This window comes from Cupriavidus sp. 94F1, assembly GCF_057798875.1.
The window spans coordinates 1-455,216 of record NZ_JBYOJT010000005.1 but is presented as its reverse complement, the minus strand read 5'-3'; the positions used below and the strand labels follow the sequence as shown (position 1 = coordinate 455,216).

At 66.6% G+C, this 455,216-nt stretch carries 396 protein-coding genes, 2 tRNA genes and 1 pseudogene (1 of these 399 running past the window's edge); 219 read left to right on the top strand and 180 right to left on the bottom strand.

Annotated elements, in window-relative coordinates; translation table 11 throughout:
* Window positions 1-180, top strand: the end of a protein-coding gene (locus AC3FJ6_RS15675) for a c-type cytochrome (protein ID WP_153949257.1). It extends 198 nt beyond the left edge of the window; only the last 180 of its 378 coding nucleotides appear in the window; its start codon lies beyond the left edge, outside the window; its stop codon occupies window positions 178-180.
* A 21-nt stretch (window positions 181-201) separates the two neighbouring features.
* Here the strand turns inward: AC3FJ6_RS15675 and AC3FJ6_RS15670 are convergent, their stop codons facing one another.
* Window positions 202-1,092 carry a LysR family transcriptional regulator gene (locus AC3FJ6_RS15670; protein ID WP_488772753.1) on the bottom strand — a complete coding sequence of 297 codons (891 nt, stop codon included), beginning with the start codon at window positions 1,090-1,092 and terminating at the stop codon, window positions 202-204.
* 115 nt (window positions 1,093-1,207) lie between these two features.
* On the opposite strand from AC3FJ6_RS15670, the gene AC3FJ6_RS15665 reads away from it, so the two are divergent.
* Genes AC3FJ6_RS15665 through AC3FJ6_RS15655 form a run of 3 tightly spaced genes read left to right on the top strand, consistent with a single transcriptional unit; the run spans window position 1,208 to window position 5,016 of the window.
* A complete protein-coding gene (locus AC3FJ6_RS15665; protein WP_488772752.1) occupies window positions 1,208-2,779 on the top strand; it encodes an AMP-binding protein in 1,572 nt (523 codons plus the stop codon).
* 16 nt (window positions 2,780-2,795) lie between these two features.
* On the top strand, window positions 2,796-3,971 hold the full coding sequence (locus tag AC3FJ6_RS15660) for an acyl-CoA dehydrogenase family protein (protein ID WP_488772751.1): 1,176 nt from the start codon (window positions 2,796-2,798) through the stop codon (window positions 3,969-3,971).
* Window positions 3,972-4,017: 46 nt separating this feature from the next.
* Window positions 4,018-5,016, top strand: coding sequence for a tripartite tricarboxylate transporter substrate-binding protein (locus tag AC3FJ6_RS15655; protein ID WP_488772750.1), 999 nt, complete (start codon window positions 4,018-4,020; stop codon window positions 5,014-5,016).
* Between the two features lie 73 nt (window positions 5,017-5,089).
* Here the strand turns inward: AC3FJ6_RS15655 and AC3FJ6_RS15650 are convergent, their stop codons facing one another.
* The 3 genes from AC3FJ6_RS15650 to AC3FJ6_RS15640 all read right to left on the bottom strand — a co-directional run bounded on the left by AC3FJ6_RS15650 (window position 5,090) and on the right by AC3FJ6_RS15640 (window position 7,320).
* On the bottom strand, window positions 5,090-5,599 hold the full coding sequence (locus AC3FJ6_RS15650) for a pilin (protein ID WP_488772749.1): 510 nt from the start codon (window positions 5,597-5,599) through the stop codon (window positions 5,090-5,092).
* Window positions 5,600-5,836: 237 nt separating this feature from the next.
* Window positions 5,837-6,154, bottom strand: coding sequence for a YnfA family protein (locus AC3FJ6_RS15645; RefSeq protein ID WP_488772748.1), 318 nt, complete (start codon window positions 6,152-6,154; stop codon window positions 5,837-5,839).
* A gap of 224 nt (window positions 6,155-6,378) precedes the next feature.
* Window positions 6,379-7,320: a LysR family transcriptional regulator gene (locus AC3FJ6_RS15640; RefSeq protein ID WP_488772747.1), complete on the bottom strand. Its 942-nt coding sequence runs from the start codon at window positions 7,318-7,320 to the stop codon at window positions 6,379-6,381.
* Window positions 7,321-7,452: 132 nt separating this feature from the next.
* Here AC3FJ6_RS15640 and AC3FJ6_RS15635 point away from each other — a divergent pair, with 132 nt between their 5' ends.
* The 3 genes from AC3FJ6_RS15635 to AC3FJ6_RS15625 are packed head-to-tail and all read left to right on the top strand — an operon-like array spanning window position 7,453 to window position 10,817.
* Complete coding sequence (locus AC3FJ6_RS15635; RefSeq protein ID WP_488772745.1) at window positions 7,453-9,282, top strand: gamma-glutamyltransferase family protein; 1,830 nt, start codon at window positions 7,453-7,455, stop codon at window positions 9,280-9,282.
* Between the two features lie 45 nt (window positions 9,283-9,327).
* Window positions 9,328-10,305 (top strand): Bug family tripartite tricarboxylate transporter substrate binding protein, encoded by a 978-nt coding sequence (locus AC3FJ6_RS15630; RefSeq protein WP_488772743.1) that lies wholly within the window; start codon window positions 9,328-9,330, stop codon window positions 10,303-10,305.
* Between the two features lie 2 nt (window positions 10,306-10,307).
* Window positions 10,308-10,817, top strand: coding sequence for a GAF domain-containing protein (locus tag AC3FJ6_RS15625; RefSeq protein WP_488772742.1), 510 nt, complete (start codon window positions 10,308-10,310; stop codon window positions 10,815-10,817).
* A 273-nt stretch (window positions 10,818-11,090) separates the two neighbouring features.
* On the opposite strand, the gene AC3FJ6_RS15620 is transcribed toward AC3FJ6_RS15625, so the two are convergent.
* The 6 genes from AC3FJ6_RS15620 to AC3FJ6_RS15595 all read right to left on the bottom strand — a co-directional run bounded on the left by AC3FJ6_RS15620 (window position 11,091) and on the right by AC3FJ6_RS15595 (window position 16,175).
* A complete protein-coding gene (locus AC3FJ6_RS15620) occupies window positions 11,091-11,813 on the bottom strand; it encodes an MgtC/SapB family protein (protein ID WP_488772741.1) in 723 nt (240 codons plus the stop codon).
* 72 nt (window positions 11,814-11,885) lie between these two features.
* Complete coding sequence (locus tag AC3FJ6_RS15615; RefSeq protein ID WP_488772740.1) at window positions 11,886-12,875, bottom strand: flavin-nucleotide-binding protein; 990 nt, start codon at window positions 12,873-12,875, stop codon at window positions 11,886-11,888.
* A 55-nt stretch (window positions 12,876-12,930) separates the two neighbouring features.
* On the bottom strand, window positions 12,931-13,542 hold the full coding sequence (locus tag AC3FJ6_RS15610) for a glutathione S-transferase family protein (RefSeq protein ID WP_488772738.1): 612 nt from the start codon (window positions 13,540-13,542) through the stop codon (window positions 12,931-12,933).
* 126 nt (window positions 13,543-13,668) lie between these two features.
* Window positions 13,669-14,592, bottom strand: coding sequence for a LysR family transcriptional regulator (locus AC3FJ6_RS15605; RefSeq protein ID WP_488772737.1), 924 nt, complete (start codon window positions 14,590-14,592; stop codon window positions 13,669-13,671).
* 20 nt (window positions 14,593-14,612) lie between these two features.
* Entirely contained in the window at window positions 14,613-15,671 is a 1,059-nt protein-coding gene (locus AC3FJ6_RS15600; protein ID WP_488772736.1) for an AI-2E family transporter, read from the bottom strand.
* A gap of 81 nt (window positions 15,672-15,752) precedes the next feature.
* On the bottom strand, window positions 15,753-16,175 hold the full coding sequence (locus AC3FJ6_RS15595) for a LysR family transcriptional regulator (RefSeq protein ID WP_488772735.1): 423 nt from the start codon (window positions 16,173-16,175) through the stop codon (window positions 15,753-15,755).
* A 634-nt stretch (window positions 16,176-16,809) separates the two neighbouring features.
* On the opposite strand from AC3FJ6_RS15595, the pseudogene AC3FJ6_RS15590 reads away from it, so the two are divergent.
* A pseudogene (locus AC3FJ6_RS15590) lies at window positions 16,810-17,160 on the top strand (ShlB/FhaC/HecB family hemolysin secretion/activation protein); the annotation flags it as partial.
* A gap of 33 nt (window positions 17,161-17,193) precedes the next feature.
* Here the strand turns inward: AC3FJ6_RS15590 and AC3FJ6_RS15585 are convergent.
* Entirely contained in the window at window positions 17,194-18,114 is a 921-nt protein-coding gene (locus AC3FJ6_RS15585; protein ID WP_488772734.1) for a LysR family transcriptional regulator, read from the bottom strand.
* A 122-nt stretch (window positions 18,115-18,236) separates the two neighbouring features.
* On the opposite strand from AC3FJ6_RS15585, the gene AC3FJ6_RS15580 reads away from it, so the two are divergent.
* The 5 genes from AC3FJ6_RS15580 (at window position 18,237) to AC3FJ6_RS15560 (ending at window position 23,232) form a co-directional block, all read left to right on the top strand.
* Entirely contained in the window at window positions 18,237-19,406 is a 1,170-nt protein-coding gene (locus AC3FJ6_RS15580; RefSeq protein WP_488772733.1) for a CaiB/BaiF CoA transferase family protein, read from the top strand.
* Between the two features lie 39 nt (window positions 19,407-19,445).
* The gene (locus AC3FJ6_RS15575; RefSeq protein ID WP_488772732.1) at window positions 19,446-19,913 is read left to right on the top strand and encodes a MaoC family dehydratase; all 468 of its coding nucleotides are present in this window, start codon (window positions 19,446-19,448) and stop codon (window positions 19,911-19,913) included.
* A gap of 115 nt (window positions 19,914-20,028) precedes the next feature.
* Complete coding sequence (locus tag AC3FJ6_RS15570; protein WP_488772731.1) at window positions 20,029-21,048, top strand: Bug family tripartite tricarboxylate transporter substrate binding protein; 1,020 nt, start codon at window positions 20,029-20,031, stop codon at window positions 21,046-21,048.
* Between the two features lie 37 nt (window positions 21,049-21,085).
* Complete coding sequence (locus AC3FJ6_RS15565) at window positions 21,086-22,246, top strand: acyl-CoA dehydrogenase family protein (protein WP_488772730.1); 1,161 nt, start codon at window positions 21,086-21,088, stop codon at window positions 22,244-22,246.
* Between the two features lie 14 nt (window positions 22,247-22,260).
* Window positions 22,261-23,232 (top strand): acyl-CoA dehydrogenase family protein, encoded by a 972-nt coding sequence (locus AC3FJ6_RS15560; RefSeq protein ID WP_488772729.1) that lies wholly within the window; start codon window positions 22,261-22,263, stop codon window positions 23,230-23,232.
* 18 nt (window positions 23,233-23,250) lie between these two features.
* Here the strand turns inward: AC3FJ6_RS15560 and AC3FJ6_RS15555 are convergent, their stop codons facing one another.
* The 5 genes from AC3FJ6_RS15555 to AC3FJ6_RS15535 form a co-directional block, all read right to left on the bottom strand.
* Window positions 23,251-24,246, bottom strand: a complete 996-nt coding sequence (locus tag AC3FJ6_RS15555; protein ID WP_488772728.1) for a FecR domain-containing protein — start codon at window positions 24,244-24,246, stop codon at window positions 23,251-23,253.
* Window positions 24,243-24,752: a sigma-70 family RNA polymerase sigma factor gene (locus tag AC3FJ6_RS15550; RefSeq protein WP_488772727.1), complete on the bottom strand. Its 510-nt coding sequence runs from the start codon at window positions 24,750-24,752 to the stop codon at window positions 24,243-24,245. The genes AC3FJ6_RS15555 and AC3FJ6_RS15550 overlap by 4 nt, the downstream gene beginning before the upstream one ends.
* Window positions 24,753-24,920: 168 nt before the next feature.
* Window positions 24,921-25,580: an MliC family protein gene (locus tag AC3FJ6_RS15545; RefSeq protein ID WP_488772726.1), complete on the bottom strand. Its 660-nt coding sequence runs from the start codon at window positions 25,578-25,580 to the stop codon at window positions 24,921-24,923.
* 22 nt (window positions 25,581-25,602) lie between these two features.
* Window positions 25,603-25,989 (bottom strand): cupin domain-containing protein, encoded by a 387-nt coding sequence (locus tag AC3FJ6_RS15540; protein ID WP_153949383.1) that lies wholly within the window; start codon window positions 25,987-25,989, stop codon window positions 25,603-25,605.
* Between the two features lie 104 nt (window positions 25,990-26,093).
* Complete coding sequence (locus tag AC3FJ6_RS15535) at window positions 26,094-26,936, bottom strand: LysR family transcriptional regulator (protein ID WP_488772725.1); 843 nt, start codon at window positions 26,934-26,936, stop codon at window positions 26,094-26,096.
* A gap of 140 nt (window positions 26,937-27,076) precedes the next feature.
* On the opposite strand from AC3FJ6_RS15535, the gene AC3FJ6_RS15530 reads away from it, so the two are divergent.
* Both AC3FJ6_RS15530 and AC3FJ6_RS15525 read left to right on the top strand, forming a co-directional pair.
* Window positions 27,077-28,288, top strand: coding sequence for a CaiB/BaiF CoA transferase family protein (locus AC3FJ6_RS15530; protein WP_488772724.1), 1,212 nt, complete (start codon window positions 27,077-27,079; stop codon window positions 28,286-28,288).
* A gap of 34 nt (window positions 28,289-28,322) precedes the next feature.
* On the top strand, window positions 28,323-29,321 hold the full coding sequence (locus tag AC3FJ6_RS15525) for a tripartite tricarboxylate transporter substrate binding protein (RefSeq protein ID WP_488772723.1): 999 nt from the start codon (window positions 28,323-28,325) through the stop codon (window positions 29,319-29,321).
* Here AC3FJ6_RS15525 and AC3FJ6_RS15520 read toward each other — a convergent pair.
* The 7 genes from AC3FJ6_RS15520 to AC3FJ6_RS15490 all read right to left on the bottom strand — a co-directional run bounded on the left by AC3FJ6_RS15520 (window position 29,308) and on the right by AC3FJ6_RS15490 (window position 36,581).
* Window positions 29,308-29,811, bottom strand: a complete 504-nt coding sequence (locus tag AC3FJ6_RS15520) for a type II toxin-antitoxin system VapC family toxin (RefSeq protein ID WP_488772722.1) — start codon at window positions 29,809-29,811, stop codon at window positions 29,308-29,310. The two genes, AC3FJ6_RS15525 and AC3FJ6_RS15520, sit on opposite strands and share 14 nt — an antisense overlap.
* Before the next feature lie 15 nt (window positions 29,812-29,826).
* Window positions 29,827-30,027, bottom strand: a complete 201-nt coding sequence (locus AC3FJ6_RS15515; protein WP_488772721.1) for a hypothetical protein — start codon at window positions 30,025-30,027, stop codon at window positions 29,827-29,829.
* 414 nt (window positions 30,028-30,441) lie between these two features.
* Window positions 30,442-32,253 (bottom strand): alpha,alpha-trehalase TreF, encoded by a 1,812-nt coding sequence (treF, locus tag AC3FJ6_RS15510; protein ID WP_488772720.1) that lies wholly within the window; start codon window positions 32,251-32,253, stop codon window positions 30,442-30,444.
* Window positions 32,240-33,016, bottom strand: a complete 777-nt coding sequence (locus AC3FJ6_RS15505; protein ID WP_488772719.1) for an SDR family NAD(P)-dependent oxidoreductase — start codon at window positions 33,014-33,016, stop codon at window positions 32,240-32,242. Before AC3FJ6_RS15505 ends, treF begins: the two co-directional genes overlap by 14 nt.
* A 147-nt stretch (window positions 33,017-33,163) precedes the next feature.
* Complete coding sequence (locus AC3FJ6_RS15500; protein ID WP_488772835.1) at window positions 33,164-33,730, bottom strand: shikimate kinase; 567 nt, start codon at window positions 33,728-33,730, stop codon at window positions 33,164-33,166.
* Window positions 33,731-33,906: 176 nt separating this feature from the next.
* Window positions 33,907-35,292, bottom strand: a complete 1,386-nt coding sequence (locus AC3FJ6_RS15495) for an aromatic acid/H+ symport family MFS transporter (protein WP_488772718.1) — start codon at window positions 35,290-35,292, stop codon at window positions 33,907-33,909.
* Between the two features lie 335 nt (window positions 35,293-35,627).
* Window positions 35,628-36,581, bottom strand: a complete 954-nt coding sequence (locus tag AC3FJ6_RS15490) for a LysR substrate-binding domain-containing protein (RefSeq protein WP_488772717.1) — start codon at window positions 36,579-36,581, stop codon at window positions 35,628-35,630.
* A gap of 101 nt (window positions 36,582-36,682) precedes the next feature.
* Here AC3FJ6_RS15490 and pcaH point away from each other — a divergent pair, with 101 nt between their 5' ends.
* The 4 genes from pcaH (at window position 36,683) to pcaDC (ending at window position 40,676) form a co-directional block, all read left to right on the top strand.
* Window positions 36,683-37,396, top strand: coding sequence for a protocatechuate 3,4-dioxygenase subunit beta (gene pcaH, locus AC3FJ6_RS15485; protein WP_488772716.1), 714 nt, complete (start codon window positions 36,683-36,685; stop codon window positions 37,394-37,396).
* A 4-nt stretch (window positions 37,397-37,400) separates the two neighbouring features.
* Window positions 37,401-37,970 (top strand): protocatechuate 3,4-dioxygenase subunit alpha, encoded by a 570-nt coding sequence (gene pcaG / locus AC3FJ6_RS15480; protein WP_488772715.1) that lies wholly within the window; start codon window positions 37,401-37,403, stop codon window positions 37,968-37,970.
* A gap of 120 nt (window positions 37,971-38,090) precedes the next feature.
* Window positions 38,091-39,485 (top strand): 3-carboxy-cis,cis-muconate cycloisomerase, encoded by a 1,395-nt coding sequence (locus tag AC3FJ6_RS15475; RefSeq protein WP_488772714.1) that lies wholly within the window; start codon window positions 38,091-38,093, stop codon window positions 39,483-39,485.
* Window positions 39,486-39,497: 12 nt separating this feature from the next.
* On the top strand, window positions 39,498-40,676 hold the full coding sequence (pcaDC, locus tag AC3FJ6_RS15470) for a bifunctional 3-oxoadipate enol-lactonase/4-carboxymuconolactone decarboxylase PcaDC (RefSeq protein WP_488772713.1): 1,179 nt from the start codon (window positions 39,498-39,500) through the stop codon (window positions 40,674-40,676).
* Window positions 40,677-40,700: 24 nt separating this feature from the next.
* Here pcaDC and AC3FJ6_RS15465 read toward each other — a convergent pair whose 3' ends face one another.
* Window positions 40,701-41,594, bottom strand: a complete 894-nt coding sequence (locus AC3FJ6_RS15465; protein WP_488772712.1) for a helix-turn-helix domain-containing protein — start codon at window positions 41,592-41,594, stop codon at window positions 40,701-40,703.
* Window positions 41,595-41,723: 129 nt separating this feature from the next.
* Here AC3FJ6_RS15465 and pobA point away from each other — a divergent pair, with 129 nt between their 5' ends.
* Together pobA and AC3FJ6_RS15455 are read left to right on the top strand one after the other, a co-directional pair.
* The gene (pobA, locus tag AC3FJ6_RS15460; RefSeq protein WP_488772711.1) at window positions 41,724-42,920 is read left to right on the top strand and encodes a 4-hydroxybenzoate 3-monooxygenase; all 1,197 of its coding nucleotides are present in this window, start codon (window positions 41,724-41,726) and stop codon (window positions 42,918-42,920) included.
* Window positions 42,921-43,049: 129 nt separating this feature from the next.
* Window positions 43,050-45,731 carry a tannase/feruloyl esterase family alpha/beta hydrolase gene (locus AC3FJ6_RS15455; RefSeq protein ID WP_488772710.1) on the top strand — a complete coding sequence of 894 codons (2,682 nt, stop codon included), beginning with the start codon at window positions 43,050-43,052 and terminating at the stop codon, window positions 45,729-45,731.
* Between the two features lie 67 nt (window positions 45,732-45,798).
* On the opposite strand, the gene AC3FJ6_RS15450 is transcribed toward AC3FJ6_RS15455, so the two are convergent.
* Window positions 45,799-46,746, bottom strand: coding sequence for a LysR family transcriptional regulator (locus tag AC3FJ6_RS15450; protein WP_488772709.1), 948 nt, complete (start codon window positions 46,744-46,746; stop codon window positions 45,799-45,801).
* Window positions 46,747-46,871: 125 nt separating this feature from the next.
* Between AC3FJ6_RS15450 and AC3FJ6_RS15445 the strand changes: the two genes are divergently transcribed.
* The gene (locus tag AC3FJ6_RS15445; protein WP_488772708.1) at window positions 46,872-47,999 is read left to right on the top strand and encodes an alpha/beta fold hydrolase; all 1,128 of its coding nucleotides are present in this window, start codon (window positions 46,872-46,874) and stop codon (window positions 47,997-47,999) included.
* 112 nt (window positions 48,000-48,111) lie between these two features.
* Window positions 48,112-49,116: a tripartite tricarboxylate transporter substrate binding protein gene (locus tag AC3FJ6_RS15440; protein ID WP_488772707.1), complete on the top strand. Its 1,005-nt coding sequence runs from the start codon at window positions 48,112-48,114 to the stop codon at window positions 49,114-49,116.
* Between the two features lie 192 nt (window positions 49,117-49,308).
* On the opposite strand, the gene AC3FJ6_RS15435 is transcribed toward AC3FJ6_RS15440, so the two are convergent.
* On the bottom strand, window positions 49,309-49,560 hold the full coding sequence (locus AC3FJ6_RS15435) for a hypothetical protein (RefSeq protein ID WP_092597492.1): 252 nt from the start codon (window positions 49,558-49,560) through the stop codon (window positions 49,309-49,311).
* 418 nt (window positions 49,561-49,978) lie between these two features.
* Between AC3FJ6_RS15435 and AC3FJ6_RS15430 the strand changes: the two genes are divergently transcribed.
* Window positions 49,979-50,443 carry a BON domain-containing protein gene (locus AC3FJ6_RS15430; protein WP_488772706.1) on the top strand — a complete coding sequence of 155 codons (465 nt, stop codon included), beginning with the start codon at window positions 49,979-49,981 and terminating at the stop codon, window positions 50,441-50,443.
* Window positions 50,444-50,605: 162 nt separating this feature from the next.
* Here the strand turns inward: AC3FJ6_RS15430 and ku are convergent, their stop codons facing one another.
* From ku to ligD, 5 genes are all read right to left on the bottom strand, one after another.
* A complete protein-coding gene (ku, locus tag AC3FJ6_RS15425) occupies window positions 50,606-51,712 on the bottom strand; it encodes a non-homologous end joining protein Ku (RefSeq protein WP_488772705.1) in 1,107 nt (368 codons plus the stop codon).
* A gap of 6 nt (window positions 51,713-51,718) precedes the next feature.
* Window positions 51,719-51,886, bottom strand: coding sequence for a hypothetical protein (locus AC3FJ6_RS15420; RefSeq protein ID WP_488772704.1), 168 nt, complete (start codon window positions 51,884-51,886; stop codon window positions 51,719-51,721).
* 27 nt (window positions 51,887-51,913) lie between these two features.
* Complete coding sequence (locus AC3FJ6_RS15415; protein ID WP_488772703.1) at window positions 51,914-53,977, bottom strand: hybrid sensor histidine kinase/response regulator; 2,064 nt, start codon at window positions 53,975-53,977, stop codon at window positions 51,914-51,916.
* A 197-nt stretch (window positions 53,978-54,174) separates the two neighbouring features.
* On the bottom strand, window positions 54,175-54,327 hold the full coding sequence (locus AC3FJ6_RS15410; RefSeq protein WP_153949406.1) for a hypothetical protein: 153 nt from the start codon (window positions 54,325-54,327) through the stop codon (window positions 54,175-54,177).
* Window positions 54,328-54,470: 143 nt separating this feature from the next.
* On the bottom strand, window positions 54,471-57,188 hold the full coding sequence (ligD, locus tag AC3FJ6_RS15405; RefSeq protein ID WP_488772702.1) for a DNA ligase D: 2,718 nt from the start codon (window positions 57,186-57,188) through the stop codon (window positions 54,471-54,473).
* Between the two features lie 243 nt (window positions 57,189-57,431).
* Here ligD and AC3FJ6_RS15400 point away from each other — a divergent pair, with 243 nt between their 5' ends.
* Complete coding sequence (locus tag AC3FJ6_RS15400) at window positions 57,432-58,433, top strand: SDR family oxidoreductase (RefSeq protein WP_488772701.1); 1,002 nt, start codon at window positions 57,432-57,434, stop codon at window positions 58,431-58,433.
* A 22-nt stretch (window positions 58,434-58,455) separates the two neighbouring features.
* Here the strand turns inward: AC3FJ6_RS15400 and AC3FJ6_RS15395 are convergent, their stop codons facing one another.
* The 3 genes from AC3FJ6_RS15395 to AC3FJ6_RS15385 form a co-directional block, all read right to left on the bottom strand.
* The gene (locus AC3FJ6_RS15395) at window positions 58,456-59,250 is read right to left on the bottom strand and encodes an SDR family NAD(P)-dependent oxidoreductase (protein WP_488772700.1); all 795 of its coding nucleotides are present in this window, start codon (window positions 59,248-59,250) and stop codon (window positions 58,456-58,458) included.
* Between the two features lie 160 nt (window positions 59,251-59,410).
* Window positions 59,411-59,548, bottom strand: coding sequence for an MFS transporter small subunit (locus AC3FJ6_RS15390; protein WP_488772699.1), 138 nt, complete (start codon window positions 59,546-59,548; stop codon window positions 59,411-59,413).
* A 9-nt stretch (window positions 59,549-59,557) separates the two neighbouring features.
* Complete coding sequence (locus tag AC3FJ6_RS15385) at window positions 59,558-60,985, bottom strand: L-lactate MFS transporter (protein WP_488772698.1); 1,428 nt, start codon at window positions 60,983-60,985, stop codon at window positions 59,558-59,560.
* A 955-nt stretch (window positions 60,986-61,940) separates the two neighbouring features.
* Here AC3FJ6_RS15385 and AC3FJ6_RS15380 point away from each other — a divergent pair.
* Entirely contained in the window at window positions 61,941-63,926 is a 1,986-nt protein-coding gene (locus AC3FJ6_RS15380; RefSeq protein ID WP_488772697.1) for a PhoX family protein, read from the top strand.
* 82 nt (window positions 63,927-64,008) lie between these two features.
* Here AC3FJ6_RS15380 and AC3FJ6_RS15375 read toward each other — a convergent pair whose 3' ends face one another.
* The 10 genes from AC3FJ6_RS15375 to AC3FJ6_RS15330 all read right to left on the bottom strand — a co-directional run bounded on the left by AC3FJ6_RS15375 (window position 64,009) and on the right by AC3FJ6_RS15330 (window position 73,652).
* Window positions 64,009-65,193, bottom strand: a complete 1,185-nt coding sequence (locus AC3FJ6_RS15375; RefSeq protein ID WP_488772696.1) for a BamA/TamA family outer membrane protein — start codon at window positions 65,191-65,193, stop codon at window positions 64,009-64,011.
* Between the two features lie 5 nt (window positions 65,194-65,198).
* Window positions 65,199-66,275 carry a hypothetical protein gene (locus AC3FJ6_RS15370; protein ID WP_488772695.1) on the bottom strand — a complete coding sequence of 359 codons (1,077 nt, stop codon included), beginning with the start codon at window positions 66,273-66,275 and terminating at the stop codon, window positions 65,199-65,201.
* Window positions 66,276-66,468: 193 nt separating this feature from the next.
* Window positions 66,469-66,714, bottom strand: coding sequence for a hypothetical protein (locus tag AC3FJ6_RS15365; RefSeq protein ID WP_488772694.1), 246 nt, complete (start codon window positions 66,712-66,714; stop codon window positions 66,469-66,471).
* Window positions 66,715-66,790: 76 nt separating this feature from the next.
* Window positions 66,791-67,438 carry an AraC family transcriptional regulator gene (locus tag AC3FJ6_RS15360; RefSeq protein WP_488772693.1) on the bottom strand — a complete coding sequence of 216 codons (648 nt, stop codon included), beginning with the start codon at window positions 67,436-67,438 and terminating at the stop codon, window positions 66,791-66,793.
* Window positions 67,439-67,450: 12 nt separating this feature from the next.
* The gene (locus AC3FJ6_RS15355) at window positions 67,451-68,743 is read right to left on the bottom strand and encodes a CaiB/BaiF CoA transferase family protein (protein ID WP_488772692.1); all 1,293 of its coding nucleotides are present in this window, start codon (window positions 68,741-68,743) and stop codon (window positions 67,451-67,453) included.
* A gap of 35 nt (window positions 68,744-68,778) precedes the next feature.
* Complete coding sequence (locus tag AC3FJ6_RS15350; RefSeq protein ID WP_488772691.1) at window positions 68,779-69,672, bottom strand: MaoC family dehydratase; 894 nt, start codon at window positions 69,670-69,672, stop codon at window positions 68,779-68,781.
* A gap of 12 nt (window positions 69,673-69,684) precedes the next feature.
* The gene (locus AC3FJ6_RS15345; RefSeq protein WP_153949418.1) at window positions 69,685-70,092 is read right to left on the bottom strand and encodes a Zn-ribbon domain-containing OB-fold protein; all 408 of its coding nucleotides are present in this window, start codon (window positions 70,090-70,092) and stop codon (window positions 69,685-69,687) included.
* A gap of 14 nt (window positions 70,093-70,106) precedes the next feature.
* Window positions 70,107-71,273 carry a thiolase domain-containing protein gene (locus AC3FJ6_RS15340; protein ID WP_153949419.1) on the bottom strand — a complete coding sequence of 389 codons (1,167 nt, stop codon included), beginning with the start codon at window positions 71,271-71,273 and terminating at the stop codon, window positions 70,107-70,109.
* A gap of 34 nt (window positions 71,274-71,307) precedes the next feature.
* The gene (locus tag AC3FJ6_RS15335; protein ID WP_488772690.1) at window positions 71,308-72,441 is read right to left on the bottom strand and encodes an acyl-CoA dehydrogenase family protein; all 1,134 of its coding nucleotides are present in this window, start codon (window positions 72,439-72,441) and stop codon (window positions 71,308-71,310) included.
* Window positions 72,442-72,458: 17 nt separating this feature from the next.
* The gene (locus AC3FJ6_RS15330; protein ID WP_488772689.1) at window positions 72,459-73,652 is read right to left on the bottom strand and encodes an acyl-CoA dehydrogenase family protein; all 1,194 of its coding nucleotides are present in this window, start codon (window positions 73,650-73,652) and stop codon (window positions 72,459-72,461) included.
* A gap of 222 nt (window positions 73,653-73,874) precedes the next feature.
* Here AC3FJ6_RS15330 and AC3FJ6_RS15325 point away from each other — a divergent pair, with 222 nt between their 5' ends.
* Window positions 73,875-75,404 carry a class I adenylate-forming enzyme family protein gene (locus AC3FJ6_RS15325; protein WP_488772688.1) on the top strand — a complete coding sequence of 510 codons (1,530 nt, stop codon included), beginning with the start codon at window positions 73,875-73,877 and terminating at the stop codon, window positions 75,402-75,404.
* On the top strand, window positions 75,401-76,384 hold the full coding sequence (locus AC3FJ6_RS15320; protein WP_488772687.1) for a tripartite tricarboxylate transporter substrate binding protein: 984 nt from the start codon (window positions 75,401-75,403) through the stop codon (window positions 76,382-76,384). The genes AC3FJ6_RS15325 and AC3FJ6_RS15320 overlap by 4 nt, the downstream gene beginning before the upstream one ends.
* A gap of 92 nt (window positions 76,385-76,476) precedes the next feature.
* Here AC3FJ6_RS15320 and AC3FJ6_RS15315 read toward each other — a convergent pair whose 3' ends face one another.
* Window positions 76,477-77,271, bottom strand: a complete 795-nt coding sequence (locus AC3FJ6_RS15315) for an enoyl-CoA hydratase/isomerase family protein (protein ID WP_488772686.1) — start codon at window positions 77,269-77,271, stop codon at window positions 76,477-76,479.
* A gap of 172 nt (window positions 77,272-77,443) precedes the next feature.
* Between AC3FJ6_RS15315 and AC3FJ6_RS15310 the strand changes: the two genes are divergently transcribed.
* Window positions 77,444-78,346, top strand: a complete 903-nt coding sequence (locus tag AC3FJ6_RS15310; RefSeq protein ID WP_153949424.1) for a LysR family transcriptional regulator — start codon at window positions 77,444-77,446, stop codon at window positions 78,344-78,346.
* Between the two features lie 41 nt (window positions 78,347-78,387).
* Here the strand turns inward: AC3FJ6_RS15310 and AC3FJ6_RS15305 are convergent, their stop codons facing one another.
* The 4 genes from AC3FJ6_RS15305 to AC3FJ6_RS15290 all read right to left on the bottom strand — a co-directional run bounded on the left by AC3FJ6_RS15305 (window position 78,388) and on the right by AC3FJ6_RS15290 (window position 83,393).
* Entirely contained in the window at window positions 78,388-79,920 is a 1,533-nt protein-coding gene (locus AC3FJ6_RS15305) for a class I adenylate-forming enzyme family protein (protein WP_488772685.1), read from the bottom strand.
* Window positions 79,921-80,087: 167 nt separating this feature from the next.
* Window positions 80,088-81,050 (bottom strand): Bug family tripartite tricarboxylate transporter substrate binding protein, encoded by a 963-nt coding sequence (locus AC3FJ6_RS15300; RefSeq protein WP_153949426.1) that lies wholly within the window; start codon window positions 81,048-81,050, stop codon window positions 80,088-80,090.
* Between the two features lie 145 nt (window positions 81,051-81,195).
* Window positions 81,196-82,182 (bottom strand): tripartite tricarboxylate transporter substrate binding protein, encoded by a 987-nt coding sequence (locus tag AC3FJ6_RS15295; RefSeq protein ID WP_488772684.1) that lies wholly within the window; start codon window positions 82,180-82,182, stop codon window positions 81,196-81,198.
* Between the two features lie 23 nt (window positions 82,183-82,205).
* Complete coding sequence (locus tag AC3FJ6_RS15290; RefSeq protein WP_488772683.1) at window positions 82,206-83,393, bottom strand: CaiB/BaiF CoA transferase family protein; 1,188 nt, start codon at window positions 83,391-83,393, stop codon at window positions 82,206-82,208.
* A gap of 211 nt (window positions 83,394-83,604) precedes the next feature.
* On the opposite strand from AC3FJ6_RS15290, the gene AC3FJ6_RS15285 reads away from it, so the two are divergent.
* The 6 genes from AC3FJ6_RS15285 to AC3FJ6_RS15260 all read left to right on the top strand — a co-directional run bounded on the left by AC3FJ6_RS15285 (window position 83,605) and on the right by AC3FJ6_RS15260 (window position 89,332).
* Window positions 83,605-85,164 (top strand): long-chain-fatty-acid--CoA ligase, encoded by a 1,560-nt coding sequence (locus AC3FJ6_RS15285; protein ID WP_488772682.1) that lies wholly within the window; start codon window positions 83,605-83,607, stop codon window positions 85,162-85,164.
* A gap of 75 nt (window positions 85,165-85,239) precedes the next feature.
* Window positions 85,240-86,424 carry a lipid-transfer protein gene (locus tag AC3FJ6_RS15280; protein ID WP_488772681.1) on the top strand — a complete coding sequence of 395 codons (1,185 nt, stop codon included), beginning with the start codon at window positions 85,240-85,242 and terminating at the stop codon, window positions 86,422-86,424.
* Between the two features lie 11 nt (window positions 86,425-86,435).
* Window positions 86,436-86,891, top strand: coding sequence for a MaoC family dehydratase N-terminal domain-containing protein (locus AC3FJ6_RS15275; RefSeq protein WP_488772680.1), 456 nt, complete (start codon window positions 86,436-86,438; stop codon window positions 86,889-86,891).
* Window positions 86,888-87,304, top strand: coding sequence for a MaoC family dehydratase (locus AC3FJ6_RS15270; protein ID WP_488772679.1), 417 nt, complete (start codon window positions 86,888-86,890; stop codon window positions 87,302-87,304). The genes AC3FJ6_RS15275 and AC3FJ6_RS15270 overlap by 4 nt, the downstream gene beginning before the upstream one ends.
* A gap of 20 nt (window positions 87,305-87,324) precedes the next feature.
* Entirely contained in the window at window positions 87,325-88,155 is an 831-nt protein-coding gene (locus AC3FJ6_RS15265; RefSeq protein WP_153949432.1) for an SDR family NAD(P)-dependent oxidoreductase, read from the top strand.
* Between the two features lie 28 nt (window positions 88,156-88,183).
* A complete protein-coding gene (locus AC3FJ6_RS15260; RefSeq protein ID WP_488772678.1) occupies window positions 88,184-89,332 on the top strand; it encodes an acyl-CoA dehydrogenase family protein in 1,149 nt (382 codons plus the stop codon).
* A 56-nt stretch (window positions 89,333-89,388) separates the two neighbouring features.
* On the opposite strand, the gene AC3FJ6_RS15255 is transcribed toward AC3FJ6_RS15260, so the two are convergent.
* Complete coding sequence (locus AC3FJ6_RS15255) at window positions 89,389-92,160, bottom strand: winged helix-turn-helix domain-containing protein (RefSeq protein WP_488772677.1); 2,772 nt, start codon at window positions 92,158-92,160, stop codon at window positions 89,389-89,391.
* A gap of 204 nt (window positions 92,161-92,364) precedes the next feature.
* Between AC3FJ6_RS15255 and AC3FJ6_RS15250 the strand changes: the two genes are divergently transcribed.
* From AC3FJ6_RS15250 to AC3FJ6_RS15210, 9 genes are all read left to right on the top strand, one after another.
* On the top strand, window positions 92,365-94,044 hold the full coding sequence (locus AC3FJ6_RS15250) for a long-chain fatty acid--CoA ligase (RefSeq protein WP_488772834.1): 1,680 nt from the start codon (window positions 92,365-92,367) through the stop codon (window positions 94,042-94,044).
* Window positions 94,045-94,170: 126 nt separating this feature from the next.
* A complete protein-coding gene (dkgB, locus tag AC3FJ6_RS15245; RefSeq protein WP_488772676.1) occupies window positions 94,171-94,974 on the top strand; it encodes a 2,5-didehydrogluconate reductase DkgB in 804 nt (267 codons plus the stop codon).
* A 52-nt stretch (window positions 94,975-95,026) separates the two neighbouring features.
* Window positions 95,027-96,139 carry an alkene reductase gene (locus tag AC3FJ6_RS15240; protein ID WP_488772833.1) on the top strand — a complete coding sequence of 371 codons (1,113 nt, stop codon included), beginning with the start codon at window positions 95,027-95,029 and terminating at the stop codon, window positions 96,137-96,139.
* A gap of 151 nt (window positions 96,140-96,290) precedes the next feature.
* Window positions 96,291-96,731: an auxiliary protein of the heavy metal cation-transporting efflux system HmyCBA gene (locus AC3FJ6_RS15235; protein WP_488772674.1), complete on the top strand. Its 441-nt coding sequence runs from the start codon at window positions 96,291-96,293 to the stop codon at window positions 96,729-96,731.
* 194 nt (window positions 96,732-96,925) lie between these two features.
* A complete protein-coding gene (locus tag AC3FJ6_RS15230) occupies window positions 96,926-98,371 on the top strand; it encodes a TolC family protein (protein WP_488772673.1) in 1,446 nt (481 codons plus the stop codon).
* A 2-nt stretch (window positions 98,372-98,373) separates the two neighbouring features.
* Window positions 98,374-99,531: an efflux RND transporter periplasmic adaptor subunit gene (locus AC3FJ6_RS15225; protein ID WP_488772672.1), complete on the top strand. Its 1,158-nt coding sequence runs from the start codon at window positions 98,374-98,376 to the stop codon at window positions 99,529-99,531.
* Window positions 99,532-99,537: 6 nt separating this feature from the next.
* Complete coding sequence (locus tag AC3FJ6_RS15220) at window positions 99,538-102,654, top strand: efflux RND transporter permease subunit (RefSeq protein WP_488772670.1); 3,117 nt, start codon at window positions 99,538-99,540, stop codon at window positions 102,652-102,654.
* 105 nt (window positions 102,655-102,759) lie between these two features.
* Window positions 102,760-103,125, top strand: a complete 366-nt coding sequence (locus AC3FJ6_RS15215) for a DUF2880 domain-containing protein (RefSeq protein WP_488772669.1) — start codon at window positions 102,760-102,762, stop codon at window positions 103,123-103,125.
* A gap of 221 nt (window positions 103,126-103,346) precedes the next feature.
* Window positions 103,347-103,844 carry a DUF1579 domain-containing protein gene (locus AC3FJ6_RS15210; RefSeq protein ID WP_488772668.1) on the top strand — a complete coding sequence of 166 codons (498 nt, stop codon included), beginning with the start codon at window positions 103,347-103,349 and terminating at the stop codon, window positions 103,842-103,844.
* A gap of 52 nt (window positions 103,845-103,896) precedes the next feature.
* Here AC3FJ6_RS15210 and AC3FJ6_RS15205 read toward each other — a convergent pair whose 3' ends face one another.
* Window positions 103,897-104,220, bottom strand: a complete 324-nt coding sequence (locus AC3FJ6_RS15205; RefSeq protein WP_400392838.1) for a hypothetical protein — start codon at window positions 104,218-104,220, stop codon at window positions 103,897-103,899.
* Window positions 104,221-104,443: 223 nt separating this feature from the next.
* On the opposite strand from AC3FJ6_RS15205, the gene imuA reads away from it, so the two are divergent.
* The 10 genes from imuA to AC3FJ6_RS15155 all read left to right on the top strand — a co-directional run bounded on the left by imuA (window position 104,444) and on the right by AC3FJ6_RS15155 (window position 122,454).
* Window positions 104,444-105,328 (top strand): translesion DNA synthesis-associated protein ImuA, encoded by an 885-nt coding sequence (gene imuA / locus AC3FJ6_RS15200; RefSeq protein WP_488772667.1) that lies wholly within the window; start codon window positions 104,444-104,446, stop codon window positions 105,326-105,328.
* Window positions 105,261-106,832 (top strand): Y-family DNA polymerase, encoded by a 1,572-nt coding sequence (locus tag AC3FJ6_RS15195; protein ID WP_488772665.1) that lies wholly within the window; start codon window positions 105,261-105,263, stop codon window positions 106,830-106,832. Before imuA ends, AC3FJ6_RS15195 begins: the two co-directional genes overlap by 68 nt.
* Window positions 106,833-106,850: 18 nt before the next feature.
* Window positions 106,851-110,282, top strand: coding sequence for an error-prone DNA polymerase (locus AC3FJ6_RS15190; protein ID WP_488772664.1), 3,432 nt, complete (start codon window positions 106,851-106,853; stop codon window positions 110,280-110,282).
* 226 nt (window positions 110,283-110,508) lie between these two features.
* Window positions 110,509-113,004, top strand: coding sequence for a type VI secretion system Vgr family protein (locus AC3FJ6_RS15185; RefSeq protein ID WP_488772663.1), 2,496 nt, complete (start codon window positions 110,509-110,511; stop codon window positions 113,002-113,004).
* 38 nt (window positions 113,005-113,042) lie between these two features.
* On the top strand, window positions 113,043-114,941 hold the full coding sequence (locus tag AC3FJ6_RS15180) for an esterase/lipase family protein (RefSeq protein ID WP_488772662.1): 1,899 nt from the start codon (window positions 113,043-113,045) through the stop codon (window positions 114,939-114,941).
* Between the two features lie 98 nt (window positions 114,942-115,039).
* On the top strand, window positions 115,040-116,038 hold the full coding sequence (locus AC3FJ6_RS15175; RefSeq protein ID WP_488772661.1) for a T6SS immunity protein Tli4 family protein: 999 nt from the start codon (window positions 115,040-115,042) through the stop codon (window positions 116,036-116,038).
* Window positions 116,039-116,225: 187 nt separating this feature from the next.
* Window positions 116,226-117,224 (top strand): T6SS immunity protein Tli4 family protein, encoded by a 999-nt coding sequence (locus AC3FJ6_RS15170; RefSeq protein ID WP_488772660.1) that lies wholly within the window; start codon window positions 116,226-116,228, stop codon window positions 117,222-117,224.
* Window positions 117,225-117,335: 111 nt separating this feature from the next.
* Window positions 117,336-118,643, top strand: a complete 1,308-nt coding sequence (locus AC3FJ6_RS15165; protein WP_488772659.1) for a hypothetical protein — start codon at window positions 117,336-117,338, stop codon at window positions 118,641-118,643.
* Window positions 118,588-118,917, top strand: a complete 330-nt coding sequence (locus AC3FJ6_RS15160; protein ID WP_488772658.1) for a PAAR domain-containing protein — start codon at window positions 118,588-118,590, stop codon at window positions 118,915-118,917. The genes AC3FJ6_RS15165 and AC3FJ6_RS15160 overlap by 56 nt, the downstream gene beginning before the upstream one ends.
* Window positions 118,918-118,986: 69 nt before the next feature.
* Window positions 118,987-122,454, top strand: coding sequence for an ImcF-related family protein (locus AC3FJ6_RS15155; protein WP_488772657.1), 3,468 nt, complete (start codon window positions 118,987-118,989; stop codon window positions 122,452-122,454).
* 28 nt (window positions 122,455-122,482) lie between these two features.
* Here AC3FJ6_RS15155 and AC3FJ6_RS15150 read toward each other — a convergent pair whose 3' ends face one another.
* From AC3FJ6_RS15150 to AC3FJ6_RS15140, 3 genes are read right to left on the bottom strand one after another with little or no spacing between them, the layout of a single operon-like run.
* Complete coding sequence (locus tag AC3FJ6_RS15150) at window positions 122,483-123,334, bottom strand: citryl-CoA lyase (RefSeq protein WP_487522848.1); 852 nt, start codon at window positions 123,332-123,334, stop codon at window positions 122,483-122,485.
* Entirely contained in the window at window positions 123,331-124,530 is a 1,200-nt protein-coding gene (locus AC3FJ6_RS15145; RefSeq protein ID WP_488772656.1) for a CaiB/BaiF CoA transferase family protein, read from the bottom strand. The genes AC3FJ6_RS15150 and AC3FJ6_RS15145 overlap by 4 nt, the downstream gene beginning before the upstream one ends.
* A gap of 34 nt (window positions 124,531-124,564) precedes the next feature.
* A complete protein-coding gene (locus AC3FJ6_RS15140; RefSeq protein ID WP_488772655.1) occupies window positions 124,565-125,554 on the bottom strand; it encodes a Bug family tripartite tricarboxylate transporter substrate binding protein in 990 nt (329 codons plus the stop codon).
* A gap of 241 nt (window positions 125,555-125,795) precedes the next feature.
* Here AC3FJ6_RS15140 and AC3FJ6_RS15135 point away from each other — a divergent pair, with 241 nt between their 5' ends.
* Complete coding sequence (locus AC3FJ6_RS15135) at window positions 125,796-126,461, top strand: hypothetical protein (protein WP_488772654.1); 666 nt, start codon at window positions 125,796-125,798, stop codon at window positions 126,459-126,461.
* Between the two features lie 87 nt (window positions 126,462-126,548).
* Here the strand turns inward: AC3FJ6_RS15135 and AC3FJ6_RS15130 are convergent, their stop codons facing one another.
* The 5 genes from AC3FJ6_RS15130 to AC3FJ6_RS15110 form a co-directional block, all read right to left on the bottom strand.
* Window positions 126,549-127,235, bottom strand: coding sequence for a phosphorylase (locus AC3FJ6_RS15130; protein WP_488772653.1), 687 nt, complete (start codon window positions 127,233-127,235; stop codon window positions 126,549-126,551).
* Between the two features lie 5 nt (window positions 127,236-127,240).
* Complete coding sequence (gene shc / locus AC3FJ6_RS15125) at window positions 127,241-129,241, bottom strand: squalene--hopene cyclase (protein WP_488772652.1); 2,001 nt, start codon at window positions 129,239-129,241, stop codon at window positions 127,241-127,243.
* Between the two features lie 74 nt (window positions 129,242-129,315).
* The gene (hpnD, locus tag AC3FJ6_RS15120) at window positions 129,316-130,164 is read right to left on the bottom strand and encodes a presqualene diphosphate synthase HpnD (protein WP_488772651.1); all 849 of its coding nucleotides are present in this window, start codon (window positions 130,162-130,164) and stop codon (window positions 129,316-129,318) included.
* Between the two features lie 85 nt (window positions 130,165-130,249).
* Window positions 130,250-130,789: a BON domain-containing protein gene (locus tag AC3FJ6_RS15115; RefSeq protein ID WP_488772649.1), complete on the bottom strand. Its 540-nt coding sequence runs from the start codon at window positions 130,787-130,789 to the stop codon at window positions 130,250-130,252.
* Window positions 130,790-130,913: 124 nt separating this feature from the next.
* Window positions 130,914-131,117, bottom strand: a complete 204-nt coding sequence (locus AC3FJ6_RS15110; protein ID WP_008650922.1) for a cold-shock protein — start codon at window positions 131,115-131,117, stop codon at window positions 130,914-130,916.
* Window positions 131,118-132,060: 943 nt separating this feature from the next.
* On the opposite strand from AC3FJ6_RS15110, the gene AC3FJ6_RS15105 reads away from it, so the two are divergent.
* The 9 genes from AC3FJ6_RS15105 to AC3FJ6_RS15065 all read left to right on the top strand — a co-directional run bounded on the left by AC3FJ6_RS15105 (window position 132,061) and on the right by AC3FJ6_RS15065 (window position 148,682).
* Window positions 132,061-134,982 carry a bifunctional glycoside hydrolase/polysaccharide deacetylase family protein gene (locus tag AC3FJ6_RS15105; RefSeq protein WP_488772648.1) on the top strand — a complete coding sequence of 974 codons (2,922 nt, stop codon included), beginning with the start codon at window positions 132,061-132,063 and terminating at the stop codon, window positions 134,980-134,982.
* Window positions 134,945-139,129 (top strand): tetratricopeptide repeat protein, encoded by a 4,185-nt coding sequence (locus tag AC3FJ6_RS15100; RefSeq protein ID WP_488772647.1) that lies wholly within the window; start codon window positions 134,945-134,947, stop codon window positions 139,127-139,129. Before AC3FJ6_RS15105 ends, AC3FJ6_RS15100 begins: the two co-directional genes overlap by 38 nt.
* Before the next feature lie 42 nt (window positions 139,130-139,171).
* A complete protein-coding gene (locus tag AC3FJ6_RS15095; protein WP_488772646.1) occupies window positions 139,172-139,720 on the top strand; it encodes a penicillin-binding protein activator LpoB in 549 nt (182 codons plus the stop codon).
* A 26-nt stretch (window positions 139,721-139,746) separates the two neighbouring features.
* The gene (locus AC3FJ6_RS15090; RefSeq protein ID WP_488772645.1) at window positions 139,747-141,258 is read left to right on the top strand and encodes a PelD GGDEF domain-containing protein; all 1,512 of its coding nucleotides are present in this window, start codon (window positions 139,747-139,749) and stop codon (window positions 141,256-141,258) included.
* Window positions 141,259-141,261: 3 nt separating this feature from the next.
* On the top strand, window positions 141,262-142,248 hold the full coding sequence (locus tag AC3FJ6_RS15085; protein ID WP_400393885.1) for a tetratricopeptide repeat protein: 987 nt from the start codon (window positions 141,262-141,264) through the stop codon (window positions 142,246-142,248).
* A complete protein-coding gene (gene pelF / locus AC3FJ6_RS15080) occupies window positions 142,245-143,846 on the top strand; it encodes a GT4 family glycosyltransferase PelF (protein WP_488772644.1) in 1,602 nt (533 codons plus the stop codon). Before AC3FJ6_RS15085 ends, pelF begins: the two co-directional genes overlap by 4 nt.
* A 1-nt stretch (window position 143,847) precedes the next feature.
* Window positions 143,848-145,218, top strand: a complete 1,371-nt coding sequence (pelG, locus tag AC3FJ6_RS15075) for an exopolysaccharide Pel transporter PelG (RefSeq protein ID WP_092597606.1) — start codon at window positions 143,848-143,850, stop codon at window positions 145,216-145,218.
* 240 nt (window positions 145,219-145,458) lie between these two features.
* Entirely contained in the window at window positions 145,459-146,160 is a 702-nt protein-coding gene (locus tag AC3FJ6_RS15070; RefSeq protein WP_488772643.1) for a response regulator transcription factor, read from the top strand.
* A gap of 86 nt (window positions 146,161-146,246) precedes the next feature.
* Entirely contained in the window at window positions 146,247-148,682 is a 2,436-nt protein-coding gene (locus tag AC3FJ6_RS15065) for a CHASE2 domain-containing protein (protein ID WP_488772642.1), read from the top strand.
* Window positions 148,683-148,842: 160 nt separating this feature from the next.
* Here AC3FJ6_RS15065 and AC3FJ6_RS15060 read toward each other — a convergent pair whose 3' ends face one another.
* Complete coding sequence (locus tag AC3FJ6_RS15060; protein WP_488772641.1) at window positions 148,843-149,721, bottom strand: MlaA family lipoprotein; 879 nt, start codon at window positions 149,719-149,721, stop codon at window positions 148,843-148,845.
* Between the two features lie 95 nt (window positions 149,722-149,816).
* On the bottom strand, window positions 149,817-152,543 hold the full coding sequence (gene hpnN / locus AC3FJ6_RS15055; RefSeq protein ID WP_488772639.1) for a hopanoid transporter HpnN: 2,727 nt from the start codon (window positions 152,541-152,543) through the stop codon (window positions 149,817-149,819).
* A gap of 176 nt (window positions 152,544-152,719) precedes the next feature.
* On the opposite strand from hpnN, the gene AC3FJ6_RS15050 reads away from it, so the two are divergent.
* On the top strand, window positions 152,720-153,349 hold the full coding sequence (locus tag AC3FJ6_RS15050) for an MlaC/ttg2D family ABC transporter substrate-binding protein (protein ID WP_488772638.1): 630 nt from the start codon (window positions 152,720-152,722) through the stop codon (window positions 153,347-153,349).
* Between the two features lie 109 nt (window positions 153,350-153,458).
* On the opposite strand, the gene hpnH is transcribed toward AC3FJ6_RS15050, so the two are convergent.
* Both hpnH and ispH read right to left on the bottom strand, forming a co-directional pair.
* A complete protein-coding gene (gene hpnH, locus AC3FJ6_RS15045) occupies window positions 153,459-154,625 on the bottom strand; it encodes an adenosyl-hopene transferase HpnH (protein ID WP_092597627.1) in 1,167 nt (388 codons plus the stop codon).
* 33 nt (window positions 154,626-154,658) lie between these two features.
* Window positions 154,659-155,657, bottom strand: coding sequence for a 4-hydroxy-3-methylbut-2-enyl diphosphate reductase (gene ispH / locus AC3FJ6_RS15040; RefSeq protein ID WP_488772637.1), 999 nt, complete (start codon window positions 155,655-155,657; stop codon window positions 154,659-154,661).
* A gap of 238 nt (window positions 155,658-155,895) precedes the next feature.
* Here ispH and hpnA point away from each other — a divergent pair, with 238 nt between their 5' ends.
* The gene (gene hpnA, locus AC3FJ6_RS15035; protein ID WP_488772832.1) at window positions 155,896-156,876 is read left to right on the top strand and encodes a hopanoid-associated sugar epimerase; all 981 of its coding nucleotides are present in this window, start codon (window positions 155,896-155,898) and stop codon (window positions 156,874-156,876) included.
* Window positions 156,877-156,906: 30 nt separating this feature from the next.
* Here the strand turns inward: hpnA and AC3FJ6_RS15030 are convergent, their stop codons facing one another.
* From AC3FJ6_RS15030 to AC3FJ6_RS15015, 4 genes are all read right to left on the bottom strand, one after another.
* Entirely contained in the window at window positions 156,907-158,052 is a 1,146-nt protein-coding gene (locus tag AC3FJ6_RS15030; protein ID WP_488772636.1) for a glycosyltransferase, read from the bottom strand.
* Window positions 158,053-158,057: 5 nt separating this feature from the next.
* Complete coding sequence (locus AC3FJ6_RS15025) at window positions 158,058-158,918, bottom strand: ferritin-like domain-containing protein (protein ID WP_194946577.1); 861 nt, start codon at window positions 158,916-158,918, stop codon at window positions 158,058-158,060.
* Between the two features lie 320 nt (window positions 158,919-159,238).
* Complete coding sequence (locus tag AC3FJ6_RS15020) at window positions 159,239-159,514, bottom strand: hypothetical protein (protein WP_488772635.1); 276 nt, start codon at window positions 159,512-159,514, stop codon at window positions 159,239-159,241.
* A gap of 140 nt (window positions 159,515-159,654) precedes the next feature.
* Window positions 159,655-159,909 carry a hypothetical protein gene (locus AC3FJ6_RS15015; RefSeq protein ID WP_488772634.1) on the bottom strand — a complete coding sequence of 85 codons (255 nt, stop codon included), beginning with the start codon at window positions 159,907-159,909 and terminating at the stop codon, window positions 159,655-159,657.
* Window positions 159,910-160,108: 199 nt separating this feature from the next.
* Here AC3FJ6_RS15015 and AC3FJ6_RS15010 point away from each other — a divergent pair, with 199 nt between their 5' ends.
* Entirely contained in the window at window positions 160,109-161,230 is a 1,122-nt protein-coding gene (locus AC3FJ6_RS15010) for an AGE family epimerase/isomerase (RefSeq protein WP_488772633.1), read from the top strand.
* A gap of 57 nt (window positions 161,231-161,287) precedes the next feature.
* Here AC3FJ6_RS15010 and AC3FJ6_RS15005 read toward each other — a convergent pair whose 3' ends face one another.
* A complete protein-coding gene (locus tag AC3FJ6_RS15005) occupies window positions 161,288-162,142 on the bottom strand; it encodes a LysR family transcriptional regulator (protein WP_488772632.1) in 855 nt (284 codons plus the stop codon).
* 131 nt (window positions 162,143-162,273) lie between these two features.
* On the opposite strand from AC3FJ6_RS15005, the gene mdtD reads away from it, so the two are divergent.
* The gene (gene mdtD, locus AC3FJ6_RS15000) at window positions 162,274-163,686 is read left to right on the top strand and encodes a multidrug transporter subunit MdtD (RefSeq protein WP_488772631.1); all 1,413 of its coding nucleotides are present in this window, start codon (window positions 162,274-162,276) and stop codon (window positions 163,684-163,686) included.
* Between the two features lie 16 nt (window positions 163,687-163,702).
* Here mdtD and AC3FJ6_RS14995 read toward each other — a convergent pair whose 3' ends face one another.
* The 4 genes from AC3FJ6_RS14995 to AC3FJ6_RS14980 form a co-directional block, all read right to left on the bottom strand.
* Window positions 163,703-164,869, bottom strand: coding sequence for an AAA family ATPase (locus tag AC3FJ6_RS14995; protein ID WP_488772630.1), 1,167 nt, complete (start codon window positions 164,867-164,869; stop codon window positions 163,703-163,705).
* Window positions 164,870-164,970: 101 nt separating this feature from the next.
* Complete coding sequence (locus tag AC3FJ6_RS14990; RefSeq protein WP_153949304.1) at window positions 164,971-165,342, bottom strand: hypothetical protein; 372 nt, start codon at window positions 165,340-165,342, stop codon at window positions 164,971-164,973.
* Window positions 165,343-165,448: 106 nt separating this feature from the next.
* Complete coding sequence (locus AC3FJ6_RS14985) at window positions 165,449-166,120, bottom strand: alpha/beta hydrolase (protein ID WP_488772629.1); 672 nt, start codon at window positions 166,118-166,120, stop codon at window positions 165,449-165,451.
* A gap of 87 nt (window positions 166,121-166,207) precedes the next feature.
* Window positions 166,208-166,510, bottom strand: coding sequence for a hypothetical protein (locus tag AC3FJ6_RS14980; RefSeq protein ID WP_400397355.1), 303 nt, complete (start codon window positions 166,508-166,510; stop codon window positions 166,208-166,210).
* A gap of 492 nt (window positions 166,511-167,002) precedes the next feature.
* On the opposite strand from AC3FJ6_RS14980, the gene AC3FJ6_RS14975 reads away from it, so the two are divergent.
* The 6 genes from AC3FJ6_RS14975 (at window position 167,003) to AC3FJ6_RS14950 (ending at window position 179,029) form a co-directional block, all read left to right on the top strand.
* On the top strand, window positions 167,003-171,001 hold the full coding sequence (locus AC3FJ6_RS14975) for a cobaltochelatase subunit CobN (protein ID WP_488772627.1): 3,999 nt from the start codon (window positions 167,003-167,005) through the stop codon (window positions 170,999-171,001).
* Window positions 171,002-171,271: 270 nt separating this feature from the next.
* Window positions 171,272-172,336, top strand: coding sequence for a cobalamin biosynthesis protein CobW (cobW, locus tag AC3FJ6_RS14970; protein ID WP_488772626.1), 1,065 nt, complete (start codon window positions 171,272-171,274; stop codon window positions 172,334-172,336).
* Between the two features lie 29 nt (window positions 172,337-172,365).
* Entirely contained in the window at window positions 172,366-176,148 is a 3,783-nt protein-coding gene (gene cobN, locus AC3FJ6_RS14965) for a cobaltochelatase subunit CobN (protein WP_488772625.1), read from the top strand.
* Window positions 176,145-177,176, top strand: coding sequence for a magnesium chelatase ATPase subunit I (locus tag AC3FJ6_RS14960; protein ID WP_488772623.1), 1,032 nt, complete (start codon window positions 176,145-176,147; stop codon window positions 177,174-177,176). The genes cobN and AC3FJ6_RS14960 overlap by 4 nt, the downstream gene beginning before the upstream one ends.
* 146 nt (window positions 177,177-177,322) lie before the next feature.
* Complete coding sequence (locus AC3FJ6_RS14955) at window positions 177,323-177,856, top strand: vWA domain-containing protein (RefSeq protein ID WP_488772622.1); 534 nt, start codon at window positions 177,323-177,325, stop codon at window positions 177,854-177,856.
* A gap of 99 nt (window positions 177,857-177,955) precedes the next feature.
* Window positions 177,956-179,029, top strand: coding sequence for a methyl-accepting chemotaxis protein (locus AC3FJ6_RS14950; protein ID WP_488772831.1), 1,074 nt, complete (start codon window positions 177,956-177,958; stop codon window positions 179,027-179,029).
* A 4-nt stretch (window positions 179,030-179,033) separates the two neighbouring features.
* On the opposite strand, the gene AC3FJ6_RS14945 is transcribed toward AC3FJ6_RS14950, so the two are convergent.
* Entirely contained in the window at window positions 179,034-179,918 is an 885-nt protein-coding gene (locus AC3FJ6_RS14945) for an alpha/beta hydrolase (protein WP_488772621.1), read from the bottom strand.
* Window positions 179,919-180,381: 463 nt separating this feature from the next.
* Here AC3FJ6_RS14945 and AC3FJ6_RS14940 point away from each other — a divergent pair, with 463 nt between their 5' ends.
* Both AC3FJ6_RS14940 and AC3FJ6_RS14935 read left to right on the top strand, forming a co-directional pair.
* The gene (locus AC3FJ6_RS14940) at window positions 180,382-180,885 is read left to right on the top strand and encodes a copper resistance protein CopQ (RefSeq protein WP_488772620.1); all 504 of its coding nucleotides are present in this window, start codon (window positions 180,382-180,384) and stop codon (window positions 180,883-180,885) included.
* 270 nt (window positions 180,886-181,155) lie between these two features.
* Window positions 181,156-181,770: a TetR/AcrR family transcriptional regulator gene (locus AC3FJ6_RS14935; RefSeq protein ID WP_487522862.1), complete on the top strand. Its 615-nt coding sequence runs from the start codon at window positions 181,156-181,158 to the stop codon at window positions 181,768-181,770.
* Between the two features lie 116 nt (window positions 181,771-181,886).
* Here the strand turns inward: AC3FJ6_RS14935 and AC3FJ6_RS14930 are convergent, their stop codons facing one another.
* The 5 genes from AC3FJ6_RS14930 to AC3FJ6_RS14910 all read right to left on the bottom strand — a co-directional run bounded on the left by AC3FJ6_RS14930 (window position 181,887) and on the right by AC3FJ6_RS14910 (window position 187,739).
* Window positions 181,887-182,819 (bottom strand): MBL fold metallo-hydrolase, encoded by a 933-nt coding sequence (locus tag AC3FJ6_RS14930; protein ID WP_488772619.1) that lies wholly within the window; start codon window positions 182,817-182,819, stop codon window positions 181,887-181,889.
* A gap of 327 nt (window positions 182,820-183,146) precedes the next feature.
* Window positions 183,147-184,727 (bottom strand): isocitrate lyase, encoded by a 1,581-nt coding sequence (locus tag AC3FJ6_RS14925; RefSeq protein ID WP_488772618.1) that lies wholly within the window; start codon window positions 184,725-184,727, stop codon window positions 183,147-183,149.
* 295 nt (window positions 184,728-185,022) lie between these two features.
* Window positions 185,023-185,772 carry an alpha/beta fold hydrolase gene (locus AC3FJ6_RS14920; RefSeq protein ID WP_488772617.1) on the bottom strand — a complete coding sequence of 250 codons (750 nt, stop codon included), beginning with the start codon at window positions 185,770-185,772 and terminating at the stop codon, window positions 185,023-185,025.
* Entirely contained in the window at window positions 185,769-186,800 is a 1,032-nt protein-coding gene (locus AC3FJ6_RS14915) for a M14 family zinc carboxypeptidase (RefSeq protein ID WP_488772615.1), read from the bottom strand. Before AC3FJ6_RS14915 ends, AC3FJ6_RS14920 begins: the two co-directional genes overlap by 4 nt.
* Before the next feature lie 24 nt (window positions 186,801-186,824).
* Window positions 186,825-187,739, bottom strand: coding sequence for a LysR substrate-binding domain-containing protein (locus AC3FJ6_RS14910; protein WP_488772614.1), 915 nt, complete (start codon window positions 187,737-187,739; stop codon window positions 186,825-186,827).
* A 193-nt stretch (window positions 187,740-187,932) separates the two neighbouring features.
* Here AC3FJ6_RS14910 and AC3FJ6_RS14905 point away from each other — a divergent pair, with 193 nt between their 5' ends.
* Window positions 187,933-189,192, top strand: coding sequence for a glutamate carboxypeptidase (locus AC3FJ6_RS14905; RefSeq protein WP_488772613.1), 1,260 nt, complete (start codon window positions 187,933-187,935; stop codon window positions 189,190-189,192).
* A 2-nt stretch (window positions 189,193-189,194) separates the two neighbouring features.
* Here the strand turns inward: AC3FJ6_RS14905 and AC3FJ6_RS14900 are convergent, their stop codons facing one another.
* On the bottom strand, window positions 189,195-191,345 hold the full coding sequence (locus AC3FJ6_RS14900) for a phosphocholine-specific phospholipase C (RefSeq protein ID WP_488772612.1): 2,151 nt from the start codon (window positions 191,343-191,345) through the stop codon (window positions 189,195-189,197).
* Between the two features lie 64 nt (window positions 191,346-191,409).
* Window positions 191,410-191,592, bottom strand: coding sequence for a hypothetical protein (locus AC3FJ6_RS14895; protein WP_488772611.1), 183 nt, complete (start codon window positions 191,590-191,592; stop codon window positions 191,410-191,412).
* A 470-nt stretch (window positions 191,593-192,062) separates the two neighbouring features.
* On the opposite strand from AC3FJ6_RS14895, the gene AC3FJ6_RS14890 reads away from it, so the two are divergent.
* Complete coding sequence (locus AC3FJ6_RS14890) at window positions 192,063-192,545, top strand: hypothetical protein (RefSeq protein ID WP_343655674.1); 483 nt, start codon at window positions 192,063-192,065, stop codon at window positions 192,543-192,545.
* A 17-nt stretch (window positions 192,546-192,562) separates the two neighbouring features.
* Here AC3FJ6_RS14890 and AC3FJ6_RS14885 read toward each other — a convergent pair whose 3' ends face one another.
* A complete protein-coding gene (locus AC3FJ6_RS14885) occupies window positions 192,563-193,711 on the bottom strand; it encodes a DSD1 family PLP-dependent enzyme (protein WP_488772610.1) in 1,149 nt (382 codons plus the stop codon).
* Window positions 193,712-193,876: 165 nt separating this feature from the next.
* Between AC3FJ6_RS14885 and AC3FJ6_RS14880 the strand changes: the two genes are divergently transcribed.
* From AC3FJ6_RS14880 to AC3FJ6_RS14870, 3 genes are all read left to right on the top strand, one after another.
* Complete coding sequence (locus tag AC3FJ6_RS14880) at window positions 193,877-194,251, top strand: DUF6152 family protein (RefSeq protein WP_488772609.1); 375 nt, start codon at window positions 193,877-193,879, stop codon at window positions 194,249-194,251.
* Between the two features lie 3 nt (window positions 194,252-194,254).
* Window positions 194,255-194,755: a DUF6644 family protein gene (locus AC3FJ6_RS14875; RefSeq protein ID WP_488772608.1), complete on the top strand. Its 501-nt coding sequence runs from the start codon at window positions 194,255-194,257 to the stop codon at window positions 194,753-194,755.
* Between the two features lie 148 nt (window positions 194,756-194,903).
* Window positions 194,904-196,448 carry a methyl-accepting chemotaxis protein gene (locus tag AC3FJ6_RS14870; protein WP_488772607.1) on the top strand — a complete coding sequence of 515 codons (1,545 nt, stop codon included), beginning with the start codon at window positions 194,904-194,906 and terminating at the stop codon, window positions 196,446-196,448.
* 45 nt (window positions 196,449-196,493) lie between these two features.
* On the opposite strand, the gene AC3FJ6_RS14865 is transcribed toward AC3FJ6_RS14870, so the two are convergent.
* Window positions 196,494-197,087 (bottom strand): 2-hydroxychromene-2-carboxylate isomerase, encoded by a 594-nt coding sequence (locus AC3FJ6_RS14865; protein ID WP_488772606.1) that lies wholly within the window; start codon window positions 197,085-197,087, stop codon window positions 196,494-196,496.
* Between the two features lie 167 nt (window positions 197,088-197,254).
* Here AC3FJ6_RS14865 and AC3FJ6_RS14860 point away from each other — a divergent pair, with 167 nt between their 5' ends.
* From AC3FJ6_RS14860 to AC3FJ6_RS14835, 6 genes are all read left to right on the top strand, one after another.
* Window positions 197,255-197,962 (top strand): PadR family transcriptional regulator, encoded by a 708-nt coding sequence (locus tag AC3FJ6_RS14860; RefSeq protein ID WP_488772605.1) that lies wholly within the window; start codon window positions 197,255-197,257, stop codon window positions 197,960-197,962.
* Between the two features lie 2 nt (window positions 197,963-197,964).
* Window positions 197,965-198,801 carry a siderophore-interacting protein gene (locus AC3FJ6_RS14855; protein ID WP_488772604.1) on the top strand — a complete coding sequence of 279 codons (837 nt, stop codon included), beginning with the start codon at window positions 197,965-197,967 and terminating at the stop codon, window positions 198,799-198,801.
* 71 nt (window positions 198,802-198,872) lie between these two features.
* Window positions 198,873-199,262: a hypothetical protein gene (locus AC3FJ6_RS14850; protein ID WP_488772603.1), complete on the top strand. Its 390-nt coding sequence runs from the start codon at window positions 198,873-198,875 to the stop codon at window positions 199,260-199,262.
* Between the two features lie 121 nt (window positions 199,263-199,383).
* Window positions 199,384-200,601, top strand: a complete 1,218-nt coding sequence (alaC, locus tag AC3FJ6_RS14845; RefSeq protein WP_400396295.1) for an alanine transaminase — start codon at window positions 199,384-199,386, stop codon at window positions 200,599-200,601.
* 101 nt (window positions 200,602-200,702) lie between these two features.
* Window positions 200,703-201,644 (top strand): LysR family transcriptional regulator, encoded by a 942-nt coding sequence (locus AC3FJ6_RS14840; RefSeq protein WP_153949329.1) that lies wholly within the window; start codon window positions 200,703-200,705, stop codon window positions 201,642-201,644.
* Between the two features lie 229 nt (window positions 201,645-201,873).
* Window positions 201,874-203,481: a methyl-accepting chemotaxis protein gene (locus tag AC3FJ6_RS14835; RefSeq protein WP_488772602.1), complete on the top strand. Its 1,608-nt coding sequence runs from the start codon at window positions 201,874-201,876 to the stop codon at window positions 203,479-203,481.
* 138 nt (window positions 203,482-203,619) lie between these two features.
* On the opposite strand, the gene AC3FJ6_RS14830 is transcribed toward AC3FJ6_RS14835, so the two are convergent.
* Window positions 203,620-203,757 carry a hypothetical protein gene (locus AC3FJ6_RS14830; protein WP_153949331.1) on the bottom strand — a complete coding sequence of 46 codons (138 nt, stop codon included), beginning with the start codon at window positions 203,755-203,757 and terminating at the stop codon, window positions 203,620-203,622.
* Window positions 203,758-203,953: 196 nt separating this feature from the next.
* Between AC3FJ6_RS14830 and AC3FJ6_RS14825 the strand changes: the two genes are divergently transcribed.
* On the top strand, window positions 203,954-205,759 hold the full coding sequence (locus AC3FJ6_RS14825; RefSeq protein WP_488772601.1) for an ATP-binding cassette domain-containing protein: 1,806 nt from the start codon (window positions 203,954-203,956) through the stop codon (window positions 205,757-205,759).
* 41 nt (window positions 205,760-205,800) lie between these two features.
* Here the strand turns inward: AC3FJ6_RS14825 and ggt are convergent, their stop codons facing one another.
* Both ggt and AC3FJ6_RS14815 read right to left on the bottom strand, forming a co-directional pair.
* Window positions 205,801-207,426 carry a gamma-glutamyltransferase gene (ggt, locus tag AC3FJ6_RS14820; protein ID WP_488772600.1) on the bottom strand — a complete coding sequence of 542 codons (1,626 nt, stop codon included), beginning with the start codon at window positions 207,424-207,426 and terminating at the stop codon, window positions 205,801-205,803.
* A 10-nt stretch (window positions 207,427-207,436) separates the two neighbouring features.
* Window positions 207,437-208,420 (bottom strand): Bug family tripartite tricarboxylate transporter substrate binding protein, encoded by a 984-nt coding sequence (locus tag AC3FJ6_RS14815; RefSeq protein WP_488772599.1) that lies wholly within the window; start codon window positions 208,418-208,420, stop codon window positions 207,437-207,439.
* Between the two features lie 121 nt (window positions 208,421-208,541).
* Here AC3FJ6_RS14815 and AC3FJ6_RS14810 point away from each other — a divergent pair, with 121 nt between their 5' ends.
* Window positions 208,542-209,480: a LysR family transcriptional regulator gene (locus tag AC3FJ6_RS14810; protein ID WP_488772598.1), complete on the top strand. Its 939-nt coding sequence runs from the start codon at window positions 208,542-208,544 to the stop codon at window positions 209,478-209,480.
* On the opposite strand, the gene AC3FJ6_RS14805 is transcribed toward AC3FJ6_RS14810, so the two are convergent.
* Together AC3FJ6_RS14805 and AC3FJ6_RS14800 are read right to left on the bottom strand one after the other, a co-directional pair.
* On the bottom strand, window positions 209,442-210,455 hold the full coding sequence (locus AC3FJ6_RS14805; protein WP_488772597.1) for a LysR substrate-binding domain-containing protein: 1,014 nt from the start codon (window positions 210,453-210,455) through the stop codon (window positions 209,442-209,444). The two genes, AC3FJ6_RS14810 and AC3FJ6_RS14805, sit on opposite strands and share 39 nt — an antisense overlap.
* A gap of 39 nt (window positions 210,456-210,494) precedes the next feature.
* The gene (locus AC3FJ6_RS14800; RefSeq protein WP_488772596.1) at window positions 210,495-212,339 is read right to left on the bottom strand and encodes a CocE/NonD family hydrolase; all 1,845 of its coding nucleotides are present in this window, start codon (window positions 212,337-212,339) and stop codon (window positions 210,495-210,497) included.
* A gap of 359 nt (window positions 212,340-212,698) precedes the next feature.
* On the opposite strand from AC3FJ6_RS14800, the gene AC3FJ6_RS14795 reads away from it, so the two are divergent.
* Window positions 212,699-213,673, top strand: a complete 975-nt coding sequence (locus AC3FJ6_RS14795; RefSeq protein ID WP_488772595.1) for a Bug family tripartite tricarboxylate transporter substrate binding protein — start codon at window positions 212,699-212,701, stop codon at window positions 213,671-213,673.
* Between the two features lie 37 nt (window positions 213,674-213,710).
* Here the strand turns inward: AC3FJ6_RS14795 and aspT are convergent, their stop codons facing one another.
* Both aspT and AC3FJ6_RS14785 read right to left on the bottom strand, forming a co-directional pair.
* Window positions 213,711-215,399: an aspartate-alanine antiporter gene (gene aspT, locus AC3FJ6_RS14790; RefSeq protein WP_488772594.1), complete on the bottom strand. Its 1,689-nt coding sequence runs from the start codon at window positions 215,397-215,399 to the stop codon at window positions 213,711-213,713.
* A gap of 63 nt (window positions 215,400-215,462) precedes the next feature.
* Window positions 215,463-217,082, bottom strand: coding sequence for a bifunctional aspartate transaminase/aspartate 4-decarboxylase (locus AC3FJ6_RS14785; protein ID WP_488772830.1), 1,620 nt, complete (start codon window positions 217,080-217,082; stop codon window positions 215,463-215,465).
* A gap of 281 nt (window positions 217,083-217,363) precedes the next feature.
* On the opposite strand from AC3FJ6_RS14785, the gene AC3FJ6_RS14780 reads away from it, so the two are divergent.
* Both AC3FJ6_RS14780 and AC3FJ6_RS14775 read left to right on the top strand, forming a co-directional pair.
* On the top strand, window positions 217,364-217,489 hold the full coding sequence (locus tag AC3FJ6_RS14780; RefSeq protein WP_488772593.1) for a hypothetical protein: 126 nt from the start codon (window positions 217,364-217,366) through the stop codon (window positions 217,487-217,489).
* A 111-nt stretch (window positions 217,490-217,600) separates the two neighbouring features.
* Window positions 217,601-217,834: a hypothetical protein gene (locus tag AC3FJ6_RS14775; RefSeq protein WP_488772592.1), complete on the top strand. Its 234-nt coding sequence runs from the start codon at window positions 217,601-217,603 to the stop codon at window positions 217,832-217,834.
* A gap of 44 nt (window positions 217,835-217,878) precedes the next feature.
* On the opposite strand, the gene AC3FJ6_RS14770 is transcribed toward AC3FJ6_RS14775, so the two are convergent.
* Window positions 217,879-218,787, bottom strand: a complete 909-nt coding sequence (locus tag AC3FJ6_RS14770) for an ATP-dependent Clp protease proteolytic subunit (protein ID WP_488772591.1) — start codon at window positions 218,785-218,787, stop codon at window positions 217,879-217,881.
* A gap of 33 nt (window positions 218,788-218,820) precedes the next feature.
* Here AC3FJ6_RS14770 and AC3FJ6_RS14765 point away from each other — a divergent pair, with 33 nt between their 5' ends.
* Both AC3FJ6_RS14765 and AC3FJ6_RS14760 read left to right on the top strand, forming a co-directional pair.
* A complete protein-coding gene (locus tag AC3FJ6_RS14765) occupies window positions 218,821-219,684 on the top strand; it encodes a hypothetical protein (RefSeq protein WP_488772589.1) in 864 nt (287 codons plus the stop codon).
* Window positions 219,685-219,839: 155 nt separating this feature from the next.
* Window positions 219,840-221,567 (top strand): cation:proton antiporter domain-containing protein, encoded by a 1,728-nt coding sequence (locus tag AC3FJ6_RS14760; RefSeq protein ID WP_488772588.1) that lies wholly within the window; start codon window positions 219,840-219,842, stop codon window positions 221,565-221,567.
* A 19-nt stretch (window positions 221,568-221,586) separates the two neighbouring features.
* Here AC3FJ6_RS14760 and AC3FJ6_RS14755 read toward each other — a convergent pair whose 3' ends face one another.
* Both AC3FJ6_RS14755 and pdxR read right to left on the bottom strand, forming a co-directional pair.
* Window positions 221,587-222,606 carry a hypothetical protein gene (locus tag AC3FJ6_RS14755; RefSeq protein ID WP_488772586.1) on the bottom strand — a complete coding sequence of 340 codons (1,020 nt, stop codon included), beginning with the start codon at window positions 222,604-222,606 and terminating at the stop codon, window positions 221,587-221,589.
* Window positions 222,607-222,700: 94 nt separating this feature from the next.
* Window positions 222,701-224,224 carry a MocR-like pyridoxine biosynthesis transcription factor PdxR gene (gene pdxR / locus AC3FJ6_RS14750; RefSeq protein ID WP_488772585.1) on the bottom strand — a complete coding sequence of 508 codons (1,524 nt, stop codon included), beginning with the start codon at window positions 224,222-224,224 and terminating at the stop codon, window positions 222,701-222,703.
* A gap of 140 nt (window positions 224,225-224,364) precedes the next feature.
* On the opposite strand from pdxR, the gene AC3FJ6_RS14745 reads away from it, so the two are divergent.
* The 9 genes from AC3FJ6_RS14745 to AC3FJ6_RS14705 all read left to right on the top strand — a co-directional run bounded on the left by AC3FJ6_RS14745 (window position 224,365) and on the right by AC3FJ6_RS14705 (window position 234,994).
* Entirely contained in the window at window positions 224,365-225,630 is a 1,266-nt protein-coding gene (locus AC3FJ6_RS14745; protein WP_488772583.1) for a 4-aminobutyrate--2-oxoglutarate transaminase, read from the top strand.
* Between the two features lie 301 nt (window positions 225,631-225,931).
* On the top strand, window positions 225,932-226,909 hold the full coding sequence (locus AC3FJ6_RS14740) for a Bug family tripartite tricarboxylate transporter substrate binding protein (RefSeq protein WP_488772582.1): 978 nt from the start codon (window positions 225,932-225,934) through the stop codon (window positions 226,907-226,909).
* Window positions 226,910-226,980: 71 nt separating this feature from the next.
* Complete coding sequence (locus tag AC3FJ6_RS14735) at window positions 226,981-228,570, top strand: gamma-glutamyltransferase family protein (protein WP_488772581.1); 1,590 nt, start codon at window positions 226,981-226,983, stop codon at window positions 228,568-228,570.
* Between the two features lie 201 nt (window positions 228,571-228,771).
* Window positions 228,772-230,211 (top strand): FAD-dependent tricarballylate dehydrogenase TcuA, encoded by a 1,440-nt coding sequence (tcuA, locus tag AC3FJ6_RS14730; protein ID WP_488772580.1) that lies wholly within the window; start codon window positions 228,772-228,774, stop codon window positions 230,209-230,211.
* Window positions 230,198-231,370, top strand: coding sequence for a tricarballylate utilization 4Fe-4S protein TcuB (tcuB, locus tag AC3FJ6_RS14725; protein WP_488772579.1), 1,173 nt, complete (start codon window positions 230,198-230,200; stop codon window positions 231,368-231,370). The genes tcuA and tcuB overlap by 14 nt, the downstream gene beginning before the upstream one ends.
* Window positions 231,371-231,417: 47 nt before the next feature.
* A complete protein-coding gene (locus AC3FJ6_RS14720; protein WP_488772578.1) occupies window positions 231,418-232,206 on the top strand; it encodes a class II aldolase/adducin family protein in 789 nt (262 codons plus the stop codon).
* Between the two features lie 236 nt (window positions 232,207-232,442).
* Window positions 232,443-233,441, top strand: a complete 999-nt coding sequence (locus tag AC3FJ6_RS14715) for a Bug family tripartite tricarboxylate transporter substrate binding protein (protein WP_488772577.1) — start codon at window positions 232,443-232,445, stop codon at window positions 233,439-233,441.
* An 8-nt stretch (window positions 233,442-233,449) separates the two neighbouring features.
* A complete protein-coding gene (locus AC3FJ6_RS14710) occupies window positions 233,450-234,454 on the top strand; it encodes a D-2-hydroxyacid dehydrogenase (protein ID WP_488772576.1) in 1,005 nt (334 codons plus the stop codon).
* Between the two features lie 159 nt (window positions 234,455-234,613).
* Window positions 234,614-234,994: a response regulator gene (locus AC3FJ6_RS14705; protein WP_488772575.1), complete on the top strand. Its 381-nt coding sequence runs from the start codon at window positions 234,614-234,616 to the stop codon at window positions 234,992-234,994.
* A gap of 23 nt (window positions 234,995-235,017) precedes the next feature.
* Here AC3FJ6_RS14705 and AC3FJ6_RS14700 read toward each other — a convergent pair whose 3' ends face one another.
* Window positions 235,018-235,659, bottom strand: a complete 642-nt coding sequence (locus AC3FJ6_RS14700) for an HD domain-containing protein (protein ID WP_488772574.1) — start codon at window positions 235,657-235,659, stop codon at window positions 235,018-235,020.
* A gap of 176 nt (window positions 235,660-235,835) precedes the next feature.
* Between AC3FJ6_RS14700 and AC3FJ6_RS14695 the strand changes: the two genes are divergently transcribed.
* The 5 genes from AC3FJ6_RS14695 (at window position 235,836) to AC3FJ6_RS14675 (ending at window position 239,875) form a co-directional block, all read left to right on the top strand.
* Complete coding sequence (locus tag AC3FJ6_RS14695; protein ID WP_488772573.1) at window positions 235,836-236,822, top strand: GlxA family transcriptional regulator; 987 nt, start codon at window positions 235,836-235,838, stop codon at window positions 236,820-236,822.
* A 120-nt stretch (window positions 236,823-236,942) separates the two neighbouring features.
* On the top strand, window positions 236,943-237,539 hold the full coding sequence (locus AC3FJ6_RS14690; protein WP_488772572.1) for a PAAR domain-containing protein: 597 nt from the start codon (window positions 236,943-236,945) through the stop codon (window positions 237,537-237,539).
* A gap of 1 nt (window position 237,540) precedes the next feature.
* Window positions 237,541-238,419, top strand: a complete 879-nt coding sequence (locus AC3FJ6_RS14685) for a glycine zipper family protein (protein WP_488772571.1) — start codon at window positions 237,541-237,543, stop codon at window positions 238,417-238,419.
* Window positions 238,416-239,138 carry a hypothetical protein gene (locus AC3FJ6_RS14680; protein WP_488772570.1) on the top strand — a complete coding sequence of 241 codons (723 nt, stop codon included), beginning with the start codon at window positions 238,416-238,418 and terminating at the stop codon, window positions 239,136-239,138. Before AC3FJ6_RS14685 ends, AC3FJ6_RS14680 begins: the two co-directional genes overlap by 4 nt.
* A 14-nt stretch (window positions 239,139-239,152) precedes the next feature.
* Complete coding sequence (locus tag AC3FJ6_RS14675; protein ID WP_488772569.1) at window positions 239,153-239,875, top strand: hypothetical protein; 723 nt, start codon at window positions 239,153-239,155, stop codon at window positions 239,873-239,875.
* 75 nt (window positions 239,876-239,950) lie between these two features.
* Here the strand turns inward: AC3FJ6_RS14675 and lpdA are convergent, their stop codons facing one another.
* The 5 genes from lpdA to AC3FJ6_RS14650 form a co-directional block, all read right to left on the bottom strand.
* A complete protein-coding gene (lpdA, locus tag AC3FJ6_RS14670) occupies window positions 239,951-241,762 on the bottom strand; it encodes a dihydrolipoyl dehydrogenase (RefSeq protein WP_488772568.1) in 1,812 nt (603 codons plus the stop codon).
* A gap of 168 nt (window positions 241,763-241,930) precedes the next feature.
* Window positions 241,931-242,659, bottom strand: a complete 729-nt coding sequence (locus AC3FJ6_RS14665; protein WP_153948598.1) for an SDR family NAD(P)-dependent oxidoreductase — start codon at window positions 242,657-242,659, stop codon at window positions 241,931-241,933.
* A 285-nt stretch (window positions 242,660-242,944) separates the two neighbouring features.
* Window positions 242,945-244,117 carry a YbfB/YjiJ family MFS transporter gene (locus tag AC3FJ6_RS14660; protein WP_488772567.1) on the bottom strand — a complete coding sequence of 391 codons (1,173 nt, stop codon included), beginning with the start codon at window positions 244,115-244,117 and terminating at the stop codon, window positions 242,945-242,947.
* A 147-nt stretch (window positions 244,118-244,264) separates the two neighbouring features.
* Window positions 244,265-245,176: a substrate binding domain-containing protein gene (locus AC3FJ6_RS14655; protein WP_488772565.1), complete on the bottom strand. Its 912-nt coding sequence runs from the start codon at window positions 245,174-245,176 to the stop codon at window positions 244,265-244,267.
* 146 nt (window positions 245,177-245,322) lie between these two features.
* On the bottom strand, window positions 245,323-245,787 hold the full coding sequence (locus AC3FJ6_RS14650) for a Fur family transcriptional regulator (RefSeq protein WP_488772564.1): 465 nt from the start codon (window positions 245,785-245,787) through the stop codon (window positions 245,323-245,325).
* Window positions 245,788-246,007: 220 nt separating this feature from the next.
* Here AC3FJ6_RS14650 and AC3FJ6_RS14645 point away from each other — a divergent pair, with 220 nt between their 5' ends.
* The 5 genes from AC3FJ6_RS14645 to AC3FJ6_RS14625 all read left to right on the top strand — a co-directional run bounded on the left by AC3FJ6_RS14645 (window position 246,008) and on the right by AC3FJ6_RS14625 (window position 252,036).
* Window positions 246,008-246,742 carry a response regulator gene (locus tag AC3FJ6_RS14645; RefSeq protein WP_488772563.1) on the top strand — a complete coding sequence of 245 codons (735 nt, stop codon included), beginning with the start codon at window positions 246,008-246,010 and terminating at the stop codon, window positions 246,740-246,742.
* On the top strand, window positions 246,742-248,121 hold the full coding sequence (locus AC3FJ6_RS14640; RefSeq protein WP_488772562.1) for an ATP-binding protein: 1,380 nt from the start codon (window positions 246,742-246,744) through the stop codon (window positions 248,119-248,121). The genes AC3FJ6_RS14645 and AC3FJ6_RS14640 overlap by 1 nt, the downstream gene beginning before the upstream one ends.
* Before the next feature lie 230 nt (window positions 248,122-248,351).
* Window positions 248,352-250,601: a TonB-dependent receptor gene (locus AC3FJ6_RS14635; protein ID WP_488772560.1), complete on the top strand. Its 2,250-nt coding sequence runs from the start codon at window positions 248,352-248,354 to the stop codon at window positions 250,599-250,601.
* Between the two features lie 75 nt (window positions 250,602-250,676).
* Window positions 250,677-251,363, top strand: a complete 687-nt coding sequence (locus AC3FJ6_RS14630) for a Fe2+-dependent dioxygenase (RefSeq protein WP_488772559.1) — start codon at window positions 250,677-250,679, stop codon at window positions 251,361-251,363.
* A gap of 193 nt (window positions 251,364-251,556) precedes the next feature.
* On the top strand, window positions 251,557-252,036 hold the full coding sequence (locus tag AC3FJ6_RS14625; protein WP_488772558.1) for a RidA family protein: 480 nt from the start codon (window positions 251,557-251,559) through the stop codon (window positions 252,034-252,036).
* Window positions 252,037-252,167: 131 nt separating this feature from the next.
* On the opposite strand, the gene AC3FJ6_RS14620 is transcribed toward AC3FJ6_RS14625, so the two are convergent.
* The 4 genes from AC3FJ6_RS14620 to AC3FJ6_RS14605 all read right to left on the bottom strand — a co-directional run bounded on the left by AC3FJ6_RS14620 (window position 252,168) and on the right by AC3FJ6_RS14605 (window position 256,361).
* Window positions 252,168-252,935 carry an SDR family oxidoreductase gene (locus AC3FJ6_RS14620; protein WP_488772557.1) on the bottom strand — a complete coding sequence of 256 codons (768 nt, stop codon included), beginning with the start codon at window positions 252,933-252,935 and terminating at the stop codon, window positions 252,168-252,170.
* A 65-nt stretch (window positions 252,936-253,000) separates the two neighbouring features.
* Complete coding sequence (locus tag AC3FJ6_RS14615) at window positions 253,001-254,539, bottom strand: DHA2 family efflux MFS transporter permease subunit (RefSeq protein WP_488772829.1); 1,539 nt, start codon at window positions 254,537-254,539, stop codon at window positions 253,001-253,003.
* Window positions 254,540-254,637: 98 nt separating this feature from the next.
* Window positions 254,638-255,792, bottom strand: a complete 1,155-nt coding sequence (locus AC3FJ6_RS14610) for an HlyD family secretion protein (RefSeq protein ID WP_488772556.1) — start codon at window positions 255,790-255,792, stop codon at window positions 254,638-254,640.
* Window positions 255,789-256,361: a winged helix-turn-helix transcriptional regulator gene (locus AC3FJ6_RS14605; RefSeq protein ID WP_488772555.1), complete on the bottom strand. Its 573-nt coding sequence runs from the start codon at window positions 256,359-256,361 to the stop codon at window positions 255,789-255,791. The genes AC3FJ6_RS14610 and AC3FJ6_RS14605 overlap by 4 nt, the downstream gene beginning before the upstream one ends.
* Before the next feature lie 110 nt (window positions 256,362-256,471).
* Between AC3FJ6_RS14605 and AC3FJ6_RS14600 the strand changes: the two genes are divergently transcribed.
* Window positions 256,472-257,935, top strand: coding sequence for an efflux transporter outer membrane subunit (locus tag AC3FJ6_RS14600; RefSeq protein ID WP_488772554.1), 1,464 nt, complete (start codon window positions 256,472-256,474; stop codon window positions 257,933-257,935).
* A gap of 60 nt (window positions 257,936-257,995) precedes the next feature.
* Here the strand turns inward: AC3FJ6_RS14600 and AC3FJ6_RS14595 are convergent, their stop codons facing one another.
* The 13 genes from AC3FJ6_RS14595 to AC3FJ6_RS14535 form a co-directional block, all read right to left on the bottom strand.
* Window positions 257,996-259,810 carry a thiamine pyrophosphate-requiring protein gene (locus AC3FJ6_RS14595; protein ID WP_488772553.1) on the bottom strand — a complete coding sequence of 605 codons (1,815 nt, stop codon included), beginning with the start codon at window positions 259,808-259,810 and terminating at the stop codon, window positions 257,996-257,998.
* A 153-nt stretch (window positions 259,811-259,963) separates the two neighbouring features.
* A complete protein-coding gene (locus AC3FJ6_RS14590) occupies window positions 259,964-260,278 on the bottom strand; it encodes a cytochrome C oxidase subunit IV family protein (protein ID WP_488772552.1) in 315 nt (104 codons plus the stop codon).
* Window positions 260,275-260,904, bottom strand: coding sequence for a cytochrome c oxidase subunit 3 family protein (locus AC3FJ6_RS14585; RefSeq protein ID WP_488772551.1), 630 nt, complete (start codon window positions 260,902-260,904; stop codon window positions 260,275-260,277). Before AC3FJ6_RS14585 ends, AC3FJ6_RS14590 begins: the two co-directional genes overlap by 4 nt.
* Window positions 260,901-262,565, bottom strand: a complete 1,665-nt coding sequence (ctaD, locus tag AC3FJ6_RS14580; protein WP_488772550.1) for a cytochrome c oxidase subunit I — start codon at window positions 262,563-262,565, stop codon at window positions 260,901-260,903. Before ctaD ends, AC3FJ6_RS14585 begins: the two co-directional genes overlap by 4 nt.
* A complete protein-coding gene (gene coxB / locus AC3FJ6_RS14575; RefSeq protein WP_488772549.1) occupies window positions 262,546-263,508 on the bottom strand; it encodes a cytochrome c oxidase subunit II in 963 nt (320 codons plus the stop codon). The genes ctaD and coxB overlap by 20 nt, the downstream gene beginning before the upstream one ends.
* Window positions 263,505-264,290, bottom strand: coding sequence for an SCO family protein (locus AC3FJ6_RS14570; protein ID WP_488772548.1), 786 nt, complete (start codon window positions 264,288-264,290; stop codon window positions 263,505-263,507). The genes coxB and AC3FJ6_RS14570 overlap by 4 nt, the downstream gene beginning before the upstream one ends.
* Window positions 264,287-264,640: a hypothetical protein gene (locus AC3FJ6_RS14565; RefSeq protein WP_488772547.1), complete on the bottom strand. Its 354-nt coding sequence runs from the start codon at window positions 264,638-264,640 to the stop codon at window positions 264,287-264,289. Before AC3FJ6_RS14565 ends, AC3FJ6_RS14570 begins: the two co-directional genes overlap by 4 nt.
* The gene (locus AC3FJ6_RS14560) at window positions 264,637-265,545 is read right to left on the bottom strand and encodes a hypothetical protein (protein WP_488772546.1); all 909 of its coding nucleotides are present in this window, start codon (window positions 265,543-265,545) and stop codon (window positions 264,637-264,639) included. The genes AC3FJ6_RS14565 and AC3FJ6_RS14560 overlap by 4 nt, the downstream gene beginning before the upstream one ends.
* Window positions 265,542-266,153, bottom strand: coding sequence for a c-type cytochrome (locus tag AC3FJ6_RS14555; RefSeq protein WP_488772545.1), 612 nt, complete (start codon window positions 266,151-266,153; stop codon window positions 265,542-265,544). The genes AC3FJ6_RS14560 and AC3FJ6_RS14555 overlap by 4 nt, the downstream gene beginning before the upstream one ends.
* The gene (locus AC3FJ6_RS14550; RefSeq protein ID WP_488772544.1) at window positions 266,150-266,680 is read right to left on the bottom strand and encodes a DUF3341 domain-containing protein; all 531 of its coding nucleotides are present in this window, start codon (window positions 266,678-266,680) and stop codon (window positions 266,150-266,152) included. Before AC3FJ6_RS14550 ends, AC3FJ6_RS14555 begins: the two co-directional genes overlap by 4 nt.
* Window positions 266,677-268,062, bottom strand: a complete 1,386-nt coding sequence (gene nrfD / locus AC3FJ6_RS14545) for an NrfD/PsrC family molybdoenzyme membrane anchor subunit (RefSeq protein WP_488772543.1) — start codon at window positions 268,060-268,062, stop codon at window positions 266,677-266,679. Before nrfD ends, AC3FJ6_RS14550 begins: the two co-directional genes overlap by 4 nt.
* 2 nt (window positions 268,063-268,064) lie before the next feature.
* Entirely contained in the window at window positions 268,065-270,941 is a 2,877-nt protein-coding gene (locus AC3FJ6_RS14540; RefSeq protein WP_488772542.1) for a 4Fe-4S dicluster domain-containing protein, read from the bottom strand.
* Entirely contained in the window at window positions 270,938-271,588 is a 651-nt protein-coding gene (locus AC3FJ6_RS14535; RefSeq protein WP_488772540.1) for a cytochrome c3 family protein, read from the bottom strand. The genes AC3FJ6_RS14540 and AC3FJ6_RS14535 overlap by 4 nt, the downstream gene beginning before the upstream one ends.
* Before the next feature lie 259 nt (window positions 271,589-271,847).
* On the opposite strand from AC3FJ6_RS14535, the gene AC3FJ6_RS14530 reads away from it, so the two are divergent.
* The gene (locus tag AC3FJ6_RS14530; RefSeq protein WP_487522917.1) at window positions 271,848-272,327 is read left to right on the top strand and encodes a VOC family protein; all 480 of its coding nucleotides are present in this window, start codon (window positions 271,848-271,850) and stop codon (window positions 272,325-272,327) included.
* 51 nt (window positions 272,328-272,378) lie between these two features.
* Window positions 272,379-272,948 carry a cysteine hydrolase family protein gene (locus AC3FJ6_RS14525; RefSeq protein ID WP_488772539.1) on the top strand — a complete coding sequence of 190 codons (570 nt, stop codon included), beginning with the start codon at window positions 272,379-272,381 and terminating at the stop codon, window positions 272,946-272,948.
* 5 nt (window positions 272,949-272,953) lie between these two features.
* Here the strand turns inward: AC3FJ6_RS14525 and AC3FJ6_RS14520 are convergent, their stop codons facing one another.
* The 3 genes from AC3FJ6_RS14520 to AC3FJ6_RS14510 form a co-directional block, all read right to left on the bottom strand.
* Entirely contained in the window at window positions 272,954-273,673 is a 720-nt protein-coding gene (locus AC3FJ6_RS14520; protein WP_488772538.1) for a hypothetical protein, read from the bottom strand.
* Between the two features lie 2 nt (window positions 273,674-273,675).
* Window positions 273,676-276,150 (bottom strand): TonB-dependent siderophore receptor, encoded by a 2,475-nt coding sequence (locus AC3FJ6_RS14515; protein WP_488772536.1) that lies wholly within the window; start codon window positions 276,148-276,150, stop codon window positions 273,676-273,678.
* 133 nt (window positions 276,151-276,283) lie between these two features.
* Window positions 276,284-277,189 carry a LysR substrate-binding domain-containing protein gene (locus tag AC3FJ6_RS14510; protein ID WP_488772535.1) on the bottom strand — a complete coding sequence of 302 codons (906 nt, stop codon included), beginning with the start codon at window positions 277,187-277,189 and terminating at the stop codon, window positions 276,284-276,286.
* Between the two features lie 162 nt (window positions 277,190-277,351).
* Here AC3FJ6_RS14510 and AC3FJ6_RS14505 point away from each other — a divergent pair, with 162 nt between their 5' ends.
* The 5 genes from AC3FJ6_RS14505 (at window position 277,352) to AC3FJ6_RS14485 (ending at window position 281,809) form a co-directional block, all read left to right on the top strand.
* Window positions 277,352-278,194 carry an EamA family transporter gene (locus AC3FJ6_RS14505; RefSeq protein ID WP_488772534.1) on the top strand — a complete coding sequence of 281 codons (843 nt, stop codon included), beginning with the start codon at window positions 277,352-277,354 and terminating at the stop codon, window positions 278,192-278,194.
* 21 nt (window positions 278,195-278,215) lie between these two features.
* Window positions 278,216-278,659, top strand: coding sequence for a GFA family protein (locus tag AC3FJ6_RS14500; RefSeq protein ID WP_488772533.1), 444 nt, complete (start codon window positions 278,216-278,218; stop codon window positions 278,657-278,659).
* A gap of 269 nt (window positions 278,660-278,928) precedes the next feature.
* Window positions 278,929-279,885, top strand: coding sequence for a Dyp-type peroxidase (locus tag AC3FJ6_RS14495; RefSeq protein ID WP_488772532.1), 957 nt, complete (start codon window positions 278,929-278,931; stop codon window positions 279,883-279,885).
* Between the two features lie 196 nt (window positions 279,886-280,081).
* Entirely contained in the window at window positions 280,082-281,467 is a 1,386-nt protein-coding gene (locus AC3FJ6_RS14490; protein ID WP_488772531.1) for a carbohydrate porin, read from the top strand.
* A gap of 111 nt (window positions 281,468-281,578) precedes the next feature.
* Window positions 281,579-281,809, top strand: coding sequence for a hypothetical protein (locus tag AC3FJ6_RS14485; protein WP_488772530.1), 231 nt, complete (start codon window positions 281,579-281,581; stop codon window positions 281,807-281,809).
* 508 nt (window positions 281,810-282,317) lie between these two features.
* Here the strand turns inward: AC3FJ6_RS14485 and AC3FJ6_RS14480 are convergent.
* Window positions 282,318-282,542, bottom strand: coding sequence for a hypothetical protein (locus AC3FJ6_RS14480; RefSeq protein ID WP_488772529.1), 225 nt, complete (start codon window positions 282,540-282,542; stop codon window positions 282,318-282,320).
* Between the two features lie 202 nt (window positions 282,543-282,744).
* Between AC3FJ6_RS14480 and AC3FJ6_RS14475 the strand changes: the two genes are divergently transcribed.
* The 3 genes from AC3FJ6_RS14475 (at window position 282,745) to AC3FJ6_RS14465 (ending at window position 286,917) form a co-directional block, all read left to right on the top strand.
* Entirely contained in the window at window positions 282,745-285,168 is a 2,424-nt protein-coding gene (locus AC3FJ6_RS14475; RefSeq protein WP_488772828.1) for a glucose/quinate/shikimate family membrane-bound PQQ-dependent dehydrogenase, read from the top strand.
* Window positions 285,169-285,237: 69 nt separating this feature from the next.
* Window positions 285,238-286,530, top strand: a complete 1,293-nt coding sequence (locus AC3FJ6_RS14470; RefSeq protein WP_488772528.1) for a carbohydrate porin — start codon at window positions 285,238-285,240, stop codon at window positions 286,528-286,530.
* A 201-nt stretch (window positions 286,531-286,731) separates the two neighbouring features.
* Entirely contained in the window at window positions 286,732-286,917 is a 186-nt protein-coding gene (locus AC3FJ6_RS14465) for a hypothetical protein (protein ID WP_488772527.1), read from the top strand.
* A 172-nt stretch (window positions 286,918-287,089) separates the two neighbouring features.
* On the opposite strand, the gene AC3FJ6_RS14460 is transcribed toward AC3FJ6_RS14465, so the two are convergent.
* Window positions 287,090-288,754 (bottom strand): ABC-F family ATP-binding cassette domain-containing protein, encoded by a 1,665-nt coding sequence (locus tag AC3FJ6_RS14460; protein ID WP_488772827.1) that lies wholly within the window; start codon window positions 288,752-288,754, stop codon window positions 287,090-287,092.
* A gap of 113 nt (window positions 288,755-288,867) precedes the next feature.
* Window positions 288,868-289,212 carry a hypothetical protein gene (locus AC3FJ6_RS14455; RefSeq protein ID WP_488772526.1) on the bottom strand — a complete coding sequence of 115 codons (345 nt, stop codon included), beginning with the start codon at window positions 289,210-289,212 and terminating at the stop codon, window positions 288,868-288,870.
* A gap of 298 nt (window positions 289,213-289,510) precedes the next feature.
* Between AC3FJ6_RS14455 and AC3FJ6_RS14450 the strand changes: the two genes are divergently transcribed.
* The 4 genes from AC3FJ6_RS14450 to AC3FJ6_RS14435 all read left to right on the top strand — a co-directional run bounded on the left by AC3FJ6_RS14450 (window position 289,511) and on the right by AC3FJ6_RS14435 (window position 291,184).
* Window positions 289,511-289,951: an Hsp20/alpha crystallin family protein gene (locus tag AC3FJ6_RS14450; RefSeq protein ID WP_487522930.1), complete on the top strand. Its 441-nt coding sequence runs from the start codon at window positions 289,511-289,513 to the stop codon at window positions 289,949-289,951.
* 16 nt (window positions 289,952-289,967) lie between these two features.
* Entirely contained in the window at window positions 289,968-290,375 is a 408-nt protein-coding gene (locus AC3FJ6_RS14445; protein WP_488772525.1) for an Hsp20/alpha crystallin family protein, read from the top strand.
* A gap of 132 nt (window positions 290,376-290,507) precedes the next feature.
* Window positions 290,508-290,891 carry a hypothetical protein gene (locus AC3FJ6_RS14440; RefSeq protein ID WP_487522932.1) on the top strand — a complete coding sequence of 128 codons (384 nt, stop codon included), beginning with the start codon at window positions 290,508-290,510 and terminating at the stop codon, window positions 290,889-290,891.
* A gap of 107 nt (window positions 290,892-290,998) precedes the next feature.
* Entirely contained in the window at window positions 290,999-291,184 is a 186-nt protein-coding gene (locus tag AC3FJ6_RS14435) for a hypothetical protein (protein ID WP_488772524.1), read from the top strand.
* Window positions 291,185-291,395: 211 nt separating this feature from the next.
* Here AC3FJ6_RS14435 and AC3FJ6_RS14430 read toward each other — a convergent pair whose 3' ends face one another.
* The 3 genes from AC3FJ6_RS14430 to AC3FJ6_RS14420 all read right to left on the bottom strand — a co-directional run bounded on the left by AC3FJ6_RS14430 (window position 291,396) and on the right by AC3FJ6_RS14420 (window position 293,338).
* Entirely contained in the window at window positions 291,396-291,773 is a 378-nt protein-coding gene (locus AC3FJ6_RS14430) for a DUF427 domain-containing protein (RefSeq protein WP_488772523.1), read from the bottom strand.
* Between the two features lie 300 nt (window positions 291,774-292,073).
* A complete protein-coding gene (locus tag AC3FJ6_RS14425; protein ID WP_029051113.1) occupies window positions 292,074-292,763 on the bottom strand; it encodes a GntR family transcriptional regulator in 690 nt (229 codons plus the stop codon).
* 62 nt (window positions 292,764-292,825) lie between these two features.
* Window positions 292,826-293,338 (bottom strand): Lrp/AsnC family transcriptional regulator, encoded by a 513-nt coding sequence (locus AC3FJ6_RS14420; protein WP_488772826.1) that lies wholly within the window; start codon window positions 293,336-293,338, stop codon window positions 292,826-292,828.
* A gap of 170 nt (window positions 293,339-293,508) precedes the next feature.
* Between AC3FJ6_RS14420 and AC3FJ6_RS14415 the strand changes: the two genes are divergently transcribed.
* Entirely contained in the window at window positions 293,509-294,525 is a 1,017-nt protein-coding gene (locus tag AC3FJ6_RS14415) for a 1-aminocyclopropane-1-carboxylate deaminase (protein WP_488772522.1), read from the top strand.
* Window positions 294,526-294,535: 10 nt separating this feature from the next.
* Here the strand turns inward: AC3FJ6_RS14415 and AC3FJ6_RS14410 are convergent, their stop codons facing one another.
* Window positions 294,536-295,468 (bottom strand): LysR family transcriptional regulator, encoded by a 933-nt coding sequence (locus tag AC3FJ6_RS14410; protein WP_488772521.1) that lies wholly within the window; start codon window positions 295,466-295,468, stop codon window positions 294,536-294,538.
* A gap of 101 nt (window positions 295,469-295,569) precedes the next feature.
* Here AC3FJ6_RS14410 and AC3FJ6_RS14405 point away from each other — a divergent pair, with 101 nt between their 5' ends.
* Together AC3FJ6_RS14405 and AC3FJ6_RS14400 are read left to right on the top strand one after the other, a co-directional pair.
* The gene (locus AC3FJ6_RS14405) at window positions 295,570-296,757 is read left to right on the top strand and encodes a pyridoxal-phosphate dependent enzyme (protein WP_488772520.1); all 1,188 of its coding nucleotides are present in this window, start codon (window positions 295,570-295,572) and stop codon (window positions 296,755-296,757) included.
* A gap of 16 nt (window positions 296,758-296,773) precedes the next feature.
* Entirely contained in the window at window positions 296,774-297,748 is a 975-nt protein-coding gene (locus tag AC3FJ6_RS14400) for a tripartite tricarboxylate transporter substrate binding protein (RefSeq protein WP_488772519.1), read from the top strand.
* Window positions 297,749-297,757: 9 nt separating this feature from the next.
* On the opposite strand, the gene AC3FJ6_RS14395 is transcribed toward AC3FJ6_RS14400, so the two are convergent.
* The 3 genes from AC3FJ6_RS14395 to AC3FJ6_RS14385 all read right to left on the bottom strand — a co-directional run bounded on the left by AC3FJ6_RS14395 (window position 297,758) and on the right by AC3FJ6_RS14385 (window position 301,300).
* Window positions 297,758-298,441, bottom strand: a complete 684-nt coding sequence (locus AC3FJ6_RS14395) for a GntR family transcriptional regulator (protein WP_488772518.1) — start codon at window positions 298,439-298,441, stop codon at window positions 297,758-297,760.
* Window positions 298,442-298,545: 104 nt separating this feature from the next.
* Window positions 298,546-300,330 carry an IlvD/Edd family dehydratase gene (locus tag AC3FJ6_RS14390; protein ID WP_488772517.1) on the bottom strand — a complete coding sequence of 595 codons (1,785 nt, stop codon included), beginning with the start codon at window positions 300,328-300,330 and terminating at the stop codon, window positions 298,546-298,548.
* A gap of 154 nt (window positions 300,331-300,484) precedes the next feature.
* Window positions 300,485-301,300 carry a sulfite exporter TauE/SafE family protein gene (locus AC3FJ6_RS14385; protein WP_488772516.1) on the bottom strand — a complete coding sequence of 272 codons (816 nt, stop codon included), beginning with the start codon at window positions 301,298-301,300 and terminating at the stop codon, window positions 300,485-300,487.
* Window positions 301,301-301,437: 137 nt separating this feature from the next.
* On the opposite strand from AC3FJ6_RS14385, the gene AC3FJ6_RS14380 reads away from it, so the two are divergent.
* Window positions 301,438-302,208 (top strand): AraC family transcriptional regulator, encoded by a 771-nt coding sequence (locus tag AC3FJ6_RS14380; RefSeq protein WP_488772825.1) that lies wholly within the window; start codon window positions 301,438-301,440, stop codon window positions 302,206-302,208.
* 55 nt (window positions 302,209-302,263) lie between these two features.
* On the opposite strand, the gene ycaC is transcribed toward AC3FJ6_RS14380, so the two are convergent.
* Window positions 302,264-302,887 carry an isochorismate family cysteine hydrolase YcaC gene (ycaC, locus tag AC3FJ6_RS14375; RefSeq protein ID WP_066741837.1) on the bottom strand — a complete coding sequence of 208 codons (624 nt, stop codon included), beginning with the start codon at window positions 302,885-302,887 and terminating at the stop codon, window positions 302,264-302,266.
* 173 nt (window positions 302,888-303,060) lie between these two features.
* Here ycaC and AC3FJ6_RS14370 point away from each other — a divergent pair, with 173 nt between their 5' ends.
* Window positions 303,061-303,954 (top strand): LysR substrate-binding domain-containing protein, encoded by an 894-nt coding sequence (locus AC3FJ6_RS14370; protein WP_488772515.1) that lies wholly within the window; start codon window positions 303,061-303,063, stop codon window positions 303,952-303,954.
* 27 nt (window positions 303,955-303,981) lie between these two features.
* Here the strand turns inward: AC3FJ6_RS14370 and AC3FJ6_RS14365 are convergent, their stop codons facing one another.
* Together AC3FJ6_RS14365 and AC3FJ6_RS14360 are read right to left on the bottom strand one after the other, a co-directional pair.
* A complete protein-coding gene (locus tag AC3FJ6_RS14365; protein ID WP_488772514.1) occupies window positions 303,982-305,298 on the bottom strand; it encodes an MFS transporter in 1,317 nt (438 codons plus the stop codon).
* A gap of 128 nt (window positions 305,299-305,426) precedes the next feature.
* Window positions 305,427-306,188 carry a TerC family protein gene (locus AC3FJ6_RS14360; RefSeq protein WP_488772513.1) on the bottom strand — a complete coding sequence of 254 codons (762 nt, stop codon included), beginning with the start codon at window positions 306,186-306,188 and terminating at the stop codon, window positions 305,427-305,429.
* A gap of 234 nt (window positions 306,189-306,422) precedes the next feature.
* Here AC3FJ6_RS14360 and AC3FJ6_RS14355 point away from each other — a divergent pair, with 234 nt between their 5' ends.
* The 7 genes from AC3FJ6_RS14355 (at window position 306,423) to AC3FJ6_RS14325 (ending at window position 314,866) form a co-directional block, all read left to right on the top strand.
* Entirely contained in the window at window positions 306,423-307,439 is a 1,017-nt protein-coding gene (locus tag AC3FJ6_RS14355; protein ID WP_488772512.1) for a 2-dehydropantoate 2-reductase, read from the top strand.
* Window positions 307,440-307,665: 226 nt separating this feature from the next.
* Complete coding sequence (locus AC3FJ6_RS14350; protein WP_400396074.1) at window positions 307,666-308,385, top strand: GntR family transcriptional regulator; 720 nt, start codon at window positions 307,666-307,668, stop codon at window positions 308,383-308,385.
* 337 nt (window positions 308,386-308,722) lie between these two features.
* Entirely contained in the window at window positions 308,723-309,970 is a 1,248-nt protein-coding gene (gene frc, locus AC3FJ6_RS14345) for a formyl-CoA transferase (RefSeq protein WP_153948532.1), read from the top strand.
* A 110-nt stretch (window positions 309,971-310,080) separates the two neighbouring features.
* A complete protein-coding gene (locus AC3FJ6_RS14340; RefSeq protein ID WP_488772511.1) occupies window positions 310,081-310,863 on the top strand; it encodes a fumarylacetoacetate hydrolase family protein in 783 nt (260 codons plus the stop codon).
* Between the two features lie 331 nt (window positions 310,864-311,194).
* The gene (gene oxc / locus AC3FJ6_RS14335; RefSeq protein ID WP_488772510.1) at window positions 311,195-312,928 is read left to right on the top strand and encodes an oxalyl-CoA decarboxylase; all 1,734 of its coding nucleotides are present in this window, start codon (window positions 311,195-311,197) and stop codon (window positions 312,926-312,928) included.
* Window positions 312,929-312,976: 48 nt separating this feature from the next.
* Entirely contained in the window at window positions 312,977-314,227 is a 1,251-nt protein-coding gene (gene frc, locus AC3FJ6_RS14330; RefSeq protein WP_249640928.1) for a formyl-CoA transferase, read from the top strand.
* A 192-nt stretch (window positions 314,228-314,419) separates the two neighbouring features.
* Window positions 314,420-314,866 carry a PAS domain-containing protein gene (locus AC3FJ6_RS14325; protein ID WP_488772509.1) on the top strand — a complete coding sequence of 149 codons (447 nt, stop codon included), beginning with the start codon at window positions 314,420-314,422 and terminating at the stop codon, window positions 314,864-314,866.
* A 25-nt stretch (window positions 314,867-314,891) separates the two neighbouring features.
* Here the strand turns inward: AC3FJ6_RS14325 and sucD are convergent, their stop codons facing one another.
* Both sucD and sucC read right to left on the bottom strand, forming a co-directional pair.
* Window positions 314,892-315,797: a succinate--CoA ligase subunit alpha gene (gene sucD, locus AC3FJ6_RS14320; protein WP_488772508.1), complete on the bottom strand. Its 906-nt coding sequence runs from the start codon at window positions 315,795-315,797 to the stop codon at window positions 314,892-314,894.
* Window position 315,798: 1 nt separating this feature from the next.
* Window positions 315,799-317,022 carry an ADP-forming succinate--CoA ligase subunit beta gene (sucC, locus tag AC3FJ6_RS14315; RefSeq protein ID WP_488772507.1) on the bottom strand — a complete coding sequence of 408 codons (1,224 nt, stop codon included), beginning with the start codon at window positions 317,020-317,022 and terminating at the stop codon, window positions 315,799-315,801.
* 354 nt (window positions 317,023-317,376) lie between these two features.
* Between sucC and frc (AC3FJ6_RS14310) the strand changes: the two genes are divergently transcribed.
* Window positions 317,377-318,609 carry a formyl-CoA transferase gene (gene frc, locus AC3FJ6_RS14310; RefSeq protein WP_488772506.1) on the top strand — a complete coding sequence of 411 codons (1,233 nt, stop codon included), beginning with the start codon at window positions 317,377-317,379 and terminating at the stop codon, window positions 318,607-318,609.
* Window positions 318,610-318,697: 88 nt separating this feature from the next.
* Here frc (AC3FJ6_RS14310) and AC3FJ6_RS14305 read toward each other — a convergent pair whose 3' ends face one another.
* Together AC3FJ6_RS14305 and AC3FJ6_RS14300 are read right to left on the bottom strand one after the other, a co-directional pair.
* On the bottom strand, window positions 318,698-319,015 hold the full coding sequence (locus AC3FJ6_RS14305; RefSeq protein ID WP_488772505.1) for a LysR family transcriptional regulator: 318 nt from the start codon (window positions 319,013-319,015) through the stop codon (window positions 318,698-318,700).
* Window positions 319,016-319,143: 128 nt separating this feature from the next.
* Window positions 319,144-320,088, bottom strand: coding sequence for a LysR family transcriptional regulator (locus AC3FJ6_RS14300; RefSeq protein ID WP_153948525.1), 945 nt, complete (start codon window positions 320,086-320,088; stop codon window positions 319,144-319,146).
* Between the two features lie 214 nt (window positions 320,089-320,302).
* Between AC3FJ6_RS14300 and oxlT (AC3FJ6_RS14295) the strand changes: the two genes are divergently transcribed.
* From oxlT (AC3FJ6_RS14295) to AC3FJ6_RS14275, 5 genes are all read left to right on the top strand, one after another.
* On the top strand, window positions 320,303-321,652 hold the full coding sequence (gene oxlT / locus AC3FJ6_RS14295) for an oxalate/formate MFS antiporter (RefSeq protein WP_488772504.1): 1,350 nt from the start codon (window positions 320,303-320,305) through the stop codon (window positions 321,650-321,652).
* A gap of 46 nt (window positions 321,653-321,698) precedes the next feature.
* On the top strand, window positions 321,699-322,610 hold the full coding sequence (locus AC3FJ6_RS14290; protein WP_488772503.1) for a LysR family transcriptional regulator: 912 nt from the start codon (window positions 321,699-321,701) through the stop codon (window positions 322,608-322,610).
* Between the two features lie 247 nt (window positions 322,611-322,857).
* Window positions 322,858-323,073 carry a hypothetical protein gene (locus AC3FJ6_RS14285; RefSeq protein WP_153948522.1) on the top strand — a complete coding sequence of 72 codons (216 nt, stop codon included), beginning with the start codon at window positions 322,858-322,860 and terminating at the stop codon, window positions 323,071-323,073.
* A gap of 675 nt (window positions 323,074-323,748) precedes the next feature.
* The gene (gene oxlT / locus AC3FJ6_RS14280) at window positions 323,749-325,074 is read left to right on the top strand and encodes an oxalate/formate MFS antiporter (protein ID WP_488772501.1); all 1,326 of its coding nucleotides are present in this window, start codon (window positions 323,749-323,751) and stop codon (window positions 325,072-325,074) included.
* Between the two features lie 187 nt (window positions 325,075-325,261).
* The gene (locus tag AC3FJ6_RS14275; RefSeq protein WP_488772500.1) at window positions 325,262-326,278 is read left to right on the top strand and encodes a zinc-binding alcohol dehydrogenase family protein; all 1,017 of its coding nucleotides are present in this window, start codon (window positions 325,262-325,264) and stop codon (window positions 326,276-326,278) included.
* Here the strand turns inward: AC3FJ6_RS14275 and AC3FJ6_RS14270 are convergent, their stop codons facing one another.
* The gene (locus tag AC3FJ6_RS14270) at window positions 326,279-327,178 is read right to left on the bottom strand and encodes an alpha/beta fold hydrolase (RefSeq protein WP_488772824.1); all 900 of its coding nucleotides are present in this window, start codon (window positions 327,176-327,178) and stop codon (window positions 326,279-326,281) included. It abuts the gene before it with no gap.
* A 330-nt stretch (window positions 327,179-327,508) separates the two neighbouring features.
* Window positions 327,509-328,129 carry a TetR/AcrR family transcriptional regulator gene (locus AC3FJ6_RS14265; RefSeq protein WP_488772499.1) on the bottom strand — a complete coding sequence of 207 codons (621 nt, stop codon included), beginning with the start codon at window positions 328,127-328,129 and terminating at the stop codon, window positions 327,509-327,511.
* 283 nt (window positions 328,130-328,412) lie between these two features.
* Here AC3FJ6_RS14265 and AC3FJ6_RS14260 point away from each other — a divergent pair, with 283 nt between their 5' ends.
* The 21 genes from AC3FJ6_RS14260 to AC3FJ6_RS14160 all read left to right on the top strand — a co-directional run bounded on the left by AC3FJ6_RS14260 (window position 328,413) and on the right by AC3FJ6_RS14160 (window position 348,296).
* Window positions 328,413-328,799 carry a helix-turn-helix domain-containing protein gene (locus AC3FJ6_RS14260; RefSeq protein ID WP_153948518.1) on the top strand — a complete coding sequence of 129 codons (387 nt, stop codon included), beginning with the start codon at window positions 328,413-328,415 and terminating at the stop codon, window positions 328,797-328,799.
* Between the two features lie 426 nt (window positions 328,800-329,225).
* Window positions 329,226-330,554, top strand: a complete 1,329-nt coding sequence (gene hmgA / locus AC3FJ6_RS14255) for a homogentisate 1,2-dioxygenase (RefSeq protein ID WP_488772498.1) — start codon at window positions 329,226-329,228, stop codon at window positions 330,552-330,554.
* A gap of 19 nt (window positions 330,555-330,573) precedes the next feature.
* Window positions 330,574-331,836, top strand: coding sequence for a fumarylacetoacetase (fahA, locus tag AC3FJ6_RS14250; RefSeq protein WP_488772497.1), 1,263 nt, complete (start codon window positions 330,574-330,576; stop codon window positions 331,834-331,836).
* A gap of 476 nt (window positions 331,837-332,312) precedes the next feature.
* Window positions 332,313-333,074: a beta-ketoacyl synthase chain length factor gene (locus AC3FJ6_RS14245; RefSeq protein WP_488772496.1), complete on the top strand. Its 762-nt coding sequence runs from the start codon at window positions 332,313-332,315 to the stop codon at window positions 333,072-333,074.
* Window positions 333,067-333,843 (top strand): lysophospholipid acyltransferase family protein, encoded by a 777-nt coding sequence (locus AC3FJ6_RS14240; protein WP_153948514.1) that lies wholly within the window; start codon window positions 333,067-333,069, stop codon window positions 333,841-333,843. Before AC3FJ6_RS14245 ends, AC3FJ6_RS14240 begins: the two co-directional genes overlap by 8 nt.
* Window positions 333,830-334,099, top strand: coding sequence for a phosphopantetheine-binding protein (locus tag AC3FJ6_RS14235; RefSeq protein WP_249640927.1), 270 nt, complete (start codon window positions 333,830-333,832; stop codon window positions 334,097-334,099). Before AC3FJ6_RS14240 ends, AC3FJ6_RS14235 begins: the two co-directional genes overlap by 14 nt.
* A gap of 49 nt (window positions 334,100-334,148) precedes the next feature.
* Complete coding sequence (locus AC3FJ6_RS14230; protein ID WP_029050926.1) at window positions 334,149-334,406, top strand: acyl carrier protein; 258 nt, start codon at window positions 334,149-334,151, stop codon at window positions 334,404-334,406.
* 7 nt (window positions 334,407-334,413) lie between these two features.
* Window positions 334,414-334,971, top strand: coding sequence for a COG4648 family protein (locus AC3FJ6_RS14225; RefSeq protein ID WP_488772494.1), 558 nt, complete (start codon window positions 334,414-334,416; stop codon window positions 334,969-334,971).
* Window positions 334,964-336,721: an ApeI family dehydratase gene (locus AC3FJ6_RS14220; RefSeq protein ID WP_488772492.1), complete on the top strand. Its 1,758-nt coding sequence runs from the start codon at window positions 334,964-334,966 to the stop codon at window positions 336,719-336,721. Before AC3FJ6_RS14225 ends, AC3FJ6_RS14220 begins: the two co-directional genes overlap by 8 nt.
* Entirely contained in the window at window positions 336,721-337,470 is a 750-nt protein-coding gene (locus AC3FJ6_RS14215) for a glycosyltransferase family 2 protein (RefSeq protein ID WP_488772491.1), read from the top strand. The genes AC3FJ6_RS14220 and AC3FJ6_RS14215 overlap by 1 nt, the downstream gene beginning before the upstream one ends.
* Entirely contained in the window at window positions 337,467-338,465 is a 999-nt protein-coding gene (locus tag AC3FJ6_RS14210) for a lysophospholipid acyltransferase family protein (protein ID WP_488772490.1), read from the top strand. The genes AC3FJ6_RS14215 and AC3FJ6_RS14210 overlap by 4 nt, the downstream gene beginning before the upstream one ends.
* 31 nt (window positions 338,466-338,496) lie before the next feature.
* Window positions 338,497-338,913 (top strand): acyl-CoA thioesterase, encoded by a 417-nt coding sequence (locus AC3FJ6_RS14205; protein WP_400397366.1) that lies wholly within the window; start codon window positions 338,497-338,499, stop codon window positions 338,911-338,913.
* Window positions 338,910-339,542 carry a LolA family protein gene (locus tag AC3FJ6_RS14200; RefSeq protein WP_488772488.1) on the top strand — a complete coding sequence of 211 codons (633 nt, stop codon included), beginning with the start codon at window positions 338,910-338,912 and terminating at the stop codon, window positions 339,540-339,542. Before AC3FJ6_RS14205 ends, AC3FJ6_RS14200 begins: the two co-directional genes overlap by 4 nt.
* A 1-nt stretch (window position 339,543) precedes the next feature.
* Window positions 339,544-341,895: an MMPL family transporter gene (locus AC3FJ6_RS14195; protein ID WP_488772823.1), complete on the top strand. Its 2,352-nt coding sequence runs from the start codon at window positions 339,544-339,546 to the stop codon at window positions 341,893-341,895.
* Between the two features lie 15 nt (window positions 341,896-341,910).
* Window positions 341,911-343,140 carry an NAD(P)/FAD-dependent oxidoreductase gene (locus AC3FJ6_RS14190; RefSeq protein WP_488772487.1) on the top strand — a complete coding sequence of 410 codons (1,230 nt, stop codon included), beginning with the start codon at window positions 341,911-341,913 and terminating at the stop codon, window positions 343,138-343,140.
* The gene (locus tag AC3FJ6_RS14185) at window positions 343,137-343,766 is read left to right on the top strand and encodes a DUF3261 domain-containing protein (RefSeq protein ID WP_488772486.1); all 630 of its coding nucleotides are present in this window, start codon (window positions 343,137-343,139) and stop codon (window positions 343,764-343,766) included. Before AC3FJ6_RS14190 ends, AC3FJ6_RS14185 begins: the two co-directional genes overlap by 4 nt.
* Window positions 343,763-344,953: a beta-ketoacyl-ACP synthase gene (locus AC3FJ6_RS14180; RefSeq protein WP_488772485.1), complete on the top strand. Its 1,191-nt coding sequence runs from the start codon at window positions 343,763-343,765 to the stop codon at window positions 344,951-344,953. Before AC3FJ6_RS14185 ends, AC3FJ6_RS14180 begins: the two co-directional genes overlap by 4 nt.
* 2 nt (window positions 344,954-344,955) lie before the next feature.
* Window positions 344,956-345,438: a hotdog family protein gene (locus AC3FJ6_RS14175; protein ID WP_488772484.1), complete on the top strand. Its 483-nt coding sequence runs from the start codon at window positions 344,956-344,958 to the stop codon at window positions 345,436-345,438.
* A complete protein-coding gene (fabG, locus tag AC3FJ6_RS14170) occupies window positions 345,435-346,166 on the top strand; it encodes a 3-oxoacyl-ACP reductase FabG (RefSeq protein WP_488772483.1) in 732 nt (243 codons plus the stop codon). The genes AC3FJ6_RS14175 and fabG overlap by 4 nt, the downstream gene beginning before the upstream one ends.
* Window positions 346,163-347,392 (top strand): beta-ketoacyl-ACP synthase, encoded by a 1,230-nt coding sequence (locus tag AC3FJ6_RS14165; protein WP_488772482.1) that lies wholly within the window; start codon window positions 346,163-346,165, stop codon window positions 347,390-347,392. Before fabG ends, AC3FJ6_RS14165 begins: the two co-directional genes overlap by 4 nt.
* 208 nt (window positions 347,393-347,600) lie before the next feature.
* The gene (locus AC3FJ6_RS14160) at window positions 347,601-348,296 is read left to right on the top strand and encodes a 4'-phosphopantetheinyl transferase family protein (RefSeq protein WP_488772481.1); all 696 of its coding nucleotides are present in this window, start codon (window positions 347,601-347,603) and stop codon (window positions 348,294-348,296) included.
* 15 nt (window positions 348,297-348,311) lie between these two features.
* Here the strand turns inward: AC3FJ6_RS14160 and AC3FJ6_RS14155 are convergent, their stop codons facing one another.
* The gene (locus AC3FJ6_RS14155) at window positions 348,312-349,046 is read right to left on the bottom strand and encodes an IclR family transcriptional regulator (RefSeq protein WP_488772480.1); all 735 of its coding nucleotides are present in this window, start codon (window positions 349,044-349,046) and stop codon (window positions 348,312-348,314) included.
* Between the two features lie 331 nt (window positions 349,047-349,377).
* Between AC3FJ6_RS14155 and AC3FJ6_RS14150 the strand changes: the two genes are divergently transcribed.
* From AC3FJ6_RS14150 to dbpA, 6 genes are all read left to right on the top strand, one after another.
* A complete protein-coding gene (locus AC3FJ6_RS14150) occupies window positions 349,378-349,776 on the top strand; it encodes a helix-turn-helix domain-containing protein (RefSeq protein ID WP_488772479.1) in 399 nt (132 codons plus the stop codon).
* The gene (locus tag AC3FJ6_RS14145) at window positions 349,776-351,098 is read left to right on the top strand and encodes a type II toxin-antitoxin system HipA family toxin (protein ID WP_488772478.1); all 1,323 of its coding nucleotides are present in this window, start codon (window positions 349,776-349,778) and stop codon (window positions 351,096-351,098) included. Before AC3FJ6_RS14150 ends, AC3FJ6_RS14145 begins: the two co-directional genes overlap by 1 nt.
* Before the next feature lie 178 nt (window positions 351,099-351,276).
* A complete protein-coding gene (locus tag AC3FJ6_RS14140) occupies window positions 351,277-351,447 on the top strand; it encodes a hypothetical protein (RefSeq protein WP_488772477.1) in 171 nt (56 codons plus the stop codon).
* 28 nt (window positions 351,448-351,475) lie between these two features.
* The gene (locus AC3FJ6_RS14135) at window positions 351,476-352,285 is read left to right on the top strand and encodes an alpha/beta fold hydrolase (protein WP_488772476.1); all 810 of its coding nucleotides are present in this window, start codon (window positions 351,476-351,478) and stop codon (window positions 352,283-352,285) included.
* Window positions 352,286-353,087: 802 nt separating this feature from the next.
* The gene (oxlT, locus tag AC3FJ6_RS14130; protein ID WP_488772475.1) at window positions 353,088-354,404 is read left to right on the top strand and encodes an oxalate/formate MFS antiporter; all 1,317 of its coding nucleotides are present in this window, start codon (window positions 353,088-353,090) and stop codon (window positions 354,402-354,404) included.
* A 164-nt stretch (window positions 354,405-354,568) separates the two neighbouring features.
* Entirely contained in the window at window positions 354,569-355,972 is a 1,404-nt protein-coding gene (gene dbpA, locus AC3FJ6_RS14125) for an ATP-dependent RNA helicase DbpA (RefSeq protein WP_488772474.1), read from the top strand.
* Between the two features lie 85 nt (window positions 355,973-356,057).
* On the opposite strand, the gene shc (AC3FJ6_RS14120) is transcribed toward dbpA, so the two are convergent.
* Both shc (AC3FJ6_RS14120) and AC3FJ6_RS14115 read right to left on the bottom strand, forming a co-directional pair.
* Window positions 356,058-358,037: a squalene--hopene cyclase gene (shc, locus tag AC3FJ6_RS14120; protein WP_488772473.1), complete on the bottom strand. Its 1,980-nt coding sequence runs from the start codon at window positions 358,035-358,037 to the stop codon at window positions 356,058-356,060.
* Complete coding sequence (locus tag AC3FJ6_RS14115; protein WP_488772472.1) at window positions 358,034-358,621, bottom strand: TetR/AcrR family transcriptional regulator; 588 nt, start codon at window positions 358,619-358,621, stop codon at window positions 358,034-358,036. Before AC3FJ6_RS14115 ends, shc (AC3FJ6_RS14120) begins: the two co-directional genes overlap by 4 nt.
* 169 nt (window positions 358,622-358,790) lie before the next feature.
* Here AC3FJ6_RS14115 and AC3FJ6_RS14110 point away from each other — a divergent pair, with 169 nt between their 5' ends.
* Window positions 358,791-360,344: a methyl-accepting chemotaxis protein gene (locus tag AC3FJ6_RS14110; RefSeq protein WP_488772471.1), complete on the top strand. Its 1,554-nt coding sequence runs from the start codon at window positions 358,791-358,793 to the stop codon at window positions 360,342-360,344.
* A gap of 23 nt (window positions 360,345-360,367) precedes the next feature.
* On the opposite strand, the gene AC3FJ6_RS14105 is transcribed toward AC3FJ6_RS14110, so the two are convergent.
* The 3 genes from AC3FJ6_RS14105 to AC3FJ6_RS14095 form a co-directional block, all read right to left on the bottom strand.
* Complete coding sequence (locus AC3FJ6_RS14105) at window positions 360,368-360,631, bottom strand: DUF1653 domain-containing protein (protein ID WP_400397528.1); 264 nt, start codon at window positions 360,629-360,631, stop codon at window positions 360,368-360,370.
* A gap of 147 nt (window positions 360,632-360,778) precedes the next feature.
* Window positions 360,779-361,852, bottom strand: a complete 1,074-nt coding sequence (locus tag AC3FJ6_RS14100; protein ID WP_488772470.1) for an NAD(P)-dependent alcohol dehydrogenase — start codon at window positions 361,850-361,852, stop codon at window positions 360,779-360,781.
* A 156-nt stretch (window positions 361,853-362,008) separates the two neighbouring features.
* Entirely contained in the window at window positions 362,009-363,757 is a 1,749-nt protein-coding gene (locus AC3FJ6_RS14095; RefSeq protein WP_488772469.1) for a sigma-54 interaction domain-containing protein, read from the bottom strand.
* Window positions 363,758-363,933: 176 nt separating this feature from the next.
* On the opposite strand from AC3FJ6_RS14095, the gene AC3FJ6_RS14090 reads away from it, so the two are divergent.
* From AC3FJ6_RS14090 to AC3FJ6_RS14060, 7 genes are all read left to right on the top strand, one after another.
* Entirely contained in the window at window positions 363,934-365,481 is a 1,548-nt protein-coding gene (locus AC3FJ6_RS14090) for an acyl-CoA carboxylase subunit beta (RefSeq protein ID WP_488772468.1), read from the top strand.
* A gap of 54 nt (window positions 365,482-365,535) precedes the next feature.
* On the top strand, window positions 365,536-368,853 hold the full coding sequence (locus AC3FJ6_RS14085) for an acetyl-CoA carboxylase family protein (protein WP_488772467.1): 3,318 nt from the start codon (window positions 365,536-365,538) through the stop codon (window positions 368,851-368,853).
* 43 nt (window positions 368,854-368,896) lie between these two features.
* Complete coding sequence (locus AC3FJ6_RS14080; protein WP_488772466.1) at window positions 368,897-371,362, top strand: CaiB/BaiF CoA-transferase family protein; 2,466 nt, start codon at window positions 368,897-368,899, stop codon at window positions 371,360-371,362.
* A gap of 57 nt (window positions 371,363-371,419) precedes the next feature.
* A complete protein-coding gene (locus AC3FJ6_RS14075) occupies window positions 371,420-372,418 on the top strand; it encodes a Bug family tripartite tricarboxylate transporter substrate binding protein (protein WP_488772465.1) in 999 nt (332 codons plus the stop codon).
* A gap of 199 nt (window positions 372,419-372,617) precedes the next feature.
* On the top strand, window positions 372,618-373,028 hold the full coding sequence (locus AC3FJ6_RS14070) for a cupin domain-containing protein (RefSeq protein WP_488772463.1): 411 nt from the start codon (window positions 372,618-372,620) through the stop codon (window positions 373,026-373,028).
* Window positions 373,029-373,091: 63 nt separating this feature from the next.
* Window positions 373,092-374,075, top strand: a complete 984-nt coding sequence (locus tag AC3FJ6_RS14065; protein ID WP_488772462.1) for a Bug family tripartite tricarboxylate transporter substrate binding protein — start codon at window positions 373,092-373,094, stop codon at window positions 374,073-374,075.
* A gap of 10 nt (window positions 374,076-374,085) precedes the next feature.
* Complete coding sequence (locus AC3FJ6_RS14060) at window positions 374,086-375,258, top strand: acyl-CoA dehydrogenase family protein (RefSeq protein WP_488772461.1); 1,173 nt, start codon at window positions 374,086-374,088, stop codon at window positions 375,256-375,258.
* 283 nt (window positions 375,259-375,541) lie between these two features.
* Here the strand turns inward: AC3FJ6_RS14060 and AC3FJ6_RS14055 are convergent, their stop codons facing one another.
* Window positions 375,542-375,724 (bottom strand): glycine zipper 2TM domain-containing protein, encoded by a 183-nt coding sequence (locus AC3FJ6_RS14055; protein ID WP_488772459.1) that lies wholly within the window; start codon window positions 375,722-375,724, stop codon window positions 375,542-375,544.
* A 359-nt stretch (window positions 375,725-376,083) separates the two neighbouring features.
* Here AC3FJ6_RS14055 and AC3FJ6_RS14050 point away from each other — a divergent pair, with 359 nt between their 5' ends.
* Complete coding sequence (locus AC3FJ6_RS14050) at window positions 376,084-378,150, top strand: putative bifunctional diguanylate cyclase/phosphodiesterase (protein ID WP_488772458.1); 2,067 nt, start codon at window positions 376,084-376,086, stop codon at window positions 378,148-378,150.
* Window positions 378,151-378,215: 65 nt separating this feature from the next.
* Here AC3FJ6_RS14050 and AC3FJ6_RS14045 read toward each other — a convergent pair whose 3' ends face one another.
* Window positions 378,216-378,476: a copper resistance protein CopQ gene (locus AC3FJ6_RS14045; protein WP_153948481.1), complete on the bottom strand. Its 261-nt coding sequence runs from the start codon at window positions 378,474-378,476 to the stop codon at window positions 378,216-378,218.
* Between the two features lie 337 nt (window positions 378,477-378,813).
* Between AC3FJ6_RS14045 and AC3FJ6_RS14040 the strand changes: the two genes are divergently transcribed.
* Window positions 378,814-379,119, top strand: a complete 306-nt coding sequence (locus AC3FJ6_RS14040; protein WP_488772456.1) for an H-NS family nucleoid-associated regulatory protein — start codon at window positions 378,814-378,816, stop codon at window positions 379,117-379,119.
* A gap of 28 nt (window positions 379,120-379,147) precedes the next feature.
* Here the strand turns inward: AC3FJ6_RS14040 and AC3FJ6_RS14035 are convergent, their stop codons facing one another.
* From AC3FJ6_RS14035 to AC3FJ6_RS14015, 5 genes are all read right to left on the bottom strand, one after another.
* Window positions 379,148-379,492, bottom strand: coding sequence for a copper-binding protein (locus tag AC3FJ6_RS14035; protein ID WP_488772455.1), 345 nt, complete (start codon window positions 379,490-379,492; stop codon window positions 379,148-379,150).
* A 42-nt stretch (window positions 379,493-379,534) separates the two neighbouring features.
* On the bottom strand, window positions 379,535-380,848 hold the full coding sequence (locus AC3FJ6_RS14030) for a multicopper oxidase family protein (protein WP_488772454.1): 1,314 nt from the start codon (window positions 380,846-380,848) through the stop codon (window positions 379,535-379,537).
* Window positions 380,849-380,850: 2 nt separating this feature from the next.
* Window positions 380,851-382,299, bottom strand: a complete 1,449-nt coding sequence (locus AC3FJ6_RS14025) for a TolC family protein (protein WP_488772453.1) — start codon at window positions 382,297-382,299, stop codon at window positions 380,851-380,853.
* A gap of 12 nt (window positions 382,300-382,311) precedes the next feature.
* Window positions 382,312-382,677 (bottom strand): hypothetical protein, encoded by a 366-nt coding sequence (locus AC3FJ6_RS14020; RefSeq protein WP_488772452.1) that lies wholly within the window; start codon window positions 382,675-382,677, stop codon window positions 382,312-382,314.
* 152 nt (window positions 382,678-382,829) lie between these two features.
* Window positions 382,830-383,321 (bottom strand): hypothetical protein, encoded by a 492-nt coding sequence (locus AC3FJ6_RS14015; RefSeq protein WP_488772451.1) that lies wholly within the window; start codon window positions 383,319-383,321, stop codon window positions 382,830-382,832.
* Window positions 383,322-383,537: 216 nt separating this feature from the next.
* Between AC3FJ6_RS14015 and AC3FJ6_RS14010 the strand changes: the two genes are divergently transcribed.
* The 3 genes from AC3FJ6_RS14010 to AC3FJ6_RS14000 are packed head-to-tail and all read left to right on the top strand — an operon-like array spanning window position 383,538 to window position 386,137.
* Window positions 383,538-384,215 carry a heavy metal response regulator transcription factor gene (locus AC3FJ6_RS14010; protein WP_092598032.1) on the top strand — a complete coding sequence of 226 codons (678 nt, stop codon included), beginning with the start codon at window positions 383,538-383,540 and terminating at the stop codon, window positions 384,213-384,215.
* 10 nt (window positions 384,216-384,225) lie between these two features.
* The gene (locus AC3FJ6_RS14005) at window positions 384,226-385,680 is read left to right on the top strand and encodes a heavy metal sensor histidine kinase (protein ID WP_488772449.1); all 1,455 of its coding nucleotides are present in this window, start codon (window positions 384,226-384,228) and stop codon (window positions 385,678-385,680) included.
* 46 nt (window positions 385,681-385,726) lie between these two features.
* Window positions 385,727-386,137 carry a VOC family protein gene (locus AC3FJ6_RS14000; RefSeq protein WP_092598035.1) on the top strand — a complete coding sequence of 137 codons (411 nt, stop codon included), beginning with the start codon at window positions 385,727-385,729 and terminating at the stop codon, window positions 386,135-386,137.
* A gap of 42 nt (window positions 386,138-386,179) precedes the next feature.
* Here AC3FJ6_RS14000 and AC3FJ6_RS13995 read toward each other — a convergent pair whose 3' ends face one another.
* From AC3FJ6_RS13995 to czcI, 4 genes are all read right to left on the bottom strand, one after another.
* Entirely contained in the window at window positions 386,180-389,341 is a 3,162-nt protein-coding gene (locus AC3FJ6_RS13995; protein ID WP_488772447.1) for a CusA/CzcA family heavy metal efflux RND transporter, read from the bottom strand.
* A 12-nt stretch (window positions 389,342-389,353) separates the two neighbouring features.
* Window positions 389,354-390,586, bottom strand: coding sequence for an efflux RND transporter periplasmic adaptor subunit (locus AC3FJ6_RS13990; RefSeq protein ID WP_488772446.1), 1,233 nt, complete (start codon window positions 390,584-390,586; stop codon window positions 389,354-389,356).
* Window positions 390,587-390,610: 24 nt separating this feature from the next.
* A complete protein-coding gene (locus tag AC3FJ6_RS13985) occupies window positions 390,611-391,864 on the bottom strand; it encodes a TolC family protein (RefSeq protein ID WP_488772445.1) in 1,254 nt (417 codons plus the stop codon).
* Window positions 391,865-391,959: 95 nt separating this feature from the next.
* Window positions 391,960-392,340 carry a cation efflux protein, CzcI family gene (gene czcI, locus AC3FJ6_RS13980; RefSeq protein ID WP_488772444.1) on the bottom strand — a complete coding sequence of 127 codons (381 nt, stop codon included), beginning with the start codon at window positions 392,338-392,340 and terminating at the stop codon, window positions 391,960-391,962.
* A 138-nt stretch (window positions 392,341-392,478) separates the two neighbouring features.
* On the opposite strand from czcI, the gene AC3FJ6_RS13975 reads away from it, so the two are divergent.
* Window positions 392,479-394,854, top strand: a complete 2,376-nt coding sequence (locus tag AC3FJ6_RS13975; protein WP_488772442.1) for a heavy metal translocating P-type ATPase — start codon at window positions 392,479-392,481, stop codon at window positions 394,852-394,854.
* A 32-nt stretch (window positions 394,855-394,886) separates the two neighbouring features.
* Here AC3FJ6_RS13975 and AC3FJ6_RS13970 read toward each other — a convergent pair whose 3' ends face one another.
* Genes AC3FJ6_RS13970 through AC3FJ6_RS13940 form a run of 7 tightly spaced genes read right to left on the bottom strand, consistent with a single transcriptional unit; the run spans window position 394,887 to window position 401,998 of the window.
* Window positions 394,887-395,777 (bottom strand): polysaccharide deacetylase family protein, encoded by an 891-nt coding sequence (locus AC3FJ6_RS13970; RefSeq protein ID WP_488772441.1) that lies wholly within the window; start codon window positions 395,775-395,777, stop codon window positions 394,887-394,889.
* A 7-nt stretch (window positions 395,778-395,784) separates the two neighbouring features.
* Window positions 395,785-396,837 (bottom strand): bifunctional UDP-4-keto-pentose/UDP-xylose synthase, encoded by a 1,053-nt coding sequence (locus AC3FJ6_RS13965; protein WP_488772440.1) that lies wholly within the window; start codon window positions 396,835-396,837, stop codon window positions 395,785-395,787.
* Window positions 396,838-396,847: 10 nt separating this feature from the next.
* Entirely contained in the window at window positions 396,848-397,774 is a 927-nt protein-coding gene (locus AC3FJ6_RS13960) for a formyltransferase (RefSeq protein ID WP_488772438.1), read from the bottom strand.
* Window positions 397,762-398,754, bottom strand: coding sequence for a glycosyltransferase (locus tag AC3FJ6_RS13955; protein ID WP_488772437.1), 993 nt, complete (start codon window positions 398,752-398,754; stop codon window positions 397,762-397,764). The genes AC3FJ6_RS13960 and AC3FJ6_RS13955 overlap by 13 nt, the downstream gene beginning before the upstream one ends.
* Window positions 398,733-399,908: a DegT/DnrJ/EryC1/StrS family aminotransferase gene (locus tag AC3FJ6_RS13950; RefSeq protein WP_488772436.1), complete on the bottom strand. Its 1,176-nt coding sequence runs from the start codon at window positions 399,906-399,908 to the stop codon at window positions 398,733-398,735. The genes AC3FJ6_RS13955 and AC3FJ6_RS13950 overlap by 22 nt, the downstream gene beginning before the upstream one ends.
* Window positions 399,909-399,914: 6 nt before the next feature.
* Window positions 399,915-400,286, bottom strand: coding sequence for a DMT family transporter (locus AC3FJ6_RS13945; RefSeq protein WP_066739936.1), 372 nt, complete (start codon window positions 400,284-400,286; stop codon window positions 399,915-399,917).
* Window positions 400,283-401,998, bottom strand: coding sequence for a glycosyltransferase family 39 protein (locus AC3FJ6_RS13940; protein WP_488772435.1), 1,716 nt, complete (start codon window positions 401,996-401,998; stop codon window positions 400,283-400,285). Before AC3FJ6_RS13940 ends, AC3FJ6_RS13945 begins: the two co-directional genes overlap by 4 nt.
* A gap of 398 nt (window positions 401,999-402,396) precedes the next feature.
* Between AC3FJ6_RS13940 and AC3FJ6_RS13935 the strand changes: the two genes are divergently transcribed.
* Window positions 402,397-403,212 (top strand): hypothetical protein, encoded by an 816-nt coding sequence (locus AC3FJ6_RS13935; protein WP_488772434.1) that lies wholly within the window; start codon window positions 402,397-402,399, stop codon window positions 403,210-403,212.
* Window positions 403,213-403,291: 79 nt separating this feature from the next.
* On the opposite strand, the gene AC3FJ6_RS13930 is transcribed toward AC3FJ6_RS13935, so the two are convergent.
* Complete coding sequence (locus AC3FJ6_RS13930) at window positions 403,292-403,576, bottom strand: amino acid ABC transporter permease (RefSeq protein WP_488772433.1); 285 nt, start codon at window positions 403,574-403,576, stop codon at window positions 403,292-403,294.
* Window positions 403,577-403,734: 158 nt separating this feature from the next.
* Entirely contained in the window at window positions 403,735-404,646 is a 912-nt protein-coding gene (locus AC3FJ6_RS13925) for an amino acid ABC transporter substrate-binding protein (protein ID WP_488772432.1), read from the bottom strand.
* A 232-nt stretch (window positions 404,647-404,878) separates the two neighbouring features.
* Here AC3FJ6_RS13925 and AC3FJ6_RS13920 point away from each other — a divergent pair, with 232 nt between their 5' ends.
* The 14 genes from AC3FJ6_RS13920 to AC3FJ6_RS13855 all read left to right on the top strand — a co-directional run bounded on the left by AC3FJ6_RS13920 (window position 404,879) and on the right by AC3FJ6_RS13855 (window position 419,891).
* Window positions 404,879-405,982 carry an acyltransferase family protein gene (locus AC3FJ6_RS13920; RefSeq protein ID WP_488772431.1) on the top strand — a complete coding sequence of 368 codons (1,104 nt, stop codon included), beginning with the start codon at window positions 404,879-404,881 and terminating at the stop codon, window positions 405,980-405,982.
* A gap of 286 nt (window positions 405,983-406,268) precedes the next feature.
* The gene (locus AC3FJ6_RS13915; protein ID WP_488772430.1) at window positions 406,269-407,507 is read left to right on the top strand and encodes a GTP cyclohydrolase II; all 1,239 of its coding nucleotides are present in this window, start codon (window positions 406,269-406,271) and stop codon (window positions 407,505-407,507) included.
* Window positions 407,504-408,811 (top strand): URC4/urg3 family protein, encoded by a 1,308-nt coding sequence (locus tag AC3FJ6_RS13910; protein ID WP_400393806.1) that lies wholly within the window; start codon window positions 407,504-407,506, stop codon window positions 408,809-408,811. Before AC3FJ6_RS13915 ends, AC3FJ6_RS13910 begins: the two co-directional genes overlap by 4 nt.
* 110 nt (window positions 408,812-408,921) lie before the next feature.
* Window positions 408,922-409,614 (top strand): uracil phosphoribosyltransferase, encoded by a 693-nt coding sequence (upp, locus tag AC3FJ6_RS13905; RefSeq protein WP_488772428.1) that lies wholly within the window; start codon window positions 408,922-408,924, stop codon window positions 409,612-409,614.
* Window positions 409,614-410,309 carry a TetR family transcriptional regulator C-terminal domain-containing protein gene (locus tag AC3FJ6_RS13900; RefSeq protein WP_488772427.1) on the top strand — a complete coding sequence of 232 codons (696 nt, stop codon included), beginning with the start codon at window positions 409,614-409,616 and terminating at the stop codon, window positions 410,307-410,309. The genes upp and AC3FJ6_RS13900 overlap by 1 nt, the downstream gene beginning before the upstream one ends.
* A gap of 145 nt (window positions 410,310-410,454) precedes the next feature.
* Window positions 410,455-411,396, top strand: a complete 942-nt coding sequence (locus AC3FJ6_RS13895; protein WP_488772822.1) for a BMP family protein — start codon at window positions 410,455-410,457, stop codon at window positions 411,394-411,396.
* 81 nt (window positions 411,397-411,477) lie between these two features.
* Entirely contained in the window at window positions 411,478-413,037 is a 1,560-nt protein-coding gene (locus tag AC3FJ6_RS13890) for an ABC transporter ATP-binding protein (protein ID WP_488772426.1), read from the top strand.
* On the top strand, window positions 413,027-414,118 hold the full coding sequence (locus AC3FJ6_RS13885) for an ABC transporter permease (RefSeq protein WP_488772425.1): 1,092 nt from the start codon (window positions 413,027-413,029) through the stop codon (window positions 414,116-414,118). Before AC3FJ6_RS13890 ends, AC3FJ6_RS13885 begins: the two co-directional genes overlap by 11 nt.
* A complete protein-coding gene (locus AC3FJ6_RS13880) occupies window positions 414,115-415,068 on the top strand; it encodes an ABC transporter permease (protein ID WP_488772821.1) in 954 nt (317 codons plus the stop codon). Before AC3FJ6_RS13885 ends, AC3FJ6_RS13880 begins: the two co-directional genes overlap by 4 nt.
* A gap of 21 nt (window positions 415,069-415,089) precedes the next feature.
* Window positions 415,090-416,379 (top strand): amidohydrolase family protein, encoded by a 1,290-nt coding sequence (locus AC3FJ6_RS13875; protein WP_488772424.1) that lies wholly within the window; start codon window positions 415,090-415,092, stop codon window positions 416,377-416,379.
* An 87-nt stretch (window positions 416,380-416,466) separates the two neighbouring features.
* Window positions 416,467-416,553 (top strand) — tRNA-Leu (locus tag AC3FJ6_RS13870).
* A 685-nt stretch (window positions 416,554-417,238) separates the two neighbouring features.
* Window positions 417,239-417,976 carry a hypothetical protein gene (locus AC3FJ6_RS13865; RefSeq protein WP_488772423.1) on the top strand — a complete coding sequence of 246 codons (738 nt, stop codon included), beginning with the start codon at window positions 417,239-417,241 and terminating at the stop codon, window positions 417,974-417,976.
* A gap of 92 nt (window positions 417,977-418,068) precedes the next feature.
* A tRNA-Arg gene (locus tag AC3FJ6_RS13860) sits at window positions 418,069-418,145 on the top strand.
* 333 nt (window positions 418,146-418,478) lie between these two features.
* Entirely contained in the window at window positions 418,479-419,891 is a 1,413-nt protein-coding gene (locus AC3FJ6_RS13855; protein WP_488772422.1) for a DUF1254 domain-containing protein, read from the top strand.
* 85 nt (window positions 419,892-419,976) lie between these two features.
* Here the strand turns inward: AC3FJ6_RS13855 and AC3FJ6_RS13850 are convergent, their stop codons facing one another.
* Both AC3FJ6_RS13850 and metE read right to left on the bottom strand, forming a co-directional pair.
* On the bottom strand, window positions 419,977-422,082 hold the full coding sequence (locus AC3FJ6_RS13850) for a TonB-dependent receptor family protein (RefSeq protein WP_488772421.1): 2,106 nt from the start codon (window positions 422,080-422,082) through the stop codon (window positions 419,977-419,979).
* 157 nt (window positions 422,083-422,239) lie between these two features.
* Window positions 422,240-424,624 carry a 5-methyltetrahydropteroyltriglutamate--homocysteine S-methyltransferase gene (gene metE, locus AC3FJ6_RS13845; RefSeq protein ID WP_488772420.1) on the bottom strand — a complete coding sequence of 795 codons (2,385 nt, stop codon included), beginning with the start codon at window positions 424,622-424,624 and terminating at the stop codon, window positions 422,240-422,242.
* Window positions 424,625-424,762: 138 nt separating this feature from the next.
* Between metE and AC3FJ6_RS13840 the strand changes: the two genes are divergently transcribed.
* The gene (locus tag AC3FJ6_RS13840; protein WP_488772419.1) at window positions 424,763-425,695 is read left to right on the top strand and encodes a LysR family transcriptional regulator; all 933 of its coding nucleotides are present in this window, start codon (window positions 424,763-424,765) and stop codon (window positions 425,693-425,695) included.
* Here the strand turns inward: AC3FJ6_RS13840 and AC3FJ6_RS13835 are convergent, their stop codons facing one another.
* Window positions 425,696-425,986 carry an AsnC family transcriptional regulator gene (locus tag AC3FJ6_RS13835; RefSeq protein ID WP_488772418.1) on the bottom strand — a complete coding sequence of 97 codons (291 nt, stop codon included), beginning with the start codon at window positions 425,984-425,986 and terminating at the stop codon, window positions 425,696-425,698.
* Window positions 425,987-426,163: 177 nt separating this feature from the next.
* Between AC3FJ6_RS13835 and AC3FJ6_RS13830 the strand changes: the two genes are divergently transcribed.
* On the top strand, window positions 426,164-426,634 hold the full coding sequence (locus AC3FJ6_RS13830) for an Lrp/AsnC family transcriptional regulator (RefSeq protein ID WP_066740198.1): 471 nt from the start codon (window positions 426,164-426,166) through the stop codon (window positions 426,632-426,634).
* Between the two features lie 21 nt (window positions 426,635-426,655).
* Here the strand turns inward: AC3FJ6_RS13830 and AC3FJ6_RS13825 are convergent, their stop codons facing one another.
* Window positions 426,656-427,591 carry a DMT family transporter gene (locus AC3FJ6_RS13825; RefSeq protein ID WP_488772416.1) on the bottom strand — a complete coding sequence of 312 codons (936 nt, stop codon included), beginning with the start codon at window positions 427,589-427,591 and terminating at the stop codon, window positions 426,656-426,658.
* Window positions 427,592-427,751: 160 nt separating this feature from the next.
* Between AC3FJ6_RS13825 and AC3FJ6_RS13820 the strand changes: the two genes are divergently transcribed.
* A complete protein-coding gene (locus AC3FJ6_RS13820; RefSeq protein WP_066739987.1) occupies window positions 427,752-428,222 on the top strand; it encodes an Lrp/AsnC family transcriptional regulator in 471 nt (156 codons plus the stop codon).
* Between the two features lie 83 nt (window positions 428,223-428,305).
* A complete protein-coding gene (locus AC3FJ6_RS13815; RefSeq protein ID WP_488772415.1) occupies window positions 428,306-429,535 on the top strand; it encodes a cation:proton antiporter in 1,230 nt (409 codons plus the stop codon).
* Window positions 429,536-429,539: 4 nt separating this feature from the next.
* Here AC3FJ6_RS13815 and AC3FJ6_RS13810 read toward each other — a convergent pair whose 3' ends face one another.
* Window positions 429,540-430,154, bottom strand: a complete 615-nt coding sequence (locus tag AC3FJ6_RS13810; protein ID WP_488772413.1) for a uracil-DNA glycosylase family protein — start codon at window positions 430,152-430,154, stop codon at window positions 429,540-429,542.
* A gap of 69 nt (window positions 430,155-430,223) precedes the next feature.
* Between AC3FJ6_RS13810 and msrA the strand changes: the two genes are divergently transcribed.
* Entirely contained in the window at window positions 430,224-430,730 is a 507-nt protein-coding gene (gene msrA / locus AC3FJ6_RS13805; protein ID WP_092600811.1) for a peptide-methionine (S)-S-oxide reductase MsrA, read from the top strand.
* 15 nt (window positions 430,731-430,745) lie between these two features.
* Here msrA and AC3FJ6_RS13800 read toward each other — a convergent pair whose 3' ends face one another.
* Together AC3FJ6_RS13800 and AC3FJ6_RS13795 are read right to left on the bottom strand one after the other, a co-directional pair.
* Entirely contained in the window at window positions 430,746-431,126 is a 381-nt protein-coding gene (locus AC3FJ6_RS13800; protein ID WP_488772412.1) for a helix-turn-helix domain-containing protein, read from the bottom strand.
* A complete protein-coding gene (locus tag AC3FJ6_RS13795; RefSeq protein WP_153949507.1) occupies window positions 431,123-431,383 on the bottom strand; it encodes a type II toxin-antitoxin system RelE family toxin in 261 nt (86 codons plus the stop codon). The genes AC3FJ6_RS13800 and AC3FJ6_RS13795 overlap by 4 nt, the downstream gene beginning before the upstream one ends.
* Before the next feature lie 258 nt (window positions 431,384-431,641).
* On the opposite strand from AC3FJ6_RS13795, the gene uvrA reads away from it, so the two are divergent.
* Complete coding sequence (uvrA, locus tag AC3FJ6_RS13790) at window positions 431,642-437,503, top strand: excinuclease ABC subunit UvrA (RefSeq protein WP_488772410.1); 5,862 nt, start codon at window positions 431,642-431,644, stop codon at window positions 437,501-437,503.
* Here the strand turns inward: uvrA and AC3FJ6_RS13785 are convergent, their stop codons facing one another.
* The gene (locus AC3FJ6_RS13785; RefSeq protein WP_488772409.1) at window positions 437,504-438,385 is read right to left on the bottom strand and encodes a TetR/AcrR family transcriptional regulator; all 882 of its coding nucleotides are present in this window, start codon (window positions 438,383-438,385) and stop codon (window positions 437,504-437,506) included.
* 287 nt (window positions 438,386-438,672) lie between these two features.
* On the opposite strand from AC3FJ6_RS13785, the gene AC3FJ6_RS13780 reads away from it, so the two are divergent.
* The 5 genes from AC3FJ6_RS13780 (at window position 438,673) to AC3FJ6_RS13760 (ending at window position 443,821) form a co-directional block, all read left to right on the top strand.
* Window positions 438,673-439,830, top strand: a complete 1,158-nt coding sequence (locus AC3FJ6_RS13780; protein ID WP_488772408.1) for a porin — start codon at window positions 438,673-438,675, stop codon at window positions 439,828-439,830.
* 207 nt (window positions 439,831-440,037) lie between these two features.
* Window positions 440,038-440,571 carry a winged helix-turn-helix transcriptional regulator gene (locus AC3FJ6_RS13775; RefSeq protein ID WP_488772407.1) on the top strand — a complete coding sequence of 178 codons (534 nt, stop codon included), beginning with the start codon at window positions 440,038-440,040 and terminating at the stop codon, window positions 440,569-440,571.
* Window positions 440,572-440,672: 101 nt separating this feature from the next.
* The gene (locus AC3FJ6_RS13770; RefSeq protein WP_488772406.1) at window positions 440,673-441,092 is read left to right on the top strand and encodes a short-chain fatty acid transporter; all 420 of its coding nucleotides are present in this window, start codon (window positions 440,673-440,675) and stop codon (window positions 441,090-441,092) included.
* Window positions 441,093-441,441: 349 nt separating this feature from the next.
* Entirely contained in the window at window positions 441,442-442,815 is a 1,374-nt protein-coding gene (locus tag AC3FJ6_RS13765) for an MFS transporter (RefSeq protein ID WP_488772405.1), read from the top strand.
* 148 nt (window positions 442,816-442,963) lie between these two features.
* On the top strand, window positions 442,964-443,821 hold the full coding sequence (locus AC3FJ6_RS13760) for a BON domain-containing protein (protein ID WP_488772404.1): 858 nt from the start codon (window positions 442,964-442,966) through the stop codon (window positions 443,819-443,821).
* A gap of 103 nt (window positions 443,822-443,924) precedes the next feature.
* Here AC3FJ6_RS13760 and AC3FJ6_RS13755 read toward each other — a convergent pair whose 3' ends face one another.
* Window positions 443,925-444,236, bottom strand: a complete 312-nt coding sequence (locus AC3FJ6_RS13755) for a hypothetical protein (RefSeq protein WP_153949499.1) — start codon at window positions 444,234-444,236, stop codon at window positions 443,925-443,927.
* Between the two features lie 225 nt (window positions 444,237-444,461).
* On the opposite strand from AC3FJ6_RS13755, the gene AC3FJ6_RS13750 reads away from it, so the two are divergent.
* Complete coding sequence (locus tag AC3FJ6_RS13750) at window positions 444,462-445,001, top strand: malto-oligosyltrehalose synthase (protein ID WP_488772403.1); 540 nt, start codon at window positions 444,462-444,464, stop codon at window positions 444,999-445,001.
* Between the two features lie 60 nt (window positions 445,002-445,061).
* Here the strand turns inward: AC3FJ6_RS13750 and AC3FJ6_RS13745 are convergent, their stop codons facing one another.
* A complete protein-coding gene (locus AC3FJ6_RS13745; protein ID WP_488772402.1) occupies window positions 445,062-445,541 on the bottom strand; it encodes a hypothetical protein in 480 nt (159 codons plus the stop codon).
* 259 nt (window positions 445,542-445,800) lie between these two features.
* A complete protein-coding gene (locus tag AC3FJ6_RS13740) occupies window positions 445,801-446,157 on the bottom strand; it encodes a hypothetical protein (protein WP_488772401.1) in 357 nt (118 codons plus the stop codon).
* 287 nt (window positions 446,158-446,444) lie between these two features.
* Here AC3FJ6_RS13740 and AC3FJ6_RS13735 point away from each other — a divergent pair, with 287 nt between their 5' ends.
* From AC3FJ6_RS13735 to AC3FJ6_RS13725, 3 genes are all read left to right on the top strand, one after another.
* Window positions 446,445-448,028, top strand: a complete 1,584-nt coding sequence (locus tag AC3FJ6_RS13735) for a BON domain-containing protein (RefSeq protein WP_488772400.1) — start codon at window positions 446,445-446,447, stop codon at window positions 448,026-448,028.
* Between the two features lie 102 nt (window positions 448,029-448,130).
* Window positions 448,131-448,460, top strand: coding sequence for a hypothetical protein (locus AC3FJ6_RS13730; RefSeq protein WP_488772399.1), 330 nt, complete (start codon window positions 448,131-448,133; stop codon window positions 448,458-448,460).
* Between the two features lie 29 nt (window positions 448,461-448,489).
* The gene (locus AC3FJ6_RS13725) at window positions 448,490-448,786 is read left to right on the top strand and encodes a hypothetical protein (protein ID WP_488772398.1); all 297 of its coding nucleotides are present in this window, start codon (window positions 448,490-448,492) and stop codon (window positions 448,784-448,786) included.
* Between the two features lie 28 nt (window positions 448,787-448,814).
* Here AC3FJ6_RS13725 and AC3FJ6_RS13720 read toward each other — a convergent pair whose 3' ends face one another.
* The gene (locus tag AC3FJ6_RS13720) at window positions 448,815-449,549 is read right to left on the bottom strand and encodes a PIG-L deacetylase family protein (protein ID WP_488772397.1); all 735 of its coding nucleotides are present in this window, start codon (window positions 449,547-449,549) and stop codon (window positions 448,815-448,817) included.
* A 129-nt stretch (window positions 449,550-449,678) separates the two neighbouring features.
* Window positions 449,679-450,107 (bottom strand): RidA family protein, encoded by a 429-nt coding sequence (locus tag AC3FJ6_RS13715; RefSeq protein ID WP_488772396.1) that lies wholly within the window; start codon window positions 450,105-450,107, stop codon window positions 449,679-449,681.
* Window positions 450,108-450,231: 124 nt separating this feature from the next.
* Here AC3FJ6_RS13715 and soxR point away from each other — a divergent pair, with 124 nt between their 5' ends.
* Window positions 450,232-450,768: a redox-sensitive transcriptional activator SoxR gene (gene soxR / locus AC3FJ6_RS13710; protein WP_488772395.1), complete on the top strand. Its 537-nt coding sequence runs from the start codon at window positions 450,232-450,234 to the stop codon at window positions 450,766-450,768.
* A gap of 129 nt (window positions 450,769-450,897) precedes the next feature.
* Entirely contained in the window at window positions 450,898-451,218 is a 321-nt protein-coding gene (locus AC3FJ6_RS13705) for a DUF4148 domain-containing protein (protein ID WP_488772820.1), read from the top strand.
* Window positions 451,219-451,322: 104 nt separating this feature from the next.
* Here the strand turns inward: AC3FJ6_RS13705 and AC3FJ6_RS13700 are convergent, their stop codons facing one another.
* From AC3FJ6_RS13700 to AC3FJ6_RS13685, 4 genes are all read right to left on the bottom strand, one after another.
* Window positions 451,323-452,747 carry a hypothetical protein gene (locus AC3FJ6_RS13700; RefSeq protein ID WP_488772394.1) on the bottom strand — a complete coding sequence of 475 codons (1,425 nt, stop codon included), beginning with the start codon at window positions 452,745-452,747 and terminating at the stop codon, window positions 451,323-451,325.
* Window positions 452,744-453,001, bottom strand: coding sequence for a PAAR domain-containing protein (locus AC3FJ6_RS13695; protein WP_488772393.1), 258 nt, complete (start codon window positions 452,999-453,001; stop codon window positions 452,744-452,746). Before AC3FJ6_RS13695 ends, AC3FJ6_RS13700 begins: the two co-directional genes overlap by 4 nt.
* Window positions 452,998-453,705: a T6SS immunity protein Tli3 family protein gene (locus tag AC3FJ6_RS13690; protein ID WP_488772392.1), complete on the bottom strand. Its 708-nt coding sequence runs from the start codon at window positions 453,703-453,705 to the stop codon at window positions 452,998-453,000. Before AC3FJ6_RS13690 ends, AC3FJ6_RS13695 begins: the two co-directional genes overlap by 4 nt.
* A 14-nt stretch (window positions 453,706-453,719) precedes the next feature.
* Window positions 453,720-455,216 (bottom strand): T6SS effector phospholipase Tle3 domain-containing protein (locus AC3FJ6_RS13685; protein WP_488772391.1); only part of this gene is annotated, 1,497 nt, incomplete at its 5' end.

Below are 455,216 nucleotides of genomic sequence, written 5' to 3'. Positions count from 1 at the left end.
CGTTATTCCGATGCGATGAAGGCGTCTCCGGTGGTCTGGGGCGACGATACGCTGCGCGCGTTCCTGCAATCGCCGGCCAAGGTCGTGCCCGGTACGAAGATGCGCTTCTGGGGCATGAGCAACGCGCGCCAGCTGGACGACCTGCTGGCCTACCTGCGCACGTTCCCGCCGCAGCCATAGCGGCAGCCATAGCCCCAGCCGTCATGCCACGTGGGCTTCCAGGATGTCGATCATCCGCTGCGCCAGCGGTGACAGGTAGGCCCCTGCGCGCGTGATCACGCCCACGCGGCGCCCCAGGTCCAGCGCATCGGCACGCAAGGCAATGGGCCGCAGGCCCAGGCGCCTGCTGTTGGTCGTCGATCCGGCAATGCACAGCATCTCGGTGCCGCGCACCAGGTCGAATAGCGTGGCGCTGCCGAAATCGGTCTCCACGCGCAGCGTGGGCGCCGGCAGGCCGATGCTGGCAAAGGCGCTGTCGATCTGCTGGCGGATCAGTACGTGCCCGGTCGGCAGCAGCCAGTGCTGGCCCACCAGATCGGCCAGCGTCAGGTCGCGCCGGCGCTGCAGCGGATGGTTTTCGTCGGCCACCACGGCCAGGCGGTCGGTAAACAGTTCTCGCGTGGCCAGCGCGGGGTTGGCCTGGCGCGGCAGCGGGGCCACGGCCAGGTCCAGCTCGCCGGCCTGCACCTGATCCATCAGCTCGCGCGCCACGCGCATGCTCAGGCGCAGCCGCGCCACGGGCCGTTCGCGCAGCAACTGCTGGCAGGCGCCCAGCACCAGCGCGTTGGGCATCGAAGGCGAATAGCCCAGCCGCAGCAGGCCCTGTTCGCCGGTCTGGATGCCGCGCATCTCCTTGATGGCATCGTCGTATTCGAGCCGGATGCGCCGTGCCCGCTCCAGGAATACCGTGCCGGCTTGCGTCACGCGCATGCCCAGCGTGGTGCGCTCGAACAGCGGTACGCCAAGTTGCGCCTCGACTCGCTGGATCGCCTTGGTCAGCGCGGGCTGGGTCATCCCAAGGGCCTCCGCCGCGCGCCCAATGCCGCCGTGCGCGCCCACCGCCAGCACATAGTCCAGATCACGTGTCTCCATCGTGTCTTGTGTTCCTCATTCCCATTGTTTATGACTTGATGCCAGTCGCGACATTGTGGTGATGTCCGCCATCTTACAGACTTGGCTCACCACAACATTCAAATGGGAGACCACGATGACGTTCGCCTACTTCCTCCGGCGTGCGGCGCTCTACTGGGGCGACAACCCCGCCGTGCTGTACCGGGACCGCGTGCTGACGTACCGCCAGCTGGACGAACGCTCGACCCGGCTGGCCAACGCGCTGCTGGCGCTGGGTTTGCGGAAGGGGGACCGCGTGGCGATCCAGTCGCGCAACTGCCCGCAGATCGTCGAGATCGAATGTGCGCTGTATAAGGCAGGGCTGGTCAAGGCGGCGCTGAACCCGCGTTTTACGGCCAACGAGGCATCGGACGTGGTCGAGAACTGCACCCCGCGCGTGATGATCGCGGGGCCCGGCTATACCGGCTATACCCGAGACACACGCGGGTTTGGCTGCGTCGAGCATTTCATTGCCATCGCGGGCGCCGAAGTGGCCGAAGGGGCGGATGGGGCCTATGCCACCTACGAATCCCTGATCGAGCGTGGCGCGAATTCGTCGATCGACTATGTTCCGCGGCCCGACGACCTGGCCGTGCTGCATTTTTCATCCGGTTCGACGGGCAAGATCAAGGCGGCCATGCAGAGCTACGGCAACCGGCTGGCGTCGATGCGCAAGATGATCCTGACCATGGACCGCCCGGCGCGCCCTGGCGACCGGCTGGCGCTGATCGGCCCGGTCACGCATGCGTCGGGCATGCTGATGCAACCCTATCTGTTCCTGGGCGCCACGCTGGTGCTGTTCGAGAAATTCGAGCCCGCCGGCTTCCTGGCCGATGTGGCGCGCCTGAAGCTGACCCACGTCTTTATGGTGCCGGCCATGATCAACATGCTGCTGGCCGAGCCGGCACTGGCCACGGCCAACCTGAGCAGCCTCAAGACGCTGGCCTACGGCGCCGCGCCGATGGCGCCGGCACGCATTCGCGAGGCCTGGGAACGCATCGGCCCAGTGCTGTCGCAGGGCTACGGCGCCAGTGAATCGACCTCGGGCGTGACGCGCCTGTCCACGGCCGACCATGCGCTGGCGATCGAAAGCAAGCCCGAGCGGCTGGCATCGTGCGGCCGCGCGCTGGGCGAAACCGAAGTGCGCGTGGTCAACGAGCGTGGCGAGGAAGTCAGCGGCGATGAAATTGGCGAACTTGTGATCCGTGGCGAGGATGTATTCCAGGGCTACTGGGGCGAGCCCGACCTGACGCGCGAGGTGCTGGTCGACGGCTGGCTGCATACCGGCGACCTGGCGCGTGTGGATGCCGATGGCTACCTGTACCTGGTGGACCGCAAGAAGGACATGATCATCTCGGGCGGCTTCAACGTCTATCCGACCGAGGTGGAGGCCACGCTGTACCAGCATCCCGACGTGATGGAAGCCTGCGTGATCAGCGTGCCCGACGACACCTGGGGCGAAAGCGTCAAGGCCGTGGTGGCGCTGTGGCCCGGCCGGCAGGCCAGCGCCGCGGAGTTGATCGGGCACTGCCGCGCGCGCATTGCCGACTACAAGTCGCCGCGTTCGGTGGACTTCGTCGCCGAACTGCCCAAGAACGCCAGCGGCAAGCTGGCACGCAAGCTGGTGCGTGAGCAGTACTGGCTCGGCGCCAGCCGACGCGTGAACTGATCCACGGAGAAAAGACATGTTCGACCATCTGACCAATCCCGTGCTGATCGAAACGCGCGCGGCGGTGCAGCGGTTCATCAACGAGGAACTGCTGCCGCTGGAACGCCAACTGGGCCTGGGCACCGAAGACCCGTGGCCGCGTGAGGTGCTGCGCAACGTCTGGCGCCGCTCCAGCGAACTGGGGCTGTACGCGGCCTGCCTGCCGGCGGAACTGGGCGGCAAGGGCCTCAATATCTCGGAACAGTGCGCGCTGAAGGCCGATCTGGCCGCCAGCGGCGCGGTGCTGGCGCCGCACGTGCTGGGCGACCTGGGCGGGCCGCCGCGCGTGGGCAATATGCTCAAGTACGCCACGCCCGATCAGGTGGCGCGCTATTTCGAGCCGGTGATCCGGGGCCAGAAATCCACCTGCTTCGCGCTGACCGAGCCGCATTCGGGTTCCGATGCGCAGAGCATCCGCACCAGCGCGGTGGTGGACGGCGACGAACTGGTCATCAACGGCGAGAAGCACTACATCAGCGGCGCGCCGTTTGCGGACTTCGCCATCGTGATGTGCGTGACCGATGCCACCACCACGCCGCCGTCGATCACGGCCGTGCTGGTCGATCTGGACCTGCCCGGCGTGACCGTCAGCACCGAGTACGTGCCGATGTCGGGCCAGCATATCGACGCCGACATCCGCTTCGAGAACGTGCGCGTGCCGCGCGCCAACATCTTTGGCGGCGAAGGGCGGGGGTTCAAGCTGGGCATGTCGCGCATCAACGTGAACCGGCTGCTGCATTGCCCTTCGATGCTGGGGCTGGCCGCGCGCGCCTACGAGGCATCGGTGGCGTACGCGGGCCAGCGCCGCCAGTTTGGCGGGCCGATTGCGCGCTTCCAGGCCATCCAGCATATGCTGGCCGACATGGCGGCGGCGCTGTGGGCGTGCGAGAGCATGATCGCGCAGACCGCGCTGCTGGCCGATGCCGGTGCCGACCTGCGCATGAAGGCGGCCGCGTGCAAGCTGTTCGTGTCGGAACGCTGCTTCGAGGTGGCCGACAAGGCCGTGCAGATCCACGGCAACCTGGGCGTCACGCGCGGGCATCCGGTGGAGCAGACCTGGCGCAAGCTGCGCATGTTCCGCATCTTCACGGGCACCAGCGAGATCCAGCGCAACACCATCGCCAAGGCCATCCTGGACCCGGCGGGGGCCTGACTGCGCGCCACACACAGGCCGCACATCAAAAAACACAGGAGACAACATGAATCGTCGTCAATGGCTGGGTACGGCAGGCGCCGCAGCCGGTGCCGCCGCACTGGGGGGCGTGATGAGCCGCGTGGCCGTGGCCGCCGCGCCGTATCCGTCGCGCCCGATCCGGCTGATCGTGCCGTTCATCGCGGGCACCGCGCCCGATTCCATCGCCCGCACCATCTCGGCGGAACTGTCGCCGGTGCTGGGGCAGCCGCTGGTGGTGGAGAACATCGGCGGGGCCGGCGGCATCATCGGCGCCCGGGCGCTGAAGCGCGCCGAGCCCGATGGCTACACGCTGGGTATCCTGGCCAACCAGCACGTGATCAACGTCCATCTGTACAAGGACCAGCCCTACGACGCCGCCCGCGACTTCACGGCGATCTCGGCGCTGTCGGGCGGCCCGGTGGTGCTGGCGGTGCCGGCGTCGTCGCCCTTCAGGACGGCGCGCGAGCTGATCGACGCGATGAAGCAGAAGCCCGGCGCGCTGAACTACGGCTCGGGCGGCAAGGGCAGCGTCTCGCATCTGGCCGTGGAATCGCTGCTGCACCAGCACCATGTCGAGGCCGTGCATATCCCGTACAAGGGCGCCAGCGAGATATTGACGTCGATGCTGAGCGGCCAGACGCAGTTCGGCATGCCGGTGATGTCCACGGCGGCGCCGTTCCTGCGCAACGGCCAGATCCGCGCGCTGGCGGTGTCATCGGCCGCGCGGACCAGCTACTTCCCGAACGTGCCGACGCTGGCCGATTCGCTGCCGCCGGGCTTCGTACTCGATAACTGGAGCGGCCTGTTCGCCCCGGCCGGCCTGCCGGCGCCCATGGCGAAACGGCTATTCGATGCGGTGGCGGCGCTGCAGGGGAGCGGAAAGCTAGACGCGACGATGAAGGCCAATGCGGGGGAACTTCGGAAGAGCGATTCACCGGCCCAGTTCACGCGGATGGTGGCAGCGGACAACGCGCGGTATGGGAAGCTGATCGGGGAGATTGGGATGCGGGGGGAGGCGGGGTGACTTCATCGCCGGCCAGAAATGAAAAAAGCCCCGGGGAAAGTCCGGGGCTTTTTCAGATGTGGCCTATTTCTACTTAACCACCTGCCGGAGCAACGATCGGGCAGCTTGCCGGAGCGTAATTTGCGCTCCAGCTCGACGACGTGCCAGCGGTCATGCTGCAGCTCCAGCTGCCGGTGTTTGCCACACGGTTCCACGTAATGACGGCGCCAGAGACTGCAGCCGATGCCGTATTGCCCAATGTGGCCGAGATGGTCATCGGGTCAGTCGTCAGCACGACGACAGGAATGCCGCCAGCGTTAGTTAGCAAGGTCGATACGGTGCGGCCAGGATTGCACTCCGTCGCGCCCGGGTTTGCCGACGTCACAACAGTCGTGCGACCTTCATTCAGGCAGGTTTCGACAGCCGTGCGCAGCGCCGACGTTTCACCGATCACGCGATTGATCTGCGACTTCGCGACATACGATTGATATTGCGGAATCGCAATCGCAGCCAGGATACCGATGATCGCGACCACGATCATCAGTTCGATCAGCGTGAAACCCTTCTGGACCCGTTGGTGGATTCCCATCCGTGCTTTTTTCATGGAATTGACCCCTTTGAATTAGTTGAGAACAGCAGCTGCTGTCGGGGTCCTATAGAGCAACAGGTGTGCCAGGTCACATTTCGGCTAGAAATCGTTGAAATGTGAGATTTCTTGTCACCTGTAACCAGATGTGTCTGCCAAATCCTGTCACCCCACTCTGGTAGGGTGTGGCTCAAGATGCATAAAGTGACGGATTTTGTCAGAAAAAGTGGCGCTTAATTCGCCCTTAATCTGAGTTCAGCGCGGCTGAAACACGATTACCGCCATGCCGGCGACGGCGATTGTGACACCTGTCATATCCCAGATGCTGGGCCGCACGCCGTCCACCAGCCAGAGCCAGACGATGGCCACTGCTATATAGATACCGCCGTAGGCGGCATAGACCCGGCCCGAGGCGTCGGGGTGCAAGGTCAGCAGCCAGGCAAAGACCGCCAGCGAAGCCGCGCCGGGCAGCAGCACCCAGGGGCTGGCGTTCTGGCGCAGCCAAAGGTAGGGCAGGTAGCAGCCGAGGATTTCGGCCAGGGCGGTCAGGACGTAGAGCACAACGGTCTTCATTGGATTGTTTGTCTTGGTTGATGGAAGGTGCTGGCGGTTCAAATTGCCATATGCCGGCAAGCTGAACCTCGATGCCCTCTCCCCCGGCCCCTCTCCCGCCGGCGTGAGAGGGGAGCAAAACGCAAGCCTTTGAAGGCCTCGTGGTGTTCTCCCCTCTCCCATGAAATGGGAGAGGGGTTGGGGGAGAGGGCAAGCCCATCCCCATCCACCGCCCCCAAATCCCACTACCCCACCGCCGCCTTCAACGCCGCCACCAGCGGCTTCACCAGATCGTTCTCCTCTGACTCCCGCCGCCACATCACGCCCACAGGCGGCAAATCCCAACTCAGGGAAAACGGCAGCGTCGCCGCGTCGCCCAGTTCGATCAGTTCGGCGGCCACGGCACGCGGCACGATGGTGATGGCGTCGGGCTGGCTGCGCAGCAGCGTGGCCATCGGCTTGATCGAGTAGGTTTCGACGATCGGCAGCGGCGGCGCCACGCCGGCCACCGCGAACATCGTATTGATCGTACGGCGTACCGGCGTATGCGGCGGCGGCAGAATCCAGTCGAGTTCGGCCAGCCGCTTCCAGTCGAGGTCGCCGCGCGACAGCCGCGCCCTGGCCCGCGAAGGTACCACGAGCACTGGCTCTTCCCGGTACAGCGGCTCCTGCACGATGTCTTCCCCCGCCAGGTAGAACGAGCGCGCAATCGCGCAGTCCAGTTCGTGCTGGCGCAGCGCGCCGACCAGTTCGTCGGTGGTGCCCTCGCGCACGACCACCGAGAGGCGTGGCTGCTGGTTGAGCCCGTACGCCAGCGCGGCGTCCAGCACCGCGCGGGCCGTGTAGGGGATCACGCCCAGCCGCAGCCGGCCACGCCGGCCGGCCTCGATCACCGCCAGTTGCCGGCCCAGCGCCTCGGCATCGGCCAGCGTCATGCGCGCGTGGCTCAGCACGGCAGCGCCGGTGGCGGTGGGCTCCAGGCCGTTGCGCGTGCGCGTGAACAGCGGCGTCATGAAGATGTCCTCGATCTCGCGCAGGGCCTTGGTCACGGCCGGCTGGGACAGGTTCATCTCGGCCGCCACGCGCGACACGGATCGCTGCCGCTCCAGCGCCAGCAGCAGCGGCAAATGGCGCAGACGCAGGCGCGACACGATCTGATGCAGCAACTTGTCGGTGGCAATCGGCATGGCGGGGCGAGAAGGCGGCGAATGGGTATAACCGAATGGTAATGCAACGATAAGTTATTCGACGTTGGCAGTTATTTCGGCTGCCTATACTCGAACCACAAATCAAATGCATCAAACAGGAGTCATTTGCCCATGTTCACGACACGCCCCGAGATCGTCGGCACGTTCGGCGTCGCTGCTTCCACCCACTGGCTGGCCACCCAGACGGCCATGGGCGTGCTGGAGCGCGGCGGCAATGCGTTCGATGCAGCCGTGGCGGCGGGCTTCGTGCTGCAGGTGGTGGAACCGCACCTGAACGGCCCCGGCGGCGAGGTGCCGATCCTGTTCTGGAGCGAAAAGGACCGCGCGGTGCGCTCGGTCTGCGGCCAGGGCCCGGCCCCGGCGCTGGCCGACCCGGAGGCGCTGCGCAAGCAGGGCATGGAACTGATGCCCGGTATCGGCCTGATGCCCGCCACGGTGCCCGGCGCGTTCGGCGCGTGGCTGACCATGCTGCGCGACCATGGCACGTGGTCGCTGGCCGACGTGCTGGCGCCGGCCATCGGTTACGCACGCAACGGCTTCCCGCTGGTGCCGCGCATCTCGCAGGCCATCCTGGCCGTGCAGCAGCTGTTCCGTGACGAATGGCACAGTTCGGCCGATACCTGGCTGCCCGATGGCCGCGTGCCGCGTCCCGGCGCACTACATACGCTGCCCGTGCTGGCCGATACCTACACACGCATCGTCGAGACGGCCGTGAGCCGGAGCGACAGCCGCGAAGGCCAGATCGACGCGGCGATGCACTGCTGGTATCGCGGCTTCGTGGCCGAGGCCATCGACGCATACTGCCGCACCACCCCCGTGCGCGACACCACCGGCGAGAAGCACACCGGCCTGCTGCGCTACGACGACCTGGCCGGCTGGAAGCCCACCGTGGAAGCGCCGGTCTCGCTCGACTTCGGCCGCTATGCGGTGGCCAAGTGCGATATCTGGAGCCAGGGCCCGATGTTCCTGCAGCAGCTTGGCATGCTGCGCCACGCCAATCTGGATGCCCACGCGCCGACCTCGCCCGAATTTGTCCACACCATTGCCGAGGCCGCCAAGCTGGCGATGGCCGACCGCACGGCCTGGTACGGCGATCCGTTGTTCGAGGACAGTCCGCTCTGTGCGCTGCTCAATCCGCATTACCTGGCCGCGCGGGCCGCGCTGATCGGCGACCGCGCGTCGCTGACGATGCAGCCGGGCGCGCTCAAGGGCCGCGCGCCGCGTATGCCGGACCTGACCGTGGCCGACCGCACGCTAGCCGCGGCAGATACGCGCTTCGGCATCGGCGAGCCCACGTTCGCGGCGCTGCCGCCGGTCAGCGAATGGGCCGAGCGCGAAGTGTTCGTCGGCGATACCTGCCATATCGACGTGATTGACCGCCACGGCAACATGGTGGCGGCTACGCCGTCGGGCGGCTGGCTGTCGTCGAGCCCCACCATTCCGGCGCTGGGCTTTGCGCTGAACACGCGCCTGCAGATGACGTGGCTGGAGCCGGGCCTGCCCAATACGCTGGCACCGGGCAAGCGCCCATGCACCACGTTGTCGCCGTCGCTGTGCCTGCGCGATGGGGAACCGTATATGGTCTTCGGCACGCCCGGCGGCGACCAGCAGGACCAATGGTCGCTGGCCTTCTTCATGCGCCATGCGGTGCACGGCATGAACCTGCAGGAAGCGATCGACGCGCCGGCCTGGCATATCGACCATTTCCCGCAATCGTTCTGGCCGCGCCAGACCACGCTGAACCGCATCACCGTCGAGTCGCGCTTCCCGGCCACCACCATCGAAGCCCTGCGCGCCCGCGGGCACGAAGTTCGCGTAGGGGAAGACTGGTCCGAAGGCCGCATGTCGGCGTGCACGCGCGAGCGCGACGGCAAGGGTCGCCTGGTGCTGCGCGCGGGCGCCAATGCGCGCGGCATGCAGGGTTATGCCGTGGGCCGCTGAATCGCATCACATCAGACAGTTCGAAGACAGAAGGGGAGTTGCATCATGAGGTCCGTATTGAAAAGCCTGCTGTGCGGTGCCGCCGCGCTGGCCATGTCGTTCGCCGGCCACGCCGGGGCCGCCGACACCTATCCCGCCAAGCCGGTCACGCTGATCGTGCCCTGGGCCGCCGGCGGTTCCACCGACATCCTGGCGCGCGTGCTGTCCGAGCACCTGACAAAGTCGCTGGGCCAGCCGGTGATCGTCGACAACAAGCCCGGTGCGTCGGGCAACATCGGCTCGGCGATGGTGGCGCGTGCCCAGCCCGACGGCTACACGCTGCTGATCGGCTCGATGAGCACGCACGCCATGAACCCGGCGCTGATGGCCAACATGCCGTTCAAGGGCGTGGAGGATTTCACGCCGCTGGGCCTGCTGGCCTACGTGACCAACACGATGGTCGTGCATCCGTCGGTGCCGGCCAATAACGTCAAGGAACTGGTCGCCTACGCCCGCGCCAATCCCGGCAAGCTGGCCTACGCCAGCGCCGGGCCCGGCTCGACCAACCACCTGAGCGCCGTGCTGTTCGAGAAGATGGCGGGCATCCAGATGCTGCACGTGCCGTACAAGGGCGGTGCGCCGGCCGTGGTGGATACCGTGGCGGGTCAGACCCAGCTGCTGTTCTCGGCCGGCACGCAGACGCTGCCCCACGTGAAGGCCGGCAAGCTCAAGCTGCTGGCGGTGACAGAGGCCAGGCGGTCGCCGCTGCTGCCCAATGTGCCGACCGTGGGCGAGACCATCCCCGGGTATGAACTGTCGGTGTGGTACGGCGCGTTCGGTCCGAAAAACATGCCGCCCGCGCTGGTGGCCAGGCTGAACACCGAAATCAACCGCGTGATGTCGCTGCCAGAGGTCAAGGCCAAGATGGACGCGATCGGCGTGGAAACGGCCACCTCGACGCCGCAGGAGTTTGCCAAGATCCTGCGCCGCGATGCCGACCGCTACGGCAAGCTGATCAAGGACCTGGGCATCCACGGAGAGTGACGATGGCAAGCGTCGATACGCTGGGCCACTGGCAAACGCACCTGCATCCGCTGTTCGACCGCCTGCGCGCCGCCGCCACGCCGCAGGCTGTCATGGACGCCGTTGGCGCAGCCACGCTCGATATCGTCGGGCCGGGTTTGCTGACGATCAACGCCTGGCACGTGGAAAGCCGCGAAATCCGCCGGCTCTGGTCGTCGGACCCGGTGGCCTATCCGCCCGGCGGCAAGAAGGTCAAGGGCGATACGGGCTGGACACGCCAGCTGCTGGACCGTGGCGAAGTCTTCGTGGGCGAAGGCGACGCGGCGCTGGCCGCCGTATTCGACGACATCGCCACGATCCGCGCGCTGGGCCTGAACGGCGTGGTCAACGTGCCGCTGTGCCACGGCGGGCGGGTAATCGGCACGTTCAACTACCTGGCCGGCGTGGAATCGTGGACCGCTGAGGACATCACGGCGCTGCGGATATTGGGGCAGTTTGCGGTGGGGGCTGTCTGCGAGGCAAGCGTGGACTGATTGTTGTCTCCCTCTTCAGCAGTGCGGGAGAGGGAGCAAGCCGACGGAGGTTGAATGGCGTGCGGTGTTCTCCCTCTCCCGCCTTGCGGGAGAGGGGCGGGGGAGAGGGTCGGCCGTTCAATCTGCGACAAGTCGGCAAGCAGAGCCGCCGTTGCCCTCTCCCCCAACCCCTCTCCCGCCTTGCGGGATAGGGGAGCAAGCCGACGGAGGTTGAATGGCGGGCGGTGTTGTCCGTCTCCCGCAGCGGGAGCAAACAGCCCGGCAAGCGGCCGCCTACTCCGTCGTACTCGCGCTCCAGAACGCCTGGCTGACCACGCTGGTGCCGCCCAGGCGGGTCACGATCTGGTCGAGCACATCGCCATCGACCGATGTGGCTGCCAGCGCCGCCTCGATTTCCACATCCTGTTCGCCGAACGCGCGCACTTCGAGGTCGCGCGTCGGATACTGGGCCGCCTCCAGCGCCTCTTCCAGCAGGCGCATCGCCGTTTTCTGGTAGTCGCGGGCCGTGATCACATGCACGGTGTGCGTGACCTCCACGGCCGTGGTGTCCAGCGGCTGGCGGTTGATCCGGTCAACCACCGGGCGCAGCAGCGTGTTGGCGGCCAGGATGAACAGCGCGGCAATCCCGGCTTCCGCAATCATGTCGGCGCCGGCGCAGGCGCCCACCGCCGCCGAGCACCACAGCGTGGCGGCGGTATTGAGCCCGCGCACGTTGCCTTCCTCGCGCATGATCACGCCCGCGCCCAGGAAGCCGATGCCCGAGACCACGTACGCAATCACGCGCACCGCGCCGTCATGCCCCGCGATATGGTTGGCCAGGTCGACGAAGATGGCCGCGCCCACCGCCACCAGCACATTGGTGCGCAGGCCGGCCGTGCGTTGGCGGTACTGTCGCTCAAAGCCGATCATGCCGCCCAGGATGAAGGCGGCGGCCAGGCTGATGGCGGTATCGAGCAGCGATTGCGGATTGATGTTCTGCAGGGCTTCCAGGGACATGGGCGGCATCCGGTCGGGCCAAAAACTGGCGCGATTGTGGCACAGCTGCCGCCGTTCCCTGAAACTTCCTGTTCAGCGCCAGCTGCCGGTGGCCAGCGCCTGCGGCGACGCGCCATCGGGATCGATGTCCCAGCGCAGCGGCAGGGCGCGGTCGCGCCGCACGATCTGCTCGGGCGTGAATCGCCACAGCCGTTGGGCACCGTCGAAGGTGGCAATTTCTGGCGAATCGATGATGACTTCGGTGCGGCCGCTCAGTTGCAGCAGGTCGCCCGTGGCATAGCTCACGAACACCAGGCCGGCCACCGGATTGACCATCATGTTGCCGAGCGTGTTGAAGAACGTGTTGCCCTGGAAGTCTGGAATCGTCAGGGTGCCATCGTCATCGACGCGCACAAAGCCGGGCTTGCCGCCGCGATGCGAGACATCCACCTGGCGCAGCCCGCCGGGCAGGTCCACATAGGTCGCCACGAAAAACGAATCGGCATGGCGGATCAGCGTCCGCGCGCGGGCATCCAGCGCATCGAGCATCTCGGGCGGCTCGCTGGCCGGCGTGGCCGGGTCGCGGGTCATCACGGGCGCGCGCTTCTGGATGTACTGCGGGCAGTTGCCGAAACTCTGGCCCACCGCCACCTGAAAGCCCTGGGCGCCCGTCGTGGCATCGCGATGGATCGTGCCGTTCATCCGGTTGCGGCGCCGGGTATGCGGCTGGATGCCCAGCAGCCCGATGGCGTTGCCGTCCTCCATGCCCGCGTCGGCCGGATCAGCGGCGTCGCGCACCATCGCCACGTCGAGCTGGCGCGGATCGGGCGAATGCAGGAAGCCCGGCTGACCGCCGCGCACCGTTGCCCAGGGCCGCCCATCCGGTGCCACCGTGCCAATCACGACCGACGGCAACATGGCGAAGAAGTCGCGATGCTGGTCCGGCATGTAGTCGCGCACCACGCGCGAGCCCACTTCGGCCAGGCGTTCCTCGGCGCCGATGCTGGCTTGCAGCTGGCGCTCGCCGGTATGCCAGGGCGTGCCGGGCAGGATTTCCACGTGCGGAACCGGATGCGGGGTCATGACGGACTCCTGAAGTTATGCGGGATGCCGGAACGGCGGGAAGCGCGGGCGGGGTTCAGGCGGCCAGGCCGACTGGCGTGGTCTGGAACGGGATGAAGCCGGGCAACGCTTCCACGCGCGCCAGCCACTGGCGCACATTCGCGTAGTCCTTCAGGTCGACAAAGCCCTCGGGCGCGCGCGCCGTGTAGCTGTACAGCGCCACGTCGGCAATGGTCGGATGATCGGCGGCAAGCCAGGCGCGGCCCGCCAGCGCGTCGTCCATGCGCTTGAGCACCACGTGTGCGCGTTCGATCGCGTCCTTGCTGTCGTACGGGGCCTTGAAGACAGTGATGATGCGGGCGCGGGCGGGGCCAAATGCGATGTCGCCCGCGGCCACAGACAGCCAGCGTTGCACAGCGGCGGCCTCGGCGGGGGCTTCGGGCAGCCAGTCGGTACGGCCCAGCTTCTTGCTCAGGTAGACCAGGATCGCGTTCGAATCGCTGATCACCGTATCGCCATCGACCAGCACGGGCACCTGGCCGAACGGGTTCATGGCCAGGAATTCCGGCGTCTTGTGGGCGCGCGCCAGCAAGTCCACATCGATCCACTCGGCAGGCTGGCCCAGCAGCGACAGAAAGAGCCAGGCGCGGTGCGAATGTCCGGAAAGCGGGTGGCCGTACAGTTTCATGATGGATGTCCTTGGTCGATTATTGTGGTATCGGGCGCAAACGCTGCGTACGGATCGACTATAGACACCCGGCTGGGCGGGAAAAACCGGTGAAGCCCGAAGGGACTCTTGTGAAATCCAGAAGAATCAGCGGGTTCGGGCGCTGTCGGGAATGTTCAGCGAGGCCTGGCCGCGCAGTTGCGCCACGGCCAGGTCGATAAACGCGCGCACCTTGTGCATGGCGTGCCGGCCCTCGCGGTGGATGACGTGGATCGGCAACGGGTCGGGCTCGTAGTCTTCCAGCACGATCCGCAGCCTGCCGTCGCGCAGTTCGTCGGCAATCTGGTAAGACAGTACGCGCGTCAGGCCGAAACCGGCCACGGCGGCGGCAATCGCGGAATCGTTGGTGGTGGTGGCCAGGCGTGGGGTCAGCCGCACGGGCAGCGGCTCGCCGTTGCGCATGAAGCGCCATTCGGGCGCGGTGGAGATGCCCGTGGTCTGGATCACCGCATGGCGCGCCAGGTCGTCGGGCGACGCCGGTGTGCCGTGTTGCGCCAGGTAGTCCGGCGCGGCACAGACCACGCGCCGCACGTGGCCCACCGGGATGGCCTGCAGCGAAGAACTCGGCAGCGGGCCGATGCGAACGCCAACGTCGATGCCCTCGTCGATGAAATTCACCACGCGGTCGACGAACATGCAATCGACATCGACCTCCGGATAGCGGCGCAGGTACTCGACCACCACCGGCGTGACAAAGCGCCGGCCAAACAGCACCGACGCGGTGATCGACAGCCGGCCGCGCGGCGCCTCGTGCGCGCCGGCGGCGGCCAGTTCGGCGTCGTCGATCTCGGCCAGGATGCGGCGGCAGTTCTCGTAGTAGGCGGTGCCGGTGGGGGTGGGGCGCACCACGCGCGTGGTGCGCGTGAGCAGGCGTACGCCCAGATGCGTTTCCAGGTCGGTCACGATTCGACTGACCACGCTCAGCGACGCGTCGAGCTTGCGCGCCGCGGGCGTGAAGCCGCCGCATTCCACGACGGCCACGTAGGTCTTCATTGCTTGCAGTCGGTCCACGGCGTCTTTCGCGATTGGCGTCAGTGAGCCGCCGGGTCTTCGGCGTTGTTCAGGTCCCAGCAGGCGATGAACAGCGCGGCGATCAGCGGCCCGATCACAAAGCCGTTCAGCCCGAACAGCGCCATGCCGCCCAGCGTGGAGATCAGCACCACGTAGTCGGGCATCTGGGTGTCCTTGCCCACCAGGATCGGGCGCAGCACGTTGTCGACCAGGCCGATGACCACCAGGCCAAAGCCGATCAGCACGCAGCCCTTGAGCACCGAGCCGGTCAGCAGGAAGTAGACCGCCACCGGCGCCCAGATCAGGCCCGCACCCACGGCTGGCAGCAGCGACAGGAAGGCCATCACCACGCCCCACAGCAGCGACCCCTGGATGCCCAGCACCGCGAAGATGCCACCGCCCAGCACACCTTGCGCCGCCGCCACGGCGATATTGCCCTTGACCGTCGCGCGCACGACCGTGGTGAACTTCTGGATCAGGTGCTGCTTGTGGGCCGCGCTCAGCGGCACGGCCAGCCGTATCCGGCGCGACAGCTGCGGGCCATCGCGCAGCAGGAAGAACAGCAGGTACAGCATGATGCCGAAGCCGATCATGAACTGCGCCGTGTTCTGGCCGATGCTCAGCGCGCGCGTGGCCAGCATCTGGCTGGCGGACAGCGCGCTGGCGCTGAGCTTGTCCTTGAGGTCGGAAATGCTGGCCAGGTCGGCGCGCGCCAGCATGTCGCGCACGAAAGGCGGCAGCGCATCGGCGGCGGACTGGAAGTAGTGGCCGAAGTTGATCCGGCCGGAGCGGATGTTGTCGTAGAGGTTCACGCCCTCCTGGATCAGCGACATCGTGATCACGATCATCGGCAGGATCACCAGCAGCAGCACCAGCAGCAGCGTCAGCAACGCCGCGATGTTGTTGCGGCCGCGCAGCGCCGACACCAGCCGCCGCTGCAGCGGCGCAAAGATGATGGCCAGCACCGCGCCCCAGAACACCGCGCCGTAGAAGGGCAGAAGAATCCAGAAAAATGCGATGGTGACTATCGCCAGCAACAGCAGGAACGTCTTGTGATGCAGACCGTCGGGGTCGGCCATGGGTCGAGCCTCAGTTTGCGAGCCAGTGGCCATTCTACGATGTTTGCCGAATGGCGCCGTGGCGGTCGGCCTGCCGGGCGTTCACTCCGCGCCGGGGCCGCCCGTGGTGGGCGGGTCGCCGGCACCCGTGGATTCCGCCACGAGGCTGTCCCACATCGACAGCAGCCGGACGGCACATGGATAGAGCCGGCGCGCGGCGGCCGTGGGGTGCATCGACGCGGCCTCGCGCGAGAACAGCGTGGTGCCGAGCCGATCCTCCAGCCGGCGGATCGCATAGTGGATGCAGGCGGCGCGGATGCCGGTGTGGCGCTCCGCCGCGATGGCCGATTCGTGCTGCATCAGCATGACGAAGCGGCGCAGTTGGGTCGTGTTGATGTGTCGGACGGGCAGGGGCGCATGCAGGCTGTCCGGCGGGCGGACCGGCAGGGAGCGCGCCAGACGCGGGCGGCGCGGTGCGCTGCCGGGAAGTGCGGCGTCCGGCTTTGCTTTGTCAATGTCCCACATTCTCGTGCTGCCCAAGGCGGTATTGCAATGAGGCCGGATTGTGCAGCGATTCGCTGCGCAGGCACTTGTCCCCCGACAAGTTGCGCAGCGTGCGACGGCAAAGAAGCCCCGCAGGCCCGCGCGGCACCGCGCATCGACATCGGAATTCTCCGAATCCACGCGATGTCGCGGATCGCAATTCGACGATTTTTCCCGCATACACACGGAATCAATGCGGAGCGGCGGAGCATCGCAGTTGGAGGTCTTTCTTCTTCGCATTGGCCCGTTCTGCCTCAGCACAAACCTGGTACGCCTGTCGCCAAATCATTGCACTCCGTTGTGTCGATACGCCACTGAAGTCAGATGTAAAGAAGTCTCAGATCGGCCGTTTTCACCTACGGATTCTGGCGATTTTTCGAAACTGTCTCTTCGGCTTCTTCGGCCGGCGGGCGCGCCCGCTCGCGCCGTTGCACCCGTGATAAACGTGTGACCAAAAATGAACGGACGTTCACAAATAGAGGGTCTTTCGGTACTTCGTCCCCTCCAGTAACCTGCGCGCCGTTTCGATTTACTTTTCCGGTTGAAACGGTAAAGCGCGCGACAGGCAGGTTCTCCGGTCCGAATGACCCGGTGTTGCCTTGAAGATCCGCATTACGTGGATGACTTGACGATTGGCAGCCGATATACCGTACGGGGTTTCGATGGCGAGAGCCAGCTTGCCGGCGAGCGTGGATTCTATTGGCGCAACGAACTGCAGGCGCCCCTGGGAGCCAGCGGCCAGGCGCTTTACGTCGGTCTCGATTATGGCCGCGTGTACGGACCATCGACCCAGGCACTGGTGGGCACACAACTGGCCGGCGCGGTGATCGGCATGCGCGGCGGCGTGGGCTCGCAACGGTTCGGCGGCGTGTCGTATGACGTGTTCCTGGGCACGCCCGTGTACAAGCCGGAGCCATTCAATACCGCCGGGGTGACGGCGGGGATGCAGGTGGTTTATCAGTATTAGTCCATGAGCAATCGCCAACGGCCGCGCGGAACGCTAATCGCTGCCTGACTCCTGCCATGGCTCTCCCTCCGCAATCCTTTGCGCCACTGACACAAACCGTTGCACATGCCGGTCGTCGGTGTCCTGCTGCGTGGCCAGTGCGATGCCGATGCGGTTGGTCGGGCGCGGGCTCGACAGGCGCAGAAAGCGCACGCGCCGGTTGGTGTAGCGCGCGGTCACGCCCGGCACCAGGGCCACGCCCAATCCGCTTTCCACCAGGCTGACGATGGTCTGCACCTGCACGGCTTCCTGCGTGATGCGCGGCACGAAGCCGGCCTGCTGGCATAGCAGCATCGCCACGGCTTGCAGGTTCGGCACGTCGGCGCTGGGATGCATGATGAACGGTTCGTCGGCCAGCGCCTTCAGCGCGATGCTGTCCTGGCTGGCGAAGCGGCTGTCGGCGGGGACGGCGGCCATGAACGAATCGGACTCCAGGGGCAGCAGCTGAAACGGCCCGCTGCTCAGGATCGGAAAACGCACCAGGCCGGCGTCGAGCTGGCCGCGCTCGATGCGGTCCAGGATCGCCGCCGACGTTGATTCATGCAGGATCAGCTCGATGCCGGGGTGTTCGCCACGAAACGCCGGGATCAGCCGGGGCAGCAGCGCATAGGTTGCCGATCCGACAAATCCCACGCGCAGCGCGCCGCGCTCGCCATGGGCGGCCGATTGGGCGGCGGCGCGGGCCTGCTCCGCATGGAACAGCGCACGCCGCGCATCGTTCAGGGCGGCCTCGCCGGCCTGGGTCAGGCGCACGCCACGGGTGGTGCGCACGAACAGCGGCGTGCCTAGCGACGCTTCCAGCTTGCGGATCGAGATGGACAGCGGCGGCTGCGCCATATGCAGGCGCTCGGCGGCACGGTGGAAGTTGCCGGTCTCGGCAAGCACGACAAACTGCTGAAGCTGGCGCAGGTCCATGGCGATATACGGGCGATATACAGGTGATATCAGTTCCTAAATATCTAATATTAGACGCAAGCGTCCGACTGGACTACGCTAGGCCCCCATCAGTTCCATAAAAGCCATAAGGAGACACCGCGATGCTGCCCTTGTCAGGTATCCGTGTCATCGACCTGTCGACAGTCGTGATGGGCCCCTACGCCAGCCAGTGGCTGGCCGACCTGGGCGCCGAAGTGATCAAGGTGGAAACGCCCGACGGCGATTCCACGCGCCGCACCGGCCCGGCCACCGAAGATGGCATGTCCGCCATTTTTTTGGGCGTGAACCGCAGCAAGAAGAGCGTGGTGCTGAACCTGAAGCAGCCGGCCGCGCAGGCGGCGCTGCACAAGCTGCTGGCCACGGCCGATGTGTTCCTGCACAGCATGCGCCCGCAGAAGCTGGGCAAGCTGGACCTGGACCCGGCCAGCGTCATGGCGCGCCATCCGCAACTGGTCTACGTGAGCCTGCTGGGATTTGCCGAGGATGGCCCCTATGGCGGCCGCCCGGCCTACGACGACATCATCCAGGGGCTGTGCGGCAATGCCGCGCTGATGGCCGCGCAGACCGGCACCGTGCGCTACTTCCCGACCATCTCGGCGGACAAGACCAGCGGCCTGGTGGCCGCGCTGTCGATTTCCGCCGCGCTGGCCGGCCGTGCGCGCAACGGCGGCAAGGGCGGGCTGGTCGAAGTGCCGATGTTCGAATCGATGGTGGCGTTCAACCTGGTCGAGCATCTGTACGGTCAGCATTTCGAGCCGCCGCGGGCCACGGCCGGCTATCCGCGCGTGCTGGCGCCGTTGCGCAGGCCTTACCAGACGGCCGACGGCTACGTCTGCATGATGCCGTACACCGACGCCCACTGGCGCGACTTCTTCCGGGCCGCCGGCCGCGACGACCTGGCTGCCGATGCACGCTTCACCGACATCGCGGCGCGCACGCGCCATATCGAGACGCTTTACGAAATGACCGGCGAACTGGTGCGCGAGCGCAGCACCGACGACTGGCTGGCGCTGTGCGAAACGCTGCAGATTCCGGTGGCCCGCGTGAATGACCTGGATGAGCTGGTGGATGACCCGCACCTGCGGGCCACGGGCTTCTTCGATCAGGTGCACGACCCGGCCATGGGCACGCTGCGCTTTCCGGGCGCGCCGGTGCGCTTCGACGGCGAGCGCGCGCATGCCGCCGTACCGCCGCGCCTGGGCGAGCACACGCGCGAGGTGCTGGGCAGCCTGGGCCTGAGCGACGCCGAGATTGCCGCGCTGGGCGATTGAGCCGCGAACACCCCCATCGACACACGACACGGAGACCACATGACCGCAGCACAGCCGCAACGCCTGGGACAGGGCTTCTACTGGCAGGACATCCGGGAAGGGCAGGTATTCGAAACCTTCCGCCGCACCGTGACCGAGACCGACCTGGTCAACTTCATCTCGGTCACCGGCATGCTGGAGGCCATTTTTATCGAGGAAGGCTACGAGGCCGGCGCGATCAAGGGCCGTCCCGTGCCGGCCGCGCTGACCTATGCGCTGATCGAGGGCTTCATCCTGCAGACGATGATCCAGGGCACGGGCCTGGCCATGCTGGAGCTGACCCAGAAGATCCACGGCCCGGTACTGGTGGGCGACACGATCCACGCGCGCATCACCGTGACCGGCGTGCGGCCGACGTCGAAGAGCGGCCGCGCCGTGGTGGATTCGTTGATCGAGGTGTTCAACCAGCGCCAGGCGCTGGTCATGACCTATACCGCGCGGCGGCTGCTGGCCGGACGCGAGGCCTGACACGGGCCGACGGCCCCACGGCGTGACGGCGTGACGCGCCGGTTGCGCCGGTCGCCCGCTGCTGCGCTTCCTGACGGGGCGGGGCAGGACACGGTTTTTACCGGAGGAGACAACCATGCCCATACAGAGCAGAATTGCCAGGCATTGCTTCAATATTTCCACGCGCCGCGCATGGCTGCTGGCACTGACGGGGTGCGCGCTGGCCGTCGCCGCGCTGCCTGGCGCGGTGCTGGCCGCCACCTATCCCGACCGGCCGATCCGGCTGGTGGTGCCGTTCCCGCCCGGCGGTCCCACCGACCTGGTGTCGCGCGTGATCGCCCGCAAGATGTCGGACGAACTGGGCCAGCAAGTGCTGGTCGACAACCGGCCGGGCGCCAACGGCAATATCGGCAACGAGATCGTCGCCAAGGCGCCCGCCGATGGCTACACGGTGCTGTACAACACGTCGTCGATTGCCCTGAGCCAGGCGCTGTACAAGAAGCTGCCTTACGACGTGAAGCGCGACCTGCTGCCCGTGGCGATGACGGCCAATGTGCCGTTGGTGCTGGAAGTCAACGCGCAGGTGCCGGCGAACACGGTGCCTGAATTCGTGGCGTGGCTCAAGTCGCATCCCGGCAAGATGACGTATGGATCGGCCGGAAACGGCAATGTCACGCATCTGGCCGCGTTCCTGTTCCTGCAGGCCAACGGACTGGACGCGGTGCATGCGCCGTACAAGGGCAGCGCGCCCGCACTGACCGATCTGGCCAGCGGCCAGGTGCAGTTCATGACCGATACGATCAATTCGTCGCTGCCGTTTATCCGCGACAAGCGCATGAAGGCGCTGGCCGTGACCAGCGCCGCGCGCAGTGCGCAGTTGCCGGATGTGCCCACGCTGGCGGAATCGGGCATGCAGGGGTTCGAGGTCGGTGCCTGGCAGGGCATGATGGTGCCGGCGAAAACGCCACCCGACATCGTGCGCAAGCTCAACGCCGCCGCGCTGAAGGCGCTGGGCTCGGCCGACGTGCGCGCCAGCCTGGCCGCGCAGGGCGCCGAAGCGCGCGGCTCCAGCCCCGATGCCTACGCGAAATACCTGACGCAGGAAATCGACCGCTGGCAGAAGGTGGTCAAGGACACCGGCGTCACGCTGGACTGACCGGCAGCCGGCGAATGGATCGGTAAAGGAGTCGACATTGCATCCGTTGTTTGGCACGTTCGCGCTGACCGCCTTGCCTGCCGGCGCCGCCGCGTTCCGGCAGGAAGTGAAGGCCTTCCTGCGGGATCACCTGCCCGCGCTGCCGCCCGATGTACGGGCACGCTCGTGGATGGGTTTCGATGCCGGCTTCAGCCGCGCGCTGGCCCGGCGCGGATGGGTCGGTATCACGCTGCCCGCGCAGTACGGCGGGGCCGGTCTCGACGCGTTCTCGCGCTTTGTGCTGGTGGAGGAACTGCTGGCCTGCGGCGCGCCGGTTTCGGCGCACTGGATTGCCGACCGTCAGAGCGGCCCGCTGATCCTGCGCTACGGCAGCGACGCACAACGGGCGTTCTACCTGCCGCGCATCTGCCGCGGCGAGGCGTTCTTCTGCATCGGCATGAGCGAGCCCAATTCGGGCTCCGACCTGGCCAGCGTGGCCACGCGTGCGGTGCCGCTGCCCGATGGCAGGTGGCGCCTGAACGGCCGCAAGATCTGGACGACCAATGCCGACCGCTGCCACTTCATGCTGGCGCTGGTGCGGACGTCGGGCGAGACCGGAGACCGGCGGCAGGGGTTGTCGCAGGTGATCGTCGACCTGTCGCTGCCGGGCGTGACCGTGCGGCCGATCCACGACCTGGCCGGCGACGCGCATTTCTCGGAAGTCAGCTTTGAAGACGTGCAGTTGCCCGCCGACGCGCTGGTCGGGCAGGAGGGCGCCGGCTGGGAGCAGGTCAACGCGGAACTGGCTTTCGAGCGCAGCGGGCCCGAACGGCTGTATTCGAGCGTGGTGCTGCTCGATGCATGGATGGCCGCCCTGCGTCGGCAGCCGGCGGTGCAGCGCGATCTGGTGACTGTCGGGCGGATCATGGGGCAACTGGCCACGCTGCGCGCCATGTCCCTGGCCGTGACCGCAAGGCTTGCAGCCGGCGAAAGCCCGCTGGTCGAGGCCGCGCTGGTCAAGGACCTGGGCACCGGGCTGGAACAGTCGATCGGCGCACTGGCCGAGGCGGCATTGGGCGCCGATGCCGACCTGGCCGCCGATGCCGACCTGTATCGCACGGCGGCCTATGTGAGCCAGATCTCGCCGACCTATTCGCTGCGGGGCGGCACGCGCGAGATCCTGCGCGGGATGATCGCGCGCGGCCTGGGACTACGCTGACACGGAGAGAGGGCATGGACGACATCTACGCCAATGCGCTGGAAACGGTGCTGCGCGATCACTGCACGCCAGCCGTGGTGCGGGCCATCGAGGCGGGTTCCGGGTCCGCGGCATCTGCGCTCTGGACGCAGCTCGATGCCACCGGCTTCGCGGACAGCCTGCTGCCCGACGCCGGCCTCGCGCTGCGCAACCTGTTGCCGATGCTGTGGGTCACCGGCCGGTACGCGACCCCGCTGCCGCTGGGCCAGACGATGTTTGCGCGCGCGCTGCTGCACGCGGCCGGCGTCGCGATACCGGACGGCCCCGTCGCACTGGCCAGTTTCGGCGTGCAAGCGCGGACCCTGATTGCCGATGGCGCCACGGCAAGCTGGTTCCTGGCGCAGCAGGCCGACCGCGCCTGGCTACTGCCGCGCGACGCCGCCGATGTGGCGCCGACCGGGGTGCACGGCGACCTCGCCGTCAGCATCGCCGGCGCGCCGGCGTCAGACTTTGCCTTGCCGTCGGGCACGCTGCGCACGATAGGCGCCGCACTGCATGCCGCGCAGATGGCCGGGGCCATCGCCCGTGTGTTCGATCTGACCCTGCAGTACGCCAACGACCGCGTGCAGTTTGGCCGGCCCGTGGGCAAGTTCCAGGCGATCCAGCACCAGATCAGCGTGATGGCCGAGCAGGTGGCGGCCACCCGCATGGCCGCGCAGATCGCATTTTCCGGCGATGGGGCGACCCCGCATCGCATGCACGCGGCCATCGCCAAGCTCGGGGCCAGCGAAGCCGTTGCGCCGGTCACGTCGATGGCGCACGCCGTGCACGGGGCCATCGGCGTGACCGCCGAATACGACCTGCAGCTTTACACGCGACGGCTGCACGCCTGGCGCGTGGCCGACGGGTCGGAACGATACTGGGCCCGCGAGATCGGCCAGGCGGTCTGCGAGGCGAACGGTGGTGCGGTGGACATCATCCGTGCCTGGAGCGGCGAGGCCGCGTAAGGGCGCGGGGAACGACGATCAGGCCGGCAGTACCGTGGTCCAGTAGCGCGTCATGAAATGGATACGCACGGGCAGCATGCCGCGCAGTGCGTCGAGGATACGGTCTGTGTCGGCAACGGGGAACGTGCCCGACACGCGCAAATCCGCGACGGCCGGATCGCAGCGCAGATGGCCCGGGCGGTAGCGGTCGACATCGGCCAGGAACGCATCGAGCCGCATGTCGGCCGCCACCAGCATGCCGTCGGTCCAGGCGGTGGCAGCGTCGGACAGCGGGGCGGGTGCCTCCACGCGCCGTGCCGTGAACTGCGCGGCCTGGCCGGCCATGACGATGCGTTCGGCGGCCCCGGTCTCGGCGGGGCTTACCGATACGGCGCCTTCGGTCACACCAATCCAGTCCGCATCGGTGAGATGCCGTACCGCGAAGCGCGTACCCAGCGGCCGCAGCGTGGCGGCTTGCGTGGCGACGACGAACGGGCGCGGCGTGGGCGCGGTATCGCGCGCAGTTTCGATCTCGATTTCGCCACGCTTCAGGACCACGCGGCGCTCGGTTGCCGAAAAGGCGATGTCGATGGCGGTATCGGTATTGAGCCGCAGGTGCGTGCCGTCGTCGAGCGTGAGCCGGCGCTGCTCGCCCACGGCGGTGGCGGCATCGGCCAGCCATCCCTGCAGCGGCGTGTGTTCGCGGGTCATCCACGCCACCCCGCCGCCCACGAACAACGTGGCGAGCGCGCGCACGGCCTGGCGGCGCCCGGCTGACCGGGGTGGCGTCAGCGCGGCGCTGGCCACGGTGCTGGCCAGCGGCGATGCCACGCCGCGCAGCCGCGCCAGCCGGGCATTGACGGCTTCGATATGCGCCCATGCGCGGGCGTGTTCCGGATGCTGATCGAGCCAGCGGCGCCACGCCGCACGGGTGGCGTCATCGGCGTCGCTGCCTTGCAGCGTGACCAGCCATTCCACAGCGGCATGCGCCACGTCGGACCTGACGGCAACGGTCGAGGCGGTTGCGCGGGTCATGACGCGGCCATCGCGAAATAGCACTGCGTGCCGGCGCGGACCAGATAGCGTTTGACGGTGGTGACGGAGATCCTCAGCGCAGCCGCGATGTCGGACTGGCTCAGGCCATCCAGTTGCGCCATCAGGAAGGCGCGCTGCACCGGCACGGGCAGGCCATCCAGCAGTTCGGCGATTTCCTGCAGCGTTTCGAGCAGGATGGCGCGTTCCTCGACCGAGGGCACCAGCGACGGCGCCTGGTGCGCCAGTGCTTCCAGATACGCTTGTTCGAGCTTGTCGCGGCGCCACTGATTGGCCATCACGCGTTGTGCGACGGTGGTCAAAAAGGCGCGCGGCTCAAGGATGGAAGGCGATTCCTCGCGGGCCAGCAGGCGCATGAACGTGTCCTGCGCCAGGTCCGCCGAACGGTGCCAGCAGCCCACCTTGCGGTGCAGCCAACCCAGCAGCCAGCGGTGGTGGTTGCTGTATAGCGCGTGAATGTCCTGATGTGGACCGGCGTCGGCGGCCATTGTCCTTTCCTTGTTGCCGCGGCGGGCCTGCTGAGGTACGAATACCGTGGAAATGAGAATCGTTATTATATGGAGGCATGCGGCAGCGGGCAAATGGAACTTCGGGGGCACGTGGAGAACGTCGTGCCGGTGCCACGCTTGGGGCGTGGGGCCGTCCTCAGTGGGCGGTCAGTGGGCGGTCATTTCCACGCGGCAGTCCATTTCGGGTTTGCCGGGCAGGACCAGCCGGGCATTCGGGCCTTTGTCCCAGAACTGGGCCTCGCCGTCCTTGAGCGTGGCGGCATAGCGCGCGCCAGAGGCGGCGGGGGCTTGCTGGAGCACGATTTGCTGATCGAGCCATCGCAGATAGGCGTAGCCGGGGTCGGTCTGCACGAAGGTGCCGGCGATCACCGCCTCCACGCCGGGGCAACGGATATTGAACGGGCCCCGGCTGATGCCGCGGTCGTCCTGGGTGCGGGCGCCTGCGTAGCCGTGGCGCAGGTCGAAAATGCGCTGCAGGTAGGTGGTGGCGGTGCAGGCGTGCACGTCGTCGGCCTTCCAGCAGTCGTTGCGGCCCTTGATCCAGCCCCGTTGCTCGGCGATCAGCGATTTCTTCTGCGCGGTCGGCAGCGACCGGGCATCGAGCGCCAGGCCGTAGAGCCGGGTAGTTTCGCGATCCAGCCGCGCCAGGGCGGCGTCCTTGCACACCAGCTGTTCGATCTGGCCCTCTGCCTTCTTGCAGTCGAAGCTCGGCGTGGCCGCGGTCTGTGCGGCGTGTGCCGGGCTGGCGAGAACCAGAATGGCCAGGAGCAGGGTCGGGACGTTCGGCAGGGCGCGGTGGCTGGGCATGGCAGGAACTCCTGCGGGCCGCTCAGCCCGCGTTGCGATCGATCACGACGAAATGCTTGCGCACCGGTTCGATGACTTCGAAGACGCCTTCAAAGCCCGCGGGGATCACGCAGGCATCGCCCGGGCCGAACTCCCGTGCGCTACCAGTATGGCTGGTGATGCGCAGCCGGCCACTGATCACGCAGAAGAATTCTTCCTTGCCGGCCGGAAAGGCGATGCGCCACGCGCCCGGCTGGCACGCCCAGATGCCACAGTCGAAATCGCCCTGCTCGGCGCTGTAGTGCGTCCAGGTGGTGCGATCCGGATTGCCGGCCACCAGGCGGTCGGGACGTGGATTGTCATGGGCAGGCGCCGGTTCGGCACGGAAATCGACCAGGGAGACGGGCGCGGGGGACGTGGGATGCGACATGGATGGCAACCCGGCGAGAGCCGGGCCAGGCAGGGTGTAAAGCCGTAAGTGTAGCCGCCGGTGGCAGGCCTGCCCGGGCGCCGGCCGGGCTCGGCGGGCATCGGTCAGCGGCCGGCCGCCTTGTCGCGCAGGAAGGCAACCAGCGTCGTGACGGCACGCGTCTGGTAGCGGGCCGGCATGTACAACAGGTACATGGTCGTGCGCAGGAACGCCAGATCCTGGGGCGGCAGCGGCAATTGCAGCAAGGTGCCGGCGGCCAGGTCCCCATCGACCATGTAGTGGGGCACCAACCCCACGCCCAGCCCTTTCAGGATGGCGTCGCGAAGGAAGAAAAAGTTTGCCGACATCAGTCGGGGGCGGATATTGGGCACCCCGCCCGCCGCGCCCGCCCGGCCCGCCGCATGCAGTTTCTGGCCGGTCAGTTCCGACGTGATCAGCGGCAGGTCCCGAAACTGGTCGAGCGTGCGCGGCATGCCGTATTGGCGCACGAGCTGTGGGGTGGCGCAGGCGACATATTCGACATCGCCCAGGCTGTGCGCCACCGCATTGGTTGGCGCTTCTGCCATGACGCGGATGGAGAAGTCCACCGCCCCCTTGAACATCGTCATGAATTCGATGAACCACGCCGACATGGTGTGCTGGCCGAACCCGCTCGGCACGCTGAGCCGCACCGTGCCGCTCAGACGCTTGCCCAGGCTCTGCACCGATTCCTGGGCGGCCATCAGTTCCTGGCGGATGGCGCGGCCATGTTCGTAGAGTTGCCATCCCAGTTCGGTGGGTTCGAGCTGCCGGGTGCTCCGCCTGAGGAGTTCGGCACCCAGCTGCCGCTCGAAATGATTGAGCCGCTTGCTCACATTGGCGCGGCTCATGCCAAGCTGGCTCGCGGCGCGGCTCAGGTTTCCGGCGTCGATGATATCGACCAGCAATGCGAGCGCGTTCAGGTCCATTGTCAACCTTGAGTATGCAGATATGTTGAAAACCGGTTGCAATTGTCAAGGATTAGGAACATATGGACAATGCTTCCTCGTAAAGACAACCGGACCTCCCTGTCAGGAACCGATCCGGGACGCGGGGAGACGCATCAAAAATGAATCAGGAAAACATGGCATCGCTGCCGCTGGCCGGCGTGCGGGTGCTGGACCTGTCACGTGTGCTGGCAGGGCCGATGTGCGCGATGGCGCTGGCCGACCTCGGTGCGGACGTCATCAAGGTGGAACATCCCGCCCGGGGTGACGACACCCGCGACTGGGGCGTGCGCATCGGCACGCGCAATACCTCCTACTTCAATAGCGCCAACCGCAACAAGCGTTCGGTGACGCTGGACCTGCAAAGCGAAGCGGGCCTGGTGCTGGCGCAGCAACTCGCCGCGCAGTGCGACGTGGTGATCCAGAACTTCAAGGTGGGCGGCGCCGAGAAACTCGGCCTCGGCTACGAACAGCTCAGCGAGATCAATCCGCGCCTGGTCTACTGCTCGATTTCCGGCTATGCGCGGTTCACCCCGGAAGCCGAACGCCCGGGCTACGACCTGGTGGTGCAGGGCGAGTCCGGCGTGATGGCGACCAACGGCGAGGCCGGCCAAGGCCCGCTGAAGTTCGGCGTGGCGGCCGTGGACATGTTCACGGGCATGTATTCCGCCCAGGCCATCCTGGCGGCGCTTTTCGCGCGCCACACCACCGGCCGCGGCCGCCACGTGCAAATGGCGCTCTACGACTGCGGCGTGATGATCACGTCCTATTACGGCATGGAGGCCTTGCTCAAGGCCGGCGATCCGCCCAAGTTCGGCAATGCGCATCCGTCCATCGTGCCCTATGGCGTGTTCGAAGCGGCCGACGGCCCGCTGGTCATCACGGTCGGCAACAACGGACAGTTCCAGCGATTCTGCCGCGAGGTCATCGGCTGCCCGGAATGGGCGGACGATGAACGGTTTGCCACCAACACCGCCCGCTCCGCGCATCGTGACGTGCTGCTTGCGCAGGTCCGCGAACGGCTCCGACGCTTCACGCGTGCCGATCTGCTGCAGCGCCTGACGGCTGCCCAAATCCCGTGCGGCGAGGTGCTGGGCATGCTTGACGCCCTGCAATCCGAACGTACCGCGCAGGCGGGCCTGCTGCATCGCTTCGAAGACAGCGAGGCCGGCACGCAGGCCGTGTTGGCGCCGCCGTATGCGCTCGATGGCCAGCGTCTGCCGGTGCGCATGCCGCCTCCCCACATGGGCCAGCACACGCACGAGGTGTTCAAGGAATTGCTGAAGCTCGACGACGACGCCATCGCGGATCTGCAATCCCGCGGCGTGATCTGACACCCCGAATTTTCGATCGACAGGAGACAAGACAATGACCAAGCTGCTACTGAGCCGCCGCCAGGTACTGAAGGCGGGTGCCGCCGCGTCGATGGCCGCGGTGATGCCCTCGGTGCTGGCCAAGACCGGCTGGCCCGACAAGTTCATCAAGATGGTGGTGGCATTCCCCGCTGGCGGCCCCACCGATACCGCCGCGCGCATCGTGGCGCAGAAGCTGTCGGAACGGCTCGGGCAGCAGGTCATCATCGAAAACAAGCCCGGTGCCTCGGGGTCGATCGGCACGGCGAGTTTCATCCGCAGCCCGGCCGATGGCTACAACCTGTCGATGTTCGGCATGCCGGCCCTGCTGGCGCCGCTGATGTACAAGACCAACGCCTACGACGTCAAGAAGGACTTCCTGTCCGTGGCCACGGTCTATGTGCTGCCGATGGCCATCGTCATCAACCCGGCCGTGGTGCCGCATGTCGAGACGCTGGCGGACCTGATCCGCTTTGCCAAGGCCAGCAAGACCCCGTTGAGCTATACCAGTTCGGGCACCGGCAGCTTTGGTCACCTGGCCATGGTACAGCTCAAGGACCTGGGCGGCTTCGACGTGCTGCACGTGCCCTACCGTGGCAGCGCCCCGGCCGTGGCCGACCTGCTGGGCGGCCAGGTGGGCATCATGTTTGCCGACGTGGTCGCCGCGTTGCCCCATATCCGCGCCGGCAAGCTCAAGACCATCGCGCTGAGCTCACCCAACGCCCGGGTGCTGCTGCCAGGCGTGAAGACCGTCTCGGAGCAGGGCTTCCCGGGCTTTGATTTCGATTCCTGGGGCGGCCTGATCGCGCCGTTGGACACCCCGCAGCCTATCGTCGATCGCATCGCCAGCGAAACGCGCGACATCCTCGGCAAGGACACGGAATTGCAGCAGAAGCTGGTCAGCGCTGGCGCCATCGCGTCGTTCCAGGACGGCAGGCAGATGCAGGCGCGGCTCAACAAGGACTACGACCGCTGGAGCGCCATCGTCAAGGCAAAGGGCATCAGTGCAAGCTGAGGCGGGTCGCCGCCGGCAGTCGTCCGGCACGTGAATGCGGCAAGCGGGCTGGCATGCGTGGCCCTGGCGGCCCTCTGCCGAAAGGATCGATCAGCCGTACGCCGGTCTGGGCGAAGTCCCGCACATTGCGCGTGACGACGGCCAGCCCGTGAATCATGGCGGTGGCCGCGATCATCTTGTCCAGCGGGTTCTCCGGATGGGGCACCCGCAGGTGGCCCCATAGCTCGACCACGCGGCCGTCCACGCCAAGGATGTTGTGTGCGTAGCGACGTTGGACCGCCAGCAGCCATTCATCGAGCGCCTGGCATTGCTGCCGGTCGCCCCGGAAGCGTTTCAGTTCCACGCCCCGCCGCAGTTCTCCCATGGTCACCACCGACACGAACAGGGCGTGGCCATCGGCCTCGGCATCGTCAAAGAAGGCCCGCACGCCGGGATCGGCCCGGCGCCCCTTGCGGCTTTCGCTGATGACATCGGTATCGATCAGGTACATGTGCCGGCCCTCCCGTCAGTGAATCCGTGCGAAGTCCTGGTCGTCGTACGCGTCGCCAGGCGGAATCGTCTTGAGGAACGCCGCGAACGTCGGCTTGCGGGCGGATCTGGCGCGGCTCGTACGCGATGTGCCGCCGCCGCGTGACGGATCGCCCGCGTCGGGGCCGGCCGTGCCTTCATCGAGACCACCGGCATTGGATTTGTCGTGCTGTTTCATGCTGGACCTCCGTCATGAGTGAATGAACGAGGCGCCATCTTGCATGCGGAAAGGCCCGAAATTTGTGTCCGGATGTGACGGGTGATCGACTGTTGATCCAGCGCAATGTGGTGCCTGGCGCGGGCTCGGAGGCCAAGTCGGCGCCCCAAAAGAAAATACCCCGACGCGCGGGATCGTCGGGGTAGTAAGAGTTGCCAAGTCGTTTGGAGTCGTGTCGAAATGACCCCGCATCAGTGTGACGTTCCCGGCCAGCTACGCCAATAACTCACATGAGTTATTGGCGTATGCGGAACAATCCCTGGGAAACGCCCTATTGCGTCGCGGAATTCTGAACAAAGGAACGAAATTCCGATTGGGAGCCGTGGCATGCCCCGCCAGCCGTTGTTTCATCGCGACCCGCGCCGCGCCAAACCATCATTCGCCGGTGTCCGGCCGGCCCGCCTTGCTGCGTTGCGCCGGGTGCCACGGATACAGTGCCAGTAGGGCGCTGACCACGCCGTTGGTCCAGCCGAAGCCGTCCTGAAGCGGGTACTCGCCCCCGCCGCCGCCCTCGGCGCCCCCGGTGCGGCGTCGCTGCAGCCGGTATTTCTCCACCAGCTTGTATTCCGAGACATAGAGGCTGGCCACCGTCTGGAGCCAGCGGTGCGCAATGTCGTCGGCCAGCGCGTCGCAGCCATAGCGCCGCAGGCCCATGATGCCGATCCACTGCAGCGGCGCCCAGCCGTTGGGCCGGTCCCATTGCTCGCCGGAATCGATCTCCGTGGTGGCCAGGCCGCCTTCCTCGACCAGCCGGGCGGCCACCACGCCGGCCACCTGCGCGGCTTGTTCCTTGGTGGCCAGGCCCAGGAACAGCGGCATCAGGGTGGCTGCGCTCAGGCACGGACGCGGCGTGCCGCGATGCCAGTCGAAGTCGACGAACGCGCCCGTGCCGGCGTCCCACATGATCGTGGCGATGGCCAGCCGGCGACGGTCCGCGGCTTCGCGATAGCGCGTGGCGCGGTCGATGTGGCCGGCGCGCTCGCACAGTTCGCCCAGGCGGCACTCGGTATGCCAGAGCAGGGCGTTCAGGTCGATGGGCAGGATCGCCGTGGTGCGGATGGTGGCCAGGTCGCAGGTTGGCTGACCGCCGGCCGGCGCGGGGTCGCACCAGCGCGAACTGAAGTCCCAGCCCGATTCCGCCGCGGCGCGCAGGTCGCGGAATACCAGGTGCGCGGGCCGGTCGGCGCGCCGGGCCGTGGCCACGTCTTCCAGGTACGCTTCCTCGCGCGGATGGGCGCGGTCGTCCCAGTAACGGTTGAGCAATGCGCCGCCGGGCAGGCGCACCAGGCGCCGGTGGGCGGTGCCGGGGGCCAGGTGGACGGCGCCGTCCATCCAGAACGCATATTCGCGCTCGAGCTGGGGCAGGTAGCGTACCGCCGCATCGACGCCCTGGTCTTCGAACAGGTCGGTCATCAGCGCGAATACGGGGGGCTGCGAACGGCTCAGGTAATACGACCGCGTGCCGTTGGGCACCAGCCCGTAGGTATCCAGCAGGTAGGCGAAGTTGTCGGCCATGGCGCGCAGCAGATCCTGCCGGCCGCTGGCTGACAGGCCGAGCATGGTGAAGTACGAATCCCAGTAGTACAGCTCTCGGAAGCGCCCGCCAGGTACGACATAGGGCTGGGGCAGCGGCAGCAGCGAGCATCGCGGCGGATGTTCGGCCGGTTCGCGTGTGAGGACGGGCCACAGCCCGTCGATGTGCTCGCGCAGCGAATTGTCCGGATCGGACTGGTAGTGATCGTCCGGAACCGTCTCGCGCGCGAAATAGTGGCGCACGAAGGCTTCGAGCGAAAAGTCGGGCGCATCGCGCTCGGCGCGGTAGCGCGACAGGATGGCCTCGGGTGCTTCGAGCGGAATGCAGTCGGGAAAGGTCTTGCTGTCCGCGAACATGCCGCTGGCCTGTACGGCGACGAACAGCTCGGCATAGCGTTCGGCCGGCGACATGGTGTCGGCGTCCGCGCACCCTGGCAGCGTGCACGGCGCGGGGGTGGGCAAATGGGTGATCGCAGGCGCGTGCCCGTGGCAATGCGGCGGCAACGGTGGCTGGCCCGGTCCCGACGCTGCGGCCGTAACAGCCGGCGCAGAAACCGGGGCCGCGGGATGCGGCGCGGCATCCGCCCTAGCGGGCTCGGTTCGCGCGGGAACGTGCGGCGTGCCGCCGGCCGACTCAACGTTATTGTTCCGCATAGTTCCAGAGGAGTCCGCCATCGATCACGAGCGTGGCGCCGGTGATGTAGTCGGCATCGGCGCTTGCCAGGTAGGCCACCAGTCCGGCGACTTCGTCGGGCTGGCCCAGCCGCCCCAGCGGGATGTTGGCCAGCAACGCCTGCAGTTCGGCGCGGTCGGCCATCAGCTTGCGGTTGATGGGCGTCTGGATGGCACCCGGTGCGATGTTGTTGACCGTGATGCCGGCCGGTGCCAGTTCGATGGCCAGGTTGCGCATCATCATGCGCAGGCCGCCCTTGCTGGCGCAGTAGCTCGTGAAATGGGGAAAAGGCAGGTCTTCGTGCACGGAGCTGATGTTGATGACCTTGCCCCCCAGCTTGCGCGCCAGCCGGTGCTTCACGAACTGCTGCGTGAGAAAGAACGGCCCCTTGAGATTGGTATCGAGCACGCGGTCGTAGTCGGCCTCGGTCACCTCGGCAAACGGTGCCCGCACTTCGACGCCGGCGTTGTTGACCAGGATATCGAGGCTGCCGGACGGCGCGACGGCCGCCACCGCCTGGTCGACGATGGCGAAGGCCTGCGCCACATTGCCGATATCGCCCGCCACCACATGGGCGCGGCGGCCTGCGGCGCGCACGCCATCGGCCGTCTCTGCGGACTCGGCGTCGAGCTTGTGCACCGCAACAACGATATCGGCGCCTTCCTGGGCCAGGCGCAACGCGATGGCGCGGCCGATGCCACCCGCGCCACCCGTGACCAGAGCCGTCTTGCCTTGCAGCCGCATGGGGAACCTCCTGCATTCACGGTGGTGTCACCGTCAGAGCCACGCGCCGGGCGCGAAGTTCAAACGTCGCCCCGACATGCTCCGACGTTGCCATGTCCGATGGCGGGCCGCTGTCGGCGCAGTCCGAATCCGGTGTCGGCCGGAGGCTCAATCGTGCGTGGCGGGGTCAGGGGCGGCGGTCTGGCCGCCAGGTTCGGAAGGTTCGCCAGCTTCGGAAGGATCGGCGGGGTCGATCGACAGGCCCAGCTGGGCCAGCACGCTGGCGGCGGCCTGTGCCACGGTGCCCGCATGGGCCGGCATGATCAGGTGGGCGATTTCGCGGTAGAGCGGATCACGCTCGCAGAACAGGGCTTCGAGCCGGGCGCGCGGGTTGTCCACCTGCAGCAACGGGCGGTTGCGGTTGCGTCGCACGCGGCGCCACAGTTCGGGCAGCGCCGCGTCCAGATAGATCACGTGGCCGCGCGCGCGCAGCATTTCGCGGTTTTCGGGCCGCAGCACGATGCCACCGCCGGTGGCCAGCACAATGCCGCTGCGCTGGGTCAGTTCGTCGAGGATGCGGGTTTCACGGCGGCGGAAACCTTCTTCGCCTTCCAGCTCGAAGATGGTGGTGATGCGCACCCCGCAGCGCGATTCGATCTCGTGGTCGGTATCGAAAAACGGACGGCCAAGCCGACGCGCGACGGTTCGCCCGATCGTCGTCTTGCCGGCCCCCATGAAGCCGATGAAAAAGAGGTTGTCTGACGCGGATCGGGGTTCCAAAAGTGTGCGCCGTAGCGTGCCGTCCCATTCTTCGCAACGGTAGCACGTAATGGCGTTTTCGCCATAGCGCAGCCGATTTACGGGACGAAGCGGGATCGGCGCGCTTCGCCTCGCCGTGCTGCCGCCGCCTCTCAGTGCCCGGCCACGGTCTGGCCGGCCGGTTCGCCGCCGTCCACTGCGGCACCCGCCCCGGAGAACTGCTTGACCACCAGTGCCCCTGCGGCGATGAACGCCGGCACCGTCAGCAGCGTGAAGATCGCGTCGAAACCGAGGTGCATGCGCAGCAGTTCGGCGCCCAGCAGCGCACCGGCAATGCCGCCGAAGCGGCCGATGCCGAGCATCCAGGCCACGCCGGTGGCGCGGCCCTGCGTGGGGTAGAAGCTCGCTGCCAGCGTGGGCATCGACGACTGCGCGCCATTCATGGCCGTGCCGGCCAGGAAGATCAGCAGGCCGAGTACGAACTGGTCGCCGCCCGCGCCATGGCCCACCGTGTAGATCAGGACGCCGGTTAGCGCATAGGTGAACGCAATCACCTTGTTCGGGTTGAAGCGGTCCATGAACCAGCCGGCGGCAATCGTGCCGATGCCACCGCCGAGCGGGAACAGCGCGGTCAGCAGCGAGGCGCGCTGCAGCGTGAATCCGGCGTCCTTCATCAGCGTCGGCATCCAGCTGGTCAGCAGGTAGAAGATCACCAGGCCCATGAAGTACGTGAGCCAGAGCATGGCCGATCCCACGCGATAGCGGGGCGCCAGCACCGTGCCCACGGCCGACCTGGCTGCCGGCGCCGCCTCGTGGATCGTGAACACCTGTGCGGCGCCCAGCGCGGCGCCGGTCACGCGTGCCAGCACCTTGCGGATCTGGTCGGCGGGGTACTGGCGCACCACCATGTAGCGGATCGACTCCGGCAGGGCGGCCACCAGCACCACGGCCAGCACCAGCGGCACGATGCCGCCGAAGACCAGCACGCTGTGCCAGCCGAAATGCGGAATGATGGCTGCCGCGAAGAAGCCGCCACCAGCCGACCCCAGCGGGAAGCCGCAGAACATCGTGTTCACCAGGATCGCGCGGCGGCGGGCCGGTGCGTACTCGGACATCAGCGTCACCGCATTGGGCATCGCGGCGCCAAGCCCGACGCCCGTCAGGAATCGCAGCACGGTCAGCCACGTCACAGACGGCGCGAAGGCCGTGGCCAGGCTGCACGCGCCGAAGAAGAACACCGACAGCACCAGCACGCGCTTGCGGCCCACGCGGTCGGCCATCGGGCCGGCGAAGATCGCGCCAAAGGCCAGCCCGAACAGGGCGGCGCTCATGACGGGCCCAAGCGACGATTTTTCAATGCCCCACTCCTGGACAAGGGCCGGGGCGATATAGCCCATGGCCGCCGTATCGAAGCCGTCAATCGCGACGATGAGGAAACATAGAATCAGGATGAGCCACTGATACGCGGAGAAGCGGTGGCTGTCGATCAATGACTGCACGTCGAGCGTGCCAGTCGCGGGGCGCGGGGGCTGGGACATGGGGTCTCCGTTCTTCGGATCGTTTCAGGCCCGATCAGGCGGTCTGTCGGGCGTTTCTTGTTCGCGATTCGCCTTGTTTGTTCTAAAGGCGAACTCATGTTCTCGATAGGAACGGATCATACGCAGCGTTTTTCCAGGCGAAATATCGGCGTTAACCCGCAAGCGGGGTGGCGGCCGACCGGGGCCGAAGCGCGCTGGCCCGCGCGCCCAAAGGGCTGGCGGCGGGATGGAAGGGGTCCCAAGATTTTTTCGGCGCAGGCGGGACGAACGGCAAAAGTGCCGCGCGGGGATCAGGCCGGCGGCTCGATGACGGCTGAACGGCGGCCGGGATTGGCTCAGCCGGGCTGGGCCGCGATGCGCCGGATGGTTTCCGCAAACGCCTCGGCCACCGGGCCCAGCGTGCGGTCGCTTCGGCGTAGCAGGCCGATCGGTTCCTCGGTGCCTTGCGTATCGACCGGCAGCAGCACCATTTCGCCGGCCGCCACCGCCCGGCGCGTGGCCGACAACGGCGCGGCCCACACGCTGTCGCCCTGCTGCGTGAGCAGGCGGCCCAGGTAGGCGTCGGCGGTTTCCAGGCAGCCTTCGGGCAGCGCAAAGCCGTGGCGGGCCAGCAGGCTTTCGGTGCTGTGGCGCGGGATGGAGCCGACGGCCGGCACCACCATCGGCCACGCCACCACGTCGCGCAGGGTCGGGCGCGGCTGGGCCGCCAGCGGGTGTCCGGCACGCACGGCCAGTACCAGCGGCTCTGCCGCCAGCGATTCGAACCACAGGCCTTCCATGGCCGCCGGGTCGTCCATGCGGCCGATCACGACGTCGAGCACGTCGGCCTTGAGTAGGTCGATCAGCGTGCGGTTCATGCCGCTCTGCACGGCCAGCGCCACCTCGGGATGCGTGGTGCGGAACGCGGTCACGGCATCGAGCAGCAGCGCGGGCACGATGCTGGGCAGGGCGCCCACGCGGATGCGCTCGTGGCGCGTGGCGTCGGTGGCTGCGAGGCTGTCGGCGGCGGCGTCGATGTCCTCGATGATCCGCAGCGCATGGCGCAGGAACCGCATGCCGGCCGCCGTCAGGTTGGTGCCGGCCCGCTGGCGCACCAGCAGCCGGGCGCCGACCAGTTCCTCCAGTTCGGTCAGCGTCTTCGACACCGCCGGCTGCGTCAGGCCGAGCTGCTCGCCGGCCCGCCCCAGATGCTGCGCCTGGGCCACGGCTACGAAGCAGTGCAAGTGCCGCAGCCGGATGCGGCTGCGAAAGGCGTCAACGCCGGGGTGGGGTGCGGGAGGGCGTTCCATTATAAAAATTCATCGTAATTACGCCAAATCTCAATTTACATGACTTCTGACGTTGCATACAGTCCATCCCATCGATTCACACCAACAACGGAGACAGCGCGATGCCCCACCGCTCCGATCGCCCCGCCCAGTACCGCCGGCCGTACTGGGACACCCAGCCCGAATACCGTTTCGACCCCTATGCCTCGACGCAGCTGCGCTCGCCGGCCCAGCCGCTGATCGCGCTGCCGCAGTCGCTGTCCGAAGTCACGGGGCCGACGTTCGGTCCCGAGTTCGTCCGCGAGGGCGACAACGACCTGACCGTCGGCAACGGCGGCGAGCCGATTGGCGAGCGCATGCTGGTCACGGGCCGCGTGCTGGACGAAAACGGGCGCCCGGTTCCCAACGCGCTGATCGAGGTCTGGCAGGCCAACGCCGCGGGCCGCTACACGCACAAGCGCGACCAGCACGACGCGCCGCTGGACCCGCACTTTTCCGGCGAAGGCCGCACCATCACCGACGCCAACGGCCAGTACCAGTTCAAGACGATCAAGCCGGGCGCCTACCCCTGGCGTAACCACCACAACGCCTGGCGGCCGCAGCACATCCATTTTTCGCTGTTCGGCAACGCCTACGCCACGCGTCTGGTCACGCAGATGTATTTTCCGGGCGATCCGCTGCTGGCGTACGACCCGATCTTCCAGTGCGTGCCCGACGAGAAGGCGCGCAATCGCCTGATCGCCACGTTCGACTGGGAAACCACGGCACCCGAGTACGCGCTTGGCTACCGTTTCGATATCGTGCTGCGTGGCCGCGATGCCACGCCGATGGAGTAAGGCCATGCTGTACGCCACCGCATCCCAGACCGTAGGTCCGTACCTGCATATCGGCCTGACCGGCCTGAACTGCGCCGACCTGACCGCCGACGCGCCCGACCTGGCCGCGCAACGCATCGTGATCGAAGGCCGTGTGGTCGATGGTCGCGGCGAACCCGTGCCCGACGGCATGGTCGAGATCTGGCAGGCCAACCCTGCCGGCCGTTACCGTCATCCCGAAGATGCCCGCGAACTGCCGCTGGTGCCGGGCTTCACCGGCTTTGGCCGTGTGCCCACCGAGGCCGATGGCTCGTTCCGCTTCACCACGGTCAAGCCCGGCACCGTGCCCGATGGCGATGGGCGTCCGCAGGCGCCGCACATCATGGTGTCGGTCTTCACGCGGGGACTGGTCAAGCATGTGGCCACGCGCATGTACTTTCCCGAGGACACGGCCGCGCACGGCGCCGATGCGGTGCTGTCGCTGGTGCCCGCCGAGCGGCGCGACACGCTGATCGCCAGGGCCGAGGGCCAGAACCGCTACCGCTGGGACGTCGTGCTGCAGGGTCCGGGCGAAACGGTGTTCTTCGATATCTGATACGTCGCCATCGTTGCCCGCCTGGCATGAACGCGGCGCCGGCTCACACCGGTGCCGCGTTTTGCATCACAATCGGCGCATTCCTTGCCGGCAACTCAAACGGTTCGCCCCCAACCGACCATGCCAACGTTTTCCCGCCTGACCGATCCGATGTTCGGCAGCCCCGCCGTGCTCGATATCTTTTCCGACACCGGCACGGTGCGCCGCATGCTGGATGTGGAAGCCGCGCTGGCGCGCGCCGAGGCGCGCTGCGGCGTCATTCCCGAAGCGGCCGCCCAGATCATCGAACAGGTCTGTGCCGGCGACCCGGCCCAGGTCATCGACTTCGACGCGCTTGCGCAGGCCGCCGCCTCGGCTGGCAACCTGGCGATTCCGTTCGTCAAGCAGCTGACCGCCGCCGTGACGCAGCGCGATGCCGAGGCCGGCCGCTACGTGCACTGGGGCGCCACGAGCCAGGACATCATCGATACGGCATTGGTGCTGCAGCTTGCCGACGCCTTGCACGACATCGATGCCGGCCTGCTGGCGCTTGGCGATGCCTGTGCGGCGCAGGCCGCGGCCCATCGCGCCACGTCGATGGTGGCGCGCACCTGGCTGCAGCACGCGCTGCCCACCACGTTTGGCCTGAAGGCCGCCGGCTGGCTCGATGCCTTGCGCCGCGATCTGGCCCGACTCGACCTGGCGCGCACGCATGGGCGGGCGTTGCAGTTCGGCGGCGCGGCCGGCACGCTGGCCAGCCTGGGCGGCGATGCGCCGGCGGTGGCTGCGCAGCTTGCGCAGGGGCTGCAACTCGATCTCCCCGCGCTGCCGTGGCATGCGCACCGCGACCGCATGGTCGAAGTGGCCACCACGCTTGGCATGCTGACCGGCACGCTCGGAAAGATGGCGCGCGATATCTCGCTGCTGATGCAGACCGAAGTGGCCGAGGTGGCGGAACCATCGGGGCCGGGCCGGGGCGGCTCCAGCACGATGCCGCACAAGCGCAACCCGGTGGGCTGCGCGGCGGTGCTGACCGCGGCCGTGCGAATGCCGCCCCTGGTTGCCACGATGCTGGCCGGCATGACGCAGGAGCACGAGCGCGCGCTGGGCGGCTGGCAGGCCGAGTGGGACACGTTGCCGCAGATCGTCACGCTGGCAGCCGGCGCGCTGCGCCAGATGACCGACGTGGTGGCCGGCCTGCAGGTTGACGCTGCCCGCATGCGCCAGAACCTGGATATCACGCATGGCCTGATCCTTGGCGAAGCGGCCATGCTCGAGCTTGGCCGGCGCATCGGCCGGCTGCCCGCCCATCATCTGGTGGAGCAGGCGTCGCGTCGCACCGTGGCCGACGGTACGACGCTGCGCGACGCGCTGGCGCGCACGCTGGCCGACGATCCATCGCACCGGGGCCTGCTCGACGACGCCACGCTCGACCGGCTCAGCGACCCCGCGCAGTACGCGGGCCAATCCACAAGCTTCGCCGATGCCGCCGTGCAAGCCTGGCGGCACGCGCGGGCGCACCGCAACCACGCCTGACTGGAGACGACCTTGCCTTACCTCGATCACGCCGGTGCCCGGCTGTTCTATACCGTAGACGGCCCCGACACCGCGCCCGTCATCATCTTCTCGAACTCGATGGGTACCGACCACACCATGTGGAAGCCGCAGGCCGATGCGCTGGCCGGCCGCTTCCGCGTGGTGCGCCACGACATGCGCGGACACGGCCGATCATCGACCGATGCGTCCGAGGCAACGGTCGACGTGCTGGGTCGCGACGTCCTGGCGATCCTGGACGCACTGCAGGTGGACCAGGCCGTGTTCTGCGGCCTGTCGATCGGTGGCCTGATTGGCCAATGGCTGGCCGTGAATGCCCCCGGGCGGTTCTCGAAAGTCATCGTCGCGAATACGGCGCCGAAGATCGGCACGGCGGACGCGTGGCGCGCGCGCATCGACGGCGTGTTGCGCGACGGCATGGCGCCGCTGGTCGATGCCTCGCTGGGCCGCTGGTTCACCGAGAACTTCCGCAGCACCGCGGGCGGCGCGCTGGACGACCTGCGCGCGGTGCTGCAGGGTCTGGACCCGCGCGGCTACGCGCTGGGCTGCACGGCGCTGCGCGACGCCGACCTGCGCGAGGCCGTGAAGACGATCGCGGTGCCGGTGCTGGTGATTGCCGGCAGCGACGATCCATCGACCACCGCCGCCGAGGGCAGGGCGCTGGCCGATGCCATCCCCGGCGCACGCTATGTCGAGCTGCCGGCCGCGCATCTTTCCAACCGGGAGCAGCCCGGGCGATTCACGGCGGCGTTGCTGGACTTCATCCATGGCCGCTTGCCCGTGACCGATGACCACGCGCGCTACGAGGCAGGGCTGTCGGTGCGCCGCGCGGTGCTGGGCAGCGCCCACGTGGACCGTTCACTGCAGAAGCTGACGCCGCTGAACGAGGAGTTCCAGAACCTGATCACGCGCTATGCGTGGGGCGAGATCTGGACACGCGAAGGCCTGCCGCGCCATACGCGCAGCCTGGTGACCATCGCGATGATGGTGGCGCTGAACCGTTCGGAGGAGCTGAAGCTGCATCTGCGCGCGGCGGCCAACAACGGGGTGACACGCGACGAGATCAAGGAGGTACTGCTGCAGACCGCGATCTACTGCGGCGTGCCGGCCGCCAATTCGGCCTTCCATATGGCCGAGGAAATCTTCGCGGAGGTTGACAAGGCGCGCGCCTGACGCGCGCGGCAGCGGCATCGGGGCTCAGCCCTCCCGCGTGGCGAATGCGGGAAGGCGCGCACGCCCCGATTCGCGGAACGCGGTGGGCGTCTGGCCCGCCAGCCGCGCAAAGAAGCGCGAGAAGTAGCCCGCATCCGAAAACCCCAGCGTCATGGCGATCTGCTTGATATCGAGATCGCTGAACAGCAGGTCGCGCTGGGCTTCCGCCAGCACGCGGGCGTGAATCAGCTGCAGCGCGCTCTGTCCGGCCAGCTGGCGGCAGATGCGGTTGAGCTGGGTCGGCGTGATGCCGATCGTGTCGGCGTAGTACGCCATCTCCTTCTGCTGGCGATAGTCGGTTTCCAGCAGCTGCTGGAACTGCTGGAAATGGCGCGCGGGCCGGCTGCTGGCACGCGTGGCGGCAGGTGCCGATGCCTCGGCAATGCGCGCGATGCCCACCAGTACCAGCGTGAGCAGCGCCGACAGCGCGGCGCCGCGCCAAGGGGCCACCGAGGCCATCTCCATCCTGAACATCGCCAGCGCACTGGCCAGCGGGTGCTTGCGCGCCACGCGCTCGTGGCGCGGATGCTCGAACAGCGGCAGCGTGCCCGGCACGCCGGCCAGCAGCGTGCGCAGGTAGCTGTCGGTCATCGTCACGATGATGCCGTCCACGTCCGGCGAGAACACGAACCCATGCACATGGTGGGGCGGCACGCAGATCAGCGATCCGCTGGCCAGGCGCTCGCGCCGGCCGTCGAGCAGCGCCTCGCCGCTGCCGCTGTGGATGTACAGAATTTGAAGGAATCGCTCGTGCCGGTGGGGTTTGATCTCCCACGCGTAGAGCTGGCTGCGCGACGCGATCGATTCGAAATGGAGCTGGTCCAGCAACGGCTCGGCGGAATTGACGCCGTAGAGCGAGTAGGTGGGGACGGTTCTCATGGGGGCGCGCTGCATGCTTCCGGGAATGTTCGAATTTTCACGTTCTTGGTTCGATCTGTCCATTCCGGCCAGGCACGCGAGGCTCTATCGTTGAGCCCAATAACCACATTCCAGATCAGGAGACACGCCATGGCCCCCAATGGCTCGCCGCATTCCCGTTCCACCCGCGTCGCCATCGTCGGCGCCGGCCCTGCCGGCCTGCTGCTCGGCCAGTTGCTGACCGTGGCCGGCATCGACAATATCGTTATCGAACAGCGCAGCCCCGAGTACGTGCTGGGCCGCATTCGCGCGGGCATTCTCGAATGCGTGACCGTGGAGGCGCTGCGGCGCGCGGGGGTCGATGGGCGCCTGCGCGAGGAAGGATTGGTGCACCACGGCATCGAAGTGTCGTTCGGTGGCGCGCGGCACCGGATCGACTTTCACGCGCTGATTGGCCGCGACGTGACCGTGTACGGCCAGACAGAGGTCACGCGCGATCTGATGGCGGCGCGCCAGGCGGCCGGCGTGCCAACCGTCTACGAGGCGCAGGACGTTGCACTGCACGATTTCGATGGCGGACGCCCGCGCGTGTCGTATCGCAAGGACGGCGTCGAGCACGAGGTGGTCTGCGACTTCATCGCCGGCTGCGACGGGTTCCACGGTGTCAGCCGGGCCAGCGTGCCCGCCCCATCGAAGCGGATCTTCGAACGGGTGTATCCGTTTGGCTGGCTGGGCATCCTTTCGGACACGCCGCCCGTGGCCGACGAGCTGATCTACGCCAGTCACGAACGCGGATTTGCGCTGTGCAGCATGCGCTCGAAGACGCGCAGCCGGTATTACGTGCAGGTGCCGTCGACCGAAAAGCCGCAGGACTGGTCCGACGCACGTTTCTGGGACGAACTGCGCAGCCGGCTGGACCCGCAGGCGGCGGAATCGCTGGTCACGGGGCCGAGCATCGAAAAGAGCATTGCGCCGCTGCGCAGCTTTGTGTGCGAGCCGATGCGTTACGGACAGTTGTTCCTGGCCGGTGACGCCGCGCATATCGTGCCGCCGACCGGTGCCAAGGGCCTGAACCTGGCCGCCAGCGACGTGCTCTACCTGGCTGACGGCTTTATCGCGCACTACCTGCACGATGATTCGCACGAGCTGGATCGCTATTCCGCGAAGTGCCTGGGCCGGGTGTGGAAGGCCGAGCGGTTCTCGTGGTGGATGACATCGCTGCTGCACCGCTTTCCGGATGCCGACGACTTTGCACACCGCATCCACCAGGCCGAGCTTGAGTATCTGGTCAGCTCCGAGGCTGCATGCCGGTCACTGGCGGAAAACTATGTCGGGTTGCCACGCTGAAGGGGCGTATCCATATGCCGAGAATATGAATAGATAGGTTGGCATATATTTTACGTGGCATCACCCCGGTGATACCGTCTCGCTCCAGCATGCCGGCACAAGTACCGGCTGTACTGGAGGAGACGAACGATGACAACCGGATACATGGGCAGCCACCCTGCGTTGCGGCTGGCCGCTGCATTGTCAGTGGCACTGCTGGTGTCCGCCTGCGGCGGCGGCGAGGATGCCCCCGCCACGGCCAGCCCAGGCAACACGGGCAACACCGGGGCCGGCAGTGATGCGGGACCGGCACCGACCGCGCCGGCGCTCAGTGCGCTGGAGGCCTGCAACGCGCTCAATGGCGCGAGCCTGCCGGCGTCGAGCCTGGCCTTGGCTTCGGGCGGCGCCATCGTCAGCAAGGCCACGCTGATCGCGGCCGATGCCCCCGGCAACACGCTGGGCGAGTACTGCCAGGTGCGCGGCGCGATTGCCCCGGTCGATGCGTCGGCGTCCAGCATTCAGTTCGCCGTCAATCTGCCCACGCAGTGGAATGGCAAAGGCATCCAGTTCGGTGGTGGCGGTTTTGACGGCACGCTGATCGACGGCACCGAGACCGTGCGCTTTGCCTTGCCCGGCGACCCCGCACCGCTGTCGCGTGGCTACGCCACGTGGGGCGACGACTCGGGTCACCAGAGTTCCAGCATCACCGATGGCCGCTTTGCCACCAATGACGAGCAACTGGCCAACTATGGCGGCGACACGCTCAAGAAGACGCACGATGTGGCGATCGCGCTGATCACGCAACGCTATGGCAAGGCGCCGGTGCGCGCGTATTTCCTCGGCACCTCGACGGGCGGCCGCGATGCGCTGCGCTATATCCAGCGATGGCCGGCGGACTACGCCGGCGTGATCGCCAACGAGCCCGCGCTCAACTACACGGGTACGCGGCTGTCGAACGTGGCCGTGGGCCGGGCGCTGTACCTCAATGGCGGTGCAGGCTGGCTCAATATCAACAAGACGCTGATGGTGCAGAAGGCGGCCATGGACGCGTGCGACACGCTCGACGGCGTGGCCGACAAGGTCGTCAGTAACGTGGAGGGCTGCCGCGTCGGCGCCATGCAGGTGCTGGCCAGCCTGCGTTGCGCGGGGGGCGCCGATACCGGCGACACCTGCCTGTCCGATGCGCAGATCGCCACGGTCAAGACCATCGAGCAGCCGCTGCAGCTCGGCTATCCGCTGGCCAATGGCGTGACGGTTGCCGGCGGCTACAACCTCATGGAAGGCGCGCTGGTGGCGGGGCCATTCACCACGCGCGACCTCGGTACGCGTGCGGTGCCCGGCAATCCGGCCACCACGGCAGACGCCAACATGTACGTGACCGGCGACCAGTGGGTGAAATACTTCGTCACCCGCAACGCCACGTTCGACGCGCTGACCTTCGATCCGGCCAGCCCGGGCAGCTGGACGTCGCGCGTGCAGGCCGTGTCGGCGCTGACCGACGCCACGAATCCCGACCTGTCAGCCTTTCTGGCCAGGGGTGGCCGCCTGATCATGCTGCACGGTCTGGCCGACGAAGTCATCAGCCCCAATTCCACCATCGCGTGGTACAAGGCCGTCATTTCGCAGGTGGGGCAGGCGGCGGTGGACCAGGGCATCCGGTTCTATACCGTGCCCGGCATGGGCCACGGTACGGGCAGCTTCCTGCCGGCGTGGAATTCGCTGACCGCACTCGAAAACTGGGTCGAGATGGGCGCGGCGCCGGGCACCCGTGAAGTGATGGACACCAACGTGGGCACCTACGGCCGCACCCGGCCGCTGTGCCAGTATCCGTCGTGGCCCAGGTACAAGGGCACCGGCAACGCGGACGCCGCCGTCAACTACACGTGCGAAGGGGCTTCGGGCATCGTGCAGTCCTGTCTGAACCTGCCGTCGGTGGCCACCACCTGGAAGGGCGGCAACACCAATGGCGAGGAACTGTCGGTCCGCATCGACCCCGCCACGCTCAAGTACACCGTGACGATCGATGCCAGCGCCCAGCGTGCGGCCAGCACCGTGCTGAGCGGACAGCTCGTCTCGCTGGGTGGCTGCACGTACGCCAGCGATGAAAACGGCGCGCAGTTCTCGTTGACCGGCGGCGGTGTGCTGGCGGGCGGCGTCAAGCCGGTATCGGGGGGCGGGTTCCTGCCGCTGGTGGCGTTCCAGAACGTCTCTGCCGACTACAAGGCGGTGGCCGATATCTACAACGTCAACGGCATCCAGACCGCCGTCGCCGACGGATCGGTCACGGTGCGCAACGGCTCGGCGCGGCTGCGGTCGTCGGCGGCCACCTGGCAGACGTGCGCGGCCACGGCCAGCGGCGGCTATATCGTCTATGACGCCGCGTGTACGAACACGACCAAGGGCTACATCGTCTGGAACGCTGCCCGCAACGCGTTCGATTACTTCGTGGGCGGCACCATCGCGGCCGGTGATGGCGTGCTGAGCGGGTCGCTGATCAGCGGCATGGTCAATGGGGCGCCGGTACCGGTGGTCCTGACGCGCTCGGCCACGGCGTACGGCATGAACATTTACGCGCAGCAATCGACGGCCGGCCTGGCGGCCGGCGCCGCCGATGGCGCCTATCGCGTGATGGCCACCACAGGCGAGCAGGTCAATGCCGACCTGAACGGCACGCGCATCGTGCGTAACGGGGCGTCGGGCACGCTGGCCTATAACAGTCCGGTGCCGGGCGTGATCGGTGCAACGGGTGGGGTGGTCGCGTCCTACCTGTACAACAGCGGCCTGCTGATCGGCACGGCCGCCGGGCGCTTCGAGGTTGGGCTGCTGCACTGACGCCCGCCGCGTTGCCAGGGGATCGCCCCCGTGCTCGCGGGAGCGTTGCGGCGATCCCGGCTGGCAGCTATTCGTCTTCCTGCGCTGTCTTGCGGTGGCGTGTGGCGATGCGGTGGGTCAGCGCCACCAGTGCCGTCAGCGCGGCGTCATCCTGGCCCTCGCGGTAGCCGAGCGTCAGCGGTGCGCGCAGCCGGTCGGCCTCGACCATCCGGCAGTAGGCCACGCCGTGACGGTTCAGGCCGGCCATCGATGCCGGTACCACACTCACGCCGGCGCCGGCCGCGACGAGATTCAGGTTGGTCAGCATCCGTTCGACTTCGGCGCCGATGCGTGGCGTGAAGCCAAGCGCCTCGCATTCGCGCAGCAGGTCGCCGTACATGCCCGGCGCGCCCGGTCGCCGTACCAGGATGAACGGGTCGGATGCCAGCTCGCTCAGCGACACAGGCGCCCCAGCGTTCTGGCCGCGCAAGGCACGGCGCCGCAGCAGGGCGTGATCGAGCGGCAAGGCAATCACCATTTCCTCTTCCAGCAGCAGGTCGAAGCGCACGCCCTCGGGATGCGATACCGGTGCGCGCAGCAGGGCGGCGTTCAGCGTGCCGTCGGCCAGCCGTTCGATCGCTTCCGCGGCGTTGCATTCGGTCAGGGACAGCGCCACGCGCGGAAAGTGCCGGCGGCAGGCGCGCAGTACCTCGGGCGTGAGCTTGTGGGCGGCGGCGGAACTGGTGAAGCCGATGGCCAGCGCCCCTTCGTCGCCCCGCGCCATGCGCTGCATGCGTGCGCGCATCTGCTCGACCCGGGCGAACAGGTCCACCGCATCGGCATGCAGCGCCGTGCCGGCAGGCGTGAGCGCCACGCCGCGCGGCAGCCGTTCGAACAGGGTCACGCCAAGTTCGGCTTCCAGTGCCTTGAGTTGCTGCGAAAGCGGAGGTTGCTGAATGCCAAGCTGTTCGGCGGCGCGCGTGACGGACCGGGTTTCCGCCACGGCCAGGAAGTAACGCAGGTGTCTCAGTTCCATGGATCTATATCCAGAACATATGGAATTCTTGTGAGGCATATATTTTACGTGCGGCCGGCGTGGCCGTAGTATTGGCGTTTCGCCCGATGCGCGCGGGCGGCCAGAACATCAAAGGAGACAGCTTCATGCGCCGCATTACGCAATATTTGGCCGTCACCGCCTTGGTCGCGGCGGTCTCGGTGCTGGCCGGTTGTGCCGGCCAGACCGGCACAACGGCTGCCATGGCTGCCACACCCGGCGCGCCCGGCGCACCGGCAGTCAAGCCCCAGTGGCAGCGCGTGCACCTGGGCAATGGGGCCGGCTATGACTTCCCGGTCTATGCCAATCACGCGCTGAACGGCGACCTGCGCGGTATCCGCGAAGTGGTGTTCGTCCAGCATGGCTTGCAGCGCAATGGCGACGACTACTACGACGCGGGCGCGGCCTTGTTGAAGGCCAGCGGCCGGAACCCCGACGAGGTGCTGCTGGTGGCGCCCAATTTCCCGGGCACGCCCGACGCCGCCAAGCATTTCGACAACATGCCGGTGTGGACGGTGCAGGGCTGGATCGGCGGCGAAGACGCGGTGTCCGGCCCCGGCGCCGGCGTCAGTTCTCTGCAGGTGATCGACGATCTGCTGGCCTACGTCACCGACAGGCAGCGCCTGCCGATGGTGCGCAAGGTCACCGTGGCCGGCCATTCGGGCGGGGCGCAGATCGTGCATCGGTACGCCGTGCTGAACAACGTGGACGAGACGGTGCGGGCGTCCGGCATCGACCTGCGCTACGTGGTGGCCAATCCGTCGTCCTATCTGTACTTCACGCCGGACCGTCCGGTGGCGCCGGATTACCGCCGCTTCGCGCCATACAGCACCAGTACCTGTGCCGATTACGACAAATACCGCTATGGCATGCGCGACATGGTGGCTTACGCGCGCGGCGCCGATGGCATGACGCTCTATCGGCGCTACATGCAGCGCCAGGTCACCTACATGGTGGGCAGCGAAGACAACGATCCGAACCATCGGGTTCTGGACAAGGCTTGCGGCGCCGAAGCCGAAGGTCCCACGCGCCTGCAGCGGGCACGCGCTTACTGGCGCTATGAGCAGGTGCTGGCCACGCCGGGGCAGCCCAGCGCGCACCGGTCGTTCGAGGTGGTGGGCGTGGGGCATGACCAGGCCCGCATGTTCGGTTCGCAGTGCGGCGCGCAGGCGGTCTTCGGCATGGACCCCGCCGCCAACCGCAACGGGGCGGCCTGTCGCGCCCCGCAGCAATGAGATGACGGGCGCCTGGACACGTTGATATCCGTCCGGCGGGTTTGCCCGGGCGGCAGACGTTGGCGCGCGGTGCTACGATGCCGCAGTTTTCCCGACACATGCCGCCGCCTTCATGTCAGTTCGTGCTCGCCGGCGCGTCATTGCGGCATTGCTGGCCATGCCGTTCGCGCGTCCCTGGCGGCCTGCCGCCGCTGCCCCGTTTCCGTCTGAGGCTCCGCCCCTGCATCTATTGGTGGGCTATGCCGCCGGTGGCGGCGCGGACCATGTCGCGCGCATCGTGGCGGACGGTCTTGGCGCCGACGGCGAACCCACGGTCGTCGACAATCGACCGGGTGCCTCTGGCCAGATTGCGATGCATGAAGCCGCACGCGCCGGCGCCGACCGCCAGACACTGCTACTTGGCACGGTCGGCTCGGTCAGCATCGGGCCGCTGCTGGCCAGCAGCCCCGAGGCGCCGGCGCGCCAGCTGCATCCGCTGGCGATCGTTGCCAGCACGCCCCACGTGCTGCTGATGGCGGGCGACGGCACGCGCTCGCAGCCGGAACAGGCTCGCGCCACGCTGCAACGCCTGCTCGACGATGCCCGGCAACGTCCCGGGGACATCGCCTATGCCTCGCTTGGCATGCACTCCAGCGCCCATCTGGTGGGTGAACTGATGTGCCGGCAGGCCGGCGTCTTCATGGCCCATGTTCCGTATCCCGGCAGCGCGCGTGCGCTGGTGGACTTGCAGGGCGGGCACGTGGCAGTGCTCGTCAGTACCTTGCAGGCCGCGTTGCCATTGATGCGGCAAGGCCGCGTGCGTGCCCTGGCGGTGACGGGCCGGGCGCGTAGTCCGTTGGCGCCGGCGGTGCCGACATTCGCCGAAGCGGGCATTGCCGGCATGCAGCAAGACGCCTGGTATGGCGTGCTGGCGTCCCCTGGCGTGCCAGAGGTACGCCGCATCGCGTTGTCCGCGCGACTGGCCCGGCTCCTGCGCGAGCCATCGCTGCGGCAGCGCCTGGCGCAGGACGGCGCCGAGCCGCTGAGCCTGACCGGCCGGCAGGCCATCGACTATCTCGAACAGCAGCGTGAAGTGTGGCGGCAGGCGTTGGCGGTGGTGTCGGGCCGGCTGGGCTGAGCAGGGGATTGCAAGCCGGAGCAAATAAGCAAGATACGCCTGCCCGACTAGAACGAAAGACGCCGGAACATCCATGGCGGATGTTCCGGCGCGGGGTCCCGCTTCCATGAGGCCGCGTCCTGACTTCAGACGTGGTGTGACAACCGTGGAGATGTCACTGCGGGGCCCGGAAAGGAGAGGAAGTCGGCAGGATTACTGCTGACGGTTCTTCTGCTGCTGGGAGCCTTGCTGCGATCCCTGCTGGCTGCCTGTGCCGCTTTGCTGCTGGTGCTGGCCGGAGCTCTTGTCCTGGTTGCCCATCTGACCACCACCTTGCTGGCGTTGCTGATCCTGGCTACCTTGCTGCTGGTTGCCGCGCTGGCCGCCTTGCTGCTCCTGCTGCCTTTGTCCCGATTGGGATTGGCCACCTTGCTGTCCGGATTGGCTACCTTGCTGCTGTCCCATTGCTGTCTCCAAGTCCAAGTCGCGGCGGGCTGCCGCATTGGATAGCGCAGCAATCCGCGTGCCAAACGCCAAAGTCGGGGGTATGGCATCTGGCAGACATGCAGGTAACCCATGCGAGACATGCGCTTTGCCCCGATTTACAACGCATGCATGCTTTTCACGCGGGAAGGGCCGCAGGGCATGCGAGCCTGCCTGCCGACGTGGGCGCATGCTCTCGGGCATCGGCCTGCCGTACGGACCTCGGCACACCACGTGTCGTCCTTGAAGGGCTTTGGAACGCTATTTGCAGCGTCATGGGCAAGCTGCCGGTGACCGTGCAAGCCGTACAGGCCATACAAGCCGTACGCGCGCCAGGCGCGCTGCCCATGGTTCCGGCAATCATCCATCTGCGAATCCAACGCAAACAAGGAGAGCGCCCATGAAAATCGTACCCAAGCTTCGCATTGCCCTGACGGTTGCCGCGCTGGCTGCCGCCGGCGGCGCCCACGCACTCGACAATGGCGGCTTCATGAAGATTGCCGACAAGAGCACGACCAGCGGATCGGCAATGCACCCGGCCCCTGCCAACAATGCGGCGGGCACGTCCGGCCGTACCGACGGTGACCGCACGACCGGGGCTACCACTGAATCCAGGACGGATGCTGGCGCGGACAATGCCAAGCAGGCCGTGACGGACGGGGCCCTCACAACCAAGATCAAGACCAAGCTGCTGGCGACCAAGGATCTGAAGTCCACCGGCATCCACGTCAAGACCAAGGATCGGGTGGTGGACCTGAGCGGTTCGGTGCCGAGCGCCGAACAGAAGCAGATGGCCGTGGACACGGTGAAGTCGGTGGAAGGGGTGGATTCCGTGAAGGACAACCTGAAGGTGTCATCACGCTGAGGCAGGAAGGTGTTGCCGTCCGAGATTGGTAGTAACGGTTGATGATGCGCGGCGACCCAGGTCGCCACTGCGCTGAGCCGCGACTCTCCCACGTGTCGCGGCTCTTTTTCGTGTGCGTCGGGCGGGGGGCGTGGGGGCGACCTGCATCACGGACGCCCGGGCTCAGGCGGCCTTGCGGGCGGTGGTGCGGGCGGTGGTGCGTGCGGTGGCCTTGACTGTTTTCTTCGCGGTCGCTTTGCGCGCGGGGGCTTTCTTTGCGGTGCTCGCGGCGGTCCGGGCGTTGCGCTTGGCGGTGGCAGACGCGGTGGCAGACGACTTCGGCGAGGCCTTCGTGCCTGCTGGCCGCCCGGTGGTGCCCGGTTTGCGGTTGCCCGCCGCACCGCGTCGGACGGTTTTCTTGCGCGCTGTGGTGGCTGCTTCCGCGGGCTCGCCATCGTTGGCTGACGTCTCTCCAGCGGCTGCGCCACGCTTGTCCCGTTGTCCCAGGCTCTGCTTGAGCAGCGCCATCATGTCGATCACCTTGGCACCCTTGCGCGCGGGCGCGGTGGCCTCGTCGGCGGCAGGCGTCAGCAGATGCGTCTTGCCGGCCTTGACCCGGGCGTGAATGCGGGCCAGCAAGTCCTCGCGATAGGTGTCGTGGTATTGCTCGGGGTGGAAGTCCTCGCTCATGTCTTCCACGAGCCTGGTGGCCATCTGTACCTCGCGGGCGCTGGCGGCGTGCTTCTTGCCGCCGGGCAGGCTCAGGTCGGCCACCGGCACCACTTCGTCGGCGAAGCGCATCGTGTTGAGGACCAGCGCCTTGCCGGCGACCAGCAACGCCGCCAGATGCTGGCGGTTGCGCAGCACCACCAGCGCCAGGGCGGCGCGTCCGGTCTTGCGCATGGTTTCGTGCAGCAGTGCATAGCCGCGTTCGCCGCGCTTGTCCGGCTCCAGGTAGTAAGGGGTGTCGAAGAAATAGGGCGGAATCGCGGCGGCGTCCACGAAGCTGACGATATCCACGGTCTGGGTGGCTTCCACGTTGGCCTGCCGGAAGTCCTCGTCAGTCAGGACGACGTACTCGTCCTTTTCGTACTCGTAGCCCTTGACGATATCGTCGCGCTCCACCGGCTTGCCGGTGTGCTTGTTGATGCGCTGATACCCCACCGGCGCCATGTCGCGCTTGTCCAGCAAGTCGAGATCGAGCGACTGCGTGCGTGACGCAGGCTTGACCGATATGGGGATGTTCACCAGCCCGAAGCTGATGGCGCCTTTCCAGATTGCGCGCGACATGGTCGGTCAGCCGATCACGCCGCGCGGGGCCGCCAGGCCCGCGCGCTGCGGCGGTGGTGGGGGCAGGTCGCCGGGAGGCGGATCGTTGACCGGTTCCGGCGTCGTGTCAGGCGGCTCCGGCGGCGGCGTTTCCGGCTTCGGTGGTGTGATATCCGGTTCGGGTGTGATATGCATTGCGTTCCTTGTGCGGGCGCTTGCTCCTCAGGCGTCCAGTTCCTCGAGCAGGCGCGTCAGTGCGTTGAGATCCGCTGGCTTCACCAGATGCATGTCGAAGCCGGCGGCGCGGGTACGGCGCCGGTCGTCGGGCTGGCCGAATCCGGTCAGCGCCACCAGCCGGGCATTGCGCAGTTCGGGAATCTCGCGCAGCCGCCGGGCGGTTTCGAAGCCGTCCATGGTCGGCATGCCCAGATCCAGCAGGACGACGTCCGGTCGCACGCTGGCGGCGCACGCGATGGCGCTCTGGCCATCGGGCGCGGTCACCACGGTGTGCCCCAGCGTCTCCAGTGTCATCGTCATGGCCTCCAGGGCGTCGATGTTGTCATCCACGAGCATGATCGTGTGCGCGGCCGTGGAGGCCACGCGGGTCTTGCCGCTCGTCGGATGCCAGGTCTGCCAGGGCTCCACTGGCAGTTCGACGATGAAGGTACTGCCAAGGTTCCGGCCCGGGCTTTCGGCGCTGATGCGTCCGCCGTGCAGGGTCACCAGTTTCTGGACCAGCGTCAGGCCGATGCCGGCGCCTTCACGCGCGGCAAAGGCATCGGGGTCCGTGATGCCCGCCTGCGGGTCTTCGGCCTGGGCCTGCTGCGATGGCTGAGCGGGCTGCTGCGCCGCGCGTTCGGCAGCCAGCCGGTCATCGTGTTCGCCGGCGCCGTGTGCGTCCGCGTCGCCGCCGCCCGCTGCAGGCGCCAGCGGGTCAAAGAGTTGCCGCTGCATGTCTGTCGACAGCCCGTTGCCGTTGTCGCGCACGCGCACCACGACCTTGCCATCGGAGGCCGTGGCCTCGACGGCGATCTGGCCGCCTTCGGGCGTGAACTTGGCCGCGTTGTGCAGCAGGTTGGCAAAGATCTGCGTGAGCCGCACCATATCGCCCCGCACCGGCAGCGGCTGCTCCGGCAGCGCCAGGCGCAGCGTGTGGCGGCGCGATTCCAGCAGCGGCCGCACGGTTTCCACCGCCGTGTTCAGGGCGCCGCGCAGTTCCACCAGGTCGCGGCGCAGGGTGATCTTGCCCTGGTTGAAGCGAGACACATCGAGCAGTTCGTCCACCAGGCGGGTGAGGTGATGCAGCTGGCGGCTGATGATGTCGCGCGCGCGGAACATGTCTTCGCGGCTTGGCGAAAACTGCTGAAGCAGGTCCACGGCGCTGCGCATCGGCGCCAGCGGATTGCGCAGTTCGTGCGCCAGCATGGCCAGGAATTCGTCCTTGCGGCGCTCTTCGTTATGCAGGGTGCGCTCGGCGCGGTTGTGGCGCGTAACGTCCTGGCAGATGCCGGCCACGCGCAGGCATCGCCCATCGGCGCCGCGTACCGGGAACGCCCGCATATGCACTTCGCGGATCTCGCCGTTCGGGCGTTCGAGCTGGAATTCCGAATCCAGGCGGCCGTCGCGCAGCATGCTCTGCCATTCGGCTTCCAGGCGCGCGCGATCGTCCGATGTCACCCACTTCAGCCAGCAGGTGGGATCGTGCTTGACCGAATCGGCCGGGCGGCCCCACAAGGCCTCGAAGGAGGGACTCATGAACAGGAAGCGGTTGGCCGCGGGATCGATGATCCAGACCACATCGGCGAAGGCCTCGGCCAGTTGGCGGAACAGGTCTTCGTTCTCGTGCAGCGCCTGCGAGGTGCGCCGGTAGGCGTCCTCGGCGCCCCGCATGCGCAGCAGCGCGTTGATGTTCGACACCAGTTCCTCGGGCTCCACCGGTTCCACCAGAAAACTGTCCGCGCCGCCGTCCAGCGCCTGCACGCGGCGATGCGAGTCCGTCACGCCGGGCGAGGTCAGCAGCACCATGGTCCGGGCAGTCTGCGGATCGCTCTTGATCAGGCGGCAGACGTCCAGGCCATCGATGTCGGAAAGCGGGCCCGCCAGCAGCACCAAGTCTGGCGCGTGCTGACGAACCAGCGACAGCGCGGCCTGGCCGTCGGATGCCTCTAGCACGGCGAAGTCCGCGCGGTTCAGGATACGGCTCTTGACGTAGCGCGGCCCCTCGCGGCCCTCGACATTGAGGACGAGCGGTCGACGCGTCGGGTGGTGGGCAGGCGTGGCATTCATGGCTGACGGGCGGCAGACAACGCCGCTTTGGCTTTGATCATGGCAAAGTCGGGCGAGCGCAGGGCACCAACCGGCGCGACGCGGCCCGAAGCGGCGTCCCGAGGTGGCGCCGACCTATCCTGAATTGTAGTTTTTACCTTCATTCCGCCCATATCGATTGTATTTATGACATTGGTGCGTTGCGCGGCCGGCAAACGTCAGCCGCCCGGGGCGTAGACGTGCAGCCGCATACCTGCGGCGCGTGCGTCCGCCGGGGAAGCCAGCAGATAAGCCAGTGCGAGCATCAGCACGCCGATCAGGGCGCGCTGCCAGAATTCGCTCGAGTACCAGGGATCGGGGTCTTGTTTCATCGTTTCCAGTCCAACCGGGGCGGCGACAGGCCCGGGTTCTGGGTGCAGTGTGGCAAGAACCGTGCCGCACATGGCGCGATGGCTGACAGACGGACGCCGACAGGGGACGGGCGTTGTGGCGTGGGGGAGGCGTGCGCCGCGCTTCAGGCGGCGACGAGCTGCCTGCGGGCCTGGGTCAGCGTCTGGCGAACCTTGTCGTGGCCAGCCCAGGGGTCGTGGCGCGCCAGTTCGTCCAGGCGGCTCGCCACGTTGGCGATCGTCCATTGCGCGGCGCCCGTCAGGTCATCCAGTTCATCCCAGCTGACAGGAATCGACACGCCGAGGCCGGGACGCGCCCGCGCCGAGAAGGCGGCCGCCGTGGTAGCGCCGACACCATTGCGCAGGTAATCAATGAAAATCTTGCCAACCCGGTTGCGCGGACCGCTCTTTGACACAAAGCGTTCGGGGATCGTGCGGGCCATGTGCGTCACCGCGTCCTGCGCGAAGTCGCGCACGGCATCCCAGCCCGCGCGCGCGGCCAGCGGCACCACCACATGCAGCCCCTTGCCGCCGCTGGTTTTCAGGAAGCTCTGCAGCGACAGTGCGTCGAGCAGCGCCTTGACCAGGCTGGCCGCCTCCTGGATCTCGCGCCAGCTGACGCCTTCGCCCGGGTCGATGTCGAAGACGATCTGGTCGGGCTTGTCGATGTTGCGCGCCCTGGCATTCCAGGTGTGGAATTCCACGACGTTCAGCTGCGCCGCTTCCACGATGGCGGCGGCCGAGGTGATCTCCAGCAGGGGCGGATGGCCGGGCCAGAGTTCGGGGTCCAGGGCGTTGACGCCCTTCAGGTGCAGCGTGTCGCCATGGCGCTGGAAGAACTGCTCGCCGTCGATGCCGGAGGGCGCGCGAACCAGCGCCAGCGGGCGCCCGCGCAGGAACGGCAGCATCAGATCGGAGGCGTGGGCGTAGTAGCCGACCAGATCGCCCTTGGTCAGCCCGGTGGACTTGTCGATCACGCGGTCGGCATGGCTGACCACGACATTGCCGATGGCGGCCTTGGCGCCTTTTCGCGCGGGCGCACTTGCGGTGGTCTTGGTGGCGGCGCTGGTGGCGGCCTTGGTGGCAGTCTTGGTAGCAGTCTTCGTGGCGGCTTTCATGGCGGTCTTTCCCGAGGGCGTGCGGCCCGGCGCGTCCGCCTTGGCGGGCACCTCCAGCGTGACCGAGGCCGCCGGCTTGTCGGTGCGCAGGGCGTGGAACACGGAATGGCGAATGCGCCCTTCGCGGGTCCAGGCGCCGAAGGTCACCTCGGCCACCAGCCTGGGCTTGACCCAATGGCCCTTGATGCCGCGCGGCAGCGGGTCGAACGGCGTGTCGTCGGTGCGCAGCGGTTCGAGCTGCTTGCGCAGCGCATCGAGCATGGCCGTGTCGAAGCCGGTGCCGACATTGCCGACATAGCGCAGTTTGCCGTCGGCATCATGCACGCCCAGCAGCAGCGATCCGAGCCCGCTGCGGCTGCCCTTGGGGTCGGTGTAGCCGCCGATCACGAATTCCTGCCGGTTCTGGCACTTGAGCTTGATCCATGACGGCGCGCGCGAACTGACGTAGGGCGCATCCACGCGCTTGCCGATGATGCCTTCGAGCTTCATGCGGCACGCTGCATCGAGCATGTCGGCCGGGGCGCCTTCGAAGTTGTCGCTGAAGCGCACGCGGCCCGACGTGTGACTGGCCAGCAGCCCGCGCAGCAGGGCCCGTCGCTCGGCCAGCGGCACCGCGCGCAGGTCATGCCCGGCAAACCAGGGCAAGTCAAACACGTAGAACTGGATCGATTCGGCATGCGCGGTTTCGAAGGCATTCTGCAGCGCCTGGAAGTCGGTGATGCCGTCCTTGTCCACCACGACGATTTCGCCGTCGAGCCAGCCGTCGGGCCAGCCCAGCGCGGCGATCTCGGCCGCGAGCGCGCGCAGCTTCGTGGTCCAGTCGTTGCCATTGCGGGTGAACAGCCGTACATCGGCGCCGTCGATGCGCGCCACGATGCGGTAGCCGTCGAACTTGATCTCGAATTGCCATTGGCTGGGGTCGGCGGGCGGCTTGTCGACCAGCGTGGCCAGCTGCGGCGCCAGCGCCAGGGGCAGGGCGGCCTTTTTGGCGCCGGCTGGCAGCGCGGGCATCTTGCTGTCGGCCTTGTCGCCTTGGCTGCCCGTCTTCGACGTCTTTTTCGAGGCTGGCTTGTCCTTCCCGGTCGCGGCCTTTTTCGTCGGCGCCTTGGCCGTGCCGGCCAGCACGCTGTCGGGCATGGCCTCCACCACGTCGAACTCCGACGCGGGCCGCGCGTATTCGTCGCGCTCCTTGATCAGCAGCCATGCGTTGTCGTCGCGCGCCTTCTTGCCGCCCATGCGTACCAGCGTCCAGTGGCCCTGCAGCTTTTCACCGCGCAGTTCGAACTTGAGCTTGCCGTCCCGATAGCCGGCCTCGGGGTCCGTATCGGGAATCCATTCGCCGCGATCCCAGACGATCACCGTGCCCGCACCGTAGTGGCCGGCGGGGATGACCCCCTCGAAATCGGCGTAATCGAGCGGATGGTCTTCCACGTGCACGGCCATGCGCTTGTCTGCCGGATCGTAGCTGGGACCCTTCGGCACGGCCCAGCTCTTGAGCGTGCCGTCCAGTTCCAGCCGGAAGTCGTAATGCAGCCGGCGCGCCGCGTGCTTCTGGATGACGAACGGGTGGGCGCCGTTGCCGGCGGCGGCCTTGCCCTTGCCGGCCTTCGCGGTCCGAGGGACCTGCTTGCCGCTCGGTTCCGGCGTGGCCGCAAAGTCGCGCTTGCGCTGGTACTTGCCCAGCGGGGCGTCTGTCGAGTCGGAGGCTGCAGCGGACTTGGCCATGGGACGGGGTCTGAGGCGGTGGAGTCATTTCAGCTTAGGCAGCGCCCCCCACGTGCGAAAGCGGGGGCCGTCCTACAACGGGGGGGCGGATTTTTCCCGGGTTTGTTTCCGGGTTTGTAATTCCTGACCGGACTTGCTGCGGTGCACATCGGCGCACGCGGCTGCCCCGTGCGGGCACGGGATGTGCGATTGGCAGCAACGGGCTTGGGCCCAATCCTTTCCATCCCCAGCTAGAGAGGCAACATGAAGACGCTGAAGAAGATTGGCTCGCAGGTCATCGTGCTGACGGGCGCCACGAGCGGCGTGGGACTTATCACCGCCCGCAAGGCTGCCGCGCTGGGCGCCAGGCTGGTGCTGGTGGCGCGCGGCGAGGATGCCTTGCAGAAACTGGCCGAGGAACTTCGTGAACACGGCACCGAAGTCATCACCGTCGCGGCCGATGTCGGCAAGCACGAGGACGTGGCCGCGGTCGCGCAGGCGGCGATTGACCGTTTTGGCGGATTCGATACCTGGATCAACAACGCCGGCGTGACGATCTTCGGTCGCCACGACGATGTGCCGCTCGAAGATCATCGGCGGCTGTTCGAAACGAACTACTGGGGCGTCGTGCACGGATCGCTGGCCGCCGTGGCGCACCTGCGCCAGAACGGCGGCGCCATCATCAACATGGGAAGCGAGTCCTGCGACTGTCCGTTGCCGCTGCAAAGCGCGTATGTGGCGTCGCAGCATGCGATCAAGGGCTTTACCGACACGCTGCGGCTGGAGCTCGAGCAGGAAAAGGCGCCGGTGTCGGTCACGCTGATCAAGGCGGCGGGGATGGATACGCCCATCGTCACCCACGCGAAGAACTTCCTCCACGTGGAGCCGAGGCAGGCGTCGCCGCTCTACGACCCATCGATGGCCGCCGAGGCGATCCTGTTTGCCGCGGAACACCCGCGCCGCGACATGTTCGTGGGGGCATCCGCCAAGGCGTATTCGGCAGCGGCATACTACGCGCCGCACGCGTTCGACCGCTTCATGCGGCGCTTTATGGGCCGCGCCCAGCAGACCGCCATGCCGGCGGGGCCGCGCGACGACAACGCGCTGCACGCCGCCGGCAACAGTCTGATAGAGCGGACCGGAGATCGCCGGACCATGAAATCGTGTCCCTATACGGCCTCCACCCGCCATCCGATCCTGACGACGGCGCTGGTGGTGGGCGCCTCGGCCGCCATGGCCGCGCTGGTACGCCACCGGCGCGGGTAGGCGGACGGACCAGGTCTGCCGTTCAGAGGATCGTATCGACCACACCCCCATCCACGCGCAGCGCGGCGCCCGTGGTGGCCGACGCCTGCGTGGAGCACGCGTAGACGATCATGTTGGCCACCTCGTCGACCGTGGCCGCACGCTGGATCAGCGACGTGCTGCGGTGCGCCTTGACGAAATCGGCGGCCACCTCTTCGGCCGATTTGCCGGTCTTCGCGATGTCGTCCTTGAGCATGGCTTCGACGCCCTCGGACAGCGTGGGGCCGGGCAGCACCGAATTGACCGTCACGCCGGTGCCGGCCAGCCGCTTGGCCAGCCCGCGCGACACCGCCAGCTGGGCGGTCTTGGTGAACCCGTAGTGGATCATCTCCACCGGGATGTTGACCCCTGACTCCGAGGCCACGAACACGATGCGGCCCCACTTGCGCTGGACCATGCCCGGCGCATAGGCACGCGACAGCCGCACCCCGGTCAGCACGTTGACTTCGAAGAAGCGCGACCATTCGCTGTCCGGAATCTCGAAGAAGTCCTGCGGCTGGAAGATGCCAAGGTTGTTCACCAGGATGTCGATGTCGGGATGGGTCTTGACCAGCGTGTCGCAGACGGCGGCATCGACCAGGTCGCCGGCAAAGCCGGCCACGTCGGCACCGGGCACGGCGGCGTTCAGCGCCGCGATGGCCTTGTCGACACTGGCCTGGCTGCGGCCGTTGAGAATCACGCGTGCGCCCGAGCCGGCCAGGCCGCGCGCCGTGGCAAAGCCGATGCCGGCGGTGGATCCGGTTACCAGGGCGGTCTTGCCCGACAGGTCGATCTTCATGTGAACTCCAGGGTAGGTAGGCCCGTCAAGTGTATGAAGCCGGCGGCAATGTGCAAGGCCGGCGTGCGGAATGCAGCATTCCTGCCGTGCGATGCCGCAAAAAAGAAAAAAGGCCGCAATCGCTTGCGGCCTTTGGTGCTTGCCCAGGGCGGGCAGGCGCTTACTGGAACAGCTTCATCGCCTGGGTGATGGTGTTCGACACACCCCACACCAGCGGGACCAGCACGTAGAGCCAGAAGGCCGCCAGCAGGGCCTTGTTGGTCGGTTGTGCGTTAAGGTTCTGGTTTTCCATTTGCATGACTCCTGATCAGTGGGCCGCGCCGGCACTGGCGCCCAGCCTGGCGACGTCGGCATCGCTCATGTGGTGCTTCGCGTTGACGCGCGACACCAGCAGGTTGCAGATGAAACCCACCACCAGCAGGGCGGCCATGATGTGCAGCGTCATGGCATAGGCCTGGGCGCCGGTCACGCCGTGCGCCACCTGGTATTCGCGGATGTAGTTCACCAGCACCGGGCCGGCAATGCCTGCAGCCGCCCAGGCGGTCAGCAGACGGCCGTGGATGCCGCCCACGAAGGCGGTACCGAACATGTCGGCCAGGTAGGCCGGGATGGTGGCGAAACCGCCGCCGTACATCGACATGATCACGCAGTAGCCCAGCACGAACAGCGCGATATTGCCGCTGGCGCCCAGTTGCGGCACCAGCCAGTACAGCACGGCGCCCAGCGCGAAGAACACGAAGTAGGTGTTCTTGCGGCCGATCCAGTCCGACGACGAGGCCCAGAAGAAGCGGCCACCCATGTTGAACAGCGACAGCAGGCCCACGAAGCCGGCGGCGGCCGCGGCGGTCACGCTGCCCTTGAAGCTTTCCTGGATCAGCAGCGACGCCTGGCCGAGCACGCCGATACCGGCCGTCACGTTCAGGAACAGCACCAGCCACAGCAGGTAGAACTGCGGCGTCTTCAGTGCCTCGTCGATATGCACGTGGTTACGCGTGATCATCTTGTTCTCGACCACGGGCGGGGTCCAGCCTTCCGGCTTCCAGCCCGGCGGCGGGACGCGGATCGCCAGCGAGCCGATGGTCATCGAGATGAAGTAGCCCACGCCCATGACCAGGAAGGTCTGGGTCACGCCCACCGAGGTGGCGCTCTTGAAGTAGTTCATCAGCGCCACGGACAGCGGCGCGGCAATCATCGCGCCGCCGCCGAAGCCCATGATGGCCATGCCGGTAGCCATGCCGCGGCGGTCCGGGAACCAGCGGATCAGCGTCGACACCGGCGACACATAGCCAAGGCCCAGCCCGATGCCGCCCAGCACGCCGTAGCCCAGGTAAAGCAGGACGATCTGGTGGGTATAGACGCCCAGCGCCGAAATCAGGAAGCCGCCGCCAAAGCAGCAGGCCGCCGTGAACATCGTGCGGCGGGGGCCGACGCGCTCCAGCCATTTGCCGGCAAATGCGGCCGAAATGCCCAGGAAGAAAATCGCCAGCGAGAAAATCCAGCCCAGCGTGGTCAGCTTCCAGTCGTCAGCTGCGGATTCGGTAATGCCGATCACCTTGGAAAGGGGGGCATTGAATACCGAGAATGCATAGGCCTGGCCGATACAGAGATGTACCGCCAGCGCGGCGGGCGGCACCATCCAGCGGGAAAATCCCGGCTTGGCGTAGGTCGCTTCCTTCGAGAAGAACGGCGCCGGCCCTTGGGACGCCATGCCGCCTTCATTCATAACACTGCTCATTGGATGTTCTCCAGTCGTGGATCCTCGGTAATCCGTCCGTGCAGTCTGGCGCGTCCGCCGGGTCTGGCTGGCCCGTCGGTTGACCCCGTCACACCCTCGGTGCGGATGACCTCCAGAGGTTGTCGCCGTGCCGGGCTTTCAGAGACGTTTTGGCCCGGAAATGGCGACGGTTGCTACGGGTTGCTACAAAACGGATAAACGGAACCGGGCACGCGAACGCGCGCCGGCATGGCCCGAAGGGGCCGGGAATGAGGGCGGCTGGAGACGCTGGGTGCGTCCCGTCATGGAATGGATCATTGTTTTTCCGGCTGGGGCGAACAATATATGCACGGAGTTGCATATATTGCCGTGGAAAATATTATGCGCAGAACCATATCCCCCCGGATTGATCACTTCAATAGGCTAAAGATGACATATTCCGCAAATACCTGAATTTCTGGTGCTCATGAGAAAAAATCGGCAGTGGTTTCCTGTATCCGTTTGATTTTCACAACACTGTGTCAGCCATTCGACGGCCCCGCTTGCCCCTTGGCCCGCAAACATCAGCCATGGATTGGCCTGGTCATATGTCAGGACACGTTGTCATGCGGCTGACATGGATCGCCACTACGATCCGTCCCGGTGGCGGTTTTCCTCTGCCATGAAAGGACAAGCCGGTCGAACCAGAAATGGGGTGCAACGGGCGACATAGTGGGTGTCGCGCGGACCGGCGAATTGACACGCTGCGGCCAGATTCGGGCTGCGGCGTTTTTTTTGCCTGCGATTTGTACCGCCCCCTCGGCGGGACATGCAACAGGGTGTTGGATGTATGAGTCATTCACGTCGGGTTCAACTTGTTGTCATAAACGGTCCATAGGATGCGTTGCGGCGCGGTCTTGTGCCGCCGACCTCACAAGCGCGAATGGCCGGCCATGGGCATGGCGCGTTCGATAACAACCAGACGGGAACCATACAGATGTTCGAAAAACCTGACGCTTCGCGCCGCAAGGCCCTGAAACTCCTGGCCGGCGCGCCGATGCTGCCGCTGGGCCTGGCTTCCACCTCGCTGCTGGCGGGTTGCGGCGGCGGCGACGATGCGCCTGCCGTGACCCCGGGCGCCACCACGCCCCCGGGCACCGTCACGCCGAGCTTCGTTTCGGCCGAGTTCACGGGCATGGCCGCGCCTTCGCTGAGCAAACCGGCTGCCATGGCCACGACCACGGTCGGCTCGAGCCTGTCTGTGAAGCTGAGCGACGGCAGCACGCAGACCTACAAGCTGGCGTACCAGCCGTTCTTCATGACCGGCGACATGGTGCCGGACGGCAACGGCGGCCAGATCCTGGCCGGCGGCTACTTCAACATCAACAACAGCCCGATCATCGATCCGTCGGTGAGCGGCAACAAGCAGTTTTTCTCCGATTCGCCGGACGGGACGTCGCTGCTGAAGATCGACGGCGCCAAGGTGGCCGGCGTGAAGGGCAACACGGTCTTCGCCGTGGTGCAGTTCGAATACACGACGTGGGACCAGGCCAAGGCCAAGGACATGTACGGCCGCCTGCCGTCCCCGATCGCCGTGCTGACGCTGGACCAGGACCCCGCCACGGGCAAGCTGACGCTGGTGAAGTACCACAACGTGGACACGTCGGGCGCCAACGGCCTGTGGATTACCTGCGGCGCCAGCCTGTCGCCGTGGAACACCCACCTGTCGAGCGAAGAGTACGAGCCGGACGCGCGCACTGCCGACACGAACCAGCAGTGCATCGACTATGCGCTGAACCTGTACGGCACCTCGACGATCAAGTTCAACCCCTACCTGTACGGCCACCTGCCGGAAGTCACGGTCAACCCCGACGGCACGGGCTCGATCAAGAAGCACTACTGCGTGGGCCGTATCTCGCACGAACTGGTGCAGGTGATGCCTGACAACCGCACCGTGCTGATGGGCGACGACGCCACCAACAGCGGCCTGTTCGTGTTCGTCGCGGACCAGGAAAAGGACCTGTCCGCCGGTACGCTCTACGTGGCCAAGGTTGGTTCGGGCTTCTCGGTGGACCCCGCCGCACCCGGTGCCGACCTTGCCTGGATCAGGCTGGGCCATGCCACGAGCGCGCAGGTGGAAGCCTGGGCCAAGTCGCACACGTTCGCCGACATCATGGATTACTCGGCTACCGATCCGTCGGACAGCACGTACACGAAGATCATGCTCAGCGGTGCGGCGCAGTGGGTCCGCGTCAAGCCGGGCAAGGAACTGGTCGCCGCATTCCTGGAAACCCACCGCTACGCAGCGCTGAAGGGCGGCAGCATGGGCTTCACCAAGATGGAAGGCACCACGGTCAACATCAAGGACAAGATCGCCTACTCCGCGCTGCAGAACATCGTCGATTCGATGGTGGCCAACAACACGGCCAAGGGCTGGTACGCCGAGAGCGGTATCAGCGTGCCGGCTGCCATCAACTCCGGCGGCGTACTGCAGCACAAGCTGGCCGGCGGCCAGAAGGACACGGCCGGCGCCCCCATCAACAGCGAATGGATGCCGGTGCATACCCAGGCGCTGATCGTCGGCAAGGACATCACGGCTGACGCGCTGGGCAATACGGCGGACCCGGAAACCATCGGCAACCCGGACAACCTGAAGTTCTCGGAAAAGCTGCGCACGCTGTTCATCGGCGAGGACAGCAGCCGCCACACCAACAACTTCCTGTGGGCGTACAACGTCGACACGAAGAAGCTGTCGCGCCTGATGTCGGTGCCGGCCGGTGCGGAATCCACGGGTCTGCACGCCGTGGACGAGATCAACGGCTGGACCTACATCATGAGCAACTTCCAGCACGCTGGCGACGGCATCAAGGCGCAGGTCAAGGCGCAGGTGGAGCCGCTGGTGTTCGCCAACTACAAGAACGGCCTGGGCGCCTCGGTCGGTTACCTGACGGCCAACGCCACGAGCATGAAGCTGGGCAAGTAATTCCGGCTGCCGTCAGGCATCACGGCGCCGCGGGCCGAAGGGTCCGCGGCGTTTTTCATGGGCCTCGAAGATCCCGGGGTGTTCAGAACGCCTCGTTGATCTGGAAGTAGACGCCCTTGGTGCTGCGGCCGACGCCGACGTCGAACCGCACGTTCACGCGTGGCTTGAACTCGAAGCGGTAGCCCACGCCCGCGTTCGGCAGCCAGTGGGCCGACGTCAGGGCGCCGGGGTTGCCGGCGATGGCGCCGGTGGCGGCCCAGAACACCATGCCCTGGCGCCCGGCGATATGCCAGCGGTATTCCACCTGCGCGGTCAGCATGGCCTTGTCGCGATACTGGCCCATGAAATAGCCGCGCATGCGCCGGTTGTCCCCGAGCTTGGACATCATGCTCCACGGCACATCGCCCCAGTTGAACTTGCCGTAGACGTCGAAGGCCAGCACATCGCGATCGCGCATCCGGAAGTAGTTGTCGTAGATGATTTCCAGCGATTCGAAGTCGTTGTCGCTGCCGATGGCGCGCCGGTAGACCGTGCCATTGACCAGAAGCGCCTGGCCCTTGTAGGGGTTCGGCAGGAAGTCGCGCGTGTCGTACGAGAAATGCGCAGTCAGGCCGCTGCTGAGCACCCGCGTGCCGTGCGGGTCAGTGGCCAGTGCGCTGCTGGCGCCACGCTCCAGCTGGGCGGCATTGTCATACTCGAAATCGTAGCCGCCGCCCACGTAGATATTGGGGCGCACCCGCACCATGACGCGGGGCTGCACCACGATGCCGCGACGCGTGTAGCCTTCCTTGTTGGCGCCGTTGATGGCGTTGTCGTAGCCGATGCCCCAGTACGAGGTCGGCATGTTGATCAGGGCGCCGCTGAAGACAAAGCGATAGCTGTCGTCGGCGAAGAACGTGTTGTTGTCCACGCCGATTCCCACGGCACCCGACGTGGTCAGAAAGCCGTGCAGGTTCAGCGTCGACAGCTGCGTGTCCTTCTCGGCGTTCTTCGGCTTGTACAGGCCCACCGCGGCGGCCCCGACGCCCAGTCCCATCTCGGGGTTGTAGAACGGTCCGGGCAGCACGCCCCAATCGATGCCATGGCTCAGGTCCACTTCCTTCGACGCGCCGAGCTTGTTCAGCACCTTGTCGATCCAGCTCACATGCTCGGACTCGGGCCGGGGCTCCGGCGCCGCGTCGGCGGTGGACGTCTGCGCCCCCGCGCTGCCGGCGCAGACTGCCAGCAGCATCGTGCACAGCGTGGCCGGAAGCGGGGCGGCGCGCATGGTCGTCAGAACCGGAAGAACCCGGTGGCGATGATGTTGTTGCGGTTGTAGCCATAGCCCACCTCCATCAGCAGGCCGAAGCTGCGGTTGATCGTCCAGCTGGCGCCGACAGAGCCGCTCCAGTACCCCGTCACATGCTCGCCGATCCGGTAGTTCAGCCGCGCGGTCTGGCCATCGGTGTCGGGCAGCGGCACGTCGAAATGCCCTGTGATGGTGGCGCGCGTGCGAAAGTACGTGGCGCCGACATACGGGGTCAGCAGGCCCAGCCCATGGCCCAGCCGGATATTCCAGCCCACCCGGGGCCCGATGTTGATCGACTTGATGGGCGTCTCGGACATGGTGATGTCCGCCACCGTGTACGTCACCGGCAGCGAAAAGAACAGCTGCCTGTAAGTGCCTACCAGCGTGAATCCGCCGCCATAGGTGTGCCCGCTGTAGTTGGCGTGCTGGGTGGGCAGCTTGATCGGCTGGCTGCAAGCCGCCCGTGGCCGGCGCCCGCCACAGCCGACGTTGATGCCGAAGAAGCGTTCCAGATCGGTCAGCGACGAAAAACCGATGTCGATCGATCCGCTGCCCTGCACGTTGCCGACGATCCCGTACACATTCATGAACGGAAACAGCCAGGCCCCCACCTGCACCTGGTTCGACGTGTTGTGGATGCGCGATTGCTGGAACTGGACGAAGTCGGCCGCACGCAGCGGATTGCTGCCGGCGGATACCTGCAGGTCGCCAAGCTGGTAACGCTGGTAGCCGTCGAAGTACGAATAGCCGATGTCGTACGGATTGGGCAGGTTGTAGCCCTTGTCGATCACGCGCTGGGCGAAGAAGGGCAGCGCGCGGTCCCATAGCGGCGGCTCGGCCGGCGCGGGTTCCGGTGTTCCCACGGGGCCCACGATGCCGCGATACGGACCCGAATGCGTATCGGGCGACGCCGTGGCGGCCGCGGCGCCGCCGTTGCCGCCCGCCGTCCACGCGTGGGCAATGCCCGGCAGGGCGAGCGCCACCGCCGCCGTCAGGCTGGCCAGCCTGTGGCGCAGGGACAGTCGGACGGTGGCGCCGCGCTGGCTGCCGCAGGCGGACATGGGTGGCTGGATTCCTGGGGATCGATGCGAATGGCACCGATATTCCCCGATTGCGCGCCAGCGCCGAAGTGAATGTTTTCGAAAAGCGACTTAGGAGATTCAGCGTGTGCGTCGGTTCATCGACTTCGTGGCCGAAGCCGGCCGTGCGGCGGCGCTGACGGGAGCCTGCGCAGGAATTTGCCTGCCGGCGGTGTCAGCTCGTATGGATCGGCGCGAGCGCTGCCTTCGGCGCGCTGGCCGACGGGATGGAGGGGGTGGTGGCTACGCCGGTGCCTGGGCCGGTCGCGGTGTCGCAATGGCATGCGGCGGGCCTGACCTGCTGACGCTGATGGGCGTTGGCACGCGCGCGCTCGATCACGGCAAAGTCGGGACCGGCAACGGCGGACAGCGAGGCAAGGAGGGAGGCTGCGCCACACAGGGCGAGCAGGGCGGACTTCATCAAAGACTCCGGGGGTGGGGGAAACCGTTGACTGCGATGATCCGCCTTTCCGGGTATAGCGTCCAAGACCGGTTTGTTATGCGGGGGATAGGCTGGGCCAATAGTGCGTCGCAGGCTGCGGAACCCGTACGGGCTGGCCCGCATGGCGTCGCGCAGCGTGGGTGGCCTTGGCATGCCGCAGCAGATCGAGCGGGATGCCGAATCTGTCATGGAATGATGCTTCCACGTCATGGCCCGGCGGCCAGCCTACGCTGCGTTTCAGCGACGGCAGGCCGGCGCGCCCGTGCGGTGCCTCGAACAGCAGCCGCATCAGCCGCTGCGTCCGGCACAGGTCTCCGAAGGCCGCACCTTCCGCAAACAATGCGCGCCGGATACGTTCGGGCGGCACGCCCAGCAAGCCGGCAGCGAATTCGGCACGCCATGGCAGATCAGGTTGCAGAAAGATGCGCCGCGACAGCACGCGATGCAGCAGCGCGTGGCCGGAATGATCAGTCTCCGGCGCGATGTCGATCCGACAGCCGGCTGGCTGCGCCATGGTGCCGGCCACCAGCAGGTCGAAGCCCTGGAACGGTTCGACCTTGCACGGCAGGCCCGGTACCAGCATGCGATCGAATCCGTCGCGCCGCAAAACGGCCGTGCCACGCGTGGCCGTGACCGTGACCGGAAACGCCGGCGCCAGCCGCGCCAGGCGCAGGTGCGACGCCGACTCGATGCTGAGCCGCATGTCGGGAGCCGGCTAGAGCACGCCCTTGGCGCGCAGGTCCGCCACGGCTTGCGGCCCCAGCCCCAGGCATTCGCGCAGCACTTCGTCCGTGTGCTGGCCCAGCGCGGGCGGCGCGTGGCGCAGCGTGGGCGGCGTATCGGACAACCGTAGCGGACTGGCGGTGGAGCAGATGCGGTTCACGGTGTCCGCCTCTGGACGGTCGGACGTCGCATAGCGATACTGCTCCACACGCAGCCCGCGATGCTGCACGTGCGCGTCGGCGAACGCCTGCCCGATGTCGTTGATCGGGCCGCAGGGCACCGACGCCGCCTCGAGCAGGCCAATCCATTCGTGGGTAGGCCTCGCGCGCGTGACATCGCACATCATCGGAATCAGCGTGTCGCGATGGGTGACGCGAGCGCTGTTGGTGGCGTAACGCTCGTCGCGTGCCCAGTCGACATCAGCCACTTCGCAGAAACGCGCGAACTGGCCGTCATTGCCGATGGCCAGCAGCATGTTGCCGTCCCGGGTCGGAAAGTCCTGGTATGGCACCACGCTCGGATGCACATTGCCCTGCCGCGTCGGCACGACGCCCGCGTTCAGGTACCCGGCGCCCTGGTTGGCCAGTACCGCCATGGCCACGTCGAGCAGCGCGATGTCGATCTGCTGGCCGCGCCCGGTGTGGTGGCGGGCCTCGATCGCGCCAAGGATGGCCGTGGTGGCATACATGCCCGTGAACACGTCGATCACCGCCACGCCTACGCGCAACGGGCCGCCGCCCGGTTTGCCATCGGGCTGGCCCGTGATGCTCATCAGCCCGCTCATGGCCTGCACCAGCAGGTCATAACCGGGCCGTGCGGCATAGGGCCCGGTCTGGCCGAACCCGGTAATCGAGCAGTAGACCAGGCGCGGGTTCAGCGCGCCGAGCGTCGCGTAGTCGAGCCCGTAGCGCTTGAGGCTGCCGGTCTTGTAGTTCTCGATGACCACGTCGCTCTGCTGCGCCAGTTCGCGCACCAGCTTCTGGCCCTCGGCCGTGGCGATGTCCACGGTCACCGAGCGCTTGTTGCGGTTGCACGCCGCGAAGTAGCTGGCCTGGCGCGTGGGTCCGTCATCGCCATCCAGGTACGGCGGCCCCCAATGCCGGGTGTCGTCGCCGGCGCCGGGCTTCTCGATCTTGATGACGTCGGCGCCCATGTCGGCCAGGTTCTGCGTACACCATGGACCCGCCAGCACGCGCGACAGGTCCAGTACGCGCAGATGGCTGAGGGCGCCGGTCTGCCGCGACGGCGGCGGCAGGCCGTGGGTGGGTTCGTTGGAAGCGGTCATAGCGAAGAAATCAGGCGAATTGGGCGGGCGGGCAATCAGGCAATCTCGGCCCAGCCATGGCTGAGCACGACCTTGTCGCGCTCCAGCACCCTGGCGCGCAGCTGGAACTGGCCGGCATGTTGCGGGTCGCGCCAGATCTCCGTCACCAGCGTCTCCCCGGGGAACACCGGCGCGGCAAAGCGGATATCGAACGCGCGCAGCCGTGCCGGGTCATGCCCCGCGCATTGGCGCAGCAACGCGTGGGCCACCAGCCCGTAGCTGGCCAGGCCATGCAGAATCGGCCGCTCGAATCCGGCTGCGCCGGCCACGGCAGGATCGGCGTGTAGCGGATTAAAGTCGCCCATCAGGCGGTACAGTAGCGCCGCCTCGGGCCGCGTGGGCTGGGTATCGACGAAATCGGGCGGACGGTCTTCGGGCACCGGGCGCAGTGCCGGCAGCGGTTCGTCGCTGGGTTGGCCGCCATCGAGCGAGCTGTAGCCGCCGTCGCCGCGCAGGAACGACACTTGCTGGATGGTGGCCAGCAACTCGCCTTGTACGGTTTCCAGCCGGCGCTCCGTGACCATGATGGCGCCTTTGCCTGCGCCCTTGTCGGTCAGGTGGGTGATGCGGTTATGACCCACCACCTCGGCATCGGCGGGCAGCGGGCAATGCAGCCGCAGCCGCTGCTCGCCGTGCAACAGCTTGACCCAGTCGATGCCGGTATCGGGCTCGCGGGCCCAGAAGCCGGGATAGCCCAGCACCACGGCCTGCGACGGCAGCGCGCGCAGCCCGCCCGGCGTGCCTTCGTAGACGAAGGGCAGGGCCGACCCGTTCATCGGGTCGTTGCCCAGGCCCAGGCTCAGCGCGTACAGCATGGTGTCGCGCATCGTGTAGTGCTGGCGCACCGGGGGAAAGGCGCGGTTGCGCAGGTGCTGGTAGCGGATGGCCATCGGCTGCTCCGCTCAGGACGCTTCGGCCGGCGCGAAGACGGGCACGGGCGCGCCGCCTTCGGTCTCGGCAAATCGCACCTTCACGCGCTGGCCGATGCGCACGCTGTCCAGGTCCGTATCGACGATATGGGTGAGCATGGTCACGCCTTCATCGAGCTTCACATAGGCGATGCAGAACGGATTGGGGCCCGCGCGGCGGGTGATGCTGAACGAGTAGATCTCGCCCAGGCCGCTGGCGTCCTTCCAGTCGGTGTCGCCCATGCAGAACGGGCACAACGCACGCGGATACCAGTGGGGCTTGCCGCACGACTTGCAGTGGCGCACCAGCAGGCGGCCTTCGCGGGCGGCTTGCCAGAACGGCGCGTTGTCGGGCAGTTCGTCCGGGGACTTGAGAACGGTGGGAACGTAGGGAGTGGTCATGGTTAGCCTCGCGCTTATTCGCGTTCCAGGATCAGGGTGGCCGAGCCATGGCGCGATCCCATGTAGCCGCCGGTCCCCTGGGCCAGCGCAAGCTGGCAGTTCTTGACCTGCACGGCCGGATGGGCCTCGCCGCGCAGCTGGCGTACGGCCTCGATCACCTTGGTGATGCCGCCGCGGTTGGCCGGGTGGTTGTTGCACAGCCCGCCGCCATCGGTGTTGACCGGCAGCTTGCCCACGCCCGAGATCAGGTTGCCGTCCATCACGAACTTGCCGCCTTCGCCTTTCTTGCAGAAGCCCAGGTCTTCCAGCTGCATCAGCACGGTGATGGTGAAGCTGTCGTAGATCGATGCGTACTGGATATCGGACGGGGTGACGCCAGCCTCGGCAAAGGCTGCCGCGCCGGACACGCGGGCGGCCGACCATGACAGGTCCACCTGGCCGCCGAGCAGGCCCTTGACGTGTTCGCCCGCGCCCAGCACCTTGATCTTCGGCCGGTTCAGCTTCGCCGCAATCTCGGGGCGCGCCACCACCAGCGCACCGCCGCCGTCGGATACCACGCAGCAGTCCAGCCGGTGCAGCGGGTCGGAGATCATCGGCGAGTTCAGTACGTCCTCGACCGTCACCAATTCACGCAACATCGCGTTGGGGTTGTGCTGTGCGTGATGCGAGGCGGCCACCTTGATCCACGCCAGCTGTTCGGGCGTGGTGCCGAACTCGTACATGTGGCGCTGCGCCACCATCGCGTACAGGTTGACGGTGACGGGGCTGAACGGCGCCTCGAACGGCTGGTCGGGCAGGTTCGCGCCCCAGTTGCGGGCCTGCGTGCCGCTGGAGCCCTCCGAGCGTGGACGCCCGGCCAGCGTGATCAGCGCCACGTTGCACTTGCCGGCGGCAATCGCCTGCGCCGCGTGCGAGACGTGCGCGATATAGGACGATCCGCCCATTTCGCTCGAATCCACATGGCGCGCGTTCAGTCCCAGGTAGTCGACCATGTTGACCATGCCCAGGCCGGGCGCGTCGCCCGCGCAGAAGTAGCCGTCCACGTCGGCCAGCGTCAGGCCGGCGTCTTCCAGCGCGCCGCGGGCGCTTTCGGCGTGCAGTTGCGGCACGGTCTTGTCCGGTGCCTTCCGGGTCGGGTGCTCGTAGGCGCCGACAATGTATGCCTTGCCATGGATGCTCATGGATGTGTCTTCCTTCTGATGTCTGGTGTGCGGATCAGGCCGCCATGGGGGCGATGGGGGCGATAGGGGCCATGGAGGCGCTGTAGCGTTCCCTGTGCAGGTCGGTGTCGCCGAGCAGCACATCGGTCATGGCCAGCGCCTTGAAATAGTCGCCAACTTCGAGTTCGTCGGTCATGCCCATGCCGCCATGCAGCTGCACGGCCTGCTGGCCGACAAGGCGTGCCGCGCGTGCCGTGACCACCTTGGCGGCCGATACCTTGCGACGGCGTTCGTCGGCGTCGGTGGCATCCAGCCCCTGCGCGGCCACGTAGGCCATCGACAGCGCCAGTTCCTTCTGCAGCAGCATGTCAGCCATGCGGTGCTGCAGCGCCTGGAACGATGCCAGCGGCTTGCCGAACTGCTTGCGCGCGCCCAGGTATTCGGCAGTGATCTCGATCAGCCGCTCCATCGCGCCGGCCGCCGCCGCGCACTGCGCGGCAATGCCGTGGTCGATGCCGAGTTCGAGCGCCTGCAGCCCGTCGACGGTGACCAGCGTGGCCGGCACATCGGTCAGCTTCAGGTCCGCGCCGGTCAGGCGGTCGATGGTCGGGTAGGCGGTCACGGTCAGCCCCGGCGCGTCGCGGCTGACCAGGAACAGCGCCAGCGTGCCATCGAGCTTCGCCGAGACCAGGTAGGTATCTGCCGCACCGCCATGCCACACCACCGACTTCGCGCCGCTCAGCACGTAGCCGTTCGGCCCGCGCTGGCGCGCCACGGTCTGCGCCGCGTCCAGCCGATAGCGCGTGGCGGGTTCCAGATAGGCCAGCGCCAGCACCTTGCTGCCATCGGCGATGGCGGGCAGCCATTCGGCCTGCTGCGCGGCCGACGCATGGTGCGCCAGGATGGCCGTGGCAATGGCCGCCGGAATTACGGGCTCCTGCACCAGCCCGCGGCCCAGTTCGCGTTGCACCACCACCTGGCTGGCCGCGCCCTCGCCAAAGCCGCCGTGGTCCGCCGGAACGGTCAGGCCCAGCACGCCCATGTCGGCCAGTTGCCGCCACGTGGCACGGTCGAAGCCGCCGTGCTCGCGCGCATTGCGGCGGCGATGTTCGAACGAATACTCGGATGCGACAAAGCGGCGCAGGCTGTCGGCCAGCATCTGCTGTTCTTCGCTGTAAGTGAAATCCATGCCTGTCGTCCCCTGCGTTAGAAACCGATGATCATCTTCGAGATGATGTTTTTCTGGACTTCGGTCGAGCCGCCGTAGATCGTGGTCTTGCGCATGTCGTAATAGGTGGATGCGGCGGGCGCGGCCCAGTCCGGGCCGCTCACGGGCTGCGGCACGCCGGGCTCCATCCAGTCCGGCGAATACGGCCAGCCATTCGGGCCAGCCACTTCCATCTGCAGCATCGCAATGTCCTGCTGCAGTTCGGAGCCTCGAATCTTGACGATCGACGCCTCGGGACCGGGTGTGCCGGCTGCCTGGGTGGCGACGCGCAGCAGCAGCATTTCAAGCGCCAGCAGATCCATCTCCACGCCGGCGATCTTGTCGCGCATGCGCAGGTCCTCGATCAGCGGGCGGCCCCGGCCGTCGGTGGTCTCGGCCGCGTAGTGCCGCAACTGGCGCAATTCGCGATAGCAGTGGCCGATGCCGGCAATGCCGGTGCGTTCGTGCCCCAGCAGGTACTTGGCGTAGGTCCAGCCCTTGTTTTCCTCGCCCAGCAGGTTTTCCACCGGCACCTCGACGTCCTCGAACCAGGTTTCGTTCACGTCATGGCCGCCGTCCAGCGTCTTGATCGGCCGTACCGTCACCCCCGGCGACTTCATGTCGATCAGCAGCATCGAGATGCCTTCCTGCGGCTTGGCCTCGGCGTCCGTGCGTACGAGGCAGAAGATCCAGTCGGCAAAGTGGGCCATCGTCGTCCAGGTCTTCTGACCGTTGACGATGTACTTGTCGCCCTTGCGCACCGCGCGGGTCCGCAGCGATGCCAGGTCGGAGCCGGCGCCGGGCTCGGAATAGCCCTGACACCAGAAGTCTTCCACGGTCGGGATGCGGGGCAGGAAGCGGGCCTTGTGCTCGGCGCTGGCGTACTTCATCAGCACGGGGCCGATCATCGTCAGCCCGAACGGCAGCATGCGCGGCGCGCCGGCGCGAAGGGTCTCGATCTCGAAGATCAGGCGCTGCAGCGCGTTCCAGCCCGTGCCGCCCCACTCGGTGGGCCACGTCGGCGCCCCCCAGCCCTGGGCGTGCAGGATGCGGTGCCAGCGCACATAGTCGTCCTTCTCCACGCGGCGATGGCCCAGCACCTTGTCGCGGATGTCGGCGGGCAGGCTGGTCCGCACAAAGGCGCCGACTTCCTCGCGAAAGGCTTCTTCTTCTCTTGTGAAACGCAGGTCCATGAACTGTCTCCGGTCAGTGAAAACGATTCTATGGGCGTGTACGCCACGCTGGTTCGAGATTGCCGAATCCAGCCTTCCGGATACCGAAATGCGCGGCCGCCGCATTCCGCAGCGCGGTTTCAGGCCAGCGAAGCCGGCCCTTGTGATTTACGAATGGCGCCTGCCCGGCTTTGGCGCCATGCTGCGCGAACCTCTTCATCGCATTCAGCAAGGACGGCTAGCGTGACCACCCGGATTCATGAGCTGCTTGACCATTGGTTGGCCGAGGCCCCCGATCAACCGTTTCTCCACCTGCCGGACGGCCGCAGCCTGAGCTTTGCCGATCTGGGCGCGCTGACGGACACGGCCGAGGCGGAACTGCGCGAACTCGACGTGCGGCCCGGTGACCGCGTGATGGTGGTGGCCGAGAACTGTCCCGAGCACGCCGCGCTGATCCTGGGGTGCAGCCGCGTGGGCGCGTGGTCGTGCGGCGTCAATGCCCGCATGGCCGACGGTGAGATCGATGCCTTCGCCGCCCGTGCCGATGCCCGGCTGGTGTACTTCACCGCCGCGGCGTCGCGCGCCGCCGCCGCGCACGCGCAACGCTTCGGGGCCGCACCGTCGTCGCTGCCGGGCATGCATCGGTCGGCGGTGCGTGCCGATGCCCTGCAGGAGCCGGCGCCGCTGCGCGACGACGTGGCCGCCCTGATCTTCACATCGGGCACCACGGGCGAGCCCAAGGGCGTGATGCTGACGCATGACGCCCTGATCCATTTCGCTCGAGTGACGCGCGATGCCCGCGCGCTGGGGCCGGCCGACCGCAGCTATGCCTTCGTGCCGATGACCCATATCTTCGGCCTGGGCACGGTGCTGCTCAGTTCGCTGCTGGCCGGCGCCCAGCTGGTGATGCGGCCGCAGTTCGATCCCGCCGATCTGCTCGACGCACTGGCCCGTCACGGCGTGTCGCAGTTGCAGGGGCCGCCCACGCTGTTCTCGCGGCTGCTGGCTTACCTGCAGGAACAGGGCATCGCGCAGCCGGTGGCTCCGGCGCTGCGCTATCTCTACACCGGCGCGGGTCCGCTCGACCTGTCGCTGAAGACGCGCGTGGAAGCAACGTTCGGCCTGACGCTGCACCATGGCTATGGCCTGTCCGAATATGCGGGATCGGTCCATGTGACGCGTCTGGGCGAGCAGCGCGCCGATACCAGCGCCGGCTATGCCGTGGCCGAGGCCGAGGTGCAGGTGACGGATCCCGCCACCGGCCAGCCATTGCCGCTGGGCCAGCGCGGCGAACTCTGGCTGCGGGGCAGGGGGCTGATGCCGGGCTACTTCCGCGATGCGGCGGCCACCGAAGCGGTGATGCGCGAGGGCGGCTGGTACGCCAGCGGCGACCTCGGCGAGATGCATGCCGATGGCGCGCTGTTCGTGGTCGGTCGCCTCAAGGAGATGATCATCCGCTCTGGTTTCAACGTCTACCCGGCCGAGGTGGAGGCCGCGCTCAACACCCATCCGAGCATCCAGCGGTCCGCCGTGGTCGGCGTGGCCGAGGGCGACGGCAACGAGGAGATCGTCGCCTTCGTGGAACTGCGCCCCGGCGCGGCGCTGGAACCGGAAGCGCTGCGCAGCCACTTGCGCGGCCGCCTGGCGCCGTACAAGCGGCCGGCGCGCATCGTGGCGCTGGCCGAACTGCCCACCAATAACAACGGCAAGATCCTCAAGCGTGTGCTGCAGGAGCAGGCCGGTTCGATGTCGACCCAAGGAGACCCAGCATGAACCCATCGTCCGCCATGCGCCGACGCCTGTTGGCCGCCGGCCTGTTCGGCGCCGCGGCGTACCCGTTTGCGTCGTTCGCCACGGAAACGTGGCCGGCCAAGCCCGTGCGCGTGATCGTGCCATTTCCGCCTGGCGGTCCGGTGGACAGCACCGCGCGCATCTTCAGCCAGAAGCTGGGCGAGATCTGGAAGCAACCGATCGTCATCGACAACCGCGCTGGCGCGGGCGGCACCATCGGCGCCACCATCGCCGCCAAGGAAGCCCCCGATGGCTACACGCTGTTCCTGGGGTCGATCCATCACGCGGTCAACCCATCGCTGATGGGCAAGCTGCCGTACGACATCGAGAAGGACTTTGCGCCGGTCAGCTTTGCGGCGATGTTCCCGGTGTTCGTCGTCGCGCATCCGTCGGTGCCGGCCAGCAACATCAAGGAACTGATCGCCTACGCCAAAAGCGGCCACACGCTGGCCTACGGGTCGTCAGGCAATGGTGGCGGCACGCACCTGGCGGGCGAGCTCTTCAACATGGAAGCGGGTACCAAGCTGCAGCACGTACCGTACAAGGGCAGCGGGCCGGCCATGAATGACCTGCTGGGCGGCCAGGTGCAGCTGATGTTCAGCGATGCGCCTACCGCGCTGCAACATATCAAGTCGGGACGCATCAAGGTGCTGGGCGTGGCCAGCCGCAAGCGTTCGGGCATGTTGCCCGACGTGCCGACCGTTGCCGAATCGGGGCTGCCCGGCTACGAAGCCTACTCCTGGGCCGCACTGTTCGCGCCGGCCCAGACGCCGAAGCCGATCCTCGACAAGATCAATGCCGATTTCAACGTCGCCATGAAGGACGCCGGCGTCAAGCAGCGGCTGCTGCAGGCTGGCGCCGAAGCGGACGCCGGCACGCAGGACCAGATGCGCCAGCGCCTGCACAGCGAAATCGAGAAGTGGCGCAAGGTGATCCAGACGGCGGGGATTACGGCGGGGTGAGCGTCAAGCCAATGCGATATCCGCCGTTATGCGCTCCCCTCTCCCACGCCGTGGGAGAGGGGAGCAAACCTGAGTGAGATGGCAGCAAAACATCAGGCAGCCGAACTTGGCCACTGGAACAGCGGCGGCTCTTTTTCCTTGAAGCGGCGCACGGCCTCGTGGTGGTAGTCCGTGGTAAAGGCGATGCCCTGGCCGAGCGATTCCAGCTCCAGCATGGCGCGCACGTCGGCGCCGTTCGACTGGTTCAGCGCCCGCTTGGTCAGCGCGAACGCCGTCGGCGACGTCCCGGCCAGTCCACGTGCCAGCTGCCCGGCGCGTGCGTGAAGCTGGTCCTGTTCGACGATCTCGAACACGGCGCCAATCTGCCGGGCTTCTTCGGCGTCGACTTCGCGCGCGCTGAAGACCAGGTCCCGGGCGCGTGCCATGCCCACCACGCGCGGCAGCGTGTACAGTGCGCCGCAATCGGGCACCAGGCCGACCTTCATGAACGGCATGCAAAAGCGCGCGCGCGGCGTGGCCACGATGAAATCGGCCAGCAATGCCAGGCTGAACCCGGCGCCGTACGCCACGCCATCCACCGCGGCCACGACCGGGCGGTCCAGATCGACAAGCAGGGCGATCCAGCCGTGCAGGTCGTCCATGCGATTGCGCCCGGCGTCGGCAGCGGTGACGTTCATCGCACGGATATCGCCGCCGGAGCAGAAGTCGGTGCCGGCGCCGCGCAGCACCACGGCACGCACCGTACGATCGGCGCGGATCTGCTGCACGGCTTCGCGCAGGGCGTCGCGCATCGGACCGTTCAGTGCGTTCTTGTTCTGGGGGCGGTTCAGCGTCAGCGTGGCAATGCCGTCGGCGATGTCCACCAGCAGGGTCTGTTCTTCTGCCATCGGGTGTCTCCATGAGGGTTCGATGACACAGCTTGACCGATGCGCGGCCGCGCGGCTATTTGCATGTTTTGAATCCGGCATTCGCCGGCAGTGAAGGCCTCTCGGTAATTGCGAGAATGGAAAAAGTGCCGGCGTTCGGGGGATAATCGCTGGTTACCCTGGAGACAACGACATGCGCTTCGATCTGGTCGATCTGAATCTCTTCACGCATATTGCGGAAGCCAGCAGCCTGACCCGCGGTGCAGAACGTTGCCACCTGTCGCTGCCGGCGGCCAGCACGCGCATCAAGAACCTGGAAGAGCAGGTGGGCGTCAAGCTGCTGAGCCGCAGCAGCCAGGGCGTCAAGGTCACGCCCGCCGGCGAGACGCTGCTGGCCCACGCGCGCCGGGTGCTGCGGCAGATCGAGCAGCTCAGCGGCGACCTGCAGGAGTACGCGTCCGGCATCAAGGGGCATGTGCGGGTGTTCGCCAACACCACGGCCATGAGCGAGTTCCTGCCGGGGGTGTTGCGTACGTACCTGGTCAATCATCCCGACGTGACCGTCGATATCCGCGAGCGGCTCAGCCCCGACATCGTGCGGGCCGTGCAGGAAGGCATGGTCGATATCGGCATCGCCGCCAGCGGCGTCAACATGGACGGGCTGGAGGTGATGCCGTACCGGCTGGACCGCCTGGTGCTGGCCACGGCGCTGAGCCACCCGCTGGCCCAGCGCAAGCGGGTGCGGTTTGTCGAGACGCTGGACTACGACTTCATCGGCCTGCCCGAGGAAAGCGCGATCCACAACTTCCTGAAACGCGCGGCCTCCGACCTGCAGCGCCAGTTGCACTGGCGCATCCAGGTCAGCAATTTCGAGACGGCGGGCCGGATGATCGAGGCCAATGTCGGCATCGGCGTGCTGCCGGAGAGCACCGCGCGCCGCCATGCGCAGACCATGGCGCTGAATATCGTGCAGATCGAGGACGACTGGGCCGAACGCAAGCTGCAGATCTGCGTGGCGGACCTGGACGCGCTGCCGGTCTTCGCGCGCAAGCTGGTGGACCTGCTGGTGGAAGACGGCACCGGCAACCCGGCCTGAAGGCCGGGCGCACGGGCGCCCGGCTGCTTGGGTGCAGAAAGCTAGGCCATTTCGGCGACGATGCCGCGCAACTGGTGCTTGTGCAGCTTGCCGCTGGCGGTAGTGGGAATGGCCGGTACGCGCACGATCTGCGCGGGCCGCTTGTACGGCGACAGCCGCTCGGCAAGATAGGCGTGCAGTTCGGCAGCATCGAAGGTCTCGCCCTCGCGCAACTCCACGAATGCCACGATCTCCTCGTTGCCATCGGCCGCGGGCCGGCCAACCACGGCCGACATCCGCACCGACGGGTGCGTGTTGATGACCGATTCCACCTCGATCGGATAGACGCTGAAGCCCGAGCGGATGATCAGATCGCGCGTGCGCCCGACGATATACAGCGCGCCATCGGGCCCCAGCCGGCCGATATCGCCCGTGTTGAGCCAGCCGTCGGGGCGCAGGGCCTCCGCCGTCTGGATGGGGTCCCGATAGTAGCCGCGCATGACGCCCGGGCCTTTCACCCATAGCTCGCCAGCCGTGCCCGGTGGCACCGTTTCGCCATTGGCATCGACGATGCGCAGTTCGGCCCCCTCGACAATCTCGCCGGCCGAGCAGTCGCTGCGCGGGCGGTCCATGCGGGTGATGAACAACGAACCCGCGTATTCGGTCATGCCATAGCCATGGTGCAGCGGCTGGCCGAAGACGGCTTCGACGTTGCGCTTGAGCGTGGGCTCCAGCGGGCCGCCGCCGGTATAGAGATAGCGCAGCCGCGTGGGGTGCAGCGTGGCGATGCCCTGCTTCTGCAGGTGCACCAGGATGCGGCTGAACATGGCCGGTACGCCCTGCAGGATGGAGATCGCGTCGCGTTGCAGCGCGGCGCAGGCGTCGGTGACATTGAACCGGGCCACCAGGTACAGGCTGCCGCCGCCCTGGAAGGTTGCCAGCAGCAGCGTGGCGAGCCCGAAGATATGGGACATCGGCATCACCGCGTAGGCGCAGTCGCCCGGCCCGATCCTGCGGGTGTCGGCGGTGACGCGCGCATAGTGCAGCAGGCCGCGATGCGTGACCATCACGCCTTTGGGCTGGCCCGTGGTGCCCGACGTGTAGATCAGCGCGGCCACCTCGTGCGCCAGCGCCTGCGGCTCGCGCTCGCTGCGCGCGTCCACATCGGCAGCCATCAGCGGCCCCAGCCCCGGCGGGGCGATCTCGCGGGCGCGGTAGCGCAGGCCGTGGCGCAGCGCATCGGGGGACGCGGCGTGCGTGAACAGCATCAACCGCGGCGTGCAGTGCGCGCGGATTTCCTCGATCTCGCGCGCCGTCAGCCGGGCGTTGGTCACCACCGGCCAGGCGCCCAGTTCGGATAGCGCAAAGACCAGCGTGATGACCGCCAGGCAGTTTTCGCCGGTGATCATGACCCGGTCGCCGGTGCCGACGCCCTGGTCCTCCAGATACTGCCGCGCCAGCCCGACGCCTTCCCAGAGCTGCGCAAAGCTCACCGTGCGCTCGCCTTCATGCACGGCCACGTGGTCGGGCGCATGGGCGGCCCAATGGCGGGGAATGTCGCTGATGCGATTCGCGATGGCTCGGTCCTGCGGCATCTCGCTCAAGTCCTTTGCAGAGTGGATTTCGGAGTGGCGCCGGCCCCGCAGTCACACCGATGCCGGCTCGTCGCAGTGTATGGGCAGCCAGGGGGCCGCGCAATTCGCCATCGGGAAAGCGGTACTTCGCCGGGGTGGAACGGCGCGCCCCGGGGGGGGCGGCAAGCTTATTCCACCTCGATCCTGGCTGTCTTGACCACGTTGCCCCACAGGGCCAGTTCCTTCTTGATACGGTCCTGCAGCGGCGCCGGGCCGGTGATGTTCAGGTCGTAGCCGCCGTCGGCCATGCGGGCGCGGAACGCCGGGTCCTGGCCCACGGTCTGCTGGGCCTTGACCAGCCGGTCTGTCACATCGGCAGGCATGCCGAGCGGGCCGACCAGCCCGTACCAGCCGGTCAGGTCATATTGCTTGAGCCCGGACTCGACCAGCGTGGGCACCGTTGGCAGCGCGGCGTTACGGGTCTTCGACGTCACGGCCAGCGCGCGCACCTTGCCGCCCTGGATATGGCCGATGGCGGTGCCGGTGATGTCGAACATGAACGTCACCTTGCCGCTGATGACGTCGGCCATGGCCGGTGCGTTGCCTTTGTACGGCACGTGCAGCATCTTCACGCCGGTCATCTGCGCCAGCAGTTCGGCGGACAGGTGGTTCGAGGCGCCAATGCCGGCCGACCCGAAGCTCACATCGCCCGGATGCTTGCGCGCATACGACACAAGTTCGTCGACGTTCTTGGCCGGGAAGTCCTTGTTGATGAGCAGGACGTTGGTGTAGTCGGTAATCAGACCCACGTAGGTGAAGTCCTGCGCGGGCTTGAAGCTGACCGACTTCTGGATCAGCGGCGTCATCGTCATCGTGGGGCTGGCCACAAAGTAGAGCGTGTAGCCGTCGGGCTTGGCGCTGGTGGTCATGCCGGCCGCGATAGCGCCGCTGGCGCCGGCGCGGTTGTCGACGATGACCGGCTGCTTGAGCACGCGGCCCATGTAGTCCGCGTAAATGCGCGCGGCGGTGTCAACGGGGCCGCCCGGCGCATAGCCCACCAGCAGCCGCACCGGGCGCGAGGGATAGGTGTCGGCCAGGGCCGCTCCGTGGGCCAGCGCCAGCACGGCGCCGGCAAGCATGATTCGCAGCATGGTCTCCTCCTGTTTCTGTATCAGGCTGTTGTTGGGGAGACTTTGCGGCACGCCCGCCGGTCAGGCAATTTGCATTTGTTGAAGGTGGGCTTTGTTGAAGCGATAGCGGGCACGCCGGCCCGCTTCCCGCCTGCCCGTCAGGGCTTCAGTCGAGCTGGATGCGTGCCGTGCGCACGATTTCCGCCCATTTCGGGGTGTCGTTGCTGACCACCGTGGCCAGTTCGGCCGGGCTGGAGGCCACCGGCTGCAGGCCCATGGCGGCAAGCCGCTGCGACACGTCGGGCTGCTTCACGATGCGGCCGATTTCGGCCGCCAGCCGGTCGGCAATCGGCTGTGGCGTACCGGCGGGCAGGAAGATGCCGAACCAGCCATTGGGCTCGAATCCGCGCAGGCCGGCCTCCGAGAACGTGGGGACGGCTGGCAGCGCCGCGTGCCGCTGCGTGCCCGTGATGCCCAGCACGCGAAACTTGCCGCCGGCCAGGTAGCTGTTGGCCGACGTGACATCGACAAACGCGGCATCCACCTGACCGCCAAGGATGTCGCTGACCAGCGGCGCCGCACCCTTGTACGGAATATGGATGATGTCGATGCCGGCCTGGATCTTGAACTGCTCGCCATGCAGGTGCGACGACGTGCCGTTGCCGTACGAGCCGTAGCTGAGCTTGCCCGGGCTGGCCTTGGCCAGCGCGATGAACTCGGCAAGCGTGCGCGCGGGCACGCGCGACGGCACCACGAACAGGTCGGACGAACGCGCTACCAGCGACACGGGCAGGAAATCCCGCTCCACGTTGTATGGCATCTTCCGGTACAGGCTGGGCGACTGGATCATCGCGGTGATGGCCAGCAACAGCGTGTACCCGTCGGGCGCGGCCTTGGCGACGATGTCGTTGCCAAGGATGCCGCTGGCGCCGGGCTTGTTGTCGACCACCACCGGTTGCTTCCAGGCCTGCGCCAGCTGCTGCCCGATCAGCCGCGCGATGGTATCGGCACCGCCACCCGCCGGATACGGTACGACCAGCCGTAACGGCCGGCCTGGATAGGTGCTGTCGGCCCGGGCGGGCCAGCTTGCCAATGCCGCCGCGCCGCCCAATGCCGCGGCCTGGCCCATCCAATGTCTCCTGCTGTGCTGCATGTCAGTCTCCCAGGTCTGGTCTTTTATGTCGCGTCGCCCGGCGCGATGACGCCTGCGCGGGCCAGGGCGGTGACTTCGTCGTCGCCATAGCCCAGCTCGGCCAGGATGGCCCGGCTCTGTCGGCCAAGCGTCTCGCCGGCATGGCGATAGGCCGGCGGCGTTGCCGAATAGCGCACGGGATGGGCAATCTGCGGCAGCGTGTCCGCATCGCCCGGGTCAGTGACGGGCACATCGACCACCATGCGACGCGCACGCAACTGCGGATGGCAGGCGGACTCCTCCAGCGTGAGAACGGGTTCCACGCAGCAGTCCACCTTGGCAAACACCGCGCACCAATGCGTATATGGCTGGCTGCGGAACACGTGGGCGATCTCGCGCTTCAGGCGTGGCATGTCGGCGTGCGCCAGCGCGAACCATTCCGGATGCCCCATCGCATCGCAGAAGCGTTCCAGAAACTGCGGTTCCAGGCTGCCGACCGAGAAATGCCGGCCGTCGGCCGTGGCGTAGTAGTCATAGAAGGCGCCGCCGTTCAAGCGCTCCGACCCCGGGCGCGGAGCAGGGCCACCGGCCAGGTGGGCCGCACCCGACATGGCGTTCAGGCTGAACGCGGCGTCGGTCATGCTGACATCCACGTGCTGGCCCTCGCCGGTGCGGTGCCGGTGCGCCAGTGCCGCCAGGATGGCCACGCTGGCGTGCAGGCTGCCGCCCGCGATATCGGCCACCTGGATGCCCAGCGGGGCGGGATGGTCATGGCCGTTGTAGCTGGCCGCGCCGGCAATGGCCAGGTAGTTGATGTCGTGGCCGGCGCGGTCGCGGTAGGGGCCGTCCTGCCCGTAGCCGGTGATCGAGCAGTAGATCAGCGCCGGCTGGATGGCGCGCAACTGGTCGTAACCGAGGCCCAGACGGGTCATGACGCCGGGCCGGAACTGCTCGACCACGATGTCGTGCGTGCGCAGCAGCCGCTGCACGATCCCGATGGCCTCAGGCTGCTTGAGATCCAGTGCCAGCGAACGCTTGTTCCGGTTGAGCCAGGCGTGGACGGCCGATACGCCATGCCGTTGCGGTGCCAGCCGCCGCACGGGATCGGCACGCGTGGGGGCCTCGATCCGGATCACGTCGGCGCCCAGGTCTGCCAGCGCCAGGGTCGCGAACGGCCCTGGCAGCAGCGTCGAAAAGTCGAGAACCCTCAGCCCTGCCAGCGGTCCGCTCATGCCCGTGTCACCCGTCTGTTGAAGTCCGGCCGATTCTTTCATCGGGGGCGAGGGCTGTCTTGGTCCGTTCGGACCAATCGCACCGCAGCATGCAAATTGGTTCTTTCGGAGCACGACACGGCGCCGGCGCGTCCGTACAGTCGGTGCCCAGGACATGACATCCGCCGCCAGGCCATGCACCTGGCGTTCGCATCACATAAGGAGGCGACACATGTATCTGACGCAGGGGCTGCATCGCTGCATGCAGCAGACGCCGGACAGCCGTGCCACCGTCTTTGGCGGCCGCACCCGTACGTTCCGGGCATTGCATGACCGCGTGGCGCGGCTGGCCGGTGCGCTGCGGGCCCTCGGCATGGCGCCCGACGATCGCGCGGGCATGCTGGCACTGAACTCAGACCGCTATATCGAATACATGCTGGCGGTGTGGTGGGGGGGCGGCGTGCTGAATCCGGTCAATATCCGCTGGAGCGTGCCGGAGATCGTGTATTCGCTGGACGATTGCGATACCGGCATCCTGATCGTCGACGACCAGTTCGTGCCGATGGTGGCCGGCATCGTGGCCACGGCCAGGCGGCCGCCGCGCGTGATCTACGCCGGCGAGCGCGAAGTGCCCGACGGCATGCTCGACTATGAGGCGCTGATCGCCGGGGCCGGGCCGGTGGCCGACGTGTTCCGTGGCGGCGAGGACCTGGCCACGATCATGTACACGGGCGGCACCACCGGCAAGCCCAAGGGCGTGATGCAGTCGCACCTGAATCTGTGGGCATCGGCGGTCTCGCGCATGGCCGAGTTTCGCACCGGGCACGGCACCTTCGTATCGCTGCATGTGGCACCGCTGTTCCACACCGCTGCGATGGCGCGGGCCGTCGGGCATATCGTGGCCGGCGACGTGCAGGTGATCCATCCGGGATTTGCCCCGGCGGCGGTGCTGCAGACCATCGAGCAAGAGCGCATCGAGGAACTGATGATGGTGCCGACGATGCTGCAGGCCGTGCTCGACGATCCGTCCTTTGGCGATCACGACCTGTCGAGCCTGCAGCGCATCTACTACGGCGCCTCGCCGATTGCGGCCGGGGTGTTGGACCGCGCGCTGGCGGCCATGCCGGACATCGCGTTCTATCACGCCTATGGCATGACCGAGGCGTCGCCGGTCATCAGCGTCAATCCGCCCGACAACCATGGCCCGGCGGGCCGCGCCAGCGGCCTGTATCGCTCGGCGGGGCGCGCCGGCTTCGGCGTGACGATGCGCATCGTCGATCCGCAGGGCAACGAGCTGCCGCGTAATCGCGTGGGCGAGATCATCGTGCGCGGCGCCAATATCACGCGCGGCTACTGGAACCGCCCGCAGGAGACCGCGCAGGCGCTGCGCGACGGTTGGCTCTACACCGGCGATGGCGGCTACATGGACGAGGACGGCTACCTGTTCATCGTCGACCGGCTCAAGGACATGATCGTCACCGGCGGCGAGAACGTCTATTCGGCAGAAGTGGAGAGCGTGCTGTCGCTGCATCCGGAAGTGGCCAGCTGCGCGGTGATCGGCATTCCCGACGAACGCTGGGGCGAGGCCGTGCATGCGGTGGTGGTGCCGCGCGCCGGAATGTCGCCTACCGACGTGGCGTTGCGCGAGCACTGTCGCGCGGCGCTGGCCAGCTACAAGTGCCCCAAGAGTTTCGAGTTCCGGCCGGCGCTGCCGCTGTCGGCCGCCGGAAAGATCCTCAAGCGCGATCTGCGCGAGCAGTACTGGCGCGGCCAGGCGCGCCAGGTCAGCTGAACCGCTTTACCCGATTCCCCAGATTTCCCCGATTCCCCCGGTTTCACGAATTCCCCAATCTTCAAGGAAACGAACATGAGCAGGAAAGTGTTGGTTGCAGGCGTCGGCATGATTCCGTTCACCAAGGCCGGTGCCAGCGATGACTACCCGGTCATGGGTGCCAACGCGGCTCGCGCGGCGCTGGCCGATGCCCGCGTCGACTATGCGCTGGTGGAGCAGGCCTACGTGGGCTATGTGTACGGCGACTCCACGGCCGGCCAGGCCGCCATCTATGGCGTGGGGCTGACCGGCATCCCGGTCATCAACGTCAACAACAACTGCGCCACCGGATCGACGGCGTTGTTCCTGGCGCGCCAGGCGGTGGCCAGCGGCGCCATCGAGTGTGCCATCGCGGTGGGGTTCGAGCAGATGGTGCCCGGTGCCTTGAAGGGCGCCTATACCGACCGTCCGTCGCCGATGGCCCGCTTTGTCGATGCCATGCAGGCCATCCAGGGTTTTGATGAGGCCGCGCCGCGTGCCGCCCAGTTCTTCGGCGGCGCAGGCCGCGACTACATCAAGGAATACGACATCCGGCCCGATACGTTCGGCCGCATCTCGGTCAAGGCGCGCCAGCACGCTGCGCGCAATCCGTTCGCGGTGTTCCGCAATACGGTCACGCTGGAAGAGGTGATGGCGTCGCCGACCGTGTTCGACCCGCTGACGCGCCTGCAATGCTGCCCGCCCACCTGTGGCGCGGCGGCGGCCATCGTGTGCTCCGAAGACTTCGCGAAGCGGCACGGCCTGGATACGCGCGTGGCGATTCGCGCCCAGTCGATGACCACCGACCGCAACAGCACGTTCGACGAAGGCGACATGCGCAAGGTGGTGGGCTACGACATGACCCGGGCCGCCGCGCAGGCCGTGTACGAGGCATCGAGCGTGGCGCCCGCCGACATCGACGTGGTGGAGCTGCACGACTGCTTCACCGCCAACGAGCTGATCACGTATGAAGGGCTTGGCCTGACGCCCGAAGGCACCGCCGAGAAATTCATCCTCGACGGCGACAACACCTATGGCGGCCGCGTGGTGACCAATCCATCCGGCGGCCTGCTGTCAAAGGGGCATCCGCTTGGCGCAACGGGCCTGGCGCAATGCGCCGAACTGGTGTGGCAACTGCGTGGCCAGGCCCAGGACCGGCAGGTGGCGGGCGCGCGTCTGGCGCTACAGCACAACCTTGGCCTCGGCGGCGCCTGCGTGGTGACGCTGTACGAGCGTCAGTAAGGAGTCCCCCGATGCTGGACACGAAACATATCGGCACGGTGGTGTCGCGCCACGTGGCCGAGGTGGAAGCCGGACGCCTGCGCTTCTTCGCCAAGGCCACGGGCCAGGCGGACGCCCGCTACACCGATGCCGAAGCCGCCAAAGCCGCAGGGTATCCGGGGCTGCCGGTGCCCCCGACATTCCTCTTCTGCCTGGAAATGGAGGCGCCGAACCCGCGTGCCACGCTGGACCTGCTGGGCATTGATATTGGCCGCGTCCTGCATGGCGAACAGGCATTCCGCTACCACCGCATGGCGTTCGCCGGCGAGCGGCTGCACTTCGAGACGCGCATCGCGGACATCTACGAGAAGAAGGGCGGTGCCCTGGGCTTCGTGGTGCGCGAAACGCGCGTCACCGATGCCGACGGCGCCGCCGTGGCGGACCTGCGCAGCGTGGTCGTGGTGCGCAACAGCCAGGAGGCCGCATGAATCCGGTTCGATTCAAAGCACTGGAGGTGGGCAGCACGCTGCCGCCGTTCACCGCCGAGCCGCTGAGCCGGCTCACGCTGGCGCTCTACGCCGGGGCATCTGGCGATCACAACCCGATCCACGTCGATACCGACTTCGCCAGGCGCGCCGGCATGCCCGATGTGTTTGCGCACGGCATGCTGTCGATGGCCTATCTTGGCCGCCTGTTGACCAACTGGGCGCCACAGCAGGCGATCCGCGAGTTCTCGGTGCGCTTCGCGGCCATCACCCATGTGGGCGATGCGGTCTCGTGCACGGGCGTGGTCACGGAGAAGGACGAGGCGGCGGGGACGGTGCGCATCGCACTCACCACGCGCAATCAGCAAGGCGACATCAAACTGACGGGCGAGGCGCTGATCGCGCCCGGCCGCTGAACATCAAGGGAGACAACACAATGAGCAAGCTCAATGGCAAGGTTGCCATCGTATCGGGTTCGGGCCGTGGTATTGGCCGCGAGATTGCGCTGAAGCTGGCCGGCGAGGGCGCCGCCGTGGTGGTCAACGACCTGGACGCCGAGCCGGCGAATGCCGTGGTGCGCGAGATCGTGGCGGCAGGCGGGCGGGCCGTGGCCTGCACGGGCAGCGTCACCGAGGCGGACTTCGGCCAGCGGTTCGTACAGACGGCGCTGCAGTCGTTCGGCGCGCTCGACATCATCGTCAACAACGCCGGCTATACGTGGGACAACGTGATCCAGAAGATGACCGACGAACAATGGTCGTCGATCATGGACGTGCACGTGACGGCACCGTTCCGCATCCTGCGCGCGGCGGCGGACCATTTCAAGGAGACCGCCAAGGCGGAGGCCGAGGCCGGTCAGGAGATCTTCCGCAAGGTGGTCAATATCTCTTCGGTGTCGGGCGTGATGGGCAATGCGGGCCAGGCGAACTACTCGGCCGCCAAGGCCGCCATCAACGGGCTGACGCGCGCGCTGGCCAAGGAGTGGGGCCGCTACAAGGTCAACGTCAACAGCGTGGCCTTCGGACTGATCAAGACGCGCCTGACCGAAGCCGTGGCCGGAGACGGCAACAACTCGACCATCGACATCGCCGGCAAGGAGATCAAGGTGGGCGTCAATGCGCAGTTGATGAAGAACGTCGAGGCCATGATTCCGGTGGGGCGCGGTGGCACGCCGGCCGAGGCCGCCGGGGCGGTCTACCTGCTGTGCATTCCGGAGTCGAACTACATCAGCGGCCAGGTGCTGGTGGTGGGCGGCGGACGTCCCTGAACCGCGCGCTACGCAAAGGAGCACAGCCATGCCGACAAGCCAGAGCCCGTGGATGACGGAGGACCTGTCGATATTCCAGGACGCGATCCGCAAGTTCATCGAGCGCGAACTCGTGCCGCACGAGGAACGCTGGGGGAAGCAGCAGCATGTGGACCGCGAAACCTGGCGCAAGGCCGGCGAGGTCGGCATGCTCTGCGCCAGCATCCCCGAAGCCTATGGAGGCGGGGGCGGGTCGTTCGCGCATGAAGCGATCATCGCCTACGAGCAGGCGCGCGCCATGGCGACCAGCCTGGGTACCAACGTGCACAGCGCCATCGTGGCGCACTACATCCTGCGCTATGGCTCCGAGGCGCAGAAACAGCGGTGGCTGCCGAAGATGGCCACCGGCGAGATGGTCGGCGCGATTGCGATGTCGGAGCCCGGCGCCGGATCGGACCTGAAGAGCGTCAAGACGCGCGCGGTGCACGACGGCGCGCACTATGTCATCAACGGCTCTAAGACCTTTATCTCGAACGGCCTGCTGGCCGACCTGGTCCTGGTGGTGGTCAAGACGGACCCGGACAAGGGCGCGAAGGGCGTGTCGATCGTGGTGGTGGAGACGGCCGGGCTGGAGGGCTTCCGGCGCGGCCGCGTGCTGGAGAAGATCGGGCAGAAGGGGCAGGACACCGCCGAGCTGTTCTTCGACAACGTGCGCGTGCCCCGCGAAAACCTGCTTGGCGACGAGGAAGGGCGGGGTTTCTACCAGCTGATGCAGCAGTTGCCGCAGGAACGCATGGTGATCGCGCTGGGCGCGCTGGGGTCGATGGAGCGTGCGCTGGAGACGACTGTGGCGTACGTGCGCGACCGGCAGGTCTTCGGCGCGCCGTTGCTGGAGATGCAGAACACGCGCTTCAAGCTGGCCGAATGCAAGACACACGCCACCGTGGCGCGTGCCTTTGTCGATGACTGCATGGGCAAGGTGCTGCGCGGCGAACTGGCCGCCGAGACCGCGGCCATGGCGAAGTGGTGGTGCACCCAGAAGAGCTGCGAAATCATCGACGAATGCCTGCAGTTGCACGGCGGCTACGGCTACATGGCCGAGTATCCGATCGCCCGGCTCTACGTCAACGCGCGCGTGGGCAAGATCTACGGCGGGTCGAACGAGATCATGAAGGAACTGATCGCGCGGACGTTGTAGGCGGACGGGGCTTTCCTCCCCTCTCCCGCCTGCGGAGAGGGGAGCGATTCAGCGAGTCAATCCAGCAACCCCCTCGCGCGCGCAATTGCCACCACTTCGGTACGGCTTTGCGCGCCAAGCTTGGCGCTGATGCGGCGCAGGTGCGATTTCACGGTCAGTTCGGAGACGAAGAGCTTTTCGGCAATCGCGCGATTGCGGTGGCCCAGCGACAGCATCCGCACGACGTCGAGTTCGCGGGCCGTCAGCGCGTCGAGGCCCGCGTCCGGTGCGGGCGGGCTCTGGAATGGCGACGGGGCGGCCGTGCCAGTGTTTTCCGACATGCCCATGCGCGCCAGCAGCGCCGGCACGAACGTCGCGGCCACGCCGGACACCGTGCCACCGCGTTGCGCGGTCATCCACCGCTGCAGCAGGCCGGCCAGCCGGTCGCCTTCGTCGACGAAGGTGCGGATCAGTCCCTCGTGGCTGGCCACGCGCAGTGCGGCGGTCAGCGCGTCGAAGGCGGCCCGTGCCTCGCCCACCGAATCGAGCGCCATCGCAAGCAGCAACCGCAGCTTGAGCAGGCGCCAGTGGCGCTGCTGTGCGGCAGCCGCGGCGATGGCGGCAGCCAGTGCATCGCACACCGCGCGACTGCCGCCGCGGGCAATGTCGAGCCGCCAGCGCGCTATCGTCGGGGTATCCACCTCATTGCCGTAGCCGGCGTCGTCGAGGGCTTCCCATGCGCCGTGCGCCTGCGCGGCATCGAGCGACTGGGCGGCGGCATCGAGTGCGCCGTCGAGCGTGGCCACACGCGCGCGCTCGAGCCACGCCGAGCAGATCGCCCGCTGCGATTGCACCTGGCGGCCCAGTTCATCGAGTTCGTGCAAGCGGCGGTGCCAGAGGTCGCGATCGCCGCGCGCCAGCGCAATCCGGGCGCTGAGGATATGGCAGGTCGTCATCGAATCGACCGGGCCGGTCATCTTGGCAAACGGCAGCGTGTCGTTGACAAAGCGCGCCGCTTCATCGATCTGGTCCGATTCATAGAGCAGCAGCCCCAGGATCACGCCCGCCGCGGCGCGGCCGCCGGTGACCGCGTCCGGACGCTCATGCCACGCCTGCTGTGCCGTGCGCAGCCGGGCCATCGAACGTCCCAGCCTGCCGTGGATCAGGTCGATGATGCTCTCCAGGCAGTCGGCCACGCTGCGCAGCAATGCGGCACCGGGCGCCGCCCCGAGCCGACCGCTGGCGCCGGCATGGGCCAGCACCTGGCGCGCTTCGTCGTGCCGGCGCCCCGACACCAGGCCATACGCGACCGAATTGGCCAGCATCCAGTACTGGAACGAGTCGTTGGGTGGCAGGCGGTCGAGCAGCGGCAGCCCGGTGCGGCGGCAGGCATCGATCTGGTCCGTCATCGCGAACAGCACGCAGCGTAGCGTTTCGGCCTGCAGCTGCACCGCCTCGCGTGCCGCGTCGGCCATCGTGTCGTCTGCAATCTGCTGCACCGTGGCCATGGCTTCGTCGAAGCGGCGGTTCAGCAGCAGGGTCCACGCGGCGCTGATACGTACGCGCGGGTCGGCGGTACGCAGCTTGTCGCGGACCAGATCGAACCACCGGGACAGCAGCCTGACGCGCCCGTTGTTGAGCAGGGCGTCGGCGTGCTGTGCCATCAGTGCGATGGCTTCGTGGTGCAGGCCCGCGCGCAGCAGATGGTCGATGGCAGGGACGGGCCGGTCGGCCGCCAGATACCAGCGCGCTGCCGCCGCGTGCAGCGCGGTTTCGCGTGCCGGGTCGAGGGCGTGCAGCCGATGCTGCAGGAAGCTGGCGAACAGGCTGTGGTAGCGGTACTCGTCGTGCTCGCCGTTGAGCGGGAACAGGAACAGGTTGTTGCGCTCGAGCGTGGCCAGCATGGCCTGGCTATCGGTGCGGCCCAGGATGGCATCGCACAGCGGTGCCGACAGTTGCGACAGGATGCTGGTTTCGAGCAGGAAGCTGCGCACCGCGTCGGTCTGCCCGCCGAGGATGTCCTCGGCGAGATACTCGGCCAGCTCGGTGTTCGAGCCCGAAAACGACGAGACAAAGCGGCCGTATTCGGTGCGCTGGCGCAGCGACAGCGTGGCGAGGAAGATGGCGGTCGCCCAGCCCTCGGTATAGCGGTGCAGCCTGGATATCTCCGCATCGCCGAGCGGCAGGCCGCATTTGTCGCGGATGAACACCGTGGCTTCGGGCAGGGTGAAGCGCAGTGCGCCAGGCTGGAGTTCCAGCAGGTTGCCTCGGGCGCGGAGGCGGCCCAGGCCGAGCGCAGGCATGGTGCGCGAGGCCACCACCAGCGTGCCGACGGGCGGCAGCGACTCCAGCAGCAGCTGCACGAAGTTCAGCACGGATTCGCTCTGGATCGTTTCGAAGTCGTCGAGCAGGATCGCGAACGGTGCCTTCTGCGAGGCCACGGCGGCAATCACGCTGGCCGCCAGCCGTTCGGCGGAGGCCGATGCCTGCGGCGTGTCGGGCGCGAGTGCGCGGAGCCCCGCGCCAAGGTGCCCCAGGAAGCGCGGCAGGTCGTTGTCGGCGGCATCCAGCCGCATCCACGCCGTGGTGTGCCCCAGCGACTGCCGTGCGGCCACGTACTGCTGCATCAGCGTGGTCTTGCCGAAGCCGGCCGGCGCACGGATCAGCACCAGCCGCGCGCTGTGGGCGGCCAGCATGCTGTCGACCAGATGCGGACGTGCCAGATGGGAATCGGCACAGGCCGGTGGCACCAGTTTCGACGCAACAATCGTCGGCATCGTCGGCATCGCCTGTGGCCTCGCGGTGCCGTCGGCGTCGTGCCGCCGCGCACCCGGCGGGCTGGGCTGCATGGCGGAGGGTCTCCTGGATCGATGTTCTTGTGGCCGCGATTGTTACATGGGTTTTGCGCGCATGGATACCCGGGGCCGCCCCGGTTTGCGGCAGGCGAAGGCCCGATTCGCAAATCGCAAATACGAGAAGGCGGCGCCCCGTACTATCGTTGGGCGGCATGCCTACCCGATGACTTCCAGACTCCCACGATGACCCTCCCATCCATGGTGCCCGCATCGACCGCCTGCCGCGCTGCGCACTGGCCGTCAGGGCTACCGCGCACGATCCACGTACCGGCCACCAGCCTGGTCTACAACGTCGAACACGCGGCGCGCCGCTATCCCGGCAAGACGGCCATCCAGTACTTTGGCACCGCCATTCCGTACACGCAGCTGCTGCAAGAGATCGAGCGGCTGGCCGGCTACCTGCAGCACGACTGCGGCGTCCAGCCCGGCGACCGCGTGATGCTGTGCGCGCAGAACTGCCCGCAATACATCATTGCCAGTTACGCAATTCTGCGGGCCGAGGCCGTGCTGGTGCCGGCCAACCCGATGTGGCTGACGGGCGAGATCGAACATGTGGCGGCCGACAGCGGCGCACGCGTGGCGATCGTTGCCGAAGACCTCTATGCGCAGGTGGCGCCGCTGCACGGGCAGGCCATCGAGCGCGTCATCACCTTTGCCTATGCCGATGCGCTGGCCGACGACGGCGGCCTGCCGGTGCCCGGGTGGGTACGGGATCGCAACCCGCCGCCGGCGTCCGGCATGGCCGGGCCGGCCACGACGTGGCTGGCGGCGATGGCGGCGCAGCGCGTGCCGTGGCCGCACCAAGCCGGCCCGGAAACCCTGGCGCTGCTGGCCTACACATCGGGCACCACCGGACGGCCGAAGGGATGCATGCACACGCATCGCTCGCTGATGTGCGCGGCGGCCGGTTCGCAGGTCTGGCGCGCGAACGGGCCCGAGAGCGTGTTCCTGGCCGTGGCGCCGCTGTTCCACATGCTGGGCCTGCAGAACGGCATGCACGCACCGCTGTACCTGGGCGCGACCATCGTGCTGATGCCGCGCTGGGATGCGGCGCTGGCGGCGGCGCTGATCGAGCGTTTCGGGGTCACCAACTGGAATGCACCCCCGGCGATGCTGGTGGACTTCTTTGCGCAGCCCGGCATCGATGCCCGCGACCTGTCCAGCCTGGCGTTTCTGGGCGGCGGTGGCGCGGCCATGCCCGAAGCGGTTGCCACCACGCTGCAAACGCGCTTCGGGCTGCCCTATGTGGAAGCGTATGGCATGACCGAGACGGCGGCGTTCATCCTGTCGAATCCGCGCCATCGCGCCAAGCGCGAGTGCCTGGGCGTGGCCACGTTTGGCGTGGATGCCCGCGTGGTGGACCCGGCCACGCTTACCGAGCTGCCGCCCGGCGAAACCGGCGAGATCGTGCTGCACGGCGGACAGATCATGGCCGGCTACTGGCGCAATGCCGAGGCCGACGCCGAAACCTTCATCGACATCGACGGCAAGCGCTTCCTGCGCACGGGCGACCTGGGCTACGTGGACGACGAGGGCTACTTCTTCATGCGCGACCGGCTCAAGCGCATGATCAACGCCAACGGCTACAAGGTATGGCCCGCGGAGGTGGAAAGCCTGCTGTACGGCCATCCGGCCATCCACGAGGCCTGCGTGGTGGCCGCCCGGGATGCCCGCCGGGGCGAAACGGTAAAGGCCGTGGTGGTGCTCAAGCCGGGGCAGCATGGGGCGCCCGGCACCGACGAGGCGTCGATCATCGCGTGGTGCCGAGAGCACATGGCGACCTACAAGGCGCCGCGCATCGTCCGCTTCGTGGAGGCTTTGCCCAAGTCCGGTACGGGGAAGATCCAGTGGCGCCTGCTGCAGGAGATGGACGACTGACGCGGTCCATTGTTGATTTCAGATCAACATTAATTCGCCAATACGCAGCTTAATCAGCAAAGGTAACTTCGGCATACTGCGGTCATTCCAGCTGGACCGAATCCGCAATTTCACAGGAGTTACCCGATGAGCATCCCGTCTTTTGGTGTTGGCACGTTCCGTCTGACCGGCCAGGCCGCCGTGGATTCGGTGCGTAACGCGCTGGATCTGGGCTACCGGGCGGTCGATACCGCGCAGATCTATGGCAACGAGGCCGACGTGGGCCAGGCCATCGACGAAAGCGGCGTCAAGCGCGACGCGCTGTTCGTGACCACCAAGATCTGGACCGAGAACTACGCCGCCGACAAGCTCGTGCCGAGCCTGCGCGAGAGCCTGGACAAGCTGCGCACCGACTACGTGGACCTGACGCTGATCCACTGGCCGGCGCCGGGCAATGGCGTGTCGCTGCCCGAGTTCATGGGCGCGCTGGCCGAGGCCAAGGCGCGCGGCCTGACGCGCCAGATTGGCGTGTCGAACTTCAATATCGCGCTGACGCAGCAGGCCATCGACGTGGTGGGCCGGGGCGAGATCGCGACCAACCAGATCGAACTGAGCCCGTACCTGCAGAACCGCAAGCTCACCGCATACCTGAAGGAACAGGGCGTTGCCGTGACGTCGTACATGACGCTGGCCTACGGCAAGGTGCTGAAGGACCCGGTGCTGGCGCGCATCGCCGCGAAGCACCACGCCACGGTGGCGCAGGTGGCGCTGGCCTGGGCGCTGCAGCTTGGCTACGCGGTGATTCCGTCGTCGACGAAGCGCGAGAACCTGGCCAGCAACCTGCTGGCGCGCGACCTGAAGCTCGATGCCGACGACATGGCGGCCATCGCCGCGCTGGAGCGCAACGGCCGCGAGGTCAGCCCCGCGGCCCTGGCGCCGGCGTGGGACTGATCCGATCGATCCACACAGGAGTTTCCCGATGACCCATCCTTCGATCGATACCATTTCGCAAGCACCGCTGTTCCAGCCCCTGGCGCTGGGCGGCCTGACCCTGCCCAACCGCATCGTCATGCCGCCAATGACGCGTTCGCGCGCCAGCCAGCCCGGCGATGTGCCCAACGCGCTGATGGCGGAGTACTACGCCCAGCGCGCCGGCGCCGGCCTGATCGTCAGCGAAGGCACGTGGATTTCGCCGCTGGGCAAGGGCTATGCGTGGACGCCTGGCATCCATACGCCCGAGCAGGTGGCCGGCTGGCGCAAGGTCACGCACGCCGTGCATGCCGCCGGCGGCCGCATCTTCGCGCAACTCTGGCACGTGGGCCGGCTCAGCCATATCAGCCTGCTGGACGGCCAGTCTCCGGTCTCGTCGTCGGCGATCCAGGCACAGGGCGTCAACGTCTTCGTGGCCGAGCGCGACGGCACGCCGGGCTTCGTGCAGGCATCGCAGCCGCGTGCGCTGACCGTGGACGAGATCCACGCCATCGTCGACGAATACCGCCAGGCCGCGCGCAATGCGATGGCGGCCGGTTTCGACGGCGTGGAGCTGCACGCCGCCAATGGATACCTGGTCAACCAGTTCATCGACTCCGGGGCCAACCACCGCACCGACGAATACGGCGGATCGCTGGACAACCGCCTGCGCTTCCTGGGCGAGGTGGCCCAGGCGCTGATCGAGGGCACGGGCGGCAAGGACCGGGTCGGCATCCGCCTGGCGCCGCTGACCACGCTGAACGGCTGCGTCGATGCGGACCCGGAAACCACCTATACGGCGGCGGCGAAGCGGCTGGGAGAACTGGGCGTGGGCTATATCCACATTGCCGAGGCCGACTGGGACGATGCCCCGCATATGCCGCTGGCGTTCAAGCAGCGCCTGCGCGAGGTATTCCCGGGCGCGCTGATCTACGCCGGCAAGTACACCGCCGAGCGCGCCAATGCCGCGCTGCGCGAAGGCTGGGCCGACCTGATCGCCTTCGGCCGTCCGTTCGTGGCCAATCCCGATCTGCCCGAGCGCCTGCGCACCGGGGCCGCGCTGAACCCGCACGACCGCAACACGCTGTTCGGCGGCGGGGCACAGGGGCTGACCGACTATCCCGCGCTGTCCGCCAGGGCCGCCTGATATATACAGCCATGCAGGACGGGGGCACCCGGACGCGTTCCAAAGGAACTCATAGCGGTTTTACTAGTCAATTGTTGCGTTCGGTTACAATGCTGTGCCGCAGCAATGTCGTCGGCATTGTCTGCCCAATGTCTGCAATCGCGCCCCCATCTTGCTACGTTTCGTTCTCTTCCTGCTGACTGCCATGTGCCTGTCCGCGCTGTCCTATTCGGCAGCGGCGAACGTGCGCGCGGCTGCGCCGCAAGTCGAGCCAGCGATCCAGGCGGTCAGTGCGGCACAGGCCGAGGTGCCCGACTATGCATCACTGGCAACCGGCGACGACCTGGCCCAGCTGGTGCTGCCGGGCGACCCCGACTTCGGTGCCGACGACGAGGTCGTCGATGATGGCCCGCCGCCGGGCTACTGCAATATCTGGTCGGCTGACCTGCTCGACCCGCTCGATCTGTTCGATGCGGTCGACGAAACCAGCGCCCTCTTTGTCCTCCCCAATTTCGAACCCGCCGAATCCGTGAGCGACCGCTTCCAGGCGCCCACCGCGCGTACCACGTTCGAATCCGAAGGCCTGTTCCGGCCGCCCAATCTCCTCGCCTGAGTCTCCCGGCCACCGTTCCGGCTGATGCCCGGACGGTGCGCTCGTCCTTGCCCTTGCGCCCCCTGATGCCCGCGACCGCCCTGCGTCGCGGCTGAAAGCGTTTGCCGTTTGCCCCCGGCGTCCCGATGCCGGCCGGCACGCGGCGCGCCTGCAGTGGGTGGCCGGGCAAGCCGTACCGTTTGAACCATTCCGACATGAAGACCAAGAAATCGTTGACCTGGGTCGCGTCGCTGTCGTTCGTGGCGGCGCCGGCCTGGGCCGTTCAGCCCGTGCCAGCCCCCGCGCCCGCCAACGCACCCGCGAAAATGGCCCATACCGGGACGCAGGCCGGCGCTGGCCAGTTGCCCGCTGCGACACCGGCCACCGGCACCACGGCGCCTGGCATGAAGCTGGCGGCCAAGGCCATGCCGCGTGCCACCACGCCCGAGGCGGAATCCTTCGGATTGCCGCAGTTGCTGGAACTCGCGCAATCGACCAACAAGGGCGCGGAGGCCGCGCAGGCCAATGTGGATGCTGCGACTGCCGCCATCAGCAGCGCCCGCGCGTATCCGAACCCGCAGGTGGAAGTGATGTACGGGCGGCTGTCCGGCAAGCAGCCCGGCGTGGCCAGCGGCAACGCGCCGTCGTACGCCGTGGTCCAGAAGTTCGACTATCCGAATCAGCGCAACCTGCGCCAGCAGATGGCCGGCCGTGGGCTTGAGGCATCCGAGGCCCAGCGCCAGACCTTCCGTGCCGAGCTGGCCGCGCGGGTCAAGACGGCGTACTTCCAGGTGCTGCGGCGCGAGACCGAACTGGCCGCCGCGCGTGAGGACCTGAACCTGATGCGCCAGATCCAGGAGCGCGCCAAGGTGCGCGTGGATGTGGGCGAAGCGCCACGCTACGAGCTGATCAAGGCCGATACCGAACTGCTGGCGGCGCAGAAGACGCTGCAGACGGCCGAACTGCGCGTCGATCAGTCCAAGGCCACGCTGCGTCAGCAGGTGGGCGGCGCCATGCCGGTGCGCTTTGGGCTGGTGGGCAGCCTGGCCAATACGCCCGACGTGCCGAACCTGGCCGTGCTGCGCGACAGCATGCAGGCCAACAACGCCGAACTGAACCAGCGCCGCAGCGAACTGGAACGCGCCCGCCTGGGCGTGGACTACCAGCGTTCGCTGCGCTGGCCCGAGGTGTCGCTGCGCGCCAGTACCGATCGCCAGCCGGACAACAACGTCTCGCAGATCGGCCTGGTGATGACGATTCCGTTGTGGGACCGCCGCAGCGGCCCGGTGGGCGAAGCCACGGCACAGGCCACGCAGGCGCGTACCGCGCTGGAGGCGCGCGAGTTCGAACTCACGCAGGAGCTGGACACCGCCTACCAGCAGTACGAGATCACGCAGGCGCAGGTCACCGCGCTGGAATCGGGGATCGTGCGCGAAGCCGAATCGGCGCTGGGCGTGGCGGAAGCCGCCTACCGCTTTGGCGAGCGCGGCATTCTCGACTATCTCGACGCCCAGCGCGTGCTGCGCAATGCGCGCAGCGAACTGATCAACGCGCAGTACGAACTGCAGATCGCCGCCATCCAGATCGAAAAGCTCATGTCGGCCACGCCCGGCGCCGCTGCCATCGTGCCCTCCCGGCCCGTCTCCCAGAATCTGAACTGAACATGCGTCCCTCTCATTCCCTGCTTTCCATTGCCGCCGCCGTCGTGATGGTGATGTCGCTGGCCGGCTGCTCCAAGGAACCCGAAGCCGTTGCCGAGGCGCCCAAGCTGCCGCCCGGCATCGTCAAGGCCGAAGACAACCTGCAGAAGACCCTCAAGGTGGCACCCGTGGCATCGTCCCCGTTCAGCGAGATGCTGCGCGTGGCGGGCCGTATCGACTTCGACGAACAGCGTGTGTCGCGCATCGGCGCCACCGTCACCGGCCGTGTGACCGATCTCTACGCCATCCTGGGCGATGAAGTGAAGGCCGGCCAGGTGCTGGCCCGCCTGCACAGCAGCGAACTTGGCGCCGCGCAGATGGCCTTCCTGAAGGCCGAGGCCCAGAACGACCTGCAGGCCCGCAATGCCGAGCGTGCGCGGCAGCTGTTCGACGCCGACGTGATCGGCCGCGCCGAACTGCAGCGCCGCCAGAGCGAATACGCGATTGCCGCCGCGGAGATGCGTGCCTATCGCGACCAGCTGCGCGTGCTGGGCATGTCCGCGCAGGCCATTGCCACGCTGGCGAAGAACGGCAGCATCGAGTCGTATTCGCCGGTGTTTTCCAGCATCAGCGGCACGGTGGTGGAGCGCAACGTGGCCCAGGGCCAGGTGGTGCAGCCGGCCGACGCGCTGTACACCGTGGCCGACCTGTCGCGGGTCTGGGTGGTGGCCGAGGTGCCCGAGCAGCAGGCGGCCCAGGTGGCCGAAGGCCAGGCCGTCGACATCGAGGTGCCGTCCCTGGCCAATACCAACGGCCGCATCACGGGCAAGCTGATCTACGTGGGCCGTACCGTGAATCCGCAATCGCGCACGGTGTTGGTCCGTACCGAGCTGGAGAACAAGGAAGGGCGCCTGAAGCCGGCCATGCTGGCCAGCATGCTGATCGCGGGCAAGCCCGTCGATACGCTGGTGGTGCCCGGTTCGGCGGTGGTGCGCGACGGCAACGACGAGCAGGTCTACGTGGAAATGGCGCCCGGCCAGTATCGCCTGACCAAGGTGAAGCTGGGTTCGGAAAGCGACGGCATGCGCGTGGTGCAGAGCGGTATCAAGGCGGGCGATCGCGTGGTCGTGGAGGGTGCGTTCCACCTCGACAACGAACGCAAGCGCCTGGAACAGGGGTAAGCCGCCATGATGACATCGCTTGTGGAGGCCGCGATCAAGCAGCGGCTGGTGGTGTGTGTGGTGGCGGTGGTGCTGTTCTTCTTTGGCCTGCGCGCGGCCGGCAAGCTGTCGGTCGATGCCTTCCCGGACGTGACCAACGTCCAGGTGCAGATCGCCACCGAAGCCACCGGCCGCTCGCCCGAGGAGGTGGAGCGCTTTGTCACCGTGCCCATCGAAATGTCGATGACGGGCCTGCCCGGACTCGAAGAGATGCGCTCGCTGAACAAGGCCGGCCTGTCGCTGATCACGCTCGTGTTCACGGACAAGACCGACGTGTACTTCGCGCGGCAGCTCGTCATGGAGCGGCTGATCGAGGTGTCCGGCCGCATGCCGGAAGGCGTGACGCCGGTGCTGGGGCCGGTGTCCACGGGGCTGGGCGAGGTCTACCAGTACACGCTGGACCGCCCCGACGACGGTGACCGCGAACTGACGCAGGAAGAGCTGGCCGAGCGCCGCATCGCGCAGGACTGGGTGGTGCGCCCGCTGCTGCGATCGATCCCGGGCGTGGCCGAAATCAACTCGCAGGGCGGCTACGTGCGGCAGTACCAGGCACTGGTCAACCCGGAGCGCATGCGGCACTACGAGGTCAGCCTGCAGCAGGTGTACCAGGCGCTGGCGCGCAACAACGCCAACTCGGGCGGCGGCGTACTGCCGCACTACGCGGAGCAGTACCTGATTCGCGGCGTGGGGCTGGCCAAGGGCGTGGACGATATCGGCAGCATCGTGCTCAAGGAGATCAACGGCACGCCGGTCTACCTGCGCGACGTGGCGCAGGTGACGATCGGCCACGAGGTGCGGCAGGGGGCCGTGGTCAAGAACGGCCAGACCGAAGCCGTGGGCGGCATCGTGATGATGATGCGCGCCGGCAACGCCAAGGAGGTGGTGAGCCGCGTCAAGGCGCGTGTGGCGGAGATCAACGAGAAGGGCATGATCCCCGGTGGCCTGCAGATCGTGCCGTACTACGACCGCAGCGAACTGGTGGACGCCGCGCTGTGGACGGTCACCAAGGTGCTGCTCGAAGGCGTGGTGCTGGTGGTGATCGTGCTGTTCCTGTTCCTGGGGGACGTGCGCTCGTCGGTCATCGTGCTGGCCACGCTGGTGCTGACGCCGTTGCTGACGTTCATGGTGATGAACCGGATCGGGCTGTCGGCCAACCTGATGTCGCTGGGAGGGCTGGCCATCGCCATCGGCCTGATGGTGGATGGCTCGGTGGTGGTCGTCGAGAACGCGTTCGAGCGGCTGGGCCATGCGGACAAGTCGGGGCTGACCCGCAACCAGATCCTGGTCAAGGCGGTGCAGGAAGTGGCCACGCCGGTGATCGTCGGTGTGGGCATCATCATCCTGGTGTTCCTGCCGCTGATGACGCTGCAGGGCATGGAAGGCAAGATGTTTGCGCCGCTGGCCATCACGATCTCGATTGCGCTGGCCATCTCGCTGTTCCTGTCGCTGACGCTGTCGCCGGTGCTGTCGTCGTACCTGCTCAAGGGCGGTGCCGAGCATGACACGCGCGTGATCGCGTTCATGAAGCGGCACTACCTGCGCATGCTGCACTGGGCGCTGCTCAACAGCAGGAAGACAGTGCTGTCGGCGGTGGGCCTGTTCGTGGCCACGGTGATGATCGTGCCGATGCTCGGGACGTCGTTCATTCCGGAAATGAAGGAAGGGTCGATCGTGCCCGCGCTGGACCGCGTGCCGAACATCTCGCTCGAAGAGTCGATCAAGCTGGAACGGCAGGCCAACAAGCTGGTGCTGGAGGTGCCGGGCGTGAAGTCGGTGGTGTCCGGCGTGGGCCGTGGCGAAAGCCCGGCCGATCCGCAGGGCCAGAACGAGTCGACGCCGATCGCCAGCCTCAAGGACCGCGACGAGTGGCCGGAGGGCTGGACGCAGGACGACATCGCCAACGCCATCCGCGAAAAGCTCAAGGCCATACCAGGCGTGCAGATCGTGATGGCGCAGCCGATCTCGGACCGCGTGGACGAGATGGTCAGCGGCGTGCGTTCCGATATCGCCGTGAAGATCTTTGGCGATGATCTCGACCGCCTTCGCGGCCTGGCCGGCGAGATCGCGCGCGTGGCGGGCGGCATCAAGGGTGCGGAGGATGTGCGTATCGAGCGGATTTCGGGCCAGCAGTACCTGTCGATCGAAATCGATCGCCAGGCGATTGCGCGCTACGGGCTGAACGTGTCGGACATCCACGACATCATCGAGATCGCCATCGGCGGCAAGCGCGCCACGGACATCTTCGAGGGCGAGCGCCGCTTTGCGGCGGTGGTACGCCTGCCGGAGGAGTTCCGCGGCAACGTGCAGGCCATCCGCCAGTTGCTGGTGCAGGCGCCCGATGGCGTGCAGGTGCCGCTGCAGAGCGTGGCGAAGATCGAGGTCAGCGATGGCCCGGCGCAGATCAGCCGCGAAATGGCCAAGCGCCGCGTGGTGGTGATGATCAACGTGAAGGACCGCGACCTGGGTGGCTTCGTGGCCGAACTGCAGTCCGCCACGGAGGCCAGGGTCAAGCTGCCGGAGGGCTACTACTACGAGTGGGGCGGCCAGTTCCAGAACATGGAGCGCGCCATGGGCCACCTGAAGCTGATCGTGCCGATCACCATTGCAGCGATCTTCTTCCTGCTGTTCCTGCTGTTCAACTCGCTGCGTTTTGCCACGCTGATCATCACGGTGCTGCCGTTTGCATCGATCGGCGGCATCATCGGGCTGTTCGTCACCGGCGAATACCTGTCTGTGCCGGCCTCGGTGGGCTTTATCGCGCTGTGGGGCATGGCGGTGCTGAACGGGGTGGTGCTGGTGTCGTACATCCGCACGCTCCGCGAGTCGGGCATGTCGCTGCGCAATGCCGTGGTGCGCGGCGCCACCCAGCGATTCCGGCCGGTGATGATGACCGCCACCATTGCCATGCTGGGCCTGGTGCCGTTCCTGTTCTCGGACGGCCCGGGCTCGGAGGTGCAGCGGCCGCTGGCCGTGGTGGTGATCGGCGGGCTGATTACGTCGACGCTGCTGACGCTGGTGATGGTGCCCACGCTGTACCGCTGGTTCGACGACCGCAAGCCCGAACCGCGCGACATGTCCGTGTAATGGCGTGAGCGCGTAAGAGACGTAAGGGATTTTCGCCGCAGTACAATGGCAACCGGCCGGCATGCATCGCGCGTGCCGGCCGTTTTCGTTCTGGAGTACACACCTGTGACAACACACCTGCGCCGCAAGCTCGTGCGGGCCCTGGCCTGCGTGGCCATCGGACTGCCGATGGTGGCAGCCGCCGCCGATGCACCGGTCAATATCGAAATGGGTCAGCGTGGCGGCAGGCCGGAAGCGCCCGAGGCGCCAGTGGCCTGCATGGAGGCTGTCAAGGCCAGGCTGCCGAACCCCGACAAGTTCCGGTGGGTGCAAGGCACCTCGCGCCGCGTGGCGGAGGATGTCTACAGCGTGGTGGGCAGCATCGAATTCGTGAACCAGGCCGGCGAGGCGCGCAAGGGCGAAGCCCAGTGCGACGTGATGCGCGCGCCGGGCAACCAGTTCATCGTGCCGAAGGTTCGCCTGCCGCAGTAATAGGCAGGCAGCGGGCGGTCACCCGACTCGGGCGGCCACACCGACGCTGAACGCCGTCTCACGCGCCTTCCATCACCCCAAGTGATGTGAGCGCCTCAAGATTAAGTTTTTGTCATGCTGCCACACCGATGTGGACATCGTTCTGATCATCTCCTAGGATTTGTGTACGCTGTACACAAGACGGCGATATCGATCTGAACTTATCCACCGGAGACTTAAGCATGCAAGTCGAAATCACCAAGGAACACCGCTGGCTGCACCGGCTGGTAGGCAACTGGACAGCCGAAGGCGAAGCCCAGATGGGCCCCGAAGGCCCGGCCGAGAAGTGGAAGATTCCCGAGCAGGTCAGCAAGGTTGGCGACACCTGGGTGCAGACCCGCTCCGAAGGCGAATTCCCCGGCTGCGGGCCGGCCGTGACGGTCATGACGCTGGGCTACGACCCCGCCCGCCGGCACTTCGTGGGTACCTTCATTGGTTCGATGATGACCCACATGTGGGTCTACGAGGGCGACCTGGAAGCCGACGGCAACACGCTGACCCTGCGCGCCGATGGTCCGGCGTTCGGCCCGGATGGCACCGTGGTGCCGGGCAAGATGGCGAAGTATCGCGATGTGATGGCGTTTCAGGACGACGACAACCGCACGCTGACGTCATTCATGCAGACCGACAACGGCGAGTGGGTCCAGATCATGCAGGCGCGCTACCGGCGGGCCAGGTAGTCGAGACACCCCGTCGTGGCGGCGCCGCCGGTCCTCCGGCGGCGTGCCTGCATCAGGCCCGGTCCAGCTCGTTGCTGTTCCACCAGGCTTCCAGCAGCGGCTGGAAGCGGTCGTCGGGGGCTGGCGGAGTTCGCGTGCTCTTGCGCGCCGGCGGCAACTGGCGTCCGGTCAGCTGATAGAAGACGGCGGCGGGCGGCGTGCCGGGGCCGTAGGGCACATGGTCGATCACGCTCATCTGCCGCGCGGCCTTCAGGGCGCGCGTGGTCTCCTCGGCGGACAGGCCGCAGGCGTCGGCCAGCCCGTCACGGCGCACCGGGCCCTGACGCTGCAAACCTTCGATCAGCAGATGCACGCATTCGCGCGTATTCCTTTTCATGCCGCGCATTTTTCCGCACTGCCTGACACTTCACAATGACACTTGACACTTGTTTGCAATCGTCCACCCGGAAGTGTGGCAAGGACGCAAAAATCACTTCGTAAGCGTCGATTCAGGCACTTGAATAGCGTACCCCTTGCGCCGGCCCTGATACTGTATAAACATACAGTATTCGACGAATTCCTATGTCCGCGCCGACTGCGCGTGGGCCGACAACCCGATCATGACCCCCGTCCCGCATGGGCAGCCTTCGCTTCTGGCAGAGGACCCTGCGCCCCCATCCTCCCCGCTGGCCGAGCCGCCCCGCGAATCGGTGCGCGAACTCGAACAGCGGTATCCCGGCCTGTGGCGCGCGGGCCAGTTGGGCCGTGCCGGCCGGCTGCCCGTCTGTCCGACCGGCTATGACGCGCTGACCGCCGAGTTGCCGGGCGGCGGCTGGCCGGCCGGTGCGGTGACGGAACTGCTGCTGACGCAGGACGGCGCGGGCGAGTTGCGCCTGCTGATGCCGGCGCTGCGCATGCTGGCGGCCGGCGGGCGGCGCATCGCGCTGGTCAATCCGCCTTACCTGCCGAATGCTGGCGGACTGGCGGGCGGATTGGACGATGACCGCCTGCCCGCACGGCAGCTCTACTGGGTGCGCCCGCCGGTGGCCGCCACGATGGCCTCGCAGCGCACGGACATGCTCTGGGCGGCCGAGCAGATGCTGCGCAGCCAGGCGTTCGGCGCGGTGCTGGTGTGGCTGGCGGGCGCGCGGCCCGAGGCGCTGCGGCGCCTGCAGGTGCTGGCGCAGGCTGGCGATACCGTGGTGTGGGTGCTGCGGCCCATGCGGGTGCTGCACGACTCGTCGCCGGCGGTGCTGCGGCTGGCGCTGTCGCCGCAGCCGGGCAACCTGATGTCGATCACCTTCCACAAGCGGCGCGGCCCGGTGCGCGACACGCCGTTGCTGTTGCCCCTCGAAGGCATGGCCCATGTGCCCCGGCGCACGGGCATGCCTGCCGTTCCCACGCCCGCCGTCGCGGCGGGTCTCGATCCGATTGCCCATGACGTACTGGATCGCGGTGCATCTGCCGCGCCTGCCGCTGGACGCGCTGCAGCCGAGCTGGCCTGAGCCCGCCGGCACCCCCGCCGCGCATGGCAACGGTACGCTGCAGCAACTGCCGGTGGCCGTGATGGCGCACGAGCGCGTGGTGCTGGCCAATGGCCCGGCCGCGGCGCTGGGCGTGTGCTACGGCATGCGGCGCGGCGGCGTGCAGGCGTTGTCGGCCGATGTGGTGCAGCTTGAACGCGATCCGGCCGCCGAGACCGGTCTGGTGACATCCGTGGCGCTGACGCTGTTGCATTTCACGCCGGCCGTGACGATCGACCCGGAACCCGAATCGGCCACGGTGATGCTCGACGTCACGGCCAGCCTGCGGCTGTTCGGCGGGCATCGTGCGCTGTGCCGGGCGATCCGCGCCCGCGTGCGGCAACTGGGCACGTTCGTGCAGGTTGGCAGCGGCACCACGGCGCAGGGCGCGGCATGGCTGGCGCGCCAGCCGCTGCGCAAGACGCCGCGCGGCATCGTCCGGCCGGCCCGGCGCGCGGTGCAGGCGCCGCGCATGATGCGCCTGCTGGACCGCCTGCCCGTGACCTGCCTGCAGGCGTACACCGATCCGGACTGGCTCGAAGGCGTGGGCTGCCATACGCTTGGACAGGTGCGGCAGCTGCCGCGCGCGGGTTTGTCGCGCCGTATCGGCACCGAACTGCTGGCGCGGCTGGACCAGGCCTATGGCAACGCCCCTTCGGGCTTTGCATGGTTCGAAGCGCCGCCCGCGTTTGCACAACGCATGGAGCTGCCGGGCCGCATCGAATCGGCCGAAGGCGTGCTGGCCGGGGCGCAGCGGCTGCTGCTGGCGCTGTCGGGCTGGCTGGCGGCGCAGCAGGCCGGCGTGACGCGCTGCGTGCTGGTGCTGGAGCACGAACGCTACCGGCTGGGTGAGGACACCGACAGCACGCCGGTGCCGCTGGCGCTGGCGCAGCCGAGCCGCGACCCCGTGCATCTGTCGAAGCTGCTGCGCGAGAAGCTCGACAAGGTGCGTTTTCATGCGCCCGTAGGCGGCCTGGGACTGCGCGTGGAGACGATGGAAACCTGCGTGCCGCAGAGCGATTCGCTGTTTCCGGAGCCCGGCGCCGAACCGGCCGAGCTGGGCCGGCTGATCGATACGCTGGTTGCCCGGCTGGGCCGCGACAACGTGCTGCAGCCACAGCCGCTGGCCGACCATCGTCCCGAGCGCGCCAACCAGTGGTGCCCGGTGGGCGAGACGCCCGCGCGCGCGCCGGCCACGGGCGCCTTGCCGCCGGAGCGGCCGCTCTGGCTGCTGGAAGCGCCCCAGCCGCTGCGTGTGGAAAAGCACCGTCCCGTGTACCAGGGGCCGTTGGTCATGCTGACGCGCCCCGAGCGCATCGAGGCCGGCTGGTGGGATGGCGGCCTGGCCACGCGCGACTATTTCATTGCCGAACGCGCCGACGGGCTGCGCTGCTGGGTCTATCGCGAACGCCCCGGCCGCCCCATGCGCGACGGGCAGGAAGACGGCGGCGAATACCGCTGGTTCCTGCACGGCCTGTTTGCCTGAGCGCCCCGGAGCTTGGCGATGTTGCCCGGATTGTCTTCCCTGTTGCCGTCGTTGCCCGACTATGTCGAGCTGCACTGCATTTCCAACTTCACGTTCCTGACTGGCGCGTCGCATCCGCAGGAACTGATTTCCCGCGCGTTCCAGCTGGGCTACAGCGGCCTGGCGCTGACCGACGAGTGTTCGGTGGCCGGCACCGCCCGCGCGCACCACGCCATCAAGGTCTTGCGCGAGGACATGTGGGAAGCCGTGGCCCGCAGCGCGCGGCGCCTGGCGGCGGGGCAGGGTGCGGGCGACGTGGACGATGTGGAGGACATCGTGGCCTTCGTCGAGGAAGACGACGAGGAGGGGGGCGAGGGTGGCGATGAGGAAGGGGCGCCGGTCGACTTCGGCGAAGACCCCGATGCCGCGGCACGCCGGCACGCGATGCTTGAAACGCTGGCCGCCGCGGCCGACGCGTTCAACCTGATCATCGGCAGCCGCTTCACGCTGACGGCGGCCCCGGGCGACACCATGCCGCCGCCCCGCCTGGTGCTGCTGGCGCAGAACCGCGAGGGCTTTGGCAATCTCAGCGAGTTCATCACGCTCGGGCGCCGGCGCGCCGACAAGGGCAGCTACGTGCTGTATCCGTCCGATATCGCCGATCCACAGCCCGACGTGCATCACTTGCGCGGCATGCCCGATTGCCTGGCGATCCTGCTGCCCGACTACTGCGCCGATGCCGAGGTGTTGCGCGCACAGGCGCGATGGTGCCGCGACGTGTTTGGCGACCGCGTATCGATCGCGCTGGAACTGCTGCAGGGCCATGCCGAAGCGTTGCACCGCGAACGCCTGCAGCAGGTGTCGCGCGATACCGGCGTGCCGCTGGTGGCCACCGGGGCGGTCAACATGCATGTGCGGTCGCGCAAGCCGCTGTCCGACGTGCTGACCGCCATCCGGCTGGGCCAGCCGCTGCCGGCCTGCGGCATGGCACTGGCGCCCAATGCCGAAGCCCACCTGCGCATGCGGCAGGTGCTGTCGCGGCTCTATCCGCGCGAGGCGCTGGCGCGCACGCTGCAGATCGCCGACCAGTGCCGGTTTTCGCTCGACACGTTGCGCTACGAATATCCCGAGGAACTGGTGCCCGACGGGCTGACGCCGATCGGCTATCTGCGGCAGGCGGTCAGCAAGGGCATCGACGAACGATTCCCGCACGGCATGGAGCCCGAATGGGAAAAGCAGCTCGAAGGCGAGCTGGAACTGATCGAAGAGAAGCGCTACGAGCCATTCTTCCTGACCGTCTACGACATCGTCAGCCATGCGCGCAAGCTGGGCATCCTGTGCCAGGGACGCGGCTCGGCGGCCAATTCACTGGTCTGCTACTGCCTGCATATCACCGAGGTCAGCCCCGAGCAGGCCAACCTGCTGTTCGGGCGCTTCCTGTCGCGCGAGCGCGACGAGCCGCCCGATATCGACGTCGACTTCGAGCACCAGCGGCGCGAGGAAGTCATCCAGTACATCTACGACAAGTACGGCCGCCACCGTGCCGCGCTGGCGGCGTCGCTGATCACCTATCGGTCGCGCAGCGCGTTGCGCGACGTGGGGCGCGCGCTGGGCATCGACCCGAGCGTGGTGGAGCAGGTGGTCAAGGGCCAGGCGTGGTGGGACGGCGGCACCGAATTCATCGAGCGGATATCCCGCTACGGGCTGGACCCCGATTCGCCGGCCGTGCGGCAATGGGCCAGCCTGACCGAGCAGTTGCGCGGCTTTCCGCGCCACCTGTCGCAGCACGTGGGCGGCTTTGTGATCGCCCGGCACAAGCTGTCGCGGCTTGTGCCGATCGAGAATGCCGCCATGAAGGATCGCAGCGTGATCCAGTGGGACAAGGACGATCTGGAATCGCTGGGCCTGCTCAAGGTGGATGTGCTGGCGCTGGGCATGCTGACCGCCATCCGGCGTGCGCTGGCGATGATCCCGAATCCCGAGCCCGATCGCGCGGGCCTGCCCACGCGCATGGAAGACCTGCCCGAGACCGACGATGCCACCTACGCGATGATCTGCAAGGCCGACACCATCGGCGTGTTCCAGATCGAATCGCGCGCGCAGCAGTCGATGCTGCCGCGCCTGCAGCCGCGCCAGTACTACGACCTGGTGGTGGAAGTGGCGATCGTGCGGCCGGGGCCGATCCAGGGGGGCATGGTGCATCCCTACCTGAAGCGGCGCGAGGACCTGCGCCGCACGGGCAAGCTGCCCACCTACTTCAACGACGTGATCCGTCGTGTGCTGGGCCGCACGCTGGGTATTCCGATCTTCCAGGAACAGGTCATGCAGCTGGCCATCGAGGCGGCCGGTTTCACGCCGGGCCAGGCCGACCAGCTGCGCCGCTCGATGGCCGCGTGGCGCCGCCGGGGCGACCTGAAGAAGCACCAGGACGCGCTGGTGCGTGCGCTGACGTCGCGCGGCTACCCGGAGGCCTTCGCGCTGGCCATCTGCAAGCAGATCGAGGGGTTTGGCGAATACGGGTTCCCGGAAAGCCATGCGGCCAGCTTCGCCAAGCTGGTCTACGTGAGCGCCTGGATCAAGTGCCACCACCCCGACGCGTTCCTGTGCGCGCTGCTCAACAGCCTGCCGATGGGATTCTATTCGGCATCGCAACTGGTGCAGGATGCGCGCCGCCACAAGGTGGAAGCGCTGCCCGTGGACGTGACGGTCAGCGGCTGGGAAAGCGCGCTGGAGCCACAGCGGCCGGGGCGGCCGTATCGCGACGTACGGCTGGGCATGAATCGCGTGAAGGGCATGCGCGAGGCCGCCGCGCTGCGCATCGAGGCCGCGCGTGCCGAACGGCCCTTCGAGAGCGTGGAAGACCTGGCGCGCCGCGCGCGGCTCGATGCCCACGATATCGACGTGCTGGCCGCGGCCGACGCGCTGGTGTCGTTGGCCGGCCATCGGCGCCAGGCACGCTGGCATGCGCGCGGCGCGGCGGTGCAGACCGCGCATCGCGACCTGCTGCACGAGGCGCCGCCCCAGGAACTGGCGCTGGCGCTGCCCGAACCGAAGATCGGCGAGGACGTGGCGGCCGACTATGCGAGCCTGGGCCTGTCACTGAAATGCCACCCGCTGACGCTGCTGCGACGCCGGCTGACCGCGCTCAAGTACATCACCGCGCAGCAGCTGTCACGGCTGGGCAACGGCCGCCGCGTGCGGGCCTGCGGCATCGTGACGGTGCGCCAGCGCCCCTCCACTGCGAGCGGCACGATCTTCACGTCCATCGAGGACGAAACCGGATCGATCAACGTGATCATCTGGCCCGACCTGGTCGAACGCCAGCGCAAGGAGGTACTGGGCGCCACGCTGCTGGGCGTGATCGGCACCTGGCAACGGCAGGGCGACGTGAAGCACCTGGTGGCCCAGGAGCTGGTGGACCTGAGCCCGCTGCTGGGCAGGCTGATGGTGGGGAGCCGGGATTTTCATTGACATCGGAATGTTCCGACTGGCGATGGCGCGGACAAGCCGCTACCGATGAATTTCGGCTCCGTATATCGGCAAAAATTGATTTCAGGATTTCGTTTGAGTTAGCTGTAGAGAACGCAACACCAATATTCCCCGCTGGTTTGAAACCGGATAACGTGCGCCGCGAGGTGCGTGGCTTGTGTGCCGCCTCCCGTTCGCAGGGTTCGTCTCAAATCACGGAGCAGGGAACATGGCTGGTGTCGTGGATACGCTCACTACGGTTGGCAGGGCGCTGCAAGGCGCGTTGACGGGGCGGCAGTCCTATCATCTCGACGTTCCCGCCGCACCGGATGCCGCGGCATTGTCAGTGGTGTCATTCGAAGCCACTGAACGTCTGGGCGAGCCCTATCGCCTCAAGGCGGTGCTGACACATCCGCTGGGACTGGTGCGCGAGAATTACCTGCGCAAGCCGGCCACGTTCAGGGTGACGCCAGCGGACGGATCGGTGCCGCGCCTGTTCTCCGGCTGGATCTCGCAATTCTCGCGAACCAGGACCACCCGCGATTTCTGTGCCTACGAAATGGAGCTCAGGCCCACGGTGGCCTTGCTTGAATTGACCACGGCCAGTCGCATCTACCAGCAGAAGACGGCACTGCAGATCATCGAGTCCATCCTGCGGCGCCACGGCCTGGAAGGCCACCAGTTCGCGTTCCGGACGCGTCGCGAATATCCCGAGCACAAGTTCCGGCTTCAGTACCAGATGACGGACTGGGATTTCGTCCGGCTGCTCATGGAGCAGGAAGGGCTGTACAGCTACTTCGTGCCGAGCCGGTTCGGTACCCATCTTGGCGAGGTCTTTACCATCGCCGATGATATCGACCACTACATCTACCAGCCGGCGCTGCATGTGCCGTATCGCGAGACGGCCGGTCTGGAATCTGGCGCCGAGACCGTGTTTTCGCTGCAGACCCATGCGCGGACCGTGGCGGCGTCATTCATGGCCGCCGATTACAACCCGGACCATGCCTACGAGCGGTTAAGGGACGAGGCCAATCTCGCTTTCAATGACAAGGGAAACTACGGTCAGCCCTATGTCTTCGGCACCCATCACCTGGACTGGAAAGGTGCCAGATGGGAGGCGCAGCTTCGTCATGAAGCGGCACTGGCCGGCCAGATCGTCTACGAGGGTGAGAGCAACGTCCTGGAACTCTGCCCCGCACGCATCCTGCGCATGGATGCGGTGCTACCCGATGCGCCGCACGGACAGGTTGTTACTGAGGTCATTCACAAGGGTGGGCGAGACCAGGCTTATCGCAACACGTACAAGGCCATTCCGTCGGGTCGGCGCTATCGTCTGCCGATCGACGAAAGAAAGTGGCCGCGCATCGCCGGTACGCTGAGCGGCAGGATCAGCGCGCCAGACCGGTACAAGTACGCCTATCTGACCGGGGAGGGGCGCTACGTTGTCCGCTTCGACTTCGATTTCGACGCATGGCGCAAAGGCGGCGAAAGCGTGCCGCTGCGACTGGCCAAGCCTTTCGCAGGCGGTCTGAAGACCGGCTTTCACTTTCCGCTGCTCGATGGTACCGAGGTCGCCATCGCCTTCCACGACGGTAATCCGAACCGTCCTTACATCGCGCACGCCCTGCACAACAGCGTGCACCCGGACCTCATTACCCATGAGGGCCGATGGCCATCGCGCAATGTCATCCGTACCCAGCGCAACAACAAGCTGCGCATGGACGATTGGGAGGGCCATGAGGGCATCAAGCTGTCGACGGAATACGGCGGCAAGAGCCAGCTCAACCTTGGATACCTCGTCGATGCGGACAGCAAGCAACGCGGGGATGGTTTTGAACTGAGGACGTCAGGGTGGGGCGCCATCCGTGCAGGCAAGGGTGTGCTGATCTCGGCGGACGATCAGCCCGCGGCGAGCGGGCAGCAACTGGAGATGGAGCGGGTCCGGGGCCTGCTGCAGCAGGCGCTGCAGTCTAGCGAAGCGCTGGCGGAAGCGGCCAGGACGGCGCAAGCGGAGGCAACGGACTGCGCCCGCCAAAGGGCCCTGCTGGACGATACGCTGGACCAGCTCAAACGCGCCGGGCTGCTGGCCACCGCGCCAGCCGGCATGGCGCTGGCGTCGGGCGCCGATCTTCAACTTTCGGCCAACGAAAATTTGATTGCGACGGCCACGAACCATGTCGACGTGAGTGCGATCAAGCGATTCACGGTGGCGGCGGGAGAGCGTATCTCCATGTTCGCCCAACGACTGGGCATCAAGCTGTTCGCCGCCAGGGGCAAGGTGGAGATACAGGCGCAGCGTGACGAAATGCGACTGATGGCGGACCAGAACATCACTGTCACCAGCGCCAACGGGCGGGTCGTGATCGAGGCCAAGGATGAGTTGCTGCTCAAGTGCGGGGGCTCGTATCTCCGCATGTCTGCGACTGGCATTGAAGACGGAACGCGCGGGGAACGCACGATCCGATCCAATGGCATGGCGCGGCAGGGGCCGGCTTCGCTGGCGCAGTCGATGAACGAAATGTCCAGGACGGCCTTCAACGACGCCTACGTGCTCCGTAACGAGATCACAGGGGACCCGTTGAGGGACCACCCTTACGAGATCCTGCGCGACGACGGGTCGCGAATCGCAGGCGTGACCGATGCATCCGGCAGGACTTCCGTCCAGAAGAACCAGGATGTCGAGCGCATCAGGATTCGGATTCTTCCTAAGGCGGGCAAGGCGTGAACCGCCTGCCCGACTGTCACCCTTCTTCTATTTGAACGATGGATAGTCCGCAAAGCACCGATCCGCAAGCGCCAGCCGATGTGTCGCATGACGGCGGCAGCCAGACCGTCCGGCTCCCCACCGGCCTTGACTTCGACGGCACGCCAATAGCGTCCGCCGTGCTTACGCCTGACAGTGATCGGTGCGTCAAGGAGATTCACTGCGATCCGCGAACGCCCATACCGGTCATTTTTCTGCCGGGGGTGATGGGGAGTTTGTTGGCGAATAGTCAGAATGGCCGCGAAGTCTGGTACCCACCCAACATGGACGGAGTTGCTTCCGGCTTTGCCGCGTTCTTCGCCGTGTTGCGCGGGTGGCTTCGGGGCGCCGCCTCGCGCGCCGCCCGCTTCGATCCAGAGCCCGCGGTAGTGGACCCTCGTGGTCCCTTGATTTCCATCGATGAAGCCAAGCTCGGGATCGACGCCGCAGAAGCACGCCGGCGTGGCTGGAGCACCCTGCATCGCTGGAGCTACCAACCGACGCTGAAATGGTTGCAGGGGGCGCTGAACAAGCCAATGCAGTATGGCGAGCCCATTGGCGAGTGGGCGAATGGAAGCGAAGACGGAGAGAAGTCGGCCCTGAAGCCGGTACTGGGTACCCACCCGTCGGAATACGGTGGGTACGGCGCCGGTGAAGCCCTGACACTGGATTCCGAAGTATTCAAGACCTTTGTCAGCTATCGATACCCGGTGTATGCGATTGGCTACAACTTTCTGCAATCGAACGAACTGTCGGCCAGGGACGTACTCGATGGGGTCGACTTCGAGGACAAGAGGCGAAAGAAGAAGACACGCATCATGGGCATCCGGGAAATTTGCAGAGAGAACCACACGGACAAGGCCATCATCGTTACCCATTCGATGGGTGGTTTGGTGGCGCGCATGGCTGCCGTGCTATGCGGCGGCGCCGACGACATGCTTGCCGTGCTGCATGGCGCCCAGCCGGCCACGGGCGCCCCCGTGTTTGCCAGGCGATTCCGTGCTGGCGGCGAGGGTAGAAGTGGGCTGGAACGGTTCATCAATCAGAGCCTGTTCGGCGCCAATGCCCGCGAATTTATTGCAGTGGCCAGCTATGCGCAAGGGCCGATGGAGTTGGCACCCATGCCCGATTACAACAACGGAGAGCCGTGGTGGATCGTGGTGGATGCCAAGGGGCGTGAACGATTGCGGTTTCCGGAGACGAGTGCGTTGGAGGATCTGTATGTCAGCGATGCGTGGTATGGGTTATTGCCGGATCCAAAGCTGCTGGATCCGGCGGGGGTGGTGGCGGAGTATTTGAAAAGGGAAAAACATAATATGTCCGTCCACGTCTATTACAAGAATGTTATCGCGGCCGTGGTGCGCAGGCAGGAAGCCCTGGCGAGTGCCTACCACCCCAATACTTACGCAATGTTCGGAAGCGGAGCACTGGAACCTTCCCCAGTCAATGCCGGCGGAGAACTGCAAAAGGTTGAGATTAGCAAGCCGGAGGGCGAGCTATTGACCTTCGGGAAAGTGATCTGGCAAGGCGATATTCCCGACGATGTCTCGCCGGAAGAACTGAAGCGTGCGGAGTTAGAGGAAGACGATCACAAAGGCAAACTGAAGCTGCGTGTGCGTGGACAACTTGTCGTCTTGACCGTGTGGAAGGAGATGCGTCAGGCGGACCTGCGGAACGACGGCGTCAAGGACAGCGGTGTCATACCCGGCGATGGCACTGTGCCCGCGTGGTCTTCAGAAGCGCAAGCGCGGGGGCTTATTCCGGAAGTGGCGGGCCAGGCGGCTCAAGGCGTGCAAATGGCATTCAGGCAGAAGGGTTACGAACACCAATTCAGCTTCAGGCATCCGTGGACGCGATGGGCCACGCTCTATAGCGTGGCGCAGGCCGTTCACAAGATCAAGGGAGGGTGCAGCCAATGACTATAAGTCTCCTTTCACCGTATGTGCAGCGCCTAAGTTTACTCGTGTTCGTGGGCACGTTGTCGGCCTGCGTTAAAACTAGTCTTCCGGAGTCAATCATGAAAGAAAATCCTGTCATTTCCAACCCTCGCCCATGGTGTATAGGGAGAATGGTATTTGATCGCCCCATTAATAGCAGTATGTCTTATGAGAAATATCGATATGCCGGGAATGATATCGAAATAAAACTTAATGTAAATGCGCTGACTTTTCAACGTTTGGTAGAACTTCGTGATCAGAAGCTAAAAGCAATGAAGCGTACCACGCTGATCCCCTACAAGGAAAAAGTTGAAAAAGGGCTGAAATCGATGTGGGTTGAAACGGACATTCCGGGGTTGGAACGGGCGGACTCACCATCCCGAGATTCTCGGATATTCATTTACAAAGAGAGCGCAGACGAAATCTTCGAGGCATTCAACCTGGAGGGATACATTCTGGCTGGGAACACTCAGCTAACAGTGAAGGGCTTGCTCGGTAAAACCGGAGTGCAGCAAGTTCTTCACAGAAATAGCGAATGGTTTCGACAAACCAAATACCGCGAAGACTGGTCAGTGCCCACCGAGCGAGGGTATTGCGTGAAAGGTGCGCTGATCGGCGGGCCTCCCGTGAGTACCGGCTGGGTTGATCAGACATTCCTGCTGATGCCGGGGCGCCCTGCCACCTTTATCGTCACCATGCGCGCATCCCTCGACGTCGATCAGCAAGCCTCCCTGCTCAAGGCCGTCCCTGACCTGCGCCGGGAGTTGGATGGCCGCCTGCTGCTCAGCAAAGTGAAGGTGCTGCGCGAGCGCAAACGTGAGTTCGCCGGGATGCAGGCCGAGGAAGTGTTGCTGTCGATGAAGGAGGATGGTGTCGAGGTGTTTCGCTTCCATCTGATGGCGCCGGGCACCGAGGATGATCATGGCCGGCCATACACGGAAATCCAGTTGGACCTGGGTGCCGAGCCCAGCGAGGACTTTCCGGCAGAACTGGCCACCTCCCCCGTAGATGAAGCCGGCGCCCTTCAGGCCTGGGACACATTGCTCGACAGTTTCCGCCTGCGGCCTGGAGCACTTTGATGCGTTGGGTGTTGGGTCGGACGCGGTGGGCCACGCTCTACAGCGTGGCACTGGCAGTCCATAAAGCGAAGAAGGAGGGCCGCTCATGAGAAGTTCATGCACGGCAGCATACATACTCCGCCTCATCATGGCGATCTTTGCGGTGGGATTGAGCGCTTGTGCTCCTTACCGATCCATCGAGACAAATATGAAAGAGAATCCAGTAATTGCCAACTTGAAACCATGGTGTATTGGACGAATGATTTTCGACAGGCCGGCAGAGAGCAGCATGTCGTATGAGAAGTACACGTATGCCGGCAATGACATCGCAATAAGGCAAAACGTAAGTCAGCACACGTTTATGCGTATGGTCGAAGCGAAAGAGGCAGAGTTTAGAAGCAGAAAACGGACGTACACCATCCCTTACAAGGAAATGCTGGCTAAGGGGTTGAAATCCATGGACATCGAGACTAGCGCTCCATGGCTGGAAACAATGGCGTCACCATCGCCTCAGTCGCGGTTGTTTGTCTTCAAGAAGGATGAAGACGTTCCGAAAGACGTTTTTCAGGGTGAAGGGTACATTCTTGCTGCTACGACGCAATTGACGTTATCCGGTCTGCTGGGAAGAACTGCTATTCAGCGAGTGCTTCGCGACGATAGTGACTGGTACCGCCAGACAAGCTATCGCGAAGACTGGTCTGTTCCAACCGAACGAGGCTTTTGTATCAAAGGTGCGCTAATTGGCGGCGTGGCCCGCAGCACCGAATCTGTCGATCAAACCATCCTGCTGATGCCTGGCCGCCCTGCAACGTTCATCATCACAATGCGTAACTCATTTGACATCGATCAGCAAGCCTCCCTGCTAAAGACCGTCCCCGACCTGCGCCGGGAGTTGGATGGCCGCCTGCTGCTCAGCAAAGTGAAGGTGCTGCGCGAGCGCAAACGTGAGTTCGCCGGGATGCAGGCCGAGGAAGTGTTGCTGTCGATGAAGGAGGATGGTGTCGAGGTGTTTCGCTTCCATCTGATGGCGCCGGGCACCGAGGATGATCATGGCCGGCCATACACGGAAATCCAGTTGGACCTGGGTGCCGAGCCCAGCGAGGACTTTCCGGCAGAACTGGCCACCTCCCCCGTAGACGAAGCCGGCGCCCTTCAGGCCTGGGATACATTGCTCGACAGTTTCCGCCTGCGGCCTGGAGCACTTTGATGCATCGCGATTCGGGTGGACGCAGCAGCAAGGACAGCGGAAGAAAACGGCAGACGCTTTCGTTCGGCACAAACGTTGCCAGTCATTCCGCTAATGCACCGGATAGTTGATATGGCCGTCGATTTCTCCTTGCTGCCTTCAGAAGAGACGTTTGAGGAAAAGCCCCCATCTTTGCGGCTCTGGGGTGTGCTGTTTGTTGCCGCCGTCCTGGTGGGCGTGGCCGCCGTCCTGCTGCTTTGGCCCGATGGCATGCCTACGGACACCTGGCGATTCTGGGCAACGTTGATCCTCTTCCCGGTTGCCATGCCGGCATTCGTCGTCCTGCGCCGGTTTGCGCGCCATGAATCGAACAGGCTCGATGCAGAGATGCGAAATGCCGCCGTCGTCGCTTTCAAAGAACAGGTGTTCAGTGCCGCAAGCATCCCGCTGGCGTTGATTGGCGCCGCGCACCGGCTTTCGGCGGATTCCAGTCAGAATGCCGCCGATGGCGTACGGGAGGGTACGTTGCGCCTCAAGACACAAAAGTCTGTCGCCTACGACACCGCGCCGGTCAAGGCGCGATGGTTCGATGTGGCCGGCGTGCCGATGGCGCCGGGAACCATCAATGCAGACTTCAAGCGTGCAAGTCTGTTGACGCCGTGGCTATTGGACCAGTTGCTGGCCGAACTGGCGCCCCGCATCGAGGCGTTGCCGTTGGCAGTCCCACTCGACGTGCGCTTGCACGTCGTCAACGCGTTGCCGCTCGAACAGAATAGGCGGCTGTGGGACGAATGCTGGGGCGCAAGGTTCGCGCGAGCTGCGTCGCTGGAGACCCCGGCGTTGCCAGATGACCTGATGGCGCTCGACCGATGGCTGGACCGATTGCTCGCAGGCGGCGAGCCGCGTGCAACGTTGTTCGTCAGCGTTCAGCTTCGTTCCGTACTGCATGCGTCGCTGCCCGATGGATCGGCAGAGGCAGGCGTTGCCGTGTTGTTGATGCCCGATGCGCTGGCACACAAGCATGGCATTCACCGTGCTGCGAGTCTGCACCGCCCGGTGCGCGGTCTGGTGATGGAACCCCAGGAAGCGTATTCCCACGCACTGCGTTGGGCCGGAATCTGGGCCGGCGAGTTGGCCGGCGCATGGCAAGCCGGGCTCGATGCCACCCAGGCGGGGGCGCTGCGACAGGCGACGATGAAGCTCGGTATGGCGCTCCATGCCACGGATCTCGACCAAACCGTGGGTCACGCAGGGGTTGCTGCCGGATGGCTCGCCCTGTCTTGTGCTGCTGCGACACTGACGGACGCGACTGCAAGGCAAGTCGTCATGGCGGGTCAGGGCACCAGCGTTGACTGCGCCGTGATCAGGCGCGATAACCCGGCACATGGTAGGCCGGACACAGAACCTTCACGAAACGATCGCAATGACCAGACGCTATGACATTTTGCGGGGAGATGCCACGTCGTCCGGCGGAACCGTGCTGGGCGGAGACGCCCGCGATACGCTGGGTGGCCGCGAGCAAGCCTACGAGGGCGATCCGGTCTGTTGTCCGCAATGCAAGACGGTCGGGCGCATCGCATGTCAGGGGCCGCGCCACTCGATGCGGGACCAGAACGGTAGGGAGGCGGCATTGAGCGACGATATTTGCGCGTGTGGCTGTTCGCCAAGTCCTCTGCTGATTCCGTCCCAATATGGCTCATACACGGATGTATGACAGACGCGTGATCGTAGTGCTTCCAGAATTTTCCACAAGCCGCCCCTTCTCGCCTTTGACTTTCCATCGATGAAGAAGCTGCGAATTGATGTCCTGTCCATTCTCGTGATCGCACTGCTTGTCGGTGGTGCGATCCTTGTTTGGGGCAAGGATCTCGGCATTGAAACGGCCGAGCGCCGGAGTGAATGGCTATCCGGCGTGGCATTTGCCGCGTTGTTGCTGGCCATCGCCGTGTCATTCCAATATGGGGTCCGTTGGATGGAAGCGATTCGCCATGTCCGGGATTGGCTGAACACCCGCCAATCCAGTATGGCGGATACAACCCAGGCGGCCCTGGCGCCAAAGCGCCCGGCACCGCCAAGCCTTGCGCCGTCGCTGGCCACGTTGCGTGATGCGCTGCGCCACAAGTACGGGCTGCGCTGGCGTTATCGCCAGCCTTGGTTGCTGCTGGTGGATGCCGATGCGGATGCTCGCGCGACTGTCGCCGCGCTGCTGCCAGAACTGAAGGCACAGGGCTGGCTTATCACGCCTGATGCGGTGCTGGTGCTGGCTCAGTACGACAAGGATGGTCAGCCAGATATCGCGTGGCTCAGGCAATTCCGCCGACTGCGGCGTTGGCGGCCGCTCGATGCCCTCGCCATGCTGTTCGACGGGCATACGCCAGAGGCACTGCAGGGCAGGCAGGCGCAAATCCTTTCTGCCTGGCGGCTACGTATTGCCGATGTCCTGCGCTGGTCCGCGCCGATATTCGCGATGCAGGCGGGGCAGACGATTGCGCTGCCTTCTGCCGAGGTGCCGCTTGTCGGTTGCGAGATTCCCGAGCGCGCCAACGCTTCGGATGTCGAAGTCGCGTTGCATGCGCTGCGACATCGACTGGCGTGCTGGAGTCTGAATGGATGGCCGATGGATGTGTGCACGCGCCATCTCGGCCGATTGTCCCAGGAACTGGGCCGCCAGGTCGACAAGCTGATCGCCATGTCAGCCGCTGTGGCAGGCCATGCACGGCAGCCGATGGGCGTGCGTGGCATCGTGTTCGTGCCTGTGCCCGACAAAAGCCGCAGCATCGGCACGGCGGCGGATTTGTCGGTGTGGCAACACATTGCCGATGTGGCGCAACGCAGGCCGGGGCGCCGCGCCGTCTGGCATCCCTTGACGGCCGGAGCCGGTCTCGTATTGGCAGGCATCGGGATATGGACGGCCGGCATGATGTTCTCAAGCCTGCAGACAGACACCGACATCCGGGTTGCGCGCCAGGCGGTGCGTGACGTGGAATCCGTGTCCGATGCGGCCACGCGACTGAACGCGCTGGATGTCATGCAGCAGCAGATTGCGCGATACGCGTACCGCGCCAGCCACCATGCGCCTGTCTTGATGCGCTTCGGCATGAATCGCGACGCCGATGTCCTGGCCGCCCTGATGCAGCCGTATGCCAAGGCCAGCCGTGAAATCCTGATCCGGCCTGTGGTGCGGGATCTCGAAGCGTCGCTGGCCGACTTGTCCCGCTTGCCGACGGCTGGTCTGAGCGATGAAACGAGCAAGTGGGCACTGGCGGGGCATGACGCGCTCAAGGCCTACCTGATGCTGGCGCACCCCGAGCGCACCGATCCGGCGTTTCTTGCCGGACAACTGGCGCGACACTGGTCCACGGACGCGCGTATCGGCCCGGCGCTCAAACAAGACTATGGCGAACGATTTTCCAGATTCTTCGTCCAGCACCTGAAGGCGAATCCGGAGTGGCGCATCGCCGCAAGCGCCGAACTGATCCATGGGGCACGTCAGACGCTGTTGGCCGTCATGGGCGAGCGCAACGCCGTCGATACCATCTATCGGAACATGATCGAGGGCGTTGGCAACAAGTATCCGGATCAGACGCTGGCGTCGCTCGCGGCGGGGACCGATACGCGCGGGCTGCTGCGAAGCGACGCCGTGGTGCCTGGCGTCTTTACGCGGCAGGCCTTCGAGGGCTACGTGGCCGGCGCCATGGAGAAGGCCGCCACCGAACAGGACGTGGCGGGCGATTGGACGCTCGCGGTGGGACAGCAGTTGCCCATCGGCAAGGGCCCGGGTGGAACGCCCGCAGAGATCCGCAAGGCGCTGGCGGACCGCTATTTTGCCGACTATGCCGAGCACTGGCAGCAGTTCATGAACGGCCTGCAATGGGAGCCGGCCCGAACGCTGCCCGGCGTGGCCGATCAGCTGAAACTGATGGCGGATGCGCGCCAGTCGCCCGTCATGGCGTTGATCCGTGCGCTGGAGTACCAGGGCGGAGCCGGTACGCGAAGCGCGTCACTGTCGGACACGCTAGTCAACAAGACCCGGGAAATCCTGAGCGGCAACGATCCGGCACCCGTGAAATCGAGGGCCGATCCGGACGGTCCCTTGCACGCCGCATTCGGCCCGGTGATGCGCCTTGTAGACCCGTCCCGCAATGCCGGTAGTGGTGAGTTGAGCCTGCAGCGGTTCATGGACCGCGTGACGGCGGTTCGACTCCATTTGCAGCAGATTGCCATGGCCAGCGATGCCGAAGCGCAGGCGCGCCAGATGGCACAGGCCTTGTTTCAAGGCAAGACCTCGGAGCTGGCCGATACGCAAGCCTATGCGCAGCGGATGGCGGCCAGTCTCGGCGCCCAATGGGCCGGCATGGGCAACGCGCTGTTTGTGCGGCCGATTGCCCAGGCCAGCCAGGCTATCGTCCAGCCGGCGCAGGCGAGCCTGAATGAAAGCTGGCGGTTGGGTGTTGCCACGGCATGGACACGCTCGTTCGCAGGCCGCTATCCGTTCTTCGACACGGAAAACGACGCGTCGCTACCGGAACTGGCGCGCTTTCTGCGACCGCAGGGTGGGCTGATCCCTGCATTCTTGTCGACCCAGCTTGCCGGGGTGCTGGAACTGCGAGGCGATGAATGGGTGCCTACCACGACAGGCGGGCAGTCGCTCGCATTCGATCCGGAGTTTCTGCGGCGTATCAACACGTTGCAGCGCATCGCCACGCACATGCTTGCACAGGGCGAACCGCGCTACCGCTTCCATCTCAAGCCGATCCCGACACCGGGCCTGACCGATACGCTACTGATCGTCGACAACCGGCCGCTGCATTACTTCAATCAGAAGGAAGCCTGGATGTCCATGCGCTGGCCATCCGACAATCTGCAGGACCCTGGCACCCGCCTGCAATGGCAGACCGAGACGGCTGGAGCGAGCAAGAATCATGAGTTTGCCGGCGCCTGGGGGTTCGTGCGGATGCTGGAGCGGGCGAGCGTTACGCCCGTCGATAGCGCAACTTTCCAGTTGAGCTGGCAGGCCGTTGCCGAAACCGGCGTACGCAGTGACGGAGGCGGTGACAATGAAAGCCTGAACGCCCGCCTGCCGCGTGAGGCCGCGCCAGCGGATATGACGTATCCGATTCGCTACCTGCTGCGCTCGGAAGTCGGCCATGGACCGCTGGAAATGCTATGGCTGCGCAACTTCGTATTGCCTTCGCGCATCTTCACGGATCAGGCGCCGGCGTCGGGGGGCGCGCCGGCGTCCCGCGCGTAGTGGCCGTCAGGCGGTCGTCACGCAGCCATCAGGCCGCAGGGTCTCCTGTCGGCACATCCCGCTGCGGGTGGCCGTCGTATGTCCACAGAAACTGCCGGGGGATCGGGCCCTTGTTGCGGCCGCCCTGCTGGGTCTGCTCCCAGGCGTGCGACAGGATGCCCACCGAGCGCGACAGGCAGAACAGGCCGCGCGCCAGCGGTGCCGGGAAGCCCAGTTCCGCGTAGATGACGGCGGTGGCGCCATCGATGTTCATCGGGATCGGCTTCTCCCGGCCTTCGCCGAGCTTCTTTTCCACGGCGCGTGCGATGGCGGCATAGCGGCCCGAGACCACGCCCGCGTCGGCGGCCTGGTCCACCAGCGCCAGCAGGCGCGGGGCGCGCGGGTCCAGCGGGTGGAAGCGGTGACCGAAGCCTGACACGAACTTGCCGTGTAGGTCGCGGTAGTTTGCCAGACCAGCGGCCACGGCGTCGTCGAACGGCACGCCTTCGTCGAAGCGCCGCGCGATGTCCTGATACAGCTCCACGGCCTGCTCGCCGGCGCCGCCGTGCACGTCGCCCAGGACATTGACGGCCGAAGCCATCGCGTTGTTCAGCCCCACGCCACAGGTGGCGGCCATGCGGGCGATGGCGATGCTGGGTGCCTGCGGACCGTGGTCGACGGCGGCCATCAGGGCTGCGTCAAGCAATTCGCCCTGGCGCTTCTCGGGCAGTTCGCCACGCAGCATCAGCCAGATCATCTGGGCAAACGACACGTTGCCGATCAACTGCTCGATCGGGTAGCCGCTGTAGCGGATCTCGCCGGGCTTCATGTCGATGATCTTCGTGCGCCACCAGTCCTGTGAGGCCTGCCGGCCCGCGTCCATCGGAAATGCTTCGCTCATAGTGCGCGCTCCTGTTTCAGGGTGGCAATGTCGTCGGCCGCGTAGCCGAGTTCACCAAGAATGTCGTCGGTATGCTGGCCCAGCTGCGGCGGCGGGGTATCCACCGACGGTGCGGTGCCATTGACCTTGAAGCCCGTGCGGAGCAGGCGGATGTCGCGGCCCACGCCAGGCACGTTGGCAAAGTCGCCGATCATGCCGCGATCGCGTACCTGCGGATGCGCGAGCACGTCGGGCACCTTCAGCACCGGGCCGGCAGGCACGCCGGCTTCGTTCAGCAACTGCCACCATTCGGTGGCCGGCTTCTTCGCCAGCTCGGCTTCGAGTTCGGCGGTCAGCGCGGCGCGATTGGCCAGGCGCGACTGGCGCTCGGCAAAACGCGGGTCGCCGGCCAGATCGGGACGGCCCACCACGCGGCACACGGCCTCGAACTGTTCCTGCTTGTTGGCCGCGATGTTGAGCGGCCCGTCCCCGGTACGGAACGTGCCCGAAGGGCTGGCCGTCATGTTCTCGTTGCCCATCGGCACCGGGTCCTTGCCGGCCACCAGGTGGTTCGACACCACCCAGCCCATGGTGGCCATGGTCGCTTCGAGCATCGACACGTCGAGGAAATAGCCCTCGGTGCGGTCGCGGTCGGCCAGCGACGCCGCAATCGCAAACGCGGCCGTCATGCCGCCGATGGTGTCGGAAACCGGATAGCCCACGCGCAGCGGCGCGCTGTCCTTGTCGCCGGTGATGCTCATCACGCCCGACATGCCCTGGATGATCTGGTCGTAGGCCGGCAGGTCGGACAGCGGGCCGTCCTGGCCGAAGCCCGAGATCGCGCAGTAGATCAGGCGCGGATTCACCGGTTTCAGGTCGTCGTAGCCCAGGCCAAGCCGGGTCATCACGCCGGGGCGGAAGTTCTCCACGACCACGTCGGCGCTCTGCACCAGCTTGCGGAACACTTCCTTGCCACGCGCGTGCTTGAGGTTGATCGTGATCGATCGCTTGCCGGGGTTCTGTGCCAGGAACGACACCCCCATCAGGTTACGGTTCAGTTCGGCGTCGGCGCCCAGCTGGCGCGCCAAGTCGCCGGTGCCCGGGGTTTCCACCTTGATGACCTCGGCGCCCATATGGGCCAGCTGGTGGCAGCAGAAGGGCCCGGCCAGCACGTTGGTGAGGTCGAGCACGCGGATATTGCGAAGCGGCTTGTGCATACGGTTCTGCCAGGAAATGGTTAGTCGGCGCGGATCAATCGACGCGAGCGCCCGATTCCTTGACGATCGCGCCCCAGCGCGTGTTCTCGCTCTTGATGAAGGTGGCCAGCTCTGCCGGCGTGCCGCCGCGCGGCTCGCTGCCTTCGTCATGCAGCTTGGTGATCGTGTCCTTGTCCTTCAGCGCCTTGTTGACTTCGGCGTTGAGCTTGGCCACCACATCGGCCGGCGTGCCGGCCGGTGCCACCAGTGCCTTCCAGTCCTCGGCCTGGAAACCAGCATACCCCTGTTCCGCCACGGTTGGCACGTTGGGCAGCAGCGCCACGCGCTTGGCCGATGTCACAGCCAGCGCGCGCAGCTTGCCGGCCTTGATCATCGGCATGGCGATGGGCGGCGTGGCGAAGTAGAAATCGGTCTGGCCGCCCATCAGGTCGGTCAGCGCGGGCGACGCACCCTTGTACGGCACGTGCAGTGCCTTGATGCCGGCGCGGCGCTGGAACATCTCGCCCGTCAGGTGGCCCACGGTGCCGGTGCCGGCCGATGCCATCGACAGCGGCTTGGTCTTGCCGGCGTTCACCAGATCGGCCAGCGTCTTGTACGGCGCGTCCTGGCGCACGATCAGCACCACCGGCTGCGCGGCAACCAGCGCCACGGGCGTGAAGTCCTTCACCGCGTCATAGGGCATCTTGGGGTACAGCGTCGGGTTGATCGCCAGGTTGGCGGTCTGCCCCATGCCGATGGTGTAGCCATCGTTCTTCGCCTTGGCCACGAGGTCCAGGCCAATATTGCCGCCCGCGCCGGCACGGTTTTCTACGACCACGGTCCACTTGGTGGCGACGCCCACCTTGTTGAACACCAGGCGCGACAGCACGTCGGTGCCGCCCGCCGGCGGGAACGGCACCACCAGGCGGATGGGCTGCGCGGGGTAGGCGTCGGCGGCGATGGCGGGCGCGGACAGCAGCGCCGGGGCGGCGGCGAGGGCCAGCAACGTGTACGCAAACTTGCGGCGCAAGGGCAGACGGGTCATGCTTGTCTCCGTTTTATGTTCTATTGTACAGAACAACGATCTTAAAGAAGGAATGATCGTGAGAATAGGAGCGATGGGGAGGGCTGTCAAGCGGGGCTTGGCCGTAGCTGCTGCAGTCGGCCTGAATGCGCAGTGCGTGGATTTCGTTGTTTGCCGATCGAACTTTGGCCGGAGTCTCGATAGCCTTTCGATCCTTGTGCCGAGTTCATCACGGCGCTCACCTTGAAGGGGCTATCCAATCATGCAACGTTCGATCCCGCCGTCACCGAACCGTCTTGAAGTCTCCAGAAGCCGACGCATCCTGATGCTCTCCATGCTGTCTTTGCCTGGCGTGTCGGGCTGTACCGGTGCGATGTTGTCCGATGCGGTCCGACTGGAACGCAGTGGCGAGTACAAGGAGATTATCGACCAGGTCATGTTGACCGTAGATGGCAAGAAGCTCGTAGTGATCGCCCCCACATACCACTACATCTTCGACGTGCAGCCGGAATTCTCCGACCTTCTGCGTTTACCACTGCACCGGAAGCTCAGTGCTCGGTTCTCTACGTTCGATATTCATCCAGGCGGCATCGCGTCCGGCACCGTTTGGCTGACGCTGAACGATCCTGACGATCAGGAGTATGCCAAGGCGCTATCGCTTGGATTCAAGGGGCCAAAGACGGAGGCCCGCAAGCGTTACGAAATTTCGGGCGAACGTTATCTCGCGCGCGACTTCAAATTGCCGGCCAATCTCAAGCAGCTAAACCGATCCTACGAAATCACGGTTGTGGAATGGTCCCGAGGGGCTAAGCAGGCAAAGATTCTTCTGACGCCGCTGACCGTGGCAGCTGACGGTGTCATTCTCCTGGCCGCGATTCCACTAGGGTTACTGTGGTATTTCTCGGGTGCGAAGATGAGTCTTATGTGAGTAGCGCCCACGGCGGCCTTTTGTGCGCCGCCCAACGGTGTTACCCCTTGGCTCGGCGACTTCTGGGAACAGGCTCGAAACGCCGCCTCAAACAGCCACGGGAGCCGGCAGCGCAAAGCCGGCGCCCACAGCACGACGCGCCTCCGCCAACGCCTTCTTCGCAATCGAAGCGTCGCGGCCCAGCCGCAGCAAGCCGCCGAGCTGGTGCGGCGCCTTGAGCAGTCCGAGGACGACCGCGCCAACGTCGGTACTGCCGTCTTCGGCCATGCCGGCGAATGCCAGCGGTGGCACGGCGCGGTCGGCCGGGTCGATCACCACGCGCAGCGCGGCGAACGGGATGCCCAGCGTCTGGGCGGCGCGTGCGGCGATATGCGATTCCATGTCGACGGCCAGGGCGCCATGCGAATCATGGAGCGCCGTCTTGTCGGCTACGGTCAGCACCGGTGTGTCGGAGCCGGCCAGCAGGCCGCTTTCGGCGTGGGGCAGGGCACGTCGCAATGCGGCAGTCCAGTAGGGCGCCGTGCTGTACGACGTCTGACCGCTGCGCACGGCCGTGGCGACAATGACGGCGCCGGGCGGCAGCGTGGGATCGAGGCCGCCCGCCACGCCAAAGCTGATGACGCCGGCGCAGCCCTGCATCAGGCGGATATCCAGCGCACGCGCCAGCATCACGCCGCGCTGGCCGTACAGCGTCTGCACATCGGGGCTGGCCGCGATGCGGGCTTCGAAATCCATGCCGCAGACCACCAGGACCGGCGATTGCGGGGATGCCACGGCGCTCACAGCCCCCAGGCCACGGCGTGGTTGCCGTCGCGTAACAGGTTGCGGAAGCGCGCCAGCGCCCAGAGCGGGAAAAAGCGCGAATAGCCGTGGTAACGCAGATAGAACACGCGCGGGAAGCCTACTGCCGTGAAGTACGGCTCGTCCCACAAGCCGTGGCTCGCCTGGGTGCGCAGCAGGTATTCCACGCCGCGCGCCACGGCCGGGTGATCGCCGGCGCCGGCGGCCATCATGCCCAGCATGGCCCACGCCGTTTGCGATGCGGTGCTGGGCGCCTTCTCGTAGCCGCGGTACTCGAGCTTGTAGCTGTCGCCCGATTCGCCCCAGCCGCCATCGGCGTTCTGTATCGACGCCAGCCACTGCGCGGCGCGCTGCATCTCCGGCGCGTCGGCGCCGATGCCGGCCGCGTTGAGGCCGCACAGGGCGCTCCACGTCCCATAGATATAGTTGGTGCCCCAGCGGCCAAACCAGCTGCCGTCGGCCTCCTGCTCGTCGAGCACGTAGCGCAGCGCGCGCGCCGCCGGTTCGCTATTGGCCGGCATCTGGCCAAGCTGGCACAGCATGGCCAGGCATCGCGCCGATACATCGGTGGTGGGCGGGTCCAGCAGCGCGCCGTGATCGGCGAACGGGATGTTGTTCAGGTACAGATGCGTGTTCTCGGGCTCGAACGCGCCCCAGCCGCCGTTGCTGCTCTGCATGCCGATGACCCACTCGCAGGCGCGCGCGATGGCGGGCGTGTACCGGTTCGAGCAGTCGCCGCGCTCGGCGCGGTCCATCGCGGCGGCCACCACGGCCGTGTCGTCCACGTCGGGGTAGTGCGCATTGTTGTACTGGAAGGCCCAGCCGCCGGGCCGCACGTTCGGGCGCCGCACGGTCCAGTCGCCGCGCAGTTCCAGTTCCTGCAAGGGCACCAGCCAGTCCAGCCCGCGCGATGCCGCGGCTATCGCGCGCGGCTCGCCCACTTCCAGCAGGGCATGGGCCGCCAGCGAGGTGTCCCACACCGGCGACAGGCACGGCTGGCAGTAGGCTTCGTCATCGCGTACCACCAGCAGCTTGTCGATGGACTTGCGGGCAATGGCGCGGTCGGGGTCGTCGGGCGGCACGCCCAGCACGTCGAACATCAGCACCGAGTTGACCATCGCCGGGAAGATCGCGCCCAGGCCGTCCTCGCCGTTCAGGCGCTCGACCGTGAAGGCGCGCGCGCGCTCGATGGCGCGCTGGCGCATGCTGCGCGGAAATAGCGGTTCGACCACGCGTACCACGGCGTCCAGCGCGCGGAACACGCCCACCCACATGGGGCTCTGGTGCGGCGCCCGGCGCGGCAGGCGGGCGGCCTGGCAGGGGCGCAGGAACAGTTCGTCGATGCCGATCTTGCGGGGGTTGCGCGCCTGCGGCCGCAGGCTGTTCAGCACCAGCAGCGGCACGATGACCGTGCGCGCCCAGTACGAGACCTTCGACAGATGGAACGGAAACCATTCGGGCAGCAGCATGATTTCCACGGGCATCATCGGCACGGCCTGCCACGGCATCACGCCGTACAGTGCCAGCAGCGTGCGCGTGAAGACATTGCTTTCCTCGGCGCCGCCCATCGCGTGGATGCGACCGCGTGCCCGGCGCATATGCTCGGCCTGGGGATCGTCGCCAGCCATCTTCAGCGCGAAGTACGCCTTGACGCTGGCGCTGACGTCGGAGCCGCCCGCGTGGAACAGCGGCCAGCCGCCGTCGGCATTCTGGATGCGGCGCAGGTAGTTGGCGATCTTGCCTTCCAGTGCCAGGTCGGGGGTCTCGCCCAGGTAGTGCACCATCAGGATGTACTCGGCCGGGATAGTGGCATCGGCTTCGAGTTCGTAGACCCAGTGGCCGTCGGCCTGCTGCTGCGCCAGCAGCGCATCCACGGCGTGCGCGATGCCGTCGTCGAGCGGGTCGGGCAGGGACGCCTCGGTGGAGCGCCGGTTCAGCGTGTCGTCATGAGGGCGGGTGATGGTTGCAGCCTGGTTCATCAATTCGGGGGCACTTCTCTCATGGCAATGCGGCGGCCACGGCCGCGTGCATCACATCGGCAGAAAACATGCGGTCACGCAATGGCATGCCGCAGCACGATCCAGGCAAGCTTGGCCTTGTTGACGCGCACGCGCGTGCGCGGGGCCAGCCAGCCACGGGTCAGCAGGCGCGTCAGGATCTCGTGATAGACCTCGTACATGATGCGCGGCGAGCGCACCACGCGCGACGGGCAGCGCGCCATGATGGCGGCCGACGCGTCGTAATGTGCCTGGGCGTCGCGGGCAATGCCGCGGCAGACCGTATCGATCGACGGATGATCGATCACGGCCCGTGGGGTGCCGGCCGGAATGCCGGCGGCGGCCAGCGCCTCGGCGGGCAGGTAGAGCCGGCCGATTTCTGCGTCTTCGTCCAGGTCGCGCAGGATGTTGGTCAGTTGCAGCGCGCGGCCCAGGTGGTGCGCCAGTTCGATGCCCGGCTGTTCGTCCAGGCCGAACACGCGCACCGCCAGGCGGCCAACCGCGCTGGCAACGCGGTCGCAATACAGGTCGAGCGTGGCCGCATCGGGCGCCACGATCGTGCTGACGACGTCCATGATCATGCCGTCGATGACGGCGTGGAAGTCCTGCTGTTGCAGGTTGAATGCCTTGATCTGCTCGTCGAGCGAGCGCAGCGCGGCGGGCGCGTTGCCCGCGTAGCAGGCTGCGATGTCTGCGCGCCAGTCTTCCAGGGCTGCCAGGCGGTCCGCGTGCTGGGTGTCGCCGTCGGCGATGTCGTCCACGGCGCGGCAGAACGCGTAGATCTCGAACATGGCCTGACGCTGCGACGGCGGCAGGATCCGCATGGCGGTATGGAACGAGCTACCGGAAGACACGGCGGGTCCGGCGAGCGGAGCGCCAGGCGTTGCGATTTCAGAACCGGCCACGGGTTTCCTCGGCACGCTATATATCAGGCGGTCTATGGGAAGCCGCCCGGTTAGGGGTTTTCAGGGTCGGGCGATTATAGCAACATCACCGATTCGGGGTATTTGTGACGGTTGAGGCGCCCGATGCCGGGTATCGCGCGTAGGGAACGCCACGTGACGGCGTGGCCGTGGTCTGGTCGATCACCTTTTCCACGTCGGGAATTTCACGCATCGCGGCCACGAAGGCCGGCCGGTCGAAATCCTTTCCCACGCAGCCTTGCACCGTCAGCCAACGGCCGCGCACCATGATCCAGAGCGAACTGTTTTGCCAGGCAGGCAGCGTGCGGCGCAGGTCCTGCAGCCGCCGTTGCAGCGATTCGGCGATTTCCGTGTCGTACTGGTATGCGTTGGCCAGCCGGCAGCGGCCTTCCGCATAGCAGTGGTTGCCTTCCTCGATGCGGTGGTGTGCCTCGCGTTTCCAGTCGTCCTCGGAAATCCGTGGCCCGGCTGGTTCGGGACAACCCGGAACGGCACTGGAAACGCGCACGAACGGGTCATTGCCATAGTTGCGCAGCGATTGAGCATGCACGATTTTTGTCGCCACGATAAATAGCGCGACAAACGCAATCGCGACAATCCATACCATTCGCCTATTAATCGACCAGCCGGTCGAAACGTCAGCAAGGCAATACATTATCGGCGGCATAAAAGCAGAAAGCCCCGCCGAAGCGGGGCTTCCCAGGCCAGATAATTGGCCCGGCGATTCAGGCTTAGATGGCCTGGATCTTCGTGGCCTGCTCGCCCTTCTGGCCCATGGCCTTCACGTATCGGACCTTCTGGCCTTCCTTCAGCGACTTGAAGCCATTGCCTTCAATCGCCGAGAAATGCGCGAACAGGTCGTTGCCGCCTGCGTCCGGGGTGATGAAGCCAAAGCCCTTGGCGTCGTTGAACCACTTAACGGTACCGGTTTCCATATATCTATCCAACCTTGAATTTCAAATGAGCGTGATTGCCCGACCAAGCATGTTGCCCACAACGAACCGGAGCAATAACGCTACAGGCCGGTGCACATGCGAGCAGCCATTCTGACGGTTTTTTTTCGCGTGTCAATCAGACTATCCCCCTAACGGTATTTCGGCATGCGAACAGCAGATATTAGAGATTTCTAGATCATTTGGGGGTTTGTCTGACATCAGACTGAATCGCCTGGCGGTATGACACGCATTTCCGTATCTGTGGTATCGACAGTTGGTACGCAGCCGTAACCCCCGGCGGCACCACGCTGCCATATATGCCACAAAACCGTTCCGCCAACGCTACTCCATATGGACTATGGCTACCAATGGATGATGCCGTGACAATGCGCGTCATACCAAAAACCGGTTGCCGCAGCGATGCGCGCGAGCCGGAAAAATCCCGGGGCACCAGGCACCGGATCCGTGAACGGGGAATCAGATGTCATCACATAGTTAGCCAGTCCTTGGCACGCGGGCCTTGCCGCGCCCGCTGCCGGCATCATGCCGGCCGTCTTCCTGCCGCATTTCCCTGCCGCGTCATTCTTCAAAGCAGGCCCATGCCATACCAGAACCGGGCAGGGTGGCACGCGCCTGTGTCGGCCGCATGACAGGACGGCGTCGGCACAATTTTTGACAATCTCGGTCCGGCGAATGGCCTAGCATCCGACCTGCCCGTGAATTAGTAAAAACACTAGTTCCGACGGGGCGACGGCATAATGCGGGGCCCGCGACGCCAGGAAGCGGATGCGGCGGACGCGCGGCGACGTACCGCGCGCCATACCAACAAAGAAAAAGCGGACAACAACGAGTGAAGCCATTGCAGCGTTTAATCCGGGGACTTTTCCATGAAGTTGGCAGCGATGCGCCACGCCGCGCCGTGGGGCGCGTTTGCCGGCATGCGATGCTGGCCGTGGCCGTCGTCGCATCGGCGGGTGCCGTGATGCTGGCCGCGCTGACGCCGTCGGCCGATGCGCTGGCGCAGGCAGCCGAGGCGGCCCAGGCTCCTGTGGCACCCAAGGCCGCCCGGGCAGCCAGCACGCCCGCCGCGCCCAACGTCGCCTTCCACTACGGCAGCAAGCCGCCCGTCGATCTGCTGCAGGCATTCGACGTGGCCGTGGTCGAACCCGACAGCGGTTTCGATCCGCGCCAGGCGAAGACCCCGAACACGGCATGGTTTTCCTACGTGAGCCTGGGCGAAGTGCTGCCCAGCCGCGCGTACTTCAGGGACATCCCCCAGTCTTGGCTCACCGGCAGCAATGACGCCTGGAATGCCCGGGTGGTTGACCAGGCCGCCGATGGCTGGCCCGCCTTTTACGTCGACAAGGTGATCGCGCCGCTGTGGGATCGCGGCTACCGCGGCTTTTTCATCGACACGATGGACTCGTACCACCTGGTGGCCCGGACCGACGCCGAGCGCGCCAGGCAGGAAGCCGGCATGGTGCGGGTGATCCAGGCCATCAAGGGCCGCTATCCGGATGCGAAGCTGCTGTTCAACCGCGGCTTCGAAATCCTGCCGCAGGTGCATGCGCTGGCCTATGGCGTGGTATTCGAATCGCTGTTCCGCGGCTGGAACCAGGCGCAGGGCGCCTATACCGAGGTCAGCCAGCAGGACCGCGACTGGCTGCTGAACCAGGCCCGCATCATTCGTGACCAGTACAAGCTGCCGGTCATCTCGATCGACTATTGCGCACCGGCCGACCGCACGTGCCAGCGCGATACTGCGCGCCGTATCCGCGCACTCGGCATCACGCCGTACGTGACCGATTCCGGCCTGCAGACGGTGGGCGTCGGCCAGATCGAGGTGCTGCCGCGCCGCGTGCTGGTGCTGCAGGAAAGCCAGCCGGGCGTGTCGATCGACAACAGCGAAGGCGTGCGCTTCGTGTCGATGCCGCTGAACTACCTTGGCTATCGCGTCGAGTTTGCCGAGACGCGTGATCCGCTGCCGGAGATCACGCCGGACCGCTATGCGGGCGTGGTGGTCTGGTCCAACGGCTATTTCACGCGCAACGCAGCCCGCTACCAGGCCTGGCTCGAAAAGCTGAGCGGGCAGGGTGTGCCGGTGGCATTCATGAACGGCTTCGGCATGCCCGCGAACAGCCCGCTGCTGCGCAGCCTGGGCTTGAAGGCGGTGAAGGGGCGCGTATCGAGCCCGGTGCAGATCGTGTCGCAGGACAAGATGATGGGCTTCGAACAGCCCGTGGCGCCCGATGCCACCGAGGCAGTCGCCGTGCAGGTGCAGGATGGCGCTGCCAACACGCGCTCGCTGCTGCGCCTGCGCGCGGGTACGCTGACCTACGACGCCGCGGCCATCACCAGGTGGGGCGGTTATGTGACCGGCCCCTATGCCGTCCGCCAGAACTACGCGATCCGCCAGAATTCCTCCAGCGACCAGGACCGCTGGATCGTGCAGCCGCTCGATTTCCTGCGCGAGGCCCTGCGACTGCGTCCGATGCCGGTGCCCGACACCACCACCGAAAGCGGGCGCCGCCTGCTGACGATCCATATCGACGGCGACGGGTTTGCCTCGAAGGCCGAGATTCCTGGCGGCGGTTTCGCCGGCGAGGTGCTGTTCCGGGAAATCTTCGACCGCTATCGCCTGCCGATGACGATGTCGGTGATCGAAGGCGAGGTCGGCAAGTCGGGCATGTACCCAAAGCTGACCGCCGAACTGGAGCCGATTGCACGCAAGATCTTCGCGCAGCCGTATGTCGAGGTGGCCAGCCACACCTATTCGCACCCGTTCGAGTGGGGCCGCACGGTGCCCGGTCAACAGAGCGACGCGCGGGTCACGGAGGGCGACGAGGAATTCCACCTGGCCATCCCCGGCTACAAGATGGACCTGAACCGCGAGATCGGCGGCTCCATCGACTACATCAACAAGGTGCTGTCGCCGAACAAGCCGGTGAAGATGCTGCTGTGGCCCGGCGACTGCCAGGCGCCGCCGGAAGCCATCAAGCTGGCCGATGCCGCCGGCGTGCTGAACATGAACGGCGGCGACACGCTGATCACGCGCAGCAATCCCACCTGGACCGCCATCGCGCCGCTCGGTATCCACAAGGCCGACAACACGTTCCAGGTATTCGCGACCAACCAGAACGAGAACGTCTACACGAACCTGTGGCGCGGCCCGTACTACGGTTTCGAGCGCGTGATCGAGACCTACGAGATGACCGAGAAGCCATATCGCTTCAAGGCCGTGAACATCTACTACCACAGCTACGCGGGCACCAAGGCGGCATCGCTGAAGGCGCTGCGCAAGGTGTACGACTACGTGCTGACGCAGAATGTGTTGCCGATGCACTCCACGGACTACGTGCTCAAGGTGCTCGACTGGCAGGACATGGCCGTGGCACGCGAACTCGGTGACGGCGCCGATGGCGCCCCGGCCAGCGGCGCATGGGTGGTGCGTGGCGACGGCAACCTGCGCAACCTGCGCTGGGTCGGCGCCGGTGTGCCGGACGTGGCCACGGCACAAGGCGTGACCGGTTCGTCGCCAGCCCCGGGCGGCGGCGTTTATGTGCACCTGGACGGCGGCCATGCGCGCTTCAGCGTTGTGCCGGCCGCCACGCAGGCGGTGCCCGAACTGCCCGAGGCCAACGGCCTGGTGCGTGACTGGCACCGCGATGGGGGCACCACCCGCTTTGCTTTCTCCGGCTACTACAAGCCGTTCTTCCGGCTTGCCAATGCCGGCCAGTGCAGCGTCACCGTCGATGGCAAGCCCGCTCGCGGCGTGCGCGAGAACAACACGCTGCGTTTCGATACCCCTGCGGTGAATGATCCGATCCATGTCCAGCAACAAGTCGAAGTCCGCTGCGGCGCCTGAGCGCGAGCGGCTGTTGCCGCCGGCGCTGGTTCTGACCTTTACCGCGATGGTGGGGGTGGGCCTGGCGCTGATGTTTCCGCGCGAAACGCTGCGCGAACGCCTGCTAGGCCAGGGCCGTACGGTTGACGGCCTGACCGTCGCCTATCTCGAGGCGTGGTCGCGCGTGGCCCCCAACGACACGAGCTTCATGAGCGTGCTGGCCGAGCAGTACGCGCGCAGCGGCCGCCTGGACGACGCCGAGAAAATGCTCGAACGCATGATGGCCGTGCAGGGGCAGGACATGACCGGCCATATCCTGCGCACGCGTATCGAGATCACACAGCAGCGCGCCTATGCGGCGCAGCCCGAATCACCCGAGCGTGCCGAGCGTCTGGCGCTGATGAAGGACCTGCTCAAGCAGGCCACCGCCGACGGCGCCATGCGCGGCTGGTCGCTGGCCGACCTGCAGACGCTGGCCACGCAATCGCGCCAGATCGGCGATGCCGACGCGGCCAGCGTGCTGTTCCGCGCGCTGGGCAGGCGCGATCCCGCCAATCTCGATTTCTACAACCGGCAACTGGCCAGCATCGCCCTGGCCGGCGGCAACTATCGCGATTCCGCGCAGGCGTTGTTCGACGCGCAGGCGCGCAGCAAGAACCTGTACGAACAGCGCACGCTGTTCCTGCAGGCGCTGCAGACGCTGCAGGCGGGCAACCTGCTGGATGAGGCGCTGGTGGAAGCCGAGCGTCGCGGCGCCAGGCTGCTCGAAGATCCCGACGTACTGCGCTACCTGACCAGGCTGGCGCTGGCCGCCAACAAGCCGGACGTGGCGGCGAAGTACGTCGAGCGGCTGCTGAAACTGTCGGCCGGCAAGCCGTCGGGCGCCGCGCAGATCGCGCTGGCGGCGCTGCGCCGTGATGCCGCACGTGCCCAAGTGCGTCGCGTGTCCGACACCGAGCCGTGGCTGGCCCGGGGCGATGTTTTCCTGGATGGCCCGCGCGGCGTTGCCATGCGCGACCGGATGGGCGATTTCGGCCTGCGCCGCGTTCACGTGCAGGCCGCGCAGGCACCGATGCCGGCCCAGGCCACGCCCAAGCCGGGTCCGGGCAATCCGACGCAGGCCGAGGCCCAGGCCGCCGCCAAGGATGAAGTGGCTGCAGCCGTGGCGGCCGGCAAGGCGTTCAACGCCGACGACTACGACCTGGCCTACCGCGTGTTCCTGGCGGCGGGCAAGCTCCACCAGGCCCAGGACGTGGCGCGGACGGCGGTGCGCAAGCTGCCGAACGAGCCCGTCTGGCGCGAGCGGCTGGCGCAGGTAGCCGAATGGAACCGCCAGCCGATGATCGCGCTGCAGAGCTGGCTCGAATACGCGCAGGCGACCAACGACGAGCGCGCCTGGAACAACGTGATGCGCCTGGCGCCGGGCCTTAACGACGATCGCGCCTACCTGGCCGCGCTGCGTCACCGTGCCACGGGCGGCGACCTGAAGACCATCGACGAGGTGGTGGCTGCCTACGAGCGGCTGGGGGAGCCGGAGGCCGGCATGGCCTTCCTGGACACGCTGGCAAACGGCCCGAACGGCCGCCAGGCGATGGAACGCAATGCCGATCTGGCCGAGCGCGCGGGCAAGGACGATCGCGCCTTCGAACTCTACGGTCAGCTCGAGAAACGCTTTGGCGCCCGGCCGCGATACGCGGTCAAGCGCGCCAATATCTTGTTTGTGCGGGGCCGTCTGAATGAAGCGATGGATGCGCTGCTGCCGGCGCGCAAGCAGGCGGGCCCGCAGGACCTGCTGTACTGGCGCACGTACACCGAGCTGGCCCGTCTGACGCAACGCGACGATCTGCTCAAGGACGGCTATCGCCAGATGATGTTCGCCATGGCCGAGACCCGTGACGACCACTGCATGCAGTTTCCGCCGGGTGCCGCCCGCAACGACTGCATTGCCGAGGTGCGCGACACGGTGGAGGCCGACTATTCGAACCTGATTGCGTACTACGACCGCTCGCCCATCGACGCGGGCCGGATCGCCGAAGCAAGCTGGCGCAAGAACGGCAAGTTCGACCAGTTCCAGCTCGCGGTGTACTACTACACCCGCGCGCATGCCTGGCGCCGTATCGACCAGCTGCTGGCGGACCTGCCTCCCGAGCAGCGCAGCGAAGCCGAATCGTCGGCGGTGTTCCTGATGCGTCGCGCCGAATACTGGCGCCTGACCGGCAACCGCGACCGCGCGCTGGCCGACCTGCGCCGTGCCGCCGCGCAGCCCGATGCGGACAGCGAGACCTTCGGCGCGCTGCTGTGGGCGCTCGTCGACAGTGGCACCGACAGCGAAGTGCGCGCGGTGATGCAGCGACTGAAGCCCAGTGCCGAGCAGGACCCGGGCCTGTGGGGCGCGTATGCCGCGGGCGCCATGCGCTTCCAGGACGGCTATACCGCGCTGCACTACCTGCGCAAGATGCAGCAGGGCAAGAACGCCGATCCGCTCTGGGTGGGCCTCACGGCCGACGCGTACGAAGCCATCGGGCAGACATCGACGGCCTGGCGCATCCGCAGGCAGGCGTGGATCGACCTGCACCACGCGTGGGCTGCGGGGGGCCAGCACTGGGCCAATGCATCGGCAAGCGACGATGAAGACGGCGACACGGAAGACGACACACAGGATGGTCCGGCACGGGGCGACCTGCGCCGCCAGACGGTGGCGCTGGGCCAGATCTTTGCGTCCGGCGATGTGTCGCGCAGCCTGGTCATCGAGATGCTGCGCCGCGACCGTGCCGAAGTGGCCGCACGCCGCGCCGCGCCGGGCGATGCGAAGTCGCCGTCGCAACTGGGCAATGTGCCGGGGCTGCCGTCGCTGGACGCGGTGCCGCCGGCCGCGCTGACCGAGGCACAGCGCCGTCGCCAGGGCCAGATATCGGCAGCCAGCCGCGAGGTGGCGCTGGCCTGGGCGATGTCGTCCGAATCGAACGATCTGGCCCGGGCGTGGTTGGCCCGGCAGTATGCCGACCGCATGCAGCGGCCCGCGTATGCCGAGATTTCCATCGCGCTGGACAGCAACGACATGGACCAGCTCGACCGGATCATGGAGCGCCAGGCGGGCCGGGTGCCGGTGGCGAACCAGATCGAGGCCAACCGCCAGCTCGACCGCCTGTCTACCGCCCAGACCCAGGCGTTTGAAACGCAGGAGCTGGCCCGTACCGACGACGCGCTCCAGCAGACGCTGGAAGATGCGCTGCTGTTCAATGCCCAGGCCATCGAGCCGCGCGTCACGTTCCAGCGCCAGAAGCCGCTCGAGTACTACGAGTACAGCCTGGCGGGCGGCGCGCGCCTGTGGGACGGCTATGCGGTGAACCTGCGCGGCGTGTTCCGCGACCAGCGCAGCGCCGACCGCACGCAGCTGGACAACGTGCCGGCATCGGACCGCCGTGCCGAACTGGCGCTGAGCTATCGCGACAGCCAGAAGAACTGGCTGCTCGGGATTGGCCGCCGTGACGGCCTGGAAAGCTTCACCACGGCACGCCTGACCGGCAACTGGAACCAGGAAGGGCGCATCCAGTACACGGGCACGGTGGGCTACAACCAGCCGGCCGACGAATCGGCACAGCTGCGCGTGGGCGGCATGAAGGATGTGGTGGAACTGGGTGCCACGTGGCGCCTGGGCCTGCGGGAGTTCATCAGCGGCCGCGCCCAGTACAACCACTTCCACGGTAAGGACCGCACCGCGCTGGGCCATGGCATGGTCTTCGACGTCGAGGCCGGCTATCGCATCCGCACGCAGTATCCGGACTACACGGTGCGCATCGTCGGCACGCGCGGCATCTACAGTGCCAATGGCGGCACGCTGTCGCCGACCATGCAGCGGCTGCTGCCGGCCGGGGATGACGAGGCCACCCCGGCGTTCTACATGCCGCAGAGCTTCACGCAGGCCGGCGTGCTGTTCGGGTTCGGCACCGACCTGATCGACGACTACACGCGCAAGTGGCGGCCCTTCATGGAAGCCGGTGCTCTGTACGACACGCGCGCGGGGCACAACTTCCGCGGGCAGGTGGGCGTGGCGGGATCGGTGTTCGGCAACGACCATCTGTCGCTGTACGTCTCGCACGACACCGCGGCCCGCACCACGGGAACGCCGCTGACCGAAGTTGGCCTGCGTTATCGCTGGCTCTATTGATGAACAATTGACTGGATTTCAAGGTAACGAGGGGGATCGAAGATGAACAAGACCAATACCCGCATGGGTCGCCTGATGGCATGGGTGGTGGCAACCGGCGCCGCAATGTGGCTGGCTGGCTGCGCCGTGACCGACGTGGGCCGCGCGCCGCCGATGGCTGCCGGCGATACCGTGGCCGTGCTGCCGATCGTGAACTACACCGAAACGCCGCAGGCGGGTCTGCGCGCCGAAGCCATCGCCGAGTCGCTGCTGAAGACGGGCGGCGTGGCCAACCTGAAGCGTTATCCGGCGGCGCTGAACCCCGAAACGCTGTTCGAGCCGGCCGAGCGCGAGTCGGTGAGCAAGGCGCTGGAATGGGCGCGCGGCGAACGGGCGCGCTACGCGCTGACGGGCGCCGTGCAGGAATGGCGCTACAAGGTGGGTGTCGATGGCGAACCGGCTGTGGGCATCTCGCTGCAACTGATCGACGTGTCGAGCGGCCAGGTGGTGTGGTCGGCCACGGGCAGCAACGCCGGCTGGAGCCGCGAGTCGCTGTCGGGCGTCGCCCAGAAGCTGCTGCGCCGCCTGCTGGCACCCTTGATGCAGGGTTGAGTTGAACCGGGTAGACAAAAGGACGGGTGACAAGCGTGGCTAACACCGCCGATAACAAGCGTCAGGCGACCCGCCAGGGCCAGGGCATTGGCCTGGGCGGGCGCTATGCGCGCTGGCTGGCGCCCGCGGGAGGCGGCGCGGCCGCCGTGCTGGAGATGATCGTCGTGATGGCGGTGGCCATGGCCATCGCCTGGGCGATCCTGCCGCAAAACCCGCTGCTGCTGGGTCTGGGCTTTCCGTGGGCATGGCTGCTGCCGGTGATCCTGGCGCTGCGCTATGGCACGCTGGTGGGCGTGGGGGCGGTGCTGATGCTGCTGGGCGGCTGGTTCTTCTTCGACACCATGGGCAGCCATGGCGAAGCGTTCCCGCGCATGTTCTTCCTGGGCGGCCTGCTGCTGGTGCTGGTGACCGGCCAGTTCGGCGACGTGTGGAACACGCGCCTGGCGCGCGCACGCGCTGTGAACCGCTACCTGGACGAGCGGCTCTCCGCGCTGACCAAGAACCACTACCTGCTGCGCATTTCGCACGCCCGGTTGGAGAACGATCTGCTGGCCCGCCCGACCACGCTGCGCGACACGCTGTCGCAGCTGCGTGCCGTGGCCATGCAGGACGCCGCGCGCGGCAGCAAGGCGGAGCTGCTGGCCGGCGCCCAGCCGATGCTGCAGGTGGTGGCACAGGCGTGCCAGATCGAAGGGGCCGCGCTGTTCGCGTGCACGGGCGAGCGCGTCGTGCCCGGGGCGGTTGCCGCCATCGGTCCCGACTTCGCACTGGACGTCAACGATCCGCTAGTGCGCCACTGCCTGGAGACGCGCGAACTCGCGCATCTGCGCACCACGGGCCTGCAGCAGGACGCCGAAACGCGCTACGTGGCCGTGGCGCCCGTGCTGGCCGGTTCGGACCGCCTGATCGGCGTGCTGGTCGTGGAGCGCATGCCGTTCCTGTCGCTGACCTATGAAAACCTGCAGCTGCTGATGGTGCTGATGGGCTACTACGCCGACGGCGTGGAGCATGCCCAGGCCACGCACGGCATCCAGGAGCTGGCCCCGGCCATTCCGTACGCGTTCGCGCTGGACTATGCGCGCCTGTCGCGTCTGCGCCGCGAGACCGGCATCCAGAGTTCGGTGGTGGCGCTGGTGTTCGACCTGGACGAAGCGCGCGACGCGCTGTTCGAGCAGGTGGTGCGCAGCCGCCGGGCGCTGGACGTGGCCTGGCCGGCGCGCGGGGTGCATCAGCGTGCCATGCTGACGCTGATGCCGCTGTCGGACAGCCAGGCGGTGTCGGCTTACCTGGTGCGCATCGAAGACATGCTGCGCGCGCAGTTCGGTACCGATTTCGCCAGCGCGCACATCGGTGTCTACACGCTGCCGGTGCCGGCCGCCGGTGCCGAAGAGGCGCTGGTGCGCCTGCTGCACCGCTGCCATCTTGACGGCAAGGACGGCACCGATGGCAACGATGGCACCGTCAAGCCGGCGGTCAGTGCCGCTGTCCCCCCCGGACCGGGCGCGGCCGCGTCGGCCGGACAGACGCAGGCGGGCTGACGCATGGGCAAGCTGACCATCGGTGGCACCGCCTCGCAGATCGCGGCACTGTACCTGCTGTTTCACGGCGGCACGGGGTTGCCGCTGCTGCTGTCGTTCCTGGGCCTGCAGGCCGTCGCCGCCGGGCTGCTCGGCCTGGCGGTGTGGCGTCTGCTGCCGCGGCGCTTTCGTACGCCGTTCGGGTGGAGCTACGCGTACATGGCGGCGTTCTGCTTCTTCGTGCCGCTTGGCGGCACGCTGGTTTGCCTGGGCAGCCTGCTGTTCTCGAAGCTGTTTCCGCATCGGCGCGACAGCGCCGGCATTGCCTCGGTGGCGCTGCCCGAATTCGTGACGCACCTGATCCAGCGCGTGACGCATGGCGGCGGTGCGCGCCTGCGCGCCCAGCTGGGCAACACGCGCGCGCCGCTGCCGGAACGCATGACGGCGCTCGTGGCGATGCAATCGATGCCCACGCGCACGGCCAGCCCCGTGCTGCGCGAACTGCTGGCCGACAGCACCGACGACATCCGCCTGCTGGCCTACGGCATGCTGGACGGCGCGGAAAAGCAGTTGACGCAGCAGATCCTGGCCGAACTGCCGCGCCTGGAATCGGCCGATACGCCGCAGGCACGGCTGGAAATCAACAAGCGCCTGGCCGACCTGTACTGGGAACTGATCTACCAGAACCTGGTGCAGGGCGATGTGTATCGCTACACGGCGAGCCAGGTGGAACGCTACGCCAGTGCCGCGCTGGAGATCGACGACAGCAATGCGGCCCTGTGGTACATGCGTGGCCGCCTGGCGCTGACACGCCACGCGCCCGGCGAGGCGCGCGACTTCCTGGGCCGCGCCGAGACGCTGGGCTTTGCGCGCGAGCGCGTGCTGCCGCTGCTGGCGGAAGCGGCCTATCAGGAACGCGACTATGCCGCGGTGCGCCGCCTGATGGCGGCTTTCGACAGTCCTTCGCCGCTCCCGCTGGTGCGGCCTCTGCTGCGGTACTGGCAATCATGAGCGAAATTCTGGTCAAGGGAACGTCCGCCGACGTCATGCTGCTGCTGGAAGGCACGTTCCCCTATGTAAGCGGTGGCGTGTCGAGCTGGGTCAACCAGATGATCCGCGCGTTTCCCGATATCCGGTTCGGCATCGTCTTCATTGGCAGCCGCCGCGAGGACTATGGCGACATGGCCTACCCGCTGCCCGGCAACGTCGTGCACCTGGAGACCCATTTCCTGTACGACTTTCCGCCGCCACCGCTGGTGCATGGCACGGCGGGCGACGCGCGCGCGTTCGACAAGTCGGACACGCTGCACGAACTGCTGCGCGAGCCGGGCAAGGAAGCCGAGGCCGGCGAGCTGATCCGCGAACTGATGCCGCAGCTGCGCGAGGGCGGGGCGCTGTCCGAGGACGCGTTCCTGTACAGCAAGCGGGCCTGGGACACGATCACGAGCCAGTACCGCCAATTCTGCACGGACCCGTCGTTCACGGACTACTTCTGGACCATCCGCATCATGCACAAGCCGCTGTGGCAGCTGGTGCGGATTGCCGACGGCCTGATCCCGGCCAGGGTCTACCACACGGTGTCCACTGGCTACGCCGGCTTTCTGGGCGCGATGCTGCGCCACCGCAACGGCCGTCCGCTGCTGGTGTCCGAGCACGGCATCTACACCAAGGAACGCAAGATCGACCTGTTCCAGAGCCAGTGGATCCGCGACAACCGCAACATCTTCGAACGCGACATTTCCCAGATCAGCTATTTCCGCGAACTCTGGGTGCGCTTCTTTGAAACGCTGGGGCGCGTCTGCTACGAGGCCGGCGACGAGATCACGGCGCTCTACGAGGGCAACCGCCGCCGCCAGGTGCTGGACGGCGCGATGGCCGAGCGCACGCGCAATATCCCGAACGGCATCAACCTGCCGCGCCTGTCCGCGCTGCGCGAGAAGCGTGCGCCGGGCGTGCCGCCGGTGCTGTGCCTGATCGGCCGCGTGGTGCCGATCAAGGACATCAAGACCTTTATTCGCGCGATGCTGACCGTGGTGCGCGAGTACCCCGAGGCCGAAGGCTGGATTGCCGGCCCCGAGGACGAGGACCCCGAATACGCGCGCGAATGCCGCAGCCTGGCCGAAAGCCTGGGCCTGGGAGCCAAGGTCAGGTTCCTGGGCTTCCAGAAGATCGACGAACTGCTGCCGAAGGTGGGCGTGCTGGTGCTGAGTTCGATCTCCGAGGCGCTGCCGCTGGTGGTGCTCGAAGGGTTCGCCGCCGGCGTGCCATGCGTGACCACCGACGTGGGATCGTGCAGCGAACTGGTGTTTGGCCTGCCCGGCGACGACGCCGCGCTGGGCGCCGCGGGCGACGTGGTGCGCATTGCCGATCCGGCCGCGCTGGCCGGCGCCGCGCTGGGCCTGCTGCAGCATCCTGACCGCTGGCACGCGGCGCAGGCCTCGGGCATTGCGCGCGTGGAAAAGTACTACACGCAGGAGCAGATGGTGGGCAGCTATCGCACGCTCTATACCGGGCTGATGGCGATGCCGGACAACACGCGCCGCGCGCATGGCGGCGCCAGCCCCGCGAAGTGCCCGGTGCACCACGGCGCGCAGGCAGGAGGACGCTGAGATGGCCGGTATTGGATTCGAACTTCGCAAGATGCTCCGGCGGGACAGCCTGTCGGGCATGCTCAGCGCGTACGCGTATGCAGGCGTGATCAGCTCGGGCCCGTGGGTGCTGTCGATCCTGGGCATCCTGCTGATCGGCCTGCTGTCGATCGGCTGGGTGATCCCCGGGGCGCTGATCACGCAGTTCCAGGTGTCGGTGACGTATCTGATAGCGTGCAGCCTGATCCTGACCGGGCCGATGCAGCTGTCGTTTACGCGCTTCACGTCGGACCGCCTGTTCGAGAAGCGCGCCGACCTGGTGCTGTCGAACTATCACGCCGTGGCGCTGCTCTGCACGGCGCTGGCCGGCGCCATCGGCCTGGCCTGCGCGGTCTGGGCGTTCCCGGAACAGTCGGTGCTGTACCGGCTGCAGATGATGGCCGGCTTCGTGATCATGAGCAATATCTGGATCGCGGCCATCTTCCTGTCGGGCATGAAGCAGTACAAGGCCATCGTATGGACGTTCTTCGTCGGCTACACGATCACCGTGCTGGCGGCGCTGGCGCTGCGTTCGCATGGGCTGGAGGGCCTGCTGGGCGGCTTCGTGTTTGGCCAGCTGTGCCTGCTGGTGGGCATGATCACGCTGATCTACCGCAATTACACGAGCCACCGGTTCATGTCGTTCGAGGTCTTCCAGCGCCGCTTTGCCTACCCGAGCCTGATCGCCATCGGCCTGTTCTACAACCTGGGCATCTGGATCGACAAGTTCATGTTCTGGTACGCGCCGTCCACGGGCCAGCCCGTGATCGGCCCGCTGCATGCGTCGATCATCTATGACATCCCGGTGTTCCTGGCCTACCTGGCCATCATCCCGGGCATGGCCGTGTTCCTGGTGCGGATCGAGACCGACTTCGTGGAGTACTACGACGCGTTCTACAACGCGGTGCGCGGCGGCAGTTCGCTGGAGCACATCGAGGACATGCGCAATACGATGGTGCAGACCATCCGCCTGGGCCTGTACGAGATCGTCAAGGTGCAGGCCATCGCGTCGCTGCTGCTGTTCGTGGTGGGGGGCTGGCTGCTGCGGCTGCTGGGCATCTCGGAGCTGTACCTGCCGCTGCTCTACGTGGACGTGATCGGCGCCAGCCTGCAGGTGGTGCTGCTGGGCGTGCTGAATATCTACTTCTACCTGGACCGGCGCCGCGAGGTGCTGATGCTGACCGGCACGTTCGTGGTGCTGAACTTCGTGCTGACGCGGCTGACGCTGTCGCTGGGGCCGGCCTGGTACGGCTATGGTTTCGCGGTGTCGCTGCTGATCGTCGTGGCGCTGTCGCTGTACCTGCTGGACCGCAAGCTCGACCGGCTCGAGTACGAAACCTACATGCTGCAGTAAGCCGGCATGTACCGGGGCCGCCGCGCAGCGTGGCAGTGCCCCGGCTGCTTCCCGCCCGCGGTGGCCTCGCGGCGCGCCACGTTTTCATTACGCCCGCAAGGCAGGGCGACGACCTGCGGCGCGCCTGCAACACCCCCGGCGGTGCCTCCCCTCTAACGTAGCCTCGACGCGCCATGGCGCGTTTCGGTAACATGACGCCGCCGTGCCCGACACACAGGCCGCAGTCATCAGAGGGATGTAATGAGAATTGCCTCAGTAGAGGACGATGCCGCCCAGGCCGAACAGATCCGGCTGCTGCTGGAAGAGGCCGGGTTCAGCTGCACCAGCTTTCCGACCGGCTCCGCCTTCCTGCGCGCGCTGCGCGATCAGGCGTTCGACCTGATCCTGATGGACTGGCAGTTGCCCGATACCAGCGGATACGAACTGGTCATCTGGGTGCGCCAGCACTCGGGCCGGCTGCCGCCCATCCTGTTCCTGACCAGCCGCATCGACGAGGCCGATATCGTGGCGGGCCTGGGCGCGGGCGCCGACGACTATCTGGCCAAGCCGCTGCGCCCGTCCGAATTCGTGGCGCGCGTCCGTGCGCTGCTGCGCCGTGCCTACCCTGACACCGTGCACGACGACGAACTGATCCGCCAGGGCGACTACGTGGTAGACGCGCGCCGCCGCAGCATCGCGGTGGCCGGGCAGATTGCCGACCTCTCGCCGCGCGAATTCGACCTGGCGCTGTTCCTGTTCCGCAATATCGGCCGGCTGCTGTCGCGCGAGGTGATCGAGCAGGCGGTCTGGGGCCGCGCCATGGATGCGGGCTCCCGCACGCTCGATACCCACGTCTCGCGCCTGCGCATCAAGCTGGCGCTGCGCCCCGAGCACGGGGTGCGGCTGACGTCGGTGTATTCGCACGGCTACCGCTTCGAGGCCGGAGGCGCCGCCGATGCGTAGCCGGCGCTGGCCTGGGTGTGCGGCGCGGTGTGGCGGCATGGTCGGCCTGATTCTGCCTGGCAGATCAAATCGTGGCGTCGAGACGGGTGTCCGCTAGCCGGGCCGCCGCCTTCTTTCATCGTCGCACCCGCGTGGAGTGGGTGCTGCTGCTGGCCGCCGTGGTGGTGGCCACGGCGGTGGTGGCGCGTTTCAACTGGTTCGAGCGTGCCGACCTGGCGCTGCTGGACTTTTCCATCGCCAGCCAGCCCCATGCCCCGCGCAACGACATCGTACTGGTGGCCATCGACGATGCCAGCATCGGGGCCATCGGCCGCTGGCCGTGGCGCCGCACGGTGCTGGCGTCACTGATCGACCATATTGCGGCCGACAAGCCGCGCGTGATCGGTCTGGACGTGATGCTGTCAGAGCCTGACATCCGCTATCCGGCCGACGACATGGAACTGGCCCAGGCCATTGCCCGCGCGCGCAACGTGATCCTGCCGGTGGTGGCGGAAGCGAGTGCGGCCGGCCCCGTCATGCGTCATCCGCTCGAAGCGTTCGCCGCCACCAACGGCCATATCAACCTGAGCGTCGATGCCGACGGCGTGGCCCGTTCCGTCTATCTGCGCGAGGGCGATGGCGATTCGCCGCCGGTCTGGCATTTCGCCGCCGCGATGGCCGCGTACGGGCAGCCGTCGCCGCCGTCGCCGGAGTCGTTCCGCCACGAACGAGCACGGCGCATCGACAGCGCGGGCTGGATCAGCCAGGACCGCCTGCGGATTCCATTCGTGGGGCCACCCGGCACCTTCGCGCGCGTGTCGGTGCTCGACGTGCTGTCCGGCCAGTTGGGCGCTGGCTTCTTCCGCGGCAAGGACGTGATCGTGGGCGCGATGGCCACCGGCATTGGCGACGTGGTCGCCACGCCGGTGTCGCGCGACCGACGCGGCATGAGCGGCGTGGAGATCCTGGCCAACACGCTGCAGGCGCTGCGCGACGGCACGGGCATCGTGCGCGTGCCTGACCTGGCCGGATGGTTCGCCACATTGCTGCCCGTGCTGCTGGCCGCGCTGGCGGCCTGGATGCTGACCCCGCGTGACGCGTTGATCGCCGTGGCCGTGCTGGTGGCCGCCCTGATCGGCGGCAGCATCATGCTCGTGGGCAGCATGCAGCTCTGGTTTGCGCCGTCCGCGGCCGTATTCGGCTGCCTGCTCGTCTACCCGCTCTGGAGCTGGCGGCGCCAGGAGGCCGCGCTGCGGTTCCTGTCCGAGGAACTGGCGCGCCTGATGCGCGAGCCCGGGCTGCTGGGCGCCCCGGCCCGCATTGACCATTCGCTCGATGGCCGCATGCAGGCCGTCTACGACATGACTGCCCGGCTGCGCGACATGCGGCGTTTTCTGTCGGACGGGCTGGAAAGCCTGCCCGAGGCCACCGTCATCTGCAACCTGGACGGCGGCATCCTGGTGGCCAATCGCCGTGCGGTGGCGCTGGTGCCTGTGGTGCTGCAGGGCATCAACGACCTGCCGCAGCCTGCCCGGCTGGGCGAGTTGCCGACCGCCGATGCCGATGCCTATGCCGATACCTACGCCGACGCCTACGGCGGTCTCGACCGCCCGGGGCTGCCGGACGTCATCGAGACGCTGTTCCCGGTGCCCGGCCCCGGCCTGGCGTACTGGGATGCCCTGTGCGGTGCGCTGGATGCCGACGCGCCCGTGATGTCCTCATCCGATTCGCACGGCGTGGAACTGGCTACCGAGGACGACCGCCGCTACCTGCTGCATGGCGCGCCGCTGCACGGCGAGGCGGGGCGGCCGGCGGGCGTCATCGTCAGCCTGATCGACATCACCACCGTGCGCCGCGCCGAACGCCAGCGCGAGCAGACGCTGCACTTCCTGTCGCACGACATGCGCTCGCCGCAGGCGTCGATCCTGGCGCTGATCGACCTGCAGTCGCGGCCCGAGCGGGCGATGACACAGGAAGAGTTGCTGGGCCGCATCGGCGAGCATGCCCAGCGCACGCTGGCGCTGGCGGACGATTTCATCCGGCTGGCGCAGGCCGAATCGCAAAGCCTGCCGTTTGCCGAGGTGGACCTGACGGCGCTGGTGCTGGATGCCACCGACGAGCTATGGGCGCTGGCCAGGACCCGCGGCATCGAGTTGCGGCTCGACCTGGACGGCGACGGCGTGACGTTGCGCGCGGCGCCCGCGCTGCTGGTGCGGGCCATCGCCAATCTGGTCAGCAATGCCATCAAGTTCAGCCCCGACGGCGCGCCGGTCACGGTGGGTCTGCGACGGCTCGGGCCTTACATGGCCATCGAGGTGACCGATCTGGGCCCAGGCATCGCACCCGAGGCGCAGGCGCGCCTGTTCCGGCCGTTCAGCCGCGTGCATGCGCCGGCCAGCGATGCCCCGTCGGGCAGCGGCCTGGGTCTGGTCTTCGTGAAAACGGTGGCGGAACGCCACGGCGGACGGGTGATGCTGCGCAGCGCGGCGGGCGAGGGTGCCACATTCTCGATCTGGCTGCCGCTGCGCTCGCGCGCCGGCTGACGGCGATCATCCAGCGATCAAGTCGCAATGCTTGCCGACACAATTGTTGGCAATCTCTTTTGAAGAAATTGCCTACGATCTGTCGGGCCACGGACACCGCATCCGTGGTCTTGCTGCCCACGCCGTGCCCCGGCGTGGGCGTTTTTTTAGCAGGCGGCGCCTACTTGGCCATGCCCGGTGCCGGGGCCGGCGTGGCCGGGGTCTCGGGTTTGGTCGATGTGTCGGGCTTGGCTTCGCCTTCCGGGGTCTTGGGCGCTGCCTTGCCTCCCGGTGCGGACGGCGACGATTCCTCTTCCTCGTCATACGTCGGCAGCGTGTCGCCGCCGCCGGTCAGCAGGTACTGGCGGCGCTGCGTGTAGGCGTCGCGCACGAAGGCGTACTTGTCCAGCGCGGCCTGCGACAGCAGGTCGGTGGCGCCCAGCATGTTGGTGCGGGTGTTCACGACGTTGAGGCCGAACATCGAATAGCGCCAGGCCGTATCGAAGTAGTGCGCCGGGTCCAGGAAGATGCTCCCCGCCACGCCCACGCCGTCACGGATCGAACTGGGGCCGAACAGCGGCAGCACCAGGTATGGGCCGGCCGGCACGCCCCAGGTGCCCAGCGTCAGGCCGAAGTCCGTGGAATGGCGCGGCATGCCGGCGGCCGTGGCGACGTCGATCAGGCCGCCGATACCCAGCACCGTGTTGACCGCCACGCGCATCATCGTTTCCACCGCTTCCACGGGCTTGCCCTGGAGCACGTTGTTGGCGAAGTTGCCGACGTCCGAGAAGTTGTTGAAGAAGTTGGTGACGGCCAGCCGTGCCGGTTCCGGCGTGACGGCCTTGTAGCCCTTGGCCAGCGGCTGGGCCACGTAGGTGTCGGCCTTGTCGTTGACCGTGAAGACGACCCGGTTCATCGGCTCCAGCGGGTCCGCCGGGTTGGCATTGGGGCCTGTGGCGCAGCCGGTGGCCAGCAGGGTCAGCGATGCGGCGGCCAGGGCGGTGGCAAGCCGGGGCGATGCAGGCGCCGCGGCGCGCAGGAGCGAAAGACGGGAGAGCATGTCGAGACAGTCTTTTTCGTTTCTTGTGATGTGGGGACGGCGCACCCGGCAGCGCCGGGACACGTCCATCCGAACTGCGCCGGTAGGCGCCCCGGCTACCGCCGGGACTTGCCAGCGTCCGACCCTGAAGATTTATCGGCAGATTGTGCCATGGTCGTAGCCACCGTGAGAGGGGGAAGCGACGGTCCCAGCGGTTCCGCACGGCCGTTCAGTTCGCGGCGCGGGCGGCCCATCAGGATCGGCTGGAAGAATACGGCACCGGCCAGCGTGCAGATCAGCGCCAGCGCCAGCAGCTTACCCATGCTGGCCGTGCCGGGGTGATGCGACAGCCAGAGGCTGCCGAAGGCCGTGGCCGTGGTGCCGGCGCTATATAGCACCGCATGCGTGAGGCTGGACTGCAGCAGCTTGGTCTTGCCGTGGCGCCAGGCGATCACGTAGTAGATCTTGAACGCCACGCCGATGCCCAGCAGCAGCGGCAGGGCGATGATGTTGGCAAAGTTCAGCGAGATGCCGAGCACCACGCACAACTCCAGCGTGACCAGCCCCGACACCAGCAGCGGGATCAGGGTCCGCAGCACGTCGCCGACGCGGCGCAGGGTGATCCAGAGCAGCACCGTGATCGACAGCACCGCCCAGATGCCGGCATGGATGAAGGCGTTCATGATGGTATCGGCCGATCCCTTGATGGCGATGGGGCCGCCCGTGGCGTCAGGCTGCACGCGGGCCATCACGGCAATGAACTTGCTCAGCGCCGCCTCGCGGGCGGCTTCGTTCTTCGCACCGGGCGGCGGCAGCTTCGGGCTCACATTGACCAGCGCCTGTCCATTCGGCGCGAGCCAGTCGCGCGCCAGTTCGGGCGGCAGCGTCTGTTGCGACACCGGTTCGGGCTGCAGCGCGTTCTTCAGCGAGCCCAGTGCCAGGCGCAGCGGCAGCGCCACGGCCAGCTCGGCGCGGTCGCGCACGGCGGGCGTCGCGTCAGCCAGCTGCTTGAGCGCGCGCGACAGATGTTCGGCCGATTCGGCGCCCGGGCCCGGGTGATCGAGCGCGGCCAGCGACAGCTGGCGCGACGCATTGCGCAGCGACGCCACGCGCAGCGCGTCGGTGGCCGGCGTAGCGGTCGGCTGCGTCAGCACCGGCATCAGGCTCTTGGCCATGCCGGCGATGATGGCCAGCTTGGGAGCCTGATCGTCTGGAATGAAGGTCTTCAGCGTGACCACGCGCGCCACCTCGGGCAGCGCCTTGAGCCTCGTGGCGGTGGCTTCGGCATCCTTCAGCGTGGGCGCTAGCACCTTGATGTCGTCGGTGCCGGCCTGCGGCGCGTCCTTCAGCGCCAGCAGCGTGGACATCGATTCCGAGTGCGGATCCTTCAGGTGCAGCGGGTCGAAGTCGAAGCGCAGGTGCGGCAGCAGCGGGGCGCCGCCGATCAGCACGGCCAGCACGCCAACCAGCGTGCCCTTGCGATGGCGCTCGAAAAACGCGTCGGCCGGGGCCAGCCAGCCGAAGCCGGGCATTTCTTCCTCGGCGCGCGGCGCCAGCACGCGGATCAGCGCCGGCAGCATCGTGAACGTGGTGGCGAAGGCGATGAACATGCCCACGCCGGCAATCTTGCCCAGTTCGGCCACCCCGCGGTAATCGGTGGGCAGGAAGCAGAAGAAGGCGGCCGCCGTGGCGGCTGCGGCCAGCGTCAACGGGCCGGCCACGTCGCGGGCGGCCAGCGTCAGGGCCTGATCCAGGTCGCCGTGGTCGTGCCGTTCGGCACGATAGCGCACACCGAACTGGATGCCGAAGTCCACGCCCAGGCCCACGAACAGCACCGCGAAAGCCACCGAGATCATGTTCAGCGCGCCGACCATCATCAGACCCAGCGCGGCGGTCATGATCAGGCCCGAGAGCAGGCTCACCAGCACGGCCGTGATCAGGCGGGCGGAGCGCAGTGCCATCCACAGGATGCCGATCACCACGATCAGCGTCAGCACGCCGTTGAGCACGGCGCCTTCGCTGACCGAGGCGAATTCATCGTCGGCCAGCGGCTGCGGGCCGGTCAGCCGCACCACGGCGTTGTAGCGTTCGGTCAGCTTCAGTTGCGTGGCGGCGGCGCGGATGGCATCGCTGGCGCCCGAGCCGGCCTTGAGGTCGCTGAAGTCCAGCACCGGCGACAGCGTGACGAAGCTGAATGCGCGGCCGTCGGCATTGGGTTTGAGGCTGTCGTCGACCAGCCCTGCCCATGACAGCGCCACGGGCTTGTTGGCCAGCACGCCATCGATGGTACGGGCGCTTTCGCCCAGCAGCTGGTCCATGTCGGACAGCTTGATCTGGCCAAGCTGCAGCGGCAGGTTGAGCGTGGTGGTGAGCAGGTCGGACAGGCCGCGCAGCGTGGGGTCGTGCGCCAGGTTGTTCAGCAGCGGCCGGGCCTGCCCGAGCTTGCCGGCCATGTCCTGGACACTGGCGGTATCGGCAAACAGCAGGCCATTGCGTTCGAAGAACGGGCCCGAGCCGGGCTGGCCCACGGCCTTGAAGCGGTTGGGCTGCTGGCGCAGCGCGTCGGCCAGTTCGTTGGCGGCGGCGTCGGCCAGTTCCTTGGCCGGGGCCTGCACGACGGCCAGGATCATCTTGTCGCGCTGCGGGAACGCTTCGCTGATGGCCGCGTCGTTTTTCGCCCACGGGGCGTCCGATTCCAGCAGGCGGCTGATGTCGGTATTGATGGCGAAATTGCGAGCAACATAGACGCCGCTGCCGAGGGTGAGCAGCAGGGCGATGCCGATCACGAGCCAGGCGTGAACGGTGGCGAATTTGACGGTGCGAACCAGCAGCGGTCTGATCATGAGTCCTGTATCTTCAGCGCCCGATGCGGCGGGGGCGCATGGGCGGCACCCGGAGTATAGCGGTTGAAGCGGGGCATTCCGCACCCGCCGCCACGCGCGCCTGGCAGCGAGGCAACATCGCGATCCGCTATATACTGGCTCGACTGGCCAACCCGGCCGTATTGCTTCGATGAGTCATGAACCGTTACGGAATCCTTCCCGCCGCCATCATCGCGCCGATCGCCGCGGTGGTCGTCGTGTCTGCCGCCCACGCGCAAGTCAATACCAGCGCCGCGCCGGACAAGCTCGTGCAGTCCGCCGTCGAAGGCGTGATCACGAAGATCAAGTCCGATCCTGAAACCCGCGCCGGAGATCTTGCAAAAATTACCGCCGTTGTCCAGCGCGAATTCCTGCCCTTCACCGATTTTGGCCGCACCACGCGGCTGGCGGTCGGCAATGCCTGGAAGCAGGCCACTCCAGAGCAGCAAAAAACGCTCCAGGAACAGTTCACGGCACTGCTGGTGCGCAGCTATGCGGTGTCGCTGTCGCAACTGCGCGAACAGAGCCCGAAGTTCTCGTACAAGCCCGCCAAATCTGGCAATAACGCCAGTGACGCGGTCGTGGCGACGCGTGTGATGAACAACGGCGACGAAATGCTGATCGACTACCGCCTGCAGAAGGGCGCCGACGGCTGGAAGATCTACGACATCAACATGATGGGCGCGTGGCTGATCGAGGTGTATCGCAAGCAGTTCGCGGACATCGTGGCGCGCGACGGCATCGACGGGCTGATCAAGTACCTGAACAGTCACAACGCGCGCGCGTAACCGGCAGGCGCTGGGGACCCAGCATAAAAAAACCGGGTCTGGTCGCCCAGTCCCGGTCTTTCTTCAAGCGGCCGCCGATCGAAGATCGGGCGGCCGTTTTTCATGGTGCTCAGTGAACCTGCGCGGCCTGGACGGCCTCGGCGCGGCTGCCCTGCGCCTTCTTCAGGTTGCCGATCTCGGCCAGCTTGATCTCCACGTGGCGCGAGAACACGTATTCGGCGGGGCGCTGCTTGTCCAGCGGGATGTCCGGGGCCATCGGGCCGTCGGTCTTCACGCCGCGCAGGCTCACGCCCAGCGCCTTGAGCGGGTGCGAGAACGTGTCGGCCACGGCCGTCGCCTCGAAACCGCTGTGCACCATGCAGTTGGCGCACTTTTCGTAGTTGCCAACGCCGTAGGCGTCCCAGTCGGTACCTTCCATCAGTTCCTTGAAGGTCTTCACATAGCCTTCGCCGACCAGGTAGCACGGACGCTGCCAGCCGAACACGGTGCGTGCCGGGTTGCCCCACGGCGTGCACTTGTAGGTCTGGTTGCCGGCCAGGAAGTCCAGGAACATCGTCGATTGGCTGAACGCCCACTTCTTGCCGGCGTTGCCGCGCGCCAGGATGTCGCGGAACAGTTGCTTGGTCTTGCCGCGGTGCAGGAAGTGCTGCTGGTCCGGCGCGCGTTCGTAGGCATAGCCCGGCGACACCGTGATGCCGTCCACGCCCATCGCCTTGACCGAGTCGAAGAACTGGGCCACGCGGTCCGGCTTGGCATCGTTGAACAGCGTGCAGTTGATGTTGACGCGGAAGCCACGTTCCTTGGCCATGCGGATGGCTTCGACGCAGCGGTCGTACACGCCTTCCTGGTTGACCGAGTGATCGTGCATCTCGCGGTCGCCGTCCAGGTGGATCGACCACACGAAATACGGGCTCGGCTGGTACTGGTCGATCTTCTTTTCCAGCAGCAGGGCGTTGGTGCACAGGTAGACGAAACGCTTGCGGGCGATGATGCCACGCACGATTTCCGGCATGTCCTTGTGCAGCAGCGGCTCGCCGCCGGCGATCGACACCACGGGGGCGCCGCATTCGTCGACCGCTTCCAGGCATTCCTGCACCGACAGGCGCTGGTTCAGGATGGGGTCCGGATAGTCGATCTTGCCGCAGCCGGAGCAGGCCAGGTTGCAGCGGAACAGGGGTTCGAGCATCAGGGCCAGCGGGTAACGCTTTTGCCCGGACAGATGCTTGCGTGCGATGTAGGCGCCTACGCGGGCGACCTGGAGAAACGGAATGGCCAAGGGGGTGCTTCCTGTCAGGTTCAGTGTGTCGGTTCAGCCGGCCGCCGTCTGGTCGGCAAGCTGGGCGTCACTGATATCAGTTGTTCGTCTGGCCCCTGGGGCCAGCGTTGCATCGGCTAGTTCAGCCGGCAGGCGGAATTCGGCATGTTCCTCGATGCCTTCCATGACCGATACGTTGACCGGACCAAGGCGTCGCAGGGCGGCAATGACGTCTTCCACCATGTCTTCGGGTGCCGAAGCACCCGCGGTAATGCCAACCACGTCGGCGTTGCGGACCCAGGCCGGGTCCAGTTCGCTGCCGTCGGCAATCAGGTAACTCGGCACGCCACTTTCCGTGCCGATTTCGCGCAGCCGGTTCGAATTCGAACTGTTGGTGGCCCCGATCACGAGAATGACATCCACGCGCGCGGATAATTCCCGTACCGCACTTTGCCGATTTTGCGTGGCATAGCAGATATCGCGCGTGCTCGGCCCCACAAGATCGGAAAAACGCCGGTGGAGCGCCGCAATGATATTACGGGTGTCGTCCACGGACAACGTGGTCTGGGTGATATATGCCACAGGTGCGTCGGCCGGCAGGTCCAGCGCGGCCACTTCAGCCTCGTCCTGGACCAGCAGCACTTTGCCCGGAATCTGCCCCATCGTGCCCTCCACCTCGGGGTGGCCGGCGTGGCCGATCAGGATCACGTGGCGACCGGCGGCGGCGTACTGGCGGCCCTGGTTATGGACCTTGATCACCAGCGGGCAGGTGGCGTCGATCGCGTGCAGATCGCGGCGCTGTGCCTCGGCGATCACACTACGCGCCACGCCGTGGGCGCTGAAGATGGTGACCGCGTCACCCGGCACTTCGTCGAGTTCCTCGACGAAGCGCGCGCCTTTTTTCCGCAGCGATTCCACCACATGCTTGTTGTGGACAATTTCGTGGCGAACATATACGGGAGCGCCGTGCTTGATCAGGGCACGGTCCACGATTTCGATCGCACGGACCACGCCCGCGCAAAAGCCCCTGGGTTTGGCAAGGATCACCTGCATGGAGACGGCCCCCCGACCCTCTTGTGAAGATTCGAAGACATCAGTTATTTTGGTATTCCGGCATCACTTTTCCGGTTCACGGTAGGTACTATATACCGGGTCGGATTTTCATGCCGCCGCGTTGGCTGTTGCCAACAGGGTCATTCCGGTGAAAATGCCGCCCTGCGTCTTGGTATAACGGCGGATTCTCGTTCAACGCGTCCGCAACGCCCATAGGGGATTTGAAATTCACAATTGCATTCTCGTGACAGGGGCTTCGGGCTTCCTGGGTTCTTCGGTCATGCGCCAGGCGCTGGAGCGCGGCTTCCAGGTGCGGGTGCTGGTCCGTGCCACCAGTCCGCGCGCCAACCTGGCCGGGCTGCCGGTAGAGATCGTGGAAGGCGACATGCGCGATCCAGCCGCCATGGCGCGTGCCATGGCCGGCGTCCGCTACCTGTTCCATGTGGCGGCCGATTACCGCCTGTGGGCGCCCGATCCCGAGGAAATCGTCCGTTCCAACGTGGACGGCACGGTCACGACGATGAACGCGGCGCGGGACGCCGGCGTCGAGCGCATCGTCTATACCAGCAGCGTCGCCACGCTGCGGGTAGCCGGCGCCACCGGTCCGGTGGACGAGACCGCCGCCATGGCGGGCCACGAGGCCATCGGCGCCTACAAGCGCAGCAAGGTGCTGGCCGAGCGCGAGGTGGAGCGGCTGGTGGCCGAGGGGCTGCCCGCCGTGATCGTGAATCCGTCCACGCCGATCGGGCCACGTGACGTGCGCCCCACACCGACGGGCCGGATCATCGTCGAGGCGGCCACGGGAAAAATCCCGGCATTCGTCGATACCGGCCTGAACCTCGCCCACGTCGACGATGTGGCGAACGGTCATTTCCTGGCGCTGGAAAAAGGCCGCATCGGCGAACGCTACATTCTTGGCGGCCAGGATGTGCTGCTGCGGCAGATGCTGGCGGACATCGCCGGCATGGCCGGGCGCAAGGCGCCCACCATCGAACTACCGCGCTGGCCGCTGTACCCGATTGCCCGGGTGGCCGAAGCCGTTGCCCAGTTCACGAAAAAGGAGCCGTTCGTGACCGTTGACGGCCTGAAGATGTCGCAATACCGGATGTTCTTCACGTCGGCCAAGGCCGAGCGCGAGCTGGGCTATACCGCGCGCCCATACCAGGAGGCGCTACGCGATGCGCTGAACTGGTTCCGCGATAACGGTTACTTGAAATAACCGGCCGGGCGCGGCCCGACCGCCAGGTGCTCAGGAGCGGACGGGCGCCTGGTTGCGGCCCTTCCACTGACCGCCCCTGCGCAGATAAAAGCGGCGCGCCGAATCGAGCGTGGCGCCCAGATAGAACAGCGCCGTCAGCGGCAGCAGCGGTGCCAGCCATGCGGGCTGCCGGTACTCGCGCAGCATCGGACGGTAGCTGATTGCCATCAAGACCCAGGCCAGCCAGGCTGGCCATGCCGCTGCGCCGCCGGCCAGCGCCAGCAAGGGCGGGGCCAGATAGGTCAGGATCATGCCCAGCGTGGCACCCGCCAGCATCAGCGGCGAATAGTGCAACTGCGTATAGGCACTGCGCGCAATCATGTTCCACAGGCTTTGCCAGTCGTCATACGGGCGCAGCGACACGCTGTCGTCGGCCAGGTCGAGCCGGATGGAACCGCCTGCCTTGATCTTCGCCGCCAGGCTGCAGTCGTCGATGAGCTCGCCGCGAATCGCCGCAAAGCCGCCGATCCGGGCCAGTGCCGAACGCCGCGCCAGCATGCAGCCGCCGGCCGCGCCGGCCACCTTGCTGTGCGGGTCGGCGACGCGCTGGAACGGGTAAAGCTTGGCGAAGTAGAAGACAAAAGCCGGCACGATCATGCGTTCCCACCACGATTCGCAGCGCAGACGCACCATCAGGGACGTCAGGTCGCGCTGCTCGTGTTCGGCGCGGGCGACCAGTTCACGCACGGTGTGCGGGCCGTGCCAGATGTCGGCGTCGGTCAGGAACACGAACGCGGCGTCGGGCATGCGCTGGTCGGCAGCGGCCAGCCCCTCGGACTGCGCCCAGACCTTGCCGCTCCAGCCGGCCGGCAGGTCGCGCGCGCCGATCACCGTCAACGCTTCGCCCTTGCCGATGGAAACGGCGGCGGCCCGGGCGATATCGGCCGTGCCGTCGGTGCTGTGGTCGTCCACCACGACGAGCTGCAGGCGGCCAGGATATTGCTGGCTTAGTACCCCGGTCACGGCGCGGGCAATCACATCGGCTTCATTGCGGGCCGGAATCACGCCGATCACAGGCGGCCAGTGGGCCGGTTGAGGGGAGGGGGCGGGTTTGCGCACGCGCCAGAATCCGGCGCGGGCGAATACCAGTACGCACCAGACCACCAGGGTCAGCAGGGACAATCCGAACAGCAGCATGGGTCTTATTTGATGAATCGCCGCGCCAGGCGGGCCAGCCTGGGCACGGTGGTGGGCCGGACAAGGCGCGCATCATACCCCGCCATGCGCCGTTCGTTCTCGGCCAGGCACAGATCGATCATGGCGCCGGCCGACAGCGTCTGGCCCAGCGATCCGGCGGCGTTCATCGGAAAGTTGGCGTCCTGCGCGGTGCCGTCCGCCTTGACGTCGATGCCCTTGGCCAGGCCGATGCGCTCGCGGATCAGGAACAGCCAGACGCGTGCGACCTTGAGTGCGAAGGCCGGGCGGCGCCACCACGGCAGGCTCTTGCGATACCAGGCCACCCAGTTGGCAAAAAACAGGATATGGCGGCCTTCTTCCTGGATCACCGGCTCGAAGGTCTCCACCAGCTCGGCCGGAAAGAAGCCCGAATCCTTGGCTGCCGCGAACAGGCCGAAAGCGGCGAAGCTGTCGATGCACTCGCTGTAGCCGGTGACCAGCCAACCCCATTCGGCGTCGGCGGGCGGTAGGTATTCGGGTTCAGGCGCCAGCGTGATGCCGTACGCCTGTACCAGCTTCGAGAGCACCACCTTGTGGCGCGCTTCCTCGTCGGCATCCATTTCCAGCGCGCTGCGCAGCAGGGCATCCTTCTGGCGGGCGGCAAAACTGTGCACCCGTACCGATGCGCGCCCTTCGGTCTGTACGGCGATATCCCAGATGGGCAGCGAGGTCACGCGCTTGAGCGCGTCGGGCGGCAGCTTTGGCCAGTCGATGACCGACGGCTTGTACGGGTTGTGGGTCTGCAACAACATGTTGCAGAACATGCGCAGGTGTTCGGCCGAGCCGATGCGCACCGGCCCGTCCAGCGGGTCGGTCCAGTTGCGCATGGCGTGGTCCGCCAGATCGATGGCCGTGCGGGCCACGGTGGCGGCCACGGCAGCGGCGCGGGCCTCACTGGTTTCCGGGATCGACTGGACGCGGGCAACGGGCAAGCCGTCTACCGCGCCTTCGATTTCGAATGCTTTCTTCATCGGCGCTCCGGGCAGGGATAGCGGCAGTCATTGTATCCAGCCGGAGCGGTTGGTGCAGGATTGTGTCGAAAAAGACAGTCCAGCCGGCCAGCCAGTGGGGGCGGTCGTTGGCGGGCGGCAAGCAATGTGTGGCAGGCCGGCGCAATGCCGGCCATGGGCCCTGGATGCGGCGCCGCTCAGCGTGCGTGGTGCGCGCGTTGCGGCCTCGGTGGTTGGCGATGCCATTCCTGTGCGATATCCGGGAAGACATCGCACTCGCCGCGAACGATGTTCTCGATCGTGGCGCAAATCCCCTCGGTGCCACGTGGCCCGACGCAGACAAGGCTGCGCGGGGTTTCCGAATGGGCCGGAATGGCGTACACGTGCATCCCCTCGCGATAGAGGGGATGCTGGGTCAGCCGCTCGTTCAGGATTTCGACAAAGCGGTTGGGGCTAACGGTCGGCTTGTCCATCGCTTTTCTCCCTACGGGCTTCCAGCCTATGGCGGCCTCCGGCCATGTTCAAGGGGCTCAGCGGCGCTTCAAGCGCCCATTGGGTCGCATCGTCACGTAATGTCACGCAAATTCACGCATTGCAACCACGTTCGGTTCGACTAGTGTCGGGTGCCGGCGACTTCGTCCGTGGTGCGCCGGCCGTCGAGCATGCCATTGCCGGCGACCCAGCAGGCAGCTTCGGCTTCGGCGTGCGACGGATAGTCGGTTTGCGCCTCAATGGTGCTGTCGCAGTCGGCGCCGCCGCATTTTTCCTCGACGATGATGCGCCAGGTGTAGCGTCCGGGCCGGTCTTCCATGACATGCATGACCAGGGTGCGGCGCTGGTCGGACAGGGACATCGGATGGGTCTGCATAACGGTACTCCGTTGATTCACCACCAGGCAGGGGCCCCGGTGGACTTTCAACATAGCACCGCACCGCGCCATTTCCAGCAGGAAATGCCGCAGTGCGGCGTCCGCGGCCTATGCTGGGGGCATCGGTCCTGATATCGTGTGCGGCCTTGGGTTCCTGGGGGCCATGTCGCGCCCGGGGACGGCAGACCGGACCTCTACCATGCCTGTTTCCACGACCCTTACCGACCGCATTGCCGCGCTGCTGGCGCATTTCGATACCGCCGTCCTGCCGTCCTGGACGGGGCCGGGCTGGAATCCGTCGATGGCGCTCGCGCACGAGGCGCTGGACGGCGTGTCCGGTCAGCCGTTGCCCGACAAGCGTTACCGCGCCATGGCCTGCGCGCGCCAGCTCTATGTCTTTGCGACGATGGGCAATCTGCCGCACGCCGCCACGCTGTTCAATTCGCTGGTTCGCCATTTTGGCGATGGTGCCGGAGGCTGGATCTACAGCATCGACGCGCGGGGTGCGCCGCTCGATGCCACGCGCGATCTGTATACCTACGCTTTCGTGGTGTTCGCCTGCGCGCATTACCACCGGGCCAGTGGCGACGCCGCGGCGCTGGAGACCATGCAACGCACCATCGCCGCGATCGAGGCGCGCTTTGCCGACGGCAACGGTCTCTATCACGCGGCACTGGCGCAGAACTTCGGGCCCAACGAAAGCGGTGTGCTGCAGAACCCGATCATGCACCTGACCGAGGCCTACCTGGCGGCGCTGGATATCACCGGCGACGCCTGGATGGCCCAGCGGCTGAAGACGCTGGCCGATGCCGTCCACGTCCGGTTTGTCGACCCGGCCAACGGTTGCGTTGCCGAACTGCCGCAGGGCACGCCGGGCAACCGGATCGAGCCCGGCCATCAGTTCGAGTGGTATTCGCTGGTCATGACGGCCCCGGCGCTGTTTGCCGATGGCCCGCTGGCCGCGTCGCTGCCGCAGGCGTTTGCGTTCGCCCGCCGCCATGGCGTGGCGGATGCCACATTGGGCGTGTGTGCCGCGCTCGACGGCCACGGCGCGGTGCAGGACGCCACCGAGCGGATCTGGGCCCAGACCGAATTCGCCCGGGCGTTGATGGTCAAGGCATCGGTGGAACAGGACGCGGCGGCGCTGGCCGAACTGGAAACCTGGATCGACCGGTTCCGCGCACGCTTCCTGCACGCGCGCGGCTGGCACGAGTGCCTGGCGCCGGACGGCGCCGTCATCCGGGCCGAAATGCCGTCCACCACGCCGTACCACCTGCTGACGGCCTGGCAGGCGCTGCGCACGCTGCTTCCGGCGGCCTGACCCGCCGGCCGCCTGATCCGGCTGATCCGGCTGGCCCGGTTGGCCGGGATGGGCGCGTCAGTCCACGCGTGCCCGCAGGTCGCTCTTGCGGATCAGCTGCAGCAGGGTGTCGGCCGGGCGGGACAGGCGCCCCGCGGCCAGCGTGATGAATTCGACGTCGGGCAGGGCGGGCAGGGCATCGACATTGACGGGCGGCACCAGTCCGCCGCCGGTCAGGTTCTGCGCCCGTACCGTGATGCCAAGGCCACCGCGCGCCGCGGCAATGCAGCCCGAGTGACTGCTGCTGGTGCAGACCACCCGCCAGCGCCACCCCGCCGTGGCCAGGGTGTCGAGCACCACCGATCGTGTGACGCTGGGCTCGTTGACCAGGATCAGCGGCAGCGGCTGGCCCACATCGACCACGGTCCCGGGCCGCGCCAGCCATTCGAGCTGGCCGCGAAACAGCGGCACGCCACGCCGTTCTCCTTCCCGCCGTTTGCCGATGATCAGGTCCAGCGTGCCGGCCTCGATCCATTCGTACAGCTTGCTGGTCATGCCGATGGTGATTTCCAGTTCCACGTCCGGGTGCGTGGCGCGGAAGGCCGCCAGCACATTGGGCAGCGGCCCTTGCGCCAGGTCTTCGGAACAACCGAGCCGAACGCGACCCTGCAGACGCGGCGCGCTGAACTGCTGCTCGGCGCGGGCCAGCGATTCCAGGATCAGGCGGGCATGTACCAGCAGCGCCTCGCCATCGGGCGTCAGCGCCAGCGAATGGGTATCGCGCACGAACAGGCGCCGGTTGACGTGCTGTTCCAGCCGGCGGATGTGGTCGCTGACCGACGATTGCGACAGGCCAAGCTGGCGGCCGGCGTCGGTAAAGCTATGCGCGGTGGCCACCGTGGCGAAGGTGTGAATCCAGACGGGATTGAGCATCGGTGCATTGTCATCGGATTTTCCGATGGCAGTCAATAAACCCAGAGGGGTTCCCGATGGGGTGCCGGGTGCGTACCATGCTTGCACGGTCCGGGTTTCTCCCGGGCTGGCATGACAGCAGGATTTTCCCAATGAATACCGCCCCCGCCCCCGCCGCCCGCCAGGCCGTCTCCCATAAGGCCATGCTGTGGATTGTCTTCGCCGGCTTTTTCATGCAGACGCTGGATACCACGATCGTCAATACCGCGCTGCCATCGATGGCGCACAGCCTGGGCGAAAAGCCGCTCGACCTGAAACCCGTGGTGGTGGCCTATACGCTGACCATGGCGATGTTGACCCCGGCATCGGGCTGGCTGGCCGACAAGTTCGGCACGCGCCGCGTCTACTTCAGCGCCATCCTGATCTTCGTGCTGGGTTCGGTGTTCTGCGCCACGGCGCATACGCTCACGCAACTGGTGATTGCGCGGGTGCTGCAGGGTGTGGGCGGCTCGATGCTGCTGCCGGTCGGCCGGCTGGCCGTGCTGCGCAACATCCCCGGCGAGCAGTACATCGCCGCGCTGGCGTTCGTGTCGATTGCCGGGCAGGTCGGGCCGATCTTCGGGCCGGTGCTGGGCGGCTGGCTGGTCCAGAGCGCGTCGTGGCACTGGATCTTCCTGATCAACGTGCCGGTCGGGCTGGTGGGACTTTTCGCGGTACGCCGCTACCTGCCCGCGGGCGAAGCCGGTGTGGCGCCGCCGTTCGACTGGCTTGGCTGCGGTCTGCTGTCGCTATGCATGGTCACGTTCTCGCTGGCGCTGGAAAACGGCGCGCATAGCCCGTGGAGTGCCTTGCTGGCTGCCATCAGCATCGGCAGCGCGCTGCTCTATATCCCCCATGCGCGCCGGCATGCCACGCCGCTGTTCCGGCTGGCGCTGTTCCGCGAGCCCAACTTCAGCGTGGGCCTGATTGGCAACCTGGTCTGCCGGATCGGGTCGGGCGCGGTGCCGTTCCTGCTGCCGCTGCTGTTCCAGCTGCAGCTGGGCTATTCGCCGCTGCACTCCGGCATGATGCTGCTGCCGGTGGCCATTGCCGGCACGATCTCCAAACGCTGGATCGTGCCGCTGGTGAATCGCTTTGGCTACGACACGTTCCTGCTCGTCAATACGGTGATCGTCGGCGCCTCGATCGCGTCGTTCTCGGCTATTTCGCCGGGCTGGCCGCTGGCCATGTCGATCGTGCAGCTGGCCACGTTCGGCGCCGCCAATTCGATGCAGTTCGCGGCGATGAACAGCGTGACGCTGAAGGGACTGACCCGCGAGGACGCCGGCAGCGGCAACAGCCTGTTCTCGATGGTTCAGATGCTGGCCATCGGCCTGGGCGTCACCATCGGCGGCGGGCTCGTCAGTCTGTTCTCGGTGAAACTCGGTGTCGCGGCGCCGGCCTACCGGCTGGCCTTCCTGTCGGTGGGCATTATCACGCTGTTCTCCGCCCTGGTGTTCCGCCGGCTCGATGCCGAACGACTGAATCCGAAAAGCGTGAAACGGGCGGCGGTACAGGCGCCGTAGACAACTGGACGGGGCCTCAGCCTTCGGACGGCGGCCAGCCGTCACGCTCGCTGAGTTCCTTGAACCATTCGTGCATGGTGGAATCCTGCACGGAATATTCGCCGCGGGCCGATTTCCATACCAGAGCCGGCGATCGGTCCCGCAGGCTTTCCAGCGCCGCCTGGACTTTTTGCGGCGAAACGGTCATGCCGGGGCATTGCTGACGGTAGAACGCCAGCGATTCTGCGTCGTAAGGCCGGAACTTGCTGCCGATCGACAGCATCCGTGCCAGCACCGCCTGCTCAAGCGGCTTGAGGCCCAGGTAGTCGGACTTCATCTGTGCCGTGTCCTGCGCCTGCCGTCTGCGGGCGGCGGCAAGTACGCGCAGTTCGAACCGCTCGCCGTTATCGGCTTCCAGCGGGTTCAACGATTCCCCGATGGCAGCATGGAAGAACTGTGGCCGATATCCGAAAAGCTGGAACGCTTCGAGCAGCGCCGGCTGATCGACTGGCCGCAACTCGCTGCGTTGCTGCTCGATCAGTGCCGCGACGTGCGCCACATAGCTTTTGCCCAAGGTGGGCATCTGGTGGATGGACGAGCCGTAGAACGGGGCGCTGGTGGTGTTGACCAGCCGTAACAGTTTGTCGCGGTCCGAGCCGGACATGACAAGCATTAGCGCGATAGCCTCGGGCGTGTTCATCTGATCGCGCGCTGACTTCAGTGCGGCCATGGCGGTTTCGCCAGATTCGCTGGTCAGTGCATGCTGGGCTTCGTCGATCAGCAACGCGATGGGCTTGCCCGTTTTCTTGTGCAGCGCCTGGAGGGCCTGCGGCAATGTCGCCCCGTCGATACTGCCCACCCGGGAGGTGTCTATCTTCAGCGTGCCCGCGATGGTGACGCTTTCCAGGCGCGCCTTGCGGGCAGTGCGGGCCACCACGCCCTGATTCTCGGCCAGTGCGTGCGCGATCCCTTCCGCAATCAGCGCGCCGGGGTCCTTCCGCTGGTCTGACCAGAGATCGACGTAGATCACCAGTACGTCCGCCTTTTCAAGAGCCGGGCGCAAGTCGTACTGCAAGAACATCGATTTTCCGGTGCGTCGGGGTGCCGCGAGAAACAGCCCGTTCTGTGCGTCGCCAAATACCGCAAGGCCCTGCAACTGGGCGGCGAGCTCGGAGGCCAGCTCCGGTCTGCTGAAGTAGCGCATCCGTTTATCTTGAATTATCCTGAGTTGGATAATTTATTGAAACGGGGATAAAAGTCAATAATTCGCGGCCGGACGCCAGGTAAAGTGATGTTTAATCTACATCAATCCTCCACCCCATTCTCGCGCAGCATCCGGTCGCATTCGTCCAGCATGTCGTGGGCGAAGGCTGACTGGTAGTTCGGATCCAGGGCTTCCATCATCTCGTGCGAGGCGTACAGACCGGCTTCGCGCGACAGTGTGGCGGCCAGTTGGCGGGCCAGCTGGTCGCTCAGGTCCGACAGCAGGCGCCGCTCGGACAGCGCCAGCTGCAGCTTCGAGCGCGACAGCCAGTTGCCGGCCAGCGTGGCGCCCTGGGCTTCGGTCATCCATTGGCCGTGTTCGTAGAACGCGGATAGCCGTTCGGCCATCAGCGCGAACATCAGCGCCTTGCGGGTGTTGAAATCGATGCGGGGGGGCGGCGAGGCGGGGATCATTGGCGAAAATCCTGAAGGGCGGGGCGCGTGATGGTAACGCACCCGGTAACGCACCCGGTAACGCACCCGGTAGCGCACCCGGCAACGGAAGCGCCAGAAAGGCTTGTCAGCCCAAGCGCGCCTGCAGCCATGTGCCGATATCGGCGATCTCTTCCAGGCAGACCGAATGGGGCATGTTGCCGTACGCATGCCAGGTCACCGGCTGGCCGCGTTCGGTGAGGAAATCGCGGGCGCGGGTGCCCAGGGTCAACGGCACCACATCGTCGGCCGTGCCGTGGGCGGCAAAGATCGGCGTGTTGGCGTTGGCCGGGGTGGCTTCGGCCGCGATCAGTTCGGGCGACGGAATGTAGGTGGACAGCGCGATCACGCCGGCCAGTGTCTGCGGGTGCGTCAGGGCCGTGGTGTAGGCAATGGCGCCGCCTTGCGAGAATCCGGCCAGCACGATGTTCGCGGCCGGAATGCCACGCCCGATTTCGCGGTCGATCAGCGCACGGATGGCGTCGCGCGACTGCTTGATGCCCGCCACGTCGGCCTTGCGGCCGGCTTCGTCGAGCGAATAGATGTCGTACCACGCGGGCATGACGTAGCCGCCATTGCAGGTGACGGGGATGGCCGGGGCATGCGGAAAGACAAAGCGCACGGCCAGGGTGTCGGGGAGGCCCAGCTCGGGCACCACGGGTACGAAGTCGCTGCCATCCGCCCCAAGCCCATGCATCCAGATCACGGCGTGGGTCGGATTCGGTGCGGTGTCGATTTCAATGGCGGGCAGCAAGCTCATGGCCGTTCCTGTGAATGCGGGAAAGCGGCCAGTATCGCACGGGCGCCGGAGCGTCCGTGCGACGGCTTGTCAGGCTTCCAGGCGGGGTCAGGCGGCCGTGGGAACGATCGGAATCGTGGCCAGGCCAGGGGTGCTGCGAGCGGGCGCCGCCTGCAACTGCGGCGTTTCGGGTTGCGGCGGCGACGCAAAGCGCCGGTCCGCCACGCCTTCCACGCCGGTGGCGTGTACCTCTTCGAGGAAGGCGATCATGTTGCGGTAATAATCGACTTGCATCTGCGCTTCAAGCAGGCGACGTTCTGCCTGGAAAAGCGTCAGCCTCATGTCTTGCAGTTCCTTCTCGGCGATCTTCTCTGGCGTCGGCGGACTGAACAAGTTTGCAAGCGAACGCATGGCAGTTACCTCCCGGGGCTGTCGTACGGCGTGTGAGTCGTTTCGGTTGTGTGCGCGCCATGCGGTCAAATATAGACGATTCGGCGCAAGGTACACGATGGGTCACCATGCATCATGTGGGCTCCCCCACAAGAATGATTGCCGTCACCCGGATGGTGGGGTAGATTTACCGCCCATCAGCCGGGAGCCGCCTTGGGGCATGTCCCGGCTTTGTCTTTTTTACATCCGACCTGGTAGCGAACTTGCCGATTGTGGCGAAAGCTGCCGTTTGGGAGCGTTATCCGTATCGGACATGGCTAAAATCTGTCGTCGGTAAAAAAACCACATCCTGTTAGCCCGCTGCAACAGCGGGGGCAACGCGACACGATACCGAGGGCGGATACATCACAGCCGTATGACGGGCAGGGCTGCCTGGCGGGTAGAATGCCGCGCCGGCGTCCCTTTTTTGCGCCGCCACTCAAGCTCTCTCCACGCCCCCAGTCCGCTTCCGACGTGCCCGCGCTTTCTGCCGCCTGCCGGCGCCTGCTGCCATGCCTTCTTCGCCTGTGCCTGATCCTGCCGATGCTGGCATGGGGCGCGCCGGTGCGCGTGCTGGTGGTGGCATCGCAAACGCATCTGCTGCCGGCCGCCGCCGAGACATTCCGTGCCGTGCATGGCAATGACGTGGCCGAATTCACCTTTACGACGACCGCACCGGATGCCGGCACCCTGGCGCAGGCCGACGTCATCCAGGCGTGGTTCGTGCCGGCGGCGGTGCTGCGGCAGATGGCACCGGGCGTACAGCAGGCGCAGTCGCGCGGTGCGCTGGTATCGGCCGCGCCCGCCGACGTGGCCGAAGGTGCCTGGCGCCTCCACACCGATGCCGCGCTGAATGCCGCGATCCAACCCTATTGGGACGCGGGCGGTGCCGACAACCTGGCCGCGGCGCTGGCGGCGGCTGTCGCGGCGCACCAGCGCGCCGCGGGCGTGACGCCGATCGCCGTGCCGCCGGTCAAGCCGGCGCCGGCGGCCGGCATCTACCATCCGCGCGCACCGCAGCCGTTCGCGTCGTTGGACGCATACCTGCGCTGGTATCGGTCGACGGGGCGTGTGCGCGATGATGCACCGCTGGTCGGCATCTCGTTCTATGCCACCCACTACCGCCAGCGCGACCTGGCGCACATCGATGCATTGGTCGATGCGCTGGAACGGCAGGGCATCGGCGCCGTGCCGGCGTTCGGCTGGCCGCTGTCGAGCCTGGATGCCTTGCTGACGCAGGACGGCACGACGCCGCTGCGGGCGCTGCTGGCCCTGAACCTGACGATTCCGCGCGCCGAAGACAAGGACTGGCTGGCGCGCCACGGCCTGCATGCCATCAACCTGATGGCCACGCGCGACAGCGCCGCGGCGTGGCACGCCGACGTGCGCGGCATTGCCGGCGAGCGGCTGCCGCTGCTGCTGGGGGCGCCCGAACGCAGCGGCGCCACCGAGCCGGTGCTGTTTGCCACGCAGGAAGACCACGACGGCGCGAAGGCCAGCGCCGCCGTGCCCGAGCGCGTGGACGCGGTGGTCGCGCGCGTGCGGCGCTGGATTGCGCTGCAGGACAAACCGGCTGCACGCAAGCGTGTGGCCGTGCTCTACTACAACAATCCGCCGGGACGCGGCAACATTGGCGCGAGCTATCTGGCGACGCTGCCCACGCTCGCGCAGATCTTGCAGCGGCTGCAGGCCGCCGGCTACGACACCGGGCGCGACATGCCCGACACCGCCACGCTGACCGCGCCGCTGGAAGCCAATGGCCGCAACGTGGAGACCTGGTCGCCCGGCGAACTCGATCGCATGGTACGCGCCGGGCACGTCAAGCTGGTGCCGCTGGCGCAGTACCGCCGCTGGTTCGATACCTTGCCGGCGATGTTCCGCGATGCGGTGGTGCGCGCCTGGGGGCCTCCCGAACGCAACCCGTTGATGCGCGCGCACGATGCCAACGGGGCGCCGGCCTTCGTGGTGCCAGGGCTGTTCTTCGGCAATGTGTTCGTCGGCCCGCAACCGCTGCGTTCCACCTTCGACAGGGCGATGGACGCCGCGCACGACACCATCACGCCGCCGCCGCATTCCTATGTGGCCGCCTACCTGTGGTACCGGCATGCATTTGGCGCCGACGCCGTGGTGCATGTCGGGCGTCATGGCACCCTGGAATGGCTGCCGGGCAAGCAGGTGGGCCAATCTGGCGACGAGGCCTCCGAAGTCCTGCTGGGCGACCTGCCGAACGCCTATATCTATATCCAGGATGGCGGCGGCGAGGCCATCCAGGCCCGGCGCCGCAGTGCGGCGGTACTGGTGAGCCACCTGGCGCCGCTGCTGGCTGCCGCCGGACAGCCGCCGGCGCTGGCATCGCTGGACGAAGCCATCGAACAGGCCGATGCCACGCGGGACAGCGCGCCCGATCTGTCGGCGCAGTACCGCAAGCAGGCGCTGGAACAGATCCGGACACTGAAGCTGGACCGGCAACTGGGGCTGGACGTCAACGCACCGTGGGACACCATCGAGCCGGTCGTGCATGCCTTCCTGCACAAGGTGGAGGCCGAGCCGATGCCGCTGGGCATCCACGTGCTGGGTCAGATGCCCGCGCCCGCCGATCAGACCGACGCGCTGGCGATGATGCTGGGCGCCCGTACCAGGACTGATCCGGCGCGGTTGCACGCCTGGGCCGCCAATCTGGTGGCCGGCCACCAACCGGCCCTGGCGGAGGACGTCGGAGACGATCCTCGCCGTGCGCTGGACGCTGGCCGGCAATGGCTGGCGGACTTGCGTGCATCGCCCCAGGCCGAACTGGATGGGCTGATCACGGTGCTGGCGGGCCGCTATCTGCCCAGCGGGCCATTGGGCGATCCCGTACGCGTGGCCGACAGCCTGCCAACCGGGCGCAACCTGCACGCTTTCGACGGCGCCCGGATTCCCACGCGCGCGGCCTGGGCGCTGGGCAAGGCGATGGCCGCGCAGACGCTGGAACGCTTCCGGCGCGAACACGGCAATTGGCCCGAAACGGTGTCGATGGTGCTCTGGTATGGCGAGACCGAACGCCATCAGGGCGCCATGGAAGCCGAGGCGCTCTACCTGATGGGCGTGGAGCCGGTGTGGAATGCGCGCGGCAATGTCGAGGACGTTCGGTTGATTCCCGATGCCGAACTGGGCCGGCCGCGCGTGAACGTGCTGCTGACCACGTCCGGCATTTACCGCGACGGGTTTGGCGACAAGATCGCGCTACTGGACAAGGCCGCCCGGCTGGCCGCCGCGGCCGGAAATAATGCAATTAGCCGCCATGACCGGGACGTCGCCGCAGAGTTGGCCCGGCAAGGCGTCGGGCCGGAGCAGGCCGGCAGGCTGGCGCGGGCGCGCGTATTCGCGGCGAAACCGGGCAACTACGCGATCGGCGTGCAGCAGATGGTCGAGCAAAGCCGCGACGCCCAGGGGCCGCCCGATGGCCTGGCCCGCCAGTACCTGCGTTACATGAACTTCGCGTACTCGGCCGATGGCTGGGGCGAATCGGCACCGGGGGCGCTGGCCAGCCATCTGAAATCGAACCAGGCCGTGCTGTTCTCGCGCACCAGCACGCTTTACGGGGCGCTGGACAACGACGATACCTACCAGTACGCGGGCGGGCTGACGGCCGCCACGCGGGCGGTCAGCGGCACGGCGCCGCCCCTGTGGCTGCACAATCTGCGCCGGGAAGGGCAGACGCAGACCGTCGATGCGCGCACGTGGCTGGCCACCGAGTTGAACGCCCGGCAGTGGAATCCGAAGTGGATCGCCGCAATGCAGCGGTCGGGCTACGCGGGCGCCCGCGAGATGTACAAGGAAGTGGAGCACCTGTACGGTTTCCAGGCGACGGTGCCCGAGCAGATGCCGGGCGCATTCTGGCAGCAGACCTACGACGTCTATGTGGCCGACAAGCTAGGCATGGGCATGGACGCGTTCTTCCGCGCGGCCAATCCGCACGCGCGGCAGGGCATTCTGGCGCGCCTGCTGGAGGTGGATCGCCAGGGCAGCTACCGCTTCACCGATGCCGAGCGCCGCGAACTGCTGCGCCAGTACGCGGAAAGCGTGCAACGCGACGGACTGTCATGCACCGCCAACACCTGCGGCAACCCGGTGCTGATGGCGCATGTCGCACGGCAGGGCAAGGCCGCGCGGATCGACATGCGGGCGTTGGGCCGGGAACTGGCCGATGCGGTGGTGGCGCCGGCCGGGCAGGGCGCCAAGGCGCGGCCTTCGCCATCGGAGACGAAGGCCGCGCCGGTGCATCCGGTGCCTGGGCCCCCTGCCGTGCCTGCCGCGCCGGCCATCGCACAGTCGGACACGGAACACGTGACCGGCCAGCGGCTGGCGCCACAGGTCGTACCGGTGCCGGCAGCGCCCGCCGAACGCGCGCGGCACCTGGCGTTCGCGCTGATGCTGGCGGCGCTGACGATCGGCGCCGGTGCCATCGCCGCGTGGCGCCGAGGCAGGCGTTAGCGGCTGCTGATGCGCTGTGCCCTCTCCCCCAACCCCTCTCCCGCGCGCGGGAGAGGGGAGCGAAGCCACAGCCATTTGCAAGCCGATCGGTGTTCTCCCTCTCTCCCGCCTGCGGGAGAGAGGGGGGGGAGAGGGCACGGCAAACCAAGTCGCGACCCGTCCTGGATTGCATCGCCCGCGCCGCAGAGGGACACCGTCCTCACGTGCAAATAGACAGCCCCTTCCGATCTCCGTATCCTGATCGCCTTCGCAAATTCCGCCCGAGCCTCCATGCAAACCTCCAAGATTCCGGCCACCATCGTCACGGGCTTTCTTGGCAGCGGCAAGACCACGCTGCTGCGCCATATCCTCGATCACGCCAATGGCCGCCGCATCGCGGTGATCGTCAATGAATTTGGCGAACTGGGCATCGACGGCGAAATCCTGAAGGGTTGCGGTATTGGCTGCGACGACGCGGGCGAGCCCACGGGCCAGCTGTACGAACTGGCCAACGGTTGCCTGTGCTGCACCGTGCAGGAGGAATTCTTCCCCGTCATGGAGCACCTGCTGGAGCGGCGCGACCAGATCGACCACGTGCTGATCGAAACGTCGGGCCTGGCGCTGCCCAAGCCGCTGGTGCAGGCCTTCCACTGGCCCAGCATCCGCAATGCCTTCACGGTGGATTCGGTGGTCACCGTGGTCGATGGGCCTGCCGCGGCGGCCGGCCAGTTCGCCGCCAATCCGGTGGCGGTGGACGCGCAACGCCGCGCCGATCCGAACCTGGACCATGAGTCGCCCCTGCATGAACTGTTCGAAGACCAGCTGGCCAGCGCCGACCTGGTGATCCTGAACAAGACCGACCTGATGGACGCCGCGCAGATCGCCAGCGTGGAAGCCCTGGTCCGGCCCGAGATCCCGGCCGAGGTCAAGATCGTGCCGGCGCAGGCTGGCAAGCTCGACGTGGGCATGCTGCTGGGCCTGCAGCGCGCGTCGGAAGACACGATTCACCTGCGCCCCGACCATCATGGCAGTGCCGACGACCCCGACCATGCCGATCACCATCACGACGACTTCGAATCGGTGGTGGTCCAGGCCGGCACGGTGGACCGGGATGCGCTGGTGGCCGCGCTGCAAAAGCTGGTGGCGGCGCACACGATCTATCGCGTAAAGGGCTTTGCCACGCTGCCGGGCAAGGCCATGCGCCTGGTGCTGCATGGCGTGGGCCAGCGTTTCGACAGCTATTTCGATCGCGCGTGGCGTGCCGGCGAGCCGCAGGGCACGCGCGTGGTGCTGATCGGCCAGGAACTCGATGGCGCGGTGCTGCAGGCATCGCTGGATGCCGCGCTGGCGCGCTGACCGCTGACGCAGTCGAAGCGACCCAGGCGATGCACCTGCTGTCCACCCGGCCCGGCGGCTTTGTCGAAGACAGCGCCGTGGTGCTGCGCATCGCGCAGACGCCGGGCGATATCGTCATCCTGAGCGCGGCCGACACCACGCTGTCGCTGCTGGCCGCCGCCGTGCCCCGGCTGGGCGCCGAGTATCCGAGCGTGCGGCTGGCCAACCAGATGTACCTGCGCCAGCCGGCGTCGCTCGATCTCTATATCGACGACGTGCTGCAGCACGCGCGGGTGGTCGTGGTGGACCACCTGGGCGGCGCCAGTGACTGGGCCTACGGGCTGCAGCGGCTGCCCGAACTGGCGCGCGCACGCGGCCAGTTGCTGGTGATGTTCTCAGGCGACCTGGACGAGGACGACAACCTGGCGCGGCTTGGCAGCGCGCCACTGGCGCTGTCGCACCAGCTCTGGCGCTATCTGCGCGAGGGCGGGGCGGCCAATGCCGAGCAGTTTTTCCGCTGCCTGGGCCAGCATGCCTGTGGGCACACGGCGCCGGTGCTGCCGGCACAGGTACTGCCGCAGGCGGCGCTTTACCATCGCGATCATGGCGTGGCCACGGTGCAGGACTGGCAGCGCGAATGGGCGGCGCGCGGGCTGGACGGCGCGCCCGTGGTGGCGCTGCTGTTCTACCGGTCGCACCTGCAGGCCGGCAATACCGACGTGTTCGATGCGATGGCCGAGGCGTTGCTCGATGCGGGCCTGTGTCCGCTGCCGCTGGCCGTCAGCTCACTCAAGGAGCCGATCTGCCGCGAGGTGCTGCAGCGGCTGTGCGACGCGCACGGCGTCTCGCTGGTGCTCAATACCACGGCGTTCTCGGTGGCGTCGCTCGACACGGCTGGCGAAGCCGATCGTCCGCTGGCCAACGACGCGCCGGTGCTGCAGGTGATCCTGAGTGGCGGCAATCGCGAGGACTGGCTGGCCGACAGCCAGGGACTGGGCACGCGCGACGTGGCCATGCATGTGGCGATGCCCGAGGTCGATGGCCGCATCATCACGCGCGCGGTGAGCTTCAAGGGGCTGGCGTATCGGTGCCCGCATACCGAGGTCGATGTGGTGCGCTATCGGCCCGACGCCGAACGCGTGGGTTTTGTCGCCGAACTGGCGCGCCGCTGGTGCCGGCTGCGCACGCTGCCGGCCGCCGATAAGCGCCTGGCGCTGATCCTGGCCAACTACCCGGCCAGCGAAGGACGCATCGGCAATGGTGTCGGGCTCGACACGCCGGCGTCGGTCGTGCAGATCCTGGCCATGCTGAAGGCTGCCGGCTATGCCGTGGGGCCGCTGCCCGCCGATGGCGATGCGCTGATGCAGGGGCTGACGCGCGGCGTGACCAACGATCTGGCGCAGCATGCGTGGCGCCCCGCGTTCCAGAGCGTGGCGATGGCCGACTACCTGGCGTGGCTGGCGCAGCTGCCGCGGGCCAACCAGGACGCCATCGCCGCCCGCTGGGGCAGCCCCGATGCCGATCCGATGGTGCGCGATGGCCGCTTCATGATCGCCGGCGTGCGCACCGGCAACGTATTTGTCGGCATCCAGCCCGCGCGGGCGTATGGCGTGGACGACTACGCCAGCTATCACGATGCCGAACTGGTGCCGCCGCACGGCTACCTGGCGTTCTATTTCTGGCTGCGGCACACCTTCGGCATCGATGCCGTGGTGCATGTCGGCAAGCATGGCAACCTGGAGTGGCTGCCCGGCAAGAGCGTGGCGCTGTCGGATGCCTGCTGGCCCGATGCGATCCTGGGCCCGCTGCCACACCTGTATCCGTTTATCGTCAACGACCCGGGCGAGGGCGCGCAGGCCAAGCGGCGCACCCAGGCCGTGATCATCGATCACCTGATGCCGCCGCTCACGCGCGCCGAGAACTACGGGCCGCTGCAGGACCTGGAGCGCCAGGTGGACGAATACTACCAGGCGCTGACCGTGGACCCGCGCCGCGCGAAGCTGCTGCGCCGCGAGATCCTGAAATCGATCGTCGGCCAGCAGCTGCATCGCGAACTGGGCATCGACGCCCCGGCCAGTGGCGACGAGGAAGACGCGCTGCTGAACCGTACCGATGCCTGGCTGTGCGAACTGAAGGAGTCCCAGATTCGCGACGGACTGCATGTGTTCGGGCAGTCGCCGCAGGGCCGCCAGCGCCGCGATACGCTGGCCGCGCTGGCGCGCTTTCCGGTGGGGGATGGGCGCGATGGGCGGGCCAGCCTGCTGGGCGCGCTGGCGGCGGACCTGTCGCTGGGCGACGGCTTCGATCCGCTCGACGCCGACTGGGCCGCGCCCTGGACCGGACCCCGCCCCGCGGCGCTGGCCGCAGTGGATGACACGCCGTGGCGTCATCACGGCGATACGCGTGAGCGGCTGGAAATGCTGGCACTGCGCCTGCTGGACGACCACGCCCCGGTCGGGCCGCAATCGGCGGCCGTGCTGGCGCGCCTGCGCGAGCAGGTGGCCCCGCGCCTGGATGCCTGCGGGCCGCAGGAGCTTCTGCAACTGCAGCGCGGGCTGGCGGGCCGCTTCGTGCCCGCCGGGCCCAGCGGCGCGCCGTCGCGCGGCCGTCCCGACGTGCTGCCCACCGGACGCAACTTCTATTCGGTCGACACGCGCGCCGTGCCCACGCGCACCGCGTGGACGCTGGGCCTGCGCGCGGCCGACCAGCTGATCGAGCGGCACCTGCAGGAGCACGGCGAGTATCCGCGTGCGGTGGGCCTGTCGGTCTGGGGCACGGCGACCATGCGCACCGGCGGCGACGATATCGCGCAGGCCATGGCGCTGCTGGGCGTGCGGCCCAAATGGGCGCATGGCAGCCATCGCGTGGTCGATTTCGAGATCCTGCCGATGGCGATCTTCAACCGCCCGCGCGTGGACGTGACGCTGCGGGTGTCCGGCTTCTTCCGCGATGCATTCGCCAACCTGGTGGCGATGTTCGATGCCGCTGTGCGGGCGGTGGCGGCGCTGGACGAGCCCGAGGACATCAACCCGATCCGCGCCCGCGTGCTGGCCGAACAGCATGCGCTGACGGCGCAGGGCGTGGACGCCGACGCCGCGCTGGAACGGGCCAGCTGGCGGGTATTCGGCGCGCGGCCTGGCGACTATGGCACGGGCCTGCAGGCGCTGATCGATGGGCGGCGCTGGCAGACCGATGGCGACCTGGCGCACGCCTACCTGCACGCAGGCGGTTATGCCTACGGCCAGCAGGCCGATGGCGTCGAGGCCCGCGACACGTTTGCCGCGCGGCTGGCAGAGATCGACGTGGTGCTGCAAAACCAGGACAACCGCGAGCACGACATCCTGGACGCCAACGACTACTACCAGTTCCAGGGCGGCATGGTGGCGGCCGTGCGCCATCTGGGCGGCACGCAGCCGGCCATCTATCATGGCGACCACGCCAACCCGGCGGCACCGCGCGTGCGGACGCTGGGCGAGGAGATCGCCCGGGTGATCCGCTCGCGCGTGGTCAATCCGAAGTGGATCGATGGCGTGAAGCGGCACGGCTACAAGGGGGCGTTCGAAATGGCCGCCACGGTGGACTACCTGTTCGGCTACGACGCCACCGCCCGCGTGGTGGGCGATCACCAGTACGCGCTGGTGGCCGACGCCTACGTGCATGACGACGCCACGCGCGATTTTCTGGCGCGGCACAATCCGCGCGCCCTGCAGGGCATCTGCGAGCGCCTGCTGGAAGCCATGGAGCGCGGACTTTGGCAGGAACCGGGCGACCAGCGCGAGCGCATCGCCCATCATCTGCTCGACAACGAACAACGTCTGGAAGGGATGCAATGACCCACACTGCCCATGGCGCGGCCATGCGCCCGATCTTTCCGTTCAGCGCCCTGGTGGGGCAGGAATCCCTGCAACAGGCACTGCTGCTGGCCGCCGTGGACCCCGGCATCGGCGGTGTGCTGGTCACCGGCCCGCGCGGCACCGCCAAGTCCACCGCGGCGCGGGCGTTGGCCGAATTGCTACCGCACGGCCAGTTCGTGACGCTGCCGCTGGGCGCCAGCGAAGAGCAGCTGACCGGCACGCTGGACCTGGGGCACGTGCTGCAGCAGGGCGAGGTGCGGTTCCAGCCTGGCCTGCTGGCACGGGCGCACGACGGCGTGCTGTACGTCGACGAGGTGAACCTGCTGCCCGATCCGCTGGTGGACCAGTTGCTCGACGTGGCGGCCAGCGGCGTCAACGTGGTGGAGCGCGATGGCGTCTCGCACCAGCATCCGGCGCGCTTCGTGCTGGTTGGCACGATGAATCCCGAGGAAGGCGAACTGCGGCCGCAATTGCTGGACCGCTTCGGGCTGGCGCTGGCCCTGTCGAACTACCAGGACCCGGCCGCGCGCCAGGCGATCGTGCGCGCCCGGCTGGCGTTCGATGCCGATCCCGATGGCTTCCGCGCCAGGGTGGCGCAGCGCCAGCAGGCGCTGGCCAGCCAGGTCGCCCGTGCCCGCGCGACGCTTGGCGCGCTGCCGTTCGGCGACGCCGTCCATGACCGGGTCAGCGCGCTGTGCCTGGCGGCTGCCGTGGACGGCGTGCGCGCCGACCTGGTGATGCTCCGCGCGGCGCGCGCACTGGCCGCATGGCAGGGCGCGGCGGATATCGACATGGGCCATGTGGACGCCGTAGCCGAGCTTGTGCTCCATCACCGCCGCCATGCTGGCGCGCCGCCGCAGCCGGGCCAGACACCGGCTAACCAGCCTCAGCCCCAGGCGAGGGATCATGGCGACCCCTGGGGCGCGTTGCCGCCGCCGCAACCAGCCGGCATGGCCGAGGTCAAGCCGCTGAAGCCGTTCGGGAAGCTGCCACCAAAAAAAGCCTGAGCCACCGGCGGCCATCCGGGCCGGACCGGACCGGCGGCCATCGGTGGCAACTCATCCGTCCGTCATCCCCACGGCAGACCGCGCACGGCGGCACGTCCGGGGCACGTATTCACTGGCCCCGCACGCTGGCCGCCAAGCGCCGCGCGATGCTGGATGCCGCGCACCTGCGCTTCCGGCGTGCCGATGCGCGCGCCGGGGTGCTGCACTGTTTCGTGCTCGACTGTTCCGGCTCGATGGCCCACGGCGAGCCGCTGGCCCTGGCCAAGGGCGTGCTGGCGCGGCTGGTCGAGCGGGCCTATCAAGCACGCGCCGACGTGGCGCTGGTCTGTTTTGCCGGGCAGCACGCCGAAGTGCGCCTGGCGCCGGCACGTGCCCGCCCGTGGAATGACGACTGGATACGGCCCATTGCGGGTGGCGGCGGCACGCCACTGTCGCTGGGGACGGCGCGGGCCGACCAGTTGCTGGCGTGGCAGGCCCGGCGTCGGCCCGCCCAGCAACGCTGGCTGTGGCTGCTGACCGATGGCCGCAGCACGGAATCGCCGGCGCGTCCCGCCTGGGCCGACCACGTGGTGGTGGTCGATGTCGAGCGGCAGGCGCTGCCGCTGCGGCGCTGCCGGCAACTTGCGCAAGCCTGGGGCGCCGATCTCCAGACCGCCGGTTCGCTGCAGATCCGGGCCTAAAGTTTTGCCGCAGGCCCGCCGTTAGTCCATCGATAGCCCCGGGCAACTTGGGGCAAATATCGAGGAGCGGAACCGATCATGGCCTGGGACAACTTGAGTATGCGCACCCGGTTGGGTGCGGCATTTGGGGTAATCGTGCTGCTGGTGGCAGCCATGCTGGTGCTGGCGCTGGGCCAGGTGGCCGATGGCAGCACGCGCAGCTGGCTGTGGACGCTGGCCATTGCCGTGCTGGTCTTCAGCGTGATTTGCTGGTTCCGGCTGGCCCGGGCCATCGAGGAACCGCTCAGGGAGGCCGAATTCATCGCCGAAACCGTGGCGGCGGGCGACCTGAGCAAGGATTTCGAGACCGAGCGCGGCGGCGACTTCGGCCGGCTGCTGGGCGGCCTGGGCGAGATGGAGGACATGCTCACCGACTTGGTCACGCGCATCAAGGGGGCCAGCGATTCGATCTCGTCGGCCTCGCAACAGATCGCGGTGGGCAATACGGATCTGTCGCAGCGCACCGAGGAGCAGGCCGCCACGCTGCAGGAAACCGCATCGAGCATGGGCGAACTGACCGCCATGGTGAAGCAGAACACCGAACGCGCGCGCACGGCCAACGGGCTGGCGGCGTCGGCATCGGGCATCGCCGAGCGCGGCGGTTCCATCGTCAGCGACGTGGTGCAGACAATGGACGCCATCAGCGTCAGTTCGCGCAAAGTGACCGACATTATTGCCGTGATCGAGGGCATTGCATTCCAGACCAACATCCTGGCCCTGAACGCGGCGGTGGAAGCGGCGCGCGCCGGCGAGCAGGGACGTGGCTTTGCCGTGGTGGCGGGCGAGGTGCGCACGCTGGCGCAGCGCAGCGCGGCGGCGGCCAAGGAAATCAACGTGCTGATCAGCGATTCGGCGCGCCAGGTGGAAAACGGCTCGGCGCTGGTGGGCCAGGCCGGGCAGACCATGGAGGAGATCGTCCAGGCCGTGCGGCGTGTGACCCAGATCCTGAGCGAGATCGCCGTGGCGTCGGAGCATCAGAGCGAAGGGATCGAGCAGGTGAATGTGGCCGTCACGCAGATGGATGACGTGACGCAGCAGAACGCCGCGCTGGTGGAGCAGGCCGCAGCCGCATCGGCGGCACTGGCCGATCAGGCCCAGGAACTGCAGAAGGTGGTGGGCGAGTTCAAGCTGTAACGGCTCAGTCGTCTTGCAGCCGGCCGCCCTGCAGCCATGCGATGACGGGCGCCCAGAACGTCTTCATGAACGGCGCTTCGATGGCGGCGTTGTGTGGCAGGTCTTCGAAGACCACCAGCCGGCTCGGGCCATGCGCCGCGCGGGCCAGGTGCTCGGCCTGGCGGAACGGGATGGTCTCGTCGCGCCGGCTGTGAATCAGCATCACGGGCAGTTTCGACGCCCGCAGCCGGGCGATGTTGTTCCACGGGTTCGGCAGCGCCCAGGCCAGCCAGCGCGGGACCAGCCCGGTGGCCACGGCCGCCGCCCGGGCCGAGGTGAAGCCGGCACCGATCACCAGCCCGTCGGGCAATGGTCGTAGACCGTCCAGTACATCGAGCAGCACGCCGCTGCCCAGCGAATATCCCATGACATAGTGCCGCGCCGCCAGCGGGGAGGCCGCGCGGAACTGCGCGAAGGCCGCCAGCGCATCTTCCCGCAGGTGGCTCACGCTTGGCGTGCCGGTGCTGGCGCCGTATCCGCTGTAATCGAACACGAACGAACTGATGCCCGCCCGGTGCAGCAACGCCTGCACGGGCGCCCAGTCGGCCAGGCATTCCTCGTCGCCATGGAAGACGGCCAATGCCGGGGCGGCCGGGTTGCCGGCAGCCACCCAGGACGCACGCAGCGCCCGATCGCCACTCTTGAATGTGAATTGCCGCGACGCCACGCCCAGGTCATCGGGCTGCAGCGTGCGGACCTGGCCGGGCCCGAACGCATCGCGCTCGATGGCGCGGTACAGCAGAAGGCGGCCAACGCCGGCCATCACGGCCAGGCCGGCCAGGCCAAGGGCGCCCGCAAACCAGCGCCGGTAGGTGAGCGGGGCAGATTGCGCGGTGGAGACGGGCGGCATGGGAGGATGAGAAAAGGCGGGCAAGTGGGATAACCCTAGCACTTGTGATGCCAATGGGAAGCGGGTGTCGGCCGGTCGTCGCTGGGTGTTTCTTGAACAAGCCATTAAAAATCAACGACATATCTGCCAATTTAACGTCTTCGATCACACCGATAGAAATCTTTTTAGCCCCGAGGCCGAATTTCTTCTTGCTTATCTATCTACAGGTAGATAGTATTCAGGCCATGGACAGCGCGACGCCAAGCCGAAAGATCAAGACGGCAAGGCAACGCGAAACAGTCCAGGCAACACCAGGCAGTTTCAGTAACCGGAGGCGGTCTTTTTTTAAGCCCTGATCCTCTATCTAGCAGTAGATAGCGGATGCAGTGAGGACCAAAAAGAAGGCCGCCGAAATTGCAGCACAGACCCATTGCCGCGCGATCGACCCACGAACCGGATCGCCGGGCATAGCAAGGAGAGCACCATGAACGCCAAGACCATCCTGACCGCCGCCACCCTCGCAGCTGCTTTCGTGACGGGCGCCGCCCAGGCCGCACAACCGAGCGGCGAAGCCTACGGTTATACGTATCGTGTGAATGACCAACGCAGCGCCTTCACCGACGGTGCCCGCATTGGCAACCGCGATGCCTTCACCGACGGCGCCCGCATCGGCAACCGCGACGCCTTTACCGACGGCGCCCGCGTAACCAACCGCGATGGCCTGGTGGCCGGCATCGGCAAGCGTGATGTCTACACCGACGGCGCGCGCATCACGAATCGCGATGGCTTTACCGACGGTGCCCGTACGGCCGATCCGTACCTGGACGGTGCGCGCTTCGTCGCCGGCCTGGACACGAAGGGCGTTTCCGCCAGCCCGGCCCGCAAGGTGGATCCGTACCTCGACGGCGCCCGCGGCAATGGCCCGCGCAACCCGTACTTCGACGGTGCCCGCTCGGCTGACGTGTACACCGACGGCGCCCTGGCTTGATCCAGGCCAAGACCCGAATCTCGCCATGATCTGGCGATGACCCCGACGCAGACGGCACTCCACAAGGGTGTCCCTCTGCGTTTTTGCAGGCGAACTACCATGAAAGCGATCCGACACGACGCCCTGTTGTTGGGCGGATGGCTGGCGCTCTGCGCCGTCAGTGGTGCAGCCATCACAGTGGTGGTGCAGGCACTGGCCTGAACCGCCTGGCGGTTGACTCCGGGAAAATCCCGGTTGAGTATCTATCTTCGTGTAGATAAAGTACCAGCCATGAAAACGCAACCTGTCCGCGAGCAACTGCTCGAACATACGCTGGTCCTGATCCGCAGCCGCGGTTTCAATGGATTCAGCTATCGCGACCTGGCCGAGCTGGTGGGGGTCAAGACCTCCAGCATCCACTACTACTTCCCGTCGAAGGACGATCTGGTCCTGGAAGCGGTGAAGGAGTACAGCCGGCGCATTTCCGAGCGGCTGGCCGGCATCGATTCGAGCCTGCCGGTGCTGGAACAGGCGCGTCAGTATCTGGACCCGCTGCGCCAGACCTGCGGCTCGGGGCAGATCTGCCTGGCCGGCATGCTATCGACCGAAATCCTGAGCCTGCCCGAGTCGGTGCACCATGTGCTCAAGGAGTTCTATCACATCAACGAAGGGTGGCTGGCCAAGCTGCTGGAGCGCGGCCAGCGCGAGCGCGAGACGCCGTATCCGGTGCCCCCCGCCATGCTCGCCCAGGTGATCTATGGCTCACTGCAAAGCGGCCTCATCGCAGCGCGTCTGTTTGGCACCCATGAACGTCTGGATGCCGCCGCCGAGACGCTGCTGGGCGCCCTGTGCAACCAGCGGGCCAAGGCCTTGCTCGACGCCCAGGTGACCTGCGGATCGTTGTAAGCGCCTGCACCGGATTGCCGAATGGAAAACCGCCCGATGGCACAACGCCATCGGGCGGTTTTTTATGGCCCGGCGACACCTTGCAGCCGGGGTCGCAGGGCGGGCATCGGTATCCCTCAGTAATCCCACTGCACCGGCACGAACCGGAAGCCGTCGCCGTGCTTCGCGATATGGCCGATGGACGGGAAGGCGATATGCGCGGCGGCCAGCATGGCGCCCGTTTCGGCGGCCTCGTTGAGCAGCGCGATGCGCACATCCGCCGCCACATCAGGCTCGTGCTCGAAGCCGTTTTGCCATTCCGGGTGATCGAAGCCCACTTCGAAAATCGCGTCGCCCACGAACGTCAGCTTTTCGCCATTCGATGCGACGTCCACCACGCAGTGCCCCGGGGTGTGCCCGCCCGTCACGCGCGCCGATACGCCCGCCGCAACGTGAGCGGTCTGGTCGAACTGCACGATGTGCTCGCTGTAGAGCTCCACGAACCTGGCGGCAGCCTTGCGCAGCGCGGGAGGCACCGTTTCCGGCATCACGGTCTTGCTGAAGTCGGGGTTCTTCCAGAACGCGACTTCGGCGGCGGCGACGTGAATGCGCACGTCCGGGCGCAGCTTGGCCTTGACGCCATCGACGTTCAGGCCGCCGACGTGATCCATATGCATGTGCGTGATCACGATGTCGGTGATCGCAGCCAGGTCGATACCGGCCGTTTCCAGGCGCATGACCGACCGGCCGGCGCGCGTGAAGTACTCGAAGCCATCGCCCACGCCCGAGTCGATCAGGATCAGGCGGTCGCCGCTGCGAACCAGCGCAATATTCAGCGCCCAGTCGAACATGTCGCGTTGCAGGAAGCGGCCATCAAACCATTCGTTGCGGTCCGCCTCGCTCACATTGGTGGACATGGTGGAAGTCGGCAGCGGCAGAATGCCGTCGCTGATCAGCACCACATCAACATCACCCACGCGCACCGCATAGCGCGAAGGCACGAGTTCGCCAGCACCATCCTTGCCAAGGTTGGCCACCACCGGCTGCACGTTGCGGATTGTTTCGCTCATTTTCATTCGTCCTGTCCATTGAGTGAGTAAGCCGCACGGGGCGGCAGGCGCGATCCGCTTCAGTGGGCGGACATCCTCCTCGACCGTCGCACGGCTTGTGCAACCATCGTTGCGACGGATTCTAGGTAGCGCAGGCGAATGGCAGTAGCGTCACGAGAGCCTTCAGTATGTTGATCGGACGACAACAATCTGTGGCACAAAATGGACAAACGGCGATGGCTGGCGATGGGCAGGGCCATCGCCCGTGCGGCAGGCCCTCAATCGCTACGGCGCAAAAAAAAACGCCAACCCGTGATGGGTTGGCGTTTTGGCCATGGCACCAGACGATCAGAACTGGTTCATGGTGTTGTCCTTGCCGGCCGCCTTCAGGGCGGCTTCGCCGCTGAAGTACTCCTTGTGATCGTCGCCGATGTCCGAGCCCGACATGTTCTGGTGCTTGACGCAGGCAATACCCTGGCGGATTTCCTTGCGCTGCACGCCGGCCACGTAGCCCAGCATGCCCTGGTCGCCGAAGTATTCCTTGGCCAGGTTGTCGGTCGACAGCGCGGCGGTGTGGTACGTCGGCAGCGTGATCAGGTGGTGGAAGATGCCGGCTTCACGCGATGCATCGGCCTGGAACGTGCGGATCTTCTCGTCGGCAAGCTTGGCCAGTTCGGAATCGTCGTACTCCGCGCTCATCAGCTGGCCGCGCTCGTAGGCCGACACGTCCTTGCCCGCAGCCTTCATCGCGTCGTAGGCCTGCTGGCGGAAGTTCAGCGTCCAGTTGAACGACGGGCTGTTGTTGTACACCAGCTTGGCGTTCGGGATGACCTTGCGGATCTCGCGGACCATGCCGGCGATCTGCTCGATATGCGGCTTTTCGGTTTCGATCCACAGCAGGTCGGCGCCGTTCTGCAGCGACGTGATGCTGTCCAGCACGCAGCGCGCTTCACCCGTGCCGGCGCGGAACTGGAACAGGTTGCTGGGCAGGCGCTTGGGGCGCATCAGCTTGCCGTTCTGCTTGATCACCACGTCGCCGTTGCCCAGCGAGTCGGCCGAGATTTCCTCGCAGTCGAGGAACGAGTTGTATTGGTCGCCCAGGTCGCCCGGCGTGTGGGTCACGGCGATCTGCTTGGTCAGGCCGGCGCCCAGCGAGTCGGTACGGGTGACGATGATGCCGTCGTCCACGCCCAGTTCCAGGAAGGCGTAGCGGATGGCGCGAACCTTGGCCAGGAAGTCTTCGTGCGGCACGGTGACCTTGCCGTCCTGGTGGCCGCACTGCTTTTCATCGGACACCTGGTTTTCGATCTGGATGCAGCAGGCGCCCGCCTCGATGAACTGCTTGGCCAGCAGGTACGTGGCTTCCGCGTTGCCGAAACCGGCGTCGATGTCGGCGATGATGGGCACCACGTGGGTCACGTGGTTGTCGATCTTTTCCTGGATGGCGGCCTTGGCGGCGCCGGTGGCGGCATCGAGTTCGCGGAACAGGCCGCCCAGTTCACGGGCGTCGGCCTGGCGCAGGAACGTGTACAGCTCGCGGATCAGCGCGCTGACCGAAGTCTTCTCGTGCATCGACTGGTCCGGCAGCGGGCCGAATTCCGAGCGCAGCGCGGCGACCATCCAGCCCGACAGGTACAGGTAGCGGCGCTCGGTGCTCTTGAAGTGCTTCTTGATGGAAATCATCTTCTGCTGGCCGATGAAGCCGTGCCAGCAACCCAGCGACTGCGTGTACTTGGCCGGGTCGGCGTCGTACGCGGCCATGTCGGCGCGCATGATCTTTGCGGTGTATCGCGCAATGTCCAGGCCCGTCTTGAACCGGTTCTGGGCGCGCATGCGGGCGGCATACTCTGGGTTGATGGCGTCCCACGCGCTGCCGTGGCTTTCCTTCAGCGCTGCAATTGCCTTGATGTCGTCTTGATACTGGGCCATGTCGATTTCCTGAGAAGTGAGCGTGTTCGAGTAAAGGGTTGCGGGTGCCGCCGGGGGTCTCGAAGCCGAGCAGCGTGGAAATCATTGTATGGCGGTTTTGCTGCGCAGCAACCAACTCTTATATAAGACATAAGACTTTGTTTTTCCTTATTTTTCAATGGGATAGAAGACAAATTTTGAGATGTGAAACGCGTTTTCTCAGAACGAAACCGCAACGCCGACGCAGGCGGCGTCCGGATTTCGCAATGTGAAAGGGGCTTTCAGGTGTCGGATTCCGCCGGGGGCGGCGGATGGCTCACGGCCCGTGCATCGACGCGCCAGCCGTTTCGCACAGCCATTGCGGATCGTCGTGGGGCAGATCGTGTCCGGCCCAGGGATGTCGTGCGTGCGGTACGCCCCAGGCTGCCGCCAGACGCGCAGAGCAGCGGGGGTTGACCAGCCGGTCTGCATCGGATGACACCACCAGCGTGGGGCAGGCCGGCGCCGTGCCTTGCGCGCGGAAGCGCGCCGCGGCCAGCAACTGCAGCCACGCCGCCTCGCGCGACACCGGGGCGCTCTGGCCGATGTCCACCCAGTGCTCCAGGTCGGCGTCACGGGTATCGAGCCGTTCACAGGTCAGCCGATGGATGACGCGCTCGCAGCGTGCGCGGTCCTGCCAGTGGCGGGCCATGCCCAGCAGGGCTGGCCAGTTGCGCGGTCGCAGCCGTTCGGCGGGATGGCTGAATGGACGCATGCTCGTGTTGACCAGCACCAGGCCACTGACCTCGGCGGGCCAGCCTTGTGCCCAGTCGGTGGCCACCATGGCGCCCAGCGACATCGCCAGGATGTGCCATGGGCCGCTGCGGCCCGTGGCCTGGGCGGCGGCCCTTACGGCATGGGTCATGCCGAGCACATGGCCGGGGATCGGCAGGTGGCGTGCGGCGCCGTTGCCGGGCAGGTCGAGCATCAGCGGCGCGGGCAGCCCGTGGGCAGACCAGTGCGCGGGCAGGTTGCCCCAGTGCCGCGACTCGCGCGTCAGGCCACGCAGGAAGATCCATCCGCTCATGGCGCGGGCTTGCCGTTCTGCCAGTGCGCGCGGGCCTGCTCCAGCAGCTGCTGGCGGTGCATGCCCTGTGGCAGCCAGCGGTCGGGCGCCACCGCCACGCGCCCGAGGAAATCGAACAGGCTCACATGGCGCCGCAGCACGCGCGCGGTGCGGTGTGCCTTGATCGGATTGAAGATGCCGGCCCGTGAGAACAGCTGGCGCGGATTCTTCTTGATCCAGAGCCAGGACCCAAGCTCCAGCGTCATGGGCAGGAACAGGCATGCCGGCGGCGTGCGATCGTAGGCGTAGTCCCAGAGATCGCCATGCAGCAGGTACTGGTGGCTCTGCGGCTCGAAGGCATAGCCATGGTGGGGGTGAGCCTGTTCGAACATGGTCTTGAGCAGGTACATCTCGGGCAGGTGCGGCATCGGGGCATGCGTGCGCGCATACGGAAACCAGATGCTGTCACGCCAGCCGTAGCCGGAATGGCAGTCCACGGCAAAGCTTAGCGGACGGGGCAGCAGTTCGGATTCCACCACGCGCAGCAGCGCCATGCTTTCGGGTTCCATCGGCGAGCCCGCGCGTCCCCGATACCAGGGCAGCCAGCTGCCGATGCGCTGGCCGCCGGCCAGGAAGGGCACCCGGGCGTCGGCATTCTGCGGGGCGTTGCGCATCAGGTCCACGCCGTTTGGATTGGCGCGCGTGGCGCGATACATGCCACCGGGATTGACGATCGGCATGAACACCAGCCGCACGCTTTCCAGTTGCCGGTGCAGCAGGTCGTCCCAGCTCAGCCGGCACAGCAGCGAGCGCATGTAGTCCAGCACCAGTTGCGTGCCAATGCGTTCCAGGCCATGGATGCCGCCGAAGATGCCGATGGCCGGCGCATCGGGCGCGTGCGTGCCCAGGCTGGCCACCGGCACGGCGAAGGTGCGGCCGAGCACGTCGACATGGCACGCGGTGCGCGTGTCGAACCACGGTGCGCCCAGTTCCAGCAGCGTCAGCAGTTGGTCGTACTCCGGAAAACTGGATGGGACCGGACCGGTCATCGGGGGCGGGGGCTCGGGAGAGGGTCAGTTCAATATAGGCGCTGGCGGCGGCGTCTCGCAATGCGTCGCGGCCGCGCCGGCGGGCGCCACCAGGCAATCGAGCAGCGCGCCCACCAGGCGGGTGTGACGGCGGCCGTTCAGGCAGTACAGGTATTCGTGGATGACCGGCGCCGCGCTGGCGAAAGGCACGACCACCAGCGCCGGATCGCGCGGCACTTCGCCCGCCGGCATGACGCTGGCGCCGAGATTGTGGCGAATCGCCTCGCAGATGGCCTCGCGGCTGCCGATCACCGTATGGGGCGGCATGCCTGCGCCGGCTGCGCGCAGCGACGCCTCGGTGGCCTCGCGCGTCATCGACCCCTGTTCGCGCACCAGCAGATGGCAGGCGGACAGCTCGGGCACTTCCACCCGCGGCCGGCGCGCCAGCGGATGCACGGGATGCACCACCAGCACCATCGGGTCGGCCGCCAGCGTGACCCGGTGCAGACGGTCATCGTCCAGCGCGTGGGACGACACGGCGGCGTCGATGCGGTACTCGTACAGCGCCCCGATCATCTGCCTGGAGTTGCCGATCTCGATGCTGATATCGATAGCCGGGTAGCGTTGCCGGAAGGCGGCCACGCTGCGCAGGATGTAGTAGGGCCCGGTGGCGCCGATCCGCAGGTTGCCGAATCGCAGGTTGCCGGCATTGCGCAGCAGGAAGTCGGCATTGCTCTCCTGCTGCATGATCTGCTCGGCCACCGGCATCAGCGCCACGCCAACGTCGCTGAGGTCCACGCGGCTGGCGCGGCGGTGGAACAACTCCACGCCGTATAGCTCCTCGAGCTGCCGGATGCGCCCGGTGACCGTGGGCTGGCTCACGCGCAGCTGACGCGCGGCCGTGGTGATGCTGCCCTGTCGCGCCACCTCGTAGAAGGTCATCAGCAGGTCGCCAAGCATGGAACTCCCGGGGCAAATAGCGATAGCCGGCGACTATAAGGCGGAAATATGACAGCGTGACGAATCCATGCGCCCGGTCAATCGCCATGGGGCGGCGGCTGGCAATAATGCCGCCTCACGGCGCGAATGACCATCCAGAGATCACCAGACAGCGCCGACGCCGAGGGGGTTGTTTCATTCAGGAGTCAACACGATGTTCAGGAGATTGCTTGGCGCGGCGGCCATCGCTGGCGCAATGATGGTGTCTTACGGCTGTTCGGACAGTGCCGCCGCACCGCCAACCTACGACAGCGCGCTCGATGCGGCCGCAAGAGCGCAGCAGGCCCCGGTGCTGGCCACGCTGGAGGCGCTGGTCAATATCGAAACCGGCCCCGGCGACGCGGCCGGCATGAAGGCGATGGGCGACTACCTGGCCACGCGGCTGGCCGATCTGGGCGCCACCGTGACCCGCTATCCGGCCGAGGCTGGCGTGGTCGGCGACAACATCGTCGGCGTGTTCCAGGGCACCGGCACGGCGAAGATCCTGCTGATGGCGCATATGGATACCGTCTATCCGCGCGGATTCCTGGCCAAAGCGCCATTCCGGATCGACGGCAACCATGCCTACGGGCCCGGCATCGCCGACGACAAGAGCGGGATCGCCGTGATCCTGCACGCGCTGGGGCTGCTCGACGCGCGCGGCTTCCGCAACTACGGCACGCTGACCGTGCTGTTCAATACCGACGAGGAAACCGGCTCGTTCGGATCGCGCGCGCTGATCGAGCGCCTGGCGGCATCGCACGACTATGTCCTGTCGCACGAGCCGGCCTTTGCCACGGCCGAGAGCTTTGGCCTGGCCACCTCCGGCATTGCCCATGCGGAAGTCACCATCAAGGGCGTGGCTTCGCATGCCGGCGTCGCGCCCGAACTGGGCGTCAATGCGCTGACCGAGGCGGCGGACCTGATCCTGCGCACGCAGGACATCGACGACAAGGCGCGCGAGATCCGCTTCAACTGGACGCTGGCGTCGGCGGGGTCGGCGTCGAACGCGATTCCCGCCTCGGCCACGCTGACGGCCGACATGCGCTACGGCCGCAACGACGACTATGACGCCATCGTCGCCATGCTCGACGAGCGCGCCCGGCGCAAGCGCCTGCCGGCCGCCGAGATCATCATCGACATGAAGAAGGGGCGCCCGGCGTTCAATGCCTCCGCCGCCGGCCAGGCGCTGGCCGCGAAAGGGCAGGCCATCTACCAGGAGGTGGGCGGCAGCATCGGCATTGCCACCGCGCGCACCGGTGGCGGCAGCGATGCCGCCTACGCCGCGCTGTCGGGCAAGCCCGTGCTGGAGGGCATGGGCCTGCCCGGCATGGGCTATCACACCAATGCCGACGAATACATCCTGATCGACGCCATTCCGCGCCGCCTGTACCTGGAGGCGCGGATGATCATGGACCTGAGCCTGGGCCGGTAACCTCAAACGCCCATGGCCGGATCGGATGTGGTGTGCGTACCGTTCTCGAGCCGCCCGGCAAAGCGGCGGCTGAATCCGCCTTGCTGGGTGGTCACCGTGAAGTCGTACCAGTTGCCCTGCGGTCCGACCGGCCAGTGCTGGTCCAGCTCCTTGCCCGGCGGCAGTTCGAACGTGGTCGGGCCATCGTTGCGATAGGCGTTCGGCCTGACCGTGAACGTGCAGGCGGCGGTGCCCCGGTTGATCAGCGTCAGCCAGACTTCGGCATTGGCCTCGTCATAGCAGACGCGGATCTCGGGCGCCGCACCGCCGCCGGCGGCCTTCTGCGCGCTGACATCGCCCACAAAGGCGCGGTGGTAGCCGTTCGGGCCCAGCACCCAGAAGTCGTAGCGGCCCCCATCGGCGCTGACGTCGATGTCGGCCTTATAGGCATCGCCGGCGTCGAGGACAATGCGGCGCGGCACATCGCTCAGGTGCAGACGGTCGTAGACGTGGAACACGGCCGCCTGCTTGCCGTCATTCTTGAACAGCAGCGAGAACGTGTTGGTAACCGGGTTTTCCAGTCCGCTGGTATGCAGCGTGTAGGGCAGGGCGCGCGACGGGCGCGTGCCGCGCTTCTGCGTGGGCATCTGCTGGGCGGTCACGGCGGGCGCGGGAATCTGGGCCTTGGCGTCCTGGGCGGCGCGCTCGGCGTCCGCGCCGGACTGCGTCAGGGGCGTGATGCCCAGCGTCACGTTGGCGTTCGGGTTGACGAAGTCGAACGCCGTCATCAGATCGCCCATGATGGCGCGCCGGTACGCGCTGATATTGGTTTCGGCCACGCCGAACCGCTGCTCCAGGAAGCGCAGCACAGACGTATGGTCGAATACCTGCGAATTGACCCAGCCGCCGCGGCTCCACGGCGATACCACATACATCGGCACGCGCGGCCCCGGGCCGAATGGAGTCTTGTCGACGCTGTAGTACTCGGTCTTCGGGTCCAGCGCCGCCGATGTGTAGCCGATCGGTTCGCCCTTGGCCGTCAGCGCCGGGGCGCATGGCGGCGGCACGTGGTCGAAGAAGCCGTCGTTTTCATCGAAATTGATCAGCAGGACCGTGCGGCTCCATACATCGGGATTGGCGGTCAGCGCATCGAGCACCTGCTGGGTGTACCACGCGCCCTGCACCGGGCTGGAAGGCCCAGGGTGTTCCGAATAGGTGGCCGGGGCCACGATCCACGACACCTGCGGCAGCGTGCCGGCCGCGATGTCGTCGCGCAGCGCCTGCAGGAAGCCGCCGTCGGGCATGGTGTTGCCGATGCCCTTGAACAGCGGGTTGGTGGCATCGTCCGCCGGCGTGTAGGGCGGATACGGCGACCCATTCGCGGCATTGCCGCGCGCGGCGTTGGCAGCGCGGTACTTCTGGAAGCCGGCCAGCGGGTTGTCGGTGAAGTTGTCCGGCATGTTCTGGTAGACCTTCCAGCTCACGCCGGCCGCCTGCAGGCGCTCGGGGTATGTCGTCCACGTGTAGTTGATGCCGGTGGCGTCGAGCGAATCGCCGCTGTTGTCGATGACCGGGCCGCCATGCGTGCCGAACGGGTCGTTGGTGCCGGTCCAGTGAAACAGGCGGTTGGTGTTGGTGCCGCCATGGAAGCTGCAGTGGTACGCATCGCACAGTGTGAATGCATTGGCCAGCGCGAACTGGAACTTCAGTTCCTGCTCGGTGTAGTAACCCATCGACTGGATCTGCTTCGATGTGGGCCAGGCGCTCATGCGGCCCAGGTCATACGCGGCCTGGGCATCGGGCTGGCTGTGAGGCGTGCCGCTCACGCGCTGGGCATTGCCGGCGGTCTGGTCCAGGTGGTAGGGCAGCACGATGCGGTTCTTGTTGCCGCTGGCATAGGTCTGCTGGAACACGTTGCGGCCGCCCGGCAGCGGGATCGTGAAGCGGTCGCCGAACCCGCGCACACCGTTCATGGTGCCGAAGTAGTTGTCGAACGAGCGGTTTTCCTGCATCAGCACCACCACGTACTCGACGTCGCGAATGGATTTGGTGGCGTTGTTGGCCGGAATGGCCAGCGCCCGGCGGATGGCTGGCGGGAAGGCGGAAAGGGCGGCGGTGGCGGCGGCGCTGCCACCGGCCATCTTGAGAAAATTGCGTCGGCTGCTGGAAGTCATGTCGGATTGCCCGGAGGGATCGGATGCGCGGTCAGTGGATTGGCGTAGGGGGCTGGCGCGGCAATCAGGGCGCGCACTTCATTTGCGGCTTGGCGTCGGGCGTGCTGGCTCCCGGGCTGGCCGGGGTGTTCGACGGGGGCGTGCTGTCGTTGTCACCGCCACAGGCGGTCAGGGCCGTGCAGAGCAGCAGGGCGGCCAGCATGCTCAGCGGGCGCCGCCGGGCAAGGGTTCGAATGGCTTCGGTCATGGTCTGTGTCGGGTGCGGGGAGTGGCAAGTTGCAGCGCGTGACGCGCGATGCGGTCCGCAGCGTAAGCAGCGGGCAGGTCACCCGGGTGACATCCAGGACAAGATTTCCGATACCGCTATTCGTGATTTTTACGGTCCATGTACAGACATTGGGGACATGGGCAATATGAACGAAGGTGGCGTAGCGAACGCTTTCGGCAACCTTTCGGGGCGCAATTTCTGCTGCGATGCACCACGCCCTGTGCTATGGTTTTAGACGTTTCCCTCAAACCACGAACAGGTGCACCAAAGCAGTGACACTTGCGGAATTTTGGGAAGCCGCGCCAGTTCTGGCCTGCAGGGAAGTGACGCGAGATCCGAGACCTCTTGCTCGATTTTTGTTGCGGTTGCAACACGCCGTGACCTTGCTTGTAAACGGGGCATGCCGCCACCAAAGTGGTAGGCGGAAAGGGCGTTCGCAGGAGCTGCATATGGAAAACGAAACCGGTTACGTCTGGCATTACACGGTAGGTACCCCGCTGGTCGCCATTGCGCGTTCGGGCCGGCTCATGCCTGCTGCCGCACATGGGTCGGCCCCCCGATCCGGTGACGGAATTCTGTGGTTCTCGCGCAACCAGCAATGGGATCCGTCCGCGACGCGCGACGACGGATTGAGCCAGGCCAGGCAAACGCTGTCGCGTGCCGCCTTGCACACACGCTTTGGTCTCTACCGCTTTGGCCTGCCTGCGCACGACATGCGTCTGCTGCCATGGCCGACGGTCACGCGGGTGGCCGATATCGACGTGCCCGAAGCCATGACGATGGTCGCCAGCGGCCTGCGCTGCGGCGCGGCCCCCACCGACTGGATCGGCACGCTGACCGACGTGCCGCTGGACGATCTGCGATTCGAAAAATGGACCGGCGCCGCGTGGGCACCGGCCGACCTCGACGAACTGGTGGCCCAGTCCGCCTGATCGTCGGTGGCCGGGGCCTAGCGGCTCAGCCCGCGTGCCGATACCGGCCAGACACTTTCCACCACGCCCGCCCGGATGCCCACGATCTCGTCGTAGAGATTCAGCGTGGGATCGCAATGGCCGGGCACCAGCATCATCCGGCTGCCCAGCGCGGGCAGCTTGCCCACCAGGTCTTCATGTTTCGGCTTCACGATGCCGTGCTCGTCGTTGGCGGCCACGTAGTCCAGCGTGGCCGACTGCTTGCCATCGGTCCAGATCCACGGCAGCCCGGAGTCGACGGCCATCGACTTCAGCCCTGCGTCCACCACCGCCCGATCCCCGGCCGCCACGCTCATGACCGACGTGGCGATAAACAGGCTGTGCTCGAAGCGTAGCGCGCCCGCATAGTCGTTGGCGCCATAGTCGGCATCCATGAAGACATAGGAGCCCGGCTGGATTTCGGTATAGACGCCGCTGCCCAGGTCGAACTCGACGCTGCCGCTGCCGCCGCCCGTCACCACGTCGCAGCGTACGCCGGCAGCTTCGAGTCGCGCAATGAAGGTGCCGGTACGATCGGCCGCACGCGCGGCGCCATCGCGCCGTTCGTTCCAGCCGCGCAGATGCTGGATGCCGCCGTGATAGGCCTGCAGCCCGCGCATCGTCAACTGGCCATGCCGCGCAATGCGTTCCACCAGGGTCAGCATCGCGGCCGGGTCGGTGACGCCGCAACGCCCCTGCCCGACATTGACTTCGACAAAGACCCCCAGCCTGCTGCCGGCGGCTTCGGTGGCGGCGGCCAGGGCATCGACCTGCGCGATGTCGTCCACGCAGACGCTCAGCGTGGCATGCCGTGCCAGGTCGGCCAGCAGCGCTGCCTTGGCAGCCCCGGCCACTTCATTGCTGATGTGGATGTCGCGCACGCCGGCGCGCACGAACGGAATCGCCTCGCTGACCTTCTGGCAGCAGATGCCCACCGCACCCCGGGCGATCTGCGCCAGCGCGATATCGGGGCACTTGTGCGCCTTGGCGTGGGGCCGCAGCTTGATGCCGCGCCGGTCGGCGGCGGCCTGCATGCGGTCGACGTTGGTCGCAAAGCGATCCAGGTCCAGGACCAGGGAAGGGGTGTCGATAGTGTCGGCGGACTGGCCCGGCCGCGCGGCCGGTGGCAGATCGAAGGCGATGGACATGGCGATGGAAGAGACGCTGCAGCGGGGTGAAATAGGGCGACCCACAGCGTACCACGGCGTGCGGGATGCTCCGCCTTGCGCTCGGCCGTCGGTCATCTACGATGGGGGGGTGTTCTCGCCATTTGCCTCAGCCAAACTTCCGCCCCAGGGCAAAGGAGTCTCGCCATGATCTTCCCGCGCATCGCCGCTTCCCGCCCTGTGCTTTGCCTGGCCGCCGCGATGGCGCTGGCCAGCCTGCCAGCGATTGCCCATCATGGATGGTCCACCTACGACGAAACCAAGCCGCTCACAGTGACCGGCAAGATCGTGGAGACGCACTATGAGAACCCCCACGCCACGATCCGCGTGGACGTGCAGGGCAGACGCTGGCTGGCCGTGCTGGCGCCGGTGTCGCGCATGGAATCACGCGGCGCCACCGCCGAGAAGGTGGCGGTGGGCAAGCAGGTGACGATGGTCGGCTACGCCAGCAAGGAAAAGCCGGACGAGATGCGCGTGGAGCGCATCACATTCGACGGCGGCCAGATCGTGGAACTGCGCTGACCGATGGCGGATCTCGGCGCCCTGGCCGCCCAGCTTGCAGCCTCGCCGTTCGCGGTATGGCTGCGGGCGTCGGCCTGGGCCTATCCGGCCTGCGAGATGCTGCACCTGGCCGGCATGGCGCTGCTGTTCGGATCCATCGTGGTGGTGGACTTGCGCCTGGCCGGCCTGGGCCGCCAGTTGCCGGTGACGCCGCTGCTGCGGCACGCCTTGCCGGCCACCGTGGCCGGCTTCGTGGTGATCCTGCTGAGCGGCGCGTTGTTGTTCGTGGCCCATGCCGACGACCTGATCGGCAACCGCGCGTTCGTGGTCAAGCTGGGCCTGATCGTGCTGGGACTGGCCAATGCGGCATGGTTCCACGCCGGCCCCTACCGTGCGCTCCATGCCGGAAACAGCGGATGGGAAACATTGCGCCCGCCGCCCCCGGTGGCCCGCACTTGCGCGGTGCTGTCGCTGGTGACGTGGATGCTGGTGATCTGCGCAGGGCGGCTGATCGCCTACGTCTAGCCGACGTGCATGACGCCTGGGAGTGGCGCATGAGACACGTGTCAAGCTTCGAATTTGATGTAACGCAAACGCTGTGTATCGGGGGCCTCAAGGTTCAAGCAAGTGGGACGTTAAGGCTGGGCTGAATCCATACGTGTAGAGCCCCCCGATGAATAACTTGAGTATTCGCCACGGCCTGCTGGCCACGCTCGTGATCTTTGGCCTGATGATCGTATTTGGCGCCGTGCTGGGTGTCAGCCAGTTGAGCGCCAGCAGCGATGCCGCCGAACGGATCCACCTGATTTCGTCGCGGGCGATCCTGCTCAACGACGCCTACAAGGACATGACGCGCGCGCGCTCGGCGCTGACACGCGCATACAGTTCGGCCAAGGCCAGCGGCCAGGTCAACGACGACGCGCTGGCCAGCGCCACCAAGTCCATCGCCAGGTCGAAGGACGAACTCGAACGGTTCGAGAAGGCCGCCGCCTTCCCGGAACAGGATGCCACCACGCGCGACGACATCGTCGCCGCCGGCCGCGCCCACATGGACGTCGTGCAGCGCGGCCTCGATGCGCTGCGCAGCGGAGATCCCGACGGCTACGCGACCATCAACGACAAGGACATCACGTCGTCGGGGGCCAAATACTCGGCCGGCGTGGAGCGATTCCAGCAGTTCGCCGAAAAGCTGAACGAAGAGGCGGCCGGCGATGGCCGGCAGCGCCTGAATCGCGTGATCCTGCTGGTGTGCGTGGGCCTGGCCATGTCCGCCGGCCTGATCGTGGTGGTGCACCTGGCGCTGCGCCGCCTGGTGGTGATGCCGCTGTATCTGGCGCGCGACCTGATCATGCGCGTGGCCGACGGTGACCTGACCATCAAGGTGCCGCAGGCAGGACGCAACGAAATCGGCCAGCTGCTCGATGCCGTGTCGCGCATGCAGGCCGGCCTGACGCAGACCGTGGCCAAGGTGCGCGCGGGCTCCGACGCCGTGACCACCGGCGCGCGCGAGATTGCCGCCGGCAATACGGACCTGTCTTCGCGTACCGAGCAGCAGTCGTCGGCGCTGGAAGAAACGGCGGCCAGCATGGAGCAGCTGACATCGACCGTCGGCAACAACGCCGAAAGCGCCACGCATGCCAGCGCCCTGGCGCGCAACGCGGCTGACCTGGCCGCACGCGGCGGCGAGGTGGTGCGCGGCGTGGTGCATACGATGAGCGAGATCAACACCAGCTCGCAGAAGATCGTCGACATCATTGGCGTGATCGACGGCATCGCGTTCCAGACCAACATCCTGGCGCTGAACGCCGCCGTGGAAGCGGCGCGTGCCGGCGAGCAGGGGCGCGGGTTTGCCGTGGTGGCCGGCGAGGTGCGCAGCCTGGCGCAGCGCAGCGCCAATGCGGCCAAGGAAATCAAGGGCCTGATCGATTCGTCGGTCGACAAGGTGGACGCCGGCAGCCAGCAGGTGGAGCAGGCCGGCAGCACCATCGAAGAGATCGTGGCGGCCGTGAAGCGCCTGGCCGATACCGTCAGCGAGATCTCGGCGGCGTCGATCGAGCAGTCCAGCGGCATCACGCAGGTCAGCGAAGCCGTGTCGCAGATGGAGCAGGTCAACCAGCAGAACGCCGCACTGGTGGAGCAGGCGGCCGCAGCCGCCGATTCGCTGGAATCGCAGGCCAACCAGCTGGCTGCCGCCGTGGCCACGTTCCGGCTGGCCTGATTTCCCGGCTGGCTTGCGTGCCAGCCCCGGGGTGATATCGCACTATCAGCCGGCCAGCTGTTCCTCCACGAACAGCAGCCGGTCATTGCCCCAGTACAGCTTGTCTTCGACGATAAAGCTCGGCGCGCCAAAGATGCCGCGCGCCACGGCGTCGTCGGTCACGCGCTTGAGATCGGCCTTGACCTCCGGGTCGTCCAGCATCGCCAGCGCCTCGCGCGGGTCCAGCCCCGCCGCCACCAGCACCTTGCCGATCTCGACAGGATCGTTCAGGTTCCGGCCTGTTTCCCACATTGCCGTGAAGATGGCTTCCACATACTGGTGGAATGCCGCCTCGCCCTTGCGCTGGTAGCCGATGGCGCCACGCATCAGCGCCAGCGTATTGATCGGAAAGTGCGGATTGAGCCGGAACGGCACGCCATATCGCCGGGCCCAGCAGTCGAGATCGCCGTCCGACCATTGCCGCTTGGCAGGAATCTCCATCGGGCTGTGATTGCCCGTGGCCTTGAACACGCCGCCCAGCAACATCGGCCGCCACACGATGGTGGCGCCGGTGCGTGCGGCCAGCCGTGGCAATTCCTTGTACGCCAGATACGAATAGGGGCTGCCGAAGTCAAAAAAGAATTCCACCTGCCTGGTCATCGCGTGTCTCCGTTGGAATGGGTGATGCTGCGTCGTGGTTGTTGTGTGCTCAGGTGGCTTGCATTGTGACAGGAACTCCGCCGCATCGGCACCCGGCAAATCGGCCTTGACTTTATATCGTACGATATATATCTTACGATACGTCTTACGATATATCGGAGTGAGCAATGCGACACCATTTCAATCGGATGCACGATCACATGGGCCATGGGGGCCCGCACGGCAAGCACCACGGCGGCATGCGCGCCATGATGGCGATGAAGCTGACGGGCATGATGGGTGGCCGGGGCGGCGGCTTCTGGTCGCAGGGCGGCGGCGGCTTTGAAGGCGATGGCGATGGCTTTGACGGCGACAACCTGCGCCGAGGCCGCAAATTCAGCGCCGAGGACCTGCAGTTGCTGCTGCTCTCGCTGCTCGATGAAAAGCCATCGCACGGCTACGAGCTGATCAAGGCGCTCGAAACCCGCACGGGGGGTTTCTACAAGCCGAGCCCCGGGGTGGTGTACCCCGCGCTGACCTTCCTGGAAGACGTGGGCTATGCCACGGTGGACCTGGAAGGCAACAAGAAACGCTACCAGTTGTCGGAGGCGGGCCGCGCCTACCTGGACCAGAACCGCGCGCGGCTGGAGCAGATGGTGGCGCGCCTGCAGCACGTGGCGCGCAAGATGGATTTCATGCGCCGCGCCATGAGCGGCCAGCCCCAGCGCGATGTCGAGGAGGGCGGCTGGGCGCCAGAACTGGTGCAGGCGCGCGGTCGGCTGAAGCAGGCCCTGATGGTGCGCAGCGGCGCCACGGCCGACGAGCAGCGCCGGATTGCCGCCATCCTCGAACGCGCGGCCGACGAGATTGAGCGCGGCACCAACCAGCCGGAGTGAATATGAGCGATACCCGTGACCTGACCGTACAACGCGTGCGTCATCCGCTGAAGATGCGCCTGCTCAAGGTGCTGCGCACCCGGCAGGTGTCCCCGCAACTGCTGCGCGTGACGCTGGGCGGCGAAGACCTGGCCGATTTCGTTTCCGGATCGTTCGACGACCACGTCAAGGTCTTCTTTCCGGAGGCCGGTGCCGACAAGCCCGTGCTGCCGCAGGCAGGCCCGGACGGCATCAAGTTTCCCGAGGATCAGCCGCGCCCCCAGGCGCGCGACTATACGCCGCGCCGCTACGACACGGCCGCCTGCGAGCTGGATATCGAATTCGTGCTGCACGGCGACGGCCCCGCATCGACGTGGGCCGCGCAGGCGCAGCCGGGCCAGCACCTGGGCGTGGGCGGCCCGCGCGGGTCGTTCGTGATTCCGCGTGACTTCGACTGGCACCTGCTGATCGGCGACGACACCGCGCTGCCGGCCATTGGCCGCCGCATCGAGGAACTGGGCCCCGATGCGCGCGTGATCGTCGTGGCCGAGGTGGCCGATGAATCGGCACGCATTCCGCTGGCCACCGGCCCGCACGCCGAGGTGCACTGGATCCATCGCGACGAACATCGCGGCGAAGCCGACGAAGCGGCGTCCGAGGGCAGTCTGCTGACGCCCACGTTGCGCTGGCTGAGCCTGCCCGCCGGCGAGGGTTACGTGTGGGCCGCCGGCGAAGCGGCCGCGATGCGCGAAGTGCGCCAGTACCTGGTGAACGAGCGCGGCATCCACAAGACCCGCATCCGGGCATCGGCCTATTGGAAACGCGGCAACGCAGCCGTTCACGAAACGCTGGACGACTGACCCAAAGTCTGGTTCCCGCGGCGATGCGGCGCGGCTACACTGGCGGCTCGCCCATTGCCACGGACCCTGCCATGCCCTGCCTTCGCCCGTTGTTGTCGATTGCCGTGCTGACCGCTGCTGCCGGACTCACCGCCTGTGCCCCCGATTCGTTCCGCAACTACGAGGCGCGGGGTCTCAACAACTATCTCGACAAGATCCAGGCCGTCTGCGCCAACACGCGGCTGAACAGCCGGCCCCTGGGCGAATGGCTGCGCAGCGGCTCGGACGACAGCGACAGCAACTACGTGTACTGGCTCGACCAGACGTCGCGGCTGTACTACAACCGGATCACGGTGCCGCAGTATCGCGATTCGATCGCGGGCGCATTCGGCGGCAACCAGCCCAACGCCGACGCGCTGGACTGCATCGTGCGCAACCTGCCGCCCGACCGGCCGACCAGCCCGCCCGGCGGCATGTTCTGATTTTTTGCGGCCAGCCCGTTGTGCAAATGCGCGCGGCTGGCTAATATCAGTCCCCAGTGGCCGAGACAACGGCCACGACGTCGCTCGGACGGTTCCGGGCGCTTACGTAAAGGACTCCACCATGACTGCCGAATCCGGCAAGCGCCGTTTTGCGCGCATCGATCGTCTTCCCCCCTACGTCTTCAATATCACCGCCGAGCTCAAGATGGCCGCCCGCCGCCGTGGCGAGGACATCATCGACATGAGCATGGGCAACCCCGACGGCGCCACGCCGCCGCATATCGTGGCCAAGCTCGTGGATGCCGCGCAGCGGCCCGATACGCATGGCTATTCGGCGTCGAAGGGCATCCCGCGCCTGCGCCGCGCGATCTCGCACTGGTACCGCGACCGCTACGACGTGGAGATCGATCCGGACAAGGAGGCCATTGTCACGATCGGCTCGAAGGAAGGGCTGGCGCACCTGATGCTGGCCACGCTGGACCGTGGCGACACGGTGCTGGTACCCGATCCGAGCTACCCGATCCATATCTACGGCGCGGTGATTGCCGGCGCCGATATCCGCTCGGTGCCGCTGACGCCGGACATCGACTTCTTTGCCGAACTCGAACGCGCGATTCGGGGCAGCTATCCGAAGCCGAAGATGATCGTGCTCGGCTTCCCGTCGAACCCGACCGCGGCCTGCGTGGAGCTGGACTTCTTCGAGCGCGTGATCGCGCTGGCGCGCAAGCACGACATCTTCGTCGTGCATGACCTGGCCTATGCCGACATCGTGTTCGATGGCTGGAAAGCGCCGTCGATCATGCAGGTGCCCGGTGCCAAGGACATCGCCGTGGAGTTCTTCACGCTGTCGAAGAGCTACAACATGGCGGGCTGGCGCATCGGCTTCATGGTGGGCAATCCGGATCTGGTGGCCGCGCTGACACGCATCAAGAGCTATCACGACTACGGCACGTTCACGCCGCTGCAGGTGGCCGCCATTGCCGCGCTGGAGGGCGACCAGCAGTGTGTGAAGGAGATCGCGGCTCAGTACCAGGCGCGCCGTGACGTGCTGGCGCGCGGGCTGATCGAAGCTGGCTGGCAGGTCGATATTCCGAAGGCGTCGATGTATATCTGGGCCCGGATCCCCGAGCCATATCGCGCGCTGGGGTCGCTGGAATTCTCGAAGCAGCTGCTGGCCAAGGCCAAGGTGTCAGTATCGCCGGGCATCGGCTTCGGCGACTTCGGCGACGAGTACGTGCGCTTTGCCCTGATAGAGAACGAATCGCGAATCCGCCAGGCCGTGCGCGGCATCAAGGCGATGTTCCGCGCCGACGGGCTGGTCAAGCCGGCGGTGGCCTGAGACGTTCGCGCGGACAGCGCCGGCGTATCTGGTATAAGTCCCCCACAACATCGAAGCCGATCCCCGCGGGCGCGGGGAGGTCGGCCCAGCAGGGAGACCAGATGGAATTGCGCCAGCTTCAGTATTTCGTGCGGGTGGTCGAACTCGGCAGCATGAGCCGTGCTGCGCTAGAGCTCGACATGGTGCAATCGGCCGTCAGCCAGCAGATCAGCCGCCTGGAGAGCGAACTCTCCACCCGCCTGCTGCGCCGCACGCCGCAGGGCGTGACGCCCACCGAAGCCGGCCTGGCCTTTTTCCATGAAGCCCAGCTTACGCTGCGCCATGCCGAGCAGGCGCGCCGTGCCGCGCATCAGGCACGGCTGTCCGGCGCCGTGAGCGTGGGCCTGGCGCCAACCACGGCGTCGGTGATTGGCGTGCCGCTGATCCGGGCGATGCGCGAGCGTTATCCCGACGTCCGGCTGCATATCGTGGAAAGCCTGTCCGGCCACCTCACTGCGATGCTCAACGCGCGCCAGCTTGACCTGGCCGTGCTGTTCGGCACCCACGCCGCCCGCCGCTGGACCGTGATGCCGCTCCTGGAGGAAACGCTGTTCCTGATCCAGTCGCGCCAGGCGCTGCCGCAGGGCAAGGCCGACCCCCCCACGCAGCGGACGATGGCTGATCTGGCCGACGTGCCGCTGATCATGCCAAGCAGCGTCCACGGCCTGCGCAGCACGCTCGACGCCGCCTTCGCGCGCGCCAAGGTGACGCCCCGCGTGATCCAGGAGGTTGACTCGCTGGCCATGCTGATGGATGCCGTGGACATGGGCTTCGGCGCCACGCTGCAGCCGTGGGCGGCGGTAGGCCGCTATCCCGACGCGCAAACGCGCTTCCACCTGGCACAGATCGACGACCCGCAGGCGGGACGCCAGAACCTGCTGTGCAGCCTGTCCGACGACGAACTGTCGCCCGCCGCGCTGGCCTTGCGCGTGGTGCTGGCCGATACCGCACGCGGCCTGGTGCGTTCGGGCGAATGGCGCGGGGCGCGGTTGCTGGAAGGCTAGGCCCGTCATGTGACGGCGGGTCCCGCTCGCGCGGGCTGGCGGCTTCGCGCGGTGTCCCCCCACTTTGGAAGGGCCGGAATCCCGTTCAGTTGATCCCACAACCCACCGTTAGCTGATGACTGGAGAGGCCGAGGATACGGCTCGAACGGGAAACTTCGCGGACCCCACATCATGCCCAGCCAATGAATTCAGAGATCGGGAGGTAACGCCAATGCAAGGTTTTCAACGAATGACCGTCTTCCAGCGCATCATGTCAGCCTTCGCGGTGGTGCTGGCGATGACATGCGGAATGGGCGGCTTCGCGCTGTACGAACTGGGGCGTGTGGGCGATGCCACGCGGGATATCAAGGACAACTGGATGCCGTCGGTGCGCCATTCCCTTGAGATGAAGAGCCAGTTGAATGCCTATCGCACGTCGGAGTTGCAGCATGTGCTGTCCGCGTCGGAAGAGGAATTCCGCCGGTACGAGGCCCTGATGGGCAAGCAGCTCGATGCCTTCCGTGACGCCGAGAAGATCTTCGCCAGCCTGCTTTCCACGGAAGCCGAGCGGCTGACGCATCGCGAGATGACGGCGCTGATGACGCAGTACCTGGCCGTTCATGACAAGCTGCTGGCGCTGTCGCGCAGCGGCGACCGCCAGGGTGCGGTGGCCATGTTGCGTGGCGAATCGTTCCAGGTGCGCAGCCAGCTGGAAGCCAGTATCGACCAGGCGGTCAAACTCAACGTGACCGGTTCGGAAGCCAGCGGCGCGCATGTCGAGCAGGTCTTTGCGTCGGCGCGCAACATGATGATTGGCGCGCTGCTGACGATGGCGGTGCTGGTGGTTGCGCTGGCGCTGGTGCTGGCGCGCGGCCTGGTGCGTCAGCTTGGCGGCGAGCCGGCCTACGCGGCCCAGGTGGCCGGCGAGGTGGCGGCCGGCAATCTGGCGCTGGAAGTCGTGCTGCAGCCGGGCGATACGTCCAGCATGCTGCACGCGATGAATCGCATGCGCCTGACGCTGGCCGATATCGTCCGCCACATCAAGGCGTCCAGCGAGGCCGTGGCTACCGCATCGGGGCAGATCGCCCAGGGCAACGTGGATCTGTCGCAGCGCACCGAGGAACAGGCGTCCGCGCTGGAACAGACCGCGGCCAGCATCGAGGAACTGGCCGTCACGGTCAGGCAGAACGCCGACAACGCGGGGCATGCCGACAAGCTGGCGCAAAGCGCATCGTCGCTGGCCGAGAAGGGCGGCCAGGTAGTGGGCGACGTGGTCAGCACCATGGGCGATATCTCGAAAAGCTCGGGCCGCATCGTCGATATCATCAGCGTGATCGAAGGCATCGCGTTCCAGACCAATATCCTGGCGCTGAACGCCGCCGTGGAAGCGGCGCGTGCCGGCGAGCAGGGGCGCGGGTTCGCCGTGGTGGCCGGCGAGGTGCGCACGCTGGCCCAGCGTAGTGTGGCGGCCGCCAAGGAAATCAAGGAGCTGATCGAAGGCTCGGTCAGCAAGGTGCAGGAGGGCTCCACGCTGGTCGATAGCGCCGGGCAGACCATGCACGAGATCGTCGAAGCCGTGCGGCAGGTATCGCAACTGGTGGCCGATATCTCGGCGGCCTCGACGGAACAGACCAGCGGTATCGAGCAGGTGAACGCGGCGGTGACGCAGATCGACGATTTGACCCAGCAGAACGCAGCGCTGGTGGAAGAGGCGGCGGCTGCGGCCACCGCGCTTGACGAACAGAGCCGCAGCCTGCTGTCGTCGGTGTCGGTGTTCAGGCTGTCCGACCGGCGTGGGCTGGCGCGCAGCGGTGGCATCTCCGATTTCAGCCGGGGCGGGGCGCCCGCGCTAGCCTGATCGACAGCCGAGATAGCCCGTACGGAGCAAGCCGGAGCCAGTCTCCGGCTTTTTCACGTTCCGCCGCCCGGGGCCTGGCCGGTAATCCTTACACGGCTTGCGCGTTTCTGGCCGGGCGCGGCATAGTCCGGCGCAGGGCTACCAGAATGTGGCCGCATAGCCCACCAGAATCAGCGCGAGGGCGATCAGGAATATCGGGTGCGTCCACGTATAGCGGCGGTTTCCACGCAGTTTCTGCATCTTTTCTTCGCGGTCCTGCACGTCGCCTTGCTGCATGGGTGTCCTCCTCGAAGTCCGGGGCCCGATGGGCCGACAAGGTGGGGGGTGTGCAGGATGCGTGCCATGCGGCCTGCCGGCCGTGTTGGCCACGATGCCAGACATCGGCCCCCAGGCTTGGCACAATGGCAAGCTTCGCCCGCGCCGTCGCCCACTGGCGATGGCTCGCGCGCCCCCGCACAGGAGAGATGACTGCATGACGGTGCCCGATATGTCCGCCTCGCCAGATCCGTCCGCTTCGCCCGACTCGCCCGACTCGCCCGATTCATCCGGCAAGCCCGCTCGTCCGCCCGCCGTCGGCCTCGGCAGCGCGGCGCGCGACCTCTATCGTGCGCTCTGGCGCCATGCGCATGGCGTGCGGGGCCAGATGCTTGGTGCGGCCGGGCTGTTGTCGGCGGCGCAGTTGCTGCGGCTGACCATGCCCTGGCTGGCCGCGCAGGCGATCAACGCGCTGCAGCAGGGCCAGATGGAGGTGGCCGGCCGCTGGATTGTCTACCTGATCGGCATCTACCTGTTGTCGTGGCTCTTGCACGGCCCGGGCCGGGTGCTGGAGCGCAATGTGGGGGTGAGGGTACGCGAACGGCTGTCCGACCAACTTTACGCGCGCATTGCGTCGGCGCCGCTGGCGTGGCGCGATGGCCGGCACTCGGGCGAACTGCAGCACCGCGTGGTGCAGTCCAGCCGCGCGCTATCGGACTTCGCGCAGAACCAGTTCGGCTACTTGCAGAGCGCGTTCAATTTCGTGGGGCCGATTGTCGCGCTGGCGCTGCTGTCGCGCACCAGCGGCGTGATCGCGGTCACCGGCTACGTGGTCATCGCGCTGATCATCCTGCGATTCGACCGCACGCTGATGCAGCTGGCTCGTGCAGAGAACGACGCTGAGCGCCGCTATGCCGCCGCGCTGCTCGATTTTGTCGGCAATGCCGGCACCGTGATCGGGCTGCGGCTCCAGGCCGCGTCACGCAAGCTGCTCGGCCATCGCATGGCGGCAGTGATGGCGCCGCTGCGGCGCGCGGTGGTGGTCAACGAAGGCAAATGGTTTGCCGTCGATCTGCTTGGCATGGGGCTGACCTGGGTCCTGGTGGTGGTGTATGTGCTACAGGCGCGGCAGCCGGGCCAGGCCGTGCTGTTGGGCACGGTCTTCATGATCTACCAGTATGCGCAGCAGGCCGCCACCGTGGTGGGCGCAATGGCCTCCAACTTCCAGAGCTTCGCGCGCATGCATACGGACTACGGCAGCGCCGAGCCGATCTGGGCGACGCCGGGCGACCCGGACGCGGCGGTGCCCGCCGTGATACCCGACGCCCCGTGGCAGACGCTGGAACTGCGCGGCGCCACGTGGCGCTACCCCGACGATGCGCGCGGCGGGCTGCACGGTATCGACCTGAAGCTGCGGCGCGGTGCGCGCGTTGCGTTGGTCGGGCCCAGCGGCGGCGGCAAGAGCACGCTGCTACGCGCGCTGGCGGGTCTCTATCGCCCGCAGCACGGCGAACTGCGCCGCGACGGCATGGCCGAGGACTGGATCGAACTGCGCGCGCTGGCCACGCTGATTCCGCAGGAGGCGGAGGTGTTCGAGGCCAGCGTGGAAGAAAACCTGACCTTCGGCGAGCCCGCCGATGCGGCGGCGCTGCAGGCCGCCGTGCATACGGGCGTGTTCGATGAGGTGCTGCAGCGCCTGCCCGACGGGCTGGCCAGTCCGCTCAGCGAGCGCGGGGCCAATCTGTCCGGCGGCCAGCGGCAACGGTTGGCCTTGGCGCGCGGCGCACTGGCCGCGCAGGGCAGTTCGCTGTTGCTGCTCGACGAGCCGACCAGTGCGCTGGACCCGCAGGCCGAAGGCCGCGTGTTCGACCGCATGTTCGCGGCGTTCCCGTCTGCCTGCATCGTCGCCTCGGTGCATCGGCCGAGCCTGCTGGCCCGGTTCGACACCATTGTCGTGGTGGAAGCCGGCCGTGTGGTGGACGCCGGACCTCGCGACGAGGTGCTGGCACGGCGCGGCGACTGAGCGTGCGGCGCCGGCCGCCAGTGGCGGCCGGCACGGTGCCATTACATCAGCGAGTCGGTCGAGTAGGCGACGCCATCGCGCCCGGGGTCCGCGCCGCCGCGCAGCGTGGTGCCGTCGATATGCACCGCATGGACCCATCCGATCGTGTAGTTGTACGGATTGCGGATCACCTCGTAGCCCTGCTGTTCGAGCTGCCGGCAGACTGCGCGCGGAATGCGGTTGCAGACGTCGATGGCATTGCTGGTCGACGAGAAGCGCGGCGCAGACACGGCGTCCTGGATCGGCATGCCGTGGTCCACCGCGTTCAGGATGACCTGCAGCACGCCCATGGCGATCTGCGTGCCGCCCGGTGCGCCGAGCACGATTTCCGGCCGGTTGTCGCGGAACACGATGGTAGGGCACGACGACGTGAAACGGCGCTTGCCCGGTGCGATGCTGCCCGCGCGGCCGGGCCGGGGGTCGAACACGCCCATGCACCCGTTATACATGAAGCCCAGGCCCGGCGTGATGGCGCCCGACGGCATGGCCAGCGAATGGGTCAGCGACACGCAGTTGCCGTCGCCATCCACCACCGACAGGTGCGTGGTATCGCGCGGCACCGCGTGTCCCGGGTTCACGCGCGTGACGGACACCTTCTCGTGCGCACGCACGGCGGCGGCGGTCTGCGCGGCGCGCTCGGCGGACAGCAGGCGTTCCAGCGGAATGTCGACGAAGGCCGGGTCGCCCAGATACATGTCCTTGTCCACGGTGGCCTGCTTCATGACTTCGCAGACGATGCGCAGGTATTCGGGCGAGTTGTGCGGCATCGCGCCCAGGTCGAACTGCTCCAGTGCGTGCAGCATTTCCAGCAGCATCGCGCCGCCGCCGGGGGGCTGGTTGGTGGCGATGACCCGGTCGCGATAGCGGCCGAACAGCGGCTTCTGGCGGATCACGCGGTAGCCGGCCAGGTCCTGGCGGCTCAGCAGGCCGCCGTTGGCCTGCATGTCGGCGACGATGGCATCGGCGATCGACCCCCGGTAGAAGGCATCGGCGCCATCGCGGGCAATCACGCCAAGCACATCGGCCATGTCGGCGTTGACGATGGGCGCGCCGATGGGCCGGGGCCAGCCGTCTTCGCGGCAGTAGACGCGGCGGCCCGATTCGCTGAAGGCCAGCCGCTCGCGGTTGCTGGCGCGACCCAGCGTGGCTTCATCCATCCAGAACGCATGCATGCCGGGGCGCACGAAATAGCCGTCGCGTGCCCAGGCGATGGCCGGTGCCACCACTTCGCGCCACGGCAGGCGGCCGTGGGCGGCGTGCATCGCCTCCAGGCCGCGCAGCGTGCCGGGCGTGGCAATCGACTGATAGCCGATGTCGTTGAGCCGGTCCTTGATGAAGAAGCCGAAGCCGTCGCGTGCCTCGCCTTCGAGCAGGTCGGCCCACATGTCGGGGCGCGCGCTGGCCGGGGCGGTGGCGTGGAAGTCGAAATACTCGTGTGCGCCGGCATCGCGCATGTAGACCGCGCCGGTGCCGAAGCCCGCGATGCCGCACATCAGCGGATCGACCACGGTCTGCGCCAGCGCGCAGGCCACGGCGGCGTCCACCGCGTTGCCGCCGGCCTTCAGGATCTCGACGCCCGACTCGGCCGCTTCCGGCTGCGGGCAGACCACCATTCCAGGATTTGTCATGGGATGGTCCTCACCGGGATTGGAAGTCGACGGAACCGAGCGCTTCCTGCACCTTGGCGGTGTCGCGCACGGTCATCTGCATCAGCATGCCGGACGGGCCCGGCATGGGCACCACCTGCATGGTCTTGAGCTTGTCTAGCGTGCCCTTGTCGGCCAGGAAGACCTGCGAGGCAGCGTGCAGGCGTTTCACGACATCAGGCGACGTGCCGGCCTTGGCGGCCACGCCCATCCAGCCCAGGTCGTCCAGCCCGGACAGGCCAAGCTCGGAGGCGGTGGGCACGTCCGGCAGGTCGGGCAGCCGCTTTGGCGCGAACAGCACCAGCGGCACCAGCTTGCCGGCGCGAATCTGCGGCATGGCCGTGCTCAGCACCGGCGCCATCACCTGGGTCTGGCCGCCAACGGTGGCCACCACGCCATCGGGCTCGCCCTTGTACGGCACGTGCGTCATGCGGATGTTCTGGTTCTTCTGGAACAGCTCCACCACCAGGTGGGTGGAATTGCCGTTGCCCGACGACGCGAAATTGATCTTGCCCGGTTTGGCGCGGGCGGCCGCGACCAGGTCGGCCAGCGAGTGGAAGCCGGTTTGCGGATTGGCCACCAGCACGAACGGCACCGTGGTCAGCACCGACACGGGGGTGAAGTCGGTTTCGGGCTTGTACGACAGCGGGGCATAGGCGAACTTGTTCAGCACCATCTGCGAGACGCCGGCCAGGAACAGCGTGCATCCATCGGCAGGTTGGGACAGCACGTACTTGGCCGCGATCACGCCACCGGCGCCGGCCTTGTTTTCCACGAGCACGGTGGTGCCCAGTTCCTTCGAGGCCCTCTCGGCCCACATGCGCGCGAGCGTATCGGTGCTGCCGCCGGCCTGCTGCGACACCACCAGCTTGATCGGCCGCGTGTTCCCCGCTTCGCCGCAGGCCCAGCCCGTTGCCGATGCACCCACTGCGAGCATCCCGGCCAGCAGTTTCCCCATGATGGAGATTTTTCTCATGTCGTGTCCTTCTTGATCAGTGGTTCCATGGATTGTTCCGCGGCCGCAGAAGCGTCAATATTGGCGCGGGATGCGCGGAACGGCCAATGAAATGTTCCGAACCTTGTATGAGTATTTATTCATGTTTCAGTCGCCGGACACCGTGGCGTGGGCGCGCCGGTTGCGGATGCGTCACCTGGAATCGTTCCTGGTGCTCCATGAGGCGGGGACGCTGACGCTGGCCGCCCAGCGGCTGCATATGACCCAGTCGGCCATGTCGCACTGGCTTGGCGAGATGGAGGATCTGGTCGGCACGAAGCTGGTGCTGCGCGGCAAGCGGATGAAGCTGACTGCCGCTGGCGAGGCCGTGCGCAAGCTGGCGCTACGCGTGCTGGGCGAGGTGGGCCGGACCAACGCGGAACTGCTGTCGCTGGCCAAGGGCGACGTGGCGCGCCTGCACATCGGCAGCGTGACGGCCGGTATCGCCCATCTGATTCCGCGCGCGGTGCTGGCCTTCCAGGCGCGCCACGCCGATGTGTCGTTCCAGGTGACCGAAGGCGTGTTCAACGCGCTGCTGAGCGGGCTCGAGGAGCGCGAGTACGACCTGGTGGTGGGCTCGATCGACGCGCGCGCCTATGGGCAGCATCTGGAGCACGAGGTGCTGTTCGCCGACGACATCGCCATCGTGGTGGGACCTGGCCATCCGCTGGCCGCGGCGCGCAGCGTAAGCTGGACCGACGTGTTCGGCTACCCGTGGCTGATGCCGCCACGCGACACGCTGATGCGGGTGCGGCTGGAAAACACCTTGCTGGAACGCGGCGGCGCCGGCATCAAGCCAAAGATCGAAACCGGGTCGATCGTGGTGCTGGAATCGGTGGTGCGCGGCAGCGACCATGTCGGCGTCTGCTCCGCGGCGATGGCGGCCCATCTGCAGAGCCGCGGCCTTGTCGCTATTCTGCCGCTGGCCGATGTGGGATCGTTCGGGCCGGTGGGCGCAGTGTGGCGCCGGGGCGGTGCCGACGAGATGCTGCTCGACTTCGTGTCACTGCTTCGCAGCGAGGCCCGGTTGCTGGGCCGATAATGCGTCGGCGCTGGCGCCTGTCAGGTTGCCCAGGGGGTTGACGCCTTTCCAGGTGCCCGTGGCGATGGCATCCAGGATGAGCTGCAGCAGCGCATCTTCCACCGTCTTGCACGCCAGGCCAAGCCGCGCGGCGCCCGCCACGCACAGGAACACGCGGCGCACCAGCGACGAATCGGAGATCGGCACGCACGCGAACGCATGCGGCGGTTCGGTGGCCAGCGCGCTCCAGGGCAGGATGGTCCACCCCATGCCGGCGCTGACCGCCGACAACAGCACCGACACCGCGCTGGTTTCGGCCACGAGCTTCAGTTCGAGCCCGGCGGCGACGAACGCGCGGTCCGTCAGCACCCGCACCGAATTGGGAAAGCTCGGCAGCAGCAGCGGCAGCGCGGCCATCTCGGCCAGCGTCAGCGCCGTGTCGCGCTGCGCCGAGGCAGGCCCAACGGCCATCAGGTCTTCGTCCAGCAACGGCACGAGATGCATGTTCGGACGCTGCTGGGCGTCCATGGCGATGCACAGGTCGAGCTTTTGCGCCGTGACGAGTTCGGCCAGGTCGGCACTGCTGCCTTCCACGATCTCGACGGTCACGTCCGGCACGTTGCGGGTGACGAACTGCAGCAGCGGTACGGCCAGCACGCGCGACGTGCTGGTGGGCAGGCCTACCCTGACGTGGCCTGACGGCACATCGCGGCCATGGCGTACGGCCGCATGCGCTTCCTCCATCTGGCGCAGCACCATCTTGGCGTGCCGGTACAGGATCTGGCCGGTCTCGGTGGGCCGGGCGCCAAACGGCCCGCGCACCAGCAGCCTGGCGCCCAGTTCGGACTCCAGGTTGACCACGTGCTGGCTCAGCGACGGCTGGGCAATATGCAGCGCATCGGCCGCGGCGGTAATGCTCTCGAGTTCGACGATGCGCGCGAAATAGCGAAGCTGCCGGAAATCCATGACTGCGGAAAGCTGGGGACGGATGCCCACTCTAGCACTTCACGTGCCCGGGCAGGCATCGTCCCGCCGTCAACGGCCGCTTGCCTGCGCCGCCACGGGCACGTCGATATGGCAGCCGCCGCTACCCAGACCCAGGGTCAGCCGCGGCGGTCGGCCGTGGGGCACTTGCGGAAAGTGGCCACGGTCGGCACCCGCGATGGACACGCGCAGACGGCTGCCGGCGGCCAGCGTCCATGCCACCGGCAGCAGCGCGAAGTCCAGCGCGACGGGTGCGCCCGGCGTCAGCCGTTCGGCGTCTGCCAGGCGGTGCGCGCGGTAGGGCCAGCTGGTGCGGTACTCGGGCGGGCACGGCTCGGTCTTGCGGTGCGACGCACGCAGCATGCCCTCGGTGATATAGCGCACCGTGCCATCGGCTTCCACTTCCGACAGATAGACGAATACCGCCGCGTCGGGCTGCGACGAGGACACCCGCAGATGGGCCACGACGTGGCCCGCAATCGCCATCGGCGATGGCAGTGGCGCCGAGTCGAAATGGGGCAGCGCTGCCTCATGCTCGCCCCAGTCCGCGTAGTAGTCCTCGATATTGGCGGCGCCCAGCCGCTCGTAGCGCGTCTGGCGGCCGGTGGTCCAGTCGAAGCGCACCTGCGTCGTGGTCGCAGCGGACCCGGCCTGTGGTGTGGTCGACAGCGCGCCGTCGTCGGTCAGGTACAGCCGGGTGCTGGCCGGGGCGGGCGGCCAGACGTCGGCCGGCTGCCAGTGGACGTCATGGATGCTGTGGTAATGCACGCGGGCTTCGCGTTCCAGGCCGGTGGGCAGGCCAAGCAGGTGATGGTCGAAGAAGCGCAGCACTTCGCCCAGCAAGGGGAAATCCGATGCGGCGCGTTCGCGCCACGGCGACACGTTGGTGCGCGCACCGTGGTCCCACGGACCCAGCAGCAGGCGGCTGTCGTGGGACGGCAGCGAGAGGAAGCGCGTGATGGCGCCATTGGCATAGCCGCCGCCGTCGTACCAGCCCGAGATCGAATACACGGCGACGTCAGGCGCGATGCCGTCCAGATAGCGGTAAGGGCTGCAACTGCCGGAATCGAGCGATGGGTCGTGGAAGGCCGCGCCATCGCGGTAGGCGAACTCGGGCGCCAGGTCGGCCAGCGTGAAGTTGTTGCGGTGCTCGGCGACGGCGGCCGCCACCAGTGCGCCTTCGGTGTCCTCGTCGGTACGCTCGGGGCCCTCGAAGGTGGGATCGTTGAAGTAGGGGAAGCCAGCGACCAGGTCGCGACGGTCCTGGTCGAGCGCGAGCATCAGTTCGTCATAGGCTTCCACCCACACCTTGGACAGCATGCCGCCGGGGTACAGCTGTTCGCTGTAGATGTCGGACACCGAGAACAGCGGCGCAATGGCCTTCACTGCGGGATGGCCGGTGCTGGCCAGGAAGCAGGCCGCCGCGCCCAGGTACGAGATGCCGGTGGAGCCGATTTTGCCGTTCGACCATGGCTGGCTGGCGATCCATTCGGCCACTTCGTAGTAGTCGTCGCGCTCGGTGGGCGACCGCAGCGCATCGCGCGTGCCGAAGCTGGCGCCGGTGCCGCGTACATCGACCACGACCACCGCGTAGCCCTTGGGCACGAAGGCATCGCGGTACTTGGCGCCATTCGGGCTCGGCTCGGCACCCGCGCGGGAAAGCCTGAAACGTCGGTAGTACGGCGTGAAGATCACCACGGTGGGGAAGGCTTGCGGCGCGGCGGTGCCGGGCAACGGCTGCGGCAGGTAGACGTCGGCGGCCAGGCGGCAGCCGTCGCGCATGGGCAGATAGCAGGATGCTGGCCGGGCCGGTACGGAGAAGGTGGACGGACGGCTTGCCAGATAGGCGGACGGCGGCGTCAGCCACGCGTTGCCACGGGTATCGATGTCGGACATGACGGGTGTACTTGTGCAGAAGGGCCTGGAGAACGGCCCCATGGTACGGAGCCGTCGCGGGGTTGCGGAAAGACGAAATTCCGATCCGGTCATAGGTCGGCCCTATGACCGGCCGCGTTGCCACGGCCCGATCCGCGGAAAAACCTGCGTGCCGCGCACAAGGCCGGTGCGCGCCGCGCCGATGCTGCGTTGCAATGGTGCGCATGGACCCCATGGCTGGGCAGGCGCCTCAGGGTTTCCCCTGGGCATAGCTCCGGCCTATGTTGGCATCGACAATCCGTATTGGTCTCGGATCGCGCAGATCCCTACCATCGTCATGAAAATTTCGTGACTGGCTTCGATTCAATTGGAGAGTATTGATGTACCGACGTTTGATGGCTTGCGCGTTCATCGCCTCGGCGGTGCTGTGCCATGGCGCTGTACAGGCGCAGGATGCGTATCCGGGCCGGCCGATCCGGATGATCGTGCCGCAGTCGGCGGGTTCCGGCGGCGACGTGGTGGCGAGGCTGCTCAGTGACCGGCTGTCGCAAGACCTGGGGCAATCCATCGTCGTGGACAACCGTCCCGGCGCGAACGGCATCGTGGCAATGAGCACCGTGGCCAAGGCGGCACCGGACGGCTACACGGTACTGCTGACGGGCGTATCGCAGATCAGCTTCAACCCGCACCTGTACGCGTCGCTGCCGTACAACCCGCAGAAGGACTACACGTTCATCGCGCCCGTGGTCGATACGCCGTTCGTGATCGTGGCCAGCAAGGCCAGCGGCATCACGTCGATGCAGAGCTTCATCGACAAGGCCAAGCACAAGCCGGGCGGCCTGACGTTCAGCAGCGCAGGCGTGGGCAATTCGACGCACCTGGCCATGGAGGTGGTGGCGGACAAGCTGGGCCTCAAAATGACTCACGTGGCCTACAAGGGCTCCGGCCCGGCGCTGACTGGCGTGGTGACGGGCGAGGTGGACGCGATGGTGAGCGTGCTGGGTGCCGCGTTGCCGCAGGTAACCGGCGGTACGGTGGTGCCGGTGGCCATTGTCGGGCCGCAGCGCGTGAAAGAACTGCCCAACGTGCCGACGCTCAAGGAGTCCGGCATCGACGTGCCGCTGATGCCTAGCTGGTACGCGCTGGTGGGCCCGGCGGGTCTGGATCCGAAGATCGTGGCGCGGCTCAACGGCGCCGTGCAGGCGGCGCTGGCCGACCCGCAGATCAAGGCCAGGCTGGCATCGCTCTACCTGTTCCCGGTGGTGGGCAGTGCCGATGCCATCAAGCAGCGTGCGTCGTCGGAGTCGAAGGTCTGGGGCGACTTCATCCGCAAGCGCGGTATCCAGGCGTCGTGATGGCGGCCTGCTGGCAAGCGGCAGGACGGCCAGTTCATCAGGACAGGATCATGATGATCACCATCCCCCAGATGGTCAGCAGCGTGTTGCCTACCGCGTACGTCACGGTGTAGCCGAGGCCAGGCACCTGGCTCTTGGCCGCTTCGCACACCATCCCCAGCGCCGCCGTGGTGGTTCGCGCACCGGCGCAGATGCCCAGGATCAGGGCCGGGTGAAAGCGGAACACGAATTTTGCCAGGAACATGCCGATGATCAGCGGCACGGCGGTGGCAAAGATGCCCCATAGGAACAGGCTCACGCCGAGCTTCTGCAGCCCGGCGATAAAGCCCGGCCCGGCCGAGATGCCGACCACGGCGATAAAGACGTTCAGGCCGACCGAGTTCATGAACCAGAGCGTCGGCTCGGGAATGCGTCCGAACGTGGGATGGATGGCGCGGAACCAGCCGAAGATGATGCCGGCGATCAGCGAACCGCCCGCCGTGGAAATCGTCAATGGAATGCCGGCCACGTGGATCACGATGGCACCGATCAGCGCGCCGACCGTGATGGCCAGCGAGACGAAGGCGACGTCGGTGACGGTGGTGGGGCGATCCACATAGCCCAGCTGCTTGGCGGTGGCGTTGATGTCCTGCGTGCGGCCCACCAGCGTGATCACGTCCCCGCGATACAGCTGGGTCTTGGGCAGCACCGGAATCACGGTCTCGGTCGGGCCGCGCTTGATCTTCTTGAGGAACACCCCGCGCGCGCCGGGCCAGCGCGCCAGTTCCTGCAGCGGCTTGCCGTCGACTTCCTTGTTGGTGATGTAGATGTCGACGCCTTCAGTGTGGATGTTGAGCAGTTCCGCATCCTCCACCTCACGGCCGCTGGGGCCCAGCCGCGCAATCAGCTGGTCGCGCTTGCCGCCAATGGCCACCACGTCGCCCCCTTCGATCAGCGTGTGCTGGTCTACCTCGATGATCTTGCCGCCGCGCCGGATGCGTTCGATGAAGGCGCGCACACCGTCGCGCGTGCCGGCTTCGAGATCGCCCACGGACCGGCCGATGAACGGGCTGTCGGGGGCCACGGCGTAGGCGCGCACCTCGAACTCGTGCCATTCGGTGCCGGCGCCGCCGGCCGACCCGGCCCCCAGCATCTGCTCGTACTCCTTGCAGGCGGCCACCAGATCGATGCCCAGCAGCCTGGGCCCGATCTGGGCCAGGATGATGGCCGATCCCACGGTGCCGAAGATGTACGTGACCGCATAGGCAATCGGCATGCCGTCCAGCAGCATCTTGGTTTCTTCCGGCGGGCGCCCGAGCCGGTTGATGGCGTCGGTGGCAAGGCCCATCGACGCCGAGATGGTTTGCGATCCGGCGAACAGCCCCGCCGCCGAGCCCAGGTCGTACCCGGCGACCATGGCGGCCACCACGGATGCACCGAGCGACAGCACCGCCAGGATGGCCGCGAAGATCGCCTGCGGCACGCCATCCTTGGCGATGCCGCGCACGAATTGCGGACCCACCCCGTAGCCCACCGCGAACAGGAACATCAGGAAGAAGACCGATTTCACGTTCGCGGAGATCTTGACGCCGAGGATGCCGATGACGATGGCGACCAGCAGCGTCGATGTCACGGCCCCAAGGCTGAACCCCTTGAAGCTCTTGCCGCCCACCCAGTAGCCAATACCGAGCGCCAGGAAGATGGCGATCTCCGGATAGGCCTTGAGCGTATCAACGAACCACGTCATGGTGATGCCTCCTTGTCGGACCTCGGCGTTTGCGGCGAGACTGGATGGGCGTGGCGACCGCGCCTACCTCTTCTTCGAGCCGTTCTCCTTGCCGCCGCCGTTCTCGCGATAGCGCTCCAGATACTCATCGCGCAGCTTGCGCACCGAGCGGCCAATCTTGACGTAGTCCTCTTCGTTGAGGTTCGCCAGCGACACGCGGCCGGACGGATGCCGGGTGCCAAAGCCGCCGCCGGGCAGCAGCACCACGCCGGCCTCCTCGGCCAGCCTGAACAGCAGTTCGTGCGGCTGGATCGACTCGAGCAGCCACTTGACGAACTCGGGCCCCACCTCGCGGCTCATCTGTTCGACGTCGAGCAGGGTGTAGTAGTCCACGACGTTCTCGTCCACCTCGCCCAGCGGCGTACCCATGCCCCGGTACAGCGCGGCCTTGCGGCTCCGGATCAGTCGTTTCATGGCCTTCTTGTAGCTTTCGTCGGTGTCCATGAGCGAGAACAGCGAGAACAGCACCATCTGCACCTGCTGGGGTGTGGAGAGGCCCGCCGTGTGATTGAGCGCGACGGTGCGGCTGTCGGCCACGATGCGGTCGATGAACTGCAGCTTCTCGGGTTCGGTGGTGATGGACGCGTAGCGCTTGTTCAGGCCGGCGCGCTCGTCCTTGGGCAGGTCGGCCAGCTTTTCGTCGAACAGGTTCGACTTGTGCGTGGCAATCACGCCCAGACGCCATCCCGTGGCCCCGAAATACTTCGAGTACGAATAGACCAGGATGGTGTTGCGCGGGCACATGGCGAACAGCGACACGAAGTTGTCGGCGAACGTGCCATAGACATCGTCGGTCAGGATGATCAGGTCCGGACGCTCCTTGACGATCTCGGCGATGTATTGCAGGCTCTCGTCGCTGACCTTGACCGATGGCGGATTGCTGGGGTTGACGAGGAAGAATGCCTTGACCTTCGGGTCACGCAGCTTGTCGAGTTCCTTTTTCGGGTATTGCCAGCCATCGGCCGGATCGGCGTCGATCGACAATTCGGTCAGGTGGTATTCGGCCAGTTCCGGAATTTCGATATAGGGCGTGAAGATCGGCATGCCCAGCGCAATCGTGTCGCCGGCCTTGAGCAGGTGATTGACGCGCATCGAATTGAACAGATAGGTCATGGCGGCCGTTCCGCCTTCGACGGCATAAAGATCGAAATCCCCCAGGAACGGGTGCTTGCCGATCATTTCCCGGCGAATGTATTGCTTGACGATCTTTTCCGACAACCTGAGCATGCGGTCGGGCACCGGGTAGTTGCAGGCCAGGATGCCTTCGCACATCTCGTACAGGAAATCGCCGCCGTCCAGCCCGAGCTGGTCGCGTACATAGGACACGGCGCCGGCCAGGAAACGCACGCCCGGCACGTCGCGATGCTCGCGGGCAAAGAGGTCGAAGCGTTCCTCGATGCCGGCGCGGCGCGGAAAGCCGCCCACGCCTTCGGTCAGATACGAGAACGACCGCTCGGATTCGCGCATGGCGAACAGGCCCAGCTGCCAGAAGCCATGGCGCGGCACGGTAGCCAGGAAGTTGGGATTGCCGCGCCCGGCATTGAGCATGAGCCGGTTGGACACACTGCCGGCTAATTTGATCAGTTCGTCCTTCAGCTCGAATGGCGAAAGGCTGGCCAGCTTGGAGGTATCCCGCTTGCTCATCATGTATCTCCGGTTTTGATCCAATGTTGCAGCGCGAAAGCGGCCACTCGGGCACGCTCCATTTCGCGGGCTGCGTGACGAATGGGCACCCTGGTGAATCGGCAAAGTCAATTCCCGGTGCCACACACTATTCCCAGATACACAACGTAGTCTGCCCAGCGTTGGTGCTCAATTGGGCCAAAGGGCTACTGGAAGGGATTTACGCGGCATTTGAGGGTCCGGATTAGGCCAAGGTCCAATGGAAAAACGGGCGCCGGCTGCCAAATTCCTTGAATGACGGCATGCGGGCCGTGCTGTGGCCGCTGGAGCAACGCCAGGGCGATGTCAGGAAGATTCACGGGTTCGACGCGGCACGCCGGCTGGAACGGACCCGGCCCGAGGCGCTGCAGGCATTGCGCAAGCCGTGACCTGCTGCGCAACGATTTTTCATGTCCGATGAGGCAACTGTGATGGCCACTGTGATGCGTAATGGAAACTGTCAGGCGAAAGGGCGGGGCAGTCGCCATGCGAAGGCCTGCGTGCTGGCATGGCTGGCGCTGGTGGTGGCGTTGCCTGCCGCGCCAGCGTCGGCCACCGAGCAGGCCCAGCAACGGCGCCAGGGCCGCGACGTACGACAGGACACGCGTCAGGGGGCGCGCGAGACCAAGCAGGATTGCCGTGCGGCCGACCAGAAGAGCAATTCGGCATGCCGGCAGGACAAGCGGCAGACCAAGCAGGGGGGCCGGGAGACGGCGCGGGATATCAAGTACTAGGCGTCTCAGTGATTGGGGGGGCGGGAGCCGCCAGCCCCGGACCATCAGGCGCGCTTCAGCACATCGATCCGGTTCCGATAGGCGCGCTGCAGGCAGGCCTTGTCGCTGCAGCGGTTGCGCTCGTCGCGCAGCCACGTTCGCTGGTCGTCCCGGACGCGCGTCTTGTTGGCCGCGGCCGCAAGCTTGCGGCCATACAGGTCGGCCAGTTCCTTGTCAGCCCGCGCAAGATCGGTATCGCCGCATACCAGTTGGGATGCCATCGAGGTCAGCCGGCTGCAGTCGAAACTGCGCGTAAGGGCCGCGTGGGTGTCGTTCCGCTTTTCGATGGGGCCCGGCTTGCAGAGCCCTTGCAGCGACCGGCAGACGACATTGCGGCCAACCCAGGCCATCTCGTGCGCGCCGTGGTCTGCCACGAAGCGGTTGATGGCGGCATGGGTGACACCTCGCTGCATGGCGTTTGCCGCGACGATCTCGTTACACAGGGAGTCCGACAGCAGGGCGGCGCCCTGGCGCTTGTAGCAGCTGTGGAACCCCAGCATTCCGGAACCCAGGATGCTGCGGCGCTCTCCGGACGCAAAAACGATCGACGCACAGGCCGACGCACACCGGGCACCGTCCGGCACCGCGGTGTAGACGCGCACCTTGTCCATCGCGTCCACCAGCCGGAAGGCTGCCTCCACGTTGCCGCCGGGGCTGTCCAGGATCAGCGTGACCAGGCCTTCGTCGTCACGGTCGGCGATGCGGGCCACGGCCCGGAACTTGTCGGCGTCACCGTCCTCGATGCGACCCTGGCCAACGATCATCCGCCGGTTCAGTTCGGGCTGGTGGTAGATACGGAATTCCATGGCCGGGGCGTTGGCGGAAAACAGGCCGCCCAGCAGCAGCAATCCCCGCAAGGCGTGCAGGAATGGCGCAAGCCCGGCTGGTCCGGCATGACTCTCGGCAGATCGCATCGCGCGCCTCGCTTTTCTCGCAAATATGCAAAAATGTCACGGATCAACCGATACATCGTGTCGCCCGGGGCACACATCAGAGAAGTGGGCGTCTTCAAATTCTTTCGCAAGGCCAGACGCGCGCCGGCTGAAGCCAGGCCGGCGCCGATGGCCGCACCGCCTGCGCTGTATGTTCAGGATACAACCAGTTCCTACGAGCGCGTCTTCAATCGCGTGATGGAGAGCGTGGTCGGCATCTCCCATGCCGACGCCGCCGAGATTCTTGCCATCGTCAAGCGCAGCGGGTCAGACGGCCTGAACATGGCCGGCTATTTCGAGCAGGTCTATTCGGGGTATTTCAGGGGCCGGGACTGGACCTGGACCGAGTACGACGACTGGGCGGCCATTTTCGCCGAGATGGGCGCGTTCCCATCGCACTGGACCGACATCGACCAGCCGCAGAAGCCGAAGACCCGCACCGAGGAACTGCTTGGCCAGCGTCTGCCGGATATCCGGGCGTTCCTCGATGCCCAGGGCGTCGCGTACTCGCCGCGCACCGGCAAGGTGCAACTGGTTGCGCTCGCCGAGCACACGGCTGGTCTCGAAGACTCCGCGCTGTGGCAGGCGGTGCTGGCAAGGCGCCGCCACGATGCGGCACTGGCGGCCGAGCGCCGGCCCCGGCTGCTCTATGACCTGCTGATGCGAACGATCGCCTACCGGGCCAAAAGCGAGCGCGATGTGGAACGCGCCAAGGCTGCGGGCGTCAAACGGTTCGACCTGATGCTTGCGATCGAGGCCGACCGGCCGTTCGTGGAGGTGGCGCGCAAGAGGAGCCCCTCGGCGGTGCCGCCTTTCTATCCCAACGACTTCACGTTGTTGCGGCCGATCATCGAGAACCCCGAATCCGGCGCCCGGTAGCCGGGGCACATCGATGCCACGGCCGGGCGGCAGACTCGCCGTGCCGCGCGGGCCGGGTCATGCCTGTCAGGAAAACGTTCGCGATGCGATGCCAGCATGGCAGTTACAATTCGTGAACGCCCCTTTGCCGCTTGACCTCCCGGACGCCCCTGCCCATGGATCACAACCTGACCCTCATCACCACGCTCGCCGCAGGCTTTGGTATCGCGCTTGTGCTCGGATTCCTCGCGGAGCGCATGAAGATACCGGCGCTGGTTGGCTATCTCGTGTCGGGCATCATCATTGGTCCGGGCACGCCCGGCTTTGTCGCGGATGTCCACCTGGCCGCCCAGCTTTCCGAGATCGGCGTGATGCTGCTGATGTTCGGCGTGGGCCTGCATTTTTCGTTGAGCGACCTGCTGGCCGTCAAGCGGATCGCCATACCCGGCGCCGTGGTACAGATGGGGATTGCCACGCTGCTGGGCATGGCCATCGGATGGGGCTGGGGCTGGCATTGGGGCACCGGGCTGATCTTCGGGCTGTCGCTGTCGTGCGCCAGTACGGTGGTCCTGCTCAAGGCGCTGGAAAGCCGGGGGGTGCTGGAAACCATGAATGGCCGCATCGCGGTCGGCTGGCTGGTGGTCGAGGATCTGGCAACGGTGCTGGTGCTGGTGTTGCTGCCGCCGCTGGCGGGGCTGCTGGGCGGGACGGTGAACGCCGACGCGCAGGCCTCGCAGGCGATCGGCATGACGGTGTTCCAGACGCTGCTGCAAGTGGTGGCCTTTATCGCGCTGATGCTGATCGCGGGGCGTCGGGTGTTGCCATGGCTGCTGTGGCAGGTGGCCAAGACCGGCTCGCGCGAGCTGTTCACGCTGGCGGTGGTGGCCGTGGCGATCGGCATCGCGTTCGGTGCGGCCGAGATCTTCAGCGTGTCGTTCGCGCTTGGCGCATTCTTTGCCGGCATGGTGATGCGCGAATCGCAGTTCAGTCACCGCGCGGCCGAAGAATCGCTGCCGCTGCGCGATGCGTTCTCGGTGCTGTTCTTCGTTTCGGTCGGCATGCTGTTCAAGCCCGAGATCCTGGTGGAGCAGCCGCTGCACGTGCTGGCCGTGGTGGCCGTCATCGTGGTGGGCAAGTCGCTGGCCGCGTTCGCGCTGGTGCTGGCGTTCCGCTACCCGCTCAATACGGCGCTGACGGTGTCGGCCAGCCTGGCCCAGATTGGCGAATTCTCGTTCATCCTGGCGGGGCTTGGTGTGACGCTCGGCCTGCTGCCGGAAGAAGGCATGAGCCTGATCCTGGCAGGCGCGCTGATCTCCATCGCCCTGAATCCGCTGCTGTTTGCGGCGCTGGAGCCCGTGCGGCGCTGGATTCTGGCGCGTTCGGCGATGGCCCGCAACCTGGAGCAGCGTGGCGACCCGTATGCCGAACTGCCGGTCACGACCGAACGCAAGTATCTGCAGGGCCAGGTGGTGCTGGTGGGCTACGGCCGCGTGGGTCGCCGGATTGCCAAGGCGATGCAGGAGCGCGGCATCCCGTTCGTGATCGCCGACGAAAACCGCGAGCTGGTGGAGAACCTGCGCAAGGCCGGTTTTGCGGCGGTGTCGGGCAATGCGGCCGAGCCGGCCGTGCTGATCCAGGCGCATATCGCCCATGCAGCCATGCTGGTGGTAGCCGTGCCGGAACCGTTGTACGTGCGGCAGATGGTGGAGACCGCCCGCACGCTCAATCCGCATGTCGAGGTGGTGCTGCGCACCCACAGCGAGGACGAGTCGAAGCTGCTGCGCAAGGAAGGGCTGGGCACCGTGTTCTACGGCGAGGAAGAACTGGCCAAGGGCATGTCCGGCCATGTGCTCGGGCGTTTCGTGCCCGAGAGCGTGAATGGTGCCAGCGCCGTGGCCCTGTAGCAGGCAGGCGGCCACGCCCTTAGAGGTAGCGTTCCGCCTCGTCGAGCAGGGCGCGGGGCGACACCATGTCGCCACGTGCGAACCTGACCAGCGTGAACGCGCGCACCAGCGGCGGATCGCCCGGCACGTGGGCGGTCAGCAGGTCGAGGTCACCGGCCGGCGTCGTGCTGTCCGGCGCCAGCAGCACATTCGTCGCGCTCAGGCGCAGCGGCCGATGCGCGATGGAAAACCGGGCTGGCGCGTCGGCAAGCGTTTCGTTCAGGCATTCGAGCTGCCGCTCCAGCGTGCCCGGTGTCGCGCTCAGCTGGGAGAGTGCCTGTTCGTTGCTGGCGATCTGTTCGCGCAGCGACGCGGCCTCGGCGGCGCTGACCGGCGCATCGCCGCCCACCACCGACCGCATGCCTGTGCCCTGGCGCTCGAACAGATGCAGGCGCGCCAGCAGCAAGGTCTGCTCGCGATCGAGTTCGTCGCGCCGCGACTTGCCCGCGGTGAACCGGGCCACTGACTCCAGAGCCAACTGGTCGAACATCCGGCGCACGATCTCGTCGCGCAAGGCCGCGTCCGAATCGGCGATGATCGTGATCCGGTGCTCGTTGAAGCTGATGTTGGTCTGCGGCACGTCGGATCGCATCACATCGCCTTCCAGCGCCACCCCCAGAGTGCGTCGCTCGGTCATGGTCATGCCAAGCACTGCGGTGGCCGTCTGCGTAGTCGGGGATGTGCCGAAAAATTCCCGCAGTTCGGGCGAGCGGCTGAACGTCAGCGCCACATCGTGCGGCGTGCCGAAGAAGGCGTGGATATAGGGATCGATGCCCCATGCATGGTCGCTGGCTTCGCGCGGTGCGGGAACGTCGTGCACCAGCGTGCGCACGTGCGTCAGCGCCTGGGCCAGGGCCGGCCGCAACTGCCGCTCATAGTGCGATACCAGCCGCAGGCGGGGATTGAGCCGGGTGACACGCTCCGCGAGTTCGGCAATCGCGTGCTTGTCGTGTTCGTCCGCGTGCGTGGTTCGCTCGCGCATCCATCCGATCAGACCCATCGTTCCGCTCCCGGCCAGTGTCCGCGTCCAGAGGGCGGAGAGCATCCGCCACGGTCGCTGCTACTGGATTGTAGGCAATAGCCCGGCTGGCGACTTACTGGCTGGCTTGCGTCCCCGTCACCCGGTGCGGGGCCGGCAGGCAGCCCAGCAGCACGTCGAACGCCGGGCCGATATGTTCCTCTGGCACGCAGGCGTAGCCAAGCAGCAGGCCCTTCTGGACCGCCTGCCCCAGGTAGTAGCGCGACAGCGGACGGACGATGATGCCGCGCTCGCGCGCCGTGGCGGCGATGGCCACGTCGTCGGCGTCGTCGGGCAGCCGCAGGACCAGGTGCAGCCCCGCGTTGCTGCCCTGGCGGTTCAGCGCGGCGGGGCCCAGGTAACGCTCGATCAGGTCGGCCAGCATCGCACGGCGCCGGGCGTAGAGCGGGCGCATGCGGCGGATGTGGGCGGCATAGTCGCCAGCCTGCATGAACTCCGCCACCGTGGCCTGCGTCATGAGGTGGCCGGCGCGGTACAGGTCGGCGTGCGCCGTCTGGAACGATGCGGCCAGCGCGCGTGGCAATACCAGGTAGCCCATGCGCAGCCCCGGATACAACGTCTTGCTGAAGGTGCCGATGTAGATCACTGGGGCATCTGGCTCCATCCCCTGCAGTGACGGGATGGGCTGCCCCGAGAAGCGGAATTCGCTGTCGTAGTCGTCCTCGACGATCCAGCTGCCGTGCTGGCGCGCGAACTCCAGCAGCGCGCGACGGCGCTTCAGGCTCATGACCGCGCCCATCGGGTACTGGTGGGACGGTGTCACGAAGACAAAGCGGGGCGGGGGCGCGTCGGCCGTCGTATCGGGGTCGGGCAGCGTCAGCCCGTCGTCGTCCACGGGCATTGGCACCATGCCGATGTCGCACACCTGCAGCACGCTGCGAATGCCCCAGTAGCCGGGTTCTTCCACCCAGGCCTGGTCGCCTGGCGACCCCAGCAGGCGCACCACGAGATCGATGGCCTGGTGGATGCCCTCGGTAATCAGCACCTGTCCGGCGTCGCAGCGCACCGAGCGCGCCACGCGCAGATGCGTTGCCACGGCTTCGCGCAAGGCCGGCAATCCCCCGCCGTGGCTGTAGCTGAGCCATTCCGGCTGGGGATTGCGCCACAGCCGTGCGGAAATCTGCGCATAGCGCCGGTGCGGAAACCTGCGCAGATCCGGCACGCCGGGCATGAACGCCCCCCACTGCGTGGGCGATGCGGAGGCATTTTCGATCAGCCGCCGGCCCCGGGCGGAGAGCCCCGGCATTTCGCGCGGTCCCGCTTCGGCCACTGTGGCGGCCGTGGCGTTCAGGTAGCTCTCGGGCGCCGTATCGGCCACAAACGTGCCGCTGCCCGTGCGGGCCCGCAAATAGCCCTCGGCCAGCAGCTGCTCGTACGCATACATCACCGTGTTGCGCGACAGGCCCAGCTCTGCCGCCAGGTCGCGCTGCGGGGGCAACCGGGTGGCCGGCGCCAGGCTGCCATCAAGGATGGCGCCGCGGATGCACGCATACAGGCCCCGGTTCAGGGGCTTGCCAAAGGCCGCCAGGCCATCGGGCCCCAGCCGCTGGAGCAGCAGGTCACCGCAGATCGATTTCAATTGGCACCATTGAATTTATGAAAGTGGCGCTGGATTGTAGGGCCAAATGTGATTGAAATGTGCGGAATCGCTGCGCAGTGCTGGACGGACATCCGGCGCGGCCGCTGCCGGCGCCGACCTGCCCCCTTCGCATTCCGACCATGAAAAACATCGAACTGAATCAACGCCGCAGCCTTGCCACGCCCCGCGGCGTGGGCGTGATGTGCGACTTCTATGCAGAGCGCGCCGAGAACGCGACGCTGTGGGACGTCGAAGGCCGCGCCTATACGGACTTCGCCGCCGGCATTGCCGTGCTGAACACGGGGCACCGGCATCCGCGCGTGATGCAGGCCGTGGCCGCCCAGCTGGAGCGTTTCACCCATACCGCATACCAGGTCGTGCCGTATCAGAGCTACGTGTCGCTGGCCGAGCGCATCAACGCGCTGGTGCCGATCACGGGCCTCAACAAGACCGCGCTGTTCACGACCGGCGCGGAAGCGGTGGAAAACGCGATCAAGATCGCGCGTGCCCATACGGGCCGCCCGGGCGTCATCGCATTCGCCGGCGGCTTCCACGGCCGCACGCTGCTGGGCATGGCGCTGACTGGCAAGGTGGTGCCGTACAAGGTGGGCTTCGGACCGTTCCCCTCGGACATCTATCACGCGCCGTTTCCCGGCGCGCTGAACGGCGTGAGCACGGAACAGGCGCTGCAGGCGCTGGACATGCTGTTCAAGACCGATATCGATCCGCAACGCGTGGCCGCCATCATCGTGGAGCCGGTGCAGGGCGAAGGCGGCTTCCAGCCGGCGCCTGCCGATTTCATGCGAGGCCTGCGCGCCGTCTGCGATCGCCACGGCATCGTGATGATCGCCGACGAGGTGCAGACCGGCTTTGGGCGTACCGGCAAGCTGTTTGCCATGTCGCACCACGACGTGCAACCGGATTTGATCACGATGGCCAAGAGCCTGGCCGGCGGCATGCCGCTGTCGGCCGTGTGTGGCCGCGCGCAGATCATGGACGCGCCGCTGCCTGGCGGGCTCGGTGGCACGTATGCAGGCAATCCGCTGGCCGTGGCCGCCGCCCACGCCGTGATCGACACCATCGCCGACGAGCAGCTGTGCGAGCGCGCCGCGCAACTGGGCGCGCAACTGCAGGTCCATCTCGAAGCCTTGCGTGCGCAGTGCCCGGCGATGGCCGAGGTGCGCGGCCTGGGTTCGATGATCGCTGCCGAGTTCGTCGATCCGGCCACCGGCGCGCCCAGCGCGGAGCATGCGAAGCGCGTGCAGACGCGTGCGATGGAAGCGGGCCTGATCCTGCTGACCTGCGGCACCTACGGCAACGTCATCCGCTTCCTGTATCCGCTGACGATTCCGCAGGCGCAGTTCGACGCGGCGCTGGCCGTGCTGGCCAGGGCGCTGGTCGACTGAAGCCACTGGCGCAGGCCACCGGGCGTGGGCCTGCGGCAAGACGCGGCAAGCACCATCCAGAGCGAGCGCCGGGCACACCAATAGTGCCTTGGCACCAGGGAGACAACACCAGCCTGCGGGCGCACCGGCAAGGCTGACCAAACCGGTGCGCCAGATACGCAAACTTCATCGATCTGAAGGGGGCGGACGGGGCTCGTGCCGACGACGCGGCGATGCCAGTGGCACGCAAATTGCGGACGGAATGGTGGCATCCGGCGTGTTCGCGCGGATGACCATCGTTCGATTCAATGAGGGTACAGACATGCGTTTCTCTTCTTTCCGAGCACTACTTTCCATCGGCCTGATCGCCGCGTCGTCGCTGGCGCAGGCGCAAGGCGGGCGCGACTGGCCCACGCAGCCGGTGCGCATCGTGGTGCCGTTCCAGGCCGGCTCGGCCACCGACCTGATCACGCGGCAACTGGGCGCCGGCCTGGCCAGGGAGTACGGCCAGAGCTTCGTGGTGGAAAACCGGCCGGGCGCGGCGGCCATGATCGGCAGCGAAGTCGCGGCGCGTGCGTCGGGCGACGGCTATACGCTGCTGATGTCGGGGCCGGCGTCGATGGTGACCAACCGCTTCCTGTACAAGAAGCTGAGCTACGACCCGGACGCGTTCGAGAAGGTTGCCGTGGTGGCGATCACCCCGAACATCCTGCTGTCGAATCCGTCGCTGCCGTTCAAGACGCTGCCCGAGATGGTGGCCTATGCGAAGGCCAACCCGGGCAAGCTCTCGTATGCATCGTTCGGTACCGGCACGACGTCGCATATCGCCGGTGAAATGCTCAAGGCCGTTGCCGGCATCGACATCGTCCACGTGCCGTACAAGGGCGCGGGCGAGGCGATTCCGGCGCTGTTGTCGGGCCAGGTGTCGATGTACTTCGACACCATCATGACCGGCCTGCCCTACGTGAAGGCGGGCAAGCTGCGCGCGCTGGGCATGTCCACGGCAAAGCGTTCGCCGCAGGCGCCCGAAATCCCGACCATTGCCGAGCAGGGCTACGCAGGCTTCGATATCGCGCCGTGGTATGGCATCGTGGCACCCAAGGGCACGCCGGCCGATGTGGTGGTCAAGCTCAACACGTCGATCAACAAGCTGCTGGCCACGCCCGACTTCCGCGAAAAGCTGGCCGCGACCGGCGCCGAGCCGCGTGGCGGCAGTGTCAACGACTTCACGGCGATGATCAACGCGGAGATCCCGCGCACGGAGAAGCTCGTGAAGCAGTCCGGCGTCGCCCTGCAGTAACGCTGCCGCAGCAACCCTCGTGGCGCCGCCTGCCGGCGCGCCATGTCCTGACTTTCTTACCTGTTCCGCCCATGTTGCCTTTCGATTGGTCTTTCCCGTATCCGTCCCAGAAGATGCCGCTGCTGGCCGCCAACGCCGTCAGCACCAGCCAGCCGCTGGCCGCGCAGGCTGGCTTACGCATGCTCTACGAAGGTGGCAACGCCATCGACAGCGTGATTGCCACGGCCATTGCGCTGACCGTGGTGGAGCCTGTCATGAACGGCATCGGCGGCGACATGTTCACGCTGGTCTGGCATGAAGGGCAGCTCTATGGTCTGAATTCCAGCGGCCGCGCGCCGGCGGCCTGGACGCCCGATTACTTCGCCGGACGCGACCGCATGCCGTCGGTCGGCTGGGACACGGTGACGGTGCCGGGCCAGGTGGCGGGCTGGAAGGCGCTGTCGGCGCGCTTCGGCAAGCTGCCGTTCGCGCGGCTGTTCGTGCCGGCCATCGAATACGCGGAGCAGGGCTTCATGGTGTCGCCACAAATCGCGCGCCAATGGGCCGCGCAGGTGCCGGTGCTGCGCGATCAGCCCGGCTTTGCCAAGGCCTTCATGCCCAACGGCCGGGCGCCGCAGGCCGGCGAGCGGTGGCGTTTTCCGGAGCAGGCCGCCACGTTGCGCAAGATCGGCGAGAGCGACGGCGAGAGCTTCTATCGGGGCGAACTGGCCGAGCGCATCGTGGCGTTTGCCCAGGAAACGGGCGGCGCGCTGCGTGCCGGGGATCTGGCTGCGCATCAGCCGGCCTGGGTCGAGCCGATGAAGCAGGACTTCCGTGGCTACACGCTGCACGAGATTCCACCGAACGGCCAGGGCATTGCCGCGCTGATCGGCCTGGGCATTCTGGATCGCTTCGACCTGGAAGGCATGGGCGTGGACAGCGCCGATTTCTACCACGTCGGCATCGAAGCCATGAAGCTGGCCTTTGCCGACCTGCACCGGCATGTGTCGGACCCGGCGACGATGCAGCATGCGCCGGCGGCGTTCCTGGACCCGGCATACCTGGCCGAACGCGCCGCGCTGATCGACCTGAAGCGCGCGGGCACGCCGTCGGCGGGCATGCCGAAGATCGGCGGCACCGTGTACCTGACGGCGGCCGACGCGGCGGGGTCGATGGTGTCGTTCATCCAGTCGAACTATCGCGGGTTCGGCTCGGGCGTCGTGGTACCGGGCACGGGCATTTCTCTGCACAACCGTGGCGAAGGCTTCAACCTGAAGCCGGGCCACGCCAATTGCGTGGCACCCGGCAAACAGCCGATGCACACGATCATCCCGGGCTTTGTCACCCGCAACGGGGCGCCGGTGATGTCGTTCGGCGTGATGGGCGGGTCGATGCAGGCGCAGGGCCACGTTCAGATGATGGCCCGGCTGGCCGCGTTCGGGCAGAACCCCCAGGCGATGAGCGACGCGCCGCGCTTCCGGGTGGAGCACGGGCCGGTCGTGAACGTCGAACACCACCTGCCGGCCGATGTGGTGGCCGTGCTGCGCGAGCGCGGCCACCGGGTGGAGGTGGCGCCGCGCGACAGCCTGGAATTCGGCTCCGCCCAGCTGATCTACAAGGCGGAACATGGCTATATCGCCGCATCGGACTCGCGGCGCGACGGGCAGGCCGTGGGATTCTGACGGGCGGGCGATGACCGGGGAGGGGGCCCGGCATCGCAGCGGGGGTATCGCGGGACACCCATCACGAATCGTGATACCCCCATGCCGCGCAAGGGCTTAGCAGCGTTTCGCCCTGCGGATAGAGTCGCGGAACAGACTCACGAAGGCATAGATCGCCGTGTCCATCCCCACTCACAATCCCCGCAGGCAGGGCGTCCGCGCATGATCGACGTCCTGGTAATCGGGGGCGGCAATGCCGCCCTCTGCGCCGCACTGATGGCCCGCGAGGCCGGCGCCAGCGTCATGCTGCTGGAAGCCGCGCCACGCGAATGGCGCGGCGGCAATTCGTCCCACACCCGCAACCTGCGCTGCATGCACGACGCGCCGCAGGACGTGCTGGTCGACGCCTATCCCGAAGAGGAATACTGGCAGGACCTGCTCAAGGTCACTGGCGGCCTGACTGACGAGACGCTGGCCCGGCTGGCCATCCGTGCGTCGTCGACCTGCCGCGACTGGATGCGCAGCCACGGCGTGCACTTCCAGCCGCCGCTGTCGGGCGCCCTGCACGTCGCGCGCACCAACGCGTTCTTCATGGGCGGCGGCAAGGCGCTGGTCAATGCGTACTACCGCAGCGCCGAACGGCTGGGCGTGCAGATCCGCTACAACGCGCCGGTCGATGCGATCGAACTCGACGGCAGCCGCTTCGTGGCCGCGCGTATCGGCAGCGAACGGATCGAGGCCCGCGCCTGCGTGCTGGCGGCCGGCGGCTTCGAATCGAACCGCGAATGGCTGCGCGAGGCCTGGGGCCAGAACGAGCGCGGCGAATGGCCAGCGGACAACTTCCTGATTCGCGGCACCCGCTTCAATATGGGCGTGCTGCTCAAGCACATGATCGCCCAGGGCGCCGACGCCATCGGCGATCCGTCGCAGTCGCACTGCGTGGCCATCGACGCCCGCGCGCCGCTTTATGACGGCGGCATCTGCACGCGGATCGACTGCGTGTCGCTGGGCGTGGTGCTGAATGCCAATGCCGAGCGCTTCTATGACGAGGGCGAGGACTTCTGGCCCAAGCGTTACGCGATCTGGGGCCGCCTGGTGGCGCAGCAGCCGCAGCAGATCGGCTACTCGATCATCGACGCCAAGGCCGTGGGGCGCTTCATGCCGCCGGTGTTCCCGGGCGTGAAGGCCGATACGCTGCCCGAACTGGCGCGCAAGCTGGGGCTGGACGAAGCCACCTTCATGCGCACCATCAACGACTACAACGCCGCTTGCCGCGTAGGCAAGTTCGACCATACGAAGCTGGACGATTGCCACACCGAAGGCGTGACCCCGGCCAAGACGCACTGGGCCCGGCCCATCGACACCGCGCCGTTCTTCGGCTACGCGCTGCGTCCCGGCATCACCTTCACCTATCTGGGGCTCAAGGTGAACCAGGAAGCGGCCGTGCATTTTGGCGGCAAGCCCAGCCAGAACCTGTTCGTGGCGGGCGAGATGATGGCCGGCAACGTCCTGGGCAAGGGCTACACGGCCGGCGTGGGCATGGCCATCGGCACGGCATTCGGCCGTATCGCCGGCACCCAGGCCGCCAGGGCGGCGCACACGGCCCGCCACGCAGGCGCGGCAATTCAGGCATCACGGGAAGAGGAACATGCAACATCTTGAAGCGCTGACGCGCGAGGCGGCGGCGCTGGCCAACGGTGCGCTGCCCCTGACCGGCGACGAGGCCGAAGTGGCCCGTACCCTGCAGATCTGCAATGCCTGCCGCTACTGCGAAGGGTTCTGCGCGGTCTTCCCTGCCATGACGCGCCGGCTGGAATTCCCCAAGGCGGATATCCACTACCTGGCCAACCTGTGCCACAACTGCGGCGCCTGCTATCACGCGTGCCAGTACGCGCCACCGCATGAGTTTGCCGTCAACATTCCGCAGGCGATGGCCAAGGTTCGCGTGCAGACCTATGGCGACTACGCGTTTCCTGCCGCGCTGGGCGGCCTGTACCGGCGCGCAGGCGTGACGATGGCGCTGGCACTGGCCGGCGGCCTGGCGCTGTTCCTGCTGATGGTGCTGGCGATGCGCGGCACGCTCTGGCATGAACCGCTGGCCGGCAACTTCTACGCGATCTTCCCGCACAACCTGCTGGCGGCCATGTTCGGCGTGGTGTTCCTGTTTGCCTGCGGGGCGCTGGGTATCGGCGTGACGCGGTTCTGGCGCAAGGTCACGCCGGGCACGCGCAGCGGCGACGAGCGTGGGGCCGCCGCGGGCGGCGCGGTACACGATGCGCTGAAGCTGAAGTACCTGGATGGCGGGCACGGGCAGGGCTGCAACAATGACGACGACGCCTTCACGCTGCTGCGCCGCCGTTTCCATCACTTCACGTTCTACGGCTTCATGCTCTGCTTTGCAGCGACTGCCGTGGCCACGCTGTACCACTATCTGCTGGACCTGCACGCGCCGTATCCGGTCACAAGCCTGCCGGTGCTGCTGGGCATCGCGGGCGGCATCGGCCTGCTGATCGGGCCGGCCGGCCTGCTGTGGCTGAACCTGAAGCGCGACGTGCGCACGATGGATACGAAGCAGAAGCCAATGGACCGTGGCTTCATCGCGCTGCTGTTCCTGACCAGCGCAAGCGGTCTGGCGCTGCTGGCGTTCCGCGACACCGGTGCCATGGCCGCGTTGCTGGCCGTCCACCTGGGCATTGTGATGGCGTTGTTCCTGACCTTGCCGTATGGCAAGTTCGCGCACGGCATCTTCCGCAGCGCGGCGCTGCTCAAGTTCCATATCGAAAAACGCCGGCCCAGCGATCTCGCGCTGGGTTCGGACTGAACCGCACCCACTGCATACAGATGCCAAATCCACCAAGGAGACACGTCATGACGAAACCCGGTGTGCTGAGCATCCCGTCGATGCGAGGCCAGTGCAGCGAGGCCGAATGGCAGGCACGCGTGGACCTGGCCGCCTGCTACCGGCTGGTTGAGCTGTATGGCATGGCCGACATGATGGCCAACCATATCTCGGTGCGCGTGCCGGACGAGGAGGACGCCTTCCTGATCAACCCGTACGGCATGATGTACGAGGAGATCACGGCGTCATGCCTGATCAAGGTGGACCACGCCGGCAAGATCCTGTCGACGCCCGACTTCGGCCCGCTGAACTATGGCGTGAACAAGGCCGGCTACGTGATCCACAGCGCCGTCCACCACGCACGCCCCGAGGTGGCTTGCGTGATCCACACGCATAGCTGGGCATCGATGGCCGTGTCGTCGCTGGCATGCGGGCTGCTGCCGATCACCCAGACCGCCATGCGCTTCCTGAAGATCGGCTACCACGACTACCAGGGCGTGGTGCTGGACACCGCCGAGCAGGCGTCCCTGATTGCGGACCTGGGCCGTGGCGAGGCGCTGATCCTGCGCAACCACGGCGCGCTGACCGTGGGCAATTCGGTAGGCGAGGCCTTCAACTGGATGCACCGGCTGGAACTGGCCTGCCGCTCGCAGGTGGCGGCCATGTCGTGCAATACGCCGCTGCAGCAGGTATCGCCCGAGGTGCTGGAGGAGACCTGGAACAACTATCAGCCCGGCACGCGCCGTCCCTACGGCCTGATGGAATGGCCGGCGCTGCTGCGCAAGCTCGACAGGCTGGACCCGGGCTTCCGGGACTGACGGGCGGGCGGGCGGGCGGGCGGACGGGCGGGCGGACGGGCGGACGGCATCGACCCTTCGCTTTAGCCGGGCGCGTTGCGTGCGCTGGCGATGATGTCGCGCGCCCGCGATGCCACGCTGCCCACCGCATGGTGGCGGTGGACCCGGCCCGGCGATAAGACTTCGGATAACGACACCGAAGCATCGAAGACACACAACGACAACGATAACGACAACGACTGGAACGGAGACATCGCATGCACCCCACAACGCCCGGGAATATCCGCTGGAACAATGCCGCCGTCAGGCTGCTGGGCTGCGCCCTGACAGTCGGCCTGGTGCTGGCCGCCCCGGCCCGCGCCGACGACTATCCCACCAGGCCGGTGCGCGTGGTGGTGGCCTTCACGGCGGGCGGCACTACCGACATGCTGGCACGCAGCGTCAGCCAGCAGCTGGCCCAACGCTTCAAGCAATCGTTCGTGGTGGACAACCGGCCGGGCGCCGGCGGCAACATCGGCACCGAATTCGTGGTGCGGTCGCCCGCCGACGGCTACACGATGCTGGTCAACTCGGTCGGGCCGATCTCGATCAACCAGTCGCTGTACAAGAAGCTCAACTACGATCCGCTGACCGATCTGGTGCCGGTTGTGCAGATCGCGGACGTGCCCAATGTGCTGGTGGTGCATCCGTCGCTGCCGGTGAAGTCGTTCGAGGAATTCGTGGCGTACGCCAAGGCGAACCCGGGCAAGCTGAACTACAGCTCCACGGGCGTAGGCACGTCGTCGCACCTGTCGGGCTTCATGCTGACCGAGCGGATCGGCACGCAGGCCACGCATATTCCGTACAAGGGCGCCGACGCGCTGAACGACCTGCTGTCGGGGCGCGTGCAGTTCATGTTCGCAACCATTCCTTCGGTGATGCCCCATATCCAGGCCGGCAAGCTGCGCGCACTGGCGGTGTCGAGCGCCAAACGGTCGCGCTCGCTGCCCGACCTGCCCACGGTTGCTGAAAAGGGCTTCCCGGGCTTCGAAGCGGGTTCCTGGTTCGGCTTCTTCGCGCCCAAGGGCACGCCGCAGGACGTGATTGCCAAGGTCAACCAGGCCGTCAACGAGGCGCTGCCGTCGCTGCAGGCGCAGATGGTCCGTGAAGGCGCAGATCCGGTGGGCGGGTCGCCGAAGCAGTTCGGCGACTTTACCCGCAAGGAATACGTCAAGTGGAAGGCCGTGGTGAAAGCCTCCGGCGCCACGGTGGATTGAGCCGCGCCATGTCAGCCAAGACCCTGCGTATCCTGCTGTCCGCTGCTGCCTTGCAGTCCCACCGCGCGGCCATCGACAAGACCATGGTGGTGGCCGGGGTGCCCTGGCAGGTGGTGGTCGTGCCCGAGGTGGACGAACCGCGCGCGGTGGATGCCGACGTGGCCTTTGTGTCGCGCGATGTGACCGGGCTATCGACCAAGCACGAGATCCTGCCCGCCACGCAGCGGTTCTATACGGCGATGCTTGACGCACCGTCGCTGCGCTGGACCCATACGCATTCGGCGGGCGCGGATCGCGCGATCTTTGGGCAGTTGCGCCAGCGCGGCGTGACGGTCACCACGTCGTCGGGTGCCAATGCGGGCGTAGTGGCCCAGACGGCGCTGGCCGGCCTGCTGGCGCTGGCGCGCCATCTGCCGCAACTGATCGACGCGCAACGGGCGTCGCGCTGGGCGCCGCTGATCGGCAGCGGGCTGCCGCGGGACCTGCAGGGCCAGCGCGCCACCATCGTTGGGTGGGGCCCGATCGGGCAGCAGATCGGCGCGGTGCTGCGCGGGCTGGGCCTGGCGGTGACGGTGGTCAGACAGCGTGCCGCGGCGATGGAGGCCGGATTCCAGACGGTCACGTTCGAGCAGTTCGACGCGGTCCTGCCGGATACCGACTGGCTGATCCTGGCTTGTCCGTTGACCGATCGCACGCGCGGGCTGGTCGATCGCGCCGCCTTGCAGCGGTTGCCGGCCGGGGCGCGGCTGGTGAACGTGGCGCGCGGTGAGGTGGTCGACGAACTGGCACTGATCGATGCCTTGCGTGCCGAAAGACTGGGCGGCGCGTACCTGGACGTGTTCGCGCATGAGCCACTGGCGGCGTCATCGCCGATCTGGTCGCTGCCCAACGTCATTGCAACGCCGCACAGCGCGGGCTTTTCGGATGGCAATGCCGCGCGCGTGGGCGATATCTTCCTGGATAATCTGCGACGGTGGTCGTCGGGAGAGACCCTGATAAACCGGGTGGAGTGATCAATTTCAGACGCTTCTGCATGGTATTGCGGAAATTTCAGCAACCTGCGCGGCGGCAAACGCGTTGACAATAGGTCATCGTATTTTCGACCCGCCACGACCGTGCCCAATACCGCGACTCCCGCACCGACTGCCGCACGCCCGGCAACCCGTCAGACGTTGCCACGCATCGTCGTCGCCGAAGACAACCCCGTATGCCAACTGGTGCTTGTCGAGCAGTTGCGAGCCATTGGCGGATGCGAGGTCGTGGCCTGCGAGGACGGCCATGATGCCTGGGCTGCGCTGCAGCGCGGCGCGGACTTGCTGCTAACCGATGTCGGCCTGCCGGGCATGAGTGGCCTGGGACTGGCGCGGGCGATTCGTCAGGCCGAGCGGATGGGCGACCGTCGCCTGCCGATCATCGCGGTGACCGCGACGGCAGATAGCACGACGCGCCGCAAGTGCCGTGCCGCAGGCATCGACTTGGTGCTGGCCAAGCCCGTCAGCCGCGAGATGTTGAGGTACCTGCTCGGCCGCTATGTCAGCCGCCAGTCTGCCTGACCGGCACACGCCGCAGGCAGGCATCAGCCCTTCCAGGCCGACGCGCGGATGACGCTGCAAAAGTTGCCGCGATGAAAATGCGGGTCCTTGTCGGCCAGCACATCGGCCTTGACGTTGCCAAACGTGGTGTCGGGCTTGTACCGGATACCGTCGTAGAACGCCTGGATGATGTCTTCCTTGAAGCGAGCGGTGCGCGGATGGACATGCACCACGGCTTCGCGATCGGCCTCGGCAAACGTGTCGTACCCGATGCCCAGCACGTCCATCTCGACGCCGGCCGTCACCAGCGCGATCTCCGGCGCCATGAACTCGGGGATGCCAGGCGTGGTGTGCAGCGCGATGGCGGTCCACACCTTTTCCACCTCACGTTCACCAATGCCACGGCTGCGCAGAAAATCGGCGGCCGCGTTGGCACCATCGACTTCGAAACGCTTGTCGGCGCTGCCGTGGGCATGGGTCAGGCCCATGTCGTGGAACATCGCGCCGGCATAGAGCAGTTCGGGGTCGTATGCGAGTCCCCGGTGGCGGCCAGCCAGCGCGGCCCAGTAGTAGACGCGGCTGGAGTGGTGGAAAAGCAGCGGCGACTCGGTGTCGCGCACCAGTTCGGTGATGTCCCGCGCCAGCTGGCTGTCGGGAATGGCGATGTCGGCGGCGGTGAAACGCATGGCGGCTCCTGTTCGTTTGGGTTGCCTCCAGTCTAGGGTTCGCAGTAGCATGTCTTCAATCGTCGTGATACGACGAATAGAGACATGCCCGGACAATCCGGACAATCCGGACAATCCGGACGATCCGTACAATCCGCACAATCCGCCCCGCCGTGCCTGAAAGGCACCATTTCGCCATGCCCGCTACCCGTGCCATCTGCCTGCTGGCCGTCGAAGGCGTCCAGTTGCTGGACGTATCCGGCCCGCTCGACGTTTTCGCCGAAGCCAATGTCCAGACAGGCGTCACGGTCTACCAGATGGTGGTGGTGGCGTTGCGGCGCGGGCCGCTGACGGCGTCGTCGGGGGCCAGGCTGCTGCCGGACATCGCGATCGAGGACGACACGGCGAGCGGTTCGCCGTCGCGATTTCACACGCTGCTGGTGGCCGGTGCACCGCATGCCGGCCACGCGCCGGCCGAGCCCCAGGTGCTTGACTGGATCCGCCGCACGGCGCCCTTGGCGCGGCGCTACGGTTCCGTCTGCAGCGGCGCCTTCCTGCTGGCCGAGGCCGGACTGCTCGATGGCCGCCGCGCCACCACGCACTGGTCTGTCGCCGATGCGCTGGCGGCGCGCTATCCAAAGGTGACCGTCGATGCCGATGCGATTCACGTGCGTGATGGCAAGGTGCGCACGGCGGCGGGCGTGACCGCCGGCATGGACCTTGCGTTGGCGCTCGTTGAGGAGGACCTTGGCCGGGATATCGCCTTGAAGGTGGCCAGCCAGCTCGTGATGTTTTTCAAGCGGCCAGGCGGGCAGGGTCAGTTCAGCCGCCGCGAAGCGCCCGCCGCGGCAAACCGCGCGGCGTTGCAGGAACTGCAACGCTGGGTAGCCGCCCACCCGGCGGCGGCCCACGACGTGCCAAGCCTGGCCGCGCGGATCGGCGTCAGCGCGCGGCACCTGTCGCGCCTGTTCCAGGAGGAGGTTGGCGTCACCCCGGCACACTGGGTCGAGGCCGCGCGCGTGACCGCCGCCCGGCAACTGCTCGAAGAAGGCAATATCGCCCCCAAACAGGCCGCTGCCGAGTGCGGTTTTTCCAGCGTCGACACCCTGCGCCGCGCATTCCTGCGGGTGGTCGGCGTGACCCCGGCGGAGTATCGCAAGCGGTTTGTGTCGGCGGAGGATTGATCCTTTTCCTATCGGCGCCGTTGCTTCTTCGGCATTGACGTTCGTAGTTCAAGGATTCGACGATTTACCGGCATATCCCGTGCTGAACAGAATGGCCGCTCACTTCCATGAGGGGCCAGCATGCCAGATATCCGATACGCACTGAAGAACGGCGACAAGACAACTACCGGCGGGATGCTCTGTGCATCGGGGGCCGGGATGATGACGCATCACGGCCAGCCGGTGGGGGTCGAAGGCGACATCGCGACATGTCCGGCTTGCAAGGGCACGGGCAAGGTCTTCAACGATTGCCGACCAAATTTCGACCTGATGGGGCGGCAACTGCTTGTCAGCGGCGCGCGCGTCTATTGCGGCTGCGCAAAGCCACCGCTTGTCATTCCATCGCAGTCGGATTTCACGCTTGAGGTCAGTGCGGGCAGGGCACCGGCGGCTGGCGTCGCCGAGTCTGCGGTGGCTGCCGCGGCCGTTGCCGAGAACGCCGGGAGTGGATCGAGTCCCCCGGCAGCCGCCCATGACGAGCAGATCCGCTGCATCGACGAGGATGGCGCGCCCATGCCCGGCGTGCCGTACTTCATATCCGACCAGCAAGGCAATTCCTGGCAAGGCGTCACCGACGAGGCCGGCTTTTGCCCCAGGATCGCGACAGACGGCCCGCAGACACTGTCCGTCTTTTTTGGCCCGCTGGCGCTAGAGCACTGGAAGCGGGAGCGGCGTTGACATGACCACGTACAACGTAGCGACCAATGCGCGAGAGGGGTCCCGGGTCGAGCTCGAGGCGCCGTTGATGCCGGCGCGAGCGTTTTTCTATGCGGTGGTGGAAGAGGTCGGCCAAAACGGCTTTCTGGTCAGGAAGGTTTATGAGGTGCTGGATGAAGCGACGTTGGAGCAGTCCAGGTTGCCCATAGATGTGCTGAAGAATGAAATGAACCCCGAGCGCAAGGGCATCAACTATCGGGCACCAGACTCGAACATTTCTATTGCGGGGCATGTCAAGGGCAACAAGTTCTCCAAGTACATGTCAGCGACCGATTTTTTCCCAAGTGGTTCGCCTCGACTCGACGGAAGGGTCACGTACGTCGATATTGAAAAGGCGCTTCGTGCGGGCGCAAGAATCGTTTCGCAAGACGCCATTCAACGGGATCTGGACCGCCACCTCCTGAAGTATCCGCACACGAGGATAAAGACGCTGGAGGCGAAGGATTGGGCGAAGATAGATCGTGAAGTTCTGCTCAATGGCAAGCCAGTTCCGGCCAGTGCGATATTCAATCCGGAGACGCTTCCCCAAGCACGGGGCTACGTACGCGTGGGGCGGGTGATTCAGGTCGTGGGGATATTCCTCACCGCCTATGACCTGAAGGTTGCCGCGTCGGAATCGGTGAAACTGCAATCGATCAAGCCAATCTCGCAGGAAGTGCTGAGGCAGGCAGGGGGATGGGCCGGCGCCGTGGCCGGCGCAAAGCTCGGCGCCTCCGTGGGCATGACCTACGGGGTGGTGACCGGGCCAGGGGTGATCGTTACCGGCCTGGTGGGAGGCGTGCTGTTCGGAGCGATGGGATATTTCGGGGCCGACCACTTGACCCAAAGGGCGTTCGAATGACCCGCAATCAGAAGGTATGGAAGCGGGTCCTCGAAATACTCCGCGAACTCTTGCCCATGCGCCCCGAGACGCGGGCTGAGCGACGGCGTCAACGCGAAGTGGAGCAAATCTTGCAGCGTACCTATCGCTCGGTGTGCGGGATGTCTCTCGAAGAAGTACAGGCCATGTTCAGCCGTCCGCTAGACGACGAGGTCTTTCTATCACTCGTAGGTTATCCTCAGTTCCTGGATTTGCGGGACAGGTCAATGGAAGCTGTCAATACTGGCCTGCATTTGCTGCCAGAAAAGATACCGGCATTGCGCGAAGTCGTGACGCGTGGTTATGACCTGATCGGTAAGAATGTCTATGCTCGGCGCGGGGTTCAAGGGGATTTCCTGATCTTTGACGCCTATGAGCAATTTAACGGCATTTGCGCAGATATATCGACCAACGACGTGGAAGTGTGCCGACGCGTGATTGCGATGGGCCTTCAGCCGCCGGAGCCTTGGGTAGCCTTTCCCGAATTGGCGGAAACGGCCTTCGGGTTTTTGCAGGGCAATATCGAGTACTGGTGGTACGTGTACTGGGAGCCTTACTGGGAGTCGCTCGACAAGGACAAGCAGGAGGCGTTTCTGGCGGGCGCCACCGATGCCTGGCAAGCGTGCTTTTGGCGCCATGTCGGCGAAGGCAGGGAGATCTTCGAAGAAATAGCCCGCGAGCGCGCACGGGAGTTCGACTGATGCCGGCGTTTCGAATGAGCGAGATCCGCAAGATCATAGGGAAGGTCCTTGAAACGCTCGCCGATCTCAGACCCATGCATCCCGAAAAGCGGGCGCAACGCCAGCTCCGGCGCGACGTGGAGCGAACCTTGCAGCGGGCCTATCGTTCGGTCTGCGGCATTTCCCTGGAAGAAGCGCAGGCCATGTTCAGCCGTCCACTGGACGACGAGGCCTTCCAGTCGCTGGGCGCCTATCCGTTGTTTCTGGATTTGCGGGACAGGTCAATGGAAGCGGTCAGCACTGGCGTGCATCTGCTGCCTGAGAAGGTGCCGGCATTGCGTGAAGTCGTAACGCAAGGTTATGACCTGATTGGGAAAAACACATACGCAGGGCGTACGGATGCCGGGAACCGCTTGATCTTTCATACCTATGAGCAATTCAATGGGATCTGTGCGGGTATATCCACCAACGACGTGGAAGTGTGCCGACGCGTGATCGCGATGGGCCTTCAGCCGCCGGAGCCCTGGGTGGCCTTCCCCGAATTGGCGGAAACGGCCTTCGGGTTTTTGCAGGGCAATATCGAGTACTGGTGGTACGTGTACTGGGAGCCTTACTGGGAGTCGCTCGACAAGGACAAGCAGGAGGCGTTTCTGGCGGGCGCCACGGACGCCTGGCAAGCGTGTTTCTGGCGCCATGTCGGCGAAGGCAGGGAGATCTTCGAAGAAATGGCCCGCGAGCGCGCACGGGAGTTCGACTGATGCCGGCGTTCGCCGATTGCTGCTTCCGCACACTGGACGGCGTGCGGAAGCAGGTGTTTCCCGGACAGACACCCCTCACATATTCAACGCCCGCTTCTGCACGGCCAGCGCGGCTTCGCGCATGACCTCGGACAGCGACGGGTGCGGGTGGCAGATCATGCCGATGTCTTCGGAGGCGGCCTTGAACTCCATGGCGACCACGCCTTCGGCGATCAGGTCCGAGGCATTGGCGGAGATGATGTGGATGCCCAACAGTTCATCGGTCTTCGCGTCGGCGATCATCTTGATGAAGCCCTCGGGGCGGCCGATGCCCATGGCGCGGCCGTTGGCCTGCATCGGGAATTGGCCGGTGCGATATTCGCGGCCTTCGGCCTTCAGTTGGGCCTCGGTCTTGCCCACCCAGGCAATTTCTGGCTCGGTGTATATCACCCAGGGAATGCAGTTGTAGTCGATGTGCGGCTTTTGGCCGTCGATGATTTCAGCCACCATCACGCCTTCGTCCTCGGCCTTGTGCGCCAGCATCGGGCCGCGCACCACGTCGCCAATGGCATAGATGCCGGCCACCGAGGTGCGACAGTTGTCATCGACCGGGATGAAGCCGCGTGGGTCGGCGGACAGGCCCACGGCGTCGAGGCCCAAATTGTCGGTGTTCGGCACGCGGCCGATCGACACGATCAGGCGATCGGCCTCAAGTTTCTGCTCGGCGCCGGACTCGTCCTTGTAGGCGATGGTCACGCCCTTGGCCTTGGCTTTCACCTCGCCGATGTTGACGCCCAGATGGATGGTCAGCCCCTGCTTCTTGAACACCTTGGCGGCTTCCCTGGCAATGGCTTCGTCAACGGCGCCCAGGAAGGCGGGCAACGCTTCGAGAATGGTCACTTCGGCTCCCAGGCGACGCCATACCGAGCCCAGTTCCAGCCCGATCACGCCCGCGCCGATCACGGCCAGCTTCTTCGGCACGGAATCAAACGAGAGGGCGCCTTCGTTGTCGGACACGATCTTGTTGTCGACGGGCACGCCGGGCAGGTGGCGAGCCTTCGAGCCCGTGGCGATGATGACATTGCGTGCCGTGTAGGGCCTGGTGTCGCCGCCGTCGCTGGCTTCCACGGTGACCACGCCATCGGCCGCGCGGCTCTTGAACTTGCCGTGTCCCTTGATCCAGGTGACCTTGTTCTTGCGAAACAGGAATTCCACGCCGCCGGTGAACTTGTCGACGATGGCGGCCTTGCGGCGGATCATCTGCGGCAGGTCCAGCGACACGCCCTTGATTTGCACGCCGTGGTCGGCCATGCCGTGCTGCGCGTGTTCGAAGTGTTCGGACGACGCCAGCAGCGCCTTGCTGGGGATGCAACCCACGTTCAGGCAGGTGCCGCCCAGGCGTGGCTTGCCCGCATCGTCCTTCCATTCCTCGATGCAGGCCACGGTCTTGCCCAGTTGCGCGGCCCGGATGGCGGCGATATAGCCGCCCGGGCCCGATCCGATCACGATCACGTCGAAGTCGGCCTTGGCCGAAGGGCTGGCGCCGCCGCCCGTCGCCGCTGCCGCCGCGGATGCGGGCGCCGCAGCGGCCGGAGCGGGTGCCGCGGCGGGGGCGGGCGCAGGGGCCGGTGCCGGCGTGGCGGCCGGGGCGGCTGCGGTGGCCTTGGCGTCGGTGTCCACCACGGCGATCACTTCGTCTGCGTGAACAGTGGCGCCATCCGGCTTGACGATCTGCGTCAGGACGCCGTTGTCCGGACAAGGCACTTCCAGCGTGACCTTGTCGGTTTCCAGTTCCACGAGGGTCTCGTCGCGCTGGACGGCTTCGCCGGGCTTCTTCTTCCACTGGAGCAGCGTGGCTTCCGAGACGGATTCGGACAGCTGGGGCACCTTCACTTCAATCGTGGCCATGGTTTTCCCTTCGGGTTCTCGTGTGGCGAAAGCTTCCAGTCTAGGAGAGCACGCCGTCAGTCATGAGATACGCGAATCAGGGTTTACCCGCATCAATGCAAACGGCCCGCCTATAGGGCGGGCCGGTGCCGGGAAAGACCGCGCGGTGTCGGGGCGCGGCCGGAAGGCTTAGTGACCGGCGCTCTGGCCGCCGTCAACGTGCAGGATCTCGCCGGTGATGAACGGAGCGGATTCCAGGAACAGCACGGCTTCGGCGATATCGCGCATTTCGCCCATATGGCCCATCGGGTGAAGCGCGCCAAGGGCTTCATGGGTTTCCGGTGCGTGCATCGGCGACTTGATGATGCCGGGGGACACCGCGTTCACGCGGATGCCTCGGCGCGCGTATTCCACGGCCAGCGACTTGGTGGCGGCGTTGATGCCGCCCTTGGTCAGCGATGCCAGCGCCGACGGCACGCCCTGGATGGCATGGTCGACGAGGCTGGTGGTGATGCTCACCACGTGGCCGCTGCCCTGCTTTTCCATCTGGGCGATGGCCAGTTGCGTGATGTAGAAGAAGCCGGCCAGGTTCACGCCGGTCTTGGTGATGTAGTCCTCGGCCGTATAGCTGGTGAACGGCTTGGCGATGAAGATGCCGGCGTTGTTGACAAGCGCATCGACACGGCCGAACGTCTCGATGGCTTGCGAGACCACCCGGCGGGCGGTGTCGGGATCGGCGATGTCGCCCGGCACGGCCAGGATGTTGGCGTCATCGGGTTGCTGGATGCTGCGTGCCGTCGCCACCACGCGGTAGCCGCGCTGGCGGTAGGCCTTGACCAGCTCGGCGCCGATACCTTGCGAAGCGCCCGTGACGATGGCGACCTTTTGCGTGGCGGGGGTGGTTTGCGTGTTGCTCATGATTTGCCTCATTGATTGGGTTGACCTTGGCATCGCTGCCAATCGAATCGACGTGGTCGATGGCTGGAAATGTAGGTGAGGCAAGCCCGCGATTGAACGGCACCGGCACACAAACAGTTATGCGCGGCGGTAACAAGTAGGGAGCGGAGACCATCGCAATCCCGACACCGAGTGCGAGCGGCACCGGATGTGGCGCATAGCGCGTGGAGCGCGGCGCGCCCGCACTGGCTCAGACGGTGCTGCCGCATTTCCACGGCGCCGCCTCGGCGTGAGCACGGGGGGCGATCAAAGCGCGCAGAGCGCGGCGGCGGTCACCAGTGCCGTGGCGGCCAGGCCCAGCGGTTGCGCGAAACTATTGCCGCCGTGCATCAATGCCGAGGACATCAGCGGGCCAACGATCTGGCCCACGCCATACGCTGCCGTCATCACGGCAAACAGGTTGAACCTGACCTTGTGGGCCAGACGGCGCGCGGCAGGCGCCGCGATGGTAACCGTCCCCATGAAGGTGCCGCCGACCAGTACCGCACTGGCCAGGTAGGCCAGCGCCGTATGGCTCAGTGCGGGCAGCACCACGCCAACGGCCTGCACGCCAAGATTCCATTGCATGGCGCGGCGGGTGCCCAGCCGCGCATGCACGGCATGCCAGAGGAAACAGGACGGTGCCGCGCCCAGGCCGAAGACGGCCCACACGTGGATGGGATCGATCGGCCCCAGCGCGTCGCGCACGAACAGCGGCAGATAGGTGGCGGTGATGATGTAGCCAAAGCCGGCCAGGCCATAGCTGGCAATCAGCGGCGCCGGCCCGAGAGTGCCCTGCGGTGCCGCGGTGACAGATGTGGCGTCGCCGGTGCTGGCCCGCAGGCCCAGCACCCGCCATGCCAGCCCGCTCAGTATCAATGCGCCGATGGCTAGCGCCAGCCATAGCGCCAGGCTGTGCCACTGCGCCAGGTTGCCCATGGCGATCAGTTCGGCGGAAACCACGATGCCGACCCCCACGCCGGAAAACATCAGCGGCGCGCCATCGTGTCGGCCGCGCACATGCAACAGCCACGATGCGGCGCTGACCAGGGCCACTGCGCTGAGCACGCCCGCGACAAGGCGAACGACGATCAGCAGCGGACTGGGCAGCGGCAAGGCCAGCACAGCCAGCGACACTACCGTCCCGCCGAGCGCCACACGCGACCAGAAGCCGGCCTGGGCATGCACGATACGCGTAGCCAGCAGGGCACCCAGAAGGTAGCCGGCGTAATTGGCCGATGCGGCCAGCGACCCCGTCGCCACGCTCATCGTGCCGTCTCGGACCATGAGCGGATACATGCCGGTGAACGCAAAGCGTCCGAAGCCCATCGCCACGGCCAGCGCCAGGGCTGCTGCAATGGCTTCGTACAGCGATTTCCCCGCGGCGGCATCGCGTCGGGTTTGCGGCGAGGCATGGTTGGCGGTCGTGGTGTTCGGCATGATCGGAAGACGCCATCCATTTATTCTCGAAACGAGATGGATGACGATGTAAAAATCTTGATATGGGAATAATAAGGCCAGTCGAACCCCTGGCTTGTTCCGCCATGTATCAAGTGATATTCCGATCACGCAAAAAAGAAGCGGGCCCTATGCGGCGAATTTGTCGACGAGGAAGTCGACTAATGTGCGCACCCGCTGGGACACATGGCGCGCGTGCGGATACAGGAGCACGAAGGGGCGTGTGCTGCCGCCATATTCCTGCAGCACCTGGACGAGCGTGCCGTCACGCAGGTCTTGCTCGACGACAAAGCGATAGGTCTGGAACAGGCCCGCGCCGGCCCGGGCCAGCGTGGCGCCGCCCAGTGCATCCTCGGATGTGGCAATGGCGCCGGTGGTCACCACGTCGATATCCTCGCCGTCCTGGCGGAACGTCCACGGGATGCGTCGACCGCTGCTAGGCCGTTCGAACTGGATGCACTCGTGCGCCAGCAGGTCGTCGAGCGTTTTCGGGGTGCCATGGCGTTTCAGGTAGGCGGGTGTGCCCACCACCACCATTTCCGCATCTTCGAGCTTGCGTGCGATCAGCGTGGAGTCGTCGGGCGCACGGCCGCGCACGGACAGGTCATACGTGTCATCGGCGAAGTCCACATTGCGGTTGCTGATATGGACGTCAATGTCGACCTCGGGATAGCGTTCGCGGAATTCCGGCAGCACCGGCAGCACCCGATAGTGCGCGTACGGGGTGGGCAGGCTGATACGCAGCCGGCCGGCAGGCGTGGCGTGCTGGCCGCTGATCTGCCGCTCGGCATCCACCAGCTGGGCCAGCGCCTGACGGGTTTCCTCGAAGTAGGTGCGGCCTTCGTCCGTCAGCCGGATCTGGCGCGTGGTGCGCACGAACAGCCTGACACCGAGCCGCTCTTCCAGCCTCGACACACTGCGGCTGACCGCCGCCGGGGTCACGCCCGCCGCCACGGCCGCCGCCGTAAAGCTGCTGAGTTCGGCCGCCAGGCAGAACAGTTCGATGCTGCCCAGTTGTAGATCGTCGAATTGGCGCTTCATGGTCCGGTGCGGCGTCGAAGGTGGCAGTACGCAATGATGAGCCACCTGCGGGCGATCGACATCACGGCGGCAGCTTCAATTGCCCGAAGTGTATGCGATGCCACTCATCCGTGTGGCGGCCCGCACCATGCTGCCACGACGCGCCGTCAGTATGGCGCCGCGCTAGTCGCCGGGCGGGGCGCCCGGGATCGTGGCTGGCAATCGGCGCAAAGCCCCGGCAGGGCGAGATCGGCCTTGGCGGGTATCAGCCCGTGTGCCAGAAAGTGCTGGCGTACGGTCTGCTCCAGGGCGGCGTCGAACACTTCGGTCAGGCTGGCGCAGTGGGTGCAATACAAGTGGCGGTGAACCGGCTGGTCGGCCAGTTCGTAAAACGTCACCGACCGGTTTTTCTTGTCCGGTACCACCACGCGCGCCAGCGGCCCCAGATCGGCCAGGTCGTAAATGGCCTTCTTGAACGAGGAAATGGCCTGGCCGTTATTGCGCCTGAACATCGCCGCGCAAAGCTGTTCGGGATTCAGATGGCGCTGTGGCGATGCCAGCAGGATTTCCATCAGCGCAACACGCGCGGCATTGGGCGTGAGACGGTGGGTCTCAAGCAGCTGAATCGACAATGGATGCTTTTCGCCAGGCATTTCCGGAATATCAGGACGCTCGGTTCCGCCGGCCGGCTGCATGGGTGTGCCGGCAGGGTGGCAGAACGACGGGCAGCCTAGCCGACGTTCGTTAGCCGGACATTAATTCGCGGTCGGAGGCAAGCGTGCCGGGTGCCACGCGCGCCAGTTCGGTAGAATGTCGATAATGATTCTTATTTAAAGAAAAACTGAGTTGGACATGGACATACGCCCCCGGATACTGGTCGTCGACGACCACAAGAACATTCGTGATCCGTTGGCAACCTATATGCGTCGTTTCGACTTCGACGTCGAGGCTGTCGGGGACGGCAGGGCCATGCGCCAGCGGCTGGACGAGCGCAGTTTCAACCTGATCGTGCTGGACATCATGCTGCCCGGCGAAAATGGACTGTCGCTGTGCCGCTATGTATCCGAACACGTAGGCACGCCGGTGATCCTGCTGACGGCGGTTACCGAGCAGGCGGACCGTATCGCCGGGCTGGAAATCGGCGCCGACGACTATGTCGTCAAGCCGTTCGATCCGCGCGAACTGGTTGCACGCATCCGCAGCGTGCTGCGGCGCAACCGGGCCCCGATGCCGGCCACCATGCCCGAGCCGTCGGTCCAGCCCGACTGCCGCTTCATCTTCAGCGGCTGGACGTTCGATACCGCCACGCGCGAACTGCGCAATCCCGGCGACGAAGTGGTGCCGCTGAGCACTGCCGAATTCCATCTGTTGCGGGCGTTCGTGGAAAACGCCAATCGCGTGCTGAGCCGCAGCCAGTTGCTGGACCTGACCCAGCGATCCGAAACCGTGGCGTTCGATCGCAGCGTCGACAGCCAGGTGAGCCGCCTGCGCAAGAAGCTGGAACCGGATCCGCGCCGCCCCGGCATGCTCAAGACCGTGCGGGGCGACGGCTATCTGCTGGCCACTCGCGTCACGCTCGAACACTGATGAAGCTGTTTCCGCGAAACCTGTCGGGCCAGCTGGTGGCCCTGTGGCTGCTGGCCATGCTGGCAGCGCATGTGATTGCCGTGCTGGTGCTGTCCTGGTGGCGGGCGGACAACGTCACCATCCACCCGCTGTCCGTCCGCACCATCGAGACCCGTGTGCTTTCCGCTTACCGGGTGGCGGCGCGCGCGGATGACCCCGCCACCTGGCTGGACGACATCAGCCTGCCCGATTCCACATTCGAATTGGCGGCGCGGCCCGTGGCTTTCGCGAACACCATGAACGGGCAGGAGCAGGCATTGGCGCAGCGCCTGCACCGCCTGCTTGGCGTGCCCGAAGGCGCCCCCCTGCATGTGCGGCTGCGCCAGGTGGAACCCGTACCCGGCGCTGCCGCCGAAGACCGCGGCAACTGGCTCGAAAAGGCGTTTCGCGGTACGCAGGCCACGGCGCTCGATGTCGATGTCAGGCTGCCACAGGGCCAGTGGCTGCACAGCCGGCACTGGCCGACGATGCTGCCGGCCCACTGGTCGCGCGTGCTGAGCTTCTCGCTGGTGGTCGGCATGCTGCCGACGGCGCTGATCGCGCTGCTGTTCGGCCGCCGCATCATGGGGCCGCTGCGGCGGCTGACCGAAGCCTCGAAGCGGGTCAGCCGCGGCGAGCAGGTGATCCTGCCCACGCCCGACGGGCTCAGCGGCGTGCGGGAGATCACGAAGGCGTTCAACGACATGCAGCAAAGCCTGGTGCGCTTCGTCAACGGGCGCACGCAGATGATCGCCGCCATCGGGCATGACCTGCGCACGCCGCTGACGTCATTGCGCATCCGCGCCGAGCTGATCGACGACGACGAACTGCGCGACGCCATGGTGCAGACCATCGACGAAATGGGGGTCATGGTCGAAGAAACGCTGCGCTTCGCGCGCGACGAGGCGCTGCATGCGCCCACGCAGGACGTGCAGATCTGCGATCTGGTACGCGAAGTGGTGGACAACCAGACCCTCCAGGGCCGCAGCGTCAGCTGGTCCAGCCAGGTGGACGCAGGGGTGTTCTACCGCTGCCGGCCGGTGCATCTGAAGCGCGCGCTGGGCAATATCATCGACAACGCCGCGCGCCACGGCAATGTCTGCGTGAGGATCGTGGCCGATACCGTGGGCAAGTCGCTGCGCATCGAGATCGAGGACGACGGGCCCGGCATCGACCCCGACCAGCTCGAACGTGTCTTCGAACCGTTCACCCGCCTGGATTCGGCACGCAGCATGGACAGCGGTGGCGTGGGCCTGGGGCTGGCGATTGCCCGCTCGTGCATCCGTGCGCATGGCGGCGAAATCTCGCTGCAGAACCGGCCGGAAGGCGGACTCAGGGCATCGATCGAACTGCCCAACTAACTGGTGCGGCGGAAGACGGCGGTGACCGGTGGCTGTGACGCGATTGCCACAATTCGCCACAATCGAGCAAACCTGCACAACATCAAATAGCAATCATTCTCGTTTTGACGTGATTGCCATGCCTGCCGTACGGCAGGGGCGTTGTGCAACCTCTTTGACGGGGAGTGTTGAAGGTCCAGCCAGGCACGGCAGCACGTCGGGTCCGAAACGCAATCGTGCTGGAGTCTTCCGTGCAGCAAAAGAAAATCCCGAATGCCATCCGCCTGCTGGTCTCAGGCGCTTCCGCGGGCCTGGTCATGGTCCCGTTCGCTGTCCACGCCCAGACGGGGGACAGCGCCGCCACGGCGGGCGGCGGCAACGTGCTGCCGCAGGTAACGGTCATCGGCCGGGGCATCGGCAACGCCAACGACGCGCCGACCGGCATCTCGCGCCTGCCAGAGACGGTCAAGGAAACGCCGAAGACCATCAACGTGGTGCCGCAGGAAGTCATCGAGCAGCAGCACGCCACATCGCTGGAACAAATTCTCAAGAACGTGCCCGGCATCACCATTTCCACGGGCGAGGGCAACGGCGGCCAGAACGGCGACCAGTTCCGCATCCGGGGTTTGTCGGCCAAGGGCGATATCTACGTGGACGGCCTGCGCGACTTTGGCGCGTACAAGCGCGATGCGTTCAACACCGAGAGCGTCGAAGTCATCAAGGGGCCGTCAGGGGAGAGCTTCGGCGTTGGCAACGTGGGCGGGCTGATCAACCAGACCACCAGGAAGGCCAACCTGCACCCCCGTACCAGCATCGACCAGGGCATTGCGTCGGATGCCACGTACCGCACCACGCTGGACAGCAACTTCAAGCTCAACGACGCGTCGGCGCTGCGCATCAACGGGATGTTCCAGAATGGCCGCGTGGCGGACCGCGACCACGTCGATGACGACCGCCGCGGCGTGGCCATCGACTTCGGCACCGGCCTGGGCACCCGTACCGAATGGCACCTGAACTACGCTTACCTGCACCGCAGCGGCGCACCCGACTACGGCGTGTCGGTGGCGCAGGGCGCCGATGGCTTCTACCGGCCGTTGACCGAATACGGCGTGCCGGGTGTGTCGTCGTCCACGTCGTACGTCCGCAATACCGACCGCGACACCACCGACGCCCACATCGTGTCGTCGAACTTCATGACCCGGCTCGACAACGGCATCACGATCAGCAACGACACGCGGTTCAGCTTCTACGAGCGCGATTTCTCGTCCACCAATCCGGCGGCGCTGACTTACGCCAACCTGCAGACGCTGCTGTCGGGCCGCAACCTGGCGCTGCCCTACGCGGCGGGCGGCGGGGTGACATACCTGCAGCGCGGCTGGGGCGTGCAGAACGTGCTCAGTGCCAAGGGCGAGTTCCAGACCGGCAGCCTCCGCCACAAGGCGATGGTGGGCCTGGATACGATCTACCAGCGCGACCACCGCGACCAGGGCTCCTGGACAGGCCGCATGAACAACCAGACCGTGGTCAACCCGGTGTTCTACAACAGCCCCAATGCCACGGTGGCCTATAACGCCACGCGCGACGCCAATGCCACCGATATTGGCGTGTTCATGAGCGACCGCGTGTACCTGAACGACCAGATCTCGCTGCTGGGCAGCCTGCGCTGGGACTACTTCCGCAGTGAGTATTCGACCAGCGCGTCGTCGCTGGGCGGCTCGGCGGACGCGAAGAAGCTGAGCCCGGCCATCAGCGCCATCTGGGAACCGACCAGGGACTACATGTTCTACACGTCGTTCTCGCGCACCTACCGGCCAGTGGGCACCGACATCGCCGTGGCCGTCGGCGGCGTGGCGTCCGAGGTGCCGCAGAATGGCTTCAGCAACGAGCCCGAGCGCGCCGATACCATCGAAGTGGGCGTCAAGCTTGACTTCCTGGACAAGCGCCTGGGCGTGACCGGCGCGCTGTTCCAGACCAAAAAGACCAACGCTTACACGGTAGACCCGGCCACCGGCGACATCACGAACGGCTTTTCCGATTCCGGCGAAGGCCGTCGTATCCGTGGCCTGGAGCTGGGGCTGAGCGGCCGCATCGTCGGCGGCTGGACGGCCAACGTGGCCTATGCCTATCTCGATGGCGAGGTCACGTCGGCCACCACCGCATCCATCGTGGGCAATACGGCGCCCGGTGTCTCGCGCCACAATGTCACGCTGTGGACGGCCTATGACATTCCCCATACGCTGCTGCCGGTGCCGGGGCAGCTGACCATCGGCGGCGGCCTGCAATACGCCACGGGCTACTGGGCCGATTCGGCGAATACCACGAAGATGCCCGACAACTTCGCGCTGGACGCCATGATCGCGTACAAGCAGGGCAAGTACCGGATCTCCCTGAACGGCTACAACCTGACGAACCACCTGAACTATCAGTCGTCGTTCGGTGCGGTGCGCGCCGTACCCACGTCGCGCCGCACGTTCCTGCTCAACGTCGGCATGACGTTCTGACCCTGCGGCCGTGAGCGCCGCGAGGCCGCTACCATGGCGGTTTCGCGGCCAATTCCGCTGATCCCATTGCATCCCATGCTCGTCCAGATTCCCGATGTCCTGACACCCGAAGAGATCCGCTACTGCCGGCGGCGCCTGGAAGGCGCGGCCTGGGTGGACGGGCGCGTCACGGCCGGCGATCTGGCCGCCCGCGCCAAGCACAACCTGCAGGTGCCGGTGGACAGCCCCGAGGCCCGCGAACTCGGCGAGCTGATCCTGTCGGCCCTGGGCCGCAGCCACACGTACCACTCGGCCGCGCTGCCGCTGCGGGTGTTGCCGCCGATGTTCAATCGCTACGACAGCGCCATGACGTTCGGCACGCACGTCGACAACGCCATCCGCACGGTGCCGGGGACCGGCGGCATGCGCATTCGCGCCGATGTGTCGAGCACACTGTTCCTGTCGGACCCCGACGAGTACGACGGTGGCGAACTGGTCATCAAGGACCTGTACGGCTCGCACACCGTCAAGCTGCCCGCAGGGCATCTGGTGGTCTATCCGGCCTCGTCGCTGCATTCGGTGACGCCGGTCACGCGCGGAGCGCGCTGGGCCTCGTTCTTCTGGGCACAGTCCATGGTCAAGGACGACGGCCAGCGCAGCATGCTGCACGAACTGGACCTGGCGATCATCGACATCCGCCAGCGGCTCGGCGACGACCAGGAAGCCGTGCTGGCCCTGGTGAACCACTACCACAACCTGCTCCGGCGCTGGGCCGAACTCTGATCGGCACCGGCCGACTGGCTCGCGGACACCGCGCCCCGTCCCGCCCCGGGCTGGACGGCGCACTTGTTCCCCGGTGTATCAATTCCTGTTCTGCCGGGTCCGTTTATCGGCACATGGCTGACGCCTATAGTGGTTGCCACGCGAACGGCGCACCGCGCCGATGCAGCAGGAACCCGAGGAAAAAGGAGTCACCATGTCCGTCGAAACAAGACTGGCCGCGCGCGGCCTGACGTTGCCGCCACCCCCGCAGCCGCTGGGCAGCTATACCGCCGTCAGCCGCGCGGGCGATCTGCTGTTCATCTCCGGCCAGTTGCCGCTGCAGGACGGCAAGGTCGTGTGGCAGGGGCAAGTGGGCCGTGACCTGACCGTGGCCGAGGGCAAGCAGGCCGCCCAGTTGGCGGCGCTGAACGTGCTGGCGCAGATCCACGCGCATCTGGGCGGGTTCGAGCGCCTTGACCATATCGTGCGGGTCGAAGGGTTCGTGACCAGCGCCCCGGGCATGCTGGACCAGCCCGCGGTGGTGGACGGCGCCTCGGACCTGTTCGCCGATGTGCTCGGCGACAAGGCTGGCCACGCCCGCGCGGTCTATGCCCAGACTCAGCAGCCGGCCAACGCCGCGGTGATCCTGGTGGTCATCGCGCAGGTCAAGCCCGACCGGGCCGACGACGCCTGATTGCCGCTTCCGTTCGGACAGGGTGGCCCGCCTGTGCGGGGGATAAGTCGTCGATGTCGGCATGGAAGCCCTATCGGCTCACCGACCCGCATACCTGATCGCGCGCGCCGCCGGCACCCAGGCGCCGCTGCCTACCAGCGCTCCATATACGGCCGCAGATCGAGCTCGAATGTCCATGCGTCGCGCGGCTGGGTGTGCAGGTACCAGTAGTTTTCGGCGATATGGTCGGGGTCCAGAATGCCGTCCTGGTCCTTGAGCGCATAGCGTTCCGGGAACGTATCGCGGATAAAGGCGGTGTCGATCGCCCCATCGACCACCACATGGGCCACGTGGATGTTGCGTGGGCCCAGTTCGCGCGCCATGCTCTGGGCCAGCGCGCGCAGCGCGTGCTTGGCACCGGCGAAGGCCGCAAAGTTGGCGGCCCCGCGCAGCGCCGCCGTGGCGCCGGTGAACAGGATGGTCCCGCGTCCGCGCGCCACCATCCGGCGCGCGGCGGCCTGTCCGTTCAGGAAACCGCTGAAGCACGCCATTTCCCAGATCTTGAAGTACTTGCGCGGCGTTTCTTCCAGAATGCTGCTGGGGACATTGGCGCCGATATTGAACACCAGTACCTCGATGGGGCCGTGCTCGGATTCGATCTGCTCGAACAGCTGCGCCACGTCGTCTTCCTTGCGGGCGTCGCTGCTGTAGCCGAATGCCTGGCCGCCGTCGGCGCGGATGCCGTCGACCAGCGGCTGCAGCTTGTCGGCCGTGCGGCGGGTCACGCAGGCGATATAGCCTTCGCGCGCAAAGCGGCGGGCGATGGCACCGCCGGTGGCGTCGCCCGCGCCAATGACCAGGGCAACCTTCGGATGGGACTGGGCGGGCCCGGTAGCTGTTGCAGCGGCTGTAGTGGTCATGCTGTCTCCTGTTGTGCTCGCTAGTGTAGTGGTTGTCGTGCTACCGCGCCGGGCACGCCATGGTGTCAGTGGGCATCGGCGGACGGCGCCTTGGGCGGCATCACCTTGCGCATCAGCGGTACCAGCGGTATCGCCACCACAAAGCACGCCAGGATCACCATGAAGGCATCGGCATACGTCAGCGTATGGGCTTCGCGCATGGTCAGCGCCCAGAGTTGCCGGATGGCGGCGGCGTTGCCGTCGCCCACCTCGTTGCTCAGCGTGGCCAGGCGCGCGGTGGACTGGCCCAGGAATTCGGTCATGGCGTCGTTGCGGATGTTGAGATGCTCGGCCAGCCGCAGGAAGTGCAGGTTGGTGCGGTCGTTCAGGATCGTCGCACAGGCGGCAATGCCAATGGCACCGCCCAGGTTGCGCATCAGGTTGAACAGGCCCGATGCCAGCTTGAGCCGCGCGGGCGGCAGGGCGCCCAGCGTCAGCGTTACCGTGGGTGCCACGGCAAACTGCTGTCCCATGCCGCGCATGGCCTGTGGCAGCAACAGCTCGGCACTGCCCCAGTCATGCGTGATCGGTGCGAAGCTCCACATCGACATCGCGAACAGTGCCAGGCCGAACATCAGCAGCCAGCGCAGGTCCACGCGGTTTGCCAGGAACGCGTAGAGCGGGATCGACATCACCTGGAACAGCCCCGTGGAGAAGATCGCCAGGCCGGTCTGCAGCGCGCTGTAGCCGCGCACCTGACCCAAGAACAGAGGTGTCAGATAGATCGTGGCGAAGATGCCGATCCCCGTGACGAACGAGAAGAAGCAGCCCAGCGCGAAGTTGGGGTCTTTCAGCGCGCGCAGGTCCACCACGGGATTGGCGAACGTCAGGGACCGCCACAGGAAGCCGATGCCGGCGATGCCGGAGATCCAGGCCGTGGTCAGGATGGTCTGGTCGCCAAACCAGTCCCAGCGCGGACCTTCCTCGAGCGTGTATTCCAGGCAGCCCAGGAACAGCGCCAGCATCACGATGCCGGGGTAGTCCGCGCCCTTGAGCAGCGACCAGTCGGGATGATCGATCCTGACCAGCAGCGGCACCACCACCGTGACGAAGATGCCTGGCACCAGGTTGATGAAGAACAGCCAGTGCCAAGAATAGTGATCGGTGATCCAGCCGCCTACCGTCGGCCCCAGCGTGGGCGCCAGCGACGCCAGCCCGCCAATGATGGCGGCGGCCGCCACGCGCTGGCGCCCGGTGAAGAACGCAAACGCCGTGGTGAAGACCATCGGAATCATCGAGCCGCCCAGAAAGCCCTGCGCGGCGCGGAAGGCGATCATGCTCTGGATGTTCCAGGCGATGCCGCACAGCAGGCTGGTCAGCGTAAAGCCGGCGGCCGACGCGGCGAACAGCCAGCGCGTGGACATGACGCGCGACAACCATCCGGACAGCGGAATGACGATGATCTCGGCAATCAGGTAGGCAGTCTGCACCCAGACGGTCTCGTCGGTGCCCGCCGACAAGCCGCCGCCAATGTCGCGCAGCGACGCCGAAACGATCTGGATGTCCAGCAGCGCGATGAACATGCCCACGCACATCGTGCCGAAGGCCAGCACGCGGGTGGCCATCGGCAGGTCGGCCGGCGACGGTAGCGCGGGGGGCGCGGCATGCCCAGAGGCGGCGGGTGCGCTGGCTGGCGCGGCGGGGCTGGTGGAAACGGCTGTATTCATGACTTGCTCGGTGCCTGGTCCGGATGCTGATCCTGGGCTTGCGCAGCCGCCGGCGCCCGCTCTGCATGGGTATCGATCTCGGCCACCACCGACAGGCCGGGGCGCAGCAGGCCGAGTCGCGCGTCGGCATCGTCCAGCACGATGCGCACCGGCACGCGCTGCACGATCTTGGTGAAGTTGCCAGTGGCGTTTTCAGGCGGCAGTACGCTGAACTGGGCGCCCGTAGCGGGCGCCAGGCTTTCCACGCGGCCATGGAACACCTTGCCGGGCATCACGTCGGCCACGATGGTGGCGCGCATGCCAGGCAACATGTGCGCCAGCTGTCCTTCCTTGAAATTGGCATCGATCCACAGGCCCCGCGCGGGCACGATCGACAGCAACTGCCCGCCGCTTTGCGCATAGGCGCCCACGCGCGCACGGCGATTTCCCACCGTGCCGTCCACCGGCGCGCGCAGTTCGGTGTAGCCCAGGTTCAGGCGCGCCAGGTCGCGTTCGGCAATGGCCTGCGCCAGCGCTGCCTCGGCCTGCTGCCGTTGCGTGGCGATGACGTCGAGTTGCCGGCGGGCCGCCTCCACGCTGGCCTTTGCCTTCTGGCCGTTGGCGACCGACTGCTTGAAATCGGCATCGGCCTTCTGGGAACTCTGGATCGATACGGCGGACTTGGCCACCAGGCTTGCGTAGCGCGCCTGATCGTCGCGGGCGCGCACGGTTTCGGCGTCGGTGGCGGCCACGTTGGCGCGGGCTTCGGCGATGACGGCGTCCTGCAGCCGGGCGCGGGCGTCCAGGTTGGCGATCAGGGCCTGCTCCGATGCCACGGCACCTTCGGCCTTGGCCACCGCGGCCCGGTAGTCGCGATTGTCGATGCGCGCCAGCAGGTCGCCCGCGTGCACGGCCTGATTGTCGGTCACCAGCACTTCGGTCAGATACCCAGGCACCTTGGCCGCGATCAGCGTCACGTCGCCGCCCACGTAGGCATCGTCGGTCTCCTGGACGAAGCGGGCGTCGGTCCACCAGTGATAGCCGTAGCCGGCGGCCACCAGCGCAATCAGCGCGCCGCCGGTGCGGATCAGCAAGGCCTTTCTGCCAGGCCGGGCCTTGGTCGGGATGGCATCGGCGGCCGCGCGGTCGGCGCTTGTGGTGCTGCTGGTCATGAAAGGCTCCGTACTGAAAGAGCGCCTGCGACAGGCGCGAGAGTGGGGGTGTCAATGGGATCGGCCAGCGTGGCATCGGCCTGTGCCGTGGCCGAACGTTCGAGGCGCGCCCGCAGGGCCGGGCTGGCCGCCGGGCCGGGGGCAATGTAGTGATGGGTTTCGGTGATGCGCTGGCCGGTGTCGGCGTCGACCAGTGCAAGGCGCACCGGGCGCCCGGTCTGGCGCTCCACCAATTGCACGGTGTCGGCCTGGTCCGCGAAGTGACGCGTGCCCCAGTCCATCAGCATCAGCAGCACAGGCCGGAAGTCGCGGCCGCGCGCGGTCAGCACGTAGTCGTCGCGGGGCGGATGCGCGCTGTAGGGCCGGCGTGCCAGCAGGCCTTCGTCAACAAGCTTGGTCAGGCGCCGCGTCAGCATGTTGGGCGCGATGCCCAGGCGCTTCTGGAAATCGTCGAAACGGGTGGCGCCGTAGAACGCCTCGCGCAGGATCAGGACCGACCACGTGTCGCCAACCCGCTCCACAGCGCGGGCCGTGGGGCAGGCCGATTCCTTGTGTGACTTTCTCTGCATCGCCGTCACCTCCCGAAAAAACATGTTGCTATCAAGATGAAAGTTAGTCTAGGCTAGTAACTAGCATCGTGCAAGTTAATTTGCATGGCAGCCACGGAAAGGAATGCGACATGAAGAAACAGGCACAAGACGGGCAGGTCCGATGGGCAGCGCCGCTGGCGGCATCGGTGGCGGCGGTCTTCGCGTTGGCGGGTTGCGCGGCGGTCGGGCCCGACTATCGCGCCCCGGCGGTGGATACCCCGGCGACGTATCGGCATGCGGCCGATGTGGCACCCGTCAATGACGCGCGCCAGCCGGTGTCGCTGGACACCTGGTGGAACGGATTCAATGACCCGGTGCTGACCACCATCGTCCAGCGCGTGCTGGACCAGAACCTGGACATGGCGGCGTCCGTGGCCCGCGTGGAGCAGGCCCGCGCGGCCGCCAGCTTTGCCGGGGCCGAACTGCTGCCGCAGGGCAGTGCCTATGGCGATGTCGCCAGACAGCGCCAGTCACTCGAAAGCCCGCTGGGCAAGATCGGCAGCAAGTTCCCGGGCTACACGCGCGGGCAGACGCTGTACTCGGTAGGGGCGGCGGCCACATGGGAAATCGATCTGGCCGGCGGACTGCGGCGCGGTGCCGAGGCGGCCAACGCCGAACTGCAGGCGGCCGAGGCGAACCACCTGGGCGTGCGCATCCTGGTGGCGGCGGAGGCCGCCGACGCCTACTTCCGCGTGCGCGCCGCGCAGAGCCGCATCGCCATTGCAGAGCAGCAGGTCACCACCAACCAGCGCCTGCTGGACCTGGTGCGGCTGCGGCTGGCCGATGGCATCGGCGCGGAGCGCGAGCAGGCGCAGGCCGAGGCGCAGCTGGCGCAGACGCGCGTGACCATCCCGCCGCTGCGTATCGAACTGGAAACGCAACTGAACCGGCTCGATGTGCTGATGGGCGCGCAGCCGGGCACCTATGCAGCGGAACTGCGCGATGCCCAGCCCGCGCTGACGGTGCCGCAGGTGGCGCTGGCGCAGGGACCGGCCAATCTGCTGCAGCGCCGGCCCGATGTGATCGCTGCCGAGCGCCGGCTGGCGGCATCGAATGCGCGCATCGGTGTGGCCACGGCCGAGTACTACCCGAAGGTGTCGCTGTCGGCGCTGCTCGGGTTCGAGAGCCTGTCCGCCAGCAAGCTGTTCACGGCGCAGGCGTTCCAGCCAGCCGCCACGGCCGGGCTGCGCTGGCGCCTGTTCGATTTCGGGCGTGTCGATGCCGAAGTGGCCGGCGCAAGGGGTGCCTATGCCGAGGCGCTGGCCAACTATCGCCAGGCGATGCTGCAGGCCACGGCCGATGTCGAGAACGCGCTGGTGTCGCTTACCCAGCTTGACGCGCAGCGGCTGGAGCTGGACAAGGAAGTGGCCGCCCATGAGCGCGCCCGCAATGCGTCCGAGGATGCCTACAAGGGGGGCGCGGTCAGCCTGTTCGAGGTGCTGGACGAAGACCGCCAGTTGCTGGCCGCCCGCGACCAGCAGGCCAAGGTGCGGGCCGACAACGCGCGCGCGGCCGTGTCGGCGTTCCGGGCGCTGGGCGGCGGGTGGTCCTGAATCGCGAGGGACTCATGTCTGAGGGGCGCGGCGCCGCGGACGGACCCGCGGCGGCCGGCGTCACGACGCGCCGTCCTTGTCGGTGTGTCGCTTCGACGGTGCGGTCAGCGACGCCCACACCTGCCGGAACGTGGCGCGCAACGTGCCGCCCGCATCGGTATCGCCGTGCAGCATGGCCGAGATGTAGGCGCGCGCCTGTTTGGCCGAGATATGCGGCGGCAGCGGCGGGACGTCCGGGTCGGTCACCATTTCGAGCACGGTCGGCACGTTCGCGGCCAGCGCGCGGTCCAGCGCGGGGCCGATCGCCTCGGGCTTGTCCACGCGGATGCCTTGCAGGCCCAGCATCTGCGCAAAGGCCGCGTAGCCGAAAACGGGCAAGTCCTGCGACACGGCGAATTTTGGATCGCCTTCCATCACGCGCTGTTCCCAGGTCACCTGGTTCAGGTCGCCGTTGTTCAGCACGATGATGGTCAGCGAGCCGCCGGTCCACCGCTTCCAGTCCCGCGACACGGTGATGAGCGCGCTGATGCCGTTCATCTGCATGGCGCCATCGCCCACCATGGCAATCACCGCGCGGTCCGGATGCGCGTAGCGTGCCGCGATGGCGTATGGCACGGCCGGGCCCATGGTGGCCAGCCCGCCGCTCAGCGACGCCATCATGCCGCGCCGGATCTTCAGGTCGCGGGCATACCAGTTGGCCGCCGATCCGGAATCGCAGGTCAGGATGCAGTTGTCGGGCAATCGCCGGGACAGCTCCATGAACACGCGTTGCGGATTGATCGGATTGGCTTCGGCCGCGGCGCGCTGTTCCAGCACCTGCCACCACTCGGCCACGTTTTTCTCGACTTCCTGCTGCCATTCGAGCGGCTTCTGCTCCAGCATCGGCAGCAGCGCGCGCAGCGTGGCGGCGCTGTCGCCTTCGAGGCAGATTTCCATCGGATAGCGAAGGTTCAGCATGCGGCCATCGATATCGATCTGCACGCCGCGCGCCTTGCCCTCGGCCGGCAGGAATTCCGAATAGGGAAACGCGGAGCCCACCATCAGCAACGTATCGCAGCCATTCATCAGCTCCCAGCTGGGCTTGGTGCCCAGCAGGCCGATGGCGCCGGTGACAAAGGGCAGGTCGTCCGGCACGGCGGCCTTGCCCAGCAGTGCCTTGGCCACACCGGCGCCCAGCCGGCGCGCCACCTCGATGACTTCATCGGTCGCGTGCAATGCGCCCGCACCCACCAGCATCGCGACCTTGCTGCCCGCGTTCAGCACGTCGGCCGCGCGGCGCAGATCCGCCTCTTGCGGTGCCTGGGCCCGCGCCGTGTAGCCGATGCCCGTGTGCACCGTGCCGTGTTCGCGCGGCGGCGCCGGTACGGCAGGCAGGTTCTGTACGTCATTGGGAATGATGATGCAGGTCACGGTGCGGCGTTCGACGGCGATGCGCACGGCGCGATCCACCAGGTGCCGTATCTGCGCCGGGTCCACGGCCATGGCCACGAAGTCGCGCGCGACGTCCTTCATCAGCGTGGTCAGATCCACTTCCTGCTGGTAGTCACCGCCCAGCGCGGCGCGCTTTTGCTGGCCCACGATGGCCACCACCGGCTGGTGGTCCATCCGCGCGTCGTACAGGCCATTGAGCAGGTGAATTGCGCCGGGCCCCGACGTCGCCAGGCACACGCCCGGCTCGCCGGTGAACTTGGCATGGGCGCAAGCCATGAATGCGGCCAGCTCCTCATGGCGCGCCTGGATGAACTCGGGGTCGTTGTCCGCGCGGCCAAAGGCGCCCATCAGGCCGTTGATACCGTCTCCGGGATAGCCGAATACCCGCCGGACGCCCCATTCCCGCAGGCGCTTGAGTACAAAGTCCGAAACCGTCATCGACATCGCTAGCTCCATGAATGTTGCATCGCCATGCATCACGCGTGCCGATGGCCCCGCCCCCCGGCCAAGCGCCGCGAAAGGCCAGCGCGGCGGCCGCTGTCGCGTAGAAAATGCGCGCGCCGGTAAGGATTGCACGCCGGCCCGGGCGCAGCGCAGCTAACGCCCGGCTGGCGCGGCCGGCGTCTGCCACCCGGCAGGCAGGTAGGGACGGCTGGTGTAGTCGCCGTACGTCAGGACGAACAGTATCGTCAGGATCGCCAGCGGCAGCGCTGCTGCGAGCCGCAGCACCGTCGCCGCGCGTATCAGGTGCATGAAGGTGCAGGCAATCAGCAGGGCCTTGAGGGCCGCGATCGCGAGGTTGATGGATGCGTTCCAGGGGCCCAGGTCAAGAAAGGCGGTGCCCACGGTGATGGCCAGCAGCAGCACCAGTAGCAGCCATATGCCGACCAGGCGCCGGGTTCCGGCCGTCATGTCGCGCTCCTGCCTGGCAGATAGAGGATGGGAAACAGGAACAGCCAGATCACGTCGACAAAGTGCCAGTACAGGCCGACGATCTCCAGGCGTGTCAGGTTGGCCGATGCATGGCGCCCGGCGCGAATCGCCATGGCGAAGCCCAGCACCAGCGCGATCCCGACGCAGAGATGCACGGCGTGCAGCCCTGTCATCGCGTAGTAAAGCAGCCGGAACATCTGCCCGGCGTGGCCGCCCGTACCGGCTGCGTTGCCGGGGACAAAGCCCGAGGCGATGTCCTTCGCATACTCGACACCCTTGATGACCAGGAAGGTTGCGCCCAGTGCCGCAACGGCCCAGAGCAGGCGCACGGCGCCCCGCCGGTTGCCGCCCTCTGCCGCCGTGACGGCCAGCGCCATGCACAGGCTGCTGGTCATCAGCACGGCGGTGTTGGCCGTGCCCAGCCAGAGGTCGGTGTGGCGCGCGGCCAGCGTCAGACCGGCGGTGTCGGTGAAGCGGACGAAGTCGTACCCGACGAACAGCGGGCCGAAGAACATCAGCTCGGTGCCGAGGAAGATCCAGATGCCCAGGCGCGCGGCAATGCGCTGCTGGCCGCCGCTGTCGAACGGAAACGGGGGCGTGCTCATTGCGGCGACTCCTGCCCCGTGACGGGATCGTAAGCATAGGCGTCGCGCCTGACCCGTGGCGGCCGGGCAAAGTTGTGCGTGGGCGGCGGTGAGGGGGTCTGCCATTCCAGGCCCGTGGCGTGCCACGGATTCGCCGGCGCGCGCCCGGCCCGGAACAGCGAATGCACCAGGTACACCAACGGCATCAGGTAGCCGATGGCCAGGATCGATCCGCCCGCCGACGACAGGATGTTCAGGACCTGGAATTCCGGCGGATAGGCGTAATAGCGGCGCGGCATGCCTTCGAAGCCCAGCAGGAACTGCGGGAAGAACGTCAGGTTGAAGCCCACGAAGATCACCACGGCCGCGATGCGGGCCCACGTTTCGGGGTAGAGACGGCCGGTGATCTTGGGCCACCAGAAATGCACCCCGCCCAGATAGGCCATGACCGCGCCGCCCACCATGATGTAGTGGAAGTGGGCGATGACGAAGTAGGTGTCGGTCAGGTGCACGTCGAGCGCCAGCGCGGCCAACACGAGCCCGGTGAGGCCGCCGATGGTGAACAGCCCGACAAAGCCCAGCGCGTACAGCATCGGTGCCGTCAGGCGGATGCGGCCCTTGTAGAGCGTGGCGGTCCAGTTGAACACCTTGATGGCCGACGGCACGGCCACCAGAAAGCTAAGCAGCGAAAACGTCAAGCTGGCCCGGTACGACTGCCCGCTGACGAACATGTGGTGGCCCCAGACCAGAAAGCCCAGGCTGGCGATGCCAACAATGGCCCACGCCATGGCGCGATAGCCGAAGACGGGCCGGCGCGCAAAGCACGGGATGATCTCGCTGGCCACGCCCATCGCCGGCAGGATCATGATGTACACGGCCGGGTGCGAATAGAACCAGAACAGGTGCTGGAACAGCAGCGGATCGCCGCCCAGGGCCGGGTCGAAGATGCCGATATGCACCAGGCGTTCCAGCGCCACCAGACACAGCGTCATGGCCAGAACCGGCGTGGCCAGCACGAGGATCAGGCTGGTGCCGTAGCTGGCCCAGACGAACAGCGGCAGGCGCATCCAGGTCATGCCGGGCGCGCGCAGCGTGTGCGTGGTGACGATGATGTTCAGGCCGGTGAGGATCGACGAGAAGCCGGTGACGAACACCCCGGCCAGCGTCAGCACCACGTGGCTGTTGGAGAACATCGTCGAGAAGGGCGTGTAGAACGTCCAGCCCGTATCGACGCCGCCCGCGACCATCGCGCCCAGCGTCAGCGTGCCGCCGGCCACGTACAGGTACCAGCTGGCCAGGTTCAGCCTGGGAAACGCCATGTCGCGCGCGCCGATCATCAGCGGCACCAGGAAGTTGCCCAGCACCGATGGAATCGACGGGATCAGGAACAGCCAGACCATGATCACGCCGTGCGCGGTGAACAGCCGGTTGTAGGTGTCGGCGGCCATCAGGTCGCCCTGTGGCGTGGCCAGTTCCAGCCGGATCAACGTGGCCGCGGCGCCACCGACGAAGAAGAACAGCGTGATCGCCACCATGTACAGCCACGCGATGCGCTTGTGGTCGGTCGATCCCAGCCAGGAACCGAGCGTGGTGCCTTCGCTCAGGTAGCTGGGCTTGCTGGCCTCGTTGGTGAGGTTGGTGTGACTAGTGACGTTGGTGTGTTCAGCGGTCTCGGGTGGCATGGGGGGCTCCCGTCGTGGTGCCGGTGGCGCGCAGATAGGCGATGATCGCCAGGATGTCTCCCTCGTTCACCTGACCCTGGTAGGTGGGCATGATCGGCGCATAGCCGGCGGCGACGTCCTTGCGCGGGTCCAGCATCGCGTCGCGTACGTAGGCGGCGTCGGCGGTGACGGTGCGGCCGTCCTGCAGCGTCACTGTCCGGCCAATCAGCCCGTCCAGCGGCGGCGCGTGAACCGTGCTGCCCGCGTCGTGGCAGGCGGCACACCCGAGCCGCTGAAACAGTGCGCGGCCGCGGGCGGCGGTAGTCTCGGGGCTGGTGCCGGCATCCAGCCATTGGGCAAACGCGGCAGGCGGCATCACGACGATGCGGCCCTGCATGGCGGCGTGGTCGGTGCCGCAGTATTCGGCGCAGAACAGCCGGTATTCGCCGGCCCGGGTGGCCGTGAAGCGCAGCGTCGTGTAGCGGCCGGGCACCACGTCCTGCTTGATGCGGAATGCCGGGACGTAGAAGCTGTGGATCACGTCCTGCGAGGTCATCGTCAGTTCCACGGCCTGACCCAGCGGCACGTGCAGCTCGTTGATCTCGCGCTTGCCGTTGGCGTGTTCGAGCTTCCACATCCATTGTCGCGCCACCACGGTAACGGGCACCGCGCCGGCGGTTTCGCGGGCCAGCAGCGTGTAGTCAAACGCGCCCCAGGCGAAGATGCCCAGGAAGATCAGCAGTGGCGTGACCGCCCAGGCAATCTCCAGCGACGTGCTGGACAGCGGCGGCTGGTGGCGGTCGGCCTGGCGGCGCTCGCGATAGCGGATCACGAACCCGGCCATCACGCACAGCACGGCCAGCGCCACCGCGCAGAGCAGCGCGGTGAGCGACAGCATCAGGGTGTCGTAGCGGCCGGCCGCCAGCGAAGCGCTGTCCGGCAGCAGCTGGAAGGCGCCGTTCATGATGGACGCCTTCGCCACCGGCCGGTCCGCCATAGCCAGCCGATGCCCAGCGCGGCGAACGCAGACAGGAAGAGGATCCGGATGCCATCGAGGATCGTCATCGTGTAACGGCCGGTCTGCGGATCGAAATGAACGCACCGCATCAGCAGCTGCTGTGCCGGGGAGCCGACCCGGCCGGCCGCCGCTTGCTCGATCGCAGTGCGCAACGCCGCCGCATCGAACCTCACGCCATTGAAGGCCCGGGCGATCCGGCCATCGGGCGTCAACACGACCAGGCCGGCCGGATGGGCGATCTGGTCTGCATCGGGCAATGGGGACGCCCGCATGCCGATGGACCGCATCAGGGCGGCGACGGCGCCGGCATCGCCTGTCAGCATGTGCAGATCGCCGCCCGTGGCGGCCAGCAAGGCGGCATAGTGCGGCTTCTTTGCGGCCGCCACCGCCACGGTTTCGCGGCTGTCGATGCTGACGGCGGCCACGCGCCAGGCATCGCGCGGCAGGTGCGCCTGGGCCAGGGATTCCAGCACGCCGTCCATCACGGTGCTGCACAGGTTGGGGCAGCGGTAGTAGCCGGGCACCAGCACCAGCTGTTGGTCGCCCGACAGGTCCTGCAGCGTCACGGGATGCCCATCGTCGTCGCGGAAGACCAGGTCCGCAGGCAACTGCCGGCCGGGGATCGGCGCGAACGCCATGTCGGGTGGCGCTGGCAGGGCCAGCGGGGCCGCTTGCGCGGTCAGCGCCAGCCATGCGACCAGCACGACGGCAGTATCGCGGGCGGTCATGGCGCGGGCTCCTTGCGGTCGTCGGCCATCAGCGCCATGGCGCGTGCCACAGGGATGCGGGCAATGCCAGAACGCTTGTCCACCCACGCCCAGCCGTTGAGGACGCCCAGTTTTTCGGCCTCGTAACGCGCACGTTCGGGCTGAGGCGCGCTGTCCGACAGCGGCAATGCGGCCGGTGCAGAGGCGGCGGGGGCCGCCGGTGCCGCCACGCCCAGAGACCCGGAAGCGTTGAGCCGGCGCCCATAGTGCCAGCCGATGGTGGTTGCCAGCGCGACGACGACCACAAGCGCGGCCGCGCCGAGCGCCACGGCGCGCAGGCTGACGTTGCCGGCCTGGCGCGCGCGGCTCATGTGTGGCCTCCCGTGGAAGGCAGCACCAGCCAGCAGGCTTCCACTGCATGCATGACGAGCGCCATGGCGGCCACCGTCGCCAGCATCGGCGGCGAGCGTTTCACGCGCCGCGACAGCAGGGCCAGCATCGGCAGCGCAAAGTGGCCCAGCGCCAGCCCCCACGCCAACAGCGGCCAGACGCCCGTCCGGCGCACCAGATACCAGCTGATCTCGTGCGGCAGGTCTTCCGACCAGATGATCAGGTACTGCGTAAAGGCCAGATAGGCCCAGGTGATGACGGCGGCCATCAGCAGGTTGCCGAGGTCCAGCAGCACCGGCGGCGGGGCGCCGCGCCGCGCAGCCAGCCATGTGCCGAGCGCCAGGCCGGCGCACGCCTGGCCCGTGGCCAGCAGCAGGCCAAATACGCTGGAGTACCAGAGTGGCATCAGCGACATGATCCAGTCGACCGCCGCCACGCTGACCGTGAGCCCGTAGACGATCAGCGCCGCCGCCGCAAACCGGGGAGAGCGCGCGTGGCGCCCGGACTGGCTCATCGTGGCAAGGACGACCCAGACGACCAGCACTGCCACACCGCGCACGACAAAGCCGGTTCGGCTCAGCCATAGCGACTTGAATGCGGCACTGTGCGCGGGTATGTCGGGCGCCCAGCGTTGCGCGCCGCGTGCGGCATCGGCGGCCCAGGGGTAGAGTGAACCGGCGCCGGCCAGGATCGGTACGAACAGCAGTGCCAGCAGCCAGGTATGGCGCGCCATGCCCAGCAACGGCGCGCGCAGTGGTTCGCCCCACGCGCCGCCGGTCAAGTTGTGGATCCAGACAATGGCCAGGCCACCCATCACCACGCCGATACCGCACCACCAGGCGGTCAGGTACAGGGCCAGCAGCGAGGCGGCGGCGTGCGTGCTCATGGCTGGCCTCCGCCCGGCGTGCTGGCGTCGAGCTGCCGCAGGTCGTCCGCCGTCAGGCGCGCGGCGGGGGCATGCTGGCCAAGCTGCAGGGCGCGCAGATAGCCCACGACGGCCCAGCGGTCCGGCGGCGGCAACTGTGCGGCATAGGCGGCCATCTGCCCGCTGCCGTGGGTGATCACGTCGTACAGCAGCCTATCGGGCGCGGCGCGCAACGCGTCGGTGTGGAACGACGGCGGACGTGGAAAGCCGCGCCGTACCACCATGCCGTCGCCGTCGCCGGTGGGACTGTGGCAGGGCATGCAGTAGATCTCGTAGCGGGACTGACCGCGTTGAAGCTGCTGCAGCGTCAGGGGCGGGCGCGATGCGGTGGCGGCCTCGTCGTGGCTTCGGCCACTGGAGGTGGCGGCGAACGGGCCGCCAGGCGCGGGCACCGTATTGTCGGGCAGTGGGCGGGCGGAGGTACCGTCGCCGAATCGGTCGCTGCGCGCATACGGCTTGTACTTCGGCTGGTCATACATGTCCTGGCGTGCGCGCTCGCACCCGGTCACCAGCGCCAGCGTGCAGGACGCGCACAGCAGCCAGAGGCAGCGCAGCAGCACGGAGTTCATGCCGGCACCTCCGTCACATCGGTCACCTGAAGGGCCTGGGTGGCGGCCAGCATGCGCCGGGCGGCGTCGGCTTGCCCGGCGCCGGACCGCACGCACAGGAAGAACCGATGCCGCGTCGCCTGCTCGAAGTCGGCGGCATCGAACAGCGGGTGCCGCAGGCGCGGCAGCCGGTTGGCGATCAGCATGCCGAACACCGTGGCCAGTGCCGCGCCCAGGATCGTGAGGGAAAACGTCACCGGCACGAACATCTGCCAGCTTCCGGCGGGCCGTCCGCCAACGTTGATGGGATAGTCGATCACGGCCGCGTACCACTGCAGCAGGAAACCGCCCGTGCCGCCAGCCAGCCCGCCAAGCAGGGCCAGCAGCGGCATGCGGTCAGTGTCCATGCCGATGGCGTCGGCCAGGCCTTCCACGGGATATGGCGTGAACGCTTCGAGATCGGTAAATCCGGCGGCGCGAGCATGGCGGGCCGCGGCCAGCAAGGTGTCGCCGGTGCGGTATTCGGCCAGTACGCCATAGGGACTCATGGCTGCCCCTTCGCGCTGGCGTGCACGAGTTCGCGCATCTCGGCGATGGAAATCACCGGCAGGCAGCGGATAAACACCAGGAACAGCCACGCGAACATGGCGATGGAGCCAGCCAGCATGATCCAGTCCCATACGGTGGGGTAGAACATGCCCCACGACGAGGGCAGGAAGTCGCGATGCAGGCTGGATACGACGATCAGGAACCGCTCCATCCACATGCCCGTATTGATGACCAGGCTCAGCGCGAACAGCGCCAGCGGGCTGTGCCGCACGCGTCGCCACCACAGGCACTGCGGCGCCACCACATTGCAGGCCATCATGGCCCAGTACACGCCGGCGTAGGGGCCGCCCCAGCGATTGCGCACCACGAAGATCTCGTAGGGATCGCCGCTGTAGAAGGCGGTGAAGATCTCGCTGGCGTACCCGTAGGCGACGATCACGCTCATCGTCAGCATGATCTTTGCCGCGTTGGCCAGGTGGCGGCCGGTGATGAAGTCCTGCAGGCCGTAGGCGTGCCGCAGCGGAATGGCGATGGTGAGCACCATGGCGAAGCCTGAGAACAGCGCGCCGGCCACGAAGTACGGCGGAAAGATGGTGGAGTGGTAGCCCGGGGTGTTGCCGATCGCGAAATCGAGCGACACGATCGAGTGCACGGCGATCACCAGTGGCGTAGCCAGCCCCGCCAGCAGCTTGTAGGCGCTTTCGTAGCGCGCCCAGTGCCGCGCGTCGCCGCGCCAGCCCAGCGACAGCAGCCCATAGGTCTGCGCCACCCGGCGGCGCCCGCGCAGGCACGCGCGGTCCCGCAGCGTGGCCAGGTCCGGGATCAGCCCGACATACCAGAACAGCAGCGACACGATCAGGTAGGTGCCGATGGCGAACAGGTCCCACACCAGCGGGCTGCGCCATTGCGGCCAGACGTTCATCACGTTGGGGTAGGGCACCAGCCAGTAGAAGAACCACGGGCGCCCCAGGTGCAGGATCGGGAACAGGCCGGCGATGGCAGCGGCGAACAGGGTCATGGCTTCCGCAAACCGGTTCACCGACGTGCGCCATTGCTGCCTGAGCAGCAGCAGGAACGCCGAGATGAAGGTGCCGGCATGCCCAATCCCGATCCACCAGACGAAGTTGCCGATGGCGAAGCCCCACGCCACCGGTATATCGACGCCCCAGATGCCAACGCCCCGGGCGAACAGCCAGGCGGTGCCGCCCATGAAGACGAGCATGCCGGCAAATGTCAGCAGGAAGGCCCCGAGCCAGGGCAGTTGCACTGGCCGTTCCAGTACCAGCCCGGCGATCTTGTCGGACACGCTGGCGTAGCCCCAGCCCTGCCGCAGCACGCCGATGTCCTTGGAAACGGGGGGCGTATCCGGTGGGTCGGCCATGGCTAGGCAAGGTCCTCGTCAGGGTTGGTGACCAGCGCGGCATAGCTGGTGCGGGGCCGCGTGTTCAGTTCGGCCAGCAGGTCGAAGTTGCGCGGTGCCTGCTTGAGCCGGCTCACCTGGCTCTGCGGATCGGCGAGATTGCCGAACGCGATGGCCTGCGTCGGGCAACTGGCCTGGCAGGCGGTCACCACATCGCCATCGCGCAGCGGCTGGCCGAGCTTCTCCGCCTCGATCCGGGCGCGCGTGATGCGCTGCAGGCAGTACGTGCATTTTTCCATCACACCCCGGCTACGCACGGTCACTTCGGGGTTGTAGGCCGGCGGCGGCCGGTCGTCGCCCTGGTTGCTGTACTGCAGGAAGTTGAAGCGCCGCACCTTGTACGGGCAGTTGTTGGAGCAGAAGCGCGTGCCGACGCAGCGGTTGTAGACCTGCACGTTGAGGCCGGCGCTGTCGTGGACCGTGGCGCCCACCGGACACACCAGTTCGCACGGCGCGTCCTCGCAATGCATGCACGGCACGGGCTGGAACACGGTGCGTACCGGGTGGCCTTCGGTGTCATGCCCGTCGTCGTAGCGATCGACGCGTATCCAGTGCATCACGCGCCCGCGCGCCACCTCGGCCTTGCCCACCACTGGAATATTGTTCTCGGCCTGGCAGGCGATGGTGCAGGCATTGCAGCCGATGCAGGCGTTCAGGTCGACCGTCATGCCCCAGCGTTCGTTGGGGTAGGGCCAGCGCGGGTAGAGCGATGGGGCGGCCTGCGGTGCATGGCGCTTCGCGAAATGCGGATGGCGGCGGTACGCGGCGGCCGTGGCGGCCGGGGCCACCTCGCGGCCCGCCATCGACGTCTGCGTCTGCACCACCGCGAACGCATGGGTAGCGCCGGTCGCCTCGACGGCGATGGCGTGCGGCCCGGCGGACGTGCGCAGCGCATAGGCGTCGAAGCCCACGCCGTTGCCGACGCGCCCGGCATGGCGTCGCCCATAGCCGAGCGGCAGCGTGACGACCCCTTCGGCCTGATGCGTCATGACCCATACCGGCGCCTCGACGGCCTCGCCGCGGCCGTCCTCGCGGCGTATCCGCACGATGTCCCCGGTAGCCAGACGGTGCGACCGGGCCGTCAGCGGGCCGATCAGCGCCGCGTTGTCCCAGGTATGCCGCGTCAGCGCGCGCGGCAGTTCCTGCAGCCAGGCGTTGTTGGCCAGTTCGCCGGCATCGGTGGCGGGGTCGGGCGTGAAGCGTGCGACCAGCGGCGCCGCATGGAATGGCGGGGGCGCGATGTGGCGGTGCAAGTCGGGCTGCACGGCCGGGGCTGCCGTCTCTGGGATCACGCCAGTGCGCAGCGCAAGCTGCCAGAAGTCATCGAAGCCGGACGGCTGGCGCGCCTGCCAGTGCGCGCGTACAAGCGCATGACCGGATGCCGGCAGGTCGTCGGTAGCGGCGGACAGCAGTTCATGGGCCGAGCGGCCGCCGTTGAGCGGCGCAATCAGCGGCTGCACGATCGATGCGGTGCCGTCCCAGGCATGGGCGTCGCTCCACCGCTCCAGATCGTGCGTCATCGGGAGATGCCAGGTGGTCAGGCGAGCCGTTTCGTCGCGGTACAGCCCCAGATGGGCCGACCACGGCACGTGGGCCAGCGCGGCACGGAAATCCACGTCGCAAGGCGCGTCATACGCCGGGTTGGCATCGACGACCAGCAGCGCCGATACCTGCCCGGCCTGCATGGCCTGGGTCAGTGCCGCCAGCGAATGGCCGTTTCCCCCGGGGCGTCTCGGCGATCGGGCCACCGTGCGTACCGCCTTGCCGAGATTGCCCAGCCGGGCGTTGATGCGCCAGATCAGCGCCTGCGTGGGCAGCGCGAGGTTGTCGCCCGGAACCAGCAAGGACTGACCCGGCGGGGTTTCGGCCAGACGCCGGGCCAGCACATCAAGCCAGCGGCGCGCCATGGCGTTGTCGGGGGCGGGTGTGTCCGCCGCCGCTTCGGGCATGCCCAGTCTGCGCGCAAGCGACCACGCCAGGCGTTCGATGTCATGCGGTGGCAGTGCCAGGCGGTTGTCGGCGATTTCGCCGGTCAGCGTGGGCGACGATTCGATCGCATGGAGGCGGCGCGCCAGCGCGGGTGCCACGCCGCGGCGGTCGGCCATCAGGTCGTGCGCGTGCCGTACGGCGCCGGGCCCATGGCCAAGCAGATCGCCATCGAAGGTCACCACGAGCCGGGCTGGCGTGATATCGATGACAGGGTCCACCGCATCGCCAAAGGCCAGGTCGATGGCCGGGGTGCCGTCCTGGACCGGATCATGGGCGTGCCAGACGGCCTTCGGATACCGTTCCAGCCAGCGCGCGATCTGTGCCGCCAGCGTAGGCGAGCCGACATTGCCGGTCAGCAGGCGCAGACCCTCGCCATCGCGGTCCCGCCACTGCGTGCGCTGGATGGCCAGTGCTGCGTCGAAAGCCTGCCAGGTCGACATGGCGGCGCCCCGACAGGGTGTCTGGCTGCGGTCGGGGTCCCATAGCTGGAGCACGGCGGCCTGGTCGAATGGATGCGTGGCGCCCAGGCTGGCAGGGTGGCGCGGATTGCCTTCGATCTTGGTCGGGCGGCCCATGTTGCTTTCGACCAGCACGCCGGTGCCATAACCATGGCGCGTCAGCGCGGTGGCGTAGAACAGCGGCCGGCCCGGCACCATGCCCTCGGGCATGTGGACGTAGGGGACGATGGTCTCCTTCGGCGGCCCGCTGCAGGCGCTACCGGCCAGCGCGGCCGAGGCGGCCATCACGCGCAGGAAGTCGCGCCGGGCGCGGCTGTCGGGGGCGTCGGTGGGCCCGGAAGCATCGGCGGCTTCGCGCGCGGGGACGATCGGAATCACGGGCCGGTGCGTCATCGATGACAGGTGGAACAATCGGTGAGGCGTCGCGTGTCCTGCAGGTGATACATCTTCTGCAGCAGGGCCATTTCGTCCGGCGCAAGCGGGGGGCGCTCGCGCATCGCAAAGATGTCGGTCGGCGCGTGCAGGTGGCGGGCAGGGTCGCGGTGGCATGCCAGGCACCACTGCATGTCGAGCGGCGCCACCCGGCGCGTCAGCGGCATCTGGTCCACCCGCCCGTGGCACTCCTGGCAGGCCACGCCCTTGGCCACGTGGATGCTGTGGTCGAAATACACGAAATCGGGCAGGTCATGCACGCGGGTCCACGCCAGCGGGCGGTTGTCGCGCAGGCTGGCATGCAGCGGCGCCAGCATCGGCGCGTCGCGAAACAGCACGCTGTGACAGGTCAGGCATACGCTGGTGGCCGGCATGCCGGCAAAAGCCGACGTCTCCACGGACGCATGGCAATAGCGGCAGTCGATGCCATCGTCCGAGACATGATGCTTGTGGCTGAACGGTATGGGCTGCGCAACGGGATCCTGCATCTCGATCTGTGGGGCCATGGACCAGCGGGCCACCCCTAGGGCGACGGCGACAAGAATCAGCACGCCAAGGGCAAGCAGCTTGAGAACAAAGACTTCCGCGCGGGTGAAGGCCTGCGCCATGACGCGATTTTCTTTCTGGCGAAACATCTGGTCGCTGCAATTGCGATGCCAGGGGCCAGGCTTGTAGGCGCCGACGGGCTGGCGAGAGGCTGCAGGCCGCGTGTGTAGCTCTTACACGGGCGCGCTGCAATTGCCGGGCCTGGGACAGCCGGACGCCACTACGAATTTTCGTAGGATTTGTGGACAGCACGTTTGGGCCAGACTATCCGGGAGGGCGGGGGTAAGATACCGGCGCCGGACATCCAAGAGGAGACACAGCATGAGCAGCAAGAACACGATCTGTTTGTGGTTCGAGCGGGACGCGCTGGACGCGGCCACCTTCTATGCCCAGCACATCCCGGACAGCAAGGTCGGCGCGGTGATGCGGGCGCCCGGCGACTATCCCGACGGCAAGCTTGGCGACGTGCTGACCGTGGAGTTCACGGTGGCCGGCATTCCCTGCGTCGGGCTGAACGGCGGCCCGCACTTCAAGCACAGCGAGGCGTTTTCTTTCCAGATCGCCACCGACGACCAGGCCGAAACCGACCGCCTGTGGAGCGCGATCGTCGACAACGGCGGGAAGGAAAGCGAATGCGGCTGGTGCAAGGACCGCTGGGGGATTTCGTGGCAGATCACGCCGCGTGTGCTGCTGGCCGGGATCTCCGACCCCGACCGCGCGGCGGCCAAGCGTGTGTTCGACGCCATGATGACGATGCGCAAGATCGACATTGCCGCCATCGAGGCGGCGCGGCGTGGCTGAGTGCGGCCGGTGACGAATAGGCCTCAAAACATCCTGGAACCCGGAGCGAGCATGCCGATGCCGACCTGTGTGCCAGCGCAGACGGCGCTGGTGGTCATGCACTATCAGACGGACATCCTGAACCTGTTTCCGGACGTCGCGCCCACCTTGCTGGCCAACACGCGGCGGCTTTGCGACGCGGCCCGGGCGCGGGGCGTCAGCGTCTATTTTGCGAAGATCCACTTCGCGCCCGGTTATCCGGAGATCAGTCCGCTGAACCGGAACGGGCAGGGCATCCGGCAACTGGGCCTGTTTGTCGAGGACCGGATATCGCCAGAGCTGGGCCGCCAGCCCGATGAGCCCATCGTCGTCGCGCATCGGGCCAGCGTGTTCTTCGGCACCGACCTGCAGGTGCGGCTGTCGGCCCAGGGCATCGATACGCTGGTCATGGTGGGGATTGCCTCGACCGGCGTGATGCTGTCGTCCGTTGCGTACGCCAGCGACGCGGACTACCGGCTGCTGACGGTCAAGGATTGCTGCTACGACCCGGACCCGGTCGTCCACGATCACCTGTTTGACACGGCGTTCGCGTCGCGCACCGCCGTGCTGTCGCTGGACGAAGCCTTGTCCTGGCTTGGGTGATCGCGCTACCGGCGCCCGGGCTCTGCCGCCCAGTCGACGACCGCATCGAACAGGCGCAGCCCTTCGGCAGACAGATTGGGGAACGTCTCGTTGTCCAGGAAGATCATGGCGCGCCGCGCCGGGGCGATGGCCTCGTAATCCATCGTCGCGCCTTTCTCGTAGGTGAAGACGGCAGCCTTGTCGGGCTGGCCATAGAGCGTGGCGATGGTGCTGGCGCCCAGGCCCGGCTTGCCCCAGCTCATGGCGGCCTGCTTCTGGTACACGTTCACCACGCCCGCCGGCAGCCCGGCGGCGGCCGGATGCGGCGCGTTGACGAGCCAGACATAGCGTTCGCGCGGTGCTTCGCCAAAGTCAGTGTCGTGCCGCTTGCCGGTCATGGCCAGGTCGTCGAGATAGTCGTTCTCCCACGTCACCAGCGGCGTGCGCAGTTGCCGCCATCCGGCTTGCATCGACTTGGCCGAGACCGTGGACGACAGGATCACGCAATCGGCGTTGGCAACCACGTCGGGCGCCACATCCTGGTCATGGATCGTGACGCGATAGCCGCGCGATTCGAGATGGGTCTTCACCATCCGGTCTGTCGCGGCGCTGGGGCTCGATACCTGCGTCACGAACGCGATGGTGCGATCGGCGGCGAAAGCGGGTGCTGCCCAGAGGGCGCAGGCCGTGCCGAACGCGGCGAGTGCCGTGCGCACCCATCGGCTGGTTTTCGGCGATTCGTGCATGGTCAGAACGCGATGGTGGTGATCAGGGAAACCTGGCGGGCGTCGCCCACGGCCACAAAGTAGCGGTTGGCGCTGGACGGGTAGTACACGCGGTTGAACAGGTTCTTCGCGTTCAGCTGGAAGCGCACCTTCTGGCCGCTGATGCGCGTCTCGTAGGTGGCAAATGCGTCGAACAGCGTGTAGGCGGGCAGCGAAAAGCTGTTGGCCGAATCGCCGGGCCGGTTGCCCACGTAGTGGACCATGCCGCCCAGCCGCAGGCGGTCGCCGCCGAAGATCTGCCCGAAGTCGTAGACGGCGGATAGCGATGCGGTGTGCTGGGCCACGTTCCAGAGCCGGTTGCCGGCGTACAGCGGGTCTTCGGTGGTCTTGGCGTCGATATAGGCGTAGCTGGCGATGACGTTCCAGCGGGTGCCGATCTGCCCCGAGACGTCCAGCTCGGCGCCGCGCGAGCGGGCCTTGCCCGACGTGCGCCAGTCCGTCAGCTTGGTGACGTCGTTGTACTGGGATACCAGTACGTTTTTCTTGTCGATGTTGAACAGCGCGAACGTGCCGGTCAGGCCACCAGCCAGGTCCACTTTGGTGCCCAGTTCCCACGACCTGGCCTCTTCGGGCGCCACCGACGAGTCGATGACCACGCCGGAACTCAGCGGCGCGATGGTCGAGGTCGGCTTGAGCGATTCCGTATAGCTCGCATAGACCGATACCGCCGGCGTGGCCTTGTAGACGATGCCGGCGCGCGGCAGCCACTTGTTGCCCGAGATGTCGGTGTTGGCCGTGAAGGGGCGGCCGCGCCCCGCCACCTGGCTCCACGTCATGAAGCGCACGCCGCCGACCAGGATCCACTTGTCGGTCAGGTACAGGCTGTCCTGCAGGAAGACCGACGTGTTGTGCAGCGAATCGGTCTGGTCGCTGTCGCTGGCCGAGACCGTGGTGGACGGGCTTTCCAGGCCGTAGACCGGATTCAGGTAGCTGAACGTGTATTTGGTGGCCTGGCGCAGCAGGTCCCTGCGATAGATGAGCCGGTACTCGTGGTCCATCCCCAGCTGCACGTTGTGGCGCATGCCGCCGAGCCGGAAGTTGCCGTCGACGTAGGCAATGCCGTAGCTGTCCGTGCTCAACGCACCATGCGTGGCGTCGTTGTTGCGGCTCAGTGTGCCGTTGGTGGTGTTCACGCCGGTCACGCGCAACTGGCCTGCATCGTACGTCTCGCGGTTGTAGCTGTAGCCGAAGTGACCTTTCCAGTCGGCATTGAACTGGTGGTCCACCGATAGCTGCGCCAGATGCGATTCGCCGCCCATCTCGTTGAATGACTCGTCGAGCCGCCGGCGGCTCGGAATGGCCAACGGTTCGTTGGTGCGCGGGTCCAGCGCCGTGCCGCGATCGAACGGATACAGGAATTTGCGGTACTCGTACGACAGCACGGCCTGCGTGTCCTTGCCGTACCACGCCACCGATGGCGCGATCAGCGTTTCGCGGTGGACCCCGAAATTGCGCCAGTACTGCTCGTCGGTGTAGTCCGCCACGAGCCGGTAGGCCAGCGGCGTGTCGCCAACGGCGCCGGTGGTGTCGAGGGTGCCGCCAGCGCCGTTCTTGCCGTGCCCGTACGTGGAGCCGCGCAGCGAAATCTCCGTATGACGCTGGCGTTCCGGCACCTTGCTGACGATGTTGATGACGCCGCCCGGGTCCATGATGCCGTACAGCAGCGACGCCGGCCCCTTGACCACTTCCACGCTTTCGGCAGCCGCGTTGAAACCGCGACCCTGCACCAGTGGCATGCCGTTATGCATGACCGAGCCGTCGCGGTTGCCGCCGAAGCCGCGCTTCATGATGGTGTCCTGCGTGCCGGCGAGCGTGTTGCCCTGTGTGATGCCGCTGACGTTGCCCAGGGCATCGTCCAGATTGCGGGGCCGCTGGTCCCGCAGCACCTGGGCCGGCACGATGTTGACGACCTGCGGCGTGTCCTGGAGCGGCAGGTCGGACCGCAGCGTGGACGGGCTGGGCTGCGGACGATAGCTGTCGGCCGGGCCCGTGGCGCTGACGGTCACCTTGGGCAGGGTTGTCCCGGCCGCGTCGTACGTGGCCGCGGACACCGATTCCCGCCGTACAAGAAGATAGCTCCCGTTATCCCGGGTCACCCCCAGGCCGGTGCCTTCCAGGAGGTGGTCCAGCCCGGCCTGCACCGTGTACGGGCCGCGCAGGCCGCCGGTGGTCAGGTTTGCCGTCTGCTCGGGCGTGAACGCCAGCAGGATGCCGGCCTCGCGTCCGAAGCGGTTCAGCGCGGCCTGCAAGGGGCCGGCGGGGATGTCGTAGGCGTGGACGGCGGCCGCTTGCGCGGGGGCGCCCTGCGCAGAGGCGGGGGTCGCAACGATCAGTCCTGCAGCGTGGAGGGTGGCGGCAAGCAGGGTACGCGGAATCAGTGTCGAGGGACGCAGGGCGTGGCGAAAAGCGGGACGAAAGGCGTGGCGGTCAGAAGGCATACGGAGAACGGACTGCGGAGCATCAGCAAGGAAGGTCTTACTTGCTATGTCACGCGAGAATCCGGAACAGACCACCTTTTCGCGAAATTCCCCAAAAAAATCGTGGACGGGGCCGAAACGGGGCGGCGGCGGGCTAACGGGCGGCGCCTTGGGGTGCCATGCCCTCGCGCTCCAGCCATGCGCAGAATTGCCCGACCAGTTCATCGCCAGACTTGTGGTCCGGCACGTAGGTGCAATAGCTGCGCGATGGCAGGCGCGGCGTGGCGAACGGCTCGACCAGCCGCCCGGTGGCCAGATCGTCGGCCACCAGCGCGAGCGGCCCTATTGCAATGCCGATACCGTCGATCGCGGCCTGCAAGGTCAGATAGAAGTGGTCGAAGTTCAGGGTGGCGGCCGGGATCAGCGTCGGCATCTGCACGCTGGCCAGCCAGTCTGGCCAGAGACGGGGCAGGCTCGAGGTGTGCAGCAACGTGTGTTGGCGCAAGTCGCCTGGCGACTGGAGCGGCAGGCGCTGCAGCAGCGCCCGGCTGCAGACCGGCGCCCGTTCCTCGTGCAGGAAGGAGCGGGTCGCATAGCCGTAGAACGTGTCCGGACCGCCCCGGATGATCACGTCATACCCGTCTCCGAGGCTCTCCAGCGGCGCGTTGGAGGTCTCCACGCTGATCTCCACATCGGGATGCGCCGCCCGAAACGCTGCGAGCCTGGGCACCAGCCAGCGCAAGGTGAAGGTGGCGGATGCGTTCACGGACAAGGTCCGGGCGACTGTATCGGTCACGCCATATCGGGCCGTGGCCAGCGAAAGCTGCTCGAACAGGGGGCCGACCTTGTCCAGATAGGCCTTGGCCGCGGGCGTCAGTGCCACGCGGCGGTGATGCCGTTCGAACAACGGGGCGCCAAGCCATTCTTCGAGCAGGCGCACCTGCTGGCTGACCGCGCCGTGCGTCACATGCAGTTCGACGGCGGCGTCCTTGATGCTGCCGAGCCGGCCAGCGGCCTCGAAGGCCCGCAAGGCATTGAGCGGAGGCAAGACGCGTTTCATTGGAGTGAGATTTTCTAACGTGACCGGCCAATTTATCTCGATTGTCCGGCGCTTACAAGATAGATATCCTGCTTGTCGATGGTTTCTCCCTCTTGTTGACGTGTTCTGACGCGTTTTGACGCGGTCTGACGTGTTTCCCGCTCACTTTCATTCGGCAACCCTATGTTCAGTCTGACCGGCGGCGTCGTGCTATTGGCCGCCTTGCTTCACGCAAGCTGGAACGCGATGCTGCATGGCAATCGGGATCGCTTCCTGTCCATGACGTGGATGAGCATCGCCATCGCGGCGGTGGCCACGGTTATCGTCCTTTCCAGCCCCTTGCCGGCCCCCGCCGCGTGGCCGTACGTGGTGGCATCTGGGCTCGTGCATATCGTCTACAACATGAGCCTGGTGCGGTCGTACCGCCGCAACGACCTGGCGCTGGCCTATCCGGTTGCGCGCGGTTCGTCGCCGCTGCTGGTGACGCTCGGGGCGGCATGGTTCGCGCAGGAGGCCATCGCGCCGCTGCACGTGCTGGGGGTGGCGATGATATCGGGCGGCATCATCGCCATCGCGTTGCAGGGGCGCCGTGTGTCGCGCGCGGGTGCGCTGGCAGCGCTGGCGACTGGCGCGACGATTGCGCTCTATACGGTCATCGACGGCATCGGCGTCAGGCTTTCCGGCGGCCAGGCGCTTTCCTACACCGCGTGGATGTTCCTGTTCTACTGGTTGATGCCGGTGCTGTTCGTTGCGATGCGTGGCGCGGGGGCGCTCTGGATGCCGGTCCGCGCCGCCCCGCTGTCGGTCGGCGTATCGCTGGCGGGCGGGCTGGTGTCGCTGGCCGCGTATGGGATCGTGATCTGGGTGCTGCAGTCGGGTGCGATGGGCGCGGTGTCGGCGTTGCGAGAAACCAGCGTGGTGTTCGCGGTGCTGATCGGACGGGTGTTCCTGGGAGAAACCGTCAGCCGGGCACGCTGGCTTGCCTGCCTGGTCGTCACGGCCGGCACGATTTGCCTGGGACTTTGAACAAGCGGAGAGATTGGCAACATGACAAGCGACATGAATCAGGATCGGTGGACGGGTCAATGCCACTGCGGGGCGGTGCGCTTCGAGGCGACACTCAGCAACGGCCTCGACACGGTACGCCGCTGCAACTGTTCCTACTGCCGGATGCGAGGCGCTGTCGTCGTCGCGGCGGAGATCGGTGGCATCAGGTTTCTGCGCGGCGAGGCGCTACTGAGCAGCTACCGCTTCAACACCGGATTGGCCCAGCACTTCTTCTGTTCGCGCTGCGGCATCCATACGCATCTGCAGCGGCGTTCGAATCCGAATCTGTACGGCGTCAACGTAGCTTGCCTGGACGGCGTCAGCCCGTTCGATTTTGCCGAAGTGCCAGTCATGGATGGCGTCAATCATCCGAACGATACCGGCGGCCCGGCGCGGCAGGCCGGCACGCTCCGGTACGTGCCGGCTGACGCGCCGCTTGGCTGAAGAATCAGCCTCGTTCCCCAGGCGCTGGGCAGCCCTTGCCCGCTACTTCCTTGTCGCCGAACTGCACGCCGCCGCCAGAGGCGCTGACGTTGTCGCCCTGGTGCCGCCGACGTGCCGCCATGCCGATATTGTGCGCAGGGCGGGCGGCGCCTATCATCGCGGGGCCGGCGTCCCGTTTTGCCGCGCCATGGGATCGGTCACATGGGCGGCGATGTGGCGAGCCACCGGACCACTCATTGGGCCCACCACCGTCAAGCGACTGGAAGAACATGAATAACACCCCCATTCCGCAGGCTGTCTACAGCCCCATCACCCGCAGCGCGATCTTTATCGTCGCCACCATTTCGGAAGGCGACGCGCACGCCGACACGGTCAGGTCGATCTGCGGCGACATCGCCGCGCTGGTGCGCTCGGTAGGCAAGCGTGTGCCGGCGGGCAATCTGTCGTGCGTTTGCGGCTTTGCATCGGATGCCTGGAGCCGGCTTTTCGGCAATCCCCGCCCGGCATCGCTGCATCCGTTTCGTGAGTTCGAGGCCGGCAACCGCCGCGCCCCGGCGACGCCTGGCGACCTGCTCCTGCATATCCGCGCCGACCAGATGGACCTGTGCTTCGAGCTGGCCATGCAGCTGATGCGGCGCCTGGGCGACGCCGTGACCGTGGTCGATGAAGTGCAGGGATTCCGGTACTTCGACATGCGCAGCATGGTGGGCTTTGTCGATGGCACGGAGAACCCCGAGGGCGACGACAAGGCCCGTTTCACGATCATCGGCGACGAAGACGCGGCATTCGCGGGCGGCAGCTATGTGCTCGTACAGAAGTACCTGCACAACATGGATGCCTGGAACGACCTGACGGTGGAGGCCCAGGAGCGCATCATCGGGCGGACCAAGCTCGACGACATCGAGCTTGACGATGCGGTCAAGCCGTCTTGCTCGCACAGCACGCTGACGACGCTCGAGGAAAACGGCGAGGAGATCAAGATCCTGCGCGACAACATGCCGTTCGGCCAGCCCGGCAAGGGCGAATTCGGCACGTACTTCATTGGCTACGCCCGCTCGCCGGCACCGATCGAGCAGATGCTCGAAAACATGGTGGTCGGCAAGCCGCCCGGCAACTATGACCGGCTGCTCGATTTCAGCCAGGCGGTGACGGGCGGCCTGTTCTTCGTGCCGTCAGCCGAGCTGCTGGAGTCGCTGTCGGAGCGCGAGCCCGGCACGGCGGGCTGACCGGCCGGCATCAGGCCAAAAGAACGCCCGCCAAGGTATGGGTGGATGGCCACCTTCAGGGAGCAAGTCGTCTGGGGCGGCTTGCGGGCATGTCAGCCAAATCCGCAGCCTGATCTGATGCCTGTCTGACATCGGGGCGCCGAGCGCAATGCTAGATTGATCTTCAGATCAATGGAGGCGCGAGGACATTGCGGCCATGTTCAATGACGGTCTTCGCGCAGCACACTGGGCGCTTCTCCTGGCGTGCCTCGTATTCGGCGGGCCCGCCGCAGCAGCCAACGAGGATCCCACGGCAAGTCTGGAGGAAGTGGCGCCGACCAGCGGCAGCGAGGTGTCGAAACCCGAGGAGACGATAGCGGTACATGCGCAGTCCACTTACGTCTGGCAGTACAAGCCATCGTTCCCGGCCGCCTACACAGGCACCAAGAGCCTGCTGCCGTCGGCGGAACACGGCTACTCATGGTCGGCAACGCTGAGCGTCGGTTTGCGCCTGTGGCATGGCGCCGCTGTCTTTCTGGACCCGGAACTGATCCAGGGTGTCGCATTTTCCGATTCGCAGGGGCTGGGCGGCCTGGCGAACGCGGAACTGGCCAAGGCCGCCGTTGCCAATCCCACGATCTACCGGGCTCGCCTTTTCCTCAGGCAGGAGATTGCAATCGGTAGCGAGACGGAATCGGCGGAATCGGGGTTTCATCAACTTGCCGGCTCACGGGCCAAGCGCCGCGTCGTCATCACGGCTGGGAATCTGTCGGTGCTGGATGTCTTCAACAGCCTTGAGTACGCCCACGATCCGCGCAGCGAGTACCTGAATACGGCCTTTGCCTCGCACGCGTCGTTCGACTATCCCGCCGATGCGCGGGGCTATACCTGGGGCGCGGCGGTCGAGTACATCGATGGCGACTGGGCGGTGCGCATCGGCCGGTTCCTGCAACCCTTGGAGCCAAACGGGCTGCAACTGGACACCCGGATCTTCGAGCATTACGGCGACATGCTGGAAGTGGAGCGGGCCTATACCTTGCTCGGCAACGCTGGGAAAGCGCGCCTGCTGCTGTGGCGCAATCACGCGCATATGGGGGCGTTTTCGGACGCCATCGATCTGGCGTCCCGCAGCGGCGGCCCGCCTGATGTGGCGCAAGTCCGGCGCGAGCATGCGAAAGTGGGGGCAGGCGTGAGCCTGGAGCAGAAGGTTGGCGAATCGCTGGGCCTATATGCCAGGGCCGATTGGGCCGATGACAAGACCGAAAGCTATGCATTTACCGAAGTGGGGCGTAGCGCTTCGGTCGGGGCGATCCTGAAGGGCGGTAGTTGGCATCGCGGCATGGACAGCCTGGGGGTCGCGGTGGCTGTCAACGGACTGTCGAAGCAGCATCAGGAATACCTGGCGAAGGGCGGCCTGGGCGGCTTTCTTGGCGACGGCGCGCTGCGCTATGGCCCCGAGCAGATTTGCGAGGTGTTCTACAGCCTGGCCGTGCAGCGGCATCTCTTCATCAGCCCGGACTTCCAGTACATCCGGCACCCCGGCTACAACCGCGATCGTGGGCCCGCGCGCTTTTACGGTGTGCGCGTACATGCACAATTTTGAGACCGAGGTGTCCGGATAGGACGATATCCGGACAATCCGTCATCGATTTCCATCCCGCCGGCCCTCGATTAATGTAGAAATTACGATTCCGGGGAAAGGGGGGCAATGGTTATGGGACTCGAAGACTTGGGGGACCTGGCGGCGGTCGAGCGATATCTGAAAGACCTCAGCAAGGATGTGGCAAGCCAGACACGGTTGGTCCGCTGGCTGACCCGGGACGGGCGGGATGCCACGATCGAGGCACAGGTGCTGACGAATATGAGAGGCGCCCTCGATGCATTGGAATGGCGCGCAGCCCAGTTGCGCCGTGAGAAAGCCGGTGCTTCGGCGGTCGATAAATGAAGCCGGTCATCCATCACTTCCATTCGAATCCGCCCCGCCACGGCGTGAAATACTATGTGGTCTTCGCCGCCTGCGTATTGGCGGTGGGCGCGGTCTACGCGGCGGTGTCTCTCCTGGTTCGGGCCCTGTAGACGTTGTCCCGCCACCTTGCTGCGCAGGACCCGCCCGACTTCGGCGGCCCGTCTGCGGCTGCCTGCATTCACCATCCGATTTCCGCCATGGTCCGCCCTCAGCGGTTCGCTAGACGCTGACCAGCGCCCGACCGGCAAGGCAGAAGTTTCGTCGGCATTGAAAAATCGAACTACGCAAGTTGCTGAGGCAGGCGCGCCCCTCAGAAAAAAAAGAACCGCGCCAAGCTTACGGCGCGGCCTGAGCGAGTTGCCGGCGGGTGCCGGACGACATCAATGTAGTACGTGGCCGCTTGCGCCGTTGCGTCAGGAATCGACGGGTTTCGTACAGCGTCATCGCGTGCGGATCAGAGGCACACGGCGGGTGAAGGGCGGCCCAGCTACTCCTTTTTTGCAGACGCGCCACCATCGAACGTCCTGTCAACACGCGCTTTCGCGCTTTTGATCGCCGCATCCATCGCCGTTCGCTTGCTGCCGTGAAAGGGGCCATGATCGCTATAGGCTGCCTTGTGGTCGATGGTGTACGTCCAGCACCATTTGCCAAAAACGTGTTCTTCGGCTTTGACCACGATATGGTGGCCGCGATAGAAGAGACTTTCCTCCATGGTTGCTCCTGGCAGGCAGGGGAATGAAGTGGCAAGGGCCGTATCTGCCTGCCGTCGAAGCAGCAACGAACATGCCGGGGTGCCCCGGCGTCGGCGACAGGCTATTCCATGTCGAGAACGCGCTATTTTGGAACAGACGGAAAAGGCCGAACTATCCTGAAGGATTGATTAGATTACCCAGACCAACCGCTTGGAGAAGGGAATGGCACGTCCTGGATCGCTTGGCCTCGTCGGCGTTGTCAGCTTGCTGTTCACGGCGCTCACAGGGTTATATCTGCTGGGAGGCGGCGCATGGCTGGTCTCGCTCGGCGGTTCGGCCTACTACGTCGTGGCCGGCGTCGTCCTGCTTGGGGTGGCGTGGGCCCTCCACCTGCGCAGCCCGGTGGCGCTGGTGCTCTATGCGTTGTTGCTGATCGGCACCGCGATCTGGTCCGTCTGGGAATCGGGAACCGATTTCTGGGCGCTCGCGCCGCGCGCCGGTGTGCTGGTCGTGTTCGGCGTGTGGCTGCTTCTGCTTGTCGGCTGGCGCCTGCCGGGCAGGCCAAGGCTTGGCGTGGGTCTGCTCGCCGGCGCACTCTTGATATGGGCCGGCGTGCTGGTCTACGCGGCTTTCAACGATCCACAGACGGTCCGCGGGGCCTTTGGGACGGCAGCGGTGACGCCGGCCGGCGATCGCGAGGGGATTGCCGGCACCGACTGGCCGGCCTATGGCCGTACGCAGGAAGGCACGCGGTATTCGCCGCTCCAACAGATCACGCCGCAGAATGCCAAGGACCTGAAGGTGGCCTGGACATTCCGTACGGGTGATAGGAAAGGGCCGAAAGATCCGGTGGAAATCACCAATGAAGTGACGCCGATCAAGATCGGCAACCTGCTCTATCTCTGCTCGCCCCACCAGCAACTTTTTGCGCTGGACCCCGCGACTGGCACGCTCAAGTGGAAGTTCGATCCCAAGCTGCAGCCCGATCCGTCATTTCAGCACGTGACCTGCCGGGGCGTGTCGTATGTCGATCTTTCGGCGAGCCCTCCGGTGTCCGGGCCAGTTGCGTCAGCCAGCGACGCCACGGCCGCCGCGCCAGCCGGTGCCGCAACGCCATCCACCGACGCCTGCACCCGGCGGATCATCCTGCCCGTCAACAATGGCCACCTCTATGCGCTCGATGCGTTGACAGGCGAACGTTGCGCCGGCTTTGCGGATCAGGGCGATCTCGATCTCCAGCATGCGATGCCGGTCACCACACCGGGCATGTACGAGCCCACTTCGCCACCGGTCGTCACCAGCAAGGTGATTGTCGTGGCGGGCGCGGTGGAGGACAACTTCTCGACGCGCGAGCCGTCGGGCGTCATCCGTGGGTACGACGTGCGGACGGGCGAACTGCTGTGGGCGTTCGACCCCGGCGCGCCGGACCCGAACAAGATTCCGGGGCCCGGCGCGCACTACACCTGGAATTCGCCGAATTCCTGGGCCCCCGCCGCCTATGACGCGAAGCTCGACATCGTGTATCTGCCGATGGGCGTCAAGACGCCGGATATCTGGGGCGGCGACCGTTCTCCGGACATGGAGCGTTATGCATCGGGCCTGCTCGCGCTGCATGCATCCACCGGCAAGCTTGCGTGGTTCTACCAGACGGTTCACCACGACCTCTGGGACATGGACCTGCCTTCGCAGCCCACGCTTGCCGACATCACGGACAAGGACGGCAAGACGGTGCCTGTCGTGTATGCGCCCGCGAAGACGGGGAACCTGTTCGTGCTGGATCGCCGCACCGGGGCGCTGGTGGTGCCCGCACCCGAAAGGCCCGTGCCGCAGGGCGCCGCGCCAGGGGATCGCGTCTCGCCGACGCAACCTTTCTCTGCGCTGACGTTTCGGCCGCAGAAGCTGCTGACCGACGCGGATATGTGGGGCGCCACAATGTACGACCAGCTCGTCTGCCGGGTGATGTTCCACAAGCTACGCTACGAAGGCACCTTTACGCCGCCTTCGCTGCAGGGCACGCTGGTCTTCCCCGGCAACCTTGGCATGTTCGAATGGGGCGGCATCGCGGTGGACACCGATCGTCAGATTGCTATCGCCAACCCCATCGCGCTGCCGTTCGTCTCGCGTCTGATCCCGCGCGGCCCGGGGAATCCGGTCGAGCCGGTGCAAGGCGCAAGGGGCAGCGGCACGGAGGTGGGCATTCAGTCGCAATACGGTGTCCCTTACGGCGTGACGCTGAATCCGTTCCTGTCTCCGTTCGGCCTGCCGTGCAAACAGCCGGCGTGGGGCTATATCGCGGCAATCGATCTGAAGACCAATGCCATCGTGTGGAAGCACCGTATCGGTACGGTGCGTGACAGCGCGCCAGTCCCGCTGCCTTTCAAGATGGGCATGCCGATGCTGGGCGGCCCGATTGTCACGGCGGGTGGCGTGGTGTTTATCGGCGCCACTGCGGACAACTACCTGCGCGCCTTCGATGTCAATACTGGCGGGCAGCTCTGGCAAGCGCGGCTGCCCGCCGGCGGTCAGGCAACGCCGATGACCTACGCGGTCAACGGCAAGCAGTACGTGGTGATTGCTGCCGGCGGCCACGGTTCATTCGGCACAAAGCTGGGCGACTACGTCATTGCCTATGCGCTACCGCAGTAGCGCCGCAGGGCTGACAACGGGGGCATCGAACCCATGCGGAAGAACGGCAATCCATGCAGCCCGCTCGTCATGCGCCTGGCGCTGCTTTCTTGGGCCGGACTCGGTCTGGCGCCGTGCGGCGTGCAGGCGTACGACGTAAGCAATAGTCCCTATCTGCTCGGGGATTGGAACGGGCAGCGCACGCGTTTGGCCGAGCAGGGTGTGACGTTCGGCGTGAACTACGTCAGCGAGCTGGCGCGCAACCTGAGCGGTGGCACCGAGGACCTGACCCGGTATGCCGATCAATGGGCGTTCAGCACGACGCTTGATATGCAGAAGGTGGCGGGGTGGCGCGGTGCGACCTTTCAGTTCACGATGACCGATCGCAATGGCCGAAATCTGGGGGCGGACGCCGGTATCGGCAACAACATGCTTGTCCAGGAGGTCTACGGGCGTGGCCAGACCTGGCATCTGACGCAACTATGGGTGAATCAGAAGCTGCTGGATGACCGCCTCGAAATCAAGCTGGGACGGTTGACCGTTGGCGAGGACTTTGCCAGCTTTTCCTGTGACTTCCAGAACCTTACCTTCTGTGGCGCACAGCCTGGCAATCTGGTTGGCAGCTACTGGGTCAACTGGCCGACCAGCCAGTGGGCCAGCCGCATCAAGTACCGGACGTCGCAGGAGACTTACGCCCAGGTGGGCATCTATCAGGTCAATCCCAAGTATGTCGACGACAGCTACGCGCGTCATAACGGATGGAAACCGAACAATCCCAGTGGCACGACCGGGGCGCTGTTGCCGCTGGAAGTGGGCTGGCTGCCGGCCTTTGCGGGACGCCCCGGCTCTTACAAGCTCGGGGCCTGGTACAACACGTCCGACGGTAACGACCTGTACTACGACATCAACCATAACCCGCGTGGCGTCACCGGCCTCGATCCGCTCCAGCGCAGCGGGCAGTTTGGGGTCTATATCAATTTCCAGCAACAGGTCACGGGAACCCAGGGCGGCCGTGGCGCGACGGTGTTTCTGAACGTCTCCCAGGCAGATCGCAACACTGCCCAGCTGGACCACCAGATCGCGCTTGGCATCCAGTACGCAGGGCCATTCGAGAGCCGGCTGCGGGATTCCGTGGGCCTGGCCTTCGGTGCCACGCACAACAACGTTCGGTTTGCCAGCTATGTCGCGCAGAACAATGCGCGGACCGGCAGCAACACCGTGGCAGGCAGCGGATATGAGTATGTGACCGAGGTCTATTACGCGTGGTCCCCGGTGTCATCGGTGCTGTTGCGTCCCAACGTGCAGTACGTCCTGCATCCGGGCGGCACGTCCCATCACGGCAACGCTTTCCTGATTGGGTTGAAGTCGAGCGTCACGTTCTGAGGCTATCCCGCCGCTTTTTCTAGATAAAGCGGATAAAGCAGCATTTCTCAGAAAATGGACGCATGATCGACGGAATTGCCGCATTTGGCGCACATGTTGCGCGCTGGCACTACGTACGATTACCTAATGCTGCATTGCGACAATCGGTCTGCTACAATGCGGGAAAACCCCATAAGGGTAATCCCTAGCAGGAAGAACGCCATGAACATCCAATCCGACATCAAGCTGACCGATCAACTGGAACGCGACCTTATCGAACGCGAACTGGGTGCCCAGAGCCTGGGCTTTGCCAACGATGTGAAGCGCGTGATCGCCGCCGTGCAGAACGTTTTCACCCGCCTGCAGGCGGAAGCGCGCAAGGCCAAGGTCGTCTACGCGAACGGCTGATCGGTATCGGCCGGTAGCGGCCGATCGTGAAGGGCGGCGCGCCAGGCGCCGCGAGAATATAAAAACCGGCCCGCCGCACACCTGATCGAGGTGCGCGGCGGGCCGGTTTTTGTTTGCCGCATACAAAAGTCCGCCTTTGAGGGGCGGGCGGCCTGCTTCCGGCGATGTGCCGCTACGCTGCGGCAGCCTGCTCACGCATGCGACGGGCTTCGTCGCGCAAAAACTGCTGGTAATCGTCCAGATCGCCGTCGAACGGTTCGACGCCGCCCTTGGTGACCAGCCAGAACTCGTCACATACAGCGCGCAGCAGTGCGCGATCGTGGCTGACCAGCATCACGGTGCCTTCGAATTCGTTGAGGGCCATACCGAGCGCTTCGCGTGTAGACAAGTCGAGATGGTTGGTCGGCTCGTCGAGCAGCAGCAGGTTCGGGCGCTGCCACACGATCATGCACAACACGAGCCGCGCCTTTTCGCCGCCGCTCATCGTGCTGACCGCCTGATGGACCATGTCGCCGCTGAAGTTGAAGGTGCCAAGGAAAGTACGAAGGGACTGTTCGGTTCCACTCTGGCCGGGGGCGCGCATGTGAGCCGGCGTGTCCTTGGCCAGGCGGATCATGTGTTCCATCGGCGTGTCCAGCGGGCGCAGCACGTCAAGTTCCTGCTGTGCGAAGTAGCCGATATTCAGGCCCTTGCCTTCGCTGATCTCACCGGCAATCGGCGCCAGCGCATGCGCCACCGTCTTCACCAGCGTGGATTTGCCCTGGCCGTTGGCACCGAGAATGCCGATGCGCTGCCCCGCCAGCACGGAACGGTTGATGCCTCGGACGATCACCGTGGGCGGGGTGCCCGGCAGTGCGCCGGTCGGCGGCGGGTAGCCGAAGCTCGTGTCCAGCATCGACAGCAGCGGATTCGGAACGTTTAGCGGCTCCTTGAATTCGAAGCTGAACTCGGCGTCGGCAAGCACCGGGGCGATCTTCTCCATGCGTTCGAGCGCCTTGACACGGCTCTGCGCCTGCTTTGCCTTCGAGGCCTTGGCCTTGAAACGGTCGATGAATTTCTGCAGGTGCGCGATCTTGTCCGCCTGCCTGGCCATCGCAGCCTGCTGCAATACCAGCTGTTCGGCCCGCATGTCTTCAAACTTGCTGTAGTTGCCGCCGTAGCGCACAAGCTGGGCGTTGTCGACGTGCACCGTCACTTGGGTTACCGCGTCGAGAAACTCGCGGTCGTGGCTGATCACCACCAGGGTTCCCTGATAGCGTTTGAGCCAGGCTTCCAGCCAGACCAGCGCGTCGAGGTCGAGGTGATTCGTCGGTTCGTCGAGCAGCAGCAGGTCGGACGGGCACATTAGCGCGCGCGCCAGTTGCAGTCGCATGCGCCAGCCGCCGGAGAAACTGTTGACCGGCTGGGTAAGCTGCGCGGCACTGAAGCCAAGGCCCAGGATCAGGGCCTGGGCACGCGCCGGGGCATCGTGCGCACCCGCGTCGTGCAGGGCCATGTAGGCGTGCGCCATCCGCATGCCGTCGTCGCTGGCCTCGGCGGCGGCCACTTCGGTCTGCGCCGCCAGCAGCACGGTGTCACCCTCCACGACGAAGTCCGTGGCGCTTTGCTCGGTCTCCGGCATCTCCTGCGCGACCTGCCCCATCTTCCATGCCGCGGGAATCGAGAACTCGCCGCTGTCTTCGTGCAGCGTGCCGTTGAGAAGGCCGAAGAACGATGACTTGCCGGCGCCATTGCGGCCCACAAGGCCGATCTTTTCACCGGGGTTGAAGGTGACCGATGCGCGGTCAAGGACGACATTGACGCCACGGCGCAGCGTGACATTACGGACGGAAATCATAGCGAGCCACTTCGGAGAGGACTGGCATGATAGCCGACCGGGCGTGCAGGGTCGGCGCATTTCTGGCCGCGCCTGGATGCCTGAATCCCATACGAAGTCGGTTGGCCATTGGCCTAACTACGATGATTTCTATGCAGTTCGTCGTTCGCGCGTAGCAAATCCGTAGCATTGTTGTCGGCGTCCCGGGCGATTTCCTCCGTGAAGGCCGCCGAAGCGGGCACCTCGAACGCATCCACTACGCCATGCAGGTCCAGCGCACAGAAGCCTTTCTGGAGAATCTGCGCCAGTACCACATGCGTGGGAATCCCAGGAAGCGGCGTATCGATCGTCAGTTCGGTGGTGGTGTGTGTATAGGGCGCGCCCAGCCAGTGGCGCACCCGCGGAGCGCAGTCGATCAGGTCCTTGTCGCGGGGCAGGATCAGTGCGCGATGACCGCGGCGTAGCAGAACGATGTCCATGGCGGCGGAAGACGAACGCAGGGAAGGGCTGCGATTTCATCGTAGCAATGCCGCGGGCACGCGCCAATAACCGGCGCGTACGGGCCACGCGCCAGAGGCGATATCGTGCCCTGAAAGATATGCAATAAGTGATGTATGCGGCTCTTGAAATTGGCATTACCCGTTGCTATTTTTATTTCCGCTCAGGCAGTCGCGATGTCGCGCTGCGTGTTTCTGTTTGTTTGCCGGGGTGTCGGCGAGTGAATGGGAGCGCGTAATGCCCCTCATTCCTCGCTGCGCCCTACAGGAGGACACGACCATGACTGACGCATTCTTTGGAACCGACCTGTTCAGTGACTTCGATCGCCTGCAAAGGCAGATGGCGAGCCTGCTCAGCGGGTTTCCTTCCAGCATCCGCGCCGGGCGCTCCGGCGCCTTTCCTGCCATCAACATCGGGGCAACCGACGACTCGATAGAGATCGTGGCTTTCGCTCCGGGCCTCAAGCAGGACGACATCGAAGTCACCATCGACCGTGGTCTGTTGACGATCAGCGGCGAACGGCGACCGCTCTGGCAGGACGACATGCCGGAGTCACGGCATTACGCGCAGGAACGCTTCGTCGGCGCCTTCAGAAGGGTGATTGAACTGCCCGAGGGCGCAGATCCTGAAAAGGTCCAGGCACGCTATGCCAATGGTTGTCTTTCCGTGAGCGTGGGCAAGCGCCAGGCGTCCAGGCCGCGTGCAATCACCGTTCAGTAACTTGAGGGAGGCTGCCATGAACGCCAACACCCAACTTGCGCAACGTAACGATGGCACTGTGGCCCAACGCCCGGATGAGAAGGGCGCGCGGCAGGTCACGCTGGTCCCTGCGGTGGACATTGTGGAAGACGTCAACGGTGTGACGCTGTGGGCTGACCTGCCAGGCGTGAGCCGTGAGAACCTGCAGGTCAGTGTCAACGACGGTACGCTGCATATCGAAGGACAAGCGATCGTGCCGACGCCGCCGACGCTTCGCGTGCAACACGCGGAAATTCGCCAGCCGCATTTTGCGAGGTCGTTCTCGCTGAGTCCGGATCTGGATGCCGGTCAGATCGGCGCCCAGTTGCAGGACGGCGTGCTGAAACTGACGATCCCTCGACGTGAGGAAGCGAGACCGCGGCGCATTGCCATCAACCTGGAATAGGCGTTTGCCATCATAGGAGAGCATTCGACGTTCGGGGCGCCTCCGGGGCGCCCCCATTTTCGCAGGACCCCTTCGCCGGCTTTACGAAGCCTGGATCGATGGCTTAACGACTACAAGCCCCCCCTTTTTGTCATGGAATTCGATACCGACTGGCTCACAATGGGCCCTCATCGCGTACGGCTACGCTGCGTCCGTGGGTTTCCCACCGAGAAGATGCGCAGTCTTGCAGAGCTGGCTCGCATTGCGATCGAACACAATATGAGCGCCGCGGCGCGGTTGCTTGAAGTCGTTGCGGATCGCTCCAATGCGTATTCGATCAGCATTGGCACGACGTTCCCCAAGGACAAGGATATGGTGCCCGACCTCGAGTTGGCGCTCGCCACCATCTTCGGCCTTAAGGCGGATCAGATCAGGCTGGAGGTCACAGTCGTCAGTCAGGCTGAAGTCGACCTTCATTTTGGCGTGTACGAACGGATGCTTGCGGAGCGGATCGGGATCGTCCCTCTCATACAGTGAAGTAGCGCCTGGGCACTACGCAGAATTACCTAATGCTGCATTGCGACAATCCTTCTGCTACAATTAGGGAAAACCCCAAAAGGGTTATCCCTGAAAGGAAGGACGCCATGAACACCCAATCCGACATCAAGCTGACCGATCAACTGGAACGTGAACTGATCGACCGTGAACTGGGCACGCAACGCCTGGGCTTCGCCAACGATGCCAAGCGCGCAGTTGCCGCTATCCAGAACATCTTTACCCGCCTGCAGGCGGAAGCGCGCAAGGCCAAGGTGGTCTACGCGAACGGCTGATCGAAGCCAGCAGATAGAGAAGGGCGGCGCATCTGGCGCCGCATGCATTGAAAAACCGGCCCGCCGTACACCCATCCAGGTGCACGGTGGGCCGGTTTTTCATTTGTGCTTCAAAAGCAGCCACGCGGCCTTCCGTTTGGCATCCAGCCGAAGCGGGTGGCCGCGTCCCCGAATGGGCCGACTCGGAAGACACTGTTGGCCGAGGTGCCGATCAGCGCCGGATGTCGATGCTGTCGACGCGATCGGGGTAGAACGCGACGTAGCCGGCGATCTGGGCCACGGCGTCGTGCGGATGTTCGTACGTCCAGACCGCGTTGTTGCCGCGGCTTCCGGCTGCGCCGATGCTGAAGTAGGCGGCGTCGCCCTTGTACGGGCAATGGCTGGCGTGCGTGGTCCGGGTCAGCTGCGACATGTCGACATCGTCGCGCGGGATGTACTGCACGGCGGGGTACGACGCTTCCTGCAGGTTCAGGGCGCGCGTGGTATCGGCGATCACGCGGCCGCCGGCCGTGACGACCACGCGGGCGCGCTGTGGCGTGATGGTGATGGGGTGGTCCGGGCCGGGGATCTTGACAGGCTTGTCAGTCATGACGACTCCTTGCCGTGAGGGTTACGGCGGAAAAAGATGAGGCGCGGCAACGGTGCCGCGCCCGCGCCGGCCTGCCGTACGCCTGAGAGTCGTACGGGCCCGCGCCAATCATGAAAAAACCGCCACGGAGGTGACGTAAGGCTGGAAGGGAGAGAAAGCCTGCAGCCTTGCGGCACACAATAACGCGACCCATCGTTGCAAAAAAGCGCAACGGCGGAACACACTTTTCGGGGTTTTAAAATAATGGCCCCGTCTGAGCGGGGCCATGATGGTCGGGCGGCGAACTCGGAGGAGACCCGCTCAGCTGCCCGATTGTTCCTCGATCCATAGCGACAGCCGAACCTTGTAGGCCTGCTGGATATGGCGGCGGGTAATCATTTCGGCCTGCTCGGGGTTGCGGGCTTCCAGCGCCTCGACCAGCGCCATGTGTTCCTCGTACGACCCGCGCGCGCGGCCCGGCACGGCCAGCGTGGACCGGCCCAGCAGCGCCATCGACTCGTGCAGCGACCGCAGCGTCTTGAGCAGGTAGCGGTTGTGCGCGCAGCGGTGCAGGGTTTCGTGGAACAGGCGGTTGTTCATCGCCAGCTTGTCGGGGTCCGCCGCAAACGACAGGTCCCGTTCGACGATATCGCGCAGCAGCGAAATCTCCACGTCGGTGGCATGGCGCGCCGCCAGGGCGGCTGCGGTCGATTCCAGTACCTCGCGCATCACATACAGCTCGCTGACCATGCTCGCATCGAGCCGGGTCACCATCATGCCGCGGTTCGGCTCGTTGACGACCAGCCCTTCGGATTCCAGACGGGACAGCGCCTCGCGCACCGGCGTGCGCGACAGGCCGAGCGTTTCGGCCAGTTCGACTTCACGCAGACGGGTTCCCGGTAGCAGTTGGCCTGCCTGGATGGCGGCACGCAGTTGTTGATAGGCCCGCTCGGAACGCGGCAACGAAGCACTCTGGTCGCCGTCGGCGCCAGCCAGGTCCGTAGGAAGCATGAAAACGTGATGTGGGTAAACAAGACATGAGAGTCTACCCGAGATCGCCGCCGGCACTTTTGTCAAAAGGGGAACTGCGTGGTCGACAGCACCTGTTTGAGCACCATGAACGACCGGATTTGCCTGACGCCGGGCAGGTAGAGCAACTGCTCGGCGTGCAGCCGGTTGAAGCTTTCGCTGTCCCGTGTGCGCACCAGCATGAAGTAGTCGAATTCCCCGGTAACCACATGGCATTCCATGCAGCCCGACACCTTCTGCGCGGCCGACTCGAACTGGGCGAACGATTCCGGGGTGGATCGATCCAGTACCACCCCGATCATCACCAGCATGCCCGCGTCGAGCGCCTTGGGGTCCAGCAACGCCACGATGCCCCGGATCAGGCCCATCTCCTTGAGCCGCTCCACGCGGCGCAGGCAGGCCGGCGGGCTGAGGTTCACCTTGGCCGCCAACGCCACGTTGGAGATCGACGCATCCTGCTGTAGCGCCCGGAGGATGGCCTTGTCGGCGCGGTCCAGGGTGCCAACGTGCGCTGTGGCGGGCTGCGCCGCCGGCGCGGCCGGGGCTGCGGGTGGCACGGATCGGGCGCGAAATTTTGTGTCTTTCACGGGTGATTTTCCGGAATAAACGGAAAGATATTCGGCGGGATATCCATGAATAGTGTGCGCAGGCGCCGTTCTTTGCAAGCACGTTTCGCGGCTTTTTTTCTAGGATGGAGTCCATCGCCATCCACTCCGGAGCAGCCGCCATGAACCTGAAGCGTTTCCCTCGCCATACCCTGACGTTCGGTCCCACCCCGATCCAGCCCATGCAACGCCTGTCCGAGCATCTGGGCGGCAAGGTCGCGCTCTACGCCAAGCGCGAAGACTGCAACAGCGGTCTTGCCTTCGGCGGCAACAAGACCCGCAAGCTCGAATACCTCATTCCTGATGCACTTGCGCAAGGCTGTGACACGCTGGTGTCGATCGGCGGCATCCAGTCCAACCAGACCCGCCAGGTAGCCGCAGTGGCTGCCCACCTGGGGCTGAAATGCGTGCTGGTGCAGGAAAACTGGGTCAACTATGCCGATGCCGTCTACGACCGCGTGGGCAATATCCAGATGTCGCGCATGATGGGTGCCGACGTGAGGCTGGTGGCCGACGGCTTCGACATCGGTATTCGCAAGAGCTGGGAAGAGGCGATGGAAAGCGTGCGCCAGGCCGGCGGCAAGCCGTATCCGATTCCCGCCGGCTGTTCGGAGCATCCGCTCGGCGGTCTCGGCTTTGTCGGGTTTGCCGAGGAAGTGCGCGCGCAGGAGGCCGAACTGGGCTTCAGGTTCGACTACATCGTGGTGTGCTCTGTCACGGGCAGTACGCAGGCCGGCATGGTGGTGGGTTTTGCGGCCGATGGCCGGGCAGACCGCGTGATTGGCATCGACGCATCGGCCAAGCCGGAGCAGACCCGCGCGCAGATCCTGCGCATCGCCAGACATACGGCGGGGCTGGTGGAACTCGATCGCGATATTGCCGATGCCGATGTGGTGCTGGACACGCGCTACGGCGGACCGGAATACGGCCTGCCGTCGGAAGGCACGCTCGAGGCCATCCGCACCTGCGCGCGGTATGAAGGCGTGATGACCGACCCCGTCTACGAAGGCAAGTCGATGCACGGCATGATCGACATGGTACGGCGGGGCGAATTCCCGGCCGGTTCGCGCGTGCTCTACGCCCATCTGGGCGGCGCGCCGGCATTGAGCGCGTACAGCTTCCTGTTCCGCAACGGCTGAGCGGCGCGCCTCAGCGCAGCAGGTCATCCACGCGCTGGCGGCACAGCCGCACAAACTGCTGTGCCGCCGTGGATTGCCCCTGGCCCGGGTGAAACGCCAGGACGGCCCGGAAGCGCACCGCGCCCGCAAACGGCACGCTGCGCAGCCCCAGCGCCGTGTAAGTGCGCGCCACCAGCGGGTTGGTAATGGCCAGCCCGACGCCGGCCAGCACCAGCGCGCATTGCGTATGGCTGTATGGCGTGGTGGCGACGAACCGTGCCATGTGGCCGTGCTCGGCAAAGGCGGATTGCAGTTGCCGCTGGGCCGGGTCGGCCGCATCCAGCCCGATCAGCGGGGCATCGGCCAGGTCTGCCACCCCGATGCGGCCGCGCCCGGCAAACGGATGCGTGGCGGGCACGATGCAGACCGCCGGAATGGCGTAGAACTCCGACGCGGTCAGTCCGCTGGTGTCCACTTCATCGCCCATGAAGGCCAGGTCGAGCTCGCGCTGCAGCAGCCGTTCGCGCAGGCCGCGCGAGCTGTCCACCTCCAGCCGGCAATGGCTGCGCGGATAGCTGTGGGTGAAGTTGGCCACCGCCAGCGGCATCACGCTGGCGGCCATCGCGTGCAGGGCGCCCACGCGCAACACGGTGTCCTCGTGCGAGCGCAGCAGGTCGATCTTGCGCTGCACGGCGTCCAGGCCCACGTAGACGCGCTCGACTTCGTCCATCAGCGCGGCCGCCTCGGCGGTCGGGACCATGCGCCCCTTGCTGCGGTCGAACAGCCTGAGCCGCGCCGATTTTTCAAGCTGCAGCACGATCTGGGTCACCGCTGGCTGGCTGATATGCAGCGCCTCGGCGGCCCGGCGCGCCGAGCCCAGTCGCATGACCATGCGGAACACCTCGATCTGCCGCGCGCTGACGCTCTGCCCGGCGTCCCCGGCATCCCCGGCTGTCTTCCCCATCCTCATCCTATAAGTTTGGCTTATCAAAAACGCCGGATGGCTTGCGTTGCGGGGGCGCGTCTGCCCGTAGACTCGCCGTCATGCCATTCCAGTCCGTCGCCATGTCCCACATCCATCCGCCCGGCGTTGTGCCGACCGTCAATCCCGCATTGCATGCCTTGCGATGCGTGACCTGCGCCGAGGTCTACCCGGTCGCCGACCTGCCCGAAGGCTGCCCGGCCTGCGCCGGCCAGGGCCAGCCGAGCAGCCTCGAAGCGGTCTACGCGGGTGGCGACAGTACCCCGGCGCTCGATTTTGCACCAAAAAGCCAGGGTTATCGCTGGGGACACTGGATGCCGTATCTGGACGGCGTGACGCTGGGCGAGGGTGCCACACCCTGCCTGCCCGTTCCGTCGCTGGCCGCGCTGTCCGGCGTGGCGGCGATGTGGATCAAGAACGAGGGCGCCAACCCGACCGGTTCGCACAAGGACCGCATGTCGGCCCAGGCGGTAAGCCGGGCGCTGGCGTCCGGGGCGCGCGATGTGGTGCTGGCGTCCAGCGGCAACGCGGCGGTGTCCGCCGCGGCCTATTGCGCCGCCGCCGGGCTGGCGTGCGAGGTGGCCACCTATCGCGACCTGCCGGCCGTGTTCGACGTGGCCCTGCGCCACTACGGCGCGCGCCGCGTGATTTGCGAGACCGGACATGCGCGCTGGGAACACGTGCGGCGCCGCGTCCTTGACGACGGGGCCTTCGCGCTGACGAACTACAGCCTGCCGGCCGTCGGCAGTCCCGTGTTTGGCGTGGAAGGCTACCGGGCCGCCGCGCTCGAATGGGTTCACCAGGGTTGCCTGCCCGACCACGTGATGGTACCCACCGCCCGCGGCGACCTGCTGTGGGGCCTCTATAGCGCGCTGCGCGACCTCGTGAGGATGGGGCACCTGGGCCGCGTGCCGAAGCTGTGGGCTGTGGAGCCGTTTCCGCGCCTGGCCCGCGTGCTGGCCGGGGCGTCGCAGCAGGCCGATTTTGCCGGCGCAACGCGGCAGTTTTCCACGGCCGGGTCCACCGTTACCGCCCAGCAGGTGCACGCGGTGACGCGATCGGGCGGCGGCGCGGTGGTGGTGGACGACGACGCCGCACGCGCGGGCACCGGCCAGCTGGCGGCCGCCGGATTCTGGGTCGAGCTTTGCGCCGGGGCGGGGCTGGCTGCCGCCCGGATGCTGCGCGCCGATGGCCGCATCGCGCCATCGGAAACCGTTCTGCTCATGCTGACCGCGCGCGGCGACCGCGACCCGGCACAAATCACAAACTAGCGCCTCGGAGGAACCCATGACATTGCGTTACCTGACCGCCATCTTTTCCGTCGGCCTGGCGGCGGCCCAAGTGCCCGTGGCGCATGCCGCCGGCTATCCCGACAAGCCGGTCCGCCTGATCGTGCCCTGGGCGGCCGGCGGCAGCACCGATGCGCTGGCGCGTGCCGTGGCGCAACGGATGAGCGAATCGATGGGCCAGCCGGTGGTGGTCGAAAACCGCGCGGGCGCCTCGGGTCGCATCGGCGCCGAGGCGGTGGCCAAGGCCGCGCCAGACGGCTACACGCTTGGGGTGATCGAGCTGGCCCATACCGTGGCGCCATCGGTGTTTCGCCAGATGTCCTACGACGTGCTGCGCGATTTCGCGCCGGTCTCGCTGCTGGGCGAATCGCCGCTGGTGCTGTTCGCGGACAGTGCGCGCTACCGGCCCGGCGATATCCAGCGATTCCTGTCCGATGCCCGCCAGTCCGGCAAGCCGATCCAACTGGCCACCAGCGGCAGCGGCACGATCAGCCATCTGGCGGCCAAGATGCTGGAGGCACAGGCGGCCATTCCCGTCGATGCCGTGCCGTATCGCGGATCGGCCCCGGCGCTGACCGATGTCTCGGCCCAACTGGTTTCTGGTCATTTTGCGACGCTGGCCAGCGGCAGCAGTCTGCTTGGCGGCGGCAAGATCACGGCGCTGATGGTGACAGGGCCGTCGCCGCTCGCCGCGCTGCCGAATGTGCCGACATCGACCGAGGCGAAACTGCCGGGCATGCAGGTGGGGCAGTGGTGGGCGTTGGTGGCGCCAGCGCGCACGCCGACGGCGGTGGTGGTACGGCTGAACGACGCAGTACGGGCGGCGCTGACCAATCCGCAGACCAGGGCGCGCCTGGATAGCCAGGGCATCGACCTCAAGGCATCCACGCCGGCGCAACTGGGCGACCGGCTGCGCGGCGAGGTGGACCGCTGGGGGCAACTGGTGAAACAGGCGGGAATCCAGCCGGAATAGACGAGGGAATCAATTCCGGTACTGCTGCGCGTGCAGGTAGGCGTCACGCGACGGCAGCAGGTGACCGGCGCACAGCGCCACCAGCCCTTCGATATCCCCGGCCTTGAGGGCCTCGATCATCCGCCAGTGTTCCAGGCGGGCGCGTTCGCGGTATTCGGGCGAGACCAGCGAGGCAAAGCGGATGGGATGGGTCTGCCGCGCGAATTCGGCAATGGCCTTCTGCAGCGTCTGGTTGCTGCACAGGCTGAACAGTTCGCGGTGGAAGGCCACGTTGACGCGGAACACCGTGCGCGCGTCGCCAGCTGCCACGGCGGTATCGTGCTGCTGCTGGATGGCGATCAGCGTGTCCAGGTGCGGCGGCACGCGCTGCATGTCGATGCGCCGGGCGGCTTCGGTCTCCAGCATGCCGCGCACTTCGTACAGTTCGGTCACTTCCTGCACCGAGAACGAGCGCACCACCGCGCCGATGTTCTTGCGGCGCTCCACCAGCCCCAGGCGGTCCAGCGCGGCCAGTGCATCCCTGACCACGTGCCGCTTGACCGCGAAGCGCGCCATCAGATCGTCCTCGACCAGGCGCTCGCGGGGATGCAGCCGGCCAAAGACGATGTCTTCCTCGAGCGTGGCTACCATCGCCTCCAGCGGGTCCTGGGCGATGGAGGCAGCGGCGGGGCTAGGCGTGCTGGAACCGGGCATCAGCGGTATCGCACCGGGGCTGGGGCCCGGCGCTTGGTGGCGAGTTGGAACAAAGCCGGCATTCTGACCGATTTTCCTGTCCATGGCGCCTGTCCCGCCGCGGCTCAGGCGCCGTTGCCCGGCACCTTGCCGCGGGTCTCGGCAGCGCGCAGGAAGTCGAAGTCCACCCCCTGGTCCGCCTGGTTGACCGTGGTGAGAAACAGCTTGCGATAGCCTCGGTCGGCGGTGGGTGTCACCACCGGCGTTTCCTGCGCGCGGCGCGCCAGTTCGTCGTCGCCGACATGCAGTGTCAGGTCGCGTCGCGCCACCGACAGGCTGATGCGGTCGCCGTTGCGCACGTAGGCCAGCGGCCCGCCAATCGCCGATTCGGGCGTCACGTGCAGCACGATGGTGCCGAATGCCGTGCCGCTCATGCGGCCATCCGAAATACGCACGATGTCCTTCACGCCAGCGCGGGCCAGCTTGCGCGGAATCGGGATATAGCCTGCCTCGGGCATGCCGGGCGCGCCCTTGGGGCCGATGTTCTTTAGTACCAGGATGTCGTCGGCCGTCACGTCCAGGTCGTCGCTGTCGATGCGGTTGGCCAGGTCGGCGGCGTTCTCGAACACCACGGCGCGTCCCTCGTGTTCCATCAGCTTCGGGTGTGCGGCCGACTGCTTGATGATGGCGCCGCCCGGGGCCAGGTTGCCGCGCAGCACGGCGATGCCGCCCTGCGGGTAGATCGGGTTGCCGCGCGTGCGCACCACGTCCTGCCTGAAGCCGGGGCCGGCGCGCTCGATTTCCTCGCCCAGCGTGCGGCCGGTGACGGTCAGCGCGTCCAGGTGCAGCAGCGGCTTCAGTTCACGCAGCAGCGTGGCCATGCCGCCCGCGTGGTGGAAGTCTTCCATGTAGTGGTCGCCGGACGGCTTCAGGTCCAGCAGCACCGGCGTGTCGCGCCCCATGCGGTCCAGTTCGGCCAGGTCGATGTCATAGCCCATGCGGCCCGCGATGGCGGCCAGGTGGACAATGCCGTTCGTCGAACCGCCAATCGCCAGCAGCACGCGCATGGCGTTCTCGAAGGCCGCAGGCGTCAGGATCTTGTCGATGGTCAGGCGCTCGCGCGCAATGCGCACGGCCTCCGTGCCGGTCTGCTCGGCCACGCGGATGCGGTCGGCAGTCACGGCCGGCGGCGAGGCACCACCGGGCACGGTCATGCCCAGTGCCTCGGCAATGCAGGCCATGGTGCTGGCCGTGCCCATCACGGAGCAGGTGCCCACGCTGGCCACCAGCTGGTTGTTGACGTCGGAAATCTCCTCGGCGTCGATCTCTTCCGCGCGGAACTTGCCCCAGTAGCGGCGGCAGTCGGTGCAGGCGCCCACGCGCTCGCTGCGGTGCGATCCGGTCAGCATCGAACCCGTGATGAGCTGGATGGCCGGGATGCCGGCCGACGCCGCGCCCATCAACTGCGCGGGCACGGTCTTGTCGCAGCCGCCAATCAGGACCACGGCATCCATCGGCTGCGCGCGGATCATTTCCTCGGTGTCCATCGACATGAGGTTGCGCAGGTACATGCTGGTGGGCGCCGAAAAGCTCTCGTGGATCGAGATCGTCGGAAAGTCCATCGGCAGGCCGCCGGCCAGCATGATGCCGCGCTTGACGGCTTCGATCAGCTGCGGCGCGTTGCCGTGGCAGGGGTTGTACGCACTGCCCGTGTTGACGATTCCGACGACTGGGCGGTCGAGCGCGTCGTCGGTATAGCCCGCGCCCTTGATGAACGCCTTGCGCAGGAACAGCGAGAAGCCCCGGTCTCCGTAGTTCGTCAGGCCCTTGGAGATGCCGGCGTCGGCGTCGGCCGGTGCAATGTCGTGGCGCGGGGCGGCGCCTTTCGGGTTCTGGCCGTCGTGGGACATGGTCGGATGCGTTGTGCCGGGGCGCGACGCCCCTCGATGATGTGGGGCCTAAGGATAGTGGAGCCGTGACCGACTGTCGTCGGTATTATCACCTAGATTATTAATAATCGGATCCGCTGGAGTTACGTGGCGCCTGGCCGGGGATAGCGTGCGACTAGACCGCCAGCATGACAGCGAGCACCATGGTCAGCAGCGCGAGATAGGTCACGGCGTGGACGCGGTCGGGGATGCGTCCGATCCAGCGCGCCGCCAGCCGGATGCCTGCCCAGGAACCGCCCGCCAGCACGGCGAAGGCCAGCAGGTCCACATAGCCGGCGTGGCCCGGGCCCAGCGTCGCGCCCTGGCGCCAGGCCAGGGCCACGTAGGTGGCGGTGGCCGCCAGTGCCATCGGCAAGGACAGCGGATTGGCCATGGCCGTGGCCTGCGTCATGGTGGCGCCGCGCCGGCGCATCAGTGGCACGGTCATGACACTGCCGCCGACGCCCAGGAACGCGGCGATGGTGCCGATGCCCAGGCCGAGCGCCGCCGTGGTTGCCGCGCGCATCGGCGCCGATGCCGGGGGGCGCGCATGCATGAAGCCGGGGCGCAGCGCGCTGTCGAGGATGGTCAGGGCCAGATAGGCGACAAAGGCCCAGCGCACCCAGTCGCCGCTGAGCCAGCTGGCGGCGGCCGCGCCCGCGACGGCGCCCGCCGCGATATAGCCGCCCATCGCACGGGCCTGCGGCCAGTCCACATTGCCGGCGCGATGGTGGCGCCAGGTGGCCAGCGAGGCGCCGAAGATCATGACGCACGACGAGGTGGCCACAGCGATCTGCATGGCCGACTGCGCCACGGGGCTGCCGGCGTCGTGCGTCATCGTGAGCAGCGTGTACAGCAGCGGCACCACCACAAAGCCGCCGCCAAAGCCGAACAGCACGGTTGTGACACCGGCCAGAACGCCACAGACCCACAGCATCGCGTACATGGACATCGTCGAAGATTGAATATCGTTGCAGGAATGAAGCGATACGATAGGGCGCGGCTGCTTGGCTGACTTGCGAAGGTCGGTCAATAATCGTCGAAATTCTGCCAACCGCGCGACACCGAGACGTCGCGGCCATGTTTCCGATGCGCAATATTTCGCTCGATAGCGTCGATGCCAGCCCGTGTGCCGCGCTGGCCATCGGCACGGACTACGCCTTTGGCACGCTGCTGGACACGCACAGCCACCGCCGCGCGCAATTCCTGTACGGCATGACGGGCCTGATGGAGGTCGGGACGGAGGAGGGCGCGTGGGTCGTGCCGCCCTACACGGGGGTGTGGATTCCCGCGCGGAAGCCGCATCGGGTCCGCATGAACGGCGTCAGCACGCGCAGCGTCTACGTCCTGCCCGACGCCGCGCCGCGCCGCGGCCCCGCTTGCGAGGTGCTGGTGGTCAGCCCGCTGCTGCATGCGCTGCTGCTGGCCTCGGCCGATGTGCCGGCCCGCTACGCGGCCGACAGCCGCGATGGCGCGCTGATGCAGTTGATCCTGTTCGAACTGGCGCAGGCGCCCACCTTGCCGCTGTTCGCGCCGATCCCGCGCGACCCGGATCTGGCGCGGCTCTGCACCGGACTCCTGGCCCGGCCCGACATCCGGGCGTCGGCCGATGACTGGGCCCGCCAGCTCCACCGCAGCGCGCGCACGTTCGCGCGCTTTTTCCAGCGGCAAACGGGCATGCCATTTGGCGCGTGGCGCCAGCAGGCATGCCTGATGGCCGCGCTGTCCCGGCTGTCCGCCGGCACGCCCGTCACCGAGGTGGCACTCGATCTCGGATATGACAGCCCCAGCGCATTCTCGACGATGTTCCGCAAGGCGCTGGGCGCGCCGCCATCGTCGTTCCTCCACGCAGCGCGCTAACGCCGCACCGGCGAACGGTGCGGCGGGGCGTCTTGTGCGGGATGTTGCGGCCCGCTTACTTCGCCGACATGACCTTGAAGCTGGTCATCAGGTTGCGATAGTCGGGGATGTGGTTGGCGAACAGCGTGCCGAGCCCTTCGATGTCGTTGCGCCAGTCGCGGTGCAGCTCGCACGCCACGCCGAACCACGTCATCATCTGGGCGCCCGCATGGGCCATGCGATGCCACGCCGCGTCGCGCGTGATCGGATCGAACGTGCCCGATGCATCGCCTACGACGAATACGTCGAAGCCTTCGGCCAGGGCCGACAGCGCCGGAAAGGCAACGCAGACCTCGGTGACCACGCCGGCGATGATCAATTGCTTCTTGCCGGTGGCCTTGACCGCCTTCACGAAGTCTTCGTTGTCCCAGGCGTTGATCTGGCCCGGACGCGGAATATATGGCGCTTCCGGAAACTGGGCCTTCAGCTCGGGCACCAGCGGGCCGTTGGGGCCGGTCTCGAAGCTGGTGGTCAGGATGGTCGGCAGCTTGAAGTACTTGGCCAGGTCGGCCAGTGCCAGGACATTATTCTTGAACTTGTCCGGGTCGATGTCGCGCACCAGCGAAAGCAGCCCGGCCTGGTGGTCCACCAGCAGTACGGCTGCATCATTCTTGTCCAGGCGCTTGTAGGACGTTGTCATGGCTATCTCCTTGCACGGATGGGGTCACGCGTCTCGCGGACGCGTTGTTGGAAGCGTCGGCCGCTCCGGCGTCATCGCGATGACGGCACCGGAACGTGGAGCCATCATAGGTTCGCGGAAACCGGCGCAGTAGTGCCGTAAGATGCCGTCTGTGTTCTATGGGAGGAACAGTCATGGACGACCTCAACGACCTCTACTACTTCGTCAAGGTGGTCGACCATGGCGGGTTCACCCAGGCCGGCCTGGCGCTGGGGGCGCCCAAGTCGAAGCTCAGCCGGCGCATCGCGGCGCTGGAGGCCCGATATGGCGTCAGGCTGCTGCAGCGATCGACGCGGCACTTCTCGGTTACCGAAACCGGGCGCGAATTCTACGAACGCTGTATCGGCGTGCTGGTCGAGGCCGAAGCGGCGCGCGAGGTCATGGAGCGCGAGCGTTCCGAGCCGCAGGGCATCGTGCGCATGACCTGCCCGACGACGTTGCTGGAATACCGCGTGGCGGGGCTGGTGGCGCAGTTCATGCTGGCCTATCCGAAGGTGCAGGTGCATCTGGAGGCCACCAACCGCCGCGTGGACGTGATCGGCGAACGCCTGGACCTGGCGCTGCGCGTGCGCTTTCCGCCGTTGGAAAACAGCGACCTGGTCATGCGCGTGCTGTCCGAGAGCCACCAGCGTCTGGTGGCGTGCCCCGCCCTGATGGAAGGCCGCGCACCGCTACGCAATCCCGCCGAGCTGGCAGGCATGCCCAGCCTCGATTGGGGCCCGCCGCGCAGCCACGTCTGGCAGCTGATCGGCCCCGAAGGACAATCGGCCGAAGTCCGGCACCAGCCCCGTTACGTCACCGACGACATGAGCGCGCTGCGCAAGGCAGCGCAGACCGGCGTCGGCATCGTGCAGTTGCCTTGCATGGTGGTGGAGGATGACCTGCGCAACGGCACGCTGATCGACGTGCTGCCCGGCTGGGCGCCGAGAGGCGGCATCATCCACGCGGTATTTCCGTCGCGCCGGGGATTGATGCCGAACGTGCGGCTGCTGATTGACTACTTCGCCACCCACATCTACAAGGAATAGCGGCCACGGCGGATGGCCACCGCCCGCCTAGTCGAGCGCGCGATTGCGCGATTCGACGTTGACGGCGCCGACCGCCAGCGCAGCCGTGGCGAGCATGGCCGAGATCATCGCCAGGGCCAGCGTGAAATGTGTGGACATGACCGGCGCGATGACCGCCGGGGCGAACAGGCCGCCGAAGCGTGCCACGGCGCCCGCCGTGCCCATGCCCGTGGCGCGCAGGTTGGTGGGGTAGACCTCGGGCGTGAACGCGTACAGCGCGCCCCAGGTGCCCAGCAGTGCAAAGCTCATCAGCAGTGTGGACCCGACCACCACCACGGGCGCCGTGCCCAGGCTATACAGCATGCAACCGACGGCGCTGAGCAGCAGGAAGCCGATCAGCGTCGGCTTGCGGCCCCATCGCTCCACGCCATAGGCCGCCAGTGCGTAGCCCGGCAACTGCACAAGCGCCAGGATCACCAGGAAGGCCTGGCCGCGCATGAAGGCAAAGCCGGCACCGCTCAGACGAATCGGCAGGTAGACGAACACCGCGTAGTAGGCCACCGAGATCAGCAGCCAGGCGGCGAACAGCGCCACGGTGCGGCGCCGGAAGGCGGCCGTGAACAGCGTGAACACGGACTGCCGCTCGGTGCGTTCGGATTGCAGCGTGGGGATGGTCACCTTGCGGCCGTTGGTCTGGGCCACGCGTTCCAGCACCTGGCGGGCCTGCTCGGACTTGCCATTACGGTTCAGGAACAGCGGCGATTCCGGCACATACATGCGCGGGATCAGGCCCACCAGCGCGGGGATGCCCGTCGCGAAAAAGATGATGCGCCAGGCGTCGTCGCCATGCGTCGCGGCGGCCAGTGCCAGCAGGGCCAGGCAGATCGTGCCCAGCGCCCAGAACGATTCCAGCAGCACCAGCCAGCGGCCGCGACGGTCGCGGGGCAGGAATTCGGCCAGCATCGTGTAGTCCACCGGCAGCGTGCCGCCGACGCCGATGCCGGTCAGCAGGCGCAGCACCATCAGCCAGCCCAGGCTTGGGGCAAACGCGGAAGCCACGCCGCAGGCCGCGTCGATGACCACGGCCAGCATCAGCGCCGGGCGCCGGCCGACGCGGTCGGCAATGCGGCCAAAGCAGAACGCCCCGATCAGCATGCCGATGAAGAACGTGGTGCCGGTCTGCAGCGCCTGCGGCACCGGCACGCCGAACGTGCTGGCGATGGACGGGGCGCTGAAGCCGATGGACAGCACCTGCATCGCATCGGCCATCCACACCAGCCCGAATATCACGAAGAGCCGGTACTGGAATTTACCGACACCGGCGGTTCGGATGGCGTCTTCAAAGCTGATCTGCAAGGTCGACATGCTGGCAAGGGTCCGTGCGACAAGGGAATGGGGCGGGGTGGCAGGCCGGCGGTCCGGCAGGGCCCGGTACGGCTGCCACGCTGGCGGCCATTCTAACTTGGCGCGGTCATGCCGATGCCCGGCGGCCCTCAGTCGTGCGCGGCCACCTTGCCGCCGGCCTTCGCACGCCGGCGTCGCGCCAGCATGTTCAGCCCTTCCACGGCGGTCGAGAACGCCATCGCCGTATAGATATAGCCCTTGGGCACATGATGGCCCAGCCCGTCGGCAATCAGCGTCATGCCGATCATGATCAGGAAGGCCAGCGCCAGCATCACGATGGTGGGATTGCGATGGATGAAGTTCGCCAGCGGCGTGGCGGCGAACAGCATCACGGTCACGGCGGCAATCACGGCCACGAACATGATCGGAATGTGATCCGTCATGCCTACGGCGGTGATGATGCTGTCGATCGAGAAGACCAGGTCCAGCACCAGAATCTGTCCGATGGCCGCCGCAAAGCCCGGCGCGGCGCGGGCCACGGCCGATTCGTCCGCGTGTTCGGCCTCGGGCGCCACATGCTCGTGGATCTCGCGCGTGGCTTTCCAGACTAGGAAGGCGCCCCCGGCAATCAGGATGATGTCCCGCCAGGAAATACCCTTGCCCAGGACGGTGAAGACCGGCTCGGTCAGCGCCACGATCACGGCAATGGTGGCCAGCAGCCCCAGGCGGAGGATCAGCGCCAGGCCGATACCGATGCGGCGTGCCTTTTCCCGGTTCTGCTCGGGGAGCTTGTTGGTGAGGATGGAAATAAAGATCAGGTTGTCGATGCCCAGCACGATTTCCATGGCGACCAGTGTGGCCAGGGCGGCCCACGCGGACGGGTCGCGTGCCAGTTCGAGCAGTGATTCCATGCGGACTCCAGATCTTCGTGACAGTGGAAGAGGGCCGGGAAGCGGAATGGCGGCCCGCAAGCGGACAACGAGGGACATGGTAGTACACACCCTGCACGCGGCGATACCGGTACAGCGTGCGTGGCGCCACTGAGTGAAAGAAGGGTTGTCGAAAGGCGATTGTGAAATATAGTATGTGATATACCAAGGCATTCGCAGCATCCCATCACAATCACCACAATCAGGAGACAACCGATGAAGATCTGTATCTACGGGGCAGGAGCCATTGGCGGCTACATGGGCGCGCAGCTGGCGCTGGCGGGCGCCGACGTCAGCTTTATCGCCCGGGGTCCGCATCTGGCGGCCATGCAGGCCCATGGCGTGCGCTTGCAGATCGAAGGCGAGGAGCGGGTGGCCAAGGTCCGCTGCACCAGCGACCCGCGAGACCTGGGCCCGCAGGATTACGTTTTCATCACTTTGAAGGCGCACCAGGTGCCAGGCGTGGTGGATTTGATGCAGCCGCTGTTGGGGCCGGAGACGGCGGTGGTGACCGGCGTCAACGGCATTCCCTACTGGTATTTCCACAAGCACGGCGGCGAATTCGCCGGGCGCACGCTGGAAAGCGTGGACCCGGGCGGCAAGCAGTGGCAAGGCCTGGGAGCCGAGCGCGCGATCGGCTGCGTGCTGTACCCGGCGGCCGAAATCGTGGCGCCCGGCGTCGTCAAGCACGTCTATGGCAAGAAGTTTCCGATTGGCGAACCCGACGGCACCCGTTCGGACCGCGTCACGCGACTGTCGGAGATGATGGCCAAGGCGGATCTCGATGCCCCGGTGCGCGACAACATCCGTGACGAAATCTGGCTGAAGCTCTGGGGCAACCTGTGCTTCAACCCCATCAGCGCGCTGACGCATGGCACGCTGGATATCATCACGTCCGACCCTGCCACGCGCGCCTTGTCCAAACAGATGATGCTCGAAGCCAAGGACATCGCCGAGCGGTTCGGCGTTCACTTCCGGGTGGACGTCGAGCGGCGGATCGACGGCGCGGGCGCGGTGGGCGCGCACAAGACATCGATGCTGCAGGACCTGGAGGCGGGCAGGGCCATGGAGATCGACCCGCTGCTAACTGTCGTGCAGGAGATGGGCCGGATGATTGGCCAGCCCACGCCGATGATCGACGCGGTGCTGGGCCTGATCAAGCAGCGCGACCGGATGGCCCAGGCGGCAGTGGCAGGCAGCGCCGAGCCGGTCAGGGTAGCCAAGGCCGCCTGAAGCCGGGCGGTGGAGCGAGGCCAATGACCTTCGGCAGTGCCGTCGATGTGATATACCATATACGAAAGGCCGGACCGTCCCTTGCGTCACAATGTGGTGTCAAGCGCGCCAGATTGATGAGCAAAACGCATGGCGCCATGCCAAACTGGCGCGATAACGTTCACGGAACGGGTGCCACCGGACGCCAGACTGGCGTCCGGGGCACCGGCCACTGACGAGTGCATTCATGTCTGCCCAAAGCCAACCCGAAATCCAGCCGCAAGGGCTGTCCCTCTCGCTGCAACCCATCAATGCCGGTGCCAGCCTGCGCGACCAGGCGTACGCGATGCTGCGCCAGGCCATTGCCGACGCCGATATCTACCAGTCACGCGAGGAAGTCCGGCTCGACGAGCGCGTGCTGTCCGAAGCCCTGGGCGTCAGCCGAACGCCAATCCGCGAGGCCATGACACTGCTGGAGCAGGAAGGCTTCCTGCGCACGGTGCCGCGCCGGGGCATCTATATCACCCGCAAGACCAAGCGCGAGATCGTCGAGATGATCCAGGTCTGGGCCGCGCTGGAGAGCATGGCCGCCCGCCTGGCCACCAAGAATGCCACCGACGAGGAGATCGGCAAGCTGCGCCATATGTTCGACAGCTTCCGCGACTCCACGCCGGCCGAGCATATCGAGGAATATTCCGACGCCAATATCGTGTTCCACCAGGCGATCGTGCAGTTGTCGAAGTCGCAGATCATCATGGACCAGATCAAGAACATCTTTGTCCATGTGCGCGCGATTCGGAAAATGACGATCTCGCAAAGCGACCGCGCGGCGCGCTCGATTGTCGATCACCTGCGGATCATCGAGGCGCTGGAAAAGCGGGACACGGAACTGGCCGAACGGCTCGTGCGCCAACATTCGCTCGACCTGGCCGACTACGTGGAAAAACACTGCGATTTCCTGGACTGACCTGGCTTTGACCTGAGCGGCCGTCGGCCGGGCCGGGCACCTCAGCCGGCCTTCGTCGGAAGCGCCCGATGGCTGTCGGCAGGGCAGGGCCGCTTGGCCCGCTGGCCATGCACGCCGTGTCAGGTTTGCGTGACCTGACCCCATCATCCGAACCCCAACCGCCTCACGGCGTGTTGGGGTTTTTTGTTATGCCGGCCCATCGCAACCGGTGGCGAGATTGCGCCTGCTGCGATGCAGCATCGAAACCTCCTGAATTCGGGTTTAAACCCCCTTGCGTCTTCGTGATATACCACATACTGTATGTCAACAGAGCAAAACACAAATCAGGAGACGCACCATGGCCGACACCCACAACGAACGCAAAGCCCTCGACGGTATTCGCATTCTGGACATGACACACGTGCAGGCCGGTCCCTCGGCCACGCAGTTGATGGCCTGGATGGGTGCCGACGTGATCAAGGTCGAAATGCCGGGCCGCGGCGACATCACGCGCAGCCAGCTGCGCGACGTGCCGAACGCCGACAGCCTGTACTTCACCATGCTGAACAGCAACAAGCGCAGCCTGACGCTCAATATGAAGACGCCCGAAGGCAAGGCGCTGCTCGAAGACCTGATCCAGCAGAGCGACGTGCTGATCGAGAATTTCGGTCCGGGTGTGCTGGCTCGCGCCGGATTCGACTGGGACCATATCCAGGACCTGAATCCGCGCATGATCTACGCGTCGATCAAGGGCTTCGGTCCCGGCCCGTACCAGGATTGCAAGGCGTATGAGAACGTGGCCCAGTGCATGGGCGGGTCCGCATCGACGACCGGCGAGGCCGCCGGCATGCCGACGGTGACTGGCGCGCAAATTGGCGATTCCGGCACGGGCGTGCACTGCGTGGTCGGCATCCTGGCCGCGCTGCTGCAGCGCGAGCATTCGGGACGTGGCCAGCGGGTGGAAGTTGCCATGCAGGACGCCGTGCTGAACCTGTGCCGCGTGAAGCTGCGCGACCAGCAGCGCCTGGATGCCGGTCCGCTGCGCGAGTATCCCAACGAACAGTTCGACGACCACGTGCCGCGTGCCGGCAACGCGTCGGGCGGCGGCCAACCCGGTGCTGCGCTGCGCTGCGCCCCGGGCGGTCCGAACGACTATGTCTACGTCATCATCCAGCCGCAGGGCTGGGAGCCACTGATGCGCCTGTGCCGCCGCGAAGACCTGATCACCGATCCGGAATTCGCCACGCCTGAAGTGCGTCTGAAAAAGCTCACTGCCTGCTTCGGCATCATCGAGCAATGGACGATGGGCCGCACCAAGTTCGAGGTGATGAACGCGCTCAATGAGGTGGACGTGCCGTGTGGCCCGATCCTGTCGATGAAGGACCTGATCGAGGACAAGTCGTTGTACGAGCGCGGCTACCTGGTGGAACTGGAACATCCGACGCGCGGCAAGTACGTGCAGCTTGGCTCGCCGATCACGCTGTCCGATTCGCCGGTGCGCGTCGAGCGTTCGCCGCTGCTGGGCGAGCACACCGACGAGATCCTGGAATGGCTGGGGCGTTCGCCGGCACAGATTGCGGCGCTGCGGGTGGCCGGAGCGGTCTGACCCGAGGCGCCCGCCGCGACGGGCGTCAGTCTCGACGGCCCCGAGAGGGGCTCCGAAGTCCGAACAGAGCGCAGGCGCGGCATTGACCCGCCTGCCGGAGGAACGCTGCCGTGCAAACCTGGATTCGCTTCCGCCGTCCCGACGGCGACACCGCTTACGGCCGCCTCGACGATGGCGATGCCGACCGCGTCATCGAATGCGATGGCCCTGGCTATACCGATCCCCGTCCCACTGGCAACACCTACAGCTACGCGTCGCTGGACCTGCTGGCCCCGTGCGAGCCCGGCAAGATCGTGGCGCTGTGGAACAACTTTCACGCGCTGGCCGCCCGGCTGGAGAAGTCGGTGCCGGTGCATCCGCTGTTCCTGCTGAAGCCGGCCAGTTCGCTGGCTGGCCCCGGCGACGCCATCCGTCGCCCGGCCGGCTACACCGGCAAGATCGCCTACGAAGGCGAACTCGGCATCGTCATCGGCCGCGAATGCCGCAATGTGCCGCTGGGCGAAGCCGCCTCGCACATCTTTGGCTACACCATCGTCAATGACGTCACGGCGGGCGAGCTGCTCAATGCCGATCCGAACTTCCCGCAGTGGACGCGCGCCAAGGGGTCCGACACCTTCGGCTGCATCGGTCCGGCCATCGTCACCGGCTTTGACTGGCGTAGCGCCAGCGTGGTGACGCGGCTGGACGGTGCCGAACGCCAGAACTACCCGCTGTCCGACATCGTTTTTTCGCCAGAGGAGCAGGTCAGCAGGCTGTCGCAGGACATGACGCTGATGCCGGGCGACGTGATCGCCGTCGGCACGTCGATCGGGGTGGGGTCGATGAAGGACGGTTCGGTGGTGGAGGTGTCGATCCGCGGGATCGGCTCGCTCGTCAACCATATGCGCGGCTGACCCGGCTCAAAGTCAGTCGAACCGGCAGGACGGCATGCCCACGCCAGGCGTCGGGGCATATCGGCAGGGATCGGTAATTTCCCTTTATTTGCGTCTAATTTTCACGAAATGCTGCGGTGCACCGACGAAAGTTCGTCGTAACAGTGGGAAATTACTTGCTGATCTTTGATATATCACATACCGTATTTCAGCGTCATCGAGTACAGGGAAGCGCGAGGAAGGAGACACCGCTCCGTTTTATCCGAAGTCACCAGGCGGAACGCGAGCGCGCGCTGAAGACACCCTGAAGAAGAAAGTCCAATCCCGTCAATTTGCATAGAAGGAAGCAACCATGGCAGAAGTCGGAAACGAACTGCAGCGTCACGCTGCAGAAGAACAGCAGGCACAGACCGATGGCTTCCATCTGGTCATCGACGCGCTGAAGCTGAACGGCATCGAGAACATCTACGGCCTGCCTGGCATTCCGGTCACCGATCTGGCCCGCCTGGCGCAGGCCAACGGCATGCGCGTCATCAGCTTCCGCCATGAGCAGAACGCGGGCAACGCCGCGGCGATTGCCGGCTTCCTGACGCAAAAGCCGGGCGTTTGCCTGACCGTGTCGGCGCCGGGCTTCCTGAACGGGCTCACCGCGCTGGCGAACGCCACCACCAACTGCTTCCCGATGATCCTGATCAGTGGGTCGAGCGAGCGCGAGATCGTCGACCTGCAGCAGGGTGACTACGAAGAAATGGACCAGCTGGCGATTGCCCGCCCGCACGCCAAGGCGGCCTTCCGCGTGCTGCACGCCGAAGACATCGGCGTCGGTGTGGCCCGCGCCATCCGCGCCGCCGTGTCGGGGCGCCCGGGCGGTGTGTACCTGGACCTGCCGGCCAAGCTGCTGGCCCAGTCGATGGAAGCCGAGAAGGGTCGCAAGTCGCTGATCAAGGTCGTGGACCCGGCCCCGCGCCAGCTGCCTGCGCCGGATTCGATCGACCGCGCCGTCGAACTGCTCAAGGGCGCCAAGCGTCCGCTGATCCTGCTGGGCAAGGGCGCCGCCTATGCCCGCGCCGATGCCGATATCCGCGCGCTGGTCGAGAAGACCGGCATTCCGTACCTGCCCATGTCGATGGCCAAGGGGCTGATCCCCGATACGCACCCGCAATCGGCGTCGGCCGCGCGTTCGTATGTGCTGGCGGAAGCCGATGTGGTGCTGCTGGTCGGCGCCCGCCTGAACTGGCTGCTGTCGCACGGCAAGGGCAAGACCTGGGGCAAGCCGAAGCAGTTTATCCAGATCGATATCTCGCCGACCGAAATGGACAGCAACGTGGCCATCGCCGCGCCGGTCGTGGGCGACATTGGTTCCTGCGTGTCGGCACTGCTGGGCAAGATCGGCAACGACTTTGCCAAGCCGGGCGCGGAGTGGATTGGCGCGGTGGACGAACGCAAGGAAAAGAACCTGGCGAAGATGGCCGAGACGCTGGCCAGGGAGACCACGCCGATGAACTTCCACGGCGCGCTGCGCGTGCTGAAGGACGTCGTCAAGGCCAACCCGGGCATCTCTTTCGTCAACGAAGGCGCCAACACGCTGGACTACGCCCGCGCCGTGATCGACATGTACGAGCCGCGCAAGCGGCTGGACGTGGGCACCTGGGGCGTGATGGGCGTGGGCATGGGCTACGCGGTGGCGGCGGCGGTGGAAACCGGCAAGCCGGTCCTGGCGGTGTGCGGCGATAGCGCCTTTGGCTTCTCGGGCATGGAAGTCGAGACGATCTGCCGCTACAACCTGCCGATCTGCGTCGTGGTGTTCAACAACAACGGCGTCTACAAGGGCATCGACAAGAACCCGACCGGCGGCGCAGACCCGGCCGTCACGATGTTTGTGCCGGGCGCGCGCTACGACAAGATGATGGAAGCGTTTGGCGGCGTCGGCCACAACGTCACCACACCGGCGGCGCTCGAAGCCGCGGTGAACGAGGCGCTGCGTTCGGGCAAGCCCACGCTGATCAACGCCGTCATCGATCCGGCAGCCGGCACCGAGAGCGGCCGCCTGACCAACCTGAATCCCCAGAGCTCGGCCAGCAAGTAACCCACCCGACCCCCGAATTTCACCCTCTATTCCAATAGGAGAGCGAACGTGAATCTTCCACTGAACGGCATCAAGATCATCGACTTCACGCATGTCCAGGCCGGCCCCGCCTGCACCCAACTTCTCGCATGGTTCGGCGCGGACGTCATCAAGGTGGAGCGCCCGGGCTCGGGCGACGTGACCCGCACGCAGCTGCGCGACCAGCCCGACGCAGACGCGCTGTACTTCACGATGCTCAACAGCAACAAGCGTTCGCTGACGCTGGACACCAAGAAGCCGGAAGGCAAGAAGATCCTGGAGCAGCTGATCCGCGAATCGGACGTGCTGGTCGAGAACTTCGGCCCGGGCGCGCTGGACCGCATGGGCTTCTCGTGGGACCGCATCAGGGAACTGAACCCGATGATGATCGTGGCCTCGGTGAAGGGCTTCAGCGACGGCCACCACTATGAAGACCTGAAGGTCTACGAGAACGTGGCGCAGTGCGCCGGCGGTGCCGCGTCGACGACCGGCTTCTGGGATGGCCCGCCGACCGTGTCGGCCGCTGCCCTGGGCGACTCGAACACCGGCATGCACCTGGCCATTGGCATCCTGACCGCGATCATCGGCCGCCAGCAGACCGGCAAGGGCCAGAAGGTGGCCGTGTCGATGCAGGACGCCGTGCTGAACCTGTGCCGCGTGAAGCTGCGCGACCAGCAGCGCCTGGACGCCCTGGGTTACCTGGAAGAGTATCCCCAGTACCCGCATGGCACGTTCAGCGACGTGGTGCCGCGTGGCGGCAACGCCGGCGGTGGCGGCCAGCCGGGCTGGGTGCTGAAGTGCAAGGGCTGGGAAACCGACCCCAACGCCTATATCTACTTCACCGTCCAGGGCCACGCCTGGGAGCCGATCTGCAAGGCACTGGGCCGGGAAGAGTGGATCGACGATCCGAACTACAACACGGCCAAGGCCCGCCAGCCGCACATCTTCGAGATCTTCAACACCATCGAGGAATGGCTTGCCGACAAGACCAAGTACGAGGCGGTGGACATCCTGCGCAAGTTCGACATTCCGTGCGCGCCGGTGCTGTCGATGAAGGAAATCGCGGCCGATGAATCGCTGCGCAAGAGCGGGTCGATCGTCGAAGTGCCGCACAAGCAGCGTGGTACGTACCTGACCGTGGGCAGCCCGATCAAGTTCTCGGACCTGAAGCCGGAAATCACGGGTTCGCCGCTGCTGGGCGAGCACAGCGAGGAAGTGTTGTCCGGCCTGGGCTACAACGCCGAGGAGATCGCCCGTCTGCGCGAAGCGCAGGTGATCTGAGCAGGACGCCAGCATTGCCAGCGCCCCGATGTTGACAGCGGGCCGGAACAGGCGCGCCGGGGTGCGTGGGTCGGACGACCCCGTACCCCGGCGCGTTTTTATCTGGGGGCGCGCCAGCAGTGCCACAATGAGTGCCCGGGCCGGTACGGCTTGGCAAGGCGAAGGGCCACCCACCATTCCTCAGGAATGACCATGCAGACTGCAATCGACTACGAACAGCTGGTGTCGGCCATCGGCGACGCCGTCATCATTTCCGGCGCCGACGGCGCCATCACCTTGTGGAACCCGGCCGCGGAGTACATGTTCGGCTACACCCAGGAGGAAGCCCTGGGCAAGTCGCTGGACCTGATCATTCCCGAGCGCCTCCGTGCGCGGCATTGGGAAGGCTACGACAAGACCATGGCAACGGGGCAGACCCGCTACGGCCATGACCTGCTCAAGGTGCCGGCGATCAACAAGAAGGGCGACGCGATGTCAATCGCCTTTACCGTGGCGCTGCTGCACGGCGACGGCGGCGAAGTCACCGGCATCGTGGCGATCATCCGCGACGAGACCGTGCGCTTTCAGGAAGAGCGAGCGTTGCGCAAGCGCATTGTGGAACTGGAAGCCAAGGCGGGCGCGGCGGCCGCAGCCGGCTGACAGGCCGCTCCGGAGGCGCCAACCTTTATCCCGGGGGCGCCCCGGTTCCCTGGCGCAAGGCTGCCGCCATGGTCGCGCCCAGCTCCGCGGGCGATGCGGCCATGTGGATGCCGGCCTCGCGCATGGCCTCGATCTTTGCGGCCGCCGTGCCCGCGCCGCCCGAGATGATGGCGCCGGCATGCCCGATGCGGGGTGCCGGCGGCGCCGTCGCGCCGGCGATCCAGCCCACCACGGGCTTGCGCGTCCGCGCATCGTCCAGGAAGCGGGCAGCCTCTTCTTCCGCCGAATCGCCCATCTCGCCAATTTCGCCGATCAGGATGATGCCTTCGGTTTGTGGATCGGCCAGGAACATCTCCAGGCAATCGATGAAGCCAGTACCGTTCACCGGATCGCCGCCAATGCCGATGCAGGTCGATTGTCCGAGCCCGGCCGCCGTGGTCTGGGCCACGGCCTCGTAGAACAGCGTGCCCGAGCGTGACACAACGCCGATCCTGCCCGGGGTGTGGATGTGTCCCGGCATGATGCCGATCATGCACTGGCCGGGCGTGATCACGCCCGGGCTGTTCGGCCCGATCAGGCGGCTGCCGGAGCCCGACAAGGCCCGCTTGACGCGCACCATATCGATCACGGGAATGCCTTCGGTAATGCATACGATCAGCGCAATGCCGGCATCGACTGCCTCCAGGATGGCATCGGCGGCACAGGGCGGCGGCACGTAGATGACCGACGCATCGGCGCCGGTGGCATCGGCCGCCGCAGCCACGGTGTCGAAGACCGGCAGCCCCAGGTGCGACGCACCGCCCTTGCCGGGCGTGACGCCTCCGACCACCTTCGTGCCGTACGCCAGCGCCTGTTCCGAATGGAACGTGCCCTGCGCGCCGGTAAAGCCCTGGCAGATCATGCGCGTGTTCTGGTCGATCAGGACCGCCATGTCACTGTTCTCCGTGTGTCCGGGTGGCCCGCACGGCGGCCACCACTTTTCTGGCCGCGTCGGCAAGCTGGCTGGCGGCGATGATCGGCAGGCCCGAATCGCGCAGGATCTGCCTGCCCGGTTCGACATGGGTGCCTGCCAGCCGCACCACCAGCGGCAGGGTCAGGTCCAGCTCGCGCGCGGCGGCGACCACGCCTTCTGCGATCTCGTCGCAGCGCACGATGCCGCCGAAGATGTTTACGAGGATGCCTTCCACCCTGGGATCGGCCAGGATCAGCCGGAATGCGGTGGTCACCCGTTCGGCCGTGGCGGCGCCGCCTACGTCCAGGAAGTTGGCCGGCTCGGCGCCATGGCGCTGGATGAGGTCCATGGTGGCCATGGCCAGGCCGGCGCCATTGACCATGCAGCCGATATTGCCGCCCATCCGCACGTAGTGCAGCCCGTGGCGCGCGGCCTCGGCTGCGGCCGGATCTTCCTCGCTCTCGTCGCGCATGGCCTCGATCTCGGGATGGCGGAAGAGGGCGTTGTCGTCGAACGCGAACTTGGCGTCCAGCGCCAGCATGTCGCCGCTGCCGGTGATCGCCAGCGGATGGATCTCGACCATCGACGCGTCGAGTTCGGTGAATGCGCGGTAGACAGCGAGGATGAGCCGCGCGGCCGCATCCGCCTGCTTGCCCAGTAGTCCGAGGCCGCTGGCCACCCGGCGTGCGTGAAAAGGCTGGATGCCGCTGGCCGGATCAATCGCTACCTTCAGGATGTTCTCGGGCGTACGGGCGGCAACCGCCTCGATGTCCGTGCCACCCTCGGCGGACGCCACGATGGTGATGCGCGACGTGGCGCGGTCCATCACGATGCCCAGGTATAGCTCGCGCGCGATATCGCAGCCTTTTTCGATGTAGAGGCGCCGCACCGCCCGGCCAGCAGGGCCGGTCTGGCTGGTGACCAGCGTCTTTCCCAGCATCTGCAACGCGTTCGCGTGCACGTCGTCGATCGACGTCACGACGCGCACGCCGCCCTTGCCCGGGCCATCGCCAGCGGCTTGTTCGACGAAACGCCCGGCACCCCGGCCGCCTGCGTGGATCTGCGATTTCACCACCCACACCGGGCCGCCCAGCTTGCGGGCGGCATGGGCAGCCTCGTCTGGCGTAAAGGCTACGCAGCCCTGCGGCACGGGCACGTCATAGCGCCGGAGCAACTCCTTGGCCTGATGTTCGTGGATGTTCAACGTGTCTCCTCATCTGGGATGCGCACGATGGCGCAGGGCGGTGTCCGCTCTTTCTTTTCGCAACCTAAAATATGGTATGTAATATATCAACATAATCGTGCTGCGGGGTGACGAAATGCCTGGTGAAACCGCGCAGCGCAACGACGTGGGCCGCGAGGTTCTGTATCCAAGGTCCAGGCTTGGATTCGATGGGAGTTTGCTGCAACGCAGAACCGAAAGTTGGCCGCCTTCTGCCTTTTCCTCTTGTTGTGTTCTGATATATCACATACCGTGTTTAGAAAGATCGACGCCGCACGGCGCGCCGGCCGGTCGTGCAGACATTGCCTTCACGAGAATCCTCAAGGAGACAACGCCATGAACAACAAGGCACTGGAAGGGGTCCGCATCCTCGACATGACCCATGTGCAGGCTGGCCCGTCGGCCACCCAGCTGATGGCGTGGCTGGGTGCCGATGTGATCAAGGTGGAGCTGCCCGGACGAGGCGACATCACGCGCAGCCAACTGCGCGATGTGCCGAACGCGGACAGCCTCTACTTCACGATGCTGAACTCGAACAAGCGCAGCCTGACCCTCAATATGAAGACGCCCGAGGGCAAGGCCTTGCTGGAAGACCTGGTGCAACGCTGCGACGTACTGGTCGAGAATTTCGGGCCGGGCGTGCTGGATCGCGCCGGCTTCGACTGGGACCGCCTGCGGACGCTGAATCCGCGCCTGATCTACGCGTCGATCAAGGGCTTCGGTCCTGGCCCGTACGTGGACTGCAAGGCGTATGAGAACGTGGCCCAGTGCATGGGCGGGGCGGCCAGCACCACCGGCGAGGAGGACGGCGTCCCCACCGTGACCGGCGCCCAGATCGGCGATTCCGGCACCGGCGTCCATTGCGTGGTGGGCATCCTGGCCGCGCTGCTGCATCGCGAGAAGTCGGGGCGGGGCCAGCGCGTGGAAGTGGCCATGCAGGATGCGGTGTTGAACCTGTGCCGCGTGAAGCTGCGCGACCAGCAGCGCCTGGCGGCCGGCCCGCTTAAGGAATATCCGAACCAGGCATTCGGCGATTTCGTGCCGCGTGCCGGCAATGCGTCGGGCGGCGGCCAGCCCGGGGCCGCGCTGCGCTGTTCGCCGGGCGGGCCCAATGACTACGTGTACGTGATCATCCAGCCGCAAGGCTGGGAGCCGCTGATGCGCCTGTGCGGCCGGGAGGACCTGATCACGCATCCGAACTTCGCCACCCCCGAGGCGCGACTGAAGATCCTGGGCGAATGCTTCGGCGTCATCGAGAAATGGACCAAGACCCGGACCAAGTTTGAAGTCATGGCGGCCCTGAACGAAGTGGACGTGCCGTGCGGCCCGATCCTGTCGATGAAGGACCTGATCGAGGACGGCTCGCTGTACGACCGCGGCTACCTGGTGGAACTGGATCACCCGCAGCGCGGCAAGTACGTGCAACTGGGCTGCCCGATCACGCTGTCCGATTCGCCGGTGGAAGTCGAACGTTCGCCGCTGCTGGGCGAGCACACCGACGAGGTACTGGAATGGCTGGGCCGCACGCCGGCGCAGATTGCCACGCTCAAGGCGGCCGGGGCGGTCTAGCGCCAGCCTCGTTGTCTGCGAAGCACGTCGTAGAAATGCCAAGGGCCCCGTGACGGGGCCCCTTGCTGCGATGGCGGTGCCGCGGAACTTAGTTCGCGCCGGCGCCGGCCATGCCGCGCAGGTATTCGTTCTTCTTGTCGAAGATCAGCTGGCTCAGGAACGGCGCGTCGTACGCGTTCAGCAGGTGGGCATGGTACTGCTCGATATAGCGCGTGACGCGCGCCTTTTCGCAGTCGATGCCGCACAGCCATTCGAACATCGGAGCGTCCCAGCGGAAGCGCAGGCCCAGTTCGGTGAACGCGGCGTTGTAGGCGGCCAGCTGGATCTCACGATCAAGGTGGCGCATCTCGCTGACGGCCGTCGGCATTGCAACGGTGGCGGGCGCGTCGGATTGGAGGTGGTTCATGATCGTCTCCTGTGGTTGCACACGTCTGTGCTGCAGCGTGTGATGTCCGAAGCTTAGACAGCAGGAACGATTTACGATAATTAAAGTTTCATCGAAAAACCATAAGTCATCGCTTATGCAAGAGACGACTAGCCATGATGGGGCCGGATCAGGCCTTCGACGCCCGTGATCTGCTGGATCAGCGTGTGGCCTTCCTCCATCAGGAACTGCTTGAACGCCAGCGCCACCGGGGGCAGGCGCTTGTTCTTGCGATGGACCACATACCAGTTCAGCATCACCGGAAAGCCTTCGATATCGAGCACGGCCAGCTTGCCGGTCTGCAGTTCCAGGCCGACGGTATGTGCCGACAGGAAGGCGATGCCCATGTTGGCGATCACGGCCTGCTTGATGGTCTCGGTGCTCTTGATCTCCATCGCGATGCGCAGGTTCGAGAGCCGGCCGGCAAAACCTTCCTGCATCGAATTCCACGTGTCCGAACCTTTTTCGCGCGCCACGAAGGCCTCCTCCGCCAGGCCCGCCAGCGGGATACGTCGCTGGCCCACCAGCGGATGGTTGGGTGCGGCCACGATGACATAGGGGTGCGGGGCGAACGGTTCCGCGATGGTGTCCATGCCCTCGGGCGGGCGTACCATGACCGCCAGGTCGGTCAGGTTGCCGCTCAACTGGTGCAGCAGTTCCTCGCGGTTGTGCACTGCAAGATTCAAGGTCACCGATTCATGCCGGTTCATGAATTCCGCGAGCAGGCGAGGGAAGAAATAGTCGCCTGCACTGATCACGGCGACGTTCAGGCGGCCCCCGGATATACCCTTAAGCTGCGCCATCGCGTCTTCGGCTTCCCGGAATTGCTGAATGATGCTGCGGCTGTAGTGAAGCATCTCGGTGCCGGCCGGCGTCAGGTAAATGCGCTTGCCAAGCTGCTCGAACAGGGGCAGGCCAACGTGCAGTTCCAGCTGCCGAACCTGTGTAGAAACAGCGGGTTGCGTGAGATGGAGCTCTTCAGCCGCACGGGAAAAGCTCAGGTGGCGGGCCACCGTTTCGAAGACTTTCAGCTGGCGCAGCGTCGCATTCTTCATTGCACGATTTCCCGCAATCTATAAAGGATCGTCAATGATCATAATAAAAAACTTTATGCTGTGCTGATCTAAGTTTGAAGTAGCATCAATCCACGAATACACGTGCCGCAATGTCAGGCGCGCTCATTCAGTAGTGAAAGCGGGCGTCCCCCCAAGGCCAAGCCCACCACGCGCGCCGCAGAGCGCGCATGACACTAATGCAAGGAGACACGACATGGCGCACATCAATGCGGCAGGCCCCGCCATGGGCAATGCAAACGGAGGCTTCCTCCGCAATCGCTGGTTCCAGCTATTCATCGGTGTACTTTGTATGGGTTTGGTGGCGAACCTCCAGTATGGCTGGACGCTGTTCGTTACGCCGATGAACGCCAAGCACCATTGGGGCGACTCTGCAATCCAGGTCGCCTTTTCCATTTTTATCGTCACGGAAACCTGGCTCGTGCCGCTGGAAGGCTGGCTCGTGGACAAGTTCGGGCCGCGCCCGGTAGTGGCAGGCGGCGCCATCTGCGCCGGCCTGGCGTGGGTGATGAATTCGTATGCCACGTCGCTGCCGATGCTTTATACGGCAGCGGTAATCGCCGGCATCGGCGCGGGCGGCGTTTATGGCACCTGCGTGGGTAACGCGCTGAAGTGGTTCCCGGACAAGCGTGGCCTGGCCGCCGGCCTGACCGCCGCCGGCTTTGGCGCGGGGTCGGCGCTGACGGTGATTCCCATCGCCAACATGATCCAGAAGTCGGGCTATGAGCACGCGTTCTTTACGTTCGGCATCATCCAGGGCGTGCTGATCTTTGCCATGGCCTTGCTGCTGGTGAAGCCGCAGCCGCCCAAGGGGCTGGTGGCCAACAAGAAGATCCTGACCAACCCGGTGGAGTTCACGCCTGGCCAGATGGTGCGCACGCCGGTGTTCTGGGTGATCTACATCTCGTTCGTGGCCGTGGCGGCCGGCGGCATCATGGCCACCGCGCAACTGGGCCCCATCGCCAAGGACTTCGGCTTTGCGTCGATGCCGGTGACGATGCTGGGCATGACGCTGCCGCTGCTGACGATGACGCTGTCGATCGACAACCTGTGCAATGGGCTGACGCGTCCGCTGTGCGGCTTCGTCTCGGACCGGATCGGTCGGGAAAACACGATGTTCCTGATCTTCATCGGCGAAGGCCTGTCGCTGATCGGCCTGCTGGAGTTCGGCCACGACCCGTACATGTTCATGCTGTTCGCGGCGCTGACGTTCCTGTTCTGGGGCGAGATCTTCTCGATCTTCCCGGCGCTGTGTGCCGATACGTTCGGCAGCAAGTTCGCCGCGGCCAACGCCGGCACGCTCTATACGGCCAAGGGCACGGCCGCGCTGCTGGTGCCGGTGGCATCGGTGCTGTCGCATACGGGCGGCTGGAACCTCGTGTTCGCCGTGGCGGCCGTGATGACGGTGGCGGCGGGGGTGGCGGCCAAGTTCGTGCTGCAGCCGATGCGCCGGCGCTTTATCACGGGCCATGCCGAGGCACAGCCTGTCCCGGTCAGCGACAACGGCACCTATATGGCAGGTTTCTCCACGGGCAAGGGTGAATAGCCCGCGCCACAACCCGGGCAGTACCCAGCAAGGAAGGAGCGGCACCATGAATGTTTCGCTTCCTCAGTTGAAGGCCTTTGCCGCGGTGGCGCGCCAGAAAAGCTTTACGCGCGCCGCGGCAGAACTGGGTCTTACGCAATCGGCGATCAGCCGTAGCGTGCGCGAACTGGAAGAAGAAATCGACCAGCGGCTGTTCGACCGCACCACGCGCCAGGTAGAGCTGACCGACGCCGGCGAAATGCTGTCGCAACGCATCTGCCATCTGATCGAGGAAGTCGAGCAGACGCTGCGCGACAGCCACGGCACCGGCAAGCCGAGCCAGGGCACCGTGCAGATCGCCACCGACCCCGTGCTGTCGTCGATGTCCGTACCGATGTGGCTGGCGGGCTGCCGCAAGGCGTGGCCCGGCATCGGCATCACGCTGCGCGACCGCTCGCATGAATCGGTGTTGCAGAGCGTGCGCAGCGGCGAGGTGGATTTCGGTATCGCCAGCAATCCGGCACCCTGCGACGACCTCTACTGCGAACCGCTGTGCGTCGACCCGCTACAAGCTGTGCTGCCGGCGGACCATCCGCTGGCATCGCGCGATTCGTTGGGGTGGGGCGAACTGGCCGATGCGTCGGTCCTGTCGCTGGACCAGCATTCCGGGGTCCAGCCTGCGGTCGAGCGCGCATTGTCCACGTATCACGTCAGGCCCGGCTCGCTGCAGTTGCTCGGACATTTCGCGGCCATCTTCGGCATGGTGGCGATGGGGCTGGGCATCGGCGTGGTGCCGTCGCGCGCGCAGGCCAGTGGCTTGGCCCCCGCCGCTGTCCTGCGACCGTTGCGGCCCCAGGTGACCTCCAACGTCATGCTGGTACGGCGCAAGGCGCGCTCGCTAAAGCCCAACGCGGCGGCCGTCTGGGACAACCTGCGTGCGCAGGAGTACGACCACGAGCTTTTGAAGAAAGTGGGGTAGGGCGATGAGCGCGATTTACCTGCCGCGCTGCGGAAAATATTGTTGCGACTTTTTCGGCGCTTATTGTTCGTGATCTGAGCGCCGGCCGTCTTCCGGACTCAGTTGTGAGACCAACAACGCACCCCTTGGGGTGCGTTGTTGTTTTTAGAGCGATTCCACTACAGATATATCACATACCAAATATTTACAGACCTCGCAGTGCAGCATATAATGAATCCACCTTGATCCTTACGACTTAGGAGTTTTCATGAACACCACGCTGCTTACCCTTCTCGCCCTCGGTGTTGTTTCGCTGGGTGTCACCGTGACCTACGTGCTCGCCACCGTTCTGCCGATGGGCCTGCTGACCACCGCCCAGGAACATGGCCGCTTTGCGGGTCTGGGTTCGTCGGAAGAGTCGTCCACCGGCATCGGCAGCTCTGCCTCGGATATGGTGCTCCAGCCGCGCTTCCTGCACGCCTGATCGCCTGTTCGCTATTCGACGATTTTTGCAGTACCTGTAGTGTGCAGTTGGTAGTAGCAGGGAAGTTGTAGCGGCCGGCAACTCCCGCAGTGCGTAGTTTCCGCAGTCCTCCGCGGCCGTCTTTTCAGAATTTCGCAAGCCGTATCGCCATGCCCCTGCGCCCGTGATCTCAGGTCGCGACGCAGCACGGCATATCGCGCGTTCCCTCCCCAAATCCCCCGCCGGATTTCCCCGGTTTTTTCCTTTTCGACCCATGTGCCGTGGTCCTCAACCGCGCCGAATTCGGCTTGCCTGCTGATGATTCGACGTCGCCGGAAGGGTCGGGACTTTCCCTAGATCGGGTTATCCGCCACATGCGCCGCAGCAATTTCCATTGATGCCAGATGCATGCCTAAGTGTCTGATCGGCAAGAGGATCGGCTCGCTGGGTCGGCGGGCTTTCATGCACCCGATGCACCAGTCGGCGGGGCCACACGACTGCGTGCTTTCGAATGTCTGCCTGATAAGTCAGGTAGGCCGCCGAATCGCCTTGACTTGCGTGATATACCACATACTGTATAGCACTAGAGCGGCCAGCCGTTCGACACAAAAACACAAAGCAGCAGCAGTACACACCACAGGCACCAATGCAGATGCCGATCCACAACAGCGGGCCCACCCGCCAGTAGGAGACACCATGGAAAGTCAGCAAAGCGCACGCGCGCAAGCGTCCTGGTATTCATCGCCGTGGACGCAGCTTGTATTCGGCGTGATCTGTATGGCGATGATCGCCAACATGCAGTACGGCTGGACGCTCTTCGTCAACCCGATCGACGACAAGTACCACTGGGGCCGCACGGCGATCCAGGTGGCTTTCACCATCTTTGTGGTGACCGAGACCTGGCTGGTGCCGATCGAAGGTTACCTGGTGGACAAGTACGGTCCCCGCCCGGTGGTGGTCGGCGGTGGCCTGCTGTGCGCGGTGGCCTGGGTGCTGAACTCGATGGCGTCGTCGCTGCCGATGCTCTACGTGGCGGCCGCCATTGGCGGCGTAGGCGCGGGCGCGGTGTATGGCACCTGCGTCGGTAACGCGCTGAAGTGGTTCCCGAATCGCCGGGGGCTGGCAGCGGGCCTGACGGCCGCGGGCTTCGGCGCCGGGTCGGCGGCCACCGTGGTGCCGATCGCCAACATGATCAAGAGCAGCGGCTACGAGGCCACGTTCCTGTACTTCGGTCTGGGGCAGGGCCTCATCGTGATGGTCCTGGGCATGTTGCTGCTGCCGCCATCGGCCAAGATCCTGGCGGACGTCAAGTCGACGCTCAAGGCCGCGACCACCTACAACGCGTCGCCGCGCCAGGTGATGTCGTCGCCGATCTTCTGGGTCATGTACGCGATGTTCGTGATGATGGCCGCGGGCGGGCTGATGGCGACCGCGCAGCTGGGCCCCATCGCCAAGGACTTCGGCCTGCACGATTCGCCCGTGTCGATCTGGGGGCTTACCTTGCCGGCGCTTACCTTCGCCCTGACCATCGACCGCGTGCTGAATGGCCTGACACGCCCGTTCTTCGGCTGGGTGTCGGACAACATCGGTCGGGAAAATACGATGTTCCTGGCGTTCGCGGTGGAGGCGGTGGGCATTCTGCTGCTGGCCAATTACGGCCACAATCCTGTGGCATTCGTGGTCCTGACCGGCATCGTGTTCTTCGCCTGGGGTGAAATCTACAGCCTGTTCCCGGCCACCTGTGGCGATACGTTCGGGCCGAAATTCGCGGCGACCAACGCGGGCATGCTCTACACGGCCAAGGGTACGGCCGCGCTGCTGGTGCCGTTCTCCAGCGTGATCACAGCGGCTACCGGCGACTGGCATGCGGTGTTCATGCTGGCATCGGGCATGGCAGCGCTCTCGGCGCTGATGGCCATCTTCGTACTCAAGCCGATGCGCGAGGCCCACGCAAAAAAGTACGTTCAGGACACCTCGACGACCCCGATGGGCTATCGTCCGGTGCCGGATGACCTCACCTGACCTGACCTGACCTGATCCCTGCGCCTCGGCGCCAGGGCACCGTTGAAAAGCCCGCCTCGCGCGGGCTTTTTGTCTGGTCGCATTTTCCTGAAAAAAGGGAAAGTGATTGCGACACTATCCGGCTAATCAATCGTGTGGGGATTGGCTACGATGCAGGCATCCCGTCATTCTTCGAGAGGACCCTGACATGAAAGCCATTGGCCTGACCCGTTACCTGCCCATTTCCGATCCGCAATCGCTGGTCGATGTGGAAATTCCCAAGCCCGAAGCCACCGGCCGCGACCTGCTGGTCAAGGTGGAAGCCATCGCCGTGAATCCGGTGGACACCAAGGTGCGGGCGCCCAAGGACAAGGTCGAGGATGCCCCGCGCGTGCTGGGCTGGGACGCTGCCGGCACCGTGGTGGCGGTGGGGGCCGAGGTGACGCTGTTCAACGTCGGGGACCCGGTGTTCTACGCGGGCAGCATCACGCGGCCGGGCGCGAACAGCGAATTCCATCTTGTGGATGAACGCATTGCCGGCCACAAGCCCGCATCCCTGGATTTCGCGCAGGCGGCCGCGTTGCCGCTCACGGCGATCACGGCCTGGGAAGCCCTGTTCGACCGCCTGGGCGTTTCGCCAAAAGGCGACGATGCGGGCAAGTCGGTACTGATCATTGGTGGGGCGGGCGGCGTGGGATCGATCGGCATCCAGCTGGCCAAGGTGCTCGCGGGCCTGACCGTGGTGGCGACGGCCTCCCGTCCGGAGTCCGAGGCATGGTGCCGCCGCCTGGGCGCCGATCACACGATCGACCATCGTCAGGACATCCCGAAGCAACTGCGCGCGCTCGGGTTTGCGCACGTCGACTACATCCTTTGCTTCAACGATACGGATCGCCATTTCCATGCGATGGCCGCGGCCATTGCGCCGCAGGGCAAGATCTGCTCGATCGTCGAGAACGCCGGCCCGCTGAGCGTGGGCGAACTCAAGAGCAAGAGCGCCACGTTCGTCTGGGAATTCATGTTCACGCGCGCGATGTTCGAGACGCCCGACATGATCGCGCAGCATCGCCTGCTCAATGAAGTGGCGCGCCTGGTGGATGCCGGCAGGCTGCAGACGACCGTGGGGGACAACCTCGGCGCCATCCGGGCCGACAATCTGCGGCGTGCCCATGCCTTGCTGGAAGGCGGACAGACCATCGGCAAGCTGGTACTGCAAGGGTTCTGATCACTGCGACGCGGAAGCCCTGTACGACATCGGGGGCAGGGCCGGTGCGGCTGCCAGGCCGCACACGAAGCGCGCGAGATGCGCGACGACATCGGCGTCGCGCAGGATGCGCCGATGGCCCAGGCCCTCTGTGGTAATCAGGCGCGAGTCCGGCCACGCGCCGGCAATGGCGGCGCCATCTTCCCAGCGGACTTCCTTGTCGTCGCGGTCATGAATCACCAGTAATGGTGGCACCGGCCGGGTACGGCCGATATCGGGCACATTGAACGTGGACCATCTCGCGCCGAGCCACTGTTCGCTGCGGCGTTGCATGCGGTCCAGCACATGCGGCGCGATGCCAAGCTGCCAGGCCATGGCGGCGCATGCGTCGTACATGTCGGCTGGCGCCCCGATCATTGCCACCCCGCGCGCGGGCAGGCCCTCGCGAATCGCCTGCGCGGCCGCCGCGCCGCCCAGCGAATGCGCCACCACGGCATGCACGGGTCCGACATGCCAGGCCACGGCCAATAGCGATCGCGCCATTTCCAGGATCGACGTCTGCTGCTGTCCCCGTGCGCCCGCATCGGACGCGCCGTGCGACAGGGCGTCGAAGGCCACCACGCGCATGCCCGCCGACAACAGGCCGGCTGCCACGGCATGCCACTGGCCCGCATTGCCGCCCCAGCCGTGCGCCAGTAGCACAACGGGCCCCTTGTTACCCCAGCGATACACGCGCACGCGCCGGCTGGCGCCCTGGCCAGTGACCAGTGCCCATTCCGCGCGCGCCGCGTCCAGCATCCGGCGTCCTTCCGGGCTCTGCTTGCCCCGAGGCGGACTGAACCACAGGCGCTCAAGCGCTGTCGCCGTTGCGGTGGGGAACAACAGACTGCCCGCCTGCCAGCGCAGACGGCGCCATGCCATCGCACTGGCTTCCAGTGCGCCGGCTACCGTACGGGGCGGATAGGAGAGGGCGCCGCCAGTGTCCTGGACGGCGGCGCGTTGGGATGCGGATGACAGCACTTGCGGCACGACGAACACCTCCGACTGATCATTTACCGACTTGGTCAGTGACAAGACGCTATTTGCCTTATCTTTTTTATGCTTTGCGACCGACCAGTCGTGCTATTTTCAGGGCAAGAAAATGCGGCAAAAATGCCGCCTGAACCACCCTCTGCATCGCCACGCCGCTTGCGCTGTGGCGGGTGAAAATCCTGAATTACCGTGCGCCTTGCACAGTGTCCCCTGGGGGGATCAGTGTGTGCCGGCGGTCTCCTTGCTGCGATTCTCTCTGAAGTCATTGACCAGGCGCCCGAACGCGCGGCGCGCCATCACTTCCGCGTCGGCCCGGGCCATCAGCCTGGACGACGACTGGAACGACATGCCGATGCCTGCCATCTCGAAGGCAAACTGCCGGGCGTCGGTGTCGGTGCGCAGGTCGCCTTCGTCCACGGCATCGGTCACCACGCGGACGATGGTGCTGTGCCAGTCCTTGAATGCCTGCACGAGCCTGTCGCGGATGACGCCGGGCCGATTGCGGTATTCCTGCGACAGCGCCATGAACACACAGCCACCCTCGATCACCGCGCCCGCAATCCATGAAAGATAGCCATCGAACAGCGTCTCCAGCCGGGTGACGCCACGGTCCCGGCGCATCGCGGGCTGCACCACGATCTCGGAAAATCGCTCCATGGCGCGGGCCAGCACGGCTTCCTGCAGCGCCTCCTTCGACTTGAAGTGGGCGTACAGGCCGCTCTTCGACATATTAGTGTCGGCGGCCAGCGTGGCGAGCGACAACTGCTCGAACCCGACCTGCGTGGCCGACTGCAGAGCCTGTTCGATGATCGCGGTGCGCGTGAGCTGTCCCTTTTGCATGCGTTCGAGAATAGCACGACCGGACGGTTTGTCAACTTGCCTTATGCCACACGTGGACGATACTGATGTGACGTCAACGCAAAGCGCGCACTACCGTTATGTGGGGGCGGGAGGAGGAAGCTGTGCTTTATCCGCCGTTTGGATGAGAGTCTGGCGGCAGAGATCAAGCCATCATAAGAAATCTGTAAAAGTGTTCCACAACAGACCTTACGGAACGCTTTGCGTGCTCTATACTCGAATGCACGTCCGCGCACTTTTTTTTCACTGGTGACTGGAGACCGACATGAACAGTACAGCCGTGCCAAGAGGCGCTAGCGAACCGTTCCGGCAACTGCGGGCGTTGCGTCGAGCGCGCAAGCTCAAGCAGGAGGACGTCGCCCGTAAGGCCGGGATTTCCCGCGAGGCATATCTTCGTGCCGAATCGGGTCAGGCCGATCCGCGTATGTCCACGTTCCTGGCGGCCTGCGAGGCGCTCGGGCTTGAAGTGGTGCTGGCGCCGCAGCATCTTGCCGCCGATGTCAACGCGTTCATCGCCAGCCGCAATGGCGGCGTGACCGCTGCTTCGATGGCTGGCCAGCCTGCCACGGCGGCAGCACCGGCGACATCGACGCCGTCGTCCGGTGGTTTCGGTTCGGGCCCCACATCGGGGGAGGGCCACAAGCCCGTCTGACCCCTCAGATTCGTGACAGGACAGGCGACACCCCGTCCTGTCACGAATTCCGAATTCCGTTGCGCGCCACGTTCGTTCGCCCCGGCGCAGTCCTGTCTATGCGGCCGCCATGTCCGATGGTGGGCTGATCCGCTGCCTCTTGCAGCGCGCCGTCGTGCGCCGCTGTCTTCGCGCCTCCCCGTTTCTCCCGCGTTTCTTCCATTCCTGTGCCGAGTGGGCCTCTCTGCCCTTGTCGCCGCCTGCCAGGCCGGACGTCTTCGCTCGTCCGCGGCTGACCTATCGTATTTGTGGTTTGACATCGCCCGCGCGCGTGATTACGATTGGGTAAATCAATTTTACTAATCATAATTTGATGGATATGGCGCCGACGCCATACCGATGACAATCGCTGGCGTTCAAGCCGGCGGAGTGTGAGAGGAAGACTCCATGACGCAAACACAACTGCACGTGGCCGAGACGCTAACCGCCGGGTACATGTCCGGCTTCGCCAATGAATTCGCCACCGAGGCGCTGCCAGGCGCCTTGCCCGTGGGCCGCAATTCGCCGCAACGCGCCCCGTACGGCCTGTATGCCGAGCAGATTTCCGGCACGGCCTTTACCGCACCGCGCGCCCACAACCGACGCGCCTGGCTGTACCGGATTCGTCCGGCGGCCATGCACAAGCCGTTCGCGCTGATCGAACAGGATCGCTGGCTGAGCCGCTTCGACGAGGTGCCGCCGTCGCCAAACCAGATGCGCTGGAGCCCGCCGGCAATGCCGTCGGTGCCGACGGACTTTGTCGACGGCATTGTCACGATGGCCGGCAATGGCGGCCCCGAGGCCCAGACTGGCTGCGGCATCCATCTGTATCTGGCCAACCGGTCGATGGAGGACCGCTACTTCTACAACGCCGACGGCGAGATGCTGATCGTGCCGCAGCAGGGCCGCCTGCTGATCGCCACCGAGATGGGGCGCCTGGCCGTCGAGCCGCAGGAGATCGTGGTGATTCCGCGCGGCGTGCGCTTCCGCGTGGCGCTGCCCGATGGCGAGGCGCGCGGCTATATCTGCGAGAACTACGGTGCGCTGTTCAAGCTCCCCGACTTGGGCGTGATCGGCTCCAACGGCCTGGCCAACCCGCGCGATTTCCTGACGCCGGTGGCCAGCTATGAAGACCGCGAGGGCACGTTCGAACTGGTGGCCCGCTTCCAGGGTAACCTGTGGCGTGCCGAGATCGACCACTCGCCGCTGGACGTGGTGGCCTGGCACGGCAACTACGCGCCGTACAAATACGATTTGCGGCACTTCAACACGATCGGTTCGATCAGCTTCGATCATCCCGACCCGTCGATCTTCCTGGTGCTGCAGTCGCCGTCGGACACGCCGGGCGTGGACACCATCGACTTCGTGATCTTCGGTCCGCGCTGGCTGGCCGCGCAGGATACGTTCCGCCCGCCCTGGTTCCATCGCAATATCGCCAGCGAGTTCATGGGCCTGATCGCCGGCGTCTACGATGCCAAGGCCGAGGGCTTTGCCCCTGGCGGCGCCAGTCTGCACAACTGCATGAGCGGCCATGGCCCCGATGCCGAAACGTTCGAACGGGCGTCGGTGTCGGACACCAGCACGCCGCACCACATCACCGACACGATGGCGTTCATGTTCGAAACGCCGGGCGTGATTCGTCCCACCCGCCATGCCGCCGAATCGGCGCTGCTGCAGCATGACTACTACACGTGCTGGCAGGGCCTGAAGAAGCATTTCAATCCGAACGTGCGCTGATTTCCGGAGTTCCAGAACAATGATTGCCCCCAAGACCTGCTGGGTTGCCACGGCCAACGACGGCCAGACCCATTTTCCGCTGCAGAACCTGCCGTATGGCATCTTTTCGATCGGCAACGGCGCACCGCGCGTGGGCGTGGCCATCGGCGACCAGGTGCTGGACCTGTCCGTGCTCGACGATGCCGGCCTGCTGCCCGCCGCCGCGAAGGGCGCCTTTGCCGCGCCGAACCTGAACCGCTTCATCGCACTGGGCAAACCGGTGTGGACCGATACGCGCGCCGCGCTGACGGCCTTGCTGTCCGCCGACAACCAGACGCTTGCCGGCAACGGCGCGCTGCGCGACAAGGCCCTGGTGCCGATGTCGGCGGCGAAGCTGCATCTGCCGGTCGACATCCCGGGCTACACGGATTTCTATTCGTCGCGCGAGCACGCCACCAACGTCGGCCGCATGTTCCGCGATCCGGCCAATGCCTTGCTACCCAACTGGCTGGAAATCCCGATCGGCTACAACGGTCGGGCCAGTTCCGTGGTGGTAAGCGGCACGCCGCTGCATCGCCCCAATGGCCAGATCAAGCTGCCCGACCAGGCGCGCCCGGTGTTCGGCCCGTGCCGCAAGCTCGACTACGAGCTGGAAATGGCGTTTATCGTCGGCAAGCCGTCGAACCTGGGCGAGCCGGTCAGCACGGCCGATGCGCCGGCGCACATGTTCGGCATGGTGATCCTGAACGACTGGAGCGCTCGGGACATCCAGCAATGGGAATATGTGCCGCTTGGGCCGTTCAACAGCAAAGGGTTCGGCACGTCGATCTCGCCATGGGTCGTCACGATGGATGCGCTCGACCCGTTCCGCAGCGAGAACCCGGTCCAATCGCCCGAGCCGCTGGCGTACCTGCAGCAGCCGGCGCGCAACGCCTACGATATCGCCCTCGAAGTCGCACTGCAGCCGCAGGGTGCGGCCAAGGCGACCACGGTCTGCCGCACCAACTTCAAGGCGATGTACTGGACCATGGCGCAACAGCTGGCGCACCACACGGTGTCGGGCTGCAACGTGCGCGTAGGCGACCTGATGGGTTCGGGCACGATCAGCGGCACCACGCCCGATTCGTACGGCAGCCTGCTGGAAACCACGCGCAACGGCGCCGAGCGCGTGACGCTGGCCGATGGCGTGACGCGCGGCTTCCTGGAAGACGGCGATACGGTGACCATGACCGGCTGGTGCCAAGGCGACGGCTATCGCGTCGGTTTTGGTGAAGTCACGGGCACCATCTTGCCGGCGCGCTGATATCCGCCCTACGGGGTAACGGCGTCCAACAGGGCGGGGGTGGCCGGCAGGTTGCTCCCGCCCTGTAACATTTGTCCGAGACCGTTACAGTTTGCGCCATAGCGGGCGCCTTTGTGCGAGAATTCGCCCCTGATAAAAATGCAGGGTCGAAGTTCACTGTGCCGGCACGATGCCCATCTTCGGAGGGGTACTTCGAGGCCTGGAACGATCCGACACCTATCAAGGCAGTTGCACGGCTACCGGCCTGTCCCGCCTGGTGCGAGAACGGTCGCAAGGCCGTCGCCCAGCCTCCCCAAAAGGTGACGGCGGGAGCACTGCAATTAACACAAAGACGCCGAAATCTGCTGATTTCGACGCTAATTTCAGGGAAAAAAGGAAATGTCCCCGGGGTCGTGCGGGCGGCGCGCGCGTTGCGAACGCCATGGCCAATGCCTCGATGCAGGCTCCGGGCTCACCATCCACCCAATGCGCACGGCATGGCAATGGAATTCGGAATTCGCGCATGGGCGGCCTCGGCGCCGGCATTGCAGACGGCAGATGCCTGGCGGGCATGGAGCCGGGCCCCGTGGTTACCCGAAGGCGGCGACCTCCCCGCGCTCGCGGCCATGGCTCCCATGTTGCGCCGGCGCGTCAATGCGCTCGGCAAGGCGGCTCTGCATCCAGCGTACGGTGTGACGGCCGGCGACGCAGCGCCCGGTTCCGCTTTCCATGGTCCCGCCGTGTTCGCATCGCGCCACGGCGACACCCCGCGTGCGTTCGACATGCTCAGCGAACTGGCGGCGGCGCAGCCGCTTTCGCCCACGGCTTTCGGCCTGTCCGTCCACAATGCCATTGGCGCGATGTTCACGATCGACCGCGGCGATGCGTCGAATCTGCAGGCTGTGGCTGCCGGGCGCGATACCGTTGAGACGGCATTGGTCGAGGCCTGTGCGTTGCTCGGCGATGGTGCGGATGAAGTGCTGTTGGTGTGCTATGACGCGCCGCTGCCCGAAGCGTATGCCGAATTTGCCGACGAACCGGGCTGCCTCTTCGGCTGGGCCTGGCGCATCGGGCGCCCCCGTGCCGGGGAACCGGTCCTGGCGCTGGAGATCGTGGCCCCACGTACCGGGACCGATCCGGCCACCGCGCACCCGCTGTTGCCGCATGCGCTCGATGTGCTGCGCTTCATGCTGGCCGGCGATACCGAACTGCTCCATCGTGGCGAGCGCGCGATCTGGAGATGGCGTCGCCATGGTTGAGCGACTCGATCGCGCGTGGCGTGTGTGCGCCACCGGTTTCTGCTTTTCGAGCTTCGGCATCGGCGGGCTGCTGCTGCGCGTGCTGGTGTTTCCGCTCTTGATGCTGCTGCCCTGGACCGATGCCAGGCGTCAGCGTGTTTGCCGCGCCCTCATTCATCATGCGTTCCGGCTCTTCGTCTGGATCATGCACGTCGTGGGCGTGATCCGCTACGAGGTCCGCCACGCCGAGCGCCTGCAACGCGGCGGCCTGCTGATCGTGGCCAACCACCCGTCGCTGATCGACGTGGTGTTCCTGATGGCGCTGACCCGCCGGGCGGACTGCGTGGTCAAGTCCGCACTGACGCGCAACCCGTTCACGCGGGGCCCGGTGCTGGCCACCGGCTGGGTGCGCAACGACGGCGGTGCCGCCATGGTGGACGACTGTATCGATTCGCTGCGGGCCGGCAACAACCTCATCATCTTTCCCGAAGGCACCCGCACGCGCCCGGGCCAGCCCCTGCAGTTGCAGCGCGGCGCGGCCAATGTGGCGGTGCGTGGTGGTTTCGCGCTGACCCCCGTGGTCATTCATTGCGTGCCGCCCACGCTGACCAAGGGCGAGAAGTGGTATCACGTGCCGGTGCGCCGCCCGCGCTTCGTCATCGATGTACGTCCGGACGTGCCGGTGTCCGAATGGGTGCCTGAGGGCACCGAGGACGCCTTGGCCGTACGGCATCTGACGCAGGCACTTTGCAACTTTTTCTCCAGGGAGATCCGCCGTGACGGCGCTTGAGCAAGAAATCAAGGAACTGATCATCTCGTCGCTGTCCCTCGAGGACGTGGCCGCGGATGATATCGACACCACCGCACCGTTGTTCGTCGACGGCCTGGGCCTCGACTCGATCGACGCGCTGGAATTGGGACTGGCGCTGCAGAAGCGCTATGGCATCACCATGAACGGCGACAAGGAAGAGATCCGCTCGCGCTTCGCCAGCGTCTCGGCGCTGGCTGCGTACGTGGCGTCGCAGGGTAACCGGGCCCCGGCCTGACCCGCGCCGTTACAGATATGGCAAGAGATTGCATCACACGGAACCCGACATGACTCACGACGAAATCTTTGCGCGCGTGGCCGCGGTTCTCGAGGAAACCTTCGAGATCGATCCGGCCCGCATTACGCCCGAGGCGCGGCTGTACGACGATCTGGACATCGACAGCATCGACGCCGTGGACCTGCTGGTGAAGCTCAAGCCGATGCTGAACAAGCCGCTCAAGCCCGAGCAGTTCAAGTCCGTGCGCACCGTGCAGGACGTGGTTCAGGCGCTGGCATTGCTGATCGATTCCCCGGCCACCGCCTGATCCGCCCATGGCCTGGCGAAAGTGGGGGCTGGGGCTTCTCACGCTGTCCTACCCGGTGGTCATCTACCTGGGGCTGCAGCATTTCTCGCCGCGCCTGATGGCGCTGGCGCTGGTGGCGCTCGCGGTGCTGCGTGCCGGCACGAGCCGGCGTGCCGGATGGCGAGCCATGGCGCTGCTGGCGGCCGGACTGGCGCTTGTCGTCATGGTGTCCGGGCATGCGTTGCCGCTGAAGCTTTATCCGGTGCTGGTCAACGTGGCGATGCTTGGTGTGTTCGGCTGGACGCTCAGGCATCCGCCGTCACTGGTGGAGCGTCTGGCCCGTCTGCGTGAGCCCGAACTGCCGCCGAGCGGCGTGGCCTATACGCGCCGCGTCACGCAGGCGTGGTGCCTGTTCTTTGTATGCAACGGCACGATCGCGGCGATCACGGCCTTCGCGGCCAGCGACCGCATCTGGGCGCTCTATAACGGCGCCATTGCCTACGGCCTGATCGGTGCGATGTTTGCCGGGGAATGGCTGTTGCGCCAGCGCGTCATGGCGCGCAGCGCGGAGAATCGTCATGGGTGAAGCATTGCCGGCGTGGACCGGCGTGGGCGGGGTCATGGCGGCGCTGGCGGCGAAGGCGTCGCGGAGCAGCCCGCCGGTGGTGGCGTGTGGCGACGGCACGTGTATGGATGCGCGGCATTTCGTGGCGCGCGCCGCCATGTGGCGCCGCACCCTGGCCAATGCCCCGGGCCGGCGCTGGGGAATCTACTTCGAGCACGACACGGCGGAGTTCGCGGCGGCATTGTTCGGCGCCTGGCATGCGGGCAAGCATGTGGTGCTGCCGGGAGACGCCCGGCCCGAAACCCTGGCGGCCCTGCGCGGACAGACCGATGGCTGGGTCGGGCAGCTGCCCGGCGCCATCCTGCCGGATGCCGGCACTGCGCCTGCCAACGATGGGGGCGGCCTGGATGGCGCTGGCTGGCCGGTGCTGGCCACGTACGACACGTTCGTGACGTTGTTCACGTCCGGTTCCACCGGCGTGCCCAGCGCCATTCACAAGCGGCTGGCGCAACTCGACGCCGAGGTCCACACGCTGCAGCAAGCCTTCGCCGGCCGCTTCGGCGCCGATGTGCGGGTCCTCTGCACGGTATCGCACCAACACATTTACGGGTTGTTGTTTACGGTGCTGTGGCCGCTGGCCGCGGCCCGCCCGATGCCTGCGGGCCGTCTGCAATTTCACGAGGAACTGGTTGCGGCCTGTCGGGCCGATGCCAGCGCGGCCATCCTGGTCAGCAGCCCGGCGCACCTCAAGCGCATGCCAGCTGGGCTCGACTGGCCGGCCGTGCGCGCTGCGCTGCGCGCTGTGTTCTCGTCGGGCGGGCCCTTGCCGCCAGAAGCCGCTGTGGACGCACTGCGCCATATGGGGCAGTCGCCGGTGGAGGTCTTCGGCAGTTCCGAGACCGGCGGCATCGCCTGGCGCCAGCGCGCCGTGCATGCCGACCGCTGGACCGCGCTGCCGGGCATCGCCTGGCAGTTGCAGGACGGTTATCTGGCCGTGCGCTCGCCCCACCTTGCCGACGATGGCTGGCATGTTTGCGCCGACCGCGCTCTTGCCGCGGGCGACGACAGTTTCGTTCTGGCTGGCCGGGCCGACCGTATCGTCAAGATCGAGGAGAAGCGCATCTCGCTCACGCAGATCGAACAATGCCTGACGGCGTCGCCGTGGGTGCGCGAGACGCGCGTGGTGCCGATCGAACTCGATGTCGGCATGCGCGTGGCTGCCGCCGTGGTGCTGAACGACGAAGGCGCAGCGCGGCTGACAGCGGCAGGCCGAGGTGCCATGGGCGCGGCGTTGCGCCGCCATCTGGCCGAGGCCGTCGACCCCGTTGCGCTGCCGCGCCGCTGGGCGTTCCCGCCGGCACTGCCCTGCAATGCGCAAGGCAAGACCACCGAGGTGATGCTGCGTGACCTGTTCCGCCGTACGTTGCCGGCGGTCCGCTGGCTGACGGCGGACGAGGCGTCGGCTACGGCCGAACTTGACGTGGCGGAGGATCTGGCGGTGTTTGACGGACATTTTCCGGGCGCTCCCATCGTGCCCGGCGTCGCGCAGGTGGACTGGGTGATGGCGCTGGCGCCGCTGAAGCTGGCCGTGCCGTCCCGCCAGCGTTTTGCGCGGCTGGATACGCTCAAGTTCCAGTCCGTGATCCAGCCCAATAGCGTGGTGCAGCTTGCGCTGACCTGGCAGCCCGACGCCCATGCGCTTGGCTTCCGTTTCAGTTCCGCTGCCGGCCCGCACGCCAGCGGCAAGATCGTCTTTCACCCCGAAGCCTGATGACCGCCGAATTCCGCCCCGTCGTGCTGGTGCCCGTCTACGACCATGAAGGTGCGATAGGCGCCATGGTGGATGCCATCCTGAAGCATCCGCTGCCGTGCCTGCTGGTTGACGATGGCAGCAGTCCGCCGTGCGAGCAGGCGTTGCGCGCACTGGCCGTCGCCCACCCCGAGCGCGTCCGTCTGGTGCGGTTGCCGCAAAACCAGGGCAAGGGCGGGGCGATCATGGCCGGATTCTCGGTGGCGGCCGAGCTTGGCTATACGCATGCGCTGCAGATCGACGCCGACGGCCAGCACGATGCCGACTGCATTCCGCAGTTCGTGGCGCTGGCCAGGGCCAACCCGGAGGCGATGGTCTGCGGGCATCCGGTGTACGACGAGTCTGTGCCGCGGCACCGGCTGTATGCGCGCTACCTGACCCACATCTGGGTCTGGATCAACACCCTGTCGTTCGACATCCGCGATTCGATGTGCGGGCTGCGGGTCTATCCGCTGGCGCCGGTCATCGATCTGATGCGCGACGTGCGGCTGGGCCGGCGGATGGAATTCGACACCGAGGTGCTGGTGCACCTGGTGTGGCGGGGCGTGCGGATGTTGAACGTGCCCACGCGCGTGACCTATCCGTCCGACGGCGTTTCGCACTTCCAGGCGTGGCGCGACAACGTCCTGATCTCGCGCATGCATACGCGCCTGTTCTTCGGCATGGTATGGCGCATGCCGCGCCTTCTGTGGCGCAAGGTGGCGGCATGACGCCCTCGGCCCCGAACTCCGGCGCCGCGCTGCAGGCGGGCCGCTCCAGGCACTGGAGCACCATCGGCGAAGTCACATGCATGTGGGGCGTCTGGTGCCTGTACTTCCTGTACCGCATCTTCGGCCGGACGCTGTTCCGCCTTGCTGCCTATCCGGTGGTGACCTACTACTGGGCCACGCATCCGCTGGCCCGGCGTTCGTCGCGCGATTTCCTGACGCGCGTGCAGCAGACGGCCGGCACCGTCGGAACCGTACCTGGCTGGCGTCACACGCTGCGGCACCTGTTCTCGTTCGCGGATACGCTGCTCGACAAGCTGCTGGCCATCGGCGGCCGCTATCGCTTTGGCAACGTCACTCGGGAAGGCAACGAGGTGCTGGTCGAACAGATCGCACGCGGACAGGGCGGCATCATCATGACTGCCCATATGGGCTGCCTGGAGCTGTGCCGCGTGCTGGCCAACCAACGCGACGGCATGCGCCTGACGGTGTTGGTGCATACCCGCCACGCCGAACGCTTCAACCGCATCCTGTCGCGCATCGATCCGAAATCCGGCGTGCAGTTGTATCAGGTGGACGATATCTCGCCGGCCACGGCGCTCGATCTGACCGCCAGGGTGCAGGCCGGCGAGTTTGTGGCCATTGCCGGCGACCGCGCGCCCGCGCACGGCGGCCGGGCCGTGCGTGTGCCGTTCATGGGGGCGCCCGCGCGGTTTCCGGTGGGCCCCTACGTGCTGGCGGCGCTGATGCGCTGTCCGTTGTACGCGATGGGGTGCGTGCGGCACGGAGACGGCCACCTGTTGCGCTTCACCGAACTGTCGCACGCCGTGGTGCTGCCCCGGGCCAACCGCGACGCAGCACTGACCGCGCTGGCCACGTCATATGCGGCGTGGCTTCAGGCGCTGGTGGCACAGTCGCCGTACGACTGGTTCAATTTCTACGATTTCTGGGCCGACGATCCCGTGCAGACGGGGCGTCAAGGTATGCCGCGGGCCTGAGGCCCGTGCGTTCCGGCCAACTGGCATCGCCATGTCCAAGGTTATCCATCACTCCATTACGCTGACGCCCGCGTTCCACGACCTTGATCCGATGAACGTGGTCTGGCACGGCAACTACATCCGCTATTTCGAGCTGGCGCGTTGCGCGCTGCTGCGCGAAATCGACTACGACTATCCGCAGATGCGCGATTCGGGGTATGCCTGGCCCGTGGTGGACCTGCGCGTCAAGTACATCCGTCCGCTGGTCTATGGCCAGGCCGTGGAGGTGCACGCGACGATCGTCGAATGGGAGAACCGGCTCAAGATCGAGTACGAGCTTCGCGACGCTGCGTCGGGCCAGCGCCTGACCAAGGGCTACTCGATCCAGGTAGCCGTGGACATGCAGACACAGGAGATGCTCTACGTGTGCCCGCCCGTGCTGTTCCAGAAGCTGGGGGTGGCCTCATGAAACGCCGGCACGTCTTGCACCTGCTGGCCGGCGGGCTGGCCGCGGGGGTGCTTGCCAGCGCCGTGCCCGCCCATGCCGGGGACCTTCTCGGTGACGTGGCCGCGCGGTTGGCCGATGCACCGGTCATTCGGGGCCAGTTCGAGCAGACGCGCCGGCTGGCCGGCTTCAGCAATCCGCTGGTGTCGCGCGGCGATTTCGTGCTGGCGCGCGGCCGGGGCGTGGTCTGGAGTACGCGCGAGCCGTTTCCGTCAAGCCTGCTGGTCACGCCGGACCGGCTGGTGATGCGCGGCGCCGACGGCAAGGTGCAGCAGCAGATGCAGGCCGATAGCCAGCCAGCCATGCGGGTGGTGGGCGAATCGATGATCGCCGTGCTGCGCGGCGACCTGCGCAGCCTGCAGACGCGCTTCGAGGTGACCGGCAAGCTCGTGGGCAAGTCGGGCTGGGCGCTGACGCTGATCCCGGCCGATGCCGGCATGCGGCGCGTGTTTACGCGAATAGAACTGGCCGGTGACCGCTTCGTGCGCAATGTGCGGCTGGAAGAGGGCAGCGGCGACAGTACCGTGGTCCGCATGATCGACCCTTCGGCGGCAACCGGGCTGACCAGCGCCGAGGAGCAGCGTTTTGAATGACATGGCAGGCGGCGTGGCGATGCGTGGCGGACTGACCCGCACGGGGCGCTGGCTGGCCATCGGCTGGCTGTTGCTGGTAGTGGCGCTGGCCGCGCACCAGTTCCAGTTCTGGCGGGCGTCGCGGCTGGATACCGACGTCATGGCGCTGTTGCCGACCAGCGAGCGCACGGCCACGGCCGACCGCGTGCTGCGGCGGCTGGCTGACGGTGTGGCGCAGGAAGTGGTCGTACTGGTAGGCAGCCCGGACTGGACGCGCACCCGCGCCGCCGCGCAGCGATTCCGTGCGGCCACCGGACGGCAGGCGGATCTGCTCAAGCCGGTTGACACGATCGCGGCCTTCGATTTCGATGCGGCCCTGGCGTTCTACCGGCCCTGGCGCGACCGGCTGCTGACCGATGCGCAGCGCCAGCAGTTGCAAGCGGCCGATCCCGACGCGCTGGCCCGGCAGGCGCTCACGCGGCTCTACCAGCTTTCCACGGGCCCGCGCCTGACCGACTGGGCCGCCGATCCGCTGGGGCTGTGGCAGGACTGGTGGCTGTCGCGGGCGGCCGTCACGCGCGTGCATGAGCGCGACGCGATGGCGGCGCTATCAGGGGACGGCCGGGAATGGGCGCTGCTGTCGTACCAGATCACCAAGCCGGCGTTTTCCGTCAGCGGCAATACGGAGTACGGCAACCTGATCCTGGCCGCTGAAGCCGCGGCGCGCCAGGGGGACGATGGCGTGCGTGTGATAGCGGCTGGCATTCCGCTGCACGCCGAAGCTGCCGCTGCGCAGGCCAATCTGGAGATGAATGTCATCGGCTGGGGTTCGCTGGCGGCGGTGCTGCTGCTGGTCTGGCTCGCGTTCCGCTCCTTGCGCCCGATCGTGCTGGTGGGGCTGTCTCTGCTGATCGGCACGGCGGCGGCGATCTCGGCCACGGCCATCGTGTTCGATCGCGTGCATCTGGTGACGCTGGTGTTCGGCGCCAGCCTGGTGGGCGTGGCGGAGGATTTCGGCATCCACTATTTCGTTACCCGCCAGGCCATGCCCGGCGCATCGCCGCCCAAGGTCATGCGGTTCCTGCTGCCGGGCATGGCGCTGGCGCTGTTGACCAGCGTGGTGGCCTACCTGGCGCTGGGCATCGCGCCGTTCCCCGGACTGCGCCAGATGGCGCTGTTTTCGGCAGTGGGGCTGGTGGCGGCCTTCCTTACCGTGGTGGTCTGGTTTCCGCTGCTGGACCGCGGCAACTTGCGGCAGACGAGGCTGTCCACGTGGCTGGCCGATAGCCTGGCGCGCTGGCCGCGCGTGCGCAACGATGCCCGCACGTGGTTGGCGCTGGCCGGGCTGGCCCTGTTCATCGTGCCAGGCGTCTGGCAGGTACGTGTCGTGGACGACGTGCGCCAGCTGCAGAGTTCGCCACCGGCCCTGGTCGAGGCGCAGCGTACGGCGGGCCGGCTGCTCGGCACGCCCAGCCCGGCGCAGTTCGTACTGGTGCGCGGCGCCACGCCGGACGAAGTGTTGTCCCGCGAGGAAGCCGTCAAGGCCCGGCTGGCCGATACCATCGGCCGTGGCGACTTCGCCGGCTTTGTGTCGATTTCGGACTGGGTACCGTCTGCGGCGCGCCAGCGTGCCGATGCGGCGCTGGCCAAACGCCAGGAGCTTGCGGTGCGTCAACGTGTAGCGCATGCGCTCGGTGGCACGATTGCGCCGCCGCCGGCCGCCGAGGGGGATGCGGTGCTGACGCTGACTGCCTGGCTGGCCCATCCGGTGTCGGGCACGCTGCGCCACCTGTGGCTGGGGCGGGAAGGCAGCGGCTATGCCAGCGTGATGCTGTTGCGCGGGCTGGAACGGCCGGCGGCCATGGCGGGCATCGCGCGGGAAGTGAATGCGGTGGGCGGGGCCGAGTGGGTGGACCGCATCGCCGATCTGTCGGGCCTGTTGCATCACTATCGCGTACTCATGAGCTGGCTGCTGCTGGCGGGCGCCGCCGGTGTGGCGCTGCTGCTGGGCTGGCGTTATGGCGCAGCCGGCTGGCGCGCGCTGGTGCCCACGTTGCTGGCGGCGGCGTTCAGCGTGGCTGTGCTGGGCTGGCTGCAGGTGCCGCTGCAGCTGTTCTCGGTGCTGGCGCTGGCGCTGCTGCTGGGAGTGGGCGTGGATTACGGCATCTTCCTGCTCGAACATCCCGGCGATGGGGTGTCATGGACGGCCATCGTCCTGGGCGCGGCCAGCACGCTGCTGGCGTTTGGCCTGCTGGCCTTGTCTTCCACGCCGGCGCTCCATGCGTTCGGCATGACCATGCTTTCGGGCGTGGGCGCGGTCTGGGTGCTGTCGCCATGGTTTCGTCCGGCCGCTCCGCCCATCCAACAACATTGAACAGGGTTGATTCACATGAAGAAGGAACAGGTAGAAGTTCTGATCGTCGGCGCCGGCCCCGCGGGTTCGGTGGCGGCCGGCCTGTTGCGCCGGCGCGGTATCGACGTGCTGGTGATCGAAAAGGAGACCTTCCCGCGTTTCTCCATCGGCGAGAGCCTGCTGCCACAGAGCATGGCGTACATCGAGGAGGCCGGCATGCTGCAGGCCGTGGTGGAAGCCGGCTTCCAGTACAAGAACGGCGCTGCCTTCTCGCATAAGGGGCAGCACACCGCGTTCGACTTCCGCGACAAGTTCTCGCCGGGCTGGGGCACCACGTACCAGGTACAGCGTGCCGACTTCGACAACGTGCTGATCCGCGAGGCCGCGAAGCAAGGCGCCGAAGTGCGCTTCCGGCACGTGGTGGAAGCGGTGGACGTGAGCGGCGCCCGGCCTCTGGTGACGGTGCGCGATCCGGACGGCGACGTCTACACGGTGGAGCCGAAATTCCTGCTCGATGCCTCCGGCTTTGGGCGCATCCTGCCGCGTCTGCTGAAGCTGGAGTCGCCGTCGAACTTCCCCGTGCGCGCGGCCATCTTCACGCACGTGGAAGACCGCGTGCCCGTGGGCGCATTCGACCGCAACAAGATTCTGATCAGCGTACATCCCGAGCACGTGGACGTCTGGTACTGGACCATCCCGTTCTCGAACGGCCGGTGCTCGCAGGGCGTGGTGGCGGAAAAGTCGTTCCTCGACCGCTATGCGGGCGACGACATGGCGAAGCTCAAGACGCTGGTCGGGGAAGAGCCCGGCCTGGCCGGACTGCTCAAGGACGCCAACTGGGATACCCCGGCTCGCCAGATCGTCGGCTATTCGGCCAATGTCAGTTCGCTGTGGGGCAACGGCTACGCGCTGCTGGGCAACGCCGGCGAGTTCCTCGACCCGGTGTTCTCGTCGGGCGTGACGATCGCTTTCAAGTCGGCCAGCCTGGCCGCAGCCTGCGTGGCGCGGCAGATTGCAGGCGAAAAGGTGGACTGGGACGCCGAATACGCCAGGCCGCTGAAGGCCGGCGTGGACTGCTTCCGGACATACGTCGAGGCATGGTACGAAGGCAGCTTCCAGAAGGTGATTTTCCATCCCAAGGGCACGCCCGAGATCCGCAGGATGATCTCGTCGATCCTGGCCGGCTATGCGTGGGACACCAACAACCCTTATGTGGCCGAGTCGCGGCGGCGGCTTGGCGTGCTGGAGCAGCTTTGCTCGGCTTGATCCGTAGCGCAGCCGCCGCTGCCGCATGCGCTGGCGTGCTGGCCCTGGCCGGTTGCGCGACGCAGCCGCCCCGAGACGGCATGGCCGCGGGCGCGGCGGCCGGCACGCGCGCCGAGGGCGCGGTGCCGCTGCTGCGCCTGCCGCCGGGGTCACTGGGCCGCACCCTGAACCTGCAGCAGCAGATCACGGTGCAATACCCGTCGCCGCAGGGCGAGCAGACGCGCGACATGCTGGCGCTGCTGGAAGCCGATGCCGCCCATACCCGGCTGGCCGCCGTGGCGGGCGGCCAGGTGCTGGCGCGCCTGGACTGGGACGGTCATGACCTGCGCGTGAGCAAGGCACCGTGGGCGCCCCCGGAGCTGCTGCCCGAGCGTATCCTCAGTGATCTGCAGTTGTCGCTCTGGCCCGTGGCGGCCATCCAGGCGGCACTGCCGGCGGGCTGGCGCGTCGAAGTGGCGCCCGGCCTTCGCCAGTTGCGGGCGGGCGACGAAGTCGTGGTGGAAATCCGCTATCCCGACGCCCGGACCACGCTGTTCCTGCAGCGGCGCGACGGCTATCGGCTGACGATCCGTACGCTGCAGGATCTCGGCGGGCGGCAGGACACAGGGCAGGGGAGGGCGCAATGACGGTCTACATGAATGCGATGAACGTGATCTGCGCGCTGGGCAGCGGCGGCGATGCCGTCCGCGCGGCGCTGTTCCGGACCGATGGTCCCAGCGGCGGCGAGCTGACGGATCGCTATACGCCGGGCATGCCATTGCACTTGGGCACCGTGCGTGAGCCAGTGGCCGCCACCGATCTGCCCGCCGCCATCGCCCCGGAGCTGTTCAGCCGCAACAATGCGCTGCTGGACCGCACGCTGGCGGCGATCCGTCCTGAAGTGGAGGCCGCCCTGGCACGCGTAGGACCCCAGCGCGTGGCGATTGTGCTCGGCACCAGTACGTCGGGCATCAGCGGCGGGGAGGTCGCGGTGAGCGAACGTGCCCGCACGGGCGCGTGGCCAGCCGGATTCCATTACGGGCAGCAGGAGCTTGGCTCGCCGGCGCAATACCTGGCACTGGCGCTGGGCGTGGCCGGGCCGTCGTACACGATTTCCACCGCTTGCTCGTCGAGCGCCAAGTCCCTGGTCGCCGCGGCGCGCCTGCTGGAACAGGGCATTGCCGACGTAGTCATCGCGGGTGGGGTGGATACGCTGTGCGCGTTCACGATCGCGGGATTCCGCTCGCTGGACAGTGTCAGCGTCGAACGCTGCAATCCGCTGTCCGCGAACCGCCAGGGCATCAATCTGGGCGAAGGTGCGGCGCTGTTCCTGATGTCGCGCGAAGCCGGCCCGGTGCGGCTGGCCGGCTGGGGTGAGACGTCGGACGCGCACCACATGTCGGCGCCGGACCCGGCTGGCGCCGGGGCGCGTGCCGCGATGCAACAGGCGCTGGCGCGCGCCGCCCTGGGCCCGGCGGACATCGACTACCTGAACCTGCACGGCACCGCCACGGAACAGAACGACGCAATGGAGTCGCGCGCGGTGTCGGATCTGCTGGGCCCCGATGTGCCAGTCAGCTCCACCAAACCGCAGACCGGCCATACGCTGGCCGCCGCCGGCGCGGTGGAGGCCGCCCTGATGTACCTGACGCTGCACGGCAATCCGCACGGCAGGCTGCCCGCGCACTGGTGGGACGGCGTGGCCGACGCCGCCTTGCCGGCATTGCACGTGGTGGGGCCCGACGAGTCGCTGGGCCGGCCGGTGCGCCATGTGATGAGCAATTCGTTCGCGTTCGGCGGCAGCAACAGCGTGCTGGTGATGGGACGGGGCTAAAGATGAACACAACCGAACCGATATCGAATCAACTGCAGCTGCCTCCGGTGGCCGAGGTGGTGCCTCACGCGGGCGCGATGCGCCTGATCGACGAACTGGTGCATGTGGATGCCGTCGGGTGCGTGGCGCGTGCCACGGTACGCGCCACGCAGTTGTTCGTGGACGAAGACGGCATGCCGGCCTGGGTGGGCATCGAATACATGGCCCAGACCATTGCCGCATGGGCTGGCGCGCAGGACCGCATGGCCGGGCGGCCGCCCGGCATCGGCTTCCTGCTGGGCTCCCGGCGCTACGCCTGCGACGTGCCCGCATTCCCCGTGGGCAGCGTGCTGACGGTGGCCGCGCGCGTGGAACTGGCCGGCGACAATGGCCTGGGAATGTTTGCCTGCACGCTGTCGCTGGATGGCCGCGAGGTGGCGCGCGCCAATGTTTCGGTATTCCGGCCTGCCGATGCGCAGGCGTTTCTCCAAGGGCAGCAAGCATGACCAACAAGACCGTGCTCGTCACGGGTTCCTCGCGCGGCATTGGCCGCGCCATCGCGTTGCGGCTTGCGCACGATGGCTACGACGTGGTGGTGCATTGCCGCGCGCGGCGCGACGAAGCCGAGGCCGTGGCCGACGCCGTGCGGGCTTTCGGCCGCAATGCGCGCGTGCTGACCTTCGACATCGCCCACCGCGAAGCCACGGCCAACACGCTTCTGGCCGACATCGAGGAACACGGCTGCTACTACGGGGTGGTCTGCAACGCTGGCCTGGCGCGCGACGCGGCGTTTCCGGCCATGACGGGCGACGAATGGGACGAAGTCGTGCATACCAACCTGGATGCGTTCTACAACGTGCTGAACCCGCTGGTCATGCCGATGGTGCAGCGCCGCCGGGCGGGCCGCATCGTCACGCTGTCGTCGGTGTCGGGGCTGGTGGGCAACCGGGGGCAGACCAACTACAGCGCCGCCAAGGCCGGCATCATAGGCGCCACCAAGGCGCTGGCCATCGAACTGGCCAAGCGGCAGATCACGGTCAACTGCGTGGCGCCGGGACTGATCGATACAGAGATGATTGACGAACACGTGCGCGAAGAGGCACTGAAGATGATCCCGGCGCGGCGCATGGGAACACCGGACGAAGTGGCCGCCACGGTGGCCTTCCTGCTTTCGCCAGATGCCGGTTACATTACACGCCAGGTGATTTCGGTGAACGGGGGGATGTTTGGATGAAGCGGGTCGTAGTTACCGGCGCGGGCGCCGTGAGTGCCCTGGGCGACCACTGGCCGACGGTGCGCGAGCGCTTGGCCAGCGGGCGCAACGCCGTGGTGCAAATGCCCGAGTGGGACGATATCCGGGGGCTTAACACCCGGCTGGGGGCGCCCGTGCCGGCGTTCGCGCTGCCGTCGCACTACACGCGCAAGCTGACGAGGTCGATGGGCCGGGTGTCGCTGATGGCGGTGCTGGCCAGCGAAGCCGCGCTGGCCGACGCCGGCCTGGCAGGCGATCCGCTGGTCACCAGCGGACGCATGGGCATTGCCTACGGGTCCTCCACGGGCACGCCGTCGGCCGTGCAGGATTTCGGCCGCATGATGACCGAGCGGTCAACCGAGGACATCAGCGCCACCACGTACATCCGCATGATGCCGCACACCGCGGCGGTCAATATCGGCGTGTTCTTCGGCATCACGGGGCGCATCCTGACCACGTCCAGTGCCTGTACGTCGGGCAGCCAGGGCATTGGCTATGCGTACGAGACCATCCGTATGGGCAAGCAGGTGGCGATGCTGGCGGGCGGCGGGGAAGAACTGGACGCCACCGAGGCGGCGGTGTTCGACACGCTGTTCGCCACCAGCACGCGCAACGATGCCCCGCACACCACGCCGCGCCCGTTCGATGCCGACCGCGACGGCCTGGTGCTGGGGGAGGGGGCGGGCACGCTGGTGCTGGAGGAACTTGAACACGCGCAGGCGCGAGGCGCGCGTATCCTGGCCGAGATCGTCGGCTACGGCACCAACAGCGACGGCGCGCACGTGACGCAGCCACAGGCCGACACCATGGCCGTGGCGATGCGCCTGGCGCTGGAGGAAGCCGGTATTGCCCCCGGGGCAATCGGCTACGTCAACGCGCACGGCACGGCCACCGATCACGGCGATATCGCCGAATCGCATGCCACGCATGCGGTGTTCGGTCCGGACATTCCCATCAGTTCGCTCAAGAGCTTCATGGGTCATACGCTCGGCGCATGCGGCGCGCTGGAGGCGTGGATGACGATCGAGATGATGCGCGACCGCTGGTTCGCGCCCACCGCGAACCTGACCCGGCCGGACCCGCGCTGCGCGCCGCTGGACCACATCATGGGCGAGGGTCGCCGCATCGACACCGACTATGTGATGAGCAACAATTTCGCGTTCGGTGGCATCAATACCGCGCTGATATTCCGCCGCTGGCCCACGTGAAGCCGGTGTCCTGCCGTGCCGCCGTGCGGTAATTCGTCTAACCTGTTCCAACAACGAAAAAGAAAGGAAGGTCAATGAAACTCGAATACGAATGCCACGCGGGAGCCGTGGTGGCGGGCGTGACACTCAAGGGCACGTACGCCAACGTGGCGAACTGATCCATTTCCCTGACACGCCGCGCTGGAAGCTGCCGAAGGAACCTGTCCCCATGCCGATTGCCCTGCGTACCGGATCGGTCATGGCCTTTGCCGCCATGGCGCCACCTGTCAGCCGCTGGATGTCCGCCGAGGAACTGGCGCGGCTGGCGGCCATGCGGGCGCAGCAACGTGCCGAGCAGTTTGCGGCGGGCCGCTGGCTGGCGCGGCGGCTGCTGGCCGTGACCTTCGGCGGCGATGCATCGGAATGGGCGTTGTCGGCGGCCCAGGACGCGCCGCCCCTGGCGACCCATGTGGCCGGCGCGGTCGGTACGCCGGTCTTCGTCTCGATTGCCCACTCGGGCGACCACCTTGCCTGTGCGGTCTCCGACATGCCGGTCGGCGTCGATATCGAGGAACTGCAGCCGCGCCGCCACCTGGATACGCTGATCGAGGCCACCACCACGGAGGCCGAACGCGCGGCGCTGCCCGACCTGCTGGCCGGCGACGAGGATGCCCGCATGCTGGCGTTCTTCCAGCTCTGGACGCTCAAGGAGGCGTGGATCAAGTGCCACGGTGGCAACCTGTTCCAGACCATGATGGGGCAGGTGGTCGAAGCCAGGCCGTCGCCGCTGGCGCAGGCCAACGGGCTGACCTGGCGCCGCAAGAATGCCGTGCTGGCGCTGGCCGCCGCTTCGGGGCTCGAGGATGACCTCGGCCTGCCGCAGGCCACCGGCTGGCGGCTGCACGCGCAGGAAACCGTCGATTAGGCTGGCTGCGGACGCTCAGGTCTGTTCCAGCGAGGCGCACGCCGCGCGCAGGATCGCAGCGTAGTGCTCCAGGTGCGGCTCGATCCGGTACACCGGCCCCGCAATCGAAATCGCATAGCATTCCCCCGACAGCCGCACCGGCCAGGCCAGCGCGCCCACATCGGGCATCGATTCACTGAGATTGACGTAGGCGCCGCGCTCGCGCGACTGGCGCAGGTCGGCCTCCAGCGTAGCGGGCGTGGTCAGCGTGCGGGGTGTAAAGCCCTGGAACGCCAGCCGGGACAGCAGCGCGGCACGTTCGCCATCGTCCATCGCCGCCAGCAGGGCCTTGCCGATGGAGTTGGCGTGCAGGTCCCGCCGTTCGCCAGCCGTGGCGATATAGCGAATCGCATGCGGGGATTCGAGCACGTCCAGATAGACCACGGCCGTGCCTTCATGCAGCTTGCCGATGACGATGGTTTCGCCGGTGGCGTCGCGCAATTCGCTCATCGTGCCGTGTACGCGGTCGAGCACCGGATCGTGCCGGGCAATCTGCTGGGCCATCGCCAGCAGCCGCCCCGTGGGGTAGTAGCCCTGCCGGCGGGCGGTTTCGTAGAGATAGCCGAGCGACGTCAGGGTGCGGATCAGCGCCAGGCAGCTGGATGCCGGCACCGCCAGCAGGCGCGCCAGTTCCGACAGCGACAGCGCCCGCCGTTCACGTGCAAAGGTCTCGATGATCTCGATGACCCGCAGGGCGGTCTTGACGTTCATTGCCGGGGGTTTTGCGGACTCTGGGCGCTCTGGCATGGGGGCTGGGCAGGATCGGACGTGCGCGGATCGTGTTGCGGCCCGGGCTGGGGCCTTCGGGGCGGACTGTAGCACGGCGCCCCGCACGAGGCGACCGCAGGCGCACCCCAAGACGCACCTGGGCATGTACCCGACGCACCCGACGCGCCCTGATACGCACCGGATACAACCTTTACGTTGTAAATCGCCTTTACAACCTATCCGTTGTAACTTGAAAATACAACCTCTACGTAGTAAAACGGCTTTACAACCTTTACGTTGTCAGCCTGAATCCCGACGCGTTCGCGCAGCCCCCATGGCCAACCAATATCCCATCCGAATCCTGACCCAGCTGAATCCGGTATTGCAGGGGTTTCGCCGGTCGCGCGGCCTGACCCAGGCCGATGTGGCGGCGCGCCTCGGTGTGAGCCAGCAAAGCTATGCCCGGCTGGAAGCCAATCCCGGGCGCGCCAGCATGGCGCGCGTGCTGGCGGTGCTGCAGGCGCTGGAAGTCGATCTGGTACTGGCACCGCGCGGCGCGGCAGTGGCCACGGATGCCACGGATGCGGCCGGCGCCCGGGGTGCCCGGCGCGGCAAGGCTGACAAGGCCGGCAAGCCTCGAAAACCCGGCACTGCCCAGGCAAGGTCGCGGGCTGCCGGCACGGTCGCCCGCCGCCCGGCCAAGCCCGACCAGGGCCCGGGAGAGGACTGGTAATGGGCCGGCGTGCGCTCCGGCGCCGGCTTGGCGTCTGGATGAATGGCTGGCTGACGGGTACGTGGGAACGGGGCACCGACGGTGAGTCGTTTGCCTACGATGCCGACTGGATGGAGAGTCCCCAGGGGCGTCCCCTGTCTCTCTCGCTGCCATTCCGCTCCGATGCCGCCCCGTATCGCGGTGGCGTGGTCACCGACTACTTCGACAACCTGCTGCCCGACAGCGATGCCATCCGCCGCCGCCTGGCGCAGCGCCATCGCACCCAGGGCACCGGGCCATTCGACCTGCTGGCCGCGCTGGGGCGTGACTGCGTCGGCGCGCTGCAACTGCTGCCGGAAGGCGCCGAGCCCGAAGGGCTGCGCACCATCGAGGGCACGCCGCTGGATGCGTCGGGCATCGCGCGTCTGCTGCGCGATGCCACGCGCAGTGCGCCGCTTGGCCAGCACGACGACGAAGGCGACTTGCGACTGTCGATTGCCGGCGCGCAGGAAAAGACCGCGCTGCTGCATCACGGCGGGCAATGGCTGCTGCCGCACGGCAGCACCCCCACCACCCATATCCTCAAGCTGCCGCTGGGACTGGTGGGCAACATGCGCGCGGACATGCGCACCTCGGTGGAAAACGAATGGCTGTGCGCCCGGATGGTGAGCCACTTTGGCCTGCCCATCGCCGATTGCACCATCGAAACGTTCGAGGACCAGAAGGTGCTGGTGGTGGAACGCTTCGACCGGCGGCTGGCGCCCGACGGCAGCTGGATCATCCGCCTGCCGCAGGAGGACTTTTGCCAGGCGCTGGGCCTGTCGCCGCTGTCGAAGTATCAGGCCGACGGCGGCCCAGGCATCGCGGACATCATGGCCGTGCTGGCGGCGTCCGAAACCCCGGCCCATGATCGTCGTAATTTCTTCAAGACGCAGATCCTGTTCTGGCTGCTGGCGGCGACGGACGGGCATGCCAAGAACTTCAGCCTGTCGATCGGGCCGGGCGGCCGCTACTGGTCGACACCGCTGTACGACGTGCTGTCGGCATTCCCGATCATGGGCGGCGGCGCAAACCAGCTGGCGCCGCAGAAGGCCCGCCTGGCCATGGCCGTGCGCGGCACGCAGAACCACTATCGCATTGGGCAAATCATGCGCCGGCACTGGCTGGAGCAGGGGCGGCTGGTGGGCATGCCCGCCGATGTGGTCGAGGCCATCCTGATGGAGCTCAAGGCGGCCGTCGAGCCCGCTATCGACGCCACGACAGCCGAATTGCCGGCGACGTTTCCGCCCGACGTGGCCGAGCGCGTGTTCGAGGGGCTACGGGCGCAGGCGCGGCGCCTCTGAGCATCGGCTGCTTCCGGGCGGCGATTTGTACCGTTGTGTATCACGACGGCGGGCCGATACGTCGACACACGCAACGGCCGCCTGCGCCACACGGACGCGATACGTCCAACCCTTCCAATAGGCTCCATGGCGATTGCGCATGGTGCGCCGCCAACCATCGGTCCGGCTGGAGCCTCCCATGTCGAAAATCAACATCGCGTTGCAGCTGACGAGGACAGTGTTCTGGTCATTGCCACCTGGTGCGCTCCAGGGGTTGACGCTGGCGGCCGCAGTCATTGCCACCGCCACGGCCTGCGTGGCGCTGGTGATTGCGCTGCCGGCGCGGCCTGTACCGGACTTCCAGAACTAGTCTTGCCGGAATAATCGGAGAAATCGCAATGTGGAATCGCAAGCTGACGCACAACCGAACCATCGTATCGCTGGCCATGGCCACCATCGGCCTGGCCGCCGCCACGGCGGCGCATGCCGCACCGGCTGCGGCCGAGGCCGCTGACAAGCAACCGTCGGTGGTCATCGTGCACGGTGCCTTTGCCGATGGCTCGGACTGGGCCCGCGTCATTCCGCTGCTGCAGGCCAGGGGCGTGAAGGTGCAGGCCGTGCAGAACGGTCTGGAATCGCTGGCTGGCGACGTGGCGGCCACGCGCCGCGCCATCGACAATCAGCCGGGCAAGGTGGTGCTGGTGGGGCATTCGTGGGGCGGCACGGTGATTACGGAGGCGGGCGCCAACGACAAGGTGTCGGCGCTGGTCTACGTCGCCGCCTTCGCGCCGGAAGCGGGCCAGTCGACCGAGGAAGCCGGCAAGGCATTCCCGCCCGCGCCGGGTATCGCCAAGCTGGTGGCCGACAAGGACGGATACCTGTCGCTGCCCCCGCAAGCGGTGGCCAGCGATTTCGCGCAGGACGTGCCCACCGCCCAGGCCCGCGTGATGGCCGCGACCCAGGGCCCTATCCAGGCAAAGGCGTTTGGAGAAAAAACGAGTGTCGCGGCGTGGTCCAGCCGGCCGTCGTGGTACATCGTCAGCGCCAACGACCGCATGATCCCGCCCGATCTGGAACGTGCGATGGCCAGGCGCATTGGCGCCAAGGTGACCACGCTTCCGACCAGCCACGTGCCGCAGCAATCCCGGCCTGCCGATGTGGCGAAAGTCATCCTGGATGCCGTGCAGACGGTGAAGGCGCAGAACTGATACGGGTCTGATCTGGCGCGTGGGCCGCGCCGGGCAGCACGCAGGGCGGCGGGATTATCCCAATAGGCGGGGCGGAATCCCGCGGACGACCGCATTTTCAAGGCGCGCCGGTTATTCTGACAAAATTGTAATGCTCCGCGATTAAGAGAAAACCCTTGAATGACAAATAGACGTTAAAAGATCACCTATAAATAGAGCCTACGTGTTGCGAACTGGTGTCACGCATCACGCCTCCGCCCGCCTGTGCTAGCCTGCGGGCTTTTTTTTGTCAATTTTCCGGCCATGAATGCATTGCAATGATTAATAGCGGATTTTTCATGGGTCCCGGTAATGAATAATGATTCAGGGGTGGTGAAAACCCTCTCCCCGCTTTCGCTTGACTATGTTGGTATATCACATACCTTGTATCTGTCGCGTGGCGCATTACGCGAACATTACGTCGAACATTACATCTTTGTAATGCGGGATAGCCACCGAACATTACAAACCTGTCATTCATTCGGGGTTTTTTGATATCGAGGAGATTTCAGATGCAAAACGAATAGCCAGTCGATGAATTACCTGGAAACCAAGGCTGGACAAGGGTTCTGTCGCGCATTCGGTACCAACTCGTGGTTCGAGCAATGGCGGTCCTGCGCAAATGGGTTTCACACGCGAAACCGGACGACCAAAACAACAAGAACGAAGACACAGGAGACTCGCAAATGCAGGCGACCATTTTACGGTTCGGGCGCACGATGCCCGTGTATCGAACCGCATTCCCATACATTGCAGACCACACCACGACAACAGGGAGCGCGCAATGACTCACGCACCGACCGGGGCCCTTCGCCCCAATCCACAGGTTTCCGACAGCAAACGCTGGTTCCAGTTGCTGGTAGGCGTCGTCTGCATGATCGCTACGGCGAATATCCAGTACGCCTGGACGCTATTCGTGCCGGAAATCCAGGACACCTTTGGCTGGTCTCGCGCCAATATCCAGATTGCCTTTACGATTTTCGTGCTGGTACAGACCTGGCTGGCACCGATCGAGGGGTATTTCATCGATAAATTCGGGCCGCGCCTGATGGTGGCGTTTGGCGCACTATTCATCGGGTTTGCCTGGGTGATCAATTCGCAGGCCACCACGCTGATGGGCTTCTACGTGGGCGCCGCCGTGGGCGGGCTGGGTGTGGGTTCGATCTACGCCACCTGCATCAACAACGCGATCAAGTGGTTCCCGGACCGTCGCGGGCTGGCCGTGGGCCTGACGGCCGGCGGCTACGGTGCCGGTTCGGCGGCCACCATCCTGCCCATCGCCGCAATGATCGAATCGCAGGGCTTCCAGCACACGTTCATGTTCTTCGGCATCCTGCAGGGCGCGCTGGCGTTCATGGCCGCCTGGTTCCTGCGCGCGCCGCAGGCCAGCGAGGTGAAGGCATCGAGCAAGATCTACCAGTCCACGCGCGACTACACGCTGCGCGAGGCGCTGGCCACAGGGCTGTTCTGGCTGATGCTGGTGATGTTCGTGCTGGTGGTCACCGGCGGCATGATGGCCGTGGCGCAGCTGGGCGTGATCGCCAAGGATCTGGGCGTCAAGGAGTTCAAGGTGGACCTGTACTTCTTCACGATGGCCGCGCTGCCGCTGGCGCTGATGCTGGACCGCGTGATGAACGGCATTTCGCGGCCGCTGTTCGGCTGGATCTCGGACAACATCGGCCGGGAGAAGACGATGGTGATCGCGTTCTCGCTGGAAGGGATCGGGATCATCGCGCTCGGCTACTTCGGCAGCAATCCGTACGCGTTCCTGATCCTGTCGGGCGTGGTGTTCCTGGCGTGGGGGGAGGTCTACTCGCTGTTCTCGGCGCTGGCCGGCGACGCGTTCGGCACCAAGCACATCGGCAAGATCTACGGCGTGCTCTATACGGCCAAGGGCATTGGCGCGCTGTTCGTGCCGATCGGCAACCTGATGATGGAGGCCACCGGCACGTGGTCGACGGTGCTCTATACCGTGGCCACCATGGATCTGCTGGCCGCGTGCCTGGCGTTCACGGTGCTGAGGCCGGTGTTCGCGAACCATGTGGCGGCATCGAAACGGGCCTTTGCCGGCGAGCGGGGCGGGACGCAGGTGCCAGCCTGACGTAACGTTCAGGCCGGGAAGGCGCCGCGGCCGGCGTCTTCCCGATGGCACGGCGAAGGCAGGGGACAGGGCTCGACAGGGCGGGACAGGGCGCGACAGGGCGGGACAGGGCGCGACAGGGCCGGACAGGGCGGCATCGGCCCGCCATGCATCTATAATCCGGCATGACTTCTTCAGCCCCTACCCCATTTGCCACGCTGCCGCTGTCCGCGGCCATGCAGGCTACGCTTGCCCAGCTTGGCTACGACGCCATGACGCCGATCCAGGCTGCCAGCCTGCCGCTCGCGCTGGCTGGCCACGACCTGATCGCCCAGGCGCGTACCGGAAGCGGCAAGACCGCCGCTTTCGGGCTTGCCCTGCTGCACCGGCTGGACCCGCGTTCCTTCGACGTACAGGCGCTGGTGCTTTGCCCCACGCGCGAACTGGCCGACCAGGTTACCCAGGAAATCCGTCGCCTGGCCCGCGCCGAGGACAACGTCAAGGTGCTGACGCTCTGCGGGGGATCGCCGATCCGGCCGCAGGTGGAAAGCCTGGTGCACGGCGCCCACGTGATTGTCGGCACGCCGGGCCGGATCATCGACCACCTTGATCGCGGCAGCCTGAACCTCGACACGATCAACACGCTGGTGCTCGATGAAGCCGATCGCATGCTCGACATGGGCTTTCATGACGACATCGCGTTCATCGCCAGCCACGCGCCGAAGAACCGGCAGACGCTGCTGTTCTCGGCCACGTATCCGGACGCCATCGACAAGCTCGCCCATCGCTTTCTGCGCCAGCCGAAGACCGTGAAGGTAGCGGAGTCGCACGACGCCGGCACCATCACGCAGCGGTTTTACGAAGTGGAAAACAGCGAGCGGCTTAACGCCGTTGGCCTGTTGCTCGACCATTTCCGCCCGGCGACCACGCTTGCGTTCTGCAATACGAAGGCGCGTTGCCGCGATCTGGCCGATTTGCTACACGCCCAGGGTTTCGCCGCGCTCGAGCTGCATGGCGATCTGGACCAGCGCGAGCGCGATCAGGTGCTGGTGCAGTTTGCCAACCGGAGCTGCTCGGTGCTGGTGGCCACTGACGTGGCCGCACGCGGGCTCGACATCGCGCAACTGGAAGCCGTGATCAACGTGGACGTCACGCCGGACCCCGAGGTGCACGTGCACCGCGTGGGCCGTACCGGGCGTGCCGGCGAGGCAGGCATGGCATTCAGCCTGGTCAGCCTGGACGAAATGGGCCGCGTGGGCAATATCGAACAGCATCAGGGCGGCGAGTTCGAGTGGCACCCGCTGTCCGAACTGACGCCCGCAGGCGGCGGGCGGCTGCTGCCGCCCATGGTCACGCTGCAGATGCTGGGCGGCCGCAAGGAGAAGATCCGGGCCGGCGATATCCTGGGCGCGCTGACCGGCGAGGCCGGCTTCACGAAGGAGCAGGTCGGCAAGATCAGCGTGATGGAGATGTCCACCTACATCGCCGTGGACCGCGCCATCGGCCGCGAGGCGGTGAAGCGGCTCAACGAGGGCAAGGTCAAGGGCCGCAAGGTGAAGGTCAGGATGCTGACCACCGGGCAGCGCTAAGCCATTGCCGTAGCCATGCCGGTCGCGGCCGGAACAGGCCGGCCAGACGCAGAAGGGGCGCCTCGGCGCCCCTTCTTCATGAACCTCAAGCCAGTTCCTGCTCCGGCACCGCTGCAACCTGTCTGGCCGTGGACTGCCGGCTCGCGGTCAGCCGGCGGTAGCGTCCCAGCGCCCACAGCGGAAAGTACGCGGTATAGCCGTGGTACTTCAGGTGGAAGATGCGTGGGAAACCGGGGGCATTGTGATAAGGATGCGTCCAGAAGCCGTCCTGGCCCTGCGCGTCCACCAGCCAGGCCACGCCGCGCCTGACCGAATCCGATTCGTGCTCGCCCAGCGCCAGCTGGCCCAGCAGCGCCCACGCCGTATGCTCGGCGGTGCTGCCCGCGTCGTGCGTGCCTGCCAGTTCGGGGTGCAGATAGCTGTCGTTGGTCTCGCCCCAGCCACCGTCGGCGTTCTGCTTGCCGCGCAGCCAGTCCACCGCGCGGCGCATCATCGGCAGCTTGCGGTCCACGCCCGCCAGCGCCAGGCCGGCCAGCACGCTCCACGTGCCATAGATATAGTTGGTGCCCCAGCGGCCCCACCAGCTGCCGTCGGCCTGCTGCGTCTGGCGCAGATATCCGATGCAGCGTTCACGCGCGCTGGCGTCCTGCGGGCGGTTGGTCACACCCATGGCCAGCAGCATGCGGCCGGACACGTCTTCGGTGGGCGGGTCGAGCAGGGCGCCATGATCGGCGAATGGAATCGCGTTCAGGTAGTCGCGGTCGCAGTTGGCGTCGAACGCGCCAAAGCCGCCGTTCTTCGACTGCAGCCCGATTGACCAGTCCAGCGCGCGCTCCACGTGCGGCCGGAAGCGTTCGGCCTGGCCGGTGCGCTTGCCGTGGGCGTGCAGCATGGCCAGCACCACGGCGGTATCGTCGATGTCCGGGTAGTAAGGGTTCTCGTACTGGAACGCCCAGCCGCCCGGCGGCGTGGCCGGCGCGGCGTTGTGCTGCCAGTCGCCCACCAGATCCAGCACCTGCCGTTCGGTCAGCCAGTCGTAGCCGCGCGCGATGGCGGCCTTCGATTGCTCGGTGGCCGGTGCCTGCTCCAGCGCCATCAGGCTCCAGGCGGTATCCCACACCGGCGACAGGCAGGGCTGGCAATACGAGATGCCGTCGTCGCGGTGGACGATCAGCTTCTTCAGCGCGTCCATGCAGTCGCGGCGCATCGGATGGTCCTTGGCGTAGCCCATCAGCACCATCATTTCGTAGGCGTAGACCATCGGCGGGAAGATGCCGCCGAAGCCGTCCTCGCCGTTCATCCGCGCCTCGCTCCACTGCACGGCGCGCTGGATGGCCTTGCGGCGCAGCGCGCGCGGGATCAGCGGCTCCATGTGACGTACCACGCGGTCGAGCTTCAGGAACAGGCCCTGCAGGCCGGGCTTGCGCGGGAAGTACTCGGTCTCCTGCTCGGGCGGCGTCACGAACAGTTCCTGCACGCGGATGCCGAGCGGGTTCTTCGCCTGCGCGCGCATCGAGCACAGCACCAGCAGCGGCACCATGGTCGTGCGGGCCCAGTAGGCCACCTTGTCCATATGGATCGGGGCCCAGCGCGGGAACAGCACGAACTCCACCGGCATGAACGGCGTGGCGCGCCAGGGCACTTCGCCAAACGTGGCCAGCAGGATGCGCGTGAACACGTTCGACCGGGCCGCGCCACCGCGCGCCAGGATGGCGTCGCGGGCGCGCACCATGTGCGGGGCGTCGGGCGAATCGCCGGCAGCCTTCAGCGCGAAGTACGCCTTGACGCTGCACGACACATCGAGATCGCCGCCGTAGTACAGGTCCCAGGCGCCGTGCCGGTCCAGCCGCTGCAGCGCGCGCAGATACTTCGCCATGCGGGCTTGCAACGCCGTGTCGATCTCGTCGACAAAATGCATCATCAGGATGTACTCGGCCGTGATCGTGGCATCGGATTCGAGTTCGAAACACCAGTGGCCGTCGGGGTGCTGCTTGTCCAGCAGCGCGTCGCGCGCACGTGCCAGGACGGCATCGATATCGGATGCCGGAATATCTTGTGGAGTCATGCTTGTTCTGGTTCCGTGCAGGGCTGGGTCAGCTGTTCGAGATGGCCAACCAGCGCCGCGCGTTGGGCGGGATCAATGGTGCGATGGCCGAGCAGGTCGGCCAGCCAGAGGCCGTCGGCGGCCAGCCGGCACAGCAGCAGGCGCGTGGCGTCTTCGCACTGGGCCGCGTCACGCTGCAGCGACGCGGCTTCCCATTCCTGGTAGGGCATGCGGAATTCCGGGCGGGCCATGACGAGCATCATGGCGGCCTTCCAGAGTTCGCGTTCGCCCGCTTCGACAAAGCCATCGGCCGATGCCCGCAGGTAGGCGCGCGTGTTGCGGCCGTGCGGCTCGGCGTCGGATTCTGCCACCGTGGTCACCTGGCGCTTGAAATGGTCAAGCACCTCGCTGGACAGCGCCTGCAGCAGTTCCTGCTTGCTGGAGAAGTGATGCTGCAGCCCGCCCTTGGAGACACCGGCGCGGGCCGCCACGGCATTGAGCGTCACCGCGCCGATGCCTTCCTCGACCAGCAGGTCGATGGTGGCGGCGATCAGTCGATCGCGAATCAGCTGGGGCTGCTTGGGGCGGCGGTGGGCTTCACTCATGGCGCCGGAAGATACCATCCGGCCGGATTGTTTGCAAACCGATGCGGCGCCTACGCCGCTTTTTGGGTGTCGCCATGTCTACATTTGTCTACATGAGCGGACGTGCCTTCAGTCGCGGGATTCGGGGCCGTTAGTGCGCTGCAGCATCGACTCCTGTTTCTGTATTGCCATGCCAAGTCAACTTTCGATTCGATTCCGCCTCAACGCGGCGCTGGCCGTGCTGGCAGCACTGCTGACCCTGATCGGCACCATCGGTGTCTTCGGGATGCGCGCGTCCATCGCCGATATCCACGAGATCTACACCAACCAGTTGGCGTCAACGCGCCTTGTGGCGGCATCGCAGCTGAATGCCGCCGTGGTGCGGACCACGCTCGATCGCGCGGTTTTCCATCCCGACGCCGCCGATGTGCCGACCACCATCGACAAGGCGGTGGCCTACCGCGAGAAATCCGAGAAGGCGTGGAGCGCCTACCAGGCGCTGGCCAAGTCCGCCGACGAGAAGGCGCTGTCCGACAAGGTTGAAGCCCTGCGTGGCAATTTCTTCAAGGAAGGCGTGGAGCCGCTGATCGCCGCACTGCGCGCCCACGACGCGGCCGCCATCGATCAGCAGGTCATGGCGAAGATCCCGCCGATGTTCGTGGAACTGACCGCCGCCGTGAATGCGCTCGAACGCAACCAGAGCGACCAGGCGCAGACGCTGTACGACAAGGCCACGGCGCGCTCGCAGCGATTCCTGTGGATGGTCACCGGCGCGATCGCGATCGGCATCGTCGGCGCGCTGCTTTGCGCCATTGGCCTGCGCCGTGCCATTTCGGAGCCGCTGGTACGCATGCTGGAAAGCTTTGGCCGGATTTCCCACGGCGACCTGACCGAACGCATTCGCGTGACCAGCCAGGACGAGATGGGCGACCTGACCCAGGGCCTGCGCCAGATGCAGTCGGGCCTGATCGATGCCATCCAGACCATGCGTGGCGGCAGCGATGCGATTGCCACGGCCACGCGCCAGATCGCGGCGGGCAACCTGGATCTGTCGCAGCGCACCGAGCAGCAGGCCAGCGCGCTGGAAGAAACTGCCGCCAGCATGGAACAGCTGACGGCCATCGTGCGGCAGAACGCCGAGAACGCCCAACAGGCCAACCAGCTGGCCGCGGCCGCTTCGGAAACCGCGTCGCGCGGCGGCGAAGACATGCGCAACGTGGTGGCCACGATGAGCGGCATCCAGCATGCGTCGCGCAAGATTGGCGAAATTACGGCGGTGATCGAAGGCATCGCGTTCCAGACCAACATCCTGGCCCTGAACGCCGCCGTGGAAGCGGCCCGCGCGGGCGAGCAGGGCCGTGGCTTTGCCGTGGTGGCCGGCGAGGTGCGCGAACTGGCGCAACGGTCGGCAACGGCCGCCAAGGAAATCGTCCAGCTGATCAACGACACCGTGAGCCAGGTGGAAGCCGGCACGCAGCAGGTGGACAAGGCCGGCACCACGATGCACGACCTGGTGCAGGCGGTGGGCCGCGTGACGTCGATCATGGGCGAGATCAGCACGGCGTCGCGCGAGCAGAGCGCCGGCATCGAGCAGGTGGGCAAGGCCGTCACGCAGATGGACCAGATGACGCAGCAGAACGCCGCGCTGGTGGAAGAGGCCGCCGCGGCGGCCAAGGCGCTGGAAGAGCAGGCCGATGTGCTGAAGGCGTCGGTGTCGTCGTTCCAGGTGCCGGCCGTGGTGTGAGTCGGGGGGCCTCCGCGCCCCGCTCAGGCCTCGGTCAGCGGGGCAAAACGCACGCGCTCATCGTCCAGCCGCCCGTGGAACATCTCCGCCGGCCGCACCCACGGCGACGTGTTGTGCGGCCAGATATGCACGTAGACCGTCAGGATTTCGTCGTTTTCCGAGTGCCTGGCTTCAAAGATGCGCCGGTACAGGCCGCCCTTGTAGTGCCGGTGCGTGGCCAGCTTCAGCGCGTCGGCCTCGCTGGTGACCTGGTAGCGCGGCGTCTTGCCTTCGCCGAATTCACCCACCAGCGCAAAAGCCTGGCGGATGGCGTCGATGTCCGTGTCTTGCATGAGGAATTCCGGTTGGGTCGGCCTGGCCCGGTGCTGGCCCAGGCGGGGCCGGCATTCTACTCCGGGCAGGGCCGGCGCTTCTCCGCGGCGCCCCGGACGGCATCACGGCGTGATGGCCACCTTCAGCACCCCGTCGCGCTGGTTGGCAAAGAGGTCATAGGCCGATTCGATATCGGCCAGCTTGTAGTGGTGCGTGACCAGCGGCGCCAGGTTCACCCGCTGGGTCTCGATCACGTTCATCAGGCGGCGCATGCGTTCCTTGCCGCCCGGGCACAGCGACGTGATGATCTTGTGGTCGCCCAGGCCGGCGGCGAACGGGCCCAGCGGGATGCGCAGGTCGGTGGAATAGACGCCCAGGCTGGACAGCGTGCCACCGGGCTTCAGCACCCGCAGCGCCGCCTCGAAGGTGGCCTGCGTGCCCAGGGCCTCGATGGCGGCATCGACGCCCCGGCCGCCAGTCAGCCGCAGGATTTCATCGACGACATCGGTCTTGCGGAAATTGACGACTTCGTCGGCGCCCATCTGGCGGGCGATCGCCAGGCGCTCGTCAATGCCATCGACGACGATGATTTTCGATGCCCCACGCAGCCGCGCGCCGGCCGTGGCGCACAGGCCAATCGGCCCCTGCGCGAAGACCGCCACGATATCGCCAATCTTGATATTGGCCTGTTCGGCCCCTGCAAATCCGGTGGACATGATGTCCGGACACATCAGCACCTGCTCGTCGGTCAGCCCGTCGGGAATCGGTGCCAGGTTGGCCTGGGCATCGGGCACCAGCACGTATTCGGCCTGCGTGCCGTCGATGGTGTTGCCAAAGCGCCAGCCACCCATCGGCTTGTAGCCATGGCCGTGCGACTGGCCGTCCTGCGACGCGCAGCCGTCCTGGCAGGCGTACGAGTAAAAGCTCGGACAAATCGCACCCGCAATCACGCGCTGGCCTTCCTGATAGCCGGTGACGTTGCTGCCCAGCTTCTCGATCACGCCGACCGGCTCGTGTCCAATGGTCAGGCCCGGCTGCACCGGGTATTCGCCTTTGAGGATGTGAACGTCGGTGCCGCAGATCGTGGTGGTGGTGATACGGATCAAGGCATCGTCGGGACCGACGCTGGGGATGGGCTTTTCCTGAAGGGTGATCTTGCCGGGACCTTGAAAGACGGCAGCACGCATGGTGGGCATGGTTTGGCTCCTGAAGACTTCGGCGGAAGGGCGGCCGTGGGGGCGAACGGCGCGCCGCTTTCAGTCTATTGCCACAGATTTGCGCCAGTGTTGATCAGAGTCGGAGGATGCAGACGTTGACCTGTGGCGCTTCTGGCGTGCGTGGCAACGCTGGTCCTACCGCCCGCCGCGCTCGAGAATCTTGTACAGGTGCGACCGCGATATCTGCAATTGCGCTGCCGCGCGTTTCTTGTTGCCGCCGTGGCGGGCGATGGCATCGAGCACCGCCGCATAGGCCAGCCCGCTCATGCCGCCCCCGGTGTCCGCCGGCGGTATGCCGAAGGCCACGCCATCGCTGACGGCGGGGGCGCCGGACAACGGTGTGCCGAATGCAGATGCCTCCGGCATATCCTGCGCCACCACCGTACCCCGCGCCGCGTCCCCCCGCGCAAAGTCCGCCACCTTCAGCGCGCGGCCATCGCAAAACACCAGCGCCTCTTCCACGCGTTGCCGTAGCTGTCGGACATTGCCCGGCCATCGCTGCCCGGCCAGATACCGTGCCACATCATGCTCGATCCGGGGCGCAGGCATGCCATTGCGCGTGCAGAAGGCTTCGACAAAATGCTGCAGCAGGGCCGGAATGTCCTCGCGCCGTTGCCGTAGTGCGGGAATGCGCAGCACCACGCCGCTGAGCCGGTAATACAGGTCCAGGCGGAATCTGCCGGCGTCGATCAGTTCGGGGATATCGCGATTGGTGGCCGATACCAGGCGGAAATCCACCTTGCGGGCGCGTCCGCTGCCTAGCCGTTCGACCATGTGGTCTTCCAGCACGCGCAGCAGTTTCACCTGCATTTCCATCGGAATATCGGCCACTTCATCGAGGAATACCGTACCGCCGGCCGCCAGTTCGAGCTTGCCGGCCTGGCCCTGGCGCTTGCTGCCGGTGAAGGCGCCGGGGGCGTGGCCGAACAGTTCGGATTCGATCAGCGTGGCGGGCAGGGCGGCCAGGTTCAGGCTGACCAGCGGGCGGTCCGCGGCAGGGTCGTCGTGGCCGGTGCCGTGGATGGCGCGTGCCACCAGTTCCTTGCCGGTGCCGCTTTCGCCCAGGATCAGCACGGGCACGTCCAGCCGGGCCACGGTCTGGATTTCGCGGCGCAGACGCTGCATCGGCGCGCTTTCGCCGATCAGGCCCATATTCGACTGGCGTTCGCGCAGGCCCTCCACTTCGCGCTGGTAGCGTGCCACCTCCGAACGCAGCGTCACCAGTTCCTTGTGCAGCCGCAGCAGCTCGTCCGGCCCCTTGAACATCACCTGGCCGATGGCGCCCACCACTTCGCCGTGCTGGCGGATCGGAATGCGGTTGACCACCCGGGTGGTGTGATTCAGCTGCTGCAGCTGGCCGATTTCGGCCTTGCCGCTGCTGACCACCTGCGGCAGCCGCGAGTTCGGAATCACCTCGGCCGCCGCGCGCCCGATGCCTGCCCCTGGGGCCAGGCTCAGAAATTTCTCGTGGACCGGGCTGATATAGCGCACCAGCCCCGCGTGGTCGACCACAGTGATGGCCTGGTAGGGATCGTTCAGGAAGTGGTCGAGGATGGCATCGGCAAACGGCACGGTGCCCAGGAAATCGAACAGCGTGGCCTGGGGGTCGGCACGATGCAGCAGGATCAGGTGGCGATCGGCGTCTTCGAGCGACAAGCCGATGTAGCGCGCCGGGCCGACTTCCACCGGAAACAGTCGCCGACCGCTTGCCGGGTCGGCGTTTGCCCGGGCAACCCGCGCCGCGTGCGCCACGGCGGGATCGGCACAGACGCCGAAGGCTGCCACGGGGTCGCCATCGCCCTGGCATACCAGCGCCCCAAGGAACGCGGCATCCGGAAGCGGATCGCGCTTGGCGACCGTCGCCTGTGTTGTCTCCGTGGACACGCGTGTCTCCTGTTGTGTCCTCGTTGTGGACACTTTGATGTATTTGTCACGGACATCTTAACGGTGTCATACGGAATTCTCAATGTAATCAAGGCTGGAACAAGTGCCTGAAATCTGGCACGACTTGTGCGGAGTGTCTTCGCATCAACACAAGAAAGACAGTCGGAGACAGACACGTGAGTTGGCAGCCTGAAGTGGACGAACTTGCCTGGCGGCGGCGGCTGGCCGCCCGCATGGGCGGGGACAGCAAGGTGGAGCGCCACAAGGCGGCGGGCAAGCTGACAGTGCGCGAGCGGGTCGATGCGATTGCCGATCCGGGGTCGTTCCGCGAGGTGGGCGGCCTGAGCGGCAGCGGCCGCTATGACAGCAACGGTCGGCTGATCGACTTGATTCCGTCGAACCTGGTCATGGGCCGCGCGCAGGTGGACGGCCGCCCCGTGGTGCTGGTGGGCGACGATTTCACGGTGCGCGGCGGGGCCAACGACGGCGCGCCCGGCGACAAGCTGATCCATGCCGAAAAAATGGCCCACGACCTGCGGCTGCCGATGATCCGGCTGGTGGACGGCACGGGCGGTGGCGGCTCGGTGCGCAATATCGAGATCAAGGGCCACACGCTGATTCCGACCATGAAGGTGTGGCAGTACGTGGTGGAAAACATGGCCACTGTGCCCGTGGTGTCGCTGGCGCTGGGCTCGGTGGCGGGCATGGGCGCGGCGCGCGTGGCGGCCAGCCACTATTCGGTGATGGTCAAGGAGACCTCGCAACTGTTCAGCGAAGGGCCGCCGCTGGTGGCGCAAGCCGGCCAGGACATCGGCAAGAACGAGCTGGGCGGCAGCCAGATCCACACCCGCAATGGCGTGGTGGACGACGAGGTGGCCACCGAGCAGCAGGCCTTTGCGCGTGCCCGGCAGTTCCTGTCGTACCTGCCGGCCTCGGTGTATGACCTGCCGCCCCGGACGGAAACACGCGATAGCCCGTCGCGGCGCGACGACTGGCTGCTGGCGGCCATTCCGCGCGACGCGCGTGCCGCATACCAGATCCGGCCGATCCTGGAAACACTGGTCGATGCCGGATCGTTTTTCGAGACCGGCAAGCAGTGGGGACGGGCCATCGTCACGGGGCTGGCCCGGCTCGATGGCTGGCCGGTGGCCGTGATTGCCAGCGACCCGGGCTGGCACGGCGGCAACTGGGATAGCGACACCGCCGAGAAATTCACCCGCTTTGTCGATCTGGCGCAGACCTTCCATCTGCCGGTCGTGCACCTGGTGGATACGGCGGGCTTCCAGGTCGGGCCGGAGGCCGAGCAGGCCGGGATCATGCGCTACGGCGTGCGGGCGCTGGCCGCCGTCTACCAGGCCACGGTACCCTGGTGTTCGGTCATCGTGCGGCGCGCCTATGGCGTGGCGGCGGCCGGGCATCAGCACATGGGCCGGTTCAATTTCCGCTACGCGTGGCCGTCGGCCAACTGGGGGGCCTTGCCGATAGAGGGGGGCCTCGAAGTGGCTTACAAGGCCGAGATCGAGGGCGCGGACGACCCCGTGCAGAAGCGCGCCGAGATCGAACAGCGCGTGCGCAGCCTGACGTCGCCGTTCCGTAGCGCCGAGGCGTTCGTGATCGAAGACATCATCGATCCGCGCGATACCCGCGCGCTGCTGTGCGAATTCGCCACCGTTGCCGCGCCGCTACGCGAGCCCGGCGTCAGCCGCTTTGGCGTGCGGCCCTGAGCCGGCACCCCCGACACAAGACACCAGAACATCAGAACAACACAGGAGAGAGACTTGAAGAAGCTGCTGATTGCAAACCGGGGCGAGATTGCCCTGCGTATTTTGCGGGCCGCGCGGGATCTGGATATCGGCACCGTGGCGGTCTATGCGCAGGACGACGTCAGCGCGCTGCATCGCGTGCTGGCCGACGAGGCCGTGGCGCTCGATGGCGCGGGTCCGGCCGCCTACATCGACATCGCGGGCATCGTCGCCGCGGCCAAGGCCACTGGCTGCGATGCCGTCCACCCGGGCTATGGCTTCCTGAGCGAGCGCGCAGACTTTGCGCAGGCGTGCGCGGCGGCCGGCATCCGGTTTATCGGCCCCGACGTCGAGCATCTGGCGATCTTCGGCGACAAGGGCCGGGCGCTGGAACTGGCCGTGCAGAGCGATGTGCCGGTGATGCCGGCCACGCATGGCGGTGCAACGCTGGAAGAGATCACGGCCTTCTTTGATGCGCAGGGCGCGGCCGGCGTGGTCATCAAGGCGGTGGGCGGCGGCGGCGGGCGCGGCATGCGGGTGGTGCGCCGGCGCGAAGACGTGGCCGAAGCCTATGCGCGCTGCCGCTCGGAGGCGGCGTCGGCATTCGGCATCGACGCGCTGTACGCGGAGCGGCTGGTGGCGCGGGCGCGCCATATCGAAGTGCAGATTGCCGGCGATGGCATCGACGTGGTGGCGCTGGGCGAGCGCGACTGCACGCTGCAGCGCCGCCTCCAGAAACTGGTGGAGATTGCGCCAAGCCCGGTGCTCAAGCCTCATCTGCGCGAGGCCATCATCAAGGCCGCGCTGCGGCTGGCACGCCGGGTGCGCTATGCCAGCCTGGGGACGTTCGAGTTCCTGGTCGAGGAAAACGACGCGGGCGATCAGAAGGACTTCGTCTTTATCGAGGCCAATCCGCGCCTGCAGGTGGAGCATACGATCACCGAGCAGGTCACCGGCGTGGATCTGGTGGCGCTGCAGATCGGGCTGGCAGCCGGGCGCACGCTGGGCGACCTGGGGCTGGACCCGGCCGCGCCGCCGCAACCGCGCGGCTTTGCGATCCAGGTGCGCGTCAACGCCGAGATGACCGATGCCAACGGCCTGGCGCGCCCGGCGCACGGCCGCCTGGAGCGATTCGACCCGCCGACCGGGCCCGATGTCCGCGTCGATACCCATGCCTACACCGGCTACGAGCCGTCGCCGAATTTCGACACGCTGCTGGCCAAGCTGATCGTCAGCAGTGGCGCGCCGGACTTCGGCGCGGTGCTGCGCCGCCTGCAGCGCGCGCTGGCCGAATTCCGTATCGGTGGCGTGCCGACCAACCTGAACCTGCTGCGCGCGCTGGTGCAGCGGGACGAATTCCGGACCCAGGCCGTCCACACGCGCCATTTCGAGGCCATCCTGCCCGAGCTGGCCGCCGCCGCAGAACAGATTGCCGACGCGGGCCGCGCGCAGGACGCGCTGCTGGGCGGCACGACACGTCCGCCGGTCCACGGGCTGGCGCATGCGGCGGGGCCCGAGGAACAGGTCGACGAAGGGCTTGTTGCGATCCGCGCGCCGCTGACGGGCCGCGTGGTGGATATCGCCGTCGAACTGAACGCGCTGGTCAAGCCCGGCCAGACCGTGGCCGTGCTCGACGCCATGAAGATGGAGCACGCGATCGTGGCCGAGTGCGCAGGCCGTGTGGTGGACCTGCGCCTGGAGAAGAACGCGCTGGCGGCCGAGAACCAGATACTGATCGTGCTGGAAGCCGCCGATGCCGAGGGCGTGGCGGCCGACACCGCGCAGGCGCACGATGCCAACGCCATCCGCGCCGATCTGCAGCGCGTGCTGGACCGGCACGCCCTTCTGCATGACGCCGCGCGTCCCGATGCCGTGGCGCGGCGCCGCTCGCGTGGCCAGCGCACCGCCCGCGAGAACATCGCCGACCTGTGCGATGCCGACAGCTTTGTCGAATATGGCGCGCTGGCGCTGGCCGCCCAGGCAAGCCGCCGCACCCGCGAAGATCTGATCGCCAACACGCCGGCCGATGGCCTGATTACCGGCATAGGCAACGTCAATGCCGATCTGGTCGGCAAGGAGCGCGCCCGCAGCGCGGTAATGGCCTATGACGCCACGGTGATGGCGGGCACGCAGGGCAAGCGCAACCATATCAAGACAGACCGCATCGTCGAGGTGGCGCTGCGCGACGAACTGCCGCTGGTGCTGTTTGGCGAAGGCGGCGGCGGGCGGCCCGGCGATGTGGACTTTCCGTCGGTGTCGGGCCTGTACCAGCCATCGTTCGCGGCCTTTGCCGAATTGAGCGGCCAGGTGCCGGTGGTGGGCATCGTGTCGGGCCGCTGCTTCGCGGGCAATGCGGCGTTCCTGGGCTGCTGCGATGTCATCATTGCCGACAAGTCGGCCAATATCGGCATGGCTGGGCCAGCCATGATCGAAGGCGGCGGCCTGGGCGTCTTCCGGCCTGAGGATGTGGGGCCCGCGCCGGTGCAGTTTGCCAATGGCGTGATAGACATCCTGGTGGAAAACGAGGCCGAAGCCACGCAGGCGGCCAAGCACTACCTGTCGATGTTCCAGGGGCGCGTCGCGCACTGGAGCGCGCCCGATCCGGCGGCGCTGCGCCACGTGGTGCCGGAGAACCGCCTGCGGGTCTACGACACGCGCAAGGCCATCGAGGGCATTGCCGATGTGGGCAGCGTGCTGATGCTGCGCGGCGGCTTTGGCGCGGGCATCCATACGGCGCTGGCGCGCGTGGAAGGCCAGCCGGTGGGCATCATGGCCAACAACCCGTACCACCTGGGCGGGGCCATCGACGCCGATGCGGCCGACAAGGCGTCGCGCTTCATGCAGCTGTGCGACGCGCATGGCCTGCCGATCGTCTCGCTGATCGACACCCCGGGGTTCATGGTGGGCCCCGATGTCGAGGCCCGTGCGCAGGTACGCCACGTATCGCGCATGTTCCTGACGGCGGCCAAGCTGCGCGTGGCGCTGCTGGCCGTGACGCTGCGCAAGGGCTATGGCCTGGGCGCGATGGCCATGGCGGGCGGCGGCTTTCGCTCGGCGAACTTCACGATCTCTTGGCCGACCGGCGAGTTCGGGCCGATGGGGCTGGAGGGCGCGGTACGGCTGGGCTTCAAGAAGGAACTGGAAGCGGTGCCCGATGGCCCGGAGCGCAAGGCGTTGTTCGACCGGCTGGTGGCGCAATCGTACGAGCGCGGCCACGCGATCAACACGGCGGCGGCGGTGGAAATCGACGCGGTGGTCGATCCGGCCGACACGCGCAAATGGATCGCCCAGGGCATTGCGTCGGCGGAACTGCGCGGCCGCCGCGCGCGCCGCGGCTTCGTGGACGCCTGGTGAGCGCCCCCGTGGACGTTCGGAACCCAAAAATCAGGAGACATTCATGACCAGGAATGGTCCAGATCCGGCGCAACTGGCGCTGGGGGGATTGCGCGTGCTGGAAATCGGTACCGGGCCGGCGCTGGCCTACGCGGGCAAGCTGTTTGCCGATTTTGGCGCCGAGGTCATCAAGGTGGAAGAGGCGGCCGGCGATGCCTGGCGGCGCATGCCGCCGTTGATCGACCCCCCCGGCGGCGGGCAGCCCGAGAGCGCACTGTTTGCGTGGCTCAATACGAACAAGCGCAGTGTCGTCGCCACGGGCGGCGCCGAGGACGACGCCTGGCTGGCGCAGTTGGCCCGCACGTGCGATGTCGTGCTCGATGCGCGGGCGCTTGATGCAGGCATCGCCGTGCTTGAGCGGCCGGTGTGGCGGGCGCCGGGCGACGCCCACGGCCATGTGCCCATCGACATCGCGCTGACGTGGTTCGGCGAAAGCGGCCCATACAGCCGGTTCGCGGGGACCGAGGCGGTCTGCCGGGGGCTGGCGGGAGCCGTACATGGCAGCGGGCCGGTGGAAGGCCCACCGCATATGCCGCACGACGTGCAGACGGGCATCGTGGTGGGCCTGAGCGCATTTTCGGCGGCAGTCGGGGCGCTGCTCGGCACCGGCCAGGGTAGCCGGCGTTATGTGCTGAGCCTGCACGAGTGCATCTTCAGCGTGGTGGAGATGGAAGCGGGGATGGTGCAGGACAAGCGCCACCCGCTGCGCCGCATGGGCGTGAACCGCTTCTGCGGCACGCATCCGGGTGGCATCTACGAGACCGCCGATGGGTGGATCGGCATCTTCACGCATACCTTGCCGCAGTGGAAGGCGCTGTGCGAGGCGATCGGGCGTCCCGAACTTGGCAGCGATCCGCGCTTTGCCAGCGGGCCAGAGCGCATGCTGGTGGCCGACGAGATCGACGCATTCCTGAAGCCGGCGCTGCGCGGGCGGACGGCCGAAGAATGGTTCGCGCTGCTGGGCGACAAGAAACACCCGGCCGTGGTGGTGCCCAGCATGGCGACGCTGCTGGGGCAGGCCGTGCATCGCGAGCGTGGCGCGTTCGTCCCGGTGGAACTGGAAGGCGTGACGTTCGAGGGCCCCGTGGTGCCGCTGCGGCTCGACGATGCCGGGCCGCTGCCCGGCGGCAAGGCGCCGGTGCTGAGCGCGGATACCGCGCGCTATCGGCATGCGGGTCTCGATCATCATCCGCGGCAGGCTCTGGCCGCAGCGCCCGCCGGGCGCTTGCCGCTGGAGGGCATCCGCGTCATCGACCTGACCATGGGCTGGGCGGGGCCGCTGGCCACGCGGACGCTGGCCGATCTGGGCGCGGAGGTCATCAAGGTGGAAAGCACGGGCTATCCGGACTGGTGGCGCGGCGCGAATTTCACCGACGAGTTCTACCGGGACAGGCTGTACGAGAAGAACTCGAACTTCAACATGATGAACCGCAACAAGCTCGGCATCACGCTGGACCTGACGCAGCCCGAAGGCAAGGCGCTGTTGCTGGATCTGGTGGCGCACGCCGACGCGGTGATCGAAAACTACTCGGCCGAGGTGCTGCCCAAGCTCGGCCTGACCTACGACACGCTGCGCGCCCGCAATGACCGGCTGGTGATGGTGTCGATGCCGGCCTTCGGTCTGGGCAACGCGTGGAGCAACACGCGCGCCTATGGTGGCACGCTGGAACAGGCCAGCGGCCTGCCGTGCTACACGGGCCACCCCGAGGGTCCGCCGGCCATGACGTCGTACGCCTACGGCGATCCGATTGGCGGGCTGAACGCCGGCGCGGCGCTGCTGGTGGCGCTGTTCGCCCAGCGGGCCACGGGCAAGGGGCGGCATCTGAACCTGTCCCAGGTGGAGGCCATGCTGGCGCTGACCGCGCCGTACATGATCGAGCAGTCGGTATCGGGCCGCGTGGCACCGCGCCAGGGTAATCGCCATCCGATGGCCGCGCCGCACGACTGCTACCGCTGCGCGGGCGACGACGGCTGGATTGTCGTGAGCGTGACCGATGCCCAGTGGCCTGCGCTATGCCAGGTGATCGGCCGCGTTGACCTGGCCGAAGACACGGCGCTGGCCGATGCGGCCGGCCGGCGCGCGCAGCATGACCGCATCGACGCGGCCATTGCCGCCTGGTGTGCGACGCGCGAGCCCGACGACGCCATGCAGCAGCTTCAGCAGGCCGGCGTGGCCGCCGGCGCGGTCAAGCCCATGTGGCAGGTGCTGCAGGACCGCCATCTGCACGCGCGCGGCTTCTGGTGCGAGGTGGAGCGGCCCTACGTCGGGCGCTATGCCGCCAGCACCAGCTGGTTCCGTGGCATCGACGGTCCCGCGCCGATTCGCCGGGTGTCGCCCACGCTGGGGCAGCACACCGACCAGGTGCTGGCCAGCGTGCTGGGGCTCGGCGCCGAACAGCGCGAGGCGCTGGCGCGTCGGGGCATCACCGGACAGACCGCCCGGCCCAAGGGCGCCGGGACATCGGCCTAGCCCGATGTCCTGGGCAGGAAACGCCAGATTCCAAGACCAATACGACAAGGAGACAACATGAACCGACGCGCACTGACCGCCGCCATGGCAATGGGATGCCTGCTGGCCGTGGGGCTGCCCGGCACCGCTGCCGCACAGGGCAGCCAGGCCGGCAACTGGCCGAACAAGCCGATCCGCATGATCGTGCCGTTCCCGGCCGGATCGTTCACCGACACCGTGGCACGCGTGCTGTCGGAACGGCTGACCAGATCGCTGGGGCAGCCGGTGGTGGTGGAGAACAAGGCCGGCGCGAACGGCCTGATCGGCGTGGGCGAGGCGGCGCGCGCGGCGCCCGACGGCTACACGCTGCTGGTGACCAATTCCAGCAGCGTCACCATCAATCCGCATATCTACAAGAAGGCCAGCTACAAGGCCCGCGACCTGGCGCCGGTCACGCTGGTGCTGGAGGCGCCGTTCATCCTGGTGACCAATCCCGAATGGTCGCAGAAGCACGCCGTGGCCACGGTGCCCGACCTGGTCCGCTACGCGTCGCAACATCCGGGAAAGATCAGCTACGGCTCGGCGGGCCCCGGCAACATCGCCCACCTGAGCTTTGCGATGCTGAACAACCGGGCCCGGATCAACACCACCCATGTGCCGTACAAGTCCGCCGCCCAGGCGGAAATGGCGGTGATCAGCGGCGAGCTCGATACGGCTTTCGATACCTGGACCGCGCTGCCGCAGATCAAGGCCGGCAAGCTCAAGCCCATTGCCGTCAGCTCCACGCGGCGCATGACGCAGTTGCCTGACGTGCCGACCGTCGAAGAGGCTGGCCTCAAGCCGTTCAATTCCACGTTCTGGATCGGCCTGCTGGCACCGGCCGGCACCCCGCAGCCGATCGTCCAGAAACTGCACGCGGCCACGCGCGGCGTGCTGGAAGACGAAAAGGCCAAGGCGGCGCTGAGCCAGCAGGGCGATGTGGTGATGGTGGACCCGGAGAACTTCGCCAGGCGGGTCGAGAAAGAAGAAGTGAGCTGGGATGCGGTGATCCAGAAGGAGAACATCACGCTGGATTGATCGACGGAGCGGTGCTGCGCGGCGTGGCTGGGTGCATCCCGGTCACGTCTCGATGTGACGCTTTCGCGGGCCATCGGTACCAATCCCTAGTTGACGTCGTTTTTCATGGGCATAAAATCGGTTTCATAAACATGAAAACGGAGCGCCGACCATCCGGTCCGACGCCGCCATGGCGCCATCATTTGGAGACAGCCCACCCATGACCGCATCGTCCGCCGCCGATCAGGCGGCTCCTTGCTATTTTGTTCGCACCGAAGAGGTTGCCGGCTATCACCCGGCCAACCATGTCGGCACCCTGAACCGTCGCATCATCGGCCGCGAAAATGTGGGCGCCACGCAACTCGAAGTCATCCACGGCACCATCGAGCGGGGCAAGGGCGCGCTGCCGCACGCGCACCCGGGCATCGAGCAGGTCTGCTACGTGCTGGAAGGGCGTGCGCGGGCCGAGGTCAATGGCCAGGCGCGCGAACTGGGGCCGGGAGACTGCTGCTTCTTTCCGGCCGATGCCATGCATGTGTTCACGGTGATCAGTGACGAGCCCGTGAAGCTGCTGGTGATCTATGCGCCACCTTACGAGGAATCACCGGATCGCGTGATTCGTCCGGCCTGAATATCGCAGTCGGCTGGACCATCAAAGGCCTTGCAGCCGCCCAACACCCTGGAGGAGATCACCATGCCGAATTTCCGCGTGCGGCGCACGCTTGTCGCCGCCATGCTGGCGCTACCCGCGACGGCGCTGCCGCTGGCCGCGCAGGCAGCCGACACTTATCCAAGCCGGCCGATCCGGCTGGTCGTGCCATTTGCCGCGGGCAGCGGTACTGACGCCGTGGCGCGCATCACGGCCAAGGAACTGGGCGACGCGCTGGGCCAGAACGTGGTGGTCGACAACCGGCCCGGCGCCAACGGCGCGATTGCGGCCGAACTGGTGGCGCAGGCCGCCCCCGACGGCTACACGCTGTTCATGACGACGAACACCACGCATTCGGCCAACCCGTCGTTGATGAAGAAGCTGCCCTACGACCCGATCAAGGATTTCACGCCGGTGGCACGCATGGGCAATCTGCCGTTCATGCTGGTCATCAATCCGAAGCTGCCGGTGAAGACCGTGGGCGACCTGATTGCCTACGCCAAGGCCCATCCGGGCATGTCATACGCCAGCGGCAACAGCACCGGCATCGTGTCCGGGGCCACGCTGGGCCGCATGGCCAACATCGACCTGTTGCACGTGCCCTACAAGAGCACGCCGCCGGCCATGACCGACGTCATTGCTGGCCAGGTGCCGATGATGTTCGTCGATGTGGCGGCCGGCATCGCCAACGTCAAGGCCGGCAAGATGCGCGCGCTGGCCGTGACCACCGCGCAGCGCAGCCGCCTGCTGCCCGACCTGCCGCCGATTGCCGACACGCCGGAGCTGAAGGGTTTCGACATCACGTCCTGGAACGGCGTATTCGCGCCGGCAAGGACGCCGCAGCCGGTTGTCGAGCGGTTGAACCGCGAATTGTCGAAGATCGCCGCCAGCAAGGAGGTGGCACCGAAGTTCGAGGCGCTGGGCTTCGAGGCGTTCGGCCAGACCCCGCAGCAGTTCACGGCCTTTGTCGGCAGCGAACTGGTGAAGTGGAACAGGCTTGTCAAGGACGCGGGCATCCAGCCGGAATAAGGAGCACCGGATGAATTTCGAAAGGACACCCGAGCAGAACGCCATCGTCGATGCCGTGACGCAGTTGTGCAGCGACTTCGGCCCGGAGTACTGGGCCGAACTGGACCGCGAACACCGGTTCCCCGAAGCGTTCCACCAGGCCATGGCCGGGGCGGGCTGGCTGGGCATCGCCATGCCCGAGCGATTCGGCGGTGCGGGGCTGGGCATCACCGAGGCGGCACTGATCATGCAGACGGTGTCGGCGTCGGGGGCGGGATTCTCCGGCGCGTCGGCCATCCACATGAATGTGTTCGGCCTGAACCCGGTGGTGGTATTCGGCAACGAGGCCCAGCAGGCGGCCGCGTTGCCGCCGCTGATCGAAGGCCGCGACAAGGCCTGCTTTGCGGTGACCGAGCCCGATGCGGGGCTGGACACCACGCACCTGAAGACGCAGGCCGTGCGTACCGCCGACGGCAGCGCCTACCGCGTGGATGGCCGCAAGATCTGGATTTCCACGGCGCAGGTGGCCACGCGCATGCTGCTGCTGGCGCGCACCACGCCGCTGGACGCCGTGAGCAAGCCCACGCAAGGCCTGAGCCTGTTCTATACGACGCTGGACCGCAACCACATCGAAGTGCGCGAGATCGACAAGATGGGGCGCGGCGCGGTCGATTCGAACATGCTGTTCATCGACGGTCTGATGGTGCCGGCCGAAGACCGCATCGGCGAGGAGGGCAGGGGCTTCGAGTACATCCTGCACGGGCTGAATCCCGAACGCATCCTGATCGCGGCCGAGGCCGTGGGGCTCGGCCGTGCCGCGCTGGAAGCCGCCACGCGTTATGCCCGGGAGCGCACCGTGTTCGGCCGGCCGATCGGCCAGAACCAGGGCATCCAGCATCCGCTGGCGCAAGCCTGGATGGCGCTGGAGGCGGCTGACATGATGGTGTGGAAGGCGGCCTGGCTCTACGATCAGGGCAAGCCGTGCGGTGCAGAAGCCAACGCGGCCAAGTATCTGGCGGCGGAAGCGGCGCACCAGGCGTGCCAGACGGCCGTGCTGACGCTGGGCGGGATGGGCTATGCGCGGGAGTACCACGTGGAACGCTACCTGCGGGAGTCCTATATCCCGCGCATCGCGCCGGTCAGCGCCCAGCTGATCATGTGCCATATCGCGGAGCGCGTGCTGGGGCTGCCGAAGTCGTACTGAAGCCGAAAAAGGAAAAGGAAAAAGGAAAAGGCCCCGGACCTGTGAAGATCCGGGGCCATTTTCAGTGCAGGTTTCCCGCTGCCGCGCCATGACGATCCGTGAGGATCTGACACCGTTGAGTGCCACGCTGCCTTTCAGCGATGAAAACGTCCAATCATCGTTGAAAAGCACCTAGGCCGATGCTCATGGCGCGGCGCGCGGCGGCATGTTCTTCCCATCTAAGAGCCCATGCCGCGCAAATCTGGATGACCCTGCCCGCCATCCAGACCGCGGAAATCGTCAATCACTTGCCAAGCTCGTGGCCAATCACGCCACCCACCACGGCGCCACCGACCGTTCCGGCCGTGCTGCCGTGCGTGGCCTCATGGCCCACCACACCGCCTGCCACCGCGCCGGTTGCCGTGCAGCCCGACAGGGCCCAGCAGCACGCGCCGAAGGCGATCACGCCTGTGATTCGCTTCCACATGATGTTCCCCTACGTTGGCGCCACGCGGTTCCTGCTGTTGTGGCGCGGCGGCGTCTGTCGTTCATCACGCCTCAAGGATAGGTCCGGGCCGCCGTCGAGCCTTTCCGGCGGGCGCTGATTGCACTGTAGGAATTTGTCGGACGGTCGCAACAGGGGGCCTGCAAGGCGTGTCAACCGTGCAAACGTACGAAACCATGGGGTGCGTGTAGCGGCCGCAAGCGGGCTGATGCACAATCCCCCGCTTCAGTCTGGGCTGAAACGACCGATAACCGTTGGCGGTGCCGGAAATTTCACGCCGGGCACGCCTGACCCTTCAGAATGGCGGCCTGCCGCAAGCCACTGCCCCGTCACCCGCTGCCATGATGTCGCCCCGTTTCGACGCCTCCCTCGTCCTGATTTCCGTGCTGGTTGCCGTGCTGGCGTCGTATACGGCGCTCGACATGGCGGGCCGCATTTCCACCGCCGCCCGTGGCCGTTACGCGCGGATGTGGCTGGCCGGCGGTGCCGTGGCCATGGGGCTGGGCATCTGGTCGATGCATTTCATCGGCATGCTTGCCTTCAGCCTGCCGATTCCGCTCGGGTACGACGTGTCCATCACCGGGGCGTCCTTGCTGATTGCCGTGCTGGCGTCGGCATTCGCGCTGCGCCTGGTCAGCCAGGAGTACCTGCCGCGCAGGCGCCTGGCGCTGGGGGCGCTGGCGCTGGGCGCGGCTGTCTCCAGCATGCACTACACGGGCATGGCGGCCCTGCGCATGCAGCCCGGTATCGATTACGACCCCTGGCTGTTCCTGCTGTCGATCGGGATTGCCGTGGCGGCTTCGGGCGCGGCCCTGTGGATTGCCTTCCGCCTGCGGCGCAGCATGCCGCGCGTGCATCAATTGCGGTTCGGCGCCGCGCTGGTCATGGGCGGGGCGATCGCCGCCATGCACTACACGGGCATGGCGGCGGCGCGGTTTCCGCTGGGCAGCATCTGCGGCGCGGCGGGCTCGGGCGTGGACAGCGGGGCGCTGGCCCTGCCGATCCTGGTCGTCACCGTATGCGTGCTGGCCGTGGCGCTGATTACCTCGGTGCTCGACATGCGCCTGGAAATGCGGACGGCCGTGCTGGCGGACGCGCTAGGCGTGGCCAACAAGGAGCTTGAATTCCTGGCCCTGCACGACAAGCTGACGCACCTGCCCAACCGCGTGCTGCTGGAAGACCGTTTTCAGCAGGCCATCCAGGCAGCCACCCGGCAGCCCGGCACATTTGCGGTGCTGTTCGTGGACCTGGACGGATTCAAGGGCGTCAACGACACCTACGGCCATCAGATGGGCGACAGCCTGCTGGTGGAGATCGCCGGGCGCCTGCGCGCGTCCGCCCGTTCCGAGGACACCATCTCGCGCGTGGGCGGCGACGAATTCGTCGTGCTGGCCAGGGTCGACGAACCGGCCGACGCCGGTGTGATGGCCGAGCAGCTGATCGAGGCGCTGCGCGAGCCGGCGCACGTGGCCGGCCATGCGCTGCATGTGTCGGGCAGCATCGGCATCGCGCTCTATCCGGCCGACGGCGCCGACCAGGACACGCTGATGACCAACGCCGATGCCGCGATGTACCACGCCAAGGCGTCGGGCCGCAACGCGTACTGCTTCTTCGAACGGTCGATGAACCACCAGGCGCGCGTCCAGCAGTCGCTGATCCAGGACCTGCGCGGCGTGGTGCGCACGGGCCAGCTCGAACTGCACTACCAGCCCAAGTTCGCGGCAACGGACAGCCGCCTGGTGGGGGCCGAGGCGCTATTGCGCTGGCAGCACCCGGTACACGGCCTGCTGATGCCCGACCAGTTCATCGGGCTGGCCGAAAAAACCGGCGCCATCGTGCCGATCGGCAAATGGGTGCTGAACGAGGCCTGCCGCCAGCTGGCCGCCTGGCGTGCCCACGGTCATGTGGACTGGTCGATGGCGGTGAACCTGTCGGCGTTGCAGTTCTGTCACGCGGGGATGATCGAGACCGTGTCCGATGCGCTGAAGCGCCACGGCATCCCGGCCGCAAGCCTGACGCTGGAAATCACCGAAAGCACGGCCATGCGTGATGTGGAAGAAACGCTCGCGATCATGACGCAGCTCGACGACATGGGCGTGCGCATTGCCATCGACGACTTCGGTACCGGCTATTCGAGCCTGCTGCACCTGAAGCGCATTCCGGCCAGCGAACTGAAGATCGATCGCGGCTTTGTGCGCGACCTGGCGGAGGATTCGGAAGATGCGGCCATCGTGTCGGCCATCGTTGCGCTGGGCCGTACGCTGAACCTGCAGGTGGTGGCGGAAGGGGTGGAGACCGCCGCGCAGCAGTCGTTCCTGGCGGGGCTGGGGTGCGATGCGCTGCAGGGTTACCTGTTGGGCCGGCCGGTGCCCGCCGCGCAATTCATGAGCCAGGCGGCGACGCGGTAAGCGCCGCCGCCTGGCGGTTCGGGCCGTATCAGCCCGGATCTGGCCCGAGCGGGCCATGGCGTGGATCAGGCACCGTCCGTGTACGGGCTGCGTGCGTCGCGCACATCATGGGCGCCATCGACGAACGGGTTGCGCGCATCGCGCACGTCGCGGGCGCCATCGGTGTACACGTCGCGGGCACCCACGCGTTCGACGATGCCATCACGGTTGGTGACACGTGCGCCGTCGGTGTAAGGGTCTGCGCTGCGCGGCGCGGCGTTGACCATGGTGGCGGCACCGGCCAGCGTAGTGGCGAGGGCGGTATAGAGCAGGGCTTTCTTGAGCATGTGGATTCCTTGGATTCGAGGATGGAGGCAGTTCGGTGTGTCGGTGGTTTGTACCGGTCGTCATGCGACCTTGGCTTGCAGTCTATAAGCCGGGTAGCCACGCCAACATGACCAACGCATGACAGATTCGTCATTCGTTCGCGCGCCGCGCGGCGCCATGGGCACTGTCGAACCCTGCGCGGCGAATGCAACATTCCGGCGGTAATCGGCGGATTCCGCGGGAGCCGCGCCAACAAGCTGTAGAATCCGTGCTGGTCCGCCGGATTTCCTGCCCGGACCGCTCCCCCCTTCGAATTCTCCAGCCCGCCCGCAAGGTGGCGGGCGCGCACGATAAGTCATGTCCGAGTCTGATGCAGCCAAACAAGCCGCGGTGGCATGGATCCGCGAGCAGATGGATCACCATGGCCTGACGTTCGACCATCTCGTCGAAGCAGGCTGCTTTACCGATGCCGACACCGATGATGGCGCCGATGTGGCGCCATCCGCCCCCGACGCCCAGCCGCCGGTGGCGGGCGCCGCCGCGCCGCGCGCGATGTATCGCAACGCGATGGGTCAGACCTGGGACGGCGTCGGCGAGTATCCGGACTGGCTGCAGCGCGCCGTCAACGCCGGACAATCGATCGACTTCTACCGCGTCGACTGAGGCGCGCACGTCCGATATTGGCTGCCGGTTACTGCACGACGGCCAGCGAGGTCACCGTCAGCAGCCCGTCGACACGGTCGACGGTGAACCGCACCTTGTCGCCCGCCTGCACCCGCGTGAGCATCGCCGGGTCCTTCACCCGAAAAATCATCGTCATCGCACCCATGTCGAGGTTGCCGATCGGCCCGTGACGTATCGTCAGCTTGCCGGCCTCGGCATCGACCTTGCGGATTTCGCCGTCCACTTCGGGTAACGGCGCCTGCGCCGTGGCGGCTGCCACCGGCGCGTCGGGCGCGTCGGGCGCACCGGCCGTCAACGCCATCGCAGCGGGGGATGCCCCGGCCAACAGGGCCAGCAGCATTGCGGTTGCCATCGTGTTTTTCATTGCTGTCCTTCGGTCGATGCGGTAGAGCGTCTATCGCGTACGGCGCGGCGCCTGCGCCACGGGTTCGGTGTATTCAAATGCCACGGTGCCCCTGGGATGCCGATACCAGCCTGGATCGCGGTAGTCATTGGCTGCCATGCCCGCACGCACCTTGAGCGTGGTGAACATGCCGCCCATCTCGATGGGGCCAAACGGGCCCTGGCCGCTCATCATCGGCAGCGTGTTCTCCGGCAGCGGCATCTCCATGCTGCCCATGTCGGCCATGCCCGCCTGCCCCATCGGCATGTAGTCGGGCACCAGCGCATTCATGCGGCTGGCCAGGTCCTTCTGCTTTACGCCGATCATCGTGGGCAGGTTGTGGCCCATCGCGTTCATCGTGTGGTGCGACTTGTGGCAGTGGAACGCCCAGTCGCCCGGGTTGTCGGCCACGAACTCGATGACGCGCATCTGGCCCACCGCGACATCGGTGGTCACTTCCGGCCAGCGCGCCGACGGCGGGACCCATCCGCCGTCGGTGCCCGTTACCTCGAAGCGGTGGCCGTGCAGGTGGATCGGGTGGTTGGTCATGGTCAGGTTGCCCATGCGGATGCGCACGCGGTCGCCCAGACGCACGGGCAGCACGTCGATGCCGGGAAACACCCGGCTGTTCCACGTCCACATGTTGAAATCGGACATCTCGGCCACGCGCGGCGTGTACGAGCCGGGGTCGATGTCGTAGGCGGCGATCAGGAACACGAAATCGCGGTCCACGCGCTGGGCGGCGGCGTCGCGCGGGTGCACGACGATAAAGCCCATCATGCCCATGGCCATCTGCACCATCTCGTCGGAATGCGGGTGGTACATGAAGGTGCCCGCATGGCGCATCTCGAACTCGTAGACGAACGTCTTGCCGGGCGGGATATGCGGCTGCGACAACCCGCCCACGCCGTCCATGCCCGCCGGCAGCAGCACGCCGTGCCAGTGCACGGTGGTGTGTTCCGGCAGCTTGTTGGTGACGAAGATGCGAACACGGTCGCCTTCCACGCATTCGATCGTCGGTCCTGGACTCTGGCCGTTGTAGCCCCACAGGTGGGCGGTCATGCCGGGCGCCATCTCGCGTTCGACTGGTTCGGCCACCAGATGGAATTCCTTCCAGCCGTTGCGCATGCGCCAGGGCAGCGTCCAGCCGTTGAGCGTGACCACGGGCTGATAGGGCCGGCCGCTGGCGGGCGCAAGCGGCGGCTGGGTGGTGGCGCTGTGCTGCAGCGGGGCCTCGGGCAGGGCGGCGGCGCCGGCGCGCGACACCATTGCCGTGCCGAGCATGGCCGCCGCCGATTGTCCCAGGAAATTGCGTCGGGAAACCATTGTCATTGTCCTTGTGGGGTCGTGGCGGCAGGGGTGGCCGCTTTGGGGGCCGCTGTGGGGGCCGATGTGGGGGCCCCTGGGGGCGCGGCTGCGGCGTCGGGTAGGCGGCCGCCCAGCGCGCCGCGCAGGTCGGCGTCGGCCAGCCAGAAGTCGCGCTGCGCATCGAGATAGCCGTTCACGGCGTTGACCTGCTCGCGCGCGTCGGTCAGCAGTTCGAACACGCTGACCAGCATGCCGTTGTAGCGCAGCAGGCTTTCATCGACGATGCGCTTGCGCAGCGGCACCACTTCGTCGCGATAGTGCAGGGCGATGTCGTAGCGCGCCTGGTAGCCAGCGTAGGTCTCGCGCACCATCGACCGGGCGTTGATCGCCTGTTCGGCCAGCCGCGCCGCCGCCTGCATGTAGACGGCTTCGGCGCGGGCCACCCGGGCCCCGCCCCAGTCGAACAGCGGCACCTCGATGTCGATGCCGTAGCCCGTTTCGCGCGGCCGGCTGGTCTCCGAATTATGGAGATAGCTGACGTCCAGCACGCTGATGAAGCGCGTGGCGCGGGTCAGGCCGAGCGAGCGCGACAAACTGTCCAGTTGCAGACGACCGGCCTGCAGGTCAAGACGCTGCGAAATCGCATAGCCTTCCAGGTCCTGCATGGCCGGACGCGCCCTGGGCAGGTCGGGCAGGCGGTCCGGCAGCGTATAGGCGATGTCGGCACCCCACAGCCCCAGTTCGCGCGTCAGCTGTTCGCGTGCCGACAGCGCCCGTTCGCGGGCGCGCGCCAGCTGCGCTGCGGCATCGGCGTAGAAGGCTTGCTCGCGGGCATGGTCGAGGGCGCTGACGTTGCCGGCGCGGGCCAGATCGCGCGCGAACAGCGCGCCGGTTTCGGCGGCCCGGCGTACCTGATCGGCATAGCGGGCGGCCTGCTCGGCGGCAACGGCCTGTACCCAGGCACGACGGGTGGCTTCGGCGCGGCGCAGTGTGGCATCGGCCACGGCCAGGCGCGTCTGCGCAAAGCGGCCTTCCTCGATGCGGGCGGCAAAGGGCAGCGCCAGCAGGTTCATGAGGCCGATGGTGACAGCCCGGTCGATCTTGAGTTCGTCGCCCGACGTCTTGCGGCTGAACGAGAAACCGGGGTTCGGCAGGCGCGTGGCCTGCACGTAATCGGCCTCGGCAATGCCCAGGTCGGCGTACTGGGCCTGCAGCCCGGCGTTGTTGAGCAGTGCGACCTGGATGGCGGCATCGGCATCTAGCGGTTTCGCCAGAAGCTCGCGCGTGCGGTCGCGCAATGCACTGCTGTCGGCATCGCTGCGCGCCCAGACGGCGTCCTTGGCCAGCCTGTCGCGCGCGGTGTCGGCGACCGGGCCGAAGCCGCCGTCGGGCGCAAAACCCGCACACCCGGTGAGCACGATCGCGGCGGTCAGCGGCACTGCAGCGCGACGAAAAATTGCATTCATCATGGCTGGGCTCCGTCAGTGCGCGTGATGGCCGGCATGGCCACTACGGTCGGCCTGGCCTGCCGCCGGTGCGGATGCCGGCGCGGCAGTGGTGCCCTGCGGCATGTGGTGGCCGGCATGCGGGTCGGCCGCCGGCGTGGCGCCTGGTGTGACATCGGCATTCGACTGGCGCCAGGACGAGACCTTGGGGCTCTGGTAGGGGACGTAACCGGCCATCGGCGCGATGTCGGGCAAGGCCGGCACGGGTGCGGCAGCGTTCAGGGGATCGGGCAGATCGGGCGGGTGGGCCGGATGGACGGCAGGCGCCGACGCCTGGGCCACGGCAAGGACCGGGGCAAGCGTCAGCAGCCAGGCCACGGCGACGGTACGCACGGCGGGCATGACAACCTCTTGAATCTTGATCGGCCGCACGCGGCGGTTCAGGCCGTGCGGCAGGCAAATACAGGGGTGGATTGGCGCGGACGAGTCAGTCGGCCGCGCCCTCGGCGCCGGTCAGGCGCGGGGACGAGCGTGCGAAGGACGCACCTCGGGTGTCAGCAGCGACGGGCAGGCGGCCGGTCGGCAGGCAGCGGAAGCTGGCTGGCAAAGCTGGCCGGCGTGGCCAGCGGCAGGGCATGGCGGCGGTGTTGCAACGCCACGAGGGGGATTTCCGGCAGCAACATGGCGCTGGCTGCGCAGGCACCGCACGCGCTGCAGTGTCCTGCGGCATGGTGCGCATGGTTGGTCGGCTGGTCAGGCGTGGCACCGGCAGGCGGCGCGTCGTGCCACACTGGCATATCGGCGTCGTCGCTCATGCCGGCCTGGTGGCAGTGCGCGTGGTCCGTCTGGCCCATCTGGCCCGACTGGTCCATCACCAGCACCGCCTCGGATTCAGCCTCCGCCTTGATAGCGGCATGGCGTTCCGGCATCGACAGGCCCGCGGCTTGCGTGACGCTGCAGATCATCATGACTGCTGCCGCGGCGCCCTGGATGGGCAACGCGAACATGGCAAGACACAACAGGAAGCTGGCGATCAGACGTTTCATCAGAATTTGACTAGACCTGCCCGGTCAGGGACGCGGCAGGCTGCCACAATCGGGGCAGCGGGCATTGTACTGTGTTTGAAGGCAGGATTTCGCCGATTGACGATGACATTCCTGCAATGTTCCACAAAATGCGTCTAACCTCGGATAGTGTCTAGGTTCTGCAATAAACCGAACAGGCGGCACCGGCGACGAGCCGGCGCCCGGAAGTGAATCCCCATGCGTATCCTGATTGTCGAAGACGAACCAAAGGCCGGCGATTACCTGCTCAAGGGCCTGACGGAGTCCGGCTTCGTGGCCGACCTGGCGCGCGACGGCGTGGACGGCCTGTCCCATGCCCGCGAGCAGCACTACGATTTGATCGTCCTGGACGTGATGCTGCCCGGCATCGACGGCTGGCAGGTTCTGCGCGAACTGCGGCGCGACAAGGACACGCCGGTGCTGTGCCTGACCGCGCGCGACGAACTCTCGGATCGTCTCAAGGGTCTGGAACTGGGCGCCGACGACTATATGGTCAAGCCGTTCGCGTTCGCCGAACTGGTGGCGCGCATCCGCACCATCCTGCGCCGGGGGCCGCTGCGCGAGAGCGAATTCATGGAAGTGGCAGACCTGCAGATCGACACGATCCGGCGCCGCGTCACGCGTGCCGGCCAGAAGATCGACCTGACGTCGAAGGAATTCGCGCTGCTGCAACTGCTGGCGCGGCGTCGTGGCGAGGTGCTGTCGCGCTCGCTGATCGCCTCGCAGGTGTGGGACATGAACTTCGACAGCAACACCAATGTGGTGGATGTGTCGATTCGGCGGCTGCGCGCCAAGGTGGACGACCCTTTCCCGAAGAAGCTGATCCATACGCGCCGTGGCATGGGCTACGTGCTCGATGAGTCGGAAGAAGCGTGAGCGTCGCAGCATGAGGCGCCTCGTGCGCATGCGGCGCGCGCTGAAGGCGTGGATGCCGGCGTCGCTGACCACCCGGCTCGCGCTGGCCTATGGCCTGACCACGGCCGCGATCCTGGTCGGGGTAGCTACCTATCTGTCCAGTGCCCTCGGCAGCCAGTTGCAGTCGCGCGACGAATCCGAACTCGTCGGCGAAGTGCTGCTGGTACGCCATCTGCTGCGCGAAGTGGCCGACGAAACCGAAATCCGCACCGATACGCATCGTTTTGCAGATATTGCGATGGGGCACGAGGGGCTGATCCTGGTCGTGCGCAACGCGTCGGGCGATCCCCTGATCTCGCTGAATCCCCATAACGAAACCCTGCCGCCGTTGCGTGTGCTGCCGCTGTCCACGGCCCCGGACAAGTCGCAGCTGCAGACCTGGCATCCGCGCAATGGTGTGCCGTCGCGCGGCATGGCCGCGCTGGGTCAGATTGGCGACACGGGGCGCACCGTCGAAATTATCGTGCTCAGCGACGCTGGCTACCGCGTGGCGCTGATGCGCGAGTATCGGGGCGAACTGCTGGGTGCGGTGCTGTGCGGGGCCATCGTGGCGGCGGCGCTGGGTTTCGTGCTGGCCCGGCGCGGGCTGCGCATGTTGCGGCGCATGGCCAGCGATGCGGCGGCGGTGACCACCAGCCGCCTGGCGACGCGGCTCGATGTCGGCGGCGCGCCTGAAGAACTGCGTGAGCTGGCTGGCGCGCTGAACGGCATGCTGGCCCGGCTGCAGGACAGCTTCACGCGCCTGTCGCAATTTTCGGCCGATCTGGCACACGATTTCCGCACGCCCATCAGCAATCTGGTGGGGCAGACGCAGGTGACGCTGGCCCAGCGCCGTACGCCGGCCGAATATGAGGCGGTGCTCGAATCGAACCTGGAAGAGTACGAGCGCCTGTCGCGCATGATCGAGAACATGCTGTTTCTGGCGCGCGCGGACAACGCACAGGTGGCGCTGGGCGCCCGCCCGCTCGATGCACGGGCCGAACTCGACAAGGTGGCGGAGTATTTCGAGGCCGTGGCGGCCGACCGGAACCTGACGGTGATGGTCTCGGGCCACGCCACGGTCGTGGCGGACCAGACCTTGCTGCGCCGCGCCATCATCAACCTGCTGGACAACGCGCTGCGTCATGCGCCGGTGGGCAGTGCGGTGCGCATGGCGGTGGCCCGCAATGGCACCGATGTGACCGCGATCACAGTCACCAACGGCGGCCCGGCGATCCAGGCCGATGCCTTGCCGCACCTGTTCGGGCGCTTCTACCGTGCCGATCCGTCGCGCCGGAATTCGTCGGGCTCCACGGGGCTCGGTCTGGCGATTGTCGACACGATCATGCGGCTGCACGGTGGCAGCGTGTCGGTGACCAGTGTCGACGAACAGACCCGCTTCGAACTCGAGTTTCCTGACAATTCTGTCAGTAGGGCAGGCGCATAATGGCGCCGCGCGGACTATCCGTCCGCGGACCCTACAGGAGACCGACATGCAGGTGCAACCGTATCTAGACTTTGGCGGACGCTTTGACGAGGCCATGGCCTTCTATGGCCAGGTAATGGGCGCAAAGGTGACATTCCTGATGCGCTACAAGGACACTCCGCCGGGCGGTGGCGAGCCGCCGTCGGCGGCATGGGCCGAGAAGGTCATGCACGCCAACGTCCAGATCGGCGATAGCCAGATCATGGCGTCGGACGGCCGGGAAGGACAGACCCCGGCGTTTTCGGGCTTCATGCTATCGGTAGGCTACGTCCCGAACGCCGAAGGCAAGCGCATTTTCGACGCGCTGTCCGAAGGCGGACAGGTCATCATGCCGTACCAGAAGACCTTCTGGGCCGAAGGCTTCGGCATGGTGGTCGACAAGTTCAAGATGACCTGGATGGTGAACTGCGAGCATTGAGGTTTGGCCGGCCCCTCCCGTAAGCAGGAGGGGCCGCCCGCGTCAGTGCAGGACGGAGCCGGCCGGTTCGACCGCCGTTTCCGTCCGGCGCCCATGCGCCCACCTGTACAGCACCGGCAGTACAAGCAGCGTCAGCGCCGTCGATGACAATATCCCGCCAATGACCACGGTCGCCAGCGGCCGTTGCACCTCGGCGCCAGTACCGGTGGCAATGGCCATCGGCACGAATCCCAGCGAGGCCACGAGCGCCGTCATCAGCACCGGCCGCAGGCGCGTCAGCGCCCCGTGGAACACCGCGTCATCGAGCGACTCGCCCTGCTCGCGCAGGCCGCGGATGAACGACAGCATCACCAGCCCGTTGAGCACGGCCACCCCGGACAGCGCGATAAAGCCCACCGCAGCCGAAATGGACAGCGGAATCCCGCGCAGCCACAGTGCCAGCACGCCGCCGGTCAGGGCAAACGGAATGCCGGTGAACACCAGCAGGCCGTCGCGCGCATTGCCGAACATCACGAACAGCAGCACGAAGACCAGCAGCAGCGCCAGCGGCACCACGATCCGCAACCGCTCGGTGGCGGACTGCAGTTGCTCGAACGTGCCGCCCCAGGCAACCCAGTAGCCCGCCGGAATCTGCACGCGCGATTCGATGGCCGACATGGCCTCGGGGACGAAGCCGCCCACATCGCGGCCGCGCACGTTGGCGCTGATCACGATGCGGCGCTTGCCGTTTTCGCGCGATACCTGGTTGGGGCCCGGCGATACGTCGAGCGTAGCAATTTCGCCAAGCGGGATATAGCTCGTGCCGCCATTGGCGCTTCGGGGCAGCGGAATCGGGAGGCGCCGCAGGGCGTCCACCTCGGCGCGGATGCCCTCGGGCAGCCGCACGCCGATATTGAAGCGGCGGTCGCCCTGGTAGAACACCCCCGCGTCGCGCCCGCCGATGGCGATGGCCACGGTGTCCTGCACGTCGATCATGTTCAGCCCGTAGCGCGCGGCGCGGGCGCGGTCCACATCGACGGTCAGCACGGGCAGGCCAGTGGTCTGCTCGACCTTGACTTCCGTGGCGCCGGGCACCGACTGGAGCACCTGGGCGATCTTCTGCGCCGTGGCGTCCAGCACCGCGTTGTCGTCGCCAAACAGCTTGACCGCCACATCGCTGCGCACGCCGGAAATCAGCTCGTTGAAGCGGAGCTGGATCGGCTGTGAAAACTCGTAGCGATTGCCCGGAATGGTCTCCAGCTCGGCCTCCATCGCCGCGCGCAGCGCGTCACGCGAGCGGCCCGGGTCCGGCCACTGGTCGTGCGGCTTCAGCATGATGTAGGCATCCGACGCATTGGGCGGCATCGGGTCGGAGGCAATCTCGGCCGTGCCGGTGCGCGAGAACACGCGTTCGATTTCAGGAAATTTCTCCTTGAGACGGGCCTCGATCTGCTGCTGCATCGCCACCGACTGCGTCAGGCTGGTGCCCGGAATGCGCAACGCCTGCACCGAGAAGTCGCCTTCGTTCAGGTTCGGGATGAATTCGCTGCCGAGGCGCGTGGCCAGCAGGCCGCTAAGCAGGATGGCCACCACGGCTGCCGTCAGCACCACCGGCGTATTGGCCAGCGCATGCTTGAGGGCGGGCTCGTAGCAGCGCCTGGCCCAGCCCATGATGCGGTTCTCTTTTTCGGCGACACGGTCACCGATGAACAGCGCGACCGCCGCCGGCACGAAGGTCACGGACAGGATCAGCGCGCCCAGCAGCGCCACCACGACTGTCATCGCCATCGGATGGAACATCTTGCCTTCCACGCCGGTCAGCGCAAAGATCGGCACGTAGACGATCATGATGATCAGCTGGCCGAATACCAGCGGGCGCCGGGCCTCGCGGGCCGCGGCAAACACTTCCTCGAAGCGTTCCGCGCGCGTCAGCGGGCGGCCCAGCCGTTCCCGGGCATGGGCCAGGCGTCGCACGCAGTTCTCGACGATCACCACCGCGCCGTCGACGATGATGCCGAAATCCAGCGCCCCCAGGCTCATCAGGTTCGCGCTGATCCGGTATGTGACCATGCCCGTGAACGTGAACAGCATCGACAGCGGAATCACCATCGCCGTGATCAGCGCCGCGCGCAGGTTGCCCAGGAACAGGAACAGCACCGCGATCACCAGCACGGCGCCTTCGAGCAGGTTCTTCTTGACCGTGCCGATGGCCTTGTCGACCAGCGTCGTGCGGTCATAGACCGTGACGGCCTTCACGCCGGCCGGCAGCGACTTGTTGATCGCGGCCATGCGCGTGTCCACCGCCCGCGACACGGCCCGGCTGTTCTCGCCGATCAGCATGAACACCGTGCCCAGCACCACTTCGCGGCCATTGTCCGTCGCGGCCCCGGTGCGCAGTTCGCGGCCCAGCCCCACGTCGGCCAGGTCGCGCACGCGGATCGGCTGGCCCTGCGCCGTGCCGACGATCACCTCGCGGATATCGTCGATCGACTTCACCTGCCCGGGCGCGCGCACCAGGTACTGCTCGCCGCGCCGCTCGATATAGCCGGCGCCGACGTTGCCGTTGTTGCGCTCCAGTGCCTGCACCACATCCTGCAACGACAGCCCGTAGGACGCCATCTTCTCCGGGCTCGGCGCCACCAGGTATTCCTTGGCGAAACCGCCAATCGAATTGATCTCGGTCACGCCCGGCACCGTACGCAGCTGCGGCTTGATGATCCAGTCCTGGATTTCGCGCAGGTCCGTGGGCGTGTACGCGGTGCCGTCGGCCTTGCGCGCGCCGGGGTCGGCTTCCACGGTCCACAGGTAGATTTCGCCAAGGCCGGTGGAAATCGGACCCATCTGTGGCGAAATGCCGGAGGGCAGGTGCTCGCGCGCTTCCTGGATGCGCTGGTTGACCAGTTGCCGCGCGAAGTAGATGTCCGTGCCGTCCCGGAAGATCACGGTGATCTGGGACAGGCCGTAGCGGGACAAGGACCGCGTCTGCTCCAGACCCGGCAGGCCGGACATCGCCGTCTCCAGCGGATAGGTCACGCGCTGCTCGGCTTCCAGCGGCGAATAACCGGGCGCCTCGGTGTTGATCTGCACTTGCACGTTGGTGATGTCGGGCACGGCATCGATCGGCAGGCGGCTGTAGTTGTAAACACCCAGGCCGGCCATGGCGAGCACGCCCAGCATGACCAGCCATCGCTGTGCGATGGCAAACCGGAGAATACGTTCGAACATGGCGGCCTCCGGTCAGTGCGCGTGCTCGGCGCTGGCCTTGCCCTGTTCCGCCTTCAGCACGAAGCTGTTCGCGGAGACATAGCGCGTGCCGGCTGCCAGGCCATCGACGATTTCAATGCGCTTGCCGTCGGTACGGCCCGTCTTGACCGTGCGCGCCGCAAAGCCCCCGGGCACCTCGACGTACACCTGCTGGCGGTCGCCGTCGGTCTGCAGCGCGTCGCTGTCGATGACCACGGCGGCGTCGGTTTCGCCGGTGGCGACGCTGACGGTGACGAACAACCCCGGCCGCCATGCCATCTGCGGGTTAGCCAACGTGACCCGCGCCGTGGCCGTGCGGGTCTGCTGGCCCAGCAGGGCGCCCACGTACGAGATCCTGCCTTCGGCGGTGCCGTCGAAGGCGGCCGATGTCACCCGGACCGCCTCACCAAGCCTGACATGGCCCAGGTCCTTGGCCGCGATCACGAACTCCGCCCATACCGTGTTGAGGTCGGAAATCGTGAAGACCGCGGTTTCTGCTGCCACGGCCTCGCCCAATGCGAGATGCTTTTCCACCACGATGCCGTCGAACGGCGCGCGCAGTTCGAACTGGTTGATGGCGCGGGCTGAAGTCGTGGCACCGATGGCGGTCAGCTTCTGCCGCGCATTCTGCGCGGAGATTTCGGCTTCCTGCAGTGCGGTGCGGGCGGCCAGGAAGTCTTGCTCCGCCGACACCTTGTCTTCCCAGAGTTTCTTTTCCCGTGCGTAGGTGGTGCGGGCCAATTCCAGCCGGCGCTGGGCGGCCAGCAGTTCGCTGCGCTGGTCGGACAGCTGGGTGCTGGCGAATACCGCCAGCAGGTCGCCTTTCTTTACGCGCTGGCCCAGGTTGGCCACTACCGATTCGGCAACGCCCGCCACGCGCGGCACGACGTGCGCGGTGCGGTCCTCGTTGAACTTGATTTCGCCGGGAAATTCCACGGCGCTGCGGATTCTGCCAGGCCCGGCGCTGGATATCGACAGGCTGGCGTTGCGGATCTGCTCCGGCGTCATGGCGATCCGCCCGGGGTCTTCGTCTGTGTGGCCGGCGTGGTCGCCATGCCCGGCGTGGCTTGCTTCCGTGGCCGAGGCGGGCGCGACATGGGCGGCCTCGCCTTCGCCTTCATGGCTGTGGCCGTCGCCACGGCCAGCCAGCAGCAGCGCCAGCGCGGCCATCAGGCCGGCGATCACGATGGCGGCAATCGCCACGCCTTGTTTGCGGGTCAAAGTCATCACGGTGTTCCTTGCGTTGGCGCGTCAGCGGCCAAGAATGCGATCGATGGTGGTGGCGGCCTGCCAGCTGCTGGCGACGACACCGAGATAGCGGATGCGGGCCTGGAACAGCGTGCGCTGCGCATCCAGCACATCGAGATAGTTGAATTTGCCGGCCTCGAAACCCTGCGTCGCTGCCTGCAAGGCGCGCTCGGCGGCCGGCAGGACGGTCTCCCGCAAGGTCAGCGCCGAGGTGCGCGACACGTTCAGCTGGCTGGACGCCTGCTGCAGGTCGTGATCCAGCCGCAGCCGCGTGGCGCGCAGTTCGTCGGCGGCCTTGTCGGCCTGGCGGATGGCGGTGTACAGGTTGCCCTGATTGCGATCAAACAACGGCAGCGGAATGGCGATGCCCACCACGGGGAAAGTGCCGCGCTCGGGGGCGCCGTTGTCGCGCTTGGCGCCCACGCTGAGCGTCACGTCCGGGTACTGGCGGCTGCGCTGCACGTTGATTTCGGCCTGGCGCCGATCCAGTTCGCGTTCGCTGGTCAGCAGCGCGGGCGCGTTGTCGAGCGACTGGCGAAGCAGGGTGGACGCCGGTCGGGCCGGCAGGTTGTCCAGCTTGCCGTCGGCTTCCGAAAAACGCGGAGACGGATTGCCCCACAGCGTGGCCAGGGTCTGGCGGGCCGCTACCAGCCCGGCATCGGCCTCGGCGCGCTCCAGTTCGGCATTGGCCAGTTCGACCTGGGCCTTGGTTTCCTCGACCGGCGAGATCTTGCCCGCCGCCACACGGCGCGCGGCGGCGTCGGCGCCGCGCCGGGCGATATCGACGGACCCGGCGGCCAGCCTGATGCGCTCCTGGGCGATCAGCACGTTGAAGAAGGCGCCGATCACGGTGGCGCGCAGGTCCGCTTGCAAGGCCCCGAGCTGGGCCTGCGCCACATCGCGTGCGCGCTGTGCGGCACCGATACGCGCGCCGCGCTTGCCGCCGAGCTCCACCGGCAGGTTCATCTGGGCCGTGGTGGCACGCGTGGCCTGCCGCGTGTCTTCCATCTGGACCGACACTTCGGGATTCGGGATCACACGGGCCTGGGTAATGCCGCCTTCGGAGGCGTCCACTTCGATCCGGGCGGCCGACAGCGTGGGGTTTTGCGACGCCGCCAGCGCCAGCGCGGCGTCGAGCGTCAGGGCGCCGGGCGGCTCCTGGACACCGGATGAGGCGTCCTGGGCGAACACCCCGGGCGTGAAGAACGGGCTGCACAACGCGGCCGCCAGCCCCAGCGGCAATAAAAGGCTTCTCATCGAATTCACCAGATCAGCAGGAGAAAATCGGCGAGACGCGCAGCGATACCGCTCAGCGGTATCGGGATGACAGGGTCAGTCGTGCGTCCCGCCGGCTAGGCGAGGCGCAGCCACTGGGGCCGATCGGGAACGGGGGCTGGAATGGAGCCGAACGCGTACTGGCGCGGCGCGTAGCGCAAGGTGACGTAGCGATAGTCACCGGGCATGAGAAGTTCGGCAAAGACGCCGTGCGAACCGGGGAAGTGGCAGGCGGTGCAGTCGCCGTCGGGCAGGCTGGCGGCCTTTGCGGTGGTCTTTCCGCCACTTTTGCCGGCCTTGTGCGCGTCGTTGCCGTGCTCGTGCGTGTGATGGCCGAAATGGTTGGTCGTCGCGGCTGGCAGGTCAGCCGATTCATGTGCGCAATAGGCCGCAGCGCCGGCCCAGGCAAACTGGAGCGGCAGCAGGATCGACAGGAAGACGAGCAGCAGGCGGCGCATGGGCAGCGATTATAGGCTGCCGCCCCCGCAGTGGACATTACGTTGATGTCATCGACGGGGTCTTTCCGGCCGGTGCTTGACCTTGAAGTGGCTACAGGGTCTTCAATAGCACCCAACAACGCAAAATGGATAACCGCCATGGCTCGTACCACCCCTGAAAACCTGCTGACGCCGGGTTCGGCAGCCCGCGGTCATGGGCACGACCACGCGCACGGTCACGACCACGATCATGGCCATGACCACGCGCATGATCACGATCACGACCATTCGCACGATCACAGCGATGCCCATGCCCGCAGCCCGGCGCCTGCCAGTTGCGGCTGTGGCACTACCTGCAGCACCCCGTTGACGGTGGGTCCGGCGGTGGCAGCACCCGCTGGCACACGATCGGCCGCGTACCGGATCGAGGCGATGGACTGCCCGACCGAGGAAACGCTGATCCGGAACAAGATCGGCAATATGGCCGGCGTGGCGGCGCTCGATTTCAACCTGATGCAGCGCGTGTTGACCGTGCATCACACGTTGGATTCGCTCGATGCCGTGGTCAAGGCGATTGCGTCGCTGGGCATGAAGGCCGAGCCGCTGTCGGACGACAGCGCCAAGGCGGCCGTGGCGGAACCGGGCAAGCCCTGGTGGCCGTTGGCGCTGGCCGGTGCGGCGGCCATCGGCGCCGAAGCGGCCGAGTGGTTCCACATCGGCGCGCCTTATCTGCCGGCGGCGCTGGCGTTGGCCACGGTGCTGATGTCGGGCCTGGGCGTCTATCGCAAGGGCTGGATCGCGGTGCGCAACGGCAACCTGAATATCAACGCGCTGATGAGCATCGCTGTCACCGGTGCCATGGTGATTGGCCAGTGGCCCGAAGCGGCGATGGTGATGGTGCTGTTTGCGCTGGCCGAGCGGATCGAGGCGGCTTCGCTGGATCGCGCGCGCAATGCCGTACGGGGGTTGATGGCGATGGCGCCGGAGCAGGCCACCGTGCTGCAGCCCGATGGCACCTGGCAGGCCGTGGAGGCGCGTGCGGTGGCCGTGGGTGCAACGGTGCGGCTGCGCCCCGGCGAGCGGGTGGCGCTGGACGGGCGCGTGCTGCGCGGCCAGTCGGCGCTTGACCAGGCGCCCATTACGGGCGAGAGCGTGCCGGTGGACAAGTCGCAGGGCGATCCGCTCTATGCCGGTTCGATCAATCAGTCGGGCGAGCTCGAATACGCCGTGACGGCGCCTGCCAATGACTCCACGCTGGCACGCATCATCCATGCCGTGGAAGCCGCGCAAGGTAGCCGTGCGCCGACCCAGCGGTTCGTGGACCAGTTCGCGCGCATCTATACGCCGGTGGTCTTTGCCATCGCGCTGGGCGTGGCCGTGATGCCGCCGCTGGTCCTGGGCGGCCCCTGGCTGGACTGGGTTTACAAGGCGCTGGTGCTGCTGGTGATCGCGTGTCCGTGCGCACTGGTGATCTCCACGCCGGTGACGATCGTCAGCGGACTGGCTGCGGCGGCCCGGCGCGGCATCCTGATCAAGGGCGGCGTCTATCTGGAGCAGGGCCGGCATCTGTCATGGCTGGCACTGGACAAGACCGGCACGCTGACGCACGGCAAGCCTGCCCAGACCGATATGGCGCTTTTGGTGGACGACGTGCCGCAGGCGCGCGCCATCGCCGCGAGCCTGGCGGCACGATCGGACCACCCGGTGTCGCGCGCGGTGGCCGCTGCGGCGGACGCCGATGGCGTGGCGCGGCGGGAAGCGAGCGATTTCGCGGCCCTGCCCGGGCAGGGCGTACGCGGCACGGTGGATGGCGTGGCGTACAGCTTCGGCAATCACCGGCTGATCCACGATCTGGGCGCATGTTCGCCGGCCCTGGAAGCACGGCTGGAGGCCATCGAGCGGCAGGGCAAGACCATCGTGTTGCTCGCGGCGACGCCGGGCGACGGGCAGCCCGCCCGCGCGCTGGCCCTGTTCGGCGTGGCCGACACGGTACGCGAGACCAGTCGGCAGGCCATCGAACAGCTGCACGCGCTGGGCGTGAAGACGTTGATGCTGTCGGGCGACAACCCGCATACGGCACAGGCCATTGGCCAGGCGGTGGGCATCGACGAGGTGCGTGGCAATCAGTTGCCGCAGGACAAGGCCGATGCCATCGCCGCGCTGGCGGGGCAGGCGCATACGCATGCGAACAAGGTGGGCATGGTGGGCGACGGCATCAACGATGCGCCCGCGCTGGCGCGGGCCGATATCGGTTTTGCGATGGGGGCGGCGGGCACGGACACGGCCATCGAAACCGCCGACGTGGCGTTGATGGACGATGACCTGCGCAAGATCCCCGCCTTCGTGCAGCTGTCGCGCCGTACGTCGGGCATCCTCAAGCAGAACATCACGCTGGCGCTGGGCATCAAGGTGGTGTTCCTGGCCCTGACCGTGATGGGCATGGGCACCATGTGGATGGCGGTGTTTGCCGATATGGGCGCGAGCCTGCTGGTGGTGTTCAACGGGCTGCGCCTGACGCGCAAGGGCGCGGCCTGACCCCGATTCGGACGAACCCGGGGCCGGGCGGGTTACGGCTGGATGATCAGCTCGCCGCTGCGGCCGGGGATTTCGCCCCAGGTGACCGGCAATTGCGGCAGGTCGGTGCGGTCGATGTGCCGGTAGTAGGTGGCCATCGATACCAGGTCGTGCCCCTGGGCGCGCCAGCCAGCCAGCAGCCGCTGGAACACCGGTGCCAGCTTGCCGCCTTCCAGTTCGGTATGGAGCGTGAAGATGTGGTCGGCGTCGCCTTCGGTCAGCTTCAGCACGGCGTGGTGAACATTGTCCTCGGTCAGGTCGCCCACGCCGATCAGCTCGTCGAGCGTCGGCAGCGTGGTCGGCATCTGCACGTGGCGGCATGGTTTGCCCGCCACGGTCGGGATGTAGGGCGCCGTGCCCCGGCCATCCGACGCGTAGGTCATGCCCCAATCGTCGATCTGACGAAACGCCTCTTCATTCATCTGCCAGCCCGCCGCGCCGTGCGTGGTGGGCGGCGCGCCGAAGATTTCCACGAATCGCTCGAACGACTGCTGCATCTGGCGGCGCGTCCAGGCCGCATCGCGATCGCGCACGTTGTCCTGCCAGTAGACGTGGTCCCACGTGTGGATACCGCATTCATGGCCTGCCGCCGCGGCTGCACGCATCTCGGCGGCGCCCTTGCGGCCGATGTCGGGCCCCGGCAGCAGCACGCCGTACATCAGCGTACGCAGCCCGTAGTTCGACACCACCGACGTGCGCGACACCTTCTTCAGGAAGCCGGGGCGAAATACCCGGCGCAGCGCCCAGCCCGTGTGGTCCGGGCCAAGGCTGAACAGGAATGTCGCTTCCGCCTGATGCGGAGACAGCATCGACAGCAGCGCGGGAACCCCTTCACGGGTGCCGCGCAGCGTATCGACGTCGACTTTCAGGGCAATGCGGGCCATGTGGGGATCAGTTGTTGCTGTCGACCAGCGTACGGGCGTCCACCACCTTGTCGCGGTAGGCCTCGAAGATGCGGCGCAGCGCCTGCTCCATCGTCACCTCGGGCTTCCAGCCCAGTTCGTCGATCGTGTTGTCGATCTTCGGCACGCGGTGCTGCACGTCCTGGTAGCCCTTGCCGTAGAACGCGCCCGACGACGTCTCCACGATCTGCGTCTTGCGCGCTTCCTCGGCGTACTCCGGGTAATCGGCCGCCATCTTCAGCATCATCTCGGCCAGCTCGCGCACCGAGTGGATGTTCTTGGGGTTGCCGATGTTGAAGATCTTGCCGCTGGCCACGCCATCCTTGTTCTCGATGATGTGCATCAGCGCCGAGATGCCGTCCGAAATATCGGCAAACGCGCGCTTCTGTTCGCCGCCATCGACCAGCTTGATCGGCTCGCCGCGCACGATATGGCCCAGGAACTGCGTCACCACGCGCGACGACCCTTCCTTCGATTCGAAGATTGAGTCCAGCCCCGCGCCGATCCAGTTGAACGGGCGGAACAGCGTGTAGTTCAGGCCCTGCTCCATGCCGTAGGCGTGGATCACGCGGTCCATCAGCTGCTTGGAGCAGGCGTAGATCCAGCGCGGCTTGTTGATCGGGCCGTAGATCAGCGGCGAGGCCTCGGGGTCGAATTCCTCGTCGGCGCACATGCCGTAGACCTCCGAGGTCGACGGGAACACCAGGTGCTTGCCGTACTTCACAGCACTGCGCACGATCGGCAGATTGGCCTCGAAATCGAGTTCGAACACGCGCAGCGGGTTGCGCACATACGTCGCCGGCGTGGCGATGGCCACCAGCGGCAGGATCACGTCGCACTTGCGGATGTTGTACTCCACCCACTCCTTGTTGATGGTGATGTCACCCTCGGAGAAGTGCATGCGCGGATGGTTCACCAGGTCGCCCAGGCGGTCCGACGACATGTCCATGCCGTAGACCTCCCACTGCGTGGTTTCCAGGATGCGGCGCGTCAGGTGGTGGCCGATGAAGCCGTTGACGCCAAGAATCAGGACCTTTTTCATCGGTTTCCTTTCAAGACTGTGCAGGGATGATGTTCTGGAATTCGGCTGCGGAGACCGGGCTGGCGTGGTCGGCACTGCTGCCTTCCAGCAGTTGCATCACGCGCAGCGCGCCCCCGTCGCCACAGATGGCCACGATACGGCCATCCAGTACGTGCAGGCCGGGACGCAGCCCACCCGGTGCCGTGCCGCCTTCAAGTCGACGGGCCTGGGCCACGATAAAGCGGCGTCCGGCGATGTCCGTGAACGCGCCGGGGTAGGGCGGCGCCACGGCGCGGATCAGATTGTAGACGGCGGCAGCGGGCTGGTTGAAGTCGATGCGGCCGTCCTCGGGCTTGCGGCCTGAAAAATAGCTGCCGTCGGCCAGGCGATTGGGCCGCTTGGGCGTCTGGCCGGCCTTCATGGCGGGCAGCGCACGCCACAGCGTCTGCTCGGCGGCGACGGTGACCTTTTCGAAGACCTGGCCGGCCGTGTCGTCGGGCAGGATCGGCACCGACGTCTGGTCGACGATATACCCGGCGTCGGGCTTGGCCTCCATCGCGTGCAGCGTGGCGCCGGTCTCGGTTTCGCCGTGCAGCACCGCCCAGTTCACCGGTACGCGGCCGCGGTACTTGGGCAGCAGCGAACCATGCATGTTGAAGGCACCGTGCGGCGCCATGGCCAGCACGTCGGCCGGAATCATGGCGCGGTAGTAGAACGAGAAGATCACATCGGGTCTGGCCGCGCGCACCGCATCGGCCAGTGCCGGATCGGTGGGGTCTTCGGCATACAGGAACGACAGGTTCAGCTCGGCCGCGGTGTCCGCCACGCGCTGGAACCAGATGTTCTCGTCGGGCCGGTCGCGGTGCGTGACCACCAGGGCCACGTCCAAGCCCTGCGCGTGCAGCACGCGCAGGCAACGGTCGCCGACATTGTGATAGGCAAAGACTACGGCGCGCACGATACCTCCGGCTGGCTGCCTTGCTTGGGGTCGCGTTCCAGCACCGCCTGGATGCGGTAGCGGGGCCGGTCGCGCACTTCCTGGTAGATCCGGCCGATGTATTCACCCAGCAGGCCGATGCCGAACAGCATGATGCCGATCAGGAAGAACGTGAAGGCGAACAGCGTGAACACACCCTGCACTTCCGACCCGAAGATGAAGCGGCGCACGAGCAGTATCACGAACAGGCCCGCCGACGAGATCGACAGCATGGTGCCGATGGCCGAGAACCACTGCAGCGGCACGATCGAGAAGCCGGTCACCAGGTCGAAATTCAGCCGGATCAGCTGGTACAGCGAGTATTTCGATTCCCCCGCGTGGCGCTGTTCGTGTCCCACCTCGATTTCGACCGGGTTCGACGCGAACGTATAGGCCAGCGCCGGAATGAACGTGTTGACCTCGCGGCACGCGTTGATCGTATCGATGATGTTGCGGTCGTAGGCGCGCAGCATGCAGCCCTGGTCCGTCATCTTGATCTTGGTGATCCGCTCGCGCAGCCGGTTCATGGCGCGCGACGCGTAGCGGCGCCAGGCAGTGTCGTTGCGCTGGCGGCGGATGGTGCCCACGTAGTCATGGCCCTTGCGCATCTCGGCCACCAGGCGCGGGATTTCCTCGGGCGGGTTCTGCAGGTCGGCGTCCAGCGTGATCACGATACGGCCGCGCGTGTGCTCGAAGCCGGCCAGGATGGCCATGTGCTGGCCAAAGTTGCCGTTGAACAGGATGACGCGCGTGACGTCCGGGCGCTTGTGGTACTGGGCGGCCAGCATTGCGGGCGAGCGGTCCACGCTGCCATCGTTGACGAAGATCACCTCGTACGATTCGCCCATGCCGTCCAGTGCCGGGTACACGCGGTCGAACAGCGCCTGCAGCCCGTCTTCCTCGTTGTAGACGGGGATGACGACCGAGACCTCGACAGGACTTAGTGAGAGAGACGTTTGCATGTTTCGCTAAGAGTTGCACAGACCCGCTCCACGTCGGCGGCCTGCATCGCGGGGAACAGCGGCAGCGTGACGATGCCACGGCCGATGCGTTCGGCATGCGGGAGCATGCCTTCGCGCCAGCCGAGCGAGCGGAAATAGGTAAACAGATGAACGGGCGGGTAGTGCACGCCAGTCCCCACGCCTTGCTCGCGCATCGCTTCCATCACGAGCTTGCGCGCGTCGGCCGGGCCGCCGCGCAGGCGGTCCGTGGGCAGCACCACCTGGAACATGTGCCAGTTCGTGGTGGCCACGGCGGGGTCCAGCGGCAGCGGCAGTTCGATACCCAGGTCCGCCAGGCCGGCCTCGGCCGCGCACCGGAAATAGGTCTCGGCCAGCTCGGCGCGGCGTGCGGTGATGGCGTCCAGCGTCTTCAGCTGCGCCAGGCCGATGGCCGCGTTGACGTCGGTCAGGTTGAATTTGCCGCCCGGTTCCTCGACGTCCATGCCGTCCATGCCGGTACGGATCACGCCCTGCAGGCGCAGCCGCTCGGCGCGCCGGGCTTCCTCGGGCGTGTTCATGACCAGGCAGCCACCTTCGACGGTGGTGATGTTCTTGTTGGCCTGGAAGCTGAAGCTGACGAGATCGCCGAACGCGCCAATGCGCTGGCCGCGCCAGCGCGAGTCGATGGCCTGCGCGGCGTCTTCGATCACGCGCAGGTTATGGCGCTTCGCGATGGCATAGAGGCGATCCATGTCCACGGGCAGCCCGGACAGGTAGACCGGTATGACCGCGCGCGTGCGCGGTGTGATGGCGGCCTCGACCGCGTCGAGGTCGATATTGCGCGTCACCGGGTCGATGTCGACGAACACCGGCCGTGCGCCGACCGTCAGCACCACGTTGGCGGTGGCGACCCAGGTGATCGGCGTCGTGATGACTTCGTCCCCGGGGCCGATATCGGCGATGCGCAGCGCGATTTCCATCGTGGCCGAGCCATTGGAAAACGTGCGCACCGGACGGTCGCCAAACAGTTCGGACAGCGCAGCTTCAAACGCCTGCACCTTGGGGCCGGACGTAATCCAGCCCGACGCCAGCACCTTGCCGACCTCGGCAATGGTGGCGTCATCGATCTGGGGGCGTACGAACGGGAGGAAATCCTGCGGAGCGGAAGCGGTCATGGTCGGTCAGGAACGGGCAATCAGAAACACACCGGCAAGGATCAGCATGATGCCGGCCACGCGCAGCGGGCCAATCATTTCGCCGAACAGCCACCAGGCAGCCAGCGCGTTGACCACGTACCCCAGCGACAGCATGGGGTAGGCAATCGACACATCGACGCGCGACAGGCCGATGATCCAGACGCCGACGCTGATGACATAGCAGGTCAGTCCGGCGATGACCGGCCATTGCGTCAGCACCCGGAACGCCGTGGTCAGGATGGTGGCGCGCTCGATCGTGATGGCGCCCACGGCATTGGTGCCGGCCTTGAGCAGCAGTTGGGCACAGGCGTTGAGCAGCACCCCGGTGAAGATAAAGGCAAAAGTCGAAAGATTCATCGGGTATTTCCGGCTTCCTGGGCCGGCAGCGGGAAATTGCTGGCGACGACACGTCGCACATCGCGTGCCACGACGTAGAGCGGCACATGCTGTGCCACCAGGCTGTCATAGGTGTCCGGCGACATGATACCGAGCGCCGGCTGGCCGTCCTTCCATTTGGCGACAAATGCGTCCATGGTCGGAATCCATTTGTCCGGCTCCTGCTGCGTGCCGAACTCCAGTTCATCGGGCGCGGCGACCATCGTCAGCGTGCGGCCCAGGTAGAACGGGAGCGTGTGATCCAGCATGCCCACGCCGTAAATTGGCATGTTGTCCTTCAGCACGGCCTTGATGGCTGGCAGCATGTCCACGCCAGATGCCCTGCGGCCCATTACCTCATGGCCGAGCAGCCCGATCGTGCAGGTCAGGAACATCGACAGCGCAAACGCGGCCACGCTCGGAAACACGCCGCGTGTGCGCAACAGCCGGCGCGCCAGCAGCATGCCGGCCAGCAGTACGGCAAACGCCACACCAATATAGACGGCGAAGGCGCGGAACACTTCATTCGGATTGGTTTCGCGATCCAGTGTGGCCACCACCGGTGCGGCCAGCAGGCCCACCACGGCGAGCAGCAGCAGGGCGTTGATCTGGCGATTCCACGAGCGGTCGCTGATCTGGTCCAGCGCCACAGCCGCCAGTATGGCCAGCGCCGGGAACACCGGCACGATATAGCCGGGCAGCTTCGACCCCGACATGCTGAAGAAGACGAAGATGGCCGCGAACCAGACCAGGCTCATCAGGGCCGGCTGGAACGGCTTGCCGCCCGCGCCGCGCTGGGCGCCGGCCCGGTCGCGCACCACTTCCCACATGCGCGGCACCAGGCCAAGCCAGGGCAGCATGCCGGCCAGCAGCAGCGGCACGAAATACCAGACCGAACCCTTGCGAGCGTGGACCGTGGATGTATAGCGGTCCCAGTGCTCGTGGATAAAGAAAAAGTGAGGAAATTCGGGGTTCTTCGTCGAAATCAGCCAGAACCAGGGCACCGTGACCACCAGCATGGCCAAGATGCCGGTCGGCAGATGCAGGCGTCGCCACAGGCCGAGATCGCGTGTCAGCAGCGTATAGACCACCAGCACCAGACCGGGCAGAGCGATGCCCACCAGGCCCTTGGTCAGGATGGCGACCCCCATGGCGACCCAGCACGCCAGCATCCAGGCGCGGCGGGCGCCGGGCGGCGTGTCGGGGTGCTGGGCCAGCAGCATGCAGCCGAGCACGCAGGCCAAGGCGCCGGACAGCGTCATGTCCAGCGAATTGAAATGGCCGGCCACACTCCACATCGGCATGGCCAGCATGACCAGGCCCGCCAGCAGCCCGGCGCGGCAGCCGAACCAGCGCGCGGTGGCCAGCATCGTCACACCCAGCCCGACGATGCCCGACAGCGCCACGCACAGTCGGGCCTGCCAGTCGCCCACGCCGAACAGTTCGTATGCGATGGTCGTCACCCACATGTGGAATGGGGGTTTTTCGAAGTATTTCAGGGCGTTGTAGCGGATCGTCACCCAGTCCCCGGTAACGAACATCTCGCGCGAGATCTCGGCGTATCGGCCTTCGTCCGGGCGCAGCAAATGGCGGTAATCGAGCGTGCCGAACCAGACCAGCAGCACGGCGAGCACGACGAACACAACCATGCCGACAGGCAGCCCGGCTTGGCGCGTGGGCGAAGAACTACGCATATTTCTCCTGAAATGGCCGGGGTCCCGGAGGCTGTTCCTGCATTCGCCTTGTGGCGAACACCCCACAACGCGGGACGCCCCGTCCCGGTGGACACGAACGGCGCGGCGGGCTGTGCCTCCCGCGCAAGGCCTGCAAAGGCGTGGTCCGGAGGTCAGTTTTCGGGCAAGGCGACCGCTACGGGCGCGCAATGGTAGCACGAGCGCATTTCCAGCCTCGCCGTTTTGGCTCGCAAAGGGCGCTGGGCTTGGACTTGGGGGCGTTTCCGCCGCGCCGATTTCGCGTAATACTTGCGCCATTCCGGCACTTGCCTGGCAGAAACCGACCCTGCCTCCGCCGGCCCTCGATACGGACGATCGCCATGAGACCGGCGTTGCTGGTGTGGTTGCTGACAGGTGTGATGAATACGGCATTTGGGCAGGCGTCGGCCCCCGATGCTGCGCCGGTGTCGGGCATGTCGCCGCCAATGCCCGGTGGCGCGGTGCTTTGCGACGCGCCCTGGTTCCGCTCCGGCTCCCGCGTGCAGTTGGAGGGCGACGGCTCCATGCCGATGTCCATCACGATGACCTTGCGCGACGTCATGCGCACCGCCCGCGGCTGCAGCGCCCAGCTGGAGGTGCGCTCGAAGTCGGCACTGTCGGCCTTGATGGGCCCGCCCGTCGTCATGGATCAGGTCCACGAGATCAATATCGACCGTAACGCCGCCACGGCACGCACGCGCATCGACAGCCGCAACGCCGTGATCAATGCCCGTGCCCGTTATGCGCGCATGTTCGGCGAGGCGTCGTTCAATGGCAGCGGTGTCTTCAACTACGCGGGCCTGGAAATCAAGGAAGGCGCCACGCTGGAGGGAGAATCCTTCCAGTCCAGCGTGTCGCTCAAGATCTATCCGCTGGGCAAGGATGAAGTCGTGGGCACGATGCAGGCCTTGCACGCATCGATCATCGTCGGCTCGCGCCATGTGGGCCGCAAGCAGATGATCAACACGGTCATGGGCCGCAAGGAGTGCATGCCCATCACCTACGAGAAGCGCACCTCGCTGGGCCCCCTGATGGTGGGCGACGAACTGCTGCAGCTCGAACCGAGCGTGCTGCACGTGACCGACTGGTACTGCCCCATGGAAGCATTCGTGTTGCGCACGGAAATCCGGCAGAACAACGAGGTGCAGCGGGTGGACGTGACGGCGCTGGAAATGTTGCGGGAGGAGGGGCAGTAGCTTCCCTCCCTTTGTCCAGAACATAAAAAAGGAGCCGTATGGACTCCTTTCTTTTGTTGGGCAGGCGCGGGATTGGCGCTCAATTCCCTTGCGCTGGCTTCTTCGCCGGGGCCTTTTTCGATTTCGACTGTTTCGGGGCGGCGGTGGACTGGTCGGTCAGGTCCGCACGGGTGCTCTTGTTCGCGCCCTGGGAATACGGGTCGAACTTGTCGCCGGACTTGGCGCCCTGGCTGTAGGTGTCGAACTTCTCGCCCGACTTGGCGCCCTGGGAATACGGGTCGAACGACTTCTTGTCCTGTGCGATGGCAGCCACGGATGCAGTGGCCAGTCCCAGCGCGACGGCGGTGGCGATCAATTGCTTCATGGAAATCTCCTCTGAGTTGCCGCCCGGGGCAGTAATTCTCGATGGCGGTCGCGTTGTTGCTGGTCCTACCGGACGGTAGAACCAGGCTCAGGCCAGTGTGGACAAGGCCGCAAAGGGCGTCAACTCAGGGCTTTTCCGGGGAGATACTCGGAAAATGCTTATTCCGTCACAGCGTCGGAAGGGTGTTTCCAGGCTTGCAGCACTTCGGTCGAAGGCGCCAGCGCCAGGTTGGTGCCGCGCGTGCCGATCGGTTGCTGGAACCAGCGTTTCTGCAGGGCGGCGGCATCGGGGCTGGCGAACGTCCTGATCAGCGTCTGGTCTACCAGCTGCTTCCACTCGGGATCGGCCTTCGACATCATTAGCGCGTTCTGTTCCACCGACAGGGCCGGGCCGACGATCACGTACTGGGACGGGTCCTTCGACTTGGCGCGCAGGCCGGCCAGCAATACGTCGTCCATCACGAACGCCTGGGCGCGTCCCGTTTCCAGCAGCAGGAACGATTCCCCGTGATCCTTGGCGTAGACGTCACGGAAGCCATACTCGCTCTTCAGGCGGCGCACGTGGCGGTCGCCCGTGGAACCGGCACTGGTCACCACCGTCTTGCCGCGCAGGTCATTGAACGACTTGATGCCGGAATCGGCGCGCACCAGCATGCGCACGGTGGAAACATAGTGCGACACACTGAAGGCCACCTGCTTCTGGCGCTCCAGCGTGTTGGTGTTCGGTGCGCAATCCAGGTCGGCCAGGCCGTTGACCATGGCGGGAACACGATTCTGGGGCGTCAGCGGCAGCCAGCGCACCTTCAGGTCTTTCAGTCCCAGCTTCTGTTTGGCCGCCTCGGCCACGCGCAGGCACAGGTCCACCGCATAGCCGGCGGGCTGGCCCTTGTCGTCGGCGAACGAGAAGGGCAGGGCCGATTCGCGATAGCCGAGTGTGATCGTGCCGGTATCGCGGATCTTGTCGAGCACCGGGCTCGGGCTCTGTGCGTGGACGGCCGGCACGACGGTGGCGGCCAGGGCAACACCAGCGATCAGGCGGCGGACGGCGGGGAAAGCGACAGACTGGAACATGTTCGAGGGTGAGGCAGCTGCACGGAAAGACGCAAGGGTATACCCCCGGAGAGCGGGCACGAAGAATTTGTTTCTTATTAGCTAATGCCCGAGAGTAGTGCAATGAAAGTTGCCTTTTCGCCACGTCGTAACCCGATTTACAAGCGTTACGGGGCCGGTTACCTGCCCATCGACGGATGAATGCACCGATGCGGGTACAATTCGGCCCACTTTGTACCCCCGCAAATAACAAATGAGCCCCCGTCCTTCCCGTCTGGCGTGTGTAGACGCTCTGAAGGCGGTCAGCTCGCAGCTGATCGTATTGCACCACCTGGCGTTCTACGGACCGATGTCCGATGCTGCCCAGACCCTGGCGCCCGGCCTGATCGGCTGGCTGGCCGACTACGCGCGCATAGCCGTGCAGGTTTTCCTTGTCATCAGCGGATTCCTGGCCGCGCGCAGCCTGGCGCCAGGCGGCCGTCTGACCGTGGCGAGCCCCCTGCAGACCATCTGGCGCCGCTACCAGAAGCTGGTGGTGCCGTTTGCCGCGGCCATCCTGGTGGCGATTGCCGGTGCCGCCATCGCCCGCACCTGGATGCAGCACGATTCCATCCCGGCCGCGCCGCACCTGGCGCAATTCGTCGCGCATGTGCTGCTGCTGCACAACATCCTCGATGTGGACGCGTTGTCCGCCGGGGTCTGGTATATCGCCATCGACTTGCAATTGTTCGCGTTGATGGTGCTGGCGCTGTGGCTGGCACGCGCCGTGGCCCGCGATGGGCTGCCGCTGGGCGTGCCGATGGTAGGCGTGCTGGCGATGGCCTCGCTGTTCTGGTTCAACCGTGATGCCACGTGGGACATCTGGGCCGTCTATTTCTTTGGCGCTTACGGCATGGGATCGCTGGCCTACTGGGCGTCGAATCCGGGCCGCTCGTTCATGCCGCTGCTGGCGCTGGCCGCGATGGGAATGGCCGCGCTGGCGGTGGACTTCCGCCTGCGGATCGCGGTGGCGCTGGCCACGGCGCTGCTGCTGGCCGTCTCGCGTCGTGGCGGCTGGCTGGAAAGCTGGCCCGCCGGTCGCCTGACCGCGTATTTCGGCCGCATTTCCTATTCGGTGTTCCTGGTGCACTTTCCGGTGTGCCTGGTGGTCAATGCGGTGGTCACCCACCTGGTGCCGGGCCGGCCCGGGCTCAACGCGCTGGGCATGGGGCTGGCGTGGGTCGCCAGTAACGTCGCCGGCGCGCTGTTCCACCGCTATGTGGAGGCCGCCAGCCCGGTGCGTGCGCTGGTGAACTGGCTGACGGCCGATCTGCCCCAGTGGGGACGCGGGCGCCTCGGTCATCGGGCGGAAGGCTGATCCTCCCGCAATGCCAACGCCAGAACGGCACGTTCGACCGAACGTGCCGTTTTTGTTGGTGCCGACGCCGGATGCGGGGCGCGCCGGAATCCGGTGCGCGCTGCACCGGGATGTACCGCACGCGCCCTGCGGGGCGCCGCATCGAGGCACGCCGCCGGTGCGTACGGGATGCCACGGACGGTAACAACCCCACTTGGGCGTTGGCACGAACGTTGCCTACTATGAACACATAAACCTGACCATCTGGTCAGGATTCGTGTTCCGGTTTCATACCGGGGAGGCGACCATGTCCGACCATATCGTCCTGACCTCGCACGCGCGGCGCGACAAGCCGGCCGAGCCGATCCACTGGGGCGCGCCCACGGCGGCCGGGCGGGGGCCCGTGATCGCCAGCCTGACCGACCCGACCCAGCGCAACGTGATTGGCACGCACGCCGGGGCCTATGCGATCTACCGGGCGCTGGCCGTGGCCTCGGGCAGCCTGCAGCGCGCGCATCGCCCCGACCTGACGGACACCGCGCCGGCCGAGCCGATCGGCCCCCATGCGCAGTGGGGCGACCCCGACAAGATCGTATCGCTCGATCCGTGGGGCCATCTGGTATCGACGGTCTTTGCCGACCGCATCGCCGCCGGGTTCGACATCCGGCCCACCATCGCCATCACGCGCGCCCATATCAACATGCCGGAATTGCTGGCCGCCATCACGGCGGGCCGCCTGGCCCCGGATGGCGACATCCTGTATCCCAACGGCGATGTGCGCGTCACCAAGGCCGCCATCGATCCGGTCTGGTACCTGCCCGGCATCGCGCGCCGGTTCGATATCAAGGAGAGCATCCTGCGCCGCAGCCTGTTCGAGCAGACTGGCGGCATGTTCCCGGAACTGGTCACGCGGCCGGACCTGAAGGTCTTTCTGCCGCCTATCGGCGGCATGACGCTCTATTTCTTTGGCGATATCAGCAAGCTGGGCCAGCCCGAGACCCGGGTGGCCTGCCGCGTCCACGACGAATGCAATGGCTCGGACGTATTCGGATCGGACATCTGCACATGCCGGCCCTACCTGGCGCATGGCATCGAGGTCTGTATCGAGATGGCCCAGCAGGGCGGCGTCGGGCTGGTGGTCTATAACCGGAAGGAAGGCCGCGCGCTGGGCGAGGTGACCAAGTTCCTGGTCTACAACGCACGCAAGCGCCAGGTAGGCGGCGACCGCGCCGAAACGTATTTCGCGCGCACCGAGTGCGTGGCCGGCGTGCAGGACATGCGCTTCCAGGAACTGATGCCGGATGTCTTTCACTGGCTCGGGATCCGGCGGATCGACCGCTGGGCCTCGATGAGCAACATGAAGCATGGCGCGCTGACGGCGCAGGGGATCGAGGTGGTGGAGCAGGTGCCCATCCCCGAGGCGCTGATCCCGGCCGATGCGCGCGTGGAAATCGATGCGAAGGTGGCGGCGGGTTACTTCACCAGCTACACGCCGCCGGATGCCAACGAACTCGCCCTGGCAAAGGGCAGGGGGTTGAACGAATGAACGAGTATTCCGCAGGAGGTACGACCGGACACGAACCCGGCACGGGCAGCGGCTGGCACAGCCCGGTGCCGCCCGATCATCCCGCTTCCGCACTGCTGAGCGGCGAAGCGGTGCGCACGCATTGCGCGGTCGTGACCGAATTCGTCGCATCCGGCGAGTCTGAACTGTTTACCTGGCACCCGGACCGTATCCACGCGATTGCCGACTACGTGGCCGCCACCATCCGGCGGCGCTACCCCGATCTCCAGGTGCCTTACCACAGCCGCTGGCGCCATTTCGAGAGTGGCGGGCCGGGGCAGGAATCGATCAACCGCTGGCAGATCCTGTGCGAGCGCGCCGGCATGTCGGGCGCCGACCATTGTGCCGAGCGGGCGCGCATCGGCATCGACCTGGTGATCCCGAGCGTGCTGCTCGATGCCGGCGCAGGCCCCGACTGGCGCTATCGCGACCCGGCCAGCGACATGATGCTGACGCGCTCCGAAGGGCTCGGCGTGGCCAGCTTCGACCTGTTTGCCCGGGGCGGCTTCTCGGCCGAATCGGGCGATCCGCTGCGTGCCGATGCCGAGCGGCTGGCCCGTATCGATGCCTCGACCATCGCCACGGCCTTCCAGGTGGCGCAGCACAACCCGCTGGTGGGCCTGGAAGGGCGTGCCGGCCTGCTGCGGCGGCTGGGCGAGGTCATGCAGGCCACCCCGGCAGTCTTCGGCACGCCGGCGCGGCTGGGCAACCTGTTCGACTACCTGGCTGCGCATGCGAAGGACAACCGCATCGAGGCCGGCTTCGTGCTGCGCACGCTGCTGGTGGCGCTGGGCCCGGTCTGGCCGGGACGCGTGCAGATCGATGGCGTGTCGCTCGGTGACTGCTGGCGGCATCCGGCAGCGCCCGGCGGGCTGGTGCCATTCCACAAGCTCACGCAGTGGCTGACCTATTCGCTGCTGGAGCCGCTGGAGGATGGCGGCCTGGTGGTGGTGGGGCTCGACGCGCTGACCGGGCTGCCCGAATACCGGAACGGCGGGCTGCTCTATGACTTCGAGCTGACCGTGCCGCGCGACGGCGAGTTCGCCAGCCGGACCCATACCGTGGACGAACCCGAGATCGTCGAGTGGCGCGCACTGACCGTGACGGGGCTCGACCTCGTGGCCGATGCGGTGCGCCAGGCGCTGGGTCTCAAGGAAGCCGACTTTCCGCTGGCGCGCGTGCTGGAAGGCGGCACGTGGGCGGCGGGCCGCCGCATCGCGGCACAGCGCCGGCCGCCGGGCGGGCCGCCGCCCTTCGCGATCCAGAGCGACGGCACGGTGTTCTAGCGGCAACGCGGCATTGCACGGCAGTCCTGACTGACAGGCAGCCAGAGCGTGGCGGGCCCGGGGCCCGTCGCGCCCGGCCAGGCGAATTTCGGATGACCAAGGAGCGCACCATGAACGACATGTCGGACGTACCCACGGCCGTCCAGGCCTTTGCCGAAACGGAAGCCAGCGCGGCGCCCGCCGTGATGGTGGTCAACCATCCGCTGGTCCAGCACAAGGTCACGCTGGTGCGCAGCGAGGACACCACCACCGACAACTTCCGCCGCCTGGTGCGCGAGATCAGCCAGTTGCTGACCTACGAAGCCACGCGCGACCTGGCCATGGAGACCATCGCCATCAAGACGCCCATCGCGCCTATGCAGTCGCCGGTGCTGTCGGGCAAGAAGCTCTGCCTGGTGTCGATCCTGCGGGCCGGCAATGGCTTCCTGGACGGCATGCTGGACCTGCTGCCGGCGGCGCGCGTGGGGCATATCGGCCTGTATCGCGACCCCGAGACGCTGGAGCCGATCGAGTACTACTTCAAGATGCCCGAGGATATCCAGGAGCGCTTCGTGATCGTGGTGGACCCGATGCTGGCGACCGGCAACTCGGCCATCGCGGCGATCAACCGGCTCAAGGAGGCCGGGGTGACCACCATGAAGTACGTCTGCCTGATCGCCTCGCGTCCGGGGCTGCGCGCGCTGCAGTCCGCCCACCCCGACGTGGCCATCGTCACCGCCGCCATCGACAGCGAGTTGAACGAGCACGGCTACATCGTGCCGGGCCTTGGCGATGCCGGCGACCGGCTCTACGGCACAAAGTGATGGATGCCCTGGCGCGCGCGCCGTCGCCGGCGCGCGGCATCGAGCCCCGGTCCGGCCCGCCCGGCGGCCGCATCCGGCAGGAAAACGAGGCGCTGATCGTGCGCGCGGCCGAGTACGTCTTCGCGCGGGCCGGCTTTGCCGGGGCCACCATGGCCGATATTGCCGCCCGCGCGGGCGTGCCCAAGTCGAACCTGCACTACTACTTCCGGACCAAGCAGGTGCTGTATCGCGCCGTGCTGGCGCACACGCTGACGCTATGGCTGTCCGAGACCGACATCATCAGCGCCGAGCACTCGCCACGGCTGGCGCTGGAGCAGTACATCCGCGCCAAGATGCGCCTGTCGGCGAGCCATCCCGATGCGTCGCGCGTGTTCGCCAACGAACTGCTGCACGGCGCGCCGGAGATCGGCAACGTCCTGCGCCAGGCCCTGCGCGAACTGGTGGCGCGCAAGGCGATGGTGATCCGCGCGTGGATCGAGGGCGGCCAGATGGCGCCGGTGGACCCTTACCACCTGTTCTTCACGATCTGGGCCGCCACCCAGACCTATGCCGACTTCGAGGCGCAGGTGTGCGCCGTGCTGGGCGTGAGCCAGCTTGACGCTGACGACTTCGAGCACGCCACCGAGCATCTGGTGGCCTTGCTGCTGCGGGGCTGCGGGCTGCAGGCACCCGATTCCGACCCGGAGCGCGCCTGAGCCGGGCGCTTTCCGTCCCATCACAACCATCAACCACGCGCCATGGGCGCACACAACGCAGAAAAAGGGGAGTGAAGTCATGCACAAGGGAAGCGATCGTCGCACCTGGCTGAAAGCCGCAGCGGTGGCCACTGCGCTGGCCGCCATGGGTCTGCCGGCTGGCGCGCAGGCGCAGTCGAAGATCAAGGTGGCCGCGGTGTACACGGTGCCCGTGGAGCAGCAGTGGGTGTCGCGCATCCACAAGGCGCTCAACGAGGCCAAGTCGCGCGGCGAGATCGACTACGTGTTCTCGGAGAGCGTGTCGAACGCGGACTACGAGCGCGTGATGCGCCAGTACGCCGAACAGGGTAGCGGCCTGATCGTCGGCGAGTCGTTCGCCGTGGAAGGCGCGGCACGCAAGGTGGCCAAGGATTATCCGAAGACGGCCTTCCTGATGGGCTCGTCGGGCAAGCCGCAGGCCCCGAACTTCTCGGTGTTCGACAACTACATCCAGGAACCGTCGTACCTGACCGGCATGATTGCGGGCGGCATGACCAAGACCAACCACATCGGCATGGTGGGCGGCTACGCGATTCCCGAAGTCAACCGGCTGATGCACGCGTTCATGGAGGGCGCCCGCGAGATGAACCCGAAGGTGAAGTTCACGGTCAGCTTCATCGGCTCGTGGTTCGACCCGCCCAAGGCCAAGGAAGCCGCGTTCGCGATGATCGACAAAGGCGCCGACGTGCTCTATGCCGAGCGTTTCGGCGTGTCGGACGCCGCCAAGGAGCGCGGCAAGCTGGCCATCGGCAACGTGATCAACACCCAGCCGCAGTACCCGGCCACGGTGGTGGCATCGGCGCTCTGGAACATGGAGCCGACCATCGCGGCCGCGCTGGCCAAGGTCAAGGCCGGCCAGTTCAAGAACGAGGACTACGGCCAGTATTCGCTGATGAAGTTCAAGGGCGCGGAACTGGCGCCGCTGGGCACGTTCGAGGGCAAGGTGCCGGCCGATGTGATGGCCAGGGTCAAGGCGAAGGAGAAGGCGATCCTCGACGGCAAGTTCACGGTCAAGGTCGTGGAGACCGAGCCGAAATCGACGCCGTAACGCCGCTGGCGCAGGGCGCACAGGGCCCCGTCCGGCTGGACGGGGCCGCTTCATTTCCTTTTGTCTGATTTCCTAAACGCGATGCCCCAGGAATTGCCGGTGCTCCGGCTCTCGCACATCACCAAACGGTTTGGCCCGCTGCTGGCCAACGACGATATCTCGCTGGACCTGCATCGTGGCGAAGTGCTGGCCCTGCTTGGCGAAAACGGCGCCGGCAAGAGCACGCTGGTCAATATCCTGTTCGGGCACTACATCGCCGACGCGGGCAGCGTGGAGGTGGACGGCGTGACGCTGCCGCCCGGCAATCCGCGCGCGGCGCTGGCGGCGGGCGTGGGCATGGTCCATCAGCATTTCACGCTGGCCGACAACCTGTCGGTGCTCGACAACATCCTGATTGGCACCGAGCCGCTCTGGCGCTGGCGCCAGCAGCGTGGCGCCGCGCGGGCGCGTATCGACGATCTGGCGCGGCGCTTCGGGCTGGCGGTGCAGCCGCAGGCGCGGGTTGGGTCGCTGTCGGTCGGCGAACGGCAGCGCGTGGAGATTATCAAGGCGCTCTATCGCGGCGCGCGGGTGCTGATCCTCGATGAGCCCACGGCCGTGCTGACGCCGCAGGAGGCCGACAGCCTGTTCGCCACGCTGGGGCAGCTGATCGCCGAAGGGCTGTCGGTGATCTTCATCAGTCACAAGCTCGACGAGGTGCTGCGCGTCTCGCACCGCGTGGCGGTGCTGCGCGGCGGCCGGCTGGTGGCGGAGCGCCGTGCGGACACCACCGGCAAGGCGGAACTGGCCGAACTGATGGTGGGGCGCCGCGTGGAGATGCCCACGCGCAAGGCCGGCCTGGCTGGCGGCGAGATTGTCGCTGCGCTCGATCGGGTCAGCGTGGCGCCCGCGGCCGGCCGGCAGGGCCTGCGGGACGTGACGCTCGACCTGCATGCCGGGGAAATCGTCGGCATCGCCGGGGTCTCGGGCAATGGACAGGTGGCGCTGGCCGAGTTGATGAGCGGCGTGGTGGCGGCATCGTCGGGCAGCGTCCGTGTGTGTGGCGCGGCGCTGCCGGCATCGCCCCGGCGGTGGATCGGCGCCGGCGTGGCGCGCATTCCGGAAGACCGGCATGCCGAAGGCGCGGTGGGCGACCTGGCCGTGTGGGAGAACGTCATCATCGAGCAGCTTGGCAATCGGGCGTTCGTGCGGGGCGGCGTGATCCGTGGCGCGGCGTCGCGGCGCTTTGCCGGCGAACTGGCGAGCCGGTTCGATGTGCGCGGTGGCGGCATCGACGTGCCGACGCGCACGTTGTCTGGCGGCAACATGCAGAAACTGATCCTCGGCCGGGCGTTCTCGGTGCGCGGCGCGCAGGCGCCGGCGCTGGTGGTGGCCAGCCAGCCAACCTGGGGCCTCGACATCGGCGCGGTGGCGTACGTGCGCGGCCAGTTGCTCGATGCCGCGGCGCGGGGCGCGGCCGTGCTGCTGATTTCGGAAGATCTCGATGAACTGATGGCGCTGTCGGACCGCATCGCCGTCATCCATGCCGGCCGGCTGAGCGCGGCCCGCGCCACGCCGGCATGGACGCTCGGCACGCTGGGCCTGGCCATGGCCGGGGCCGACGATGCCCACACGCAGGTGGAGGTGGCCCATGCGGCTTGAAGCCCGGACCGCGGTGTCCCGTACCGCCCTGGTGATGGCGCCCGTGGGCGCGATTGTGGTCACGCTGCTGATCTGTGCGCTGCTGGTGTCGCTGGCCGGCGCGCCTGTCGGCAAGGCCTACCTGCTGCTACTGGACGGCGGCTTTGGTTCGCGCTTTGCGTGGTCCGAGACGCTCACCCGCGCCACGCCCCTGATCCTGACAGGCCTCGCCGTGGCCGTGGCGTTCCGCACGCGGCTGTTCAATATCGGTGCCGAGGGCCAGCTTTACCTGGGGGCGTTGGCGGCCGTGGCCGTGGGCGGGCAGGTGGATGGCGCGGCAGCGCCGTGGGCGGCGTCGTTGCCCAATGGCATGCCGTTTGGTCTGATGGTCGCGGCTGGCATGCTGGCCGGCGCCTTGTTGCTGCTGCTGCCGGCGCTGCTCAAGCTGAGGCTGGGCGTGGACGAGGTGGTCACCACACTGCTGCTCAATTTCATCGTGCTGCTGGGCGTCTCGCTGATGCTCGACGGGCCGATGAAGGACCCGCTGGCGATGGGCTGGCCGCAGTCCGTCGCGCTGGTGCCGGAACTGGAACTGGGCCGGCTGATGGAACGCTCGCGCGTGCATAGCGGCCTGCTGGCTGCCGTGGGCCTGGCCCTGCTGGTGTGGGCGATCAACCGGTTCACGGTCTTTGGGCTGCAGATGCGCGCCGTGGGCGCCAACGCCCGCGCGGCGGCATTCGCGGGCATGTCGGTGACGCGTGTGACGCTGCTCGCAGCGGCCCTGTCCGGCGCGCTGGCGGGCCTGGCCGGTGTGGTGGAGGTGGCCGGGCGCACAGGCTATCTCACGCTCGACATGTCGCCGGGGTACGGCTATACGGGCGTGGTGATCGCCATGCTGGCGGGCCTGCATCCGGTGGGCGTGGTGGCATCGGCCATCTTCGTGGCGGGCATCCTGGTGGGCGCAGACGGCATGAGCCGGGCCGTGGGCGTGCCCAACACGATTGCCGATGTCATCGTGGCGGTGGCGCTGCTGTCCATGCTGGTGGCGACCATGCTTGCACGCTATCGCCTGCGTTTCGACCGGATCGGGAAGGTGGCCTGATGGAACTGTTCGATATCGTTGCCGGGGCCCCGTTCTGGATTGCCGTGCTGCGCGTGGCCACGCCGCTGATCTTCGGCACGCTGGGCGTGCTGCTGTGCGAACGCGCCGGGGTGCTGAACCTGGGCATCGAAGGCATCATGGTGGCCGGGGCTTTTTCCGGCTGGCTGGCGGTGTACCACGGCGCGCCGCTGTGGGGCGGCGTGGCGGCGGCGGCGGGGGTGGGGTTGGCGTTCGGGCTGCTGCATGGCTGGCTGACGGTGTCGCTGGCGCTGTCGCAGCATGTGGCGGGGCTGGGCGTGACCATGCTGGCCACCAGCGTGTCGTACTACGCCTACCGGCTGGGCTTTGCCCAGGTCTCGACCCCGCCGACGATCACGCCGTTCGCGCCGATGACATGGTGGGCCGACGTGCCGCTGGTCGGCACGGTGATGGCGGCCGAAACGGCGCTGACGCTGCTGGCGCTGCTGATGGCGCCGCTGCTGGCCTGGCTGCTCTATCGCACGCCGCTGGGGCTGGCACTGCGCATGGTCGGCGAGAACCCCGCCGCCGCCGAGGGGCAGGGCATCCGCGTGGGGGCGGTGCGGATCGGAGCGATCATGGCCGGGTCGGCGTTGATGGCTGTGGGGGGCGCGTTTCTCACGCTGTCGGCCTTCAATGCGTTCTTCTTCAACATGATCAATGGCCGGGGCTGGATCTGCGTGGCGCTGGTGGTATTCGCGTCGTGGCGGCCGGGGCGGGCATTGCTGGGCGCGCTGCTGTTCGCGGCCTTCGATGCGCTGCAGCTGCGCCTGCAGCAGGGTGGGGCCAGCCTGCCTGGCCTGCCGGCGCTGCCGTACCAGGTCTACCTGATGCTGCCTTATATTCTGTCGATCCTTGCGCTGGTGCTGGTGGCGCGGCGCGCGGCCTATCCGCAGGCGCTGATGAAGCCGTACCGCAAGGGCGAACGCTGAACTATCCGGAAAGAGAATCCCATGTTCGATACCATCCTGCGTCACTGCAACCTGCCCGATGGCCGTACCGACGTCGACATCGGCATTGCCGCCGGCCGGATCGCGGCTGTCGAGCCCCGGCTGACGGCCACGGCAGGCGACGAGATCGATGCGGCGGGCCAGCTGGTGTCGCCACCGTTCGTCGATGCCCATTTCCATATGGATTCCACGCTGTCGTATGGCCTGCCGCGCGTGAACCAGTCCGGCACGCTGCTGGAGGGCATCGCGCTGTGGGGGGAGCTCAAGCCGCTGCTAACGCAGGACGCCATTGTCGAACGGGCGCTGGCCTATTGCGACTGGGCCGTGGCCAAGGGGCTGCTGGCAATCCGGTCGCACGTGGACGTCTGCGATCCGCGCCTGCTGGCGACCGAGGCGCTGCTGCACGTGCGCGACCGCGTGAAGCCGTACCTCGACCTGCAACTGGTGGCGTTTCCGCAGGATGGCGTGCTGCGCGCGCCCGGCGCGCTCGACACCCTGCGGCGCGCGCTGGACATGGGCGTGGACGTGGTCGGCGGCATTCCGCATTTCGAGCGGACCATGACCGACGGCGCCGCGTCGGTGAAGCTGCTGTGCGAAGAGGCTGCCAAGCGTGGCCTGCGTGTGGACATGCACTGCGACGAAAGCGACGACCCGATGTCACGCCATATCGAGACGCTGGCCAGCGAATCGGTGCGGCTGGGGCTGCAGGGACGGGTCACGGGGTCGCATCTGACGTCGATGCACTCGATGGACAACTACTACGTGTCGAAGCTGCTGCCGCTGATGCGCGAGGCGGGCGTGGCCGCCATCGCCAATCCGCTGATCAACATCACGCTGCAGGGCCGGCACGACACCTACCCGAAACGCCGCGGCATGACCCGGGTGCCCGAGCTGCTGGCCGCGGGCATCCCCGTGGCGTTCGGGCACGATTGCGTGATGGACCCCTGGTACAGCCTGGGCTCCGGCGACATGCTCGAGGTGGCGCACATGGGGCTGCACGTGGCCCAGATGACGGGCCAGGACGCGATGCGCGCCTGCTTCCGGGCCGTGACCGAAACGCCCGCGGCCATCCTGGGGCTGGACGGCTACGGCGTGGCCCCCGGCTGCCGCGCCGACCTGGTGCTGCTGCAGGCGCACGATCCGGTCGAAGCCATCCGGCTGCGAGCCACGCGGCTGCTGGTGATGCGGGCAGGCAAGGTCGTCGCGCGCACCGCGCCGGCCACCGCCACGCTGTCGCTGCCCGGCCGACCGGCCGAAGTCGACTTCGGGCTACATCGCGGCCAGGTTTTTTGAAGTTTCTGCGAGAGGGGTGTTGACAGGATGCGCGTCACTCAGCATAATCACGTTCTTCGCATCACCGCAGCAATGCAGTGAAACGAAGCCCAGATGGCGGAATTGGTAGACGCACTAGGTTCAGGTCCTAGCGGTGGCAACACTGTGGAGGTTCGAGTCCTCTTCTGGGCACCAATTCAAGACCCCGCTCAACGAGCGGGGTCTTTTCATTTGTACGCCCGGAAAGGGCAGTCCCTGCGGACTGCCCGCGGGGACTCGAAAAGCTTGCGCCTGCAGGCGCAAGCCGGGGTCGCGCCTGGGTGACCGAGTCCTCTTCTGGGCACCAATTCAAGACCCCGCTCAACGAGCGGGGTCTTTTCATTTGTACGCCCGGAAAGGGCAGTCCCTGCGGACTGCCCGTGGGGACTCGAAAAGCTTGCGCTTGCCAGCGCAAGCCGGGGTCGCGCCCGGGTGACCGAGTCCTCTTCTGGGCACCAATATTTGAAAGCCCTGCTCAACGAGCAGGGCTTTTTCATTTCCGCAGCCTCTCGTGAAATTGGCGAGTTGCCTGCCTCGTCCGACATCATCTCTCTCAGCCGCGCTCTCCGCCTTTTAGCGGGCGGCACACCCCACATTCGCCTCTAACCATCGCGCGGCCTTTGACCTATGCTCAAGCTGATCGGGCATGGTCCACACAACGCCCGACGAGGTGGTTGCCATGTCCGTACAGTTGATGTGCGGGAGAGAGGAGCGTGCCGGACGGTTGTCTGGCAGGGCGCATGTCGCCCGCCTGCATGCGGGGCACCCCGGTCTCCCCCTGTGTTTCGTACTTGCGCTGCTGGCCTGCGCCGTGGTTCATGCCGAGGAGTCCCTGGACGGCATGTCAGGGCGTGATGCGCTGCAGTTCGTGCAGGACGCGCGCGCCCCGGATACACCGCCGCCCAACCAGGCCGCACCACCAGCCATGCCGGAAGACACCGCGCTGTCGGTCGTGCCGCCGCGCATGGTGATCGGCAATGATGACCCCGACCTGCCGATCCCCGTCCATGCATCACGGACGGCGCCGGAATCCGTGCCCGAGGCCGAGCCCATCGCCATCAATCTGGCAAGCATCGATCGTGTCGTGGAGCGATTCAACAGTACGCCCCGGACGCCGCTCGTCCATGTTGAAGATGCGACGACCGCCACAGGCCTTGTCGACAGCCGTGCGCGCAGCATGGCCGTGGCGCTCGACGCGCCGTTGTCGCGCAGCGGCATGGGCCTGACGCTGCAATCGCGGGTGGAAATGGCCTATCGGCCAGGCATGGCCCCCGTGCCCAGTAACTGGGATGCACCGCCCGGCGAGGTCAGTGCCACGGGGCTGGCCGTGCGGCTCTACGGCTCCAAGCCGACGCGGCTGAGCGGTGTCTATCCGTTCGTCGAGGCCGACTGGTGGCAGGACAACCGGGCGAAGACCATCAACATCAATGGCACGCGTATCGATACCGATCTGCTGCGCGGACTGTTCTCGTTCAACATCGGCGCGCACAGCAGTTCCACCACGGGCCTGCGGCTCTGGATGAAGGCGCGCGCCGGACGCAACGCGGGCGGCACAGTGGGTGCCAGATACCGCTGGTAAACAGAGATGGCAGCGTCGTGCGCAGTCTGCGAAATAATTTTCACAAAGGGCTTGCGCGGAAGGTGAATTGCGATACAATGCGTCCCTCGCGTGCGGCTGTAGCTCAGTTGGATAGAGTACTTGGCTACGAACCAAGGGGTCGTGGGTTCGAATCCTGCCAGCCGCGCCACCTATTGGAAGGGCCTCCAGCAATGGAGGCCCTTCGTCATTTGGGGCCGGTATGTACGCCCCACCCCAGTAGGCCCAACCCCCGTAGGCCCCACCCCAGCAGGCCCCACCCCAGCAGGCGTGACGTCGCGCTCACAAAGCTGATCCTACCCCCATACTCAGTCGGGTCAGTGTTCGGTATCGCCCGGAGACGCGCCCCGGAATCATTGACAGTGGCCGAGTCGCGGGCACATCATTCGTCCGGAACAGATGCGCCTCCGGAGCAACACGCGTCCCCCCCGGACCCGTCGTGCACATTCCCCGGAAGGCCGCCACCATACTGGGAAACGGGGTCATGAACCGAACGATACGCCAACTGGCAAGCGTGGTCGCGCTTGCCGCCTTCCTTTCTGCCTGCGCATCCGCGCCGCCGCCCGCGCCGGACATACCGGCCGCGGAACAGCCGCCGTCGGATCGGGCGATGAAGGCGCTGTCCGCCGAAGTGTTTACTTATGGCTATCCGCTCGTGCTGATGGATGTCACGCGCGAGGTGATGACGGCCAAGACCCCGGTCAACACGTTCAACCATAGCCGCGCGTTCCCCGATGCCACCTACACCACCGTGGTGAGCCCGAACGCGGATACGCTGTACTCCACCGCCTGGGTGGATGTGTCCAGGGAACCGGTGGTGCTGGCCGTGCCCGATACGGCGGGCCGCTATTACGTCATGCAGATGCTCGATGCCTGGACCAATGTGTTCGCGTCGCCGGGCAAGCGCACCACGGGCACGCGTCGTGGCGCTTTTGCGATAGTCGGCCCCGACTGGGAAGGCACGCTGCCCAAGGGCGTGACGGAAATCCGTGCGCCGACCAGCATGATCTGGCTGATCGGCCGGATCCAGACCAACGGCAAGGCGGACTACGCCAATGTCCACCGCCTGCAGGACCAGTTCCGCCTGGTGCCGCTGTCGGCCTGGCGCAAGGGCATCCGCACCACGCCGCCGGCCACGCCGCGCGCAGGGATGATCGACACCGAGACACCGCCCGCCGAACAGGTGGCGGCGATGGACGCCCAGGCGTTCTTCAGCCGCATGGCCGCGTTGTTGCCGCAAAACCCGCCCGGGCCCGACGACGTGTCGATGCTCGAGAAGATGCAGCGCATGGGCGTCAAGGCCGGCGAACCGTTCAAGACAACGGTGCTGGAACCGTCCACGGCGCGCGCCGTGCAGGAGGGCGCCACCGCCGCGCTGGCCACCATCGCCGCCAACGGCCGCAAGAGCGCGGCGGGCAACACGGGCTGGCGACTGCAGCGCGACACCGGCGTGTACGGTGCCGATTTCGACCGCCGTGCCGCGGTGGCGATGTACGGGCTGGGCGCCAACCTGGCGGAGGATGCGGTCTACCCGGTTGCCCGCGCCGACGCGTCGGGTCGTCCGTTCGATGGCGGCAGCCGCTATGTGCTGCATTTCGACAAGGGCCAGCTCCCGCCGGCCAAGGCCTTCTGGTCGCTGAGCGCCTACAACGACAAGCAGGCCTTTGCCGACAATGCGCTCCAGCGTTACAGCATTGGCAGCCGCGACCGCCTGCGCTACAACCGCGATGGCTCGCTGGACATCTATATCCAGTACGAACGCCCCCCTTCCAGCCAGGTGACGAACTGGCTGCCCGCACCGCCCGATGCCTTCAGCCTGATGCTGCGGGCGTACTGGCCGGAGCAGGTCCTGCTCGACGGCAAGTGGATGCCGCCGCCCGTGCAGCGCGTGAACTGAGCGCGTTGCCTGCGGCGCCAGCATGCAAAAAACCCTTCCGGTCTGGAAGGGTTTTTCGTTTGGAGCACCGGCCGCAGGCGTCCGACTAGAACCGGTATTTCACCCCGGCGTAGAACGCGCGGCCGACGCCCGGATAGAACACGGCGGTGTTGGCCGTGCGTGCATCGGTGACGGTACTGAAATCACTGATGTAACGCTTGTCGGCCAGGTTGCGGGCGTCGAGGAACAGCGTCACGCCGCGCTCGAACTCGTAGCTGGCCTCGATACCGAACAGCACATACGACGGCACCTTGAGCGTATTGGCGTAGTCCACGTAGGCGCCGGTCGGCACCCAGTCGATCGTGCCCGCCACGCGCAGGCGGCTGTTGCGGCTATAGGCCAGCGTGGTGCGCAGTACGTGCTTCGGCACCCCGGCGATGCGGTTGTTGCCGTACACGGGATCGTTGTCGAAGCGGAAATCGCTGTAGTTCCAGATCTGCGATACGGTGAACTTGTCGCCCTTGCCGACGATATCGCGCAACACGTCGGCGCTGGCGCCCAGTTCCACGCCCTGCAGCACCGTCTTGTTGGCGTTGAAGGTCGATGCCGGAATATCGGCGCTCACCGTGTATTGCAGCAGCTGGTCGCGCAGGAGCGAACGGTACGCCGTGACATCCCACGCAAAGCGGTCCCATTTGCCGCGCGTGCCCAGTTCCAGCGTCCAGCCGTGCTGGGCCGCCAGCGGCACGAATTGCTGCGTGGCGCCGATGGTCTGGCTCAGGTCCGTAAAGTCCGGGACGTCGGCGCTCCGCGTGATGTCGATGAACGCCTGGATGTCGGGCTTCGGTTCCCACAGCACGCCAAATTTCGGATTGACGCCGCTGAATGTCGCGCCATCGGACTTGGCTGTCGGGTTGGCCGGCAGGCCGCCGTAGTCGGTGTATTCGCGCCGGTTGCGGTAGGCCTTGGCGCCCGCCATCAGCGCCACGGTGGGCAGCACGTACAGGCGGTCTTCCAGGTAGGCCTCGTAGTTGTACGCGTCCTGCTTCGCGTTCAGCGTCTGGGCGCCGCGATTGCCGTTGATATTGACGTACTGCCGCGCGTCGTTGTTGCCGCCGAAGAAGCGCGCCCCGGCGATCAGCTGGTTGCGCAGGCCGCCCAGCGTGAAGTTGCCCGTGTAGCGCGGCGCGAAGCCGTAGGTCCAGCTGTCCTGATCCACGACCTGGAAGATCGGGTGGTACAGGCTCTTGTGGATGCCCCAGGTGGTCAGGTCGATCTGGCCGTTATCGAGCTTGATGCTGGTGACGTTTGCCACCCGCTCGGTGCGGGTATTGCGCGCCTGGTCCCCCGCCAGCGCACTGGCCGATGCCATGCGCGGCGTGGTCAGCGCCTGGTTCAGCGTCAGCGCGCCGGGCAGCAGCTGGTCGACGATATAGGCGCCAAAGTAGAACCGCGTTTCCACCGCCGGGCTGAAGCGATAGCCGACGTTGGCGTTGATCTGCTCGTACTGGCCGCGCTCGTGATTGCGCCAGCCTTCGGCATGGCTGACCGTGGCGTTCGCCAGGAAGTCCCACTGGCCGATCTGGCGCGATACCTGGCCGCTGCCCCGTATCGTGCCGAAGCTGCCACCGTCCACGCGCACCATGTTCCGGGATTCGGCAGTCAGCGCCGTCGGCGTGGTGAAATTGACCGCGCCGCCCAGCGTGGTGCTGCCATACGCCAGGCCGTTGCCGCCCTTGTAGACCTCGGCGGCCGACAGTGCCAGCGGATCGATCTGGTAGAAATCCCCACTGCCGTCGGCAAAGTTCGTCGGTACGCCGTCCTGCAGGATCTCGATGCCCCGTGTGTGGTAGCCACGCGCCACGCCCGAGCCGCGAATCGACAGGCGCAGTTCCTGCCCATAGCGTTCCTGCACGTACACGCCGGGCGAATCCTTCAGGACATCGCGCAGGTCGTAGGCATAGGTATTGGTGAACGATTGTGCGTCGACAAAGCCGACCGATCCCGCCGACTGGAACAGCGACTGCCGCTGCTGCGCCAGGCCCGGCGCGGTCAGCGACCCGACGGCGGCAGCCGTGGCGGTAACGGTCGGCAGGGTAGGGATAGGGGCGGCATCCGGGCTGGTGACGGTTGCCGATTGGGCGAAGGCCGCGCTCGAGAGTGCGGCTGCAGGAAGCACCGCGACGCGGCGCCAGGGTGTGGCTCGTTTCATTCCTCTTGGTCGAAGATCACGCCGGATACCGACGTGACATCGCAATTTTCTTGTTTGGCTCGACCGAAAGGATACGGAGCCGCACGCGGCGCCGCCATGCGACACAGCGACGCAACGTGCGCTCCAGCGCATAAGCTCAGGCGTTCAGCGCATGACCTTAGGCACTGGCTTGCCCCGCGCACGACGGTCCGCATGCCGCGCCATGCCCATGCGGGGCGGGCTTGGCCGTGGCGGCGGGCCGCACCACGCGCTTCCAGCTTGCCGGCGCGTGGCCGGCAAGCTTCTGGCGCAGCGCCCGGGTGGCGCTGACCATATTCGCCAGGGCCGCCTCGGTCTCGGTCCAGCCACGGGTTTTCAGGCCGCAATCCGGGTTGACCCACAGGCGTTCCGGGGGAATCACCTCGCAGGCCCGCTCCAGCAGGCGGGTCATGGCTTCGACGGAAGGTACGCGCGGCGAATGGATGTCGTAGACACCGGGGCCGATCTCGTTCGGATAGTCGAAATCGCCAAACCCTTCCAGCAGTTCCATGGCCGAGCGCGAGGTCTCGATTGTGATCACATCGGCATCCATGGCGGCGATGGCCGGCAGGATGTCGTTGAACTCGGCATAGCACATGTGGGTGTGGATCTGCGTTTCGTCGCCCACGCCCGAGGCCGACAGGCGGAAGGCGCTGACAGCCCAGTCCAGATAGGCGGCCCAGTCGCCCCGGCGCAGCGGCAGCCCTTCGCGCAGCGCGGGTTCGTCGATCTGGATCACGCGGATGCCGGCGGCCTCCAGGTCGCAGACCTCGTCGCGGATGGCCAGCGCCAGCTGGCGCGTGGTCACGGCGCGCGGCTGGTCGTCGCGCACGAACGACCATTGCAGCATCGTCACGGGGCCGGTCAGCATGCCCTTCATCGGCTTGTCGGTCAGCGACTGCGCAAAGCGGGCCGTATCCACGGTCATCGGCTCGGGACGGTACACATCGCCAAAGATCACCGGCGGCTTCACGCAGCGCGAGCCGTAGCTCTGCACCCAGCCGTTCTCGGTGAATGCGTAGCCGCATAGCTGTTCGCCGAAATATTCGACCATATCGTTGCGCTCGGCTTCGCCATGGACCAGCACGTCGAGGCCCAGCGCCTCCTGCTTGCGCACCGCCAGTTCGATTTCGGCGCGCATGCGGTCCAGGTAGTCCAGCGCGCCGATATCGCCGCGCTTGAAGGCGGCCCGGGTCTGGCGAATGGCGGGCGTCTGCGGGAACGAGCCGATCGTCGTGGTAGGCAGCGCGGGCAGCTTCAGCGCGTCGCGCTGGCGGACGATGCGCACATCGAATGGGCTGTCGCGTTCGGCCATGTCGGCGGTCACGGCTGCCAGCCGCTTCTGCACCTGCTGGTTGACCACGCGGCGCGACGTGCGGCGCGCGGCCTGCGCGGCATCGGATGCGGCAAGCTGCCCGGCCACAGCCGATTCGCCAAGGTTCAGGGCCAGGGCCAGGGTATGCAGTTCGTCCAGCTTTTCGGTGGCAAATGCCAGCCACGCTTTCAGTTCCGGGTCGAGACGGGTTTCGGCATCGAGCGATACCGGCACATGCAGCAGCGAGCAGGAAGGCGCCAGCCAGAGGCGATCGCCCAGCTGGGCATGCAGGGGCGCGACGGCATCGAGCACCTTGCGCAGGTCGGTGCGCCAGATATTGCGGCCGTCGATCACGCCCACCGACAGCACGGCGCTACTTGGCAGCACGGCCTGCCACGCAGCCAATTGCTGGGGTGCCCGCACCAGATCGATATGAAAACCGTGTACCGGCAGCGCGGCGACACGGGCGGCATGATCGGCGGCGGTGTCGAAATACGTGGCCAGCAGCAGCTTCACGCCGGCATCGGCCAGCGCGGGGTAGGCCTGGTCATAGGCATCGAGCCATTGCGGCGGCAGGTCCAGGCACAGCGCGGGTTCGTCGATCTGTACCCACTCGATGCCGCGTGCCTGCAACTGGGACAGGATACGCCGGTAGGCTTGCACCACCTTGGGCAGCAGACTCAGCCGGTCGAAGCCGGCCGCATGCGACTTGGACAGCCACAGATAGGTGACCGGGCCGATCAGCACCGGACGTGTGGGCAGGCCCAGCGCCAGCGCCTCATCAATTTCGTCGAAATACCAGTTGGCACCGCCGTCGAAAGTACTGTCGGCGTCAAGCTCCGGCACGATGTAGTGGTAGTTGGTATCGAACCACTTGGTCATCTCCATGGCCGGCTGGGCCGCATTGCCGCGCGCCAGTTCGTAGTACTGCGCCAGCGTCAGCGCGGCCGGATCGAACCCGAATCGTTTGGGCAGGGCACCCAGCAGCGTGGTCAGGCCCAGCATCTGGTCGTACCAGGCGAAGTCGCCGGCCGCCACCGTAGCCAGCCCGGCATCGGCCTGCAACTGCCAGTGACGGGCGCGCAGCGTGGCACCCACCTCGCGCAACGCCGCTTCCGATGTCTCGCCGCGCCAGAACGCCTCTTGCGCAAACTTCAGTTCCCGTCGGGCGCCAATGCGCGGAAATCCCAAAACGTGTGTACGTGCCATGCGGTGCTCCAGTGATTTCAGTGATGTCTGATCTGGCGCACAGTGTCAGTTCCCCGCTAGAATGAATCAAGCGAGATGTTTTAAACAAAGTATGAATTTCATTCAACTTACTGGTTTGAGGGCCGGGAAGGGGCCGCGATGATTGAAGTCCGTCATTTCCGGTCGCTGGTGGCGATTGCGGACTCGGGCAAGCTGGCAACGGCGGCCGAGCGGGTGCACGTGAGCCAGTCGGCACTTTCCCATCAGATCAAGGCCATCGAGGCGCACTACGGCATGGCGCTGTTCGATCGCACGCGCCAGGGCCTGCGTTTTACGCCGGCCGGGGAGCGGCTGCTGACGCTGGCGCGCGAAACGCTGGCGGCAATCAGCGCCGCGGAGCGCGACTTGCTACGCCTGAAAAGCGATACCCGCGGCGAATTGCGCGTGGTGCTGGAATGCCATACCTGCTTTGACTGGCTGATGCCCGTCATGGACGAATTCCGGCGCCGTTGGCCGGAGGTGGAAATCGACCTCGTGGCCGGTTTCCACGCCGATCCGCTGGGGCTGCTGGCGCAAGGCAAGGCCGATATGGTGATCGGATCAAAGCCGCCGGCCCGACGCGGGCTGACCGTTGCCCCGCTGTTCCGCTTCGAGATCCTGGCGGTGATGGCCAACGAACACCGCCTGCGCAACAAGCGGCGCATCGAGGCGGCAGACCTGGCTGGCGAAACGCTGATTACCTACCCGGTGCCGGAGCAGCGGATCGACCTGATCCGCGAAGTGCTGGAGCCGGCCGGCATCCAGCTGGAACGGCGCACGGCCGAACTGACGGTGGCGGTGCTGCAGCTGGTGGCCAGCCGGCGCGGCGTGGCGGCGCTGCCCAACTGGGGCGTCAAGAACTACGTCGACCACGACTACGTGCTGGCCAAGCGCATCGGGCCCAAGGGGCTGTGGAGCGAACTCTATGCGGTGCTGCCGTCGGCCATGGCCGATCGGCCGTATGTGGACGATTTCGTATCGATCGTGCGCGAGACCTGTGCGGCGGAACTGGATGGCATCGAACTGCTCGAAGACATCCCGCGCCCGGCGTAATCACGCCGCCAGCGCCTCAGGCTCGTCCAGCGTTTCCTGTTCGCCCGTGAACGCGGCGTCAACGATTTCCAGGTCCGCGCCATGGGCCACGCGCCGCACGAACAGCTCCAGCAACTCGACCGTATCGGCCTGGCAGACCAGGCGCGCGACGTTGGCGCGGCCGGCATCGAAGGACATCTGCTGGAGCGACAGCCCGGTGCGGCGGGCATTGGCCAGCACCCATTCCAGACTGCCGAAGGTGTCGCTCAGCGGGGAGCGGTCGAGTCGCAGGGCAAGATCAAGGGCAGGCATGGCGGGTTCCGGGTGGGGCATTGCAGGATGCGAAGTGATTCGCAAGGAGTCCGGTAAATTTACCAGTCATGCCGCAAAATTGGCTTCTGAAATTTCCTCGATACGCCTCGGTGTGGAGAAGAATCTGCCGCAGTGAAGTAAAATGACGGTTAATTTATCCTCCATCATCGGATTGCCGTGACGAACGTTCCCAAACTCGACGACATCGACCGCCGCATCCTGCGCGAACTGCGCCGCGATGGGCGGATCTCCAACGCCAAGCTGGCCGAGCGGGTGGGGTTGTCCGCCACGCCCTGCTGGAACCGGGTCAAGGCGCTGGAGGACGCCGGGGTGATTGGCGGGTACGCCGCGCTGCTGAACCAGAAGGCGCTGGGGCTGCCCGATACCGTGCTGATCGAGGTCACGCTGGACCGTCACGACGACGATATGCTGCACCGCTTTGGCGAGGCGCTGGCCGAATTGCCAGAAGTGCTGGAGGCCCATCTGCTGACGGGCGAGTACGACTACCTGATCAAGGTGGCCGTGGCCGGAACCGAGGGCTATGAGGAATTCCTGCGCCACAAGCTCTACAAGCTGCCGGGCCTGCGGCACAGCCATTCCACGTTCGTGCTGCGTACGCTGAAGCGCGAACTTTCAGTCGAGCCCTGAGCAGCAGCGCGATCAGCGGGATCAGAGCGATCCGCGCGACGCCAGGCGGCCCAGCCGGGGCGCCAGCGCCGTGGTTACCACGCCCAGCGCGATCAACCCGAGGCCAATCGACAGATCCGCCGAAATCCGTTCGTGCCAGGCCACGGCGGACAGCACCAGCCCGAGCAGCGGCACGCCCAGCATGGCGATGGACGTGGCTGCCGGTGGCAGCGACTGGGTGACGTTGAGCACCACGATAAACGTCAGGGCCGTGGCCAGCGGGCCGGTGTACAGCACGGCGGGCCAGATTTCGCCGATGGCGGCCAGGTCGGGCGCACCGTCCCGCAACAAGGCCAGCAGCACCAGCGGCACCGTCGCCACCGCGCATTCCCACGGGATCATGTCGGCACCGAGCCGCACATGGCGGTGGGCCCGCAGGTGGATGATGCTGACCGACCACGCCAGCGACGCCCCGAGCAGCATCGTCAGGCCCATGACCGTGTGCAGTTCCCAGCCGCCCAGCGCCGGCGCGACGATCACGGCGATGCCGGCGTAGCTGAAGCCGGTGGCCAGCCATTGCCAGCGCGACGGCCGTTCGCCCAGCACCAGCGACGACAGCGGAATCACCCAGATGGCCGTGGCGTAGGCCACCACCGAGGCGCGTCCCGGCGCCACATATTGCAGCGCCCACAGCGCCAGCGCCGTAAAGGCGGCCATCTGCAGCAAGCCGACACTGAACACCAGCGGCCATTCCTGGCGCGACGGCAGGCGCAGCCGCTTGAGCGCGCCCAGTACGACGAAGCTGATCAGCGCCGCCGAGCCGAAGCGCAGCGCGGCAAACCACAACGGGCTGACGTGCGACAGCCCGAATTTCATCACGGGCCAGTTGCCGCCCCAGATGATGACGGCGCCGATCAACGGCAGAAATGACTTGAAGGCGGCAGAGCGGGCGCTGCCGGCGGGGGCAATGACGGACATGAAATCGTGTGGGGTCGGAGCGGGCTGGGGAGTCACCGGAATGACTCGCCGAATGTCCAAAAGTCTACGATTCATTGCACCGCAGCATCGGCCGGATCACTTTGTCATCACGGCCCGTTACAGCATAGAATGCCGGCAAACCTGACTATGGAAGCCGAACATGCTGGACATCGATCTGGACGCCACTGACATCCGTATCCTGGGGGAATTGCAGCGCGACGGCAGCCTGACCAATGTGGAACTGGCCAGCCGCATCAATCTGTCGCCATCGCCATGCCTGGCGCGCGTGAAACGCCTGGAAAAGATCGGCGTGATCTCGCGCCGCGTGACGCTGCTCGATGCCCGGCGGCTGGGCTTGAAGGTGGTGGTGTTTATCTCCGTGTCACTGGACAAACAGCGGCGCGAGACACTCGATACGTTCGAGCGCAAGATCGGCGCGCTGCCGCAGGTGATGGAGTGCTACCTGATGTCGGGCGATGCCGATTACCTGTTGCGCGTGGTGGTGCCCGACGTGGAGGCGCTGGAGCGGCTGATCATCGACCAGATCACGCGCATTCCGGGCGTGGCCAGCATCCGGTCGAGCTTTGCCCTGAAACAGGTGCTCTACAGCACCGCACTGCCGCTCGGTTGAGGGCGGCTCTCGGCACTGCCGTATCATCGCGGCTTCGCCAGCGGGCAGCCGCCCCACGCATCAAGCCATACCCAAGACGCCCCATGAATCCGTCCGCGCTGAACCCCGCTTCCATTTTCTTCGTCCAGGCTTGCCTGGTCGTCGGCGTGCCGCTGGTGTTGTGGCGCGGCCTGCGCATGGGCGGCATCGTGCCCCTGGTCGTGATGCAGATCGCCGGAGGCATCGTGCTCGGGCCGTCGGTACTGGGTGCGCTCTGGCCGGACAACTGGCACGCGCTGTTCGGCGCGCAGAAGCTCACTGCGCTGTCGGGGCTGCAATGGCTGGCGGTGGTGCTGTTTGCGTTCCTGTCCGGGCTGCACGTCGGCGGCCCGGAGGCCCGGGGCCTGCGCCGTATCGCGCTATGGGCCGCGCCGAGCTGCGTCGCGCTGCCATTTGTCCTGGGGGTGGGCGCCGGTTATGTACTCGGCGCCTGGCGCCCCACGCTGGCGGGCGAGGCGGCCACCCCCTGGCAATTCGCCATTGCCGTCGGGGTGTCCATGGCGGTCACGGCGTTGCCGGTGCTCGGCGCCATCCTGCGCGAGATGAAGCTGACCGATTCCACGGCCGGACGCCTGGCGCTGGCCTGTTCGGCATTCAGCGATGCGGCGATCTGGATCGTGCTGTCATGCATCCTGGCCAGCACCGGTCAGGCCGCCGCGCAGCCGCTGAAGCTGGCGATCGGCGGCGCCATCTATCTGGCGGTGATGTTCGCGCTGGTGCGGCCGTTGCTGGCGCGATGGCTGCCCGCCATGCGCGGGCATGACGCGCGGCTGGCGGCGGTGGTGGTGGTGCTGATCTTTGCATCGGCCTGCATATCGGAACAGACCGGCCTGCATTACATCCTGGGCGGGTTCCTGGCCGGCGTGGTGCTGCCGCGCCAACTGGCCGCCGATATCGGCAAGCAGCTGGAGCCCACCACCGTGGTGGTGCTGATGCCGTTCTTCTTCCTGATGACCGGACTGCGGACCGACCTCAACACGGCCGGGACCGATGCGCTGATCGTCTTTGCCGTGACGACGGTGGTGGCCGTGGCCGGCAAGATGGCGGGCACTGCGCTGCCGGCGCGATGGGCCGGTCTGGGCCGGCGCGATGCCTGGGCCGCCGGCGCGCTGGCGCAGACCAAGGGACTGATGGAAGTGGTGGTGCTGGCCATCCTGCTGGAAAACCGGCTGATCAGCACACCCGCGTTCTCCGGCCTGTTGCTGATGGCGCTGGCCACCACGGTACTGGCCAAGCCGTTTACGCTCGCCGCCCTGCGGATGCGCGACGACTGAGGCCTCAGCCGGATAACCGCGCCCGCACGGCGGCCTGCAGCGCGGGCAATAGTGCTGACTCGAACCACAGGTGCTGGCGCATCCAGGGCACCACGCGCCACGATGGGTGGGGCAGCGGAAACACATTCGGGCCGAAATCTAGGAAATCGGCTACCAGTTCGGTCATCGACCGCTTTGGCACCGCCGGCTGCTTCGGCAGATAGGCGGCCTGGGCATAGGTGCCGACCAGCAGGGTCAGGCGGTCGTCGGGCAGGCAGGCCAGCACGCGCTGATGCCACAGCGGCGCGCATTCGCGCCGGGGCGGCAGGTCACCGCTCTTGCCCTTGCCGGGGTAGCAAAACCCCATCGGCATGATGGCGACGCGCGCGGCGTCGTAGAACTCGTCCTTTGTCACGCCCATCCAGGCCCGCAGCCTGTCGCCGCTCGGGTCATCGAACGGCACGCCGCTGGCATGCACCCGCGAACCCGGCGCCTGGCCGATCACCACGATCCGCGACGTGCCGCTGAACTGCACCACGGGGCGCGGCCCGGCGGGCAGGGCGGCGGCGCAGTGGGTGCAGGCGGCGATCTCGCGCCGCAGCGTCTGGATGACATCGTTCGCGTGTGGTGGAGACTTCATGGCGGGTCAGCGAGTTTCGTGGGGGTTGCGTATATTACGAGGCTCGATGTATTGCGATGGAATATCACGATGACCACACAAACCGAAACCGCGATCCTGGCCGGCGGCTGCTTCTGGGGCATGCAGGACCTGCTGCGCCGTTACCCGGGCGTGCTGACCACGCGCGTTGGCTACACCGGGGGCGATGTGCCCAACGCCACCTACCGCAATCACGGCACGCACGCCGAAGGCATCGAGATCGTGTTCGATCCGAAGCAGATCAGCTATCGCCAGATTCTTGAGTTCTTCTTCCAGATCCACGATCCGACGACGAAGAACCGCCAGGGTAACGATATCGGCACCAGCTACCGTTCGGCGATCTTTTACCTCGACGACGAACAGAAGAAGGTGGCCGAACAGACCGCGGCCGACGTTGATGCGTCTGGCTTGTGGCCGGGCAAGGTCGTGACGGAAATCGCACCGGCCGGGCCGTTCTGGGAGGCCGAACCCGAACACCAGGACTACCTGGAGCGGATTCCCAACGGCTATACCTGTCACTTCATCCGTCCGGGCTGGAAGCTGCCGCAGCGCGGGTAACCGGGCCCGGCGCGCTCAGGCGGGCGGGTCTTCCACCAGCAAGTCCAGCGGCACGGCCAGCGCGGTGGCCAGGGCGCGCAGCACCTCGATGCTGCCGTCGCGCTTGCGGTTTTCGATCTGGCTCAGATAGGGCTTGCTGACACCGGCCGTGCTGGCCAGCGCGTCCTGAGTCAGCCGGCGATGGTCGCGCCACGCCTTGATCGGGTGGTCGCCGGCCAGCAGGGCGTCGAGCACGGCAGCCGGAATCCGGAAGCCGTCGTCGGCGGCCACGGCGGCGTCGTGCATCCGGACATCTTCCATGGCTTCAAACAGGTGCTGGACGCGCTCCCAGAGGTCGATCGGAACGATCGCATATTCGCGGTTGCCTTCGCGCTGGATGAACTGTATCGCGGTCATTGATATGCACTCCCACGTGATTTGACGGTCAGCACGACGACCACCAACTGCCCGGCTTCGATCCGGTACAAGACCCGCCAGTCGCCAACGCGCAGCCGAAAGGCGTCCCGGCCCATCAGCTTGCGCACGTTCTGGTTTGGCGCATAAGGGTCCGCTGCCAGCAGACCTACCTTGGCCCGGATGTTGCGGGCGACGTTTCGGGGCATCGACAGCAGCTGCTGTGTCGCCTCCCTGGTGAACTCGATCTCGTGCTGCATCCCGATGTTAGCGCATTGCTAATATTATGCAAACGATGTTTGCTCAATTCGGGGGCGACTTGAACGTGGGTAGGCATTCTGGCGCAAGATCCGCCTGCCGGGACGCATGGCTTCCGAAATCGGAATTGTCTGCTGGCTGTCAGGAAGCCTGTACGTTTATACAGTATAGTTAGGGCACTTCCGCGCCCGCGCGGCGTGGTGAAAAGCTTCCAAAGAACGTTAAGTTCTGCATCCAACTCACTGATTCGAGGCAAGAAATTGTCAGATTCCGGTACGATCCGTATTCGCGGCGCCCGTCAGCACAATCTCAAGAACGTTGATCTCGACCTGCACACCGGGCAAATGACCGTGGTGACGGGGCCGTCGGGGTCAGGCAAGTCGAGCCTGGTGTTCGACACGCTGTACGCCGAAGGCCAGCGCCGCTACGTGGAGACCTTCAGCGCCTATGCGCGCCAGTTTCTCGACCGCATGGACCGGCCGCAGGTGGACAAGGTGGACGGCGTGCCGCCCGCCATTGCCATCGACCAGACCAACCCGGTGCGCAGTTCGCGGTCGACCGTGGGCACGATGACCGAGCTCAACGACCACCTGAAGCTGCTGTACGCCCGTGCGGCCGAGCTGTTCGACAAGCAGACCGCGCTGCCGGTACGCCACGACTCGCCCGAGACGATCTACGCCGAACTGCAGGCCCGCACGGCCGCCGGCCAGCCGTTTGCCGATGCCCGGCTGGTGGTGACGTTTCCGGTCGAACTGCCGGAATCGGCCACCGAGGACGAAGTGACGCAGTGGCTGTCGGTCAGCGGCTATACGCGGGTGCATGGGCAGCGCATCGTCGAATCGCCAACTGGCAACCGCAAGGTGCTCGATGTGGTGGCGGACCGCTTCCGCATCGGCAATGTGGAAAAGGCGCGCGCCATCGAGGCCATCGAGGCATCGCTGAAGCGCGGCGGCGGCCGGGTCAGCGTCAATGTGGTGACCGACGAGGGCGAGGGCCCGGTGTGGAAGTTCTCCACCGGGCTGCACAGCCCCGAGAGCGATATCCGCTATGCGGACCCGCAGCCGGCATTGTTCTCGTTCAACTCCGCCTACGGGGCCTGCGAGACCTGCCGAGGGTTTGGGCGGGTGATCGGCGTGGACCTGGGCCTGGTGATTCCGGACGGGCGCAAGTCGCTGCGCGACGGGGCGATCAAGCCGATGCAGACGCCGGCCTGGAAGGAATGCCAGGACGACCTGATGCGGTATGCGGCCAAGGCCGGGATTCCGCGCGACCTGGCGTGGAACCAGCTCAGCGAGGCCGAGCAGCACTGGGTGATTCATGGGTCGCCCGACTGGAATGGCCAGTGGAACAAGCAGTGGTACGGCGTGATGCGGTTCTTCAACTACCTGGAGTCGAAGGCCTACAAGATGCACATCCGCGTGCTGCTGTCGAAGTACCGCAGCTACACGCCGTGCGAAACCTGCTGCGGCGCGCGCCTGAAAACCGAAGCCCTGCTGTGGCGCCTGGGCAGCAAGGACAACGCTGACGCCGTGCTGGCGCCGGCCAGCCGCTTCCTGCCGAAGGGCGTGGCCTGGAACCGCGCCCAGCTGGAAAGCCTGCCGGGTTTGACCGTCCACGATCTGATGCTGATGCCGATTGCGCGCATCCGCCGCTTTTTCGACGACCTGACGCTGTCGAGCGCCTTGCTCGACGATGCGCTCAAGCTGCTGCTGGCCGAAGTCCGCACGCGCCTGAAGTACCTGTGCGACGTGGGCCTGGGCTATCTGACGCTGGATCGCCAGAGCCGCACGCTGTCGGGCGGCGAGGTGCAGCGGATCAACCTGACCACCGCGCTGGGCACGTCGCTGGTGAATACGCTGTTCGTGCTGGACGAGCCCAGCATCGGCCTGCATCCGCGCGACCTGAACCGCATCGTCGAGGCCATGCACCGCCTGCGCGATGCCGGCAACACGCTGGTGGTGGTGGAACACGATCCGTCGGTAATGCTGGCAGCCGACCGCCTGATCGACATGGGCCCCGGCCCGGGCGAGCGCGGCGGCTCGATCATCTTCGACGGCACGCCGGACACCATCCGCAAGGAACCGACGCTGACGGGCGACTACCTGGGCGGCCGCCGGCGCGTGACCGATGCCACGGACTGGCGCCTGCGGCCCGTGGACGACACCACGCCGCGCCTGAAGCTGGAAGGGGCCACGGAGCACAACCTCAAGGACGTGACGGTCGAGATTCCGCTGAACCGGCTGGTCTGCGTCACTGGCGTGTCCGGTTCGGGCAAATCCACCCTGCTGCAGGATGTGCTGTATCCGGCCATGGCACGCCATTTCGGCAAGGCCACCGAATCGCCCGGGGCATTCCGCGACCTGGTGGGTGCCGATCTGGTCGATGACGTGGTCTTTGTCGACCAGTCGCCCATCGGCAAGACGGCGCGTTCCAACCCGGCCAGCTACGTGGGCGCGTTCGACGAGATCCGCAAGCTGTTTGCCAAGGCGCCGCTGGCGCTGCAGCGCGGCTATACGGCCGGCACGTTCAGCTTCAACTCGGGCGACGGCCGGTGCCCCACCTGCGGCGGCTCGGGCTTCGAGCACGTGGAGATGCAGTTCCTCTCCGATGTCTACCTGCGCTGCCCGGACTGCGATGGCACGCGCTATCGCGCCGAAGTGCTCGAAGTGAAGATCGAGCGTGCCGCGCGCGGCCAGGCACCGCGCACGCTGAGCGTGGCCGACGTGCTGGAACTGACCGTCAGCGAGGCGACGGCGCTGTTCGAAGGCGATGCGGCCGTACTGCGCGTGCTGGCGCCGATTGCCGACGTGGGCCTGGAATATGTGAAGCTGGGCCAGCCGGTGCCGACGCTGTCGGGTGGCGAGGCGCAGCGCCTGAAACTGGCCGGCTTCCTGGCCGAAACGGCGGCCGCGCAGCCGGTGAAGAACCGCAAGGCCGTGGTGCTGCCCAAGCGCCTGTTCATGTTCGACGAACCGACCACCGGGCTGCACTTCGACGATATCGCCAAGCTGATGCGCGCGTTCGGCAAGCTGCTCGATGGCGGGCACTCGCTGATCGTGATCGAGCACAACCTCGATGTGATCCGTGCTTCCGACTGGATTGTCGATCTGGGCCCCGAAGGCGGGGACGCCGGTGGCGAGGTGCTCTGCGTGGGCACGCCCGACATGGTCAAGGGCTGCGCCAATTCGCATACCGGCCATGCGCTGCTGGCCTATGACAAGGCCCTGGGCGAATCGGGCACGCTGGCCGCCGAGCGCGAGGAACAGGCCAGGCACGGTTTGCCGCTGCAGGCCGCGGTGCAGGCCGCCCGGGCGCGCCGCGCCGTGGAAGGCGAGGGCGTGGTGCGCATCGTCAATGCCCACGAGCACAACCTGAAGGCGCTCAACGTCGACATTCCGCACGGCAAGTTCAACGTGATTACCGGGGTGTCGGGCTCGGGCAAGTCCACGCTGGCATTCGACATCCTGTTCCACGAAGGACAGCGCCGCTATCTGGAATCGCTGAACGCCTATGCGCGGTCTATCGTGCAGCCGGCTGGGCGCCCGGAAGTGGATGCGGTCTATGGCATCCCGCCGACGGTGGCCATCGAGCAGCGGCTGTCGCGTGGCGGCCGCAAGAGTACCGTGGCGACGACGTCCGAAGTCTGGCACTTCCTGCGGCTGCTCTACGTCAAGCTGGGCATCCAGCATTGCGTGCATGACGGGGCGCCGGTGACATCGCAAAGCCCGGCATCGATCGCAGCCCAGCTGCTGCGCGACTATCGCGGCCAGCACGTGGGCCTGCTGGCCCCGCTGGTGGTGAACCGCAAGGGCGTCTATACCGACCTGGCCAAGTGGGCCAAGGCGCGCGGCAATACGCATCTGCGCATGGATGGCGAATTCCTGCCGGTCGATCCCTGGCCGCGTCTGGACCGTTTCCGCGAGCACACGATCGAACTGCCTGTCGGTGACATCGTCGTTTCTCCAGACAACGAGGCGGCACTGCGCGCCTTGCTGGATCAGACGCTGGAACTGGGCAAGGGCGTGATGCACTTGCTGGCACCGCTGGACGGACTGCACGACGCCATGCACGACGGCAAGGGGTCGGGCAAGGTCGGCGAAACCAGGGTGTTTTCGACCAAGCGCGCCTGTCCGGTCTGCGGCACCAGCTATCCGGAGCTGGACCCGCGCATGTTCTCGTACAACAGCAAGCACGGCTGGTGCGGCACCTGTGTCGGCACGGGTCTGGCACTAACGGGCGAACAGCGCGCGGCGTTCGATGACACGGTGCTGGGCGGCGACGACCGTGGCCGCGAGCAGAGTCTGCCGTCCGAGGAGCAGGAACCCGAAGGCGTGGCCGATACGCCATGCCCGGACTGCGGCGGCACGCGCCTGAACCCTGTGGCCCGGGCGGTCACGTTCGACGCGAATGCCATTACCGACGTGGCGCAATGGACGGTGTCCGACACCCGCCGCTGGGTCGATGGCCTGCGCCTGAAAGGGCGCGATGCCGAGATTGCCCGCGATGTGGTGACCGAGATCGCCAGCCGCCTGCAGTTCCTGGAAGAGGTGGGACTTGGCTACCTGAGCCTGGACCGTGCCGCGCCGAGCCTGTCTGGCGGCGAGGCGCAGCGTATCCGGCTGGCCGCCCAGCTTGGCAGCAACCTGCAGGGCGTCTGCTACGTGCTGGACGAGCCGACCATCGGCCTGCATCCGCGCGACAACCAGATCCTGCTCGATGCCTTGCGCAAGCTCGGTGACAAGGGCAACACGCTGGTCGTGGTGGAGCACGACGAGGACACCATCCGCCGGGCCGACCACATCATCGACATCGGCCCGGGGGCCGGCAAGCGCGGCGGCAATCTGGTGGCGCAGGGCGGCGTGGCCGCGCTGTCGGCCGCTGCCGATTCCACCACGGGCCGGTTCCTGGCGCATCCGATGATCCACCCGCTGCAACCGCGCAGGCCGGTCAGGCCGGCGCGTGCCGGCAAGGAAGCCGAGCCGGCCCAGTGGCTGACCGTCGAGGGGGCGCACCTGCACAACCTGCGTGACGTGACCGCGCGGATTCCGCTGGGGCGGCTGGTGGCCATCACGGGCGTGTCGGGCTCCGGCAAGTCCACGCTGGCGCGGGACGTGCTGATGACCAATCTGCTCGATGCGGTGGGGCGCTCGGTGATGTCGTCGCCGGCCACGCGCCGGGCGCGTGCCGCAGCCGAAAAAGCCGGCAAGCCCACGGCCACGAAGGCGCTCAGTGTGGAGCACGCCTGGCACGGCTGCGCGGGTATCAGCGGCTGGGAATCGATCGACCGCGTGCTCGAAGTGGACCAGACGCCGATCGGCAAGACGCCGCGATCCTGTCCGGCGACCTATATCGGCGTCTGGGACGCGATTCGCAAGCTGTTTGCCGAGACGCTGGAAGCCAAGGCGCGCGGCTACAGCGCATCGCGGTTCTCGTTCAACACCAGCGACGGGCGCTGCCCCGCCTGCGAGGGGCAGGGCGTGCGCACCATCGGCATGAGCTTCCTGCCCGATGTGAAGGTGCCGTGCGACGTGTGCCACGGGCAACGTTTCAACCCCGAAACCCTGGCGGTGACGTGGCGCGGCAAGAACATCGGTGACGTGCTGACGATGGAGATCGACGAGGCTGTGGAGTTCTTCGCGGCCATCACGCAGATCGGCCATCCGCTGCAGCTGATGAAGGACGTCGGCCTGGGCTATCTGACGCTGGGTCAGCCGTCGCCGACGCTGTCTGGCGGCGAGGCGCAGCGGATCAAGCTGGTGACGGAGCTGTCGAAGGTGCGCGATGACATCACGCGGCGCGGCCAGAAGGCGCCCCACACGCTCTACGTGCTCGACGAGCCGACCGTGGGCCTGCACATGGCCGACGTGGCGCGGCTGATCCGCGTGCTGCACCGGCTCACGGACGGCGGCCACAGCGTGGTGGTGATCGAGCACGACCTGGACGTGATTGCCGAGGCCGACTGGATTATCGACCTGGGGCCGGAGGGCGGTGCCCATGGCGGCACCATCGTCGGGGCCGCAGACCCCGAAACGCTGTCGCGCATCAAGGCCAGCCACACGGGTGCGGCACTGGTGCCGGTGCTGGCCCGTACCGCGCCCGACGCGGCCCGCGCCACGGGCTGATCAGCGCGCCCGGGGCGCTCTCGGCGGCTTCGGGGAGGTCGCCAGCCCCGGGCCTGCCCCGGATGCCCCGGACGTGCCGGCCGGCGGCCTTGGACCCGCCAGGGCCGCCGCGCAGAAATCGATCAATTCCTCCACGGGCGGCCCGCTGCGGGCCCGCTTGCTGCGTTCCCGCACCCAGTGGGCCAGCGAATACACCACCGTATCCATGAACCAGATCAGGCGAAGCTTCATGACGTCGCGCGGCACGTCAGGCAGCAGCGCATAGAGGTGTTCGCGCACCCGGTACAGCGCGCTCATGGCGGTCTTGTCGACCAGCCCCTTGTTGAGCAGGGCCGGGCTGAACGTGGTCTGGGCCAGCACCTGCAGGTAGTTGGTGCCCCAGTCGGTGTCCAGCACCACCTCGACCAGCGGTCGGATGGTGGCTTGCACCACGCCGTGTATGTCGATGGGCCGGCCGCGGCCTTCCAGTTCGTCCAGATGCCGGTGGCGGATTTCGTTGACCTGGTGCAGGCGCCGGTTCAGCAGGTGGCTGACCAGGGCTTCGCGCGATCCGAAGTGATAGTGCAGGGCGGAACGGTTGCGCTGGCCGCTTTCCACCACGATCTGGCATAGCGGCACCTGTTCCACACCCTGCTCGGCAAACAGGCGCTCGGCGATTTCAAGAATGCGCCGCGCGGTATCGGTCAGACCGTCAGGGGCGCCAGAGGCGGTAGCGGCGGCAGCGTCCGTCCCCTGGGCGCTTTTGGCGCTTTGGGCGTCGGGCGCGCCTGCCGGACGGTCGGCATCGGCGGCAGCGGCCTTGCGACCTGGCGTACGGCGGGGGTCGTGCGCGGGTGGGCGCTGCTCATCCGCGATCATGGCGCGCGCTTGCTTGAGCTTCATGGCGTGGTGGCGTCGCTGGCTGGCTTGTCGTTATCAAAATGAAAGCCTCGCAAGGATACGGAAAAATCCGATGTCCGACATCCATTTGGCGTCGCATTTTCTCCATTTTCGTACCTCTCCGGGAAAGTCCTAACTAACTGAACGTGCGTATGCCGTTAGCCTGCGGTCCATGTCAAATTAATACGAGAGATTAATTCGACCTGACGCGATTGGCGACGATCGCACCCGGGCGCTGGACGGAGGAGACCACTGGCGCCACCAGCCACCACACTCGGAACCGTAAAACAATGAAGAAGACGCTGTTCGCTGCGCTTGCCGGCGCGCTGCTTGCGCCCGCCGCCTGGGCCCAATCGTCCGTGACGCTCTATGGCGTTGTCACCTCCAGCATCCAGTACGTCAACCACGTGCAGAACACCAGCAACGGGGTGCTGGCACCGGGCAGCGGATCGGCCGTGTTCATGAATTCGTCGGGCATCGCGCAGTCGCGTTTCGGCCTGCGGGGCGTCGAAGAGCTTGGCGGTGGGCTGAAGAGCCTGTTCGTGCTGGAAAACCAGTTCAACACCGATGACGGCAAGATGGGCAATGGCGGGCTGCTGTTCGGCCGCCAGGCCTTCGTGGGCCTGCAGAACCAGTGGGGCAAGGTGACCTTCGGCCGCCAGTACACCTCGGCGTTCCTGACGATGGGCAGCTTCACGCCGCTGGCGTATGCCCCGGAATTCGAACCGGTGGTGGGCGTCGCCGGCCCGAACTTCCGCGAGAACAACGTGGTGCAGTACCAAGGCACGTTCGGCCCGCTCACGGCCATGGCGCACTGGTCGTTCGGTGAACGCAGCGGCACGTTCGCCGCGGGCTCGGCCTATGGCGTGGGTCTGTCTTATGCGAATGGCCCGTTCGGTATCGCGGCGGCCTATGACGAGGTCACGACGCTCAACACCGCGCAGGCCGCCGGCACTTCGGGATCGAACGACTATGGCCGCGACATGCGCGCGATGCTGGGGGCCAGCTACCGGCTGGGGCAGGTCAAGATGGTGGCGGGCTACCGCTGGGGCAACTCGGTGGCGCCGGCCACCGGCACGCCAACCCTGCTGCCGCACCGCGACGACATGTACTGGGTGGGCGTGAACTGGGACGCCACCGCTGCGCTGCGCCTGTCGCTGGCCTATTACTACGACGACATCAAGTCCGCACGTATCGGCGGCGTGACGACCAACCCCAAGAACCCGCAGCAGTACCTGGCACTGGCCGACTACAGCCTGTCCAAGCGGACCGATGTGTTCTTCGCGGTGAACTACGCGCGCAACGCGTCGCTGAACTGGGACAACATTTCGTACCTGCCGAACGGCCAGTCGGTGGGCTACCTGCCCTCGACGTCGCAGGTCTATTACAAGACGCCCGATGCCAGCGGCCAGCTGGGTGTGTCGCTGGGCGTTCGGCACATTTTCTGATCCGGAGCCGTTCCCGGCTCATACAAGGCAAGCGAGGGGCCCGCGCGGACTCCACGACGCGCAGGCATTGCGGCGCCACGGCCAATGGTCGGGGCGCCTTTTTTCGCTAGGTGCCGCCCGGTATGTCGGCCGTGCCGACGGGGCTTTGGCCGATGCGTGCCGAAAGGTGGGTATCATCGGGCCGATACACCGACAAACGGGAACGACATGCAACGCAAGACTTTCCGCAACATGCAATGCCCGATCGCCCGCAGCCTCGAACGCGTGGGCGAGTGGTGGAGCATTCTGATTCTGCGCGACGCGTTCTATGGCACGAAACGCTTCGACGAATTCCAGCGCAACCTCGATATCGCGCCGAACATGCTCACGCGCCGGCTCAATGGCCTGGTCGAGGAGGGCCTGCTCGAAAAGCGCCAGTATTCGGAACGGCCGCCCCGCTACGAATACGTGCTGACCGACTGCGGGCGCGATTTCCGGCCAGTATTGCTGGCGCTGCTGGCCTGGGGCAACCGCAATTTCGCGCCGGAAGGGGCCAGTGTGCAGATTGTCGACCGCGACACCGGCACGGTCGTCGAGCCCCTGCTGGTGGATGCCGCCAACGGCGAGCCGCTGCAGATGGGCAAGCGCCACGTGGTGCGGGCAGGGCCGGCGGCGGACGCTCGCACACGCGAGCGCCTGTCTTCGGCGGCGTCGTACATGACCGCGCCGGCACCGGCCAAAGTCAAGGCGCCCGCCGCCTGACCTTGCCGCGTCAGGTTGCTCCGAAAGCATTTCTGGCATAGAGTCCAAGGGATCAGCACCCCGTTTTCCGACGGTTTTTTCGCCGACTCCGGACAGACCCGATGCCACGTTTCACGACTTTGTACCCGTTTTCGACAGCCATCCTGGCCATGATCCTGGCGGGCTGCGCCAGTGCGCCAATGCCGCCGCCCGCGCTGCCGCGCACGTCGCAACAGCCGACGACCACCATCACCACGCCGCAGACCGGTGTCAGCCGCGCCCAGCTCGATGCCGCCGGCAATGCCTGCGAAAAACGGGTGGCCGATGCGGTCAAGACGCGCTACCCGCAGCCGGGCAGCGTGATGATGATGCCGGATCGCGAACGCATCGCGCAGCAAACGACCAACCAGACGTCGATCAGCGGCGAAGGCACGTTCGAACCCGACGCCAGCGAAGAGGCCATGGCGTTCCGCTACACCTGCCTCTACAACATGCGCACCCTGCGCGTGGACGATGTCCAGATGAAGTACGGGCCGCACTGATCCGTCCTCACGTTACCTCGGTGCATTCCCGAGGATTTGCATGATGTTGGCCCGTGTTCGGCGACGAACCAGGGCCAATCCGCTGGGTTCGCCCCCCAAGACGGCGTCAGCGGCCCACCCGGCTTGAAATCGCCGCCAGCACGCCCGCGCGTTTTGTCGTATCGTCTCGTCTTGCGATACTTGACGGCGCAATGATTGCCACGTCATTTGTGCCGCGGCTTTCCATCCGTTCCCGCTCGCCCCCCGGACCGATATCGTGCAGAACCCCGCCACCCCGCCCGCCGAAAGCGACGCAGCAGCCCCCGCAGGCCCCGCCGTCGCCGCGGCCGTTCCTCCTGCAGACAGCCCGATGACCGCCCGCGAAAGGCGCGGGATGGCCGCCATCATGATTGCCGTGTCGCTGGCCACGCTGGACACGGCCATCGCCAACACGGCCTTGCCGAACATCGCGGCCGACCTGAACAGCACGCCCGCCGCGTCGGTGTGGATCATCAACGCCTACCAGCTGGCGATGGTGGCCACGCTGCTGCCGTTTGCCGCGCTGGGCGGCGTGGTGGGGCACCGACGCATCTACCTGGGCGGCGTGGTGGTGTTCATCTTGTCGTCGGTGGTCTGTGCGATGGCCTGGTCGCTGCCGTCACTGGCGGCGGCGCGGCTGCTGCAGGGCGTGGGCGCCGCGGCCATCATGAGCGTCAACACGGCGCTGATCAGTGCGATCTTTCCGATTCACCGGCTTGGGCGGGGCGTGGGCCTCAACGCGCTGGTCGTGGGGGTGTCGTTTGCGGTGGGACCGACGGTGGCCTCGGTGATCCTGTCGATCGGCCCGTGGCCATGGCTGTTTGCCGTCAACCTGCCGATCGGCCTGCTGGCGCTGGTCATTGCCTGGCCGTCGCTGCCGCAGACCAGGCGCAGCCAGCATGGTTTCGATCCGGTGGCGGCCGTGCTGAACGCCATCACGTTTGCCGCGCTGATCTTCGCGCTGGGCGAGGGCGTGCAGCGCGAGCCGTTGGAATACGTGCTGGCTGCCGCAGCCATCTTCGTGGTGGCCTTTGTGCTGCTGCTACGCCGCGAGCGCGGGCATCCGGCGCCCATGCTGCCGGTGGATCTGCTCAAGCGGCCGATGTTCGCGTTGTCGACGGCCACCGCCGTCTGCTCTTTTGCCGCGCAGGGCCTGGCGTTTGTGTCGCTGCCGTTCTACTTCGAACATGTGCTGGGGCGCAATCCGGTGGAGACCGGCTTCCTGCTGACGCCCTGGTCCGCCGTGGTGGCCGTGATGGCGCCCATTGCGGGCCGCTTGTCCGACCGCTATCCGCCGGGCCTGCTCGGCGGCATCGGCCTGGCCATCATGGCGGTGGGCATGGCGTCGCTGGCGATGATGCCGGCCGATGCCAGCGTGCTCAATATCGGCATCCGCATGGCGATCTGCGGTGCCGGATTCGGCTTTTTCCAGTCGCCCAACCTGAAGGCGCTGATGGCCAGCGCGCCGCGCGAGCGCGCAGGCGGCGCCAGCGGCGTGGTGGCCACCGCGCGACTGCTGGGCCAGGCCACCGGCGCGGCGTTGGTGGCCTTGTCATTCGGCATCGCCGGAGCACACGGGCCCACCTTGGCGCTGAGCCTGGGTGCCGCTTTCGCGGCAGCGGCAGCCGTCGCCAGCGGGCTGCGGCTGGTGACGCCACAGAGTGCCGATAGCGCGGCCATGCAGGGCGCGCGCAAATCGTCCTAGGCAGCAAGACCTGCGCGCAGGGCTTGTAGAAACTGCATGGCGCCGGTGCTTCCGGCGCCATTTTTCATGGTGCTCCGCTCCGGTACGAAACTTGCCGGTCTCCATGCATCGGGGGCGTTCATCGCCCCGGCTTCACGGAGGCATGGCAATGAACCGATCAGACGACTACGGCCGTCGCCGTAGGCCCGATCAGCAGTACGGTGGCTATGAAGAGGGCTATGGCAACGTGCCTGGCGACGATCGTCACTGGCGACGCCGCGATCTGTCGGCAGGCCGCTATGGCAACGCCGGCGAACGCAATCCGTATGACGCCTATGAAGATCGCGACGCCCGCCTGCGGGACGAAGATCCGCGCAACCGCGACGCCTGGCGTCAGGGCCGCACCGCACAACTAAGCGGCGGATGGCGTTCACGCGGCGCCACCGTCTACTATCCCGGCCGGCCCACGTACGATGAGTCGCCCGACGAAAGCTCGCCCCATAGCCCAGGCTACGTCAGCGCCTACAGCAGCGGCTACGAGGACGGTTACGACGCCGGCACCCGGACGTCGAACGCGCAGATGCCGGGCCGCGACGAGCGCTGGCGCGGCACGCGCAGCGGCTATGAAGGCGGCTACGAACGTGGCCGAGACAGCCAGCGTGGCTCGGGCTACGAGGACTACGGCGTCGAATCGGGCCGCAATTTCCGGCAGCGTCCGCGCATGGGCCAGGCGGTGCGTGGACGGGGCCCCGAGGTCTATGGCCGCCGCCCGGCCGGCCCCAAGAACTACACACGCTCCGACGAGCGCATCCGCGAAGAAGTCTGCGAGCGCCTGACGCACGCGCCCACGCTGGACGTGAGCGACGTGACGGTGGCGGTGGCGGGCAGTGTGGTCACCCTGACCGGCACCGTGGACAACCGGCGCATGAAGTATGAGATCGAAGATCTGGTCGACGATACGTATGGCGTGTCAGATGTGGTCAACCAGATCCACGTGCGCCCGTATGGCGCGCTGGCATCGGAATAGTCCTCGACAGATTCAGAACATTCGCGGCGCTTATCCGGACCACCCGCCTGCGAGCCCCGGCACTGCCGGGGCTTTTTGCTGGCGCGGCGGTCGGCGTGCATGGCTACAAGTCGCTGCCGCTGGGCGGATTCTCCATCCGCTTGTCGGTCTGGTCGGCGCGATCCACCGGCGTGTCGGCCGGCAGTTCCTCGGCGGCGCGTCGTACTTCGTCGAAAATTTCGTCCTCGGGCAGCTCGTCGTCGTCCGGCTCATGCCGCTCGCGCGATACGTCTCCGAGTTCCCTTTCGATGTCTTCGGTCGCTTCGCTGTCCAGGCGGGGGTCAAGCGTGCTGGGGATGCCTTCCGGGTCTGCGGCCTCCAGGTTGCGGCTCTTGCTGTCGGCGTCCGCTCGGCCGTGTCGGGTGGTCTTGCTCATCGTCACTCCTGTTGTCGTATTGCATGGTCGGGTATGCAGGACCTGCGGCAAGTTGCATGCCAATGTCGGCGTTGCAGGCTGCGGCGGTAATGGATTCGCGTGCGGCGGGCGCGGCGCCTATATTGAGTCAGGGGACCGCCGCAGAACCAGTTGGCCGCACTGCCTGTGAAGAGGCTGGAACGGCAATTGCTGAAACAAGGCAAGCATCGTGCGAGGGAGATAACGATGAACCTGACCGGCGTCCTGGCCACGCTCAGCGTGGCGTCCTCCGTGGCCGTGTCTTCGACGCCCGTCGAGAAACAGCTGCTGGCCATCAGCCCGCACGACTTTGCCCAACAGTTCAACCTGGTCGCCCACGACGCGGGCGCCAAGCTGACGCTGCCCGATTTCCGGGCCAAACCGGGTTGGCACCGCGCCAACACCAGCGAAGGCGTATCGGTCATGGTGCGCGCCGCGCATACCGGGTATGCCATCGACGAAGTGGTGGTGGTGTGCCGGGCCGCCGAGCAGTGCATGATGACGATCTGCACGGCCGCCCGGGCCATCGACGCGACCGTGGAGCCCAATCTGCTGCAGTACTTCGTGGCTGCGCGCATCGCGGGGCATCTGGGGGAAGTGGCCCTGGTGATGTCCGGACTGGTCTATCTGGTCGTGAATCCCGATGACGAGGACTATGTGGCGCTTGTGATCCGGCCCTATCAGCCGCAACAGGAACTGACCGCACACCGCCAGGCGGCAATCAAGGTGCCCCCGCGCTCCACTTGAACCGCGATGGGCCGGGAGCGCCCCTGGCGGCCACCGCACCGGAATCCAACGGACCGGCTGCTACGGCACCGGCCGGACCATGCGGCGCGCGCCCGCGCCCGGTGAGCGCGCCGGGGCGAACTCCATCGCCCGTTGTTCCAGCAGCCGCTGCAGTTCCGTGGCACCGCGATAGTAATGCGCCAGCAGCAGGCGCAACTCCGGGTCGGGAAGCGGCTCTCGCAGCAGTTCGCCATAGGCTGCGGCGGCACGGCCAGCCTGCTGGGCGGCATGCCGGAGCAGGGGCAATTCGCCAGATTCTGCGGGCGGCGCGACATGTTGCGGATCCCGCGCGCGGCCTTCTGCACTGCCGTCCTTGCCATCGCCGGCCGCCGCGGCACGCGCGCCGAGTTCGGCGGACGCACAGCGTTGCATATTGGCACGATGGGCAAATACGGCCCGAATCTGCGGGTCCGATGCCGCGGCCGCCACGGCGGACAACGCCTCTGCACACTGCATGGCGTGACGACTAAGCCGCGCCAGCGTGGTGTTGAGTGCATCCATGTACGTCTCCGGTTGATGCTTTAACTGTAGGTGAAGCGCGCTGGCGGACGGCCGAATTGCATGGCCGGTGTGGTTAATCTTTTACAGATCGGAATTCACCGAATTCGATACGGGCGTGCTTGTCCGATCGAACCCGCGAGACACACGCAAAAAACGCGCCGCACATTGCTCCGGTTTGGGGAACAACGTGCGGCGCGCCGCAAGCGGGTCTACGGGGGAGGCCCGTGGAAAGACAGGCCCGCTGGCGTGACCTGGGCGGTTAAGGCTTCTGGACCGGATCAGGCGAGTCGCCCTTGGGCCCCGAAGGTGCGGTCGGCGTGGCTACCGGCGAAGCGTCCTGTTCGCGCGGCTTCTTGGCGTGCTGACCCGTGTTCTTCTTGGCCTTGTGGGCCGACTTGGTTTGCGCGGTCTTGTCCTGCTGCATGGTCGAGTCGCCGCTCATCATCGCGCCGCTGCCCGAACTGCCGCGCTGGGTCGACGGGCCTTCTGGTGCCGGCGGGGCGCTGGGGTTCGTTGCGTTGGGCGAGAGCGGCGGGTCATTCTTGGGCTGGGCCATGGCCGGCATGCAGAGCATGGCGCTGATGGCCAGTGCAGTGGTCGTGAGCAGGCGTTTCATCGATCGTCTCCCGAAAATTGGTGGCGGTGACTTCACGATATGACTCCGCCCGCGGTGCGCTCAGGGGGAGGCCACTGAATCGGGTGTAGGCCGTTGACTACAGCATGTGAAGCCCGTTTGCAGGATTTATATGGCCATGTAAATCGAACCGGCGCCCGGCATCGGGCAGGCGCCCGCCGCGCCATGGCTGGCCGGCTGCCCGGGCGCGCCGGTGCCAGCGGTATGGAATTTGCGTCGGAGGGTCCGTATTGACCGTATTGGCCGTATTGACCCCACCGGAGACGCTCATGAACCAGGGAAACAACAGGGGTAGTGGTTCGGACGACCGCTACAGCGCCTATGGCGCTGACCGTGACGATCGCAGTGATCAGGACGAACGCGACGACCGCCGTCGGCAGGGCGGCACGCAGCGCCAGCAGGAAGCCTACAGCGGCGGAGACTGGCTTACCCATCGCCAGCAGGGCGGCAGCGACTGGCAAGGCCAGGGACGCAGCCAGTCACAACCGGGCCAGCAAGGCGCGGGCAACGACTGGCAGGGCGGCGGCCAGCAGCCCGGCGGTAGCCGCTGGAGCGGCGGGACGTCGTCGTCGCAAGGCTCGTCGTCGGTGTCGTCAAGCGGCTACGGCGGCTATGAAGGGCAGAACCGGCGCTTCGAGGAAGGCTATGGCGAAGGGCGCTATGGCGAGTACGGCGAAGGCCGGCAGGGCGGGCGCCAGCAGCCAGGCCCGCAGTCTGGCCAGCAGTCAGGCCGGGAGTTCAACCGGGAGGGCGGCGAGCGCAATGCCCCGCAGCGGTATGAACGTGAACGCTGGGGCGACTGGCACCAGGAGGGCGGCGCCGGGCACGGCAGCGAATGGTCGAGCCAGCAGGGCAGCCAGGGCGACGAGTGGGGGCAGGGCCGCGGCCGCTGGGATCAGCCGGCACGCGGTGGATCGGCACAGCGCCAGGGCGGATGGGAACAAGGGCGCGAAGGCCGTCAGCAGGGTCGCCAGTCGGGCCGTGACGCCGGAGGCGCCTGGGGCAGCGGCTGGGAAGGTCCCACCGGGTCGGAACCCGACATGCGCACGCACTATCGCGGCGGCTACGGCGTATCCGACTATGGCGACCAGGACCCGTCTGCCGGCCAGGGCTTCCAGTCCTGGCAGCGCCGCGCTGGCGGCGACTGGCAGCGCGAGCGGCAGGGGTCGGGCCAGGGGTCCATGCGCGACCGTGGCGGACGTGGCTTCGGCGGTAGCACTGGCGCCGGCGGCTACGATCCGAACGAACGGGCCTACGAACATTTCACCGGCGCCGACGAACGCAGCGATCTGAACCGTGGCTATGGCGGAGCCGGTGGCTCTGCGGCGGCACGGCGGGCGCAACGCGCCGGTCCGAAGGGCTACCAGCGTTCCGACGAGCGTATCCGCGAAGATCTTTGCGAACGCCTGGCGATGAGCAGCCGCGTGGATGTCCGCGAGGTCGAGGTCTCCGTCAGCGGCGGCGTGGTCACGCTGAGCGGCACGGTACAGGACCGTCAGCAGAAATACCGGATCGAGGATATGGCTGACGAAGTGTTCGGCGTGAAGGACGTGCACAACCAGATTCGTGTCACGCGCGATTCCGCCATGGGCAGGGAAGGTAGCGGGGGCAGAGAAGGACAGTCCGGCGGGTCGCGCATGTCGCAAGGCATGAGCAGCCCCAGCAGCCAGGGCAGCACCGCGCCCTCCAGTGCGGCGGGCAGCTCGGGCAGCCTCGGCACGGGCATCGGCTCAGGGTCGTCATCCGGCTCCGGCTCGGGCTCCGGCACGACATCGGGCAGCTCATCGGGCTCCCCTTCAGGCTCCACTTCAGGCTCCACTTCAGGCTCCACGTCGGGCAGGTCGGGAAGCTGACCGCCGACGCATTGCGCCAGCGTGTGGGGGGATGGCCCCGCGCGCTGGCGACTTCACCTGCAAGCATCCATACACCAAAGCATTCGAACAAGGAGATGCCCCATGCCTTTCGCCTATGCAGGAACCCGCCGCCGCAGGAATCGCGACAGACGTCGCACGCACGAATCGCCGGAGAACAACGCCGTAACCCGCGACCGCGAGGGCGCACCCGACGCCCGGGATTCCCGGGATTCCCGGAATGCGCCGGATGCCAGGGAAGAGCGCGACCCGCTGGCCACCCGTCGTGCATCGAGCGAGGAAAGCCCCGGCGCGCGCGAAGGACAGCGGGCCACCACACGGCAGGAAGACCAGCCGGCGGGCATCAAAAGCCAGGATCTGCTGGACCCCGGCAGCCGCGAGCCGGATGCGCCGCCGGTCGATAACCGCTCGTAGTCCCTCAACGGATGACAGGAGCCGCCACCATGCGACATATCCACCTGATGCCGACCCGTGCCCGCCGCGCCTTGTGCGTGGCCGCCTGCCTGTCACTGGGCGGCGTGGCGTGGGCCCAGACCCCGTCCCAGACACCGAAGGTCGACAACCGCGCACCCGGCACCGCCGCGTCCGATGTGGCGCCCGGCGCACGCGAGTGGGGATTGACCAAGGAGGGGCATCGGAAGCCCGGTAGTGGGCCAGCCCTCAATCAGGGGGCGTCCTCGGCGCAGACCTACGACTATCCCGCTTCCGCGCCAAAGACGGCGCCGGCCAAGCGGCCCTAGCGATATGCCGCAAGCGGACCGGCGCGCACTACTGGTGCACGTCGGCCGCATCCAGAGACCAGTAGCGTTCCGGTGCGCAGACGTCGGCCAGTTCGGCGGGTGAGAACAAGGCCAGCTGGCTGGCGTAGGCTTGCACGGCCCGCGCCTTCTGCGCCGTGAAGACGCTGATCGGCATGTGGACGGGAGAGGCGAGCAGGGCCTCCTGCCACCAACCGGCCATCCGGCTTTGCACGGCGCCCGGCATGCGGCGGTAAATGGCTTCCTCGTAGAAAATCCATCGGAATGCAGGCACCTGCGGCTCGTTTTCGGTATGCGGGACGGTTTCCGGCAAGTCGACAAAGGCTGCTTCGCGCACCAGCATGCATGCGGCGTTGACCAGCATATGATCGGCATGCCGTAGCCCCATCGGCGCCACCACCGTGCCGCCCGGTTGCAATGCCAGCAGGCGGCCAAGCCGCAGCGCGATACTGACGGCGTCGTAGCGTTGGCCGTATTGCTGTTCCAGAAAGTCGAGCCAGACCGGGTCTGCCCCCAGCGCGGACAAGGCGCGGGTATCTTCATGGCGCCGGGCTTCCATGGCATGCCGGGCCGACGCAAAACCGGCCGCACTGTCACGGGCCGGCGCCGCCAGATCCGGCCCGGGCAGGCCGGCAAACACCGTAATCACCAGCGCCTGCCGGCTGGCAGCGAGCAGGCTGCCGCAACTGAAGACGGCATCGTCAAGGTGAGGGGAAATTATCGTCAGCGGATGTGGAATTTCCATGATTTTGCAATGCCGACCGGGCGTTAATGAATCCGGCCCGGCCATGGGCCGGGGTTACCCGTGGCATTGCAAGGGGCATGCCGGTCGGCCATACGCCGGTATGACAACCGCTGACCGGCGTCCGGCGCCTCAGTCCGGCAGCACCGCCACCGCCTCGATTTCGAAGAGCATGCCGTCCAGCGCCAGCCTCGGCACAGGAATCAACGTGCATGCGGGTGCGGGCCAGTCGCCCAGCAGCGCCTGCCAGGCGCGGCTGAAGATGGCCAGCCGCTCCATCGAATGGTCGACGATCAGCACGGTGATCTTGGCCACGTCGGGGATATCGGCGCCCCCAGCCTGCAGGGCCACGCGCAGGTTGACCAGGGCCTGATTGACCTGCGCGGAGAAATCGGCGCGCAATCCGCCACACATGTCCTCGCCGCCTTGGCCCGCCGCGAAGATGATCCGGGCGGGGCGGTTGGCGATCGCCACATGGGAATAGCCGTTCAGCCGGGGATCGTAGAGGTCTGGCGGATTGACGAATTGCAGGTACGGCGCGCGGGGCGATTCAAGCAGCATGGCAGGGTCCTGAGTCAGAGTCGCGCCAGTATCGAACCTCAAGCGCACTTGAGGTCAAGCGCCGTTGCGATACCATCTCGCCCTGCAAGGGCTTTCGAATTTTCTTCAAAAAATAGGGACCACCATGCCAAAGACCGTCGCCCCCGACAGCGTCTCCGACGCGGCCCCCGTTCGTGCGGAACGGCGGCTGCGGGCACGCGATCCGCTCACCGTCGGCGAAGTGGCCGAGCGCAGCGGCATCGCGGTATCGGCGCTGCATTTCTACGAGTCGAAGGGATTGATCGCCAGTACGCGCAGCGCCGGCAACCAGCGCCGCTATCCGCGCGGCATCCTGCGCCGGCTGGCCGTCATCCGCGTGGCCCAGCGCATGGGCCTGCCGCTGGCGACGATCGCCGACGCCTTCGCACATCTGCCCGCCAACAAGGCGCCGACGGTGGCCGACTGGCGCCGGTTGTCCGCCGCCTGGCGCGCGGACCTCGATGCACGCATTCGCACACTGACCATGCTGCGCGACCAGCTCGACGGCTGCATCGGCTGCGGCTGCCTGTCGCTCAAGGCGTGTCCGTTGCGCAACCCGCAGGACGTGATGGCGCACCAGGGGCCAGGCGCCCACATCGAAGAGGGCAGTTGCCAGCATCGGCAAAAAACAATCCGGCGTTGAATGCCAACGCGCGCGCCCGATCGTGACAACCCGACAACTTCGTGCGATCTGAAAAAGCCCATTGGGCGCTGGCGTCCATGATGAATCCTGTTCACAACCCCTGCTGACAAGGAGCACATCATGAACACGATGAAGAAACTGCTGATCGCCGCCGCCATCGTCGCGGCCCCCGCCATGTCTTTCGCCCAGAGCGTCCCGGCCGCCCAGGCCCCGGTCACCCGGGCTTCGGTCCTGGCCGACCTGATCGCCGTGGAAAAGGCGGGCTACCACCCCGGCCGCAATGACGACAACTACCCCGTCGACATCCAGGCCGCCGAGGCCAAGGTCGCAGCCGAACAGGGCATCCAGCCCGCCCCGGCGGTAACGCCGACGGTCAAGGCATCCATGCACGCCGCCAACACCGTGCCCCGGATCGATCGTCCGCGCAGTGCTTTTTATGATGGGGCTTGAGAAGGTGGGGGGGCTATGCCGCTTGCCTGAAGCCGGCCCCGGTGTCCAGGATGCCGGGGCCATCCTTGCGTGGCCCCGCCTCGCAGCACGCGGGCATCCGCCGATCAGCCCCTCAGCCCGTCCGCCGGATAGCAAGCTTCGTCAAACTCCCTTGACAACAGGCGGTAGTAAAGCAACTCGCTCGCGACTTGCAACGCCATGCCGGCGAACGCAAACAGCGCGGCCGCCCACCACGGCAAAAGCCCGGTGCGGTCGGCGTCGCCGTCAGCCACACCCGGATTCCCGACAAACACTGCCATCGCAATCATGGCGGTTGCCCACATCAGAGAAAAGGGTACTACGCCGTCCTCTGCGGGACGGTCCGGGCTCTCCGGCCGGTTTGCCACGATGTTCACTGCAACGCCTGATTTGCACGGTATTGCAACAAGCTGCGCACCTTGTCCATGCCGCACCATTTTCGCGGCGAGCGATTGCGCCACCCACCCGTTTGCATGTCCTGGCTTGCCGAGCGCCTGGTCGATATCCTGCGTGTCCGCACGTAGTGCCGCGTCCTTGACCGCCGCCGTGACGGCATGCCGCAACGGCTTGTTCAGGCCGGTAAGCCAGAATTGCCGGATACGGTTCGCAGCGACCGGTTCAGAGCCGAGCAGCATGGCGATACCTCTATCTACCTCATCGGACTCCGCCACGACGGGCCGATACAGGCAAGCCTGGGGCCTGAGCCCGTGCCGGTTGCGGGCCAACGCGGTCGCGTCGGCAAATAGCATTGCGACTGCCATTTCGGAACACGGCGGCTCGGCACCAGTGCGTCCGAGCTGACACGCAATGAATAGCCGGACGCCCGACATCGGCTCTTGTTCTATCCAAAGCGAGTCCATGGCGTCGGGCTGCCCCGGCGGTTGCCACACGAGTGTAGGGTGGCCGGGCAGCTTCCACGCTCCCACCACACGCTGCAATACCGTCAGGTCATCCTGGTCCTCCGACTGCAACACAATCGGTATCGACGCCGTACGCCCGATGCGCTGCAACGCCGGCAATAGGGGGAGTAGCAGATTCTTCAAAAGATGCTCGATGCGCGCTTCCCCCGATGCCAGGTCGAATTCGAACGTGACGGCCTTGCCGGCGTTGTCAGGGGGACGGCCTTCCAGACCGAGCATCCGCTCCGCGATTTCGTCTTCGGGCGTCATCACGACGCTATCCACCAGGACGACGTGATCGCGCGTCCAGCAGAGCCAATGGTAATTTCGCCACTGGCACATCAAGTTCCATAGCACGGCGCCCTTCCACGGCATTTCATAGCCGGCGTACACCACTGCCCCGCAGACGGCTACAAAAAACAGAAAAGGCAGGAACGTTGCCTGGAACAGGAAGGGGCTCCACGAGATGGCCTTGCCGTCGGGCCATTGCGCAATGGCGATCAGGACGCCAACACCCTGAACGGCAATGAAGAACACGACAAACAGCCAGATCGGTGGAAAGTCCGGCTCGGGCCGTTCAGCCACTTTGCGGGTGTTCCATTGCAAATTCATTCGATCGTTGCTCCGGACGACGCTGCGATCATCACGCTGCCGCATGCCGAACGACAGCCATGTACCGCCAGCTTTCTGCCGTTTTCCCGATACCCTGTACCGCCCTCGACGATGGGATTGTCGCCGTGCTTTGGACAGGAAACGAGATCTCCAACCAGCGCCGCGCGGCGACCGTCGATATTGAAGGTCGAGGTAGCTGTTTTCACGCAACCACCGTGCGAGGTGGGATCACCGAGTAATACCGGATGGCTCATTTTGATTTGACTTTTGGAAGGTTGGTGGGACGGATCGAGTCGTCGCAGGAAATGTATTCCTGGCCTGAAGGGGTGCGGAGGCCTTTTAGGTAGTCGGGGCGCTTTTCGGAAGGAAAGTGTTCGTAACGGATGCCGGAAGGCAGCTCAAGCGCCATGCCGCCTCCAGGAATCAGCGGGTATTGCGTAACGTTGTAGTCTCCCGGTCGCCATTTTTCCGAGATATAGACGCGATCCGAAGTGGCCGCAACGATGTAGTTTCTTGAATCTTCATAAGGCGTCTGGGTATTTCGCATGTAGTACCAACCGCGGAATGAACGACCACCATCCGTAGAGTAAACAAACGAGATATTGCAGCCCTTGTCCGGACACACGCCATCCGGCGTGTACGACGAAGGAATCACGATAATCTGTCCCGTAGGGTCCGCGTTGATCAAACGTCCCTGGTAGTTCTCAATGCCGTAGCGCCCAAGCCGTGTGCGAATGCCCTGTCGTGGGTCGTTGTAATACGTCGTGCCGTGGTGGCAATCCTTGTAGTTCTCCAGCGAAATATAGCGGTGGTCGTCGAACCAGTAGATGGCTTGTGGGGGGACGTCGTAGTCGGGGGGAGGCGTCGCCAGGCGCCAGTTCTTCTGGGCGCAGCCGGTCAGCAATGCGACTGCCACACCGATACACAAATACATGGATTTTCGTTTTTCGTGTTTCATGATGCTTCCTGATTTCAGCTTCCCAAATCCCAACGCGGCTTTCTGGTCTGATTTTCGGCTGCAGCACGCGCCGTGGCGTCCTTGACCGTATCCCTGTCGATGGCCGCTGGCATTTCTGGTTTCAGCAACACGCCCGAATTGAAATAGTTGTCAGTGAAGTGGGTCCAGTCGGCGTCATGCATCAGCCCGATCCAGAACTCCCGGTCTTCGAAGGCCTCGCAAAATCCAATGGGCAGGTCGTAAGCCACGATCCGCCGCATGAACTCCATGTGTTCGGGCAGCGTGCTGTGGTCGGGTGGTTCGGGCTTGTGCCGGCGGAACCGATCCCGCGCCTCTTCAGCCGATTCCAGCGTTCGAATCGGCCGGTCGCCGCTGTAAATGTCCTGGCCGCGATTTTGGTAACTCGGCTCATAAATCGACTCGAAATACGGAAACTCAGGCTTGAAATACCGGCCCGTGTCAGGATCGATTTCCCCCATGGCTCGCACGTTATCGTCAGTAACCGATTCGTCAAATCCGGCGGTTTCTTCAGGCGTCAACGGATTTGCCACGGCCTCGGCATTGACGGTGACCATTTGATCGGGATGGGGCACCGTCCACAGTTTCATGGCGTTGAAGAGCGGGCCGCGATTCCCATCCCAGAACGGCTTCGTATTATTGGGGTCCCAGTGGCTGCCGTATTTCATGTCCGGCAGGGTGCCGAACCGCTTGATGCCGGGCGCGTCGCCGCATGGCGTCAGGCGAGCCAGCATGCGCTGCTTGACCGTATCGCCCAGTTCGGCAAGCAGGTCGTCCGGTAGCCCCTGCCATCCGATGCTTTCCAGCGTCGTCAGGCCCATGACGCGGTCGTGCGGGCTGAAGTAGACATAGACCCGCCCGTGGTTGTCGCGCTCGCTCACCGTCGGCGTGATCTCGCTGAAGGGGCGCCAACGCTTGCCATTCCGGCCCCTGCCAACCCGCTGCTGGACCAGCAGTCGGTCGTCCAGCAGGCGCCTCTCCGCCTTGATCCGATTGGCGAAATTACGAAACGTCTGCACGCGCGCTGCCTCGGAAGGGCGGGCATCGCTCCATGTCGCGCCATCCGCGAGCTTGTCGTCGAGCGCGTAGGGCGAGTTCATCAGGAACAGCGCGTCAGGTGCCCGTGTCTTGCAAAGCGCCGAGGCTGCCAGGGCAATCATCGTGCCCTGACTGTGCGACATCACCGAAATCGTGTCGTGCGGATGCTTTGTACGGATCTTGTCGATCAGGTTGGCCAGCCGCTGCGCGGCATGGGGGTAATAGTCGCGCGGCGGTGCGTCCTGCAACTGCCGCTCTGGCTCCGAATTCATCGCCTCCAGATCGACGAAGCCCATGAGGTTGCGTTTGAAACCCAGACCGTTCCACATTTGCTGGAGGCTGTTCGTACCGTTCTGAAACGCACCGCCGCCCCAGAACCATGGTCCGCAATCGGCTTCCTTTCGTTTCCAGAAGTCAGCGCCAGCGATATTGCGTAGTGGAATCTTGAAGCGGCC

Excerpts from the sequence above, each read along its gene's own strand:
- AC3FJ6_RS15670 (WP_488772753.1), bottom strand. The coding sequence starts at position 1,092 with ATGGAGACACGTGATCTGGACTATGTGCTGGCGGTGGGCGCGCACGGC.
- AC3FJ6_RS15665 (WP_488772752.1), top strand. The coding sequence starts at position 1,208 with ATGACGTTCGCCTACTTCCTCCGGCGTGCGGCGCTCTACTGGGGCGAC.
- AC3FJ6_RS15660 (WP_488772751.1), top strand. The coding sequence starts at position 2,796 with ATGTTCGACCATCTGACCAATCCCGTGCTGATCGAAACGCGCGCGGCG.
- AC3FJ6_RS15655 (WP_488772750.1), top strand. The coding sequence starts at position 4,018 with ATGAATCGTCGTCAATGGCTGGGTACGGCAGGCGCCGCAGCCGGTGCC.
- AC3FJ6_RS15650 (WP_488772749.1), bottom strand. The coding sequence starts at position 5,599 with ATGAAAAAAGCACGGATGGGAATCCACCAACGGGTCCAGAAGGGTTTC.
- AC3FJ6_RS15645 (WP_488772748.1), bottom strand. The coding sequence starts at position 6,154 with ATGAAGACCGTTGTGCTCTACGTCCTGACCGCCCTGGCCGAAATCCTC.
- AC3FJ6_RS15640 (WP_488772747.1), bottom strand. The coding sequence starts at position 7,320 with ATGCCGATTGCCACCGACAAGTTGCTGCATCAGATCGTGTCGCGCCTG.
- AC3FJ6_RS15635 (WP_488772745.1), top strand. The coding sequence starts at position 7,453 with ATGTTCACGACACGCCCCGAGATCGTCGGCACGTTCGGCGTCGCTGCT.
- AC3FJ6_RS15630 (WP_488772743.1), top strand. The coding sequence starts at position 9,328 with ATGAGGTCCGTATTGAAAAGCCTGCTGTGCGGTGCCGCCGCGCTGGCC.
- AC3FJ6_RS15625 (WP_488772742.1), top strand. The coding sequence starts at position 10,308 with ATGGCAAGCGTCGATACGCTGGGCCACTGGCAAACGCACCTGCATCCG.
- AC3FJ6_RS15620 (WP_488772741.1), bottom strand. The coding sequence starts at position 11,813 with ATGTCCCTGGAAGCCCTGCAGAACATCAATCCGCAATCGCTGCTCGAT.
- AC3FJ6_RS15615 (WP_488772740.1), bottom strand. The coding sequence starts at position 12,875 with ATGACCCCGCATCCGGTTCCGCACGTGGAAATCCTGCCCGGCACGCCC.
- AC3FJ6_RS15610 (WP_488772738.1), bottom strand. The coding sequence starts at position 13,542 with ATGAAACTGTACGGCCACCCGCTTTCCGGACATTCGCACCGCGCCTGG.
- AC3FJ6_RS15600 (WP_488772736.1), bottom strand. The coding sequence starts at position 15,671 with ATGGCCGACCCCGACGGTCTGCATCACAAGACGTTCCTGCTGTTGCTG.
- AC3FJ6_RS15595 (WP_488772735.1), bottom strand. The coding sequence starts at position 16,175 with ATGTGGGACATTGACAAAGCAAAGCCGGACGCCGCACTTCCCGGCAGC.
- AC3FJ6_RS15585 (WP_488772734.1), bottom strand. The coding sequence starts at position 18,114 with ATGGACCTGCGCCAGCTTCAGCAGTTTGTCGTGCTTGCCGAGACCGGC.
- AC3FJ6_RS15580 (WP_488772733.1), top strand. The coding sequence starts at position 18,237 with ATGCTGCCCTTGTCAGGTATCCGTGTCATCGACCTGTCGACAGTCGTG.
- AC3FJ6_RS15575 (WP_488772732.1), top strand. The coding sequence starts at position 19,446 with ATGACCGCAGCACAGCCGCAACGCCTGGGACAGGGCTTCTACTGGCAG.
- AC3FJ6_RS15570 (WP_488772731.1), top strand. The coding sequence starts at position 20,029 with ATGCCCATACAGAGCAGAATTGCCAGGCATTGCTTCAATATTTCCACG.
- AC3FJ6_RS15560 (WP_488772729.1), top strand. The coding sequence starts at position 22,261 with ATGGACGACATCTACGCCAATGCGCTGGAAACGGTGCTGCGCGATCAC.
- AC3FJ6_RS15555 (WP_488772728.1), bottom strand. The coding sequence starts at position 24,246 with ATGACCCGCGCAACCGCCTCGACCGTTGCCGTCAGGTCCGACGTGGCG.
- AC3FJ6_RS15550 (WP_488772727.1), bottom strand. The coding sequence starts at position 24,752 with ATGGCCGCCGACGCCGGTCCACATCAGGACATTCACGCGCTATACAGC.
- AC3FJ6_RS15545 (WP_488772726.1), bottom strand. The coding sequence starts at position 25,580 with ATGCCCAGCCACCGCGCCCTGCCGAACGTCCCGACCCTGCTCCTGGCC.
- AC3FJ6_RS15540 (WP_153949383.1), bottom strand. The coding sequence starts at position 25,989 with ATGTCGCATCCCACGTCCCCCGCGCCCGTCTCCCTGGTCGATTTCCGT.
- AC3FJ6_RS15535 (WP_488772725.1), bottom strand. The coding sequence starts at position 26,936 with ATGGACCTGAACGCGCTCGCATTGCTGGTCGATATCATCGACGCCGGA.
- AC3FJ6_RS15530 (WP_488772724.1), top strand. The coding sequence starts at position 27,077 with ATGAATCAGGAAAACATGGCATCGCTGCCGCTGGCCGGCGTGCGGGTG.
- AC3FJ6_RS15525 (WP_488772723.1), top strand. The coding sequence starts at position 28,323 with ATGACCAAGCTGCTACTGAGCCGCCGCCAGGTACTGAAGGCGGGTGCC.
- AC3FJ6_RS15520 (WP_488772722.1), bottom strand. The coding sequence starts at position 29,811 with ATGTACCTGATCGATACCGATGTCATCAGCGAAAGCCGCAAGGGGCGC.
- AC3FJ6_RS15515 (WP_488772721.1), bottom strand. The coding sequence starts at position 30,027 with ATGAAACAGCACGACAAATCCAATGCCGGTGGTCTCGATGAAGGCACG.
- treF (WP_488772720.1), bottom strand. The coding sequence starts at position 32,253 with ATGCGGAACAATAACGTTGAGTCGGCCGGCGGCACGCCGCACGTTCCC.
- AC3FJ6_RS15505 (WP_488772719.1), bottom strand. The coding sequence starts at position 33,016 with ATGCGGCTGCAAGGCAAGACGGCTCTGGTCACGGGTGGCGCGGGTGGC.
- AC3FJ6_RS15500 (WP_488772835.1), bottom strand. The coding sequence starts at position 33,730 with ATGGGGGCCGGCAAGACGACGATCGGGCGAACCGTCGCGCGTCGGCTT.
- AC3FJ6_RS15495 (WP_488772718.1), bottom strand. The coding sequence starts at position 35,292 with ATGTCCCAGCCCCCGCGCCCCGCGACTGGCACGCTCGACGTGCAGTCA.
- AC3FJ6_RS15490 (WP_488772717.1), bottom strand. The coding sequence starts at position 36,581 with ATGGAACGCCCTCCCGCACCCCACCCCGGCGTTGACGCCTTTCGCAGC.
- pcaH (WP_488772716.1), top strand. The coding sequence starts at position 36,683 with ATGCCCCACCGCTCCGATCGCCCCGCCCAGTACCGCCGGCCGTACTGG.
- pcaG (WP_488772715.1), top strand. The coding sequence starts at position 37,401 with ATGCTGTACGCCACCGCATCCCAGACCGTAGGTCCGTACCTGCATATC.
- AC3FJ6_RS15475 (WP_488772714.1), top strand. The coding sequence starts at position 38,091 with ATGCCAACGTTTTCCCGCCTGACCGATCCGATGTTCGGCAGCCCCGCC.
- AC3FJ6_RS15465 (WP_488772712.1), bottom strand. The coding sequence starts at position 41,594 with ATGAGAACCGTCCCCACCTACTCGCTCTACGGCGTCAATTCCGCCGAG.
- pobA (WP_488772711.1), top strand. The coding sequence starts at position 41,724 with ATGGCCCCCAATGGCTCGCCGCATTCCCGTTCCACCCGCGTCGCCATC.
- AC3FJ6_RS15455 (WP_488772710.1), top strand. The coding sequence starts at position 43,050 with ATGACAACCGGATACATGGGCAGCCACCCTGCGTTGCGGCTGGCCGCT.
- AC3FJ6_RS15450 (WP_488772709.1), bottom strand. The coding sequence starts at position 46,746 with ATGGAACTGAGACACCTGCGTTACTTCCTGGCCGTGGCGGAAACCCGG.
- AC3FJ6_RS15445 (WP_488772708.1), top strand. The coding sequence starts at position 46,872 with ATGCGCCGCATTACGCAATATTTGGCCGTCACCGCCTTGGTCGCGGCG.
- AC3FJ6_RS15440 (WP_488772707.1), top strand. The coding sequence starts at position 48,112 with ATGTCAGTTCGTGCTCGCCGGCGCGTCATTGCGGCATTGCTGGCCATG.
- AC3FJ6_RS15435 (WP_092597492.1), bottom strand. The coding sequence starts at position 49,560 with ATGGGACAGCAGCAAGGTAGCCAATCCGGACAGCAAGGTGGCCAATCC.
- AC3FJ6_RS15430 (WP_488772706.1), top strand. The coding sequence starts at position 49,979 with ATGAAAATCGTACCCAAGCTTCGCATTGCCCTGACGGTTGCCGCGCTG.
- ku (WP_488772705.1), bottom strand. The coding sequence starts at position 51,712 with ATGTCGCGCGCAATCTGGAAAGGCGCCATCAGCTTCGGGCTGGTGAAC.
- AC3FJ6_RS15420 (WP_488772704.1), bottom strand. The coding sequence starts at position 51,886 with ATGCATATCACACCCGAACCGGATATCACACCACCGAAGCCGGAAACG.
- AC3FJ6_RS15415 (WP_488772703.1), bottom strand. The coding sequence starts at position 53,977 with ATGAATGCCACGCCTGCCCACCACCCGACGCGTCGACCGCTCGTCCTC.
- AC3FJ6_RS15410 (WP_153949406.1), bottom strand. The coding sequence starts at position 54,327 with ATGAAACAAGACCCCGATCCCTGGTACTCGAGCGAATTCTGGCAGCGC.
- ligD (WP_488772702.1), bottom strand. The coding sequence starts at position 57,188 with ATGGCCAAGTCCGCTGCAGCCTCCGACTCGACAGACGCCCCGCTGGGC.
- AC3FJ6_RS15400 (WP_488772701.1), top strand. The coding sequence starts at position 57,432 with ATGAAGACGCTGAAGAAGATTGGCTCGCAGGTCATCGTGCTGACGGGC.
- AC3FJ6_RS15395 (WP_488772700.1), bottom strand. The coding sequence starts at position 59,250 with ATGAAGATCGACCTGTCGGGCAAGACCGCCCTGGTAACCGGATCCACC.
- AC3FJ6_RS15390 (WP_488772699.1), bottom strand. The coding sequence starts at position 59,548 with ATGCAAATGGAAAACCAGAACCTTAACGCACAACCGACCAACAAGGCC.
- AC3FJ6_RS15385 (WP_488772698.1), bottom strand. The coding sequence starts at position 60,985 with ATGAGCAGTGTTATGAATGAAGGCGGCATGGCGTCCCAAGGGCCGGCG.
- AC3FJ6_RS15380 (WP_488772697.1), top strand. The coding sequence starts at position 61,941 with ATGTTCGAAAAACCTGACGCTTCGCGCCGCAAGGCCCTGAAACTCCTG.
- AC3FJ6_RS15375 (WP_488772696.1), bottom strand. The coding sequence starts at position 65,193 with ATGCGCGCCGCCCCGCTTCCGGCCACGCTGTGCACGATGCTGCTGGCA.
- AC3FJ6_RS15370 (WP_488772695.1), bottom strand. The coding sequence starts at position 66,275 with ATGTCCGCCTGCGGCAGCCAGCGCGGCGCCACCGTCCGACTGTCCCTG.
- AC3FJ6_RS15365 (WP_488772694.1), bottom strand. The coding sequence starts at position 66,714 with ATGAAGTCCGCCCTGCTCGCCCTGTGTGGCGCAGCCTCCCTCCTTGCC.
- AC3FJ6_RS15360 (WP_488772693.1), bottom strand. The coding sequence starts at position 67,438 with ATGCGGCTCAGCATCGAGTCGGCGTCGCACCTGCGCCTGGCGCGGCTG.
- AC3FJ6_RS15355 (WP_488772692.1), bottom strand. The coding sequence starts at position 68,743 with ATGACCGCTTCCAACGAACCCACCCACGGCCTGCCGCCGCCGTCGCGG.
- AC3FJ6_RS15350 (WP_488772691.1), bottom strand. The coding sequence starts at position 69,672 with ATGGCCATCCGCTACCAGCACCTGCGCAACCGCGCCTTTCCCCCGGTG.
- AC3FJ6_RS15345 (WP_153949418.1), bottom strand. The coding sequence starts at position 70,092 with ATGACCACTCCCTACGTTCCCACCGTTCTCAAGTCCCCGGACGAACTG.
- AC3FJ6_RS15340 (WP_153949419.1), bottom strand. The coding sequence starts at position 71,273 with ATGAGCATCCATGGCAAGGCATACATTGTCGGCGCCTACGAGCACCCG.
- AC3FJ6_RS15335 (WP_488772690.1), bottom strand. The coding sequence starts at position 72,441 with ATGGATTTCACTTACAGCGAAGAACAGCAGATGCTGGCCGACAGCCTG.
- AC3FJ6_RS15330 (WP_488772689.1), bottom strand. The coding sequence starts at position 73,652 with ATGGACCTGCGTTTCACAAGAGAAGAAGAAGCCTTTCGCGAGGAAGTC.
- AC3FJ6_RS15320 (WP_488772687.1), top strand. The coding sequence starts at position 75,401 with ATGAACCCATCGTCCGCCATGCGCCGACGCCTGTTGGCCGCCGGCCTG.
- AC3FJ6_RS15315 (WP_488772686.1), bottom strand. The coding sequence starts at position 77,271 with ATGGCAGAAGAACAGACCCTGCTGGTGGACATCGCCGACGGCATTGCC.
- AC3FJ6_RS15310 (WP_153949424.1), top strand. The coding sequence starts at position 77,444 with ATGCGCTTCGATCTGGTCGATCTGAATCTCTTCACGCATATTGCGGAA.
- AC3FJ6_RS15305 (WP_488772685.1), bottom strand. The coding sequence starts at position 79,920 with ATGCCGCAGGACCGAGCCATCGCGAATCGCATCAGCGACATTCCCCGC.
- AC3FJ6_RS15300 (WP_153949426.1), bottom strand. The coding sequence starts at position 81,050 with ATGCTGCGAATCATGCTTGCCGGCGCCGTGCTGGCGCTGGCCCACGGA.
- AC3FJ6_RS15295 (WP_488772684.1), bottom strand. The coding sequence starts at position 82,182 with ATGCAGCACAGCAGGAGACATTGGATGGGCCAGGCCGCGGCATTGGGC.
- AC3FJ6_RS15290 (WP_488772683.1), bottom strand. The coding sequence starts at position 83,393 with ATGAGCGGACCGCTGGCAGGGCTGAGGGTTCTCGACTTTTCGACGCTG.
- AC3FJ6_RS15285 (WP_488772682.1), top strand. The coding sequence starts at position 83,605 with ATGTATCTGACGCAGGGGCTGCATCGCTGCATGCAGCAGACGCCGGAC.
- AC3FJ6_RS15280 (WP_488772681.1), top strand. The coding sequence starts at position 85,240 with ATGAGCAGGAAAGTGTTGGTTGCAGGCGTCGGCATGATTCCGTTCACC.
- AC3FJ6_RS15275 (WP_488772680.1), top strand. The coding sequence starts at position 86,436 with ATGCTGGACACGAAACATATCGGCACGGTGGTGTCGCGCCACGTGGCC.
- AC3FJ6_RS15270 (WP_488772679.1), top strand. The coding sequence starts at position 86,888 with ATGAATCCGGTTCGATTCAAAGCACTGGAGGTGGGCAGCACGCTGCCG.
- AC3FJ6_RS15265 (WP_153949432.1), top strand. The coding sequence starts at position 87,325 with ATGAGCAAGCTCAATGGCAAGGTTGCCATCGTATCGGGTTCGGGCCGT.
- AC3FJ6_RS15260 (WP_488772678.1), top strand. The coding sequence starts at position 88,184 with ATGCCGACAAGCCAGAGCCCGTGGATGACGGAGGACCTGTCGATATTC.
- AC3FJ6_RS15255 (WP_488772677.1), bottom strand. The coding sequence starts at position 92,160 with ATGCAGCCCAGCCCGCCGGGTGCGCGGCGGCACGACGCCGACGGCACC.
- AC3FJ6_RS15250 (WP_488772834.1), top strand. The coding sequence starts at position 92,365 with ATGGTGCCCGCATCGACCGCCTGCCGCGCTGCGCACTGGCCGTCAGGG.
- dkgB (WP_488772676.1), top strand. The coding sequence starts at position 94,171 with ATGAGCATCCCGTCTTTTGGTGTTGGCACGTTCCGTCTGACCGGCCAG.
- AC3FJ6_RS15230 (WP_488772673.1), top strand. The coding sequence starts at position 96,926 with ATGAAGACCAAGAAATCGTTGACCTGGGTCGCGTCGCTGTCGTTCGTG.
- AC3FJ6_RS15225 (WP_488772672.1), top strand. The coding sequence starts at position 98,374 with ATGCGTCCCTCTCATTCCCTGCTTTCCATTGCCGCCGCCGTCGTGATG.
- AC3FJ6_RS15220 (WP_488772670.1), top strand. The coding sequence starts at position 99,538 with ATGATGACATCGCTTGTGGAGGCCGCGATCAAGCAGCGGCTGGTGGTG.
- AC3FJ6_RS15210 (WP_488772668.1), top strand. The coding sequence starts at position 103,347 with ATGCAAGTCGAAATCACCAAGGAACACCGCTGGCTGCACCGGCTGGTA.
- AC3FJ6_RS15205 (WP_400392838.1), bottom strand. The coding sequence starts at position 104,220 with ATGAAAAGGAATACGCGCGAATGCGTGCATCTGCTGATCGAAGGTTTG.
- imuA (WP_488772667.1), top strand. The coding sequence starts at position 104,444 with ATGACCCCCGTCCCGCATGGGCAGCCTTCGCTTCTGGCAGAGGACCCT.
- AC3FJ6_RS15195 (WP_488772665.1), top strand. The coding sequence starts at position 105,261 with ATGACGTACTGGATCGCGGTGCATCTGCCGCGCCTGCCGCTGGACGCG.
- AC3FJ6_RS15190 (WP_488772664.1), top strand. The coding sequence starts at position 106,851 with ATGTTGCCCGGATTGTCTTCCCTGTTGCCGTCGTTGCCCGACTATGTC.
- AC3FJ6_RS15185 (WP_488772663.1), top strand. The coding sequence starts at position 110,509 with ATGGCTGGTGTCGTGGATACGCTCACTACGGTTGGCAGGGCGCTGCAA.
- AC3FJ6_RS15180 (WP_488772662.1), top strand. The coding sequence starts at position 113,043 with ATGGATAGTCCGCAAAGCACCGATCCGCAAGCGCCAGCCGATGTGTCG.
- AC3FJ6_RS15175 (WP_488772661.1), top strand. The coding sequence starts at position 115,040 with ATGAAAGAAAATCCTGTCATTTCCAACCCTCGCCCATGGTGTATAGGG.
- AC3FJ6_RS15170 (WP_488772660.1), top strand. The coding sequence starts at position 116,226 with ATGAAAGAGAATCCAGTAATTGCCAACTTGAAACCATGGTGTATTGGA.
- AC3FJ6_RS15165 (WP_488772659.1), top strand. The coding sequence starts at position 117,336 with ATGGCCGTCGATTTCTCCTTGCTGCCTTCAGAAGAGACGTTTGAGGAA.
- AC3FJ6_RS15160 (WP_488772658.1), top strand. The coding sequence starts at position 118,588 with ATGGTAGGCCGGACACAGAACCTTCACGAAACGATCGCAATGACCAGA.
- AC3FJ6_RS15155 (WP_488772657.1), top strand. The coding sequence starts at position 118,987 with ATGAAGAAGCTGCGAATTGATGTCCTGTCCATTCTCGTGATCGCACTG.
- AC3FJ6_RS15150 (WP_487522848.1), bottom strand. The coding sequence starts at position 123,334 with ATGAGCGAAGCATTTCCGATGGACGCGGGCCGGCAGGCCTCACAGGAC.
- AC3FJ6_RS15145 (WP_488772656.1), bottom strand. The coding sequence starts at position 124,530 with ATGCACAAGCCGCTTCGCAATATCCGCGTGCTCGACCTCACCAACGTG.
- AC3FJ6_RS15140 (WP_488772655.1), bottom strand. The coding sequence starts at position 125,554 with ATGACCCGTCTGCCCTTGCGCCGCAAGTTTGCGTACACGTTGCTGGCC.
- AC3FJ6_RS15135 (WP_488772654.1), top strand. The coding sequence starts at position 125,796 with ATGCAACGTTCGATCCCGCCGTCACCGAACCGTCTTGAAGTCTCCAGA.
- shc (WP_488772652.1), bottom strand. The coding sequence starts at position 129,241 with ATGAACCAGGCTGCAACCATCACCCGCCCTCATGACGACACGCTGAAC.
- AC3FJ6_RS15115 (WP_488772649.1), bottom strand. The coding sequence starts at position 130,789 with ATGGTATGGATTGTCGCGATTGCGTTTGTCGCGCTATTTATCGTGGCG.
- AC3FJ6_RS15110 (WP_008650922.1), bottom strand. The coding sequence starts at position 131,117 with ATGGAAACCGGTACCGTTAAGTGGTTCAACGACGCCAAGGGCTTTGGC.
- AC3FJ6_RS15105 (WP_488772648.1), top strand. The coding sequence starts at position 132,061 with ATGCTGGCCGTGGCCGTCGTCGCATCGGCGGGTGCCGTGATGCTGGCC.
- AC3FJ6_RS15100 (WP_488772647.1), top strand. The coding sequence starts at position 134,945 with ATGTCCAGCAACAAGTCGAAGTCCGCTGCGGCGCCTGAGCGCGAGCGG.
- AC3FJ6_RS15095 (WP_488772646.1), top strand. The coding sequence starts at position 139,172 with ATGAACAAGACCAATACCCGCATGGGTCGCCTGATGGCATGGGTGGTG.
- AC3FJ6_RS15085 (WP_400393885.1), top strand. The coding sequence starts at position 141,262 with ATGGGCAAGCTGACCATCGGTGGCACCGCCTCGCAGATCGCGGCACTG.
- pelF (WP_488772644.1), top strand. The coding sequence starts at position 142,245 with ATGAGCGAAATTCTGGTCAAGGGAACGTCCGCCGACGTCATGCTGCTG.
- pelG (WP_092597606.1), top strand. The coding sequence starts at position 143,848 with ATGGCCGGTATTGGATTCGAACTTCGCAAGATGCTCCGGCGGGACAGC.
- AC3FJ6_RS15070 (WP_488772643.1), top strand. The coding sequence starts at position 145,459 with ATGAGAATTGCCTCAGTAGAGGACGATGCCGCCCAGGCCGAACAGATC.
- AC3FJ6_RS15060 (WP_488772641.1), bottom strand. The coding sequence starts at position 149,721 with ATGCTCTCCCGTCTTTCGCTCCTGCGCGCCGCGGCGCCTGCATCGCCC.
- hpnN (WP_488772639.1), bottom strand. The coding sequence starts at position 152,543 with ATGATCAGACCGCTGCTGGTTCGCACCGTCAAATTCGCCACCGTTCAC.
- AC3FJ6_RS15050 (WP_488772638.1), top strand. The coding sequence starts at position 152,720 with ATGAACCGTTACGGAATCCTTCCCGCCGCCATCATCGCGCCGATCGCC.
- ispH (WP_488772637.1), bottom strand. The coding sequence starts at position 155,657 with ATGCAGGTGATCCTTGCCAAACCCAGGGGCTTTTGCGCGGGCGTGGTC.
- AC3FJ6_RS15030 (WP_488772636.1), bottom strand. The coding sequence starts at position 158,052 with ATGCTGCTGTTCGGATTGTCCCTGCTGACCCTGGTGGTCTGGTGCGTA.
- AC3FJ6_RS15025 (WP_194946577.1), bottom strand. The coding sequence starts at position 158,918 with ATGCGCAACTGGACCGACCCGCTGGACGGGCCGGTGCGCATCGGCTCG.
- AC3FJ6_RS15020 (WP_488772635.1), bottom strand. The coding sequence starts at position 159,514 with ATGGACAAGCCGACCGTTAGCCCCAACCGCTTTGTCGAAATCCTGAAC.
- AC3FJ6_RS15015 (WP_488772634.1), bottom strand. The coding sequence starts at position 159,909 with ATGCAGACCCATCCGATGTCCCTGTCCGACCAGCGCCGCACCCTGGTC.
- AC3FJ6_RS15010 (WP_488772633.1), top strand. The coding sequence starts at position 160,109 with ATGCCTGTTTCCACGACCCTTACCGACCGCATTGCCGCGCTGCTGGCG.
- AC3FJ6_RS15005 (WP_488772632.1), bottom strand. The coding sequence starts at position 162,142 with ATGCTCAATCCCGTCTGGATTCACACCTTCGCCACGGTGGCCACCGCG.
- mdtD (WP_488772631.1), top strand. The coding sequence starts at position 162,274 with ATGAATACCGCCCCCGCCCCCGCCGCCCGCCAGGCCGTCTCCCATAAG.
- AC3FJ6_RS14995 (WP_488772630.1), bottom strand. The coding sequence starts at position 164,869 with ATGCGCTACTTCAGCAGACCGGAGCTGGCCTCCGAGCTCGCCGCCCAG.
- AC3FJ6_RS14990 (WP_153949304.1), bottom strand. The coding sequence starts at position 165,342 with ATGATCCCCGCCTCGCCGCCCCCCCGCATCGATTTCAACACCCGCAAG.
- AC3FJ6_RS14985 (WP_488772629.1), bottom strand. The coding sequence starts at position 166,120 with ATGAGCTTGCTGCCCGCCATTGAAATCGACACCGCACCGAATCCGACC.
- AC3FJ6_RS14980 (WP_400397355.1), bottom strand. The coding sequence starts at position 166,510 with ATGCGTTCGCTTGCAAACTTGTTCAGTCCGCCGACGCCAGAGAAGATC.
- cobW (WP_488772626.1), top strand. The coding sequence starts at position 171,272 with ATGCAAACCTCCAAGATTCCGGCCACCATCGTCACGGGCTTTCTTGGC.
- cobN (WP_488772625.1), top strand. The coding sequence starts at position 172,366 with ATGCACCTGCTGTCCACCCGGCCCGGCGGCTTTGTCGAAGACAGCGCC.
- AC3FJ6_RS14960 (WP_488772623.1), top strand. The coding sequence starts at position 176,145 with ATGACCCACACTGCCCATGGCGCGGCCATGCGCCCGATCTTTCCGTTC.
- AC3FJ6_RS14955 (WP_488772622.1), top strand. The coding sequence starts at position 177,323 with ATGCTGGATGCCGCGCACCTGCGCTTCCGGCGTGCCGATGCGCGCGCC.
- AC3FJ6_RS14950 (WP_488772831.1), top strand. The coding sequence starts at position 177,956 with ATGCGCACCCGGTTGGGTGCGGCATTTGGGGTAATCGTGCTGCTGGTG.
- AC3FJ6_RS14945 (WP_488772621.1), bottom strand. The coding sequence starts at position 179,918 with ATGCCGCCCGTCTCCACCGCGCAATCTGCCCCGCTCACCTACCGGCGC.
- AC3FJ6_RS14940 (WP_488772620.1), top strand. The coding sequence starts at position 180,382 with ATGAACGCCAAGACCATCCTGACCGCCGCCACCCTCGCAGCTGCTTTC.
- AC3FJ6_RS14935 (WP_487522862.1), top strand. The coding sequence starts at position 181,156 with ATGAAAACGCAACCTGTCCGCGAGCAACTGCTCGAACATACGCTGGTC.
- AC3FJ6_RS14930 (WP_488772619.1), bottom strand. The coding sequence starts at position 182,819 with ATGAGCGAAACAATCCGCAACGTGCAGCCGGTGGTGGCCAACCTTGGC.
- AC3FJ6_RS14925 (WP_488772618.1), bottom strand. The coding sequence starts at position 184,727 with ATGGCCCAGTATCAAGACGACATCAAGGCAATTGCAGCGCTGAAGGAA.
- AC3FJ6_RS14920 (WP_488772617.1), bottom strand. The coding sequence starts at position 185,772 with ATGAGCGGATGGATCTTCCTGCGTGGCCTGACGCGCGAGTCGCGGCAC.
- AC3FJ6_RS14915 (WP_488772615.1), bottom strand. The coding sequence starts at position 186,800 with ATGACCGGTCCGGTCCCATCCAGTTTTCCGGAGTACGACCAACTGCTG.
- AC3FJ6_RS14910 (WP_488772614.1), bottom strand. The coding sequence starts at position 187,739 with ATGCTTGGCGACCTGCTGATGACCTTCTACGAGGTGGCGCGACAGGGC.
- AC3FJ6_RS14905 (WP_488772613.1), top strand. The coding sequence starts at position 187,933 with ATGTTCAGGAGATTGCTTGGCGCGGCGGCCATCGCTGGCGCAATGATG.
- AC3FJ6_RS14900 (WP_488772612.1), bottom strand. The coding sequence starts at position 191,345 with ATGACTTCCAGCAGCCGACGCAATTTTCTCAAGATGGCCGGTGGCAGC.
- AC3FJ6_RS14895 (WP_488772611.1), bottom strand. The coding sequence starts at position 191,592 with ATGACCGAAGCCATTCGAACCCTTGCCCGGCGGCGCCCGCTGAGCATG.
- AC3FJ6_RS14890 (WP_343655674.1), top strand. The coding sequence starts at position 192,063 with ATGGAAAACGAAACCGGTTACGTCTGGCATTACACGGTAGGTACCCCG.
- AC3FJ6_RS14885 (WP_488772610.1), bottom strand. The coding sequence starts at position 193,711 with ATGTCCATCGCCTTCGATCTGCCACCGGCCGCGCGGCCGGGCCAGTCC.
- AC3FJ6_RS14880 (WP_488772609.1), top strand. The coding sequence starts at position 193,877 with ATGATCTTCCCGCGCATCGCCGCTTCCCGCCCTGTGCTTTGCCTGGCC.
- AC3FJ6_RS14875 (WP_488772608.1), top strand. The coding sequence starts at position 194,255 with ATGGCGGATCTCGGCGCCCTGGCCGCCCAGCTTGCAGCCTCGCCGTTC.
- AC3FJ6_RS14870 (WP_488772607.1), top strand. The coding sequence starts at position 194,904 with ATGAATAACTTGAGTATTCGCCACGGCCTGCTGGCCACGCTCGTGATC.
- AC3FJ6_RS14865 (WP_488772606.1), bottom strand. The coding sequence starts at position 197,087 with ATGACCAGGCAGGTGGAATTCTTTTTTGACTTCGGCAGCCCCTATTCG.
- AC3FJ6_RS14860 (WP_488772605.1), top strand. The coding sequence starts at position 197,255 with ATGCGACACCATTTCAATCGGATGCACGATCACATGGGCCATGGGGGC.
- AC3FJ6_RS14855 (WP_488772604.1), top strand. The coding sequence starts at position 197,965 with ATGAGCGATACCCGTGACCTGACCGTACAACGCGTGCGTCATCCGCTG.
- AC3FJ6_RS14850 (WP_488772603.1), top strand. The coding sequence starts at position 198,873 with ATGCCCTGCCTTCGCCCGTTGTTGTCGATTGCCGTGCTGACCGCTGCT.
- alaC (WP_400396295.1), top strand. The coding sequence starts at position 199,384 with ATGACTGCCGAATCCGGCAAGCGCCGTTTTGCGCGCATCGATCGTCTT.
- AC3FJ6_RS14840 (WP_153949329.1), top strand. The coding sequence starts at position 200,703 with ATGGAATTGCGCCAGCTTCAGTATTTCGTGCGGGTGGTCGAACTCGGC.
- AC3FJ6_RS14835 (WP_488772602.1), top strand. The coding sequence starts at position 201,874 with ATGACCGTCTTCCAGCGCATCATGTCAGCCTTCGCGGTGGTGCTGGCG.
- AC3FJ6_RS14830 (WP_153949331.1), bottom strand. The coding sequence starts at position 203,757 with ATGCAGCAAGGCGACGTGCAGGACCGCGAAGAAAAGATGCAGAAACTG.
- AC3FJ6_RS14825 (WP_488772601.1), top strand. The coding sequence starts at position 203,954 with ATGACGGTGCCCGATATGTCCGCCTCGCCAGATCCGTCCGCTTCGCCC.
- ggt (WP_488772600.1), bottom strand. The coding sequence starts at position 207,426 with ATGACAAATCCTGGAATGGTGGTCTGCCCGCAGCCGGAAGCGGCCGAG.
- AC3FJ6_RS14815 (WP_488772599.1), bottom strand. The coding sequence starts at position 208,420 with ATGAGAAAAATCTCCATCATGGGGAAACTGCTGGCCGGGATGCTCGCA.
- AC3FJ6_RS14810 (WP_488772598.1), top strand. The coding sequence starts at position 208,542 with ATGTTTCAGTCGCCGGACACCGTGGCGTGGGCGCGCCGGTTGCGGATG.
- AC3FJ6_RS14800 (WP_488772596.1), bottom strand. The coding sequence starts at position 212,339 with ATGTCCGACATCGATACCCGTGGCAACGCGTGGCTGACGCCGCCGTCC.
- AC3FJ6_RS14795 (WP_488772595.1), top strand. The coding sequence starts at position 212,699 with ATGTACCGACGTTTGATGGCTTGCGCGTTCATCGCCTCGGCGGTGCTG.
- aspT (WP_488772594.1), bottom strand. The coding sequence starts at position 215,399 with ATGACGTGGTTCGTTGATACGCTCAAGGCCTATCCGGAGATCGCCATC.
- AC3FJ6_RS14785 (WP_488772830.1), bottom strand. The coding sequence starts at position 217,082 with ATGAGCAAGCGGGATACCTCCAAGCTGGCCAGCCTTTCGCCATTCGAG.
- AC3FJ6_RS14780 (WP_488772593.1), top strand. The coding sequence starts at position 217,364 with ATGCGGGCCGTGCTGTGGCCGCTGGAGCAACGCCAGGGCGATGTCAGG.
- AC3FJ6_RS14770 (WP_488772591.1), bottom strand. The coding sequence starts at position 218,787 with ATGCGATCTGCCGAGAGTCATGCCGGACCAGCCGGGCTTGCGCCATTC.
- AC3FJ6_RS14765 (WP_488772589.1), top strand. The coding sequence starts at position 218,821 with ATGTCACGGATCAACCGATACATCGTGTCGCCCGGGGCACACATCAGA.
- AC3FJ6_RS14760 (WP_488772588.1), top strand. The coding sequence starts at position 219,840 with ATGGATCACAACCTGACCCTCATCACCACGCTCGCCGCAGGCTTTGGT.
- AC3FJ6_RS14755 (WP_488772586.1), bottom strand. The coding sequence starts at position 222,606 with ATGGGTCTGATCGGATGGATGCGCGAGCGAACCACGCACGCGGACGAA.
- AC3FJ6_RS14745 (WP_488772583.1), top strand. The coding sequence starts at position 224,365 with ATGAAAAACATCGAACTGAATCAACGCCGCAGCCTTGCCACGCCCCGC.
- AC3FJ6_RS14740 (WP_488772582.1), top strand. The coding sequence starts at position 225,932 with ATGCGTTTCTCTTCTTTCCGAGCACTACTTTCCATCGGCCTGATCGCC.
- AC3FJ6_RS14735 (WP_488772581.1), top strand. The coding sequence starts at position 226,981 with ATGTTGCCTTTCGATTGGTCTTTCCCGTATCCGTCCCAGAAGATGCCG.
- tcuA (WP_488772580.1), top strand. The coding sequence starts at position 228,772 with ATGATCGACGTCCTGGTAATCGGGGGCGGCAATGCCGCCCTCTGCGCC.
- tcuB (WP_488772579.1), top strand. The coding sequence starts at position 230,198 with ATGCAACATCTTGAAGCGCTGACGCGCGAGGCGGCGGCGCTGGCCAAC.
- AC3FJ6_RS14720 (WP_488772578.1), top strand. The coding sequence starts at position 231,418 with ATGACGAAACCCGGTGTGCTGAGCATCCCGTCGATGCGAGGCCAGTGC.
- AC3FJ6_RS14715 (WP_488772577.1), top strand. The coding sequence starts at position 232,443 with ATGCACCCCACAACGCCCGGGAATATCCGCTGGAACAATGCCGCCGTC.
- AC3FJ6_RS14710 (WP_488772576.1), top strand. The coding sequence starts at position 233,450 with ATGTCAGCCAAGACCCTGCGTATCCTGCTGTCCGCTGCTGCCTTGCAG.
- AC3FJ6_RS14700 (WP_488772574.1), bottom strand. The coding sequence starts at position 235,659 with ATGCGTTTCACCGCCGCCGACATCGCCATTCCCGACAGCCAGCTGGCG.
- AC3FJ6_RS14695 (WP_488772573.1), top strand. The coding sequence starts at position 235,836 with ATGCCCGCTACCCGTGCCATCTGCCTGCTGGCCGTCGAAGGCGTCCAG.
- AC3FJ6_RS14690 (WP_488772572.1), top strand. The coding sequence starts at position 236,943 with ATGCCAGATATCCGATACGCACTGAAGAACGGCGACAAGACAACTACC.
- AC3FJ6_RS14685 (WP_488772571.1), top strand. The coding sequence starts at position 237,541 with ATGACCACGTACAACGTAGCGACCAATGCGCGAGAGGGGTCCCGGGTC.
- AC3FJ6_RS14680 (WP_488772570.1), top strand. The coding sequence starts at position 238,416 with ATGACCCGCAATCAGAAGGTATGGAAGCGGGTCCTCGAAATACTCCGC.
- AC3FJ6_RS14675 (WP_488772569.1), top strand. The coding sequence starts at position 239,153 with ATGAGCGAGATCCGCAAGATCATAGGGAAGGTCCTTGAAACGCTCGCC.
- lpdA (WP_488772568.1), bottom strand. The coding sequence starts at position 241,762 with ATGGCCACGATTGAAGTGAAGGTGCCCCAGCTGTCCGAATCCGTCTCG.
- AC3FJ6_RS14665 (WP_153948598.1), bottom strand. The coding sequence starts at position 242,659 with ATGAGCAACACGCAAACCACCCCCGCCACGCAAAAGGTCGCCATCGTC.
- AC3FJ6_RS14660 (WP_488772567.1), bottom strand. The coding sequence starts at position 244,117 with ATGCCGAACACCACGACCGCCAACCATGCCTCGCCGCAAACCCGACGC.
- AC3FJ6_RS14655 (WP_488772565.1), bottom strand. The coding sequence starts at position 245,176 with ATGAAGCGCCAATTCGACGATCTACAACTGGGCAGCATCGAACTGTTC.
- AC3FJ6_RS14645 (WP_488772563.1), top strand. The coding sequence starts at position 246,008 with ATGGACATACGCCCCCGGATACTGGTCGTCGACGACCACAAGAACATT.
- AC3FJ6_RS14640 (WP_488772562.1), top strand. The coding sequence starts at position 246,742 with ATGAAGCTGTTTCCGCGAAACCTGTCGGGCCAGCTGGTGGCCCTGTGG.
- AC3FJ6_RS14630 (WP_488772559.1), top strand. The coding sequence starts at position 250,677 with ATGCTCGTCCAGATTCCCGATGTCCTGACACCCGAAGAGATCCGCTAC.
- AC3FJ6_RS14625 (WP_488772558.1), top strand. The coding sequence starts at position 251,557 with ATGTCCGTCGAAACAAGACTGGCCGCGCGCGGCCTGACGTTGCCGCCA.
- AC3FJ6_RS14620 (WP_488772557.1), bottom strand. The coding sequence starts at position 252,935 with ATGACCACTACAGCCGCTGCAACAGCTACCGGGCCCGCCCAGTCCCAT.
- AC3FJ6_RS14615 (WP_488772829.1), bottom strand. The coding sequence starts at position 254,539 with ATGGCCACCCGCGTGCTGGCCTTCGGCACGATGTGCGTGGGCATGTTC.
- AC3FJ6_RS14610 (WP_488772556.1), bottom strand. The coding sequence starts at position 255,792 with ATGACCAGCAGCACCACAAGCGCCGACCGCGCGGCCGCCGATGCCATC.
- AC3FJ6_RS14605 (WP_488772555.1), bottom strand. The coding sequence starts at position 256,361 with ATGCAGAGAAAGTCACACAAGGAATCGGCCTGCCCCACGGCCCGCGCT.
- AC3FJ6_RS14600 (WP_488772554.1), top strand. The coding sequence starts at position 256,472 with ATGAAGAAACAGGCACAAGACGGGCAGGTCCGATGGGCAGCGCCGCTG.
- AC3FJ6_RS14595 (WP_488772553.1), bottom strand. The coding sequence starts at position 259,810 with ATGTCGATGACGGTTTCGGACTTTGTACTCAAGCGCCTGCGGGAATGG.
- AC3FJ6_RS14590 (WP_488772552.1), bottom strand. The coding sequence starts at position 260,278 with ATGACGGCCGGAACCCGGCGCCTGGTCGGCATATGGCTGCTACTGGTG.
- AC3FJ6_RS14585 (WP_488772551.1), bottom strand. The coding sequence starts at position 260,904 with ATGAGCACGCCCCCGTTTCCGTTCGACAGCGGCGGCCAGCAGCGCATT.
- ctaD (WP_488772550.1), bottom strand. The coding sequence starts at position 262,565 with ATGCCACCCGAGACCGCTGAACACACCAACGTCACTAGTCACACCAAC.
- coxB (WP_488772549.1), bottom strand. The coding sequence starts at position 263,508 with ATGAACGGCGCCTTCCAGCTGCTGCCGGACAGCGCTTCGCTGGCGGCC.
- AC3FJ6_RS14570 (WP_488772548.1), bottom strand. The coding sequence starts at position 264,290 with ATGACCGCCCGCGATACTGCCGTCGTGCTGGTCGCATGGCTGGCGCTG.
- AC3FJ6_RS14565 (WP_488772547.1), bottom strand. The coding sequence starts at position 264,640 with ATGAGCCGCGCGCGCCAGGCCGGCAACGTCAGCCTGCGCGCCGTGGCG.
- AC3FJ6_RS14560 (WP_488772546.1), bottom strand. The coding sequence starts at position 265,545 with ATGAGCACGCACGCCGCCGCCTCGCTGCTGGCCCTGTACCTGACCGCC.
- AC3FJ6_RS14555 (WP_488772545.1), bottom strand. The coding sequence starts at position 266,153 with ATGAACTCCGTGCTGCTGCGCTGCCTCTGGCTGCTGTGCGCGTCCTGC.
- AC3FJ6_RS14550 (WP_488772544.1), bottom strand. The coding sequence starts at position 266,680 with ATGAGTCCCTATGGCGTACTGGCCGAATACCGCACCGGCGACACCTTG.
- nrfD (WP_488772543.1), bottom strand. The coding sequence starts at position 268,062 with ATGGCCGACCCACCGGATACGCCCCCCGTTTCCAAGGACATCGGCGTG.
- AC3FJ6_RS14540 (WP_488772542.1), bottom strand. The coding sequence starts at position 270,941 with ATGACGCACCGGCCCGTGATTCCGATCGTCCCCGCGCGCGAAGCCGCC.
- AC3FJ6_RS14535 (WP_488772540.1), bottom strand. The coding sequence starts at position 271,588 with ATGGCGCAGGCCTTCACCCGCGCGGAAGTCTTTGTTCTCAAGCTGCTT.
- AC3FJ6_RS14530 (WP_487522917.1), top strand. The coding sequence starts at position 271,848 with ATGAGCAGCAAGAACACGATCTGTTTGTGGTTCGAGCGGGACGCGCTG.
- AC3FJ6_RS14525 (WP_488772539.1), top strand. The coding sequence starts at position 272,379 with ATGCCGATGCCGACCTGTGTGCCAGCGCAGACGGCGCTGGTGGTCATG.
- AC3FJ6_RS14520 (WP_488772538.1), bottom strand. The coding sequence starts at position 273,673 with ATGCACGAATCGCCGAAAACCAGCCGATGGGTGCGCACGGCACTCGCC.
- AC3FJ6_RS14515 (WP_488772536.1), bottom strand. The coding sequence starts at position 276,150 with ATGCCTTCTGACCGCCACGCCTTTCGTCCCGCTTTTCGCCACGCCCTG.
- AC3FJ6_RS14510 (WP_488772535.1), bottom strand. The coding sequence starts at position 277,189 with ATGAAACGCGTCTTGCCTCCGCTCAATGCCTTGCGGGCCTTCGAGGCC.
- AC3FJ6_RS14505 (WP_488772534.1), top strand. The coding sequence starts at position 277,352 with ATGTTCAGTCTGACCGGCGGCGTCGTGCTATTGGCCGCCTTGCTTCAC.
- AC3FJ6_RS14500 (WP_488772533.1), top strand. The coding sequence starts at position 278,216 with ATGACAAGCGACATGAATCAGGATCGGTGGACGGGTCAATGCCACTGC.
- AC3FJ6_RS14495 (WP_488772532.1), top strand. The coding sequence starts at position 278,929 with ATGAATAACACCCCCATTCCGCAGGCTGTCTACAGCCCCATCACCCGC.
- AC3FJ6_RS14490 (WP_488772531.1), top strand. The coding sequence starts at position 280,082 with ATGTTCAATGACGGTCTTCGCGCAGCACACTGGGCGCTTCTCCTGGCG.
- AC3FJ6_RS14485 (WP_488772530.1), top strand. The coding sequence starts at position 281,579 with ATGGGACTCGAAGACTTGGGGGACCTGGCGGCGGTCGAGCGATATCTG.
- AC3FJ6_RS14480 (WP_488772529.1), bottom strand. The coding sequence starts at position 282,542 with ATGGAGGAAAGTCTCTTCTATCGCGGCCACCATATCGTGGTCAAAGCC.
- AC3FJ6_RS14475 (WP_488772828.1), top strand. The coding sequence starts at position 282,745 with ATGGCACGTCCTGGATCGCTTGGCCTCGTCGGCGTTGTCAGCTTGCTG.
- AC3FJ6_RS14470 (WP_488772528.1), top strand. The coding sequence starts at position 285,238 with ATGCGCCTGGCGCTGCTTTCTTGGGCCGGACTCGGTCTGGCGCCGTGC.
- AC3FJ6_RS14465 (WP_488772527.1), top strand. The coding sequence starts at position 286,732 with ATGAACATCCAATCCGACATCAAGCTGACCGATCAACTGGAACGCGAC.
- AC3FJ6_RS14460 (WP_488772827.1), bottom strand. The coding sequence starts at position 288,754 with ATGATTTCCGTCCGTAATGTCACGCTGCGCCGTGGCGTCAATGTCGTC.
- AC3FJ6_RS14455 (WP_488772526.1), bottom strand. The coding sequence starts at position 289,212 with ATGGACATCGTTCTGCTACGCCGCGGTCATCGCGCACTGATCCTGCCC.
- AC3FJ6_RS14450 (WP_487522930.1), top strand. The coding sequence starts at position 289,511 with ATGACTGACGCATTCTTTGGAACCGACCTGTTCAGTGACTTCGATCGC.
- AC3FJ6_RS14445 (WP_488772525.1), top strand. The coding sequence starts at position 289,968 with ATGAACGCCAACACCCAACTTGCGCAACGTAACGATGGCACTGTGGCC.
- AC3FJ6_RS14440 (WP_487522932.1), top strand. The coding sequence starts at position 290,508 with ATGGAATTCGATACCGACTGGCTCACAATGGGCCCTCATCGCGTACGG.
- AC3FJ6_RS14435 (WP_488772524.1), top strand. The coding sequence starts at position 290,999 with ATGAACACCCAATCCGACATCAAGCTGACCGATCAACTGGAACGTGAA.
- AC3FJ6_RS14430 (WP_488772523.1), bottom strand. The coding sequence starts at position 291,773 with ATGACTGACAAGCCTGTCAAGATCCCCGGCCCGGACCACCCCATCACC.
- AC3FJ6_RS14425 (WP_029051113.1), bottom strand. The coding sequence starts at position 292,763 with ATGCTTCCTACGGACCTGGCTGGCGCCGACGGCGACCAGAGTGCTTCG.
- AC3FJ6_RS14415 (WP_488772522.1), top strand. The coding sequence starts at position 293,509 with ATGAACCTGAAGCGTTTCCCTCGCCATACCCTGACGTTCGGTCCCACC.
- AC3FJ6_RS14410 (WP_488772521.1), bottom strand. The coding sequence starts at position 295,468 with ATGGGGAAGACAGCCGGGGATGCCGGGGACGCCGGGCAGAGCGTCAGC.
- AC3FJ6_RS14405 (WP_488772520.1), top strand. The coding sequence starts at position 295,570 with ATGTCCCACATCCATCCGCCCGGCGTTGTGCCGACCGTCAATCCCGCA.
- AC3FJ6_RS14400 (WP_488772519.1), top strand. The coding sequence starts at position 296,774 with ATGACATTGCGTTACCTGACCGCCATCTTTTCCGTCGGCCTGGCGGCG.
- AC3FJ6_RS14395 (WP_488772518.1), bottom strand. The coding sequence starts at position 298,441 with ATGCCCGGTTCCAGCACGCCTAGCCCCGCCGCTGCCTCCATCGCCCAG.
- AC3FJ6_RS14390 (WP_488772517.1), bottom strand. The coding sequence starts at position 300,330 with ATGTCCCACGACGGCCAGAACCCGAAAGGCGCCGCCCCGCGCCACGAC.
- AC3FJ6_RS14385 (WP_488772516.1), bottom strand. The coding sequence starts at position 301,300 with ATGTCCATGTACGCGATGCTGTGGGTCTGTGGCGTTCTGGCCGGTGTC.
- AC3FJ6_RS14380 (WP_488772825.1), top strand. The coding sequence starts at position 301,438 with ATGCGCAATATTTCGCTCGATAGCGTCGATGCCAGCCCGTGTGCCGCG.
- ycaC (WP_066741837.1), bottom strand. The coding sequence starts at position 302,887 with ATGACAACGTCCTACAAGCGCCTGGACAAGAATGATGCAGCCGTACTG.
- AC3FJ6_RS14370 (WP_488772515.1), top strand. The coding sequence starts at position 303,061 with ATGGACGACCTCAACGACCTCTACTACTTCGTCAAGGTGGTCGACCAT.
- AC3FJ6_RS14365 (WP_488772514.1), bottom strand. The coding sequence starts at position 305,298 with ATGTCGACCTTGCAGATCAGCTTTGAAGACGCCATCCGAACCGCCGGT.
- AC3FJ6_RS14360 (WP_488772513.1), bottom strand. The coding sequence starts at position 306,188 with ATGGAATCACTGCTCGAACTGGCACGCGACCCGTCCGCGTGGGCCGCC.
- AC3FJ6_RS14355 (WP_488772512.1), top strand. The coding sequence starts at position 306,423 with ATGAAGATCTGTATCTACGGGGCAGGAGCCATTGGCGGCTACATGGGC.
- AC3FJ6_RS14350 (WP_400396074.1), top strand. The coding sequence starts at position 307,666 with ATGTCTGCCCAAAGCCAACCCGAAATCCAGCCGCAAGGGCTGTCCCTC.
- frc (WP_153948532.1), top strand. The coding sequence starts at position 308,723 with ATGGCCGACACCCACAACGAACGCAAAGCCCTCGACGGTATTCGCATT.
- oxc (WP_488772510.1), top strand. The coding sequence starts at position 311,195 with ATGGCAGAAGTCGGAAACGAACTGCAGCGTCACGCTGCAGAAGAACAG.
- AC3FJ6_RS14325 (WP_488772509.1), top strand. The coding sequence starts at position 314,420 with ATGCAGACTGCAATCGACTACGAACAGCTGGTGTCGGCCATCGGCGAC.
- sucD (WP_488772508.1), bottom strand. The coding sequence starts at position 315,797 with ATGGCGGTCCTGATCGACCAGAACACGCGCATGATCTGCCAGGGCTTT.
- frc (WP_488772506.1), top strand. The coding sequence starts at position 317,377 with ATGAACAACAAGGCACTGGAAGGGGTCCGCATCCTCGACATGACCCAT.
- AC3FJ6_RS14305 (WP_488772505.1), bottom strand. The coding sequence starts at position 319,015 with ATGAACCACCTCCAATCCGACGCGCCCGCCACCGTTGCAATGCCGACG.
- AC3FJ6_RS14300 (WP_153948525.1), bottom strand. The coding sequence starts at position 320,088 with ATGAAGAATGCGACGCTGCGCCAGCTGAAAGTCTTCGAAACGGTGGCC.
- oxlT (WP_488772504.1), top strand. The coding sequence starts at position 320,303 with ATGGCGCACATCAATGCGGCAGGCCCCGCCATGGGCAATGCAAACGGA.
- AC3FJ6_RS14290 (WP_488772503.1), top strand. The coding sequence starts at position 321,699 with ATGAATGTTTCGCTTCCTCAGTTGAAGGCCTTTGCCGCGGTGGCGCGC.
- AC3FJ6_RS14285 (WP_153948522.1), top strand. The coding sequence starts at position 322,858 with ATGAACACCACGCTGCTTACCCTTCTCGCCCTCGGTGTTGTTTCGCTG.
- oxlT (WP_488772501.1), top strand. The coding sequence starts at position 323,749 with ATGGAAAGTCAGCAAAGCGCACGCGCGCAAGCGTCCTGGTATTCATCG.
- AC3FJ6_RS14275 (WP_488772500.1), top strand. The coding sequence starts at position 325,262 with ATGAAAGCCATTGGCCTGACCCGTTACCTGCCCATTTCCGATCCGCAA.
- AC3FJ6_RS14270 (WP_488772824.1), bottom strand. The coding sequence starts at position 327,178 with ATGGCATGGCGCCGTCTGCGCTGGCAGGCGGGCAGTCTGTTGTTCCCC.
- AC3FJ6_RS14265 (WP_488772499.1), bottom strand. The coding sequence starts at position 328,129 with ATGCAAAAGGGACAGCTCACGCGCACCGCGATCATCGAACAGGCTCTG.
- AC3FJ6_RS14260 (WP_153948518.1), top strand. The coding sequence starts at position 328,413 with ATGAACAGTACAGCCGTGCCAAGAGGCGCTAGCGAACCGTTCCGGCAA.
- hmgA (WP_488772498.1), top strand. The coding sequence starts at position 329,226 with ATGACGCAAACACAACTGCACGTGGCCGAGACGCTAACCGCCGGGTAC.
- fahA (WP_488772497.1), top strand. The coding sequence starts at position 330,574 with ATGATTGCCCCCAAGACCTGCTGGGTTGCCACGGCCAACGACGGCCAG.
- AC3FJ6_RS14245 (WP_488772496.1), top strand. The coding sequence starts at position 332,313 with ATGGCAATGGAATTCGGAATTCGCGCATGGGCGGCCTCGGCGCCGGCA.
- AC3FJ6_RS14240 (WP_153948514.1), top strand. The coding sequence starts at position 333,067 with ATGGTTGAGCGACTCGATCGCGCGTGGCGTGTGTGCGCCACCGGTTTC.
- AC3FJ6_RS14230 (WP_029050926.1), top strand. The coding sequence starts at position 334,149 with ATGACTCACGACGAAATCTTTGCGCGCGTGGCCGCGGTTCTCGAGGAA.
- AC3FJ6_RS14225 (WP_488772494.1), top strand. The coding sequence starts at position 334,414 with ATGGCCTGGCGAAAGTGGGGGCTGGGGCTTCTCACGCTGTCCTACCCG.
- AC3FJ6_RS14220 (WP_488772492.1), top strand. The coding sequence starts at position 334,964 with ATGGGTGAAGCATTGCCGGCGTGGACCGGCGTGGGCGGGGTCATGGCG.
- AC3FJ6_RS14215 (WP_488772491.1), top strand. The coding sequence starts at position 336,721 with ATGACCGCCGAATTCCGCCCCGTCGTGCTGGTGCCCGTCTACGACCAT.
- AC3FJ6_RS14210 (WP_488772490.1), top strand. The coding sequence starts at position 337,467 with ATGACGCCCTCGGCCCCGAACTCCGGCGCCGCGCTGCAGGCGGGCCGC.
- AC3FJ6_RS14205 (WP_400397366.1), top strand. The coding sequence starts at position 338,497 with ATGTCCAAGGTTATCCATCACTCCATTACGCTGACGCCCGCGTTCCAC.
- AC3FJ6_RS14200 (WP_488772488.1), top strand. The coding sequence starts at position 338,910 with ATGAAACGCCGGCACGTCTTGCACCTGCTGGCCGGCGGGCTGGCCGCG.
- AC3FJ6_RS14195 (WP_488772823.1), top strand. The coding sequence starts at position 339,544 with ATGGCAGGCGGCGTGGCGATGCGTGGCGGACTGACCCGCACGGGGCGC.
- AC3FJ6_RS14190 (WP_488772487.1), top strand. The coding sequence starts at position 341,911 with ATGAAGAAGGAACAGGTAGAAGTTCTGATCGTCGGCGCCGGCCCCGCG.
- AC3FJ6_RS14180 (WP_488772485.1), top strand. The coding sequence starts at position 343,763 with ATGACGGTCTACATGAATGCGATGAACGTGATCTGCGCGCTGGGCAGC.
- AC3FJ6_RS14175 (WP_488772484.1), top strand. The coding sequence starts at position 344,956 with ATGAACACAACCGAACCGATATCGAATCAACTGCAGCTGCCTCCGGTG.
- fabG (WP_488772483.1), top strand. The coding sequence starts at position 345,435 with ATGACCAACAAGACCGTGCTCGTCACGGGTTCCTCGCGCGGCATTGGC.
- AC3FJ6_RS14165 (WP_488772482.1), top strand. The coding sequence starts at position 346,163 with ATGAAGCGGGTCGTAGTTACCGGCGCGGGCGCCGTGAGTGCCCTGGGC.
- AC3FJ6_RS14160 (WP_488772481.1), top strand. The coding sequence starts at position 347,601 with ATGCCGATTGCCCTGCGTACCGGATCGGTCATGGCCTTTGCCGCCATG.
- AC3FJ6_RS14155 (WP_488772480.1), bottom strand. The coding sequence starts at position 349,046 with ATGAACGTCAAGACCGCCCTGCGGGTCATCGAGATCATCGAGACCTTT.
- AC3FJ6_RS14150 (WP_488772479.1), top strand. The coding sequence starts at position 349,378 with ATGGCCAACCAATATCCCATCCGAATCCTGACCCAGCTGAATCCGGTA.
- AC3FJ6_RS14145 (WP_488772478.1), top strand. The coding sequence starts at position 349,776 with ATGGGCCGGCGTGCGCTCCGGCGCCGGCTTGGCGTCTGGATGAATGGC.
- AC3FJ6_RS14140 (WP_488772477.1), top strand. The coding sequence starts at position 351,277 with ATGTCGAAAATCAACATCGCGTTGCAGCTGACGAGGACAGTGTTCTGG.
- AC3FJ6_RS14135 (WP_488772476.1), top strand. The coding sequence starts at position 351,476 with ATGTGGAATCGCAAGCTGACGCACAACCGAACCATCGTATCGCTGGCC.
- oxlT (WP_488772475.1), top strand. The coding sequence starts at position 353,088 with ATGACTCACGCACCGACCGGGGCCCTTCGCCCCAATCCACAGGTTTCC.
- dbpA (WP_488772474.1), top strand. The coding sequence starts at position 354,569 with ATGACTTCTTCAGCCCCTACCCCATTTGCCACGCTGCCGCTGTCCGCG.
- shc (WP_488772473.1), bottom strand. The coding sequence starts at position 358,037 with ATGACTCCACAAGATATTCCGGCATCCGATATCGATGCCGTCCTGGCA.
- AC3FJ6_RS14115 (WP_488772472.1), bottom strand. The coding sequence starts at position 358,621 with ATGAGTGAAGCCCACCGCCGCCCCAAGCAGCCCCAGCTGATTCGCGAT.
- AC3FJ6_RS14110 (WP_488772471.1), top strand. The coding sequence starts at position 358,791 with ATGCCAAGTCAACTTTCGATTCGATTCCGCCTCAACGCGGCGCTGGCC.
- AC3FJ6_RS14100 (WP_488772470.1), bottom strand. The coding sequence starts at position 361,852 with ATGCCCACCATGCGTGCTGCCGTCTTTCAAGGTCCCGGCAAGATCACC.
- AC3FJ6_RS14080 (WP_488772466.1), top strand. The coding sequence starts at position 368,897 with ATGACCAGGAATGGTCCAGATCCGGCGCAACTGGCGCTGGGGGGATTG.
- AC3FJ6_RS14075 (WP_488772465.1), top strand. The coding sequence starts at position 371,420 with ATGAACCGACGCGCACTGACCGCCGCCATGGCAATGGGATGCCTGCTG.
- AC3FJ6_RS14070 (WP_488772463.1), top strand. The coding sequence starts at position 372,618 with ATGACCGCATCGTCCGCCGCCGATCAGGCGGCTCCTTGCTATTTTGTT.
- AC3FJ6_RS14065 (WP_488772462.1), top strand. The coding sequence starts at position 373,092 with ATGCCGAATTTCCGCGTGCGGCGCACGCTTGTCGCCGCCATGCTGGCG.
- AC3FJ6_RS14060 (WP_488772461.1), top strand. The coding sequence starts at position 374,086 with ATGAATTTCGAAAGGACACCCGAGCAGAACGCCATCGTCGATGCCGTG.
- AC3FJ6_RS14055 (WP_488772459.1), bottom strand. The coding sequence starts at position 375,724 with ATGTGGAAGCGAATCACAGGCGTGATCGCCTTCGGCGCGTGCTGCTGG.
- AC3FJ6_RS14050 (WP_488772458.1), top strand. The coding sequence starts at position 376,084 with ATGATGTCGCCCCGTTTCGACGCCTCCCTCGTCCTGATTTCCGTGCTG.
- AC3FJ6_RS14045 (WP_153948481.1), bottom strand. The coding sequence starts at position 378,476 with ATGCTCAAGAAAGCCCTGCTCTATACCGCCCTCGCCACTACGCTGGCC.
- AC3FJ6_RS14040 (WP_488772456.1), top strand. The coding sequence starts at position 378,814 with ATGTCCGAGTCTGATGCAGCCAAACAAGCCGCGGTGGCATGGATCCGC.
- AC3FJ6_RS14035 (WP_488772455.1), bottom strand. The coding sequence starts at position 379,492 with ATGGCAACCGCAATGCTGCTGGCCCTGTTGGCCGGGGCATCCCCCGCT.
- AC3FJ6_RS14030 (WP_488772454.1), bottom strand. The coding sequence starts at position 380,848 with ATGGTTTCCCGACGCAATTTCCTGGGACAATCGGCGGCGGCCATGCTC.
- AC3FJ6_RS14025 (WP_488772453.1), bottom strand. The coding sequence starts at position 382,299 with ATGATGAATGCAATTTTTCGTCGCGCTGCAGTGCCGCTGACCGCCGCG.
- AC3FJ6_RS14020 (WP_488772452.1), bottom strand. The coding sequence starts at position 382,677 with ATGCCCGCCGTGCGTACCGTCGCCGTGGCCTGGCTGCTGACGCTTGCC.
- AC3FJ6_RS14015 (WP_488772451.1), bottom strand. The coding sequence starts at position 383,321 with ATGAAACGTCTGATCGCCAGCTTCCTGTTGTGTCTTGCCATGTTCGCG.
- AC3FJ6_RS14010 (WP_092598032.1), top strand. The coding sequence starts at position 383,538 with ATGCGTATCCTGATTGTCGAAGACGAACCAAAGGCCGGCGATTACCTG.
- AC3FJ6_RS14005 (WP_488772449.1), top strand. The coding sequence starts at position 384,226 with ATGAGGCGCCTCGTGCGCATGCGGCGCGCGCTGAAGGCGTGGATGCCG.
- AC3FJ6_RS14000 (WP_092598035.1), top strand. The coding sequence starts at position 385,727 with ATGCAGGTGCAACCGTATCTAGACTTTGGCGGACGCTTTGACGAGGCC.
- AC3FJ6_RS13995 (WP_488772447.1), bottom strand. The coding sequence starts at position 389,341 with ATGTTCGAACGTATTCTCCGGTTTGCCATCGCACAGCGATGGCTGGTC.
- AC3FJ6_RS13990 (WP_488772446.1), bottom strand. The coding sequence starts at position 390,586 with ATGACTTTGACCCGCAAACAAGGCGTGGCGATTGCCGCCATCGTGATC.
- AC3FJ6_RS13985 (WP_488772445.1), bottom strand. The coding sequence starts at position 391,864 with ATGAGAAGCCTTTTATTGCCGCTGGGGCTGGCGGCCGCGTTGTGCAGC.
- czcI (WP_488772444.1), bottom strand. The coding sequence starts at position 392,340 with ATGCGCCGCCTGCTGCTCGTCTTCCTGTCGATCCTGCTGCCGCTCCAG.
- AC3FJ6_RS13975 (WP_488772442.1), top strand. The coding sequence starts at position 392,479 with ATGGCTCGTACCACCCCTGAAAACCTGCTGACGCCGGGTTCGGCAGCC.
- AC3FJ6_RS13970 (WP_488772441.1), bottom strand. The coding sequence starts at position 395,777 with ATGGCCCGCATTGCCCTGAAAGTCGACGTCGATACGCTGCGCGGCACC.
- AC3FJ6_RS13965 (WP_488772440.1), bottom strand. The coding sequence starts at position 396,837 with ATGAAAAAGGTCCTGATTCTTGGCGTCAACGGCTTCATCGGCCACCAC.
- AC3FJ6_RS13955 (WP_488772437.1), bottom strand. The coding sequence starts at position 398,754 with ATGCAAACGTCTCTCTCACTAAGTCCTGTCGAGGTCTCGGTCGTCATC.
- AC3FJ6_RS13950 (WP_488772436.1), bottom strand. The coding sequence starts at position 399,908 with ATGACCGCTTCCGCTCCGCAGGATTTCCTCCCGTTCGTACGCCCCCAG.
- AC3FJ6_RS13945 (WP_066739936.1), bottom strand. The coding sequence starts at position 400,286 with ATGAATCTTTCGACTTTTGCCTTTATCTTCACCGGGGTGCTGCTCAAC.
- AC3FJ6_RS13940 (WP_488772435.1), bottom strand. The coding sequence starts at position 401,998 with ATGCGTAGTTCTTCGCCCACGCGCCAAGCCGGGCTGCCTGTCGGCATG.
- AC3FJ6_RS13935 (WP_488772434.1), top strand. The coding sequence starts at position 402,397 with ATGAATACGGCATTTGGGCAGGCGTCGGCCCCCGATGCTGCGCCGGTG.
- AC3FJ6_RS13930 (WP_488772433.1), bottom strand. The coding sequence starts at position 403,576 with ATGAAGCAATTGATCGCCACCGCCGTCGCGCTGGGACTGGCCACTGCA.
- AC3FJ6_RS13925 (WP_488772432.1), bottom strand. The coding sequence starts at position 404,646 with ATGTTCCAGTCTGTCGCTTTCCCCGCCGTCCGCCGCCTGATCGCTGGT.
- AC3FJ6_RS13920 (WP_488772431.1), top strand. The coding sequence starts at position 404,879 with ATGAGCCCCCGTCCTTCCCGTCTGGCGTGTGTAGACGCTCTGAAGGCG.
- AC3FJ6_RS13915 (WP_488772430.1), top strand. The coding sequence starts at position 406,269 with ATGTCCGACCATATCGTCCTGACCTCGCACGCGCGGCGCGACAAGCCG.
- AC3FJ6_RS13910 (WP_400393806.1), top strand. The coding sequence starts at position 407,504 with ATGAACGAGTATTCCGCAGGAGGTACGACCGGACACGAACCCGGCACG.
- upp (WP_488772428.1), top strand. The coding sequence starts at position 408,922 with ATGAACGACATGTCGGACGTACCCACGGCCGTCCAGGCCTTTGCCGAA.
- AC3FJ6_RS13900 (WP_488772427.1), top strand. The coding sequence starts at position 409,614 with ATGGATGCCCTGGCGCGCGCGCCGTCGCCGGCGCGCGGCATCGAGCCC.
- AC3FJ6_RS13895 (WP_488772822.1), top strand. The coding sequence starts at position 410,455 with ATGGGTCTGCCGGCTGGCGCGCAGGCGCAGTCGAAGATCAAGGTGGCC.
- AC3FJ6_RS13890 (WP_488772426.1), top strand. The coding sequence starts at position 411,478 with ATGCCCCAGGAATTGCCGGTGCTCCGGCTCTCGCACATCACCAAACGG.
- AC3FJ6_RS13885 (WP_488772425.1), top strand. The coding sequence starts at position 413,027 with ATGCGGCTTGAAGCCCGGACCGCGGTGTCCCGTACCGCCCTGGTGATG.
- AC3FJ6_RS13875 (WP_488772424.1), top strand. The coding sequence starts at position 415,090 with ATGTTCGATACCATCCTGCGTCACTGCAACCTGCCCGATGGCCGTACC.
- AC3FJ6_RS13865 (WP_488772423.1), top strand. The coding sequence starts at position 417,239 with ATGTCAGGGCGTGATGCGCTGCAGTTCGTGCAGGACGCGCGCGCCCCG.
- AC3FJ6_RS13855 (WP_488772422.1), top strand. The coding sequence starts at position 418,479 with ATGAACCGAACGATACGCCAACTGGCAAGCGTGGTCGCGCTTGCCGCC.
- AC3FJ6_RS13850 (WP_488772421.1), bottom strand. The coding sequence starts at position 422,082 with ATGAAACGAGCCACACCCTGGCGCCGCGTCGCGGTGCTTCCTGCAGCC.
- metE (WP_488772420.1), bottom strand. The coding sequence starts at position 424,624 with ATGGCACGTACACACGTTTTGGGATTTCCGCGCATTGGCGCCCGACGG.
- AC3FJ6_RS13840 (WP_488772419.1), top strand. The coding sequence starts at position 424,763 with ATGATTGAAGTCCGTCATTTCCGGTCGCTGGTGGCGATTGCGGACTCG.
- AC3FJ6_RS13835 (WP_488772418.1), bottom strand. The coding sequence starts at position 425,986 with ATGCCTGCCCTTGATCTTGCCCTGCGACTCGACCGCTCCCCGCTGAGC.
- AC3FJ6_RS13825 (WP_488772416.1), bottom strand. The coding sequence starts at position 427,591 with ATGTCCGTCATTGCCCCCGCCGGCAGCGCCCGCTCTGCCGCCTTCAAG.
- AC3FJ6_RS13820 (WP_066739987.1), top strand. The coding sequence starts at position 427,752 with ATGCTGGACATCGATCTGGACGCCACTGACATCCGTATCCTGGGGGAA.
- AC3FJ6_RS13815 (WP_488772415.1), top strand. The coding sequence starts at position 428,306 with ATGAATCCGTCCGCGCTGAACCCCGCTTCCATTTTCTTCGTCCAGGCT.
- AC3FJ6_RS13810 (WP_488772413.1), bottom strand. The coding sequence starts at position 430,154 with ATGAAGTCTCCACCACACGCGAACGATGTCATCCAGACGCTGCGGCGC.
- msrA (WP_092600811.1), top strand. The coding sequence starts at position 430,224 with ATGACCACACAAACCGAAACCGCGATCCTGGCCGGCGGCTGCTTCTGG.
- AC3FJ6_RS13800 (WP_488772412.1), bottom strand. The coding sequence starts at position 431,126 with ATGACCGCGATACAGTTCATCCAGCGCGAAGGCAACCGCGAATATGCG.
- AC3FJ6_RS13795 (WP_153949507.1), bottom strand. The coding sequence starts at position 431,383 with ATGCAGCACGAGATCGAGTTCACCAGGGAGGCGACACAGCAGCTGCTG.
- AC3FJ6_RS13785 (WP_488772409.1), bottom strand. The coding sequence starts at position 438,385 with ATGAAGCTCAAGCAAGCGCGCGCCATGATCGCGGATGAGCAGCGCCCA.
- AC3FJ6_RS13780 (WP_488772408.1), top strand. The coding sequence starts at position 438,673 with ATGAAGAAGACGCTGTTCGCTGCGCTTGCCGGCGCGCTGCTTGCGCCC.
- AC3FJ6_RS13775 (WP_488772407.1), top strand. The coding sequence starts at position 440,038 with ATGCAACGCAAGACTTTCCGCAACATGCAATGCCCGATCGCCCGCAGC.
- AC3FJ6_RS13770 (WP_488772406.1), top strand. The coding sequence starts at position 440,673 with ATGCCACGTTTCACGACTTTGTACCCGTTTTCGACAGCCATCCTGGCC.
- AC3FJ6_RS13765 (WP_488772405.1), top strand. The coding sequence starts at position 441,442 with ATGACCGCCCGCGAAAGGCGCGGGATGGCCGCCATCATGATTGCCGTG.
- AC3FJ6_RS13760 (WP_488772404.1), top strand. The coding sequence starts at position 442,964 with ATGAACCGATCAGACGACTACGGCCGTCGCCGTAGGCCCGATCAGCAG.
- AC3FJ6_RS13755 (WP_153949499.1), bottom strand. The coding sequence starts at position 444,236 with ATGAGCAAGACCACCCGACACGGCCGAGCGGACGCCGACAGCAAGAGC.
- AC3FJ6_RS13750 (WP_488772403.1), top strand. The coding sequence starts at position 444,462 with ATGAACCTGACCGGCGTCCTGGCCACGCTCAGCGTGGCGTCCTCCGTG.
- AC3FJ6_RS13745 (WP_488772402.1), bottom strand. The coding sequence starts at position 445,541 with ATGGATGCACTCAACACCACGCTGGCGCGGCTTAGTCGTCACGCCATG.
- AC3FJ6_RS13740 (WP_488772401.1), bottom strand. The coding sequence starts at position 446,157 with ATGAAACGCCTGCTCACGACCACTGCACTGGCCATCAGCGCCATGCTC.
- AC3FJ6_RS13735 (WP_488772400.1), top strand. The coding sequence starts at position 446,445 with ATGAACCAGGGAAACAACAGGGGTAGTGGTTCGGACGACCGCTACAGC.
- AC3FJ6_RS13730 (WP_488772399.1), top strand. The coding sequence starts at position 448,131 with ATGCCTTTCGCCTATGCAGGAACCCGCCGCCGCAGGAATCGCGACAGA.
- AC3FJ6_RS13725 (WP_488772398.1), top strand. The coding sequence starts at position 448,490 with ATGCGACATATCCACCTGATGCCGACCCGTGCCCGCCGCGCCTTGTGC.
- AC3FJ6_RS13720 (WP_488772397.1), bottom strand. The coding sequence starts at position 449,549 with ATGGAAATTCCACATCCGCTGACGATAATTTCCCCTCACCTTGACGAT.
- AC3FJ6_RS13715 (WP_488772396.1), bottom strand. The coding sequence starts at position 450,107 with ATGCTGCTTGAATCGCCCCGCGCGCCGTACCTGCAATTCGTCAATCCG.
- soxR (WP_488772395.1), top strand. The coding sequence starts at position 450,232 with ATGCCAAAGACCGTCGCCCCCGACAGCGTCTCCGACGCGGCCCCCGTT.
- AC3FJ6_RS13705 (WP_488772820.1), top strand. The coding sequence starts at position 450,898 with ATGAAGAAACTGCTGATCGCCGCCGCCATCGTCGCGGCCCCCGCCATG.
- AC3FJ6_RS13700 (WP_488772394.1), bottom strand. The coding sequence starts at position 452,747 with ATGAATTTGCAATGGAACACCCGCAAAGTGGCTGAACGGCCCGAGCCG.
- AC3FJ6_RS13695 (WP_488772393.1), bottom strand. The coding sequence starts at position 453,001 with ATGAGCCATCCGGTATTACTCGGTGATCCCACCTCGCACGGTGGTTGC.
- AC3FJ6_RS13690 (WP_488772392.1), bottom strand. The coding sequence starts at position 453,705 with ATGAAACACGAAAAACGAAAATCCATGTATTTGTGTATCGGTGTGGCA.